Below are 461,373 nucleotides of genomic sequence, written 5' to 3'. Positions count from 1 at the left end.
CGCTCGGATTTGTGGCTGAAGATACAGAGCTGGCTGCTGATCTGTTCTTTCCTTCTACTCAGGCGGGCATGAACAAAATCGGCAAGGAACGCGGATGGGGACATTACAGTCGTGCCAGCTTTGATGCTGCACGTAGTCACGACGGTGCTCTGTATGTAGGTGATCCGGAGACGGTTGCCCGGAAGATTGTTCATCTACGCAAGAATGTGGGCATTACACGTTTCATGATGTACGTTCCCATTGCTACGATGCCGCATGATCAGGTGATGAGAGCGATCGAATTGCTCGGAACAGAGGTCGCTCCTCGAGTACGGGCAGAGTTGGCTAAGTGGGAAGCTGAGCATGGACAAAAAGCATAGAAAACATACACTGAAGGAGGAATTGTATATGAGTTTTGTAGATCGGGTGGTACCTGAATTAAGAGATGCATTAACCCAGTTTCCGGGCTTTAATTTGAAGGGTGGACTGAAGGTTAGCCGGGCGATGCTCATGAATCCACCGATTGAGAAGTCGGAAGACGTACGCACCACAAAGAGAATTATTGCAGGGGCAGCAGGAGACATGCAGGTCAAAATATATGAACCGGCTGAGCGTACTGGAGATAAGTTGCCAGCGATGTTGTGGATTCATGGAGGAGGATATGTGCTGGGACATCCGGATATGGATGATGCGTTATGTGAGCGCTTTGTACAAGCGGCACATTGCGTAGTTGTATCGGTTGATTACCGCCTGGCCCCTGAGCATCCTTATCCCGCTGGTCTTGATGACTGCTATGCAGGTCTTGTATGGATGACAGACGAAACAGAGTCACTCGGCATTGATCTCACCAGGGTCGCAATTGCTGGAGCAAGTGGAGGGGGAGGACTGACTGCAGCGCTTGCACAAATGGTCCGTGATAAAGGTGGACCTAGTCTAATCTTCCAAATGCCTTTGTACCCGATGCTTGACGATCGCAATATTTCGGCTTCGAGCCATGAAATTACGGATCAAAATGCTACATGGAATCGGACAAATAACTTGGAGGCATGGAGTATGTACCTTAGAGGAGAGATGGAGGGATTGGGAGAAAACGAAGGACACAACATGCCTTCCTACGCTGTCCCGGCAAGAACTGAAAATCTGGCAGAGTTACCTCCTATGTATACGTGTGTTGGCCAGCTCGATCTATTTCGAGACGAGACAATCGAATATGTGACACGCCTTGCGGCAGCTGGAGTGGATGTCGAAATGCACCTATATCCTGGTGCTTATCATTGCTTCGAAGTGTTTGTACCTGATGCGGAAGTTAGCCAGCGGGCTAGTCAGGATTATATTCGTGCCATGGCTAGAGCGCTTAATCCTTCATGGGAGAAATAAATGTCTCCGGCGTTGTTCATAAAAATTGATGTTCTTTTCATCTTCATTTCAGATTCCGTTAAGGTAGCTGGGGTAAGATAAGTCTTGTAAACCCCTTCTCGTGTTAAATAGATGTGTGACTAGCCCCGTCGGATCGTCCGGCGGGGCACTTTTTTTCTTCATTTTTATCCGTTAATGGTATGATAGATAAATATATACATGCTAGTAACGGAGGGATGGTTCGTGGACCCCAGCCTGCATCCGCTGTTCAGACCCATTCAGATGAATGGGACGGATAGGAAAACGTATTATATTGAGCAAATACCCTCTGTTTCCCTGATGGCTCATGTAGCCTGTTATTGGGAATCGGGTTCTATTCCGCATGAGGGAGAGCGAGATCAGGACACGATCTCAGTGCCCGCTCGGGTATTGCCAGATGGCTGCACGGACATGCTGATTACATACGACTCGGTCCGTTCGGTTCATTCCTATGCGTATTGTGGCAATTATTCGCATCCGTTCGCTCTGCCCGAGTCATCCGATGTCATTCCTTCCGCAGATTACACATTTGGCGTACGTTTTTTTCCGGGTGGAGCATACGTCTTTCACGGTTTGCCATTGGAAGGATTTACGGACATGCGAATTCCGCTTGAGGAATGTTGGCCGCTCAGATTGAATGAGCTTCAGGAGCGGATAGCTGGAACGAAAACCTTTGAAGAACGGGTGCAGGTAATGAATGCCTATCTGATTCCATTATCCGTGCAAACCAGTACATATGAGAATAATCTGATGAAAAATGCATTGCATCGCATCTTTATCGATGGGGGACGTATGAGCGTCAGTGAGCTGGCCATGCGTGAAGTTGTTAGCGAACGCCAGCTGAATCGGAAGTTTGCAGAATGGATCGGAATCAGTCCGAAGCGATTCAGTGAGGTGGTTCGTTTTCACCGCGTCCTGGGCAGTATTCATCAGGGGCATACGGCGGATGGGGCAGCGCTGGCCCTGAATCATGGTTTTTTTGACCAAGCCCACTTGATTCGTCAATTCCGCAAGTTTTATGGAGAAACTCCGCTGACCGCTGCCAAAGAACATCAACAAAGGTTGTCCGATTTGTACAATAACTCGGTTGTCTCTTCCGATATACTTAGATCGTGAGAATAATAGTAAAGGAGATATCATATATGAATGGAACATTGCAAATTCGGGATCATCTGCTCAATGAATTGGAAACGGGAGTACGTACGGGGGCGAGTCTGATCCGCCTGATCCGTCCAGAGGATTGGGCGTACCGCCCGCAGGACAATATGCGTTCACTGGTGGAACTGGTCCATCATTTTATTCAAATCACGGCATCGGACCTTGCCATTATGCAGGAGAAGAGCGAAGCCGAGGTTGGTGTGGTAGAGAATAGCCTGTCAGGGATCGAGGATATTGAAAAACTGGAGGCAACACTTTGGGGCAATTTGGAAGCCTACAAAGCTTATATTGTATCACTGAGCGAAGAAGATCTGTTGAACCGCTCAACCAAAGCTTTCTATATGGAGCATGGTCATTTGCAGGCTCAATGGCAGATTGAAACACTAACGCATGTATTCCATCACCGTTCACAGTTGTATAATTACCTCAAACAGCAGGGGCATGAGCTGAACTTTTTCATGCTGTATGCTTAATAATCTCACAATATGAGTTTCATGTAAGTGGCTCCGCTGGATGATCTGGCGGGGCTTTTTGATTACTTTAGTCTAGCATCTCTATCAAAATGGACGTTATCACACGGTCATTTTACCGTTACATTAATAGATTTCAAGCATAGAATACCGTATCAAAGCAAAAGGAGGTGATTTCCATGGCCATCCTTTTACCGCAACAATTTTACAATTTGGCTGCAAGCGTGGGCAAATCGTACTACGAAAACCTGGCTGGAGGAACCAATGCCAGCATTACGGTTAACAACTTTGGTCCTTTCCCGGTAGACCTGGTTGTGACTCGTGTTAACGCTCCAGTGATCACGTATTTGATCCCTGCTGGCAACAGCCTTACGTTGTCTGTTGATTTGCTGCTCGTAGCTGCTTTGTTGACTACTCCCGCAGGTGCTTCAACAGGTACAATTCAAATCGCAACAGCTGATTTCTAATGAATGTAGCATGCTTTGTGAACCTCTGTCGGACATGTTGTCGGCAGAGGTTTTTCTATTTTTTATGGATGCATCTGGGGTGAAAATGATATTATACTAGGGTATTTATAAATTTAAATAGTTGTTATAGGAATGATTGATATTCTTATATCAAAACGAAAGGGAGATTGAAATTTTGAAAAAGATGTTGTTATACGTTTTGGGATTAACCTTGTGTGTATCATTGTTCATGTCTCCACACACTTCAGATGCAGCCTCTTCAATGAGCACCTTGGAGCTTGGAAATGGAGTAACTTATTATGGTGAAACTAAGAATGGCAAGCCCCATGGCTATGGGACGATGACCTGGGGAAAGAGCAAGACTTATAAAGGAAACTGGGTAGCGGGCAAACGTTCAGGATATGGTGTCTACAAAGCAGTGACAAGTGATAAGGACCGTGTTACAGACCTCAAGTATGATGGCTTTTGGAAGAATGACAAAAAGGATGGAAAGGGTGAACTGGAGATTAGAGAAATATCCTACGAAGCAACTATGCTTGAAAATCGTATTCAGAATGGGACCTTTGCAAAGGACCAATGGATTTCAGGATATGATGTACGACATGGAGAATACGACCCGCCTTATTACTTTGCATACAAGGATTCAAATTTAAGTCTTAAAATACTGGGCGGTGCAGAAAATATTTTAGATGGATTGAAGGTCGGTTATTTCTTTTCATTTACATATCAAAAAGGAAAAGTATACAAAGATGTCGGTGTTGGAGATGAATTCAGTCAGAAGCAATTTAGTTCTTTTATCAAAAGTGTAGAAAAAGAGATTAAGCCTCATATTAATCAGTTTGAGAAACTGGCTCAGAAATTATAGCAATTATTCTTAGAAATATAACGGGTACAATCTAATTTTTTGTTTACTAAGGTAGCTATTCGAGTAATTTATTGTAGAAGTAATAGTAGACTGATGTTGTGAAACAGGAGGGTATTGGACGATGAAAAGACCAACGTTTCTTGAAACCGAGCGGCTTGTTTTCTCGACATGGAATGAAGAAGATCGTGCTCTGGCTTCCGCTCTATGGGGAGATCATGAGGTATCGAAGTGGATTAGCAGCAAGGGATTTCTGAGCGAGGATGAAGTGGAAGCGCGGTTGACGCAGGAAATAAAAAGGCAAGAAGAGGTGGGAGTGCAATACTGGCCACTCTTTGAGAAAGATTCGGAAGTATTTGCTGGTTGCTGTGGTTTGCGCCCGTATTCTCCGGAAGAAGAGATATATGAATTGGGATTTCATCTTACCCGGGATCATTGGGGCAAGGGCTACGCCATGGAGGCGGCACGAGCGGTGATTGACTATGCATTTGGAGAACTGAAGGCTAAAGCGTTGTTTGCTGGGCATCATCCAGACAATGAAGTGTCACGTCATATGCTATCCAAGCTGGGCTTTGAGTATGTACGGGATGAGCGGTATGAACCGACAGGACTGATGCACCCATCCTATTTGCTGAAAAAGGAATAAATATGTTCCACATTCAGGGCAGCACAACGAAACGTTTTTAAATATATAGCTTAAATGTATGGATAGTAGCGGTGACTGTGATTTTTTGGTAAATGGGTTTTCATCGTTTTTTTATTTCATTTTCAGCTTCTATTAAGGTAGCAGAGGTAAGATAATTCTTGTAAACCCCTTCTCGTGTTAGATAGATGTGTGACTGACCTCGCCGGACGCCGGTGAGGTATTTTTTTGCTTTTTTTTATAAATATACACAAAACAAACACAAACAAAAATAAATAAAGCAAATAACGCTGCATATTATTGACTTATAAAAGTAAACAAAGGTATAATGAATGTGAAAAAAAGAACTTACTTTGTACGTGACGGACATTCTATTTTTTATCATGAGGAGAGAATGATGATGAACGTGACCCTTACGAATGAAACAACGCAGGCTGCGGGCTTCCATATCCCATTTGTTCGTGAAATGGCGGAGATTACTCAACATATGTGGAAGAATGGATGGGATGAACGCAATGGCGGCAATGTCAGCTATTTGCTGGAGGAAGAGGAAGTTGCCCAATATATCGATATCAACTATGTGATCCGCAAGATCGAACCAGCATTTTCGATGCATGAGCTGGCAGGCAAGTATTTTATTGTGACTGCTTCGGGCAAATATTTCAAAAATGTATTGGCTGATCCAGAGAACAATCTGGGAGTATTGCGTGTATCGAATGATGGACTAGAGCTCGAAGTGCTGTGGGGGCTAAAGTCGGGAGCTAACCCAACGAGTGAATTGCCTACGCATTTTATGAGTCATATCGAACGTTTGAAAGTCGACCCGAAACACCGTGTTGTGATGCACAACCATGCGACCAACGTTCTGGCGATGACATTTATCCATGAGTTGGATGAAATGAAATTTACAAAGACCTTGTGGCAGATGTGTACGGAATGCGTTGTTGTATTTCCTGACGGTGTTGGTATTATTCCGTGGATGGTGCCTGGGTCGAATGAAATTGGACGGGAAACGGCTGGGAAAATGAAGGAATACCACGCGGTCATTTGGCCGCAGCACGGAATTTTTGGAACAGGTACAACGATTGATGAAGCTTTTGGCCTTATAGAGACCATTGAGAAGGCGGCCCAGGTGTATATGCTGGTTGCAGGTCATGAGATCCAACAGAGAATTACGGATCAGCAGTTAGCTACATTGGCACAGGCTTTTGGTGTCACTCCACGTCCTGGTATATTGGGCATGGAAGTTTGACGGATCGAAATCGTATAAAAGAAAGAGCTCCAACACAGCCTAATATGAATGGTCTTTGGTTTATTAAACCGAAGGCCATTTCCTTTTTTTCGGCAAACAAACGCCGTTTTGGTTCAAAAAAGTTCAAAAAGTGGATAAAGCGCGGCTTTGTTATCGATTATTGAATCGTAGAATGCATTATCACACGCTGGCGAAATTCGGGTGAAATGACGTATTGTCAATGGCTCGGCGATTTTGCATAATAACAATGCTTCACAGATGAAAGACGGAAGGAAGTTATGATCATGCTTGGCAAAATGAAGAGAATCTTAATAGGCAAGCCTATGAAATCGGCTGAATTGGATGCAGAAAAATTGGGGAAATGGAAGGCACTCGCCATCCTGTCCTCCGATGCACTATCGTCCGTTGCCTACGGTACGGAGCAAATCTTACTGGTGCTCGTTGCGGCTGGATTCGCCGCCTTGTGGTACTCTGTTCCAATTTCTATCGCCGTGTTGGGATTACTCGTCATTTTAATTTTTTCCTACCGCCAGACGATTTTTGCTTATCCAACAGGAGGCGGCGCGTACATCGTAGCCAAGGATAATCTCGGTACGGCTCCGAGCTTGATTGCCGGAGGGTCTTTGCTGGTCGATTATATTTTGACTGTTGCGGTAAGTTCGTCCGCAGGGACCGATGCGATTACATCTGCCTTTCCAATGCTTCATGATTACAGCATAGTTATTGCACTGATCATGATTGTATTTCTGACCATTATGAATTTGCGGGGGGTGACGGAATCTGCTTCCGTATTGGCGATCCCCATATATCTATTTATCTTTTCGATTGCGATTCTGATTATCTCCGGGGGTATCAAATTTCTCGCTGGTGGCATGGAAGCTGCTGCCCCTGAATTTGGAACGAGTATGTCCCATGTGAGTTTGTTTCTGCTGCTGAAGGCATTCAGCTCGGGGTGTTCAGCTTTGACCGGGGTTGAGGCGGTGAGTAATGCGATCCCAAACTTTAAGCAGCCTGCCGAGAAAAATGCAGCGGGAACCTTGATGCTTATGGGATGTATTCTGGGAGCCATGTTTATCGGAATCACGTTACTTGCTTATGGTTACGGGGTGAAGCCTGATCCGAAAGCCACAGTCATTTCCCAGATTGCCGAAGCCACGTTTGGCAGGGGCACGATGTATTTTATTATTCAAGGTGTGACGGCACTGATTTTGTTCCTAGCAGCGAATACGGCGTATTCTGCATTCCCGCTGCTGTCCTTCATGATGGCGAAGGATAAATATATGCCGCATATGTTTATGGTTAGAGGAGACCGCCTTGGCTTCTCGAACGGTATTATTTTTCTCAGTGTGATGTCTGCCTTGCTGGTTGTTGGATTCAAAGGAAATACGGAAAGCCTGATTCCGCTCTACGCGGTGGGTGTGTTCATTCCATTCACCCTGTCGCAGCTGGGCATGATGATTCGTTGGATCAAAGTCAAACCAACCGGCTGGGGTGTGAAGCTGCTCGTCAATACGATTGGGATGCTGACCACGCTGTCGATTACATTGATTTTTATATTCACCAAGTTCACGCAAACATGGGTTATCTTTATTTTCCTGCCACTCGTCGTTTATGTGTTCATGCGTATTCACCGACATTACTGCAACATCGCGGATGAATTGCGGATTGATATCAAGCTGGAGAAACCGGTGAGAAAGGGTAATACGATCGTTATTCCGGTGGCTGGCATTACGAGGGTGGTGATGAATACAATCTCTTACGCTCAAACGATGTCAGATCACGTGGTTGCCTTGTATATCGGGTTCGATGATGAAGCTATTCGCAAGATGGAGCAGAAGTGGGAAGAGTGGAACCCTGGCGTTCGCCTGGTTGTCATTAAATCGAGATACCGCAGTATTATGGGACCGCTCAAAAAGTTTATTGATACCGTAGAATGGAAGACGGCCGAGACGGACCATATCACGATTCTAATTCCGCAGTTCATCACCAAGCATTGGTGGCAAAATGTACTGCACAACCAGACCAGCTTCATGATCCGCGCTTATCTGATCAATTACAAAGACGTGATTGTCACGACTGTGCCGTACCATCTCAATCGTTAGTAGGATTCTTCTACAATAGGAAATGGTATGAGAAGAGTATGTAATGTGCTTACGTGTCATCCATTTTCTTATAAAATTTCAACCGAATATTTTTCGTTAACATTAAATATCCAGTTTTCTGTTAAATTTATTAAGATAATATCCATTTGTTCACCTTCTCTTAACACACAAAACCGCACGAACATTCCCGAATCAAGGGAGTTCTTGCGGTTTTTTTGCTGTTTGCTGATCTTGTTTTGAAGTCTATTTAACGTCTCTTGTTTGGTAAAGTCGCTTGTCCACGATTAACGCTGCGTTGATCCAGAACAGATGCTGCTGTGACAGTTGGCTTTTACACTAGTTAATGTGGGTGAAGAAGTTCACACACCGAATGCGTAGATCAAGGGGGAAGAAAATCCGATGAGTGAGCTTGACAACCGGATCAGCTTGCCTGCTGCCAGACGGCGCTTATCCAATACGAGTCAGCGCCGGACAGCTTCGCTGCGTGTACAGCGGATGCGGGAGAATATGCTGGCCTATGGTTTCCTGGCACCATCGCTGCTTTTATTTGCAGTGTTTCTGTTTTATCCGATGTTTAAGTCGGTGTACCTGAGTCTGCATTCCACTGACCCTACCGGACAGATTGCAGCTTATGTGGGGCTGGACAATTTCAAGGCGGTATTCCAGTCCGGACTGTTCCTGCAAGGCATGAAAGTGACGTTGCTATTTGTCCTGTTTACCGTGCCAACCGGCATGCTGGCAGCTCTGATTCTAGCGGCATTAACACACAACCGTTTCAAGGGAATGCGTATATTCCAGTTTGTATTCTCTCTGCCCGTGGTACTGTCTGTCGGTTCATCGGCGGTCATCTGGAAGTTTTTGTTCCACCCGACCTTGGGTATGCTGAATTATTTATTAGGTAAAGTAGGAATCGATCCAATTCCCTGGCTGACCAGCCCGGATTGGGCCTTAATATCGATCTCCATTATGACGATTTGGATGAATCTCGGATTCAATTACATTATTCTATCCAGCGGATTACAGGGTATCCCGGATGAAATTTACGAGAGCGCGAAGATTGATGGCGCAGGTCCATTGCTTACTTTTCGCAAAATCTCGATGCCGCTGTTATCGCCAACCCTGTTTTTCGTCACCGTAGTATCGATCATTGGTGCGTTCCAATCATTTGGTCAAATCAATATTCTAACCCGGGGTGGCCCGATGGACAGTACCAATGTATTCGTATATTCCATCTATCAGGAAGCATTTGTTAATTTCCGCTTCGGAACGGGCAGTGCGCAGGCGCTTATCCTGTTCGCGGTCATTATGCTGCTGACCCTGATTCAGTTCAAATGGGTGGAAAGGAAAGTGCATTACCAATGAGGACACCATGGACCAAAACATTGCTGTATGTGTTGCTTACAATCTGTGCGGCACTTGTACTGTATCCGGTGCTGTACACCTTTTTCATGGCGGTCATGACGCCGGAGGATGCCAGTGCATATCCGCCTCATATCATCCCGCAATCGATAGACCTGTCCAATTTCACGGAAGTATTCGATATCGTTCCGATTGGTTCGTTTATCGGTAATACGTTCCTGGTGGCAGGACTGACGATGCTTGGTCAGCTTGTTACAGCGAGCATGGCAGCCTATGCATTCGCGAAAATGGAGTTTAAGGGCAAGAACGTCATCTTTAGCATGTTTGTGGCGACGATGATGATTCCTTGGGAAGTTACCATGATCCCGAACTATCTGACAGTGCGCAGCTGGGGCTGGCTCGATACGTATCAGGGGCTGACCATTCCGTTCCTAGCAACAGCGTTCGGTACATTCCTATTGAGACAATTCTTCATGCAGCTGCCGAAGGAACTGTTTGAAGCGGCGAAGATCGATGGCTGTGGGCATATCCGGTATTTTGTATCCCATGTCCTGCCATTGTCGCGTCCGGCACTTGGAACATTGGCAATCTATTCGTTTCTGAGCATGTACAACTCCTATCTGTGGCCGCTTCTCGTCACAAATACGCCAGAGATGAGAACGGTACAGATCGGAATCTCGATGCTGGAGTTCCAGGAATCCACAGCATGGAATCTGGTGTTTGCCGGCACAGCGCTTGTTATTTTACCGTCGCTGCTGCTTCTGGTTTTTGGTTTGAAACAGCTTGTCCGCGGTATGGCCGCAGGTGCCCTGAAGGGTTGATTCAGTTAAAAGTGTATGGATTTAACGGGTTTGTGGTTTGGATACCCAGGAGCGAATAAACAAGGCCTCACTCTTGAAATAAGATGTTGAGAAGATAAATCACGTAGTAGTGGAGGGGACGAAATCGATTCTGTAGAAGCGTAGCGTTCGCCTTTATCCCCGGATTTTCCCCTTTGAAGGGAATTGAATGAAATCCGGGGATAACAGCGATCGAAAGAACGATTCGGACCCGTAACGGCCACTCCGTGTCATCTCCAAGGTTTTATTTTGAAGTGAGCCTCAAAAAAAGGAGAGCGATTATGATCGGGTTTCGTTTGAAAAAAAGAGGAACATTTGCATTGATGTTGGCTGCACTTATGCTGGTATTGTCCGCTTGTGGCGGAAAAGCCGAAACAACAAGCACAACGGGCGGAGCGCAGGCAGATGCTGCAGCTGCTGAACCGGTACAATTGACATGGTGGCATTCGATGTCGGGTGCAGGGGAGAAAGCCATTAATCAACTCGCTTCCGATTTCAACGCAAGTCACCCGGACATTCAGGTGAAGGCGATCTATCAAGGGAAATATGATGAGAGCCTGAACAAACTCAAAGCTTCCATGGGATCGGACAGTGGTCCGGACATTATCCAGGTGTACGAGATCGGCAGCAAGTTCATGATCGATTCGGGCATGATTACGCCGGTACAGCAATTTATCGATAAAGACAAGTTCGACCTGTCCCAACTGGAGCCAAATATCATCCGTTATTACACCATCGATGGCAAATTGAACGCGATGCCGTTCAACACATCGAACCCAATTCTGTATTACAACAAAGATATGTTCAAAGCTGCTGGTTTGGACCCGGAGAACCCGCCTAAGACATATGAAGAGTTTGAGCAAGCAGCCAAAGCACTGGCGAAAGACGGCAAACCAGGCGCATCCATGGCCATCTATGGCTGGTTTATGGAACAGTTCTTCGCGAACCAGAATGCAGATTATGTAAACAATGGTAACGGAAGAAATGGTGCAGCGACCGAATCCATGCTGAACTCCGAAGCTGGTGTGAAGACTTTGACATGGTGGAAAAAGATGATGGACGAGAAAACCGTATCCAATCTGGGACGTAGCACGGACGATACGACCGCTGCGTTTACCGCACAGCAAATCGGTATGACGCTGGATTCCACCGCTGGATTGCGCAAAATTGTGGAGGGTGCTGGTGGGAAGTTTGAGCTGGGAACAGGCTTCCTGCCACGTCCAGCAGATGCCAAAGAAGGCGGCGTTGTTGTTGGTGGTGCAAGCTTGTATATCATGAATAACAAATCCGAAGCTCAACAGCAAGCCGCTTGGGAATTTATCAAATACCTGGCTACACCTGAGGTACAAGCCAACTGGAGTGTTGCGACAGGATATTTCCCTATTACGACAGCAGCCTACGATGAGCAAGTATTAAAGGATAATATGGCGAAGTACCCGCAATTCCAGACAGCAGTCGACCAATTGCACGCTTCCGCTAATTCGACAGCAACATCCGGGGCCGTAATGGGTGTATTCCCCGAAGCCCGTCAAATTGTCGAAGGAGCGATCGAGACCGTTCTGAATGGACAAGGTACACCGCAAGACGTATTGGATGCAGCAGCGAAGCAAATTACAGACAAGATTGCACAGTATAACAGCACGGTGAAGAAGTAACTTATTTCTTGAAATAGGACAAACTTGAGGCTGGATATAGCAAAGTTGAAATGTATGGCTTAACTTAGGATGTCATAACGAGTGAGACGTATGCGATGGTCAACCCTGACTGTCGCATCGTTTTGCTGTGAAAAGGTCTTGAACAAAATCGCTTTAAGGCGGATTGGCTATGGGGATATCTATCAATATGTGTCGAATACAGAGATTCGTATCTCTATTATGTCAGTTTAGTTACTCAATATAGGCTGTAGTACACAGAAGTCCACACTAAAGGCAAAAAATATGACATATAAAAGCTATAAAGTAGTGCTTTTTTACTTGTTTCTATACTTTTATTATCAATTTTGTGATGTATATGTTCTATTTTGTATCATTTTAGAAGAATATTGTTTACACGTAATAGAAGTTCAGTTATCTTATATTTGAACTAATGTACAAGCTTCATGAACAAATGATTATAAATTTAAAAATGGAGGTAGGTAAAAGATGCATGTTCTGCAAATGAAGAGGTGGCTCAGGTTGTTCCTGGCCATGGTCCTGCTCATCACGGGTGCCATTCCAGCCGGATTGTTCAGCAGTAAGGCAGCCGCGGCGGACGAGCCGTTAACGGTTGCTCAGGCGATAGCTCGGAATAATGATGGATTACCGGGGACAGTAGAAGGATACGTTATCGGTTACTTTAACAATAATTCTAAAAACCAACTTCAAACCGAAGCTCCGTTTAGTGGAGGAAGTAATTTCGGACTTGCCGATACTCCAGGGGAAACGGATTTAAGCAAGATTATGTCTGTTCAAATTCCCAGTGATACCTCCGTGCGTGACATATTTGGATTAAATAAAAATCCCGAGCTTTTTGGTAAAAAAGTCAGGATAACCAATGGAACGTTATCTTCCTATCTTTCTCTTCCTGGCCTCAAATACATTGACTCCACTTCAACAACCTTCCAACTAATCGATGAGACTCCTGTAACTAAAGTGGCAAACGTCACAGCTAATCCTACTTCCGGCGTTGTTCCAACAGGGACCCAGGTGGCCTTGGAAACAACCACAGTTGGTGCAACGGTATACTACAAGCAGAATACGGAAGTTGATTATCTTCCCTACACCGTGCCCATCACGGTAAATGATGCAACTCACATTGAAACCTACGCAGCCAAAGAAGGGATCGACAATAGCGATGTTACCAGTTTTGACTACACCATCGTCGACAACAGCCCTATTTCCATCTCTGATGCAAGAAATGCAACTGAAAATACGACCGTTACCGTTCAAGGCATTGTAACTTACAGCGAATTATCCGGAAGTGTATCCAATCTGTATATTCAGGATAACGATGCCGGGATCGTTGTGCGCGGTAATGCTTCTGGTGTGGAAGTTGGTGACCGGATTGAAGTCTACGGCCCAATTACGATTTACAACGGCTTAGTACAGGTTGAAGCAAGCAAATCTGGATTTCAGGGTGGATATATTCGAACTGTCGAAAAGTCGCAGGATCTACCTTCACCTGTACCGCTCAATTCTTCCCATTTTGCTCCAGGAGCGGGGGGCAGTAAGGGTTCTGGAGGGCAATATGAAGGGATGCTTGTCGAAGTAAACAATATTCAAGTGACAAAAAGCAACACGCCCACTTACACGGCGACAGATGAACATGGCGGTGAAATGCTGATTTATGCCAAAAACAGCCCGTCTGCTCTCTCCGTTGGCAAATCGTATCATAAAGTGACAGGAGTCTTGACGTACCATTCCACTTACGGTCTGGAGTTGATTCCTCGAACGGCGTCGGATATTCTGGAGGATTTGCTCTCCGTAACAGCGAGTACACCTTCCGGTGGCATTGTAAAAGGAACGGAAGTTACGTTGTCTTCTCCTTATGTAGGTGCCCAAATTTTCTATACACTGGACGGTTCTGAGCCAACTGTGAATTCGACGGAATACACACAGCCTATTACAATCAATCAAGATCAAATCATTAAAGCTGTTGCCACTGCTGATAACAGAGTAAGTAACATTTTTTCTTTTGAGTATACTGCGGTGAATCGATTGGATGGTGTACGTATTCACGAAATTCAGGGGGCAGGCCATTATTCCATTTATGACGGACTGAAAGTCCAGAATGTAGAAGGTGTAGTTACATCTGTAGTTAACGCAGATTCATTCTATATGCAATCCATTCCTGGTCAGGAAGATGGAGATCCGGCAACTTCTGAGGGGATTTTAATCTATAAGAAAGATCATGGAATGAAAATCCAGCATCAAGTTAAGGTTTCAGGTCAAGTCAAAGAGTATACAGCAAGCGCAACAGACCTGCCAACCACTGAAATTGTAGCTTCTGAGATTACGTTGGAACAACCCAATGCTGAATTGCCACAACCCGTAATCATTGGAAAAGGTGGTCGCGTAATACCGAATGTCATTGATTCGGATGGATTGAGCGAATTCAACCCGGACGTGGATGCCATTGATTTCTATGAAAGTCTGGAAGGCATGCGTATTCAGTTAAATGATGCGACTATTCTTGGACCTTATTCCTACAATCCCGGATTAGCAGTGACGGTGGACAACGAACCTAATAATCCATTGCAGACTCCGGCAGGAGGATTGATCTTACGAGGAGACGGAGCTGGAGAGTTTGAAAGTTCTCTAAATCCTCAACGCTTGTTCATTAATAAAAAACCTTCTCAAGCTGTGACCACGGGTGATAAATTTGCAGGCCCGATTAATGGGGTGATTTCTTATTCGAGTGGTAATTATAAGGTCACCCTGGAAGGCGATCTACCTCCTATTACATCCATTGGTTTGAAACAGGCAACAACCTCAATTGAACCACAACAAGACAAGTTGACTATTGCTACGTTCAACGTAGAGAACTTCAGTAAAAAGGATGCAACACGTGGAAATAAAATCGGCAAGATTATCGTTAACAATCTAAAAAGCCCTGATATTATAGGGATCATGGAAGTTCAGGATAACGACGGCGCAACAGATAGCGGAAACACAGACGCGAGTGAAAGCTTCAAAACGCTTCTGGATGCAATTAAAAGCAATAATGGACCAAGTTATCAGTATACCGATATTGCACCGCTAAATAATATGGATGGTGGAGCAACTGGGGGCAACATTCGTGTAGGGTTCCTGTACAATCCGGATCGGGTATCCTTAAAAGCAGGTACCAAAGGTGATGCAATAACAGCGCTTGCCCTCGATGCAATTGGAAACTTGTCGCTGAATCCAGGGCGCATTCAACCAGATAATGTCGCTTTCAAAACTTCAAGAAAACCGCTCACGGCAGAGTTTGAATTTAATGGTGAACGTGTAGTTGTTATCGCTAACCATTTCAACTCCAAAGGTGGGGATTTAGCCCCATTTGGAAATGTCCAGCCTGCAACCCGCAGCAGCGAAGTGCAACGTGCGCAGCAAGCAACGATTGTCAATGAATTTGTAACTGAATTAATCCACAAAGACCCTGAGGTGAATGTCGCTGTTCTTGGCGATTTCAATGACTTCCAGTTCTCCAAAACATTGAATATTGTTGAAGGTAATGAACTGGACAATCTGGTAAACAAACTGCCAGAGAACAAGCGTTATTCCTACATCTATGATGGAAACTCTCAGACACTGGATCATATTCTGGTGAGCAAAAATCTGTCTGAAACAGCGGCTATTGAAGCGGTTCATGTGAATGCTGATTTTGAAGATTCACATGGGCGTGTCAGTGACCATGATCCGCTGCTTGCACAGCTAAGCATTGGAAGCACGGCAGAAGAGGGCGACTTCAACCTGCGTGTATTGCACACCAATGATACGCACGCGCATTTGGATAATATTCCGCGCCGCGTAACAGCGATTAAGGAAACACGTAATGATAACACCCTGGTGCTGGATGCAGGGGACGTATTTTCTGGTACCTTGTACTTTAACCTCTTTAACGGTCTGGCGGATCTGGAATTCATGAACATGATCGGATACGATGCCATGACCTTCGGAAACCATGAGTTTGACAAAGGGCCAAGTGTGCTCAAGACGTTTATTGAAAAAGCGGAATTCCCATTTGTGAGTGCCAATATTGACTATACCAAGGATGCGAGTTTGGGTGGCTTGTACAACAGTACCATCGGAAATCCAGGCGAGAATTCCCAGATCTATCCGGCCATTATTACGGAAGTAAACGGCGAGAAAGTCGGAATCTTTGGCTTGACGACACCGGATACCGTATCCCTTTCATCACCGGGAGATGATCTGAAGTTTAAGGATTACAAAGCTAGTGCTCAGGCGACAGTGAATATGCTTCAAGATGAAGGTATCAACAAAATTATCGCGCTGACGCATCTGGGTTACTCGGAAGACCTGAAACTGGCAGAAGCCGTAGAAGGCATCGACATCGTAGTGGGTGGTCATTCACATACTATTCTGAACAAACCGGTAGTTGTAGATATGCACACCGATCCGACGCTGGTTGTACAGACGGGAGAATATGACGTTTCCCTGGGTCAACTGGATGTAACGTTCAACGAAGCAGGCGTACTGAAAACATGGAACGGCAAATTGCTGAACCTGGATGCGAAGGATGCCGCCGGTAATTATGTTTACGCAGATGATAAGGAAGCAGCCAAGAAATTGGAAAGCTATGCGAAACCTCTGGCTGAGTTCAAAAAAGAAGTTATCGGTAAAACGAATGTATTCCTGGATGGAGAACGCGGCACTGTGCGCAAGCAGGAAACCAACCTCGGGAACCTAATGACAGACGGCATGCTGGAGAAAGTGAAATCCATCGTGAAGGAGAACGACGTTAAAGGATACGTTGCAATCCAAAACGGTGGTGGCATTCGGGCGTCATTCCAAAAAGGAGATATCACGTTGGGTGATTTGTTAACCGTAATGCCATTCGGAAATAATCTGTCTGCGCTTAAAATGACAGGTAAGGAAATTACGGCTGCGCTGGAAAATGGCGTGAGTGGCGTGGAAACAGGCGAAGGGCGCTTCCCGCAAGTTTCAGGCATGCGTTTCTACTACGATTCCACGAAGCCGGGCGAGAAAGTTGACGCTATACCCAATACGGTGACCCAAGTCGGTCAACGCGTACTCAAAGTACAGATTAAGAATGCTAATGGTACGTACACGGATATCGATCCAAACGCATACTACATTGTAGCGACGAATTCGTTTATGGCTAACGGTGGAGACTTCTATCGGTCCATGAGAGCAGCGAAGGATGATAATCGGTACTATGAACTGAATTTGGTCGATTATGAAATCTTCCATGAACATCTGGACCGCGTAGGTACGGTAAACCAGACAGCAGAAGGACGTAGTACCGATCTGAAGGGAGCTCCACTTCCGGGTGATGGGAATGGAAGCAACCCTGGTAATGGCAGTGGAAATAATGGAAGTAATCCGGGCAGTGGTAATAGTGGTGGAGGTACAACGACACCAACCACACCTGTAACACCAACGGATCCAACAACTCCGATCACGCCTACAACACCTTCCGTCCCTGGTAATGGGAATGGAGGAGGTACTACACCAACCAATCCGGGCGTGATTTTGAAAGATATCGGCAATCACTGGGCAGCAGCTGCCATTGAGCAGGCCATTTCCCGGGGAATTGTGAATGGATATCAGGACGGTAATTTCCGTCCAAATGCGCCGGCAACACGCGCCGAGTTCATTGTAATGCTGGCAAGGGCATTTGAACTTCCAGCCAGCAGCAAGGCGTTGACGTTTAAGGATGCTTCCAAAATTCCAGCATGGGCACAATCCTTTATTGCTCAAGCTGTAGAACAAGGGATCATTAGTGGCTATACGGATGAGACGTTCCGTGCAAACGGCAAAGTATCCCGTGTAGAGATGACGGTTATGCTCGTAAGAGCACTCGGACTTCCAGTTGAATCGAATGCCACATTAACCTTTGCAGATGCAAATAAAGTACCTGCATGGGCCGTGCCTTATATCGCAGCTGCATATGATGCAGGACTGGTGAAAGGCACAGGCAAGAACATGTTTAATCCGCTTGTTGAAGCAACTCGTGCTGAAGTTGTAACCCTGTTGATGTCAGCGAGTGAGTTTCAGGCGAAGTAATAAGACTAATCAATCTTCTATGAAAAGGGAGCCAATACTCTAATGAAAACAGCTTGCAGACCTTCATCTGTAAGCTGTTTTTTTTACTAATTAATGACTGTTCATTTTTACCAGAGGAAGGTATAGTAGACAGGATTATATTGAAGGAGTGTTGAAATGCAAGATCAACCGGTTTTAATCGCACTATTGGCTATTGCCGCAGGGATTTTCAGTTTGTTGGGTGGAATCAACAATTGGGATTGGTTTATGAACAGTTTCCGAGCAGGTCTCTTTGTGAAAACCATTGGACGTCAGGGTGCAAGAGTGGTGTATGGGATTTTTGGTATTGTGCTAATTACCATTGGCGTATTATTGTTGCTGATTGGGTAAGTGTAGAAAAAGAAAAGAAATTCGTAGAGCCTGAGTACATAATTCAGTTTCACAGCCTTTAAACACTACTAGCTTTAACCCATTAGCTTACCGATCCAAGAAAAAGTTACACTCAAAAAGAAAGACCACCGAAATTTTTTCGGTGGTCTTTTTTCCAAATTCAGGTTTATCCATCTCAATCTGGTTTAATTATCTTTTAAATCTTCAATGGAATTGATGTCCATATAGGTTGGTACAACCAGACCTGTTTTGGCACCGTCCATATTTGGACCGAGATCATCAATCTGATCCTTGTATTTGTTGAAATAATCTGCAGAGGTGAGCGGCAACCATGCAGCTGGAGTTGCATCTACATCACCATTGGCAATGCCGGTCCACATTGGACCGATTTCCACTTGAAGAGAGGTTACTTTGTAACCCAGTTTTTCTTTAAGGATGTACTCCAGCAAGTTGGTACTTGCAATCTCGGAGTCCCAGGCTACGTAACTCAGTTTAATGGAATCTCCATTCACCGGAGTCAGACCTTTGGTCCATTCAGCCACTTTGTCGCTATGCTTCTCGGCAAAAGCTGCTGCGGCTTTTTGGGGATCTTCTCCGTTTTGAATGGCGACCATGATTTCACCCATATCCTCAGGTGTCCAGGAGAAGCGATCCAGGAATTCATAAGCGACAGGTTTGTCTTCCTTTAACCCTTTACGGGCAATGGTATGAATTTGTTCTGCTTCACCGTAGACGCCTTCCGGATCGTCCAGGTATTTCAGGTCATATGCATTGAACATCCAATGCGGTGTCCAACCGGTAACGATAACCGGTTCCTTATTCTTAACCGCTTTATCCAGCGTAGCTGTCATTGCGGCTCCTGAACCTTCGACCAGTTTCCAGTCAGACAAACCGTATTTCTCAATGGCACTCGCTGTGGATTTCATAATTCCGGCACCTGGATCGATACCGATAATTTGGTGATTCACTTCATTTCCCACATTGGCATTTGCCGATGGAGTGGAGGAAGAAGCACCTGTTTCCAAATCTGCAATCGAATTAACGTCTGTCATGTAGGCAGGAACAACGAGCCCTGTGCGTACACCGGTCATGTTGGCTCCCAGATCATCCACCTGGTCTTTGTAACGTTCCCAGTAGTCAGCGTGAGTTAATGGCAACCAAGCTGCTGGAGAGGCATCTACGTCGCCTGAGGCAACACCCGTCCACATAGGTCCAGCTTCAACTTGCAGGGCGTTAACTTTATAGCCAAGTTTGCTTTCCATGACATATTTCAACAGGTTAGTACTCGCAATCTCAGAATCCCAGGCTACATAGCTAAGTTTAAATGCATCACCGTTAACTGGCGTCAGACCTTTGGTCCATTCGTCAATCTGGTCTGCATGTTTCTCAGCGTAGTCTTTTGCGGCTTCTTCTGGAGATGTACCATTTTGGATGGCACTCATCATTTCGCCCATTTCATCTGATGTCCATTGGAAACGGGACAAGAATTCATAAGCAACCGGGTGATCTCCTTTTAATCCTTTACGTGCGATGGTGTGAATTTCTTCTGCATCACCGAAAGATTTCTCGGGATCATCCAGATATTTCAGATCATATTTGTTGAACATCCAGTGTGGAGTCCAGCCTGTAATAATGATCGGTTCTTCCGCTTTAAGGGCTTTGTCCAGTGTGGCAGTCATCGCTGCACCAGATCCTTCAATCAGGGTCCAGTCCGTCAGATGATAATCTTCAATGGCTTTGGCAGCGGATTTCATAATGCCTGCACCCGGATCAATACCAATGATCTGATATTTGACTTCTTCACCTACAGCATTCGCTGGAGTGTTGTTACCGCCGGCAGAAGTACTGTTGCCGCCAACAAAGTATTGTGAGAAACCAGCTACGAGCACAACGAATGTGGCTGCAGCAGTAATCCAGGCTTTTTGCTTCGCTGAGAAGCGTGAGCTTTTCTTACGGCCTGGCATAAACAGATTTTGAGTGAAACGGTCAAGTACGATCGCAAGAACCACGACAGCCAGACCTGCTTCAAAACCTTTACCAATCTGCAACTGCGTTACCGCACGATAGACTTCCGCACCAATACCCTGTGCACCAATCATGGAAGCAATAACAACCATGGACAGCGACAGCATGATGGTTTGGTTAATCCCTGACATTACGGTAGGCAATGCGAGTGGAAGCTGTACTTTGAACAACTTTTGCATAGACGTGGAACCAAAAGCATCCGCTGCTTCGACCAATTCGCCAGATACCTGCTTAATTCCGAGATGAGTCAGGCGAATCGTTGGTGGAATCGCAAATATAACGGACGCGATAACACCGGGAACCACACCAAGGCTGAAGAAGGTTACCGCTGGCAGCAAGTAGACAAATGCAGGCATGGTCTGCATAAAGTCAAGCAATGGTGTAATAATCCGAGCTGCAGTTTTGCTGTATGCGAGCCAGATACCGATGGGAACACCAAGCAGAATGGAGATTAACCCTGATGTAATAACGAGTCCCAAAGTATCCATCGATTGGGACCAATATCCGAGGTTATCTACGAGCAAGAAACCGATAACTGTAAACAGGGTTAGTGGTATTCGGCCAACAAGATATGCCAATACACCAAGTATCACAATAAACAGGAGCGGATGAGGGAGCATGAACAGCCCGGAGAAAAATCCGACTACCTCCTGAATAACAACAGAAATGACTTTAAATAATCCGGAGAGCGAGGAGCTCATCCAGTCAACAATCGCTTCAATCCACGATGCTAGTGGTATTTTGGGAATCATTCACAAGTTCCTCCTTTACTGCAACTTCACCGCTTAGTGCTCCAAGCAGGGCACCGCGGACGATAACACCTTGCAGACGGCCGGTTTCGCCAACAACAGCGAGCGGCACATGGGCTGAACTTACAATTTCGAACAATTCATGAATCAGGGTTTCAGGCGCTACAGTCGGCCCATCCGTAATCAGAATATCGTTCAACACTTTGTTTTCGCGCATCGCGCGGGTTGCATCTTCTGCTGTAATAACACCAAGCAGCTTTTTCGAACGGTCAATGACAAACAGGTTGGAAATACCACGTTCGCGCATTAATTCGAGGGCAACACGAGGACCACGGTCAAGCGTAATCGTTTCAGGACGTCGCATAACATGAGATGCGGTAAGGACCTTGGACAAGTCCACGTCTTCGACGAAGCGGGCCACATATGAGTTGGCCGGTTGAATCATGATTTCTTCCGGAGTACCGATCTGCACGACTGCGCCGTCTTTCATGAGGGCAATACGATCGCCGATGCGCAGCGCTTCGTCCAAGTCATGGGTAATGAAAATAATGGTCTTTTTCATTTTATCCTGAAGCTCAATCAGCTCATCTTGCATATCACGACGAATCAGTGGATCAAGTGCACTGAATGCTTCATCCATTAGCAGTACTTCCGGGTCATTCGCCAGCGCACGGGCCAAACCTACACGTTGCTGCATCCCGCCACTCAGCTCATCCGGCATTTTGTCTTCCCAGCCTTTGAGGCCAACCAGTTCAAGCGACGTTTTTGCTTTTTCCCGACGTTCATCTTTATCAACCTTCTGAACTTCGAGTCCATACTCCACATTATCAAGAACGGTACGGTGCGGGAATAACGCAAACTTCTGGAATACCATGCTGATCGTTTTCCGACGCACTTCGCGCAATTGTTCTTTATTCATCTTACGTAGATCTTTACCATGGACGAGAATCTCTCCCGATGTCGGTTCAATCAGACGATTGAACATTCGAACAAGTGTGGACTTACCACTTCCGGACAATCCCATGATGACGAAAATTTCACCTTCCTGTATTTCCATGTTGACCCGGTTGACACCAACCGTTATCTGTTTTTCTTTGGCCAACTTTTCTTTGCCCCAACCTTGCTCCAGTAATTGTAGACCTTGCTCGGTTTGGGGGCCAAACAGTTTACTTACATTCTTTACTTCAAGTATGGTCATGTTTTCACCCCTTCTGATGTGTTGTGCACTTCGAACGGCTTTCAGCATCCACAAGCCCATACACTTGTGCGCCCAGCCACGAAATCCGGTAATCGTTGCTTCGCTTCCCGTCTTTCTGGGTAACGTTTTGTATTCTAACAATACTTAACCCGTATAGCAACCGAATAAACAGTACATAATGTTTGTACAGTAAAAACTGTACAAAGTTTTCCGCCCATATGCTCCGTCATTCTCCTTATTCTGGCTAATAAGACACCTTTACATTTGATATCGCTTTTCCTACAATAGAAAATGTGCTGAATCTAAGCAGTTTCTTTTGGTTAAAAGATAGTCGTAGGCGTTTGCAACTTGGTAAAGCTCCCATGATACATGTGGTAACCTAAAGCCTGTTGGCATATAGGATGTCCTGCCGGATACTTTCCCATGTAAGCCGGATCTTAAACAGTTGCAATTATTTTGCCGAGACTGGGAATGTTCAGAATGGAGGTTGCAAGCATGAGCTTGGACCATTTACAAGAGGAACAGCAGGCAACCGTTCTTAGAATCCGTAAACGCGTCATTGAAGCCATTGGGCGTAATATGGATCTCTACGGCGTTACGCTGTCCACGGGACACTTATATGGATTGCTTTTTTTTGCAGACAAACCTATGACCCTTGACGATATGGGCCGGGAAATGGAAATGAGCAAAACGAGCATGAGTACCGGCGTACGTACACTGCTGGATCTAAAAATGGTGAATAAAGTATGGAGCAAAGGCTCCCGGAAAGACCTATATGAAGTGGAGTATGACTGGCATCAGACGTTTACGGATTATTTTGTGATTAAATGGAGAAAAGCCGTGGAGAGTAACCTTCAGATACTGCGCAAATCCGTTGATGAGATGAATCGTTTGATCGCTGACCTGGATGAACAAGCAGATGCTGAGCTTCTTCACATTCTTAAGGAAGACAAGCATAAGGTGCTTCAAGCTGAGGCCTACTACAAATGGCTGGATCGCTTGATTGATACCATGGAAGATGAGGAAATATACAAACTGGTTCCGAAGGAAGAGATCAAGGAACATTAATAACAGCAAAAGCAAAGGGCCCTTTCCGAATTGGAGAGGGCTCTTTTGTCTTGGTGGGTTATATACTTGTACATTTATAATGAAGAAAAAGACATGCTTTACAATTGTCCGATTAATCCCACGTGTGATAAAGTCACAAGCTGCTGAACGATCTGTTCCAATTCGTCCATGATCTGATGGCGTCCGTTTGGGGTCCAGGATAGTACAGACCAATCGGATATATCGTGTACGTTACCTTTCAACACAGCGGAAGAACGATTCCAGGCGGTAGTTTGTTTCATGCGCCGAAGCAGTTTCTCACTTGCTGGAGAGTTAGAGACGCGGTTCATGAACAGATGATCCGTGTCCAGCATGGGAATGCTATCTGCCGCATACTCATCTGTCATGAAGTCTGAAGATATGATCTGTGCAGGGTTCAGTCCAAGTTCACCGTAGATAAGGCGATTCAATGGATGCTCGATATTTTCCTGGAGCCGGATAGACTGATTCGTAACCTGCATAAGCATAATACGTTCTTGCCCGAAATGATGCTTCAAACGCAGTCCGATATCAAGGTTGCGTAGCTCCAGCTGTTTGAAATTCTGCAAGGCCTGTTGCTCCCGTCCGACCAGTTCAGCCAAGCGTAAATGATTTTCTTTCCAGTCATGTGCCTGATCCAGGATAACCGTAGGTGCAATACTTTTGAGCTTATCGTAATAGGTTTGATGATAAAAGTCACCGATAATCAGGTCCGGCTTGGCCTGACGAAATTTCTCCAATTGTGTAGCTAGCCGCTGCTGCTGCTCGACCTCATCAAGCTCCCGATCATGGAACCTGTCCATAGCAGCTACGGGATGTAATCCGAGTGAAGAGAGATTCTCATGAAGTCCCATCTTGGACGCAGTAGCCACACGAATCTGATCTTTTTTCATATATAGGCTGGGTGCGATCCCCAAGGTTTGTTTGAATTTGCGGCTAAAATAATATTCATTGCCATAGCCAACAGAGACCGCGACGTCTTTGAGTACACATGACTCTTGGTTGAGCTGTTTTTTGGCTTCGTCGATCCGTAAGCGATTCAAATAATCGGTAGGTGACATACCTTTGGCTTTCTTGAAGCTGCGAGAATAGGAGCTTGGCGTCAATCCGGCAATTTTGGCCAGTTGATCCATGCTGATACCTTCACTCATGAACCTTCTCATATACATAATGCTGCGTTCAAGCGCCGGATCGACTTTCTCATAATTTTCTTCAAGCCGATTCTCGGAGAGATACTGCAAAAGCTCGTGCAGTTGGCTATGTATACTGATAAAGTGATCGGGGTGAACGCCGCGATAGGCTTCATACAATTGTTCAACTCGCGCTCTGGCTTGTTGGTCATGACGAACCATCAGTCTGCCTGTCTCCCAATCCAGCGGGAAACCAGAGGAGGAGGACATTTTCCATTGGCCGCGCACTTGCTGCAAACATACCGTATCCATGCTAAGTATTATAAACTCCGTAACAGCCGAGCGTGCAGCCGCCTCAATCGTTGTTCCTGGCTTCAGAACATACAGTTGATTGGCTTCGGCGGTATAGACCGTATCGTTCAGGACCAGAACACCGTCTCCTTGTAAAATAAGACAGAGCATGGGCCGGGACACCGTCTTGCCTTGCACACGGAAATGCTCCCCGCGCCGTACACGGCACATGGAAGAGAGGAGCGGTAGAGATGAGGTTTCAGAAATGAAGGGAAGCTGTTCAGTCATACGGACCATCCTTTTGTCTTATTTTCTTAATGATAACAATTATCATTCTCATATGGAAGATGTTTTTGAAAAATAATTTTGGACATAAAAAAGAGGATACCCAGAGCCGTGATGGCTTTAGGGTTATCCTCTTTATTTGAAGCAAGAATGTTAAGATAGCTATAGGTCTCTATAAGTCTCTATAAGTCTCTATAAGTCTATTCCCACATGTGTGGGTTAGTTTGGCACGACCAACAGGATATCATCCAGGAAAACGTCGCTTAGTACCTTTTTGCCTGTGCCATTGGCTTGCACATGATACAGACGATAGAGATCATTTGCGTTGATGTAGAACATGCCCGGAACATCGTCATGAAGCTGGAACGTAGCCCATTCCTCTCCAGCAAGCTTGGTTACTTTGAGGGCTGTGCTCACGGAATAAAGACCATTTGTACCGGATAGATATGCAATAGTTGGTGTTCCGTTGGTCAGCTGAGCAGTTACGAAAGTAACACTGTTCAGATTCAGGTTGGCAGATTTGGATACCTTGTTCCCGGCGATGGTTTTGGCATACGCCTTTTTGTCTGCATCCACAACTACAACCTTATCTGTACCTAGCGGACTTACCTCCCGGATGCTCTTACTATGAATCTGAAGAGTTTTGCCAGAAGTGGTCAATGCAAAGGCTTTGCCTGTTGAATAATCATAATCCTTGTTACTGTCCAGCTTGATGCCTTTGTTATACACATACAGATTGTTGCCCCAGCCGCCGGCATAAACAGCGTTCACGTCCAGCTTTGCTTTTGGATTAACAGCTGTACCTTTGCCTGTATTGTAGTTTACCTTGTACATGATAATGGCGTTGGTTGAGTAGTACTGCTCGTATGGGTCAGTGTTCACCATCAGTTGCAGTTCGTTTTTGGCCATGTTCATAAAATAACGACTTTCTACTGCACCAGCAGCAATTCGTTGCACTGCTCCGCTACCATTGGATGCTTTGGAAACGATCCATGGGTTTCCATTAACGAGCCCGTTATAATATACACGGCCTTTCGTTACGGCGAGCAGCGGAAAATTTGTATCCGCTTTGTCTGCAATTTTGGTGGCAGCGGAAGCTTCGCTATTGCCATTTGCACGATAGATCGTTCCTTTGGAATCCATATAATAGATGAATCCATTATCCGTAAAGTAGCTCAACACATCTGTCGCATACGTTTCAGCAGAATCGCTGGAACCGTCATTGGGAACACGAAGCAGCGTTGTGGAAGACTCGGAACGGGTGTAATAGAGATAGGATCCCGCCGCAGACAGACCATCTCCTTCAAAATCAAGCAATACCTCTGTGGTTCCGCTTCCGTCACCAGATACTTTGTACAATACACCATCGGAATCATAATATACCGTAGTTTGGTTCAGGGAAGCTGCATGAGCATTGGCTCCGCCTCCAAGCACTGCTGCCGCGATCAGTGTGAACAGCAGCAAGGTGCAAACCGTGCGTTGCAAGCGTGTGGACCATTTGTTCATAAATCAATCGTCACCCTTCTTCTTTATGTATGTAATAAACACAATAACACCTTAAGTTATATCGGTAAACTATGGAAAATATGTTATACATCTCAGTATGATAAAAAACGACAGAAGACCAGATCTTCTGCCGTTATATCTCAGCCATATTCCGCCTATATCTGACTTTCAGCCAGCTGTTGGCGACTGTTCCACAAAGTAACTAGACGAAGCAAAATGAAACTGATGAGTAGAAGTACCGCTCCGACCAAGATTAACATGAGAGGACTGATAAGCAACATGCCGCTCGCCTGACCGGCAATCAGCGCGAGCAATGGAATCACGACCAATCCACCGAGTTGATAGGCCTCCTGAAATCCGCGTACCTTCGCCGATATCAGTACATTTAACAAAATGACCACAAGACTGCACGCCGGAACAACCCACAGAACGAGAATGATCCAGTTCAGATTGGGAAACATCCATGCCCCAAACATGGGGTACATGAGGATATTGGCAATGATGCCGTAGATAATGAAGGTAATCCAGGATAATAACAGAGAAGGAATAAGGGCAGCTAACACCTTGCCTTTAAACAACGTATCCATACTCATAGGAGTGAACAGAAGACCTTCCAGGGTCTTGCGTTCCTTCTCGCCTGCAAAACTGTTGGCCGTCAGAATGCTGGATGCCATCACTGGAATGATGAGAAACAGGGGCGCGAACATGTATAAGGCCAGGTAATAGACAATGCGGTGGTTATCCGTAGGCATTGAAGCAAGCTGCGGAATCCGCCCGGTATGGGTTAGGCTATCCAGCGTATCAAGCAGGAAGCTCATATTACCGAGGGAAGCAAGTTCCAACCTTGAGGCTGTCCAAATGAGTATCCCAGGCATGATGATCCCGATAACTAGCGGAACGATCAACATAGGCAGCCAGAGCTGCACGCTGGCCGTGATGGCTCGAATATCTTTACGAACAAGTGCACGTATGGCTTGTCTGTTATTCATGATGGTGTGCCTCCCTGATGGCAAAATAAATACTCTCCAGATCGCTGCCCGTAATCCGGGCCTGATAGACTTGTCCACGCTCTGTCAATTGTCGCAGCAGCAATGGAATATCTTCACGAGTTTGAAGCTGAAAAACGGCTTTGTTCGCGGAAACCATCTCCGGTGTATACCCTGCTACCGTTTGCCAGCCATTCGCCATGGTCGCTTCAACTTCAATCCGGGGCGAGGTCAGGTATCGGTTGATGATCTCCTGCTCCGTACCTTCCTCAACCTTGCGCCCCTTTTCCATAAAAATATATCGATCACACACGGCCGATAGCTGGGATAATACGTGAGACGATACGAGAATCGTCATCTGTTCCTCCTGATTTAGCCGACGGATGATTCGGAGCACCATCTGAATGCCGTCCGGGTCAAGCCCATTGGTTGGCTCATCCAGAAAGAGAATGGAGGGGCGGTGCAGCAGCACCCGTGCTAGACCTACGCGTTTTTTCATGCCTGTGCTGTAAGTGCCTACTTTTCGATGTTGATATTCCTTCAATTCGAACAGATCCACGAGCTCGTCAATCCGTTCTTTGGCGCGTTGTACACCGAAAGCTTCAGCGAAAAAGATCAGGTTGTCACGCCCGCTCATATTTTCATACAATCCGCTCTGCTCGGTTAATGTGCCGCAGAAGGCGAGTACGTTCTCCGTCTCACGGAAGGGATCAAGGCCGTTAATACTCACTTGCCCACCCGAAGCGCCGAGAACACCGTTCATGATGCGGATCAAGGTGGTTTTGCCCGAACCGTTGGGACCAATCAGCCCGGTAACGCTGCCTTGTTCAACCGTGAAGCTGACATCGTTCAGTGCCTGATGCACTTTAAATTGTTTGGAAATGTTGCGAACTTCAATCATGTACATTCACCATCCGATCTGAGTTTGGAGATTATACGTTCAGATGAGCTATATCGTTCAAATGGAGGGCCAGAAAATAAAGATTCTCCGTCTTTAGTCCCAAATGTGAGCATTAACTCCACCCTAAAGTCCGGCGAAATCGGGTCTCAGGTTTGTTTTCACTGTGGTCTATACCATGTATTCTAGTTAAAAGGATGCAATATCTCGTTTCATTGCCCTCCATAACGTGGTAATTAGACTTAAGGCCTCTTACATATCATGAATGCCTGAATATTCATCTAACGCCGGTCTTGGTTAGCCAAGGCCGGTTTGACGTCGTTACTTGGCGTATCCATCCAATGGAACGCCTCATTTCTTGTGATTACATAACTATTTCGTCTAACACATCGTATGAACACTTCCAAGTAGGAAACATCAGATGGGTTTGGACCAGAGGAAGGTGAGCGGAATGACAGCATCCAATGAGTATCGCTTCCAGGTGAACCTGAGCGGTATGATCCAGATTTTATCGAACCATCTATACAGCAGCCCGAAAGTATTTTTACGTGAATTAATGCAAAATGCGACGGATGCCATTACAGCTCGAACAGAAGCGGAACCGGGATTCCAGGGTGAAGTACGTGTGGAACTGACAGGAACAGGCGAGCAGTTGACCATGATGGTGGAGGACAACGGCATTGGCTTGACGGAAGCCGATATCCATGAGTTTCTCGCGATGATAGGTCAATCCTCGAAGCGTGGGCAGCAGGCTTTGCTGGATGGAGAGACTTCGTTTATCGGGCGATTCGGAATCGGATTATTGTCCTGTTTCATGGTGAGTCATGAAATCGTCATGCTGACGCAATCCGCGAAGGGTGGACCTTCGATGGAGTGGCGGGGGAAGCCCGATGGAACGTATACGATTCGGCAATTGGAGACACAGTTGTCTCCGGGAACGAAAGTATATCTGCGTTGTACACCGGACGCAGCCCATTATTTTGAAACGGAATATGTGAAAGAAGCCTTGTTCTATTATGGAGCGTTGCTGCCTTATCCAGTCATTCTGCATAGTGACGGTGTTCAACATAACGTCAATAGCGAGTCACCGATCTGGTTGATGGAGCCTGAGCTTGCACGTGGACGCAGAGCGGAAGTGCTGGCTTTTGGTGAACGATTGCTTGGGGAGAAGTTTCAGGATTTCATTCCACTGACGACGGCTTCAGGCCGTACAGGAGGTATAGCTTTTGTACTGCCCCATGCTGTCAATCTGAATGCCAAGCGTTCTCACCGGGTGTACTTGAAGCGAATGCTGATCTCGGAGAAGGCGGAGAATATTTTGCCGGAATGGGCCTTCTTCGTGAAATGCCTAATCTGGACAGACGAGCTTCAACCAACGGCTTCACGGGAACATTTTTATGAAAATGAAAAGCTGGAAGAGGTTCGCTCCGAACTTGGCGATGCCCTTCGTAAAGGGTTGGCCGACATGGCTGAGAGCCAGACGGAACGGCTGCAAAAGCTGATTCGTCTGCATGCGTTGTCGATGAAAGCACTGGCTGTGCAGGATCAGGAGTTCTACGCGATGATTCACCGCTGGCTTCCATTTGAAAGTACACGTGGTCATCGGGAACTGGGCGAGTTGATGAGCGAGGGAGAGACGTTGTACTTCACTACCACGGTGGATGAGTATCGTCAAATTCATCATGTCGCGTCAGCCCAATCGATGTTGGTCATTAACGGTGGATACATCTACGATAGCGATTTGATGGCAATGCTGCCACAAGTGGTGCAGCATGTACAGACGCAGCGGTTGCAGCCGGATGAGTTATCCATGAGTTTTACCGACGTGCCGCCGGCTGAACGGAATCAGTATTATGATTCCTTGCGCCTTGCTGATTCTGCTTTGCAACGTTTCCGCTGCCGTGCAGAGGTCAAGGGCTTCAAGCCAGCCGATTTGCCAGTGCTGTTCACACTCTCGCAGGAGTCTTCCACGCTGCGTGCATTGGAAAAAGCAAGTGAGGAGAGTACAGAATTGTTTTCATCTGTCCTCGGATCATTGTCATCCGGCATTAGTTCCGCAGGTTATTCGACCCTGTATCTGAACATCAGCAATCCAATTATTCAGCGGGTCCTGACTTCACCGGATGCCCAAATGACTCCGATTGCCATTGAGATGTTGTATGTCAATGCACTAATGATGGGGCATTACGCGATGAATCGGCAGGAGCTTGAGGTGCTGAATCAGGGCATCGTTCGTTTTATTGATTGGGGTTTGCGTGCGAATACAGATCGTAAGGGGGATGCCTGATGAAGACCGAAATGGATTTTGAGGATCTGATGGATGAGGCCTATGGCCTGCCTAATGGAACAGCGAAGCTTGGCATGCTGGAGGAAGCGGCAAGAGTCGCTGATGTGAATGGCATGGAGGAGGAAGCATACGAAGCACGTTCAGAGATTGTGGAGACCGCGACATTTTGCGGTTATCCGATGAAAGCACTGATTGCTTTTTCCTGGCAGCTAGGCAAGTTTGATCAACAGCCTGAACGCTATGACGAAGAAACGTTAATGTGGTCATATAAATGGATTTTAGGTGAGTTATCCAGCTTCCCGGAAGTGTCTCGCGTTAAAATGATGGAGCTGCTGGAGGACTTTGGACGTCGCTTCAAATCATTTGGGTACAGTGAACGTTCGTATTGGTATTATCGATTCCGCATATCTATGGATCTTGGCGAGCTGGAGGAGGCAGGTACCAGCTATACGAAGTTCAGAAGTATGGATCGTGACTTTATGAGTGATTGTGAAGCCTGTGAGCAGGACGAGATCATGCGCTACTGGTTATTGGTAGGTGATGATGAGAAGGTATTGGAAGCGGCGAAGCCCATTTTGAAAGGGCGAATGAGTTGTGCCGAAATTCCGCACCTGACCTTATCAGAGATTTTGATGCCACTATACCGGCTTGGCAGGATTGATGAAGCTGACAAACATCAGGCGAAAGGCTATCGCATGATCAAAGGACATAATGATTTTGTGCAGAGCTTTGCTGAGCAGATGGATTATCTTGCACGCACGAACCCGGCGAAGGGCATCGATGTTCTGGAAGAAAACATAGTGCTTGCGATGGACCATGAAGATCCGTTTGCCAAAATGATGTTCTATGCCAGAGCAGCACAATTGTTGCGCCGCTGGGCTGATGAATCTCCAGGATACCGATTGCGGCTTCCCGCTTCATTCCCTTATGAAGGAGATCCAGGAGATTTGCGTAAACTGGTCGACTATTTTGCGGCATATGCCAAAGCGGCCGCAGACAAATATGACCAGCGGAATGGCAATCAACATGTCTCTTCCATGTTGAGCGAGGTATTTAATTCATAACTTGAGATGACCTCTTAAGTATCATCGCACCATCAAATGGTACACCAGAAGGTCACCACGCTAGCCAAAACAGGCTTGTTCAGAAGGAGGGTTATCCTCCTTTGAACAAGCCTGTTTATCGTTTTTTATACCGTGAATATAAGGTTGGTGCTCCGGTTATTCAGGAGTTACGGTTGCAGGCGCGGTTGTATCTTCGGCAGGTTCCTCATCTGAGGAAGTTTCCGATTGCGGCTGCTTTGTCATCAGGTCAGCTACGATCTTGTCGGTTGGCTGTGTAAACAGCTGGTACATAATTGCTGCTTCTTCCTGGCGAATCAGTGGTTTGCGTGAGAGGAAATCGACTGATCCATCCTCCAGCACCTTCACTTCAGGACCGTGGATGCCTAGCTTAACCATCATCTGGATCGCAGGCACAGCCCAGGCATCTGTCTGCCCGGCCAGCTTCACATCCTCGAACAGTTCATTTGGATATTGCAGCTGGAGAGTTCTCCAGATCATCACCATAGCTTCCTGACGTGTGATGACCTGATCCGGTTTGAACTGTTTCTCATCCGCACCGGCGATCATGCCGGATTCATAACCTAGCTGAATGTAACCGGCAGCAGGGTGAGTTGCCCAGTCGGTATCCGCAGGTGGCGTCGTTTTGCTGGCTTTCAGCCCGCTCATTTTAAGGACATCCTCAATGAATTCAGCCCGTGTAACGGCATTTTTGGGTTGAAAAGCTTCACTTGCATCATTGGTATAGTATCCAAGGGATTGCAAACCATAGATGGCTTCAGCATAAGGACTATTCGCCTGGACATCCCGGAAGCCTTGGGGTTTCTGCCCTTTTTTCTCATAACCCATTGGGTTGAGATAAGGTTCTTTCATATAGATGGTTCCATCAGCATTTTCCTTGAACGCCGTGAACTGGCCTGTTAATTCGTCCTTGAAGAGATTATCTTCAACCTGAATCAGGGTACGTGGGCCAAGGAAGACGTCGGAAATGCTCAATTGTCCAGGTTCTTTGCCGTCATCTTTCAGGGAACTAACAATGGTGCTCAGTCGCAGATCCGCGTATAGCCCAGCGAAGCGTTGCAGCTCATCCGCAGTTTGAGGTGTATAGTCCTTGAACTTAATGGGCTCCGCATATTGCGGGAAGAACGTTTGGATAAAGGCAGGATAAAAGAGATTACGAAGTGCTCCTGTTTGGTTGTAAGTAAGGAAGACACCTGTGTTTTGCTCAGGAATAAGGAAGAGATAAGAGCTGAATCCGATTAGGTCACCAGCCTTGGTGATAATTTTGGAACTGCTGCCTGCACCCGGAAGCTGAAAAGCAGCTTCAAATCCATAAGTGGTATTGGGGAGCAGCGGATGAATGGAAGAACGGTATTGTTCCATGCTTTTTACCGTAGATTCTTTCCAAATACGTTCGTTATCCTTCACGCCATCATTCAGGAAAGCAATCATGAAATTCCCAATATCCTCTGCCGTTGAGAGCATGCCGCCTTGAGGCATAGGTGTTGGGGAAAGGGTGTACAGGTCGAGTGGATTATGGGCCGCATCATAGGCTGTTGCAAGTTGGTTTTTGAACTTGCCGTTCAGCAAGAAACTGCTGTTATCCATACCGAGAGGTTTGAAGATATGCTGCTGCATATACGATTCAAATGGCTCGCCGCTCACATTCTCCACAATCATGCCAAGCAGCAGGAAGGAGAAGTTGTCGTACATGTAGGCGCTACCAGGTTCTCTGACGACAGGAGGCATATGTAACTTGGCATAATCCTCCATCGATACACTTTTGTCAAAGTCATCATGGATGTCTTCCTGCTGTGGGTCGCGAATCTCGAATCCGGTGGTGTGTGTGAGCAGATTCTCTACCGTTACAGGTTTGTCAAAAGGATTATCGAATTCCAGTCCTTTCACATAGGTCTGGAAATCAGCCTTTAAATCCACCTTACCTTGCTCTACGAGCTGCATGACAGCGGCTGATGTGAATGTTTTGGAGACCGAAGCGATACGAAAAGTGGTATTTTTCGGATCAACGGGCTCTTTGCTCTCCAGATCGGAATATCCATACCCTTTCTCTGCCACGACTTTTCCATCTTTGACAACGACTACGGAAGCACCAACATATTGGGCTTTCGCTTCGGCGGAATCAAAAAATGTATCCAGAAAGGCTGTCGCAGAATCTGTTGTCAGCGCTGTCACTTTTCCTTTTTCATTGACCGCAGCAGGTGTGGTCTCCGCCTGCACGGCGGGTGCCCATAGACTGAGGGACAGGACCAACGCCATGAACGCCCCTGTTATGGAGGTGAGCCTGAAGCGGGTGCTTCGATTGGATAAATGCATGTAAACACTCCTTCAAAAGAAAATTTTGTAAAAGGAACTCTCCTGTTTATTACTGATTACTGGACCAATAGGTTTCAAGATAGTAGATTGTGATATCCATTCCTCAATAGAACTCACAACGATCAGGAGCAAAATACAGAATAGAGGAGCCGAATATTTAGGAGGCGTCTGCGCATGGTTGTGGTTCTCTTTGACCCGTTGACGGGCGAAGCGACTGCCGGAAAAATACGAGAGCGCCGATGCCCATCAATATATACAGACCAGCCATTGCATAAGAAGGCAGGAAGGCCCCAATCGTCAGCCCAAGACTACCCAGCAGAGCGGCTGCATTATAACTCATGCCGTCAGCAGCCATATAGGCAGCACGGTCAGATTAAGGAATCATGCCAGCAAGCATAACATGACGAACAGGCGCATACATGAGCTCACCGATGGTTAGCAGTACAGCGGATGTGATAAGCAGCCAGGCCCAATTGCTGAATGCGAGCACGCCAAATCCAGTAGTGTACATACACATGCCGACAGTCATAATAAATCTGGACTGGAACCGCCCCAGCCATTTGGAGAAAGGAATGGCCATGATTACGACGAGTACAGTGTTAATCGCCATGATCAGACTGAACATCTGCAGACCTGAGATATCCCAATGGAACAGTTGGGCGTTGAATTCACTTTTCAGACGAACGGCGATGTATTTATCCATTTGGAATTCCAACGAGACAGCCAGCACTGTTGCGGTGAAAAACACCATAAATCGTTTGTCCCTAAATACACCGCCATACGTTTTCAGTATATTCCTATTAATCGGGACATCAAGCTGATTGGAGTGTCTATTATCCATTGTTTCATGAATATATAACAACAGAATAAATAGTGTAACCAGGCTCTCCATGCATACCAAACTGAACAAAATGAAGCGGAAGGACTCGAACAATAACCCGCCCATGAGCGCTCCAATCGTAATGGCAACGTTGGTGGTCCAATATTGCAGCCCATACACATACTGACGTTCATGCTCACTACTCACGTCTACAATCATGGCATTGGCAATGGGCCCAGTAATGCCAGAACTGATGCTGCTAAGCAGAAACATGACACAAGTTAAAGGAACGGAGTCCATCCACGGGGAGTTGGCGGCAGCCAGCCAGAACAGGGCGAATACCTGCAATATTTGGGCGATGACCATCAGTTTCTTGCGTCCGACTCGGTCAGACCAGTATCCTGCACCCAAGCCAACGATCATGGAGGCCACAATATTAACGGTTAACAGCATACCTGCCCAGCCTGCACCAATCTGGACACTCAGATAAATCGCCATAAAAGGAATAATGGATTTCTGAGTTAGATCCGTAAAAAAATCAGTAATGATACGAATCTTGATGTTGCGATGCAAATCAGTATATTTCATGTGCAGTTCTCTTCCTTCCCGCTGGTGTTGTCGATGTACCTGAGTATAATGGAGGAAAACCTGAAGAAAAACTGTAGAAGCGTAGGAGTCAATTTCGTATTTTACGTAGGGGAATGAAAGGCAGGGATAGTTGTGGAGGTCATGGATCATTATATTCAGCTTCGCATGGCCTTTTCGAATGTAGACGAAGAGGAAGAAATACATACAACAATTGGTGAGTTGGCTAATCATTTATGTTGTACGATGCGCAATATGAATCTGATTATGAACAAATTTATGGATCATGACTGGATCAGATGGAGCCCGCAGCGCGGCAGAGGGAAGACATCAGTGCTCGTTTTTTGCCATCCTCTGTTACAGGCTGTTCAGGAACGATTCGACCGCCTGTTGCAAAGCAACAGGTTGGAAGAGGCCTATGCGCTGGCTTCGGCAATGCCGTTCTCGATGCGAGAAATATTGATGCAAGGGTTGCAAGGCCAGTTCGGTCTGCGTTCCGATCACGGCACTCAGGGAAGAGTTGATACACTGCGAATTCCTCAGGAGACGGCTTTTGAGACATTGGACCCGACCCGGGCTTACATGTGGGGAGAAGTTGGAATTGTTGCGCAGGTATTTGATCGCTTGGTGCAGTACAACGCTGAACGCCAAGTCTGTGAACCGAGTCTTGCCGTTGCATGGGAGAGCAACCCTGAGGGAACAGAGTGGACCTTTTATTTGCACAAAGGCATACTCTTTCACCATGGAAGGATGCTTGATGCAGAGGACGTAAGATATACATTTGAACGAATTATTTCCGATCAGGTGAACCCTTGCAAGTCACTGTTTGGTTCCATTCATCACATAGAAACGTTCGACGAGCTAACGGTGCGTTTTGTATTGCGGTTTCCCAACTTTATGTTCCCGGATCTGATGAGCAGTATGAATGCATCCATCTTGCCCCGTGATGTGGAGTTTGACCCGATGTATCCGATTGGTACCGGGCCGTACCGATTGACACGTAATCATCCCAAGCTGCTTGTGCTGGAGGTGTTCCCTTCCTATTTCAGGGGGCGGGCGTTTATTGATCGGGTTGAAATATGGCAGCTTCCCCAGACGGGTCGAGTGGAGTCGGCGATCAAACAGGACTTGTTTCCAGACGGACAGGCTCGCTTGATTCAACATGAGGTTCAGGGCGGTGTGTTTATGACTTTTAATATGCGAAAAGAAGGCCCACAGCAGGATTTATACTTTCGTCAGGCTGTTCAGCAACTAATGGATCCACAGGAGATGATGGGGGCATTGGCACACACAGGTGTACAGGCTGCATATAGCTTGGTTCGGGACAAGTCCAAGGAAAAGCAGATGCTTGAACGGATTGGATCGAAAACAACAGCCCTCTCAGCTGACTCTTCTCTCGTAAGAGCTTCAGAGTTGTTACAACGCAGCTGTTACGCAGGCCAGATCGTGAATGTGTGGGTAGAGGAAGGCGAGAAAATGGAGACGGACATGGCCTGGTTCGCACAGCGTTGTGCGCTTATTGGACTGAAAGTGAGTGTTACGCCATGTAATCCGGTAGATGCCGTATACCATGATGAATTCGCCTCTTATGATGTGATTTATACGGGTGAAGTGTTCGATGAGCATGTGACGCTGAGTCTACTAACGATGTATACGTTCCATAATACGCTGTTCCTCATGGCACTGGATGACGAGCGAAAAAGCGAGCTGGAACGTGAATGCAGACACGTCGTTATGATTCAGGATAGTGCTGAGCGATTTCGTACGCTTATGAGTTTGGAGGAGCGACTCATTCAAGAGGCGCTGCTCCTGCCTACATACAGCTTTAGGGAAGAACATGCACACCACGTTTCGCTTCAGGATTATCGTGTCGTAGCATACGGTATGCCTGATCTGCGTCGATTGTGGGTGAAGAGAAGTCCAAATACAGAAGAAGATACTGCGAGTTATCCGGCGTATATCCCACTGTGGTAAAAAGTGTAGTTACTACAATGGGATAGGCCGGTGGAGGATGTTTTTATACTGAAGGTGTCTTTATAAATTCAATTGGACTCGTGCCAGGTTCCAGCAGCAGCGGAATGGAGAGAGAGCTTATGGTGTCCTCTTCATCCGTCTTAAACGTAAAAGTGATTTTCAAGCCAAACAGGACAAGCTCTACGGAAAACGTATCTTTTCCAGTGTATTCCATAGGCATTTCAATAGCATTCAATGTGGCCTGTAACCCATCATTCGACTGTTGAATAACGATTTCGCCGTAACCTGGATGGGTATAACTTCCCGCATACGCATGGATAGGACGATCATGGGGATGAACCTGAGTATCCACTGGTTTTTCCTCAACAGAGGTTTCTGGAGTAGTTGGTGTTTCTATGGTGTTTGTTGCTGCTTCGGAATCGGTTGATTCTCCAGTCATTAATTTGGCTAATCTCTCGCTCCAATCTACAGGTTCCAATTCAAGCAAACGATCAATAACGTTAAAAGAAATCGTGTAGGGAAGAATACTCCCATGGGTATTGCAAAGGACTACAACACCGATCTGTTCCTCCGGTAAAAAGGCGACCTGAGAAGCGAATCCATCAATTGCCCCACCGTGATGAATCATGGCGTGTCCGCGATAAGAATCAATCATCCAGCCCAGACCATACGTGCTAACAGGCAACTCTTTGCAGTAGAATGGTGAATCACTAGCCATTTGCGGGCTGTGTGTAATAGCCAACTGTTCTTTGGAAATCAGCTGTTTCCCACCCTGTTGCCCTTGATTCAATTGAAATTGCACCCAGGCGATCATATCGACCAGATTGCTGTTAATGGAGCCAGCAGGCCCTACGGCATCTATTTTCCGAAAAGGTATCCGCGTATTCTCACCGTTTTGATCCATATAAGGGAAGGCGAAGTCAGATTGATTCTGCATCTCATCGACAGAGAAGACACTTGAATTCATACCAAGTGGGTTAAACAGGGACTCCTGGACAACATTCTCCCATGAAGTTCCTTTGAGTTGACCTACCAGATAACCAGCAGCCATATACATCAAATTCTGATATTGCCATTTGTTCCGAAAGTCTTCATTAGGCTCCAGATACTGAAGCGCGTTTACAAGTTCTTCTCTGCTCCTTGATGAGTTGTACCAGACCATCTCGTGCCTTGGAAGTCCGGAGCGATGACAGAGCATATCTCGGATGGTGAGTCGTTCTGTAGCTACCGGATCGAACATTTTGAAGTCTTTCAAATACGTTCTGACAGGCGTGTCCCACTTCAGAATGTCCTGATCGACGAGAAGGGCGGCGGTTGATGCTGTGAAGGCCTTGGTACTTGAACCGATCGCGAATAGGGTATGGGGTGTAACTTCAAGCTTGGACTCCAAATCGCGATAACCATATCCTTTTTGCAAAATGACTTCATCCTTGTGGATAACCGCTACAGCCACACCTACTCCTTTCCAACGTTTAAGCTGCTCTTCCACAAAATCATCCAATCCATTCAGCAATGAGTGAAGGTAGGTTGTGTTCATTATTTTCCTCCAATTTAAAATAGAGTTGTACATCAAATTAGCTACATATTAGTGTTATGTAATTACATGGGTTGGGTTGTTATCTGTATTTACTATGAATAATCTGGTTGGATTTTACATCCTACCCGAGACTGATTTTGTTACCAGATAGGGTATTACAGCATTGGATGATGCAATGCTTGTCAAACTAGTCCGCATATATCGAACAAGTCCCTCATAACATGTACTAATCAAGTAGGGGTTCTGCTGTACGCACAATCCTGAAGTGAAAACATGTGCTAAAGGGGATGATGTCATGCGCCGAATATCATGGATGCTTGCCATGGTATTGGTCTTATCGACCTTACTTGCCGCCTGCGGGAAGAAGGATGCGGCAGCCGTGGTCAAAGATCTGAACGAAGTCGTAGGAGAAATGGAAAGTTATCAGGGGGCAGGCGTTATGACGCTGCATACCGGAGATACGCCGCAGCAGTATAAGGTCGAGGTATGGCATCAAAAGCCTTCGTATTATCGTATCGCATTAACGAATGCCAAAAAGGATGTAACACAAATTGTACTGCGCAATGATGAGGGCGTATTTGTCCTGACACCGAGTCAGAACAAAAGCTTCCGTTTCCAGAGTAACTGGCCGGATAACCAAGGCCAGGTTTACCTCTACGAGACGCTGATCCGCAGCATAACAGGTGATTCGACCCGCCAGTTTGCCGATGAGAAGGAAAGCTATGTATTCGATGTAGCTGCCAACTACAATACACATGCATTGGTCAGACAGAAAATATGGTTAAACAAAAGTGATTACGCTCCAAAACAGGTAGAAGTATCCGACTCGAATGCCAATGTGGTGGTCGATGTGAAGTTTGATAGCTTCAAATTTGGTACTGAATTTGAGAAAGACGCGTTTGACATGCAGCGCAATATGACTGCTGCTTCAGAAAATGGTGGCAAGGCTGGTACTGACTCAGGCGCGGCTCCTGCTGGGGATGGTAAAGAGACTACCAATCCTCAAGCTGCAACAGAGGAAGGTTCTGCATCGAATCCGAGCGGAACCGTTAGTGACGGACAGACGGGTGTGAGTGATAACGCCGAGCAGCAAGGTTCAGAAGATCCGGCCAGCGGGCAAGGAACCGAAGAACCTACATCGGCCGAGCCGGAAGGTTCGGATAGCTTCGGAGTTATTCAGCCGACATATGCTCCGGAAGGGGTTAAGCTGAAAGACGATCAGATCGTGGAAGGATCAGGAGACTATTCGGTTATGCTTCGCTACGAAGGAACATATAATTACACGATCTTTGAGGCGCGGCCTCAGGACAGAGCTGTATCGCTTGCACCGTCCAGTGTAGTTGACCTTGGATTCACACTTGGTATGCTGAGCGGAGATGCGTTGCAGACTCTTACTTGGATGACTGACGGGGTGGAATACCGAATTACCAGTGCTGACTTGCCTGTTAATGAGATGATGCAGATTGCAACCTCAATGCAGGAAGAGTCAGGGAAATGATTTGCAAAGTATAGTCGTCCTAACATAAGGAATGCTAAGAAGCATCGGAGATATTCTCCGGTGCTTTGCTGCATATAGAGGTCATCTTTCCTGTTTTATAGCCGTGATTCACAGGATTTGATTTCGGTTGAGCCTGTGTGTATCAACAGCCCATGACCCTGCGTAAGATAAGCAAGGATTAGGTCCGGTGCACTCAATAATGCAAAACACGCTTCTACGCGGGAGGAACCGGGTAAATAATACGATATAAGCAGATAAGTTACGTTATGGAGAGATGAATATCTCATTCATGGTCTGGCTTATGGGTCTTATTCCGATTTTGCTCCCGACTTCAGATAGTGCTCCTGTATGTGTTTTGGACTGCAGATCTTCCGTTCATTTGACAGTCACATGCTTGAGCATTACGATGGAGTCTGACGTGAGCCGGATTAAGATGATTAGAGAAGGTGACTTAACGTGCAAGAACAATATCGGCCGACCCAAGCGGAAATCAATTTGGATCATTTGTGCAACAACGTGGACGCTTTCCGTGAAACATTGCCGCAAGGCAAGAAACTGCTCGCTTGTGTGAAGGCAAACGCCTATGGACATGGAGCAGTGGAGATGGCCAGAGAACTGGAACGAGTTGGCGTGGATTACTTAAGTGTAGCTTTTCTTGACGAAGCGCTTGAATTGCGACAACACGGGATTACCCTTCCGATTCTGGTATTGGGCTACACGCCGCCAGAAGGCATCGCTGAAGCCTGGAAACATGATGTAACCATTACGCTGTTCAGTAAGGAAGTACTCGAAGCCATTCGACATCTGGAGACGGGCACATCCTCTCGTAAGCTCAAGGTTCACATCAAAATCGACAGCGGCATGGGCAGACTTGGGCTGTTGCCTGGCGATGAGGCGCTTGCATTCATTCAGGAAGTAGCCCATCTGAAGCAGGTTATGCTAGAAGGCATGTTTACCCATTTTGCCAAGGCGGATGAAAAAGACAAGACCTATACACTGGAGCAGTATCGACGGTTCCAAGGCGTGGTTGATGCGCTGCGGGATCAGGGATGTGTCATCCCGATTATACATACGGCGAACAGCGCCGCTACCATTGATACGCCGGAGTTGTCCTACAATATGGTACGTGTGGGCATTAGTCTGTACGGATTGTATCCTTCGGGAGAGGTGAATCATCAGGTAGTGAAGCTGTCCCCGGTATTGACACTGAAGACGAAGGCGGTTCTGGTCAAAACGCTGCCACCTCACTGGGGTGTCAGCTACGGAACCCGTTATGTAACACAAGGGAACGAACGAATAGCGACCCTGCCTATCGGCTATGCAGACGGATTTTCAAGAATGCTGTCAGGTAAAGCACAAGTACTTGTGCGCGGCCGCCGCGTTCCCGTCGTCGGTACGATCTGCATGGATCAGTGTATGGTGTCGCTACAATCTTTTGCAGCAGAAGCAGAAGAAATTCAAGCCGGCGAAGAGGTTGTTCTCATCGGTCACCAATCGGGTGCAGTCATAACTGCAGACGAGGTGGCATCTCAACTCGGTACGATTCCCTACGAAGTGGTCTGCATGATGGCGCACCGAATCCCGCGGGTTTATACCCGTAATGGAGCAGTAGTCGCCAGAATCAACCCTCTTTTGACATCCTGATAGCTCGACTGGACGCTATTTCCAATAAACTTTTTTTCAGAACAGAAGGAAAACTGTCGGAGCATCTCGAATTATGAATGATGACTGGGATGAAAAATCCTGAAAAGAGATGTTTGGTCTGTACGAATATTGTTCCCCGTGTTTATAATGGAGTACAGCATACTTGATATACTCGGGGCATATATATTCCTTTGTATAAAAGTTCTGGAAAAACGTAATACTGGTTCACAATGGCGAAAGGTTTGTGGGGGTGGAAGAAAGGTGGCCAACTTGCAGAACACCAAGCGGATCATGATCAGTTTGCCTGATTATCTTTTGCAAGAAGTGGATGGCATCGTAGCGCTGGAGAATTCCAACCGCAGCGAATTGATTAGGCAGGCCATGAAGCTGTATTTGACGGAGCGTAAGAAACGTTACATCCGTGAATCGATGCAGCGAGGGTACATGGAGATGGCGAAGATTAACCTCACCATGGCATCCGAGGCCTTTCACGCGGAGGAAGATGCGGACAGCACTCTGGACCGCTTAGTTAGCGGGGTGTAGACATTGATCGTAAAACGCGGTGACGTTTTTTTTGCGGATCTTTCTCCCGTTGTCGGTTCCGAGCAAGGTGGAGTCAGGCCGGTTCTGGTCATCCAGAATGACATCGGCAACCGATTTAGTCCTACTTGTATTGTGGCGGCGATCACCGCCCAGATCCAAAAGGCAAAGCTGCCGACGCATGTGGAGATTGATGCGGCGGCACACGGCTTTGACCGGGACTCGGTTATTTTGCTCGAACAAATACGGACGATTGATAAGCAGAGGCTGACCGACAAGATTACCCATCTGGACGAGGAGACCATGAAACTGGTTAACGAAGCCTTACAGATCAGCCTAGGTTTAATCGATTTTTAAGGCAGCAGGCAGTTGTTTCTTTGTTCTGCCGTGCCATCCGTAGACAATGGATGTTCCTTACAGGAACACACAATTTCAGACAGCAATCAGAAGAGCGTACAACAGCCTAACGGCCGGGGTACGCTCTTTTGATTAAAGCTTCATGAAAGCGTAGAACATTTTGAAGCTTTTCGTTATAATGATACCTGAGAAACCGTTTACGTAATCGACATATATAGAGGTGGAGGAGACATATGAGCATTTATATTGATCAGGAGAAGCTTCAATTTCATCTACAGACTCAAAAGGCAAGCTATGTATTTCAGGTCCTGCCTTCGGGATATTTGGTACATTTATATTATGGCAAAAAACTGCGTGATACCGATCTGAGCTGGCTTCATGTGCGTACAGAGCGTGCTTCGTTCAGCCCGAATCCGGTGCCGGAAGATCGGACGATCTCTTTCGACACGTTGGCAGTAGAACTGCCGGTGTATGGTACAAGTGATTTCCGTAATCCGGCAATCCAATTGGAGCTTGAGAATGGTTCAACCGTTTCGGAGTTCACGTATACAGGCCATCGACTGATCAAAGGAAAGGCAGCGCTTACTGGACTACCTGCGACTTATGTTGAATCTGACGATGAAGCTGAGACACTCATCGTTGAACTGGAAGATCGTGTTGCAGGGATCAAGATTGAACTTAGCTACACTGCCTTTACGGCATTTAATGCGATTACGCGTTCCATGCGCATCATTAATGAGAGCGCTACCTCGGTGAATATTGCCCGTGCGCTCAGTTCTTCCGTTGATTTCCCGCATGCTGATTACGAATTGCTGCAACTGTCAGGAGCATGGACGCGTGAACGGGACATCGTTCGCAGACCGCTTGCTTCCGGCTTGCAAGGCATCGAGAGCCGTCGCGGCTCAAGCAGTCACCAGCAGAACCCGTTCATTGCACTGATGACACCAGGTACAGACGAAGATCAGGGTGAAGTCTACGGGTTCAGTCTTGTGTATAGCGGCAGCTTCACTGCACAAGCAGAAGTGGACCAGTTCCATACCACTCGTGTAACACTGGGAATCAATCCGTTTGAGTTCAGCTGGAAGCTGGATTCGCAGGAGTCATTCCAGACACCTGAAACGGTTATGGTCTATTCGGACACAGGCCTCGATGGTATGTCCCAGTCGTATCATGAATTGTATCGGGAGCGACTGGCACGCGGACAATTCCGCAATGCAGAGCGCCCGGTTCTGGTTAACAACTGGGAAGCGACCTATTTCGGCTTCAACGCAGATAAGATTGAGCAGATCGCCCAAGCAGGGAAGAAGCTTGGTATTGAACTGTTCGTACTGGATGATGGATGGTTCGGACATCGGGACAGCGATAACTCCTCACTCGGTGACTGGATTGTGGACAAGAATAAACTGCCACAAGGCCTGGATGATTTGGCCAACCGGGTAACCAGTCTGGACATGCAGTTCGGATTATGGTTTGAGCCTGAGATGATTTCGCCAGACAGCGAATTGTACCGTGCTCATCCGGACTGGTGTCTGCATGTGCCGGATCGCCGTCGGACGGAAGGGCGCCAACAATTGGTACTCGATTTCTCCCGTCAGGATGTGCGTGATGAGATTGTACGCATGCTAAGCGATGTGCTTGGATCCGCGCCGATCACTTATGTGAAATGGGACATGAACCGGAATATGACGGAAATAGGTTCTGCATTGCTGCCAGCAGACAGACAGCGCGAGACAGCACATCGTTATATGCTTGGATTGTACGAAGTCATGGAACGGATTACTTCGTCGTTCCCGAATATCCTGTTCGAGAGCTGTTCAGGTGGTGGCGGCCGTTTTGATCCAGGTATGCTGTACTACATGCCGCAAACGTGGACCAGCGATAACACGGACGCGATATCCCGTTTGCGTATTCAGTATGGTACAAGCCTGGTATATCCGGTAAGTTCAATGGGGTCACATATCTCAGCTGTACCTAATCATCAGGTCAACCGAATTACTTCTCTAGAGATTCGTGGACATGTCGCGATGTCTGGTAACTTTGGATACGAGCTGGATTTGACTCGTTTCTCAGAGGAAGAGAATGCCATTGTAAAGGCGCAGGTTGAGCTGTACAAAGAAATTCGGGGAACCATTCAATACGGAACGTTCCGTCGCTTGCTAAGTCCGTTTGAGGGAAATGAAACGGCCTGGATGTTTATTGCACCAGATGGCAGCGAAGCCGTTGTATTCTACTTCCGTGTGCTATCTGAACCGAATGCACCGCTCCAACGTCTGAAGCTGAAGGGCCTCGACCCTGACGCGGATTACCGCCTGAAAGGTGGTTCCGAGACGTTTACCGGGGATGCACTGATGTATGGTGGGATCTCCGTAGGCCGTGCATCGGGAGACTATCTGAGTGAAATGTTCCGCTTCGAACGGGTATAATAAACTGGCGTGATGGCAGTGTTTGTCAGGAGAGACCGGAAGACGTCGGGGAGACGTTTTTCGGTTTTTTCTAATGGCTGAGACGAAGGTTTGATACGTAATCTCAATTGTAAGAACTTGTAACCTGGACGAATGCTGGAAATCTGAACGGGATTTTGTGATAATATAGGGGAGAGGAATCTGCTTGAATGCAGGTTCGATACTGTGATTACAGCAGCAAAGCTGCCCTGAACAAGCTTCAACTGAACGATTCAGGAAGGAAAGAGGGATTTATTTGTCTGAACAGGAAACGGTTCTGGAACCCAATGAAGAAACAATAAAGGCAGAACGCCATGAACGAATCATCAAACAGGTAGCCAAGGAACTGTCACTGTCCTTGAAGCAGGTCCGCACCACGTCGGAGCTTCTGGACGAAGGCAATACGATTCCATTTATCGCCCGCTACCGTAAAGAAATGACTGGAGAGCTGGATGAGAACCAGCTGCGGCTCATTGAAGAGCGCATCGTTTACTTGCGCAATCTGGAAGACCGCAAAGTGGAAGTCATCCGTATTATAGAGGAACAAGGCAAGCTGACCGGAGAACTGAAACAGTCTATCACTCAGGCAGTTAAGCTGCAGGAAGTAGAGGACTTGTACCGTCCGTTTCGTCAGAAGCGGAAAACCCGTGCCAGTGTAGCGAAGGAAAAAGGTCTTGAACCACTCGCTGTCTGGATCTGGGGTCAACCGAAGCAAGGCAATGTCCTGGAGGAAGCTGCGCGTTATATCAATGCTGAACTTGGGGTAGAAGATGCAGAGGTCGCACTTCAGGGAGCCAAAGATATTCTGGCTGAGAATATTGCAGATGATGCTGCTATTCGTGCATGGATTCGTCGTTATACGCTCGATCATGGCATGCTGACTTCGGAAGCGAAGGATGCTGAGCAGGAGTCTGTATATGAGAACTACTATGATTATCGTGAATTAGCCAAAAAAATGCCTCCTCACCGTATTCTCGCAATTAACCGCGGTGAACGTGAAAACATTTTGAAGGTAGGTCTGGACGTGCAGCCTGAACCAGCTCACCGCCACATGGAAGGACAAATCATTAAGGGTGCGTCTGCGGTACAGGACGTTTTGCGTGATGTGATTGAAGATGCTTATAAACGTTTGATTGCCCCTTCGATTGAGCGTGAGGTTCGTGCAGAGCTGACGGAAAAAGGCGAAAACCAAGCAATATCCGTATTCTCGGCTAATCTTCGTAATCTGCTGCTTCAGCCGCCGATTCATGGCAAACGTGTGCTTGGTGTCGATCCTGCCTACCGTACGGGTTGTAAACTGGCTGTCGTTGATGATACGGGCAAGCTGCTGGAAGTGGCTGTTACGTACCCAACGCCACCGCACAACAAGAAGCGTGAAGCTGCCGAGGTTTTCCATCGGATGATCAAGCAATATGATATCGGGTTGATTGTCATCGGTAATGGTACCGGATCCCGTGAAACAGAACAGTTTGTTGCCGAGATTATTCAGGAGAACGGGGACGAAAGTCTCGTGTATCTGATCGTCAATGAAGCTGGAGCGAGTGTATATTCTGCATCCAAGCTGGCCCAGGAAGAATTTCCGGATCTTGACGTTGCTGAACGGAGTGCTGCTTCGATTGCCCGCCGGGTGCAAGACCCGCTGGCTGAGCTGGTTAAGATTGATCCAAAAGCCATTGGTGTAGGCCAATACCAACATGACGTATCTCAAAAAATATTGGAAGAAAGCTTGAAGGCTGTTGTGGAATCCGCAGTTAACCATGTGGGCGTGGATGTGAATACGGCTTCGCCTTCACTGCTGTCCTATGTTGCAGGTGTGAATGCCACCATTGCCAAAAATATTGTGAAGTACCGTGAAGAGAACGGCCGGTTCACGAATCGTCGCCAGTTGCAAAAAGTGCCGCGTCTGGGTGCTAAAACCTATGAGCAATGCGTAGGCTTTATGCGGATTGGTGAAGGCGAGAACCCGCTGGATCGCACACCGATTCACCCTGAATCGTATAAGGTCGTAGACCAGCTCTTTAAGGAACTTCAGGTTGCGCTGGACAAGCTTGGCAGCAAGGAACTGTCTGTTCTCCTGTCTGAGCAACAACCGGAACAGCTGGCTGTGAAACTGGATGTGGGTGTGCCTACACTGCGTGATATTCTGGACAGCTTGCAGCGTCCGGGCCGTGACCCGCGTGAGGAAATGCCGCTACCGATCTTCCGCACAGATGTGCTCAAAATTGAGGATTTGGTGGAAGGCATGGAGCTGCAAGGTACGGTTCGTAACGTAATCGACTTTGGTGCCTTTGTTGATATCGGCATCAAGAGTGACGGACTTGTCCACATCTCACAGCTGAGTAACGGTTATGTCAAACATCCGATGGATGTTGTATCTGTCGGAGATAATGTAACGGTTTGGGTGATGAACGTGGATACCAAAAAAGGCCGTGTCGGCCTCACGATGAAGAAACCTGCTTCTTCTAAGCAGTCTTCCTAATCCAGGCACAATGATCGGAGAACAGCCTTCCCTGTAATGGGAAGGCTGTTTGTTGTCAGTTATAATAGTACTGTTGCCCGTACTGTATTCTTCGAAGGGATTTTATGAAAGAAGTGAGAGCTTGAAGTGGACGGAGAGAGTGGCGTCGGATTCTTAGAGTTCGCTGTCCGCGCTGCGCGGGGTGCCACTTGTCGGTTTGTTTCGGTAAAAGAACCAGCATTCGTTCAGCAGCTTGATCTGTCTGCTGTCCTTTTTGTGAAATGCACGCATCAGTTGATTGCAAAGCCATTGAGGCAAGGGTATCTCCTCCTCTTGCATAATTCATCTGTACGTTAGCATATGTGGCAATAGCCTGGACTGTGCGAATTAACCCGTGATGAACTCGGAAAATTCAATATGTATAAGGATATGGGTTAAAGGACAGAGCCCATGATTGTAGGGGTGAAAAAATGAAAAAAGCGCAACCCCCGCTTTTAGGAGATGCGCTTTTGGTTCCATCCTGCATTAATAATAAGTCCATAAGTAAATCAGAGTGATTCCATCTCTTCTTCATACCATTGCTCTAATTGAGCCTGAAGGGCACGGATCTCAGTGAGCAGGGAAATCAAAGGATATTCGCTCTCTCTTAGTTCTGCAAAGCTTTGTTCAAGCGCATTGATATAATCAAGGCCTCCGATGATGGAGAGTTGCTCGTCCAGAAGATCAAGATTGTCACATTCGGCGATTGCCCAAGGTAGAACAGGTACATCTGCTGCGGTAAGTTTGTCAATTTCTTTGTGCAGGCGCAGGTTGAGCGCACTGAGTTGATAAGCGTAATCGGCAGGCATTTCCACAAACTGCAATTGCTGTTCCTGCTGCAGGATGACGTAGCGCATTGTAGGCATAACGAGTAATAATCTCCCCTCATACATTCTACTTGACAGTGTAGCCTACGAAACGGTTAAAATTCAAGTATTATGGCGGAAAAACAAATGGCTCAAGGAGTGCGAAAGGAGGACAAACCGATGGAAAACGAGGAATTGCAGCAATGGATTGAGCAGGTGTCACTGGATCATTTCGGGGTTCCTTTCACTCATGAGGCGCTGTTTAATCGTCGCTTGACCACTACAGGTGGACGCTATATGCTCAAGAGTCACCGGATAGAGATTAATCCTCATCAGCTCGAAGCTTATGGGCGGGAAGAGGTTGAGAAAATTATCAAGCATGAACTGTGTCACTATCATCTGCACATTCGTGGACGCGGCTACCAACACCGTGATCCTGAATTCAAGGCCTTATTGCAGAAGGTGGGCGGTTCGCGGTTCTGTCAGTCCCTTCCGGATGGAAAGGGCAGAAAGCCATTACCGTATCGCTATAAGCTGGTGTGTAAGAGCTGCGGCACGGAATATTTGCGTAAGCGCAAAGTTGATCCGAAGAGGTATCGCTGTGGTCGATGTGCGGGTAAGTTGGGGATTCATACCATCTGAGGTTAACGTTTATTGGAAACAACACTTCTTAGCACAAGACCCACAAGACTATATGTAATACGCTTCCTGGCGAGCATTTATGGGAGTATCTGAAGCTTATAAAGAAAGTCACCGGAGGCATGTTGACTTGGAATATTAATCATGATAAATTTAGGTTATTCAAGATTATTATTCCCTGATAGCTCAGTTGGTAGAGCACTCGACTGTTAATCGAGTTGTCACAGGTTCGAGCCCTGTTCGGGGAGCCATTCTTGGAGAGATACCCAAGTGGCTATAAGGGGACCCTCTGCTAAGGGGTTAGACTGCGTAAGCGGTGCGAGGGTTCGAATCCCTCTCTCTCCGTTTTGATTTACTTCTCTGTATAAGGGATGAGAACCCTAAAGGTTCATCGAAGCATACGCTTCGTAAGCAATACATCGCAGTCTCGAATGAAGTGAGAGTATGCCTCTCTCTCCGTTCTGAATAAACCAAACAAAATCCCCCTCCTCAGTAACCTTTAACGGATACTGAGGAGGGGGATTTTTGATGTATCGTCATTTTGACAATGTACAAGAAAGAATGCCTGGTTGCCACGCTATAATGAAATACCCAATACCTCGTACAAACCCTTCTTGCCAGCTTCCGTGACTTCCACCGAACGGCTGCCTGCCTTCTGGCGGGTCCAGTCCAGCTCAGACAAACGGCGTCCCAGTTCGTCTCCCAGTACACCGGAAATATGATGACGACGCTCACTCCAGTCCAGACATTTGCGAGCCACAGCGCGGCGTGATCCTGCTTTTCCTTCAAGCATAATGCCAAAAGAAGTGAACCATTCAATCCCTTTCTCTGTAATGTGGTAATCCTTGCCCTGCTCATCCTCAGGTTCTTCGAGATAACCTTCCCGCAATAAAGCTTCACACAGCGCTATCCCTAATTTTCCAGCCAGATGCCCATAACAGGTTCGAGCAAAGCTTAGATGTTGAAGCTGGTTAGACTGTTTGAGAGATCTCACTTGTACTGGTGCGGCGATACTACCCATCGTCTCAATCAGAAAAGCAACCTCTTTTCCTGCGAGACGATAGTATCGATGTCGTCCTTGCTGTTCAACGACGAGCAGCCCGCCTTCGACCAGCTTGGCGAGATGACTGCTTGCTGTTTGAGGAGTAACACCCGCCATGTATGCAAGTTCGCCGGCAGGAAGTGCACGACCATCCAACAAAGCTTCCAAAAAAATAGCACGACTGGGATCAGCAATTAACGATGCAATTACAGAAATATTCGGATATGTATTCATACTTCGATGATACCTTAACTATTGGTGTATTACAATTAATCATGCATGAATTAGAACCCAAGAGATGGAAGGGACGGGTTGAAGAATGGAGGAAGAAGCATTGTATACCAATGATAGAACGCAAAAAGAGTTTGAACCGGTGAAGCATCGGGACTTGAACAGAGAGCTGATACAGCACGAGGTGATAAATCCAAGTATTTTGTACTATGGCACACCTGTATTGCTGCTGAGTACGTTAAATGAAGATGGAACGACAAACCTGTCGCCGCTTTCATCATCCTGGGCACTTGGTGACTGCCTGGTACTTGGAGTTGGTACTCAGGGCAAAGCCTTTGAGAACCTGAGCCGCCATCCCGAATGTGTGATTAATCTGCCGGATGCATCCTTGTGGGAGCAGGTTGAGGGACTCGGGCGTTATACCGGAATATATCCCGTTCCAGAGGAGAAAAGGATGATGGGATTTGAGTTTTGCGATGATAAATTTGCCGTCTCTGGACTGACACCCCAAGGTTCAATTCAAGTTGAGCCGGATAAAATAGCGGAGTGTCCGCTCCAGATTGAAGCCGCGGTAAAACAGATTCGTATCCCCGAACATACACCTTTCATGGCGATTGTGGAAGTAAAGGCGTTGAAGGTACATGTACATACCCGCCTGATCTCAGGTTTGAACAAGATTAACCCGGAGAAGTGGAATCCTTTAATTTATAATTTCCGACATTATTATGGACTTGGAGAAAGGCATGGGGAGAGTTTTCGGGCAGAGAAGTGAAGTAAATGGCCTGTATAGCATAGAAACGAATAAGTAATCCAGAATATATGGAGTGGTGCCGGTTGGGGCGCCGCTTCTTTCTATCTATATTGAGGCTCCATTGAGATTTCATGTGGGCAATCAAATAATTCGGTTATTTTATTAGGCAGGGATTGGGTAAATAGTAAAGAAAGATACATGTAAGCATATACATAAGAGAGGTGATGAACATGGAAATGGAATACTTAATGCGTGTACTCATAGCTGGCATATGCGGCGTGTTGATCGGATATGAGCGCAAGAACCGAATGAAGGAAGCGGGGATACGTACACACTTTGTTGTTGCGGTGGGTGCAGCATTGATGATGATTGTTTCCAAGTATGGCTTTCAGGATCAGGCAGACTGGGCGAATCTCTCGCTTGACCCATCCAGGATTGCCGCACAGGTGGTCAGTGGGGTTGGCTTCATTGGAGCCGGAATGATCTTTACACAACGCCACACGGTCCGGGGATTGACGACAGCGGCGGGAATCTGGGCGACTGCAGGAATGGGACTGGCTGTGGGTTCGGGATTGTATTGGACTGGGGCTGGGGTAACGCTGCTTATTGTAGTGGCACAGATGCTGCTGCATCGGCCGACACGCTGGTTGGTGTCCGCGAGAACAGAGACGCTGACCATTCGACTGCTAAAGGAAGGGGATACCCTCAAAACCGTTTTGGCTCTGCTGGGACAGGAGAAAATCTCGGTGGTCGGATTCAAAACGGAACAGCAAATAAGCACAGACTCCGGAGAGGAGACTGTACTTGAATTCACTCTGCAACTGCCTGGATCATATCGGGCCGAGCAATTAATTGTTTTATTGCAGGATGTGCCTCACGTTCGATCCGTTGATATGAGGTGAGCCTTGGCTATTGTTAGGTCGCTATGCCGAATCATCATGACAATCAGTTACTGACCGCCTTCAACGACGGTCTCCGGCCGGGAAACGGGCTTTCCTTCAAGAACACACTGAATGGCATGTGCGACACCATGCTCCACATTGGTCAAAGAGATAGCCTTGGCAAGCGCCTTAATCTCCGGTTCAGCATTGCCCATGGCAATACCGAGTCCTGCCATTTTCAGCATGGATACATCGTTGAAGTTATCACCAATGGCTGCTGTATCTTCCATGGAGATGTTCAGATGAGCAGCCAGTTTGCTTAAGGCGTTACCTTTGGATACATCAGGATGCTGCATTTCGAAGTTGTGTTCAGAGGATACCACCATGGCTACATCGGACCGAGAAGCAAAGTATTCGCGTCCCTGCTGCAATTGAGCCGGATCCAATGAAAAGGCCATAATATTGTAAATGTAAGCTTCGGAAGGGATTGCCTGATGGGAGTTTACGCGGTGATAGTCTTTCTTGTCATAGTGCTTCTTAACAGCTCGAATAAGGCGTTCAATATCCTCCCCGGGACTCGAACCCAGGATGCGATCCATTTCAGCGAGCATCGCCTCATGGCTGCTTATAGGGGCATATATACCCTGTTGTGTGGAGGCCTCGTAGTAGCAATGATGATCTTCCAGCCACTGCATGACGGATGCGGCCGTTTCACGCTCGAGTGGAAGATGGAATAGGCGTTCGCCGTTGGCATCATGGATGGTAGCTCCGTTGGAGCCGATAACTGGCGTGTTAATTCCACCCTCGCTGCTTATACTTAATACGTCGGAATAGACCCGTCCTGTAGCGATCGTAATCTTTAATCCTTCTTGTTGCGCCTTATGGATTGCAGCTGCGTTTTCCGGGCTGATCTGACTGTCTCTGTTCAACAGGGTTCCATCTAAATCGGTAGCAAATAATTTCATATGTTACAACTCCTTTTCAATTGTAGGTTCAGGAATGAGAATCTCGACTTGTTGTTCGGCTAGAAAAGTCCGCCAATCTTGGGAAGGCCATTGATCTGTGATTAACATGTCAACGAGTGACCAGTCTGCAAAACGATAACCATAACGCTTATCAAACTTGGAATGGTCAGCGAGTACAATAACCTGTTTTGCAGCCTGCATCATTTTGTGCTTGATCTTTCCTTCTTCTTCGGAGGCACTGAAGCCGTCCATCGTAATTCCGCCAATGCCGATAAAGGCTTTGTCTACATAGTAATGGGAAAGAGTTTCTATCACTGAAGTACCGTAGACATAACGTTGCTCCTTATCGACTTTTCCGCCCAGCAAACGAATCTCGACAGCGGTATGATTGGAGAGAAGATCAGCTGAATAAATGGAATTGGTGATGACAGTACAGAACTTGCCATTTAGATTTTCGGCACAAGTCTGCACTGTAGTGGAAGAATCCAGAATAATGTGTTCACCTTGGCGGACGATAGCAGCCGCTAGCTTGCCAATAGCTCTTTTTTCGTCGGAAATGTGGAGCAAACGATCTTTATAAGATCGGCGCTCATCTGGTGGAACGGGGAGAATTGCACCGCCGCGCGTTCGGATAATGGCATCCTGTTCTTCGAGTTTGATCAGATCCCTTCGTGCTGTGTCCCGGGAAACGTCAAAGAGGGATACAATATCATCAGCCGAGATGCGATTGTGTTTACGCAAATGTTCAATAATCAGCTGCATTCGTTCTTCCTGAAACAAACGTGCCGCCTCCTTATACGTAGCTGACCGTGTATATTACTGATAGGTTAATTATAAGTACTAATAATGATATTTGCAATATTATAAGTGAATGTAAGTGTATTTAAGTTTTTTGATACTAATTTTACAAATTGCGATGATTACGGTGATAAATTTGTGAAAGACATTTCAGGCGTGAACATGCTCTTGACCCCATGGAAAAGGGTGAAAAGGAGTGCATAAAAAAAGTTTGAAAAAAAGTGTTGCACATTTAAGTTGGCCTATGATATACTCATTCTTGTCGCCAAGAAAGACAACTTGTTTACAAGGCCCGTTGGTCAAGGGGTTAAGACACCTCCCTTTCACGGAGGTAACAGGGGTTCGAATCCCCTACGGGTCATTATCTTCACCACCTCAGGGATATACAATCCTGATGAGGAATCCTCAAAAAGTCATAGCTCCTATACAAAAGAGTTACGCATGGCACATCCGGTGAAGTTACAGCAAGAGCCATTAGCTCAGTTGGTAGAGCACCTGACTTTTAATCAGGGTGTCGAAGGTTCGAGCCCTTCATGGCTCACCATTTTTACAATTGAATATGCGGTCGTGGTGGAATGGCAGACACGCTATCTTGAGGGGGTAGTGGGTGTATACCCGTGGAGGTTCGAGTCCTCTCGACCGCATCATAATTTACGATTAAGCTCTTCCTAATGGAAGGGCTTTTTATTTTTGATTTGTGAGTATGATTCGGCTTTGTTCGATGGAAAAGCGAACTGAACGAGTAGTTGAATTTGAAGCGCGTGAGGCGCTTTGTATCTTCGAGGAGACTTTCAATAGTTGATAATGATTCTCAATAATGCTACGATCAACTGTATAGGTTTGCTAATGGACTTAGTTCATTACTTGAAGACGAGGTGTTTAATATGGAGCAGATTATTCGGTCGGATAATATACATGGGTACTTTGATAGCCTCTCCGATTATTTGACGGTGATTGGAACAGAAGAAGAGGGAGAACAACAGATCATCCTTCCGCCTCTTTTGGGCATGGGAAGCATTTCCCGCATGAAAATCAGACAAGGATTTGAAGTTGTCATCTCCGATATGACGTTGAAAGAGGATTGGAATCAGTATATCCACGAAAATCGGGTTTTTGAGATCAATTATTGTTTTAGTGGAGATGTGGATTGTATTTTTAAAGGCAACCGCTATTCAACCCAAGTACAATCCGGCAATATATATTCGATGGAGGATAGCGAAATTCATTTGTTCAAGAGAGCCAAACAGAGACATCAATTTCTCGAAATCAGATTTTCGCCCGAACAAGTCCTTCACTATTTTGAAAATGCCGAGGATTATCGAAGCGTAGAGAAGTGGTTGAAGAGTCAGAGGGGACAAATAAGCCCTTTGAAAAATTCTGTCACACTTAAACGCGCCGTGAACGAAATGTTACAATCGTCCTATCTGGGCGCATTGAAGAGATTGCATTTGGAATGCAAGATTATGGAAATCGTTTTACTCGTTTTGGAAAAGTACACGTGCGAGCATCGGTCAAATGTTGCTTCTTATATCAAAAAACCGGATGTAGAGAGGCTTTACGCTACCAAGCAAATCATTCAGGATCGACTCGAAAATCCGCTGTCTTTGAAAGAATTGGCCCGAGCCACGGAATTAAACGAGTTTAAGCTTAAAAAGGGGTTCAAAGCTCTTTTTGGTATGACCGTTTTTGAATATATTCGTGATCAGCGATTGGAAAAAGGCTTATTTCTAATGCAATATGAACAGTTAAACATTGGAGAGGCAGCGGCGGCGGTAGGTTATAGCAATCCGAGCAACTTTTCTGCGGCATTTTATAAAAAGTACGGTTGCAAACCGGGGCGTTATGTGCGCTCGAATCCAGGATGAAGTCCCGTGATCAGCTTCAATCGAAAAATTTCGAGGACAAATGCAATCAGGCATAGTTCTTGCCCGTGGCGGCAAATCTTACCTAAGCACGGACAAGGGCTGCAAGTGCCCAGGTTGTCTGTTCATTGTGGAGCAAGCAGAATCCAAAGATGAGACTTAAGGTGTGGCGTTTCCGGACCCGTTATACAGCGGGCTTGGAAGCGTCTTTGCTATTTTCAAAGAGAGAAGTGAAGGGTTAAAAAATACGTTCACAGCCGAAAATAATCCGCCTATAGGTGGAAGGTTGCCTTCGACAAAGATGATAATCATTATCATAGGATCGGTGCATGAAATCAACTGCTATCGACCAAAAAAATCAGAGGAGGCGTTAGGAATGACTAGCGGAACGAATTCATTTTTTGATGTAACAATTATCGGAGGTGGTCCAACTGGACTCTTTGCAGCTTTCTATGCAGGTATGAGGGATTTGAAAACAAAAATTATTGAGGCCGCCCCGTTTCTTGGTGGGAAGTTGCCCTATTATTCGGAGAAGTTTCTGTATGACGTCGGTGGAGTCGCGGCGATGACGGCCGGAGATTTAAAGTTGGAGCTGGAGAAGCAAGCACGTACATTTGAGCCGGACATTGTCTATTCCCAGTTGATTGAAAGAATGGAACGCCTGGAGGATGGAACCTTTCGTTTAACAAGCAACACTGGGGAAACGCACTTGACGCGTACGATTTTACTTGCGATTGGATTCGGTACGTTGGTTACTAACAAGCTGGAAGTGCCGAATGCAGAACGCTATGAAGGTCGTCATCTACATTATGGAGCTGACAGCGTGGAGCAGTTTCGCGATAAGAGAGTGCTTATATCCGGGGGCGGCGATTCGGCTGTAGATTGGGCACTTGCCCTGGCTCCAATTGCGAAATTCGTTGGGATTGTCCACCGTAGAAATGAATTTCGCGCTCATGAGGGAAATGTTGTTCAACTTCTGAATACGGCAGCTCATATCATGACTTCTTCGCAGGTCAAGGAGATTCACGGAACTAATAATCGCATTAACATGGTGACGATAGAACAGCTTGATACGCAAGAGGATGTTGAGCTGGAAGTGGACGAAATCGTGGTTTGCCACGGCGCAAAACCGGATTTGGGTGAGATCAAGAATTGGGGGCTGAATATAGAACAGGAGCGCATTATTGTAGATGCCTGGATGAAAACTTCGATAGAGGGCATTTTTGCAGCAGGTGATGTCGTTGAGTATACGGGTAAAGTGCCGGGCTTGATTGCGGGAGGGTTTACGGAGGGACCGGCAGCTATTAATCAAATCAAAGCATATTTGAACCCTAGTCAAGAAGTAAAGCCGATCTGGTCTACGGAACATGACAAGCTCCTGTCGATTCACCACGGGTCTTAATGTAACTGTAAAGCCTTGCCAAGCTGAACGTTTTTCGAGCGATGTGAGCACTGTTGTCTCGCGCTGGGTATTGACTCTCATGGTTATCCATGGGGGTCTTTCTTTGTTTACAAATGATAGGATGAACGTATTCCTGGGATTAAAAGGCTGAGGATTCAGGGAGGTTGTGGTATAATTTAGGTACATGTATTGATTATTACGGTTGGAAGGCGGTTCTGTATGCAGTCGATCTATGAGCGAATTGAACACCTGATTGCCGAAAAAGGAATGACCAAGAAGGCTTTCTGCCAACAGCTGAAGATCAGCACGGGCAATCTGGGTGATTGGAAACGCGGTAAATCTATTCCGAGTACGAATAAACTAATTGAGATTGCTTCGTTTTTTGATGTGAGCCTTGACTGGCTCATGATTGGGCGTCCATCCAAGGAGGCGATGGTGCGGGAAAAACGGGAGGATTATTTTTTTGACGTGTTGCGGCAATTGAATTGCCAAGAAAGCGAATTATCGACTGTGGAACAGTCTTTTATCAGTGAATATATTGAATTTACCCGTTATCGCAAATCCAAGGAAAGCAGAGATTCAGGCGACTTTCGTTACAAAGGAGAAGATAAGCCCAAAGGAGACGATCTGTTGTAGTACAAGTTAGTGGAAGCTACGACTTGACTGGATTATCTGCGTATATAAAAAAACCTCTGAACACATCCGAAACCCGTCGGAGAGTTGTTCAGAGGTTTTTTCTTTGGGACTTATTGCAATATAAATATGTGATTCCGAAAGTTAGTCTGATGGAGTAACCCTTCACTTGCGGAATATGAGGTTAGGTTTACCCAAAAGATCGGAGCGAAGGGTGTTCCAGATCTGAAGGCATTGTTCTTGGAGTTCCCAGGCTGCCATTCCGAGCAAACGAACACCAATCCCGCCTGTGGTGAGCAAGCTAGCCCCGGCAAGCATGCGACCATCTGGGGGAAGGATGGACCGTACGGACTCCAATTGTGCTGCGCCCAATCCGGGGGCAATCATCCATAAAGCCGCAGAGTGAGTGTAGGCTAACAACGCAGCAGATGATGTTGGATCGTTCGATTCTGGTTCGAGTCCGAACCGATCCCATACGGCCAACTGCTCTCCTTGCCAGATTTCTGTCAGGCTGCGATATCGCTTGAATTGAAAGACTTCTCCCCGATGAATCCGTCCGGCGGACCAGATATCTGCATACGCAAGTATTGCTTGTTCACCCAACTCGAAGGTCGTGGTGAGTGAGGATGAGCTACCTTTAAACGGGATAACGCATTCAGGGAAGTACTCCAGCACCGCTCCCTGCTCCAGCCGAAAGTGATGGTTCACAGATGACGGAACAGTAGGTGTGGGATGGAGCCTCGTGGCTGATGTGCTGCTTAGCATTAAGTGAGTGTTCTGGCCCAATTGCCATTTGGATTGATAATGATCACCATTCAGCACGCCTGGAGAGACGTCTGAAGTATATACACATAATTCATCTCCGCCACCCGGAGGTCGAAAGGATCGACTGAACCGGAGAGGGGCGCTGTAATACCGATCGGTCATGACGGTGCGCCCGCCTTGGAGGGCAAAAGTGGCCCGAAGCTCGCTGCGGCGTATCACGGCCTCTCCGGTACTGCGGTTCAGTCCATATTCAACTCCATGTAAAGAGGAGGATGAATTAGTGGCTGTGAGTTGTTCCGTGCTCATGGGTGTGTGTATGCAGATGCGCAGCGGAAGCATCGTCATCCATATATTGATGTTCAAGCCAATGGACGATTTCGGATACCCCTTCACCACTCATCAGGTTCGACATCACATAAGGCCGTCCTTCGCGTACCCGTTCAGTATCATCCTTCATGACTTGCAGACTTGCGCCAACATAAGGGGCAAGGTCAGTCTTGTTAATGAGCAGGAGGTCAGAACGCGTAATACCCGGACCACCTTTGCGAGGCAGTTTTTCCCCCTGAGCTACATCAATAATGTAAATGAATACGTCCGCCAGTTCCGGGCTGAACGCAGCAGAGAGGTTGTCGCCGCCACTTTCGATAAATATCAGTTGCAGGTCCGGGAAGCGTTCAATCAACTCATCAACGGCTTCAAAATTCATTGAAGCATCCTCGCGAATAGCTGTATGTGGGCATCCTCCTGTTTCTACACCGATAATACGTTCCGGTGCGAGCGCGTTCTGACGCAGCAAAATCTCGGCATCTTCCTTTGTGTAAATATCATTAGTAATAACGGCCAGGCTGTAGCGTGTACGCAATGCCTTGGACAGCTTCTCTACTAAGGCCGTTTTTCCTGAACCTACCGGCCCACCGATTCCGATTCGCATCGGGCGACTCCGATCAAATACCTTACGTTCCCACTCCGCATGATGCGTATGATTAGCTCCTCCACACATAACAAATTCCTCCTTGGTTTTGAATTAATGAAGTTAGGACATAAACAGACGGGCTGGCAGGCTCTCGTGCCGCATAGCGTAGATTTCCTGGGCAATACCGAAGCTGTGCATATCTTCCGGTTCGTCATCCCGAATTTGAGACCATTCAGAATCAATATCATTCAAAAGTTTTTGGATAAGCATCTGTGCATCGGTTTGCCCGATGGGCAGAAGACGCAGAGCGCTATTAACATAAGCGTTAACAGAGGTATACAAATGTCCGGTGACAGCTTCGTCCATTCCGATTTCCAACTGATAATTGATGTAACCGTGAATCGTTGTAATGCCGCAAAAAGCACCATGTTCCTGTACGGCTTCATCGATTAGAGAAAAGTCCATCCATGGGTAAAGTGATCTCGCGAGTTTGAGTAATCGCTTCCCCATCTTGTGCCCGCTTTCCCGCAGTTCCCTGGGGGTTCGCTGAGCGTGTACACTTTTGTCGTAAAGGGCTAGAAGGGCGGCATCTTGTTGCTCAATGGCCTGGTAGACACCTTTGATGGCTAGACCATCGAGCCGTACGAGGCTGGAATGAAGCTGGCCACGAATGAATTGTTCGAGTTGGGCGATGGTCCGTATCCTGCCATCATGAGTGTATGCCTCCAGACCGAACGAGTGGGAGAACCCGCCAATGGGCAAGGCCGAATCCAGCAGTTGAACATAACGGAGTAATTTCGTGCCGCTGTGCATCATCATGCGTGGCCCCCTTTGTCAAAACATGAAATAGCGTTGTGCCATCGGTAATTCGTCTGCTGGCTCGCAGGTGAGAAGCTCGCCATCAGCCCGTACCTCGTAGGTTTCAGGATCAACTTCAATGATGGGTGTAACGTCGTTGTGAATCATGTCTTTTTTGCTCACCGATCGGCAGCCTTTGACGGGTTCCACACGCTTGTTCAAGCCTAGCGCCTCTTTAATTCCGGCATCTGCTGCGGCTTGGGATACAAAGGTGATCGACCCTTTGGCAAGTGCACTGCCGTAAGCACCAAACATCGGTCTGCCGAATACGGGCTGAGGCGTAGGGATCGATGCGTTGGGGTCACCCATCTGAGCAAAGGTGATCATGCCGCCCTTAATGACCATCTCGGGCTTTACCCCGAAATAGGCCGGTTTCCAGACGATCAGGTCTGCGAGCTTGCCAACTTCCACGGAACCGACGAGATGGCCTATGCCATGAGCGATAGCCGGATTGATCGTATATTTGGCGATATACCTTTTGATCCGATCGTTATCGGAAGGGGAGCCAGAGGTCAGTTCGAGCTTGCCTCGCTGCTTTTTCATCTTGTCTGCGGTTTGCCAGGTGCGAATAATGACTTCGCCAACCCGGCCCATCGCCTGTGAATCGGAACTGATGATGCTGAATACACCGAGATCATGCAAAATGTCTTCGGCCGCGATCGTTTCGGGACGAATCCGCGAATCAGCAAAGGCAACGTCTTCAGGGATCGACGGGTCCAGATGGTGACAAACCATCAGCATATCGAGATGTTCTTCTACGGTATTGCGTGTGTAAGGACGTGTTGGGTTGGTTGAAGAGGGGATGACGTAAGACTCTCCGGCAGCGCGGATAATATCCGGCGCGTGTCCGCCGCCAGCACCTTCCGTATGATAGGTGTGGATTGTGCGTCCGTTAATGGCCGCCAGTGTATTTTCGAGAAATCCGGTCTCGTTCAGCGTATCGGTATGAATGGCTACCTGAACATCATGCTCTCCGGCTGCGGTTAGACAGGCATCGATAGCGCTTGGCGTTGTACCCCAATCTTCATGCAGCTTCAGTCCGATGACACCGGCTTCAATCTGTTCAATTAATGGAGCGGTGCTGGAACTGTTGCCTTTGCCGAGATAACCGATATTCATGGGAAATGCCTCTGCGGACTCCAGCATACGGTGGATATGCCAGGCTCCAGGTGTACAGGTGGTGGCTTTGGTTCCGGTTGCAGGTCCTGTGCCGCCGCCGATCATGGTTGTTACTCCTGAAGATAATGCCGTTTGAATCTGTTGTGGACAAATAAAATGAATATGGGTATCAATGCCTCCTGCGGTCACAATCATGCCTTCCCCGGCAATGATTTCGGTCGAAGCCCCAATAACTAACGCGGGATCAACTCCGTCCATCGTATCCGGGTTACCGGATTTGCCGATTGCGCAGATGAGGCCCTCGCGAATACCGATATCTGCTTTTACAATTCCCCAATGATCAATGATGACCGCGTTGGTAATGACGGTATCAGGTGTGCCATCACTGCGAAGGGCTGATGTGGACTGACCCATCCCGTCACGAATAACCTTGCCACCACCGAATTTGCTTTCATCCCCGTAAACTGCATAATCATGCTCAATCTCTGCCCAAAGTTCCGTATCCGCCAGTCTGACAGCATCCCCGGTTGTTGGTCCGAACATGGACGCGTATTGTTCGCGGCTCATTCGTTTCATAGAGGTTCCCCTCCGTCCTGTACAGGGGGTGCGAATGTCTTCAGAAATGTTTCCAGTTTCTGTGGATCAGGTGGCTGATCTGCCGATCCTTCCGTTAATCCGTTAAATCCATAAATCTGACGTTTGCCGCCAAATGTGGTGAGTTCGACCGGTTTTTCTTCACCAGGTTCAAAACGAACAGCGGTGCCTGCCGGAATATGCAGGCGGTGTCCGAAAGCGGAAGTGCGATCAAAGTCCAGCGCAGCATTGACTTCATAGAAGTGAACGTGAGAGCCAACCTGAACGGGACGGTCGCCGCGGTTCAGTACAATCAGACGCACGGTTAAGCGATCGGGATGACAGATGATCTCATCATCCTGTTTTAAGCGATATTCACCTGGGATCATGGAGTTTTCCTGCCTTTCTCAGCGTATAGGTTCATGGACAGTGACCAGTTTTGTTCCGTCAGGAAAAGTGGCCTCCACCTGTACCTCAGGAATCATATCAGGTACACCTTCCATGCAGTCTTCGCGTGTCAGGATCGTGCCGCCGTATCTCATCAACTCTGCAACACTCATGCCATCGCGTGCGCGTTCCATGAGCTCGGAGGTCAACAATGCGATAGCTTCGGGAACATTCAGTTTAAGTCCGCGTCCTCTGCGTTCGCGGGCGAGGTTAGCAGCCACGGTAATCAGGAGTTTTTCTTTTTCCTGTTCAGTCCAGTGCAAGGTAATCCGACCTTTCCCTTAGATAGTCTATGTCGTCATGGATCATGTTATATGTTAAATATACTCACACAGGGTGGACCCTTTGTCAATATGGTTCCAATTATATTAGCAGCATGCATGAAACGAGTATGCATAAAATAAAATTGTGTAAGCATTATTGACACGGTGAGTGTAAGACTCCATAATTTGGATCAACGAACATTTCGGACATATATGACCTTAATGTTCGTCAATAGACTAAAAAAGGGAGTGTAGGCTATTGAAGAAGAGGTCGGTCAAGTTATGGAGTGTTTTGCTCGGTGCAGTCATTGCGTTGACAGGATGTGTGGAAGGTGGCACGCCGCCTGAGGCGTCGAGTTCCGGTGGGGCGGGAGAGCCAGCTTCATCCGGAGATACGATTAAAGTAGGTGTGCTTCACTCCCTGAGTGGAACGATGGCAATCAGTGAAGTGTCCGTTAAAGATGCGGAGATGCTTGCCATTGAAGAGATCAATGCAGCGGGCGGAGTTCTGGGTAAACAGATCGAGCCTGTGGTCGAGGATGGCGCTTCCGATTGGCCAACATTCGCGGAGAAAGCCGGGAAGCTGCTGCAGCAGGATAAAGTAGCCGCTGTGTTTGGCGGATGGACCTCTGCGAGTAGGAAAGCGATGCTGCCAGTGTTTGAGCAGAACAAGGGTCTGTTGTTTTACCCGGTGCAATATGAAGGATTGGAATCATCACCAAACATTTTTTATACAGGAGCAACAACGAATCAACAGATCGTTCCATCCGTAACCTGGTTGCTGGAGAACAGGGGCAAGAAGATTTATCTGCTTGGTTCCGATTATGTTTTCCCGAAAACGGCCAACCAGGTCATCAAAGCCCAGCTGGCAGCTGAAGGTGGCGAAGTTGTAGGGGAAGAATATACACCGCTGGGACATACGGATTACAGTACAATTATCAGCAAAATCAAGGCTGCCAAGCCGGATATTGTATACAACACGCTGAACGGAGACAGCAATGTCGCCTTTTTCAAACAATTAAAGGATGCCGGGATCTCTTCCGAACAGTTGACAACTCTGTCAGTGAGTGTGGCGGAGGAAGAAATTCGGGGGATTGGTGCGGATGTACTGAAAGGGCATTTGGCCTCCTGGAACTATTATCAGACTACAGATACACCTGAAAATAAAACATTTGTAGAGAAATATAAAGAAAAATATGGAGCTGATCGGGTGACGGCCGATCCGATTGAAGCGGGATATGTTGCAGTTTATCTGTGGAAAGCAGCCGTGGAAAAAGCCGGATCAACCGATGTTGAAAAGGTGAAGGAGGCCGCCAAAGGTCTGGAATTCGATGCACCGGAAGGAAAAGTGACGGTGGACGGAGAGAACCAGCATATTTACAAAACGGTGCGGATTGGCGAAGTGCAGGAAGATGGACAGTTCAAGGAATTGTGGAACTCCGGCGCACCAGTCAAACCTGATCCGTATCTGAAAACGTACGAGTGGGGCGCTTCCCTCAGTACCAAATAGTATGGGTATCTCACTTCAGAACTGCTGAATATCAGACGAGGGTGAGACAACACACCCTCATACAATATTACGGTAAAGCGTTGATGCGGAACGTTAATGATGTCTTCTATAAAATTAGATGTTCACAGCATGGGAGGGAAAAGTGATGGATATGTTTGTCCTGCAAATGTTCAATGGGTTAAGCATCAGTTCCATCCTGTTGCTGATTGCATTGGGACTCGCGGTTACATTTGGATTGATGAATGTCATTAACATGGCTCATGGTGAATTGATCATGATTGGCGCTTACGCTACATATGTGACGCAAAACTTGTTCATTTCGTATGCTCCGCAAGCGTGGTTCGATGTCTACTTTATTGTGGCTCTGCCTATCGCCTTTGGTGTGGCGGCTCTTATAGGCTGGTTGCTGGAAGTGGTGCTGATCAGGCATCTGTATGGGAGGCCGCTCGACAGTCTGCTTGCAACATGGGGCGTAGGCATGATGCTGCAACAATTGGCCCGAACGATATTTGGGGCACCAAATGTAGGGGTATCCAGTCCGGCTTGGCTCAACGGAGGTTTGACCATCGCGGACGGCATTGTGTTTCCATATAAACGTCTTTTCATTATCGCGCTGGTTGCGGTTGTACTGCTGTGCATGTATCTGTACATCTATCGGACTTCTTCCGGGAGACGGATGAGGGCCGTGATGCAGAATCGAAGCATGGCGGGCTGTCTTGGGATTTCCACCAGACGAGTGGATGGCATGACCTTTGCGATTGGTTCGGGCATTGCTGGCATCGCTGGGTGTGCGTTGACACTGATTGGTCCGATTGGCCCCTCGCTGGGCACGTATTATATCGTGGATGCGTTCATGGTGGTTGTATTGGGCGGTGTGGGGAAACTGGTGGGAACCGTGTGTGGTGCGCTTGGAATTGGCATGTTCAATACATTATTCGAAACGTATACCTCAGCTTCTATCGGCAAGGTGCTGGTATTTGTCTGTATTGTTGCTTTTCTGCAATGGAAGCCGCGCGGGCTCGTTGCCATACGGACTCGAAGTTTGGATTAATGCGAAGAAGGGGGTTATATGATGTCGGCACTTCTTAAGACGGGTAGTCTGAAAATGAAGATCATCTGGGCAGTTGTCCTGATCATGATGTGTCTGGCTCCACTCATTTCCACGGAATTCCGACTTAGTCTGTTGGCGAAATTCCTTGCCCTGGCCATTCTGGCGATCGGTCTGGATTTGATCTGGGGATATGGAGGGGTGCTTAGTCTGGGGCATGGCGTTTTCTTCGGACTTGGCGGGTACGCCATGGCGATGTATCTGAAGCTGCAGGCGAGCGGTTCAACACTTCCTGACTTTATGGGATGGAGTGGTCTTAGCGGTCTGCCGTGGTTCTGGGAGCCGTTCAGGTCATTTCCGATGGCGCTATTGCTGGGGATTGCCCTTCCGGCATTGCTGGCCTTTGCCTTGGGGTGGTTCACGTTCCGTAACCGGATTACGGGTGTGTATTTTACAATCCTGACCCAAGCATTAGTCCTCATTACCGTAACGTTATTTGTGGGCAAACAGGAATGGACGGGAGGGACCAACGGTATAACGGGATATAACGCGATCTTTGGTTTTACCCTTCATTCGGCAGGGACAACGATTGCTCTTTACTATATAACGCTTGCCGTTCTGGTGCTCGCCTATCTGCTTTGTCGCCGGGTTGTGAACAGCAGGTTTGGTCAGGTGCTTGAAGCTGCGCGGGATGGGGAAAATCGGGTTCGTTTTCTTGGCTATGACCCGGCAGGCTTCAAAACACTGGCCTTCGCCCTTTCCGGAGCGCTTGCTGGAATCGCTGGTATGTTATTTGTACTCCAGGTAGGGATCATCTCACCTTCCATGATGGGGATCGTGCCATCGATTGAAATGGTGTTATGGGTCGCCTTGGGTGGTCGTGGAACGCTGATTGGTGCGGTAATCGGTGCTGTGGTGCTGAACGCAGCCAAAACGGGCATCAGTGAAGCTTATCCGGAAGGTTGGTTGTTTGTCATTGGTGGGCTCTTTGTAACAGTGGTCTTGTTCATGCCGAATGGGCTTGTTGGTGTATACCGTCATGTGGTGCGCTTGCTGAAACGGAGAGGAGAGGTTGTGCATGTTCCAGTCAGTCAGGAAAAACCAAAAGTCTACTGATGTTCCGGTAGTCCTGGTAGCTGAGGAAATAACGGTGGCATTTGGCGGTTTTGTTGCGGTCAAAGGCATGAATCTGAAGCTGCATGAACATGATCTGCATTTTCTGATCGGTCCCAACGGTGCGGGGAAAACAACGATGCTGGATGTGATTTGCGGCAAAACCAAGCCCTTGTCCGGTACAGTGAAGATGGCCGATGGTACGGATCTGACACGTCTGAAGGAGCACCAGATTGTTCGAAAAGGGGTAGGGCGCAAGTTCCAGGCTCCGTCCATCTTTGCTGGTCTGACCGTGCAGGAGAACCTGATGCTGGCTGCGGAGAATCGTCGTTCTCCTTTACAGGCTCTGGGTATTCAACGGTATTCAAAAATAAGTCCAGCCATGGAGCGGATTACGCTCCAGATTGGTCTGCAGGGCCGTGTGGACGCACGTGCAGGGGCGCTATCACATGGGGAAAAGCAGTGGCTTGAGATTGGCATGCTGCTCCTGCAGGAACCCCGTGTATTGCTGCTGGATGAACCGGCAGCGGGGATGACGGACGAGGAAACACACAAGACGGGCCGCCTACTGCAAGAGATTGCGCGAGAAAGGTCTGTTGTGGTAGTGGAGCATGATATGGAGTTTGTTCGTGAGTATGCAGCCAAAGTGACAGTGATGCATGAAGGCAAGCTTCTAAAAGAAGGTACGATGGCGGAAGTGCAGGAAGATCCGAGAGTGGCTGAAGTGTATCTGGGCAAAAGGAGGGATGACCATGCTGTCGCTGCAACGAATTGAGTCCGGCTACGGGGAGAGCAATGTGCTGCGCGGTGTAAATCTGGATGTTGAGCCAGGTCAGGTGGTATGCCTGATGGGGCGTAATGGTGTAGGGAAAACCACCTTGATGAAGACGTTGATGGGGCTTCTTAAAACGCGCAAAGGAAGTATTCAGTGGAAAGGTCAGGAATTATCCACCCACGATCCGGCCAAACGGGCCAGGTCGGGGATTGGATATGTGCCGCAGGGGCGAGAAATCTTCCCGCAGCTAACAGTAAAGGAAAATCTGCTGCTGGGTCTGGAGACAAGTGCAGCGAGTGTAAAGACGTTCCCAGAGGATGTGCTGGCGATGTTTCCGGTGCTTGCCACGATGTATGGTCGACAGGGTGGTGATCTAAGTGGTGGGCAGCAACAGCAGTTGGCATTTGCCCGCGCACTGGCTGCCCGGCCGGGATTATTGCTTCTAGATGAGCCGACAGAAGGCATCCAGCCTTCCATTGTAGAGGATATCCGGCAGGTCATTTTGCAAATTAAGGCAAAGGGTGAAATCTCCATCTTGCTGGTGGAGCAAAGTATTGATTTTGTGCGCGGTGCTGCAGATTATATCTATGTAATGGACAAAGGGGCAATTGCACTGCAAGGCACACCGCGAGAGCTGGATATGTCGCAGTTTGAGCATCATCTGTCTGTGTAGCTTAGGGTTCTTGGTGTAGGGTGAGTTCAGGAACGCTTGTCCAGAATGTTGGAGTACTTCGGATATAATCTACGGATGCAATCCGGGCAGATATCATGGGTAAATTCGGCATGAGTGTGTTTCTCCAAATAACTCTCAACAGAGTTCCAGCTGTCCTGTTCATCCTTGATCTGTTTGCAGACAGCGCAGATGGGAAGCAGTCCACGCAAAGTACGCACTTCAGACAGGGCCTTCTTCAATTGGCGTTCTGTCTGTTTCTGTTCGGTAACATCCGTGTGTGCAATCAATGCGAGATCAGACAGCAGGGATGGGTCGGCCTGAATCAATGGGGTGAGTTCCAGGCGGAACCACCGCTGTTCGTTGTGGACAGTTTGGACGGCGATGTCGTATGTATAACTGTCTTTAAAAGGTGCAGTGATACTTTTTAACTCCTGAACAATTTTCGCATTCTTTGTTTTCTCCTCGCGTAATGTCCACCCCTCTATAAGGTGAAGGTAATGAGGCGGTTCAGGTGCTGTTCTGGAGGAGCCTGTAACGCTTGGATTTGGAAGCAGCTGCCCGAGTCCGTGTTGCCAAGCGGTGTTGCAGCTTCGAATGATCCAGTTGTGGTCGACGATGATGAGCTGGTGCTGCATGGACTGGAACGATAATCTCTCCAGATCGGATATTAAGTATCTCATGAAATGAGCTCCTCCTTGGCAGAAATTTTATCTTAAATCATCTGGTATTTCCAAAATGTCAGCGACCTGGTGCCTGAACCGGGTTGCTTTGCGTGTGCCGTGAATGAGATTGGACAGACGGTATGGCGGAATGCCATACTGTTCACAAAATGTCTTTTGGTCGACCTGGAGTTCGGTTAGTCGTCGTTTAATGGCCCATCCAAAAGGAGTCACAGGTTTCTTTTTGTTCAAAAGGGTTCACCCCTCGTTGGAATGTAGTGTTCAGCTGGTTATTCTTGGTGTAAAATATATAGATATGCGAGCTGTATATTTTATTATATACGTATTTGCGTCATCTAACAATTAAAAAAGACGTAAAAAAGTGTATTTTAAGATATTAAATGACGTAAATGCGTTAAATAGACAAAATAAATGACATAAAAAACACGCCAGCAAGGAGGTTGCGGCGTGTTTTTTATATTTTTACAGTGTGAGGAGGCGGGTTATGAAGGGATGGGGACAGATTAGGCTCTGTAGGCGTGAAGCCCTGCTCCAAGCATGTGGAAGCTTGGGAACAACGTTTTCATGGACATTGAGGTTGGTTGTACCGGTCCATCGGCAGCGGAGGCGCTGACGGTATGCCATTCATGCTCCAGATCTGCGGCCAGGCGAACCAGCAGGTCCTGGATTGTATCGGTATGAAGAGGAATCACTTTGGAGGCTTCGGTTATGCAGGCACTCATGGCTGAATGCAGATAACCAAGGACCGCCTCCTCGACAGGGATTTCGAGGTGGTGGTTAATCCAGGCGTGAACGGTGGAGAGGCAGCCGACGGATTCATACTTAGCCAGGGTTTGTTCGAGATGGCTAAAATCAATCCAGGGGTGGAGTGCATGAGCCAGCTTAATCAGTCGTTTGCCCATTGTGGAGGCGTGTTCTCTAAGATTGACTGGTGTCCGCTGGACATGGACGAGCTTGTCGATGAGGGCTGTACGCCATGCGTCATTATGATCTGCGGCAGTATATATGCCTTTAATCGCCATGCCTTCCAGACGCACGATGCTGGGGTGCAATTGACAGCGCATGAATGATTCGAGATCTTCGGCGTTACGAATGGTACCTTCAGCGATATGGGTATCCATTCCGAAGGAATGGGTGAAGCCTCCAACCTGGATAGAGGAATCAAGCAGTTTGACGTAATCGAGCAGCTTATTCCCACGGTTCACGATCTTTCGCCTCCTACGTTCGTTAAATGTTATATTAAATAACATTTATACTCCTTTTTAGTTCGTTTTATGTTCGTAAATCCGAATTATATGATATATATATTCACATAAATATCCGCTTTTTGTCAACAGTTTCTTGGTTTTTAAATGTTTAATCTGTTTAATGTTATTTTATATAACTTTATGAGTTATGTTAAACTGAGGGGATGTAAAGGATGGCACTACAAATAAAGTAGAGTAATCAGCCTAATCGGATATACAAACGAGATCAAATTTAATCATATGCACTTCGTAGGAGAAAATGACGAGATTATACGATTTATGGAAGGGAAAGCGCAGTTAAAATGATATTTATAAAAATGCTTTACTTTTAAACATGAACCGGGTATAATCAATTCTGTTGCCGATTATTTACGACATGCGGTCGTGGTGGAATGGCAGACACGCTATCTTGAGGGGGTAGTGGGTGTATACCCGTGGAGGTTCGAGTCCTCTCGACCGCATCATAAGAACGATTAGGAAGAAGCTTCCCATATGGGGAGCTTCTTTTTTATGTTTTTTTACAGTAATGATGAGTCCAGACAAAAAAAGGTCACCCGTTCCCCTGAATGCATGTCATTCTGTCTGCCGGGGGCGGATGGCCTTCAATTGTTATTTAAGCAATTCTTTGATGTCTGCTTCAATTTTATCGGGTGTTGTTTTGGGAGCATACCGTTTCAGAACACGTCCGTTCCGATCCACAAGGAATTTGGTGAAGTTCCATTTGATGGCTTTGGAGCCGAGTACACCCGGTGCTTCTTTGGTAAGATGCTGGAATAGAGGGTGAGCGCTTGAACCATTCACATCGATTTTCTCGAACATCGGGAAGCTGACACCATAGTTCATCTGACAGAACTCGGCAATATCATCAGAAGAGCCTTTTTCCTGTGCAAACTGGTTGCTTGGAAAACCAAGAACTTCAAACGGGGAGTCTTTAAACTTATCCTGAAGTTCTTGCAGACCTTTGAATTGAGGTGTGAGTCCGCATTGGCTTGCTGTATTCACGATAAGCAGTACTTTGTCACGATAGTTGGACATTTCAACTTCCTGACCGCGAAGGGTGTTTACTTTGTAGTCGTAGACTGACATGAAAATCGCCTCCATTTCATATTCTTCTTCCTTCTATTATATTGATTGCAATTAAATATTGCAAAATTAATATTGCTTTTTTAACTCAATTTGAGGCTGTCGTGTATGATCTGTGACTGATTTAACACCTAATTATCGCTAAAGAGAGAATTAGAGAGCTTTGATGAGATGGGTAGAGAATGGATGCGTTGTAAGCGCTATTATTGATGGGAAATGGCAAAAATCCGTCGATTCGGTGATCTGCGCAGACTTTACACCAATATGGCACGGGTGTATGATTCATATCGTAATTCCAATTTAAATTAAATTTTACATGAAAAACGAAACAAACGATAATATCGCTCTGATTATTGATTATAAAAGAACGATGTTTTAATCGCTGAGTTTCCATTCATTCATGGGTGGGAAACGGGGGAACCAACAGGATGAACTGTCCAGGACAGTAGGCATCCATGGGGTGAATTTTCCGGTGACAGCCGGAAATAGGGCGACTCTCGCGCCCGAATCCGTCAGCTAACCTCGTAAGCGTTAAAGGGAGAGGCAACAAGCCGTACGCTGGTTCATAGTGTCTTTTTGCTATGGATTATTGAAGAAGCGTCCGGGAGGCCTTGGTCCCCCACGCTTCTTTTTTGTTGTCTTTTCACGCCAAGGGAGGAACGAATGATGGATAAAGAGATGATCTTAGTGACTGCTCCAAATGAAGCAGGACGTAAATTTATCAAATTGCTGATGTACAAAAAAATGCCGTTTGCCGTTCTGACCAATAGTGCAGGGGAAGAGCGCAGGCTCCGGAGAATCGGTGTGGAGCATGTCATTCGCATGAACACGGCTGCAGCTCAGAAATGGTTTTTGCCGCAAGGTAGTGTCGGCAATGTTTTTATTTTTGAAAATAGCCTAAACCTGACCTGTCGATATTTGCAGATCTGCCGCTCCTGGACATCCAAGTCCTTGTGTGTCATTACGGAACAAAGCCACCCCAAAGGGATCTATCGGGGAATGGGAGCAGACCGTATTGTATATTCCTTGAATGGGGAAGTTGGGTTTCTGTTGAATGGCTAGTGGCTAGTACTATTCCTGTGATTGATCCAGTGTCAGCTGCCTGTTATAATTGAAATCATAAATAAACGGAAACTTGAGGAGACTCATGCATGTTGGTGGGTCTTCTTTTTTATGGTTTGGGAAATAGGGATAATTTCCTGTGGCTAACGAGGAGGAATAGGCGTGCCGGATGTACGTGGAATACAATGGTTGTTCTTTGATGTGGGGGATACGCTCGTGGACGAATGGGAGCCGGTAGATGATATTATCGGTCAGTTCGTTCGTGAAGCTTGTGCGCTTGGTTATCAGGTGGAGATGCAGACGGTGCGAGAACTATTTGCCGCCTCCTACCGAAATTACGAGCAATGGCCGATGAAATTGGCTATTCGTACCCTTATCAGCGACGAGGGGCACCGGGAACAGATACAGGAGAAGCTAAAGTTCCGCAAAGAGCTTGAGCGGCCCTTCGCGTCAGCCGACGCTGTTCTCCAGACGTTATCGCAACACTATAAGATTGGTATCATTGCCAATCAGAGCCCGGGGACGGAAAATCGGCTGGATAGCTACGGTTTGCGCAAGTATGTGGATGTGCTGGCCTGTTCGGCTGAAGAAGGAGTGTCCAAGCCTGATCCTGAATTGTATGCTGTAGCGTTGAAACAGGCGGGATGTAAACCCGAGGAAGCGGTCATGATCGGCGACAGGATTGATAATGATATTATTCCAGCTAAGAAGCTAGGTATGCATACGATCAGGATTTTGCAGGGTTATGGCAGGTTCCAGCCGGAGCTTGCGGATGCAGAGCGTCCAGACTGGACTGTTGAATCACTGGAGGAACTTCTTCCATTGCTAATGGTAACTCAAAGTTCAGACAACTAAATAAGAGCAAGCAGTATTTAAGATCTAATTGGTATGAACTAGATGGCTGCTCAAACATATAAAAGGCTGATCGTCTCAAGGGATACATGACTTGAGTTGATCAGCCTTTTTGAGTTAGACAAAATATTGCGTAGTTCCGTTTAACTTAGAATAACAGAATGGTTTGGATAATCAGATACACATTCAGGACAACGATAACTCCGGCAATAATCCAGGAGATGATTTTGAGCCACAGCTTGTTGGCAAAGGCCCCCATGCTTTTTTTGTCACTCGTAAACATCACCAGTGGAATGACGGCAAAGGGTAGCTGTAGCGACAGCACAACCTGGCTCAGAATCAGCAGTTCCTCTGTTCCGTGCTCTCCGGCAATGGCTGTTACGATGACGGCCGGAATGATTGCGATTAGACGTGTAACCAGTCGACGAAGCCATGCTGGGATACGAATGTTCAGAAAGCCTTCCATTACAATCTGTCCGGACAACGTGCCGGTGAGTGTTGAGTTCTGGCCGGAAGCCAGCAAGGCTACACCGAACAGGATGCTGGCGATGGTAGTACCCAGCAGAGGTGTCAGCAGATGGTATGCATCTGTAATTTCCGCGACCTGAGTCATACCTGCACTATGGAACACGGCAGCAGACACAATCAGGATGGCTGCATTGATGAACAGAGCAAGCGTTAAAGCGATGGTTGAATCCATGGTGGAATACAGAATCGCTTCTTTTTTTCCTTTTGGCGTTTGTTCAATCTGACGGGTCTGCACAATGGAAGAATGCAGATACAGATTATGGGGCATGACGGTTGCACCGATAATCCCGATGGCAATGTAGAGCATAGCTGGATTTTGCAAAATCTCGGCACTGGGTACAAAACCATGCATGACGCCGCCCATATCCGGTTTAGCGAGAAACAGGTCAATCCCGAAGCAGAGGGCGATGGTGGCCATCAGCACAATAACGAGCGATTCCAATGCACGGAAGCCTTTGTTTTGCAGCAAAAGAATGACTAGTACATCGACAGCGGTAATAATGACGCCATATAACATGGGGATGTTAAACAGCAGCTTGAGCGCGATTGCCGAACCAATAACCTCGGCAAGGTCGGTGGCTGCAATTGCAAGCTCACACAAGATCCATAACACGATCACAACAGGCATGCTAAATCGTTCGCGGCAGGCTTGCGCCAAATCCCGTCCTGTGACAATCCCGAGCTTGCCAGCGAGAGACTGCAACACAACAGCCATCAGGTTCGAAATCAGAATAACGGATAATAATGTGTATCCGAATTGTGAACCACCCGCAATATCTGTTGCCCAGTTCCCGGGATCCATATATCCAACGGCAACGAGGTAACCCGGTCCAACAAAAGCAAGGAATTTTTTCCACCAAGCAGCGTTCTGAGGCACCTTCATGGAGCTGTGGGCTTCCCCGAGAGATGGGGCCATACCCGCAGCCAATGGTTCATTTGAAGGAGTGTTGAACGGATTTTTTTTACTCATAATATAATCACCCGACTTTGAAGTATTGATATTCTATATGAAGAGGAACGGTGTCATTCCTTTGATTACATTTGAACACTTAAACCAAAATCAAAAGCGTAATTAAACTACTTTTCATATGTCTAAACGTTTATGTTGATACTTACATTGTACTCCTTCAATTATTTTTGTCCAGTGCAACTTTTGTGTATGAGGACAAAATTTACCGGAGAGTGAATTGTGCCTTAGTATATTACCCAACCTTGGATAAATTACCTGTGTTCCTTTCCCGATGCATGAAAAAGATAAAGATGTAAAACCTGAATAAGGATTAACAACGTTTCAAAATGAGCCAGAAGTTTAAATTGAATAGTAGGCAACAAAAAATTAAAGGCGAAGGAGAGATTCTTAATGGAAGCTTTATATACAGCAACAGCGACAGTTAAAGGTGGACGTACAGGTTCGGTGGCTTCTTCGGATGGCGTGCTCAAGCATGATCTGAAAATGCCAAAAGAACTTGGAGGCTCCGGTGGTGAAGGAACCAATCCTGAGCAGCTCTTTGCAGCGGGATACGGTGCTTGTTATGAAAGTGCTCTTGCCAATGTGGCACGCAAAGCGGGCGTGAAGTTGGAGAATGTGGTGGTCACAAGTAATGTATCCATCGGCAAAGATCCGGCGGATGATGGTTTCCAACTGTCTGTACGTTTGGATGTGAGCATGCCTGGCGTGGATCACAGTCAAGCAGAGGATCTAGCTCGCAAGGCACATGATTTCTGTCCTTACTCCAAAGCAACCCGTGGCAATATTGATGTGGTACTTAATGTAGTTTGAGACCTGACTCGTAGGAGTAAAGGGAACATATAGAGCAGGGTATCTTTGGATACCTGATGTTCGAGTACAAGACCCTGCTGGCCTTCGGCAGGGTTTTGTATTTTATAACAATTGCGATGCAGGAGATTGCATGTTGGACAGCGTACTATTTTACATAATCTACTCTTGCTTGAAGTCATACATTCGAATGAGGGGGAACGACAATGAGTATTGAAGAGATGATAGAACGACGATTTGTATGTACCAAATGCAGGGGTACGGATTGCAATATTAAGGAAGTATCCATGTCAGGAGCGGGACTTAGCAAAATGTTTGATATTCAGCACAATCATTATCTCTTCGTCGCCTGTTCTTCCTGTGGATATGTAGAAGTATTCGATCCGGATGTGTTGAAAGGGAAAAAACAGGGTCAGGTGGGTACCATTCTTGATATTCTATTTGGTGGGTAAATGTGCGTGAGTTGACATCGAACTAAAATTTCTTTAATATGATTTAGTACTAAGAAGTGTCAATGCATGAACCAAATTTGAATTAACAGGTGATATCCATGTCTTATAGACCGCGTATTGCAAATTTAGAATTAGCTAGTGGCAACAAGGAAGACGGATTGTATGAATTTAAAATGAAATTGGTAGACGGTACACAATGCCGTGTATTCTACTCCCATTCCCCGGAATGGAAGCTAACCAATATCAGCCGTCTACAGAAAACGCCTTGTCCGGTATGTCGCAAAGATTTCATTTGCAAATGCATGGACCAGTGGGCTGGTGACCTGCACCAACAAATGATTGACGACCAATGGATGGAAAAGGCAATTGCAGAGTAATTGCCAAAACAGATACGAGCGTGGGCATAGAGCCTGCGCTCTTTTTCTATTTTTCGTTACACTTAAATAAAATGTGAAAAAAGCGAACGGGATGACTCAAAACGGGTAAGTTACTCTAATAGCACACATGAGGAGGCCACGATTATGACAGCAAACCAAACGGATCAGCATCAGGGACACCCGATTGTGCTTGTGGACGGAGTCTGTCATTTCTGCCAAGGATTAACGAAGTGGATAATCAAGCGTGACCCTGAGGGGAAGTATCATTTTGCATCACTTCAATCGGATGTAGCGAAAAAATTGCTGGAGAAGGGCAATCTGTCCACGGACAGCATGGATACTTTTGTACTCATTGAGGATGGGAAATATTATACACGTTCAACTGCAGCGCTGCGTCTGGCCAAAGGCTTAAAATTCCCTTATCCATTATTGTACGTGTTGATTATTGTACCGAAATTTATTCGAAATGCCATATATAACATGGTAGCTCGCAATCGATATCGCTGGTTCGGTAAAGATGAAGCGTGTATGCTGCCTACACCCGAAATCAAGGATCGATTCCTTTAAAAAGGCTAAGTGTGACAGATTGTATCGATGCCGATTGATTAATAACGGAAATAATTGGGTAATGAGTACGGATCAATTCTATTTTGGGAGGCAAATAACTTGAAGAAGTGGACTACATTAATTATTGGGGCATTATTAGCAGTAAGCATGACAGCTTGTGGAAGCGATGCAGATAACAGTACAGCAACGCCGCCAGCTGGAAACGAAACGTCTAACGAGGGCAATACAACTGCGGAGCAGGAGACAAAGATCCCTACATTGGATGAGTTAATTGAGAAAACGAATGCAGCGACTAAAGATATGAAAAGCTTCACTACGGAAGCCAATATTGATCAAAATTTAAAAATGGTGGCTGGCGAGCAGTCCCAGGATCAACAGGTGAAAACATCGCTGAAGATGGATATCATCAAAGATCCGATGATGATCTATCAGGAGATGAAAATGGAAATGTCCGGACAGGAAGCGCAAAATGTGAAGCAGTACATCACTTCGGATAAGATTTATTCGCAGGTGGGAGACCAGTGGATTAAAATTCCTGACGAGCAAACGAAACCACTGATCGAGCAGATGAAGGCAAGCATGAATCCGGAAGGTGAGATGGAGCAATTCAAAAAGATTGCCGAAGACACCAAAATAACGGAAGAAGGCGACAACTACGTCCTTAACGCTGACGTATCCGGTGATAACGTAAAGGAACTGGCCAAAGCGGTCATGGAGCAAAACGGATCGGATGCCCAAACTCAAGCGATGCTTGATCAAATGAATATTACCAGCATGAAAATGAAATATATGATTAACAAGGAAACCTATTTGCCTGTAAGTACGGACGTTAACATGGTTATGAATATGGAGCAGGAAGGACAGAAAATTTCGATGGACATGAAAATGACCAGCACGTTCTCTAACCACAATGGCGTGAAAGAGATTAAGATCCCGCAAGAAGCATTGGATAGTGCTAAATAAAAAGCGTGCGGGTAAGCGGTGTGGACTCTCGGATGAGGAGTTAACCTGGTAAAGTTGCTTAAAGATGTGAATCTTCTGGAGATGGCACTTCTGATATGAATTGGTGTGAACCGACAGGTTCGCTGAATTCAATCAGGGGTGTTTTTCTTTTTTTGTATGCGTTGTGGTCAGAGTATTAACAAACGGGTGAGCAGTAGTGGCTTCCGCATGGGGAGTGATAAGCCTATAAACTACAGAATGCGTATTTTAGCGTAATTTCTCTTTGGCACATGATTGATCGAGCGGCGAAGCTGCATCTCTTCCTTCCGCAGCTCTTCTAAGCCTTCTGCGTAGCGCACCAGGCTGCCAAATTCGTTGTCTCGAAGGTGAGGACTGGGAATGACTGAGGTCCCTTACGGAGCGTTTAAGCGTCATAGCAACCAGATAGGTCAGAGGATTTCCTCAAGAGGTCAGCATCACTTCCGTTAACCTAACCCTTTCGTGTCCTCAAATATGACTGACAGAAGATCTCTCCCTTGGTCATACAGGGTTCGGTTGTAGACGACGTTAAGACTGATTATCCTGGCTGTATCCTCATCATGGAAGTATCGGCGTTCGAGAACCGTCTTCCCCACTGCTACGTATTGAAAAAAATCTATTCGAGCTTCTTCCTGGCCAAGAAAGCCAGAGTAAATGTCCCACGTAGCGCAACATACCACAACAAACAGATCGTCAGCGAAGAAAGTTTCGATGGCAATCCCTGCGTGCCGTTCGGTCCGCCGCACGACTTATCACCGCAATTAGGGGAACTGGGCACGCTTCATTATGGCTTTCGCAGCTAGTTGTTGCGAAGGCAGGTCCATAGCTGCTCTATTTTTTGTTTTTCCTGAACTTTTTCCCTTGGCGAAAGCGCTTGGATTTTCTACAATAGTCATGTAAGCGATTGAATTTAGAGTTGGTGGGAAGCTGAAGAAAGTCTATTTCAGGGAAGAAGGTCGAAGAAATGATTGAATATGCACATATACACCACGTGAGTCTGGCTGTACGTAATTTGGAGGTTGCGAAGAAATTCTATTCCGGTTTGCTTCGCATGCAGGAGATTGAACGTCCGCCTTTCAACTCCACGGGCACCTGGTACGCCATTGGTAGTCAACAGCTTCATCTATTACAGCATCCGCAGGGACATACGCTTCGTGAGGCTGGCATTGATACAACAGATGGACATTTTGCGATCTGGGTGAAGAGTTACAAGGAGACTTTGGTCTGGCTGGAACAGCAGGGAATTGAATATGAGGCAAGACCAGATAGTGTTGCCGGGTTTGCACAGATTTTTGTGCTTGATCCTGACCGCAATATTATTGAGTTTGATGCACCTTATCATTCTTGATTTTTTTGAAATAGGGGACAAAGAGATACTAGAAGAACGATTTTATTTTATAATTTTTAAATACCATTTGTATTCTAGATTGAGAGTTATTGATAAAATAGTACTTATGGGAATCGCCTTCCATATACTGCATGTTAATGCGGGTATTGGATGGCGGTTTTTTTCGAGGAAGGGAATTAGAATGAAGGTCTAATAGATTTACTTCTCTAAAATCTATTAAAATATATTACATAAATTATCATAGGAAAGAGGGGATGAGTTACATCCCCTCTGATTAAGTATGAGTTTATCGTACAGTGACAGTGTAGAGTACAGTATCACCGTTAGGTAAATAACCAACTACTGTACAAACTCCAGGTGACAAACCAATTATTAATCCTTGTTGATTTAAATAAATGCCGCCATAGTCCCCGCTAATCCAAAAGTTGGAGCCAGCAACTGTAATGCTCTCGCCAACTCTCAAACTAATAGGAACAGAAATTTGATCTGCAAGAGTTATTACATTGGACGTTTCTGCAGAAGCAGCACTAGGGCTTGGTGTAGCAGCAGTAGCCGCGAAAGATGTAGAACCAACAGTGAAGCACGCAACGACAGTTAATAGACCAGTAATAAGTTTCTTTTTCATCGTTATCATCCTCTCATATTTGGAATACAACTCTATTATATAGAAAATATATCCAATAGTAAACTATATTCGGAAAATAAAGTATTTTATTGGATGAATATTATGTGAACCAAGTATTAATTTTGAGATATTCAATTTTGTGAAACTGATAATGATAATTGATTTATTTCATAGCAAATTGATAAAAATATAAGCTATCGTAATTAACTATTACGAACAGGGATAAGGAATAGAATGCAAATCGACCAATACTTTGTTTAGACAAGGAAATGGTATGACAAATGGATACATTGTGATCTGGATGACCAGCTATAAGGAGTAGGTGATTAGTTGAAGTAGAATAAATCCCTTGCTCCTCCAGAAATTGTATGCTATATTATCCATACATTCATAGCACGTGACGGAAGCACCGTCCATACACTGCATATTTTTGCGGTTATTGGACGGTGCTTTTTTGTGCTTTTTTTTGCAGGGAGGGGAGAAGAATTGATTGTTCTTAAGGCAGTGCTGGCTTCTAAAGACAGAGAGTATATCAGCGCCTGGCTTGATTTTGTACAAGGCAGCCCGTCCGGCTCCAGTATACGATTTACCGCCTTTTCACAATGGGAAGCGTTCAGGGATCACATGAACGAACAGGAAGGTAGGGAACTGCCGGACCTGGTGATTGCGGAACCGGAATTTCTGAACAGCTGGCTGAGTCACGGTGGCGAAACCTCGGGTATTCCATGGTTGATGCTTAGTGAAGGATTAGATGAGGTGGATGAGGATAAACGGCTGATGAAATATCAACCATTGCCTACGCTGATGGATGCTGTTCTTAATGCTTGTCGGCAGCCGCGTCGGAAGAAAACCCATCGTCCAGGACAGGAGACACTTTCTATTGGAGTTGTATCAGCTTCCGGCGGGAGTGGCAAATCTGCGGTAGCGATGCATATGGCGAAGCAGCTGGGGCTTGCAGGATATGCTGTTCTGTATCTCAATCTGGAGACGTTAGATAGCTCGATGCCGTTTCTGGAGAAAGGTCTGTCTAGAAGTGGGCAGCGTACACTCGATGCAGAAACAGGGCTGTCACGTCTTCTTTACGATTTGAAGGTGGGCAGGAAGGAATCGGGCAAACAGGGACAAGCACAGTCTTCCTCCAAAGGGGTGGACGGATATGTACTTCGTCACGAAGTGCTGAAGTCGGATGTATTCTGGCCATTATCGAATCGGAAGGAATTGCTGCAAATGTCCCGTGAGGATACGAAGAGCCTTATTCGGTATTTGGCGGACTGCGGGCAATATGATGTGCTCATTCTGGATGGGGACTCAGGTTGGGATGGACGCAGTGAGGGGATTTTCGATGCTGCCGATGCATTCGTGTGGCTGGTGGAGGATGACATCTCTTCCATGCACCGCTGGGGTCAATGGATTCAGCACATGGAGCGTACGTGGCCGGATCTGCATGAAAGTGTACTGGATCGTGCCCGCTTCATTGTCAACAAGTATCGGGACAGCGTCATCAATGCTTTGCCAAGACCTGATCTGCATCTGGATGCTGTGCTGCCGTATATTCCTTCCTGGAAGCAGCTGAGTCAGGAGGAAGTGATGCTCAGCTCACCGATTTTTCAACGCGAAGTGAAAAGGCTATGCGCCATGATCGTACAGGATGGGGAAGAAGAACTGAAGCAGACAGGACGAATCCAGAAGGGTGATGGGTGGTCACTATGATGGATTCATCCAAGATGATACTGGACCGTGAAGAGCAGTTTCAGATCATGCGTCGTGAGGTCAGGGAAGGCCTGGATTTAACTTCTTCTGCGGGAGACGAAGAACTGTGGCAGGGAATCGAGCGTAAAGTACTTTCTGACCCGAAACTGAATGATCTGACCTCCGGGGAGCGTCATACGCTGGTGCAGCGGTTATTCGACTCCTTTCGAGGCCTGGATATTCTGCAACCCTTGGTGGATCATCCCGAAATTACGGAGATTATGATCAACAGCCACCGGGAAATTTTCGTTGAGCAAGAAGGAGAAGTCAGACAGATCACGCTGGAGTTCGAGTCCAGGGAACGATTGGAAGACATTATCCAGATGATTGTATCCGGGGTGAACCGGATTGTGAATGAGTCTTCTCCAATCGTGGATGCGCGGTTAAAAGACGGCTCGCGGGTTAATATCGTGCTGCCTCCGATTGCGTTGAAGGGTCCAACCATGACGATTCGGAAATTCCCGAGTGAACCGATGAAGATGTCCGATCTGATTGGTAAAGGTGCCCTGCATGAGGAAGCGGCAGAGTTGCTGAAGCAGTTGGTGCGCAGCAAATACAATATTTTTATCGGCGGCGGAACCGGGTCGGGGAAAACCACTTTCCTAAACGCATTATCTCAGTTTATCCCGGCGGATGAACGGATCATCACGATTGAGGACTCTGCTGAATTGCAGATTGTCACCGTACCCAATCTGGTATCGCTGGAGACGCGCAATGCGAATACCGAGGGCAAGGGGCAAATATCTATTCGGGATTTGATCAAGTCATCCCTGCGGATGCGTCCAAATCGAATTGTCATTGGTGAGGTACGTGGCGCAGAAGCGCTGGATATGTTGCAGGCCATGAACACTGGACATGATGGAAGCTTGTCTACCGGACACGCGAACACGATCTCCGATATGATCAGCAGATTGGAGACCATGGTGCTTAGTGGAGCGGATCTTCCCATCGCGGTTGTCCGGCAGCAGATCAGCTCGGCCATTGATATCTTTGTACATTTATCCCGGCTGCGGGACCGTTCACGTCGGGTGACCGAGATTAGTGAAGTGATTGGCATGCAGGATGGAGAAGTGCTGCTCAATTCACTGTTTCGTTTCCAGGAAATCGAAGAAAAAGAAGGCAAAATTATTGGCGGACTCGTGCAAGTTGGAACGCTGAGACAAGTGGATAAAATTCAGATGGCTGGGCTAGGGGAATGGTTGAAAGAGTACATAGAACGCAATAGCGATGAGTTAATTGAATCAGATAACAACGTAAATTAGTTGTTTTTATGGGTAGGTGATGAAGTTGGGTGAGGCCAGACAGGCGTTAACGGACTACACCGTGTATACGCTATCCCGGAGGCAGCGGATGGGCTGCATGCTGATTAGTGGTTTGTTGTTCTTTGGTGTCGGTATTCTATTCTATCATCACTGGTTGGCCGGATTGATATTGGCTGCGGGGTGTATATGGGTACCAAAACATTGGACAAAAGTACTGCTGGAACGAAGAAGAATGACTCTCAGTTTGCATTTTAAGCAGGCATTATATGCGTTGTCCTCCGCGCTGGCTGCGGGAAAATCAGTAGAGAATGGATTTAAGGAATCCGTGGAGGATCTGCGCATGCTGAATCCTGAAGCGGATACAGATCTCATTCGTGAATTCACCATTCTGAGGACGCGGATGGAATATGGTCAGCCCATTGAAGAGGCGCTGCAAGACTTCTCGGATCGGGCCAAAATTGAGGATATCACAAACTTTGCCGATGTGTTCATCACATGTAAGCGAACGGGTGGAGATCTGGTCGAAGTGGTAAGGCGAACCTCGGCGGTAATTGGTGAGAAGCTGGATATTCAGCAGGACATCATGGTAGCGGTGGCACAGAAGAAGTTTGAATCTAAAGTGATGTTTGCCGCTCCATTTATTTTTCTGATTTTTCTAAACTTTACGGCCAAGGATTTTATGGAGCCGTTATACAGCGGGATGGGATATATGATCTCCAGCGGGGCATTGGCGTTACTTGCCTGCTGTTATTTGTGGATTACACGCATTATGGATATCAAAGTATAAGGAGCTGACACGATGCTGCTTCCCGTTATTTTCGGAGGGGTGCTCGGAGCAGGGTGGCTGGTGCTTGATCGAACGCGAGGGCAGACCTACCGACATTTGCGCAAACTGGATATGGAAGGAATACGTCTGAAGAAGCTGCATGGCCCCTTTTTGTTTTTACTGGACAAGTTCGAGGTGGGCCGCAGATTGCCTGTGCTCATGTTCCGTATGCAGCATGCCATTCAGAAAATGTATGGCATACAGCATAGTGGAGAGAAAACGATGCTCTACTGTGCTGAGATGCTGACTTATTCGTGGCTGATGTTGCTCGTAGGCTGCCTTCTGGCGCTCGTTGGGGACATGGGGCTTGGGGGTATGGTAGGTGGATTGGCACTCGGTGCTGCACTGCCCTTTGCGCTCTACAAAGATCTTAACACCAAAGTACAGCGAAGAGATCAGGACATACTCATGGAGCTACCAGAGTTATTGAACCGAATTGTTCTGCTAGTTGGTGCGGGAGAAACGGTGCAGCGTGCAATTGTTCACTGTGTAGCCAGTCAGGGAGAACGGAATCATCCTCTCTATAATGAGCTGCGAAAGACGGTCGGGGATTGGAACAACGGTTACTCGTTTCAACAATCCTTTGAACAGTTCAGTCGTCGCTGTGGTGTACAGGAAGTGACGATTTTTACAACAACAGTGCTGCTGAATTTCCGGCGAGGGGGAGGTGACTTTGTACTGGCGCTGCGTGATCTGTCCCATGTGTTGTGGGAGAAACGAAAGGCTGTTAGTCGGGCTAAGGGAGAACAGGCTTCTTCCAAACTGGTGTTTCCGATGGTACTGATCTTTTTTTCGATTGTGGTGATGATCGGGGCACCTGCTTTTATGATGATGAATATGTAGGAGGAATTGGGGATGCTGGAATTGATGAAAAGCAAGGCAACTGGATTTTGGAAGGAAGAGGATGGGCTTGGTACGTTGGAGCTGATTCTGATCATCGGCGTTATTATCATTATTGCATTAATATTCAAGGATCAAATTAAAAAATTGGTAGAAAGACTGTTAACGAATGTGAGCAATAGGAGTAATGAGTTTTTTGAGTAAAAAATTCAAAAAGGAAGAAGGGAGCTTCACCATTGAAGCCTCCCTGGTCTTCCCTATTGTGTTGTTTATTCTCGTGTTGCTTTTATTTTTCTCCATGTACATGTATCAGAAGACATTTCTGAACCAACATACGTATGCAGCTTCTGAACGTGCCGCCTACAGCTGGGACAACAGCTACAAGCAGGCGATGACGGGTGAAGTTGTGGCTGGGGAACATGACAACTTGTACTGGAGACTGACCGATGATCGATTGCTCGGAGCACTGTTTGGTTGGGCGGGAGCGGACAATGAGGTTGTTGTGTCTGTACCCGCAGGAGAAGGTGGAAGTTTATCGGAAAAGAAGCTGTCCCAAGCAGCACAAGGCATGCCTTCTGGCATGAACGGGACAATTGAATACCAGAACTCGCTGATCCAACGAAAAGTTACAACCAAGCTGGAGCAGGTGATTTCTTTACCGCTGCCTTCTTTTTTGTTTGATTCAGGTAACAATGTGCTAACACAAGGTTCATCTGCAGTTGTAGAACCGACGGAATTTATCCGAACGGTGGATCTGGTCCGTTATTATGCAGCCAAGTTTAAAGGCAAGGGCGGAGCCGCATCCAGTACTGCCGCTGAAGCGGGACAGGTTGTAGAACATTTTGGCAAAACCAAAAAATGAGGAGAGGAGGAGGAAACACTGTTCAGAAAAAAAGACGGTGAATCTGGAGCCGTAACCGTGTTCTTGATCTTGATTTTGGCTGGAATCTTTATGTTTGTTTCCATTTTCATTGATTATGCACGTATCGCTGCCTTCAAAGTACAGGCAGAACGAATGACGCATGCGGCTATGAGATCTGTGATGTCAGCCTATGATACTTCCTTGCGGGAGTATGGTCTATTTGGATACGGTGACAGCAGTGGTGAGTCCATTATGGCCAAGGTGCTGAATGATAGTGTGAAGCCCTCGGCTGTGAAAGATGGGTTTCCCATTCTGGATATCCAATGGGATACGACTTCACTAAGCATGGGGCGTGAACTGGGCAGATACGATATTTTTAATCGCCAGATCCAGGAGGATATGAAATATCGTGCGCCGGTTGATTTTACCCTGGAAGTGGTCAACCGTTTTAAGCCGATGTCAGAAGAGATGAAAGAAGCTGCTCATACTGTGGATCTGCTCAAAAAATTACAAAAACTGTATGACAAACGGGAGGAATTGCTAGACGAAGCAATAGCCAATCAGACGGAATCAGCCGATAAGCTGAAGGGTCTGCCCGCACTGATCATGAATCCGCCTTCCTCTGCCATTTACGATGAGATGTTAATAGATACGCCAGAGACAGCTGCCGAAGTAGCGGCGCGTTATGCGGATTATCTTAACAAAAAACAAATGGATGAGGGACTGCCATTCAACCAGCAACAGTACATGTTAGAGCTGGCTCGTTATCGAACAGGCGTAGGGAATGTGGCGACAGGCATCAGCACGATCATACAACCAGCATTGCAGGCTCACCAGACAAAATTGGAGGAAGCCCAAGTCAAGATTGAAGAAGCTCGCAAAATCAATGAGGAAATGAAGCGGGTAATCGCTGAGGGGGAGAACCGTTCACAGAATGCCAGTTACGAAAAAGTAGGCAACTCAACGCTGCCTGGGACGAGCCCTCCGTCTACCGGATCGGGAAGTGAAGCCAAGAGTACACGCTCCCTTGCTTCGGAACTTGTAAGAGCCGACACACTATTCGAACAGTTAAATGCACATGTACGCTCTCAAAATTCGGATTTTACCAATGTCAGAAATGACAGTATGGAGCTTAATACGCAGCTTCGTTCGGTTACAGTAATGAGTGGTGTCTCCATTAAACCAGCGGTTAGACAGGCTAGTCAGGTCACGGAACGATACATGGATACTTATGTAAGGAGTGGACCTTCCAATGTCATTCTCCAAAGTAAACAGCTGTTGGAAAGCGGTCGTGGATCCGATGCCCAGCGCAAAGCGAATGATAAAGAATCCAAAGGGAAGTTGAAGGATGTTAAACGCATATTATCACAAATCGAAAAGGGGAGCTCCGGCTCCATGGAAGCCTTCAAACAGCTGGAGGAGTACTACAACGCCAACATAACTTTTAACCAAGCGAGCCGTGAGGAAGCCAAGAAGGCAGAGATTGCTGGCGATCCATATGACTCCGGTGGTAACGCCATGAACGGAATGGACAGTTTGTTCGGAGGAATGTCCAATTTGCTGGATAGTCTTGGCGATGAATTGTTTCAGAATGAGTATGCACTGGCGTATTTCAACTCAATGGATTTTGGGCAGTTGCTAAACTGGACTGAAGGTAGTGGAGATGCTGGTGAAGTGTTCAAACTGGAGAATCAGGAACTGGAGTACATCGTATATGGTTTTCATAATCCTTCGGGGAACATTGCTGCTGCATATGCGGAGATCTTTGGCATGCGTCTGGCGATTCGAACTGCAGAAGGATTAATTGAGAATAGCAAGCTGGGGAACCCACTACTTGTATTATCTGCTGCAATTTTATACGGAATTACAAACGCTATAGCAGATATGGTGAAACTGGCTAAAGACGGAAGTGTGGAATTGTCCAAATATATCAAAGTCAAGCTTACATACAGGGACCATCTGCGTTTGTTCCTATTAATGCATAGCAACAATGAACGCAAAATGTCCAGAATGTTGGCTTTGATCCGATTGAATACCGGCGTGAATCCGGAAGAGAAGCAGACATACGCTTCAGGAAACATGCGCAGCAGTATTAAATTGTGGTTTTTACCAGGAGTCACAAGAAGTATAGGCGCTGTCATGGGTAGTGAAGATCAGGTAGAAGATGGGCGATTTTTCATTGATCGAAAGGCCGATTATTCCTATTGAGTAATCTGGATCGTTTCGGTGGAGGGATTATGGATAAGCAGCATCAGCAGGAAAAAATATTGGCACGATTACAGAGTCGACTTACACGAGTGCGTAGACTGGAAAGAATGAAGTTTCTGACTGAGCAAATACATTCTATTTCGAAAGTGTGTTTTCCAAAAAAAGAAGGTTCTCCAAAAAAGACGGGTTCATCAGAAAAGGAAATGGGCAGCATCGTTTTGGAAGCCTCACTGGTTTTGCCTGTATTCCTGTTCTTTGTCATGTTCCTCATGTACATCGTACAGATGACGTTGGTATCGACAGCATTGCAGAGCACGGCAGGAGAGGCAGTAAAGCAGTTATCCACGAAAATATATCCGGTCTCTCTTGTATTCAGCCCCTCTGATTCCGCAGGTAGTGGAGGCTCGGAGAGTGGATGGAAAATACCGGAGCTTTCACTGACGGAATGGGCCGAAGAGTATGCCTCTTCACTGCCGGAGCCGCTAAGTGATTGGGTACGCGCAGCTGCTGCAAGAGGTGAACAACCGTTACAGGAGATCAAGACATCTGTTCTTGAGACTGTTCTTGATCCGACCGTTAAACCGCTGCTTGAGCCTTTTATCAATACTTCTGTACTGGATGTAGAGCGAGTGCATGTTAATGGTGTTTCCATACCTGATCTCAAAAATAAAACGAATCCTTACTTCAGGCTTGAATTGAGCTATGAATTGCCTGTTAAAGTTCCCTTTCTAGGGAAGTCTTTACGCATTCAAGCGGCTGCGGCAGAACGGGTATGGATTGGAGATACCGGAGAAGGCTCCAACAGTAGTGGGGGAGACACGGATTCAGCTGGAGCAGCAACCGTACTATCCAAGCCGGAGCCAGCATACATAGGCAACAACGCGACAATTAAGGTTCAAGTGGAGCCCGGAGCTACAGCTAACTTAACGATATTTTACAAGTCCGGTGAAAGTTCAGCCAAACATATCGGGTGGGCGACTGCTGACGAAAATGGTGTGATTGAGTGGAACTGGTTTGTTGGTACACGTACAACGGAAGGCACATGGACATTTGTGGTAGAGACTGCGGATGGTGCCAAGACGGTGACCGAGTTTAATGTGGCTTCCAGAAAATAAGGAAGGAGATGGTGGAGGTGGAGTGGTTTTACCTGGCCTGTAGTCTGTATGTGATTGCTGCTTTTGTTACAGACGTTCGTTCGATGAAAATACCAAATCGTTTAACCTTACCAGTGACTGTCGCGGGAGTGCTGGCCCATATCATCTGGGGAGGATGGGAGGGTTTTTTGTTCTCCGCAGCCGGATTCGCGATGGGGTTTGGTGTCTTATTTCTAATGTATCTAATCGGCGCAGTGGGTGCGGGAGATGTAAAATTGTTTGGAGGAATTGGAGCTTGGACAGGACTGGCCTTTGGTGTTCACGTTATTATTTACTCCGTTTTGTACGCAGGGGCAATTGGATTAGTCATTCTCTTATTTCGCAGGGATTCAGCGAAGCGGATTCGTGGCATGGCAGGAAATCTTGCTGGTTTCTTCATGCTTGGTTCGCTCAAACTGGTTAATCAGGAAAAGTCACTGAAGTTTCCTTTTATGCTGGCCGTATTGCCGGGATTCATTAGCGCCTATATCTACATGACTTAACTAAGCAATGGAAAGAGAGGATTGGCATGTATGGATTAACGAGAGATTTCATTCGAAACGGCGGATCATTTATGGTTTTGGAGAAAGCGGAAGGGCTGCGAATGGACGAACTGAGCCGTGTACAGATGGGTATGTTGTCTTCCAATCAAATTCCCCGTCTTCTTCCCGTTCATTTTCGAGAGGTAGACCGAAATGTAACGTTACAATATGATATTTCGGGATATAAGATGTTACCTCAAATGTTGAAATCAGGAAAAATGAAGCTGCGTGTGTTATATGGTCTATTGTTTCAGCTGGCAGATACGTTTACGGAATGTAGACAATATATGTTGGATTCACGTCAATTACAGATTCAGGAAGAGTACATATTCATTAATGGTTCACTTGAACTGGGGGAACTCGGTTTAGTATACATCCCGATTATCGATGCAGTTGAGGTCGATCCGACCCCTCAGCAATTCCGCGAACTGGTTATTAGGCTAATGGCCCATGTTCAGGAACTTCAGGGCGAAGGAATTCAGCGTGTCCTTCAACTATGTGACAGTGAACAATGGGATATCAGACAACTGCGTGAACTTTTGCTTGAATTATATGCAGATGAGCAGAGTGGTTCAGGCCAGGCATCGTTTATGTCTTCACGCGGGTCATCCGGCACAATTGACAGTCAATTTGGGATGCCACTTTCTGCAGTTCCAGAGCAGGGAAATGATCTATTTTCCAATAGAAATGGGCAAGATCAGTATCGTCAGTTGGATCGAAATGACGAAGCTGGGCAGCAGTTGAAATCAAATCATCAACCGAGGGAATCTAGAACGGAGGATGAAAAACCACTTAACAAACCCTTTTCAGGATTTTCCGGCAGACGTTCACTGATAGAGTCCTCATTGCAAGCGAAAGGTGTTACGACGAATCCGTCACAGCGCCAAACGTTTGATTCAATACAGGACGATGATATGGAAAAGGATGAGAAGGACAAGAAGCAGAATTCTTCCAAAACGACCTATATCATTCTGGGCTGTATGATTGCCATGGCGCTGGTATGGAGATTCATCTATATGGAGCAACCAGGGCAGACACAAATGATTCTATCTGCAGCATTAAGTGCTGGGTTGCTTGGGATCGCGGGTTGGGTATGGGTGACCAAAGGGGAATTCGGAAATTCGAAATCCAATTTGCTACGCAGAAAGATGCCGAATGAAGAATATACAGATGGCGACTTACAAGAGGGCTCTACCAATAAGAGATCTGCTTTTTTTGGATTGGGAAGAGGCAAAGATAAGCAGAAAGAAAGCGAAGAAGAGATGTTTCAGGAGAGCTGGCGTTGGAATGCATCTGAAATGTCACCAGAAGGTAACACCTATGGACAAGGTTACACGAGTCAACAGAGCTCTGGTGATATGCAAAGTTCTGAATCAGGACGGGGGCATTCTTTTGAATCTAGGTCATCTGTAGCAGGGAATTCTCGCTTTCAAAATCTACATGTACCATCTGAAGTATCTGATGAACCTTTTGTTCAGCATACTGTCGAATCCATGGCTGCAACATCGGAACTTGTCCGTCATCATGCGGCGGCTGATGCAACTGTAAACCTGCAAAGTGTTGCTGGCGGAAGCATTACAGGAGCAGGTCCAGTAGCACCTTCTTTTTATCTTGAACGTAGATCAGCAACAGGGGACAAAAATGAACGGATGGATGTCCGTGGAGCATCGTTTGTTATTGGCCGATCGGCGGACATGGTCCAGTGGGTAGATTCAGCAACCGGTGTGTCCCGTGCTCATGTGGAATTGAGCCGGAACAAATCCGGCTATGTTATTAAGGACTTGGGTTCTGTGAATGGAACCATTCTCAAAGGCGATGTTCTTGCTCCGTACAAAGAATATCCACTGGAAGATGGAGATACCTTTACGTTGGCTGAGTCTGTTTACACGTATCGATCAGTCGGATAGACCCCGGTGTTTTAGATCTTCCAATGCATCGGTTAATGTAGGGAAGGTGAACTGAAATCCGTGATCCAACGCTTTTTGTGGGATAACCCGCTGTCCCTGAAGCAGCACGACAGAGAGTTCACCGACCAGTGTTTTGATCAGAATTCCGGGTACGGGGAACCAGTGCGGACGATTATACACTTTGCCTACCGTACGTCCGAATTCATCGTTGGTTACCGGGTTGGGCGAAGAGGCGTTCACCGGACCGGAGATTTCTTTATTTTGGATCGTGAAATCAATCAAACGCACAATATCCATAATATGAATCCAACTGGTCCACTGTTTGCCACTTCCCACCCTGCCCCCAACACCAAGCATATAAGGCAGTTTCATTAATGGAAAAGCACCTTTTTTATGACCAAGCACGAGGCTAACGCGGATTTTCACGAGTCTCACATGTTTGATGGCATCAGCAGCAACTTCCCATTGTTGAGAAACGCGGGATGGGAAATTCACCGATTTTTGAGGACTGCTCTCATCAAATGTTTCTGTGGGAGAGGTCCCATAGATCGCCATGGCAGAAGCCTGTACGACAACCTCCGGTTTGTGTTCCAACGAATCTACCAATTTGGCTACGCGCGCTACTGTAGTCACTCTGGATTCAACGATCTCCAGTTTCGCTTTGGTTGTCCAACGTTGATTCAACGTTTCTCCGGCGAGATTCACCAAGGCATCCATTCCTTCCAGCAAATGAGGCTGTTCCTCTACCTGTTCCCATGAGATATAAGTAAGGTTTTGGCTGGGATTATGTAAATTCGGCAATTTACGTGTAATAACTTTCACATGATGGCCTGCCTGAAGCCAGTAATCAACGAGTGCTCCTCCGACAAAACCGGTACCTCCGCAAATCGCAATCTTCATCATGGCGACCTCCTTGTTATTTTGACTATGCTAACATGTAATATTGGATCGACAAACAGCCCCGGGCGGTAAGCATTACCTTGCTGGGTATAACTTACCTGACGGAGCATGTTTGAATATGTAAGCCTAGTACATGTTAATGTTCGGTTCGGCTGAATTCATTGATCTATTTATTCATCAAATGTTTATAAGGCGAATAGTCAATTTGGTTTTTCTCCAGAAATTTCACCAGAAACTTATTATCCCGCTTCGGTGTGGCTATAATGTATCCTTTAATGCAATGATCTCTGGATACTTCAGGTGCATTATTTTCGTACGCAATTTTGCCGATTTCTGCTGCGATGGAATGTTTGGCGATATCTCGAAATGGGCCGGGAACAGGTTCTACAAGTTGGTCCAGAAAAGCTTTTGCTTCATCTGTCCATAAATGACGGCTGGTTTCAACCCAGTGGTTCTGCCAATCGAGTTTGGACTTCCCGTCTGCCTTCGGAAGCACTTTCAAAAACTTGCGCATCATAAAAAATCCGCCAACACACATACTTCCAAGCAAAAGAACGGTCCAGAATGCGATCGTGTTCATAAACCAATTGCTGGGGGAACTACTAGTAAACGTCCAAGCGTAGGAGCCGAAAATCATTGCGGAGTCACCTCGGTTTATTGATTTTCACGGAAAGACGGATTCCGCCCACCCATGTTCCAAATTACAGCTGTAAAAAATAGCCTATATCCCGAATTATAGCGCATTTCTAGATTTATTTCGATAATCGCGTTAGAATAAGGGATAATTCAGAAAAAGGGGGATTAATGATGCTTAAAATCGGCTCCCATGTGTCCTTTTCGGACAAGGGATTATTGAGTGCAACGAAGGAAGCGTCCTCGTACGGTTCCAGTTCGTTTATGATATATACGGGTGCACCGCAAAATACCCGCCGCAAGCCTATTGAGTCCATGTTTATTGAGGAAGGCAAGCTTGCGATGCAAGAGGGCGGAATGGAAGATATCGTTGTCCATGCGCCATACATTATTAACCTAGGATCATACAAAGAAAACACGTATGAGCTAGCCGTAAGTTTCCTTCAGGAAGAGATTCGTCGCACACATGCGATTGGTGTCAAAAATATCGTGCTGCATCCCGGCGCATTTACGGATAAGGATGCTCACTACGGCATCGGACGTATTGCTGAAGGCTTGAATGAAGTGCTGGACGGAGTGAAGGAGACGGATGTGAATATCGCTCTGGAAACGATGGCTGGTAAAGGAACTGAAATGGGCCGCAGTTTTGAAGAAATTGCTCAGATCATGGAGAAGGTCACACACAATGAACGCCTTACTGTGTGTATGGATACATGTCACATTCACGATGCGGGTTATGATATCGTGAACGACTTGGACGGTGTTCTTGAACAATTTGATCGTACGGTAGGGCTTGACCGCATTGCCGTAATGCATATTAATGATAGTAAGAACCCTGTGGGTGCGCACAAGGACCGTCATACACCGATTGGATCCGGCTGGATTGGTTTTGAGGCGATTAACCGTATCGTGCATCACGAGGCTCTTCAAGGGCGTCCGTTTATTTTGGAAACGCCTTGGATTGGTAAAGAAGCCAAAACTCAGCGTCCTATGTATGAAGCAGAGATTGCATTGCTTCGCGGGGATGTTGCTGGTCGATTTGGTCCTGAGTTCCTGACAGAAGTGGAACAATTGCATCATTTCTTTAAAGGAAAAGAGATTGAGTCCCGTTCATATGTTCTGGATATCTGGACGTTGCTCAAGAATGATGCCAAAGCGAAGAAAGCCGATCCACGTGAGCCGTTGGAACGTCTGTATGACCTCGTGGCTGAAGCCGCATTGTTCCCGCATTTGAATGAAGAACAACTGAATCATCGTTTGATCGCCTGGCTTGCAGGCAAAGAAATTTTTGTCACGGCCTAGTTGAAGGAGGAAAAATAACCCGATGGAGATTCACGCTAAACAAGTACGTCCTGATGTTAAAAACCGCGCCGATCGGGCGCGGATGCTCATTTCCTGTCCGGATGGACCGGGAATTGTTGCCGCAGTATCCCATTTCTTGCACCAGCATGGTGCAAACATTGTACAGTCGGACCAATACACAATGGACCCGGCTGGCGGCATGTTTTTTATGCGGATTGAGTTCGATCTTCCACAATTATCGTTGAACCTGCCTAAGCTGGAAGCTGATTTCGAAGAAGTGGCAAACCGTTTCAAAATGGATTGGAGTCTTTCTGCGGTTAGCCGCAAGAAGAAACTTGCTATCTTTGTATCCAAGGAGGATCACTGTCTGGTTGAGCTGTTGTGGCAATGGCAGGCTGGCGATCTGGATGCAGACATCGCGCTTGTTGTGAGCAATCATCTGGATATGAAGGATTATGTAGAATCATTTGGCATTCCTTATCATCATATTCCGGTTACAGCGGATACGAAGAAGGAAGCGGAACAACGTCAGTTGGACGTCATCGGTAATGATATCGACGTGATTATTCTTGCGCGCTACATGCAGATCATTTCTCCGATGTTCATTGAGCATTACCGCAATCGTATTATTAACATTCATCACTCGTTTCTGCCTGCCTTTGTTGGCGGTAAACCGTATGCCCAAGCGTACAACCGAGGTGTCAAAATTATCGGTGCGACGGCTCACTATGTTACGGAAGAGCTGGATGGCGGACCAATCATTGAGCAGGACGTTCAGCGTGTAAGCCATGGGGATGATGTAACTGAGTTAAAACGCATTGGACGTACCATTGAGCGTGTAGTTCTTGCTCGTGCTGTGAAATGGCATGTTGAAGATCGTGTACTGGTTCATGAAAATAAAACCGTTGTGTTTTAAGCTAATGCTTTAATACTGCGCAAGGTTGATTCGGAAAGATATAGTTCAGTTCTATTCCGAAAAAAGAGAAGGCGATTCCCTATTCATGTCTGAACGGGGGATCGCCTTTTTGGTCTTGCTTCTGGATATGCTTCCACAGATGACCGCATACCCCAACGACCACGCCAAATAACAGATGCCCTGCCAGCCAGTAAAGTATCGCATTTATATCATATAGATCAGGCACACGGCTCGACAGCTGGGAGAGCGGGATATACAGCAGGGAAGAGAAAATGCCGATCAGGACTCCCTTTGCTATCGGATGACCTGCACGCTGAATCCACCATATGTAGAAGATACCAATGATTATGGAAACGATAAGATGCAGCCCAAATTCGATGTATTCAGGTAGTGTAGGCGGAAGCCATGGAACAAAATCAATGTTCAGCAGCAAGGTATAGACTTTTTCACCAGTGTAAGTCTGAATAGCCTTTAAAAAGAACCCGAGCACCAGTCCGGACGTAAGACCTGTTAAAATTCCGGCTTTCCAGGGTAATATGTGCTTTAGCGAATTTGGTGACTTAGCCAAATGTTCCGGCATATGCGAATCCTCCTTTCCATAAGAAGTACAGCCTAATGTGCACAAAAGTCCGATTTTTGCAATCATGATCAAGGACCATTATATGCAAAATCAACTTCGATATCTAAAAAGAGTATGGTTTTCCGCTTAAAGGTTATACTTCATCCGATGGATTTGCGATGCTGGCTGAGCTAGAAGATATGCTGAAATGCTCAGTAGGACACTCTTTTTACGCAACTGGAAGCAAATTCCTCGTCATAAACAGCCGAATTTTCCCGATCTTCTAAAAGAAGGTTATGGAAAACCTTCACGCCAAGTGATACAATACAAAAGTGAATAAGTCAAAATGAAACACTCAAGCGGATTCACTTATTGTGAAATTCGGTTTGCTTGTATGATGAGAGGGATTCGCTTGCGCAACCCGACTTATCTAAAGACATGAGGAGGACAAACCATGACTGACAAGAACGAAGCGATTCAAAAGGAAGAGAACAACACCATCGACAACCTGTCGATCACTACCGTACGTACACTGGCGATTGATGCAATCGAGAAGGCAAATTCCGGACACCCGGGAATGCCTATGGGCTCTGCTCCAATGGGGTACCAACTTTTTGCAAAAACGATGACACATAACCCGGACCACCCAACTTGGGTTAACCGGGACCGTTTTGTTCTGTCCGCAGGACATGGCTCCATGTTGCTGTACAGCTTGCTTCACCTAAGCGGGTATGACCTGCCTATGGAACAATTGAAACAGTTCCGCCAATGGGGAAGCAAAACGCCGGGTCACCCGGAATTCGGACATACTGCAGGCGTTGACGCAACAACTGGGCCACTGGGCCAAGGTATTGCAATGGCTGTAGGTATGGCTATGGCTGAAGCTCAACTGAGCGCAACATATAATAAAGACAAATTCAACGTAATCGACCACCACACTTACGCAATCTGTGGTGACGGTGACTTGATGGAAGGCGTATCCCATGAATCAGCTTCCCTGGCTGGACGTTTGCACCTGGGCAAATTGATCATGTTGTTCGACTCCAATGACATCACTTTGGATGGTAAATTGAACCTGTCTTCTTCTGAAAGCATTGCGAAGCGTTTTGAAGCTTACGGCTGGCAAGTGCTGCGTGTTGAAGATGGTAACGATCTGCCTGCAATCCAAAAAGCAATTGAGGAAGGTCAAGCAGATACGCTTCGTCCTACACTGATTGAAGTTAAAACTGTAATTGGTTACGGTAGCCCGAACAAACAAGGTAAAGGCGGCCACGGCGGTACTCACGGATCTCCACTGGGTTCAGACGAAGCCAAATTGACTAAAGAGTTTTACAAATGGGTTTACGAGGAAGATTTCCACGTTCCAACTGAAGTTCGCGAACACTTTGCACAAGTGAAAGATCGTGGTATCTCTGCAAACAAAGCATGGGACGAGAAGTTTGCTGAGTACAAAAAAGCATTCCCTGAGCTGGCAGCTCAATTCGAAACGGCAATCAATGGCGACCTTCCAGAAGGTTGGGATCGCGATCTGCCTAAATATGCAGCAACAGACAAAGCTGTATCCACTCGTGTAGCATCCGGTAATGCCCTGAACGGTTTGGCTCATAACGTGCCACAACTGACAGGTGGATCTGCTGACCTGGAAAGCTCCACAATGACTCACTTGAACAACCTGGAGAACTTCTCACCTGAAGATTACTCCGGTCGCAACATCTACTTCGGTATCCGTGAATTCGGTATGGCTGGAGCAATGAACGGTATGGCACTGCACAGTGGTGTGAAAGTATTCGGAGGTACATTCTTCGTATTTACAGACTACTTGCGTCCAGCTGTTCGTCTGGCTGCCTTGATGGGTCTGCCTGTAACATACGTACTGACTCACGACAGTATCGCTGTTGGTGAAGACGGTCCTACTCACGAACCAATCGAGCAATTGGCATCCCTGCGTATCATTCCTAACCTGACAGTTATTCGTCCGGCTGACGGTAATGAAACTTCTGCAGCATGGGCTTATGCGCTTGAGAACAAGAGCAACCCGGTTGCACTCGTACTCACTCGTCAAAACTTGCCGATTCTGGACGGTACCGTTGAAGGTTCCCGTGAAAACGTGAAACGTGGTGCGTATGTTGTCTCTGATGCAAAAGAAGGCAAAGCTGTTGCCCAAATCATCGCTACAGGTTCCGAAGTGCAACTGGCTGTCAAAGCCCAAGCAGCACTTGCTGAACAAGGCATCCAAGTTCGTGTAATCAGCATGCCGAGCTGGGATCTATTCGAGAAACAGGACAAAGCGTACAAAGAATCCGTCCTGCTTCCAGATGTTAAAGCTCGTCTGGCGATTGAAATGGCTCACCCAATGGGTTGGGAAAAATATGTCGGCGACCAAGGCGACATTCTCGGAATCAACACATTTGGTGCATCCGCGCCTGGCGACCGTGTTATCCAAGAGTATGGCTTCACTGTGGAAAACGTGGTTAGTCGCGTAAAAGCATTGCTGTAATTGCTTGAAAAATGCTGCAGGAGGGACAGTTAATTTCTGTCCTGCCGGGCAGCAATTGAATTCCGGCAGAGAATGGGTGGACAACCACCCTGATCTGTTTTGCCTTTTGTTTTTATTAACTTCAGGGGGAGCGGGTACGCATGTCACAGTTTGATCAAGTCAGTGTAGTGAAAGAGGCCAACATTTATTATGAGGGCCAGGTAACGAGCAGAACAGTTATTTTGGGGGATGGCAGCAAGGTGACTCTGGGTATTATGCTTCCAGGCAGTTATGAGTTCGGTACAGATTCCCGTGAAATTATGGAGATTCTGTCCGGCGATCTGAGAGTATTACTTCCCGGAGAAGAAGATTGGCAAGAGATTCAAGGTCAAGCTACGTTCCACGTGCCTGCCGAATCCAAATTTAAACTGGAGATACGCAGCGTTACCGACTACTGCTGTTCGTACCCGGCGGAATAATACAAGAAGGGTAACCAGAACCGCGACACGCGGATTCGGTTAACCCTTTTTGCTTCTTAAACTCTAACGACAAAGTTCGTGCTGCAAGCTTGTCAGCCCTGTGGATTTGAAGTATCCTTAGGCTAAGTTGTTTAGAATGGAAAACGGAAAAAAATACGCTACCGATATCAGGAGGTTTTATAGATCATGGCAAAAAAAGTGAAGTTTGACTACAGCACTGCCCTGCAATTCGTCAATCAGCATGAAGTGGACTATTTCGCTGAACCGATTCGTTTGGCTCACGAGCAGCTCCACAACGGAACGGGAACCGGATCGGATTATCTGGGCTGGATCGACCTGCCTACCGCTTATGACAAAGAAGAGTTCTCCCGTATTCAAAAAGCGGCTGCTAAAATCCAAAGCGATTCTGAAGTACTGATCGTTATCGGTATTGGTGGATCATACCTTGGTGCACGTGCAGCGATTGAGATGCTTACGCACTCATTCTACAACAATCTGCCTAAAGACAAACGCAAAACGCCTGAAATCTACTTTGCAGGAAACAACATTAGCTCCACGTATGTTACTCATTTGCTGGATCTGGTTGAAGGCAAAGACTTCTCCGTTAACGTGATCTCCAAATCTGGTACAACAACGGAGCCAGCGATTGCTTTCCGTATCTTCCGTGCAGCACTGGAGAAAAAATACGGTAAAGAAGAAGCTCGCAAACGTATCTATGCTACAACAGATAAAGAGCGCGGCGCACTGAAAAAACTGGCGAATGAAGAAGGTTATGAATCCTTCATTATCCCGGATGATGTAGGTGGACGCTACTCCGTTCTGACGGCTGTAGGTTTGCTGCCAATAGCAGCAGCTGGCATCAGCATCGAAGAAATGATGCAAGGTGCGGCTGACGCTTCCAAAGAATACAGCAACCCGAACGTAGCTGAGAACGAAGCTTATCAATATGCAGCTGTTCGTAACGCACTGTATCGCAAAGGTAAAGGAACAGAAATCCTCGTGAACTACGAGCCATCCTTGCACTTTGTATCCGAATGGTGGAAACAGCTTTACGGAGAGAGTGAAGGTAAGGACTACAAAGGGATTTATCCTGCATCCGTTGATTTCTCGACTGACTTGCACTCCATGGGTCAATTCATTCAAGAGGGTAGCCGGAACATCTTCGAAACAGTGATTCAGGTTGCTGAAGTATCGGAGCATATTTCGATCGAAGCGGATCCAGATGATCTGGATGGTCTGAATTTCCTTGAAGGTAAAACGATGGACTTTGTTAACAAAAAAGCGTTCCAAGGAACACTGCTTGCACACACAGATGGTCAAGTACCAAACTTGATTGTGAACATTCCAGATATGTCTCCATATTCTTTCGGATATCTGGTATACTTCTTTGAAAAAGCATGCGGCATTAGTGGTTACCTACTGGGAGTCAATCCATTTGACCAACCAGGCGTGGAAGCTTACAAGAAAAATATGTTCGCTTTGCTGGGCAAACCAGGCTTTGAAGAAGAGAAAGCAGCGCTTGAAGCGAGACTTTCCGAATAATTCATCGGTCTGCTCATATAGTTAAATAAGGTAATGTAATTACATTCGGGGAGTCATTGTGAAGCAATGGTTTCCCGGATGTTAAACCAAGGCAGTTCGTCCGCGTGCGCGCGGGGAACTGCTTTCTTGTAAAATGGATCAAATTGGTGGAAAGTTGGATAGGGATGATTGAACGTTATCGCACGGTTCGAGGACCGGGCAATCTGGAAATTGTAATCAAAAAGTCGCGATTTATCGGTCACATTATGCCGGTCACGACAGAAGAAGAAGCCAACGCTTTTATTGATGAAATCAAGAAAAAACATTGGAATGCTACTCATAACTGCTCCGCATACATGATTGGTGAGCGGGATGAGATCCAGAAGCAATCCGATGATGGTGAACCAAGCGGAACCGCTGGAAAACCGATTCTTGAAGTCATCAAAAATCAGCAATTGAAAAATGTGGCTATCGTTGTTACACGTTACTTTGGGGGAATTATGCTTGGAGCCGGTGGGTTAATTCGTGCTTATACGGATGGAGCAGTTGCAGCCATAGAAGCCGGGGAAGCGATTACCAAAGTACTCCATCGTGAAGTGTTTGTTGAACTGGATTATACATGGCTGGGCAAAGTGGAAAATGAATTAAGGAGCCGGGAAGTCCGTACAGGTGAAACTGGGTTCACCGATAAGGTTACGTTGACTTGTCTTCCGCCGGATAGTGAAACCGAGGCATTTGTGGCCTGGATCACAGATTTGACGCAAGGGCAATCCCGGATCACGGAGGGACAGCGGCTTTATTTTATTGAAGGGGAATAAAATATATGGCTAGAAGAGCAGTCGAACAGGAGTTGTCGAGGGAGCGGATACTGGAGGCGGCGAGGCATCTTTTTATTACCAAAGGATACCGTGCCATTTCGATGCGAAGCATCGGCCAGCATCTGGGCTATAGTCATGGGTCGCTGTATTATCATTTTAAGGAAAAGGCAGAGCTGTTTTATGCCATCGTGGTTGAAGATTTCAATCATCTGGGGCATTTGCTGCTGCAAGCCATGGTCAGGCCAGTCATGGGCGGCGTGAGCAAGGTGGAGCATATCATGATGGAGTTTATTCGTTTTGGTTTGGAGAATCCGTATCAGTACGAGATCATGTTCATGATTCGGGATGAGGAATTGCTATCGTATTGTCGTACGGAGCAAGGAAGATGCTTTGAATTGTTTGCCTCTATTATTCGGCAATACATGAATGAAGAGGGCTGTACGGAAGAGGATATTCAATGTGTACCACGTACGCTGTTTTTGTCCATGCACGGATTCATATCGTATTATATTCAGGACCGTTTAACCTTTGCAGAGATTGAATCGGCTGCGTTATCTCATGTCAAAGTACTCTGCCGTAATCTCCAACACCAGCCTGGCGTCCAATAAGGCGCTTTTGTCGCACTCCACACTTCAGGGCGGTGAATTGTCATAACATTAATTCTTTATAACGTTGTCTCGCGAAAGTTTTGGCGCGAAGAAGACCATGACAGGCGGGTTACATCCCTAAAAGAGGGTGGACCGCCTGTTTGTTTTTTATTTCCATGGATGGCGAATCATTAGAAATGAGGTGAAATGGAGCTAACCTTCCATGATTTTAAGGAAATATTCCCGCTGACGAGGACCATCAAATTCACAAAAATAGATGCCTTGCCATCTGCCAAGCAGTAATCTGCCCTCATGTATAATCACTGTTTGTGATGGTCCGGTTGTGATCGATTTCAAGTGAGAAGCCGTATTTCCTTCAGCATGCCGATATTCGGGATGTTTCCAAGGATACACTTCGTTCAGACGAAGCAGTACATCATGTTTGACATCAGGGTCTGCATTTTCATTAATTGCAATACCTGCTGTCGTATGTGGACAATAAATCAATACAGTCCCATTCTGCACACCGTTGTCACGGACAACCTGCTCTACTTCCCGCGTAATATCCTTCATCTCATCTCGTCGGGATGTCGATAAATTCTTCGTATATAACATATTACTCCACTCCTTTGCTCCACATTTTGTCCTCTAGATTGTACCTTAACCACAACATACCAAACAAATCTCGTATTACGATGTTATAACAATTACACGATAACGGAGAGGGCAGAAATAACCTGAAGAAGCGAAGCGTTCGCCTTTATCGACGGATTTCTCCCTTTAGAAAAGGGAATCAAAGAAATCTGGGGATAACAGCGATCGGAAGGTTGTTCTGACCGCGTAGTGGCGAGTGTAATTTTTATAAAATCCATCTCATAAGTACGCCGATTTTATTCAATAAAAGCATTGACGATTAGCACTGCAAACTGGTAAAGTATCAGATAAGCAAAAACCAAGTAGACTAATGGGAATAATATTAAAGTAATATAATCCAACTTAGGAAAATGATTGTACGAAAGCAGGAAGACTGCCGACCGGACATAGAACCGGAGGCTGGGAGGGAATGCAGCAATGAATACCGTTCTTCGTCACAAGGGATGGACTTGGGGATTCCGCAGTACCGTATTGTTATATTTTATCGTACTCATTGTACTTCCAATCATCGGTGTGTACGTCAATTCCTTCTCTGAAGGATGGAGCAACTTTATCCAAAGCATTATGGATCCAATTGCTTGGAAAGCTGTGCTGTTAACGATCCGGCTGGCTGTTATAGCTACGGTGATTAACGTCATTTTGGGAACCATGATTGCCTGGGTGCTGACACGTTATCGCTTTTTTGGGAGGTCGTTCCTTAACAGTCTGGTAGATCTTCCTTTTGCTCTTCCAACAGCTGTTGGTGGCCTGATGATTATGCTTCTCCTGGGTCCGATCAGTGCCATAGGCAAACTAGCGGAATCTATGGGGTTTGAAATTGTGTTTCACCAGCCGGCGATTGTGATCGCGATGACATTTGTAACGTTTCCTTTTGTCATCCGTGCGGTGCAGCCTTTGCTCGAGGAGATCGATCCCTCGGAGGAAGAGGCATCCTACACGATGGGAGCATCGAAGGCGCGCACATTCAGGCAGGTCATTCTTCCTTCCATGGCTCCGGGCATGATTAGTGGGGGAATGCTCGCATTCTCCAGAGCACTGGCCGAATTCGGGGCTGTTGTGCTGGTGGCAGGCAATATTCCGGGAAGAACATTGACGGCTTCCGTATTTATTTACGGCGAGATCGAAAGTGACAATCCAACCGGTGCCGCGGCCGTGTCCGTACTGCTCTTAACACTCTCCTTCCTGATCCTCTGGCTCATTAATCTGGTGCAGATGCGGGGGAGAAGACGATGAGGCGACTATTAATCGGACTGACGTTTGTGGTGTTCATTGTACTGCTGATCATCCCGCTTGGACGTATTTTTATTGGTGCATTTGAAGACGGGGCAGGAGGATTCCTGGATGGGCTGTTGCGTCCTGAGGCGCTGCATGCCTTGATGATGACAGGACTTGTTGTACTTGTCGTCACACTGTTAAATACATTGTTTGGCGTTATGATGGCCATCTATCTTGTTCGCGCCGGATGGCTGAGTGACCGGGTGAAAGGGCTGCTGAACAGCATTGTGGATCTGCCCTATGCCGTATCGCCAGTCATTGGTGGATTGATGATTGTACTACTGCTGGGTCCCAACAGCATTATGGGCGCTTTTTTTGAAGGAATCGGATTTAATGTGGTCTATGCCTTCCCGGGTATGGTCATTGCAACGTTGTTTGTCACTTTTCCACTGATGGTTCGAGAGGTGATGCCTGTCTTGCAGGAGCTTGGATCTCAGCAAGAAGAGGCTGCGTCAACGCTTGGTGCATACGGCTGGAGAACGTTCTGGAGTGTTACCTGGCCTTCCATCCGCTGGGCGGTTGTGTACGGTCTTGTGTTGACGGTTGCCCGCTCGCTTGGGGAATTCGGTGCAGTGCTGGTTGTATCGGGTAACATTATGAACAAAACGCAGACGGCAACAACGCTTGTATATCAGGATGTAGAGAATTTTAACGTAGCTGCCGCAAATGGTGTGGCATTGGTACTGGTTACTTTTTCTGTCGGGCTGCTGCTTATGATGGAATGGGCCAAGAAGCGAAAGGAAGTGCATTGAGATGCATGTGGAAGTCCGTGATCTGAACAAACATTTCGGTGATTTTCATGCGGTAAAAGATGTCTCGTTCGATATTGCCAAAGGCCATCTTATCGGTTTGCTGGGACCCAGCGGAGGTGGGAAAACATCCATTCTGCGTATGCTGGCGGGTCTCGAGAATCCGGGTTCCGGAGAGATTCGTTTTCACGGAAAGGTCGTAAATCATCTGCCTCCGCAGGAGCGAGGAATCGGATTTGTATTTCAGAACTATGCTTTGTTCAAACATATGACGGTATTTGATAATATCGCCTTTGGACTCAAGGTCAAAAAGGCTCCCAAAGCCCAGATCCGTGATCGGGTCATGGAGCTGGTTGAATTGACAGGGCTGAAAGGTTTCGAACAGCGTTATCCACATCAATTGTCTGGTGGACAGCGGCAGCGTGTCGCTTTTGCCAGAGCATTGGCCCCTGAGCCGCAGCTGCTGCTGCTGGATGAACCGTTCGCCGCCATTGATGCCAAAATCCGTCAGGAATTGCGTTCATGGTTGAGAGAGCTGATTGAGCGGGTAGGCATTACTTCGATTTTTGTAACCCATGACCAGGATGAAGCGATTGAAGTTGCCGACGAAATCATGATTATCAGCCAAGGGCGCTTAGAGCAGAAGGGTACGCCATGGGATATTTACAAAAATCCAGAGACGCCTTTTGTTGCCACATTTATAGGGGAATCTACCGTTGTGGAAGACGCTTCACAGCTTAAGGGCTTCGAACATGCGGTGGAAGGAGAGCGCACACGTGCACTGATCCGGCCTGAGTATATCGAGATCGGTTTGAAGAACGAGTTTAGCATGCTATCCGCTACTGAAAAAGGTATCGTCAAACACCTTCATTTCCGTGGAAGTGAATGGATGGTGGAAGTGGAAGTTGAGGGCCATAAACTCATTACGTATCGTTCACTGGAGAAAACAACGCTGCAAGTCGGCCAACAGATTCGTGTGCTCGTGCATCGGGCATATCTGTTCAATGATACCCATAGCTGGGTTGTTGAGAACCGATTGAAGGAAGATCCAATGCCGGTCATCATCTAATCGAAGATCACTTGGTTCAAAATTAATTTTTTTAGAATTTTGGAGAGAGGTGCTGCCCATGCAGACGATGAAGAAGAAAATCAACCCTTTATACGTTGTCCTCATGCTTCTGCTCGTCTGCATGACCGTTGGATGTAGCAAGCAGGAGGATGCAAGCGGACAGAGCGGAACCTCGACAGACGACCAATCCAATACATTGGTTATCGGTGCTTACAGTGTAGCCAAAGACGCCGTCGGAGAGTTATTGCCCAAGTTCCAGGCGGAATGGCAAGCCAAGACTGGACAGACGGTTCACTTCCAAGAATCCTATGAAGCCTCAGGGACACAAGCCAGAGCCATTGTTGGTGGATTCGAAGCTGATGTTGCGCTTCTGGCAATGGAAAGTGATATCGATAAGCTGGTCAAAGCTGATCTGGTCAGCTCCAACTGGAAACAGGCACCGAATGATGGCATGATCACCCGCTCGATCGTTGTTCTGGGTACAAGAGCAGGCAACCCGCTGGGAATTCGCGATTTTGAAGATTTGACCAAGCCGGGGGTTAAGGTGCTGTATCCTAATCCCAAGACGTCGGGCGGAGCACAGTGGGACATTAATGCCATCTATGGTGCAGGGTTGAAGTTATCTGAGGAGGAGCAAGGCAAGAAAGATCCTGCCGTGGCCAAAGCCTTTTTGGAAAAAGTGCATGAGAATGTCGAGTCATTGGATAAGAGTGGTCGGTCCTCCATGGCGGCTTTCGAATATGGCGTGGGTGACGTTATCGTCACGTATGAAAATGAATTGCTTGCCCGGATTGCCAAGGGTGTAAATTATGACATCGTGGTTCCCAAAAACACAATCCTGATTGAGAATCCGGCAGTTGTCGTAGACAAATATGCGGATAAGCATGGCAATCGTGAATTGGCGGAGGCTTTTGTAGCCTATCTAAGTACGCCGGAAGCACAGCGTATTTTTGCCAAGCACGGTTTCCGTTCGGTAGACCCGGATGTGTTTGCAGAGACGAAGTCCTCGTTCCCAACGCCTGAAGGTCTGTTCGATATTAACTATCTCGGCGGATGGGACAAAGTACGCAGTACACTATATTCCAAACGAGGCGTATGGTACCAGGTGTTGGCCGGGTTGTAAGCCCGTACGAGCATCATCCTGTTATTGAATTTCAGAAGATTAATTGTTATTCAAACCTTCATTTCACGATACAACGTGAGCTGGAGGTTTTTTGCATTGCTAGACAATAATGTTATTTCATTTAAACCCGATAGGTTAAGTTGGAAAAAATCGTTGCAATTTGTCGAATCCTTGCCTATACTATCTAACAGAACGTTAAATTACAGCGAGGGGAAATATCATAATGAAATCGAAAAAAATGTGGCTGTCATTGATGCTGGTTCTGATTGTAGCAATCATGAGTGCATGCGGAAGCAGCGGTGACGGAACAAGTTCTTCGTCTAATACCGCAGAAAATACAGCGACAACGGATGATGGGCAACCGAAAGACGGCGGAAGCATCATTATTGCTGTTCAGGATGATCCTAAAGTGATGAATCCAATCTATGCGGGTGACCGTGTAACGTTGACGATTGATCAATCTTTATATGCTCCACTGTTCAATGTGAATGATGGCAAAAAAACGTATGTGCTCGCAGATAGCGACAGCTTCTCTGATGATCACCTGACGTATACATTGAAGCTGAAAGACGGTCTGAAATGGCATGACGGACAGCCTCTGACAGCGGATGATATTGTGTTCACAATGGATAGCATCCTTGATGAGAAACAGCACAGTTCTTCCCGTAGTCAGTATGTTTTTGATGGCAAACCGGTTAAAGTAACTAAGGTCGATGACCTGACGGTGGAATTCAAATTGCCGGAAGTATCTGCTGCTTTTGAAGGAGCATTGGTTTCTTTCTCTCCAATCCCTAAACACATTTTCGAAGGCGAAGCCGATATAGAGAAAAGCGACAAAAACAACAACCCGATCGGTTCCGGTCCGTTCAAGTTCAAGGAATACCGTCCGGGCGAATACGTAACACTGGAACGTTTTGATGACTACTTTGCAGGCAAAGCTCATCTGGATAGCGTGACGTATCGTGTAGCGAAAGATCCAAATGCAGCGAACTTGGCTTTGCAAAACGGCGAGATTCAAATGCGTATGGTCGACACACAGGATTACAACAAATTGAACGACACAGGCAAATTCAACATGCTGACTTACCCGGAAGGCCGCTTGCAATACATGGTGTTCAACCTGAACGTGCCTTCGATGCAAAAGAAAGAAGTTCGTCAAGCCATCGCTTATGCTTTGGATAAAAATGAACTGATCACCGCCTCGTATTCCTCAGCTGATTTTGCTGAACCGGCTCCGTCGATTCTGACACCGGACACGCTGTACCAAACGGATGATGTTGAGAAATACGACTACAACGTGGAAAAAGCAAAACAATTGCTGGCTGATGCAGGCGTTAGCAACCTGAAATTGCGTCTTGCTTACACAAATACGAACAAACCACAAACAAGCCAAGCGCTGTACATTCAGCAAAAGCTGAAAGACGTGGGCATTGAAGTGGAATTGCTGCCGATGGATGGAACGGCTTATGGTAACCGTACATTGGACATGAACAATACAGACTTTGAATTGTCCTTTGGTGGATACATCATGGGTTATGAACCAGATGCTTATAAATCTCTCTTCCTGAGCGATGCGGCATATAACTACTCCCATTACAAAAATGCCGATTTCGACAAGCTGTGGAATGAAGCAGCCGTTCAAATTGACGAAACGAAACGTGGCGATTTGTACAAACAAATCCAACAAACTGTAGCAAACGAAATGACGGTATATCCAATCGCCTACACGAAAGCTGTAGTGGCTGTGGATAACACATACGGCGGCGTTGAAGATGCAAATCCAAAACCAGTCGTTATGCTTGAAGATCTGTCCAAAATTTATAAAAAATAATCATATAGAATGAACGTATTGTTTGAACCTTCGAGATTCACAAAGAACGTAGAGAACAGAAATAACCTGAAGAAGCAAAGCGTTCGCCTTTATCCCCAGATTTCCCCTTTTTATAAAGGAATCAAAGAAATCTGGGGGTAACAGCGATCGGAAGGTTGTTCTGTCATCGGAGTGGCCGATGTGAATCCTTGGTTCAATCCACATGCGTTAATTCTATATAACAAGCCAATAACGCCGGCCGCGAGGCCGGCGTTGATTCGGAGGTGCCCATGTGAACAACTATATTGTCCGAAGGATCGCACAAGCGATCCCTCTTCTTTTTGTAATCTCCATCGTATCGTTCACCTTGATCAAGCTGGCGCCGGGCGATCCGGTGCTTTCCTTTGTTACCCCAAATATGGGGGCAGAAGATGTGGAGCGTATTCGGCAAAACCTCGGTCTTGATCAACCGATGTACGTGCAATATGTCGTATGGCTCAAAAATGTACTGTCTGGTGACCTTGGTTATTCATTGGTTAACCATCGCCCGGTTGCCGAAATGATTATTGAACGTTTGCCCGCTACGTTTGGATTGATGGGGGCATCGCTATTATTGTCTTTGTTGATCTCCATTCCGCTGAGCATGATTGCAGGTTCGCGCCAGAACAGTCTGTTTGACCGTGGACTCAGCTTAATCTCGTATATCGGGATATCGATTCCTAGCTTCTGGTTCGGTATGATGCTGATCTATTTCTTTGCAGTAGAGCTGCACTGGTTACCAAGCATGGGTATGCGAACGGTAGGTATGGACTCCGCTTGGGATATAATCAAACACGGCATTTTGCCATGTACCGTATTGACCTTCATGAACGTGTCCGTGTACATGCGGTATATTCGCTCGAATACAATCAGTCAACTGGAAGAGGACTATGTTCAAATCCAGTATGCCTACGGCGCAACCAAAGGAACGGTACTGCTTCGTCATGTGCTCAAAAATGTACTGCTGCCTGTAATCACCATTCTCGGCATGTCTTTGCCGGAGCTGATTGCGGGAGCGTTTATTACGGAGTCCGTTTTCTCGTGGCCGGGAATGGGATCTCTCGGGATTTCGGCCGTTCACGGTTTGGATTATCCGATTATTATGGGCATTACGATGATGTCCTCTGTGCTGCTGGTCGTCGGAAACCTTGTAGCTGATATCTTATATGGCGTGGTAGATCCACGAATCAAGACAACGGGGTGAGACAAAAATGAATTCAATGCGCTGGCGTAATTTACGGACGCAGTTCCGACAGCAGAAACTGGGCCTTGCGGCTGTCATCATATTGGGCATCTTTGTGCTCGCATCCCTGTTTGCGTTTCTGTCTCCACATGATCCTAATGAAATTGTAGTGATGGAGCGGCTTCAACAGCCAAGTGCAGATCACTGGTTTGGTACGGACGATTACGGACGGGATTATTTGGCTCGGGCGTTATACGGAGGACGAGTGTCTCTCGCCGTAGGTTTCCTGTCGATGGCAATCGCCGTTATTATGGGAACACTGGTAGGTACGGTTAGTGGTTATTTTGGCGGATGGGTGGATAATACGTTGATGCGTATTGTTGACGTGCTCATGTCGATTCCATCCTTTTTCCTGATGCTGATCCTGAACGCTTATCTGAAGCCGGGGATCGGTACGATTATTGTCATTATCGGGGTGCTGAGCTGGATGAATATTGCCCGGATTGTCAGGGCTGAGGCGATGTCGGTCAAGCAGCGGGAATACGTACTGTATGCGCGTGTATCGGGTCAAAAGCCTGGCCGGATCATCATGAAGCACATTATTCCCAACATTATTCCAACCATTATTGTCGCAGCAACCATTAACATCGCGAGTGCGATTCTGATGGAATCGTCACTAAGCTTCCTCGGACTGGGTGTTAAACAACCGAACTCTTCTTGGGGCAGCATGTTGAATGATGCACAGGGATTTATTAGTGAAGCGCCGTATATGGCGATCTTCCCGGGATTGTTTATTTTGCTGACGGTGCTGTCGTTTAACTTCCTGGGGGATGTGTTCCGCGTAGCCTTCGAGCCCAAAGCGAACAAGCGATAAATAATTGAAGTTGAGTTGATCACGTAGTGTTCCAGTGTGAAATTAATCCTTTTAACTTATATAGTCGACAACCCATATCATGTAAACAACGGGGTGAATACAACAATGACAGATTTATTATCGGTCAAACAACTGAAAACGTCCTTTGCAACCCGTGAAGGTGAGGTACAGTCCGTCCGGGGTGTGAGTTTTACGTTAAAAGAAGGCGAAGTGGTTGGGCTGGTCGGCGAGTCCGGCAGTGGCAAAAGTGTAACTGCCCGTTCGCTGATTCGGCTGATCCAGTCGCCGGGCCGGATTACGGATGGTCAGATTCTGTTCCGTGGAGAGGATCTGCTGACCAAGTCGGACAATGAACTGCGCAAAATCCGGGGCAACCGCATCTCGATGATTTTCCAGGACCCGATGACATCACTTAATCCAGTCGTTCGTGTAGGTAAACAGATGACAGAGGTCATTCGTCGTCACCGGAAAATGGACAAGTCGGCTGCACGCAAGGAAGCGATTGAGTTGCTGCGACAAGTGGGCATTCCTTCCCCGGAAGAACGGATTGACCAATACCCACATGAGTTCAGCGGAGGCATGAGACAGCGGGTAATGATCGCCATGGCCCTGTCCTGCAAGCCGGAGTTATTGATCGCGGATGAACCGACGACAGCGCTGGATGTGACCATTCAGGCACAGATTTTGCAGCTGATGCAGGAGCTGAAAGAGTCCACGCAGACTTCCATTCTAATGATTACGCATGACCTTGGTGTCGTTGCTCAGGTCTGTACCCGAGTGATTGTGATGTACGGTGGACTCATTATGGAAGAGGGTCCAGTGGAGCGTATTTTCGCTCATCCGCAGCATCCGTATACTCAAGGATTGCTGCGCTCCATTCCGAAGCACGGCGAGGAGGGTGGACGCCAGCGGCTGGCAACCATTGAAGGTACACCGCCCAATCTGCTTCATCCACCAACTGGATGTCCGTTTATGGAACGTTGCCCACACGCCATGGAAGTATGCAAACAGATGCCTGCGTATACCGAGACTGCACCTGGTCATCGAGCGCTATGCTGGTTGCTGGACGATGAGGGTCGGGAACAACAACAAGTACAAACAGGAGCATCGTCAGAGGAGGTGGAGAAATGAGTACAGGAATCGATCAGCGTGAAGTGCTGCTGGACGTGCGTGGCCTGAAAAAACATTTTCCGGTACGTGGTGCTGGCAAAGGCAAAGACGTCGTGAAAGCCGTGGATAACGTCAGTTTTCATATTCACAAGGGAGAAACGTTCGGACTGGTCGGTGAATCCGGCTGTGGCAAATCAACGACTGGACGCAGCATCGTAAGACTCTACGATGTGACGGACGGAAGCATTATGTTTGGCGGACAGGACGTTGCGAAGATGAATGAACGCCAGTTGAAGCCTTTTCGCAAACGGATGCAGACGATTTTTCAGGACCCCTATTCTTCACTAAATCCGGGTATGAATGTCCTGCAGATTATTAGTGAACCCATGGAAATTCATAATTATGCTTCCAAGGCAGAGATGAAGGGGCGGGCGCTTGACCTGATGAACCGTGTAGGACTGAAGCCAGAGCACGCGGAGCGTTATCCACATGAATTCAGTGGAGGCCAGCGTCAGCGGATTAGCATTGCCCGTGCATTGTCGGTGAACCCGGAGTTCATTTTGTGTGATGAGCCGTTGTCTGCTCTGGATGTGTCCGTACAGGCACAGGTGGTCAATATGCTTGAAGATTTGCAGGCAGAGCTGGGACTGACCTATTTGTTCATTGCCCATGATCTGTCCATGGTACGTCACATCTCGAACCGAATCGGTGTGATGTATCGCGGTAAGCTGGTGGAAGTAGCACCAACAGAAGAACTGTACCGTAATCCGGTTCATCCGTATACCCAGGCATTGCTGGCGGCAATTCCTGTACCTGATCCAACGGTGCGGAACGTGATGCCGCCGATCTACAGTGGGGATACCGACCCATCCGCTCGAGGACGGGATGAAGAACCGGAGTGGATGGAAGTTTCACCAGGACACTTTGTATCCGGCTATCGAGACAGGATATAATGGATTAGGAATATCATGGAATAACGATATATAGTGACAGGAAGGTGTGAGTTGGATGAGTGTTGAGTTTAAGTTGTCCCAAAATACAGCCATTCGGCTGGAACAGGCTCGTAGCAAAGGCATGTCGGATGCAGCTTTGTTGGAAGCGATACAAGCCAAAGATGTGGCTGCTTTTGATGCCGTGTCTGAGGAGCACTACAGATATGATGATCTTTTCTCCTATGCGGACGAGCATGGCGAGAATCTGGAAGGTGCGGTTAAAGACGGCTACCGGATTACCTTTAACACTCGTGGTGGTCTGGGCATCTACTTGCAAAAGTCCTTCGGATTACAGCCGGAGAAAGACTTTACTGTGGGTGAAGGCATCGTAACCGGGTTGAAATTAAAGCAGGAGCAGGCAGATGTGCTATCAAAACGCCTTGCATCAAACTGGGTAATTACCGAATCCAAAGATGTACCTGAGGGCCAAGAGCTGACGTTGAAGCTGCGGGCTTTGGTTTAATGAAACAACAGACTGTCCCGTTTGCAGTGAATAACTGCGGCGGGATGGTCTTTTTTTGCAAAAATAGAGGTGGAAGATTACAATTTACATATCATTAATCGGATGGAACATAAATTTGGGATGTATTGCTTCAGGGATAGAGAGGGGACTTTCATAATGAATCAGCTAACATTTCTGGGAACCGGGGATGCGATGGGTGTTCCGCGGGTGTATTGTGATTGTGACGTCTGCACAGAAGCCCGGCTTACGGGGGTCAACCGCCGCAAACGTGCTGCTGTATTGGTCCATAGTGATGGCGAGCACGAACCTTTCATGATTGACTGTGGACCGGACTGGAGATCACAGATGGAAGACCAGGGGATGCGGATGGTGCAGACATTGCTGATCACACATGCGCATTTTGATCATATTGGAGGCTTGCCTGAATGGGCAGATGCGTGTCGCTGGTTGGGAGTAAAAGGGCAGTTGTATGCACCGCGGGAGGTGATCGCGACCATCCAAAGTCAATTTCCATGGCTCGGTCGTCATATGAATTTCCTGGAAACGGATGCGGATATCGAGCTCGGTGGATGGAAGGTGCACTCCTGGAAAGTTTGCCACGGTCATAATGGCTATTCGTATGCGTATCGATTGGAACGTGAAGGATATACCTGGGCGTATTGCTCGGATGCCATTGATCTGAAGGATTTGGAGAAGCAGCCGTTGTATGGGCTCGATCTGCTGGTACTTGGAACGAGCTTTGTTCATGAACTTGCAGAATTCTCCTCTCGCTCGGTGTACGATATGGTTGAGGCGCAGGAGCTGTTGCAGGATTTGAAGCCGGGTCAGACCTATTTTACACATATGTCTCACGACGTGGATATACGCCAGAATTATGATCTGGATCAGGGAATTACGCTGGCACTTACTGGTCTGAAGGTGGAGCTGGGAGAATAGGACAACAATGTTAAAAATAAATTCAGAAGAGCGTATCCTTTGCCGGAGGTTCTTCGTTTACATAGTGTAAGGCAATTACAGCAAGTGAATTGAAGCAAGATCAATCAGGAACCAACAAAGGGGGGCCCCAAACATGGCCTTTGTGAAGTCCGTGGATTGCAGAATCAACAGACCACATGATGATAAACAGGTTGAACCATTTAGGCATTCCGGTGTCCAAACCGGATATACGTTAGAGCAAACCATTGAAGCTGCGCTTCCGAGCCTGCTGGGTTCGTTGTACGCCTACTGTATGTCATTAACTGGTTCAGTCTGGGAGACGGAGGATCTGGTTCAGGATACATGTGTTAAAGCATTATCCTCTTCAGCTACCCGAAGAACGGGAATGACAGAGGACATGAACTGGGAAGCCTATCTCATCCGTGTTGCACGCAACACCTGGATTGACGCCATACGGAAGCGTGAGAACTTGGCAAGCAAATTGGAAAGCATGAAGCCATTTATGCAAGAATTTGAGGAAGAAGAGCGATTCGAGGAAGTCGAGTCCGCTGTTCAAATCCTTGTGGATGAACTGCCACCGTGGCAGCGAGCGATATATATGTTACGTGATCTGATGGGATACACGACGGTAGAGACTGCTGAACTGTTGGATACGACGGAAGGGGCGGTCAAAGCTGCCCTGAGTCGTGCCCGCTCTGCTCTGGCGAAAGTGAGGCACAGCCTGAACGAAACGGATGCTGATCAGACCAATCAATTGGAAGAGTATCAGCAAAATCGGGAGGAACTGCGCAGCTATTTACTGGCGTTCCGCAGCGGTGATACAGCCCGTTTAATTGATTTATGCCTGAATCAGACCGATGATCCGATGGCTGTGGCGGGAACGATTTTGCAGCAGACTCTGCCGTCTCACTCGATGCAGCCAGTGATGTACAGTTATTCAAGCTCCGGTACGAATTCAATGTTGTATGGGGGAGGATATACGGTCAGCATGGTTGCATAAACCGGGGAGGCAAAATGCATGAACGTGGTACCTTATGTTGTTGAACAGACAGCCCGCGGAGAGCGGAGCTATGATATTTATTCCCGTTTGCTGAAAGATCGGATCATTATGGTATCCGGGGAAATTGAGGATCAGATGGCGAATGCCATCGTAGCCCAATTGTTGTTTCTGACCGCAGAGGACCCGGAGAAGGATATTCAGATGTATATCAACAGTCCTGGTGGTTCCGTGACTGCCGGATTCTCCATCTATGACACGATGCAATTCGTGAAACCTGACATTTCTACGATTTGCACAGGCATGGCGGCTAGCTTTGGTACGATCCTGCTGGTTGGTGGGACAAAAGGGAAACGGCTGGCGTTGCCGAATAGCGAAATTATGATTCACCAGCCGCTTGGCGGAACACGGGGGCAGGCCTCGGATATGTTGATTCATGCCAACCGGATTATCCAGCACCGTCAGCGCCTCAATAAGCTGCTTGCCGATCATACGGGACAGCCGATGGAGCGGATTGAAAAGGATACCGACAGAGATTATTTCCTGACCGCTGCGGAAGCCGTCGAGTATGGTCTTGTGGATAAGGTGATATCCAGTACGTAAGAAAAAAAGGTGCCATTCGTCCCAATAAACAGCGACTAAAAAAAGCAAGAAAAATGAACAACAAAGTAGCCCGGGAGGTCATTCGACTTTTCGGGCTACTTTGCTGTCTTGTCAGTATTGGGAAAAAATTGAATGATTATTGACTCAGCCCATGTATAGTGTATATATTATATATATACACTATACATGGGCTGGATTGAAACCAGTGAGGTGAGAGAACATGAACATACTAATATCAAACGCATCAAGCGATCCCATCTACATGCAGATTCTGACCCAGATTAGACAGAGCATTTTAAGCGGGGAACTGGTTGCAGGGGAGAGTCTCCCCTCCATCCGTCAACTTGCGAAGGATCTGCAGGTCAGTGTAATTACTACCAAACGTGTCTATGAAGAACTGGAGAAAGAGAAACTGATTGATTCTGTCGTAGGCAAAGGCTCCTTTGTTTCCGGGGCCAATCAGGAGTTTATTCGGGAACAGCGGCTGAAACGGATCGAAGATAAAATGCTCGATATCCTTCGTGAGAGCAAGGAACTGGGCATGAGTGTTCAAGATGTAGTTAAGCATTTTACGTTGCTAGTTGAGGAGGAAGAAGCATGATGAACGCAATTGAGTTGCGCAACCTATCCAAAACGTACCCCTTATTCAAGCTGGATCAGATCACTTTGGATGTAAAACAAGGTTATATTACCGGACTTATCGGCCCGAATGGGGCGGGGAAAAGCACACTGATCAACCTGATCACCGGCTTGATTCGTCCGGACTCCGGGAGTATCAAAACATTGGGAAAAGAGATGCCTGCTCAGGAAGTTAACGTCAAAGAACGCATTGGCATTGTTTCAGATGAATGTTTCTATTACGAGCATCTTACGATCCGTGAAATGAAAAGCATGATAGCTCCTTTTTATAAGAAATGGGATGAGAAGCAATTTAACAACTACCTGGAGCAATTCGAATTATCTCCCAAAAAGAAGATTGAAGAACTATCCAAAGGCATGAAAATAAAATTTTCACTTGCTATCGCTTTATCTCACGAGGCTGAGCTACTCATCATGGATGAGCCGACATCCGGGCTTGATCCTGTGTTTCGTAGAGAACTGCTTGACCTGCTTGCAGATGTAATACAGGACGAAACCAGATCCATTATTTTTTCCACTCATATTACGACTGATTTGGAGCGTATAGCAGACTATATTGCATTTATCCATAAAGGAAAGCTTGTCTTTAATGAAGCAAAGGATGATGTGCTTGAGAGATATACGATAGTAAAGGGGGACATGAAGCTGCTTGATGCAGACACCCGAAGGAAATTTGTGGGAATCCGTGAGACAGCGGTTGGTTTTGAAGGCTTGGCAGAAAACAAGGCGGAGGCAGAACGATTATTTGGAAATTATGCTCTTTTACATAGACCCTCCCTCGAAGACCTTATCTATTTTACGGCCAAGGGGGAAAAGCATCATGCTTAACTTGCTTCGCAAAGATTATATCGCTTTGAAAAGCTCGCTATGGTCCATCCTTTTTTATTTTGTTGTATTCAGTGTCGCATTTATCCCGACAGTGGAAATGTCGATGTATTTTGTAGGGATCTATACCGCTTTCGGTTCGATTATGCTTGCAACCATGATTGATATCAAAAACCATAATCATAAATTTCTTGTCACGCTCCCGCTTAGCCGCAGAAACATTGTGCAAGCGAAGTATCTGTCTGCCATTCTCTATACGCTTTTTGGAGTTTTCGCTTCGTCAGGAGCTCACTGGCTTGTTAACTTTCTTTTTCCTGAACTGAACAAGCCCGACTTATCGGTGCTGGACATCCTGATTTCGGTTGGAATGGTGCTGGTTTTAATTTCAATCTATATGCCTCTTTTTTACGCCCTTAGTAAAAAGGGAGCGGGAATAATTAATACGGTTTTCATGATCGTTCTTATTATTTTAGCGCAACCTGTTGCCTCGCTCATGAATATGGCAGGCGAGAACGGAATGGCTCGTGCTTCGGTTTATGTTTTTGTTTCAATTTGCATTCTTCTGTTGTTCATTGCCTCCTATTTTGTAACGGTCCGTCTGTTTGCAAGGAAGGATCTATAGGAAGAATGGAGAGGGATTTCAATAAAAAACAATGATCTAACTAACTTTATCAGTCGAGAACAGAAGCAGCCCAAAAAGTCGCCATACGGCGACTTTTTATGTTACAGAAGATTTATAATTTGCGACCTGCTAGACAAGCTATCGTTAATCTGCAAATGCAGATTTTGCAAAAGTGTCATCACGTATTTTCAGCTAATGCAATGAGTCTGCTCATGCCTTCCCTGATTTGCTGCTCGTGAGCATAGGAGAAGGAGAGACGCAGTTTGCGACTGGCGTTCGCATCCGATGGATCGAATACCGTTCCCGGTACAAAAGCGACGGAATGTTCCATGCATCGGTGAAGCAAGTGCCCCGTATCTATACCTTCCGGAAGCTCCGCCCAGATGTTGAGTCCACCCTCAGGACGAGTCCACGTCCAATTGGTTTGTTGAAGGCACTGTTCCATTACTTCCATCCGCAGTTGAATGGCGGTACGCAGCTTGGACAAGTGCTGGTGCATGCGTGGCGACTGGAAATAACGAAGGAACAGCTTCTGATTCAGCAGAGGTGATCCGTTATCTGTCAGTGCTTTTACGGCCTGTAATCCTGGCATGAATCGGGGGCGGCACATTATGGCGGCAATCCGCAGACCCGGCACGACATATTTGCTATAGCTGCGAATATAGAGTGTATGCCCTGTAGTATCGTATGTGAAGATTGGCGCAGGAGGTTTTTCCTTGAAATAGATATCATAGGTGCTGTCGTCTTCCACCAGAAAACATCCGTACTGTTCCGCCAATTCAGGCAGTTGTTTGCGCTGCTCAGTCGGAATATTGATGCCCGTAGGGTTTTGGAAGGTCGGCGTCATATAAAATACTCTTGGCTTTTCCTGCTTCATCAGGCGTTCAATCTGTTCTAAATCGTAGCCATCAGGATGAATATCCGTAAAAATTAACTTGGCACCCTGTTTGCGAAAAATTTCCATCGCAGGGCCGTACGTTGGCCTCTCCATGAGCACACGGTCACCGGGTCTGACGAGACTTCGGGAGATTACATCAATGGCCTGCTGTGCACCTGAAGTAATCAGCACTTCATCTGCCGAGATGTAGAAACGTTCCTTTGTCGTCAGATGGCTTGCCAGGGCACTACGTAGCTCCAGATCTCCCTGAATAGTGGAGTATGTGCCAAGCAAACGAGGGTAAAGATCCAGTAAATCCCGCATCAATTCTCCCCAATATCGGTTGGGTAGCAGGGCGGGGTCGATCAATGACTTGGAAAATTGGTACTCCGCCTCAAGGGATTGCACGCGGGCAAGTGAATCCCAATGCAGCCAGGCAGACACGGCCGGGTCATCGGCCTGATCGGTCACGGGAGAAGGGTCAGCAGGACTGACATAATAACCGGACTTATCCTTGACGTAAACGTTCCCGCGTTCCTTTAATTCCTGATAGGCCTTAAAAACGGTGAGACGATGTACACCGAGCAGCTCGGACAGGCTGCGCACGGACGGCAGTTTCTCATGCTCTTTCCACTCTCCGGCCTCGATCCGTACAACCAGATAATGTACCACTTGCTCATATAGTTTCAGGCTGTTATCTGTCATCAACATGGCTTTGCCCACCCGGCTCACGCTCCTTTTGAACTCCATTGTAACAGCAAACGGGAACTAACTGTTCTGTTTTATTCATTCTGTTCTGTAGACAGTGCTATATGATGGAGAACAGATGAAGGAGGGGCTAGCATGGTTGCAGTAGCATTTACCGTAATGTGTCTTATTTTTGGAACAACGTTTCTAGCGATTAAAATTGGCGTGGAGGCAGGCATGCCACCTTTTCTGTCGGCCGGACTGCGCTTTATCATTGCAGGTGCTCTAATGTTTGCATGGATGTGGATGAAAGGGAAAGTGAACCTGTCTTTATTATGGCGGAAAGAGATGCTCTTGACGGGGGCGGGACTGACATTTGGTACGTTTGCGACCTTGTATTGGGCTGAACAATATGTGAGCTCCGGTGTTGGTGCGATTCTGTCAGCAACAGGTCCACTGATGATTATGGTGATGCAGACAGCGCTGTTGCGTCAAAAAACGTCTGCACGCATGATTGCGGGCTGCCTGATTGGTTTTGCCGGAGTTATCCTCGTTGTATTGCCTGGTGTATCCATTGGTGGTAATTCCCTGTGGTTATGGGGCTGTATTGCCGTATTGGTGGGTGAAGTCTGTTATTCGGCAGGTGCGTTGTACTCCAAAAAGGTCATTAACCAGTTTAAGGAGGCTAGTCCTGTAGCAATCAATGCGGTTCAAATGATGTACGGAGGTTTGCTGTTATCTGCGCTTTCGGCGGTGACCGAATCGTGGAACACAACTGGACTGGATTGGATGCCAGCGGTATCATCTCTGATCTATCTGACGGTAATCGGTTCGATGGTCGGGCACAGCTTGTTCTACTGGATCATGTCTCGTACCAACCCGTTATTCCCAGCGACCTGGTTATACATTTCTCCTCCGATTGCGGTCGGGCTTGGGGCGGTTCTCTACAATGAACATGTAAGCTGGATTACATGGTTAGGCGTTGCGCTGATCGTTTCAGGTTTGCTGGCGATGAATGAGAAAGTGATGGGGTGGCTTAAAAAGGGAAAACGTACAACTTCATTGGGTCAGACTTCCAAATCCATGGTAAAATAGGGAATATATATTTTACGCAGGAATGAGGCGAGTCATCCATTTGAATAGACAGGGGCTCGGTGCTGTTTTATTGTTTGCGGGAATCGTGCTCTATGGCATGATACATATTGGGACCATAATGCATTTACCTGACGTAACGATCTGGTCCAATCAGTGGGGGCGTTATTTGCAATCTGCTTTTGAAACGGGTGGCATCATTGGACTTATTTTGGCCATTCTTTTATTCATTATAGGAGTTACGCTCCTGCTCCCTTGGCCATTAGCCGATTTATCCCAAGGGAGATTAATGAAGGAGATCAGTGAGCGGAATCGTGAATTTGACGAGAAGTATGGTAATCAGAATAATTAACAGTTTTATCACAGAAACAGCCCTGCACAAGCGATTCATCACCGTGCAGGGCTGTTTCATTGTATCTTGAAATAACATGTTTTATATAGATTTGACTTCTTAAAAAGCTTACTCTGCGTTCAGCACAAACTTCTCAATCACTTGCTTCACGCCGTCTTCGTTATTGCTCGCGGTAATGTAATCTGCCAGCTCTTTCAGAGCAGGGATGGCATTCCCCATCGCTACTCCAAGACCAGCAACTTCCAGCATCTCATGGTCATTCCAGGAATCCCCGATGGCAATGCACTCGCTCAATTGGTGACCGAAGTGATCTGCCAGGAAGGTGAGTGCATGGCCTTTCGTTCCTTCGCGGTGCATGATTTCAAGGAAGTATGGCTTGGACTTGGTGATGTGTACTTCTGATCCGAGCAGTTCGCGCAGGGCAACCGCAACCTCATCGAGGTAATCCGGCTCATCGATGATGAGCAGTTTCGGTGTTTTTTGCTCGATCACTTTGATGAAATCTGGTTCAATGTGGTACTGAGTACCATTCAGTTTGGCGTAGTCACGCAGCTTGTCGTTTTCTTCACGGGCATACAGCTTGTCGTCAATGTACGTTTGCAGGTGCAGATTATGCTCCAGGCAGTAGTCGTATAATTTGCGGGAAGCGTCCTGTGGAACGTAGCGCTCGTAGAGTACTTTTTCGTCCAGCAAGTTTTTCACCAAAGCGCCTTGATACGTAATGATTGGCACGTTCAGCTTCGTTTGACGAGCGAGTGCTTGGGCAGAAGCATAAGCACGTCCAGTTGCCAGTGTTACAACGACACCATGAGCTACCGCTTGTTCCAGGGCAGTCTGTGTTGCAGGCGTTACTTCCTTGTTATCGTTGATCAGGGTATCATCAATGTCAATTGCGATTAATTTGTAGGTCATCTGTGTTTCTCTCCTTTTTTATCTGTATCTATAACAACGAACGAATAGATAGCATTACACGAGGCCACTCCGACTGCAGATTCATCTTTCGATCGCTGTTATCCCCGGATTTTATTGAATCCATTCCCCAGAGGGGAAATCCGGGGATAAAGGCGAACGCTTCGCTTCTTCAGATTGATTCTGCCTTCTCCGTTAACGTGTAATTCTGGAATTCGTTCTAAAATTATATTCACATCTTAATTTTATTCTTCAAGGAAAATGAGGCCAATAAAGTCCTCCAGCTCCAGGTTACCGAAGTAATGTTTTACATCCAGACCCTCAAGTGCAGTACGCACCTCAGATTCCTCGTAACGCTTGCCACGCAGCATATCTTCGATATCTGCTACATCGCCTACGCCGAAGAAATCACCAAAGATTTTGATATCTTCAATCCGTCCATCTTTGATATTCATGCGCAAATCGATGATGCCGACAGGGAATTTACGGGTATGCTTCACATTGCTTTCTGGAGAAAGCCCGTAGTTCCAGTCCCAATTGTTATAACGCTCAGCAGAGATTTCGTTGATCTTGTCCCAGTCTTTCTCTGTGAGTTCATATTGAGGAACATCTTGTGGCTCCATACGGAAAATGTGGCGCAACAGCTCGTCCCGGAATTGTTCTATGGTCAGATTGCTGTCGATAAGATCACGAATATTCGCAACACGACTGCGTACGGATTTGGTGCTCTTGGACTTGAACTTCTCCGGATTAACGTTGAGTGAAGCCTGTACGTGGTCGAGGTTCAGGTTGAACATCAATGTGCCGTGACTGAACATACGGCCACGCGTAGAGAATTGGGCGTTGCCCGAAATTTTCTTCTCTCCGACTTGCAGATCGTTACGTCCCGTCAGTTCGGCATTAACTCCGAGCTCTTGCAGGGCTTCCACCACAGGCTGCGTGAATTTGCGGAAGTTATGGAAGGATTGTCCGTCATCTTTGGTAATAAAGCTGAAATTGAGGTTGCCCAGATCGTGATAAACGGCTCCGCCTCCCGAAAGACGACGTACGACTTGAACACCGTTATCCTGAACATACTCAATGTTGATCTCTTCAATGGTATTCTGGTGTTTTCCGATAATAATGGACGGGCGGTTGATGTAAAACAGCAAATAACTGTCATCCATCGGCAGATGCTTCAGAATGTATTCCTCGATGGCGAGGTTTACAGAAGGATCTGTAATGCCCTGGTTATCAACAAACAGCATGGTCATTCCTCCATTAATGTATGTGAGGGATGTATATCCCTTATGTAGTGATGCTTTACGGAATCGAAATTCCTTCTCTATTGTAAACGAATTGTCGAAAGGACACAAAGAAATTGAAGCCGCAAAGGGCTTGAATAGTCAAATCAGGATTGACCCCTGGCTGCCACGACATCCATAATAAAAAGGACATGCAGAAAGGATGACGGACAGGATGACCGGTTTAATTGAAGTTTTCGGACATGGCGGTGATGTGGAGACGGCCGCGGCACGTTTTGGAGGGAATCCTGTGGATTTCCTCGATTTTAGCGCAAACATTAATCCTCTGGGTCCACCACGGGAAGTGCTAAAGGCTCTGGAGCAAGGAATGCATACGGTACTTCGTTACCCCGATCCGGGTCATCGGGCGTTCAAAATGTTGCTTAGTGACCGACTGGGTTTAACCCCGGATCACATATCTGTGGGTAACGGGGCGGCGGAAAGCATGGCTCTAATCTTACTGGGACTCGCGCCTCGTAGAGTAGGTACTGTAGAGCCCGGCTTTTCGGAGTACAGCACATTATCCAGACAATTTAGAGCAGAAGTCCACCGTGTTCAAGGACGGGAAGAACTGGACTGGCGAGCAGAACCGGAAGATATTGAGAAGCTGATGGAGCGGGTGGACCTGCTGTTCCTTGGACAGCCCAACAACCCCAATGGGGTTCAGTATCCGGTGGACGTTCTACAAAGGCTTGCTCGTAATGCAGAGACAACAGGCACAATATTGGTTGTCGATGAGGCATTTATCGATTTTATTCCTGAATCACAGCGGCAATCGCTTGCATCCAACTTGAAAGAGTATCCGCAAGTGATCATCATTCGTTCCATGACCAAGTTTTATGCGATTCCAGGCCTGCGTCTGGGTTATGCGATGGGGCGTCCCGAACTGATTCGTGCCATGACAGAGAAACAGGTCACCTGGAGTGTGAATGGACTTGCACTGATCGCAGGAGAAGCCTGTCTACGCAGTGGGGAAAATTTTGAACAGGAGACATTGGCACTGGTGTCACACGAGCGAAAGAGATTAACGGAAGGTCTGGAAGCTTTGGGATGTAAGGTAACGCGAGGGGAAGCGAACTTTATACTGGCAGCTCTTCCAGAACCATGGACAGCGACATCCATGCAGGCTGCTCTCGGTGAACGGGGAATACTGATCCGAAGCTGCGCGATGTATCCCGGACTTGGGGAACGACATGTACGTTTTGCGGTTAAGGACGCAGAGGCTAACGGACGTATGCTGGAAACCATGGGAAGCGTAATTACGCCTAATCCGACAACCGGGTTAGAGGCAGGGGGACAAAGCGATGGCACTGCCATTCTATAATTATTACTCCCATGTACTAAAGGACCAGAACGAATACAGATCTTCTGTGTGGCCTGGATTACATGTCTCCGCACATGAGCGGCATATTAAAGCGTCCAGTCCTTCTGCTGTAACAGCCCTTTCCAGTGCCGTGTATGGAGGGGGCATGATTGAACTGGATCGTATATTCAACATCTATGTGGACAGACATTATCGCTGTGACGATCCACCACGTGATATTGCTGATCTGTTGAGTGAATGGCAGGAGCCACAGGATCAATGTGCCGGTCTTCTGACTGCGGTTCGATTGGAGCACACAGCGATCCAGGAATACGAAAGTGATGATTTCGGATTACTTTGCTGCACTACAGCAGGGGTATCCAATGCTGCACGGGCAGGTTCTGCAAGAACCGTATTTGATGCTGCGGGGAATAAGATGAGCAATGGGACGGTGTCCCAGAAAATTGGGAAGGTTTCGGCTTCAACCTATACTCCCGGTACGATCAATATCATGTTGTGGATGAATGGGCGTATGACTGCTGGAGCGATGGTGAATGCCATTCAGACTGCGGTGGAGGCGAAGGCCGCTGCGTTAGCTGATTTCGGTGTGGCGGATTCAGAGAATGGTCTGACTGCAACCGGAACAACAACGGATGCCATCGTACTCGCGGTAAGTCAGGCTGATGTAAATAAACCGCTCATCAGTTACGCCGGGACGGCTACAGTCATGGGTGCAGCGATTGGCAGGCTGGTGTATGACACAATAACGGAAAGCCTGCAAGCCGCGCAGGAGTGGAAAGAGAGGAATAACAAGCAATGACATCTCTGCTGCATCAATGGGCTTCCTGGCCGATCTGGACGGGAATGGCTGGAGCCTGGATTATTATAGGAGCATACATATTGGATCGCTGCATCGGTGATCCACGCTGGATTCCCCACCCGGTGATTGGCATGGGAAAGGCCATCTCTGCACTGGAGCGGGCGATAAGGTCGCGGGTGGACTCGAACCAGGCTCTCAAAAGAGCTGGCGTTGTATTTCCCCTTTTGATTGCAGGCGGTTCTTTTGCACTGACTTGGGGATTAATCTATGTGCTGGGTCTTATTCATCCCGCTGTTTCGGTTGTGGCAGAAGTGGCGCTAATAGCAACCACCATTGCCTCGAAAGGTTTGAAGGATGCAGGCATGGAAGTTTACCGCCATCTGAGTCAACAGGACTGGCCTGCGGCGAGACGTTCACTGGGTATGATTGTAGGACGTGATACGGCTCATCTGGATGAACCGGAGATTGTACGGGGAACGGTGGAGACTGTGGCGGAGAATATCGTGGATGCTATCGTCTCTCCACTGTTCTATGCCCTGATTGGTGGTGCACCCCTTGCCATGGCCTATCGGGCGGTGAATACACTGGATTCCATGGTAGGTTATAAAAATAAAAAATATCTGCATCTCGGCTGGGCGTCTGCCCGTCTGGATGATTGGGCCAATTGGATTCCCGCGCGGCTTACCGCCTTGCTGTTGATTATAGGAGCCTGGTTCATGAAGATGGATGCCAGAGGGGCTGCACGTATGGTGTCCCGGGATGCACGACTGCACCCAAGCCCAAATAGCGGTTTCCCCGAGTCGGCGGTGGCTGGAGCGCTGGGCATAAGACTTGGCGGGCATAACGTATATCACGGCGTGGCTTCATTTCGCGCATATATGGGCGAGCCTACAAGGCGGATGGAAGCAGAAGATATTGTACGAACAACACGGCTTATGTTCTGGTCGGCAGGTTCTTTTGTTTTAGTATGTTGGTTGGTCACCTTAGGGATATGGTCTGCTGGAGGTGCACTGTTATGGAGATAGAAGCTGGACCTAGTGGCATGCAAAGTCGTGAGCTTATTTTGATACGTCACGGGACAACGGCGTGGAATTTGGAAAAAAGATATCTAGGGCATTCCGACATCGGACTGTTGCCCGGAGCAGAGCAGGAGCTATCTTCGCTGCGTGAGCAATTCAGCAATATCACATGCGAAGCCCTGTATTGCAGTGATCTGCTGCGTTGTCAGCAGACACTTACACACATTGCGCCGTCCCAAGCGGGACAGGCCAAGCTTGATCCCCGACTAAGGGAGATTGACTTTGGTCAGTGGGAGGGGTTGACCTACGATCAGCTCAAGGACAATCCGCAGTACCGAGACTGGATCGATGCGCCCCAGGAGGTAACGCCACAGAGTGGCGAGCCTTGGACAGCATTTACTGCGCGGATTGATTCATTTCTGAAAGAGAGTCTGATGTCCTTTTCACCAATACTGCACTCTCGCAGCTTAAACGTGCCAAAGATAGCCGTAATTACACATGGCGGTGTTATTCGTTATATGGTATCACGTCTCATTCCAGATCAAGGATTTTGGGATACGCAGGTGATACCAGGACAAGCGATCAAGATCCGGCTGGATGGTGATGGGGACAACTGGGTTGGAACCAGATTGACTTTTCCGTAAATCGGGTTGTAAGGATGTACAATATAACCTATAATCACAACAGAAGTGTGACTTAGCAAGTGCGTTATTGATGGAGGCTCAACAAGCTCTAGCAAGGATGCAAGATGCTCACTTGAATGGTTGAACAATATTAGCGACCAAGGGTCCCGCGTGCATGCAGCAATGTTTCATGGGTTCATATGAGGCCATGAACGGCAAACGGGTGAAATAGGGAAGCCGGTGTAAATCCGGCACGGTCCCGCCACTGTAAATCAGGATGAATTCCTGTAAGTCAGGTTACCTGCCCTGGACGTATAAACCGGTGTTCCTTCGAGGAAAGGACAGCGTTTCGGGCAGTTCTCTGTGCATATACAGCGCCAAGCTGACCATGCATAGATCGCCACATGCGAGACGTCATCCCTGATCCTGACCCAAGGATTGGGGATTTTATTTTTTCGGAACACAAATTCAAGCGGAATTGGGACAGGAGCACTACTCACTAGAATGGATAGAGAAGGGGAGAATGAACACAATGAATTTCAAGACATGGAAAGGCGTAGCGTCACTGCTGAGCGCAGCGATGCTGGCACTGACGTTGGCCGGATGTGGTACAACAACAACGAACGAGGGCACAGGAACCTCGCAACCTGCACAGGAGCAATCCCAGGAACAGGCGCAGACAGATCTCAAAACACAATATCCACTCACGGTTACAGATGCTACGGGTGAATCATTTACCTTTGACAAAGCACCAGCCAAAATCGTATCTGTATCTCCAGCTGAAACGGAATCCCTGTTCGCACTCGGATTGGACGAGCAGATCGTAGGGGTATCCGACTATGACGATTATCCGGAAGCAGCAACAAAGAAACCAAAAATGGGCGGCATAACAAAGCCTAATGAAGAGTCTATCATTGCGGCTGAAGCAGATATCGTATTTACAGGTATCTCGATGAGCGAAGAGTCTGTTAAGAAACTGCGCGATCTGGGCATTACCATTTTCAAAACAGATCCTAAATCAGTGGATGATGTGATGAATAACATTGAAACATTTGGTAAAATCACGGATCATCAGGAAAAAGCACAGGAGATCACCACTCAGATGAAACAAGATGTGGCTGATGTAACTGAAGCTGTGAAGGCAGTTAAACCAGAAGAAAAGAAAAAAGTATATGTTGAGTTCTCCCCAGGCTGGACTGTGGGTAAAGGCGAATTCATGGATGAATTGATCACACTGGCCGGAGGAAACAACGTAGCTTCCGACTTGACTGGCTGGAATCAGATTAATGAAGAGAACATTATTGCTTCTAACCCGGACGTCATTCTGTATGCGAACGATGTTATTGATGAAAATTCCAAAACATTGGATCAAATCATCAAAGCACGCAGCGGATGGGATCAAATCACGGCTGTGAAGAACGATGCAGTCATCGGTCTAGATGCCAACCTGTTAAGCCGTCCGGGACCACGGGTAACCCAAGGTCTGAAAGAAGTAGCCAAAGCGATCTACCCTGATCTGTTCAAATGAGTAAAAAGCTGGCAGTGTACGGAACGGCCGGAATTGTGCTGCTTGTGTTAACCGTGCTCATCTGCACGGGCATCGGTTCGGTTGCCCTGCCTGCCTTGGACATTGCAGGCATCTTGCTTCATCGCATTCCCTGGCTGGGCGACTGGATTGTTCCTGACTGGAATACAGCAGCAGAACAGATTATATGGAAGGTCAGATTCCCACGTGTACTGCTTGCCGTGCTTGTAGGTGCATCGCTGGCGATTGCCGGAACTGGATTCCAGGGGGTTCTTCGTAACCCTCTGGCTGATCCGTTTACCCTGGGCGTATCGTCCGGTGCATCGGTAGGTGCGGCTTTTCTGATTTTTTTCGGATTGCAGTATGCACTGATTGGGATCTGGACTCTGCCACTGGTCGCGTTTCTGACGGGAGTAGTCACACTGTGGTTTGTGCTGGCCCTCGCTCGTGAGGGACGCAAAATACCGACACACAGCCTCATTCTGGCTGGCGTGGTCATGCAAAGTTTCCTGGGAGCCGTAGTCTCCTTCCTGTCGACCATGTCGAAGCAGACAATCAATGAAATTATATACTGGACGATGGGAAGTCTGGCACTGCGTGGGTGGTCGTATACGGCCATCCTTTTCCCGTATTTTGTGCTGGGGCTGATTTTCCTCTGGAGCCGTGCGCGTTCGTTGAATGTGCTTGCCTTGGGGGAACGACAGGCTGCTCATATCGGGGTTAAGGTGGATGGATTGAAACTGTCGGTGTTAGCTGTGGGTACGCTGCTTACCGCAGGCGCTGTCTCCGTATCCGGCGTGATTGGCTTCGTCGGCTTGGTCATTCCGCATATTCTTCGGCTCATTGTCGGACCTGATTATCGCTTGCTGGTGCCTTTGTCAGCGATTGGGGGAGCCATCTTCATGGTCTGGGCAGATACGATTGCACGCTCATTGCTGGCTCCAACCGAAATTCCGCTGGGTGTGGTTACGGCTTTTGTTGGAGCGCCATTCTTTGCGTATCTGCTGCACCGGAACAAAAAGCTGCGGAAGGGGATGATGCCATGAGTACATTCATGAAAACAGACCTTACCAAGAGTCGGCCGATGATAGAAGTCAAAGAAGCTGGTAAAATGTATGGTAACCATCGGGCTCTGCATGCGGTGGACTGGCAAGTCACAGAGGGTGAATGGTGGGGCGTTGTTGGTCCAAACGGCAGTGGAAAATCGACCCTGCTTCAGCTACTTGCCGGAACCGAACAGCCGAACGTAGGCAGCATACAGATTGATGGACGCGACATTTCCTCATACACCCGTAAAGATCTGTCGCGCATGATTGCTGTCTTGCAGCAGGATGGACTGCCGGCCATCTCTTATCCCGTAAGGGATGTTGTCGAGATGGGACGTTACCCTTACCAGAACTGGCTTGGCAAAGAATCGTCGGATGGAGCAGCGGTAGTTGATAAGGTGTTAGAGGAGTTGGGTCTGAGTGACATGGCCGAACGACCTTTGGATGCACTGAGTGGCGGGCAACGGCAGCGGGTTGCGCTTGCCAAAGTCATGGCTCAGGAACCCAGGCTATTATTGCTGGACGAGCCAACCACCTTTCTCGATATCAAATATCAATTGCAATTCATGGAGTTGTTATCAGCGTGGCGTCAAAAAAATCATATTACGATTGTGGCGGTGCTGCATGATCTGAATCTGGCCGCGCAATTTTGCGATCATATTCTGGCGCTGCGTGACGGGACTTGTGTAGGCAGTGGCACACCCCATTCGTTGATGACGGAAGAGAACATTCGGGAGATCTTCCGGGTGAGCCCGGCCATGGTGAATCATCCCGACAATGGATTGCCACAGCTTTTGCTAAGACGAGAGAAGAAATGAATGAGGCGGGGGAGACCCCATATTTTGATAAAGGAAGTGCTGGCTGTATGAATAATGAACAGGTGTTGGAACAGTTAATGGGTCGGATCGTGGGTCCACATGAGGCAGTTGCGGCTGAGGCTTCCGCGCATGTGGATGCATTGACGAAGCCTCCCGGCAGTCTGGGCAAGCTTGAACAGCTAGTTATTCGTCTGGCGGGAATCACCGGTGAGGCTCGGCCTTGCTTTGATCGAAGAGCTGTCATCGTTATGGCTGCGGATCATGGGGTGGTTGAAGAAGGGATTAGCGCTTTTCCTGCTGAGGTAACGCCGCAGATGGTCCTGAATTTCCTGGCAGGGGGAGCGGCTGTCAATGTGCTTGCGCGCCACGCTGGAGCTCATGTGATCTGTGTGGATATCGGCGTGAATGCGGATCTGGATCATCCAGAACTGGTCTCCCGCAAAGTCCGCAAAGGAACAGCCAACATGGCGAAGGGTGCTGCAATGACCCGGGGCGAAGCGATTGAGGCCATTCTTGCAGGAGCTGAAGTGGTCTCCACCGAGGTTGCGAAGGGAATGCAGTTGTTTGTGACCGGAGAGATGGGGATCGGGAATACAACTGCTAGCGCTGCGGTGATGTGTGCATTAACCGGAACAGCACCTGCTTCAGCGGTTGGCCGGGGAACAGGCGTAGATGATATCGGTTTGCAGCGCAAAGCCGCAGTAGTCAGCCAAGCCCTCAGCGTGAATGCTCCGAATGCAGACGATGCACTCGATGTACTGTGCAAAGTGGGCGGACTGGAGATTGCTGGACTGACAGGCGTGATTCTCGCTGCTGCTGCAAACGGATGCCCCGTTGTCGTGGATGGATTTATCTCCACCGCTGCCGCGTTGATTGCGAGTCAGCTTGCTCCGCTCAGTAAAGAATACATGATTGCTTCCCACACATCGCATGAAAGTGGACATGCAGCGTTGCTGCGTGAGCTGGGTCTAAAGCCCATGCTGGATCTGGACATGCGACTGGGTGAAGGTACCGGAGGCGTTCTTAGTCTTCATCTGATTGATGCATCATGCCGCATTCTGAATGAGATGGCGACATTTGCAAGTGCGGGTGTATCTGGGGGCACCAACGAGACTCAACCTACGGAGTCTTCATCAGCTTCTGCTGATTCCTCTGTACAAGGAGAGGTATCCTCATGAGTGTACTCGTGACAGGCGGGGCGCGAAGTGGCAAAAGTTCGTTTGCCGAGCGTCTCTGTATGCAGCGATCCTCTGAGGCTTGGTATGTCGCTACGGCTCAGGCTTATGATGACGAGATGCGCGAGCGTATACGCCTGCATCAGAGCCAGCGGGATGAAGCAGGATATCTATGGCATACGGTGGAGGAACCGCTGGCATTGCCTGAGTTAATTACACGCATGGGAGAGTCCCATACAGGTACGTCTGCACCGACCGTTCTGGTAGATTGTCTGACACTATGGCTCAGCAATGTGCTGTTAGCGCATGAACATGAACCGGTGCAGGTGCTGTACGATCATATGGACGCGCTGATGGTGGCCATCCAGTCGTACCCGGGTCTGCTCGTGCTTGTCACCAATGAAGTAGGGGACGGTATTGTGCCGGAGTATGCGCTGGGCAGAAGATATCGGGATCTGGCGGGCATTCTCAATCAGCGGATTGCAGCGATTTGCCGCGAAGTTTTTCTGGTGACAGTAGGTATTGCGATTGAGCTGAAAAGCAGGGAGTATCGTTTATGAGTAAAGGCGATCTTGAACAAAAACATGCGGCTGCGGCCGCTTTTCAATTTCTATCCCGGTTTCCGGTAAAAATGCAGCTTGATTTCGCCCCGCCATTATTGCGGGAAAGTGTAGTGTATTACCCGCTGGTTGGTGCGATCATCGGATTATGCGTTTGGCTGGGCGGAGCCCTGACGGGTGCACTGCTTCCATCGTTTCCCGCAGCGGTGTTAACCTTGACGTTATGGGTATGGCTAACCGGAGGCCTTCATTTGGATGGCTGGATGGATACGGCAGATGGGCTGCTTAGTTATCGCACCCGTGAGCGAATGCTGGAGATTATGAAAGACAGCCGCGTCGGGGCCATGGGCGTGATCGCCTGTGTCCTACTGTTGATGATGAAAGCGTCATTGATTGCTGACTTTATCGCACGTGGCAACTGGGCTTATGGAGCTTTGCTTATCCTGCCGATGATCTGGAGCCGTTGGTTCATGGTGTATGCCATGGCGGCCTGGCCGAATGCCCGCAAGGACGATGGACTCGCTGTCCTGTTCAAGGGATTGGGGGAACGGAGGGAAGTCCAGCGTGCGCGCAGCTCCGCGGTTGGGCTAACCATTCTGGCAGGTGTGATCACATGGGCAGTGGTATGGATCTTCCAGCCGGAGACAGCCATGTTCCAATTACTGGCGACGGAGAATGGATTGGGGACGTTACCATGGTGGCTATATCCCGTTGCAGCCATCATTGTGGTGCCACTGGCTGGTTATGTGATTGGCAAATTCGTTGCCGGGCGTATCAGCGAAAGGCTGGGTGGACTTACAGGGGACACATATGGAGCCATGAATGAGCTGCTTGAGGCCGCACTGCTAACGGTACTTAGTCTGTTACAGGGATTCTTTTTGATATAACGCTGAGAGTGGTGGTGAGGGAACGTGGAAGATACTTCTGCACAAACGTCCGAACAAAAGGCAGCAGTATTAATGCTGCAAGGGACGGCGTCAGATGTGGGAAAAAGCGTAATTACGACGGCTTTATGCCGAATATTCAAGCAGGATGGCTTCAGGCCGGCTCCGTTCAAATCACAGAACATGGCACTGAATTCTTACGTCACGGAAGACGGCAAGGAAATCGGAAGAGCCCAGGGAGCACAAGCCGAGGCATGCGGCATTGAAGCGACAACGGATATGAATCCAATCCTGATCAAGCCGGTTCGGGATATGCATTCTCAAATTGTCGTGCACGGTGTGCCTCTTACACAGATGAGTGCGTGGGATTACAGGCAGCATTTTCTACCCGAAGCCAAACAAACGGTCATGGATGCACTGAATCGGTTACGCGCGACATATGATATTGTGCTGATGGAAGGTGCAGGCAGTCCTGCGGAGATCAATCTGAAGGATCGGGATATCGTTAATATGAATCTGGCGGGCTGGGCGGATGCTCCGGTTATTCTGATTTCGGACATTGATCGTGGCGGTGTCTTTGCCTCCATTGTAGGTACTCTGGAGCTGCTTGAGCCGCATGAGGTTCAGCGTGTAAAAGGATTCATCATCAACAAGTTTCGTGGAGATCTGTCCTTGCTGCAGCCTGGGTTGGACTGGCTTGAAGAACGGACAGGCATTCCTGTATTGGGCGTATTGCCTTACATAAGTGATATTCAGATTGAAGCGGAAGACTCCGCGGTGCTGGACTCCATGCGACACGGCAAATCCGGTCAGCAGGAGCTGGACCTGGCAGTAATTCGTTATCCGCGTATTTCAAACTTTACAGACTTTGATGCCCTTTCTAGGGAGCCGGATGTGAATGTACGGTACGTGACTACTCCCGATGAATTGGGGCATCCCGACGCCATTCTGCTTCCAGGTACGAAGGATACGATCGGTGATCTGGCATTTCTGCGTGCGTCGGGACTGGAGCAAGCGATTGCCAGCCAGACGGAGCGTGAACATGTTCAGCTTGTTGGGATATGTGGTGGATATCAGATGCTCGGTCAGCATCTCAAAGATCCATTTGCGGTAGAAGCGAATCAGATTCAGGAAGCCCATGGATTGGGATGGCTGCCCCTATCGACAACATTTCTACAGAACAAACAAACGGTAAGAGCCTCCGGGCATGTTCACAATCATCATCCAATTCGTTTGCCCAAGGAAAGTGATGCAGCAAACTCGTTGAAGATTAATGGATACGAGATTCATATGGGTGTTACCGAGTGTCTTGAGCCTGGACGTGTAACGGCCTTGTTCGAGATCGCCCATCCGGGAGGGCAATCCTTTAATGAAGGGTGGGGAACGACTGACGGCAAAGTGTGGGGAACATACCTGCATGGTTTGTTTGAAAGTGATCAGTTCCGGCGTTCATGGCTCAATGGTCTACGTGAAGGAAAAGGACTTGCTCCGCTACTGGAGACGTACAGCGCACGTGAACGAAAGGAAATGGAGTTTGACCGTGTAGCTGAATCATTACGTTCTTCTTTGGATATGCAGCGTTTATACGAGATTATGGGCGTTCAGCCACCTGAATAAAAAAATGCTTGGGGTAACAGCGATAGGAAGGTTGTTCGATCATCGGAGTGGCGCGTGTAAATATACATTAGTTCAATTTATATAATATGCAGTCCAAAAGAATACCCCCACGCCTGGCGACGTTCTCTGAAATCTGGAACGATGCTGAGCATGGGGGTATTTGAGTATCTAATGTTAAGTTTGATTCGAAAATGGAAACAATGGGTTAAAGGTATTCCGATTAGTTTATTTTGAAGTTCTTCATAGCGGATTGAAGTTCTACCGCTTGTTCATGCAGATGCCGTACGGTACTGGAATGGGAGTCCATCTCATTCAGTTGGAGATCCGCTGTAGAAGCAATCTCTTGCATGCTTTGACGGGACTTGGACGTGATTTGAGCTGTTTCTTCCACGGAAGCACTGACTTGTTCAGCTCCAGCTGATACTTGCTGGGTAGAGGCCGATACCGTCTGAATGGTCAGATTGACGTTCTGAATCAACTCGTTAAGCTGCTGGAACGCAGAGCCTGCCTGTTGAACCACGTGAGTACCTGATCCAATCTCTTGGGTTACCCGGTTCATGGCATCAACGGAACGTTCAGCATCTTCACGGATAGTACCCAGGTAATCGGAGATTTCCTCTGTAGCTGTCTTGGATTGCTCCGCCAGTTTGCGTACTTCTCCGGCAACAACGGCGAACCCACGTCCATGCTCTCCCGCACGTGCTGCTTCAATGGAAGCGTTGAGGGACAGCATGTTAATCTGTTTCGTAATTTCAAAAATGGATTGTACGATGGTCCCTATCGCGATCGAGCGCTCGTTCATCGTTTCTACATAACGCAGAGATTCGCTTGCGGTCTGACCGACACGTTCCATTTGCTGAATGGCATCCTGTGCCAGGCGGTTACCGTTAACAGCTTCGTTCGCAGCATCTCCGATCTGCTCGGATACTTCGGCAGAAGAGGAAGCAATATGCATAATGCCTTGCGTAATTTCTTCCATGGCTCTGGCATTTTCGGCCGCGCTGGAAGCGATGCTTACGCTGCCTTTCTCGGCACTTTCTGCAGAACGACTGGAGTTTTTCACCATACCGGACATGGATTCTACCCGTTTGAGCAAATCATTGGAGCCTTCGACAACTTCATTGGATGTGGAGAGGGCGCGGCTAATCATTTCTTTCAGATTATGAGTCATCGTCTGGAAGCTAGCAGCGAGCTGTGCAATTTCATCCTTACCTTTAATCTGAAGTTCAGCAGTCAGATCTCCTTGTGATATCTGTTTGCTATGTTGAACGAGCTTGATAATCGGTTTGGTTACACGTTTGATCATGCTTGTCGAGATGAGCCATCCGAGCACAAAGACCAATGCTGTGATACCGAGGCACAACCAGAAGATCTGTGCAATCTTGTCCTGAATGAATTGGGCATCCATGCTGACAGCCATGATCATGTTGCTTCCTGCAATCGGTATAAAGGCTGCTTTATGTACACCGAAGGAATCGGCATAAACCTGGCTGATTTCCATTTCTTTTTTCTCAATGGCCTCATTCATTGCTGCTTCTACTTTAATCTCATCTCCGGCTTTCATGCCCGAGGAGGTATTTGCGATGACCACGGTAGCTTTACCATCCTGAATGGACACCACGTATGCTCCGTCCAGATTATGCTCTTTGGCTTTGCCAGCCAAATAGGATTCCACGGTCAGTGCAGCACCCTCAGATCCGGCTCCGCCACTCTGTACTTGCAAAATTTTAGAAGCGGATGTGTTCTTGTATATATCCTGAATGGACGTGCTCAGGACCTTGTCGAACTGTGGAAGCACGTAGCTCTGCATAATATTCATGGAGACAGCATAGAAACTGATACTAAACAACAGGGAAGCAACCAGCAGTACGAGGAACAAAGTGCCTCTAATTTTACCGGCAACGGTGCGGTTTCGAAACATAGGATCATCCTTTCACGTCATGTTCATTAACATTATCGCTTTTCCGTTATCGTAAGACTAAATACCAACGAAGAAAGGCCTAATTTTCACGTTGAGAAAACTTGGGAATAAGCGGATATACCTATATTACAAAATTAACCGGAGGTTGAATACAATAATTTTCACGATTCAGTGTATTTTTTTCAGAAATAGATGAATTTGTTACACGCATATTACATAATATCAATTAATACCTACCAGAATAGTTTGTTATGTGATATATTGTTGAATATCGCTTTTGAGCGAGTAGAAAACCGGAATATCCGGTTACTCACACTGAGGAGGATTTATACAGATGAATACCTTTTTAATCATTTTGAACGTCGTGGTTATGCTCGCTCTTCTGGGTGTCCTGTTCTGGATGCAGAAGAAACATGTTTCGTTTACCAAGCGTGTATTTGCGGGTTTGGGCATTGGGGTTGTATATGGCGTCATTCTGCAACTGATCTACACATCTGATTCTGACATCATTACCAAGTCGGTCGATTGGTTTAATCTGGCCGGTTCAGGATATGTTCGTTTGTTACAAATGGTCGTGATTCCATTGATCATGGTTTCCATCATTTCGGCCATCATGAATCTGAAAGGCAAGCAAAATCTCGGTAAAATGAGCCTTTCGATTATTGCAATCCTGCTCATCACGACAGCGATTGCCGCAAGTGTAAGTATTGTGACTAGCTTGAGCTTCAACCTGACTTCCATTGAGATCGAAGGTGGAGACCGAGAGCTCGCACAGGGGCAGAAGATGGAGGAACGTCTCGTTGACGTGAAGGATCAGACGATTCCACAGCAAGTGCTGGAATTCATTCCGTCGAATCCATTCGCGGACATGACCGGAGAGCGTCGTACATCCACACTGGCTGTTGTTATTTTCTCGGCCTTTATCGGTGTGGCAGTACTGGGATTGGATCGCAAAAAACCACAGCAGGCGGAAACGTTCCGGGGCATGGTTAATGCGGTATATGCGGTGGTTATGCGGATTGTAACGCTGGTGCTGAGGCTGACGCCTTACGGGATTTTGGCGCTGATTACGAAAGTAACCGCCACAACGAACCCGGATGAGATTCTGAAGCTGATCAAATTCGTTATTGCTTCCTACGTGGCGTTGATCGTTATGTTCATCATCCACCTGATTATCATTTCACTGTTTGGATTCAATCCAATTACGTATGTGAAAAAGGTTCTGCCAACACTGATCTTTGCTTTCACATCCCGTTCAAGTGCGGCAGCGATTCCGCTTAACGTGGAGACACAAACGAAGAGATTGGGTGTTTCAGACGGGATTGCGAACCTGTCGGCAAGCTTTGGTGCTACGATTGGTCAAAACGGCTGTGCCGGGATCTATCCGGCCATGCTGGCGGTGATGATTGCTCCTACGGTCGGGATCGACCCGATGAGCTGGGACTTCATCATTACTCTGATCCTGGTAGTCGTGATCAGTTCATTCGGCGTAGCCGGTGTAGGCGGCGGGGCAACCTTCGCTTCCCTGATCGTGTTGTCCACGATGAACCTGCCGGTAGCTTTGGCAGGATTGCTGATCTCGGTTGAACCGCTCATCGACATGGGCCGTACGGCGCTGAACGTGAACGATTCGATGACCGCAGGTCTCGTATCCAGTAAAATTTTGAAAGAAAACGATCAGGATACTTTCAATGATCAAAGTCGTGATCTGGATTCCGCCGTTCAGGTGTAATTCAGATTCATAATAGGCGTATGGCAGTTACTGCCACAAGTCATGCAAGAGCAGCCGTTCTTCGGGTTAATCCGGAGGGCGGCTTTTTGTTTTTAGCATCTGTTGGGTATACCGTAAATATCACCTGAAGCCAGTTGGAGTTATTTAGTGCTGTTCAACCTTGGGGAAATGTGATAGAGTATTCATGTTTTGGCCCAGAGCCAAACCGCGGTTCGTAACCATCCCGCGTAATCAAAACTAGGAAGGCAGTGTATTTATATTGTTTAATTTAGGATGGGGAGCGCTTTTTGTTCTCGTAACGTATGGTTTTTTTCTTTTGTGTTACCGCTTGTTCGGTAAAAAGGGTCTTTATGCCTGGATTGGTGTGGCAACAGTCATTGCCAATATACAGGTGACCAAAACGATAGATATTATGGGTATCGTTCTAACGCTGGGTAATACGATGTATGTTAGCATGTACCTGACCAGTGATCTGCTCAATGAGAAATATGGACCGGGTGAGGCGCGCAAAGCCGTATGGTTCGGGTTCTTCACATTAATCATGACGACAGTGCTGATGCAGATGGTATTGTTCTTTGAGCCAGCATCGACGGATTTTGCACAGGATTCGATGAAAACCCTGTTTGGTCTGCTACCACGGCTAGCACTCGGAAGTCTGACAGCCTATTTCATCAGTCAGTTCCTGGACGTGCGATTGTACACTTGGCTGCGTAAGATGGCGCCAGGGCGCAATCAGTTGTGGATACGTACCAACGGCAGTTCGATCATCAGTTCGTTTGCGGATACACTGGTATTCTGCACGATTGCGTTTGCCTTCATCTATCCATGGGACGTCTGGCTTGAAATTTTCTTGACGACATACGTGATCAAATTTGTATTAACTGCGGTAGGAACGCCGTTTCTATATGCTGCACGAAGCTTTAAATTCAAGGACGAAGCCTAAATTCGTAGTTCATTCGTCCGGAAAATGTTGAAGTCAACACAAAAGTCCCGCAAAGCCATTCATTCATGGTTTCGCGGGACTTTTGGTTAAGGCCAAAAAGGATTAGTCTGTCAGAATTTGCAACTCTTTTGAATAGGACGTCAGCACCTCAACGCCAGTTTCCGTCACAAGTACATCATCCTCGATACGCACACCGCCTGCGCCGGTTACATAAATCCCCGGCTCAATCGTAAACACCGTACCTTCCTCCAGAATGTCCATGTTCTGACCATGCAGTGAAGGATACTCATGCACGTCAATGCCCATTCCATGTCCAACTCTGTGCAGGAAACGTTCGCCGTATCCAGCATCTTCCGTAACCTGGCGTGCTGCACGGTCAATGTCCGCACAGGTGACACCTGGCTTAACTGCCCGAATGGCAGCTTCATTTGCTGCGAGCACAGTGTTATAGATGGTTTTAAGTTCAGGTGAAATGTCACCAAAGGCAAATGTGCGCGTAATATCTGATGCATACCCACCAGCGTAGACACCCATATCAAACATCAACAGATCACCATGCTGCAATTTGCGTTCACCTGGTGTGCCGTGTGGCAAGCCTGTTTTGGGTCCTGTGAGCACCATGGTATCAAAGGAAGGGCCGTCTGCACCCAGTTTCTTCATCTGGTATTCCATTTCGGCAACCAGTTCGATTTCGGTTACACCTGTACGAACGTGAGACAGTCCTTGGCGGAGCGTCTCTTCAATCAGATGAATGGCGTGGCGAATGCGACCGACCTCATCCGGTGTTTTTTTCACACGCAAGGTGCGAAGCAAAGGGCCGACATCTTCAAAGTTGGCAGCGCCCAGTGCGGCGGTCAACTGTTCATAACGTGCGACAGTCACGTATTCTTTTTCGAGACCTACGCGGCCCAGACGTCCTTGATAACGCTCAAATAAGGCGTAAGGATTGTCCGTATCAGTATGCGTGGCAATGTTCGAGACCGAAGAAGCGGCTGCGGCAGCTTCCTCGTCGAGTGCAGGCACGATCAACAGCGGATCTTCGCCCCGTGCAAGGACAAGCCCAAGGAAACGTTCATGCGGATTACTCGCAAAACCTGTTAAATAGTAAATATGTTTCGGATCTGTAATCAGCATGGCGTCCAATCCTTGCGTAGACAGACCAGCTTCCAGCCGGGATAAAGGAGTTTGATTCATTAGTTATATGTCCACCTTTCATTCGTTCTATCTTTCTATTATAGAAGAATGTCGGGGAAATCCAAATGGAGGCGGGAATGATGACCGAAAATTAGCTTTAACTAGCCGTTTGAGTGGCAGGTGGGGAGGGTAATACAGGGCGAAACCGCGTAGGGTTGCCTTACTTATTTATTTACTTACTTTAGAAATGGACAGTCCCTTGAAACTGGGATTACACGATATAACATCGACATTAGAAGGGAGATGTATTCATGAATAATCGACTAAGCGTTCCGTTATATGCTTCTTTACTCAGTATGGCTTTGCTAACTGCTTGTGCTTCGGGTGACCCGACGACAGAGTCGCAGCAAACGTCACAAGGACAGGGTACAGGTCAGGGACAGACAGCGGAAGGTGGTAATAACAGTGCTGGTGGTGGGGAAGAGGAAACAGATGAAAATGCTGTAATTCCTTACGAGGCTTCCGTGCTGGTCGACGGACTCAATGTACCTTGGGAGTTGGTAAGCGTGCCTGATGGACGGATGTTTGTAACAGAGCGACCGGGTACCATTCGGGTCATCGAGAACGGAGAGCTGGCATCTGAACCTCTGATTGAATTTTCTGCACCGTTTAATGAAGAAGGGGAAGGTGGCCTGCTTGGACTTGCTGCTGATCCGGACTTTGACAATAATGGCTATCTGTATGCATACCATTCTTATCTGGAAGGTGGTGGTGACATTGCCAATCGGGTGTTGCGTTTGAAAGTGAGTGATGGGAAAGCGACCATAGACAAGGAGCTGCTCCGTGACATTCCTGGCGGCGTGAATCACAATGGAGGACGGATCAAGATTGGCCCGGACAATCTGCTTTATATTACGACAGGTGAACGGTACGAACCGGAGCTGGCCCAGAACGAAGATAGCTTGGGTGGCAAAATATTGCGGATTGGTCTCGACGGATCGATCCCAGAAGATAACCCTTGGCCTAATTCACCGGTGTACAGCATGGGGCATCGGAACGCACAGGGCCTGGCTTGGAACCTGGACAATGGCTATCTGTATGCCACAGAGCATGGGCAGCGTAATTTTGATGAAATTAACCGGATTGAAGCTGGTGAGAATTATGGCTGGCCAGAGGTAGAGGGAGACGATGATAAGAATGGCACATATCAGGCTCCGCTTGCCCATAGTGGAGATGAAACATGGGCTCCATCGGGCGTAGCCTTTATAGAGGAAGGTCCTTGGGCCGGATCACTACTTGCTGCCAATCTGCGGGGTGAACAACTGCTTAAAATTACTCTGTCCGAAGATGGTACACAAGTAACGCAGGTAGAGACGATTTTTAAAGACGAGTGGGGACGTATTCGCAATGTGACTTCTGGAGAAGACGGGAAGTTATACGTGCTCACGAACAACCGGGATGGCAGGGGATCTCCACGCGATGGAGATGACCAACTGATCGTTTTGACGCCGAAACCGTAACATTTATAATAGAAAAGGGGTTGTCCCGCCATGTTTATGACGTATGGGACAGCCCCTTCGCTTCAATATTTACGTAAATTTAAGTTAGTTGCAGGTACCAATTAGTCCGCACTTTCCGCGAGTTCGGCAATGCGCCGACTCGGCTCATCGGTGTACTCGCCACCATGGTAACAAAGTACCTTCTCCAGCTTCAGGCCAAGCAGCCTTTTCAAGCTGCGAAGTGCTTCAGGCATGTCCGGTGTTGCAGGTGGAGCAGGACCCACCAATTCATCATCGACCACACGCAATTCATCGGCAGCGAGCAGGAATTGTTGCTCCCGGAAGTACAAGCAGATATGTCCAGGGGTGTGTCCTGGTGTATGAATGACCTGGATACCACCTTGTAGAGGCAGCATGTCACCGTCCTCTAACACTTTGGATATTTTGAACTCAGTCCGCTGTGAGATCAATTGTTCCGCCAGCTCCGCTATAGGTTCAGGCAGCAACGCTTTGCGTTCTGGCGTGAACTTGATCATGGGCTCTTTGCCCGTGATAAACGGAATTTCATCGCTATGCGCCCAGATTTCCACTTCCGGAATAGCATTCACCAAGGCACCAAGATTACCAATGTGGTCTATATCGGAATGGGTTACAATAATGCGCTTGATATCAGATAGCTGAACGCCTTCATGCTCCAGTGCGGACTGAAGTTCGGCGAATTGGCCAATCATGCCTGTATCCACAAGCGTAATGCCATCTTCATCGCGCAACATAACAGGGTAGATCGGGTTTTTACCCGCAGGTGTAACAATATGAAGATTTAGAACCGTAATATCCATGGGTTGATTGTTCATATTTGTTTCCGGAGCGAATCCGGAGCACCTCCTTTGTCGTGTATGACCATTTGCATGTATCATGTATTCGTCAGTTCTCTGGCTGATTATATTTCAAGTGTTTTCTATACTTCTTCACCGTATCCAGGGTGGATTCAAACTCTTGCTTTGCATCGTGATTTTCTCTAATAATGGAAGCATAAGAAAAGTTGGAGTGAATAAGTTTATTTCTCAGTTGAAACACTTTGGCTATTTCTTCTTCAATTTTCTCTTCTTCCGATTTTAGGAACAGATGCTGATTTTTCAATTCAGCCTGAAGGATCTCGATATTGGATAATGAGCGGTATGCAGGAGTTTTCATCAACTGGATCGAATTAAATTTTTTTTGATACGTTTGTTGGTATAGTTGATTCAGCAGGTCTTCAATGATCGAGCATAATTCAATCGTCCATGAACTGTATTTTCGTTCTTTCCGTTTTTGGGTAAGCTCACCAATCTCTTCATCGTTCCACAGTTTATCTTTTTCATACAGGGATGAGTCTATCTTTTGCTGGAGATTATGAGCTTCCTGTTCGATGAGTGCAATCTCAAGTTTCGCTTCTTTTTTCAGTTTCTTGAAGTCTTCTTTGGTTAGCATACGTATCCTCCCTATAAGACCAATATGTGATCTTTCAATTATCTCATATTGACGTCAGCAGTGCTTTAAAAACAAGAGGATGACTGTCTCAAAATATGAAGAACCTCTGGTTCAGAAGGGAAGTACCTGATGTCCATTCCAACAGCCGTTGTTACGGGAGCCAACTCAGGCATGGGTCTGGCAACCACCATTGAACTTGCAAGGCAAGGGTATCACGTGATTATGGCATGCCGCAGCGAGAAGCGCGGACAGCAGGCACTGGAGGAGGCACTGCGTCAGTCCGGCTCTACTGCGATTGAACTGATGCTGTGTGACCTGGGGTCACTGGAGAGCATCCGCCATTTTGCCCAATCCTTCCGTGAGCGTTACGACACACTTGACGTTCTCGTTAATAATGCGGGTGTCGTCATGTTGAAGCGCCAGGAAACCTCTGACGGTTTCGAACAAGCCATCGGTATTAACCATCTTGGACATTTCCTGCTTACCTTACTCCTGATCGAACCTTTGAAGTCTGCGAAGCAGGGGCGTATAGTGAATGTTTCGTCTGGTGCCTACAAAGCCGGGAAAATCCATTTCGAAGATCCCCATCTGCACAAAAGTTACAATCCAATCAAAAGTTACGCTCAATCCAAGCTGGCTAACGTGTTGTTCACACGTGTTCTGGCCCGCAAATTAGCGGATACCCGAATCACGGTCAACTGCCTCCATCCCGGTGCGGTGGGTACAAGTATTGGCGTAGACCGCAATACCGGTTTTGGCACACGCATTATGGCTTTGGTGGGCAAACTACCGTTTTTCCTTTCACCAGAAGAAGGGGCACAAACGGCCATCTATCTCGCCACAAGCCCCGAAGTCGCCGGGGTAACCGGGCGTTACTTTTATCAACAAAAGGACCAGGAACTGAAAGCCCATGCGCTGGATGCGGCAGATGCTGAGCGTTTCTGGACATGGAGTGAAGAGCAAGTTGGACTTAGACCCGAAGAGAAATTGTAACTACTGACTGTTTGAAGCGGCAGATGCTGCTTACTTGTTTCCACATAATTAGAGGCAGCCGTTTTCCATACTAACGGGCTGCCTCTAAAGTTAAGTTCCAGCCAATTCCTAATTAAGCGCTCAGGCTTTGGCCTTCACAGCTTGCTGAATCAGCTCCATAAATGCTTCAATGCGATGAATGCCTTGATCGCCCTGACCGTATGCACGGACAGAGGCGGATGAGGCATTTTTCTCATTTTCCCCGAGCACGAGCGAGTAAGGCACTTTTTCCATCTGAGCTTCACGGATTTTGTAGCCGAGCTTCTCACTGCGCAAGTCTGTTTCTACCCGAATACCGGCAGCCCGCAGCTGGTTCTGAACTTGAAGCGCATAATCTGCGTAATGATCTGACACTGGCAGCAGCTTCACTTGCACGGGCGCGAGCCAGAGCGGAAATGCACCTGCATAATGTTCAGTCAGGATGCCGATGAAACGATCAATTGAACCATAGATGGCACGGTGGATCACGACAGGACGGTGTTTCAGGCTATCCTCGCCAATATAAGTGAGATCGAACTTCTCGGGCATTTGGAAATCGAGTTGAATTGTTCCACACTGCCAGCTGCGCTTCAGTGCATCGAGAATGTGGAAGTCAATTTTCGGACCGTAAAAGGCACCATCACCCTCGTTAATGCGGTATTTCACACCGCGCCGATCAAGTACATTCTGCAATGCTCTTTCTGCTTGATCCCACAGCTCTTCCGATCCCATGGAATCTTCCGGACGAGTGGACAACTCAATGTTGTACTCAAATCCAAAGATGTCGTACATACGTCCGATCAATGAAATCGCCTGGTTAATCTCTTCCTCGATCTGCTCTGGCATCACATAGAGATGGGCATCATCCTGACAGAAAGTCCGCACCCGCATCATGCCGTTCAGAGCGCCTGAGAATTCATGGCGGTGGACCTGACCGAATTCCATCATACGAATCGGCAGCTCACGATAGGAATGGAGTGTATTTTTGAAAATCAGCATGTGTCCCGGGCAGTTCATAGGTTTCAGGGCAAAAGTCGCATCGTCCACTTCCGAGAAATACATATTGTCCTTGTAATGTTCCCAGTGCCCCGATTGCTCCCACAGACGGTTGTTCATCATGAGGGGAGTACGAACTTCCTGATAGCCTTCCTGCAGCTGCAATTCACGGGAGAATTGCTCCAGTTCTGTACGAACAGTCATGCCTTTGGGCAGATAGAACGGCATACCGGGTGCTTCTTCAGAGAACATGAACAGTTCAAGCTCCTTACCCAGTTTGCGGTGATCTCGTTTTTTCGCTTCTTCCAGCATGTGTAGATGTTCATCCAATTGGGCTTTGCTCGGGAAAGCAGTGCCGTAGATGCGCTGCAGCATTTTATTGTCCGAGTTGCCGCGCCAGTATGCACCTGCCACATTCAGCAGTTTGAATGCTTTGATCCGACCAGTGGACGGAAGATGAGGGCCGCGACAGAGATCGAAAAACTCTCCTTGGTCATAAATGGAAAGCTCAGCGTCCTCCGGTAAATCCTGAATAAGTTCAAGCTTATACGGGTCCTGAATCTCTCCAAAGATGCGAAGTGCTTCCTCCCGGCTAACTACCCGGCGGCTAATTTTCTCATTTTCTTTTATGATTTTGTTCATTTCTTGCTCAATGGCAGCCAAATCACTGATCGATAGAGCATGTTCCAGATCGACATCGTAATAGAATCCATCTTCAATGACAGGCCCGATGCCCAGCTTGACTTGTTCCGCACCGTAGATGCGTTTGAGAGCCTGCGCGAGTACATGAGCTGTGCTGTGTCGGTAACGATACAGACCTTCCGCGCTGTCCAAAGTAACGATGACGAGTTCACAATCTTGCTCAAGCACCCAGTCGAGATCGACATTCTTACCATTCACGATTCCGCCGATGGCTTGTTTACCCAGACTTGTGCTGATGGATGAGGCGACCGCTCCTACAGTGATGCCTGCGTTGTAAGAACGTACAGCTCCGCCTTGCAGGCGAATTTCAATCGGATGCCCGGGTTGCTGTTGGTCATTCGATTGGTTGCTGGATTGACTGTTATTATTCGGATTACTCATGTGAACCACTCTCCAATATTCAAATTTGAAGCGCAAAAAACACCCGTCCCGGAAAAGGGACGAGTGCGCTCAGCTCGTGGTTCCACCCTAATTTGGTTATGAATGCTCATGAAAACGACCAGCCGCCGCAAACAAGAACATCATAACCCTCATTGGAATCCGTTATCGGGGATCAGGCGGTGAACTCTACTGACAGCTTTGTCCGGAATTCGTGAAGAAAACCGAAAAGCTGAAGTTCGAGGTCACGGCTGCAGAGGGGTAATTCCGGTCCGTTCGCTGAAGAAGGTTTCACCAATCCCTTCTCTCTCTGGGCAGCACGCAAACGGAATCTTGTCTCTGGTCATCGCCAAATATGCAAAATCGATATCAATTGAGTTGATCTTAATATCGTTGAAGTTCATATCAATATTTTGGAACAGGTGTTATTGAGTGTCGATTATATAGATTGAAAATGAAAAGGTCAAGCGGAATGTTTTTTACCCATGTTCTGATTGTCCATCCCATATTAATCGAATGACAGTACCTTCACCAGAAGTCGATTGTACTTCAATACGACCCTTCATCGCTTCAATTAAGCCTTTTGTTACCGCCATGCCAAGGCCTGATCCGACATCGGACGTGCCTGTATCAGTCCCTCGGTAATATCGTTCAAACAGCCTCCAGACCAGTTCCGGGTCCATTCCTTGACCATCATCGGCAAAATGAACACTGAACTCCCCAGCCTGTTTACCCGGATGCACACTAACGGTCAGAGTCGATTCCACTGGATTATGCAGAAGGGCATTAGCGGTCAGGTTATCCACAATGCGTTCAAACGAAGGAATATGCACATGGCCGTATACCGGAACTTTCGCAGGGAGGAACACAATACGTCCCTCGCCATATACCGGGTTGCGTTCTGCACGCTGGACGAGATCATGCAGTAGCGTATTTACGTCAGTTTCTTCCGCAGGTGGCTGGTATCCACCGCTTCGCAATCGGTACGTCATGGCAAGATCATTCACAAGTCGGTCCATGTACATGGATTTGTCCAGCATAATGCCCGCAAATTCTCTCACTTCTTCCGGGGACCAGCTATATTTCTGTGCTTCAAGCATATGGGCGTATCCCTGGATGGAGGATAGCGGTGTCTTGAGATCATGCGTTATTCCGGCGATCCATTCCTCACGCAGAGATTCGGTCTGTTTACGGAGCTCTTCATCTTGTTTCAATGTTGCGGATAATGCCTGCATGGAGCGAAGCACTTCAGCATACACGTGGTATTTCCGTTTCCACTTGCCATTTCGTCGCTGGCTGCGAGGTACGCCGCCAATGCCTTTGGGTTCTTCATAATGTCCTTGTTCCAGTCGTTGGAGCCATTGGAGCATATGCAGCATGGGGGAACCGAAACGATTAGCGTACCATAGGGCCAGCAGAATTAGCAAAATGACAACGGATAGGATCAGCACAATGAGCACAGGGGTCAAAATGAAGTTATAGGGATTTTCTTCCCCTGTAGCAGTTGGATCGACAGGTATACTGAGCATCCAGGTCGTGCCATTCTGTTCATCGTAAAAGGTTGCGATTGATATCCCATATCGATTGGGATAACGAATACGCAAAGCCAGTTCCTGTATGTTGTAACTGCTAGGGACGCCCATGGCAGGTTTATTATAAGAAGCCAGCTCTTGACCGTAGGCATCCAAAATTTGCAGATAGGCACCTTTGGAACGGATGGCATTCTCTTGTTTGGGGAGAAGTACAAGCTCTCCATTGGTGTAATGACTGTCCTCACGGGCTTGATCGAGTAAGGATTTGGCCTGATTGCGTTCGCCATACAGCAAGGTGAACATCTCGCCGTTTTTCTCCCGAATCAGCATGACGATCTGGTACGGGAACGGTTTTTTTGCTTCCCAGTATGCGATCAACTCTCCAGGCTTGTATTGCTTCGGAACGTCATCCGGTGTATCAAAATCATCAATGACGTAGCCTTTTTCATCCACAACCTGAAGCCATCCCTGATTTTTCTCGACCTGCTTCAGCAGCCTGGGATCATAGCGGACCGTCCCATCGGGCATGATTTCTGCGGTATTAATCAGTTGGTCAAGACCACTGGTAGCGAAGTCATCCACCAGGCTTACTTCATTTACCTTTTGAACGACCCAATAGGTGGCTGCAGAACCCAACAGGATGATAAGGACTACTGCGCCAGCAAGCATAACGATAAATCGGGTCATTAACCTGCGACGAATACTCATGCGCGTGACACTTGGTTAGGCAAAATGAGTTTGTATCCCAGCCCCCGGACGTTGACGAGAAAGGCAGGGTTAGAGGGATCAGCTTCAATCCGCTCACGGATACGGTGAATATGAACCATAACGGTGTTGTCATCGCTGATGGCTTCCGAACCCCATACGCGTTCATACAATTCCGATTTGGTGAAAATACGATTGGGATGCTTGCAGAAAAAGAGCAGCAGCTGATAGACAAGAGCCGGACAGTTTACCGGCTGTCCTTCAACCTGAAGCTCACCAGCTTGTTCAAATACTTGAAAACGGCCAAAATCATATACCCCTTCCTGCACAGCAGGAGATGACGAAGTTGCGTCAGAAGAGGGTGGAGTTGCCGTCGTAGCCGTCGCCATTTTGGTAGGTAAATAACGTTTCAGCAGTGATTTGATGCGGGCGACCACTTCCAGTGGATTAAATGGTTTAACGACATAATCATCGCCGCCAACGGCGAATCCGGTTAACTTGTCATAATCCGTAGTTTTGGCAGTCAGAAAAAGAATCGGTGCATCGGTCACTTGCCGCAGAAAGGGACAGATTTCCAGTCCACTTTTGCCAGGCAGCATGATGTCCAGCACGATGCAGTGATAGGTTTTATTTTCGCAGGCGGTAATCGCCTCTTCCCCAGTGGTAACGGTGTCGATGTCTACAAATTGTTCTTTCAGCAGGACGGTTTTGAGCATATGTAAAATGGCTTGTTCATCATCAACTAGCAGTATGGAGACGTGATCCATGATGTGAAATGACCTCCTAGGGCTTCCTGTTTGTTTATTGCTAATCATACCATCCGAGAGGGCTATGTAGTGTGTGAGCTATCTTAACGGAATCTTAATTATGAAGCCATAGAAGACGCGACAGTTTAACTACATGTAAGGAAGAGTTAGACGAAGGATAAGATTCATTCTGTACACTTAACTGGAAAGTATAACGAACACCAGAGGGGATGTAGAGAATGAATAGGTTAAAAGAAGGATTTAAAATTCTTACGGATCACTTAAATGGCGGGGAAAGTCTTCCGAAATCAGGATATGCTGCACATGAGAAATTACAGAGCAATAAGAGCTGGAAGTTGCTTGCCATTGCCCTTGGAGCCTGCGTGATGTTGTCTGCCTGTGGTAACAGTAACTCGATTACATCCGAGCAGGCGGAGCAGCAGTACGAGGAACAGATGACAAATGCCAATGAAGCGAGTGAGAGTAAAAATCAGGAAGAGAATTCGGGTAAAGAGGTGAGCGACATCATTACACCTGAGAATTTCATCGATACGTTAATGAACGGTTCCAAGGATGCCATTTACAGTCAGATGAGTCCCGAGTTGAAGGAAGCACTAACGCTTGAACAGCTTAAAACGTCTGCGGATCAATTCCTTGAGGGAGTAACTTCCTTTGATCTAGTGGTAGATGCCAAAGTGAACCATTTAACTGAGTTCGCCTGGAAGGATCAAACAGGAACCAAAGGGATTCAAGCCTATTTTACCGAAGCTAATCAGATTGAAGGGCTATTAATCCAACCACTGGAACCCCATGTAGATACGGATCAAACGTTCACCAAAACCGAATTTCAATTCCCTATGAAGGGGGAATGGTATGTGTTCTGGGGAGGTAATGATGTGATGTCGAACTATCATTATGAGCATGAAACACAGCGCTATGCGCTAGATATTATTCGCACCAAAGAAGCTTCCAGTTACAACGGAGATGCGAAAGTGAACGAAAACTACTACGCTTTTGGTGAACCGCTCTATGCAGCAGCAGATGGAACCGTAGTCGATATCAAGAATGATATTCCAGATAACATACCAGGTGTTATGAACCCGGAAGAACCAGCGGGTAATAATGTGGTCATTGACCATGGAAACGGAGAATACAGCATCACCGGGCACATTAAGCAAGGCAGTGTGGCCGTCAAAAAAGGGGACAAAGTCAAGCGGGGAGACCTCATTGGAGAGCTGGGTAACTCAGGTAATTCCAGTGAAGCTCATCTGCACTTCCAGGTATCGGACGGCCCGGATCTATTCACTTCCCGTTCTGTTAACATTCGTTGGGCGGATCAGAGCCAGCAGTTAACCCGGGGTAACACGATTCAAGGGTTGTCTGAGTAAATATGGAATTGAGCTGAATGTTGGGGGATGACGTCGACTTCCTTCCTCCGTTATAATACCGTCATAAGATAGAATCGATCTGGATGATGGAGGAGTAGACATGAAGCTGGATAGTGTACAGATTGAGTATGCGCGTCGTGAGGACCTGCCTAGGATTGTGGAGATCTATAATTCTACGATTGAGAGCCGGATGGTAACGGCGGATTTGGAGCCGGTGACCGTGGAGCAACGTATTCCGTGGTTTGATGAGCATTCATCCGATCATCGCCCGCTATGGGTGATGAGACTTGAGGGACAGGTTGTAGCCTGGGCCAGCCTGAGTTCGTTTTATGGACGCCCTGCGTACAATGGGACGGTGGAAGTCAGTGTGTATGTGGATCAGCAGTGCCGGGGAATTGGGGCAGGCGGACGTTTGCTGAACACCATATTTGACGCTTGTCCTGCGCTTGGAATCAAGACGATTCTGGGCTTTGTGTTTGGACATAATGAACCGAGTCTGGGGTTATTACGCAAGCATGGCTTTGAACAGTGGGGCTATTACCCTGAAGTGGCTGTGCTGGATGGCGTCAACCGGGATTTGGCGATTTTGGGCAAAAAAATATAAACATGTTTCACAATAAATGAAAACCTCCAAATCCACATGCGTGGATTGGAGGTTATTTTTGCTTACATCGAGTAAATAGGGGATGACTTAGGTGTGCGACACGCCAAGCCTTTGTTTAATATTTTGAATCTGTGCCAGATGACGCTCTTCATGATAGCTTGCAAAATCGACCCATTGAGCCAGATCCATCTCACCGAAAACCGGGTGAAGAAAGGACTTGCTCCGCAGCAGTTCAGACTCATGATCTTGTGCAACGTGCATCAATGCTTGATGTGAGTCTTCCAGGTCGTGTCGTACATTCGCCAGCGTTTCTGGTTCCGCAGGAGGCTGGAGATGAGACGGGGCGCTGACAGAGTGGCTGCGATCCAGTGTAAGCTCATATGGTTTTTTGTCCACAGCAACGGTCTGTTCTTTCTTTAGAGCGGCGTGGGCTTGCTTCACAATGATGTTTTCCATCAAATTCAGGTGACGGAGAACTTGCATAATACTCCAGTGAGTAGGTGTGGGTTGGAGATTCAATTGCTCTTCATTGAGTCCAGAGACGGCTTCCCAGATTTGGCTCCGAATGTCGTCATTACGAGTGAACATCGTGCGATGCTCTCCTTTAAATGAGTTCTATGATGTCAGCTTGTGTAAGTGTAGTGCCTAAAATGTGGATGCTTAATATACATCATAGAGGATCTGAAAGGTGAATGCGAAGTGGTGGTTAATTTGCTTTGTTAGTTGAAGTTATGTATATGAGAATGAAGCTGTTTTTTATAAACGGGTCATATCAAAATATACCATCGCCAAAAAAAGAATTGACGCTAAGTAGTGCGGGACTCTATAATCGATAACAAGTAACTTGATATGTAAGGAGTCCTGACATGGTATGTTAGTAATTGACGAGGTGTATCACCATACAGCATTGCAAATATCATCGTCCGATTTATTGTACCTTATCCAACAGCTCAAGGTCAAAAAAGAAAATGAGATCGAAACGCTTAAACATAAAATTGAACAATTCGAACAAAAAAAACGTGCGGAAGAAGTGGCTTATCAATCCTTGTCGACTGTACGCAAATGGTTCGCAGGCCGCCCTGCATCCCATCACCAGGCGGTGGAATATATGGTCCAGGTGAAGGAACGTTTTCGCAAAATGGAACAAATCCGGCGGCGGATACGAGAACTGGACCGTATTGCTGAACGAATCAAGCATCCGGACAGCATCGAACGGGACGAAATCGAGCTTACGCCCGAAACGATCCGGGAGATTAGACAGCTTAGGGAAACGGAGGATGTATAAGCATGACTTTGGAGACGTTAAGCTCCGGGATTGATACGGTCTGGGTCGTATTGAGTGCAGCCATGATTTTGTTGATGGAGGGCGGATTCGCGCTCCTGGAGGCTGGCTTTGTACGTTATAAAAATAGCGTGAATATTATTATGAAGGTTTTCGCTGACATTACCATTGGAACGTTGCTTTTCTATGCCATCGGATTTGGCTTGATGTATGGCTCTGATGCTGGAGGTTTTGTAGGCATAACCGGATTTTTCCTCAATGGAGACTTGTCTCACCTGGACGTACCCGTATCATTGGAAACATTCTGGCTGTTCCAGGCCGCGTTCACGATTGCCGTCATTTCCATCGTATCGGGTGCTGTGGCTGAGCGGATTAACTTTCGTGCCTATCTGCTGTACATCATATTGATGACGGCCATTATTTATCCGATTGGTGGACACTGGGCATGGGGCGGCGGTTGGCTCAGCAAGCTGGGGATGCAGGATTTCGCCGGTTCCGCAGTCATTCACGCGTTGGGCGGGTTCTCTGCACTGGCCGCAGCGATTATTATTGGGCCGCGTAAAGGCAAATACACGCCGCATGGCGTAAGTGCCATTGCGCTCCCAAGTAATCTGCCGCTGGCATCTGTAGGTGCATTCCTGCTGTGGTTCGGTTGGTTTGGCTTCAATGCAGGAAGTACGCTCAGTGCAACTGATGTCAGGATCGGTCACATTGCCATCGTTACGATGTTATCTGCTGCTTCAGGCGGTGCGGTTACACTGCTCTACACCTTGTTCCGATTCAATCGTTCAGATGCACCATCGGTCATTAATGGCTCGCTGGCCGGTCTAGTCGGTATTACGGCAGGGTGTGCCTTTGTCGGTGATGTGGCTGCGATATTTATCGGAGCGGTATCCGGATTGCTCATGATGGCTGCAACGAATTGGTTAGACCGCAGGCAGATTGATGATCCTGTGGGTGCGTTCCCTGTTCATGCTGTATCCGGGATGTGGGGTACGATTGCCGTAGGTTTGTTTGCAACCGATGGTGGTTTGTTCATGGGAGGTGGCTGGAGGCTGCTGGGTGTTCAGGCGCTTGGCCTCACGGCTTTGGTCGTCTGGGGATTTGTCATGACCTGGATTGGTCTGAAACTGATTGGCAAGATCGTTCCTGTCCGTTCCACGGAAGAAGAGGAAGAATTAGGTCTGGATATTAGTTATCATGGTGTAATGGCTGCACACCAGTCGCATGAATTTCTGGATGGCGAGGAGCATATTCGTGCTTTCCGGAATGATTCACCGAATCGGGATCGTTAAGAATGAACCGAATGGATAATAAGGAAGGAGGCTGACACCGGATGTCAGTCTCTTTTTTCGCTAGAAGCAGGGAAAGAAGCGTCAGCGGAAGAATATACAGGTGTGAACCTGAATATGTCTCACCATAGGTGTATTGTCAGAAGGGGAGGATCTGTATGATTAAACCTGAACAATGTGAACGTCTGACCAGAAAAGCCAGGAAAACTCTTGAAGAATATGGGTTGGGTAATGCTGCCGATCTGCTGTTATCTTCAAGCCGTTGGGGAATTCGCCTTGATGTATCGACAATCGATGAGTATCGCAGAACAGGAAATTCACGTGTAGGTGGAAATCCCGATCTGCCGAGCAACATGAAATGGCCTTTGACACAGGAGGGGGTGCCCTTGACGTTCCTGGCCCAGTTGAATCTCGTGGATTTGACGCCATATACGCCAAATGATGGGCGCGGGAGTTTGCCCGAACGGGGCATGTTATACTTTTTCATTGGTGTGGATGAACCTGCTTATCATATTGAGCATCGTGTGATTTACGAGCCGGACGCTCATAACCTGACAAGGCGAGAGCCTGATGGCGAAACCGCGCTGGGTGAGGACGATTTTGTAGCACATTCGGTAACAGTACTGCCTAATCTCGAGTTTCCTACATACGCATACATTGATTCTCTGGCTCTGAATGCAATCGTCGCCCCGCTGTCTGGTGGAACGGTAGCTGTTGAAGGGGAGGAAGGTCTGTATGACCGATACCTCGAATTCGAGTCCAGCTGGAATCATCCGAGTACACAGAACTGGGGCGGCATGTTTGGATACCCGGACGGTCAGCATCCGGATGCAGAACATCAGGCGCTGTTACAGATTGTGCTTGATGAAGAGTATGCTTATGACGAGCAGGCGTGTGAGAAGAAGCTGACTGCTCATTATGGCGGGGATGAGAAACGGACACAACAAGAGCTTGCGGATACCTTACTTCTATTAAAAATTGATACGCATGACGCTATCGGTTTTCAATGGTGGGATTGTGGGGAGCTGCAATTTTTCATTCGCAAGGCTGACTTGCTCGCAGGACGATTCGATCAAACGTATTGTTCGTTATATTCAAGTTGAGTTCGTGTTTGTTATCATCGGAGCAACAAAATGTCCCAATTTCCGTCTATATGAGGGAGGAGGGACTTTTTTTTTGTTCATCATTGTTGGTTTTCGAGCAAAGCTGGTTTATATATAAAGGGGGAATTTATAGTTGATTGGCGATCATACGTTCTGTATAATGGAATAAAAAGGGAGTGTTTCTGTTGATTCAGTCTGCATTTAAACATATTGATGTGGCAGTGACATCATTAATTAATTTATGTGACCAACTGTCGGAGCAGGACTTGGCTTTGACTCCGATTGAAGGCAAACGGCCGGTTGGAGAATTGCTTTCTCATCTATCTGTCATTTGTCGTGCAGATGTACATATTTCGGAGGGAGCTTCCCAAGAAGAAATGGCTTTGTTTTACAAGGAACATCAGCCAAATTCACTGAGTGAGATCAAAGAAGCGCTGATTGCGAATCAGATGTACCTCTATCATCGATATAGACAGTTTAATACGGAGGAATTATTACAGGTGACTGACTCCTATTGGGGAGCTTCGTACAGTCGTCTGGAGTGGCTGCTTGAGATCATGGGACATGTGTATCACCACAGGGGTCAACTGCATACGATGCTGACACTGACTGGTATAGAGCCCAAAGTATCGTTGTTTGAATAGATAGACCAAGGTCCGTAATGCTAGGTTCTGCCTGAATATAGAGCAAGATTTAATAGAATACATAGAACATGTTATCCGCACAAGCAACGGTTAAGCAAGGATTAAATCGACGATACTATACGTTAATAATAGAGATTGCCGGATCAGCTACAATTAACGAAAACCAACGTTTAAAAATGCCACATAGTCAATAGAAACTAAAATAGTAAGTTCGGAAAATCTTCTATTAGGGGTGTGTAAAATGAGTTTAAAAGAAAAGTTGATATTAGTAAAAGAGAATGACTACCAAACACCTCTCGATACATTCCAGTTGATACAAGAAATGATGGTTAATATCGGTTCTTTGGATGCCCAACTACGTGATGACCTCATTTATACAACCTTATCAAATTGGATTCCTGATAATACCTTAACAGTAAACGAACTAGAACAACTTCTATCCGTTGTTTTGGATAATAAGCATTTGCTTTTTAGGCTTGGTGAAACGAATACAGACTCTGTCTTTACTCGATCGTTCTCTATGCTAGTTATACCGCTCCTCTTCATGAGGCATAAAGAATCACCATTTCTCTCGAAAGAGCATATTCATCAGATAAAAGAGATCGTGTTTTACAATGTACATAAAGAGCGAGATTACCGCGGGTATGACGAAGAAAAAGGCTGGGCTCATGCCATAGCCCATGCAGCAGATGCTTTAGACGAATTGGCCCAATGTTCCGAGTTGGATAAAAATGATCTCTTAACCATTCTCGATTTGGTTTACGAAAAGATGACCATCACTGATCGAGTTTACTCCGATGGGGAAGATGAAAGAATGATAAAATCCATAATTAGTGTTTTAAATAGAAAAATACTTAGTCAGACTTATGTAGAGCAATGGATTCAACGTTTTGGTGATGTGGAGAAAAATCCAGAATTCCTTCCTGCCTTTAGGCAAAAAAATAATATAAAGAACTTTTTGAAAAGTTTATACTTTCGAATTAAATTTCACAAAGTCGATGCTGATCTCTGCCCAACAATCGAGCATACTTTATATAAAATAGAAAAAGTATATTATTCCTAAAATCCAACGTTTTTGCTTCTTTCCTAGGGCGATGATTTTCGCAGATCCATTTCCTAGTGGTATACTTTGATCAAGTAATGATTCATGGAATGGAAAGGAATAATGCCGTGGCACAGCCAGCAACCATTCTGCTTGTGGATGATGAGCAGGATATTATTAAACTGATGGAGATTTATTTTGGTAATGAAGGATACCGGGTTCTGACAGCCAGTGATGGGATCGAGGCGCTTGAGCAACTGAAGAAAGAGCCAATTGATCTGATCATTCTGGATGTCATGATGCCGAATATGGACGGAATTGAAGCATGTATGAAAATTAGGGAAGAGCAGAAAATGCCGATCATTATGCTGTCCGCCAAAAGCATGGATATGGATAAAATTACAGGGCTGAGCATCGGCGCTGATGATTATGTGACCAAGCCGTTTAACCCGCTTGAACTTGTGGCACGGGCAAAGTCACAGCTTCGCAGGTACCATACCTTCAATGAAGGCCGTGAGAACAAGGAGCATGAATGGGTGATTGACGATCTGGTCATCAACACGGATACGCATGAGGTCTGGCTGGATGAGCAGCCTGTTCGCTTGACTCCCCGTGAATTTGCTGTTCTGGAACTGTTGGCGCGCCATCAAGGCTCTGTGTTGAGTATGGAGCAGATCTACAGGCAGGTCTGGAAAGAAGAGTTTATGGAGTCCAACAATACCGTTATGGTGCATATCCGCAAGATTCGTGAGAAAATCGAACTCGACAGCAAACATCCCAAATTCATACAGACGGTATGGGGTGTTGGTTATAAGATGATCAAACCACAATGAGCACGTGCGTCTATGAGGTTATTTGGATACAAAGCGTGAGCAAGGAGTTCCGAGATGAATTCAAAATTAATTAACACAGTCCGGTGGAAATTTATCTACGCATTTCTGCTGAGTGGCATTTTGACGGGGGCTATTTTGTATGGGGGCAGCAAAGTTGTACACTCCATTCTGGCGGCTCAGACTTATCCTAATTATTCGATCCCTGCAAGGGGCATCAGGTGGCTGGTGAACAATATTGGGTCTATGCCATTAATGATTATGGTTGGCATACTTGGCTTTGTGCTGTTCTTTTTCCTGTTCACGCGCAGGGTGATGCTGGTTCTGGATGAGATTACGGCAGGAATTCAGGAAGTTGCCAAAGGAGAGCTGTCTCATCGGATCGATGTGAAGACATCGGATGAATTTGGCGTTGTGGCTGCCAGTATTAATCAGATGGCTGAACAATTGCAGCTGTCATTGCAAGAGGAGCGTAGTGCAGTTGCTGCCAAAAATGACTTAATTACGGGTATTTCTCATGATTTGAGGACTCCGCTGACCTCCATTCTCGGATTTTTGGAGTACATAGAGAAGGATCGATATCAGGATGAAATTGAGATGCGGTATTACGTGAGCATTGCGTACGAGAAGTCCTTAACATTAAGGAAGCTAATCGACGATTTGTTCGAATATACCCGTGTCAGTGGTGGGAGCCTTCCTTTGTCATTAACTTCTTTGAACCTGAATCCGTTTCTGATGCAGCTCGCTGAAGAGTTCTCTCCGATGCTGGAAGAAGCGGGCATGACATACAAGATCATTGGTGGACAAGAACCTTTATGGATTCAGGCCGCTCCTGGAGAGCTTGTTCGTGCGTATGAGAACCTGTTCAGTAACGCGATCCGTTATGGGGCACAGGGTAAAGTGATGGAGATTGCGTTGTCTCTTGAAGGTGAAGAAGCTGTAGTGCGCATTAGCAATTATGGTGAACCGATTCCAGCGCAGGATTTGCCGCATTTATTCGATCGATTCTACCGGGTGGACAAGTCCCGCTCGCGTGATACGGGCGGCACCGGACTGGGGCTGGCTATTGCCAAATCGATGATTGAATTACATCACGGGAGTATCGCTGCTTACAGTGAACAGGGCCGAACCGATTTTGTTACGCGTTTTCCGCTAACTGCTCCTCCGATGAACAGAGATGCAGAGGAACGGTAACCTGGCAGAATTTTCGTCTACTTATAAGAGAGCTTGCTTGATTCAACATGTAGGCAAATTGCTTAATTAAGAAAATGATAAGAAGTTACCCACTTCTTAATTAAGAAATATTCGGTATTCTTAACCTCAATCGAAAATATGAACTGCAAAATTGAGGAGGATGCCGAATATGAGATTATTATTACGTACAGTCAGATTGAGCTACATATATATTTGCGGAGCAAGCGCGTTACTTAGCGCAGCGCTCCTATTTGTCGTATATCACATGTTACGTTTTACCCACCATCATATCCTATCGGAGACAACAGGAATAACTCGCATTATGTACTGGGTGATAAACCATATCGGTACAACGCCATTGGTTATATTCATCGGTGGGGGTATGTTTGCGTTGTTTTTTTGGATTCGATCCCAGAAGATTGCAGATGACCTCAAGGTGATTGGTCGTGGAACTCATGAACTGGCCAATGGCCGAATTCCAGCACAGATTGAAGTGTTAAACGGAGGAGAGCTGCGGCAGATTGCCGCGGATCTGAATGACGTTGCGATACGTATACAATCGGAGCGCTTGAACAGTTCAGACCAAGAGTGGACAGATCGAGAGCCGAGAGACGAAGAATGGTTCAGTTCTGGTATGTATATGTATGGCGAAGAAAGTAGCCGACAACAAATAGCGTCAGAAAGTGAGAGAAGTCATAAGCAACGTATACAAGCAGATTGGGTTGGATTACAATCTGGTCGCATAAATGCAGATCTGCCGATGAAACTTACTCTCTACGGTGTTCGTTCCTCGCTTGAAACGATCGTGGAAGGACGCTGCCGGGATGAAGCGGAGATTCAGCACTGGGTCAGGCTAGCGTATGAGCAGACGTTAAGGCTGGAGCTTGCTCTGGATTCTATGGAAATGAAGCAACAGGAACATTCAGGCTCCAATCCACATGTATTTAGGGAGCCTGAATGTTGAGATCCAGCATAAGGCGCGGAATTTATCATATATTTGATGCCTCTGTAGTAATTGTTATTTTGCTTGCGGTCGGCTATATCTATCTAGTTACTTACGGCGAAGGTGTCCTTCGCAATCATCCTGAGGCCATTTCGGTGGCCACTTCCACGATCATTACCAATGCGGATGGAACAGAAATTTCAAGATTACAAGTACAAACCAAGGGATATGCGCTGCATGCTGATTTAAAGGATATGCCCGATCTGTTAAAGCAGGCGTTTCTGGCTACGGAAGATCGACGTTTCTATAACCACGATGGCCTGGATTTTATCGGCATTGGCAGGGCGGTTGTGCAGGATGTTTTACATATGAACCTGAGTCAAGGAGGCAGCTCGATTACACAGCAACTGGCCAGAAATCTGTATTTGAACGGAGATAAAACGCTGGTTCGCAAGGTGAATGAAATGTCGATTGCCATGGCGATGGAAAAGAGATTTAGCAAGGATGAGCTATTAGAGCTATATTTGAATCATATTTATATGGGACGCCAGCAATATGGCGTTAAAGCCGCGGCTTGGCGATACTTCGGGATTAAGGATCTACATCAGCTGGAGATCTGGCAAATGGCTACGCTGGCCGGCATTCCGAAGGGACCTTCTATATACAATCCGGTGGATCGGGAAGACCTGTCCAAAGAGAGGCGTTCTGTGGTTCTTGGTATCATGCATGAGCAAGGAATTATTACTAAAAAACAGATGGAGGAAGCGCGAAATGTGGACTATACACCGCTCAATTCTACAGTTGAATCGACTCCAGGCTCAACAGCGCCTGCTTACGTGTCTGCCTTGGATGCGGTAATTGAGGAGGCTTCTCGTCTCACAGGTAAGAGTGGAGCAGAGATTCAATCCGCAGGCTGGACCATTCGTACGGGATTGGATGATCAGGCGCAGCTGGCGATGGAGCAAACATTCCGTGAATCTTCACGGTTCACCGATGATCGTGAGGATGAGCAAGTGCAGGCGAGTATGATCATACTGGACCAGCATAACGGTGAAGTCAAAGCGATGATGGGTGGGAGAGACCCTGTAAAAGGAGGCATTAACCGGGCAACGACGGATGCAAGGCAACCTGGTTCTGCATTTAAGCCTATTATTGCATACGGACCTGCATTGGAATCAGGGCGGTTTAAGCCAGAGAGCATGCTGCCTGATCAACGCATGAAATATGGGAGTTATCAACCAAGCAACTTGGGCGGGCGTTACATAGGTACAGTTACGATGTCGCAAGCCATTGAAAACTCCATTAATGCTCCGGCTGTATGGCTGCTGCATGAGACAGGACTGGGACGCGCACATCAATTTGCAGATCGATTGGGCATTGAACTGGGCAAGGAGGATCTTAATCTGTCGATTGCCCTAGGTGGCTTGCATAAAGGGGTGTCTCCAATAAAAATGGCCCAGGCATATTCCGTGTTTGCCAATAACGGCAAGTTCAATACGGCGCATCTAATTCGTGAAATTAAGGATTCACGCGGTCGGACAATCTATGTTTTTAAGCGAGAGAACAAGCAGGTGATCTCCACCAGCACGGCAACGGCCATGACCGACATGCTTCAAGATGTGGTCAGTCAAGGAACAGGTAGCAGGGCACAACTGAGTCAGCATAAGGTAGCGGGGAAGACAGGAACAACGCAGGCTGCATTACCTGGTGTAAGCAAGGAGGCGAACAGGGATCTGTGGTTTGTAGGATATACGAGCAAGTGGACGGCCGCAGTCTGGATGGGGTTTGATCGTACAGATGCAGAGCATTATATGAGATCCGGAAGTGGTGTGGCGGCGGATTTATTTGCGTCGGTGATGAAGCGTGCTTTGCCATAAAAGAGAATGGTTTACCGTACACCAATGGACAAGGAGTGTCCAACAGACATGGGGAGTTCTTTTTCTGGATCGTACAGTTATCGAACAAATGGGTACAATGATGAAAACAAAACGCTGCATATTAGATGATAACGGATCAACATTGGCTGGAATTTTAGAAGACCCGTGAAGGACAGCGTTTACCCTGTCTCTAACGGGTCTTTATCGTTTAGTTTAGTGATAATATATTCATCTACTGTGTTAGGATTTTGCTCGCAATGATTCAGGTATACGACGAATCATCTGGTTCAACACCTCGGACAATACAAGTCCGATCGCGATGGCACCTGATAACATAAGAGCTTTGGCAGCCATCTCCATGGCAGCGCCGTAGTCATTTTGCACAAAATTACGCATCGCATTATACGCCAGTCCACCGGGAACGAGCGGAATGATACCTGCTACGCTGAAGATAATGACGGGTGCGCGAAACATGCGGGAGAACAGCTGGCTGATGACACCTACCGCGATGGTCGCTGCAAGAGTAGCAGGAACAGCATCCGCAGCATATTCGAGCACAATATAGATGATCCAGCCGATCATGCCGACAAATCCACCGTGAAGCAGCATGCGCCGAGGAGCGTTGAAAATAATACCGAATGCGGCCGAGGCGACAAAGCTGGTCAGGGCCTGTTCAATAAAATGAAGCATAACCTGCAACTCCTCCATCTTACGTAAAAAGTGAAAAAACAACAGCAATGCCGGTACCAATCGCAAAAGCCGTCAGAAACGCCTCGGCTCCCTTGGATAACCCGGACACGAGATGCCCGGCCATCAGGTCACGCACCGCATTGGTAATCAGCAGTCCCGGTACCAAGGGCATGACTGAGCCAATAATAATTTTGTCCCGTTCATGACCCGCGCCCATATAGACAAGCAAAAAGGCGAGCAGACCGATGACAAATGAAGCGGTCAGTTCAGCAAAAAACTTCACCAGTACTAATCGATGGAAGGCAATGACTGCTGCATAGCCAATACCACCGCAGAGAATGGCAGGGAGAAAGTCGACCCAGCCTCCACCAAACATAATGGTAAAGCACCCACTGGATAACGCCGCCGCCGTAAGCCGCACAACCGCAGAATAGGAGGAGGGCTGTCCCTCAATTTGTTGTAACAATTCGTAGGCATCTTCAACGGACAATTCACCTTGTCCAATACGCCGGGAAACGGCATTCACTTCGGATACCTTATGTAAATCCGTGGTTCGTTCAGAGATCCGTATCAGCTTGGCAGGCTCGGTTGCATCAACCGAGAAGAAGATACCTGTGGGCACAACATAACTGTGCGAATGGGGAAGGCCCAGCGCGGCAGCCATGCGTTTCATCGTATCTTCCACACGATAGGTCTCACCGCCACTTTGCAGCATGATCTTGCCTGCCAATAGACAGATTGCAATCACGCGGGATTGTTCAGTATGATTTGTCCCAACCAGCTCCGTCTCAGACTGAGGCACGGGTGGAGGATCATGAGGGATATATTCCAACCGGATCAAGCTCCGTTCATATGAGATAAGGCTTGGTGCCGACACCATTGTATCATATTTCACACGTTAGCAAGGAAACATACCGCACGAATTACAGGAAGTCATCCAGGTTGCAGAGATTAATGCATGCATTCACACCAAATTGATAACCGATCACTCCAAAAACCCAAAAAAGGCTTCGCTCCCAGGGCCGGATGGTCAAAGGGAGAGAAGCTTCTTGGATTAGGCTCGATCGAAACAAAAAACAACTACATCAACAGGGTAATGACCAACAGCTCATACAGCACGAGTGGCAAAATAGTTGGTCCAAACAAGGCGCGTGGCTCGGGATATCCATGCATCGGCGTAACCTGGAGATACAATATTCCCCGATCTGCGCTGATAATGACACCTTCCCATACTTGGCCATCGATATTCTGGACTTGCACCTTCTTGCCTACATGCTGCCGGGCTGTATGATGAAGCATATTCCGCACACTTTGCACGGATTGGAGCATTGGTTGATTGGCTTGGTATACGACCCGTGCGGATGGTGTGGATGTGGATTCGGACATGATGCACAACCCTTCCTCAAAATCATTTCTTACTTCAAGGTATGCATCTGCCTACAAAAGGTGATCACACAAATGCCGTCTCAAGTCTTCCATGCCCATTTTCATAAGCCACATTGCCCAGTGCGCCATTCACAAAAGTTAACTGTGGCGGGATGTGGCCAAGATCCACATCATACAGTACGGGAACATCCATATCTCCGAGAGCCGAAGACAGGGCATCGATGAAGTTGAAATCTCCTGTATCGGAATAACCAGCAGGTCGGCCGAACATGAAGCCTTTTACGCCTGCAAACCAGCCTGCCTGTCTCATCTGCCACAGATGACGGTAGATATCACCCGCATTCATCTCACAGCTTTCCAGATACCAGATTGTTCCTTCTTCTGCACAATACTGATCAAGATACTCTTCAACAGGTGCGTAAGGCGTGCCAATCAAACAGGTGATTGTATCCATACAGCCGCCGATTAACCGACCTAAGAATGTAACCTGCGAGTCTGCTCCTTCGGGTTGCCCAAGCTGTTTCCAGCGAGAAGGAGTATCCAGATTGAACGTCGGCAAATCCGGTTTCCATTCCGATTGATAGTGAGTGGAAGAAGATTGAGTAACCTGCCCTCCCTGGCTAGTCTGTAATACATCAATCCAGCGGGCTGTCACCGGATCGAGTTCATTGGATCTTAGATTTACGTAGTTCGTACCATGTGCCGAAGCCGTTCCGGTGATCAGGGTGTATGCGAATAAAAAGGTGCTGATATCCGAATATCCCATAACCCATTTGGGCGGCAAGGTTTTCAAAGCTTCCCAATCGAGAAGGGGTAGAATATCCATAAGGAACTCTCCACCCCACGGAGGAATAATAGCCTGAATCTCAGGGTCGCGGAAAAATGCATTGATCTCGGCAGCGCGATCTTCCTTGGAGGAACTTACACATTTGGCGTTATGCCGTAGAAATGGGCTCTCCTGAACACCAAAACCAAGGCGCTTCATGTTGTGCCTGCTCCCTTCAAGGTAATGATGCAAGGATTCACTTACACCGCTGGATGGTGCAGCCACGCCAATGGTATTTCCCGGAGCGAGTGGCTGCGGGTAACGGGTTGAACGCTTATTCATTGTGAAAACACCCTTTCCTGTGAACATATCGATTTAATTCTAGATGGTTGATATTTTCATTATAGTGCATGACTACTTCATGTGGCTTGCGGATTATGGCTGTTACATTTCCTTTAGGGAGTCACAGGGATTTCAATAGAGAACGGTGCACGACTTTGATCAGGGTAAGAGAATATTTCCATTGTCAGATTTCCTTCGGCTGCGGCTGCATTTTTAATGAAAATCCTTGCTTCGGAGATCCCATTTTCACCTGAAGGACTCCAGCCTAACTCATTAATTTCGAATGGCTTTCCTTTACTGTCCTTGATATTGGTAAATGACAGAGCAGAAATGGAATCTTGAGCGTCTGCAATAGAAAACTCGATGACCAGATCTTTACCCTTTACCTTGCTATGCAGGAATTTCAAACTCGATGGGCCCCCTTGTATTTCACCTGAAGATGGATTGATACTGATAACCAATTCATCCTTATCCACCGCTGAAAGGCCAGACCCCTGCAGCGTCAGTTTTTTCGGAGTGGAGAAGTACATGCTTTCGAAAAAGACAGAACTTCCAGAGCCTCCGATGGAGGAGGAATCCGTTCGCCATGCTCGGCCTTGCTCATCTACCAACTGCAAATCACGAATTCCGAAGATTTTTTTGGTGTTGTTCCGATCATATTCGATATCAAGTACAAGGCGAGTGGGATACAGAACGGCCTGTTTTACATGAATACGCTGCCCGTCCACGGTCATTGTTTGGTTTACGGGAATGATTTTTTTCATGCCTTTCGTTAAGCTACGATCCACTGGAAAAGTGACCTTCCACTTGTAATTCGTTTCCTTATCTCGTTCCTTAAATACAACGGTCAGCTCTTGTGGCGGTAAAGATTCTATAAATGAGACATCGATTTTATCCTCATAAATGCCACTTTCTGGAGCCGGCTTAGGAGAGGAGTAGCTAAACGCAACAGGCAGCTTTTTTCCATCTCTATCAAGCAAATCGATATCATACATACCCTTGTCTGGATCTTTCATGCCTTTCATCGTGTAAAAAATAACCATGCGTGACTCATCCGTAATGATGCTGTCCACAGTCAAGGAAGCACCATCATGCTCATCGGTCACACCAACCTTCTGCAAGAGGGACTGATCGATAGCCATCATTAACCCCTTATCCTGGCGAATCATACTGACGATGCCCTCCATGCCTGGAAGTTGCTCCACAAAGGATGCAAAGGCGGGGGAGACGCGGATACATCCCGTAAACACGAGGATGATTGCGGCTGCAGATATGGAGCTCATAACCCAGCGCAGCCGGGACTTGCGCTTACGCGCAACCTGACGAATTCCGGTCTGTACAGCCTGATATGCTGCTGCATCCGGTACAGACATGGCGTCGTATTCTGTTTTACGATCATTCAGACGCTGCTCAAGGGTTTCAAATGACTTCATTTCATCGCTCATAATGTTACATCTCCTTTCGTTTCAAGCTGGTTCCGAAGTTGGCCGAGTGCCCGGTGCAGTCGGGATTTTACGGTTCCGGCCGGGATTTCGAGAATATCAGCGACTTCTGTTAAGGAGAAACCTTCGAAATAACTTAGAATAATAATCTGTTTGCAATCCCGATTCAGCGCAGAGACGGCTGTGGCCAGATCAGGGTCTGCGGGCCGGTCCCAGCTGCTGGGTTCATGAATTTCAGTAACGTGGCTGAACCGGCTCTTGCGTTTGCGTTCGTCCGCACAGTAGTTCAGCAGAATGCGGATCAGCCAAGTGGCGAAATAGGAGGGTTCTTTTAATTTCTTGAGCTTTCGATAAGCTCTATAGGTGGATTCCTGTATCGCTTCCAGCGCATCGCCCTCGTTGTGCAGATAGGCATAGGCGATCCGGTACAGTCGGCTCTGATGCATCTCCATTAAGGCTGCAAAAGCCTCGGCATCCCCTTTTTGTGCTGCGATGGTCAGTTGAGCAGGGGTCACATGGCTCCTCCTTTCATGGATGTTGTTGCGTATTAGACCGTGCAAAGGGCCAAACGGTTCTTGATTTTGGAAAAAAGTTATGTATACACTTACCGAAGACTACCAAAAAAAAGAAAATTGCGCAGAAACTGAAAACAACCGCCAAGCTCCCCCTTATGTTAGAGAGAGGAGTTCGGCGGCTGTTATCTTCATATGACTTGTTTAACCGTAGTGAGGTTAGTTTCTCCCGATTTCAATCTTCAGAATAAAGATGGAGTTGTTTCGCAGCTTCCAGACCAGGCACCGCGAAACTAGCGAGCGGCGATGGCAGATCATCCAGCGGGAACCAACCAATCTCACCAATCGCTCCGCCTTCTTCGCAGTTACGAGCAATACCGCCGATAACTCGAGTTGAGTAGAGGACGGAAATCCAATGTTCCTGTTGTTCAGGTCGGATCGTCTCTGCCGTGCAGAGCAGCTTGTCGATGACAATATCCAGATCTACTTCTTCCTTGATCTCCCGAATGACGGTCATTTCAATGGATTCGTATGGGTCCACTTTGCCCCCAGGGATACTCCAGGTGTACTGTTCAGGCTGACGATTTCGCCAAACCAAAAGGACTTCATTACGTTCGTTGAGGATGACCGCTCCGACACCAATCCGAGGTTGGACAGGAGAGTTCTCTGTACCTTTGGCGTTAAGTAAGGACAACGCAGATCCTTCGGCAGCGACCGATCGTGAGTCTGAATGATCTTCGTTCTGTTTAGCTCCTTGGGCATGAGTGGACTGAAACGCGAGCGGAAGTTTGGTCTGAGATGACCATTCTTCTGCAAGAATGCTCATCGAGATCAGATCATAATGCGTGCCATCCCGTAGAACGGCAGAACGCTGGCGGCCTTCCTCACGAAATCCTGCTTTCAGATAGGCGCGTCGGGCAGCCTCATTGTATTCAATTACTTCCAGCGCAATCCGGTTCAGATTCAATTCATGGAATCCATAACGAATAATCAGGGCGAGAGCATCACTGCCGTATCCTTTGCCCCTATCTTTGTCATCACCAATACCAATGGCCAGGCGTGCAGAGCGGTTATTCCACTCAATTCGGTAGAGGGCCGTGAATCCGATGAACCGATTGTCCTCGAGAGTACGCAGTGCAAATTCAAAGCCGTTGTCTCTGCGAACTGCGGATGACCCCGTCTCATCCGGCGTTAGCGGAACAGCAATATCGGTATCCAGATTACGCAAGTAATCATAACTGTCAGTAAAGCGGGAGAGCCGCATGCAGTCTTCTGGGCAAGGAGCGGCTAGCCGGACTTTGGAGCCTTGAAAAGCATTTAAATGACGTGGAGCCATGTTGCACCTCTTTTATTGGATATGAAATCATACATTTTATATCATTATACTACGAAACAGAGAGGATACCGAAAAAGGGCACAAGCAGGGGAGCATATCCTCCTGATTTGGGAAAAGAAAAGCGACGCTAATTGCGGTTAATATAGATCAATATAATTCAACATAGATCCTCTGGATATTTCCGAATATAGACAAAACAAAAAGCAGCCAAAGGGCTGCTCAACCATTCATTATTTCATATCCTGCAACAGGTTTTTCATTTTCTTGTAGTGCCCGCTGACCCGATCAACCATGTAGTTATACATAAGCTGATTCTCCGAAAGATTCGCCATTTCCTTGTCAATATCAACGTTATTGTTGTTATTATTCATGGAGGTTTCGTTGTTGTCGACAATCCGGTAGTTTACGATGGAGTCATTGGGGTTACTGACCGGAAAGTGTTTTTCATGAGTCCGCTTCATATCGAGCTGATCTGTTTTGCCATTCTCAATGATACGTCTGAGCTCTTCCTCAAACTCCACCGATTTCTTTTTGTAATTGGGTGTGTCTGCATTGGCAATATTTTCAGTGGTAACCTTGTGCTGCGCGTTCAGCGCTTGTAACAGAGATTCATTGCGTCTGGAAGTGTTCGTTTCAATCAACGGCTCAGTCTCCTTCAATGGAAATGCAATTGCTTTCATCATAAAAAAATGAGCTGCTGCCTGTCAAGTTAGGCAAAAGAAAAGGACAAGCGCATGCCGGAGGTTTCCATTACGAAATCCTGCTTCATGACATCTTATCCTTGTCCCAGTCCGTATGAATCAGTCCTCACGAATCAGCTATGAAGAAGGACGATTGATGTTTTTGCCATAATAAATCTCATCCATCTCCAACTTCAACCACTCCGTAATTTCCTGTTGCTCGGCCTTGCTCAGTTTATCTTTGGTATAACCAAACAGATAATTATCGAGATCGAATTCTTTCAATTTACACTTGGTGTGAAAAATGTTCTCCTGATAGACGTTCACGTCAATCATGTCGAAGCTGCCCTTGATCTCATCCGGAATGTAATTCTGGATTGAACCGATCTCATGATCAATGAACAGCTTGCGTCCACTCGTATCCCGTGTAAAACCACGTACCCGGTAGTCCATCGTCATGATATCCGTATCGAACGAGTGGATTAGATAGTTCAGTGCCTTTAGTGGTGAGATTTCACCACAGGTGGAGACGTCAATATCTGCCCGGAACGTACTGATGCCTTCGCTCGGGTGGAATTCGGGATACGTATGAACGGTAATATGGCTTTTGTCGAGCTGCATGACAACATTATCGGGTAGGGGGCCTGGAGATTCATCGAAGGATTCTTCGGGGATCTCCACAATGGGGCCTTCCGACACAAGCATCGTCACACTTGCACCCTGGGGAACATAGTCCTGTTGGGCGACATTCAGCACATGGGCACCGATAATGTCAGACACGTTATTCAGGATTTTGCTCAGCCGGGCCGCATTATATTGTTCATCAATATATTCAATGTAAGCTTCGCGTTCATCTTTGGTTTTCGTATAACAGATATCGTACATATTGAAACTCAGCGACTTGGTCAGGTTGTTGAATCCATGCAGTTGAATGCGCTGCTCTGGCGTTAATGTCATGGTTGCAGTTCCCCTTTGTCCCATACGACATGGTAATCGCAGTTTTACTACTACTTATACCCAACCTGCCGCCAAAAAAAACATATGTACTTCATTCTTTGCTACTCCAGTCGTGCACAGATCAGAATGAAGGATCTTCGTAATCCCCGACATCGTTCATCCGTTCATCTTCGGCGACCGATTGAATATCCTCCGAGGTAATGCTGATGATCGTATAATCTTCATTCTGCTGTTTTTTGACCGCTTTTTCCTTTATAAAACGGGGACTGCCATCCCCGGCATCTTCATCATACACGAGCAGAAGACCGTCGCTTTTGCGCAGCAGTAAGTCGTCTCGCGCAGTAAACTGCCAAGGGCCGATATACGGCTGACGACTAATCGCACCATAATAGTCCACACCTTGAAGAATGGAGCGATAATACTCCTGTTTGTCTTCCTTCCATTGTTCCTCGGGATTCTGAAAAGCGGTAATGATCGACAGCTTCAGATCCGGGAATGTCTTCTTCAGCTCAAGCACCACTTCACAGGCCCACAGGTCTACACCGTATTGGCCTGGTGTCAGCACCCACTCCAGCCCGTCTTCGACCAGAGGTGTAAGACGGGAGGAGATCGCCTTTTTGATGAAAGGAATTCCCTCATGCTTCTGTCCAAAAATCTGTAGTTCATGTGCACGATAACCGGTAATTAACACGTTTTTCAGCATCGGTTCCTCCTTTCAGGCGTGGTCAGGCCATCGGCCAGTTCCTGCACCGTGGCATGTCCAGTATCGGCTGAAGTCACTGAGTCAGCGATGCCTGTTCTTTGAATCATCCCGTTAGTTCGCTGATGGAGCATCCGTACGGAATGGATAGAGGAACTGTTTTGGAATATCCGTCTCAAATCTCATCAGCTCACCCGACGTTGGATGGATGAACGAGAGTACCCGTGCATGCAATCCGAGGCGACCCAGTGTTTTGGTATGAGCACCATATTTTTTGTCGCCTGCGATGGGATGGCCCAGATCTTCCATATGCACACGAATCTGATTTTTGCGTCCCGTTTCCAGACGGACCTCCAGCAGGGAGAATTCACGGTTCGATTGTAGACGTTTGTAGTGTGTAATGGCATGTTGTCCATCATTCGGGCGAGAACTGGAATACATTTTGAGCGTCTTGGTTTCTTTCAGCCAAGAGGAAATAGTGCCTTCTTCTTTTGCAACGGCGCCTTCAACAAGGGCAACATACACACGTTCCTGTACATTTTCTTTCCAGTTGTCCTGCAGCTTCTGCTGCACTTCTTCACTCTTCGCGAACATCATGACACCCGAAGTGTCGCGGTCCAGACGATGGACAATAAATATCCGGTTCAGGGCGTCGGTACGGCGAACATGCTCGGTCAGCTGGCGATAAGCGGTAAGATCATCACTCTTGTCAGCGGCAATGGATAACAGTCCAGCTTCCTTGCGAATGACAATGATATCATTGTCTTCATGCAAAATGTTAATGCCCGTCAGGGAAGGAGCGGCAACAGCGCCTTCTTTGCTGATCGTTACAATCTGCCCTGGCGTCAGCTCCAGATTAAACTTGGTCACCACTTTCTGATCAACGGATACTTGTCCGCGTCCCAAAATGGATTTGACGGCGTTCCGGCCGGACTTCAAATGTTTCAGCAAGAAGTTGAGCAGCTCATCCGGTTCGGTAACCTTGTACGGACGTGGTGGTTCTTGCTTGCGATAATAGGAATTGCCCGAACGTTTGGCTGCTTTGGGTTTGGGTGCTACGGCTTTCTTGGGAGCCGCGGAGGATTTGGATGCTACAGGCTTATTCGCCGCTCCTGTATTGCGTGATGTGGATGGTCCTGACGATTTGGCAGAAGTAAAAGTGGACCGACCGGACCGTGCTGTGGACGAACCTGCGGATGTTTTCCCCTTGGCCGATGTATTGCCTGTTGGGCGTTTACGTTTATTCATAAATAGTAATCTCCTTCTGAACAGCCTGTACCGCTTGTGTGCATACGATCCGTTCATTTCGTTATGCAGTCCAATATACCATTAACCGGGGGCAAATAAAAATAGGTGGAGGCAATCTGTTACCCATCCAATCCAAAGAGAGTCGAGATTCATAGAATAACGTATCCCATAGCATTGGAGGTGTTACTCATGGGTGTGTTTCTCGATATGAGAACTTCGATGAACTCGGGAACCGTAGGACAGCCCGGTTTGTCTCTAGGCCCATCGCCAGAAGCGTTTGGCTCCATTGGTCTGCAGACCCTTGGTGTCCCCAATCCCATTATCACCTTGAATGGCACGGTTGGCGTTACCGGAGAAGTGGGGGATACGTTTGTTGTTGAGCTTGTACGGGGCAGCGTTTACGATCCGTTCTATGTGATCTATCGCGCCGAAGGCACGGTAGGTCAGAACGGTGGCGCTGAATTTCATTCATTCACTGCACAGGATCTTTCCGCACCGCCTGCACTGGAAAGTGTGTATACTTCGTTTATTTCCGGCGTGTCCACATCGGTACGGACTGGCCCCGAGGTGTTCCATGGCATTGCAGCCACCAATTGGTTCCTATGAACAAAAGGTACAGCAGGAAGAGTGTTTACGTAAGCATCTGATGATTAGTAGAACAAAATCCCGGCTCCAAGGAGTCCGGGATTTTTGTTGTAGTATCTACTTTTACAGACTAGTTGGCGCGGCCTTTCAAAATAATGTTGTTGGCTTTGCCGAAGTCGATGGCGACTTTGCCTGCAAGTGCCGCTGTTCGTTCCGCAAGAACAACCGCGTTCACGCCACAGGAGAAAAGAGCTACATCGAAGGTATCCTGATTCGTTTGAATCCATTGCAGCGTTTCCTGCATCTGATCCCAGCTGTCGAACGGCAGCGCAGCTGTGATATCCAGATGGTAGGGCTCCTGAACGAGCATGGCTCGCAGCTGCTCAATCTCGCGGGTAACGAGCAGCACCCGCTTGCCGGCAAGCATATTCCAGAAGCGGGGCACCTGCGCGAGTTCCCGATTGACACAGGCATGGCAAGTTAGTGCCGGAGCGATGCCGAAATGTGCGAACACCGTATCGGTCAGCTGTCTTTTGAGATGCTCCGGCGCTTTGATGGTACTGTCCCCGTGAGGAAGAATACCTACGATATCTGCCCTTTGCAAGGAAGCGGCAACCTCGTCCCGAAGCTGCAGATTGGGTAGACGCAGTCCCTTTTGCCCCAGATTAGCCTTGATGGCCCATCGCTCCTGCAAAACCTGTTCCGTACTCCAGACCGTTTCCTGAGACATGACGATATTTTCTCCATCGCCCACACGGACCAGAGAGAAGGGACGCTTATCCCTCACGGCGGCTTCGAGTTGATCCAACACACCATCCATTTCAAGATAGATTGGACTCATTGTGGTATAAGGCCTCCTTTGAAAATTCAATTGCTCTATTCTATGTTGCGGCTTCGGCAACGTTTTGTGCGTTCGACCTGCAGGGCGCATCTTCGGTTATATATCAATCTACTTTCGGGACCGGAAAGTGTTGATGGGCTTATGTAAAAGCTGATTTATACAAAAACCCGTGCAAGTGTCCGGACCAGTTCTATTATTTTTTCATACGTTATAGAGTCGGCTGGATTGGAGAGAGCTTCTGTATAGCAGTTTCGGGCTGACGGAGGCATTTTTTGCGTGGGAAGGGCTGTAAAAACTATGAAAATAGTCTGACTGAATTGAAAGAAGTTCAACAAAAGATGAGGAGGAAGGGCATGTCCAGAAAAGTGGTTATTGAGATTAACTTCAACAATTACGGAATGGACCCACAGCGCTTGACAAGAGAGTGGCTGGAGCGACGAATGAGCATTTTTCGTACTTTCACTCTTCATTGTCTTAAGGCGCAGACCAATCAGGATTTTCTGACGGTGGTGAAGCTTTCCAAGGAATCAGGGGAATTGATGCAAGACATTTTAGCTGAACAGGAGCCGCTGCCTTCCAATATCCGGTTTGGAACAACCATAGAAAGTGTGCGGGCCATCTTGGCTTTTGCAGAAGGGGCGGAGGAGATCTATATGGCGCGTCTGGACTCGGATGATCTATATCACAGGACCTTTGTTCAGCAGCTCTATGACGTGCAGCCGCAGCCCGGAACGATAGCACTCATCAACCAGAATGGATACTTGTGGGACAGCGTGAATCATGAGATGGCTCCAGCATTTCACCGTTCCCCGCAGTTCTATGTTTACCTGTATAAAACGGCTGAGTACGCTGCGGGATACCGTGTGAAGCTGCCTGGCCGGGGAACACATGGCAATGTCATTGAGCTGCCGCATGAACTGCTGGCTCCGCGCAATTATGTAAATATAGTGCATTCCAACAATACATCCATTAAAAAAGTACCACCGAAAGACCGATTGAGCCGGGAAGAGATGGCTGCAGTATTACGCGAATTCATGATTTGAACAAGGAGGGATTCAACATGATTAAAGGACAAACAATTTTGATCACCGGAGGCACGGGCTCCTGGGGGCAGAAGCTGACCGAGGTACTGCTGGAACAGAATCCAGCCGAGATTCGGATTCTCTCGCGTAATGAGTACGCCCAGATAACGATGCAGCGAGATTTCGGTCATGATGCACGTTTGCGTTTTGTCATCGGAGATATTCGCGACTATCGGGCAGTGGAGGAAGCCTGTCGCGGGGTGGATGTACTCTTCCATCTGGCTGCACTGAAGCATGTTCCGGTATGCGAGGATCAGCCGGATGAAGCGTTCAAGACCAACGTCATCGGCACGCAGAACATTATTCGCGCTGCGATTCGCATGCAGGTTGCCAAAGTCATTGACGTCTCCACTGACAAGGCGGTAGATCCGATTAACGTTTACGGCATGACCAAGGCTTTGGGGGAAAAGATGATGATTCGTGCTAATGGGCTGAGCGAGTCCACCCGTTTTGTATGTATTCGCGGGGGCAATGTGCTCGGAACCAGCGGAAGTGTCGTTCCATTGTTCCGTCGACAGATTGATGAAGGCAAGAGCCTGACCATTACGGACAAAGGCATGACCCGCTTTTTCCTGACGCGGACGGAGGCCATTCATTTGTTGCTGAAGGCGGCTGAGGCAGCGGTGGGCGGCGAGACTTTTGTGATGAAAATGAAGGCCTGCAAAATGACGGATCTGGCTTCGGTCATGCTGGAGCAGGCAGGTCGTCCGGCTCACGACTATAAGGTAACCGGGATTCGACCGGGCGAAAAATTACATGAAGTACTCATTTCTCCATTCGAGGCACCACGTACCTACAAGGTTGACGAACAATATTATGTGATTTTGCCACAGGAACCGGACAAGCGCCTGACAGATCCGTATAGTGGGCTGCCTCGCGTGACGTTTTCCGAGTATCGTTCAGACAGCGCAATGATGAACCGTTCCGCTATTGCCCAGTTTTTACGTGCAGGCGGCTTTATTCATTAATAGAAGGGAGGCGGACCGTTTGGAGGTGGAAGGAATGGTAGAGAGCAGCAAGCATGAAGGAAATAAGGAAACACAGGAACGTACTACGCTTCAAAACCTAAACAACCGCTCCCTCAAAGCCGCCGTCATTGGTCTTGGGTATGTCGGGTTACCGATGGCGGTGGAGATGGCGCAGGCTGGGTATCAGGTGCAAGGAATTGACATCGATGGGGCGAAGGTGGCTAAACTACGTGCTGGGAAATCGTACGTAATCGGCATTGAGGATAAGGTTGTGCAATCCCTTGGGCAGGCTGGATTATTGATGGCGGGGACTGATTTCGCAGCGGTGGGTCAGGCGGATGTAATTGTTATTTGTGTGCCTACGCCTTTGACTGCGGAGCACCAGCCGGACATTTCATTTATCGCTGCAGCAGTGGATGGCATAACGCCTTATCTTCAGGAGGGCTGCCTTGTTATATTGGAAAGTACTACGTATCCCGGCACCACCGAGGAGCGTGTGAAGCACCCGATCGAAGCTGCAAAAGGGTGGAAAGTAGGACAGCAGTTCCATGTCTGTTATTCACCAGAACGAGTAGATCCCGGAAGTGTGCATTACGGGGTGAAAAATACACCGAAGATCATTGGCGGCTCCACGTCGTCCTGTCTATCTTATGGAAAGGCATTCTACGGTTCGTTCCTGAACGAAATCGTTCCCGTTAGTTCAACGACGGTGGCGGAGACGGCAAAGTTGTTCGAAAACACGTTTCGCAGCGTGAACATCGCGCTCGTGAATGAACTGACACCTGCCTGTGAGCAAATGGGCGTAAACATATGGGAGGTGCTGGACGCTGCAGCAACCAAGCCGTTCGGTTATATGCCGTTCTATCCGGGTCCGGGCATTGGTGGACACTGCATTCCAATTGACCCGATCTATCTGTCCTGGGCCGCAGGCCGTCAGGGATCAGAGCTGCAATTCATTTCGCTTGCGGATGCGACCAATCGGCAAATGCCGGAAAGAGTGGTGAAACGTGCTGCCGAGTTGCTCGAACAGAAAGGTTCATCGTTGCAAGGGGCCCGAATTGTATTGGCGGGTATGGCGTACAAAAAAGATATCGACGACTTGCGTGAATCGCCAGCGCTGGATGTCTATAGACTGCTTCATGAAGCAGGGGCAGACGTGGTCTTCACCGATCCTATGGTGCCTGTGTTCCGCAAGGATGATGGCACGATTGCCCAGGCTCAACCAGCATCACCAGCATTGTGGGCAGGGGCGGATCTGGTCATCATTACGACGGATCATACGGGCTTCAACTATCAGGAAATGGCGGATCATGCCAAGCTCATCTTCGACACACGCAATGCGACAGCCGGATGTGTAGGTGGAAACATAGTGGTGCTTGGACAGCCGATCCGACCGGAAGTAAACGTGGTGCAGGACGCCAAGAAAGAACATGAAATACAAATTCACGAGAACATGCGAGTGCCTCGGACGAAGGATGGGGAAAAGCGGGGACACACCGATCCTATCCAGTCAGACAGTAAGGCCAATGTTAAAGCACACATTGAACCGTCCATCGAACCAACCAACGAACACTCGCACGAAAATTCTGGAGGCAGCCATGGCGAATCATGACCGGGTCAACGAGCGTTATTATGGCGAGATCAATTCGGAAGAATCGCACGAAGCCACACGTACACGTGTGCACTGGATGTGCCGGGAAGCAACAGGCAAGCGAATTCTGGATATTGGATGCAGCCAGGGAGTCACCTCCATTTTGCTGGCGCGGGAAGGCTTTCGGGTGACCGGGATTGATCTGGAAGAAGAGAGTATACAATACGCCCGCGAGGAACTGGCGAAGGAGTCCAGACCCGTGCGGAACAATGTGGATTTTCGCCTGCTGGACATTACACAATGGAAAGCCAGAACCACCTTTGATACAGTGCTGCTGGGCGAAGTGCTGGAGCATTTTGCCCATCCGGAGACGTTATTGCTGCAAATTCACCGACTGCTGCAGGAGGAGGGAACCCTGGTTGTGACCGTGCCATATGGTTATCATCCCTTTTACGATCACAAGCAGACGTTCTATGCCGGGAATCTGGCGATGTGCTTGCTGCCGTATTTTGAAGTATTGAAGCTGGAAGTTCATCATAAATATCTATGTTGTGTGGCACGCAAAAGACGGAAAACACAGCTGTATATGTCACCAACCCTGAACCAACTGACGGAATGGATGGAGCTGGATCACGTACATTTTGCCGCTGTGGAGAAGAATCACCTTCGTCTGATGAATCTACGCAAGAAAGCGTTGGATAATGCGGTTGAACAGGTTAAACGTCTGCGACGTCAGGAGAACGGAGAAGGGTAACAGATAAGATTGAGAAGAAAAAAAGACCGCAATACGGGTAAGACAGGAAGGGGCTTAAACCGTGATCACCATCAGTCTGTGTATGATTGTGAAGAACGAACAACGCACGCTTGCGCGCTGTCTCGACTCGGTCGCCGGCATCGCGGACGAGATCGTGATTGTAGATACCGGTTCATCCGATCGTACCTTGGAGATCGCTGCGCAATATACCGACCGGGTCTACACGTGTGAGTGGAAAGATGATTTCGCCGCAGCGCGGAATTATTCATTCGACCAGGCCACACAGGAATATATCCTGTGGCTGGATGCAGATGATGTGCTGTTGCCCGCGGAACGGGCGAAACTGGAAAGGTTGAAGCAGCAGCTGCCGTCAGGCGGTGAGACGGCTGCTGTGATCTTGAGCTATACGCTGGCCGAGGGGCCGGAGGGAAGTCCGCTCGTGACGGACCGACGGTTGCGCCTCGTCAAGCGGGAGGCGGGGTGCCGCTGGCATGGTCGGCTGCACGAGCAGTTAGGCTTCCCGCAGAGCGGTGTCATTACGGCAGACATTGCCGTCACGCACCGCCGCGAAGCGGGCCATCATTCGGCGCGAAACGTGCGCATTCTGCGCAAATGGATCGCCGAAGAGGGCGCAGCCCAGGGACGCCTGCTGTTCTATTATGCAGGCGAATGTTACGACCGCCAGCGTTATGCGGCGGCGGCTCGGGCGTACGTAAAGCTGCTGCTGGAGCCGAGCGGCTATCGCGAGGATCGGCTCATCGCCTGCGCGCGGCTGGCGGAATGTTATGAGCGGCTGGGCGAGCCGGGTCGGAAGCTGGGTGCGCTGTTGCAATCATTTCAATTCGACCTACCGCATGCCGATTTCTGCTGCGCCATCGCTGCCTGCTTCCAGGAGGGGAAGGAGATTGTGTCCGCCATCTACTGGTATATGCAAGCGCTTGATGTCAGCAGCCGCGATCCGGGTCTGCGTCCCGTGCCTGCGGCATGCCGCACTTGGTTGCCCCACGCCCGGCTCTCCCTTTGTTACGCTCACATGGGAAACTGGGAGCACGCGCTTCTGCATAACAGCAAAGCAAGGGAGTATCTGCCGAATGACCCCAGTCTGATTGCCAATCGGCAGAAGATTGAAGCGATGGTGAGTAAGGGGAACAGTGGGCCGGAAGAGAAAGAGAAAGAGAAAGAGAAAGAGTAGTGTTGATCTGTTCGAGAGGTGGAATAAGAGTAGCCCCGCTTGCCGTGACAGTCGGCGAGCTGGGCTGCTTATTTGTGTTTTTATTTTTCTGGTGCTAGGCAGCGAACGTACTGGTCCTTCATACGCAGGCTTTGGCATGCCCAGCCCCGGCCGTCATAGATTTCATCATCGATGTTTAGCGTAATACTTTCATCTACATACTCATTCCAGTTTTCGATCCGGAGGGTATTATCATCTTCCCATTCCAGATGGTTATGTCCGTGGTATCCAGCGCGGTATATGGCCCTTACATTGGAATCATCAAGGGCGTTCGTTTTCTTCACCTCGACCCAGATTGTGACTCCACCTGCGCTCCACCTGCCGCTCCACCATAAGGTACGCCGTAAATCTCGGCGATATATTCTCCGTTCCGTGAAGGCATGGAGTAGCTCAGGTCACCTTGTTCGGATCGATCAAATGTGGAGAAGTAAGGGCGAAGCGTGAAGTAAAGGTATACGGCGGCGAACAGAACAAAAATCAATATCGAAAATGTAGTGAATATCGGGTGTCGGCGTATCCACGATTTTGGTGGTGAGATGTTTGAAGAGTCACTAGCATGTGCATGTTTCTTCATAATACGTTCAACCTCCTTTAGAGGTACGAATTTGATGTGTATTTAGGATCTTTTCTATAGTAAATCATTCATTGATGATAGCATATTGATGATTGAAATTAATAACAAATAAGTGGAATGATTCTAGTTGTAATGGGGAATTTGATCTTATTTAAAGTAGAATAATTTGTAAAGCTTTGATTAACTGGCTTTTGTTCCTGAAAGGTGCTGACAAATCAAATTGGGAGGTGCTACAAATGAATGAACCTACGTTGAAGAAAGCGATGGATACGCTGGAGTTTCTGAGTCAGGATCGTGAAGCACGTCGCTTGTATGAAGAACGGCAAAAGTATTTGCATGATGAAGCCTCAATGATTGAGTGGGCTACGGAAAAGGGCATTGCTAAAGGTATAGTGGAAGGCGAACAAAAGAAGGCGATTGAAATTGCAAAAAATATGCTTTCATTCGGCATCGAAGTTTCAGTCATTGCCAAAACAAGTGGTCTAACTGAGTCTGAAGTTGAGGCACTGAAAGATTAGCAAATGTACTTTAAATTGAAACAATCGTCTTGTCCCCAAAAGGCAGGCGGTTGTTTTTTAATTTGCCCTAGATCGTTTTACAGTAAAACGCGGTTGCTCATTCGGGTCTGGGCCGTTAAACTAAAGGGAGCGGCGTTTGCTTGACGGACAAGTCATGAGAACGCCATTTTGTTGTCAAGGATGCGGTATAAGCCGCTTTCGGATGTCAGAATCGGATCGGACCAAGCTGGTGGAAGAACACCGGTGATAAGTAAGGAGTCTTTACATGAGTGTGCAAACACCTACATTAGAAGAAGCGCAGGGTCTCTTGCAAAAATATTATGGCTACCCCGACTTCCGTGAGGGACAGAAAAAGATCGTAGCCAGCCTGCTCGAACGTGAAGATACGCTGGGGATTATGCCAACCGGGGGCGGGAAATCGATCTGTTATCAGATCCCCGCTTTGTTATATTCGGGATTGACGCTTGTCGTCTCCCCATTGATATCGCTTATGAAGGACCAGGTCGATGCACTGACCACGGCTGGTATTGCAGCCGCTTATATTAATAGTACGCTCAGCGGCAAAGAAGTGAATGATCGCATCCGCGCGGCGCAGCGCGGTGAGCTGAAGCTGCTCTACGTCGCGCCTGAGCGACTGGAGCTAGACTGGTTCCGAGAGGAGATGGGCTATTTGCCAATCTCTTGCGTTGCTGTGGATGAGGCCCACTGTGTGTCGCAGTGGGGGCATGATTTTCGGACAAGCTACCTGGCGGTAGCGCCGTTTGTGGACAGTTTGCCGGAGCGGCCTGTGGTTGCGGCCTTTACGGCTACAGCGACCCCCGAAGTCATGGGAGATATTCTGCGGCTGCTGCGTTTGCAGGACCCGCAGACGTATGTGACCGGACTTGGGCGGGATAATCTGGCGTTCAGCGTGCTGCGCGGTGAGAGCAAAAAGGACTTTGTCCTGAATTACGCGCGCGAGCACGCCAGCGAGCCGGGTATTGTGTACGCCGCGACCCGTAAGGACGTGGACGATTTACATCAGCGTTTGCTGCAGGCGGGATTGCCAGCAGGACGCTATCATGCCGGGATGACGGACGATGAACGGGCCCAGAGCCAGGAAGCTTTTTTGTACGATGATATCCGGGTGATGGTGGCGACAAATGCGTTCGGGATGGGGATTGATAAATCCAACGTACGTTACGTTATTCATAACAGCATGCCGAAGAACATGGAAGCCTATGTGCAGGAAGCCGGGCGTGCGGGACGGGACGGAGAGCCGAGCCAGTGCATTTTGTTATTCGGGGCACAGGACATTATAACCCAGAAGTTCCTGATCGAGCAGAACCCGATGGAGGGTGACCGCAAACAGAACGATTACCGGAAGCTGCAACAGATGGTGGACTACTGTTACACGACGCGTTGTCTACGCAGTGCACAGCTGGATTATTTCGGTGAGGTGCATGAGGACAAGCCGTGCGGTATTTGCAGTTCATGTACGGACGACCGTGAGTTGGTGGATATGACGATTGATGCGCAGAAAATATTCAGCTGCATTCACCGCATGCGTGAACGGTATGGTGTATCGCTGGTCGCTTCGGTGCTCAAAGGCTCCCGTGCCAAAAAAGTACTTGATTACGGCTTCAACTCCCTGCCAACGTACGGCGTGATGGGTAATCGTACGGAACGTGAAATCGCGGAGATCATCAACGTCATGGTATCGGAAGGCTATCTGATGCTGTCAGAGGGGCAGTATCCGGTTGTTCGTTTGCAGCCACTGGCGGTGGAAGTGCTCAAAGGTCAGCGTGAAGTGATGCAGCGGGTGGTGCGCAAGACGGCGGCGACGGCTTCGGGTACAAACTATGGCGGACGTCGTGGACGCGATGCAATGCCATCTGCGGTTAACGAGACGGTATTTGAGCAGCTGCGTCTAATCCGTCGTGATCTGGCGGCGAAAGAGCATGTTCCGTCGTACATTATTTTCAATGACGCGACCTTGCGCGAGATGAGTGTGGTATGCCCACAGACAGAACGTGACATGCTGGATATCAAAGGGGTCGGTGAGGTTAAGTATCGCAAGTACGGACTGCCTTTCCTTGAGTTTTTCCAGAAGCAAACGGGCGAAGAAGTGGATACGGATGATGACGCTTTTTATGAGTATGATTGAGTTGTTGGATTCGTGCTTTCGATTGTGCAAAGTCCAAGTTCAAGTGTTCAAATAGATGAGATAGATGTTTTTAGATTTAGTGATGCTTCGTCCATGATATGGGGAATCGTTCGTTACCGGTGTGGTTAGTGGGCAGTGCGTAGTGCATACAACGTGATTGAGGTTTACCACAGATGGAGCGCGAATGAGGACTTTTACAAGTTGAAGTTGGATGTGTCGTCTCTGAGGTGTGGACAAAATACAGTGAATTGTCTTTCATAAGGTGGACATTGGTCATAGGAATGGCAGACAGTAGCGTATACAGCATGTAGTTTGATTGTGTGTATCTCATACTGTATGTTGTGTTTTGGGTTTGGCGGGGTGGATATGTCTTTTTGAAAGGAGTGTCCACTCTTTGAAAGACAAAAGTTGGATATGTCCATGTGACATGGAATGGCTATCAAAAGAGGTTTGCATGAACAGCATCCGGGGCAGGATGGATGGCTGCGCAGCTTTCCTTTTACCAAAAATATGGTCTGGGTGTCCAGGCAAAGGTTGTGAACCATGAAAGTTATTCTCTCTACATTAAATGCAAAGTACATCCATACCTCGTTGGCCTTGCGGTGTCTGAAGGCGTACAGTGAGAAGGATTTTGATATTGAGCTGGCCGAGTACACGATCAAGGACCCTGTCATGAATATCGTATCCGATCTTTATCAGCGCGGTGCTGACATTATCGGGTTCTCGTGTTACATCTGGAACATTGAAGAGACGATCAAGGTCATTGATATTTTGAAAAAGGTTATGCCTGAGGTCAAAATTCTGCTGGGCGGGCCGGAAGTGTCCTACGACACGGAATATTGGATGAACCGGATTCCCAATGTCGATTTCATCGTGATGGGTGAAGGGGAAGAGACGCTGCATCAGCTTTTGACGGAGCTGGAGGGGGACAAGAAGTTCCACTTCGTATATGGACTGGCGTATCGCAAAGGGGAAGAAGTCATTCTCATGCCAGGACGACCGAAGGCGGATCTGAACGATTTGCCGTCGCCGCACCGTTTTGAAGAGGATATCCCGGAGCTGGGGAAACGTGTTGTTTATTTTGAGACCAGCCGTGGCTGTCCGTTCAGTTGTCAGTTCTGTCTGTCCAGTATTGAGGTCGGCGTGCGGTATTACGATATTGAGCGAACAAAGTCGGATATTCTGTACCTGATCGAGAAGGGCGCGAAGCTGATCAAGTTTGTGGACCGGACATTTAACATCAAGCGGGATTACGCGCTCGAAATGTTCAAATTCCTGATTGAGAATCATCAGGGGACGGTGTTCCAGTTTGAAATTACAGCGGATATTATGCGTCCCGAGGTACTGGACTATTTGGCAGAGAATGCTCCGCCGGGCACATTCCGGTTCGAGATTGGGGTTCAGTCTACCAATGATCCGACCAATGAACTGGTGAAACGTCGCCAGAACTTCTCGAAGCTGAGTCGTACCGTGAACAAGGTGAAAGCCAGCGGAAAAATCGACCAGCATCTGGATCTCATCGCCGGACTGCCGGAGGAAGATTACAATACGTTCCGTAAGACGTTTAACGATGTATTTGCCCTCGGGCCGGAAGAGCTTCAGCTTGGATTCCTCAAAATGCTTCGTGGTACCGGTCTGCGTCTGGATGCGGAGAAGTATAACTACACGTATATGGATCACGCGCCGTATGAGATTCTGGGCAGCGACGTGCTGCCGTTCAGCGACATCGTGCGCCTGAAGCGACTGGAGGATGTGCTGGAGAAATACTGGAACGCACACCGAATGGACCATACGCTGAAGTATCTGATGGAGCAGGAGTTCGATTCGCCATTTGATTTCTTCCAGGCGTTTGGGGATTATTGGGAGGGTCAGGGTTGGCAGAAGATCGGTCACCAGCTGGAGGATCTGTTCACCCGTTTGCACAGCTTCCTGGAGTCGCGCAACACACGGCACATGGATGTTGTGCTTGGCTTGATGAAGCTCGATTATTTCCTCGGTCACAAATACAAACCACGCAAAATCTGGTGGGAAGATCCGCTCCAGAAAGACCAGTGGGCGGGTTATATGAAAACGTTGGCTGAACGTCCGGAAGACGTTCGCCTGCCGCGCGTTGCCGGTGCCGCAGGCACGGCATGGCTGGAAAGCAGCGGCACGAGTGCGATTGCCGCTGCGGGAAGTTCGGCTGCTGCCGGAGAAGACTCTGCCGCAGAAGCGGCTGGTGTGATCGGCAGCGATGGCGCAGCGTCGCTCTCTGCAGGCGACGCATCAGGGTCCGCCGCGGATGGAGCGGCGGACACGGTGGACGGCAACGCTTCGCGTGCGTTGCCGATGACCTCGGCCATGACCGCACAGACGGTCATGGGTGCCCGTGCTTTCGCCGACCTCGGTCTCGGCGAAAAGGAACTGCAGAAGCACACCGTATTGGATGTGCTTCCGTTCCGGCTTGAGCGTGTGCTAGCTGGCGCCAGCCCGCTTGCCGCGAAAGGCCGGACGCTGCTGGTCGTAGTGTACCAGCAGCATGAAGGGCAGCAGGCGCAGTATTACACGCTGCCGCTGGGAGAAGAAGCCGCTGCCATGTAGGTGCAGCGGCATTGGGGAGCTGCATGGCCGATGGTTGCATGCAGTGGGGGATGCACCATGGCTTTGCCGTTCTGGTGCTATAACGGTGAGCACCGCGGTTATGGACGCGGTGCAATCCCGTGAGGTGCTGCCCATTGGGCGCAGCACCTCACCCTGACGCGGCTTGCTATTGCACAAGCCGCGCTCCGCTTCACCTTTTATCAAAACATATATGTTCCGAAAGCATCGGAAGGTCGTCTGATTCCCTAGTGGATGAAGAAGGGCCTTCCTTTTTTTTGAATTTGGTAAAAACATGACCTATCCAAACGAAGGAGAGTTTCCTATGAATAAATATGCTACTACTGAAAAGACGATTACCATAGCTAAAGGTTCCGCTGAGTTCCTGCGCATTCATATCCCGTGTAACCCTGCATATATTGAGCGGATTCGTCGGATTAAGGGCAGAACGTGGGAAGCCAAACAAAAAGTGTGGATCATCCCATACACCATAGCTGCTCTTCAGGAGTTCATGAATCAATTCGATCCAGATGACGTTCTGATTACCCCAGAGTTGTGGGTTGAAAATGAGATTTTACAGCAGTGGAAGGCTAGTAAGGCAAACCATCCATGGAGCAAAGAGCCGTTACAGAAGGCATTAAAGTTACGAGGATACAGCCGCAAAACGATTAAAGCATATTGTAATCAGGTTGAACGTTTTCTGAGTAGCTTTCCCCTTAATGATACCGATGTGACTACTTCCAAAATTCAGACGTATTGTTTAGGTATGCTTGAGCGAGGGATATCCCATTCAAGCGTGAATCAGACGATTAGCGCGCTCCGCTTCTATTGCAAGCATGTACTCCATCACCCTACGGAAATCCAGTATATTCGTCCCAAGAAGCAGACCAAGCTTCCGCAAGTATTGTCGGAAAAGGAAGTCGCTCAATTGCTCAAATCCGTAACCAACCCTAAACATAAGGCCATATTGTTTCTAACCTATTCTTCTGGACTTCGTGTAAGTGAAGTTGTACGTTTGCGGTGCAGCGATCTTGATATTGAAAGGCAAACACTCATCGTGAGACAGGGGAAGGGGCAAAAGGATCGGAGAACGATCCTATCGAGTCTAGCGTGGGATATGGTGCAGAAATATGTCACTGAATATAGACCAACCCGTTGGCTCTTTCCAGGGCAATCTTCTGATCGGCATCTTACGGAGCGGAGTGTGCAGAATGTTTTTGAAGAAGCCAGACAACGTGCAGACATTGTGAAAAAGGTTAGTATTGATGTCTTGAGGCACTCTTTTGCTACTCATTTGTCGGAAAACGGAACAGACCTGCGCTATATTCAGGAACTACTTGGTCACACGAGTGCACGAACAACACAGCGATATACGCATGTTAGTACGAAAAATATTCAGCGTATTCAGAGCCCGTTGGGTCGTTTGGATTTGGGAAATTGAGTGCTTTAATAAATTTACCTTTTTCACCAAATTCTTCTTCGCAAATAACACTGCTTAGGTTATCATATACGTAGTTCAGCTGTGGTATTTACGAAGTACATAAATTAGATGGTTATCGGAAATCGGAAAAATAAAAAATTGATATAGGAGAACTGATGAAGAAATATTCTATTGCAATATCTATACTACTTGTAATGATTATTGTTGCTATTAGTATTCTGTATTATCAAGATGACAAATTGAACGAGGTTAAATCCGATATGGGCTCTAGAATGATAGTGAGTAATATCATTCAACTCGAAGGTGCAATTATGTTTCAAATGCAAAATAATTGGAACGATCCTAATAATGTAATTGAGAAAGTAGAGGATGTAATTGAAGGATTATACATGACTAGAAGTGTAGTTGATCAATTCAATAAATTATCAAGTGAAGATGATGAGGTACTAATGAGATTAATTCGATTTTATGAGAGATTCCCCTCTTACTCAGGCTTTCCCAATTATTCGATCAATGAAAAAGAAATAAAAGCTTTTGAAAAATTACGTGAGAATCTCAGAGATGTTGCTTGGGGAATGAATATTAGTTATTCGAGTAGTTGGTATGAATTAATAGAAAAAGCAAAAAAATTAATGAGTATGTAATTCAAAGTAGTGCCGACATTCGATAACACCACTTTCACGCATCTGGGATGCGCCCTCGGTCCCAGATGCGGATTCAGGGAAGCTGTTGCTGTGGGCACACTCGACTTCGTCGAGCGTCGTGAATATACGAAACTTATCAGAAAGCCTTGCAAACAGACAGTAACATTAATTGAGAGAGGTATTCAATGAAGTCAGAGCAAATTTCAATGTTAACTTCCTTGTTAAGTACATTGGTAGGAACAAGTGCAACAATTATTGGTTTTATTTTTGTGGTATATACTTTTGTAATGGTCAACAGAAAAAACTCCAGGTCTGATAAGAAAGAAAAAAAAGACGAAGGATATATAATGTTTGTCACACTTTTCAATCTAACTGTTCCACTTTTACTTGCTCTGTATTTTTTGAATTTATTTACTTTTAGTTTTATAAATATTTCTAATAAGGGAGTTATTGGACTTAATTATCTTTCATTAATTTATTTAGTGTTTATAGCGCTTAGTGTAGTAATAGTTAACGGTATACTATGTTTCGGGTTCAGAAAATATGTTCTAGTAAAAATAATTAGTTTATTAGTGATTATAATTACTGTTTCGCTAATTATTGTTAATGTATTTGTATTAGGTATTTTTAAGATTGGTCTACCTTTTCTAATAATTCTCATGATCTTCATTATGGATGTAACATTATTACAAATATGGGCTTTCTTAATAATAAAGGACTCTTATAGATTGGACCAAGAAATTTAGGGCTGAACTTGGGTTTAACTTGGAAGGCAAGACCTTCTGATAACAATGAATTCCTACATCGTCGCTAAGCTCCTTGGTCACCAAGATGGAGATTCAAGAAGTTATTCAGGCGACACATTCAATCAGCTAAGTCTGACGACCCGTTCCCTATGATCACTTAAGCTGTTTGAACGTCAGGAATGCGAAACGTTAAGTGAAATTCCAGTGAGAGCTATAGGCTTGTGAAGTGGTATAATATAACCATTAAAATAGAGGAGGGACAATGATGAAATGGCAAGAAGTTCAACAGATTTTTCCAAATCAATTCGTAAAATTTGAAGTTCTTCATTCTGAAGAAACAGACAATCAAGAGATCATTGATGATGTGGCCGTGATTGGCCCGATCAGTGATGAAGAAGCGACTCGCGAACTATTGAACAGTAGGGACAAGACTCTGGTTTACCATACTTCCAAAGATCGAATCGTTGTGAAGGTACGGAAAAATATAGGATTAAGGAGAAATCTTTAAATGAATATTGAATATAGAGATGGGCTGTTATTCACGGAAATAACAGTCCATTTCAATGAGCAGAAGAAAGTGATATCAAACATCGTGATCGATACAGGAGCCAGTCATAGCTTGATTTCACAAGATGAAGTGGATGAGATTGGGATACTAGTGAGTATGGAAGATGAAATTATAACTAGCTACGGAATCGGAGGTAAAGAGCATGCCTTCAGTAAGCGAATCGACGGTATACAGGTAGGGGATTTCATTTTAAAGGATGTATACATAGACTTTACTTCATTTAAATATCACAACATTAACGGACTTTTGGGACTGGATGTACTGATGGAAGGGAAATTTAATATTGATCTAAAGAAATTTAAATTACTTCGTTCATAAGAGATAAAAGACGCAAGAGGATTGAGTGGTGATTCGAGGAAGACTGAAACATCACTTAACATAATATTCAAGCAGCGGCTCCTTTGGAGCCTTGGTCTGCACGATGGATTTCGAGGAGGGATTTCAACAGACAACCCCTTTGGGGTTCATGAATACAGGAACGTTATAGGAAATCAGAAAACACATAAAGAAAACTTATTTTATTCAAGATTTTTTAAGGGAAGTGATTGAGTGAATAAAGACATTCTACTTGAGTGGGACAGTAAGCATAGTGCGATGAAGAACACGAAAGAAAACTATTGGAAAACCTATAGGAAGATGCGTGACGAGAACAAAAGCGATTATCATGATACTTTCATGGGCAAATTATATGATGAATTTATAAGCGTTGAAGAGCGAGCCATATACCTAAAATATAGTTTTAATACAACAGAAGCCGTAGTATTTTGCTCGATTAATATTTTTTACATAGAAGAGCACATAGGAACTTATGATATAGAGTTCTTTTTGAATGGTGAGATTGCTGATGATTATCTGGATTTTGGAGACGCATTACTTAAAGATCGGATCATTAAAGTAAAGCATAATTTGAAGACTGCAAGAAGTGCTATAAAACTAGGAATTGAAGTATCAGATATTTCGAAAATCACAGAAATTCCACTCAAATATATAGAAATATTAAAAGAAAAATATAGTTGATATAAAGGGAATGTTACAAGAGGGATAAGCAATTCAAAGAAGCTGCTGACATCCTATAACATAATATTCACGCTGCGGACATTCGTCCTTGGTCCGGCATTCGCCGGACACCCGACATACGTCGGGTCGTGAATAAAGGAACGTTAGGCGAAATTAATTCAAGGAGGAAATATATGAATAAATTTGGTTATCAGACTAATTGGGATAGGCTAACAAATAAAGTTGAATATTTAGAAAAGAGTACCTATGAAACAGTTAAACACGCGTATGAGAACTTACTGAGGTTTATATGGTTTGAAGAAAAGTTTAGAGTTCTTCTAGACAATTTTTATGAATTTGAAAAAGATATCTATGATATATATCAAAACTGTGTCTCGGTCAGCATAGTGAAGAATCAAATTGAAATGGGACAGGAAGGAATAAATCTGTTAAATAGGCGACTTCTCAATTTTACAGCAAGTGCAAGAATGTACATTGATGAGATTGAATATGATACTACAAAAATATTTAAGAACTCAACAAATGTAGAAATAAATAAAAATTTAAAAAAGTTTAAAAGTCAGAAGTATGATAGCAATGTAAGCTATCAATTGCTCGAACTAATTAGAAACATATGCCAACACAAAGGTCTTTTAATAAGAGGGATAACTTTAGTTGAACCTTTAACAGGGGAAAGTAGTATCACACCAATATTTGTGAATATACGATATAGCGATTTAAAGCAAAATGATAATTTTAAAAATAAAATTAAGAATAAAGAGGTTTTAGAAAGGTTTAATAGTAATGACTTAAACATAGTGCATCACATTAGGTCGTATATCAAAGATTTATTTTCTATACATGAGCATTACCGTGAACTGATGTCTTCTGATATTGAATTGCGTGTGAATACAATTAAAGATCAATTAAAGCAGATTGAAGCAATAAAACTTAGCTTTGAAGAAGTTGCCTTCTTTGAATCAAATGAAGATTTTTCAAATTATAAAGGTATTTTAATCGACAAACGTTATATTGAAAAATATGAGACGAGTTTATCAAAAAACAAATTGAGTTTTGATAAATATTTTCTGAATAAAGATACTGCTCCATTTAGAATAATAAATGAATCATTTACTAGTAATACTGATATTAATTTGAATATGATTTATTAATCTGAAATTAACTTCGCCTAACATAATATTCACGCGGCGATCATTCGCTCTTGGTCCGACATGCGTCGGACACCCGGCAGATGCCGGGTCGTGAATACAGGAACGTTATGCGAAAGACTGTGAAACACCAGAAAGGAAAGTGAAAATGAATAATGACGAACTACAAAATGAAACAATAAATGATGCCATGTATAAGGAATTAATACACTCTAGCTTAGACGTAGCTATGGATTATGGCGAACTAGCTGTGGATTCAATCTTGAACTATGATGTCATCAGCGAATTACCTATTGTGAAGAGTATAGTAGCTTTGGGGAGAATCGGTCTTTCTATAAAAGAAAAACACTTCACTAAAAAGGTTCTTTGTTTCTTAAAGGAGTTTCATTCAAAAAGTTCCTCCGAAAATATTATGGAGTTTAAAAATAAGCTTAATACTGATCAGATGTTTAAAGACAAAGTAACTGAACAAATTATATTGGTCATTGATAGACTGAAAACAGAACAACGTGCTGTTCTGTTTGCTAAATTGCTTATAGATCTTATACAAGAGAAATATGATTGGGAGACCTTTTGTTATTTCTCAGAATTTTTAGATTTAATACAACTTATTGATATAGCTGTTCTTAGTGATTTGTTTATTAAAAGTTCTAATGAGATCGATAATAATGCTGTAACTACATTTGATAGATATATGATGTTGGCTTCTATTGAAAGGCTAAAGTTATATGGATTTGTTGTTGTGAAAGATTTGGCTTTTATTGGTCCATCGGATGAATTCAAAAAGCAAGCTTACATCAGTAGCTTAGGAACAGTCTTTTACAATGCAATAAAAGTATAGAAAAATCTGAGGAGCACGTTCCTTCGCATAACATAATATTCAAGCTGTGGCTCCGTTGGAGCCTTGGTCTGCTGGATGCATTTAGAGGAGGAATTTCAGCAGACAACCCCTTCGGGGTTCATGAATACAGGAACGTTATAAGAAATAGCCGCAAAGCATATAAGCATAGTTAAACTTTAAGCTAACTGGCAAAATAGTTTGAATTTTTCCACAAAGAACCTTATCATAAATTACACAATTAAATGAACGGACAATGGATTAGATTGAGAATGGGGGAAATAACGTGGAATTTCATTTAAAAGAAAATGGAATAGATTCATTGAGTATGGGGCTATCTTTTTATAATAAGTATTTAAACTATGTGATGATTGAAGACCTCCATACCGAAATACATACTGACGAATTTAGCAAGGACAGCTATTTAAAATTATCTGTCATTTGTATTCATAATGCGATAGAAATATTGACTAAAGACGCCTTATCTCAATTGAACGAATTACTGATCTATAGGGATTTGCCCTCAGATTTATTAGATACATTACTTAAAAGTAAAAAAGAAGGAGTTCAACTGCACAACTTATTGATTTCTAATAATATTGAAGTTAAGACAATTGAGTACGTAGAGTGTATTAACAGAATAGACAAATTATATTCTATTAAGGACTCCTTTTATGTTGATTTAATTGAACTGGGTTACATTAGGAATAAGATAACCCATTTTGGTATTTCAAAAAAGAGTGATTATCATAAGGTGATAAATGTATTAAATAATGCTCTTACATTTATAGTACAAAATTATTTAGAGGTGAAGCAGGATTTTTTAGGTTCTGAAGAAGATACGGTGGAGAATAATCTGGCTAACACTTTATTTACTGCAAGAGTAACTGAAAAACAATTGTGGAAGCATTTTTCCAGAGAGAAGTTAGAAGATACTCTTGAACATCTTCAGGTAGCTGCCCAAATATATAACAATAAAGTTGATAAAGAAGTTGTAAAACCTTATGTAGATATCGATATGATTTGTATTGATATTGATAATTCGGATGAAATAACCATTTACACCCAATCGATCCCATGGTTGGATTCGACTATATTTTATATCGGTTTCAATGATGAAATGAATCTACTTTTATTTGTAATTGATCATACAGAAAACGAAGTAGTATATATTTCGGATGGCGTGACTCTTTATAATGGCAACCCTTTTTATAAAAAAACTTGGATCAAGAATAAGAAATTTAAAAAAAGCAACTATGAGGGGCTTGCCCGGTTGTTTTCTAAATTGCATAATCAAGAATCTTTGATATACACGAAATAACAATTTATTCTGTAAACCCATTATGATTCCGCTAACGGAAACGATAGCGGGAATGCTGCAAAGAACAAACTTGCAATAATTCAAAGAAGGCGGCTACATCTTATAACAAAACATTCATGCGGCGGCGTTCGCCTTGGTCTGCAGAAGAATTTTCAGGGAAGTAAATTCAGGCAGACTCATTGATTTCCCTTAGACATAGCTATCTTAGGGAAATCAACGTCATGAATGCGGAACGTTATAAGAAATCGGGTAATTGCTTAAATTCAGGTGCTATAATAAAACAAAAAAATAGATATGAGATAGGTGAAGAAGCATTAAATTACTATTTATTTGTAGTCGAAACAAATGGCGCAGCTTAACAGCAGAGAAGATTTTTGATGGATACAATGGATATCAAGTGCGATCTGCTGGAACAGAAGAGGGAACTAGAATTAGAGTCACTGAAGGACACATTGGATGGGCAGAAATAATTTTTGTAATGGAGAAAAAGCATGTAAGAAGGCTTAAAGATAAATTCTCAAATACACTAATAAACAAACGCTTGATATGCTTAAATATACCTGATGATTATGAATATATGGATGAAGAATTAATAGAGATATTGAAATCGAAAGTATCGGAATACGTTGAAGTACCAGAATAATAGTTAAGAACAGAAGCAACGGAGTATGAAAAAAAGAGCATTTTGTAAGTAGCCCAAGGGTGACACCGACATCTTATAACATAATATTCAGGCAGCAGCTCCGATGGAGCCTTGGTCTGCAGAAGGGATTCGGAGAAGCATTTCAGCAGACAACCCCTGTGGGGTTCATGAATACAGGAACGTTAGGTGAAATAGACTGTGAAAGGATATATATATGATAACAATCTCATGTACTAAGAAGCTATTTGATTCTAGCTCTTTTATCGAAGAACAGAACAATGAATTAGAGGATGAACTCTACAAATGGCATGCCAATGTATTTCGAATGGCTAAAAAGAATAACTTAATTATTATGAATAATAAGACAAGGTATTGTTTTATTTTGTTTGGAATAAGGAAGGAGCACTATAGGAATTTTAAAGAGATATTCCTCAATGCACTTATAGAAAACTTAAAGGCGGACGGAATCTCTGAACCCTTAATTAATAATTATATTAGTAATGCGAACAGTATTAAGTTCATCAAAACGTATGATAGAAGTGTCCTTGGATCAATGACAGATATGGTTAAAATGACTGAATTCATGATTGAAGATTATTTACCAATACAAGAAATGAATATCATCGAATTAAATAAAATAAACAACAACACTCCATTAGTAAAGCTAAAAAAATTTTCAAATCAATATATGAGGGAGGCTCTTAGTACCTGAGCCTACAGTCTACTCTGTCTAACATAATATTCACGCTGTGGACATACGTCCTTGGTCCGGCATAAGCTGGACACTCGACATGCGTCGAGTCGAGAATACAGGAACGTTAGACGAAATCATTGCAGAACGAAAAGTATTAGTAACATCTATTGAATACATAAAGCAGAAAGTAGGGATTTAATTTTGTATGGAGTAGTCCTTCATTTTGATTTAGAAACAGAACGAAACATAAAAACGCTTTGGAAGGAATTAAGGGATATTGGTATATCTAACTACGCATATGAGATTGAGAATAGAAAACCACATATAACACTAGCGGATTATTCAGAGCTAAAGGAATCGGAGTATAGCGAATTGTTTGATGGTTACTATAAATCGGCTTCCAAAATGCGCCTTAGCTACAACACATTAGGAACCTTTATGAACAGCGGAGCCTTATTCTTATCCCCAAATCCGACCGAGGAACTTATAAACTTTCACTCTAATTATCATAACCACTTCAAAAAATACGATGCGTTTTCCAATCAAATGTATCATCCTGAAAGCTGGATTCCTCATTGTACGATTGCTAACCACTTAGATGATCAAAAACTTTTAGAAGCATTACATTTCACTACAAAAAGATTAGAGAGTATGCAAACTGAAGTACAAGAAATATCATTGATCAAAATTATATACCAGAATAATAAAAGAGTGATTGAAACTGTAATTAGTAAGGCACTTATATAAGATCTTTGTAAGTTAATCGGTGAAGACAATGACATCATCTAACATATTATTCACGCTGCGGGTATACGCCCTTGGTCCGGCATAAGCCGGATACCCGACATGCGTCGGGTCGTGAATACAGGAATGTTATACGAAAATTCAGAAAAGAAAAAAGCAGTTAGGGTTTCCTAACTACCATATCTTTAAAATCGATATTCAATTGCAATGTCGATAAAAAATCCGCACCTAAGATTCCATCAAAACCATAAGGTTCTTTTGTTTGTCCAAGCTGAATGACGAAATCATTTAATGTATGGTGGTTTAAGTTCAACGAGTGAACGGGCTGTTGAAATGAAAGTTCACTTTGACCTCCAATTCCATACATTCGAACGGCACGACCTTGTATAGGATCAATGGTTAGGCCAGTAGGCTCGATTAAATCAATATCAAAGATGGTAGTTGCACAATACATTGGGAAGCAAGACAGATTGATTTTGATAAGTGAATAAAACTTCAATAATAGGAAGGCCATTAACTAATCTTATTCTCATCGAAGACCTCTAATTCCAATGAATTCTTGTTCTTGAACTTCGATGTTCACATTGGCAGTATGAAAGATATAGTACTCACGTGAAGGTTCAGAAGAATGATGTTTTTTGTAAGCATCCCAAGCAAGCTTAGTATCTTCATAATCATTAATGACAGAGAATTCTTCAATATTACGCATGTTATTAGCTGAGTAGGCTGAAATTAACAAGAACCCAACGATTAGGAAACTGAACTCTAGTCTCAGACCATTTCATATCCTTTCCTCCTTTAATTCTTTGTTTTTAATTGTACGTAGAATAGAGGATAAGGGCAATAAAGAAGTTAAAGTATAGTCAAAGGCGTCTGAATCTTTGTATAACATAATATTCACGCTGCGGGCATACGCCCTGGATTCGGCATCCGCCGAACACTCGACGTGCGTCGGGTCGTGAATACAGGAACGTTATCGGAAATACTCAGAACTACAAGCATAATAAAAGGAGAAATGAGAGATGGAAATATATATATCCAATAATGATGATGCTCTGAACAAGTATTCTCAATTAACGGAACTATTCAAAACGCCTGTACAACGTGATTCAAATGCCTATTCGTATGGCTCTATCGATGGAGATTGCCTTTGGTGTGGCCGCTGCTCAGTATCTTGCTGTAGCTTTTCAAACTGCTACAACAGACCGTGACAAGGAATTTGCCTGCTACGCGAACTTGGATGAAATGCACGACGTACAGATTATTTTGCCGACCCTTACTCTTCCTGGCAACGAGGTTCAAATTAGGATGCAAACGGTTTACTTTGTGAGTTTTTTCCCAAGGGCACAGACTTTACTCAAATATTAGATGCAGCATTGGATCGTTCACTTCATTTAATCAACCATCGCCCTCGGAAATGTCTGGGCTGGAAAACCGCCCACGAATCTTTCACAAAGGAACAACTGTTGGCGTATGCAGGATCTGTAAGTATCAAAAACCCACATAAATTGCGGGTTTTTGATACTTTATTGTTGGGAGATGAAAGGCGCTATCCAGTAAATTCCTGAACCCATGTGTTGTTATAATAAGCAATACCGATATGAGTATAACTATTATTCAGTATATTTGCTTTGTGGCCAGGGCTATTCATCCACTCCTTCATAACCTGAGTAGGGGTGGTTTGCCCTTTTGCGATGTTTTCTCCAGCGGTATTATATGTGATCCCGAATTCCTTCATCATATCGAAGGGGGATCCATGTGTTGGCGAATTATGATCAAAGTAACTGTTGTTGTACATATCCTGTGCCTTGACCATAGCCACATTTGACAATTCTTCATTCCTACTCAAGGAACTTAATCCTGTTTTGGCCCTTTCTTGATTGACTAGATCCAGAACCTGCTGCTCAAAATCGGTTTTATCCGTATTATTTTTTTTACCTTCCTGTACTTGTCCTGTTGGCTCCTTATTTTCAGGATTTCCTGCAGGTGCCTGGTTTACTGGATTTCCATCCGGTGTTCGAACCAGATCCAACAAATCCAATGGAATTCCATTTTGGGCTTCTTTTGTTGTAATAGATCTCTCTTGCCAAGATGTAGCTGTTGATGATGCCTGTGTGAGGACAGAGTTTGGTGCAGCAGCATGATCATGAATTGAAATTTGTTTTTGCTCAGGAGTCACTTGTTTTTGCATCATATTGTTATGGGACGAACAGCCTGCCACCAATAATAATATTATTAAAACGAAAAACTTTGCCATTTGACGACCTCCTAGATCCGTTAGTTAATGAAGTTCCCGGATTTATGTTTTCCTGTATGCCATTTACTTATTCCTAATATGATTCTCTCCTTATCCAGTACTTTTTTATGATCGATACCATTTAGATAGCCTTGTCTTTTTTTGTGTCTCGAGGAAAGCGTGTTGCGAATGGTTATGGATAAAGAAGGCCATATCGAGTCATGAATGCATCACGGGATGAATGTTATCTATTTCAATGGGATTCCTGATAATTGGAGTATTTCGATGGATAATTGGGAGAATCTATTCAAACTAATAGACAATTTTATAGAATATAAACCATATGCTGCATCATATAAAACAAACTGAAAGCAAATATTTGATAATTCGATGAAGTCAGAAACTGCGTTTAACACACTATTCAAGCTGTAGGGCTATCGCCCCTTGGTCGAAATGTGTATAATTATGGAAGAAATATCAGTCACGAAACGCCCCAGCCTAAGATAAGAGCTATCTAAGGCCAGGGCGTTTCGTGAATACAAGAAAGTTATGAGAAATCACTGTAAATAAATTACAAGATAGGAACTGTATAATGCTACTCACTATATACAGTTATGGCTAAGTGCTTGAAATATTCGTTTTAACTAATCTTATGAGGTGGTTATTATGCAAATAAGAAAAGCAACGATTAATGATGCAGAAGGCATTGCAAAAGTTCATGTGGATAGTTGGAGAACAACTTACAAAGGTATTATTCCAGATGAATTCTTATATAATCTATCATATAAAAAAAGAACTGAATTATGGATCGAAAATATTGAAAGAGAAGATAATTTTGTAGTTATAGCAGAAAACCCAGAAGGAGAAATTATTGGATTTGCAGATTCTTGGAAGAGAGAAACAAATATAGTAGCCAATTCTAGTGATTTAACATCTATATACATACTTAAGGGATATCACGGAAGAGGTTTAGGGAAAGAATTACTTAAACAACTGTTTCTACAATTTAAATTTTTAGGCTATCAAAAGATATTTGTTGAAGTTCTAGAAGATAATAAGACACGATATTTCTATGAACATTATGGAGCTAAATTATGTAAATCAATTCAAATAATAATCGGAGGAAAAGTTCTAAATGAATTAATTTATGAATGGGATAACATTGATGAGGTTTTAGCGAAATTCAGTAGAACGGAAGCGGACTCAGGCGACAACCACTGAGAGGCCAGGTCCTGACGGACCCAGTCGCTACGTTCCTTTGCGCCCTCTCGGATTCGTAAATACGAGAACGATATCTAAAATCAGGACAAATATGTAATATCAAAATCTAGGAGTGTGATTCGACTTGGAGAACTCAAATTTAAAAGATCTTATTGAAAAATACCTGAGCGCATATAACACGTTTAACATTGATGGAATGATAGGAGTTTTGAATGAAAATATTCATTTTCGTAACATTTCTAAAGGTGAAGTGAATTCGGAAACAAAGGGGATTCAGGAATTTCGCACATTAGCAGAGCAGTCAATTAAGGTATTTTCTCAAAGGCGTCAAGTAATAAAGAACATTATTTTCGCAGGAGATAAAGCAGAGGTTGACATTGATTATGAGGGAATATTGTCCCGTGATCTCCCTAATGGAATGAAGGCAGGAGAAACATTAAAACTTCAAGGGAAATCAATATTTCAAATGAAAGATAAGAAGATAATACTGATTGAAGATCATAGTTGAAACATTATTGAAAGTTATTCATAGATTACCCTGAAATCAGATAACAATATATTCACGGATCGAGCATACGCCATCGGTCCTGCAGAAGTATTTCAGGGAAGCAGAGGCTGCCGGACACACTTGGCATTCGCCAAGCGTCATGAATACACAACGTTAGTCGAAAGAAGTTTTTAGTATAGGAGGAGTCTCTATGATATTAGAAAAAGTTATAAATAGAATTGTAATACAAAGTGAATATAAGGATTTTGTTGATAAGTATATAGATAATATACTTAACGAATTTAAAGGTAAGATTCATAGCATTTATATGTGTGGCTCGATTCCCAAAGGAACGGCTACACCTTTTAAGTCAGATGCAGACTTTACTATTGTATGTGCAAATCCCAAAGATATTGATTACGAAAGATTGTCAAATATTAAAGACAGGCTTTTGGAAGAATATCCAGTGTTAACTAAGATTGATACGACCATTTGTTCGATTGACGATGTATTAAGTAAACCAAATGAGTGGGGTTTTTGGGTTAAGATCATTTGTGTTTGTATATATGGTGATGACGTTGGTGAAAAAGTACCCCCGATAGTTATTTCTCCTGAGTTCATATTAGACTTAAATACAGAGACCAAGGAGGAAGTAGATCGTATACATCGTTTACTTTCTAGTGCTAGTGATAACACAATGAAAACTAGATATATTAAAGGTTACTCTAAGAGATTAATTCGTGCATTATACTCTTTGGTTTTAGTAGATACAGGTGTATGGCAAGATGACATGATTGAGATGAAGAATGCCATATTAAACTATTGCGAGATTGACTCCGCTTTAGTTGAGTATCTGTATGCTTGTTACTTGGATAGTAATGTACTTGTTGAAGAGTTTCTGGGAATTGCAGATGAAGTATATAGCTATTTTGAGAACGCCTTAAATGCAATGGCTGCATCCAGAACTTCCTTCGACTAACAAAATATTGACGCTCCGGGCCACTTTGAGAAGCGAGTGACCACATTCAGCCCCCTAAGCCCGTCGGGACGTGACTGCATTAGGAGTTCGGCAAGCCTCACAACTATAAGCAGCGAGGCCAGGACGTTGTCAACACAAAACGGTTATCTGACATAAACCTATTACATTTTAGGAGCAAATAATGAATATCACTTTCTCGAAATGGGTGCAATATTATCGAAGAAATAATCAAAACCTCAAATATATTCATTGGGATGACAACTATAAATTAACAACTAATGAAAGAAAAATGATCATTAAGTCAATTCAACAGTTTCAATTAGGAGAAAACTCTGAAGGTAAATATCTAATTAAACGTGCGCAAGAATATGTACATCAGACACAAGATCAGGATTACTATGAAGCACTTATAGAATTCATTAAAGAAGAACAGCGGCACGCTAGAGATCTGGGCAGATTTATGAAGGTACAGGGAATCCCACTCCTTCGTAGACATTGGGTGGACAATGTATTTAGAAGATTACGTCGATATGCGAGTCTAGAACAATCAGTCATTGTTCTATTAACTGCTGAGATCATTGCTAAGTTGTACTATAAAGCCTTGCAAAAATCTACAAAGTCAAAAGTATTAATCGATTTATGTAATCAGATTTTAAGTGATGAGGAGAAACATGTTCAGTTTCAATCCGAAACACTTCATAAACTTGCTCAAAATAGAAACGTTCTCTTTAACAGAATAGTTTATATCCTTCGTAGAATCCTTTTTGAAGGAACGCTAATTATAGTATGGCATCAACATAAGCCTGTATTTAAAGCTGGGGGATATAAACTCAAAAGTTATTACTATGAATGCCGTCATGAGTTTAACTTAACAAAGAAGATTATAGCTAATTCACAGTAGAGATTTACGACAGATAACATTATATCCAAGATTTCAAAAAGAGAGGTAAATGTAAAAATAAAAAGAGAACTTTTGGATAAAGCCATACAACTTCGCGAAGAAGGACGAGCTAAGCAGGATCAAGCGATACTTGCTGAAGCGCGTACAATGCTTTTAGATTTGCTTTTCACTTACCCGGACGATGCTGAGATCAATTTTCAGACGGCTGTTGCTCATGACAATTCAGGACTAGGAAAAGAAGCCATTCCATTTTATGTTCGAGCTATTGAACAAGGACTATCCGGGCCAGATCTTGAAAGAGCATTGCTTGGTCTGGGAAGCACATATCGATATTTAGGATTTTATCAGGAAGCAGAGGAAACATTGCGTCGAGGTGTAAAAGAGTTCCCTGATCATAGAGGTCTTCAAGTGTTTCTGGCGATATCTCTTTATAATACGGGAAAATACAAAGAATCAACTGAACTTCTTTTAGCTAATTTGCTAGAAACAACTTCAGATGAAAAACTTCAGTATTTTAGCAGACCGATTCAATACTATGCACTACATCTTGATGAAACCTGGGAATGAGTTAAGAAGGGAGATATTCATATTAGTAATATAGACAAGCGAAATAGACTGAGTGAGGAAGTTTTCTCTTATAAATTAACGTAGGACAATAAAGTCTTTATATACTGGAATGGAAAGCAAGTTTCAATATTATCCGGCAAGGCAAGTAATAAATTTTTAAATTCAATTGAAGGTAAAGATCATAAGGAAATACAGTTAGTCATGGCAAAGATTACTGGGAATTTTAAACGCGGCAATGAGAAAGATAACAAATCTGAGCAGTAAAATGCAGCTGATGCATGAAGGTCTGACATCTCATAATGCCATAGCACGTTGAGGGCATCCTGTTAGGTGATTAAGGTTGTTGGATTCGGGATATATCTAATCTAATGGATATTTATATGATAGACAGGAGCTGGAAACGATGATAAAAGGATTCGGAGGAATTTTCTGGAGAACCAAGAATCTTGAAGTGGTAAAAAAATGGTACAGTGATGTGCTGAAGATTGAAATAGAAGATTGGAATGGGACTGTGATCAAACCCGAAGCAGGTAATGAGACCATCTTTTCTTTCTTTCCGGAGAATGACAGTTATTTTCCGACAGAACAACAAGTGATGTTAAATTTCCAAGTGCATGATATAAACGAGACTATTCAACATCTTGAACATATTGGGGTACCTCTTGTTAAGAAAAAAGAGATTAGTGAATATGGAAAATTTGTCTGGATTGAAGATCCTGAAGGTCGACTGATTGAGCTTTGGGAAAAATAACGTGAATTCAGTTTGCTATCGACTCAATGTTCGAGAAAATGAGTGAGAAGCTTGCACAGATCACATTAGTGATCGTGCAGGCTTTTTTTATTAAAACGAAGGTCATTTACAAAAAAAAGTTGAAAGCGTTTTATAGGTGTGATACTATTTTATCAAGATAATAATTTATTATTTGCACAATAAAAATACATTGTTGAATGAAGAGAAGGGAGTTCAAATTAATGGGGAGTGAGAATCGGCAGTATCTGGAGAGATTTTTTCCGATCGCTTCATTTATTGCGGCAATTATAGGACCTAAATGTGAAGTCGTCGTACATGATATCAGTGATCCGGAGCACTCTATTGTTTTTATTGAGAACGGTTATATTAGCGGACGTGAAGTAGGCGATGCATCCACTGACCTTGTTTTGAAAATTCTCAAATCGGAAGCTTATCATGAGGAACAGTATATAGCCAACTACAAAGCGTCAGGCAAATTCGGTCAGAGTTTCCGATCGTCTACCTACTATATAAAGAATGATGAGAATAAGCTGGTTGGACTGCTCTGCCTGAATATAGACGTTACTCATATGGAAGTAGCGGCTGAATGGGTTCAACATATTTTACAAGGAGGACCTAACCCGTATGTAATGCCTGCTGCTGCTGAAAAGTCGAAGGAAGAAAAGCAAACAACGGAGTACCTGCAGGGAAATGCAGATGATCTGCTGCAGCATATGATAACTTCGGTTATTGGCAAATTAAAAATTCCGCCGGAACGTTTGTCATCGCAGGAGAAGATTGAAGTTGTCCGCGAATTAAACGAGCTTGGAGTTTTCTTACTGAAAGGTGGCGTTTCACAGGTAGCAACTTCTTTATCAATATCTGAACCTACGGTATATCGCTATTTACAAAAGCTGAAATAAACAGAAATCCAGATGGAAAACAAGAAGGTGAGATACATGAGCTATAACTTTGATCAAATGATTAGCAGAGTAGGTACCAATAGCGCGAAGTGGGACGGGGTTGTGAACAGTTTGGGGGAGGATATGATCGTTCTCTCTGTTGCGGATATGGATATCCAAGCGCCTCCTCAAGTCGTGAATAAGGTGAGCGAGATGGCGCGGCACGGAATCTACGGATATACCGATGCGTTCCCTCCGTATTATGAGGTCGTACAACAATGGCTTGATAAAGCTTACAGATGGGATGTACCGAAAGAATGGATTGTGTTCTGCCCGCGAATTGTACAGGCTGTATCGACTATAATCGAAAGATTCACAGAACCTGGTGACCGAATTTTGATGCATACTCCGGCATATCAACCTATCGCTAATGCTGTTGAAATTAATCATAGAAAACTAGTGGAAAGCCGGCTGCTGCTTAGAGATGGACGATATGAGATCGACTTTGATGATATGGAGCGCCAAATGAGTGCAGGGGTCAAGATTGTTCTGTTAATCTCTCCACATAATCCGACCGGGCGTGTATGGACAAAGGCGGAATTGGAACGAATAGCCGAGCTCTGCATTCGTTATGATGCACTGCTCGTATCGGATGACATCCATGCCGATTTTATTCACGAAGGACACGAGCATACGATTATCGCGAAGTTATCAGAGCAGATTGCGGAGCGTTCCATTGTCTGCACTTCGCCAGGTAAAACCTTTAACTTAGCAAGTCTTGAAATCGCTAATATTGTGATCCCGAATATGCAGTTAAGAGAGCGATTCCAACTTGGGTTACGACAGGCCGGCATTCATAATCCTACTTTTTTTGCCATCCCTGCTTTGGAAGTGGCTTATACGGAGTGTGATGATTGGCTTAACGAGCTTCGATCTTATATTACGGACAATATTTCATTTACGGAAGATTTTTTTGCTGAGCATATGCCTGAACTAAAAATCGTGAGAGCAGAAGGAACCTACCTTCTGTGGGTAGATTGTACGGCCCTTAGCAGAAATGAAAGCGATTTAATGGAATGGATTCAACAAAAGAGCCGGGTTAGCGTCAGTTTTGGTTCGTCCTTTGGCGTGGATGGCGAAGGATTTATTCGCCTGAATCTCGGTGCTCCCAGGGCACTATTGCAAGAGGCTTTTGAGCGAATGGTCAGCAATTACCCTTTAAAGTAACAGATAACTTCTTACATCATCGATAGGGGGAACCTTACAATGGCTATGCCAAATAAGGAAAAGACGGTTAAGCAACCTACTCTGTTTTTAGCTTTATTACCGATTGTTACTATGGTTTTACTGTTATGTATAGGATATGTTCTATTCGAATTGCCACCTGAGCCGCTAATCATTATATCCACAGTGGTTGCCGGAATCATCGCCATTAAGCTGGGTCACAACTATGACGACATTATGAATTCCATCGCGCAAAAGATCGCAAAGACCATGCCGGCTATCTTGATCCTGATTACTGTCGGATTTATGATTGGCGCCTGGATGATCGGTGGTACGATACCCATGATGATCTATTATGGACTTAATATTATTAATCCGCAATTTTTGCTGATTACGGCATTCATTGTCACTTCCATTGTCTCCTTATGTACAGGAACCTCTTGGGGATCAGCAGGTACGATCGGCGTAGCATTTATGGGGGTAGGAGCTGGCCTCGATGCGAATCTGGCTGCTGTTGCAGGTGCAGTTGTAGCAGGGGCATATTTTGGAGACAAACTATCTCCTTTATCAGATACAACAAACTTGGCAGCGTTGTCAACAGGAGTTAACTTGTATGAACATATAGGTCATTTGCTGTATACCACGGTCCCATCATTTATCGTAGCTGGAGCGGTCTTCTTGATCACTGGTTTTAATAGTGGTGGCTCGGATATGGCTATTCCTGAGAAGGTTGTTACGATTATGGATACTTTAAGTACAGTGTTCAACTGGAATTTATTATTACTGCTTCCGGTATTGATCGTATTGTACGGTTCAATTCGCAAAAAACCTACCATACCGGTGATGCTGATTTCCTCTTTTGTAGCAATGGCATGTGGCATGATCTTTCAAGGGTTTACACTGCATGATGTAATTACTTCCGTCATTAACGGCTTCGATGTAGCTATGGTACACATTCAAGGCTTCGATGCAGCTGCTGTGATTCCGGATATTCCTCGCCTTCTGAACCGTGGTGGGATGAACTCCATGATGGGTACATTGTTGATTTGCTTCTGTGCTATTACGTTCGCCGGTACCATTTCGTTGACCAAATCTTTGGAATTGATTGTAGGTAAAATCCTTAAATTTGTACATTCGACAGGATCGCTAATTTTGGCAACAATTGCTACCGGTCTGACGATGATCGGGGTAACGAGTAATGGGCAGGTATCAATCCTGATGCCTGGTGAAATGCTGCGAGAGGCTTACATTCGCCGCGGACTGCATCCGAAGAACCTGGGTCGAACCATTGAGGATTCCGCTACCATTATTGAACCGATCTTGCCGTGGACAGCAGCAGGGGCTTATATGGCTGGTACGCTTGGCGTCGCAACTCTGTCATATTTGCCTTGGGCAGTCCTCTGCTGGACAGGTATTATCTTTGCGATCATCTGGGGTTTTACAGGCTTTGGAATCACCAAGCTGACTCCAGAGCAGCAGCAGGAAATGCTCAAGGAATATGATGATGCAAAAGCAGCTAAATCATTATAAGAGAGGGGATCACACCCCTCGCTTGTGTAACAGAAAAAACAAAGCGTATTAATGCGTGGATAAAGGGAGAGAATTTCTATGACAAAACAAGAGAGAAAAACAATCGCAACTTCAAACGCTCCAGGTGCTATTGGTCCTTACTCACAGGCTGTACAATTTGGGAATATGATGATTACTTCCGGGCAGCTTGGAATGAATGCTGCAGGAGAGTTTCCGGATTCTGTATCGGAGCAGGCGAAGCAATCGCTAACTAATGTGAAGGCAATTTTGGAAGCTGCAGATTATGCCATGGAGCATGTAGTGAAAACGACGGTATTTCTAAAAGACATGAACGATTTCCAAACTGTTAATGAAGTATATGCGACTTTCTTTGCGGAGCCTTATCCGGCACGCAGCGCCGTTGAGGTTGCAAAGCTGCCGAAGGACGGACTTGTGGAGATTGAAGTAATCGCGGTAAAATAACTAGTATTCGATGAGCCTCCGGGAAACCGGGGGCTTTTTTATCGTACAGATTGTCAAACAATTTAAAAGCTTATGAAAAGTGGCAAAAATCGCGTGTTGACAGTATAACGGTACTTGCATGGCGGCTTGTTTAATTGACGCCAAAATATTACAATATTATGATATGATCATTGCTAAACATAAATTTTGGCTCCAAATGAAGAGAGCAAGGGGAGGTGCTGTAATGCCAAAATTAAAAGATATCGCAGAACGTGTAGGCGTATCCATATCAACGGTTTCGCGTGCGATCAGCAATGATACCAATCGACCGGTCAATGAAGGGACAAAGCGAAAAATTAGGGAAGCTGCTCTTGAGTTGGGATACATTTTGGATGAATCCTCCAAATCCATTGGCAAAGAGATTACCTCAGCCAAACGGATAGCTTGTATCGTGCCACAGATTTTGATGGATGATCATCCGTACTTTTCACAGGTACTGACAGGTTTTCACGTTAAAATGACGGAACTGGGGCTGCCTCCAGCAATTGTCCGCACTTGCGAAGAACTTAGTGACACTGAACGGATAAAGATGATGCTTCAGGAAACGGGTACTCAAGGTATAGTCGCAATCAGCTGGTACGATGAAAAATTGTTTGAGCTGCTTGAGCAAGAGAATATTACTGTATTGGGTGTAAGTCTCAATGACGAAAGGCTTACTGTACCGGTCGTTGACTGTGACCGAATATTTTCTGCCCGCACAGCAGTCCGTCATTTGATCGAGCAAGGCCATACCCGGATTGGGTTTATCGGTGGCCCCGCATATTCGGAACAAATAGAGAGCGAAGAAAGGTACGTCGGTTATAAATTTGCCATGCTGGAAGCAAACCTGAATCTGAATGAACATTGGATTATCAACACCAACTGGAATGTGAATCTCAGCTACAGCAGATTGACGGATCTCCTGACCGAGACGCCCAAGTCTGATTGGCCGACGGCAATTTTTTGTGCAAGTGATATGCTCGCTATTCCTGCGATGCGGGCAGTGGTTGAACAAAATGGCCGTATTCCTCAAGATATCGCATTCGTGGGCATGGATAATATTTCTATGGCGCAGTATACAACCCCACCTCTGACGTCCGTGCAAGTTCCAAAATATGAAATCGGCAAAGTAGCAGCACAATTAATTAACGATTATCTGGAAGGACGTTATTCATCTCTCCATAAAGTGTTGTTGCCCAGCACCCTTATTGTGAGGGAATCATCTGTTTATGATCGTACAAATCGTATGGATGACTAGATAGTTGTGTGATATTTTGTTACATATGAATCCAGATAACTTTAATATAAAACCTACGAGGAATGCATCCGCGTGGGTTTTTCTTGTTTTATTTAGCCAAATTTAATCCAAATTAAGCCAAAAAAATGTTTGACAACTGTCTGTGGGCTATATTATGATGTATGAAATTAAGCGTTTGGATTTGTTTTCTATGTTTTTGGATTTAGCCAGCAGCTAAGATTTTATCTTAAACCAAATTATTGATTGCGCTTCCATACCCCTTTAAATCAATGTTTATATAAAATAAACAAGAACCCTCTAAAACTCTTACAACCTATTATCCAAACTGATTCCTTTCAATTTACATAAAATAGACTCCAAACTAGAACCGAATATATCCAAATATATATCCAAAAAAAACAAATCCTTTTGCGTTAGATGATGAAGTCATCTATTAACGCTATTCACTCACTTTGTGTAACAACTTCTAACATATAAGTACTTTAAATCAAAACTTAGAAATCAAAAAAGAAAGGTGGGAACTGCTTCGAGCGGCGTAAGCGCTGGTGGTAACACAAAGACATTTTGCCAGGCAGAATTGTAGTGACAATTCCAGGGGGGATGTTCATGGCCAATACAACTGTAAAACCTGCAATGAATGCAGTACATGAAAAGAAGAGAAGAAGACGTCAAAAGTGGAACCCCGTTTTACGAAATTGGCAGCTTTATTTGTTAATCTCGCCAGTTGTTGCGTATTACATTGTCTTTCAGTACTTGCCGATGTATGGCATTCAAATCGCATTTAAGGATTTCATTGCAACGAAGGGAATCTGGGGAAGCCCCTGGATCGGAGTTGAACATTTTGAACGTTTTTTTCACAGTTATTTCTTCTGGAGATTAATTAAAAATACGCTTGGACTTGGGTTGTACAGCTTGGCGGTAGGTTTTCCAGTCCCTATCATTTTGGCGCTTCTGATGAATGAGGTAAGGGCGGAAAAGTTTAAAAAATTTGTTCAGACCATAACCTATGCGCCGCACTTCCTATCAACCGTTGTGGTCGTAGGCATGATGATGATGTTTTTATCGCCGCGATACGGAATCATTAATCACTTCATTGGTATGTTTGGTGGTAATCCCATTAATTTCTTGTCTGAGACATCCTGGTTCAAGACCTTATTTGTGATGTCGGATGTGTGGCAGACCATGGGCTGGAGCTCGATTATTTATTTGGCGGCATTAGCCGGCGTGGACTCTCAGCTTCATGAAGCAGCGCGTGTGGATGGGGCAACCCGGTTGCAGCGGATATGGCATATTAATATACCAAGTATTATGCCGACAATTATCATTTTGTTCATTTTAAATATCGGAAGCATCATGGGTATTGGTTTCGAGAAAGTCCTGCTGATGCAGAACACACTGAATTTAGAAACCTCGGACATTATCTCTACCTACGTTTACCGGAGCGGGATACAAGATGCTGAATACAGCTTCTCGGCGGCGATTGGTCTGTTTAACTCCATAATCAATTTCATCTTACTAGTCACGGTTAACCAGATCTCAAAACGTATGAGTGAAACGAGCCTATGGTAAGGGAGTTGCTGATGCATGCTTGTTGAATCTAGAGGAGATCGTATTTTTAATATAGTTAACCATTTTTTGTTAATTATAATTACGCTTATCGTAATCTACCCGCTTGTTTTTGTGTTAAGTGCTTCGTTCAGTGATCCGCAGGCTGTCCTGCGTGGTGAAATGTTCCTATGGCCCAAGGGCATCAATCTCCATTCTTACGAGAAGATTTTTCAGAACAAAGATATCCTCAGAGGTTATACCAATACACTGATTTATACGTCAGTGGGAACGCTGATTAATCTTGTCATGACGATTCTGGCGGCATATCCGCTATCCCGAAAGGATTTTATAGGCCGCAATGCCATCATGGCCCTGTTTGTTTTCACGATGTTCTTCAGTGGCGGACTAATTCCAACCTATATGCTAATCAAAAACCTTGGCATGTTAAACACATTTTGGGTCATGATCATTCCAAATGCCGTTTCGATCTGGAACATCATCATTATGCGGACATTCTTCCAGCAATCGATTCCAAATGAGTTGCATGAGGCGGCGACGATTGATGGTTGCTCCAATATTCAAACGTTAACCCGGATTATCCTGCCATTATCCATGCCCATTATAGCGGTGACGATTCTGTTCTATGCTGTTGGGCACTGGAACGCCTTCTTTAACGCAATGTTGTATCTGTCAGACAAGGACAAGTTTCCACTTCAACTCATTTTGCGGGAAATTCTGATTCAAGGCCAGACGAACGATATGGTCAAAATGTCAACCGAGTCTGCGATTAAGCAGCAAAGGGAAGTGGAAGGCATCAAATATGCTGTACTCGTCGTTGCCAATATACCGGTGCTCCTGCTTTATCCTTTCCTGCAAAGATATTTTGTGAAAGGCGTAATGATTGGTGCCATTAAGGGATGATTCCTTGTATGGATAACGATGGGACAAAGGGAGGAATTTGAATGACGCTCAAAAAGTGGGGGAGTATCGCTCTGGTTTGTATGATGTCCGTTTCGATGCTGGCCGGGTGCAGTACTAAGGATGCAGATTCGGGAAGTAGCAAGGATAAAGGAGCTGCCAATGGCAAAGTCAATGCGAGCGGATTTCCGATCGTAAATGACACCATTACAGTGAGCGGATTTGCCGGAAAGTTTTTTGCCAATGCAGACTGGAACGATCTCAGACTCTGGAAAGAGTATGAGAAGATGTCCAATGTTCATATCCAGTGGGATACGGTGCAGAAGGATAATTTGAAGGAAAAACGCAATCTCCTGCTGGCAGGCGGCGCTTACCCGGAGCTGTTCTATGCCTCGGCGTTTTCCAGATCGGATCTGCTGAAATACGGCAAGCAGGGCGCATTTATTCCTCTGAATGATCTGATCGACCAATACGCGCCTAACTTTAAGGCTCTAATGAAGAAGTATCCGGTTATTGGCAAAGGGATTACGATGCCGGATGGTAACATATATGGGCTGCCAACCTTGTATGATCCGGAATTCAAGTCGGTTCTGTACGGAACACCTTGGTTGAAGAAAGAGTGGCTTGATAAATTAGGTTTGCAGGAACCGCAGACATTAGATGACTTCTATAATATGTTGAAAGCATTTAAAGAGAAGGACCCGAACGGCAACGGGCAAAAGGACGAGATTGCTTGGGGCGGTGTGGGAACGAATGGTGTGGTGAACTACCTGCGAGGTTCATTTGGGTTGAATAATCATGGCACCTCCAACATTAACATTGATACAGACCCTCAGACGGATAAAGTACGCTTTATTCCAACCGACCCCCAATACAAGGAGCTGCTGCAGTTCGTGAATAAGCTCTACAAGGACGGATTGCTCGAGCAGGACATTGTGTCTGTTAAGAGTACCGAAGTGGATGCTAAAGGTATGGAAGGCCTGATCGGAGTTGTTGATAATGTCGATCCGGTTGCGATATACAATCAGCAAGGTTATATTGGCATGCCAGTACTGAAGGGGCCTCATGGCGATCAGACATACAACGCCTATGGTTCTCCACTCGGTAATATTGGGATGTTCGTACTGACAGATAAAGCCCAAAACCCAGAGGCGATGATCCGCTGGATGGATTATTTCTACAGCGATGAGGGCATCAAGACGTTCTTCATGGGATGGAAAGATGAGACGTATAAAGAAGACGCAGACGGTAACGTAGACTATGTCGACAATATCAAAAACAACCCGGATGGCCTTAATCTGGACCAGGCGGTAGGTCAATACCTGATTTGGCCGGGTGGATACTACCCTGGTTTTGTGAAGCAGAAATACTTCAAGGGTGCTGAAGGTCTGCCAACTTCGGTTGATAATGCGAAAAAAGCAGAGTCTCACATCTTACCACAAGATCAAATTTGGCCTCCATTTAATTTCACGCAGGAAGAACAACGGGATCTGACCACTTTCCAGACGGATATTGAAACGTATGTAGATGAAATGCGTGACAAATTCATTACTGGAAATGAATCCTTTGACAATTGGGATCAGTATGTGGCAGCTCTCCAAAAGATGGGCGTAGAACGATATGTAGCCATCTATCAATCAGCAGCAGACCGTTATACCCAAGCGGATTAGAAGGTTCATCCGTAGATTTCAGATCATAAAGGAGTGAACAAATATGAGTCAACTGAAAGCAGTCCTGATTGGAGCAGGTGCGAGGGGAGCGGGTGGCTATGCACCCTATGCACTTGATTATCCGCATGAGCTTACCTTCATTGCGGTTGCCGAAGCCGATCCAGTGAGAAGAGCAAGATTTGCTGAGAAGCACGGGATTCCGCCGGAACACTGTTATGAGACTTGGGAGCCCCTGTTGGCTGAACCTAAGCTGGCTGATATTGCGGTTATTTGTACACAGGACAGAATGCATTATGGTCCAACGATGCAGGCTTTAGATAAGAAGTATCATGTTATGCTGGAGAAGCCAATGTCACCTGATCCAAAGGAATGTCTTGAGATGGAACAAGCGGCCAGAGATAATGATCGGCTGCTGACGATCTGCCATGTGCTGCGGTACACACCGTTCTGGAATACAATCAAGAAGGTGATACAAGAAGGACGTATCGGAGAAATTGTCTCCATTCAGTTGAATGAGAATGTGGGTTACTGGCATATTGCCCACAGCTTCGTGCGGGGAAATTGGAACAATTCTAACACATCCAGCCCGATGATCCTGTCCAAGTCATGCCATGATATGGACGTATTATCCTGGCTCGTGGATCAGCCTTGCCTTAAGGTCAGTTCGTTCGGATCTCTTAAACATTTTCATGAAGGCAATGCACCGGAAGGTTCCGCTGACCGATGCTTGGATTGTGCTGTAGAACCAACCTGTGCGTATTCTGCACCAAGATTTTATTTGAGTGACCAGTTCAGGGGTTGGGCAGGACATTTTACACAGGAGCTGACGAAAACGAATATCATACAGGGTTTACGTGATACCGATTACGGCCGGTGTGTATACCGTAGTGACAATAATGTGGTAGATCATCAGGTTGTGAATATGGAATTTGACGGTGGAGCTACGGCTATGTTCAGTATGTGCGGCTTTACATTTGAGCAGGAACGTAGAATCCAGATCATGGGGACGAAAGGAGAACTTCGCGGTGAGGAAGATCAAATTACGGTGTACGACTTTTTGACACATCAAAAAACAGAAATCACAATCCCTTCTCAAACCAGTGGCCATGGTGGGGGAGATAGCGGCATTGTGAGGAATTTTCTGAATGAGGTGCGTCACTATAACGGTCAGGAAAGCCTGACATCGGCTGCAGCTTCCGTCCGGAGCCATCTGATTGCATTCGCAGCTGAAAAGTCGCGGCTGAACGGGGGCGAGTCTATCGATCTGAATGAATATGCCCGTCAGCTTATGGTGAAGGAAGAGCTATCTAAATAATCAGCAGTGTATCGATAAGCTGCCCCTCAAGGTATGAATATATTTTGAGGGACGGCTTTTTTTGTTCGTTTGGAATTCGAGAGTTTTCTTCACGGACCTTCAATACCATCACATCCACTAAGATAAACGGGAATCGGCTGTCGACTTAGGGCCAGTTATTCCATGACCCTACCAGGGGGGCTAACTGTAAGGAGAGGTCTGACACAATAGACTTGGAAAACGCCATGCCACAGAAGTTCGCCGGCAATCTGAGTGACTTTGCGAATTACTTCTTGTGTAATATACTTAGTATACTAATATTATGATGTCAGGGTGGTTTTGTGGAATTGCATTTATACGAGCAGATATATGTCTCTATTGTACAAGAGATTAAAGAAGGTCGATTAAAAGAAGGAGACCGAGTCTCTTCTGAAAAAGAGTTGGCTGAAAAATTTGGCGTCAGTCGTATTACATCTAAAAAGGCTCTGGAGAAATTGGCAGATTCTGGGGTTATTAAACGAATACAAGGAAAAGGTTCATATGTGGCCGATGGTATAATTGGAGGACAAGAACCGAAGCACTATTCAGAGGTAATAACGAACTTGGTGCCTGAGGATGATAAGCGGTTGATCGGTTTTATTATACCGAATTTTTCTGACGAGTTTGGCCTACAACTTCTTAGATCGATGGAAAAGCGGAGTGCTGAGCATAATTATCAACTCATTATTAAGCGAACTTGCGGGGATCGGGATGAGGAAAAACGCGCGATCGACTTATTTATTGGTTTGGGCATCAAAGGATTAATTGTGACCCCCATTCATGGTCAACACTATAATTCGGAGCTGCTTCGACTTGTATTAGATCGGTTTCCAATTGTTTTGGTCGATAGATATCTAAAAGGAATTCCGGTTTGTTCGGTATACACAGACAATAAGAAAGCAGCCATGGATCTTACGCGTCATCTGATTAGCAAAGGTCATAAAAAAATTGCCTTTTTATCTCCGCCGGAAGAGAACACGTCAACATTGGAGGAAAGGCTGCTCGGATATACGTTTGCCTTCACCCAAGAAGGAATGAACTTGAACAAAGATTATGTATTGACGAACTTGAAGGGCACCCTTCCCATGAACATAAACGGGACAGCGATTGATAGTGATAAAGAAACAGTAAAGCATTTTTTAAAACAACACCCTGATGTAAAGGCGTTTGTCGCATCGGAATTTCTAATAGCTACCATGCTGGCTCAAGTCATCCACTCCATGGGGAAATCTTTGGAGGAATTCGAGATTGTTTGTTTCGACTCCCTGAACGATCACTTAGGTCAACCCATCTTCACACATATTAAGCAGGATGAGAATCAGATGGGTGAATTGGCAGTGGATATGCTAATCTCTCAGTTGCATGGAACAGCAGTTCCCGAGCTGAACATCATTGAACATCGTATGGTCGTGAAAAATAACAGGTAGGGTTAATACAAGCGCAGCTCAACAAAAGCAAGCATATTGTTCAAGGTGTCGAGAAGTCCCCGGGGGCTTATCGGCACCTTTTTTGATATCAGAAATAAACTTCGAAGCATGGACCTTCCTTACCTGGGAGATTAACGAACCTTGAAACGTCGATTTATATATCTAATTATAACCTTACGTCATGAATATTTATGTCGTAATATTGCAATTGACATGCTTCGTAATGTCATATTAATATACTTAGTATAATTAGTATAGCCAGCAGGATTCTTATAACCAATTCACTTTGTTCGTCATTTTCTGATTTGAATAGTTCATATCACCAGTCTTGTTAGCGCTTACATAAAATGTGGATTGATCAGAAAATGGAGTGGATTCTATAGGAATTCAAGTTAAACTAATTAATTTAACTTAAGGGGGACTTTGAATGAGGAGATCCAAAAAATTCGCATTTCCAATTCTTGTTTACTTTCTGGCTATGTCACTACTTGTAACCGCTTGCTCAACGAAGGGAGACTCAAGTGATCAGGCCGGAGAGGGGAATACAACGGTTACGATGTGGCATGGTCTTACCTCCATTGATTTAGATAATTTGAATAAAGTCGTGAAGGCATTTGAAGAGAAAAACCCTACCATCAAAATGAAATTGGTTTATACAGAATCCAGCGAGGGATCCGATCAGAAGCTGCTAACTGCAGTCGCAGGCGGCAATCCTCCTGACGTTGCACTTTTCGACCGTTTTAAGGTCGGTACTTGGGCTGCGCAAGGTTCTCTGACTGACTTATCCTCGATGGCAGCAGAATCCGGGATTCTTAAGGAAATGTATTATCCATTTGCTTGGGAGGAGTCCAGTTATCAAGGAAAGCTTTATGCAATGCCGATGGATACGGACTCTCGCCTGCTATTTTACAATAAGGATCATTTCACAGAAGTAGGGCTCGATCCCAACAAACCACCACAAACGATCGCCGAGCTTGAAGCGGCCGCCGAAAAGTTAACCATTAAGGATGGTAAACGTTTCAAACGGATCGGGTTCATCCCATGGTATTCGCAAGGCTGGCTGTACACTTGGGGTTGGGCATTTGGAGGAGAATTCCAGGACGCTGCCACCGGCAAAATTACCGCAAATGATCCTAAAGTCGTTGAAGCACTACAATGGATGACCGACTTCGGCAAAAAATACAATGTCGAGGATATTGCCGGATTCACAAGCGCAGCTGGCACGGAGGAAATGGATCCGTTCATTTCCGGTCAAGTCAGCATGAAGATAAGTGGAAACTTTACGGTGAAGGGTATCGAAAAATTTAAGCCGGATTTAAATTACGGTGTTGCACCAATACCGACCCCAACAGGTACTAATTTTACGACATGGTCGGGAGGCGGGTCCGCTATTATCCCTAAAGGCGCCAAGAACGTTGCTGCTGCTTGGAAATTCCTCGAATTCTTAGGGAAAGAAGAGGGGCAAACGTTATTAAACGCTGACTCTCAAATTTCTGTTATCGATTCGGTTAACGACAAGTACGGTTACAAGGACGATCCGATTATGAAGGAATTTATTGAAATTTTGCCAAATTCACACAACCGCCCGGTTATTCCTGAAGGACAGCTATTGTGGAATGAGTTAGCTTCCGCTACGGAAAAGGCTACCCGCGGTAACGGTACTCCGAAAGAGAACCTGGATAGAGTAACAGAGACTATTAATAAAGCTTTAGAAAAATACGACAAATAGGGTGCTTGGTAGGCAGGGAGAGAACTCTCTCTCCTTGCCTATTAATGAATGACAATTGGAAGGAGAATGCAAATGGCGAAACTGGCCGATTCAGTTCAAGTAAACGCAATTCCATCGGCAAGGAAACGAGCACTCCACAGAACTAACGTGATTGGGTGGCTGTTTGCTTCACCTTGGGCTATAGGGCTGCTATGCTTTTATGCAATTCCGATGCTAATGTCCATCTACTTCAGCTTCACTACTTACAGCATTCTGCAGCCTGGTGAATTTGTCGGAATGAGTAATTATAAAGATCTTTTCCATGATCCTCTGTTTTGGAAATCCATTTACAACACGCTTTATTTCACCGTATTTTTTGTTCCATTAAGTATATTTTTCGGTGTGGCACTCGCTATGATGTTGAATATGAAGGTCAAGGGGATGGCTATATTCAGAACGATCTTTTTCTTGCCTACACTTGTTCCACAAGTGGCTTTGGCTGTTCTGTGGATGTGGCTGTTACATCCAAACTTCGGATTGGTGAACGGGATGTTAGCGAATATCGGTATCGATGGACCTTCTTGGCTTGGTGGTGAGTCGTGGTCCAAGCCTTCGCTCATCTTGATGTCGCTTTGGGGTATTGGGCAAGCCGTCGTCATCTACCTTGCTGGATTAGGAGACATCCCTGATGAATACTATGAAGCAGCGCAAATCGATGGAGCTAACTGGTTTCAGAAAACGAGAAAGGTAACCCTGCCTTTGCTCACTCCCGTTATTTTCTACAACCTTGTCATGGGAATGATCGGTGCATTTCAACAGTTTACTCTTCCCTATACGTTGACCAAAGGGCAAGGAACTCCTGCAAATTCCATGACTTTTTACGTCATGTATTTATATGAGAACGGATTCAGGTATTTCAAAATGGGTTATGCCTCCGCAATGGCCTGGATCTTATTTATTATCGTAATGGCATTAACCGGAATTATTTTTATTACGTCTAAACGCTGGGTTCATTATCAAGGCAAATAAGGAGGGGGAAGTAAGGGATGAATCCTACCGCTATCAAAAGAATCAATCGTGCGTTAGCCTATGTATGTCTAATTGTTGCTTCTGCATTTTTCATTATTCCTTTCATTTGGCTGCTCTCCACTTCTCTTAAACCACTCACACAAATCTTTACATTCCCACCAGAGTGGATTCCGCATCCAATTCTGTGGAGTAATTATTCCCGTGCCGTTGAGTATATCCCTTTCTGGACATATCTGAAAAACACGGCCATTATAACTATCGTTAGTACGCTGGGTGTGATCATATCCTGTCCCTTGGTTGCCTATAGTTTTGCCAAGTTAGAGTACCGTGGGAGAGGTATACTTTTTTTTGTGACCCTTGCTGTGATGATGATTCCCGGACAGGTGACGATGATTCCTCTATTCCTGTTGTTTACTAAATTAGGTTGGGTAGGAACATCTCTTCCACTGATTGTACCCCAATTTTTTGGAGTGCCCATTTACATTTTTCTATTGCGGCAGTTTTTCATGGGACTGCCTGATGCCCTGCGCGAAGCGGCTCGCTTAGACGGCGCTAGTGAATTCCGCATATATTTACAGATCATGTTTCCACTAGCCAAATCCGCCGTTTTAGCCGTGGCATTGTTTCAATTTATGGGGAGCTGGACTGATTTTATGGGGCCCTTGCTCTATTTAACCAATGAACCATCTTACACGGTTTCGCTCGGATTGCAGCAATTCCAGAGTCAAAAGGGATCTGAATGGGGGCTATTAATGGCCGTATCTACCTTGATGACATTACCTATTATTGTTTTGTTCTTTTTTCTTCAAAAGACGTTTATTAGCGGCATTACATTTAGCGGTATAAAAGGTTGAACAATCATACAGGGCGGAATAGATAGCCCCACTATAAATTGTAAAATCAAAAGAAACCGTTCCTTGGTAAATGGGTGTGTAAGCAACCATATACCAAAAGAGACGGTTTCTTTGTACATTCAACATATTATGAATTAACTTTACTTGCCAACCAATGAAAAAAGAAAGTATTTCTATTATACGATTGTATTTTTTATTATCCAAAAATGGATGGTGAAGAGTAACTGTTTGGAGTTGTTTCGACTCAAATTAATCATGTTATAGCTTGTGGTCTGCTATTGAAGTTGCTGTATATTATACTTCTCCATGACAGAGTTACGAAATGTTTCGTATTCTGATAACGCTTGTGCAGTGGAGGATTGAGGTACACTAAATTGAGTTATCCCTTCCAAGCTGAATTTTCCCAAGTTATCATTGATTAATCCATAATCACCAAAAGTATTTTTCATCAAGAAAAGTACACTTCTATCACCCTTCTGTAGTTCCATATAGTCATTAACTGTGTACTTGACGTCTCCTTCCAGACTGACGGGTTCGATGATCGTTAATTCGTTCTGATCTGAAGGGAAATCGTCGGGTTTCTTCAATATCTTATCAATCTTGATGTTTGTATTGGTGTGAAAGGATTGCATGGTCCCATCATCAAATGCAGTTATGATATGCTTGCGATCTTTGAAATTTTCTGTTGCATAGCCAATGACGATCAATTCAGCGAATGCATCCAGCTTATCTATTTCATGAAATGTTAGGGAGTTTGCTGAAAGGTTGACGACATTATGAATGGGCTTCTCCGGTTTTGATTGACCGTTCATATATGCTAATGTACCTATGGAGAAAGCTAGGAATAACAATACAATGGTTAATATTATTTTATTTTTGAAAAGAGACATGATCTCACCCACTCCGTGAATTTGAGTTTCTTGCAAGGATTTTGCTGCATTTCTACTATACACATAACTGAAAATTATTGTAAATTAATTATACAAATATTATAAAATGTAATTATTGAATTCAAAATTCAATAACTCAAGGGAACTATGGAAGGGATTGATTCCAATGACATTACAAAATTTGTTTCATGAAAAACCAACGAAGCTATGGAACGAGAGAATGGTTAAACACGGAGATGAGAGAAGAAGGAGCCAAGCGTTTTTTTATTTTATAGATAAGGGTGATAGATATGGAAAAAGGACTCATTATATTTTTGAACGGAACATCAAGTTCGGGGAAAACAAGCATCGCGATGGAAATGAAGAATCAGGGAGAATTTCCGTTTCATCATCTATCTGTAGATCAATTTCTTCATAATTATGATCAGTTTATCGACACTACATATCCAGATATAAAACCGACAAGAGAAGTGGAACACCATGTGATGACCGATATCCTGTTCGACCCCATCAATTCACTGTACTGTGCAACCATTAAACTGTTTTCGGAGATGGGTCTGAATGTCATCGTGGATACGGTCATCAGCAATGACAAGTGGTTTAATGATTTTTATGATTTATTATCGGATTATCCAATATTGTTTGTAGGTGTGCACTGCTCAAGAGAAGAACTCACCAGAAGAGAGCAGACCAGGGGAGATCGTGAGATTGGACTGGCCCATTCCCAATTCGACTACATTTACGCCTATGATGAATATGATCTGGAAGTGAATACGGAAGAGCTTAGCTCAGCTGCATGTGCGGAAAAGATATTAAGTTATATCAAGTCCGATCAGGAATACTCGGCATTTAGGAAGTTGGGTAGAAGAGAATGAAGCTGATTGCGTCAGATCATATTTGTTCTAATGAAGGTTAGGGATTCGGCCAAATCTTTTTCTTAGAGTTGCCAAGACCTAATAAGTAGATTTCATCAACATTCCCATAAGTATTAGAAAATGAAATTGTGAAGTCTTTACTACCACCGATAGGAAGTTTACTGCCTTTAATCTGAATGAATAATGAATTGTTATGATGTGAGAGGTAGTAGCCCTGATATCTGCTAATACTGTCTGCAAATCCACCTTTTATAGTAATGAGCTCAGGAGAAACTTCAGTTCTCGTAACCATAATCTCGTCAGGATCGATAACCTTGTTCAACATATAAAATCCAATGATAATAGGAAAAAAGACAATAATAACTGCGCTAACAATAATGCCATACTTCATGCTTGGTCGCATACTCATTATTCACCTCCATAATTAGATGATAGGAATCGATGTCTCAATACTCATTGGCATCGATTCCTTGTGTTTCATAAAAACAGAATTCTAGGTTTAGCATTAAGAGGCTCATTTGAATAATATACTAATTCATTTTTTTGTATAGAGATAAGGGGAGGTTACGGATGGAAACTAAAGCTATGAATCCAGAAGACCATATCCAACATATGTTGCAGGCGATCATCGAAAAAAACACAATCCATCATTAAGGATAGCAGTAAACAATTCCTCGGCTCACTGGAATATTTCCTGGGACATATTGTAGACTATCGTGATGTAAAGCAATACCTGACAGATGAGTGGCATATCCGCACACCGCGCTGGCTAGGGGAGTATGGAAATACGCCGAAGGAAGACGAGCTCCTTTCAGACATCTACCGACTGCAAGCGTATATCGCTGAGAAATTAAAGGGCGGATAAGCGGCTGGTGATGTCGCATTAGTCCGACTCAAATGTCGCAAAAGTACATGGTAACGCGATGCGGAGATCGTTTATACTCTCTTTATGTTTCGATAATGAAAATCATTATCAGTATTATACATAAGGGGGATTCATCATGAATCAAGGAACAAAGGGGCAGGCTGCCGGAAGCAAGGCATATGCTGCTCGCAAATCACGATTATTCATGGGCTTGATGTTAGCCCTTATTCTTGTCCTGACGGCTTGCGGTGCCGGAACAAGTACAGATAGCGGCAAGCCGCCTGCGGCAACGCCAGCGGAGACACCTGCGAATGAAGGAACTCAGACGGACGGAGCTTTTCCCGTAACGATCACGCATATGAAGGGTGAGCTGACGCTAAACGAAAAACCTAAGAAAATTGCGGTGCTTGATGTTAAGTTTCTCGATCAAATGTTAGCGGTTGGCGAGAAGCCGGCTGGCAGTGTTATCGCTGGAGGCAACACCGATTTTCCTGAATACTTAGGCGATCAGCCGAGTGATGTACAGGTTCTGGGTACACGGGACGAGCCTAATCTGGAAGCGATTGTAGCGTTGGCCCCGGATCTGATTATCATGACTGATTTCCAGGAGAAGCAGTATGAGAGTGTAAGCAAAATTGCACCTACCCTGGTACTTGATTTTTACGAAGACTGGCGGAATACTTTAGCCACAGTTGCTAAGATTACAGACAAGCAGGACGAGGCAGAGAAAGTGCGCACGGCGTATGAGGAAAAAGTTGCTGGAATGAAGACCAAGCTTGCGGAGAAGCTGGGTGATGAGACGGTAGCGCTGATTCGTCCGCGTAAAGAAGGCATTCGTGTTCATGGGATCGAGCATCGTACAGGTGTTATTCTGTATCAGGATCTGGGCTTGAATATGCCTGCACTGGTTGAGGGAATCAAGGATGATACTTCTGTTGAAATCTCAATGGAGAAGGTGCCTGAGATTGGCGCAGATCGTTATTTTGTACTGTCAGATGAACTGTTTGCGGCAGAAGCTGAGGCTATGGTAAGTAATCCGGTGTGGAAGTCCCTTGATGCTGTGAAAAATAACCGCACGTATGACGTAAACTCAACACTTTGGATCGCATATTACGGACCTCTTGCGATTAATCTAATTGTAGATCAGGCATCGGAAGCTCTGCTCGGATCGAATTAATATGAACTCATATCTCTCGACAGACTTATGGAAAGAGACCGTGGAGGATCATTCGATTTTGCTTGGTGAGCCGCCTGAACATAGTGTCCGTACCATTGCTCTGAGTGAGCTGCGTGACGAAGCGGCATGCCGAGAGTATATCAGTTGGTTTCAGGAGTACATTGATGCGCCTGACATGAAGGTTGCCGCTTCGATGTTAGCCAAGCGAATTGGCTATCTGTGGGCGGCTCCGCTGGTGACCGCGATGACTTTTCATCATCAGCATGTTTCGTTTCAGCTGGAGAACAGCTTTCTCTATCATCCGGCGCTCTCAGATCATGAAGGCGGCACACGATTTCCTTTTCTAGCGGTGAATGGACTTCGGGCAGAACCACTATCGGAAGACAGGGAATTCTCGCGGGAAAAGGTGGTAGAGGAGATGTTTGCAGTACAGCTTACACCGCTGTTAAAGACGCTTGCTGTGATTGCGCCTCTTTCCATGAGTATCCTTTGGGAGAATATCATGGTACGCATTGGCCGCCTATACACAACGGATGAAAACGAGACGGAGCAGGAAAGAGAGCAAATTCAGGCAGACTTTGCCTATCTGACGCAGGTGGCATCCGGGCAGATTTTCGGCGTGAGAAAGAATCCGTTAACTCGCTTCACCGAATGCAAAGACAATGGCTACGTTGCCAAAAGCGAGCGGATCACCTGTTGTTTTTATTATCAGATGTCAGGGGAATATTGCAGAAAATGTCCGAAAATTGACAATGAGAATAAATCTCAATTAAAATGACAACAGCAACCATTTTACCTTTGCTATTGTCAGGAGATGAGAGAAATGCCGCTGCAAGAACAGACAAGTCTATGGAGTGATACGACGATCAAGATGCTTGACGGGTATAGCGGTACTTTGCAGACAGGCAGTGTTCTTAGCGAAACAGAATTAACTTCAAATGTGTTGCTGCTGGTATGCGGAGGGGAAGGGGAGTTTGCAATGAATGGTGAGGTTTGCCACATTGGAGCTTCTTTTGCCTGTCATGTGGTGGAGGGCACATCCTTCACGCTGACCGCCAGATCAGACGAACTTTATTATATAGTGATCAATTATAAGGCTTCTTCTATGGAAGGAGCCTCTCATGTTATACCCTCATATCGCAAACACCCACTGCAAACTTCGTTTATTCAGAATCCGGTGACCCAAGCGGAATGGATCGAGAATGCGGAAAAAATCGTTGCCAAATGGCGTCGTGGCGAAGGGCTGGAACGTTTTCATGCCAATGCGTTGCTCCAGATGATGATCTACGAACTGATCATGGAGTATGAATGTGGTCAAGGCGGAGCAGAGTCCGACATGGTGGATGTTGTCGTGTCATATATATCATCGCATTATCGTCAGAATCTGGAGCTTAAAGAGCTGGCAGCCCTCGCTGGGTGCAGTGTAAGACAGTTGCAGCGACGATTCAAACAAGAGAAGCAGCTCGGACCGATGGAGTACGTCATCCAGCTACGCATGGAGAATGCATCGCGGATGCTGCATCATACGGATGCTCCCATTGGGGAAATTGCTGACAAAATGGGCTACCGTGACATGTATTATTTCAGTAGGGCGTTCAAGAAATATTATGGCGTTCCTCCGCTGCGTTATCGGCTTGCTGCCGCTTCGGAAACAGATGCAAACTATGCTCATTCCTTGCTGCGGAATCGATTGGCTTCTTCGTATGAGTCAGCCCAAGGCCCGGTGATCTGCCATATGCGAGGAGAGTATACTGTCACCGAGTTACCGCAACGTATCGCTGTACTTGATGTCCAGTATGCCGATCATTTGATTGCGCTTGGGTTGTCTCCAGCGGGAAGTGTAGGAGTAGGAAGTGCAACGTTCCATTTCCCGCAATATATCAGGGCAGGACTTCAAACTACCGAATTGCTCGGAACGTATGAGTACCCTGATCTGCTTGCTGTGGAACGACTGTCTCCAGATCTGATTATTTGCACCGAGGTGCATGATCAGCACATTGAACGGTTAAGCCGGATCGCTCCAGTGATTATGTTCAAGCGTAATGAGAGCTGGCAGAACATCCTGAGTCTGTTCGGTGAACTGACAGGCAAGCGGGCAGAGGCCAAGCGTATACTTGCGGATTATCATCGACGTACTGCTTTGCTGTCCGAAGAACTGGCTCCAGTACTGGCAGGTAAAAGTGTGGCATTGATTCGTCCGCTGGACTCTCTCGTTCGGGTTCACTCTGCCGCTCATCGTACAGGTGCTGTGTTGTACCGTGATCTGGGTCTGCCTGTTCCGTTATTTGTATCCGATACCGCTGACACAGCCTATCATATCTCGGTTGATAGATTAACGGCTGTACAAGCCAGTCACTACTTTTTGCTCAGTAATGAGCTTATGCAGGATGGGATATCCGCGACAGAACAGCGTGTGTGGGGGATGCTGGATACGGGTGAGCGACAGCAAATACATTCCGTAGATGCTGCGACATGGATCGGCTGTTATGGACCGACAGGCATTAATGGCATTGTGGATCAGATTGAACAGGCGTTGTTGGCTTGAGGGGTTATGATTTTTTTGTTGTTTGTAAAACGGCAAGGTAGCTCTTTGATACGGCTCATCGTAAATCATATTATAACTTATTGAAATTGCTTGCAGATTTAATATTGACGGTAATTGCAATTTAGCCTCACGTAATGTAAAATTACTTGATGGAAAAAACATGAAGGAGTGGGAGTATGAGGTGGAAACGGAAGACTTACATTCAGTCGACTTGCGTAATTTCATATTTTCATTCCATTAGGACACTAAAGCATTTATTGCTTTAGTGTTTTTATTTTATGGGGGTGTAATAATTGTCAAGGTACAAAAGGGTTCTCGTTAAGCTAAGTGGTGGAGCAGTAGCAGGAAACTCTGAATTTGGTTTTGAGCCAGAAAGGTTAGACCATATTGCGGATGAAATTATGTCAGTAGTAAATTTAGGCGTTGAAGTATCGTTAGTTATAGGTGGGGGTAACATTTTCAGAGGCAATATGGCGGAAAGCTGGGGGATAGAAAGGGCAGAAGCTGATAACATTGGGACGCTTGCGACTGTAGTAAATAGTTTAATGCTTCGTGGAGTTCTTAAAGCCAAGACCAAAAAAGAAGTACGAGTAATGACCGCAATACCTATTACTTCAGTTGCAGAACCATACATCCGTCTAAGAGCAATCCACCATCTAGAAAAAGGCTATATTGTAATTTTTGCAGGGGGGAACGGTCAACCTTACGTTACAACAGACTATCCTTCAGTACAAAGAGCCATCGAGGTTAATTGTGACGCTATATTAGTTGCAAAGCAAGGTGTTAATGGTGTTCTTAATGCAGACCCTAAATTTGATAAAGATGCAAGGAAATTTCGTTCGCTTCATTACAACGACGTTTTAAAACACAACTTAAAGGTAATGGACCAATCAGCTTTCATTTTAGCAAGAGACTACAATCTGCCAATGCATGTGTTTAACTTCGATAAACCAGGCTCGATGAAAGAAATCTGTGAGGGTAAGAATAATGGTACGATAATTAGTGGCGAATCAGTTTCAGAGTTGGAATGAAATATGTTAGCAATACTACTCTCCCTTGATTTAGCGAAACGATAGTTCCACAAAAGAGAAGTTCTATTCAAAATCCCACTCGGCCATGGAGTGGGATTTTGTTTATGGATCAACAAAGTCAGACCTCCCAAGCTTAAAGCAAGTTAGATATTCATAATCTTTTAAGTTGGGGTAATACCAGCGTCACTGTCACCACGTGCAAGCGTATGGGTTAGATTGGAAATTGTTGCTTGTGATTTAGATAACATAAAGTTAACCTTATTCATAAATAATGTAAATTTTATGTCATTCCTTGCTTCAATTGCTCTGATATAATTTCTGCTAGAGCGAGCCTCCCAGTAAACAAGTAACAACTCAACCAGAACAAAACACTGAGGGAAAACTGATAAAGTCATCGGAAAGTAAAGAAAAAGTATCGCCCCATTTGTTATATAGCAATGAAGAATTATTCGCTGTATGGAAGTAGCTAATAGCACATGGTGATATAAAAAGAAGGAACAGAAGATTTCAATCCATACGGGGATTAATTCAGTTAGCAATCGAGTAAACATGCGAAATCATAACTTCATAGTAGGAGTGTGAGATATGAAAAAAACAATATTGGCTTGTATGATGATAATGTTGATGCTAGCATCGGCTTGTGGAAATGTTGAAAAGACATCCAATCCCAATACTTCTAGTGAGCCTAAACCTGAAACTCAGGAGGCTATTATTCAAAAAAACACATCCGATTATTGTACGGTAGACCGTATAAGCTTGGATAGTGAAATTGAAAAATATTTCTATGGAACTTGGAAAGTTGAGAAGCTTTTAGGATTTGCAAATTCATATAATGATGCTTCTGAATATCCAACAGGGCAAAAATTTATTGGAGATAAAGTTATAATCGAAAAAGACTTTTTTTCATCAAAAGGACTTAAAAAGTATAAGAAATATCAATATGAACTAAAAAATCCATTATATCAGATTACGGCGACATGCTATAACTCTGACTCTTTTTATAGATATTATAAAATAGATATCCCAGACTTACATATAAATGATGAAATAAAGGCAATAGATATAAGTGACTCTTCTACAAAAATGAGCATACCTGTAAGTTTAAGCTTTTTAGCTGTTAATAACGATAGGCTTATCTTGTTATCAGAGGCAACTATTTTTGAGCTTAAAAAAATTATTGATTAACTGATTAAATGAATTAAGGTTATGTAATAAGTTCTGTGCTAATTTTTAAACAAGAAAAGGTCAGCCTCTTTAGGCTGATTCTTTTCTTGTTTATGTCGTAAAACGAGTAAACTGCAGTGTATTAACTGGATATTTGCGAGTAAAACCCGTGCCTTTACTAATTTTGAACAATTATCGTTTTCTTCTTTTGATCCGTATGGATAAGGGTTTGAGAAAACTAATGATTATCCCTTATTCGCCAATTCACCTTCGTAAATGTAACAATATGGGTTAATATATACGTAGTTCAGGCACTAGTAGGAGGTGATTCAATGAGAAAAAATATTGCAATAATCATACTAATGGTTGGATTGATAATAAGTATGTACTTCAACTATCAATTCAAAGCGTACAAAGACAATCAAAAAGTTGATTACACGATTAAACTAAATCATGGAACTCAAATTGGTATAAAAGAATCAATCCAGAATTTAGATTATGTGATAAAGAGTTTAAAAGACAATTCTTCGAAGGAAACAGTCATACACGCATTAGGAAATGTGGCAGTATCTTTGAAAGTGGGTGAAGAATCATTCGTCTTTCTGAAATCCGACTTCCGGGAAGATCAATTATCTTCAACCCATTTAATTTATAATGTGTTTAGAGATATGTATACGCATATAAGAGTAGAAATCATAGGCGAAATATTATCGAATAAGGTTTCGCTAGAAAAAGAATCGAGAAATCAACTTATTCAGGATATAGGACTGCTCAAACAAGATTTGGAGTATATTTATAGTCAATTTAACGAGGATATTCTGAAAGAACATAATCCTCAGTGGATTGAAAATAAATGGAAAGAGTTAATTGGAGAGATTGTAAATAGAAATACGGATTATAAGTTATATGAAAGAATGAAAATGAAATACAATCTATAAGTAGTTCTTGTAAGGCGATTGACATCTAAATAACAACATATCTACACCGCTTTGCTTTCGCTTCTTGGTCTGCTGAGAGTATTCGAAGAAGTGAAGTCGGCAGGTAACCCTGCACTATCTAATCGTGTCGCGGCAAGTCGCTGCACTCTTTGAGGTAGTGAGGGTTTGTAGATACACGAACGTTATGTGTAATACCAGAAAACCTAATAAGGAGAAGCTATGAACGAAAAAGCTAAAGGCAAATTAAAAAAGCAATTTCTATTCATCGTTCTATTTATTTTTATAATCGTAATTCAAGTAACTACCAATAACTTAGCATATCATCCTCCTGCATGGACAACTGCGTTATCAATTTTTTGCTTTATTATATTTTGTATACTTGGCCTTGTAACATACCTTGATCTCAAGAAACAAGAGCAGTTCAACACAATTGGACAAATAGTAGAGGTGAATAATAACATCGTAATAGTCAAAGGACTGGGACGAGGTAACACCAAAATTAAAATAAATGATAGTCACATCGTGAATATGATGCAGCCAAATGAACTCATTGAAATAACGAGATTAAAATATTCAAAAATGATAACGAAAATAGTATATAAAGACCAAGAGATCTATCCTTGATCAAGTCATTGAAGAGTGTGGTACTCATAAATAAAAATAGAGGATATATCTTGAAGTCCGTCTGAGGTAGAGGGAGTGAATGTAAATGAACAACATAAATTCTCATAATTGCAACCTAAATATAAGGTATGATCTGCCTGATGAGGTATGGGATAAAGTTTCTAAAGTGTATGAGCGTATGCCAGGGTGGATTGGTTATAAAAGTGGAGTTCCATATTGGTTTGGGTCTGAAGAGGAAGATGTTTTTATTGAGGCATCCGTAGAGCCTAGTGGATTATCATTTTATGCACAGATGAATATTGATGATTGGGTGTCTTGGATAGAAACATTTAAGCTGGAGCGTCAAAAGTGTTGGGCTTTGAAGTTGGTGAACCTGAAGATGGATATATGTGATGAAAGCCTAGTTCCTTCTCCTAATGTTCCCCTTTCGCAACAGGAAAGATGGATCGCAGACTTGGTGGCAAGCTTGCCTTCGATGATGCTGAAGGAACGACATATGAAGGCACCATTACAGAGTTAGAAAAGCCATATGTATTTGGTTTCGGTGAAAGTTGATGATCTGGTTAACATTTCATTGCAGGCAGAAGATCAAGGGTTGGGCAGACAGTTAATGTTTGTTGAGAAAACTCGATGGAGATAAATTTACATTAGTTTTTTGAGATAACAGACACAGATTCAGCATTAGTTGGAGGCGGACCGGAATATTTTGTTGTGTCTATTACAATGGATGATAATATATATACGCTGATGAACGATAAGCAGGGAAATAGTGAAATTTCTCTAGTTATTGGTGGTCAGTTAGGGTTCAAGGGCTTGTAAACACCAAATATTATGTGAAATTGTATTAAAAGAGTTGGAGTAGGTGAGTTCAGTGGTGGAGAGAAAATTCAAAAGTCATTTTTTTACATTATGCTACTGTCAGTTCCATTTGTAGTATTAGAGATTTTACTTTTATTAAAATATCCTAACACCGGATTAGGAAGAATCATAAGCTTGCCCATAACCTTTATGATGAATGGTATGATTATTCTGATCTCTTCTGGTTTAGTTTATTATTTGCTTAAATACACCGGATTTAGAGTCGTTGGACGAGTTATTGTAGGGTTAATGATATGTTTAACTCTTATCGTAACAATATGTTTATACCCGTAGGATTCATCCAAACATATTTCAGAAATTATAGTAGAAGATATTAAAAATTTCTGGATTAAATGAGGATTTCACTTGGTATATATTTTCTGATTAAACAATATTTTTTGGAGTGTTTCAGGTGGAATGAGACATCACATAACAAAAGTTTCGCGCTACGAGCATACGCCCTTGATTGTATGAAATAGATACAGTAGAAGCATAACTTATCCACACAGGTTTTATCCTAAGATAAGAGCTATCTAAAATGAAGCCAGTCGCGAATCTTTGAATGTTAGGCGAAATCCATACATCAATTCTTAAAGAGGTGAAACTCCTGAAAGACAAAACCGAAGTAATGGCTTATTTTAGTTTGTTTGGAGATGAATTCGATCCGAATTATGTAACTTCAATACTTAAAATTGAACCTACGAATACGGCTTATAAAGGCGATATAATTAACAAAAGGCATCGAATAAAAGAAACATCATGGACATTAGGTACAGAGTATGAAGAATCATTAGATGTAAATCACCAATTAACAAAAGTAGTTGATCTATTAAAAAATAAAGTGAAAGAAATCAATTCGATTCGGATTGAACATCGATTATTTACGAAATTTTTCATTGTAATCAGAATAGAAGAGGGCAAAACTCCTGCTCTTTATTTCGATTCTGATTTTATTGAATTTGTTAATATGATTCATGCTGAAATTGATGTTGATTTGTATGCAAATCCATACAATGAAGAATCAGAATAAGAAATAAAGTTTTTAAAACACGCTTCGAAGTAATGGACATCAAATAACATTACACGCTATGGACTTTCGTCCTGGGTCTGGCAAGAGACAACACCCAGCATACGTTGGATCGTGAACACAGGAATGTTATCTGGAACATTCTGATGAGTGATAATTGATAAAATATTAAATACATAATCTCCAGTGAAAATAGTTAATTAAATCTTTAGCAAAAGACTGTATTTAGGTGAGAACATACTAGAAAGATAAAAGTTATGTTGCTTCACTAGGATGAAATAATAATTAATTTATAGCAGGGATGCGGGAATTTTGAGAATATTTTTGAAGTCAATCTACTTATTATCTGCTGTAGGAGTCGGCGTTGGATGTTTTTATTCATTCATATTTTTTATTTTTAACATTGGCGGTGGTTTTATTAGTAATGATAATAAGCCTGCCGCTTTCGGGGTTGCTGCTTTGGCGATAGTAGGAACAATCGTTTTTTTACTGCTTGGCAGACTCATTTACAATTCCAACTCCTATATTGGCCCAAGTATTGTAATCATAGTTGTTACTGCTATTCTGACTTTGCCAGTTGTGGATGTGGCTGATAATGTGATTGATACTTATCAAACAAACCGCGCGAAGCCTTATGTGGAAAGTTATATGAATAACTTAAAAACAGGTTTTGTTGATAAAATAGCACCATTAGAATTTGATTATAACGAAAGCAAGACTGAAACTCTTCGTTACTGGAGTAATAATGGACATGATATTTGGATTAAATTAAGAAAGAAAAATGAAACACTGACATCAGAGGATTTAAATAACGTAATTAATGCCTTACCTTCAGCTAAGTATAAAGTAAGAGTATTCATATATTATAAGAGCTTTAAAGAGTATCCAAACGATCAGTATTCTATTGATTTTACGGTTCGAAATAGCCCAACTGTTCCACCATATTGTAATTCAGATGACTTTGAACATAATCTATGTGATTTTGTAATAGGAAAATAAATCTAAAGGAGTTCCTGAATTGAAGAATCAAAAGCATGCAATGAGTTTAATATTTCTTTTAATAATATTAGCCCTAAGTGGTTGTAGTTCAAACAGTATGAAGGCGGATGAAATTGTTGAGGACGGGTTAATAATAAACTCGATTTCAATTGGACTGGGAGGGAGTGAAGAAGATGCAGGTATAACAGTCGTAACATATAATTTCAATCTATGGAATAGAACCAATAAATCAATAATGCTAAAAACAGTTGAGCCAATCATAAGTAAGGATATTCAGAATCAATTAATCGATAGAGACATTAAATTAAACATAAATGAGAAAATTGATGGTAATAGTTCGGAAGCAGTGGCGGGTACTTTTAGATTAGATACAAAAGGGCTTGATAAAGAAGGAATAATTAAGTTAAACATTAATGTTAAAGAATTTAATATAGCAATTGAACAAGTCATAGGAATGAATGAAGTGAATGAAGTAAATAACTAATTTCAGATAACTCCAAGAAAACATATCTAACAAAGAGGTGTATCTTTATGGAAAGAAAAAAAGAGGAAAACAATCAGATGGGTGTAATTCCAGAGCACCATAGCCCTGTACGACATATCCTTAATGAAGCAAACGGACTACACAACAATCAATTTATAGATAGTTTTAAGAAAGCTGCAGATACTCCAGATGCATATGTAATTATGGAAGGTGATGATGGAGGACAAATCTACTTGTCTTGCCCTATGAAACTAGTCAATTGCAGTGAGGAGACATTACATACTCTATTAAAAGATTTAGATACCATTGCATGGGACTGTAATGAGGGAGAAGGCCAAGGACTATTTTACGAAAAACTCTTTCCTGGTGATGGGATTAGTGGAGGTATGGGGGGAGGAGATGTTGAGGAAGGACTATGGATTCATGAAGAATTTATTGATTTACAATTATATGATGAAATTCATGAAGTCATATTAGGCAATAAAGAAAGAATAACAAAGTAATAAAATGAATGAATCAAAAGGCCCATCAACATCGGATAACAAAGTGTTCATGTGGATGGGCAAACTGTTGTAGTACTGCATACAGAGAAAAAGGAATATGTGAGGTTAGCTATGGGCGTAAGAAAAAAATATAAACGTAAAATCGTTCGATCCAATCGATTATTTTATTGGTATGTTGAACCGGATATTGACGATGAAGGAATAATCAAATTACATATCGTTTCTGAGGATAAGAAGTTAATCGTTACTTATGAAGTGGGACAACACAGTATTAAGAACAAGAGTCCATTTATAGTCATCATCGGAGAAGAATTCGAAGGCTGGACGTTAGAATATATAGGATACAGAAGAGTACTAATACCGAAATGGAGCGATGAGATCATCACGCCAAAATTGATAGGTGAAATCATTGATTGGTGCCTCTTGAAAGATAAAGAAATAAACATCGTTAATTGGAAAGGTGAATATCTTCGGCCTCTCTCATGAATTGAGTGTAATTGCAGTTAAAAAAATTTAGATTCATGTGGACTCTTTTGAAAACGTATACGTGAAAACAAGAGTACGTAATTACATTTAATATAAAAGGAGAGAAGCTAATGCAAATGAATCGTGGATATCACACTTTTAACAAAGTAATCGCTTGTGTTCTTTCATACATATTCATCATTACGGCAGTAGCGGTGCCTGCTCACGCTGAAGAAAAACAGGTTGAGGCTACACCATCCAGGATTCCTTTATCCGAGCTAGAGAAAACGATTGATGCTTATGTTGCCTCGTATGAGAAGTATACGGCTGCCGTTTCGGTTGTGGCGATCAAAGATGGCGAAACCATTATGAATAAGGCATATGGTTATGCAGATATTGAGAATCAGCGAAAGGCGGATACATCGACGGTTTTTGAGTGGGCCTCCATCTCTAAACTGTTGGTCTATACGAGTGTGATGCAGCTTGTCGAACAAGGAAAGCTCGATTTGGAGACGGATATCCAAGAATATCTGCCAGAGGGATTTTTCAAAAATCTCAAATACGATGAACCGATTACCCTAATGAACCTGATGCATCACAATGCGGGTTGGGAAGATCAGACAGTGACCGAAGTGTATTATTACGAAGAGAATAAAAATTATGATTTGGGAGAAACATTGCGTGAAAATGAGCCGAAACAGATATATAAGCCGAATAGCGTCGTTGGTTATTCAAACTATAGCGTTGGATTAGCCGGTTACATCGTGGAATTGGTAAGTGGGCAACCTTATTATGAATATGTTAATCAACATATTTTTGAACCTCTTCATATGAACGACACTACGGTTCATCCAACGGGGCAAGATCGTCCAGACCTTGTGCAAAGAAGGAATGAGGTTAAAGGGTATACGAAAGATTTGAAACGGATCCCTAAGAACAGAGTATACGTAACGTTCTATCCTACAGGGGCAGCCATGGGGACAGCAAAAGATTTAGGAAAATTCCTTGCAGCGCTGATGCCTGTTGATGATAGCCATGTATTATTTGCAAAGAGGGATACGTTAGACGAAATGTTGTCAACAAGTCTATATTATGACGAGACTTCGATTCCTCGGTTTGCGCATGGATTCGTTGAGATGGAATACTGGGCACCAACACTATTGCACGAGGGGAATTTAAAAGGATTTTCAAGTAAAGTTGTCTTTGATCCAGAATCCAAATTTGGAATGGTGGTCATGACAAACATTGCGTTTGAGGAAATCTATTATTATGGACTTATTAGCAAAATCTTCGGTAATAGTACATACGTTAATTCAGTCACTTCTGAAGGAGGATATTTTCAATCCGCACGACGGCCAGCCGCTAGATTTACTGATTTATTCAGGCAGCTTGATATAACCAAATTTTCAAAAGCTGAGTTAAGTAGTCTGTATAATGTGGTTGAGCATAATGGCGTTGTTGAGAAAATTTCCTATACTCCTTACATGGATTACTTGCCTGTATCTAATTTGAAGGTGAACTTGATTGTAATATCTTTTATTCCTGTTGCGCTAGCCATCCTTTTCAGTTTAATTGTGTTGATCGGCTATTTAATCCGGATGCTTCTTTACAAACGAAATAAACGGGGAAATCCTCTAAACCATTTTGATAAATATCATCTTGCAATTAATGTTGCAGGTGCGATACTTCCTCTTAACCTTTTAATCATACACACGAGACTTCCAAGTTATCCCGCTCATTCTTCGCTACGGATCAATTTATTGTTTAACCTACTTTATGTGGTTCTAGCAGTGGCGTATCTTGGCTTGCTTATTTACAAACTGAGGAAGAGCAGTTACAGCAAAAAGCAAAAGGTGATGTACATCATGTCTGGCATCTCAGCGTTCATCTTGGCTGCTTTTATTGTGGGTTGGCATTTGTATGTTTAGAAGGGCAGAAGCTAAATGGATAACTTAAGCATATTGATAGATGCCATGGTTAGACTTCGTAATTCCGATCTTAGGTTGCGAGATGCCAAAGGATAGATCAGAGATAAAGGAGGCCACAGAATGGAAACTAAAATGCTGTTTGGTGTGGGGTTAGTCTTTGATACACCGGAATTCGGAACCATCGTTATGGGGGCCAATGAAGAATTGGATGAACTACTTCCGCCAATAATTAAAGAGATGATCAGTGATCGGATTATCATTAAAAAAACGAATGGGGAAGAGCAAGTATTTGAAGTTGTTTCTACTCAAATTAACCATTCTATAGCCGGAAAAAAGAATATTGGAATATGTTTGGGAAAAGGGATCTCCCCAGACGAAATACCTGCGGGTTCAATCGTCTACTGTAATTCATCAGGACGAATTGATCAGTAGTGCAGGTTCGGGTAAACATGCTATATGAAAGCATCGGAAGGTCATTTGATTCCCTATGAGATGAAGAAAGACCTTCCTTTTTTTTCTTTTTCAATGTCACGTAGAAGGTTCCAACAACATCCAATAAAGCTTCCTCCTTTGATAAATGATGAAAACAAAGACGACATGAGGTTATTCCTAGAGTATTAAAGAATAATTCATCAGGATTTATAACACTACATAGTGATAAGAATTCCGAACAACTCAGGCTGAACGAACAACTGACTGACCCGCTTTACGGGGAATTCAGTAAAAAGGTAATTAAAAAAGCCCTTTAGAGGGGCTTAGAGGGGCTGCTTGAAATAAAGCGCGGTCGGCAGACTTTCATTTCGCCTTTACCAAGCGATAGTTAATAAAACTCTTATGGGGCTGATGAAAGCTATACGCCATGGGGCTAGGAACATTAATTTATATTGTACTTCTCCATTACTGAGTCACGAAATAATTCGTATTCTGATAACTCTTGAGAAGTGAAAGATTGAGACAACTTACTTTGATTAGTCTGTTCTAGGCTGAACTTCCCTAAGTTATCATTAATTAGTCCATAATCTCCAAAAGTGTTCTTCATTAAGAAAATCACACTGTTATCACCCTTCTGTAATTCAACATAATGATCAGCTGTATATTTGACATCACCATCAAGACTGACTGGTTCAATGATTGTTAACTCTTTTTGATCTGAAGGGAAATCTTCTGGCTTTTTCAATATCTTTTCAATTTTTATATTGGTATTCGTGTGGAATGATTGCATTGTTCCATCATCGAAAGCAGTTACCACATGTTCTCTATCTATAAATTCATCTGTAGCATATCCAATGACAACCAATTCAGCAAATTCATCTAGTTTATTAATTTCATTAAATGTTATTGAATTCGCAGAAAGATTCACAACTTTATTGATTTGTGGATCTGTTTCCGAATCTTCATTTAAATATGCAATTGAACCAACAAAGATAATCAATAATAACAATACAGGGATTACTATATATTTCTTTTTTGATAAAGACATGATCTCACCCTCTCAGTTATATTTCAATTTCCCCATTTAAGTCTAATCTCTTGGATATCATATGTTGTGGGTCCTATGTCTTGAATTCCAGATTTCATTACAGAGCTAGAACCAGAGTCTGGTGTGTGATCTAATCCTAATGCATGGCCATATTCGTGAGTAGCGTTAGAAATGATCTGTGAAGTTGTCATGTTAAATCTGTACATATTGTTATGAAAAAGTCTTATATTGCTGAAGCTCCACGTTTCACTGCCAGTTGCAATAACATAACCGCCTGAATTTGATAATTTATATCCCTCCTGCAAACCAATCCATGTTGGATGAGCAGTTGTACCTACATAATACTTGTCTGGCGTTCCGGTTGAGGAGAGAACTCTAGTCAAATTAACTTTTGTTGATGTATCATTCCATTTGAAACGAGCTTCATCTATTGCTGACACATAACCGTACGATGAAACAGAATCAGAGTACCATACATTATACGTAGCACTTGTTCTACCACCTGAAAATCTAACAGCGTCAGCATCTGATTGAAGCAGACCGAGACTTAAAGGAAGAATGGCGAGACTTAGAATAATAATTTTTTTAAACGTTTTAGATGTTCTCATCAATAATGGCACCTTCCTATAGTAGTGAATGTGTCCCAAAATTGTATGTATAGATTGTATATCCTCCTTTTATATAATTATTCCAATTTAGGGATCTAATATATTGTAACTATATATGGAAGCGGATTCAATGTTAGAAATTAAAAAAAATATAAGTGTGATTCTCCCCTACACTATTATGACTATCCAGAAGTTTACGAACCAGTTTGATTGAGATGAAGTGCAGATTATCCTGGAGTTGTGGTTTGAGAGCGAAAGATCTACAGCAATGGAAAGCTAGTAGAGGAAAATCGAATGGACCTAAGAACCGTTAGAGAACGTATTAAAGTTAAGAGGATACAGCCGCAAAAAGGGAGTTGCTCAATTACTCAAATCCGTTACCAACCCTAAACATAAAGCAATTCAGTTCCTGACCTATTCTTCCGGGCTTCGTGTAGGTGAAGTTGTGCGTCTGCGTTGTAGCGATCTCGATAATGAAAGGCAGACACTTATTGTGAGACAGGGAAAGGGTCAAAAGGATCGGAGAACGCTTCTTTCAAGCCTCGCCTGGGATATGGTGCAGAAATACATAGATGAATACAGACCCAATCGTTGGCTATTTCCGGGCCAATCTTCTGATCGACATCTTACTGAGCGGAGCGTACAGAAGGTTTTTGAAGAAGCTAGACAACGCGCAGGAATTATGAAAAAGGTAAGTATTCATGCGCTGAGACACTCCTTCGCTGGAAAACGGGACAGATCTACGAGAAATTAGGAGCTACTCGGTCATACGAGTGCACGAACAACTCAGGACATTTTACCTAATATCGAAGGAGGAAGATTAAAAGATAAAGATATTAAGGATTTCTTTGAACAATTAAAAATGTATTTGACATTTTCTTGGGAACTCAACTCAAGTGTATACTATCTTACTGTACGAGTTTTAGAAGACATTGGTGGTTTAGATGTTCCTAAGTACAGTAAACTATCGCAAATGATCTATTCCGAATTGCAAGAGAAAAGGGTTGTTGAGACGGAGTCTAGTGAGAGGCAGGTCACCATTCTTGATTCTAAAGGAAAACCAATAACACATGATTATTCCGTGCTTGACAAGGGGGGGAAGGCACAGGAAACAAACATATCCGACCAGTTGCTAAAGTTTATTTCAGGTATAAATTGGATGTCATTTAGGACAGCATATTATACTTTGGCAGCAAAGGATCTAAATGTTGATCTTATACTTCACCCTATTAGACAGGGCTTTCAACTGAATCTACTTCAAAATTACATGTATATGATAGTTCGTTACACTCAAGGTTGATATCAGAACTCAATAAAAATGCACAAGAAACTGTATCAAAGATAAATAGATTGACAGATCCGATAATTATGAACAATCCTCTTCCACTGTTTACTGCTTGGATTGCTGATAAAGCAGGTCCGAAAGGTGATTTCATTAATGTGGCGTATGAATTACACAATGATAAACATATTCTAGAAGCTAGAAGTAAACTAAATACACTTGAAGAGTTTATTCGAGCAGGAGAGAGTAAAAAGTACTCTGTGACAGTTAATCAATTGGTACTCGATATAAATAAACAAATGAAGAGATTATGTGAGAAATATAAAATAGAAACTTCACAAGGTATACCATTTTCAAACATTATTTCAGTCTACAATTACGCTGCTCCGATGCATGGGATACCAGCATTACCCAAAATATCTGGAAGCATAAAGGGATTGGATTTTATTAAAGATATGGTACCCAAGAAAGGCTTTGCTGGGTTGTACAGGCGGATAGTTAATGACTTAACAGTAGTTGAACGTTTAGGGAAATATCACGATATTATAGCCTCTAATGTAGTTTTTGCGAAAAATGCAGGATATTACAATGCTAAAACTGATCAATCATCATATCAAAAAGCAAGAACATATTGGAAATTACCATTGTAAGATTATTCGAGAAGACATTAACCTTAGATAACACCGCATTCATGCTTCGGTCGCTATCGCTCCCTCGGTCCGCTGAGGGCATTTCGGAGGAGCTGATTCAGCGGACAACACCTTCGAGGCTAAGACTTCGACCCGGTCTGCACTATCTTTTTGGGAATCTCATTCCATAAAGAAAATGGTATACCAATACCTTAAGAAATGAAGTGGATTTTCCAGTTCTTGATGATTTGTTTTGGCGGACATGGTTAAGTTCTCGTAAGAGGTAATTTTCATATAAACTACATTAATTTGAAGTTTTATCATCCAAATAGAAACATTTTCTCTATGTATCGCGTCTAAACTTACAAATAAGCTTAATTTTAGGAGGATTACAAATGTTCAAGAAAATATCTCTTACAATGTTGGCAGCTTCTATGCTTGTCCTGCCTAACTTCAGCTCATCTAGCTTTGCTGCTGATATACCAATCACTATAGACAGTGGTATTTTAAAAAACAATCGAGTACTCATCCCGCTAAGAGCTGTTTCTGAAAACCTGGGGGCAGACGTGAAGTGGGATCAACAACAAAAAACCATTACCATTACTAAAGAAAATACAGAAATGGTTCTCACCATTAATTCAAATAAAGTAATGCTTAATCAATCGGAGATTCTATTGGATGTTCCAGCAGAACTAAATTACAATTCCACATATGTACCTGCTCGTTTTGTAAGTCAAACTTTAGGAGCAGACGTAAACTGGAATCAACAAGCGAGTCAGGCGACGATTACGTTAGATGGGAAGCAACTCCAAGTAACCATACAAAAACCACAAGTTCAAATTCCAAATGCAAAAAAAATCACGGATAAGCAAAGACAGGTATTCGTAAACAAATTAAATGAAGCAACGGATCTATCATCAATTAAGCAAATCCGAGCGACCTTCAGCCCATATTTTACGGATAAATTTATCAATGAAATCATTCGTAGCAAAGGGTTGAAATATGATTTTAAATTTACAACCGTTTATCAATCGGCCATCAGTTATACCAACACCAATACCGCCAAATTAAGCCAGTCTTCGGGTCCTGATTCTAAATATGCTCCTAATGAAACACTCTACAGAACAGCTAAGCTTGTATATACCAGTAAAGGCTGGAAAGTGGATGGGGTAGATTTCTCCTTGGTCAAAGAAGTATTGAATCCGTAACACTACTTAACAAGAATAAGACGGCTCCACATAGGAGCCGTCTTATTCTTGTTTGTTATTACTGTAGCGTTACTACAGGATTCAACGTAACTTCAAAAGCCCGTTTCCAGAGATAATCAGGATCTCCGTATGCAAGTGTTGAATTGGAATATCCTGCAAACGACCAAGTTCCTCCCGTAATTTGTCGTACATTATAAGAAGTTCCTGTACCGTTAATAAGGAAAGCACTTTTTCCGGAAAGTGTCGTTCGATGCGTTTGAATTCTGTTTCGCAATACACTTTGCAAATGTGAATAATCTGCAGGACTATTAAATAGAAGCATATTCTGATCAGCAATTGTATCAACATTAGTATATAGCGAATTCGCTCTAGAGTAGGTACGAATTTCGTCAATAGCAACCGTTTTGTAATAGTAGTCTTTTAAGAAACGTTTGAACAAGAGAGAACCGTGTGCATTTACTGCTGTGCTAAGCGCATTGAGATCTGTTTCAGTGACCAAATATGCATATCGTGCTTGTCCCATTCCTAAGGCTATACCGATCTTATTTCCTGGTGTATTCCAAGCACTGTAACCTAAGATACGTCCGGTGTGTTGACTACCCAACAGTCCTTCTGTGACCGTAGCGTTTGCTGAACCTCCTCCAACAAAATCAATTACCACGGTCGGAACGCGATTTGTACTATTAGCCACAATTCGATTGACGGCAGCTGTAACTTGAGCAGCATCTGTAACCCCAATGATTTCGACAGTTGGTGAACTGCTCACGGACTGACCGCCAACAATATCAATGTGACGAAGAATATTTTGGTGCACATCCATATATTCATACTGACTAGTAATTGTGGAACCATGAGGGCCGAAGTACTGAACTGTATACCTTGGCTTTACCCCATTAAGATATAGCTGATTTGCCATTCTGGCCATCAAGGCATGACCCAATCCATCCGCATCAGGGAGAATAATTGCTCGGTCCGGATTTTGGCCGTTTGTACCACCAAGCCAGGCATTAATACGACCCTCAACAAAATTAATCTCATTAATCTGCACCCCTTGGGTATTCGCATCATCAACTCCTACAGCTAGAAAATCAATATATCCTGCCTGTGCTAATTGCTCTAGAATGTAACGATTACTTTTAAATTTATGTTGTCTAGTGTTGTAGTACTGTTCTTTATTGAAGTTTGTAGTACTACCATATGAACCGGTAGGCGACATATTGTAACCTGCAATAATATCTGCAAACTGTGAAAAACTTCTTCTCGGCTGCAACATAAACGTACGTGATTCATTGTAAGCGGCAAAAGACAGTCCGCCTGCAAAGGCAGTTGTAGCTAGACGCATAATTGTATCTAACACATAGATTGGCTTACTCGGATAAGATTGTTTTACTAGTCGAATAACATCCAACAGATCCGTTGTGGCGCTATCGTAGGCCGGGTAAGCTCCCCCAGGACTCGTACGCAATCGTCTACTAGCAATGAGACCTCCGTAGGCAAGCATATCTGAAGATATAATAAACCCGTCGACAGAGGCAGCATTATTTAAGATAAACTGACGGATATTCGACGGATTTCCGTAAGTCGGCGAAGATGTCGAGACCAGTGTGGATCCAGAAGCTGTCTTTTGGGAATCCAGACGGTTTGTAATATCACTTAAATTTGGGGTAATTACGTTAATTCCTGCTGATCTACCTAGCACGATGACATCATCCAAATTCACTGGTCTGTCATCCAACGGTACATACAATACATTCTTCATATTCCTATTCTCCCTTAGTTTGATATAGGCTTAATAACAAGGGAAGAAAGAAATGAAAAGGATCTCTTCCCCAATCCCATCTCATTTCTATTTGTTTGTGCCTTCACTTATAAGGTAGTCTGTAGCCCTAAAATACAACCTGAAATATAAAAAAACATAAATTCGTTTTTTAACCGCCTTTTTTTAGACTTCTAAAAATGAGATTTGAGATATAATCAAAAAAAGAACATTTGTTCCTTTTTAAATCTTTGAGGAACATAATCACAATTTTAGGAGGGATCACAACTGGGAGAACAACAAACAATCTACCAACGTTACAAGGAAGAACTATATCGAATTGGATGGAGAGTACAGTATCGTGCTAAAAATATTAGAAAAAGGGAGCTTCCTATATATAATGATCAAATTTTAAATACTAATTTTACTAAGCATGCGGAAAATAAAATATTCGTGGAACAGATATTAAACGATCTTCCTGAATCAGGAAAATATGTGATGATTAAGTTATACATAGAAGGTTATTCAGAAAAAGAAGTTGCGAGTCAAATGAATATAAGTCAACAGGCGGTGGACAAATGGAAGAAAAAGATGCTCAAACATTTATCAGAGACAGTGAATTTGTAAGTATTTTAGGAGCAGCAAAGGACAAAGATGCTGAATCTATTCTTCTTCTCATTGATTTATTCAAAGAAGACATCAAACATATCAGTAGATATATCCGGTTACCCGAAGAGGAAGCTGCTTCAGAAATCATTTGTGAATTCCTTGAATTTGTTTTAGATCATTCTTAGTGGTAGATATAAAGTTTTGGTCAGGCAGATTTGCATTGCATCATCAGAAGAAAATCGTTCTACGATGAGTTACAGGAAAACGTTTTTTAACCATTCATTAAACTAATGGGGCAGGACAGTTAGTTAAACATAAAGAAGAGGACACATCCCATTTAAAGGGAGAGTCCAGTTCTTTTTTTTGTACATCTAATCCTAGAATGTCATGGTATCGCACGGAGCGATTTATTTTCTAATTTAGGCAAAAGGAACGTATCATATTTAGGTAAAAAGAATGTATCATAGTAATATTGAAATTCTCGACTAATTTCCTCCCTTAGGTCGTTTAAGGCAGTGAGGGTTCGTGAATACAAAAATGTTATAGGAAATCAGCAATACAAATTTTAAGTAGGGAAGGACTCATAACTTGAATGATTCCTATGAGACCATTTCAGAATAAGTTGACTTTTTAGCATATAGGTTTATATCTTTTTATGCTATACAATAAAATAAACATTCACAATATATGAGTTTATATTTAATTAAATATTTGCAATTCATTTCCTAAATTTTTTATGGGTATAGTAGTAACTCACAAGCTATACCCAACCCTTTTCTTCCCCAAGCAAATACCCCACAGAAACCTCCAAAGCCTTAGCAATCATCACCACTTCATAATCCTGAACAAGACGATATTGACCTTCTAGACGCGAAAGACTTGTCTGACTGATATCCAAACCCAATGTTTGCAGTCTGGCGAGGAACTCTCGTTGTTTGATGCCCTTACTTTTACGAATAGCTACGACTCGGGAGCCGATTATGTTTTTATCGCCAGGTGGTTCTTGTCTATGCTTCATTAATGTACACCTCTCATTTCAACCAAATTGTATGAGAAATAATAGTTGTTTTAATGCGGATATCGAATTAAAATAAAATAAACCGATATTCGCATTAAAAATGACTGCTCACGTCTAGTCTTAACAAGACATAGTGCAGTTTAGACCCATCAGAGAGGTGGATGTATGAGCCAGTTGCTTGACTTATTGGAAGAGGAACGGCGCAAACTTAATCAGCTAGGTGAGGCATCCTTGAAGCAAGCGATTCCGTTGTGGGACAATCCCGAGGTTCAGGAACAGAGCCGAAGGGTGGATGAACTGGTGGCACGAGTGAGTGAAATGAAGGCGAGACATCACCGAGTTGTACGATGATGAGCGAGGTACATAATGCTTTGGGGAGGGGAAGCAATGGATTTTCCGCCGTGGTTGCAACAAGCGATCCAGGCAAGGTTAGATGAAGTATCTGCCAGAATCGAGCATGACCCTGAATTGAGTCGTGTACGTGAGAAAAAGGACGAAGCGTTCGAAGGATTGTTTGCTGGCAAGGATATCGAGCAGACACCTGAATATATCGAGTGGGAAAATCGTTATATTGTCAGCAAAGGCATAGAAAATGAGCGGTTGTATATGCAGGGACTACGAGATGGCATTCAACTCACAGTATCCTTGCTGGGTCAGTCGATGCTAGAGGAGACCGATACAGAGGATTGATCCACTAAGGCGGACCCATAAGTCAGGGGGAAGCTACCTCGATCTTAACTTAAAAACCGGAGTCGAAGCGTGAATCTATCGCTTCGGCTCCGGTTTTAATGCTCTACTTTTCCAAATTCTAAATTCTAAATTAAGGAAAGGAAGGCGTTAATGATGTGTTAAGCTTAAAGAAACAAAGGCAGAAGTGAGGTATGGGTTATATGAAAAAAAGATCTAAATACTTAATCTTGCTTTTTTTGTTTATTGTGATTGTATCTATTCTTTTTTATTTGAATTTCAACAAAAAAGAAGCCAATGTGCCAGTGGTTAATGGCAATATCATTCAAGTTAAAAACGTTGATCTGGATGCCAAATCAACGAATTTAAAGACAATGACAGAAGGATCGATATTCGTTGAGGGTGAGAAGCAGCATATTGATCATATCAAAATAGTAGCACATGTAGAGATTGACCCCGCTGACTGGGGTGGTGTTGCTTTTTATATCCCTGATCAATGGAGTGTCTCCAGCATCACCAGCAGTTACCCTGAACATCAATCGAAGTTAAAGCCTGCTGAGTATGTATCCACCTGGATGAATTATTCTGATGACTCTTCATGGCGCACGATGATTGAAATTGGGAGAGAACGAAATTACATAGCAAATGGCGGAGGTACTGGAACGATTGTGATCGAATTAAGTCCCGATAAAAAGGGAATGTCCACCTCTGAGTTATTGAAAATTGGTATTGAGGTTGGATCAGAAGAGAAAGATGGAAAGAGAGTTATGGGCACAGATTCTGTTGAAGTTCCTGTATTTTAAAGTGCTAGGTTACCTAGATATAGAAAAACAAGCCGAAGCGATGGCAATGCACGCTTCGGCTTGTTTTTTATACTTTTATTTTGACCCGTGTTACTTTTTCAAATCTTACTTCCCACTCACCGACTTAAACCAGTCATTCACCTCTTGCGTGATCTGATCACCGCCATTGGATTTCCAGTTGGCGACGAATTGGTCAAAGGCATCAACCGGCAGTTGGCCGTAGATGATTTTGTTGAAGGTTTCCATCTCGGACTGGCGGAGCAGGTTCCATTTGGATACCATGGTTGGTGTTGCAGCACCGGTAAAGTAGTTTTGTTTACGGATGTCGATCTGGGACATAACGACTTTACCTGCATACCAGTTTTCCGGTTTACGGAATTCGGCCATTTGTTTCTCGTAAGGTGTTTCAGGCTTCTCGCCGTTGGCCAGCTTCACGAGTGTTTTCATGTACAGATCCGGAATACGAGCCGGGCCAGTCAGGAACGGGAACTCGTTGGAGAAGTCTTTGATCTTCTCTTTGTCACTGGTCGGTTGTCCGTCAATGATATCCCAGTCGTAACCTTTGGCGAAGCCGTATTCATACTCGCTGCCCGCAGTCGGGTTAGCCAGGTTATCGAGCAAGTAGTTGTAGTACAGGAAGATGGCTTCTGGATGCTTCGCATCCTTGTTAATCATGATACTTGCGTTGACACCAGAGTTCTGCCACTTCGTACCGATCTTGCCGTCTGGGCCAGCCGGAACAGGGTAAGCTTTATATTTTGAGCCAGGTACGTTCTTCAGCAGGTCAGGTGCTGGCCAATCGGGTACCCAGTTTGCGCCAGGCAGAATGCCCGCTTTGCCAGCCGTCCAGCTCTCAGCGGATTTACCTTCGTCCCACAGGGCGGAGTCGGTATGGATATAACCTTTGTTCATCCATTCAGCCAGCTTGGCAAGGGCTTGTTTTGCACCCGGGTTAACGGAGCCGTATTCCAGATTGCCGTTTGCGTCTTTGTTCCATTGCTCCTCAATTGTGCCGTATGCACCGAACAACCAGTCGAGCCCGCCCATCCAGGTGTTGGTGTTATTTTTCAGCGAGATAGCCAGCGGGAATACTTTGTCTGGAGACAGACCGTCCGGGTTCTCGTTTTTGAATTTGTCCATGATGTTCTCAAGGTCTGCGATGGTCTTCGGAGCTTCCAGGTTCAGCTTCTCCATCCAGTCCTCGCGGAGCCAGAGCAGCGTATCGTCGTTATCGGTGTACTCCATGATCGGCATGTTGTATTTCTTGCCGTCCTTGGTGAACGGATACCACAGTTCAGGATGTGCAGCTGCGTGATCTTTCAGGGTCTGACTCGCGTACTTGTCGAACAACTCATCAATGGCGATGAATTGACCGGAGTCGATCAACTGATTGGTCAATACCGCATTGGTCGGTACGGATACGAAATCAGGCAGCTTCTCGCCAGAGGCGATAGCCAGTTGCAGCTTTTGTCTGTATTGATCGTCATTGGCCGGATACCAGGTATCTTTATGCTTCATACCCAGCGTTTCCAACATCCAGCGATCGTGAACGTTATTTTCTTTGGTGTCCCCTTGCACGTATTTCTTCGGCATCAATACCGAACTGAATTCGATGGGTGGGTCGTATTTACCTTTGGCAAAAGCAGCTTCTGCTTCAGCTGAACCGACGGTCGCCGGTGTATCATCTTTGGTACCATTGTCACTGGCTGTATCGCCACTGCCGCACGCAGTGATCGTGATGAGCGCGATAACCATGAGCAGTGACCACCATGTTTTAAATTTGATCATTGTTCAATCCCCCTACGATGTATGATCTTTACAAGTGTAACTGTACCAATTTGGGTGGGAGGGCATCTATATGAGTTTGTTAGTTTTGATAGGACTCTATTATGCAAGTTCAAAAAATTCGGTTTTCAGTACCGAGAAGATGGGATAAAGCTAGAAATGGAGTAGCGGAGCGTAGGGTGACTACGTGAGCAACGGACATTTCGGCTGAATCCCATATTCGATGCTGATGATGCCGTGAGGTATCCTTCGTAATCAAAAACGGAATTTTTGAACAACCTCTAAATTATGTTATTTAATGTTGGTCTCGGTACTCTTGCGGCGTGAAGCCGAATTGACGCTTGAACACTTTGATAAAATAAGCCGGGTCCATATATCCAATCTCCATGCTGATTTCATATACTTTTTTGGTGGTCGTAACCAGCTTGTGACAGGCCCGATCCATGCGCAGGCGCGAGATATAATCACTGATGCCTTCACCCGTTTCGATCTTATAGATCTTGGACAAATGGGTTGGATGCAGATTAACATGGTCGGCCAGTACACGCAAAGAAACATCCAGATGCAGGTTTTTATCTGTAAAATCCTGAATCTTCTTCACATACTCGGAACGGATGTCCTTGATCTCGTTGGACGTGCCTTCCTTGAGTTTGCCAAGCACACTAAGCGACCATTTGCGCAGTTTACTGATGGTGGTGAACGCTTCTCCGCTCTGCAACCACTCGATATCGTCACCCATTAAGTTGGCCAAAGTCAGCTTGTTTCGGTGTGCGAGATTGGTGAACGAAGCCGTAATTAGAAATCCAGCCTCCATACAATGCTCCCATGATTCCGACCATTTTTCATCCAGCTCCGCACAGACGGCTAGTATTTTTTCTTCTGCCGCATCCCATTGACCACTCTCTAACAGATGAATGAACGTGGGTGGGGTATACAGAACATCCAGCGGACCTTGTGCCGACGGAGTCTCCACGTCGCTGACCCGCATGACGAATTCACGCTCGTCTCCGACAATTTGCCGAAAATAAGCAGAGGCCTGCCGAAAACGATCATATAGCTGATCGGGAAACGCAAACCACTCGGTGATGACGATGGAGAGGGACCCCTTCAGAAACTGCTTAACTTTGGACTGAAGCTGTACCGAGAGCTTCTCCAGTATGGTTTCTTTGCCAATGTCGGTGTTGTTCACTTTCAGTTGAAGCAAAAACACTAGATATCCATGCTCCTCCTTCACGCCCCACACTTCCATAAACTCACCCATAATCTCTTCCGCCATATTGATGACCGCATATTCGAGCAAGGTTTGATCGTTGTTGTCATATTGCCCGAATTCTTCTTCCATACGTACAAGCATTAACGCACAATCCCCGGCGTGGAAGGGCAGATCGTAATTGGCAAGTTTTCGTGCCCATTCACTCGAGGCAATTCGATGTCCCTGCAAAGCCTCAAGGAGCAGTCGACCCCGCAAATGTGGCAGATTCTCCCGTAGGGTAAACTGGGTTCGTTTCAGTGAACTGACGAGTTCCCATTCGGTATTTAATTGATCGATGGCTTTCTGAACGGCACCCATTAATTCATCATCCGTCGGCGGCTTCAGCAAGTAATCGACGGCCTCGAACTGGATGGCTTTTTTGGCATAATCGAATTCGGAATGTCCGGATAAAAGAATACACTTTATTTTTTTGTCACGGACTCTGATCCGTTCGATCAGTTCAATACCTGTCATTTCGGGCATCTGAATGTCCGAGATCACAATATCTATAGGGTGCGTATCGATCAGTTGAAGTGCTTCGTGTGCCGAGTATGCTTTGTGCACCTGTTCGATCCCCAGCGTATGCCACGGTTTGGTCATGGACAGGTTATCTACCCAGTGTGCTTCATCGTCTACGATGATCATTTGCATGGTGTTTACTCCTTAAAAGTAGAATCTCTTTATTTCACGTGGTCACTACACGGTCAGAACCATCTCTCAATCGCTGTTATCCCCAGATTTTTTTGAATCTCTAATCAATGGGGAAATCCGGGGATAAAGGCGAGCGCTTCGCTTTTCGAGATTTGTTCTGCCCGTTCCGTTTAGCGTGTAATGTAGCTTAACTTAAATTCGTATCGGTATTTCCTTTATCGGAATCAGTATCCTCTTTGGGGATCTCCCAGATCATCTCGGTTCGGAATCCGCCGAGAGGGGATGGGCCGAATAGAAGGTAGGATTGATTGCCGAATAGATGCATGATTCGCTGATTCGTGTTCCATAGGCCACAGCCCATTTCCTCCTGCAGCGGTTGCTGCATTTTCAGATTCAACGCTTCCAACTGTTCCGGGCTCAAGCCAGGTCCGTCATCATCGATGTAAATTTTGCAGAACCCGTTCGAGTTCTCGCCAGTAATCCGGATTTCACCAGATGAATACGACTTCGCTACACCGTGAATGACGGAATTCTCCACAATCGGTTGCAGCATTAATCGTGGTACCGACTGGGCTAGCATATCCTCAGGGATGTCGATATGGTATTCAATTCGGCCATTACGCAGCTTCTGGATATCCAAATAGTTGACGAGCAGATTGATTTCTTCTTTTAGAGAAGATGTCTCCCGCTCCACTCGTGTCGTATAACGATAGTAGGCACTGAGGTTATGCGCCATGGTGACGACGGCTTGCTCGTCCTTCATCTGGGCCATGTTGATGATATAGCCAAGACAGTTATACAGAAAATGCGGATTGATCTGCGCCTGTAGCTGTTTCAGCGTAGCTTCCTTGGCCCTGATTTTTTCCTGGAACACGTTCTCGATCAGGTCTTGAATCTGATGTGACATATCATTGAATCGATGGAACAAAAACGAGAATTCATTCTGATCCTTGCTATGCAGACGTACGGAATAATCTCCGCGCTGCACACGGCGTAAGCCCTGGATCAGCTTTTTGATCGGATATTGAATGTTTCGATATAACAGGATCGAAGCGGAAATGCCCACCACAAACAGCAGAATCATAAACAGATAGAACAAGTTCCGACTGAGCGAGATCGGCTGTAGAATCTGATAGAGGGGAACGACGTCGACCAAATGCCAATCCAGATAGGAGGATTTCACCGAGCTAACCAGATACTTTTTCCCGTTTAGCTTGACGACATCCTGTGTGGTATCCTCTGGCGAGTGTTCATCCAGATAACGAATAAGTTCCTCTGATAGCTGCTTGTCTGCACTGCGATTCAGAATGGGTGAATTTCCTTTGTGATAAAAGAAGGGATCGCCTTGTCCACCTGCCTTATACGTATCCAGCATGTTCTGAATGTTCTCATAACTGAAGCTGGCTTCAATCACCAGATTGCTTCCCGTCAACATGCCCGGCTGGGCCAAGGAATCTGTAAAGAACCAGTAAAAGGATTGCATATCCTCTTGGCTCTCAGCACCATTACCGTATGTCCATTGTCCGCTCATATTTCTTTTCAAATAATCCTCATCATAACCGGTTGTTCTATTATAGTTGGCAATGACATCTTGATTCTGCTGTGAATGGACAGCGTATCGAGTGGGCCATATATCGGTAACCCCGGATTGAAGCATCAGCTTTTCCTGAATGACATATCGGGTCTGCATCTTGTCATAACGATCATTCCATATGTTCAAGCCATTAAATGCTCTGACATTGGGATCTCTAGAGAGAATAAGACTGAAATCCATCATCTGATTGATTCGTGAATCGATCTGACTGGATAAAAACGTGAGCTGCTTCGTATTGGAGACCTGTAGCTCTTTGCTTACAACATCATAAGTGACGTTGTTCGAGTAGGTATACATGATAATAATGGGGATGAACAGGACCACAATTAAACAGTTTATTTTGGCAAACAAACTAAACCGGGATCTGGACGTTCTTCCCAAAGTTATAAAGCGCTTCCATGTATTCATAAAAAGTCTCCTTCAAATTCTGTGTAAACAACCTCTTCAGATGATGTTCCTAACAAAACACTATCAAGACTAACAATGTTATATAGTCAGACCTGAGAAATGCCTGATACTATTTATAGCAGAGATCCCCATTACACACAAAAACTTTTTTTGGGAACAGGAGCGCGCTATGGAGGCTAATATGGAAGCTAACCGGGTACCTCAGGCGGACATTGGGAGCAAGCCGAACAGAAAAACAAAAAAACGCTACAAACAACCATGGATTCTGCACTTGATGGTGTTGCCGGCGGCCATTATGGTCTTTATTTTTTCATACATTCCGATGTCCGGGATTTTGATGGCATTTCAAGACTATAAACCTGCACTGGGTTTTTTCGATTCCGAATGGGTCGGACTGAAGCATTTCAGATACATGTGGGAAAATGATTATTTCCTGCAAATCACGTGGAATACGCTGTTTTTTGCCTGTTCCAAGATCATTATGAACCTAATTATTCCGTTTGTCTTCGCCTTATTGCTCAATGAGGTACGGAAGATGGCACTGAAGAGAACGATTCAAACACTCGTGTATCTTCCTCACTTTCTGTCCTGGGTTACGTTATCAGGCATTCTGATCGACATTCTGGCGCAGACGGGTATTGTCAATCAGTTCCTGGTCTCCGTATTCGGCATTAAGCCAATCTTCTTCCTGGGGGATGGCAGCTGGTTCCGATTCACGATTATTGCGAGTGATGTCTGGAAAGAGTTTGGCTTCAACACGATCATCTTCCTCGCGGCACTGTCTGGCATTAACCCTGCACTCTATGAAGCGGCTGAAGTGGATGGGGCAGGACGCTGGAAGCAAACGATGTATATTACCATCCCGGCACTTATTCCGATTGGGATCGTAATCGCAACCCTGGCACTGGGTAATGTGCTTAACGCCAACTTTGACCAGATCTTTAACTTATATAGTCCATTGATTTACCAACAAGGAGATATTATCGATACGTTTGTGTATAGAGAAGGTCTGCTCAGTGGGCAGTTCAGTTTCGCTACCGCCGTGAATCTATTCAAATCGGTCATTAGTTTGATCCTGATTGTGATCTCCTACCGACTGGCTTACCGATTCGCCGGATACCGAATTTTCTAGAAAGGATGACGAACTCATGTATCATAAAACGATGCCTTACCGCATATTCAGCATAATCAACAATGTGTTACTGACCATCCTTTCGCTGCTCTGCTTGCTGCCTTTGTATCACTTACTCATGGTATCACTGAGCGCATCTGCTCCTGCCAATGCTGGACTGGTGACGTTCTGGCCGATTGGTTTTACACTGGAGGCGTACGCTAAGACGTTCGCTAATAGCAATTTCCTTTCCTCCCTGTGGGTGTCCGTAGAGCGGACGGTACTGGGAACAGGGCTCGCGTTAATCGTCAATACGATTGCAGCCTACGCGCTCTCCAAGGAGACGCGGGTGTTCCGTGCACGTAACATCTATCTGTGGTATTTTGTCATCACGATGCTGTTCAGCGGTGGTCTCATTCCGGGGTACATCCTGATTCTGAAGCTGGGACTGATGAATACATTGCTGGCCTTGATCCTGCCGGGATTGGTTGCGGTGTTCAACATTATTCTGCTGCTGAATTTCTTCCGTACCGTTCCCAAGGATCTGGAGGAAGCTGCATTTATTGATGGGGCAGGGCATTTGCAGACGTTTATCAAAATCTATCTGCCCGTCTCCGTACCTGTCATTGCAACCGTTTCTCTCTTCATGATGGTCGGACATTGGAACTCGTACTTTGACGGGATCATCTACATCCGTGATGCAGAAAAGCTGCCACTGGCGACATTCATGCAGACGATCATCGTGCAGGCCGACATGTCGAAGCTTGATCCGGAAGCGGTAGCGAACCTGTCTCAACGGACCATTCGGGCTTCGCAGATCTTTATCAGCGCGCTGCCGATCCTGCTCGTGTACCCGTTCCTGCAACGGTACTTTGTAACGGGGATCGTGGTTGGGGCTGTGAAGGAGTAGAGTCGAGTCGCGGTACGAATAGGTGTGAAAAAGGAGTCACTGAACTGGGGAAGGCCAGGGAGGTGGCTTCTTTTTGTGTGGAAATTAACTAAAGAATACAACGGATGCAGATGTTAAAATAAATGAACGGAGTGAGAACTTCATCTGGAAGATTCATTACAAATATTTTCAAACAAATTAATTTGATGTAAAATAGTACGAATCCATCATGGAAGTGAGGTTTTATACTTGATACCTCCTTATGTTGTAGACCTTTAGGTACTCTACTCATACCTTATTCTTGGTAAATCTAAAGTAAGTGCCGGGGATCTTATTGTTTAATAATAACGATGAAATACAAGCGTGGGAATTGCAACAGCTACAGAAGTATCTGAAAACACAGGAAAAAAACAAAAGAAATTTTGACCCCAGAATAAAGAAATTAAATGAGTATCGAAATCACAGAAAAACCAAGTATTATTACAATAATGAGGTTAAGTGTATTCGTAAACTTACTCAAAGAAGATTCAAAATGAAATTTAAACACAATATTTATTGCGAAGAATATTTCCAGCCAGTACCGCATGATTATCGGACGTATGGTTGGTTGTCCTACTAAAAAGAATGGAGAGAAGAGATTCTCTCTTTTTCTCTTTCCTAAAATGATAGGATTACCGATGTCATCATGATGGAAAAGCATCTTCTCTCGCAGCAAAATAATGTATTAAACAGAAAGGGTCGCCTTAGGAGCGACCCTTTTGTTGTTATCATCTCACTAATAATAACGTGATAGTAGGGTTGATTCATTTTCGCAAAAAAGTGCCCATCAATAGAACTTAAATCATATCGTTCTTACTTCATGTTGAGTTGTGCTGTCCTTGCCGTAATTTAGTCCCAACTGATACGCCTGTTTCAGAAGTGCCTCATAATGCTCAGGCTGCGCATCCAATGTTTCATATAAAAATTCAACGCTCGACTGGGGCACGCCGCAGTAATTGGCAATACCCACATTGAGCAGATTCGTGATCGATTCATCATAGTTTCGCTTCTGCATCTGTTCTTCCGTTACGCCCGCAAGAGCAATCCATAACATCTGCTGATGATGAAGCTTGTTCGAGCCGTAGGCAAACCCGTTGTTCATGACACGATCCACATACCCTTTCAGCATGGCTGGCAGATGCCACCACCAGAGAGGAAACACAAAAGCGACAGCATCGTGCTTCTTCAATCGCTCTATCTCCGCTTCTATCTCAGGGGAGAAAACCTGATGTTCCTTGGTAAAGTCAGGTTCATCTATACCTTGGAGAACAGGGTTGAAGCCAATGCCATGCAAGTCCAATATCTCAAAATCGTGACCAGCCTCGGCAAGGCCCTGCACGAAACGATCAGTAACCTGGAAGGTCAGGGAATCTTTTCTCGAATGCGACACAACGACTAATACATTCATCTTATCTTTCACTACCTTTCTGCATTGCTGTCTTGTAGCCATGAATCGCTGGCTGATGCTATTATAAACAGGTATGAAAACATCTGGAAGTACGCACTTTGATGTTCTATAGGAAGAATGAAGTGCCATAGGAACATCAAAGTACCCTGAATCACTACCTCGAAATGGAGTTCAAATAACGAAACGAAGAGAAATAAGAAGGTTATGATTTTACCTCGGCAACAGCTTGATGAAGGAGGGATAAAAGTTGACGGAACATGGTAAAACGAGCACTCCAAAGAAATATAAAGTCGGCGTGGAGGCGGCCTTGGAAGTGATGGGCGGGAAGTGGAAGCCTTTGATTATTTATCATTTGATGACAGGGCGAAAACGTACATCGGAGCTGCGTCGGTTGATACCGGACATCACGCAGAAAGTGTTGACAACGCAGCTCAGAGGTTTGGAAAAGGACGAGATCGTGCAGCGAAAGGTGTATTCGGAGGTTCCTCCAAAAGTGGAATATGAGTTAACGAGTTACGGTTGGGGACTCAAACCTGCTTTGGACTTCTTGTGCTATTGGGGAGAGGAGCACCTCGAAAAGGTTTACGGGGATAAGTTTAAGGTGTTGGAGGAGTTTGACTCTCCAGAATGTTGAAGAGGCGAATTTGGTCCAGTTCAGTGATGGATGATAACGCTAATCCATTTATATGTTGGTGTTCTGTCAACCAAATTAGTCGGATAGAGAGGGATGAGTAGGTAAACGTAGAGACTTTAATCAGGGATTTCCATAGATATGTAGACGAGAGCCAGTCTGTCCGACTAAATCTTGAACATAGCAAGTACCAATGGAGAGAAAGAATAGGAGGAATATCTTATCACATATTCGACGACTTACCCCAGAGCTGTACTGAATTTAATATGCATGCTGGCCATTGAGGTTATTTTTTTCAGAAATGTTATATTCGACGAAAATGGTATTCTGAAGTATTCCCTGATCACTATATTGATCTTTATTCTGGGTTATATCATTTTTTTGATCCGGCGTTTGTTATTTACCAAACCGAGCATTACGCTGGAAAGCGATCATGTGATCTCTACAAAACATCGGAAATACGATGCATCCCAGATTGAGTGTATTTATGTGAATTACAGACGGATTGGTATTAAACTCTATGGAAAACGGTTAGTTCCGATGGATTTATGCTTTTATTTCCAAAGAAATCAGGAGTCCGAAGGATTAGAGGAGTTACATGCATGGGCGGCACGGAATCATAAAGATATGAAACACAAGTTCTTTCAAACCTTGGCGTAGAATCGTAGTTTATTGTATTGAGACCGTATGTCATGAGGATGATGAGAGCGTATATTGTTCCTTTTGCCGAATAAAATTTAAAATTTCTGGAGGTGTACACGTTGAAAACAATAGAACAATTACTAACAAGTGATTGGTATAAAAACGTCATTGCCGAGCTCGTTCAGCTAAAACCCCACGTCAAGTTTGTCGAGCATGCCAACTATGAAGCAGCGCTATTAATGGATTCTTTTAGAGAGCGGAAATATGTTCTGGAGGGCTTTGGGGTCTCGTCTCCAATAGAGGAAGAATGTGTTCAGTGGATCATGGAGCAGATCGCCGAAGACAAGGACAAGATTATGTCTTATGTGGCGGCTCGATTAACGTTCAGTGAGCAATTAGACGATGATCCGGACGGGGAATTCCCAGAGGGAGAGGAGCCTGATGAAGGAGATCGATCTGAAGTTGTCGAGGTTTTAGGCTTTACGAGGTCTGTCATCGCTAAAACCATTATTGAATATGATATGGTCAAAAATCATACTAAACAATTAACAGTTTATTTTAAACGCACACGAATTCCAGGTGCAGCTAAATTCTCAACACAAATTAAAAAGCTCTACGCCTCAATAGCAAAATAGATTTTAAAAATCAGCAGGAGAGATGCATATGAAATATCGAACAAAAGAATGGTATGAGACGTGTGAACGGACTGGACTTCATTTTGGTTTAAGAGTACATAGCGGAGCATACGAATTGGACGAGGAACTTTTTCTGAGGCTGTACAAAAGAAAAGAAAAAGCCCATGTAAATGTGGAACGTGAAGTGTATAACATTGATCCTCGTTCTATGCTGAAGCATGATGGTACGGTTCTTGTGCGTGCTGACCAGTTTTTTAGTGAGGAAGCGGTAGCTGAAGAGGATAAGATGATTTATCATATGCCTCCAGAACAAAGAGCGCATATTGAGAAGCTTATTGCGGAGTATGATGTCCGCCCACCTTTTGACGAGAAAAAATGCAAAGAAGAGTATAAAGAAACGATGGAATGGAGTGTCCAAAGCCAGAAAGAGCGTTTAACCCAAAACATCGTTGAGCAAATTGCAGATATCCGTGTATTTACGCTCGGTTATTGCACAAGAGAAATATTGCTTCAGTTGAAGAAACAGAGTGCGGAAAATACGAGAGAGATGGACCGCGTATCGAAAGAATACAGGGAGGCCATTTTAGCGCAGGATATTCCGGATGAAATTCGTAGCCGGGTTCAGTTTCATGATTGTACAGTGACGGAACTGCTGACGGGAGAGGAAGTTGTCATTCGTTTTGATACTAGTGGAGGCTTCACTAATATGAATAAACTTACGCTGATTGCACCCGAAATCATCAAGCGAGAAGGAGAGATTGTAGGCAGTTACTGGCTGTATCAAGAGCTGTACCAGATTGATAACGGATATGAGCTTCATGTTCTATTTTATGGAGAAGATATGCCTGAACTTATTGTTCGCTGTGAAGATATTCTCGCAGAAGAAGAGTGAGGCAGAGCCCAAGAGGTTGAGTATGGAGGGAATGTATTGAACATCAGTACAATAGAAACCAAATGTTCTTCAAGATACGATGAGTTCGATCCTGAACAAGACGGAAATAAAAACACGAAATTTGCTGACATTATTATCGATGGTAGATCGCTCTATCAAAGATTGAAAAAACATGATTTGGTACCTTGTCTAGGATGGGGAAGCGACGAATATCAACGACTTCTTATTGACTATTTTCTACTTAATAAGCCACATGAATCCATGTATTATAGATATCCGATTTTAGTATGCGCTTGGTGTGGTGATGAAGAATGTGGATTTATCTCTGTAAAGATTGATAGAGAAGATGATGTTGTAATCTGGAGTGATTTCTTATTGAACGACAATAAAATAGATGTGGGCCCATTTTATTTTCATTGGGAAAATTATAAACAAGCCATTGAAGATACCTATGGTACAGCGGGAATTCAGTAACTGAAAGAAGGAGGTATACTCTACATGGGCATGTCTGACTATTATAAAAACCTTAGGGAAAAGATCGGAAACGAGCTGATTTTTATGCCGGGTGTGGCTGGGGTTATCCGAAATGACCATGGAGAGATCTTGTTCGGTCGTAAACATAATGAAACCAACTGGGGCTTAATTGCTGGGGCAATCGAGCTCGGTGAGACACCTGCTCAAGCGATGATAAGAGAAGCATGGGAAGAGACAGGACTTATCATAGAACCGGAGAAAGTGATAGGGATCTATGGTGGTGAAGAGCAGCGGTTTACTTACAGTAATGGTCATCAGGTTGAATATTTAACGATCGTATTTGAATGCAGTATCAAGTCTGGACAACTGGCATCCGATAATGAAGAGATGAAAGATCTGCAATTTTTCCCCGAGCATGAGCTTCCACCTATTGCAAACAAGTATCCAGACTATATTTTTAGTTCTTATCAAGAAGAAAGGACGCATTTTATTAAATAATTCTATGAATCTATATGGGAAGAAACCAAATGGTATTGATATTGAATGGACAACCAGCACATTTGGTTATTTATCCATTCCGGTGTTTGTCTTGGGGATTGTGTTTTATTTCTTTCCTGATATTTTATATAGATGCTTTGTTCTGATGAGATATAGGGGAATCAAACCAAATAGGGAATTTGAGGACAACCCGCCCAACAGAGATATTCCAAAATTGATAGAAGTGATATTAAAAGCATTAGGTTGCATCATGGTGATATTAGGAATCATATGGTTTTGGTTTTCGGAAGAGTTTTATCGTTTTTGGTTTGTTTAGCAATAGTACGCATCTTATAAGCAGGAGTGAAATGAATGAAAGCATGGTTGTTAGATTACTATCCACCGAATAATACGATTGAGTTTAGCGATTCGGAGGAATCAGATCAGGTTTATGAGGCATTAGGCAGTGATAAGCCGATTATTCAGGAATGGTCTGCACCTAACGTAGAATTTAAAGATGTGGGCAAACCAGCCGATATTTTAAACAGATACACAGGAGCGCTTGTCATTAGTAGGAAAGTGAAAGAACTATTGGAACAGAACCACATTGAACATATCGAGTTTTTGCCACTCTCAACGGCTACTGAAGAGGAATACTATATTTTACACGTGCTGAGTGTTATCGATTGCATAGACCCGGTAAACTCTAAAGTAAGGAATTATTATGACGACGTTCCTCAGTTTGATGAGTATTCACTCGTTTTAGATCAAAAAGCTTTACAAGGACAACACATATTCAGAATTAAACTACCAAGCGAGGATAGAGAGTTATCTTACATATATGTTTCAGATTTTTTGCAAGAGATATTAAGTCAATCCATCGTGGGTTATCAATTGGTGGAGATCTGGGATTCGGAATTTTCCTGGAAAGCCAAAGAAGAAAAGCATGAGCGGATGGGTCAGGAAATTGATAGCTCCTTGCTAGAAGTGTTTGATTTTGATAAAGCCAAGAAGTTCGCTCGTAAAAATAAAGGCCATATGGTGTACTCCGGTGAGTGGGCGATCAAGGCAGATAAGGATAAGCAAATTTGGTTAGGGAACCTTCAATTGGATGGGAGCTACTCATGGATCAACCCCATCTACTATCCTCCCATTTTGTTGGAACTTCAGTGGGGAATTCCAGAAAGAAGTAAAACGATGTTTAGTCGTTTGAAAGAGAGTATAGGGTTTAAGTAACAAAAATATTTAGCTATGAATTACCTGGAAGGAGGAAGGCTCATGAGAAGCTCCAGGTTTACACCGTATTTAAGTTTCATTGGTTTAGGATTAATTATTATGACTTTGGCCATAAATCTTATTTTTCATTATGGAAGGGGATTGGATGAAGGTTCCCTTATGCTTTTGTCGGTTGCCAATGCCGTCTCATTGTTTTTCACTTTAGTATGGGGATTGTTTGGGATTATTGAGTTGTATTTATTATTGATATCGAACAAGAAACTTAAATCCAGATTGGACACTGGGGGGATAGGTAAAGAAGAGTATATGAAATTAGCCAAAAATCATAAATTCAGTTTCGTTGTAAATATAAGTTATCTAGTTATGTTTTTATTTCAACTTGCATATGTCATTATGAATTGGGATGAAGTTAATATATAGGGGGAATTATAATTGAAAGTATTGTCAATTATCGGTATCGTGTTATTCACATTAACGTTTTTAATGATATTCGGGCTAGTGCCAGAAGATTCCGATAGCGCAGCAATCTTGGGACTTTTAAGCATGCTGTACGCCATACCCTTCTCAATTATTGCTTTGGTTGTATCTTCTCGGAGGAAAAAACAACCTGTAAATGTCCATGAACAACTTTTGCAGCTAGGTGAGTTAAAGGAAAAAAATATTATTTCCGAATATGAATTTGATCAAAAGAAAGAGAAGCTGCTTTTTAAGATCAAATAGTTCAGAGACAACTACATACAAAAATAATGGAGGCCTACCTAAAATAATAGTTATCGGGGGAGGCCTCCATTATTAATAAATATCTTCGTTAATTAAATGATCTAAATCATCCTTACTCATTCGTAATATTTAACGTTTCATCGGTAATGGTCTTACCATCACTCCCCAATGCCTGAACAATCACATGGTGATGCACAGACTTACCCGCAATATCCCACGTTATCTTCCAACCATCGTCCTCGTTAATATCATACCCAATAAGTTCTCGTTCTCCCCAAGTCTCAGTTCCTGTTAGGACGGCCCAGAACAGAAGTGTTTCCGCGTTAGTGGACTCTACTGTGACATTTAACTCTGTGCTATCTGTAGGAACTATAATCCAACCTTCTTTTTCGGGAAAGTTAGTCTTAACATTCGTAATTATGGGCAGAGCTTCATTTCTTAGCATAACTTCAGTGTCATGATTTTCAGCAGGAACTTCTGAAGCACAGGCTGTGAGAAGAAGGAAGAGCAGAAGAATCGAGAAAAATGCTCTATTTGTCATGATGATTAGCTCTTTCTATATAGTGGTATTCACTAATCCTTCAGGGTAATTCCGTCGTACTTGGTTTGACAATACGTTATATGCATGTAAACATAACAGTTAATCAATTACAGTTTACTATAAGTAAGGAGTTGTAATTCAGGATGGAATTCTTTGGAGCTCTTATAGCGTTGATCCTATGTTTTATTGTGTTTCTTATCGTTGCTGCAGTTATACGTTATGCGATAGATTCATCAAAAACATCGAAAAGACTTGAGGATCTAATAAAAGAAGTACACTATTTGAGAACTGAAATTAAAAAACAAAATAACAATAAACAAGGTGATAATAAATATTTCATTGACGAGAAAGTATAGTATAGGTGCCTATTCAAGAAGCAATACCTTGCATCATGCAGGTCGTTCTATGGAAGGAGGGTTAAGATGCAAAGTGATTTCATTGAGCTCTTGGAAGAGAGTGATGAGAGGTACAAATGTTATGTTTTGAAAAATACAGTCCAAATATTTAAGCAATCCATTAAGGATGAGGATTTAAATGATGTTCGACTCTATATATCGACGACTATTCAGCTAGATGCAATTGCTGATGTAGTAGAGTCATATCTGCATTGGTTTACGGAGTGTGAGGCCGTATTTCGGAATTACTATGAGAACGAACTTCGCGAACAAGTACATAAGGATTGGTTTAATGAAATTGAAGTATATCAAGTAGATATCACATTTAATAGTAAAGAGGACTACGGAGCAACGATAGCCTGTGGAGACAATGTATTACAAGGTCACATTATGATTATTGATTTTGATCGAGAACATATCCAGGCCATCCACTTAAATGGATAAGCTAATTATATATTCCTTTAATGATGATGACTTGTAGTCTATTGTTTTCTCTTAGCTCCAGGTAGTTAAGAAATAGAAGAAGCGTTATCAGTACAAGGATCACTGACGCGAACTTTTGGAATTTCCCCATGGTAGATTTAACCTCCTCGTTATATTAAGTAAATTACGGTGTAAAACAAGTTAATTCGATACTGCCATCTGTATTACATAACACCTGAATGGAATTAAAGTTACGTGCAAAATGAAAAACAGGACTATTCCTCTAACGGGAATAAGTCCTGTTTCTATTTACAACTATTAATCTCAATGATGATGATGCGCATGAGCATCCGGTTCGTCGCCTTTGACGGTGCATAATACCGAGGTGTCGTGAAGATGCTTCTCAGACTCGACTTGCAATGTCACATGTTTGATTTCTTTATGCTCCAACAGATGCTCAATCTTCTGAACAAGCACCTCTGATGCGTATACATCCATCGTTCCGTCCACCACGATATGTGCGGTCAGTGCATTCAGGTTGCTGGTGATGGACCAGACATGTACATCGTGCACGCCTTTGACGCCATCGACTTGTTTGATGGTCTGAACAAGGTCATTTACATCCACATTCGCTGGCGTTCCCTCCATCAAGATATGCAGGGATGATTTGGTGACAAAGAATCCACTGCGCAGAACCAGTACAGCAACAATGACACTCGCGAGTGGATCGGCCCAACCCCAGCCGAAGAACATCATGAGCAGTGCCGCCGCAATAGCCCCAACCGATCCCAACATGTCACTAATGACATGGAGATAAGCACCGCGCATATTCAGGTTATTCTCCGTATCGCTACCGCGCATCATGATCCATGCCACCAGGATATTAATGAGCAAGCCGATGATACTGATGATCAACATACCGACTGTTGCGACTTCTGGTGGGTTGATGAAGCGACCAATTGCTTCGTAAAAGATGTAAAGTGAGATGGCGATTAAGGTGACCCCATTTAACGTGGCTGCCAAAATCTCAAAGCGTCTGTACCCGTACGTTTTGCCTGTATTCACCGCTTTTTCGCCAAAGGTGAACGCCAGCAAGGCGATCCCCAAAGCTATGGAATCAGACAACATATGACCTGCATCGGAGATGAGGGCTAAGCTGTTAGTCATGAATCCACCAACGGCTTCAACAATCATATAAACGGTAATAATAATGAAGGAAAACAACAGTACTTTCTTGTTATTGGTACTACCATGATTGTGTCCATGGTCGTGGTTGTGATGATGTCCGGACATATGAGATCCTCTCCTTTGGAGCCGTGCTCCGTTATGTAATTGATTTCTTTTGTGACTACAAGTGATCTTCGGAAATGATAATACATGAACATGTGAGCAGTTATTCATATGTTATAGTTTTATTATAGGTACACCTAATAATAGTGTCAACCAGATTCGAGAAAATATAAACATGACCTGTAAGCTCATCGCATGTGCGCTGGCGGTTTACGTTACTTTTGTGCTACCATCTGTGCAGGATGAATGTCGAGGAAGTTCCCGCTACAAATAATAAAATGAAGTAAATATAAGTTTAAAATAATATTTACACGGTAACGGAGAGGTCAGAAAAAATCTGGAGAAGCGGAGCGTTCGCCTTTATCCCCGGATTTTAACCTTTGAATAGGAAATAAAAAAATCTGGGGATAACAGCGATCAGAAGATTGTTCTGACCTTGTAGTGGCTAGTGTAAAAATGATTCATTTCAACTTAACAGAAAAGGGGCGGACAACAATATGAAGAATCTGCTTCTGGCGGACGACGACGCCAATATTAGAGCACTCCTCCGGCATGTCATGACCAAGGAAGGGTATCGGGTGCATGAAGCACAAGATGGAGTGGAAGCGGTCAAGGTTATGCAAGCAACACCAATCGATCTTGCGATTCTGGATGTGATGATGCCAGGTATGGACGGACTGGAGTTATGTGATTTCATTCGCCAACATTATGACATTCCGATCATGCTGTTGACAGCACGGGATCAGCTTTCCGACAAGCGGGATGGGTACTTGAGAGGTACAGATGAATATGTGACGAAGCCATTTGAACCTGAGGAACTGGTCTACCGGGTTAAGGCATTATTTCGTCGTTACCATCGTACGTCCAGTGATATCATTCGCATGAATCGTATCGTAATTGATCGGAACAATGTCGAGGTCTCCGATGGGCAATCGATTCTCTTTTTACCAATGAAGGAGTTCGAGCTACTCTCTCAACTTGCTCAGTTTCCGGGGCGCTTATTCTCGCGTGATGAACTAATTCGGTTGGTCTGGGGAGCGGATTATGAAGGCGATGACCGCACCGTGGATGTACATATCAAGCGGCTGCGTGATCGTTTTGCCGATTATGGGGATGATTTTGTCATTCAGACGGTACGGGGGATTGGTTATAAGATTGAGGTGAAAGCGCATTGAGATCACTGTACTTTCGGGTATTTATGATTACAATCGCGGTGATTCTGGTCAGCGCCATGCTGGGTTTTCTTTTATCCAATATTTATTATCATGCGAAGCTGAAGTCTTTCAATGACGAGAAGTTGGTGGGCATCGCGACACAAATGAAGCAGTTTGTGGAACAGGAGCCCGCGACGGTAGAGCATTATCTGAACAATGCCGCAGCGCTCGGTTACGAAATTTATGTAACGGATGGAAAAGGGAATGACCAATTCTATGGCCGCGAATTCCGCCAGAAAGATCTGGACAAGCAGGCTGTAGATCAGGTGCTCAGTGGTGAGATATACCACGGCGTCGCTGAGTTTCCCAGCAAACCTTTCATTACCGGTTTCTTCGATAATCAATTGAGCAATACCGTTGGTGTTCATCTAGAGATGGGCAATGCAAGTTATGCGTTGTTTATGCGCCCGGATGTCATTTTGCAATTCGGTGAGCTGCGTATCTTTTTTGCGTTGATTGGAGCGTTTACGGTGGGCATTAGCATCCTGCTCTTTATAATCAGTACCCGCTATCTGGTGAATCCGATTGAACGTCTGTCCGAGGCGACCAAACGCATTGCGCAAGGGAACTATAATCTGAAATTGTCCACGACTAGGCGTGATGAGATTGGACAGCTGGCCCAGCATTTCATGACCATGAGTCGTGAATTGGAGCGAGTGGATCAGGCACGTCAGCAGTTTGTTTCCAACGTATCACATGAGATTCAATCGCCGCTGACCTCGATTCAGGGATTTGCCCAACTGGTAGCAGATCAGGATCTGCCTGAACAAAAACGGGAGCACTATGCCTCCATTATTGAAGAGGAGAGCCGCCATCTCTCGTTGCTCAGTAAACAATTGCTGCTGTTGTCCTCTCTGGAACAAGGTCATGAGGATTTGACGAAAGTGAGATTTTCTCTACGAGATCAATTCCGCCAAGCGGTTCAGGTGCTGCAATGGCAGTTGGAAGAAAAAGAACTGTTGCTAAGGATCTCGGTACCCGAATCCATCCAGTTATATGGCAATGAAGTGTTGCTCATGCAAGTATGGATGAATCTACTGGGGAATGCCGTGAATCATCTTCCACAGGGGAGAAGCATCGAGATTCGTGCAGAAGAGACCAATGCCCAGTGCGTAATCCATATTCGGGATACAGGAGATGGGATTGCGGCAGAGCATTTGCCTTTCCTGTTTGATCGTTTCTACCGGGTTGACCGTGCAAGAGAACGTTCTTCCGGCCGAACCGGGCTGGGGCTTGCTATTGTGCAGAAAATTATCCGCATTCATGACGGTACGATTGAGGTCTCCAGTTCGACCGAAGGAACGGTCTTTACCGTGACGCTCCCGCAGATGTAATCTGTTATTCATTTGCCGTTCATTTTCGCCTCCTATACTTGGGTTATCAAGAGGAGGTCAGAGAATATGTACTTGGCTATTAGAGAGATGAGATTTGCCAAAGGGCGATATGCATTAATTGCTACAATTATGGTGCTTGTATCATTTCTGGTTTTGTTTGTTACAGGCCTGGCACAGGGGCTTGCGTATGATAACGCGGCATCCATCAAAAATATGGCAGCAACCCATTTTGTTCTGGAGCAGGATTCGAATCATCGGTTTACCCGCTCCCAGGTGAATCAGGACGAGCTGGAGCAGACACGCTCCGTTGTGGGGCAAGAGAATGCTGAACCGCTGGGTGTAAAAATGACAACAGTCAGTCCAGCTGGCGATACAAAGAAGATTGATGTAACGCTATTCATGGTGAACCCGGAAGGTTGGCTGGCTCCAACCGTAACGGATGGCTCTCCAATCACGGATCTGAAAGACGGGCAGGTTGTAGTGGATCAAAAGCTGTCTGAATCTGGCGTGACGATTGGAACGGTTCTGGTCGATCAAGCCTCGGGAACGGAGTGGACCGTGGGTGGATTTGTGGAAAATGAGTCCTTCAGTCACTCACCAGTTGTGTTCTTAAACGAGCAGGAATGGCTCGCTATTCAAGAAGGTTCTCGTACTTCGCAAGGAACAGCAAACTCTAATGCTCCGGTATACAATGCGATTGCCGTTAAGGATGCAGGCGAGAAGGTGGATAACCTTAGTACCGCTTTGCCGAATACAGAGGTAATTACGAAGTCCGATGCGGTATCGGCCATTCCTGGGTACAAGGAAGAACAGGGCTCGCTGCTCATGATGATTGCCTTTTTATTTGTCATCTCGGCGTTTGTGCTTGCAGTATTCTTCTACGTCATCACGATTCAGAAAACGAGTCAATTCGGTATTTTGAAAGCTATTGGGACTCGAAATTCGTATCTGGTGGGCAGTGTTTCATTGCAAGTATTGCTTCTGTCCATCGGCAGTCTGGTGATCAGTGTGCTGTTGGTTCAGCTATTTGAATCGATCTTGCCAGCTTCAATGCCGTTTCAATTAAGCTTATCCACCCTGGCACTAACCTGTGTGTTATTCGTGGTGATGTCCATGGCAGGTTCGTTATTCTCGGTGTGGAAGGTTACCAAAATTGATGCGCTTGATGCGATTGGGAGGACAGCAGCATGAGAAACCGACTGGTATTGCAGGGAATTACACAGACATTCGAAGATGGCGGGGTCAAACGGACGATATTGGATAAATTGGATCTTAAGGTGGCCGAAGGAGAGCTCGTCGCGGTCATGGGGCCTTCTGGCTCAGGCAAAAGTACATTTCTGTCCATCGCGGGTGCACTGCTTGAACCGACGGAAGGACAGGTTATGCTGGATGGCGCATCGATTATGGGCAAAAACAAACAGGACATTTCCGATGTACGGCTTCAGCAACTCGGGTTTATTTTTCAAAGTGCCAACCTCATTCCGTATCTGAAAGTGGAAGAACAACTGATGGTGATCGCCAAGCTCGTTGGAACGGACAAAAACAAAGCAGAGAAGCGGGTCGATGAGTTGCTGGATACGGTAGGTTTATCGCATCGACGTAAGGCATATGCAGAGAAGCTTTCTGGCGGAGAACGCCAGCGGGTTGCCATTGCCAGAGCTTTGATGAATGATCCAGCCGTCCTGCTCGCGGACGAACCGACAGCCAGTCTGGATGCGGAACGTGGACTGGATATTGTGAGCATGATTGCACGGCTCGTGAAGGAGCAGGGTAAGAGTGCAGTCATGGTTACGCATGATGAGCGGATTTTGCCGCTATGTGATCGGGTTCTCTTTTTGGAAAACGGGAAACTGGTACACCATTAGTGGTCAGAGTGAATAGTATAGACATTCTTTAGTTCAACTGAAATAACAATAGAAGGTCCATGGATTCCCGATGGGAAAAGTGGCCTTCTTTTTTCTTTTTTGATCTATAATGAGAGATAGAACTTATAATGGAAGATTTATTTTACATAGAGAGGATCGGATAGAAAAATGAAGACTTTGGATCGGGAACAGTTCCCGGCGCTCAGCACATCGATTTATTGGGGAATTGTTAAAGCGGAGTTTAGATTGAATGACATCGTGGATGAAACGCTGGTAAGCAATGTGAGCATTATCCCGTTTGTGGGGGAACGAGTGGTTGTTTTTCAGATCGATAACGGAAAATGGGAGCTGCCCGGAGGAACGTTGGAGGTAGGAGAGAAGTATATGGATGGACTGCAACGTGAAGTGATGGAGGAGCTCGGAGCCAAGTTGGTCACGTATCGGGTGTTTGGACAATTTCATTGCATGTCTAGTGCACCAGAGCCGTATAGACCGCATATTCCTCATCCTCATTTTGTGAGAATTATTGGCTATGGAGAAGTTGAGCTGGTCGGTAAACCATTGAATCCGGCAGATGGGGAACAGGTAATTGCTGTAGAGGTTGTGGAGATGGGTGAAGCGATTAAGAGATTTGAAGAACAGAATAGATATGATATCGCGGAAATGTACCGATTAGCCTATTTGCTTCGAGAAGAAGCAAATGGTGAGTAACTGGAATGATAGTGTATTCTAAATCTTAAATCTTAAATCCAATAAACTTCGGAGGTTATGATGATTAGAGATGAAATTAATGAGTTACTGGATGCTCTACCGGACCATGAACTGAATGTGGTTTACTCGCGAATCGAGCTTGTGCACCGCAAATATATGTATAACAAAAATTTGGAGGACAAGGGGGTCCTTGTGACTGAATTGTGCGAGGAATCCGAAGAAATGATACAGAAGTGGGATAACACATTTGCCAAGAGCATCAGTGAAGAGGTAAAAGAGGCTATCTATTATAGCCAGTACAAGTGGCATATGTTCAGTTATGAGAAACAGGATTGCCTAACAGACGATGCAGCACGAGATGCTTTTTATGCCGAAAATAATAACGAGTTGTATGTCATGTATCAACATACACCATTCATACAGGTATTTCAGAATGCGAATAAGGTCATCGCAGAAGATTTTGATTCGGAACAGGACATTTATATTTTTGACCAAGCGTTCACGTGGACGTATGTACATACCCATGAATCCATGTGCGGACCGTATTTTTATAAAGTGAAGTAACAAGGAGCAGTAAGGAGTCACGAGTGAGGAGTTTAGATTCAGCTTTTTAAACACACGAATAATCTCCGGAGGAGCCATCTCATGCGTAAGAGGTCGATTAAAATATTCAGACGCACCATGCTTAGTATTCTTTTACTCGTAATAATCGCTCTGATCTTTCCCACATGGACACCTGGGATCAAGGGAGAGAATAGTATCAGCACGTTAGGACAGGTCGAGATCAATGGTGCAGGTCATGAGGTTATGATTCGCGGGATGGATCGGAACAATCCTATCCTTCTTTTTGTGCATGGTGGTCCTGGTTGCTCCGAGATTCCTTATGTAAGGAAGTATCAGCAGGAGCTTGAGCAACATTTTACTATTGTGCATTATGATCAACGTGGAAGTGGAAAGTCATATCATTTCATGGAGGATTATTCGGATGTGACTTCAGATGTGCTTGTAGATGATTTGCTGGCATTAACGGATTACGTCACTGCCGAACTGGGGCAAAGAAAGGTTACGCTGGTCGGTCATTCATTTGGTACATACATAGGGACAAAATCGGCGGCCAAAGCACCTGAAAAATTCGTTGCTTATATAGGTATTGGACAAGTAGCTGATACTGTGCAGAGCGAGTTGGATAGTTTGGAATATACGATCACACAAGCGAAACAAGCCGACAGTACAGCTGATGCGGAAAGTCTGGAACGTCTTCGGGGTCCGATTGAGCGAGGCGAGAAATACACACCAAGAAAGTTGGTTCGCAAATACGGCGGTGCGGCTAGGATTATTGATGATAACAGGGACTATATGCTCGGCTTTCTTTTGGGAACCGAATATAATGCACTGGATGTGATTCGGTATTCGATGGGAGTGCAGGCTACACAAGAAATTCTCCTGAAGGAGGGGTCCACCAACCATTTGCCAGACATTGTAGATCAGCTGGAGATACCGACTTTTTTTGTTATGGGAAAGTATGATTATATGACGTCTGTGGATGCGGCAAGGGATTATTTCGATGAGCTTGGAGCACCCGAAAAAGATTTTGTTGTATTTGAAGAATCGGCTCATTACCCACAGTTCGAGGAGAAAGAACGATTTGCAGCGTGGTTGATGGGGGTATTAAACTTTTGAATAAGCGAGGGATCTTGATGGAGCAAATTAATACTAAACTCATAACTAGACTTGCGTTACCGGAGGAAGCTTCCATTGTGTTGAACCTATGGCAGGAGTCTGCCCGATGGCTGAACTCCAAAGAGATATTTCAATGGCGTCCTGAGTATTTCAATTTGGAACAAGTAAATGAATTCATGACGGATGGATCTGACGTATATCTTGCTGAAATAAATCATGAAATCGTAGGGACGTATACCTTAACGTGGTCAGATCCCCTGATTTGGGAAGAGCTCGACAACACCAATTCCGGATACATACACCGATTTGCAGTGAATAGAGATTTTAAAGGGCAAAATATAGGCCTGCTCCTTCTAAAATCAGCAGAAGAGAACATTAGGCAAAAAGGTAAAACCTTGATCAGGCTGGATTGCATGGCAGATAACCTGAGACTTAATCAATATTATAAGGATTATGGATTCCAATACATCCGCAGAATGAAACAAGGGAACTGGAGTGCCAGTCTGTATGAAAAAGAATGATGGTGTCTCTATCGACTTCATTAAACCCGTAAGTGTATAAAAAGGGGGACTATTCATGCTTTTATCCTATCATCCAATGAAAATAGTTGATGCAGAAAAAATCGCTACCTGGAAGTACGAACATGAATATGCGATGTACAGTTTCTCTGAATCCAATGAAGATATTCAAGAATTGATGAATGGGGAGTACTTTTCAGTCCTGAATGAACTGGAGAGGGTAGTGGGATTTATTTGTTGTGGGGAATCAGCACGTGTACCGGGAGGAACCTCAATCGGACTGTATCAAGAAGAAGGATATCTGGATATAGGCCTTGGATTAGATCCAGATCTGACAGGGCAAAAGATAGGATCGGTATTCCTTAAACAAAGTTTAGCATTCTTGCAAAACCAATTTAATAGTTCTCATTTTCGACTGGTGGTTGCCACATTCAACGAACGAGCAATTAAAGTGTATGAGCGGATAGGCTTTAAAAGAGATAAGGAGTTTTATAGCAAAGTGCATGACGAGGACATGTTATTTATCAGTATGAAAATGGAAATGCCCTGCTACTCTTTTGAAGAAATAACGGAGCAGGATTTGACTGAAGTCAGAGAAATATATAATTACTACGTTTCCAACACGACTATCTCGTTTCATACTGAAGAATTGACCCTGGAAGAAATCAAGGCATCTGTCATAAACAGAGATCCGCGCTTTAAATCGTTTGTCATTAAAGAAGAGAACGAAATTAAAGGGTATGTGCTAATTACGCAATACAAGAGCAAACAAGCCTATGACTTCTCGGGAGAAGTAACCATTTATTTGAAACCGGATATTGTAGGGAAGGGCATTGGTGAAACGGCACTGCGATTTATAGAGAATGTTGCGCGCGAGCAAGGGTTCTACACCTTAATTGCTACGGTATGCATGGAAAACACACGCAGCAAGTCCCTGTTCGAAAAGCATGGGTATGAGCAATGTGCGATGTTTAAAGGCGTGGGATATAAATTTGATCGCAGATTGGATATTGGTAGTTTCCAAAAGGTGTTGTAACGTATGAATAATATTCAATATAATCTAAAATTCGAAAAACTCGTCGCTGAATTAGAACTTGGTGAGTTGAACAGTAAGCCCAAGGCAATCTCGGGTGGGCTTTTACATCGCATGTATGCCATTGAAACTACACATGCCAAATATGCTGTGAAAGCACTGAATCCTCAAATTATGAGTAGACCTACAGCTATGCAGAATTATATCCAATCCGAAAAAATAGCAAACGTGGCAGCAAATTTTATCCATGCTCAACCTGCCAAAGTGATAAACGGTTCTTCAATGCAGATCTTAAATCATCAATGTTATCTTATATTTGACTGGATCGATGGTAAAAGTCTGGAGCTTCATGAAGTAACCGAAACCCATTGTGAGCATATGGGCATGATTCTTGCGGATATTCATAAAACTGATTTTTCACAGCTTCATATTCCTGACCTTCAGTTGGATGATTCCAAAGAAACCGATTGGAATGATTATTTAAACAAAGGGCAGACAGAAAATTCGGATTGGACAATCTTATTAGCTGATAACATTCAAAAGCTCTATGAGTGGAGTGCTCAGGCAAAAAATGCATCAGTGATACTGGCTTCAGATGCAGTTATTAGCCATAGAGATCTTGAACCTAAGAACGTGATGTGGCAGCAGGACAACCCCATCATTATTGATTGGGAATCAGCGGGTTATATCAATCCGATGCATGATCTGTTGGAAACAGCGATGTATTGGTCTATGGATCAGACCGGAAACGTGGGCAAAGAAAGGTTCTTGGCTTTTATAAATGGATATCGGTCTCGAGTGGGGAATTTAAACGCCAATTGGAGAAGGGTTCTCGAAAATGGTTTTTCCGGGAAATTGGATTGGCTCGAATACAGTCTGAAACGCTCTTTGTGGATTGAATGCACAGACGGTGAAGAGCAACAGTTGGGAACATCACAAGTTACATGGACTATAGAGGCTTTAAAACAATACGAGGATATGATCTCCGATGTTGAGAACTGGTTGAGTAGCTAAATCCGAGATACGAGATAATTGTTATCCCATAAACATAAAACGGAAAGGTGTGAACTGCATGGTAAACGCAAAAGGAACACTAAGAACATGCGAACAAGGGCATTCCTATTACAAAAGTAGCGATTGTCCGACCTGTCCTGTCTGTGAGAAGGAACGGAAACCGAAAGAGGGATTTCTTTCCTTGTTGTCTGCACCCGCCAGACGTGCGCTGGAGAATCAGGGAATTACGACGTTGCAGCTACTCTCGCAATACTCCGAAAAAGAGATTTTGAAGCTGCACGGGATCGGGCCTTCTGCAATGCCAAAACTTCGACAAGCACTTGAAGAAGAGGGATTATCTTTTAAAGTGTAACCCTCTTTTGTTGGTCAATGGCTTTAATTGGAGAAATTGGTATCGTATCTCTTCCTCGCATTGTATAATAATACAGTTGTGTAAAAGTTTACACGAGAAAGAGGAGTCATCTCAGAATAACAAAACAGAATAGGAGGTGTTATTTAGTGGAACCACAAATTGAAGAAAAGAAGGTTGATTATCGACCTTTGGGTATATCAGGACTTGGGGGATGGTTGATTCTTGTCCATATTGGACTTTATCTCACCATCATTATGCTTGTTGTGCAATTATTTCAATACCTTGTACCTTCAATGACGAGAGAGACTTGGGAGCTCTTAACTTCCAAACAATCTGACTATTATCACGCATGGTGGGGCCCGGTTCTCATTTTTGAAACGGTATATAATGTGCTATTTTTAGTATTTAGCGTATACACGCTGATTACGTTTTATAGAAAGAAATCGATATTCCCTCGTCTTATGATTATGTTTTACAGTGTCAGTCTAGCCGTGGGCATTATTGATTATCTGTTATTACTTCAGATTCCTATGGCGGTAGAACTTGAGGATGGAAGTTCGTTAAAAGGGATAGGCAGGTCGGTACTCACCTGTGCCATATGGATTCCTTATTTTATCAAATCAGTTCGAGTTCACAATACGTTTGTCAGATAAAAACATAAGCCCCGACCTAAGATGGAAGATCTAAGGCCGGGGTTTGTTATAAGGGTTTCAAATAGAGGAGGAGATATCTTGAAGATTTTCTTGGTAAGGCATGGGATGGATGAGGAGGGCTACAGAGGTGGTTGGAGTCAGCGAGGGCTCATTGAAGAAGGTGTTACTCAATCGTCGAGGCTCGGAGAATACCTGTACCATCATTCAGAGCAATATGAGATAAACACAGTGATTAGCAGTGATCTTCCGCGTGCAGTACAGACTGCTAAAGAGCTTGAAAAAAGACTGTACATAAAGGGGCTTTATCTGAAAGACTGGAGAGAAATGAACAACGGACATTTGGCTGGAATGCCAAATAAGGAAGCAGAAGTGAAATATGCAGGAGTTTATTTGAACACTCTTGGCATGGACACTCCGTTTCCAGGAGGAGAAAGTCCTCGGAATTTTTATAATAGAATATGTACATCCTTTCGGGATTTATGCCGAAGTATAGAGGAGCAACAGATCAAATCGAATGTTCTACTGGTCACGCACGGCGGAGTAATCAACATCCTTTATTATCTCTTAGGAAACCAAAATTGGACCAATACATCGGTGTTTCATTCTATTGGGAATACCAGTGTTCATACGCTTGAAAAAGGAGTAAATGGTTGGGAGTTTAGCAGCATGAATATGATGAGTCATCTAGGTTAGAAAAGGGAGTATATAAAAGCAGCAATTTTCACAACAATTAATTCTTTTTCAGTCATAATAAAGACTGCCGACAGGTGCCGTCAGTCTTTATATATATTATTTAGTTTATCTGAAGCAGACGTACTATTTCACCATCTATTACTTCTTCACTAGTTTTTATAAACCCTAAAGATTCATACAACTTTCCTGCAATTAGATTGTCTGGTCGGTGTCCAATCATGATTCTTGTGTAATTTGAAATACGCATAAGCTGAATCAAAGTTTTCATTGCTGCCTTGCCATAACCTTTTCCTTGATGCTTCTCGTCAATCATTATGGCAGGAATCCAGTAGTTATCATCCTTGTCTGGGTTCGCACAGAATACGAGAAAACCGACTAAAACCTCTTCCGAGTAAATAGCACGTAATTCAAAATCATTAACATATTTAGATTCAGCAATCCAATAAACGACAGGTGCAGGAAAGATATGAAGCTGTTCTGGCTTAACTTTAAGCTGGGTACATTCATACCAATTTTCATTAGACACTGGCTTTAATACAACTACCATACAAAATTCCTCCCAAATTTTACTTTGCAGAGGAATTTATCCTCTGCACTTACTTCGTATCCTTCCTAAAAATCATTGCAACATGGTTATTCTTCATACCACATCACTCCTTTCGAAATGAAAAAACTCTAATGTAGGTTATTTGCTATTTTGTTTAATATATCCTTCTTTTATCAGTGAAAATAGATTGAACATATCAATCATTTCAAAACAAATAGTTGAGAAAATGGCCTACTACGCTACAATGGAATGAAATGGAAGTATAAGGAGGTTGCAGATATGATTAATAAACCAAGTGATTTGTTGCGTGAGTTGAAGTCCTTGTCTGGACCTTTTCCGACTTGGGATACCGAACAGTTACCGGATCGACCAGGGGATCTTTTTCTGGAATGGTTGAGACTGGCCATTGATTATGAGGTAAAGGAACCCCATGCGATGACGATCTCGACGGTGGACTCGAATGGTTTTCCAGATGCACGAGTATTGATAATGAAAGACGTAGTTGACGAAGCTTTTTATTTTGCATCTGGCTCGGAGAGTCGAAAAGGACAGCAGCTGGAGAACAATCCGCATGTGGCACTGACCTTTTACTGGCCTACATTGGGCAGACAGATCCGCATAAGAGGAGAAGCCGTGGATATGGGCGAGGAAGCAGGTGCAGCGGATTTTCGGAAAAGATCGGCAGGTGCGCGCGCAGTTGCGATGACAGGACGACAGAGTCAGGAGCTGGAGAGTGAGGAAGAATTGGAACGCGCCATTGCCGCTCAGAAAGAGCGGATCAGCCGGGATCCTGATGTCATTACACCGAATTGGAGACTGTACGCCGTGAACGCAAAGGAAGTTGAGTTCTGGCAGGGAGACCCGGAGCGAAAGCATGTGCGAATCCAATATGTTCTGCAACATGGGCAATGGAAGCACCAGAGGTTATGGCCGTGATTTTATAAAGGGGGGAATTGTGTGAGTCGTAGAACTACAGGGACACTACTGCTGGTCATAGCGGCATTTCTGTACAGTGTTCGATATTTGAGTGCTGCCATTTTTGGTTCTGGTGTGGCTTCGTGGAATTCGGAATTGTTTCAGGAGATGCTGAATTATGTGGGAACCGCTCCGCAAAGTTGGAGTATAGCTGCTTTAATCCTGGGTTTGTTCTATTTAGTATGGGCGGAATATGAAGCAACCAGCTCCAAAACCAAAGAAAGTCTCAAGCGTTTTGTGAGTTATGAATCTGTAGATCAAGAAGCGGGAAGCCAGAACAAAACAGATTAACTGGATAGTGTGAGTTCTTATCAGCAACAGTTGCTAAATTAATTTGTATAAGCTGGGGAGGCATACATATGAAGTTCATTGAAAGTTATTTTGACCCATTTCCGGTATTGGAAACAGAACGATTGCTCCTTAGGCCCATTACCTATGCTGATCTGGATGAGATGTACCGTTATTGCGCGGTTCCTGCTGTATCGGAGTACACAACTTGGGACGCACATCAGAGCAAGGAGGATACGAAAGGCTTTATTGATTTTGTCATGAGTCGATATGAGGTGGATAAGCTGGGACCATGGGGGATTGAGGATAAACAAACGAAGAAGTTGATTGGCAGCTGCAATTATTTAGGATGCGACAGCAACAGTATGAGGGTGGAATTAGGTTATGTGTTATCCAATGAGTACTGGGGCCAAGGCATCATGACGGAAGCGGTTAGCCGAATCATTCAATTTGGATTTGAAGACATCGGGTTGGAACGAATTCAGGCTAAATGTCTGGTGGGTAACATCGGCTCCGCAATGGTCATGGAAAAGACAGGCATGAAATTCGAGGGGCTTTTACGGAGTTATATGAAAATTAAAAACGAAATGCAGGATTTGAATTTGTATGCGATGACCAGAGAAGATTTTCAATCGTTATAACCTGCTGAACATGTTTGAAAGGAATGTTAATGTTGACCAAAGGAATACTATTTGTTGTCCTTTTTATGACTCTTTTAAGTAACTCTGAAGTATCCGATAGTCTATCCGAAGTCTCTAATCTGTCTCCTGCGCCTACGATATTTACAGAAGAAGAATTTAAAGTGCAGAATAAAGCAAAGAATATCACCATTCAAATCGGAGATACTCGAGCAGAGGTTGAGCAGCAGTTGGGGAAACACGTGGATTATTATTATCATACGAATGTTTACCAGTATAAAGGGATGTGGATTCATTATAAAGAAGGAATTGTGGATGGAATCGTGATCGATGATGCGGCTGCAAATTCCAAAAAATATAAAACGCCAAGTGGCATAGGTTATGGCAGTACAATTCAAGAAGTAATCCAGCAATACGGAAAGAAAGCCTTTATTGATTCTAATCAAAGAAAAGTACGCTCAATTACGTATCTCATGGAGAGAGATAAACAAGGCAACTACAGTGTAATAACGTCATTTGATAAATTCGTACTTGAAGGTGGCTATGAAAATTTGATGATTTTATCCATGGTGCTCGATCAGCAAAGTCGTGTGTCATTCTTGATGATCGCAGACTATGAATTTGCATATCATCCTGAGCATAGATGGACTGAAACTCAATAAAATGGCTGGGGGGTACTCTGTTTTTAACATCCCAACGTACATAATGTCATATCGAGCATCGACCGGGATCCGCTATAATCTCCAAGTTGAAAAAACATGGATAAGGAATCGGGAGGTACATTGAATTGACAGCGAAAAACAAATATAAATCACTTGAACTTGAAACACCCGGCGTATATGAACTGGAAGGACTGGAGGTCGGCGTGACCTCCAATTGCAATTACAAATGCGACTATTGCTGCGCCTACAATCGGGACGATGGGCAATGCATCAGCGGTCAGGAGGTTATCCGAATCATCCGTGAGCTTCCGCGGCTCAAGCGGGTGCGTTTGTCCGGGGGAGAGGTGACTCTGAAATATCAGGATTGCCTGGAGATTGTGACGTATTGTGGGGAACATGGCATCGACACGCAATTAAATACCAATGCCAGCCTGCTAACGGAAGAACGAATTCATGCTTTGCGGGATGCAGGCTTGTCCAATATTCATATATCTTTTAACTATACAGACCGGGAGGCTTATGCAGCCTATTACCGTGTACACCCGCGCATGTATGAGCGATTGGAGCATAACATTCGTCTTTGTACTGAAGCGGGGCTGGAAACTGTGCTTGAAACGCTGTTATTTGAAGGAACCCAAGCGAACATGCAAGCTATTAGCGATAAAGTCTATGAACTGGGTGTGCGCATCCATGAGATTCAGAACAGCATCGTGATGCCACACAGTAAATGGAGCAAGATTGCCTCCAAGGAGTCCCTCATCCAGTCCGTAAATGATCTGATCAAGCACAAGAAAGAAGATACGACATTATATTTTACCTGTATGGATCGTTTCGCGGAGCAATTGGGGTTACGAGAACAACCGGGTGTGTATTTCTCCAATTGTGTGGATGGGACGAAGCAGCTGCATTTACACGGTAATGGGGATATTCTCATCTGTGAGTTATGCCAACCAGTCGTGATCGGCAATATCTACGAGGGTACGTCTTTGAAGGATATTTATACCAAGCAACCACAAGCATTAATGGATTATCTAGAAAAGCAGCCCTGCCCTGCATACGATGCTCTTTTTGCCGGTGAACAGTCACGTTTATAGAAAGTTGTTTAGCATCGTACTTGTCCCTATTTGGGGTACATATATAGATTGAGATCCATCATTATCACTTATATGGAAGGTTGTCTGTTTTCCTCTCGGGGGAAAGGTTGACCTTCTTTTTTTGCGTTCAGCCTGTTTCAGATTCATTTAAGCTAGCCCGCCTATGATGAGCCATAAGAACTTAGATGAAGAGGTGAACTTCACATGATGAAGATCTATCCAAAAACCAACGAGAACGACCCATATAAAAATGCAAAACCAAGGCGCAAATGGCTGATGATTATCCTTGTTATTGTTCTGGGCCTTGGTACCGTGATATACAGCCTGGCAGATCGCTACTTAATCCGGCATGTACAGGTTGTTGTAGCGGATGACAATACATCAGTAACCAGCACCTCTAATGATACTTCAACCCCGACGACTGAAGTAAATGCAACGTCAGATGACTGGAACTATTCCAGCGATGATATGCAGGTCAAAATCGACAAGGTGCAGACGGGGTCCGGCTCAGATCAGATTACGTATTACGTCGCAGATGTACAGCTAACAGATGCGAGCAGCCTGCGCTCGGCTCTGGCAGATAACAGCTTTGGCACGAATATTACCGAAAACACTTCAGAGATAGCATTGGCCAACAATGCCATCTTTGCTATCAATGGTGACTATTACGGCTTCCGTGATGATGGCGTAATTATCCGCAATGGTACGGTATATCGGGATGATCCGGTGCGTGATGCGATGGCATTGTTCAGTGATGGCACGATGAAGACATATAACGAGACGGAAGTATCCTCATCGGAATTGCTGGCTGAAGGTGCGACCAATACGCTATCTTTTGGACCAATTCTGATTCAGGACGGTGAGATTGTAAGTGACTTCAGCAGTGTGAAAATCGATAACAACTTTGGCAACCGGTCGATCCAGGATGCCAATCCGAGAACTGCAATCGGCATGATCGCCCCGAATCATTATGTATTTGTTGTGGTTGACGGACGGCAGGATGACAGCCGTGGCATGACGCTGGCAGAGCTTGCCGATGTCATGAAAGGTCTTGGAGCAACGGAAGCCTACAATCTGGACGGCGGCGGTTCATCCACAATGTATTTCATGGGTCGGGTTGTTAATAATCCGCTGGGGAGAAACCAGGAACGAGGCGTAAGTGACATCCTTTATCTGAAAGAGGGACAATGATCATGACTATATTAATTCCATCATACGAACCGGATGTTCGTTTATTGAATCTCGTGTTGCAGTTGCAGACGTTTCAGTTAGGACCCATTGTCATTGTAGATGATGGTAGCGGACCAGGTTACAGGGGGATTTTCGAGACGGCAGAAGCCTATGGGTGTACAGTCCTGACACATACAGTTAATCTGGGCAAGGGACGTGCACTCAAGACAGGATTTCAATATATTAAGGAACATGGCCCACAGGGCGGTATTGTGTGCGCAGACAGTGACGGCCAACATCTGCCGCATGATATCAAACGCATCTTTGATGTACTATTGGAGCAAACGAATCCGGGGATTGTACTGGGTAGCCGTCGGTTCAGTGGAACCATTCCAGCGCGTAGTCGTTTTGGCAACACGGTCACACGAGGTGTCTTTTCTCTCACGACAGGTACGAAAGTATACGATACACAGACAGGCCTGCGAGGTTTTCCGTACTCAATGCTGGACTGGCTGTGCCAGATACCGGGGGAAAGATTTGAATATGAAATGAACATGCTGCTAACAGCACATAAAGAAGGGTATGAGATTACAGAGGAGTTTATTGATACGGTCTATCTGGATCATAACAAATCTTCTCATTTTCGCCCATTGGTAGATTCATTCCGCATTTATATGCCGATTCTGATGTTCAGTACGTCTTCGGTGTTATCGGCCTTGATCGATTTTGGCTTACTGTTCGTGATCCAGTACTTCACGCATAATCTGTTCCTATCGGTCGTTGCAGCGAGACTGTGCAGCTCCATCTTCAACTATACGATCAATCGGAAATATGTATTTTCAGCTGGAAAAACGTCCAGAGTCCGTCAGTCTTTACCGAAGTACTTCTCACTGGTCATTCTGGTGCTGTTATTAAATTACGGATTGTTGTACTTCTACAATGAAAAATTGATTATCCCGCTGATTGCAGCCAAGCTATTAACAGAGGTATCGATCTTTGTGTTCAGCTATTGGGCGCAGCGCAGATTTGTATATTAACTTTGTATATTAAAACTCATAGACCAAAAGAAGACACGGCCACTCAAAAGAAGATCATGCGCTTCTTGGTAATAAAAAAGGTCGAGAACAGGGTAAAGCATACCCCTGTTCTCGACCTTTTGAACTCAAAGGAGGACGAGCGTTACATCAGTTTCTTAATCTCATCCTTCAGAATTTCGGACTGGGTGCCGAAGATGACCTGCACAGCTCCGCCACCAAGCCTCATGATGCCGGAAGCGCCAAGTTGTTTGAGCGCCTGGTCGTTGACGGCTTTGTCGTCTTTAACAACAAGACGGAGGCGAGTGATGCAAGCATCGATGCTCTCGATATTATCTGTTCCACCGATCTCGGCGAGCACTTTGCCAGCCTTGGTGTCGCCAGACGCCGCTGCCACGGCGGAAGCATGAGTGGGGCCATCGGCATCATAAGCGTCATCCTCGCGTCCCGGCGTTTTCAGGTTGAACTTGAGAATCATGAACCGGAACAGGAAATAATAGACGACCGCAAATGCGAGTCCGACTGGAATCATGAGCAGCGGATTGGTCGACAGCTTCAAGTTCACGAGGTAATCAATCAGACCTGCGGAGAAGGCGAAGCCCAGCTTAACATCCAGCAGGTACATGATCAGGGCCGCTACACCGGTAAGAATAGCGTGCACCACATACAGCAGAGGCGCCGCGAACATGAAGGAGAACTCGAGCGGTTCGGTAATACCCGTTAAGAACGAAGCCACCGCTGCGCCGATAAAGATCGAAGCGACCATTTTGCGCTTTTCAGGCCTGGCTGTATGAATCAAGGCAAGCGCCGCCGCCGGAAGAGCGAACATCATAATCGGGAAGAATCCAGACATGAACATGCCTGCCGTAGGGTCTCCGTTGAAGAAGCGGGTTAGGTCCCCGTGCACGACTTCCCCGGCTGCATTGGTATAATCCCCGATCTGGAACCAGGCGATGGAGTTCAGAACATGATGCAGACCGAGCGGGATGAGCAGGCGGTTGGCGATCATGAACACCATGGAGCCAAAGCCGCCAAAGCCTACAATCCAGGCGCCGAAAGCGCCGATGGCATCCTGAATTGGGCTCCAGATCATGCCGATCAGGATGGCCAACACCAGCATGGAGCCGGCGGTGACCATCGGCACAAAGCGTTTGCCGGAGAAGAAGCCGAGCCAGTCAGGAAGCTTGATATTGTGGTATTTATTATACATATAGGCTGCAAGCAGTCCGGCAAATATCCCGCCCAAAACGCCCGTATCCAGCTTGACATCGTCAGGAATATAACCGAATACACCTGGAACGGCTCCCAGAATCCGTATCAGCACCATATAAGCGATCAGGGCGGAAAGAGCGGCGACCGCATCCCCCGCAAGTCCGATTGCCACCCCGATGGCGAAGATGAGCGCAAGGTTGCCGAAGATCGCCCCCGCTCCCTCATTCATGAATGGAACGACATACTGATTGAGAAATCCCCCTATCACGGGTCCAAGCGGAATGTCCTTTTCATAATTAAGAAGACCCAAGCCTTGAAGAATACCTGCTGCAGGCAGGGTTGCTACAGGAAGCATCAGGGATTTCCCTAGCTTTTGCAATGCTTTCAGCATATTGTTCTTCCTTTCTTTTTTAGATTCATGTTATTTGGGCAAGCTGACTTTCATGATAGTTCCCAAGCCCGCTTCTACGTTGCCATACGTCGGGTGTGACTCCCACGGCTGTTCTGCCGCATTCGCAACGATGACAGGGGTGATGACCGGATAACCAGCCGAAACGATAGCATTCAGGTCAAATTCGATCAGGGTCTGACCGACAGCGACCTGATCCCCGGTCTGCACTTGGGGTGTGAAGCCCTGTCCTTTCAGACTGACAGTATTCATACCGATATGCAGCAGCAGCTGTAGCCCAGAAGCATGCTCAATCATTACGGCATGATGCGATTTAATCAGGTGCACCACAGTGCCGTCGATAGGTGCGACCAGCCTGCCCTCCTGGGGAATCACTGCAACTCCTGGACCCATTAGTCCTTGCGCGAACGCTTCGTCAGGCACTTCTTCCAAACTGACGCAGGTTCCGGTGAGTGGGGAGACGACGGATATTGTCTCAGATGTTTTGGCAGATTTATTGTTTTTCCATTTCCAGATCATTGTGTGTTATCCTCTCTGTTGTTGGTTTTGGCTTGGGTTTGAAAAAGCCGGTATAAATGCATGGCGAGAAAAGCCGTTTCTTCCTCGGGTACCTCTGTACCCAAATCCTCGGCCATTACAGCACTTAGCTTTCTGGCCAGCTGGTATTCGGACGGATATTCATTTTTCACATATTGTGCGAAGGTGGGGGCCGTCATCGGCTGCTGATACAGGCGTTCCATGGAGAAGCGCAGGTGTATCAGGAGTCTTGCCTGGCTAAGGCTGCCCTGCTCAAAGCGAACGCCACCCTGCTCTTCAATAATGGACTGAAGCTTGCTGATCACATTGGATACCTTAACCAACTGTCCGACAGGGACGTGATTCACGGAGGAGTACACATGGTATGTCAGGAACCCGGCCTCATCCTCCGGTACCTCTACGCCAAATGCCTCTCCGATCATGGCCGCCGCTTCCGAGGCGATTTCGAATTCTTTCGGAAAACTGAGCTTTGTCTCCGTGAGGAAAGGATTCAGAATCTCCATCCCGTTGCGGATACGATATAAGGTGAACTGAATATGACTTGGAAGAGCAAGGTAGATCTTGTCATTCAGCTTGCCAGGAAACTGATCAGCGATGAGACGGATAATCTGATCAGAGATGTCGATGACATTGGGGTCCAAGTCCTTCATCAACTCCTGCGCCTGCCCCCACTCCTCCCGGTCCTCCAGCCGGAACCTTTTCTCAATCCGCGGATCATCGGACTGAATGGTGCTTTCCACCTTGAACGCAAATCCCAACCCTTTGCCGATCAGTACGTACTCCTTGGTATTCTGGTGCGACCGGGCCAGAACAATATTGCTGCCGACGACCCGCTCCACCTGCAGCATCATTCCTTTACTCACGGTTCACCGCCTCCTCGTTTCTAAAGTTAACGCTTCCAGGTCTCCGGAACGCAAAAAGAGCCAAGAAGCGAGTATAGTCTCATGTTCGCTTCTTGGCTCATGCCCTCTGGGGTGGTAACACGCCAATTCATTTTATGTTTTTATGCAGAACGTTCTTCCTACATAATATAGAAGCTGATCTGCCGCCGTCAACCATAATTTTGTCATCCGTTTGTTCGTCGTTTAATATAGGGGATGTGTAAATGAAAAGCTACCTTCGCCATGAAAGACTGATGCGGGGAAGCAACTGCGTCTATTCGGCTTCGATGCTCATGGATTATCTGACGGACTGCGCGCTTCTCGGGCACACCCGCTTTTAGCATATGAACGCTTTGCAATTCGATCCAGACTATCAGAGGGTCAACGAAATCAAGCGATTCCCGGACGAAAGCACGTGACGAACGGCCTCAATCCCCGCTATCAAGGTCGTCCTTCGTACAAGGTGTGGCAGGAACGGGAGAACTCATCCACATTCCGAATTCATGTTAAAAAGATATGGGAGGAATAATTTATGGTTCCACAACGAGTGAGTCTGGTCACCATTGGTGCAATGCATCTGCCTGAGCTGCGTTCGTTCTATCAGAAGCTTGGGTGGAGTGAGACCGCAATCAGTTCAGATCAATACAGTGTTTTTGAAACAACAGGTGTATTGCTATCGTTATATCCCATTCAGGAGCTGGAGAAAGATACGGGGATGATATTCAGTGTATCTGATGGGTTGAAAGGAACGCTGCTGGCCATCAATGTGGATCAAGCGGAAGACGTTGACGATACCATTGTGAATATCCGCGCTGCCGGAGGCAATGTAATCAGAGAGCCATATGACGCTGCCTGGGGCGGGAGAATCGCTTATTTCCTGGACCCGGAGAATAACTGCTGGGAAGTCACTTGGAATCCAACCGCCGTATTTGATGAAAAAGGAGCCATGATCACATTTTAGGGTGAAATGAGTGTGACCGGATGTTGAATCGTGTTCGCAAAGATTTGCGTTATTATCTTCAGGAACATCAGGATCGGAACAACCTCATCTTGCATTATTTCGCATTTTTATCGGCGTTTGCGGCTTGGATTTTCTTGTTTATAAATTTTAAAGTCATGCTGGTTCTGGCACTTATCCATTACGCCCTTTCCTGGATTGGGCACTTCTATTTCGAAGGCAACAAACCGGCGGCATTCCGATATCCGCATATCGGTTTTTATGCCGGGTTCACCTGGTTTTTTATCAGGACCATTGAGATCATCACCCGCAAAGAAATCATCCATCCGTGGATCAATAAACAGGACTGAAACCACAGGAGTCGAACTTTATAAAATAGGAGTGTGTCTATGTATCTTCGAAGTGTGGAGTTACTGTCTGCTAAAGTCGAGAATCCGGATCAATATCCGTTTCACATACCGTCCATACAGTCTCTGGAGCGATTGGAATTCAACAATAACATTACTTTCTTTGTTGGTGAGAATGGATCGGGTAAGTCCACACTGCTCGAAGGTATCGCTCATCAATGTGGATTTAACACAGCAGGGGGCGGGAAAAATAATGCATTTGAGATTGATGCTGCTGAATCATCATTAGGTGACTATTTGCGGCTATCCTGGTTGCCCAAAATCACGAATGGTTTCTTCATGCGCTCGGAGTCCTTTTATCAATTTGCATCGCATGTAGATGAATTGGGGCCGGAGTCGCTCAAGTATTATGGTGGGCGTTCGTTGCATGAACAATCCCACGGGGAGTCTTTTCTCAATCTGTTCGTGAACCGATTCAATTCCAAAGGCATTTATCTGCTCGATGAGCCCGAAGCCGCCTTATCGCCAGCCCGTCAACTCTCCTTATTGCGCATTCTTCATGATCTATCAGGCACTTCCCAATTCATTATCGCGACGCATTCGCCGATTCTATTGGGTTATCCGGGTGCACGCATTTTGAGTTTTGACGATGGTGGTATTCAGGACGTAGAGTATGAAGATACAGAACATTATCAGATCACCCGCAGTTTCCTGGAAAATCGCAACCGGATGCTGAATGAGTTGTTCAAGGACTAATTGTTTTTTATTTTGAAAGGAGACAGGAGCCGAACATGAGTATCAAATTGGTGCTGTTGGACCAACTCGCTGCCTGTCATCATGACAAGAGCTGGTTTGTGCCGCTGGATGAGATGTTACGTGATGTAACCGCTACGCAGGCCTTATCGCTGAATGATGAGGGGCAATCCATCTGGAGGTTGGTGAATCATCTGACTTTCTGGAATGAAACTTGGTTGGAGCGGTTTATCAAGGGTGATGTGGGTTCGGACAATAGCATAAATAATGATGAGACGTTCATTATTAACCCATCCCAGGTAAGTGAAGAAGATTGGCAGAAAAGCATTGCACACGTTGGTGCAACATTTAGTCGCTGGATACAGGCTGTAGAGGAAAGTGATGATGCAAAATTAGGGATGACCATTCCATCGTACTTCAATGCCCCATGGTGGAATGTCATATCCAATCTGTGTATTCATAATGCGTATCATATTGGACAGATCATGATGCTGAGAAAGAAAGTAAGAGGAGAGATGATATGAAAATAGGTTTTCTGATCGTGGATATGCAAGAGAGTATTGTACGAGATAAGTTAGATCAAAAAGCAATAGACCGCGCTTGTGAATATATCAACCATGTTGCAGACGTGCTTCGTTCGAGCGGCCATGTGGTCGTTCATGTACAAGACGTGGAAGGGATGGAGAATTCAAATTCTGAGGCGTATCGTATTATTTCTGAGGTTGATGTGACTGAGAAGGATCTGACAGTGACGAAGGAGAGTTCCAATGCATTCTGGCAGACTGACTTGGAGCAGATTCTGAAGAGTCACGGTGTTGAGCTGTTGATCATTTCGGGATTTGCCGCCGAAGAATGTGTTTTGTTTACCTATAATGGCGCGATGGAGCGAGGATTTAGACCGGTCATGTTGCAAAATGGGATTCTAAGTACGCATTCCGAAGCGGTGATTTCAACCTATAGAGACCGGAATGTGATTTCTTATCCTGTAGTTAATTATCTAATCAAATAAGTGAGATTACTCATGGACGCGACGATGTCGTGTCCGTTTTTGGTTAAACATATCCTTTTATGATGGGAAGGATTCTTCATCGTTTAAATTAAACTTTACCTATATTTACTGGAGTTGAAGCGATACATTTAAGTGGAAAGCAGGGGCGTGATATGGAACTAAAGATGGGGAATTGCGGTTTATTAATAAAGTGAGGTGTAATGACATGAATGTACAGATCACCAGAATCGATAAAAGTCAGAAAGAATTATTTTTAAACTTGTACAACCTTTATCTGTATGATCTTTCCGAATTCTCGGGTGAGGATTTGCTAGAAGAGGGGAAATTCGATCCAACGAATACCTATCTCTATCTGGAACGGGCGGAATTACATCCGTTTTTTATCCAATATGATGGAAAGGTAATCGGATTTGTGCTGGTTTGCTCTCCTCCTTATGTAGATGATGATGTCGATTATACGGTACAAGAGCTGTTTCTGGTCAAAAAGTATCGTGGACAAGGATTAGCGGCTCAGGCGGTTGATCTGGTGTTTGCACAATTTCAGGGCAGATTCAAAGTGGAGCAACTGGCTAATAACCGATCAGCTGTTTCATTCTGGAGAAAATACTATGAATATCATCACATTGAATATGTAGAGTCTGAGTATAGCATTGAAATTGAAAACATCGCTGGAAGCCATCGGATTCTGTCTCAAACTTTTGGACGTGCAAGAACGAACTAGATTTTCCCATTTACCAATACATGGTTATAATGAATGAAAGATTCACTAGAGGGGAAGCGAGCCATTAGAGAGGAGAATGATGAATGACAAGCCGCATTGTGGTTACGGGCGGAGCTATTATTCGTGATCATATGGGTAGAATACTGCTGCAAAAACGATCAGATTATGGTGATTGGGGATTACCTGGTGGTGGTATGGAGCCCGGTGAGAGTATTGAAGAAACTATGATTAGAGAAGTAAAAGAAGAAACGGGGCTTGACGTCAGTTCATATGAACTGGCATCCATCTACACAGGTGAGAAAATGAAATATACATATCCGGATGGCAACGAGGTTGTATTTGTAATGTTCCTGTTCAACGTCACCGCGGAGTTGGATGGGAAACTTGATTATGATCAAACAACCCTTTTATTTAAAGATAAACAGAATGAATCGCTAGAGCTTGTTTTTAAAAGTCTAGATGAAATTGATATTTCCACAATCAACAAGGTACAGAAGCCTGTATTGGTAGATTTGATGCAAGGGGAACTCACAATTCTGCGTTAAGCCCTAGAGGATATAAAGAAGATCTGCAGAGGGAATAGGACAATATATTTCAAGAGTAATATAAATCGCTATTTTAATAGAGATAGGAGCATTATTATGCCTTGGCCCATGGTTCATTTTGCAATCGCATCGGAATTATTATCTGATCCAACCCCTGAATTTATAGTGGGAAGTCTTGCCCCTGACTCCATTCATGTGAGAACGAATGAAAGAGCCGAAAAGGCAAAAACTCATCTCATGCCAGAGGCAGGACGTTTCGCAACAGACGAAGAGCTCAGGGCATTTTTCAATTCCAACAAGAAACGTGCGCAGAGTGATCCTAAGTTCATGCAATATTTGTGCGGCTACATTGCTCATGTATATACGGATCGGGTATGGACTTTCGAGATTTATCCTGCATATGAAGAACACCCTGATGGAAGAAGTATTTATACGGAGGATGTTACGAAGCTGGAATTTATGATTTTGAGAAAAGGGTCTGATGGCCATGATCTATTGAATAAACTGGAAGCAGGTAAAGCTTTTGACTTAGGTGGGTTGCTGGAGCAAGAGGTGTACCAGTATAGAAAAGAAAAAGTAGACTTTTTGAATAACCTTGAAAATGAGCCCTTAGATGATTTGAACATTATATCTATGGAAGCTATAGAAGAGTTTATACAAACAACGGCCCAGAGACTTAGACAATTGTTTGCAAAGTGGGAGGTGTTTGAAGATTTATGCTGCATTGCTAGAGCAAGGAGTGATATTTATGAAGGTATACAAGAAACAAATCCGTAAAATGGTGATAAAAGATATTTTGTTCCTGTACGTTGTAGACGAGCAAGCACAAGACATATAAATTGTATATTTTCGAATACGTATAAATCTACATTCGTGGAGTTTGTTGTCCCTTGGGAAGATACGTGGGATATATTTGTCTATGAACCCAAGCTGATATCTAATCTCATCCAACATGCATTAGAACAAGGATGGGACTGCCACCAGAAAAATAATCGGATGAAATTCGTCAACGCAACAAGTATCATAAGGGTGTTAATGGCAAAGAAAGAAGCTTGATGATGGGCATGGTTATACCATCTGATTCACTAAAGACCTTAATAAGGAAAGTGGGAGGTATTCTAAATGGAAAAACGGATTAGCCTCGCCCCATATAATGAGAAGTACAATCAAGAGTTGGCTAATTTTTCGTTAAGTGATGAACAGGTTCAGTTTACTGCAATGCCTGCGGAAGTGATGGATGAGGCATTCCAAAATCCGAACAAATATCCGGTAGTGATTTTAAATGATGAGACTCCAGTTGGTTTCTTCATATTACATAAAAATTCTGAATACGTAGAGGAAAGTGATACTTCCCGTACGATACTGGTACGTGCGTTATCCATCACGTTAGAACATCAGGGGAACGGGTATGCACTCACTGCCATGAGGGAACTGCCTACACTGGTTAAGCAGCTTGATCCGAAAGTCGATGAAATTATTTTAGCTGTGAATGAGGGGAATATTGCAGCACAAAAGCTGTATCTAAAAGCAGGTTTTCTGGATATGGGCGAGCGGAAAATGGGCATCAATGGTCTTCAACTAATTTTGCAATACAGAATGGTGTAGGGCATGAATTACGGCAAATAAGACGGCATAGTTGATAAAAAGGAGGACTAATGTGGCGAACATACACAAGGGAAGATATTCGGCTGAGATCGAAGGAGAGTTTGTTGTTTTTATTATTGGAATGAGAGTTAATCGCTTGTGGGCCATACATAAGTGGTTACCTGTTTTTAAATCCATGGGCCCGATGATTAAAGAACTGTACATGAACCCAGATACCGGGTTTCTGGGGACGGAATTTTTTATGAGCTGGCGTGGAGTGACTCTGCTGCAATATTGGAGATCTTATGATGAATTGGAGAAATACGCACGCGGTGGCCTACACTTGGAGGCTTGGAAACGATTTAACAGATCCATTGGATCGGATGGAAGTGTGGGGATTTATCATGAAACGTACAAAGCTCAATCCGGTTCATATGAGACCATCTATGCGAATATGCCCAAATTCGGATTGGCTAAAGTGTCTAACCATGTTCCAGCAACAGGCAGGAAAGAAACGTCCAGACGTAGAATGGGTGGAGAGAGTGATCCCGCAGTAGAAACACCAAAGAATCCTTAACAAATGACTAGTGAAGTTCGAATGTACAATCATCGCAAGTAGAGAGGAGCATGTTATTGAAAGTTAATGTCAAACCAGAAGATTTAGGCTCTGAGCAGCTTAGCTGGCTGTGTGTCCAACCGATGTTAATCTCCGTTCGGGGTAAAGATGTTGCAGCAAAAGTAGAGGTATATCGGCGATTACATGAAGGACAACAAGCGATATTTTTGTTCTACTCCTATCATAACCATACGAAGAGCTTGGCGGAGTTTTATTGGTTTTCGGCGTACAACATTATTGACATGAAGAGCTGGAATGGAATTAAGAACGGGATGCGCTATTTTAACCAAAATGAAATGGTAACTCTGCTGGATGACATCGAGCGTTTGATTACAGATAAAAATAAAGTTGGAGACACGTGGCGTGAGGTCCTGCCTACGGATTTGGAGAAAGACCCAATCCTGCTGCAAAGAACGGAAGAACTATACGCTAAATATCGAGCCGCTGCTCAGGAAGCTATTTTACACATGAATGAAATAATTCGGCAAAATCAGGAGATGTATCTGGAGAACAGTTCGGTAACCTGATTCCAGATGACAGTCTGAAAGAGAGACACGGAGGGCTACTCTTGAATGAGTAGTCCTTTTTATCGTGTCTATACGCTGAAAAATAAGTACCGATGTAACAAACCTGCAATTTCATGCAACAAAACGCAATACTGTGGGTTTGTCGTGGCTTTGCTTGTAATATGAGTTGTGAGAGGAGGAACAGCAAATGAAAGTCATTTTTGAAGAGGAACTGTTAATGGAAAAAAGCATGGCCAAGGTCATAACCCATCCTGATGAGAAGTCCCATTGGGACAGTATCCAAGAAGCGATCTGCCAATCGGAAACAAAACTTGTTGTCATCAATGCCAAGAACAATCGCAATGTGCAAATCGAGTTGAGTTCGGTGGTCGCGATTGAATCAGAGGATCGGTTGTGCTGTGTACGTGTCATCACAGGCGAAAGGTATTTGCTCAACAAACGTCTGAAGTTTGTGGAACAGGATTTGGGATCATCCCATTTTGTGAAAATTAACAATCAAACGATCATCAACACACGTTGTATTAGCGAATTTTCATCAACAGACCATGCCAGGATCCAGGTTGATCTGAACGATGGTTCCAGTTACTTTGTTAGCCGATTCTATATTAAAAACTTTAGGGGGAAATTATCATGATTAGTCAGTTGAAGCATTCATTTTTTCAGGTTTTTACAGTAACTTCGTTGTGGGTCACCTTGTTATTGACACTATTCTCTAAAAGTCAGTCCTTTGAAATGGGTTACCTATGGAATATTGCCGGGATTTCAGCTATTGCCGCTATACTGTTTGGCGTAATGTACAATGCACTTTGGAACTACTTTACGATGAAACCGGTGTGGAATATCGTCATTTCTTCCACATTTAATATTGCAGGAGGAATGGCGATCGTATGGTTATTTTCTACAGACATGTTCCTATTGATTGCTCCCTGGTTCCCTGGAATGTGGGTCCTATCCATCGTACTGCACATTATTGGTTTCTATTTCTATGCTAGAATAGATAGCAGGAAAAAAGCGGAAGAATTAAATAATATTCTGAAGTAAGCAAGGGGTACTGAAATGAACGAAGAAAAGGTTTTGGAGTTGTATGGTTTAGATCCAGATACCAAACATAGGCAGCAAATCAGAGAGTTGTTGCAGCAAGAGATTGAGAATCAAGAAGCAGTAGATCATGAGTATCTCAAAACCTTATGTATTTTGTTATTCTGCATCGGAAATGTAGAGGACACTGTGCTGATCTGGCAGGCAAAACGCAAGAATCAGGATACGGGCAGTTATATTGATGTGCAGCTTCTGTGTGGTGCCGGTTATGAGAAGACAGTGACCTATCTGGAACAGAAGGATGGGGATCAAGTGAGAGAACAGTTGAACTATCTTAGACAGTGTGAGCCATATGACTTTGTTGATTTTTCCAAGGAGGAATGGGTCTCTTACTATAAACAATATTATGAAGAACCTTAGTCATATCCAACATGTGAGAAGTGAGGTGATTAATGATGACAAATGCTGATTCCATCCAGGAACAGATGCAGATGTGTCAGAAATATAATGCCGACTATGTACCGAGCGAACTACACCATAAGATCGGAATCGCCTGGAACGTCAAAGAGAAGTTGGAACCGATCCACGGCATGCGTATTCAGCCCGTGGGAGATACAACAGGATGGTATATTTGGGCGGATGAATACTCGGAGGCAGATGACTTTTTCGTACCTTTACATGTCATACACATCGATGACTGGGACCCCAAAATCAAGAAGTACCTCGGACTTGCGCCGGGATGGCGGTTTGTGATTGCAGAAGATTATGAGGATGTATGGTTTGACGATCAGTTGCTTAACAGATCATAGTCAGAGCAAGCAAATGAGCTAATTAAACATTGAAAGGAGTGGGATGATGCCGAGTGTTCATGATAACATCATATTAAGTTACGAAGTCGATTTGGAGAATGAGAGGATTAGGATGCGTACCCGTTCGTATCACTCTGATTTGTCTGAAGATACTGATATCCTTTTCTCAGGTGTATTAGCACATTCATTTGAAACACCGTTGCAAGGCAGCATTATCTTCGATATTGACGACGTTGGTTTGGATTGTTTTATTAGTTACAATCGCGATTTGTTGGAGAAAGGGAAAGGTCAGGGCTGGCCTATCATGTATGAAACTGATGAAGAACTGGAAACCAAGTTGATCGAGGGGGACTATCTGTACTTTGTCATTTCATCATCGTATGGATTAAGTGGCTGGGTTTTGGCTAAAAAGGTTGAGATGATAACGAAGATGCGGAATGAACAAGATGAAGAATAGATTTGGTCATGAACCGAACATGATCCGTAAATTACCAGTAGTTATGGGTCTTGTCACTTTCGTTGTCATTATGATTATTACCAATCCAACCAGAAGTGATTTTTATACTTGGCTGGAAAGCGAGTATGGTATACATGTCTCCTACGACATCAATGAAACGACGTATACACAGATCACGAACGGCCAGGAAAAAAGTCTTAATTTCAGAAGCGGGCATATACAGCATGTGGGAATCTTTACTACGTACAATGAGACTTTTATGAATGCTGAGGGTAATGAGATCAACATTAAAGCCACTGGTGTAATGAACATGTTTTTTAAAAGATAGTTGGTTGCTGTTCAGATGTTGGAAAGGGGTTATACATACCACGCTTCTTTGTATGATGAAAACATGCAGAGCATCGTGGTTTTTGTGTTGAGCAAAATCCGTAAGGAGGGGGAGGATTACGTTATTTGGTTCATTCGCAAATTCCACATTATGGGTTATGATGTACCTACAGAGAAAATTTAACATACATAGGAAGTTTTTTGGGGATTGAGATTATTCCAGTAGGAGGAATAGAATGAAAGCTATTTTCCTTGATTTTTATGGGACAGTTGTTCATGAAGATGATGATATTCTACCCGTAATTTATAAACAAGTTCAAGCGACAGCGCAGGTGGAGTGTACAACGGATGAGATCGGTGCTTACTGGTGGAAGGCTTTTTCTACATTGTTTTATGCAAGCCACGGCAGCCAGTTTACCACGCAAAGAATGCTGAATGTGCAATCTCTGGCAGAAACGCTTCTCCATTTCAAATCGGAGCTACAAGCTGAGTCGCTTAATCAGGAACAGTTGGCACATTGGCGTAACCCTGGCATATTTGCTGATTCAATTCCCTTCCTTCATTCTCTTAAAATTCCAGTATATATTCTGTCCAATATCGATACGGATGACGTGAAAGCTGCAATGAAGGCACATAACATTGAAGTGGCCGGAGTAATTACCAGTGAGGATGTTCGTTCTTATAAACCAAGGTCAGAGATGTTTGATGAAGCGATCAACAGGTATGGTTTGCAGCGAGATGAGGTGATCCATATAGGCGATTCTCTGGTCAGTGATGTACAAGGAGCGCAAAATGCGGGAATTAAGGCTATCTGGTTGAATCGAAAAGGAAAACTCAAATCGCAACAGATTACACCGGATTATGAGTGCAAAGATCTTGGCGAAGTTGTGCATATGTTTGAGGCTTGGATATGAAAAAGTTAACCGTGTTGTCGTTACTATTTCTATTCTTAATCGCCTGTCAGGATAAAACAACCCATGAAGCTGTGCAGAAACCAACGATTCCAGTGACGGAAAGCGTTACTGATGAAGCAATCGAGCAGAAGGACGATGAAGCAGAAGCACCCAAAAAAGACAAAGGCACCCCTCCTGTTTACCTAGATGAAACGAAGTATACAGGTGATGAACTGGAAATCGTCAAACTGATGAACGTGCGCATGCGTTATATATGGGAAGAGGATGAGGAGGGCTATATGAGCCTTTTTGATCCACAATCGCCAGTCTCAGGCATGCCAGTTTCAAAAGTTCGCAAGGTGATCTCTATGAGCAAGATCAAGATTCGAGAGCAAAAGAAGCTCTATGAGGCACTTGTGATGGTTACTGAATTAAGAGAGAACGGGGAAGAGTTCGGCCCTAGCATGGTGTTTTGGAAGAAGAAAGCGGATGGCGATGCTGCGAAGTGGATTTTTGCAGACATCGTTTAACAACAACTGAAGGAAATGAAGTAAAGGGTGATGAAATCATGACAAAACAATTGATACTTATTGAGGGATTACCGGGTTCAGGAAAGTCGACGATTGCCAAGATGGTTTCCGAGATTCTGACTGAGCAAGGCAAAAGGGTACAACTCATCCAGGAAGGGAATCTGGATCACCCTGCTGATTATGATGGTGTGGCCTTTTTTACTGCGGAAGAGTTCAGGTCTTTGGTGGATGCTCACGAGGAATGTAAACATATATTGGAGAGCAAAGCTACAGCCTATCAGGATGGTTTCCTGATTCCGTATCGCAAAATGAAAGAGGAATTCGGAGTGGATTTCCCTGATTATGTGGTGCAGGAGATATTTAACAAAGATATTTATGAACTGCCTTTTGAACAAAATTTGAAGCTGATCATCGAAAAATGGCGGAGTTTTGCCGAAAGCGTGATAAGTGCGGATGATGATTCCATCACCATATTCGAATGTTGTTTCATTCAAAATCCACTGACCATAGGTATGGTGAAAACCAATCAATCCAGAGAAGAAAACGTGCAATATGTTCTGGAATTGGAGCGCATCGTTCAACCATTGAATCCGCTCCTAATCTATATTCATCAGGAGGATCTTGCACATACCTTTGACAAGGCGATCCAGGAAAGACCCAAGGAATGGTCAGCTGGATTCGTACAATATTACACAAATCAAGGATGGGGACTCGCGAAAGGATATCATGGTGTTGAAGGCACGGTGAAAGTTCTTCAGGCAAGAAAAGAGTTGGAAACCGAAATTTATCAGTTACTGAAGATGGACAAGCACTGGCTGGACAATTCAGAATATAACCGCGCTGCTTGCCAGGAGGAACTGGAGAAGATTCTGAAAATTTCACTTTGAGATACTAAAGTACAAGTACGAGATTTCTTCGTGCGGTAATACAATACATAATGGAGGTTTATTTTCATGTTATTTCTCGAGGCAACACTAATCGTCATTACCGCTATATTGTTCATCATAGGTGTAAGGAGCAAACGCAAAACATGGATTAGATGGGGTATAGGGAGTTTAATTTTGTTGATTGTACTTTTTATTCCATCGTTTGTTAATGGATTTGTGGAGGGATTATCTTCGGGCTGGTCGGCAAAGTAACTTGGAAGCAGTTAAAATTATGGGAGCCTTAAGCATTACGTTCAGAAATAGGAGGGGCATGTGGATCTCACATTTATTCGTCATGGTCACGCTGAACATTTGCTTCATTATCCTCATCAGCTAAACCAGTTGCATCCGGGACTTACTGAACAAGGAAAGAGGCAGGCTACTGAATTACGAAATCAGATTAAAATCTTACCAGAAGACATAGTGTTGGTGAGTCCTACGAAACGAACAATAGAAACGGCATCCCTCTTAACATCAAGAGCTAAACTGACGGTCTGTCCACTCGTTGGCCCGAGAATGTTCCCTCAAAATCCGGAGTTCTCTGTTCTGCGCTGTGATCAAATCTATTCGAAAGACGAATTAAATACTCAGTATACAGGGTTGCAAATTCTTGATTTTGAACTTGACTGCTGGTTGGATGGTATTAATCGAATGGAAGAACATCTATTTGAGGTTTATGCTGGACAGCTAATTCAATGGTGCAGAAAGCAGGGCGGGAGTACTTTTATCATTTCACATGATGGTACGATAACAAGTTATAGAGCTTTTCTTGGAGAGCAGGGGTTAACCCGAAGTGACTTTCTAGGCGAAGCTGGGCATTACACGATTAGAGATCTCTAATATAAAAGATCAATATCTAAACTAAGGGGGATTTTTCGTGAGATTATCGGACTATGAATATTTAGTTTTGGCTCTGGAAGAAGCAGATCAGGCGCTAATAGAAGGAACATATCCGATTGGTGCGATAATTGTGGATGCGGATGGGGATGTCGTTAGTAAAGGAAGAAACCGAGTCTTCTCCGAATGTGATCCTACCGCACATGCTGAAGTCGATGCTATTCGTCAGGCAGGGCAACATTTGCTGGATGTAAGTAAGAAGCGCTACACGAAGAATGACCTGACTCTCTACACCACATGTGAACCTTGTCCCATGTGTTCATGCACCATATTAATGTCGGGGATCAAAAAGATCGTATGGGCTGCGGATGATGAAGGGTATGGCGGGCTTAGACGTTTTAAGGAGGGCCCTCATTTTATCCATCTGTTCGACACACTTTCCTGTATTGCAGCACCATATCTTGATTTGGAAAATAGACAGCGAGCATTGCTTGCCCAATGGAATATTGGTAGAGGTATGCTTAATACAGAGTGGGAGACTCCCAAACAATGAAATCTATTCCGATCTCCATTTTACTAGCCAGTGTCATTTTGGGAATATCGTTCATAGTTGGCTGCCTGTTGCTATCAAATCAGGGGAGAGCTAGTGAATCGACTCAGGCAGTGGAACAGGATGTGCCGAACAATAATAAAACATTAATGACGATCCAAGAAACGGCGGAGTATTTGAGTATGACTAAAGAACAGGTGATGGACATTATTAAGGCCGAACAAGGAAGTTTCTCGGCATCCGGTTTCTTTGAAGGAAAAATGTTTCCTTTCATCAAGGTTCAAGATCAATTTTTGGTTAGTAGAATCGAGTTGGAATTGTGGGCTCAGGACGCATCTTCAAGTCATAGAAGATATATTAATGGGCAGATGCAATAGTCCTAGGGGACGACGGCCTAAACAATCAAAGGAGATAATTTGAAATGGAGTTCGCAGGACAGAAAATAAGAATAACACCTGTCACAGAACATGACCTCGACTTTATAAGCAAAATTGAATGTGATGCGAGTATATGGAGTTTTGAGGAGACCGTTGAAACGGATACGGAGAAAGTTCGCGATAAATATCGTAGTCATTTTTTTACTGTGGAGGAAAAGCCGTATGCCTATGATTTCATTATTCGTCGTTTGGAAGATCCAGAAGGTGAACCAGTTGGCCTTATCCAAATGTGGAGCTATGTAGGTCATAGAAAAAGCTGGGAACTCGGATTCGCGCTGCTTCCGAATTATGTAGGGGAGGGCTATGGAAGTGAGGCTACGAATCTTTTATTAGAATTTGCATTCAACGGGTTACACGCCCATAAAGTGATAGGTATGTGCAATGCTCAGAATGTCAGATCTGCTGCGCTGATGCAGCATGTGGGTATGACACGGGAAGCTGTGTTCAAGGAAGAACTTTGGTGGAACAATCAATGGACGGATCAATATTTCTTCTCCATTTTAGAAAAAGAGTTTAGTGAACAAAGAGGGAGAAATTCAGATGACCAAGCTGGTTTTGTTAAGTGATTTATATTTCGAATCTAACCACCAACTAAATCAGAGGATATTGAGCTTGTTCAACTCTGACCAGCCTTCCATGGGTTATGTACCTTCGTGTTCCGACCCGGAACGGAAATATTTCGAGCATACGAGACGTTACTATAATGAACTGGGTATCAAATCAATTGATTATTATGATCTAGACCTAGAATACGAGGAAAACAGATTTAATACGATTTTTGAAACCGACGCGATTCATTTATCTGGAGGGAATACATTTTATTTTCTAAGTTTATTGCAGAAGAGAAATGCAATGGGATTGTTGCGTTCCTATGTGAACAAGGGCGGCATTCTGATTGGAGTTAGCGCGGGTAGTATTCTAACTACACCAACGATTGAAATGGCCGGATATGGTAAACATGCAGACGAGAACCATGTTGGATTAATGGACAAGCAGGCTCTGGCGCTCGTTGATTTTGAATTTTCACCACATTGGGATGGAACGGAAGAAGCTCCGGAATCATTACGAGATTACGTGCGTGCCAACTCTACAACAATCTATGCTTGCAAAGATGGTAGCGGGATTATTATCAATGGTGAAGTGGTAGAGTCATATGGCGATGCATATCGTATAAACTGAAAATAAGGTGGGTCTACAATGAGTGAAATCACTGTATATCATTATGATGCTTTTTCGACGGTTCCTGGTAAAGGAAATCCGGCTGGAGTCGTCTTTCATGCCGATTCGCTCAGTGAAGAAGCGATGCAGCAGATTGCGCATAAAGTTGGCTTTAATGAAACGGTCTTCGTGATGAGATCCGAGTTGGCAGACGTTAGGTTACGATATTTCACACCGGGTCATGAGATTAATCTGTGTGGGCATGCCACAATGGCATCCATGTATGGGTTAAAGACTAGAGGGCTACTGGAGGATAAGCAGTCGATTACCATTGAGACTAATGTAGGCATATTGCCGATTCAGTTCCAGCAGGATGGCGATACGATCAACATTGAGATGAAGCAGGATCAACCCCGTTTCATGCCATTCCAAGGTGACATAGAGAAGCTGGCAAAATCCATTAATCTAACCACGGATGATATTGATCTATCCGCACCTATAGTTTATGGAAGTACAGGCACCTGGACTTTGTTGATACCGATTTGCAAACTGACTTCTTTCCAACAAATGAAACCGGATTCTTCTCTATTTCCTGAGATATTAGATGAAAATCCGAAAGCTTCTCTGCATCCATTTGCTTTGGAAACCCGCGATTCAGATGCGCTAATGCATGCCAGACATTTTTCCTCGCCTTTTTCGGGAACTACGGAGGATCCGGTTACGGGAACAGCATCCGGTGTGATGGGTGCCTATTATTTGGAGTATATGAATTCTGGGATGGATCAGACTCATTTTGTTGTGGAGCAAGGGCATGAGATTGGCAGAGATGGGAAAGTTCATGTCAGTGTGGTCAGAAATGGACAGGACATGGATGTCAGAATACGAGGCACGGCTGTTTTTGTGGAAGAAATGAAAGTGGAGTTGAATACGTAACAACGTAAATGAAGGAGAGGGTTTAGGTGGATGAACAGGCGGTACTACATACAGTTTCTCATTTGTTACAAGAAGAATGTTCGGACTCTTTGGTAGGAATTTATTTGCACGGGTCCATGGCTATGGGGTGCTTCCATCCCAATCAAAGCGATATCGATATACTGGTGGTATGCCGGGAGCAGCTGTCTGCTGATACCTATCGAAGGATTGCGAAGAGATTGATGCAGACCGAAGATGAAATGCATATTGTCACAGGGTTTGAACTTAGTATTGTTTTGGAGTCTACGGTTGCTAAACTGACATTTCCGACTCCATTTGAGTTTCATTACTCGGGGTATCACCGGGAAAAGTATAGAACTGATGATCAATATCTTTGCGGTGGATACGAAGATCCGGATCTGGTAGCACACCTGGCCGTTATTGTCGACCGTGGAATTGTGCTTGTCGGCAAACCGATTAAGGAGTTATTCCAGCCCGTAAAACGTGAATATATGTTGGCCTCTATTACATCTGACGTTGGTTCAGCTATGGAAGAAATAACGGAGAATCCTGTCTACTATGTTCTGAACCTATCACGGGTTCTATTGTATGTGAAAGAGTCGGTTATATACTCCAAGCGAGAAGCAGGCGAGTGGGCACTCATTCATATTTTACCGAAGTACAAAGAAGTCATCTCACAATGTATAGCAAAATATAACGGAGAGCTGGAAAGCGTGAATCTAAGTGATGATTTACTTCTGGATTATGCGAAGTACATGTTGGATGAAATAAAAAGGAGACATCATGATGATTATAACGACAGAGGATCTGGAACTGATTGAAGCAGCAAAGAACGTAATTTTGCGTTTGTATCAGGAGGGCAAGCATCACGTTGGGGCAGCAGTACGAACTCGATCTGGAAAAATATTTACGGCGGTACATCTGGAAGCCTATATCGGTCGTGTCTCAGTATGCGCGGAAGCGATTGCTATAGGTAAAGCCATTTCGGAAGGGGAACATGAATTCGAAACGATCGTGGCCGTAAGACATCCCGAAGTTGATCCTAATGATGCACCGAACGGAGCGGAAATCCAGTTAGATGTGGTATCTCCTTGCGGTTTTTGCAGAGAACTGATTAGTGATTATGGGAAGGACACACAGGTCATCTTGCAGGGAGAAGAGGGTTATTCTAAAACAACGATTGGGCAGCTATTACCACAAAAATATACAAGAACATAATAAGGAAGGTAGACTGTGATGTTTGAGATAGTTGATATTCGGCAAAAGCCGGACATGCTGCAGACAGCTGTACAATACTTTTGGAAGCAGTGGGGCTCGGAATCAAGTTATCATTTTTACCGGGATTGCATTGAGCGTTCCGTGGAAACCGAGAGTGATGTACCCCGATTTTATGTACTGTTGGATGGAGACAGGATTGTTGGAGGATATGCTCTGTTAAGGAGTGATTTGAATAGCCGCCAGGATCTGTTCCCGTGGTTTGCGTGCCTTCATGTTGATCCAGAATACCGAGGCAAGAACCTTGGTGGGCAACTACAGAATCATGCGATTAATGAGGTGAAGACGAAGGGCTACGATAAGCTGTATTTATGTACGGATTTGACGGACTATTATGAAAAAAATAACTGGGCGTATATCGGTAAAGGATATTTGCTAGATGATGAAGAGACTCGGATCTATGAACATCAAATTTGATGAAGTTCTTCAACATTATTTCTGTGAAGCGAAGTATGTCTTGAAAGCCGTCCCATTTGGACTGACCAATACAACCCAAGTTCTTGAAATGAATGGGCAGAAGTATATCGTTCGAATCTATAATAAGTACATGAAAACGATCGATAGTATTGAGCTCGAAACTCAAGTGACGACATTTCTTGATGGCAGACATTTATCGTTTCAGGTACCTGTCTTTCTTCATACTTTATCTGGAGAGAATTTCGTCGTTTTAAACGATGGGTCTCTTGCAGCTATTACTAATTTTATAGAGGGCTATATACCTCCTTTGTCTGATCTGAAAAAAGCTAAACATTTTGGTAGATTGGTGGGAACGTTCTCTTCTGAGATGAGTAAGCTTCAAACCAAAAAAGACGGCTATCATGGGATATCATTTAGCAAAATATATGATATTCATCCTTTAGCTAATCGTCAGTCAATTAAGACTTTTTTTGAAAATACACCTCTTGAATTATCAGATGAAATGTACTCTTTTTACCAAAGGATGATTACTGATGTGGAGACATCCAACCTTTCTTTGGAAGTGCTGCCGAGTCAACTCGTTCATCATGATTTGTTGATATATAATTTGCTCTCTCGTGACGATGAGATCATAGGCGTACTGGATTTTGATTTTATGGGGATGGATGCTGCGTTCATGGAATTGGCGATTAGCTTCAATCATATGATTCAGGAATCCGAAGGGGCATTGGATATGATTGAGGCTTTTCTTCAAGGGCATTCAACTGAACGTAAACACTCCACTCTGGAAATCAATTACTTACCGTTACTTACCCAAATCTATTTTATAGCGGTGCTTCATTTTTATATTGGTCAGCATTATGCGGGAGTGACGATTGAGCAAAACTTTAACTTTATGCTTAATCAATTTGAGCGGAATATAAACTGGCTACATAAGCATGATTTAAAAATTCAAGAATTGTTTCATAGATACTTGGTCTGATTCAAGAACGATTATTATGAGTCAGAGACTGAGGGTTTCCATAAAGGATCAACCTATACCCAATAAGATTGAAAAACATATCCCCTAGCAGTTCACTCAATGCAAAGACGGATGCCAAAAGAGCCTTGTCCAGAATACGGAAAGACTATCAAGTAACCGAACGGAGTGATTGTCATCGAACAAACCATTCGTTTAGCTCAAGACCTTGCGGAGAGAGTCATTCGAAGAGCAGGAAAAGTTGCCAAAGATCATTTTGATCAGATCACCTGCGCAGAGGAGAAGGGCATCTTTGGGGATGTCGTTACTGAAGTAGATCATGAAGCAGAGCGGATAATATGTGATGAAATTAGCATAAGTTTTCCCGCTCATGAGATCCATAGTGAAGAGCGGGGGCATAACGGACAGAAGAGTGACTGGCTGTGGATGATTGATCCGTTAGACGGAACAAACAACTTTGCCATTGGTCTACCGATATTTTCCGTCTCGATTACATTAATGTATCGTTTAGAACCCGTCCTCGGGGTTATTTACGAACCTCTGGTGGATCGTTTGTTTGTGACATCACGTGGGAATGGAGCAAGTTGTAATCTGAACCCCATGAAAGTCCAAAAGAAAGAGCATATTCATAAAGGGACCATTGGCTGGATTCAGGGACATCAGGTGCAAAATGAGGAGAAGGCTGTACGGCTACGTCAACATCTGGATGTTCGTTTCAAACGAATGATGCGATTATGGGCTCCAACCTTACAGTGGTGCATGTTAGCTAAGGGGGATATTGACGGCATTGTGCTCTACAATTCGGAAGGAGACGATTTGTATTCAGGCATATTAATGGCGAAAGAAGCAGGTGCCATTGTTATGGATTTTGAAGGGATTCCCTTTGAAGGCATGAATTCAGAGCCATATCTGATTGCCTGCCATCCGGATCATCGTGAGTATTTCCTGAGTGTCGTTCGGGAGGGAATGAACTCATGATTAGCGAGCTTAATAAGCATGAATTCTATAAGTTGAGGCACTTCACGGACTTATACAGAAATATTGAGGTGAAGGCCGTGGTATCTGGGTTGAATCCTGGCCGAATCTACGTTGATGATGCAGCAAATATCACAGCAGCGTTAATTTGGGTGAAGGGACAAAACGGTTTTCAGTTGGTCGGAGACGCTCGAAGTGAACCCTTCCTGAACGAATTGGAAGATTTCATGAAAGAACACATAGAACCTGAGTTATTAAGATTAAATATCCACACAGTCGAGGTAGGTGTGGCGGATGAAAGCTGGGAAGATGTGCTTCATCATATGGCCGTGAATAAAGAGCTCCATAGCGATATTCAGCATGTATTCACATTGGATTCAGACCAAGGTATGACTGAACATCTAAGTCATCCGGGTATTCATGAAGGGTATGTTTCTCAGAATGAGGTTGTCAGGCTTCTCAAATTAGACGAGGCATTACTGAAAGCTGGGAAGTTCAACAATCTATCTTTTCTGAAGGACAAAGTCTCACGCTTTTGGGATAACATGGATGAGTTCTTGGAACATGGCTTTGGATACATTGCAGTACAAGGCGAGGATATCGCGAGTGTTTGCTTTTCGGCGTTTATATCAGATCAGTGGCATGCAATTGATATTGAAACTATCGAAGCATACAAGAGAAGGAATTACGGTGCACGGGTAGCGCAAGCATTTGTAGAAGAATGCAGGATTAAAGGTATGCAGGTTCAATACGTTTGGCAGAGGGTGTGGGTATGTCTCTGAACTTTGATTACAGAGTTTACTGGTACAATCTCTCTTGATAGGGTTTGGAAAAAAATGCTGAAAGGAGACTAAAATGAACGAATCATTACAGAGTCAGATTCAATTTCTTATTGAGATTGATAAGCTGAAAACGATTGAACGAAAAACGAGAATCATCCATGGTGACAGACACGAAAATGATGCAGAGCATTCCTGGCATCTGGCGATGATGGCCCTGATTTTGCAGAGTCACTCCAACAAGGAGGTGGATATTCTCAAAGTCATTAAGATGCTTCTTGTTCATGACCTCGTTGAGATCGATGCCGGAGATACATTTGCCTACGATACGGTAGGGCATGCGGATAAATATGACCGAGAGATCAAGGCTGCGCATCGACTATTTGGGATTTTACCTGAGGAACAAGCCGAAGAACTGTTGAACCTATGGCTGGAGTTTGAGGCAAAGGAGACCAACGAAGCGCAGTTTGCCTCGTCGATGGATCGGTTGCAGCCGTTGATCCACAATCATCAGAATGAGGGAGATACGTGGCAGAAATATAATATTACAAGTGAGCAGGTATTAAATAGAAATCGGGAGATTGAGAACGGTTCCGAAACATTGTGGACGTACGCACAACAGATTATCCAAAATTCCGTAGACAAAGGAATCTTGACTAAATCCAAATCTTAGAGCACATTGCTGAACTTATCTGATTACAGACGGGGGAAAATCTTTATGGGTTATATCATGGAGTTGAGAAAGCTGGTGGGTTCGCGTCCTCTAATCATGGCTGGTTCATGTGTGTTGGTCTTCAATGAGCAGGGCCATCTGCTGTTGCAAAGACGTACAGATAGTCTGGATTGGGGAACCCTTGGCGGATCATTGGAACCGGGAGAATCTTTGGAGGAAGCTGCTGCCCGTGAATTAAATGAGGAAGCTGGACTGAGAGCGGGTGCATATAAACTCATTACCGTTTTCTCAGGTCAGGACATGTATTACAAGTATCCGCATGGAGATGAAGTGTATAATGTCATGGCAGTCTATGAAGCTACTGAAATTCAGGGCGAACCAACCGTCATGGATGATGAAGGACTGGAACTGCGTTATTTTGATCTGAGTATACCCATCCCAGAGATCAACCCGTTCACGGAATATGTGCTGAAAAAAGCGGGATATATTAACTGAGTAATGAAAGGAGATCGTATATGACACAGGATTTTTATTGTGATGAAGTGCTTAGTGGTAATACCAAAGTAAATATCGTCATGGAAACAGACAAGGTGCTGGCTTATCATCATACTCGACCATACTACAAGCATCATATTGTTGTTATTCCAAAGATCCATATCCAATCGTTCATTTCACAGGAAGAAGCTAATAATGATGAACTATTATTGGAAATTATGCGCGTTATCAAAAAGGTTGCTGCGGACATGGTTGTCCAGACGGGTTCTTCCAAAATCGTAACCAACCTGGGCACTTACCAGGATTCGAAGCATCAACACTGGCATGTGGTAAGCGGTGAACGTATCCAATAAAATAAGTCTTAAGTAGAGTCTTCCTGCCGGATGTTCGGGGGAAGACTTTTTGAATTTAATGATTAGAATTCACTCTATCAAGAATGAGGAATTTGATTGGAGAAAGTAAATGGAGGTAAAATATGCTAAAATAGTTTGGTGAATTAATAAATTGAACTATTTATCAATCATGATGATCATATGAATTATGAATTCAGTACGTTGATAAAAAAGGAGGAATTGTGATGAGCTTTTCATTCATTTCAACATTCGCAGTTTTATTTAACTTGGTGTTATTCGGTTTGGGTGTATATGCCCTCATTTTATTTATCAAACTTGCTAAACGCGGGATTCAGGCGTTGGACATTTATCTATATGAGAAACGAGGAGAACGGTTCTAAGCTGTAGAAATATCACTCAACAATAGAATTATCATTTTTCTCTCAGTGTTTTATTGTTGCTCTATTGATATGATTAACTCATTATTCAACTAAAGAGAGGGTAAATGACATGGATACTTTTTTAGAGCAAATCAACGAATTGCAGGAGCTTCAAAAAGATTTGGTCAGTATACATCCTTTATTCGCAGACTATTATCCCGTGGTTGTGGCATTTGAAACTTTATTATATATCTATGATTATTCGTCCAAGACACAGCAATATGAATGGGTGAAAACCGTCCCGGATGACCTGAATATTCCCGAAGGATGCCTTGCGGCGTTTCGAGTGCATCACATGGATGAGCGGATGTGCGCAGTGGTGACGGATGCGGCGTTCCAAAATTTTGAGCAGAAAGTCTATCTCTTTCATGAATTTGTCCATTGTTACGTAAATGAGCATTACACCGACATGGGTGACCGACTTGAGATCAAACATAAGATGGAGCAAATCAAACGTGTAACATGGGAACTGGATTATGAGTTTCCTTATGACAATGAGATGGTTGTCCAGCGGATCACTTCGTTGCTGTCAGCCTTGAAGAATAAGGATCTCTTGCAAGTGAAAGAGGCAAGAGTAGCCCTGTTCAGCTCTTTGAGTGAAGAACAAGGGGAGTACTTCAACTGGCTGGAATGGAACGAAGGTTACGCGCGCTATCTGGAGAATCGAATTCGGGAGAAATTTGGACTGGAAATCAATCATATTGGGGATACAGCTCCGTTTAATCGTCTTGTTTTCTATGAGTGCGGGTCGGAATACATAAGCCTGCTCGTTAACGAACAGCCGGATCTTCATACGGATTTGGAGCAGTTATTTGTGAGGATACAAACAGAGCGAGTGCAGGCTTGAACACCGGGTATAATTCCCAAATTCATTACGGACATAAAGATAAGTGCTTTCATGGCCGATACCTCCCAGCGTTTCTAAGTACTGCTCCAAGGATGGGACACTGAGCTGCAGCATGTCAGCATAAGCATCTAGAGCTAAATACAGATGATTACGTAGAGCGTTTACGCTCATGTTCTAAGTAAGAATCGGGAGGTTCATATGCTAATGAAAAAAGCAGGGATTCTCTTAGGACTCTTTGTAGTGCTCCTTGCAGGCTGCAATCCTACCAATGGAAATAATTCTAATCCGAAAGAAGCTCTGCCTTCGCTCATTACATTAACCTGCAACCCCAACTTCACGATTGAAGCGTGTGAGGATGTGGAATTCAAAGATCCGGTTGAGATTGGAATCGTAATCGAGGCTATAAACAAAGCGGAGCGCATAGCGGGAAGTCTTGATTATAGCGCGGAGTACAAGATGATCTTAACAGATGCCGATGGGTCCTTAACCCAGTATGCTTTTTCCATAGGCAAAGATCCCAAGCAGTCAGCCCTTCTGGTTAACCACGAGGATACCCACGTAGGATACAGCATACCCATAGAGGATGCAAACCGAGTGAGGAAACTGATTCAAAGTCATACGGACTGACACAGAAGATTACAGATTACCTTCGGTAAGTCAGTTTACTATATAGGTTCAACAAAAAATTACACGATACCGGAGAGGACAGAAAAAACCTAAAGAAGTGAAGCTAAAAGCTTTCTGAAAGAAAGCTGCATCGGAAGCATCAGCTTCGCCTTTATCCCCGGATTTTACCCTTTGAAAATAGGAATCAAAAAAATCTGGGGATAACAGCGATCGGAAGGTTGTTCTGTCATCGGAGTGGCAAGTGTAAATATTCTTTGGTTTAATTTATATATCTATTGAAACGGAGAGACGGTCATATGAGTCACCTGATTACCATTCAACCTTTAACAGCATCGAATATGGAGGGTGCCTGGCGGGTATTCGAGACATCCATAACGAATGCATTTACACAGGAAGGGCTGGGTTCCCTGCACGAAGACATACGCGATGAAATTGAACACAAAAAAGCGATGCTTTACTCAGCTTTGCATCCTGACAACAAACAGGAATCGAATGTTTTCTTCTTGCTGGCCAAAAGGGAAGATACGGTCGTAGGCACTATTTCGTATGGACCTTGCGGCGAGGAGATTCAAGAATGCACCGACCTCCAACTGAACTACGTAGGGGAATTGGGTAGTCTCTACGTTCTGCCAGAGGTTCAGGGTCGGGGAATTGGCTCTGCTCTCATTCATGCCTTGGCTACTGAACTTCAGAGACGTGAGATTACGCAATTTTGCCTGGATAGTGGATACCGGATAGCCCAGAAGAAATGGCAGCGGAAGTTTGGAGAACCCTATGCCGTGGCAAAGAACTACTGGGGTGAAGGCACGGACCATATGGTGTGGTTATGTAATGTGAAGGATTTTGCTGCAATAAATGACTAAGAGATGACGACCTGTACTGAACAGGGGTCATCTCTTTTATTAAGTCAATCTTTCTGCATCGATAGAGGACTATTCTTCGTACAGTAAGAAAAAGGAGTGAAGATATGCAGTACATACAGAGTACACCCGAGCAACGTTTATCGCCGGATGCCATAACCATATGGAGAATCAGTGCGATTATATTGAACGGAATAGGGTTGATTGTGCTTGCAGCACTGCTGATTCTGGATTCCGTCTTTGGATGGAGGGCGGGGATTGGTTGGTTGCTGTGGGGAGTGACTGCCATATCAGTGCTGTATGCGGTGTGGGAGGTTTTTATCCGGCCTTCATTGTTATACAAGCATTGGTATTACGATGCGAATGAGGAGTTCTTGCAATTGAAACACGGCGCTTTGAAAAAGGTACATCAGATCGTTCCTATGGCCAAAGTACAATCCGTCACGACGAACCAAGGTCCTCTTTTGAGAAAATATGGCCTATATTCTGTATCGATTGGCACGATGGGTTCATCTCATACGATCCCGGCGCTACCAGAGGAAGTGGCGCTTGAACTGCGTAATCAGATTGCGTCCTATGCAAGGATTAATGAGGTGGATGAATGAACGAGATGAAAAGACAACACCCGTTAGCCATGCTCTGGAGTTTGTGGAAACTGGTGAAAAATTCTTTTGCATTTATCGTTTTTTTATTTATTCTCCGTCATGGGTCGGCGTCCACGTGGATTATGTATGGCAGAATCGTCTTCTATGTGGCTATCGCGTTTAGTGTGATAAGCATCATCTGGAGTTGGTTTACACTACGTTATACCGCTGATGATAAGGCTTTTCAGATCTACAGTGGGGTATTTAATCGCACAAGAAGAACGATACCCTATACCAAAATTCAGAACGTAAACCGGCATACGTCGCTGTTTCATCGTTTGTTCCGAGTCACATCCATTCGTTTTGAGACGGGTATCAAGGGAGAAGATGCTACTTTTCAGCTGCAAGTCGTTTCACTTTCGGAATCGGAGCGGCTTGAAAAGGTAGTAGCAGGGCATATGTCGGAAACGAATGTCGCCAGTGATGCTGTAGAACCAAATGAGGAACCAGTGATGCGACCTGAACACGTAACACTGGAAGAAGATATTCAACTACCTGTAAAAGAAGAGCTTGAACGGAATGACCATTACAAGTCCACTCGAAAAGATATATTCAAAGCTTCGTTTACGTCGCTCAGCTTTCTGGTACTTATTCCGATTCTGGGATCGCTCTATTCGTCGATAAAAGATTTCTTTCCCGATGAAAAAGTGACGGAGAGCATCCTATTAACGTGGCTGGATACCTGGTGGATTACCGCATTGATCATTACAGGACTAATTGCTGTTTCCATTATGCTAGGGATTGTCAGAACCTTTGTGAAGTATGGTGATTTCCAAATCTCCTCGGATCGCAAACGTATCTACATTACGAAGGGGATGTTGGAACAGACCGCATTTTCGATCCTGAAAGAACGAGTACAGGCGGTGAAAATCACACAGTCTCCGATGAAAAGACTGCTAGGATTGGCAGAAGTGGAACTAACGACAGCAGGTGGTGTGGGAGAATCCGAACAGGAAGTTAACTCGCTCTATCCTTTTCTGCCTGTGAAGCAAGCTGACGATATGATCTCGGAGATTTTGCCATCCTATCAGGTCACGCAGGAGATGCAGAAGCTTCCACGCAAATCATTATGGCTGCGCATGCTGACACCAAGCTGGGTGTGGATCATTGCAACAGGGTTACTGTTTTATTTCAAACCGCCGATTCTGGGACAGAATCAGGCATGGTGGATGATTTCCGCTATTCTGTTTCTGTGGATTGGCATATGCAGAATAACTGATTTTCTCCATACACGATACATCCTGAATGAGAACTTTATCCAATTGCGAACGGGTGCATTAACCTCGACACTATACATCTCCAAGCGAGAGAAAGTCATTGAGGTACAGATCACCCGGAATCTACTGCAACGTTGGTTTGGAGTTGCTTCGATTCAAACCGTGAATCGTGCCAAACCTGTTCTGCATCATACGCTAAACGATATACCGCTTGAAGCGGTAGAGGCGTTTCAGCTGTGGTATATGGAGCGGAGCCAGAACGTCCAGACTCGATAATGTAAAGGCAAGTGCAGGAAGACTACTAAGTTTACTGTGCACTTGCCTTTTGAATTGAAATTTTTAATTTCTATATCAATTGAACTAAACAGTTACAAGAGAACGGAGAGGACAGAAATAACCTGAAGAAGCGAAGTGTTCGCCTTTATTCCGGGAGTTTCCCCTTTGAAAATAGTAATCAAAAAAAATCTGGGGATAACAGCGATCGGAAGGTTGTTCTGTCATCGGAGTGGCAGGTGTAAATATGCTTTAGTTCAATTGATATAGCTAAGGAGGTATCCTTTTGATTAAAATCGTATTTATGGACGTGGACGGTACGCTACTCAGTGAGAAGGATCGAAGTCTCTCTCCAAGTACAGAGGATTCCATTCGAAAATTGGTTCAGAGGGGCATAGAGGTCGTGCTGGTCACTGGCAGACCGTACAATTTATGCCGAGATTTCAGAAAACTCGGGATTGATACCATGATTTCGGCTAACGGGGCATTGATCAAGAGTGGTGAAGAAGTGATACATAAATCGGTGCTTTCTACACGAATGGTTAGAGAAATCAGTGAATTTGCCGAGCTGAACGGCAGCAGTATTTCTTATTTTACAGAGTCATTCGAAATGAATGGTTTATGCACAGCGGATGTACGTGTCACCGATGCATTGAGAGATACGCTCGGTCTGATGGAGTACCCATTGAGCATCAGTTCTTTGGACCAGGAAGTGTATTGCATTTGTTTATATGCCGATCAAGCCGAAGCGGAGAAATTCCATTCCAGATTTCCAGCATTAAAATTCGTGAGGTTTCATCCTTACGTGTCTAACGTACTGGAAGAGAATGAAGTATCCAAATCGATAGCGGCAGGGAAAGTGCTCGACCACCTGAATATATCGAAAGAGGAAGCAATGGCTTTTGGCGATGGTGAAAATGATATTGATTTGCTAGAGTATGTGGGTCTTGGCATTGCGATGGGAAACGGAGGAGAGCGCGTCAAACAAAGTGCCGACTATGTCACACTGCGAGCAAGTGAGGATGGCATCACACATGCGTTGAGGAAGTTTAAAATCATAGAATAAGCAAATTTTGGAGTAATAAGGATATCCTAATTATGGGTTTTCATGTAGAATGATGGAGGATGAATTAAGCCCTAAAGCATAGGGTGTGATCGAAGGGTGACTTATGAAAAAGGTTGTCATTGTAATCTTGTCTTTTGTCGTACTTATTGGTGTATCTTCTTCAGCTTATGCCCATCCAGGTAGACTGGACAAAAATGGTGGACATAATTGTTCCGCGAAATCCAAACAAAAGGGCCTTTGCACAGGCTACCATTATCACAAAAAGAAGAAATGAATGAAAATGAGTTTTACAAGGTAAACCCAGCCCTGGTCTGATCTAAGGTTGGGTTTGCATGTTTATAATTCATGGTAGTCGCAGCTAACAGAATAGAATAAACATTACGTTAGAGGTGAGTAGTATTATGGGCTTTATTGGAATAGTTTGTGTAATTATTATGACGGTCACACTCATCAGCATAGAAAGTAATACGAAACGGTTAATTCAAGAGCAGGCCGAAACCAATCGGAAACTGGAGCAACTATTAAGGAAAGAACGTTTTTAAGACCAGACAGGAGGAGTATGACGATGGATCATATTAAAGCAATTATTTTTGATCTAGACAATACGATTCTCAACAGAACAAGTACCTTTGAAGGCTTCAGCCAGAGCTTGATCAACACTTATTTTGCTCATCTTGAGACTACGGATGATATTCTTAAACGAATTATTGAGCTGGATGAGGACGGTTACAAGGACAAAGATGTGTTGTTCAATGAGTTGCTCCATGAATTACCTTGGGCTGAGAATCCACCTCACGCGGAGCTTATGGAGTTCTATGGCAGAGAGTATGTGAGAAGTGCTGTATTGATGGAGCAGGCGCGAGAAGTGGTTCAGCATCTAAGAGGAAAATATAAAACAGGTTTAATCACCAATGGTAAAACCGAGATTCAATACGGCAAAATCGATCAACTTGGTATCCGGGATGATTTTGATCATATTATCGTTTCGGAAGAGGCTGGAGTCAAAAAGCCCGATCCTCGTATTTTCAAATTGGCATTGGATCATTTCAACCTCTCTGCCGAGCAGTGTATCTACATTGGAGATCATCCCGTCAATGATGTTGAAGGAGCGGCAAAAGTAGGCATGAGCACGGTCTGGATGAAGGTCAATCAGCCTTGGCAGGATAGCATTACAACCAAACCATTGCATGCTATTGAGCATCTTGGTGAACTAAAAGGCCTACTCTAGAAAATATCGTCAGATTAGATTCAAACCACACAATATTACATAACAGAACAGTGAGGTAGGTGCACATGGAGATCAGACAAATGGCTACGGCGTTTTTGAGTCATGGCAACGACATGTTGATGATGAAGAAGGCAGGCAGCAGGCTGTTCGATTTTGAGTTCTGGGGTGGTATTGGCGGGCATTTGGAGCACGGCGAGCTTAATTCACCAATGACTGCCAGTTACCGGGAGATTGAAGAAGAGACGGGGTTCAAGCAAGCGGAAATTGAAAATTTCCGTCTTCGATATGTTTTGATGCAGTATAGCGACGGTGAAGTTCGGCAGCAGTTTGTATATTTTGGTGAGACGACACATCGAGCCTTTATTCCATCAGATGAAGGGGAGTTATTTTGGGTACCTTTGGATGAGCTATTGGATTTACACACATCCATTCTGATTAAAGCAGCGATCCGGCACTTTTTGCAGAATCAGGAGACCGACGAGATATGGATCGGTAATGTCCTAAAGGGGGAAGGGGCAACGGGTAAACCAAGGGTGGAATGGAGTATTATGCAAGACACGATATCCTTTGAACCCGTTGTGTAATGTTAGACGTCTTGACCGGGAAAGGGACCTATCTCTGATCGAAAAAGCCATACGTTTAAACGTCTGTAGGCGACTGTTATAAAGAGCGAGGATATTAGCCACCCCCGCTCTTTTTTAATACCTCGTATTGAATATAAATTCTCTTTTTTAAAAAGCATGATGGATATTGATATTCAAACTCCAACAGGTGGGTCTTGGAGCGGCAGTGATCATCCATTATTCAATTCGGTTTATTAAATGAAAATCAAGCTGTGATGATTCGATCTTTCGTGCGTTTTCTCCGATTCTCAATGGCTTCCTCATAATCTCTGACCAACCTGTCAAAAATATGATCCCACGAACGCTGCTCAGCAAGTTTTCGGCCTTCAAGACCCATAGTCCTCAGTTGATCCATATGATCTCCCCAGAGGCATATCTCTCGAATCAATGCATCCGTATTACCCGGCTCGAACAGAACACCGCTTCGATGATGTGTGACCAAGTCTTTTACACCGCCACCATTCGCAGCGAGAACCGGCAATCCCGAAGCCATCGCTTCCAGCACCACATTGCCAAATGTTTCTGTTGAGGAAGGAAACACAAAGAGATCTGCCGAAGCATACATAGCAGCAAGATCTTTACCATGTAGATACCCCGTAAAGGTGACATTGGGTGGGGCTTGCATACGCATCTTGGGAAGCAATGGCCCATCGCCTACAATGATCCAGTGTACACGGGATTGCATATGTTCTGGCAACTGCTGCATGGCAAGGGTGAGGGTAGCGATATCTTTTTCCGGGGCAATTCGTCCAACGTAGAGTAAAATTAGAGGAGCCGTTATGTTGTAGCGAGTACGCATATCGGAGCTTCGTTTATCAGGTGAATACAGACTGCAATCGATCCCGCGGGACCATAACTTCAGACGTTGAATGCCTTTTGATTGCAATGCGTTTAAGGTCTCCTGAGACGGTGTCAATGTTGCATCACAGGCTCGGTGAAACCATTGGATATACTTCCAGTACAGAGGAATGACACTTTTCAACTTGTAGTATTCGAGGTACCGATCGAAGTGAGTGTGGTAGGAGATGACATGTGGAAGCTGATACTTGAGCGCATATCTGAGACCAAAAAGACCCATATTGAACGGAGTGGCGATATGCAGCAGATCTGGCTGAAAGGTATTTAGCTCTCGATGGATGGATGCTCGATTAGGTAAGGCAATGCGACATTCCGGATAGAGGAAAAGGGGATGTTGGTAACCGAACGGACCGGAGCGGCATCATTGCCTTCAATAACAGACTGCGGTGTGAATAACAGATGCTCAATGCCTTTGCGGTTCAAGTGATTACTCAAGCGGTGCAGCGTACCGGCAACACCATTGGTTTCCGGAACATAGGTGTCAGTGAACAAGGCCAGGCGCATCATAACCCCTCCCAAGACTCTTGATGACAAGATCATAACAGCGGATCATTTTCCAAAGGTCAAGTGAAGGTTAACTTTATCCATATTCCGTGTAAAGTGTGCGGGGAAGTAATCTGGGGCAAACTTACATCGGATAAACTTATATAACATATTCTGCTATGATATATAGGCGTTTAGTTATAGTGGACCCGTGTGAAATCATTCGTCCAACTTATATAGATAGAGAGATACAGGAGGCAGAGAGATGAACAAATTACAGGAAGAATTGCAGCAATTATTACCCTTGGATCAGTTTGACAGCATGTCGGGTGAGGAAGTGGTGGGGAGTGTTGCCATGGATCTGTATCGCGCGGAATTTGCGACCATTCGGGAGTGTGGACCTGAACTTCCACAGGTATTGCGAGATACCATCCTGATCATAGATCTGGATACAGAGCTATCCATGAGCGGCATTACTGGTTTTCTTGAAAATTTGAGTGGGCGCTTTCTGGGTGAAACGACGGAAGCGATGCAGCGCATAGGCAATGATGCTGATGCAGAGATTCTGAAGAACATCCAGCATATGTTATCCGAAAGTGGTGTAACACCTGAGCAGTTAAGAGAAAATGTGAATGCACTCTCCGAACAGGATGTAACGACGACCCTGAATACGCATGGACAGCAGATCCATGAGGTTTTGCAACGGGTTGAGCTGGAAGCGGGTAATTTAAGCATGCAATCGGATAATGAAGAGGTATTTGAACTCCTTTATCAATATGTGGATACGAACAAAGATCGCCTGAAACAGGAGTTGGAGCACCTCTTGTCTAATTCAATCTGACACGCAGGAGGACTTCACTATGATTGTGATGATTAATGGGGCATTTGGCTCGGGTAAAACCTCTGCTGCAACCAAGCTGCAGCCGTTAATTCCGAACAGCATGATCTACGATCCAGAAGAGATTGGATACATGTTAAGAAACGTGATTGTGGATGACGTCCGAATGGATGTGGAGAAAACGGACGATTTTCAGGATATGGAGCTGTGGAAAGTCCTTACCGTGAAAGTCGCCCGTGAAATCAGGCAGAAGTATAACAAACATCTGATTGTTCCAATGACCATCTACAAGTCAGAGCAGTTCAGTTACATCCATCGGGGTCTGAAAGAGCTAGATACTGACCTTTTTCATTTTACCCTGATGACATCTATGGAAACATTACATGAGAGATTGTTGAAGCGCGGGGATAAGCCTGATGGATGGACTTTTCAACAAGCGATTAAGTGTGTCGAAGCATTCCATGGAGCACGCTTTGAAGAGCACATTCAGACGGATGGCCAAACGACAGATGATGTAGTAAATTTTATAACTTCCAAAGTGTTGTCAAACCGTAAATGAGGAGGCAAAATGATGACTATCAACAAACGATTAGGTATGGAGTCCCTGTTGGTAACTTTGCTATTCACGCTGGGTTTTATGGCTTGGAATGTCATTCAAGGCATGTTAATGACGCTGAATCATACACCTGAAATGATGAACACTGATTCATCTACCAGCACGTTGCAGTCCAGAGTTGCTTTTGGTTCCATTGCCCGTTGGGATATGACTTCCATTCTGATCGCTGCTGTTGGATTTCTCTTGCTTGCTGCTGCATACTATGGACTTCGATCGGGGATACAGCGCTGGACACAGCGTTCCTGATTGTTTATTAATAAAAGAAAAGCATAGCCAAAAAACAGTTCTATACCAATGAAGTTGGTAGGAGAACTGTTTTTTGTTTTTGAATCTATTATTAAAAGATTATAGATGCTTGGAGATGATTTCTTCCAGACCTTGGGCAACCGAATCCGCACCCCGTGCAAGGTGTCTCTCGTAGAGATGCAGCCGGACAAAGCTCTCATCCGTCCCCATCGCCTCCGAAAAAATGCCACCGAGCCCACGTGCACGGCGGTCGATCTGAAGCAACAGTTCCAGTGAATCTCCCATCGGGTAAAACAATACTTCCAACTCATCCAAATAACCGCGGAATTTACTCGTTGGCACGAATTCAAATTCCTGTACAAATGGAAGATTGCCACCAAGCTTTGGAGCATAGTCATTGGTCACTTCCCGCAGTTTGAAACCAAGGAGATCAATCGCATCAAGCACAGTGTTCATATCTTTTGTAGGAACTACATGGAGTCTGTCCCGGTCAGAGGGGTCCATGGCGCTTGAGATATCGAGGCCAGTTTCAACCCACACCTCTGCACGATGCAGTGTAATTGGAAGGTTTTCTGGTAGTTCAAATGAGAAGGACTTCTCCAGTTTGGCGCCAGGCTGTAATATAAAACCTTCGGTAAGCAAGTATTTGGCTACAACGGCAGTTTCATTTACTTTTCGATCATTGTGCTCCCGTATGTAATGGGTTTTGATCGTAAGGTAGATGCGGTCTACATTCTGTTCCACGTCTCCACCCTCGATGTACACGATCCCAGAGATGACTCCTCCAGGCGTAACCTCAGGTGTATGTAATTCTGTATTTACTTTGGCTGCTCCAACACCTACACTGGCTAACATTTTCTTAAAAAAAGACATTCATTCGACCTCCACATCCTATTGGTTTATCCAAGTGGCAAAATACGACTTCGAGCATAATACGGCGCCTACGAGAGAAGCGTTTCAAATTTTAACAAGCACAAGATGAGAATAGATAAAACTCTTTAAATGAGAAAAAAGTTAACTTATGGACAGGGAAATCGACTTGTCTGTGTCGAATGTTGTTTAATATGGGATTTTCTTCTGGGGGGATATCTATTGGGCATGGAATGGTATGACATGATCGCACGGCGTAACGGAGGATACAAAGGCAGATCGGTATTAACCTGGGAGGGCAATTCAGCAGAAGATGTATTTGAAGCGCGCTTGATACAGTTGCTGCCTCAGTATAAATCTGTGCTTGATGCAGGTTGTGGTCATGGTGAATTCACATTTAAAATGTCGGCCTATACCGATCATATTACGGGTTTTGAAAACTCGAAGGAACTACTGCGTATCGCTCAGGCTGGGCTTGTGGCCAGTGACGTTGGCAATGTTGAATTTGTCTACGCTACAACCAAAACAGAGTTGCCCTTCGAAGACGAACAGTTCGACCTGATTTATGACCGCAGAGGACCTACGTCGATAATTGAACATAGGAGATTGCTGCGAAAGGGTGGCGTGATCTTTGGCATTCATACCGATGTAAGCAAGGTACGAGAAAGGCTGCATACAAATCAGTATGAAAACATTGAGATTGAGGAATTCAACGAGGCTCTAATGGTCTTCCCTGATGAAAAAGAGTTTGCTATCTTTCTTTCCGATATCCCTGGCAACCCGGATTACACACAGCCTGAGTACCAGGAGCAGCTTCAAGTTAAGCTGAAGGAAAATCAGATTGATGGGAGACTTGCTGTGCGTGAGCACAAATATATCTGGAAGGCCGTAAGGCGTTAAAGAAAGATTATAGAGTTTGAATGCCCCTTTGTATTTCAGATCTGGAGGTTGTGTTTTGGATAGAGAAACTTTAGAACGGAATTTAGGACCAGATAATGTGAATACCAGCTTCGAGCAGATGGCTAACGGGGAACGGAAATACAAGATGGTTTCAGAGGATGGCAGTTATTATTGCAGAACGATAGCTTCATCTCAGGGAGCATGGCAAAATAGCCATTTTCATAACCATATAACCGAGTTCTATGTTGTGCAGTCTGGTTGGATTGCTTATGCAAATTTTGTGAAAGATCAGACGCTTGAAATCAGAGTTATGGGCGAAGGAGATCATATCATTGTGGAACCGGGAGTACACCATAATTTATATATGTCAGCTAATAGCGTTATCCATACGATTAAATATGGTTTGAATACAGATAGTGATTGGTCTGCTTCTCCGGAACTGGACAGCGTTACACAGAAGCTAATGGAGAGTGAATTACTTCAGACTTACGGTTAATCAGCTTGGGGGTTAAAAACATGCGGAAAAGTACGATATTTTGGCTTACAGGCATTGCGATTATTATTGTAGCAGCTTTCATTGTATATAATAATCTGGCTCCAAGCGTTACAGCGCAGCAGGTTAACATGAAGGGCACGATTCGGCAGACAGCTACGGATGAATACGAGGTGCAATTAACCATTACACGCACAAAAGAAGACAAGGGGCAGCACACCGTATATCCGCTTGTACCTGGCTGGGGTTCAATATCTTTTGATGACAAACAGGACAACCGATTTATTAGACCTACTTCCGTCGGCAGCACAGGTGCAATGGAAGAGATTCTTCGTCAAGTGTTACAGAGGCAGTCATCAACAGCGATTACTGAATTTGTAGGGTTTTCCATACCTGATGCGGTGGGCACGTACAAGGTGCGTTTTACCATTCATCCTTTGGGTGAGGAGGCAGAACTGATTCGGCAACCGATGATCTATTATGTTCATCAGGAAAAATTACTGGGCAAAGACCTGAGCTGGGTCTCAGGAGAGCCTCTGGAAATCATTAAGGAGTATGCAGAGTGATGCTAATCTATCAATGGAATGAGATTACGGTACGTTTACTGGATGAAAAGGATGAACAGCGCCTTGCTCAATGGTTGTCTGACCCAGCAGTACTTCAATATTACGAAGGCCGTGATCGGCCGCATGATCTGAATTTGGTCAGAGAGCACTTTTATAGACAAGAGGATACGGCACATCGTTGTATGGTTGAACACGAAGGTAAACCGATCGGCTATATCCAGTTCTATGAACTGGAGGAGGAAGAACGGAATGAGTATGGTTATGGAGACACCGATGAAATCATCTATGGAACAGATCAGTTTATTGGAGAAGCTGATTACTGGAACCGCGGTATTGGTACACAACTAGTAAAATCCATGTTGGGCTATCTAGTCAACGAAAAGCAAGCTCGGAAAGTGGTCATGGACCCGCAATCCTGGAACGAACGAGCCATATCCTGTTACGAGAAGTGTGGTCTCAGGAAGGTCAGACTGTTACCAGAACATGAGCTGCATGAAGGGCAGATGAGAGACTGCTGGCTGATGGAGTATACCCCATAGGTAGTGCGTGGTGCTATATAAACCATTTAACCAAGGAGGAATGATCGATGGATTTGAGGTACCCGATTGGAACATTTGAACATACAGGCGAGGTTACATTAGAGCAGCGGAAGCAGTGGATTCAAGATATTGCGGAGTTGCCGGAGCGCGCCCGCGAAGCGGTCAAAGGATTGAGTGAAGAACAATTGAGGTTACCCTACCGGGAAGGTGGCTGGATGCTCAAACAGGTCATACACCATATGGCAGATAGCCATATGAATAGCATGGTTCGTTTCAAGCTGGCACTGACGGAGGATAACCCTACGATAAGACCATATTACGAGGAACGATGGGCTGAACTGAGTGATTCGCGGGAGCTGGATATCGAGTTTTCTCTGCAAATCCTGGATGCGCTGCACCGTCGTTGGGTAGCGCTATTAAACACATTAACGGATACAGACTATGCCAAAACCTTTTATCATCCCGCTTCCAAAGAAACGACCAGACTGGACTATAATTTGGGCGTATATGCATGGCATGGCAGACACCACATTGCCCATATTACCTCGCTTAGAAGCAGATTGGGAATCTAGTGGTGAAATAAATAACTTATTAAGGAGATTACATCGATGAATATACATATCAGACTTTTGGATGAGGGCGATCCGGTCGTAATTTCGCAGGCGTTTCAGGAACAGGGTTGGGCGAAATCGGCGGAGCAGTACATTCAATATCTTGCAGAGCAGCAGAATGGTGAGCGAGTGACTTTGATAGCGGAATTGGATGGAGCTTTTGCCGGTTACGTGAATGTATTGTGGAATTCGTATTACCCTTCGTTCAGGGAACAGGGTATTCCGGAAATTAATGATTTCAATGTGCTGATCAAGTATCAGCGTCAGGGAATTGGATCACGTTTGATGGACCGGGCAGAAGAAGTCATTCATGAGCGAACCGAAACTGCCGGGATTGGTGTCGGGGTGTTCTCCGATTATGGCAAAGCTCAAATTCTGTATGCCCGTCGTGGATATATACCAGATGGACAGGGCATTCACAAGCATGATCGTTATCTAAAATGGGGCGATGAAACGATCATCGACGACGATGTAGTGCTCTATTTAACGAAGAAGTTAAGCTGATCGAATCCTGAATAAAAAGGATTATAACGCTGTTGAGAGGACAGGGAATTACTTTCTTCTTAACAGCGTTTTTTACATATAATCGGACTGTTTTCGGCTCGAATCTTACAAGAAAAATAGAGTTGGATTGGGTGAAAATGTTATAATAGAGGGTAGTTGATTTAGCGTATAAACCGTGATGAAGCGGGCGATTTAAAGGGAAAGAGATCAATACATAAGAGGGAATGTGCAGGATATTTTGTATGAATTCGAGGAGGAATGTGTTCGTGGAGAAGACGATTAAAAATGTCCAGGATCTATATGACATGCTTGACGCAGAATTCAGATCAGCGAAGCAATTTTGGGAACCTTTTTACGCGGATCGGGAGCGACCAATCCCCTTCTTTCCAAACAAACCGGATGAAAATCTGGTAGCACATGTGAACTCAGGAATATTACCTGGGGGCAAAGCATTGGAGCTCGGTTGTGGCCCGGGAAGAAATGCAATATATCTAACACGTCAGGGTTATAAAGTAGATGCTTATGATCTTTCAGAGACAGCCATTGCCTGGGCCAAGGAAAGAGCTGTGGAGGAACAGCTTGAAGTGAATTTCGAATGCAAATCAGCATTTGAACTCACGCCACATGAAGAGTACGATCTCGTCTATGATTCGGGCTGTCTTCACCATCTGCTGCCACATCAGCGAATTCCCTACATACAGAAGATTCAGAACGGACTTAAACCTGGAGGGTATTTTGGAATGACCTGCTTTGCTCCAGGATTTGGCGGTCAGGGTGGACCGGAGAGCGTTATGGACGATTGGGAGGTATACCGTGAGAAGTCGATGAAAGGTGGTCTGGCTTTTACGGAAGAAAAGCTTCGCTATTTGCTGGAAGATCCTTTTGAATGCGTGGAGCTGCGACCGATGAAGGCGATGGATCAGGATGAAGATTGTTTTGGCTTGCCCATCCTATGGGTGACATTGTGGAGAAAACCAAACGTGTAGTCATAGATGAAGGATCATAGATTTGACGTGTTTAACCAATATTGCACAGAGTGAGAGAAAGGCGGGGAGAATATGGGACAAAGGTATTTTATCATTACAGGTACATCCAAAGGAATCGGCAAACAGCTTGCGGAATTGTTATTGGAAAAGGGAGATCACGTCTACGGTATTGCACGCGGAACGTCTGACTTGGAGGAAGCTTACGAGCGTTACCAGCATGTTCAGTTTGATCTGGCAGATATTCATAGCATCGACGATCTTGTCTCAGGCATATTGGAACAGATTCCACCGCAAGAAGTTGAATTCATCGGGCTCATTAACAATGCAGCGATGCTGGAACCGTTGAAATCGATAGATCGGTGCAGTGCAGAGGAGATCAGTCTTAATCTGAACATCAGTTTGGCAGCGCCTATGATTCTGACTTCATCATTTATACAACATACCAGCCACCTGACCACTCGCAGAAAAATAGCCAATGTATCATCAGGGTCAGGAAGTTATCCGGCACCTTCAATGGCATCTTACTGTGCCTCCAAATCTGGAATAAACATGTTCACCCAGTGCGTAGCGATGGAGCAATCCGGGCAACCCAATCCCGTTGAAGTGATTGCATTCGATCCAGGGATGGTAGATACTGAGCTACAGGCTGTGGCAAGAGGCAAAAATGCAGAGGAATTTGCACTGTCTGAGGTATTCGGTCAGGTCTATGAAGCAGGCCAATTAAGATCGCCACAAGATGTCGCAAAGCAATTAATCGAACGGATGGAAGAAATCAGTGATCCAAGCAAGGTCCTCCATACTATGGAGGGATAATAGATTAACAGTTATAAACGTTTAGATTCATCTAAATTGGTTAGAGATTATGGATTTATTTTGTCTCGAAATTTGTATTGATCTATTAATAGCGGCCGGAGTGGAAGAGACGGAATCGATTCTGAAGAAGCGGTAGCGTTCGCCTTTGTCACCTAATTTCTACATTTAATAAATCTAATAAAGGAAATTTGGGGACAACTGCGATCGGAAGAACGATCCGTATCTGGAACGGTCCCTCGTAGATTGTCAAACAATATGCTTCGGGCAATGCCCAAGAAGAACAGAAACGTGGTGAAGGTATATGTTTAAAATTATGCTCATTGAAGACGATGAATCGTTATTCAGTGAAATCAAAGAACGGTTATCCCAGTGGTCATATGACGTGTATGGCGTGCAGGATTTTGGCAAAGTGATGCAGGAATACAGTGCCATTCAGCCACAGCTGGTCATTATTGATATTCAGCTTCCCCAGTATGACGGATTTCATTGGTGTCGCATGATCCGAGCCCATTCCAATGTGCCGATTATCTTTTTGTCCTCACGTGATCATCCTACGGATATGGTCATGTCGATGCATCTGGGCGCAGATGATTTTATCCAGAAGCCCTTCCATTTCGATGTGCTGATTGCCAAGATCCAGGCGATCCTGCGTAGGGTATATAACTACAATACAGAGCGGATTGAGCTGCGCACATGGCGTGGGGCTACCATTGAATATGTGAAAAATACACTTACCTATAACAATGAATCTGTCCTTTTGACCAAAAATGAAATGTTCATTCTCAAAGTGCTAGTGGAGCACAAAAATCAGATTGTGACCCGGGAAGACCTGATTCGCAGTCTGTGGGATCATGAACATTTTGTGAGTGACAACACACTCACGGTCAACGTGAATCGCCTACGCAAGAAGTTGGAGCCGCTAAATCTGGATGGCTATATCGAAACGAAAGTTGGTCAGGGCTACATGGCAACAGAAGAGGCGGAAATATGATTGGTAAGTACATACGGGAAAAGCTAAGCTGGTTAGTGTTGCTTATAAGCATGCAGCTCATCTTTTTATTTGTAGCCTATATCGACACGTCCATTCCATTCCGATCCGTATCCTATATCGTCGTGCTGAATGTGGTGGTATGCATCGTTTTTATCTGGGCGAGATATCCAAGAGAGACTCGTTTCTACAAAAGATTAACTGCCTGGGATCATACCTATGATCCAGGGGATTTGGATATCGCTGAAAGTCCTTATGAACGGATTGTGCACGATGCCGTGACTTCCCAGACCGAACGTTATCGGAAGGAGTCCTCATCTCATTTTATTTTGCTGGAGCAAGAAAAGGATGAGATGCTGTCCTGGATTCATGAGGTGAAGACGCCCTTAACCGCGCTGCAATTAATGATTGAGCGAATGCATGATGACAAGCTGCAGGGTCAGATGACGTATGAATGGCTGCGAATTCACCAACTGCTCGATCAGCAGCTTCACCAGAAGCGTATTCCATTTATGCATAATGATTTGTTTGTGGAAGAGACAGAGCTTGAACCGATTTTGAACGGCGAGATTAGAGCTTTGAAGTCATGGTGTATATCCAAACGGATTGGCTTCGACGTGTCATTAGATGTGACAAAGGTGCTGACCGACAGCAAATGGTTAGGTTTTATCATACGGCAGCTGCTTAGCAATGCGGTGAAATATAGTCATTCCTCTGACATTGTCATTGAAAGCAAGGAACAGGATGGGCACATCATACTGACTGTTCAAGATTATGGACGAGGGATCGAGGCGCAGGATTTACCACGTATCTTTGATAAAGGCTTCACTTCAACTCAGGGTAGACTGGAAGGAACGGCAACGGGAATGGGCTTGTATTTGACCCGACAGGTGGCACAAGCACTTCGTATAGACGTTAAAGTACAGTCTGCTCCCGGAGAGGGCACTAGTGTCAAGCTAACCTTCCCGAGAAAAAATGACATGATCCACCTAGCAGGCGTGTGACAACATTGTCACATGCTTTTTGGTTTTGTTCGGTGAATCGCACGATTAATTGGAGCATCCCGCCTATGATAAAGATATACCAAAGAGGAGTGAGTGGGATATGTGGATACTGGAAGCCAAAAAAATTCATAAAGTCTATGGCAACAAATTAAATAAACAGGAAGTCCTCAAGGGGATTGATCTCGGGGTAAGTAAAGGCGAATTTGTTGGGATTATGGGGCCCTCGGGTTCGGGGAAAACGACGCTGCTGAATGTTCTTTCTTCGATCGATCGGGTAAGTCAGGGCACAATTGAAATCGAAGGCCAGGAGTTTACCGGCATGAAGGAGAAAAGGCTGGCTGAGTTCCGCAAAGACTATCTCGGTTTTATTTTTCAGGATTATAATCTGCTGGATACCCTCACGGTGAAGGAAAATGTATTGCTGCCGCTCTCGATTACGAGTATTCCGAAGCATGAGGCACACCTGAAGTTCGAACAAATCGCCCGTGAACTGGGCATATACGAGTTGAAAGACAAATATCCGTCCGAAATCTCGGGTGGACAAAAGCAGCGGACTTCGGCTGCGCGTGCGTTTGTGCATGATCCGAGCATTATTTTCGCTGACGAGCCGACAGGTGCACTCGATTCCAAATCGGCTTCGGACCTGCTTGGCAAAATGAGTGATATGAACAGGAAGCATCAGGCTACGATTATTATGGTCACACATGATCCGTTTGCCGCAAGTTATTGCAGCAGGGTGATTTTCATCCGGGACGGTCAGATCTACACCCAATTAAATAAAGGAGACGAGTCCCGGCAATCCTTCTTCAACGATATCATCAAAACTCAGGGCGTATTGGGTGGTGTGCAGCCATGAGCCTGAACTACATCATCTTTCGCAATCTGAGGAAAAATCTGAAAAATTATTATCTTTACGTCTTTGCCCTGATTTTTAGCGTGGCCCTGTATTTTTCCTTTGTGACCTTACAGTATGATCCCTCCATGGATGAGGTTGCTGAATCAACCAAAGGAGCGGCTGCGATCGGCGCATCCTCCGTGTTACTGATTGTCATTGTGGGCATTTTTCTGCTCTATGCCAATACGATCTTTATCAAGCGACGCAGTAAGGAGATCGGTTTGTTTCAGCTGATCGGACTCACGAAGGGGAGAATATTTGGCATCTTGAGTGCGGAGAATTGCATTCTCTACTTTGGTTCCATGGTAATCGGTATTCTAATCGGGTTTCTGGGTTCCAAGCTGATATTGATGATTTTGTTCAAAATTATTGGCGTTGATGTGATCACGAAGCTATACTTCTCACCGATGGCGCTAGTGCAAACGCTGATTGTTTTTGCCGTCATGTATCTGCTTATCATGTTGATGAATTACACATTTATCCGAGCACAGAGTATTCTATCACTCTTTCGGGTGTCTTCTACAACAGAGCAGCAGGTAAAGAAGTTATCTGTGGGGCAGATTCTGATGGGCATCTTGGGTATTGCTCTGATCGTGTTCGGTTACATACTGTCTGCACGGCTGTTCAGCGTTGAGAAATTGGATATGCAGCAGTTAATGTACACGATGATTTTGATTTTGTTTTCGGTTATTTTGGGGACTTATCTATTCTATAAAGGTTCCGTCAGTTTCATTTTTAATATGATTCGCAAAAGCAAAAAAGGCTACCTCTCCATTAACGAGGTATTGTCGTTATCCTCCATCATGTTTCGCATGAAGTCGAATGCCTTGCTGCTGACCATTATTACTACTGTATCGGCACTCGCCATAGGTATGCTGTCGCTCAGTTACATTTCCTATTATTCGGCAGAGGCACAAGCCAAGGAAAGCTTGCCGGAAGATTTTTCATTTGCTCAGGCTGAGGTGAAGGATCGTTTTGTAGCGGAGTTGGATAACAAACAGATTCCATACGAAGAAAAGCACAGACAACCTTTATATATTGAAATTGATGCACATAAGGTGATGAATGACTCCACAATGGAGGAGCTGTTGTTCAGCAGTGTAGTAAGTGACAGCATGGTGGATAACATTGATCTGAAACCAGGTGAAGTCATTTTCATGGGATATGGCAATGTGATTCAGCAATTCTTTTCCATTCGGGATGAAGGTCCCATTGTTCTGCACGGATTGAAAAATACGATTGACCAGCAATTGATTGGAACCGTCAAACAGAGCGTGCTTCCCGTGTATTACACCAAAGGAACGCCTGTAGCGGTTGTGGATGAATCGGTTTATGCGGAGCTTGCGCAGGATCTTGATCCGACAATTCAGGAGGTGGAAAGGACAGATTATTACGGTGTGCAAATTACAGATTCGGGGCAAGACGAGAATGCGTATGCCATTTTTGCAGATCTGAAATTGAAAGCTCCAAGCTTCTCCCAGATTGAATTCAGAAATAATCAACGTACCAGTATGGGCCTAATCATGTTCATTGTTGGTTTTCTGGGACTGACTTTCTTGATTACATCCGGGTGTATCCTCTATTTCAAACAAATGAATGAGAGCGAAGAAGAGAAATCAAATTATACCATTCTGCGCAAACTTGGATTTACTCAAGGCAATTTGTTACGCGGAATTCAGTTCAAGCAGTTGTTTAATTTCGGCATTCCCCTTGTTGTGGGACTGAGCCATAGTTATTTTGCCGTGAAATCAGGCTGGTTCTTCTTTGGCACCGAACTTGCCACACCAACTGTAATCGTTATGATTGTGTATACGTTGTTGTATTCAATCTTCGGCCTGTTGTCCATATGGTATTACAAACGTGTGATCAAGGAATCATTGTAGATCAGAGGATGAGCAACAGAGGAATACAGTAAAGAATTCCGAAGAAGGGGTAACTGTATGATATACAGTCTGCCCTTTCTTTTTTTTGTGAAAAAAAGGAGGATGACGCAAGACTTCCGTTCAAAAATGTGTGGGGCATGGCCGTGGTTCCTTGTATACTTAGGGTATCTGAATGTACATAGAATGAATCGGAAAACGGGCACCATGGTGCTGATTCAGGAGGATCTCATGCAACTGGAACATACCGCTGGTCTCCACGGAGACTGGCTTCAATTTATGATTTTAACAACCAAACTGGAATTGCCACCCTTGCCAGCGGATACAATGGACCGTCCACGGCTCAGTTTGCAGCGCAAAGAATTGTTTCGATCCAAAGTCACTTTGTTAACTGCCCCGGCCGGTTCAGGGAAATCCACACTTCTAGGCAGCTGGGTGAGAAATGAAGCAGTACATGCGGCCAGTGTCTGCCTGGATGATAAAGATCAGGACCCACTTCAGTTTTGGCTCTACATTATTCATGCATTGGATCGAGTGAGAGAGGGGCTCTGCGGAGATGTTCTGCCACACTTTTTGCAACGGTATCCGATAGATCCAAGGTCAGCTTTAATATTATTGTTGAACCGTGTTGCCCAGGCCAATCAACAGGCACTGCTTATTCTGGATGACTATCATGCAGTAACTCAGCCTGAGATTCATGAGCAGATGCAATACTTTATCGAAAATCTTCCCCTGTCCATTCATCTGGTACTGTCAAGTCGCACCTATCCTCCATTCAAGCTTGAGAAGCTGCGTCTGAGAGGTGAATTGAAGCACTTCACGCTTCAGGAACTGGCGTTTACGACAGAGGAGGGCATTGAATTTTGCCAGGAGATTATGCAATTGGATATTGCGGGGGAGGATGCGCGTTGTTGGGTACAGCAGACGGAGGGATGGGCTGCCGGATTGAAGCTGCTGGCTTTATCTCACGCATGGGGTGCAGACTCTTTGGTCAGTCCATCCACTTCCCTGTCTCGTGAAGATCACGGGCAGCCTGGGGAGAGGACAATTTCGGATTACCTGCTTGAAGAGGTGTTTCAGCGTCAGTCACCCGAAATGCAGCAATTTCTGCTCCGGACAGCGATCACTAGAAGAATGAACAACAGTTTGTGTCAGGTATTAAGTGATATGCAGGAAGCTCCGCACTTGTTAAGGCAGCTGGAAAAGGAACATCTCTTCCTTGTTCCACTGGATCGGGAAAGGCACTGGTATCGGTATCATCATTTGTTCTCTGCATTTCTAAAGCGTGAGTTGGCTCGTTATGGCACAGAACAGGTGAATGATTTACATGCCCTTGCTGCACTTTGGTATGAGCAGCAAGGGTACCCGGCTGAAGCACTGGATCATTATATTCTTGGACAGCACATGCAGGATGCAGCCAGACTGCTGGAAGAGCTGTTTGCCCACTTTATTATGGGAGAGTGGTGGACGCTCCGGCGATACTTCGATGTTTTGCCACTGGAGATCGTGAAAGCACGTCCGAAGTTATATATGTCCTACCTGTTTCTAGTCGCGCGCGAAATGCCTTATGGACAGATGGTGAAGCAGCTTGATGAACTGGAACACGTCATCCGGGTGCATCTTCAAGGGCAGCTTGAACCTGAGATTATCGGGTATTTGCTGCAAGTCATTTGTGTGATGCGAGCCTACATGGCTTATCTGAACAGAGATTTGGATGGGCTCGCTCATTATTTGGTGTCCTATATCGATCAGGGATATCCCGATGATATTGCCTTTCAGTATATGGATTATGATCGGAGAGAGAGCATGCGCCTACGCAGCTTTCATGGCGTTAATGGCTATTTACGGCGTGCGGAAGCTTGCTTTGGGGCGATTACGGAACGTTGGTTAGCTGAACATGCCTATGTAACGTCCTACTATGGTGTCGGATATGGTGAAATTTTAATGGAACAGGATCGGTTATCAGAAGCGGTAAGTTATGCAGATCGAGCCCTTGAAGTGGCTTTGCAGATCAAGGTAGCTGCGCTGCTCGTTCCTGCGTATGTACTCAAAGCCAGACTTGAACTTACATTGGGTCGACCCGAGGAAGGCATGAAGCTGCTTCAACAGGTCACAGGATTGTTATCTGTGAAGGACATGGACTACTGGCAGCCAGCACTGGAAGCACATCAACATCGAATTTTACTTGAAGTGAGTCCCGTGGAATCGGCTCAAACCATTCTGGTTAAACCAGCAGGCGAAGGCAGTATGGCAGCTGAGACCAGCTGTGATCAAATCTTCCATTCCATGGTTCGCATTCGTGCAATGATTGTCCTTGAGCAGTATGATTTTGCACAAGAGGAACTGGGACGAATCCGTAACCAGGCTGAAGAACGGGATTGGCTGACTGAACAGATAGAGTGTGCTCTGCTGGAATCCATCATGCTGCAAAAGCAAGGATCCACAGATGCCAGTGTTGCAGCATTATCTCGTGCCTTGGTATTGGGGGGACCGGAAGGATATATACGTTCATTCGTTGCAGAAGGTGAGCAGATTAGGCGGTTGTTGCAGGACTACCTGTATTTACGTCGTACGAAGGCGATACAGGATGATGGTGTGAAAATGGCTTATGTGAAGCAGTTATTATCGGCATTCGCAAGAGACAAACGGGCAAGGGGCCTCTCCTCTGTAGGGGAGGCAAACCTGGATACGAAGGAAGTGGGGCTCAGCCCGATGGAGCAAAAAATATTCGGTTATATCGCTGAGGGCCTGACCAGCAAACAAATTGCTGCCGAGTTTGGTATCTCACCCGGCACTGTTAATACACACATTCGCCGAGTGTTCGCGAAGCTGGGTGCGAGTAGTCGCACTCATGCTGTACAAATTGCTGAGCAGCGGGGATTGTTATGATGAGCTGAAACGCTGTCTACTCTTTTGTAGACTGTTTTCCAACTATAGTCTCTCCTACAATGAAAATAATCAAATAACGCTGACGAGTCTTTGCTGACTCCAGGGTTATGTTCATGTAGGAGGTAACGTTAAGAGATGACAACACGTATATCCAAACAAAAATTTTGTTCTAAAAATAAGAACCGCAGGGTCTCGCCTTATTTGGCGGCTCTTCTGTCTTTATCCGTCATTACTGTTCCCGGAACAGTGAGCGCAGCGACCGATGCAGTAAGTATTCGTGACTTGCATCAGGCAGCACCGTGGGCAAGGAAAGCCATTGAAATAGCTGCTGAGCAACAGATGATTCTGGCGGACGAAGCAGGGAACTTCAACCCGAGCGCAACGTTGACAAGAGGGGACCTTGCGTACACACTGGCACAACTAATGGAAATGAACATGTTGTCGTCAGCTCAGCTTCCAGATCTGTTATTTAAAGATCTGGATAGTAACGTTGAGAATGGATCCTATATTCATGCTCTCAAATTAGCCGGAATCATGAATGGTTATCCGGATGGTACGTTTCGTCCAGGCGGTCTGGTGACAAGGGAAGAGCTGGCAACGACGATTATACGAATGCTCAAGAGTAAGGGATATGATGAAGCGTTACAACTGACCAAAGAGTTGTCATTTAAGGACACGTCCAGCATCAGTACCTGGGCTTTGCCAAGTGTACAACAGGCCGTTGAATTGGGGATTTTGAAAGGGGACAATGGAAACTTTGCTCCGAAGCGCTCCACTTCCAGACAGGAAATGGCCGTGATCGCACTACGCACAACTGAAGTGATTAAAGCGCTTGAAGAAGCTGCGAGTCCAGAGGGCGCCAATCCGGAATCCAATGCTAATGAACCAGGAAAGGTAACTGAGGTGCAGGGTACAACTTCAGGCGGCAATGACGCAGGAAACGGTAAAGGAAACACAAACGGTAATTCCGAGGCGACGCCAGGAAGTGGAAATGGAAGTTCGGGTGGAGGAAGTGGATCTGCACCAACAACTCCGACGAATCCTTCCACTCCGTCCAATCCAGGTACGGGAAACAGGGCTCCAGTGATCGTTAGTGGCGGTTTGCCTGATCAGGAAATTACATTGGATCACGCCTCACTGGACTGGCAAGCCTCCTCTTATTTTAGTGATCCAGATGGTGATGAATTGCAGTTCAGTGTCATAGCAGGAGATGAAACCATCGTTTCCTCCAGTGTGGTGGGCCAAGTAATTCGACTTGTACCACAGGCTGTTGGTGAAATAACGCTGACGATCAAAGCTGTCGATGATCAGGGCGCAAGTGTCACGGCGAAACTCAAAGTTAAGGTACTGGCCAATACGATAAGTCGACAATTTCCTGATCCATATTTGGCTGGAGCCATTGCATATTGGTTGCAAAAGGATGTGGATGATCCGCTGACCAAAGATGAATTGGCGGAAGCTCTCGTTCAGACAAATGGGGGGTTGTATGCGAGGAATGCAGGCATTTCCGATCTGACAGGAGTCGAGATATTCAAGGGGTTAAATATAACCGAGATAGATCTGTCCGGAAACGAAATAAGCAAGGCCGATGCCTCCGGATTCGATCGCTTGAATTGGCTGGATTTATCCGGTAACCAACTGACGGAGATCAATGTTACGGAACTGGATCAGCTGGAATATCTGAATCTCGCGAATAATCGACTGGCTTTCGTGGATGTTAGCGGACTACATTCCTTACAGGAACTTGATATGAACAGTAATGAGCTTGTTCATTTACCCATTGGAATTGCTGAACTGTCTGATCTGCAATACTTGGATGTGAGCAACAATTCCATATCCCTGAGAGAAGAGCCTGATTTCACACTGCATCACACGTTGCTGCAACGTGTGTACATGTATGATTTTGATGATGCTCCCCCCGTGCTGGTGGAGGCACCTGCGGGTAATACCGCTTATGTTAATGGAGATGAGATTGAGATCGACCTGTCCTTCATGTTTGAGGATGAAGATGACGCTAGGTCAAGCCTCAAACTTATGGCTGACTCACCTGATCCACAATTGGCAGATGTCAGAATGGTTGGACAGAAATTATATGTTAGAGCACTGGGGACGAGTATTGAGCCTATTCAGATTGAGGTGAAGGCTACGGACCCACTGGGCAAAATGGCTATAGGTCACGTGTACGTTGATCTAAGAGAATTAGAATAGAGTATTCTACATCAGGTATAACTGGACTATAGTAAGTTAAACTAACGTGCCTTCCCTATATGGAAGGTGCGTTGTTTTTATTTTGTAGGAGATAAGTTCATGTTAAAATATGCAAGAAACGAATGTGGCTTCGAGTGACATCGTCAAACGATGATCAACTGGAAAGAAGGAAATAATCTCATGTTATCGATTCATCAAGCGGAGTACCAACAGAAATCAACTTTGCGCAATCTGATGGAATTGTACAAATACGATTTTAGTGAGTATGACCCGGAAGATGTTAACGAAAACGGGTTATATGAGTATGTGTACCTGGACCATTATTGGACAGAAGCGGGCAGACATCCTTTTTTGTTTCGAGTAGAAGGACAATTGGCGGGATTCGCACTGATTCGTGAAATTGAGAGTGAACAGGGGACGAGTGTATACGAAATGGCAGAGTTTTTTGTAATGAGAAAATACAGAAAGCTGGGAGTGGGTGCGCAAGCCGCCATTCATGTGTTCAATCTTTTTCCCGGAACATGGAAAGTAGCGGAGATGGAGACAAATGAGCCTGCTCAGATTTTCTGGCGTAAGGTCATTGCACGCTACACCGATAATAAATACCAAGAGCTTAGAGAACCTGACTGGGATGGTCCTATTCAGATATTTACTACGAAGTAAGCACGAGAAAGGGAGAAGATGATGACCCAAATCAATATCTATCCAAGTACTCCGGAGGATTCAGAGTATGTTCGCCAGCAACTTATCGCATTTAATGCTGCGCATGTGAGCGAGGAATTAAGGCATCGTTACGAAGAACTGAATTTCAATATCAAAAATGAGACCGGCGAGATTGTTGCAGGTGTGCTTACTACACTTTGCTGGAATTGGCTGGAGGTTGATATACTTTGGGTGAATTCTGAACAACGGCATCGGGGATATGGTTCTCGGTTGTTGCTTGAAGTTGAGCGAATTGCGCGAGAGAAATCTTGTGATTTTGTCATGTTGAACACATTCTCATATCAAGCACCGGAATTTTACAAGAAGCATGGCTACCAATTGATCACAACGATCGACAATGCACCGACCGGACACAGTCATTATTATTTTAAGAAGGACCTAACTTAAGCAATGTATGCGAAATAGGACAAATCAGGAGGATTATTATGGTTACCATTAAAGCAATCGAACTTGAGGATCTACCGGCGCTAAGTCAGTTATACAACGAATTGATGGGTACACCGACTAATGAACAACAGATGCAGAAGATGTTTCACTATATCCAGCAAAATGGACACTACCATGTACTCGGTGCATTTTACAATGGCGAACTGGCCGGATCAGTTATGGGTATTGAATGTATGGATTTGGCAGGTCAGTGCAATCCCTTCATGGTTGTGGAGAATGTGATTGTATCCGATCAGGTACGCAGACAAGGAATTGGTCAGAAGCTTATGCTTCAGATTGAGCACATTGCGAGAGATCTTGGATGTGAATACATGATTCTGGTGTCTGGTGATCAGCGTAAAGAGGCTCATATTTTTTATGAAAAGCTGGGCTTTAAAGATGAGAAAGTTCAGGGTTATCGGAAGCATTTTAATTAATCAATATAGCACGGAAAATGTCTAATCGGTAGAAGGACTACTTAAGGAGCAGGGCGAATAAGGCATAGTCTTGAAATAAATGAACTGATATGAGGGAGGCACTCTCGTGTTCAAAAAATGGGCTAATGTCTTGATGATTCTGAGTTTGGTATTCGCTGTATGTTCCCCAACATCCTATGCCGCTGCCAAGACGGTTAAAGTAACCGTGACGCTTGTCAGTGCAGAACTGGTGGAAAACAATTCCGTTGGTAATGAATGGGCCATTGGGGCAAGTGTGAACGGCAAGAGCCTGAAGGAGGGTTCGTCGGTCACGTTGAATCTGAAACCTACAGATACGCTTAAATTACAAGCGAATGCCGAAGAGCAGGACAAAATTCCTGATCTGGGAAGCAAAAGTATGAACGTTAAGGTTTCCTCCATTTCCAAATCAACCAACAAGACTCTATCGGTTGTCGTGACGGAGAACAGAGGCCGTTATTCGGGTAACACAGCGACGTGGGAGTTCAAGTTTAAGATCAGTAAGAAATAAAATAGGGCCCGATCATGTAAAAGAGAGCCTAGCGCTCTTTTTTTTACTTTATACGGATAACCTTGAACTGAAGGAATGTATAGTTTCGGGAAGGATCTCTCTTTGGTAAAATAAAGAAAGTTATGGGCAGGGACGTATATATTTAATTAAAGTTGTAGTGAAGACAAAAGGAGGTTAACCAAATCATGCGTATCGTAGATAACATTAAAGTCTGGGGGGAGCCGCTGGAGAATGCGGTAAGTCAGGCGGTGACTTGCTCGCAGTATGGAGATGTACTGGGCGTGGCTCTAATGGCGGACCATCACAAAGGATATTCACAGCCCATTGGGGGCGTGGTCGCCTACCGGAACATGATCAGTCCGTCAGGGGTTGGATATGATATTGCCTGCGGCAACAAGGCTGTGCGCACCAACCTGATGTGGGATGATATCCGGAATCAGATTGCTGTCATTATGGATGACATTAATGCAACTATATCCTTCGGTGTAGGACGCAACAATCCAAATCCTGTGGAGCATGAGTTGTTCGATGATGCCAGCTGGAAGCTGTTTGATTCCATTGAGCATGGGCTACAGCACAAGTTGAAGACACTCGCACGCAACCAGCTCGGGACGGTAGGTAGTGGCAATCACTTTGTCGACATTTTTGTGGAAGAGGCGACGGGTAAAGTATGGATTGCAAACCACTTTGGCAGCCGTGGTTTTGGGCATAAGGTGGCCAGTGGTTTCCTGAACCTGGCTGCCGGACGTGCATTTAGTGGCAAAGCGCCGGGAGAATCGATGGACCAACCACCAACACTGTTTGACCTCAAGAGTGAAATGGGTGATATGTATTGGGACGGGATGACTTTGGCCGGCCGGTATGCATACGCAGGGCGAGATTATGTGATTGAACAGGTGCTCGGCATTCTCGGGGCGAGCGCAGAGTATTCGGTTCATAACCATCATAACTTTGCCTGGAAAGAACAGCATATGGGCGAAGAAGTGGTGGTGGTCCGCAAAGGAGCAACGCCGCTGGCACCGGGCCAACTCGGTTTTGTGGGCGGAAGCATGGGAGATATCTCGGTAATCGTGGAAGGAATCCACAGCGAAGAGAATACCGAGTCTTTCCGCAGCACCGTGCATGGTGCAGGTCGGATTATGAGCCGAACCCAAGCGGCTGGCAAAATGAATTACAAGCTGCGCACACGCATGGGTGGCGAGATCAGCGAGGAACAGATGCGAGCGGCGATTCGTGCATATGGTGTGGAGCTTCGGGGTGCAGGAACGGATGAAAGTCCTTTTGTGTACAAGAAACTGCAGGATGTGCTGAATGCGCATGCGCATACCTTGAAAATCAACCATACCCTTCGCCCCGTAGGTGTCGCGATGGCCGGGGGCAACGAATTCGACCCGTATAAGGACTAGTTAGATATGTTCAACTCAACATTTACACAACAACGGAGAGGACAGAAATAACTTGAAGAAGCGAAGCTAAAAGCTTTCTGAAAGAAAGCTGCATCGGAAGCATAGACCTCGCCTTTATCCCCGGATTTTTCCCTTTGGAGAAGGGAATCAACAAAATCTGGGGATAACAGCGATCGGAAGGTTGTTCTGTCATCGGAGTGCCAGTGTAAATTTATTAGTTGAACTTATATAGAAAGAAGAAGGTGAACCTCATGAGAAATTGTGCGATATACAGCTCGCAGTTTGACCTAGATCAGTTGTTTGAAATAATTCAATCCATATACCCTCAGGATACAATTGAACGTAAGGAAGACAAAACCCATATTCAAGTTACACGCAAAAAGTTATTTAGTAAGAAGACAAAGGGCTTCAATATCATGACGAGCCAGACCCACCCTGAAGAATTTACGGCTATGATTCAAGGGATGCTGGGGTTTCTGAGTCAAATTGAGGGAAAGAATGCTTCGCTGCAGGAGAAGGTACTGATTAAATGCTCTACACTGAATATGGTTGTTGGCATCGAGACGGAAGAGGACATTTCCGAAGAATTCTTTAATGAATTATTACATCTGGCCGATGCCCTGGATGCAGTCATTTTCTGGGGAGGTGGCTCCTTGCTGAATGCGCAAGGTCAGCTGCTGTTGGATATCAACGGAGAATCCGAAGTAGAGGATTACAAAGTGACAGCGCACACCAGTTTTCTGGATGATGTCAGACCCCCGTCGGAATCTGCAATGCTGCGCAAAGAGCGCTCCGAGCAGCTTCTAAACGAGCAAGGAATCCCATTCAATGTTCATTTGCCTGCAAGAGCGGGGGATGAGCATACTACAATCCGTAGTGTGGAACAAGTTGCAGAGCGCGCGGTAGCCCTTTGTATTGCAGCTCTCAAAGGTGAATGCCTTGGAGCGGGGGAGAGCGCAGAAGATACAACAGCGCTGGTCCAGGAAGTAATCGACAAGTATGATGCAGCTTCATTCTTTTCACCTGTGGAGAGAAGATTTGTGGAGCAGCATGGGGCAGAGCATCAGGAGGTTATCTCCTTTTCATGGGGATATGAGGCTTATCATGTGATGTTATGGGCGCTTGGCTACGTCAAAGAACTTGGAGCACCGGTAAATCTTTGTAACGTAGGACAAGATGTAGGATATTTGCAGCAATGTGACGATGTTGAAGCCTTTGTAGCCGGGGCACAATTTCGCTCCAAAAGCGAGATTTTGGATGCAGCGGATCTAATCTACCGGTACAACTGGGTTTGTGTAGACAGTCGTGTGAAGGAGCAAACACCTCCTGGGGGTCTGAATGGCGGAGTGGCCTACGAACGTCACCGTGCGCTCAATTGGTTGATCTGTTATCTGGATCAAGATTGGGATGATGTACGGACAGATACGTAGAATGGACTTTTAACATCAACTATTTTTTATATGGCATTCAAATTCAAATACCCCCAAGCCAGTCGAATACTGGTTATGGGGGTGTTTTGCTGTCTATGGGTACCTTATCTTTTAGCCGTTATGTCTTCCATACTGTTCCCGAATCATCACATCAGCAAGAATCAGCTTTTTCTCTACATTACTCTCCGGGTTTACAATTCGCCATAACATCTGGTCGACCGCACGTGCACCAAGCAGTTCCTTGTTCACATTAACTGTGGCGAGTACAGGGATATTATCATACACATTATCGAAACCGGTGACTACGCACTGATCGGGTACACTAATCCCTATGCTCTCCAGAGCCTCGATGGTGTATAGCGCATAGAAGTCATTGGCACAGACAAAAACCTCAGGCAAATTCCCCTCATGAATGACCGAAGTGAACGTCTTGTGAAAATCATCCACATCCGGGCTGCTTAGTTCGGGGATCTGATTCATTTCCAATCCATGACCCATCAATACGGAAGTATAGGCGACCCATCGTTCATAGAAGCTGTGAGCGTCACTGGTGTTTCCAACAAACTGAAACCGCTTGAATCCCTTGCGTAGAAGGTAGAGCATAATGTCACGCATGGAAGCAAAATTGTCTGTGAAAATACTGTCACTGTGAAAGACAGGGTCGAGGTGATCCACCATGACAACAGGAATGCCCAGACGTTTAATTTCAAGAAGAATGGGTGTTGAGATGGAGCCAACCGTAATAATGCCCCGAATGGCATCCGGATTCAGCAATGTGAATAGTTGATCCGCCGAAGGCTCTGTCAGAGTAAGAATATTGATGCTTTTCTGGTTCAGTCTGGAGGATATCCCGTTAAAGACAGGCCCCCAGTATACGGATTCCTGATTCTGATAACGAACATTAGGAAACAAAATCAAAATGGTGCCACTCCACCGCGTGTTTTGCGGGTCCTGAAGTTCATTGCTGCTATACATATCACCAGACAACATGCTGTTATCTTTGAAATATCCAAGTTTGCCAGCGGCCTTAAGAATAACGTCCCGTGTCTGCTCACTAACACCTGATTTTCCGGACAGTGCTCGTGAGACCGCAAATTTCGACAGACCTGTAAAATGTGCAATTTCCTGAATTGTTACCTTCGTCTTCATCATACCATCCTTACACTCGTAGTTCTGCCGTATTCCTTACATTGTGCAATAAAGCTGTTTCTAGTATATCATGTTGTATTTCTCTTAATCTAATAACGGCTGTAGAAGTTAAAATGTTAGTGTCCCATACATGTAACGACGGAGATAGACCACGGTGATGGACATGTTGCAGGAGAAAAAGGCGAATTTTGAATAGTTTATTATCTTTTTGTTATTTTATAAAATAACAAAATAATCAAAATGATTTTCGTTTTGGATATGGGAGTACTCAGAAAGGTATTCGGATAATATGCTATATGATAAGCTTTTAAAGCGATATAACAGCATTTTATCAGAATAATTAGAAAATGTTAACAATAAAAATGTTGACGCTTACATTATGCTATGTTAAATTTTGTTTGTCAAAACCAAACGATAAAATAACAAATGGTGGTGATCATAGAATTTCATTAGGATAAATGGGAGACAGGGAGTTATGCCGGACCATGATTTGTATACACATTCGGGGAGGTTGTTAAAATCGTGACTAAAAAATGGAACGTTTTGCCGCTCATGTTATTGGCCGTAATGCTTTTTGTATCCGCTTGCAGTGGTGGGGGGACGGCTCAATCGGCTGATGATGCTCCAGCGAATACGGGCAATAGCACTGGAACCGTCGAGACAGACAAAGAAGGCGGAACAGAAGAAGTGGCAGTCGATGTACCTGATTTGGGTGGGCGTGTCATCAAGGTTGCGGCCTGGTGGGATCTGAAGCCAGCGGGGGAGACCGCTTCGGATAAAGCGAGACTAGATAAAATCGCTGAAGTCGAGAAGAAATACAACGTAAAAATCGAGTTCGTGAATGTACCATTCGAAGAATACATGAACAAATTTACAACGACAGCGCTGGCTGGCGAACCGTTCGCAGACATCGTTCAGATGGAGTACAAATCCGCATTACCCGCCATCCTCAAAGGGCAACTGCTTCCGATCTCCGAATTCACCACAGCTGAGAATAACATCAACCAAGAGGCAAATCTGATCGCAAAATACCCTGCCATTGCAGGCAACTACTACGCATTTGAATCTCCAACCAGCATCGGTCTGGGACTTCACTATAACCGTGACTTGTTCAAGAAGCTGTCGTTACCTGATCCTCAGGAGCTTTATAACAAAGGCGAATGGAACTGGGATAAATTCTTGGAACTGGCGAAACAAGCGACCAAGGATACGGATAACGACGGAAAAATTGACGTATACGGGTTCTCCGGCTGGGCTATTGACGTGCTTCGTCACTTTACTGCAGCCAATGGCGGCACGATTGTAGATGACGAACATTCAAAAGAAGGATTGTCCGATCCGAAAACGATTGAAGCTGCCGAATTTGTCAAACGCTTGTATAACGTCGAGAATGTTGTAAAAGTCAAAACAGGTGACAAAACGAACTGGGAGGAAAGCAACACATTCAAGGATGGAGATGTGGCTTTGTTCACTGCTGCGGAATGGCAGTTGGGCGATATCACCTTTGCTGCCGGAGTCGTACCAATTCCGAACGGTCCTCAGGGCAGCAAGGATGTAACATACGCCAACAACGCTGCCTCAGCAAAATTCATTCCTAAAGGTGTGGAAGATCCTAAAATTGTATACCAAATCTATGAAGAAACCTTCGACATTCCACAGATCGAAGAGTACCCAGGTCAGGATTACCTGGAAAGCCGTTATACCGACGAGAAGGACATCGCCATGATTCGGGAGCATATCGCTGGAACGGGCCGCATCCTGCTGGATGACGCCTACGCGGGTTATCCAATCGGTGACTATGTTAACGACATTATCAAAAACAATGCTTCCGTTACAGCAACAGCCGAGAAGTATAAAGCGCAGGCACAAGCAGCAGTCGATAAGCTTGGCAAACAGTAATTTCAGCATGATTCAGACAGGGGTGCCTCGTGTCCGGGCTCACGCACGGGTACCTCTTTTTCTGTATCACGAACTAAGTATTGCTGGCATCAGCCTTGATGAGGAGGGCTCGTAAGATGGCTGGAATTCTACAACGAAAGAAATGGATCCTGCCCATAGTCATTGCAGCAGTAGCTGCCTGCGTCATACTTTTGCTTACTTCCGGTGCAGGTGTAAAGAGTGCAGTTGTGCCTTCTGGCAGTTTGCCTGCCATTGAGGTGGATGCCATTTTGCAGCAGACGAGGCAGAAGAACGGATATGAACAATATTTGTCCCAAGCAGGTGAGGCCTCAAGACCGAATGTGGATATGACCATCGAAGCAGGAGACTACATACGGGCAGAGGGTGAAGAGGTACGTAAACTGAAGGATTATGAAGGCAGGCCGGGTGTATCGCTTCATACTGGGGAGACAGGCGAGATCGACTGGGTAGTTGACGTACCGGAAACCGGGCTGTACAACCTCTCTGCTGTCTATTTTCCCGTAGAAGGCAAGAGTTCGGCCATTGAGCGTGCATTGTACATTGACGGTGAACTTCCGTTTGCGGAAGCCGCCTATTTGCAGTTTGATCGGGTATGGGGCAATGAGAAACAAGCTGTTGAACAGGATAATCAGGGCAATGATCTTCGTCCAAAACAAGTGGAGAAGCCCCGCTGGATGGAGGAAACATTTCAGGACTCGGATGGGTATGAACAGGTTCCATTCAGATTCTATCTGGAAAAGGGAAAGCACACGTTAACGCTGAAATCCTCTCGCGAACCCATGGTAATTCGATCCATACGACTATTCAACGAGAAGCCAGCCGTTGCTTATGCGGAAACCGCAGGGGCTAAGCAGACGGATTCTTCCGGTCAGCCTAAGGATGTGCTCATCCGAATTGAAGGGGAAGCGGCAGTTGCCAAATCTTCACCTACGTTATATCCAACCAGTGAAAGATCAAGTTCAGCCGTATCTCCGTACAGCGCTTCCCAGGTGCGTATTAATACGATTGGTGGCTTTAACTGGCGTCTGCCAGGACAGTGGATCGAATGGGAAGTGGACGTGCCGGAGAGTGGACTTTATCATATCGGTTTTACCGTTCAGCAAAATTTTGTCAAAGGCATCTATTCCACACGCAAGCTGACCATCGATGGCGAGATTCCGTTTGCGGAGATGACGAAAGCCCCGTTCCGTTACCAAAGCGACTATCGCATTGATGTGCTGGGCGGTGAGGATGCTTACAAGTTTCAGTTGGATAAAGGCAAACATGTCATTCGGCTGGAGAACAGCCTGGGCGACTTCGCACCACTTATTCGCAATGTGGAGGACAGCCTGTACAACCTGAACTCCATGTACCGGAGAATTCTGATGATTACAGGCACCAAGCCGGATGAATTCCGGGATTATCGGGTGGAGAAGCAGATTCCGAATCTGTTGGAGGTATTTAGCGGAGAAAGCAAACGCCTGAAGGAAGTGGCAAGGCAACTTCGTCTTCTGTCAGGCCAGTCCAGCGATCAGGAAGCGTTGATCAAAACGATGGCCCAACAGCTGGATGAGATGATCGATAAGCCGGATACCATTCCAAGAAGACTTGCTGCTTACAAAACGAACACGGGCGGACTGGGGACTTGGGTGCAGCAGGCTCGCGAGCAACCGCTTGAGATTGATGCCCTCTATGTAGCTTCATTAGACAGTAGCATTCCCGGAACGGGTATGGGTCCGCTGGCGAAGCTTGGTCATGAAGCGAAGACATTCTATCATTCGTTCTTCATTGATTATAACCAGATCGGGAACGTAGCCACTTCAGAGGATCAGCGCACGGTGACGGTCTGGATCGGCAGTGGTCGTGATCAGGCGAACACGATGAAAGCGATGATTGATGAGACATTCACACCGGAGAGCGGCATCAACGTCAATTTGAAGCTGGTCAACATGGGTACGCTGTTGCCAGCCACCTTGTCGGGTGAAGGACCTGATGTAGCGATGCAGATCGGCAATGATCTGCCCGTGAACTTTGCGATGCGGAACTCGGCGGTGGATCTCACCCAGTTTAGTGACTATACCACGGTGGAACAGGAGTTTAGAGATAGTGCCATCGTACCGTACGCCTATGATTCAGGCGTGTACGCCCTGCCGGAGACACAGACCTTTAATATGTTGTTTTATCGAAAAGATGTGCTTGCAGAGCTGGGGCTTGAAGTTCCTCAAACGTGGGATGATGTCGAGAGCCTGCTGGCGATTCTGAGCAAAAATCATATGGAATTTGGCATGCCGGTGGTAGCCCAGGCCAACATGCAGGGGGTCAATATCCCGCCTAATTCGCAGTATGCAACGATGCTGCTGCAGAACGGCGGCTCCTTCTATCGGAATGACGACAAGGAATCGGATCTGGATTCGCGCATCGGCATCGAGACCTTTAAGAAGTGGACAGAGTTTTATACCGATTACAAGCTGGAGCGGGAGTATGACTTTGCCAACCGTTTCCGGACCGGACAGATGCCGATTGGTCTGACGGATTACACGATGTATAACCAGTTGTCCGTATTTGCACCGGAGATCCGTGGATTATGGGGATTTGTTCCTGTTCCGGGGACTGTGCAGCCGGATGGAACATTGAATCGGGACGTTCCGGGTGGCGGCAGTGCGGTCATGATGCTGGAAAGTGCCAAGGATCAGGAGGCGGCGTGGGAGTTCATGAAATGGTGGACCAGTACACCGGTTCAGGCTGAGTTTGGCCGCGAGATGGAAGGGCTGATGGGTGCGGCTGCGCGTTATCCGACGGCCAACATCAAGGCACTCGATTCACTTCCATGGCCTGCTGAGGACTATGCGAATCTGAAGGCACAATTCGAGACAGTAAAGGGCATTCCCGAAGTACCTGGTGGTTATTTTACCGGACGTCATCTGTTCAATGCATTTTACAAGACGGTTGTTGGTCAAGTGGAAGCCAGGGAATCCATCATGGATTACACCCAGTACATTCAGGACGAGATTCGAGTCAAGCGTAATGAATTTGGTCTTCCGTAAGCAGAGGGAGGGTTAACAGTGTCACAAATATCACTCCGAGACGGACAAAACAGTCCTCCTGAGAAAACACCAGGCATGGGCATGAAATCATGGTGGTCCTGGAAGCTCAAGGAAATGAAGGCCAGCAAACATTCCTATGTACTGCTAGCTCCTTATATGATCCTATTCATCATGTTTACTGTGATTCCGGTGGTCATCTCCATCATACTCAGCTTCACCTATTTCAACATGCTGGAGTTTCCGCGTTTTATTGGCTGGCAGAACTATACCCGGCTGTTTCTGGAGGATGACGTATTTCTGATTGCCATCAAAAACACGTTGCTGTTTGCCATTATTACCGGACCCATCAGTTATATTGCCTGTTTCGTATTTGCCTGGATCATTAATGAATTAACGCCCAAATGGAGAGCGTTCATGACGCTGATCTTCTATGCGCCATCCATTTCGGGGAATGTCTATTTTATCTGGTTGATGATTTTCTCGGGGGATCGCTACGGTATAGCCAATGGATTACTGATCAAATGGGGATTTCTGCTGGAGCCAATCCAGTGGTTGAAAACGGAAGCCTACATTATGCCAATCCTCATTCTGGTGCAATTGTGGCTCAGTCTTGGCACAGGCTTTCTGGCTTTTATCGCCGGTTTGCAGACCGTAGACCGGACGTTATATGAAGCAGGTGCGGTAGACGGGATCAAAAATCGCTGGCAGGAGCTCTGGTATATTACCCTGCCTTCAATGCGTCCGCAACTGATGTTCGGTGCGGTCATTCAACTTACGACCTCATTCGCCGTGGCCGATGTATCTATTGCGCTGGCGGGGTTCCCAAGTGTGAACTATGCGGCGGAGACGGTGGTGACCCATTTGATCGACTTTGGTACAACGCGGTTTGAGATGGGATACGCCTCGGCGATTGCAACCGTACTGTTCATGATTATGGTGGGCACCAACTTGCTGGTACAGAAACTGCTTCGAAGGGTGGGGGAATAGCTATGGCTGCAATTGCAACAGGCAAAAAGCGGGTGAACCGCTCCTTATCGGGCAGCATCTCCCTGTTTACCCTTCTGCTCGTATTTGGTGCTTTCATGGTGCTGCCGCTGATCTATGCGATCAATAATGCGTTCAAACCGCTGGATGAGATTTTTACTTTTCCACCAACGCTATTTGTCAAAAATCCAACGTTCAGCAATTTCACGGATTTGCTGAATCTGCTGAGTGACTCGTGGGTTCCGTTCTCACGTTATATATTCAATACGGTATTTATTACAGGCATTGGCATCGTGGGACATGTGCTGCTCGCATCGGCAGCGGCGTACCCACTCGCCAAGCACAAATTTCCGGGCAAAGTGTTCATGTTCCAGGTTGTTGTGCTTTCCCTGATGTTCACGCCTGCCGTGACGGCCATTCCCAATTATATGATCATGTCATGGCTGGGTTGGATTGATACGTATTGGGCCGTCATTATTCCGGCATTTGCCTATTCATTGGGTCTGTATCTGATGAAGCAGTTCATGGAGCAGATCCCGGATGCGTTGCTGGAAGCAGCCAAAATTGACGGTGCCAGTGAATACCGAATTTTCTGGTCCATTGTCATGCCGAATGTAAAGCCAGCTTGGCTCACATTGATCATTCTGCTGTTCCAGATGCTGTGGGGCAGTGATGGCAATGGGTACATCTACAGTGAACAGCTCAAGACCTTGCACTATGCGGCGGGTCAGATCATTCAGGGCGGGATATCCCGGGCTGGGGCAGGTGCTGCGGTAGCACTTATTTTGATGAGTGTGCCCATTACGCTATTCATTTTCTCCCAGAGCCGCATCATTGAGACGATGGCGAGTTCGGGCATGAAGGAATAAGGGGGAACGATATGGCACGCACAGTGAAAAGATGGCTTGTTCTCCTGGCGGCAGTATCGCTGCTGCTGGTGAATTCCGTGCCTGCGGCGGCCTCCCCGGCGCCGTATGAGAGTTATAACTACAACTACTGGAAAGAGGCCGTTCCGTCACCGGATGCCTATCTGCCCAAGCAAACCATTTCGGGCAGCGACCTGGGCATTGGCGAATTCAAAGACCCCGGTGATGTAAACGTTTCTCCCTCCGGGCAGATTTATATTTTGGACAGTGGCAACAGCCGAATTGTTGTCCTTGACGCGCAGTATAAGCTGTTGCGGGTAATCGAAGGATTTATGATGGACGGCAGCAAGGAGAGTTTTAATACGCCAGGTGGATTATTCGTGGATGAAGAGGATCGAGTATACATCGCAGATACAGGGAACAGCCGCGTAGTTGTCCTGGATGCGGAAGGTCAGCTGGTCCATACCATTGCGAAGCCAGAGTCTGATATCCTCGCGACCAATTTTCAATTCCAACCGTTGAAATTGACTGTGGATCGGGTAGGCCGGGTGTATGTGGTGGCTCAGGGTGTCTACGAAGGAATTATGCAGTTTGACGAGCACGGTCAGTTCATTGGATACGTTGGTACGAACAAGGTGGAACGCGACTACGGCGAATACATTTGGCGGATGCTCTCAACCAAAGCCCAGCGGGCGCAGATGGTTTTGTTTGTACCGACCGAGTTTTCCAATGTGGATATCGACTCCAAAGGGTTCGTATATGCGACCAATATCGACCCGGGTTCCAGCGAACCGATTAAACGTCTCAATCCATCCGGTGAGGATGTGCTGAAGAGGTTTGGTTATTTTGAAGTCAAAGGAGATATCAGATTCCGCAATAACCCGGGTCCGTCCAAGCTGATTGATGTGAAGGTACTGGGTAACGGTATGTACAGTGTGCTGGATGCGACGCAGAACCGGGTGTTTACTTACGATGATGAAGGTCATCTGCTCTACGTATATGGAGGCAAAGGAAATCAGGTGGGAACGCTCAAAACACCAGTCGCCATGGAACAGTCCGGGGATCATCAATTAGTGTTGGATCGGGGAAAAAGCAATCTGGTTATCTATGAGCCAACACGGTTTGGAGCCAGCGTGAATGAGGCGGTTGCCCTTCATTATCAGGGCGAGGATACAGAGGCTGTTCATATCTGGAAAGAAGTGCTGAAGCTGAACGCCAACTATGATATCGCTTATATCGGTATCGGCAAGTCCTTGCTGATGGAGAAGAAAAACGAGGAAGCTCTGGGTTACTTCGAACTGGGAATGGATCGCAAAAGTTATTCTGTCGCGTTCAAAAGATATCGGCGAGAGATGATGAAGGAACATTTCGGCACCTTTCTGACGCTTGCCATCGCACTGATTTTCATGCTGATCCTGGTCCGAGTGGCGGTTAAATGGAGACGGAGGAGGCAGATTGACAGTGAAGCAGGATTACATTAAGTTTCCGCTGCATCTCATTTTTCACCCCATTGATGCATTCTGGGATATCAAGTCGGATCAGCGGGGAAGGTTGACCGTTGCTTTTGGAGCACTGGCGCTTACCATTATCATGATGATTTTGCAAAAACAATACGCGGGGTTTCTCGTCAATTACGTCGATCCTCGCACAATCAACAGCATAGGGGAGATCGCTACGGTTGCAGTGCCATTCTTTCTTTGGTGCATAGCCAATTGGGCTGTAACCACCCTGATGGAAGGTGAAGGGAAGTTCAAGGAGATTTTTCTGGCAACAGGATACTCGCTTATTCCGATTATTTTGATCTATGTCCCGATGATTATCATCAGCCGCTTTATGGTACAGGAAGAGACGGCTTTTTATTATTTATTTAATAGCATCGCGTTCTTCTGGTTCGTGCTGCTGCTCTTCATTGGCACGATGACGGTACACCAGTACACCGTGATCAAAACGATTCTGACGATGCTGCTGACGGTAATTGTCATGGGCATAATCGTGTTCCTCGGAGCATTGGTGTTCAGCATGTTGCAGCAGTTATATGAATTCGGTTACAACATCTACCGCGAGTTGATTTTTCGGACCTAAAGGAGGCGGCATCCGTGAACAAAAGGCAACGAATATATACGGTGCTGGCCAGTGGTGCTGCTGTGATTCTGATCGCGGCTGGACTGCTGTATATCAATAACAGGGGAGTACCTGCTGTGGAAGCAACGGCTTATCTTGAAGCAACAACAGAGGCTATGCCAACCGAGACGGAATCATTGCAATTCCTTACCGATTCTTCAGAGGGTGTGCCGGGTATGCAACTGGTCGTCGAAGACCAGGGACTGGCGCTGTATTACAACGAGGAAACGACGGAAATTGCCGTTCGTGATGGAGCGAGTGGTCAGATCTGGTACAGCAATCCGAACGAACGTAATCAGGATGGCCTGGCTTCTGCTTATGAAAAGGAGGTGCTGTCCTCCCAGCTGAACGTGTCATTTCGGGATGCAATTGGTACGCTGGAGAATTTTCCGAACTTTAGCTCCAGTATCAGCAACAAACAGTTCGCAGCTGCCAATGTGGATCAGGGCATTCGTGTTACATACACGCTTGGGGATACCTCGCTAGGCATTGATGCTCTGCCCAAACTGATCAGCAAACAGCGCCTGGAGGAGAAGGTCCTTTCGAAATTGGATGCGACAGTTGCAAGATACACATCGGCTCGTTATTATCCAACCAAAAACAACCCGGATGTGCTGGAACGCTTGGATGGACAGATATCTAAGCAGCTTGTGCTGAACAAGATGCTGGATGCCTTTGAGGCGGCGGGGTACACTGCTGACGATCTTGCTTTTGACAATGAGGAGAATGGAGTCGAAGGCGGGGGCTCATCGGATAAACCAAGCTTCGTCATTCCGGTGGAATATCGGCTGGATCAAGGTTCGCTGGTTGTAACCGTGCCACTAAGTCAGGTGAAAGAGAGCGGTCAATACCGCATTCGTAATATCGATCTGCTCGCTTATTTTGGTGCCGCGGATACGAAAGGTGAAGGTTATATGTTTGTACCTGACGGTTCAGGCAGTCTGATTCATCTGAATAACGGAAAGGTCAAAGAGGAGCAGTACGTACAGCGTGTGTACGGTGCAGATCCGAGTGACAATTCACTCAGTCGCCCGCAGGTTAGTGAATCTGTGCATATGCCTGTCTTTGGTTTGAAGAACGGTGAACATGCCTGGTTTGCCGTGATTGAAAAAGGGGATGGCATGGCCAGTATCTCTGCGGATATTGGAGGTAGGCAAAATAGCTACAACCACGTCTACGGCACGTTCTCCCTGCGGGGTGAGGATGAGCTGGAGATGTATACCTCGCAAAAGATGCAGGAGATTCAGCTATTAAGCGAGGAACCATTCCGCGGGGATATTCAGGTGAGATACCATTTTCTTAATGGTAAGGATGCCAGCTATTCCGGTATGGCCCGTATGTATCAGCAGCAATTGGTGAAGCAGAACGTACTGAAACCGCTGGAGGACGTATCAGCCTTGCCTTTTTACGTGGATGTGTTAGGTGCAGTGGACAAAAAAGCTTCATTCCTGGGTGTACCTTATCGGACCACATTGGCTATGACGACGTATGAACAAGCGGCTGAAATGGCTGCGAAGCTGCAGCAGGAAGGTGTGAACCGCGTGCAGATGCGGTATCAGGGATGGTTTGGCGGAGGTTTCAGCCACCATACACCTACCCAGGTCAAGCTGGACAGTGAAGTGGGCAGTCGTTCCGAGTTGCAGGATCTGTCTGAACAACTGAATCAGTCCGGTGGAGCGTTATTCCCTGATGTGGCGTTCCAGCGTATCTATCACGACGATTGGAACTTTGCTCCTTCCTCCGATGCAGCGCGATTTGTCACCAAGGAGACGGCTGAATTGTATCCATACAGTCCTGCCCTCAACCGGATGGATCAGAGCAAAGATAGTTATTATCTGTTGTCGGCCGCCAAGCTGCCGTATGTGGTGAGCGAGTTTGCCGGGAAAATCAACAGACTGGAATTCAGCGCATTATCGCTACGTGATCTCGGGCAGGTATTGAGCTCGGATTATCGGGATAGTCGTGTCATCCACCGTGAAACCGCGAAGAACATCGTGAAGGAGCAACTGGGCAAGCTGCAGCAGGAATATCCGAACATAATGTTATCATCCGCTAATGCGTATGCGTGGGGATATACGCAGCATATTGTTAATGCTCCCTCAGGCTCCAGCCGGTTCAACATTACCGACGAGGAAGTTCCTTTTTATGAGATGGTCATTCATGGATATATGGACTACGCTGCTTCCACAATGAATACGTCAGGGGATCAAGATCTGCGCAAACAGCTGCTCCGCATTCTGGAGCTGGGCTCAGCTCCGCAATTTCAATGGACGTATGAACCATCATCCAAGCTGAAGCTGACCAATTATGATTCGGCTTATGCCACTGACTTTGCATATTGGGTAGATGACGCAGCTGCATTATACAAGGAAGCGAATGAAGTATTAGGTCATTTGCGGAACCATCCAATAACCGAGCATGAACGAGTTCAGGATGGCGTAGTGCGTGTCACTTATAGTGGCGGTGCAACGATTTTGGTGAATTACACGGCTGATCCGGTAACGATTAATGGAATTACCGTTGGCGGGGCGGACTATGCAGTGGAAGGAGTGAACCAATGAGAAGCCTTCGTTTATCTTTGAAATCACGGAGAGCGCTGCTTGGACTTGCGTTTATTTCGCCATGGCTGATTGGTTTCATCTTCCTGTTCGCTACGCCGCTGCTGCAATCGATCCGGTTCAGTTTGAGCAATCTGTCGGTTGCCCCGGGAGGATATGTACTGGATTTTGTCGGGCTGAAAAATTTCAAGGATGCCATCCTGGTCGATGCAACATTCAACCGGATCTTGGTGGATTCGGTCGGAGCGATGCTGCTGAATGTGCCGATGATTCTATTCTTCAGTTTATTTACGGCGACATTGCTTAACCAGAAATTTAAAGGGAGAACGATGGCACGTGCGATTTTCTTCCTGCCAGTCATACTGGCCTCCAGTGCGGTGGCGGCGGCCGAGTCCGCAGGTTTGATCAATCTGATGGGGGACGCCAGTGCGATTGAATCGTCTACCGAAGGGGGAGCTTCGTTCAACGTCGTTTCAATCGTGCGAATGCTGAATGATGTGGGGCTGCCAATGGCATATGTCGATTACATCGTGGAAGCCATTATGCGCATCTACGATATTGTCAGCAGCTCTGGCGTACAGATTCTGATCTTCCTCGCTGCGCTGCAATCGGTACCTGGTTCCATGTACGAAGTGGCCAAAATTGAAGGGGCAACGGCCTATGAATCCTTCTGGAAAATTACGTTTCCGATGGTGAGTCCATTGATCCTGACAAATGTCATCTATACGATTATTGATTCCTTTGCAGGCAGCCCGGTGACGGAGGCCATTTACCAGACGGCGTTTAAAACCCAGAACTTCGGTCTGAGCTCAGCCATGTCCTGGCTGTATACGCTGGTCATCGGCCTGGTATTAGTTGTTGTCGGATGGGTGCTGTCACGACGGGTTCATTACAACTGAAAGCTAACGAACGTAGAAGGAGGCATGAGACTATGGCTGTGTCGGGAACGGATCGTATGGTGGTGGTTCCGAAAGAGAACTACCGCATGCAGAGGGTACGAAACAAGACATCGGACCTCCTGTATTCCATCTTCAGATATGCATTGATTATTGGTATTTCATTTATTATTTTGTATCCATTGTTTCTTAAAATCTCGGTTGCGTTCAAGGATAAACAGGATATCTATAATCCGACCATCTATATGATTCCCCAGCATTTTACGCTGGATAATATCAAGCTTGCGGCGCAGGTGATGGATTATTTGCCTTTGCTGGCGAATACGCTCTTGTTCGTCACGATTACAACGCTGCTCACAGCGATATCCTGTGCGTTAGCCGGGTACGGCTTCGCCCGCTTTTCTTTTCCCGGCAGCAATGTGCTGTTTGTATTGGTCATCCTCACTATTTTGGTGCCAACAAGCACCCTGATGGTGCCGATGTATCTGCATTTCCGCAACTTTGACATCCTTGGAATGGTTCATCTGTTCACGGGACGAGAGGGGATCAACCTGCTGAATACATACTGGCCGTCCATGATTACTGCGGCTACGGCTGGTGGGCTGAAGGCGGGGCTGTTCATTTATATTTTCCGCCAGTTCTTCAAGGGCATGCCCAAGGAAATTGAAGAAGCTGCACTGATTGATGGAGCGGGCGGATTTCGGACATTTGCCCGAATTATGCTGCCGAACGCCATTTCGCCGCTGATCACAGTCATTCTGTTCTCGTTTGTCTGGCAGTACAACGATACGTTCTATTCCGCGCTATTCATGAGTGAAAGCCCGCTTATCTCGCTGAAGGTGGCTTCATTGCCTGCCCAGGCGAACCAGTTAATTCCCCAATTGATGGGTTTTGGTTCGAACTCGGGCATGAAGGCAGACCCTAATTATGTTGCCATGATCGTGGATACAGGCATTCTGCTGGCGATTGCACCGCTCATTATTTTGTATTTGTTTGTACAACGCTATTTCGTCGAGAGTATTGAACGTTCAGGTGTAGTTGGTTAACCGGGTTTGGAGTAGTCGTATAGGATGCGTAATTCGGGTGTTTTTGATATTTGGGTCGCTATGTGCCCTGCATGGGAATGGGGGATTATCAATGACGGAGCAAAAGATAAGCAGTAATTTAGTGAATAAAGATGCGACTTCCGAGGCTAGAGAACTGATGAAGTATTTGGCGGAGCGTTATGGAAAAGGGGTACTGTCAGGTCAACAGGATTACGGCAATCTGAACTGGATTAATGAGAATACAGGCCGCAAGCCGGCGGTAATTGGATTCGATCTCATGGATTATTCTCCATCAAGGACAGAACGCGGCGCGATCTCTCAGGAGATTCGGGATGCGATTGCATGGCATCAGCAAGGCGGAATTGTGACATTATGTTGGCACTGGAATGCACCTGCTAATCTGATCAATGAACCCGGTAAAGAATGGTGGCGCGGCTTCTATACGGATGCCACCACCTACGATCTCGCGTCAGCGCTGGCTCACCCTGAATCGGAAGAGTATACCTTATTGATCCGGGATATCGATGCAATTGCAGTACATCTGCAAGAACTCAAGGAGGCTGGGGTGCCAGTGTTATTCCGGCCGCTTCATGAAGCGGAAGGAGGCTGGTTCTGGTGGGGAGCCAAAGGACCTGAACCTGCCAAACAGTTATATCGCCTAATGTATGATCAATTGGTCAACAAGTATGAGCTGGGTAATCTGATCTGGGTGTGGAACTCGGAAAAGCCGGATTGGTATCCGGGTGACGATGTGGTGGACATTGTGAGTGTGGATGTGTATCCAGAAGCAGGCGATCACAGCCCATTAGCTAAGCGTTATGAAAATCTGCGTGAACTGGTGAATGACAGCAAAATCATTGCCTTAGCCGAGAACGGCTCCATTCCAGATCCAAAGCAGATGAAAGAGCAAGGTGTACATTGGAGCTGGTTTTGTACCTGGACGGGAGAATTCCTACAGGGTGGTAATCATAATACCGTGGCGTATTTGAAGGAAGTATATAATAGTGAAGAAGTCATTACGCTGGATCAATTACCGAAGTGGAGTTGGAGATAGGGATATCATTTGAACTTCTACCGACGTGAAAAAAAAGGGGACTGTTCCACAAGTCATGAACATGACGGTGGACGCCCCTTGTTCGCGTTAATTTGGCCTGCCTTGAGAATCGGACCTTTAAGGTGCGCTAGATTCGTTAGCACGTTGCAAGTTTGACGCATTCCGCTTCACCTGAATTATTGGATAGCATGGCACTGATTTTTGGAAATAAAGTCTCACTGGAAGTGAACAGGATATAGTGTTGATTGGTTGTACGGATTAGAATTGTTTCGGAAGAGCCATACGCTGCGCCGATTCGAACGGCTGAAGGCTCACTTCCACCATATGTATCATCAAGGGTAACTGTTTTAATATCTGAGAGGGGAATCTCTATTTTGGAAAGCTGCCAACGGATGATGAGTTGATTCTCTACTTGCTGTACTTTGATGCCTAGCATACACACAACCTCCTCCCTTTAAGTCTGTTGAAGATAAATGCTCTTTTTTTAGTTTAGTTTATCACTTAATGGACGGTGAGTGCTGGATCGTTCTGGAGAAGCGAAGCAGCGATCGGAAGATGGTACTGTAATTGAAATGGCATAGTGTACCAGAGGAAATGGTTAGCTACAGTTATTTCCATACATGTTGGCATGATGTACACTATGACTAACGAAAACGGGGGACGAAGAGATATACATGGAGGTGGTGCCATATGACAGATCTGAACGCGTATCATTATTTTGAAAAAAATGTTGGACCATTCCGCAATCTCTCCAGTTTGTCCGAGCAGGATGCAGAAGCCGTTGCGCAGCATATCAGGCAGGGAGGCCGGAATTTTGCCAGTCAGCGATCAGCAGATTACATGATGATTCGAAGAGAACTTGAGCGGAAAGCGTACGAGCAGTTTATCTCCAAAGGTGGGAAACCGACCAACCGTTATCCTCACTATATGACCCTGGGTGCATGCGCGTGGTTGGAATCTTGGTATACCGAACCGGATTGGGTCACGATCTCATGGGAGAATCTGCCTGCTGATTCCGTAAGTTTTACCTACGGCGATTTGTTTCCAACGATGCGTTATATCGATGATAAACCTTATCGTAAGCAGGTCTACACGAAAGATGAAATACTGGACATTATTCAATCCTATGGCTGGCCTCAGGAATGGAATCAACAGGGTGATCTCGGACCGGAGCGTTATATCGAAGTACAGGTGTGGAACGAGAGAATTATCAGACCATATCGTTACCTTGATTGATATGCGAAATGGATGAAGAAATTCAGTTGAATGGACTGTTCAAAAAAGTAGGAGCAGGAATGATAACACCACCGTATCCGAATATTCGTCCTGCCGTGTACAATAGGGGGAAAAAGTCTTAAACCTAACCATAGAAGGGGATGCTTGAGATGCATGATCGGCTGCCAAAGAAACCCTCTTCCTGCTGCTGCGCTGCAAGCCGAGACGGTAAGTTGGAGGAAAAGAGTCTGCCAGAGGAAACGGCTGCAGCGGTAGAGGCTGTTGAGGACAAACCATCCAGTCATACCAGTTATACAGCTGATTTCACGATAGCTCTAACCAATAGAGCAGAGAAGAAAGAAAGCATTCGTATTGAAGGTGGGCGTTTCTTGATGGGTACGAATGACCCCGAAGCTTTTGAAGCAGATGGGGAAGGCCCCGTCAGGGAAGTTCAGGTGAAATCCTTTTATCTGGATGCCTGTACGGTAACCAATGCAGAATTTGCACAGTTTGTTCGTGAGACGGGGTATCGGACTGAGGCGGAGCGGTTTGGCTGGTCTTTTGTTTTTCATCTGTTCGTTTCTCCGGAAACGGCGACTCAAGTTCGAAACGTGGTTCAACAGACACCCTGGTGGTGGGTTGTTGAAGGTGCGGATTGGGCTCATCCCGAAGGACCCGAATCTCATGTGAATGATCGCTCTGATCATCCGGTTCTTCATATCTCATGGAATGATGCCAATGCCTATTGCCGCTGGGCGGGTAAACGTCTGCCCACAGAAGCCGAATGGGAGTACGCAGCCCGAGGTGGCCTAATTCAGAAAAAATATCCCTGGGGCGATACGTTAAGGCCAGATGGACAGCACTATTGCAACATTTGGCAGGGGGTATTTCCAACGAAAAATAATGCAGCCGACGGTTATGCAGGCACCGCTCCATCTCAATCGTTTCCTCCCAATGCATACGGACTTTATAATATGTCAGGCAATGTATGGGAGTGGTGCGCAGACAACTACGTTACGGATCATGAGAAGGCTACGGCTGCTGACACGGAATTATCTCCTCATGAAGATCGCAAGGTGTTAAAAGGCGGTTCCTACCTATGCCACCGTTCCTACTGCAATCGCTATAGAGTGGCGGCGAGAATTCCCAACACGCCTGATACATCTACTGGGCATATTGGTTTCAGATGCGCAGCGGATGTATAGTATGTTGGTCGGCTTGTTTGAGAATAAGGCTCGGTCTATTTCACCCGAATGAGTAATCCAAACAGACCCAGTACAGAAAAGGCCAGAAATGCTGTAGTGTTGGAGAACATCTCAATGGTGTAACCCGCTATCGATGAACCTATGAACTGCCCCGCACCAAGCGCGAGAAAAGCAAGGCTGATCCCAATGGACGTATTTGGACGAAATAGCCTGGTCGCCCACACGATGAATACACTGGTCAGGAAGATATAGGTACTGCCAAACATAACGGCTGAGACCAGGCTGGCGGCCATCGATGGAAGAAGGATAATGCCAAGTGAAACAGATAACAGCAGAAGGCCTATCCGATAGGACCATCCAATTCCGATGCGTTCAATAATGCGGCCAGCACACCCGCCGAGAATCCCCATAATCCCCATCACAATCCAGAACAGCACGGCTTCCGAATCGGAGGCCCCCTTTTCGTCCGTAAGGAAGTTTCGGGCAAAGGTCCAATAGATCGCAGAACTGATACCTGTCAGAAGGGAAGCCATGAGCAGAGCTACACCGGGTCTGGTCGGCTTCATGCATCTCCAAAGGGACTTGGTACAAGGCTCTGTTTTGCGTGGGGAAAGAACACGTCTATTCCACAGCACCACCACAACACCGAGTACAGCGAAGAAGATGTAGGTCAAACGCCAATACTCGGTGAATAGCCAGTAGATCGGACCAGATACGATAATGCCAAAGCTGGTACCTGTGTTAATCCAGCTGTTTCCTCTGGCTTGCTGATCAGGCGCAAGCTCAGCATAGACGGTGTTACCCAATGCAGGAGAGGCTAAGCCTGTACTTAATCCGGCAAGAAATACGCCTAGTGTGAGAACAAACACGTTTGGAGACAAGGCAATGCCCAATAAACCGAGCACAGCACTAACACCCGCTATTTGAATGACATGATAGTGCCCGATGCGATTAATTAACAGTGGAGCACTAAGTAGAGAAAGGCAATAAGCAATGTAGGTTGCGGAATTGATTGCTCCGGATTGGGCATCGTCCAGTTGGAGTGCTTCCGAGATCTCCGGCATAAACAGCCCATAGCTGAATCTCCCGAATGCATAACATACAGCTATAAGGGCAATCCCTGGGAAAATAATTTTTTTCATCAAATCCACCGCCTTTTAGATAGAACGATCATTATATTTTCTTTGAAATAAAAAAGTGAGTTGAACTACTAACTCACCCGGTGTGGGACTACTTGAAACTATTTTGCGTCATGTCAATGAGTTCCCGACATACGCTATTTACATTTTCTGTCTCAGCGAGTGCAGTAGAACCCTCCAGCAGCAGGTTAAATTGCAGCACTGCACGATCACTTGCGGCAGGATCAAGATTTTTGATCAAGGTCATCACATGTTTCTTATGCGCGTTGACAGTTTGTACTATGACGTTGTCTGGATCTCCGCCAAATTCCTCCTTGGCACGCAGAAACAAACATCCTCTTGACTCATGCTCCATCAACCAGCGTGAATGTCCTTCCGCCAGATTGAGGAATACGTGCTGCGCTTTGTTGTCGGCATACTGCCGCAACTGTTCCAGATAGCGCTGTTCTCGCCGCCGAAGTACTTCAACAATGAGATCATCCTTGGAGTTGAAGTGATTATATAATGTCATGATGGCAATCCCGGCATCTGTGATGATTCGCTTCAAGCCGATAGAATGAAAGCCGTGCAGGTAGAATAATTCCTCAGCCACGTTCAACAGCATTTCCTTTTTGCTGCTCATAGGAAGTAATACGCTCCTTTCAGAATAAGATAGAACGATCATTATACTTCTAAAATATAGAAAATGGCTCACATTGTCAAATGCTGTGAACCATTTCGATTTCCATTTGGTGAAGAGCATCTGTCCATTCTGTGGGACATCCAGAATCTGTGATCACCATGGATATTTGATTTATTGGTGCAATCTGGGCGAAGGTGGAACGTCCAAACTTGGTATGATCAGCTACCAAAATGGCTTCCTCCGCACGCTCCATCATTTTGCGGGAGATGAGTGCCTCTTCCAGCACATAATCTGTGATCCCATCCGTTAACGAAACGCCGCCTGCTGAGATGAACGCCTTGTTGACTTTGAATTGACTGAGTAATTCATGAGCAATGGGTCCAGTAGAGGCTTGTACGACCGGGGTGACTTCTCCTCCTGCGAAAATGATTTTGCCTGCAAACTCCTCCAGTGCACAGGTAAGAATGGGGACGGAGTTGGTTATGACGGTCACCTGAGACCGATGTCGCAACTGTCGCATGATCTCTAGCGTTGTTGTGCCGTTGTCCAGCATTACGGTCTCTCCATCCTCAATCAGAGAGGCAGCTGCCACGCCAATGGCCTGCTTTTCGTTCAGTTGAAGCTGCGCACGCTTTTGAAATGGAGCTTCGATCATGCCTGAACGTACACGTACAGCACCTCCGTATACTTTGCGCAATTCGCCTTCCTTTTCAAGTCGGTCCAGATCCCGCCGAATCGTCTCCGTGGATACCTGGAACAGATCCGCCAGAACCTGTACCTGAACTTTGCCCTGGGTAGCAAGTTGGATAAGAATGGTGTGTCTGCGTTCTTCATATGTTAAAGACATGTTTGTGCCTCCTGAAGTTTCGATTCTAAGTTCTATTTATTCTACAGTTGTGAGATAGTGTGGATTGTTGTTGTTTTAATAGTTTATGTTGGAGAGAAGACCTTGTCAATTTTGAAATGGATATAGTGAATATATTCTGTTCTTAATATGTATTGACAGCAATATGATGTGACGATAAGATCATATAAAACAACGTAAAACCACAACAAACAACATTGGAAACTTTAGTCCATAGTACATGGATCAACAGGGAGGAAAAAGGGTGAAACGTCAGCTTGGTTTTCAAAAAAATGGAACATTCAAAATCGTGCAATTTACAGATCTACACTGGAAGGATGGGCGACCTGAAGATCTTCGGACCGGGCAGTTAATGAAGACGGTCATTGAAGCGGAACAACCCGATCTGGTTGTCTTTACAGGCGACGTCATTTACACGGGACCGGTTGATCCTGGCAATAAGGAATGTGAACACCCGGAGCAGGCATTCCGGGATGCTGTGTCTGTAGTGGAAGAGCGTGGTATTCCGTGGGCTTTTGTATATGGCAACCATGATACAGAGAATCGGATTACCCCCGATGGATTAATGGATGTGATTCAGGAGCATGCCCATAATGTGACAGAACCTGGTCCACGTGAAATTGCGGGACTAGGCAATTACACACTGGAGATTGCCGGAGCGGATGGCCGTCCGGCAGCAGTGTTGTATTTACTCGATTCAGGGAACTATTCCCAGTTCGAGTCCATTCCCGGTTATGGGTGGATTCAGCCCAATCAGATCCAGTGGCTGATGTCTGAATCCACACGCGTCAATCCCGGCCGCAGCCGCGGGGAGAAGCTCCCAGCCTTGGCGTTTTTCCATATCCCGATTCCTGAATATCAGTCCATGTGGGACACACAGACCTGTTACGGCAGCAAATACGAACCTGTCTGCTCTGCCCAAGTGAACTCGGGTCTGTTCTCTGCACTGCTGGAGATGGGCGATGTGATGGGGACCTTTTGCGGACATGATCATGTGAATGATTTTCAGGGGACTTACCATGGCATTCGTCTCTGCTACGGGCGTTCGAGCGGGCACAGCACATATGGAAGGGAAGGCATGCTGCGCGGAGGACGGGTCATTCAATTGCAGGCGGGACAACGCAGCTTTGATACCTGGCTTCGTCTGGAAGACGGATCGGTCGTGAAGGAACAGCCAGAACATCAACCTGAGAGCACTTCGGCACATTAGAGAATATAGAAGAGCAAGGCATTAGAGAGGAACGTTTTGATTATGATTTTACCTATAGTTCTGGTGCTCGCTTCCGGGATGGCTCACGCTGTCTGGAGTATGTTCACCAAACGCAGTTTAAACAAAAGTGTGTTTTTATGGTCCATCATGATGATTCCAACCGTAATACTACTGCCTGTGCTTATTGTGGAATTGGTACGGGAACCTTTATCCATGCCAGCCTATGCACTACTCGTGTTATCGATGGCGCTGCAAGCCTTGTATTCCTGGCTGCTATCGCAGACGTATGAATTGGGCGATTTGTCGCAGATTTATCCGATTATGCGGGGAACGAGCACCTTGTTGGTGCCATTGATCGGTGTTGCTTTTCTGGGGGAAACGTTATCCATGTTCGGCTGGCTAGGTATTGCCTGCATGATTGTAGGATTTACGGTGCTGAGTGGTGTGGGAAGAGTTGGCAAATCTGGCTCAAGTGTAACAAGATCAAAGCCGGTGCTTATGGCCTTATGTGTCGGGTTATGTACAACCAGTTATGTGTTCGTGGACAAATTAAATCTAGAGCATATTTCACCCGTGTCGTTACTTGAAGTGACGAACATTGGCTTTGTTGCCGGCTTGACTCCGGCGCTGCTCGCTTCCCGCCAACTGCGTCAGGAGTGGCAGAAGAACCGATCAACCATTATGCTGGGAGCGCTGCTGAATCCGGGCTCGTACTTGTTGTTTCTGTTTGCATTGCAGCAGGCGCCAATGGCTAGACTGGGCCCGCTTCGGGAAGTAGGAACGGTATTCGCGGCCTTCCTCGGTATTTTGTTATTGAAAGAACAGCAGGGGAAGAAGCGCATTCTCTGTTCCATCGTTATTTTTGGCGGCATATTGCTGATTGGTATGTGGGGTTAATGGAATTCCAGTAGGCCTAATTGCTTTATTTAATCTCTTCAATTGATCCCCTCAGGGTAAATGATCTTAAGGAACATCTGTTCAGATGAGCCTAGGATGACTGCCTGAGGGGATTTGTTTATTTTATCGCAGGTACTCAAACATGATATATTGGAAGGAGTAGCGTGTCGGTAATGTAAAAGCGAGCAATGATAGCTCTATAATGAAATGGACAGAGTGACGGGGAGAGACGTTATATGCTGCATGAGGAAAAGTTGATTCAGGCGATTACGGAGCATGACCAATTAATGCACGACCTGCGGCGGGTTCGCAGTCTTGATCTGCCTCAGTGTTACATAGGTGCGGGGTATATTCGCAATTATATCTGGGATGTGCTTCATGGCTATCCTGTACGCGAACTACACAGCGATATTGATGTGGTTTACTACGATACGGAAGACATGCGTGAGGAGCGGGACCTGCTGCTGGAACAAGGGCTTCGCGATCAGACAGGCAATTCCAAATGGTCGGTGAAAAATCAGGCGAGGATGCATCTGCGCAATGGAAACGAGCCCTATCAATCCACAGAAGATGCCCTTCGATATTGGCCAGAAATCGTCACAGCCATAGGTGTGCGGTTAGATGAACAGGGTCAGGTGCGTATCTGTGCCCCACATGGGCTGGAGGATCTGTATGCGTTAATCGTACGCCAAAGTCCGTTTTTCTCGGATGCAGACTACTATAATCATCGTGTTGAGAAGAAATGTTGGCAACAGCAGTGGTCCAAGCTCACGATCATAAAATCCTGAATCAAGGCATGTGACGGAAGTGAAGGTCCGAGAAGGAGTGTTACTGGATTTATGAAAAAGTTTATACGAGAAAAAGGCCTGATCCTTGATCTTATTTTCATTGCATGTTTTGTGTTCTTCCTTGTTTTCTGGGGCTGGAACTTCGCGGTGAAGTTTTTTGGCATGATCACTGTAGCCTTTATCGTGTTAAGGCGAATTGATTATCAAAAGCATATCCTGTTGAAACGCATTCTGCTTACTGGCTTCGGGATTGCTGCAGTTTCATTTGTTATTATTGAAGCCCTTGTGTTTACTCAGCTTAACGCGAATGATCCGGAAGAAGCGGACTATGTCATTATTCTTGGTTCGGGCATCAAGGGAACAGAATTGTCATTGACTTTGAAACAAAGACTGGATGCCAGTCTGGACTATATCCGCAGTCATCCTCAGACGCCTGTGATTGTATCCGGCGGTCAGGGGCCGGGGGAATCCATTCCTGAAGCACTCGCCATGAAAAACTACCTTGTTGATCAGGGGATCAGCCCCACACAAGTCATTATGGAAGATCGATCGACGAGCACTCAGGAGAATATGGCTTTTTCCAAAAAAATCATTGATGCATCCGGGCTGGAGCATCCCAAGATCATGATTGTCACAAGTGATTATCATATGTTCAGATCCAAGTACCTGGCCGCCAAGAACGGTTACGCTGCCGAATACGGCATCTCCGCTCCTTCACCGGGTTATTTGAAACCGATCAATATGATACGGGAGTATTTTGCATCGGTTAAAGCATTTATTTAGATGCTGTTTGCTTTTCCTATAAGAACAGATAGGCAACCTATGCTCTCTTGAAAGAGTTAGGTTGCCTTTTTTGTCATCGTTAAAGTGAATTCAAGGATAACCCGCCAAATCATGATATAATATACGTCATTAATAGAAGAACGATCTAGGAGTGAATGATCATTACAGCATATATGTTACCTGCTCTCTATGAGAAAAAGAAAGTTTCAGCGCACGACATGGAAGAGATTGTACGTCTGTTGGCACACGCACCATTACTATACGATGACGGGCTGACAATTCAAGTTCAGGACTTCATGGAAGGGTTGGAAATCGAGCTTGAGCATGAGGTGCGGCGCGCAGTTATCGAGTTGTATGAGCTGGCTGTGCAAGCTTGTCGTCCCTTCTCCGAGCCATCTGCTTATGAGCAGCTTCAGGATGCACTTGGATTACAGGCCGAACTATGGCAGGCAGAAGTGCTGACGCTTGCCGAATGGATGGAATGGTTGAAGCAGATCGGTAAAGGTCAAAGAAAACTGCCTGAGTACAATTTTACAGCCTTGCTGGGGAATTTGCCTGAAGGGTTCATGATTCATGATTTCCATGATGAGCTCATGTATCAGTTGGAGCAAAACCCAGCGAATACATGGGCGATTGAAGAACGCAATCGCTTATACGCAGCATTGGGCACAAATTAAAATTAAAATCAAACAAAACGGTCGCAGACAGTGTTAGTCCATATATAGTGTAGTTGCTTTACCCAGTATGGGGAAATGAGGGGATACCGTGAAAAAGGTTGTGTTGGCGGGTGGAACAGGGTTTGTTGGTCAGGATTTTGCCGACAGATTCAAGAAGCTTGGTTATGAGGTGCTCATTATCTCACGCCAGCCCGGTCATATTGCCTGGGAGGACCAGGCTGGAATCATACAGGCACTTGAAGGTGCAGAATTGCTGATTAACCTGGCTGGAAAATCCGTAAACTGCCGTTACACGGATGAGAACCGCAAAATCATTTTGGAATCCAGAACACGCACAACCCGCATTTTGGGCGAGTCTGTTCTGGCTTGTAGCAATCCTCCTGAACTATGGATTAATTCAAGCACCGCCACCATATACAGACATGCAGAAGATCGTCCCATGACGGAGAAAGAGGGCGAGATTGGCTCTGGATTTTCGGTGGATGTCGCCAAGGCGTGGGAAAAGGCTTTTTTTGAATTCAGTCTGCCGTCTACACGTCAGATTGCATTACGGATTGCCATTGTGCTTGGAGAAGGTGGCGTCATGGAGCCACTGACCAATCTGGTCCGCTTTGGGCTGGGTGGATCACAAGGACCTGGAACCCAGCAGTTTAGCTGGATCCATATAGAGGATTTGTTCCGCATGGTTATCTATGTTCAGCAGCATCCGCAACTGGAGGGTGTATTTAATGCTTCCTCTCCGCATCCTGTCACGAACCGCCAGCTTATGGAGAGTCTGCGGCGGCAGATGGGAGTTCGGATTGGACTTCCTTCACCTCGCTGGATGTTGGAACTGGGAGCACGATTCATTCGGACCGAAACAGAACTGGTTCTCAAAAGCCGTTGGGTTATTCCCGAGAGGCTGGAAAGAGAAGGATTTACATTCAGATATGATACGCTCGATCTTGCACTGGCCGAGATCTTGAAGTAAGGAAATGAATCAACATGACTGAATAAAAAAAGATAACACAACGGGAGGGCAGAGATATCTGCCCTTCTGCTGTATTTTCTTCACTTCGTCATGGCGTTTAGCCAGGCGGAGTGAAGTGTAAATTCAATTAGATATATCTGCTAAACATCTACACGATAACAGCGAGCGAAAGGTTGTTCTGTCATCGGAGTGTTAGTGTAAATATTTATTAGTTGAACTTATATCGTCAGTCAGAAGAAGAGAAAGAGGTAGGTCATATGCAGCTTAGAAGAGTGAGAATTGTTGGAACAGGCAAGTATTTGCCTGAACAGGAAGTAACCGACGAGGAGTTAGATCGCCGTTTGCAGGTGCCTGCGGGCTGGGTCAGCAAAGCAACAGGTGTAGGTGTCCGCCATTACGCTTCGGGTGTAGAGACCTCTTCCTTCATGGGAGCGAGGGCTGCCGAAGCTGCACTTGCCGATGCGGGATTGACGTTCGCAGATATAGACTGTCTGGTGTGCACGAGCGGTACGAAGGAACAACCTTTACCCAGTACGGCGGTATTCATTCAGCAGGCGATGGGACAGCAGGATTCAGGTGTACCGGCTTTTGACATCGATGCGACCTGCTTAAGTTTCCTGAACGGGTTGGATGTTATCTCCTATATGGTGGATGCCGGGCGTTATAAAAGGGTGCTGCTTGTAGCTACGGAGATCGCTTCAAAGGGGTTGAATTGGTCGAACAAGGAGAGTGCTGCCCTGTTCGGTGATGGAGCTGCTGCTGTCATTATTGAACGCTCTGCTGAAGGAGAGTCTTCGCAGATTGTGCATGCCTCGCTGAAAACGTACAGCCGCGGCGCGCGGTTATCAGAAATTGCTGGTGGGGGCACTCGTCTGCATGCCTCGAATTATGTGGCAGAGCAGCCGGATCCCTATCTTTTTCATATGGATGGACAGGCCATCTTCCGTATGGCTTCCAGGTTGCTGCCAGCATTTATTGACGATATGTTGCAGGCAACCGGTAATCAGATGAAGGATTTCCAATTGGTAATTCCGCATCAGGGAAGTGCCATGGCGATGAGGCTGATCCGCAAGAAGCTGGGAATCGAAGAGGACCGTTTTATGGACATTACACGAAATCATGGCAATACCATTGCAGCTTCCATTCCAATGGGGCTGCATGAAGCGATCAAGCAGCAGCGCATTCAGAGGGGAGATCGGGTGCTAATGATCGGAACAGCCGCCGGATTATCACTGGGAGGACTTATTTTTGACTACTAGATTCATGAAGAATGAACATCAAGCATCTACGTCCTTAAATGTGCTGCTCACGGGCGGCCGGGCTCCGGTAACCCTCGATTTGGCGCGAATGTTTCATCGTGCAGGTCACCGAGTTTACGTCGCGGAGAGCATGGTGCATCATTTGTGCAGATTGTCGAGTGCGGTGGAGCAGTGCTTCATGGTTCCATCTCCACGTCATGAAACAGAGAATTACTTGTTAGAGATGGAGAGTCTGGTTCAAACCTGGCAGATCGACTTGTTGATTCCAATGTGTGAAGAAGTTTTTTATATTGCTCAAGGAGCAGAGCGACTGCGTGATCACTGCCGTGTACTTGTTTCGCTTATAGAGCAGCTGCATGATTTGCATCATAAATATCACTTTATCCAGCTTGCAAAGTCGCTTGGTCTTTCGGTTCCAGATACCCGTCTGATCAACAGTCGGCAGGAGTGGAGGGAAGCGCAGGCTGTTCTAGAAATAGAGGGGGAATGGGTATGGAAGCCCGTATACTCCCGCTTTGCTGCAAGAGTTCGTATGCCGATATCCTCCACAGCAGACTTTGAGGGAGACGCACCTGATCAGAAGATATACGCAGGTAAAATGAAGCAGCAACGTTTACAGAATGATCCTCCTGGTGACACGGAAATATCCTCGGCTTCCCCTTGGGTTGCACAGGCTTATGTTGCCGGGCAAATGTTATGTACATACAGCGTAGCTTATGAAGGGAAAATCGTTGCACATACGACCTACGACAGTCGCTATCGAACGGGCAGCGTAGGGGCGAGTGTTTTTTTTGAACATGTGGAGCATGAAGGAATTTACGAGTGGGTAAGGCAATTTGTACAGGCGACAGGGTTTAGCGGGCAGATTGGTTTTGATTTTATCGAAACAGAGGACGGACAAGTGTATGCTATTGAGTGTAATCCGAGGGCGACCAGTGGAATCCATTTGTTTCACCCTGGTGATGGCTTGGTACGTGCTTTAATTGCACCAGAAGAACTGGTGAAAGCAGCAAAGGTGATCATCCCCAAGCAAGGAAGCAAAGCGATGTTGATGCTTCCGATGTTGGGAAGTGGATTGCAGCAGCTCTGGGGGAAGGGCAGCCTGCGGACATGGATGACAGCCTGGCGGGGAACGAGAGATGTGGTATATCTGAGACTCGATATGAAACCTTTGTTTGAGCAATTTGCAATTGTACTCTCCGCCTGGCGTCTGGCAAGGAAACATAAGTTTTCGCTGACTGAAGCTTTGACTCACGACATAGAATGGAACGGTGAACAACGATGAATAGAGCTTTGGTTACAGGAGCAACCGGATGTCTGGGCAGGCATCTGGCGATACGGCTTGCAGAGCAAGGCTGGGAAGTTACGGGTATGGGGCGCCAGCTAAAGCACGGTGCACAGCTTGAGGCAGCAGGCATTCGATTTTATAACGGAGATATACGGGATCAGGCGGCGGTGATTGAGGCCTCTTCGGGTCAGGATGTTGTGTTTCACTGTGCGGCGTTATCGTCTCCATGGGGCAAATATCGGGATTTTTACAGCAGCAATGTGGAGGGGACACAGCATTTGGTGGACCGTTGTATGAAAGGTGGCATACAGCGCTTCATTCATGTATCAACGCCGAGCTTATATTTTAACTATAGTCCGCGATATGACATACATGAGAATGACCCCTTGCCATCCAAACCAGCTAATCATTATGCAGCCACCAAGCGGCTCGCTGAGCAGGTGGTTTTACAGGCTCATGCCAAGGGACTTCCATCGATCATGATTCGTCCGAGAGCTATTTTTGGCCCGTATGACCAGACCCTTTTTCCCAGAATCGTAGCAGCAAATGGCAAATCGGGTGTACCTATGATCGGAGGCGGACAGGCACTCATTGATCTGACTTGTGTGGATAACGTGGTGGATGCGCTGTTGTTATGCAGGGATGCCAAGACAGAAGCGTTGGGTCGTGCCTACAATATTTCCAATGGAGATCCGAGACCGTTCCAGGATTTGGTGAGCACGTTATTTGGAATGCTGGAAATGCCTTTACGCCGTCGAAACATTCCCTACAGAGCAGCATACGGAGCAGCCTCAGTGCTGGAACGTGTACATCGCTTGATTCCTGCGTTAGGTGAACCTCAATTGACGCGTTATACGGTTGGTTCGTTATCTATCCCGCAGACGCTGGATATTACGGATGCCCGTGAGAAGCTGGGGTATGTACCTAGGTTGACCATTGATGAGGGGTTACAACAATTTGCAAACTGGTGGAGGGCTGAATCATGCTGACAACAACTTCGGTAAAGCTTCATCTGGGCGCAGCAGGTTACTGTACACATCCGGAGTTTCTGACGCTGCGTGGTGGAAGTTTGCGTCCGGTGGCCTTTCCGGCCGGCTTTGCGTGTATCATTCATCCTGTACATGGTCCGATTCTGTTGGACACGGGATATAGCTCCCGTTTTTCCAAGGAAACCGCTCATTTGCCAAACGCGCTGTACCGTCATATTACACCTGTGGTCTATCGTGAAGAAGACAGTGCGGTACATTTTCTGGCTCGTTTAGGGCTGAAAGCATCGGATATTCGGTACATTATCCTCTCGCACTTTCATGGGGATCATATTGCAGGTGTGCGGGATTTCCCACAGGCGCAATTGATCTATCTGCCAAGAGCCTATGACGCCGTCCGTTCACTTGGACCCATTGCGGCTGTAAAGGCAGGCTTTCTGCCCGGCCTGCTGCCAGAGGACTTTGATGCCCGATCATTGCCTGTTACGAAGCAGCCGGAGCGATGGGTGAGAGCGGGTGAGGATTTTCCCTTTTCCGAGGTATACGATATTTTCGGTGATGGCAGTCTGCTGGGTGTTGACGTATCGGGTCATGCGGAAGGCATGATGGGGATTTTGCTTAGTACGGAGTCGCATGACTATTTTCTGTGTGCGGACTCGGTGTGGTCGAGTCGTGCTTTTCAGGAACAACGCAGACCTCACAAACTCGCTGGAATTATTATGTCGGATCGTCAGGCGTATCGAAGAAACTTTGACAGACTCGTTCAGTTGTATCAGCAGTTTCCAGCGATTCGGATTGTGCCCAGTCATTGCCGTGAAGCGCTGAATGCTTGGGGTACAGAGGGTGAGCACATATGAGCAGTACACTGCGGATTGTCTATCATTATGTACTTGCACGGGGATTGAGAAAATGGAAAACACGAGCGCAGCTTGAACGATGGCAGGAACGCCAGATCATTCAGCAAGTGGAGCGAGTTCGTAAAAAGTCGCCTTTTTACCGGGAGTGGTGGGGTGACGTTGATGCAGCCAACTGGAGAAGCTTTCCGCTAATTGACAAAACGATCATGATGCAGCATTTCGATCGGCTCAACACGGTGGGCATTTCCAAGGACGAGGCGATGGATCTCGCCGGGGAGAGCGAGGAAACGCGTGATTTCAAGCCATCGGTTCAGGGCGTGACGGTAGGCTTGTCCTCAGGCACATCAGGCAACCGGGGGGTGTTCCTGGTGAGTGATCGGGAGCAGGATGCGTGGACAGGGACGGTGCTGGCCAAGCTCCTGCCTGGCGGACTGTGGAAACCTGCCAAGATTTCCTTTTCCTCCGGGCCAACAGTAATCTGTATGAATCGGTGCAGCGGGGTAAGCTGCAATTTCAATATTTTGATCTGTTAGAGCCTGTCGACACCTTGGTTGAACGTATGGAAACATACCGACCCACCATATGGGTAGCGCCGCCCTCCATGCTGAGAATGTTGGCTGACGCTTATACGTCAGGCACATTGACCACTGTACCGGACAAAATCATTTCGGTTGCTGAAGTGCTGGACCCCCTGGATCGCAAGGTGCTGGAGAGTGTTTTTGGGCAAACCATTCATCAGGTGTACCAGTGTACTGAGGGATTTCTGGGCGCAACCTGCCGCTTCGGCACTTTGCATTTGAATGAAGATATCGTTCATATTGAAAAAGAGTTCATTGATCCCGCGACCCGGAGGTTCGTGCCTGTGATCACGGACTTCTCCAGAACCTCACAGCCGATTATCCGGTATCGGCTGAACGACATTCTGACCGAGGCAGCGGTTCCTTGTGCCTGTGGGTCTTCGTTCACTGCCATTGAGCGGATCGAAGGCCGCTGTGATGACACGCTTTATTTTCCACATCGACAAACGGGCGAAGCTGTACCTGTATTTCCGGATTTTGTTACGCGTGCAGTGATTGCAGCCTCTCCGGCTATTGAGCATTATCGCGTCGTTCAGCGGGGTAACGGGGTGTTGGAAGTATCACTTCGGCTTGCAGGAAAAGGGATGCAGCAGGTGGAAGTTGGTGTGAAGCGGGAGCTGATGAATCTGGGAGAGCGGCTGGAATGCATCGTACCTGATATCAGATTTGTCCCTTATACGTTTGAACCGGGAATAACGAAGCTGCGCCGAGTGGAGAGACAACACACTTAAGTGAAGCGTTTTGATGATAGTGTTAACGATAATAAATCTACTAAATCCATCGAGGGAAGAGGTGAAGCAGATGACAGAACAGAAGATACAGACAGAGGACGATCATATACAGGGCGAAACAGGTTCAACCGTGGGGAAATCGAAAGAGTTCAACCCAAACGCCCCTGTGGCGTTAATAACGGGTACATCGAGTGGGTTCGGTATGCTTACGGCGGTTACGCTGGCTAAGCAAGGATATCGTGTTGTGGCAACGATGCGAGATTTGAGTCGGAATGTGGAATTGGCAAGGTTGGCGGAGCAGGCGGGCATTTCGGATCGGTTACAGGTTATTCGGCTGGATGTGACGGATGCTGATTCGGTGCAGGAGGCTGTTCGGACGGTACTTCAAAACTATGGGCGGATCGATATGCTGGTGAACAATGCAGGATTTGCACTTGGCGGATTTATTGAGGAAGTATCCATGGATGATTGGCGTCGGCAAATGGAAACGAATCTGTTCGGCTTGATTGCCGTTACACGTGCGGTCCTGCCTGTCATGCGTGAGCAAAAGCAGGGATTAATCATCAACTTGTCCAGCGTCAGTGGATTGTCCGGTTTTCCAGGTTATGCGCCGTATGCTGCATCCAAATTCGCCGTGGAAGGTTTCACGGAAAGTCTGCGTCATGAGATGTCTTCGTTCGGCGTCCGGGTTGTGCTCGTAGAGCCTGGTGCTTATCGCACACCCATATGGAGTAAAGGTTTGGGTGAAATTCACAGGAGCGAACATTCTCCATATAAAGATAAGCTGGATGCGGTTCTTCGTTATTCCCAGCATGCTGGGAATACTGCACCTGATCCGCAGGAAGTGGCCGATCTGATTGCTCGCATTGCACGGATGCGTGCACCAAGGCTTCGTTATGCGCTGGGCAAAGGTTCGCGTTTGCTTATCATCGGCAAGCTGCTGCTTCCCTGGAAATGGCTGGAGTGGATTATTGCGCGTGGACTGAAGTAGGGCAAAATGCACTCAACTAATATGCTGGGGGTAAAGAGCTATGTTCGAAATCATCGTCATTATTTTACTGCTATCCATTGTTGGTCTGCTCTTCCGTATCAACAGTAAACTACCAGAACGTGATTGGGTGAAAGAAGCTATGGAGCGGGATGCGTCGAAATAAAAAACACTGGAGGACTTCATATGAAAATCGCTTTTGTTTTGTTTGACGGTTTGACTTTCCTTGATTTTGCAGGATTCTATGATGTGATCAATCGGTTGAATTTCTTTGAACAAACCAAAGGCACGACGTGGGACACATGTGCGATGACAGATCAGGTTACGGACGAATCAGGCCTAACGTTGAAGGTGGATCGGGTGAAGCCTAATTTGGCGGAATATGATCTCGTTTTTGTGCCTGGTGGCATGGGAACACGCAAGCTTCGATTCGATGAGGCTTTTGTGGGCTGGCTGAGACAGGCCGAGAATGTTCCACTGAAGGTATCTGTGTGCACAGGCTCTCTGCTGATGGGGGCAGCGGGGTTTTTAACAGGTAAAAAAGCAACAACGCATCCCAATGTCTATGAACTGCTTGAGCCATACGTTGCCGAGGTGATTCAAACCCGGATTGTGAAAGACGGAAATGTGATTACAGCCGGCGGGGTAGCGACGTCCATTGATCTTGGGGTCTATGTTGTAGGTTTGCTTGCAGGCCAGGAAGCTGCAGATAATGTGAAGCTCCAGATCGATTATCCTTATGACATGCAGGGAGTGGTTGAAGCATGAATGAAGGTCAAAAGGAGAACGTGTTCATCCTTCGCAATTTACGCAGAGATGAGGCAGAGAAATATTGGCCTTTACGGCTGGAAGCGCTGAAAAATCACCCGGAAGCCTTCGGGGCTTCATTTGAAATGTCCATTCAGCTTCCCATGAGTGAAGTGCAGGAAGGTATACATAATGAAGCTGAAAATTACATTCTGGGTGCATATACAGAAGAAGGCATCCTCGCAGGAACGATGGGGTTCAAAAGAGAACATGGACTGAAGCTGAGGCACAAAGGATACATCTGGGGAGTTTATGTCTCACCGTCTTATCGTGGATGTGGACTTGCTTCCCGCTTGCTCCGCGAAGTGTTGGATCGGGGCAGGGAATTGGAAGGCATAGAGCAAATCAATCTCAGTGTGGTTACCACAAACGGGTCAGCAAGGCGATTGTATGAGCAGCATGGATTTGAAACCTATGGCATTGAGCGCAATGCACTGGTCGTTCAGGGAAAAGGTTACGATGAAGCGCATATGACGTACTTTTATGCTGAGCGTCGTTTGAATATGAGCGATGAGCATGTTGAAGCAGGTGGTGACTTATGACGGACACGGTTCAGCTTGAACTTGACGGCATTTCTTTTGAGTTAAAAGAACCTCATTCATTCGAGTGGATCGCGCGCCTGGGTACTGTATTTCGTGTGTATGAGCAGCAGGATTCCGGCAATTTGTCCTTTGGTATTCTGGGTCTGGACGGAAAGCGGATATTCGTGAAATATGCTGGAGCATGCACGATACATGCGAATAGTATAAGTGCACCTGCCGAAGCGATTCATTATTTGAAATCATCCGTTTCCATATACGAAGATTTGACACATGACAGCTTGATTCATTTAAAAGACCATTTTGCAACGGAACATGGCTACGCCTGTGTATTCGATTGGGTGGAAGGGGAATGTCTGCATTCCCATTTGGATTTTCCACCACCAGCCAAGTATGAGGACCCTCGTTCCCCTTATTATCGATTCAGACATCTTTCGGTAAAGACACGTATTCAGGCGATGGAGCGTATTTTGGATTTTCACATCGAAGTGCAACGGAGAGGATATGTGGCTGTCGATTTTTACGATGGTAGTCTGATCTATGATTTTGACAAACAAACGATGAAAATATGTGATATTGATTTGTATCGAAAGGGCTCTTTCACGAATACGATGGGACGGATGTGGGGATCATCCCGGTTTATGTCTCCTGAGGAATTTGAATTGGGTGCACCAATGGATGGAATCACGAATGTGTTCAACTTAGGAGCGATGGCTTTCTCCCTGCTGGGTGGAGAGTTGGATCGTTCATATGCCAGATGGGATGCGGGAGAAGCGTTGTACCAGGTGGTTATTCGAGCAGTAGACCCTGAGCGGGCAAGTCGTTATACATCGGTTGCTGAATTGGGTGAAGCATGGAAAAAAGCCGTGCTGCAGGATCAATAAACGATATTGAATCACTGTCTAGATTTTAAAGTCCTCTAATATATTACTCATACGCAATTGTGCACATTTGATTCGTATCTGCACGGGATATACCGTATAATGGAAATTAATGAGGGGGTATAGCCAATGTGCAAATATACGATATCAGGATTAATAACTGATTTTCTGAAGAAGCATGACGCTCGAAAAAGAAGTGTAGGCGAACCATTATTACAGAGGTTCATACCGTAGTTATGGATCCCATTTCAAACTTTTCACCCATGGATATGATGAAAATTCAGGCAAATACATTGTATACGTTGGACAATCAGAAGCGTCTGTTAAGTATTAACGAACCGGATGGTGGGCAGGCTCCAGCCTTATTTATAGGGATAACTTCTGTCGGGCAATGCTCTTATTATCATGAGCAGTTGCCGCTCACTCTGATTGAGGAGCTAGGCTGTGACACTGAGCTTCCGCTCGATATTGCGAAGCTGATTCGGAGAGTGGAGACGTTTAAGCCAGTGAAGAGTGTATGGATGGGCCCGGCTTATGCATTTCCCGAGAAGTGCGGCGAATGGCATCCGAATGTTCAGCTTATAGAGAGTCATCGTACTTTTCTGCTGGAAAAGCATTTTCCTAATTTAATAGAGCATCTGCATGAAAAAATGCCCGTTATTGCTTATGTTATGGAGGATTCGGCTGTCGCTGTATGTTGTTCGGCCCGTGTATCCCAACAGGGTGCTGAGGCTAGTCTGTATACGGCGCCTAATTTCAGAGGACAGGGTTATGCAGCGGAGGCGGTAAAGTGCTGGCAGTATTATGTTAAAGAGAGCGGGCGCATTCCAATCTATAGTACATCATGGGATAATATAGCTTCACAAACTGTTGCCCGGAAACTGGGACTAATCCAGTTTGGTGTGGATTTCAACATCACGACTTCGTCATAAAAGATGCAATCATTTGTGTTAAATGAAGGACATCAATCCGCTGTGTTGAAACTCGGGATCAAAAGTTGTTGTTGCAGCAATGATTAGGAATTTTGTACAAAAGAACCTGCAATAAGTCATTGTAGCGCATATCCGTATCTATCGGGATGAGTATAATTATGATCATAGCTTTGTCGAGTTTATTGAGAGTGCCGTTCATAAGCTTGAGCAGGGACAGGAGTGATTCCATGATTCGCAAACGTATTGCAAGCGGCACGGTGATGCTGTGTGCAGTGTGGATGTTGGTAGCATGCTCGAATCAGGTGGAAAGTCATGACGTGAGCTGGAAAATTGATAGCAATCTTCAGCAAATCGTGAACGAAACTGAGATTCTGACCAGCAGTAATCCAGGTGACTATATTGCTGCTAATACAGAGGCGTATGCACAGATTCTGGATACGGGTGAAGAGGGACTGAACGTTCTGATTCAGCAACTGGAGTCCAGTGCAGATAATGGTCTTAAGGAATGGCTTATGGCTCAGGCAAGTACGGAGCTGCTCGGAGAGCGTAACCCTGTGGAACGCTGGCAAAGTGGCAAAGACTGGCTCAGACAGTATAAAATAAAGGTAGAATAATGGCTCATCATCATTAGTGCATGACTTACAGCGAAGGTTGTGGAGGGAACGGAATCGATTCTGAAGAAGCTCAAGAAAATTTGGAGATAACAGCGATCGAAAGAACGATCCGTAACCGAAACGATCACCGCAGGTCGTCAAACGTTAACGTCTGTGATGACCCAGAATAACATAACTCACCTCCCAGTCATCATGAGCAGGAATGAGAGGTTCTAGGAACCTGAAAGAATACGTTATAGAGGTGAAACCCTTGAAGAAGAAAATTGCATTTTTTGACTCGGGAATCGGTGGTTTAACCGTATTGCATAAGGCTTTGCATCAATTCCCTGAAGAAGCGTTTCTGTATTATGCTGATACATTGCATGTTCCTTATGGGACCAAGTCCGCCGATGAGGTTAGAGGACATATCTTCAATTGTGTGGAGGCTATTGTTCAGGAAAATGTGCAAGCGATCGTGATTGCCTGCAATACAGCGACCAGTCTGACCGTAAAGGATTTGCGTGCCAAGTATGATATCCCCGTTATCGGGATGGAGCCTGCTGTGAAACCAGCTGTGGAAATGAATCGAAGAACCGGCAAAAGAGTGCTTGTATTTGCTACAGCCCTGACTTTGAGTCAAACGAAATATCATGAATTGGTATCCCGTGTGGATGATCACCATAGTGTTGATTCCATTCCATTACCAGAACTAGTGGAATGGTGTGAACAGTTGGATTTTGATCCACAGAAGATTGCGGCATATTTCCGCCTCAAACTGGCTGATCTTGATCTGAACTTATACGGTACAGTTGTACTTGGCTGCACGCATTATCCGTTCTACACTTCGATTCTTCGTACGGTTCTGCCAGATCATATTCAGATTATTGATGGTAGTACGGGAACAGTTAACCGCTTGAAGCAGCTTCTTGGGTTGGCAGAACAAAAGGGCGTGTGGACAGAGGATAAGGTTACTTTTCTTAGTTCATCTGGCCGTTCGGAAGACCAGGAGAATATGAGAATTGCACTCCAATATCTGGAGAAGTATTGAATGTAAATTGAATCAACAGGAGGTGAGGGGCGATGCAGGCTATTTATCTCATTCGTCATGCCAAAGCAACAGGGCAAGAACCAGACGCCGAGCTTACGGATGAAGGACTTCGTCAGGCCGAAGAACTTGCTGAGATGTTGGCGGAGCACCCAATCCAATACATTGTGTCGAGTCCGTGGAAAAGGGCACTTCAGACCGCTGCCCCACTGGGCAAAACCGTCCTGCAACATATACATACGGATGAACGTCTTCAAGAAAGGGTGCTTAGTTCCCTTCATCTGGATAATTGGATGGATGTGCTTGAACGTACATACACGGACGAAGACTGGACAGAAGAAGGTGGTGAATCTTCTCGTTTGGCGACAGCTCGGGGCCTTGAGGTGCTGGACGAGCTGTGGAGCAGGCCGGAGCATAGCGGGGCTGTGATTACACACGGCAATCTGTTATCTCTGCTCATCCGCAGTCATAATGCATCCTTTGGATTCGAGGAGTGGAAAAATCTATCTAATCCTGATGTATATGTCCTGGAAAAACAGCAGGGGGATAAAGTTACACACAGCATTCGCCGTATATGGCGAAGTTAAACATAAAGAGAGTGCTCCAGCGATTTTTGAGATCGGCTAGAACACTCTTTTCAGTTTACGATGTTGGTTTTACAAAGCGGCAACTAATAACATTACCCAACCGGCCAAGAAAGCTACTCCGCCCAGGGGTGTGATCGCCCCCAGTTTTCGAACGCCAGTTACGCTTAGGACATATAGACTGCCTGAGAACAAGAGGATGCCGGCGAATAGTAACCATCCAGCCAGCAACACAAGAGATGGCTGCTCCAGTCGATCAGCGAGCAGTCCGAGCAGGATGATTCCGATTCCGTGAACAAGGTGATACTGAACGCCAGTCTCGTATATTTTGATCATGTCAGCAGACAATCTGCGTTTGAGCGCATGTGCACCGAAAGCTCCAAGGGCAACAGCAAGAAACATCATGATACTTCCAAGTATAATCAAGGTCTGCATGTGGTCTTGTCTCCTTTTAATAGTATTAAGCAGAATATTTCTGCTCATTATGACGCTTATAGCTTACGCAATTGAATGCGCTGAATCGAATGGTCCGCTTCTTTTTTCAAAATGAGTCTGGCTCGTCCTTTAGTTGGCAGGATATTTTCGTGCAGGTTTTTGGCATTGATATCTTTCCATATCTGACTTGCCGTAAGAACAGCCTCATCTTCTTCCAGATTGGCAAAACGACTGTGGAAGAAGGAATTCTCATTCTGAAACGCTGTATTGCGTAGCAGCTTGAAACGCTCAATGTACCAGTGACGGATATGCTCCTCTTCCGCATCGATATAGATGGAGAAGTCAAAAAAATCACTGACCAACAGTGGGGTTTCCTTTTTAACCTGGAGCACGTTAATTCCTTCAATAATGAGGATATCCGGCTGACATATGGCATTCTCTTCACCTGCAATGACGTCGTAGGCAAGATGGGAGTATACGGGAGCCATTACTTCGGGTTTACCTGATTTGACATCACCCATGAATTGAATCAGTGACTTGATATCGTAGCTTTCTGGAAATCCCTTCCGGTTCATGATGCCTTTCTCTTGCAGCACGGCATTGGGATACAGGAAACCATCCGTAGTGACCAGATCCACCTTGGGATTTCCTTTACCTCTTGCAAGCATAGCCTGGAGCAGGCGGGCAGTTGTACTTTTGCCCACGGCAACACTGCCCCCAATACCGATAATGTAGGGAGCGTGATGTGCTTCTTTTTTTAAAAAAGATGCCGTTAAGCGATTCAGCTCTCGTGAAGCTCCTGCATATAAGTCAATAAAGTGGGTAAGAGGTAGATAAATATCCTCAACTTCTTGAATGGATACCTCTTCATTTAATCCCTTTAGCTGTTCCAATTCCGCTTTCGTTAGTGGAAGAGTGGTCTGATATTTCTTCAAGTCAGCCCATTCCTTGCGGTTAAACTCGGTGTAAGGAGAGTATAAATTCATGAGATCCCGCTTTCTGTATGTAATGTTATGTTGGCACAATCATTAGTGTACCAAATTTCAGGGAACTGACAACACCTTTACATTGATGGCTCCATTAGTATATTCCCTGAAAGTTGAATGAAAAGCAACTTATAGGAAATTGTAAACCAAATTATGTTAAAGTCAACGTATACCATGCGGGAGGGTGACAGCAAATGATCGTATATGAGAGAGAGCATGATTTTGTTTTGACCGCACAGCATGAACATGGACTAGTAGCCGGAGAAATGGCTTCCCATTGGAAAACGGAATTGTTAACTGATGAAGCTCATCGAGAAGATCTGATTTTTGCCGCAAAAGAGCATGATCGGGGATGGATTGAACTGGATTCTGCTCCATTCTGGAATGATTATAGTCAGATACCGTATTCGTTTCGTGATTTTCCGCTACGTCCACGATTTGTATTTTACCGTAAAGGTATTGAAGAGGTTCGGGAGAAAAACTTGTACGCCGGGTTGTTGTGCAGCATGATGTATACAGATTTGTTTCAAAACAACCTGGGTGCTAACGCCAATGATGATGAAGACATTAGGGAATATCTGAACGATGAACGGGAGCATCAGTTACGTATGGAACAGCAGCTTAGTGGTGGTGAAGCGTTGAAGCTTAGGCTGAAACATGATTTAGAAATTATGCTATTTTGTGATCAGCTCAGCCTTTTTCTCTGTATGGAGGAACCCGGAACACCTGCTGCACGTTATGATTTTTTCGCTGATGGACTGGGCTCTACCTTCGATGCCTGTTCAAGGCAGCCCATTCAGGCCGAGTGGCTTTCCAATGAGAAAGTAGGATTGTCTTTTGTGCCGTTTGATGAGGACTTTACAGTCGTTATGCCTTACAAATCGGTGCCGAAAGCAAGTATTCGCAAATTTGGTCTGCTGCAGGCTTATCGCCGTGCCGAGTGGAAAGAGCGTCGGGTGTTAATTACAGGCATGAGCTGAGTGGCGCATATTTGATATTTGGTTCAGTATTGCATACATCATAAATAGGCGGGCTTCCGAAATTTCCGGTGTCCGTCTTTCGTATGCGTTTATATCAAAATTGACGTTGCAGATAATCAGGAAAGTTTAGAGAGATTCGGAATAGAGATTGAAGCAGGAGAATCTATCTATGTACCAGAAGTGTTAGTGTACAACGAAGTATATAAGCTTAATTCTATGTATGAATTGCAATGGATTAGGTTCTGTATAAGGCAACTGGGAGGATAAACATGGACATTAGAACTGAGATTTTAACGATGTGTATGATATGGGACAAACAAAATGATCAGGTACTATTAATGAATCGACCCAACCAAAAAGGATTTCCGGGATACATTGCTCCTGGAGGGAAAGTTGATTTTCCAGAAAGTATTGTGGATGGTGCCGTGCGAGAAGTTAAAGAGGAAACAGGACTTGTGGTGAAAGAAATTACATACAAAGGTCTTGATGAATTTTGTGATCCGGAGCAAGGATTGCGTTATATGGTATTTAATTACGTGGCTACTTCTTATGAGGGGGAGCTACTGAGCGAGCCGCCTGAAGGTGAACTGTTGTGGGTGTCTTTAGGTCAAGCGCTAGAACTGCCTATGCAGGATTGGTTTGAGGAACGTTTCCCGCGATTTTTTCAAGCAGGTACGTTTGAGCGGAGTGTAATATGGGAGAAATCAACCGGACGTACACTGAAAGAGACGTTTATGGTGTATAGTGATTCGGTTCTTGAACAGAGTATAGTCAAATAATTCAAAACGCTCAGGAGGCGGAAGAAATTATGGGATACCAGCATGCACTGGAAGGATACATTACAGCGACAAATACACATGACTTTGATGAGGTAAGCAAATGGTTATCACCGGATGCCGTATATTGGTTTACGGGAACGTCTTGTACTACCCTTAACGAAATTCGGGCTTATTTTGAAAACGCATGGGAGACAGTCAAGGATGAGGTATATCGTGCAGAAGATGTCACTTGGATTACGACTGGCGAAGAGCAGGCAGTCTGTATTTATACCTATCACTGGAAAGGACTGTATCAAGGGCAGCTGGCTGCTGGAAAAGGTCGGGCTACCAATGTATTTGTTGCAGGCATCAACGGAGAATGGAAATTAATCCATGAACATTTAAGTGCGGGTGAATAACGTGAGGAATAGAACGTTGCGTTGTTATAACAGTCTACTTGAATAAAGCTAATAATTAAGCTTCTATCTGATGCATGCCTCATATTTTATCAGCCAATTCTATATATTTATATCCAGATATTATGATATAATGAAGTTTACTTTTAAAAAGGAGAGGACTTGCTATTATGGATATTACATTTCGTGAATCGCTTGAGGGAATAGAAATCGACCAACTTAGCGGGGCTTTTTTCGAAGGTTGGCCAAACCCTCCATCTACGCCTACATTTCTGAAGTTGCTGGAACAATCCTATGCTGTCGAACTGGCTATTGATGAAGAAACCGGAAATGTGGTGGGCTTTATTCAAGCGATTTCAGATGGAGTTCTTAGTGCATATATTCCCTTATTGGAAGTGCTTCCGGAGTATCAGGGTAAAGGTATCGGAACAGATCTCATCAAGCGTATGTTTAATCGTCTGGGTGATCTCTATATGATTGATCTTTTGTGCGATAACGAACTCCAGGAGTTCTATGAGAAACAGGGCATGCAAAAAGCATCTGGCATGGTGATTCGTCATTATCAAAATCAGGCTGGAGCGGTAAATAGCTAATAGATTTGGTGAAATAGATGGTTGAAATAAAGTATAAAAATCGTTCCGGAGTAACCTGAAGTTATAAAAAGAGAAAAATGTGAATTCAGACTAAAACATTTATATACGGAAGGTTGTTATATATTTGGTGACTAGCCATACATAGGCTTCTGCAAACGGGACGTAAATGAATATGTACGAGGAAAAGGTGGAGATTGGTGTGAAATTGTCGTTCCGGATTTTGGACTGGGAAGAAGAAAAACCTTATGAACTTTTATTGATGGCTGATCCGTCCAAAGCCATAGTTGACGAATATCTGAGTCGCGGTGTTTGCTTTATCGCTGAATATGAAGGAGAAATGGTGGGAGAGTTTGTTTTGCTTAAGACGCGTCCAGAGACGGTAGAGATTGTTAATATTGCCGTACAGGAAGAGTTACAGGGACAGGGCGTTGGCAAACACATGATCAAGGAAGCGATTGAAGCAGCACGCAAGCTCGGTGGTCGAACGATAGAAATTGGGACAGGCAACTCAAGTTTTCATCAGTTGAAGCTGTATCAACGCTGCGGTTTTCGCATTATAGGGGTCGACCGGGACTTTTTTGTGAAACATTATGAAGAAGAGATTATAGAAGATGGTATTCGCTGCGTCGATATGATTCGTTTGGCTCTGGATCTGGATAACGTGGCAGAGGAGAACAAGAAGTGAAGATATACCGCCTGAAATCAGAGGATAGTCGCAGCATTACCGCTTATGGCAGTGAGGGAGCAGAGATTACGCCGATACTCCGATACTCCGAAGCACAACAGCCTGCCACGTAGCACAACTGAAACTGTCTGCAGGAGGAAGTGTAGGTTTGCATCCAGCAGTGGGTGAGCAGGTGTTTCTGGTGCTTGAAGGGGAAGGTTGGGTGGAAGGTGAGACAGGCGGACGGGTAGCTGTACGATCGGGAGAAGCCGCGTATTGGACTAACGGAGAGAATCATCAATCTGGCTCGAACAAAGGACTAACCGCATTGTTGTTTGAGGGTGAAGAACTAATTGTTCGGTTTTCGCTAGAGGAGGGAGACTCTTAGATAGGGGCTGATGATTTGAGTGTTTGGGTCATTGTTATTATTATTGGGGTGATTTTTACTCCATCGTTCTATCAGATGAATAAGCGTATTCGTAGATTGGAAGAGCAAGTTAGGCATCTTTCAGACGAGAGGAAGAACCTTTAAATGGATCGGTACACACACATGGGGGTATACGGTTTAGTCACTTGGGAGCAAAAATTCCTGTTAGTTCATAAGGCAAGAGGAGCCTATATGGGGAGATGGGATTTGCCTGGAGGAAGGTTGGAATTTGGTGAGCAACCGGAGACCGCCCTACATCGTGAGATTGAAGAGGAGACGGGCCTTTCCAATCTACAATTGGTGATTCGTTCTGCGGAATCGAAAATATTGGAGTGGGTTTACGAAGGTGATCCGGAAGAGCTGCACCATATTGGAATTCTATACGATGTATATTTGACAAGCGAAAGTCGGCCTTATGAGATCAAAAGGGAACCGGATGGCGAAGATTCGCTGAGCGCACAATGGTTTACTATGGAAGAGGTTGGAACGTTATCGTTGACGCCATTTGCAGAGCATATGATTAACAATTTTAATAAAAACCTACGTTGATTTGAATTTTAGGACTGGTCAAATGGAACAGAATCGTTTATTCTGTGATAGATAGATTACAATTTTTTTCAACTGAATAGGACTGACACCTTAAAGCATAAGGCTATGAATCTGCGGATTCGTGGCCTTTTTTTGTGTTTTTTAGGGGTGAATTGGGCCTTTGGAAGGGGAGGTTGCATGCCTTGTAGGGATGGGGATTGCTGAAAAATAATACCAATAGCCTAGATTTGCATGGTAGAATATTGATGATTATGACAAATTTAGGTTTTGGAATGAAGAGTAGTACGAGTGCTGAAGAAGCAGAATTTTGCCCCATACTAAGGTTACATAGGAGAGTGAGTAGATTGAAGAAACAGATGAGATTAGCTGATAGTAAGTCAAAAAGGAATGTGTTGATAGTCGGATTGTTGACGACGGCTTTGCTGGCAGGAACGCTGCTGACTACTGGAACCGTGGGTCTGATGTCTACTGTGGAGGCTGCTACAAGCACGAATGGAGCGGGCACAACGGCTTCTGCACTTACGAAGTTCAAAGATATCAAAGGGCACTGGGCGCAAGCTACAATTGTTAAAGCTTATGATAAAAATCTGATCTCCGGCTATCAGGATGGTACGTTCCGCCCCAATGCCAAAATCACCCGTGGTGAGTATGCCACCCTTCTCAGCCGTGCAACCAGCTTGGAAAAGGTACAAGGCGAGAATCCTTTTGCTGATCTCAAGGGACACTGGTCTGAATCCGCTGTGACACAGTTGGTGGGCCAAGGCTTTATAAACGCTAATGATTATCCGAAAGGATTCAACCCCAATGCAGAGCTGACACGCTACGAGATGATGAAATGGATTGCGAACGGACTGATCAAGTCCGGAACTAGTTTCAAGGATGCTTTTGACGATAGCAAAAATACACTGCTACCTACCCCTGAAGTAAATCGGGGAACGATTCGTGCAGAACAAATTCCTTATCTTGCACTTGTTCGCGGCACTGGCATTGTGGGTGGATTTGAGGACGGTTCCTTGAAGCCTGCTGATCCAACAACGCGAGCCGAAGTGTCTGCTATTTTGCTGCGTTATATGGATGTTGAGGGCACAGATGCAGGGAAGTACAGTGATTTGAATGAAATGCGCGAGGTTGGTACGACTGGAACGAATTTAACGACGATTTCAAACTATAAATATATCAAAGGTAGCTTTGCAGATATCGTTAACACCGATTACACATTGAAAAACAATGTTGGTGTTGTGAAATACCATAGATTTATTGTAGTGGATACAAGAGGAAGTGAGCCGAAGGGTCTGTACGCTTCGCTGTTTGTAGATGAAAAGAACTTAACCCGTGCACAAAAGGGACAATTTTCTACCTATGCTGAGATTACGTTCACATCAAAGCTTGAAAAGTCAAATCTCTTAACTTTTGCTAGAGCGAATGATAACATTTCTATTCCAATTCAACGACTATTTAACGTAGATTATTTGAAGGCCAAAGGGTTTATTACTTTACCAGATGATTCAAATGGAATGCTTAAAAAGGAAAGGCCAGCAAAGTTTTGGACGTCACATACTTTGGACCCTGTAAAAGGGGGGTATATGTTGAAGAATGATGCTGGAAAAGAGGTTCAGATCTATCAATAGAATTTTTGGTGGTGTTTAATTTCAATATTAAATTTTTTGGACGAGGTTACTTCCGAACTTCATTCAGAGCGGTAATGGTCTTATTAATGATCACAATAATCTATAACATTACCCCTCATACCCTTTCTACAGTTAGTGCTGTAGAACAGCCTTATGGGCCTAAATCTATGAAAGGACCTCCAGTGACTGTAGATGCTAATGCAACGGAAGGAACGCCCGGAGTATACTGGTACCAACTTGATTCAGGAGAATTTAGAGCCGATTTTCAGGGAACCTACAAAATTGTAGATAATGGAGGTTCCGATGATGACGCATATCCAATAAAAACGGAAATACCGGATAATGTTGATATGAGTAGGTGGCCGCCACTAAGCTGGAAACCGTACAAAGGGATAGCAGTTAATAATTCTGTTGTTACTGATATCAAACTAAAAGATAACCCTGACGGTGTAAAATATAAGCAGGTTAACAGTTATGAAGGAATAGGGACTCCGAGAGTTACAAGTGAAAAAAATGCTGACTTAAGAACATACACGGGAAAAGGTTTTGATTTCTTTGAAAGAGAACGTTATGGAACCAGACCTGGTGATAAACCAAAATTCAAGATGGTATATCATACTCCAGTTAGTATTTTCTGGGAAGGGAAGATCCATGAAGAAAAAGAGATCGACGTAACCCCAGATTCCACCCTAACGGTTGGAGAAACCAAACAGATGGTAGCCAAAGTTAAAACGAAAAACTACGGAGCTACTCAATTTAGTGAAGGCATCGATGTAAGTCGTCGCGAGGCTGAGACCACCTGGTGGTCATCTGATCCGAGTATTGTGAGTATTGAACCCAAAACCGGAATGGTGAAGGCTGAAAAGCCGGGTACTGCTTTTGTACGTGCAATCTGGAACAATGGTACATATCTTATCTCGGATACGGCTGACATTACAGTAACGTCCGAACCAGGACTCATTGTGAACCTGCCAAACGCTTGTAAAGCAGACACAGCAACACCGCTGCAAGCTAAAGCTATCCTGACCAAGTCAGATCTTTCTGTTCATGAGCTTACCGCTCATCCCAAATTGACCTGGCAAAGCTCCAATCCAGCAGTAGCGACCATAGGTGCAGATGGGAAAATGACGATCAAAGGTATTGTCGGCAGCACCACCATCACTGCGCGCTTTTTGGACATTGCCCAGCAGTTGGATGAGCAAGGAACGCAGGTTTTAGATGTAAAGGATTGCACAGGCAACGGAGGAGACGGGGGAAATGATCCAGGTAACGGCGGTGTTGTGGGTTGCCCCGTGACCATCAGTCCACCTAATAAAGGAGCGTTAATCGAATCGACTGCCATGGACCCATCCGTCCGGGGCGTGCTGAAAGCTGATGATCGGGGATCTGAGAAGTTTGATGTCACCCGTGGCATCCCGACTTCTGAAGATCTCTATGCAAATGTCATGGCTAGAGGCTACTTGTTCCAGCACCGTTGGGTGAACATGACGGGAACAGTGACTTATACGGTCAACGTAAAAAAGAAGTATCACAAAACATGGACGATTCCGGGCAGAGCCTCGACAGGACCGAATGATCCAGGCACACCTCCACAACCTAAGGAACTAGACGTTCCAGTTGAAAAACCAATGCAGGTCATCCGACAATATAGTTATTGGCAGATTGATAATTTGGAAGTCTATCAGCTAAATCAAGCTACAATATCCAATTATGCACTTGGTGGCTACGGTGGTACAGTAACGCTGATTCCAAACGGATATACACCGCCGACCTTACAATCGGCTAATGATGATGCTGTTACCGCACATGTGAAACCAGCACCTTGCAAGGAAATCGACCTTGGCACTGAAACAAAGTCAGGCGGTGACAGCGAGCCGCCTACACCTGATGAGACGTCGTTATTCCAATCCAAAGCCGAGGCTGAGGTCAAAGAGAACACTGTAAATAATGACAAGGTGGTGTTTAATGGTGCCACTGTGATGGATCCTGCTCCGATGGATAAGACTGCTCCGCGACCTGAGACAATCCCTCAGCCTGATATGATCGGCGACAACGTGCTGTACCAGAATCGTTTAACTATTCAGAATACACTGGTCAACAAGGCGGACCAACCGACAACGGGCGAGATCGCATATGGCTTGATTCCTGGAAATATTAAAGGCGGTCAGGATCAGAACTTTTCTATTCAAGGGATCAATTCTGTCACGGTGCACACGCCTGTCGTTAACTACGCCTCAGTGTCTGATGATCAGCCGCATAACCAGAAAACAGTGCCTGATCCGACCAGTTCGGCACTTATTTTGGAACGACCGTTTATCGTACGCATCCCGACCTCAGGGCAGCATCTGGACGTAACCAGTTACCCGGGTTATGGCAATAGGGAATATGCCAAGTATTTTCGCATCAAGCAGGTTCGTTTCCCCTTTGATGTCTATAACGCCGATAGAAGTCAGTTTATTCCAGCCAAGACATGGGTGGATATTCCGGTCAGCCAATTGGATACCGTTTTCTATCTTCCAGTATGGGTGGATGAAGGACATTACCGAATTGAATTTCGCAATATTGCGGAAAATGCTCCTTCTACATTCACCGAACAGCAGGATGCCAACACGAATCTGACCCACCATGTTGCGGCAGATACGGTTCCGGTGGAGGTTATTGGGCGATTGTATGATTTTCACGTTACGGATATCGCTGATTATAATTGGGAAAATGTGTTCCGCAAGCAGCTCGGAAGTTCAGAGCCGATAGGGGTGAGTTACTGGACAGGACTTAATAGTATTGATGGTGATCCGCGAGGGAATCTGGCACCATTCGTGTTACCTGTTCGCCCAGGTAGTCACCCTGTGCAGGGTTTTAGTAATATTGCGGTGAAAACGGGTTACCATATCAAGTTCGACCTGAAAACAAAAGGAAATATGTTTGGCAAACAGGATGGTGTTCGAATTACTCCAACATTCTACTTTGTGAGCAAAGACGGCTCTTCCAGACAAGAAGTTGATCTATACTACCACCGCGGTCAAGAGCGACTTATTCGGATAGGATCGGCGCAGGATTTGGAGAAAAGGTTTGTTGTCCTGAACTCGAGGTTGCGTAACGTACCCGGTACGGAATTGGGGGACACGGCGCGTTATCAGTATACGTATGAACTGGCTGCCGATGAATGCAATCAGAGTTCGCTCGCTGATTATATGGTTACGCTTGTAGATCAAATCTCTCACCAGAAAACGTGGGTAGGCCGCTATGATTGGATGATTTTGCCCGCTTCCATTCGTACACTGATTGGACCCAAGACAGACATTCCCTCGGGTGTTAGTGTAGACCGTGCGAATGCGGCAATCCAACGTTGGTACGGAGAATACAGCCTGCCTGCAGATGTATACACCGTGCCAAAGGGAACCAATCTTGAATTGCTCGCCAGACAAAATCAACTGGATGAAAAGGCTTCTGTATTTATGAAGGACGGATATATCGTGGTCAACTTTAATATCGAGACACTTCGAGATGGGAATACAGAAGCTCCACACCTGCAATACATTTATGCTCCACTGATGAATCAGTGGCAGATGGAAGGTTTCAACAATCGCCCAGTAGACAGTCAAGGCCGAACTTGGCCCTTGAAGGATGGTGATGTGGTCTTTTACCATGCAGATCAGTCCAGCCGGAGCGATTTTCAGTCTCAGGTGCCACATTAAAAATAAAAAGACTGTCAGCCTAAATAAACCAATCCAAAAAGAAGCCGCCCGGATGCTTTTACGCATTCAGGCGGCTTTTGGTTTAAAACATTGAATTGCAAGAGACACCCATTTTTTTGTTGAATATCAAGCCAAATGGTTAATATTTATCTTGACGGTTTGTTTTTGAACATTATGGACCACAATTCTAAATAAGGAGGCTACAAATCGGGCGAAATCTGAAAATGTGTAGAAACCATCGCAGGATAAGCGATTACCAACAAAACGCCATACAATCAGAGCACATTTGTGGGTCGGAAATGTTCCAATTATTCGATTCATCTAATTTATGCATCAATTGAACTAAAAATAGGAAATGCTCCTGAGCGTAAAAGTTTATAGAATAGATATTAGAACACGGACTTCACTTGAAAAAGTTGAGGAAAGTGTAACCCTCGAACGGATCAGGACAGTATTCGACATCTGTGCGACGGTATATACAATCATCAGTTTACTATGATTTTGAAAACGCAGACAAACCTTGACGGGAGCGTCGGAACAACGTTACTACCACCAACAGCACGATTATTGGACTTCATGAAAAATTTAGCTTAAAATGTTGAACGAACGCAAATTACGGCTTAGTCAATGATTTCCGTCAAAAACTTATGACTAAATCAAGACGGAGGGAACGTCGATGACGATCGAGGAAGGCAACAAGAAACCCTGGGAAAGTTACTATGGCCCGAATATGGGATACGTACAGGAACAATATGAATTATACTCCCAAGACCCGGGTGCAGTTACACCGGCATATCGGGAATTATTTGAACAATGGGGTGCACCGCCGATGTCTGGCAGGGATGCACATACAGCCTCGTTTTCTGGCAATGCACAAAAGGCTTCCGGAAGCGTGGATATTCAACTATTACAGAAAGCGGTTACAGCAGGGAAACTGGTAATGAATATTCGTACCTATGGTCACCTTGCGGCCGATATTGATCCCCTTGGAATCAGTGAGGATTCAGATACTTCTTTGCTAGAACCGAAGCATTTTGAATTGAATGAAGAAGATTTGAAAGCTCTGCCAGCTTCCCTGATCTGGGAAGGTGCAGATGGACAGACGGTAACAGGATTGGATGCCATCCAGCGCCTGCGGCAAATATATACTGGTCCTATCGCTTATGAATTCAGCCATGTGCATGAAGTTCATGAGCGGGAGTGGCTGAACCGCCGTGCAGAATCTCGTACTTCGCCGGCACCGCTTAATCCAGAGGAGCGTAAAGCTTTGCTGGAACGTTTGGTTGAAGTGGAGCAATTTGAAGATTTCCTCCACAAAACATTTGTTGGGCAAAAACGTTTTTCCATTGAAGGTAACGATGTGTTAGTCCCTATGCTGGATGAAGCAGTCCGAATTATGGCACACGCTGGTTCAAGCCATATTCTGATGGGGATGGCTCACCGTGGTCGATTGAACGTACTGGCTCATGTACTGGGCAAGCCGTATAGCAAAATTTTCTCTGAATTCCATCATTCTCCGAACAAGGATTTGGTTCCTTCCGAAGGGTCAACAGGAATCAATTACGGTTGGACGGGGGATGTCAAATATCATCTGGGCGCAAACCGTTATGTAAAAGACGGGGAAACAGTACAAGCGCGTCTTACGCTTGCCAATAACCCGAGTCACCTGGAATATGTAAACCCGGTTGTACAGGGTTTTGCACGTGCAGCACAGGATGACCGCCGTGATCCGGGATATCCGAAGCAGGATGTAACCAAAGCGGCAACTATTCTGATGCATGGTGATGCGGCTTTCCCTGGGGAAGGTATTGTAGCAGAAACGCTCAATTTCAAAGCATTGCCTGGTTACCAAAATGGCGGAACAATTCATATTATCGTGAACAACCGTCTTGGATTCACAACAGACAGCAGCGATTCACGCTCAACGTATTATGCGAGTGACCTTGCCAAAGGATATGAAATTCCGATTGTGCATGTCAATGCAGACAATCCGGATGCGTGTATTGCAGCTATTCGTATGGCAGCAGAATACCGTAACCTGTTCAAAAAGGACTTCCTGATTGACCTGATCGGTTACCGTCGTTATGGACATAACGAAACAGATGATCCGGAAACAACACAGCCGACGGTGTATGACAAAGTAAAAGCTCATCCAACGGTTAGCCATTTGTACCAGGATCATCTGAAAGAGGAATCGGTTATCGACGATGCTTCCATTAACAGCATTCGTGAAGCTGTAACGAATCGTTTAAAAGAAGCGTACGAGCAGATGAAGAACAATGAAGTACATGAATATTATCAACGTCAAATTAGCGAGCCAGAAGCCGTTTCGATTATTCCAACTGCGGTACCATTGGAAAATCTGCGGACAATTAACGCAGACTTGCTGAAATGGCCAGAGAATTTTAATGTGTATCCGAAGTTGCAGCGTATTTTACAGCGCAGAAGCACATCTCTGAACGAAGGCGAGAAAGTAGACTGGAGTCTTGCAGAGACGCTTGCGTTTGCTACCATTCTTGCGGATGGCAAACCAATCCGGATTAGTGGACAGGATGCAGAGCGTGCAACGTTTGCTCATCGGAACTTGGTGTTGCATGACTCCGAGAATGGTGCGAAATTCTGCCCACTGCATCATCTGCCACAGGCAAGAGCATCTTTTGCCATCTACAACAGTCCGTTGTCTGAGGAGTCCGTTGTTGGTTTTGAATACGGATATAACGTCTATTCACCAGATACGCTTGTAATTTGGGAAGCACAATTCGGAGATTTTGCCAACTGTGCACAGGTTATTTTTGACCAGTTCGTATCTGCCGGCCGTGCCAAATGGTCACAAAAATCCAGTCTGGTCATGCTGCTTCCGCATGCGAACGAAGGTCAGGGACCTGAGCATACAAGTGCTCGTCTGGAACGTTTCCTGCAGCTTTGTGCAGAAGACAATATGACCGTTGCGAATTTGACAAGTGCATCGCAATATTTCCATCTGCTGCGTCGTCAGGCTTCGTTGACTGAAACGGAAGATGCTCGACCGCTGGTTATGATGTCGCCGAAAAGTCTGATTCGTAATCCGCGTGTCGCTTCACCTGCAACAGAGTTCAGCGAAGGCAAGTTCGAGCCTGTGCTGGAGCAAGCAGGATTGGGCACGAAACCGGATCGCGTAGAGCGTATCATTTTGTGCAGTGGTAAAATCGCCATCGATCTGGAAGATGCTTTTGAGAAGGATAAAGCAGATTGGTCTTGGCTTCACATTATTCGTGTCGAACAGCTGTATCCGTTCCCGGCGGAAGAAATCAAGCGTGTACTTGCACGTTTCAGCAAGCTGAAAGAGCTGGTGTGGGTACAGGAAGAAAACAAAAACATGGGTGCCTGGACATACATGGAGCCTCGTCTTCGTGAAATTGCGCCAGAAGGAACAACCGTTAAATACGAAGGTCGTCCGGAACATGCCAGTCCTTCCAGCGGTTATCAACTTGTGCATGGCATGGAACAGCAACAGATCATTACATCCGCATTGAAGCAAACGACGAAGAATAATATTCCACTGGGGAGGTAACAGCTGTGAGTGAAATTAAAGTACCTGCAATGGGTGAGTCGATAACGGAAGGAACTGTATCCAGATGGCTGGTCAAAGAAGGCGAAACCGTTAATCAGGGTGATGTTCTTCTGGAACTGGAAACGGATAAAGTAAATATTGAGATCAGTGCTGAAGAGAGCGGTGTTCTTGAGAAAATTGTTCGCCAGGAAGGCGAGACTGTAGAAATTGGTGAAACGATTGGAACACTTTCAGCTGGAACTGGAGGAGGAAGCGGCGCGTCCGCTTCCCAACCAGCAGCAACGGAGCAGAAACAATCAGCTCCTGCACCGGAAGCTCCAACTCCGCCACCAACACCAGTTGCTGCAGCACCAGAATCTTCGGATAGCAGCTCGAAGACAGCTTCACCGTCTGCTCGCAAACTTGCACGTGAGCGTGGTATTGAGCTGGATCAGGTACAGAGCAAGGATCCGATTGGCCGTGTTTATCAGGATGATGTGAAAACTCACAACACCCAGGCTGCGGCTCCTTCAGCGCCTCCTGCTAAAGCTCCCGCTGCAGCACCTAGTGCTCCGGCAGCAGGTGGTACCACGTATACCAAACCAGTAGAGCGTCAACGTATGTCCCGCCGTCGTGCTACCATTGCGAAACGCCTGGTAGAAGCACAGCAGACTGCAGCGATGTTGACTACGTTTAACGAAGTGGATATGACGGCAATCATGGATGTACGTAAACGCCGTAAGGACAAGTTCAAAGAGAAACATGAAATCAATCTCGGATTCATGTCCTTCTTTACCAAAGCAGTTGTAGGTGCACTGAAAAAGTTCCCAACCATCAACGCGGAAATTGATGGTGAAGATGTTGTACTCAAAAAGTACTATGATATCGGCATTGCGGTATCTGCCAAAGAAGGTCTTGTTGTACCGGTTGTACGTGATGCAGATCGTCTTGGCTTCGCTGAGATCGAGAAAAGCATTGCTGATCTGGCATCCAAAGCTCGTTCCAACACGCTGGCTTTGTCTGATCTGCAAGGAGGAACCTTTACCATTACCAATGGCGGAACGTTTGGCTCCCTGTTGTCCACACCAATTTTGAATACACCTCAAGTGGGTATTCTGGGTATGCACAAAATCCAGCTTCGTCCAGTAGCGATTGATGCAGAGCGGATGGAGAACCGTCCGATGATGTATATCGCTCTGTCGTACGATCACCGTATCATTGATGGTAGCGAAGCCGTTCGTTTCCTCGTGACGGTGAAAGAATTGCTTGAAGATCCAGAGTCTTTGCTGATCGAAGGGTAATCCATAACGTTTAATATTAAATTGCCATCTTATAAATAAAAAAGAAAACCCCTGAACGAGCACAGTGTAGGCTGTGCACCCGTTCAGGGGTTTTCTTCATTGTATAAGTAATTTATGCCGCATTATATGGAATCGGCTGTTTCTGCATGTGCTGTGGAATGATGGGCACTGTAGTCGGACGTATGCCTCTCCAGCCACTCCACGACATGTCCTGCAACCTCAGTCCGATTTGTCTCATGCAGCATTTCATGGCGTCCCCCTGGATAGAGGCGGTATTCAATATCCTCAAGCTGAAGCTCCCGATATTGGGCGACCAGGTTAAGCACCCCTTTGCCATGAAGCCCCACCGGATCTTGTTCACCTGAGAACAGATATACAGATTTATCCTTGGGAATACGTTTCATGTTGCGTGGCAAATGAATGTCCAACAGGAGTTTGAAAAAGTCGCGGAAAAAACCTGCGGAGCAGACGGCACCACATAAAGGGTCATCAATAAATCGCTTGACCTCTTCGGAGTCCCGAGACAGCCAGTCAAACGGCGTTGTTGCCGGACGGAAAGAACGGTTGAATCCGCCAAATACGAGCGCATTGAGCAGCATACTTGGATGACCCGTCCCCTGAATGCCACACTGCAAGAAAGCCAGCTTCTCTCCGATACGAAGAAGACCGCGCTTGCCATTGGTGCCGGACAAAATAAATGCATGGTAACGCTCGTGGCCAGCATACATTAGATGCTGTACCAAAAACGACCCCATGCTATGCCCCATGAGAAAGAGGGGCACATCAGGGTTTTCTTTGGCGGCAACTTCGCCCAGATTCATCATGTCACTCGCCATCCAGCGGAAAGCATCGACGCCGGCATTGCCCAACAAATCCGAGTTTTCGACCGTTTTACCATGACCACGATGGTCATTCGCGTAGACCGCATACCCGTGCGTGGTGAGATGTTGAGCAAATTCAGTATATCGGGCAGCGGTCTCGCTCATACCATGTGCAATCTGGACCACACCTTTGATGTTGCACTCCGGATCGGGAAGCCAGCGGTACACATGAATACGGGTACCTTCATTGCCAACTAGGCTAAAGGTAGATTCCTGCATCTCGTGTAAATCCTCCTTCACAGGTCACATTAAAGCCAGTTCAAATCAGGGAATTCACCCTTGAATAGATAGTTGATTATTCAATTAAGGCAAATAAGAACGAAGAACAGTAGTGTTACCATCCAGCGTATAGGAGCCCAAGTTAGCAGGCAGTAAGTAACATTGTCCAGCTTTTAGTTCAATCTTATCCGATTCCGCGTTATCCCACTCCAGCGTTCCGCTACCTTCACAGACCACAAGGATAGTGAAGCTTTCAGCACTTGTAGAGAGCTCCCAACGTCCTGTAACAATCCCTTTTTCCACTACAAAATAAGGGCATTCCGCAAGCTTCAGCCACTCACCTGGAGTTGCGTTGTTGGTTTTCATCGTCGTGGCGCCAGCGCCCTCATAAGCTGTTACATTCAATGAATCCTCAACATGTAGCTCACGTGGTTTGCCATCCAGGCCCGGACGATTATAATCGTAAATCCGGTATGTTGTATCCGAGTTTTGCTGGATCTCAGCAACAACGACACCTGCACATAAAGCGTGTACCGTTCCCGCAGGAATAAAGAACGTATCTCCAGCCTCTACAGGTACTTGACGAAGAGTATCCATGACCGTACCATTTTCAAGCGCTTCCTTCAGTACTTCACGATCGACGCCTTCATTTAAACCGTAGATGATATGTGCTCCTGGTTTGGCATCCAGCACATACCACATTTCCGTTTTGCCAAGCTCGCCGGGAGGGAGCGCTTCGTAGTCATCTGTTGGGTGAACTTGTACGGACAGATCATCGTTACAGTCAAGCAGTTTGATCAGAAGCGGGAATCGTCCTCCCTTTTCCGAAACTCCTTTAGTTCCAAGCCATGCTGTGCCCAGCTGTTCACGAACTTCGTCCAGGCCTTTTCCGGCAAGTGCTCCATTTAATACTTTGGTTGTACCATTGGGATGATCCGCAATCATCCAGCCTTCTCCTATATGTCCTTCAGGTGGCGTCAGGCCGAATTGCTCCAGCGCGCGACCTCCCCATACACGTTCTTTAAACTCTGGTTGAAATTGCAGTGGGTATGGCGTAGGCATTCCTAATCTCTCCTCTAGTATATGAAATGGTGGATCGCTTTAATCAATCATGACCGCGTAATTGGCATGAATGTAACAGTGAATACGGTTGCACGTCTTTATGTAGAACACAAATCGCATAAATTGAACCCAAAGAGTGCTTTGTTGCGATTGTGTCTAGTTTATTGCATTTGTGGAACAAAGGAAATTATTTTTTCTCGATGCCAATCAGAAAAGGGGAGGTATCACGCTGCAATTGGCGATAAATCACCACTTGTACCTGCTCTACAGGTAGAGCAGAGGACCACTCCAATACCGCATCCGCTTCCTGTGATCCTCCATCATGACCTGGATACAGCACAACGGTAATAATGCCGCGCGGCTTGAGCAATGCCAGTGCAGCCTGGAGAGCAGCAATAGTACTGTCTGTTTCCGTAATTATGGTGGAGTCCGCACCTTCCGAAGGCAGGTACCCCAGGTTGAACATTACAGCACCCACATTACCCTGCCATGTTTCAGGAACGGCCTCAGTCATTCGATCATGGCTTAATTGAAGCATGGAGATGGAGCCTAATTTGGCAGTGTCCTCTTGTTTCCGAATACGGGCTTGTGCCAAGGTAAGTGCCTCGCTCTGAATATCGAAACCAATAACTTGCCCGCGTTTACCAACTTTTTGTGCCAGAAATAGAGTGTCCGCCCCCGTTCCAACCGTTGCATCAATAGCTAAATCTCCAGGCTGTAGACGGGAAGAAATCCATTGATGGGCACAACTTAAAACCGAAAGAAAACCCATCTTAAGCACCCCTCCAGTATTTACCTTGCCAGGAATCCCGCTCACGCAGCACACGATCAATGGAATTCAACACTTCCCATTTGTTCATGGACCACATCGGCCCAATTAGTAAATCACGCGGTGCATCCCCTGTAAGGCGGTGTACAATCATTTCGGGTGGAAGCATCTCCAGCGTATCGACGATCAGTTTAATGTACTCGTCTTGTTCGAGGAAACGAAGGAGCCCGGCTTCATACTGCTTCACCATTGGTGTTTTGCGCATCAGATGAAGTAGATGAATTTTGATTCCCTGCACATCCATGTTGGCAACAGCTCGTCCGGTATCCAGCATCATTTCATGGGTTTCCTGCGGCAGTCCGTAAATAATATGTGTGCACACCCGAATATTCCGTTTGCGCAGCTTCGCAACGGCTTCCTCATAGCAATGAGTATCATGTGCACGGTTAATTAGGGTTGACGTGGACTCGTGAATGGTTTGCAGACCCATCTCAACCCAGAGGTAGGTGCGTTCATTCAATTCAGCCAAATAATCAACGACGTCATCCGGTAAACAGTCAGGCCGAGTGGCGATGGACAGACCGACAACACCGGGCTGCTTCAAAATTTCTTCAAAATATTCACGCAGTTCTTCAACGGGTGCGTATGTGTTCGTATAGGCTTGGAAATAGCCAATGTAGTGAGCTGTAGGCCATTTCAGATGCTGTTTATCCCGAATGGTATTAAATTGGGTGACCAAATCATCCCGTCTGCTACCGGCGAAATCACCCGATCCACGAGCGCTGCAAAATGTACAGCCCCCTTTGGCGATAGATCCATCTCGGTTCGGGCAGGTGAAACCCGCATCCAGCATCACTTTGAAGACCTTATTGTTAAATTCGTCTCTCATTTCGTAATTCCAGGTATGGAATCGTTTATCTCCCCATAGGAGAGGAGGTTGTATTGAAGGTGCATTCATCTTCAGGGTACTCCTTTGACTTACCTAATGGCTTGCTTATTATATTACCGAATTCGACTCTTTTTGAACTTTTACCATTGTATCAAAAAACTCAAAAAAAGGGGAATCTAGTCGCAAAAATAGGCCGTATAAACGAGGTTTTATCCTTGCTATAGTTTACACATTATGTTATATTTAAACCAGCGTCAGACACCATCTAATGGGTACTATTCATCATAGCATTTGAATCAATGTTGACGTCATGGACCATACTATACCGTGAGGTGATATGAATGAATTCCCAAGTTAAAAATAATGATCTTCATCATGTTTCTGTAGAACTGACGGCAGAAGAAGCTCTGGCTTTGACAGGTGTTCGTTTCAATGGCAATCCGAAAGTGAAAGCGGCTGCAAGACAAAAAGTTCGCGATGCTTTCGAAAAGACATTTGATTTTTCACACCAAGATAAGGTAGACTATGAACTATTAAAGTAGTTGGACCCCAATTCCAAATAAATCGAAGAGGGAATCTTTGAGATTTGCCCCAAAGTGGCAGATCCGAAGATTCCTTTTTCATTGCTCTTTACAATTAGCCAGTTCTTCGGCAAAATGATTCTGAGACAAGTATGGATAAACGGAGGAATAAGATGCGTTTACGTGGCAGAAAAGGGATTCGTGAAAATTTGGAGCAACAAGTTGACCTCGTTGTTCTTGATCCCAAACAGTACAAAGGACAATGGTCTGAATTGTTTGGCAATGACCATCCGATCTTTGTGGAATTTGGCATGGGTAAAGGTCAATTTATCAGCCAAATGAGTTATAAATATCCGGAATTTAATTTTATTGGTATTGATATGTATGATGAATTGGTACGTCGTGCCAGCGAGAAGGCTCGGAAAGCATGGAGTCAGGCAGAAGTGGAGACACCACCCAACCTGAAGCTGGCGCTTGCTAATATCGAACAGATTGAAGATGTATTTGAACCGGAAGAACTGGAACGGATTTATCTGAACTTCAGCGATCCTTGGCCAAAAGCCAAGCATGCACGCCGTCGTTTGACACATCCACGTTTCCTGAAGAAATATACGGAACTGCTTAACACCAAAGGACAGATTCATTTCAAAACAGATTCGGAGACATTGTTTGATTTCTCTCTCAATGCGATTGCCGACTTTGGCCTGCAAATGACCAATTTGTCCCTGAACCTGCACCGTGATGGATTGAATGAAGAGCATGTCATGACGGAGTATGAGCAGAAATTCATGGGTAAAGGCATGAACATTCACCGGGTTGAAGTCATCGTTGGTGAAGAAGCCTTGCGCGAGTATCAAGAGATCCGCTTGGACAAGTATAAAGTTCGGGAAGCTGCGGACGAGTCTGGCGAAGATCAAGAGTAATATTATAAAAAAGCGTGATATGCATCTGGCTACCAGACTCTCATATCACGCTTTTTTGCTATTTTGGATGAACTAAACCTCATGCCGTAACTTGTGGATGTCCATTTTACTTCTGCTAAAGCTCCGAATGAAGCTCCTTACGTCGATAATCGTTGGGAGTAACCCCGTTGAATTTCTTAAACATCCGATAGAAATAAGAACTGTTGGTGAATCCGGTTTGCTCGGCAATATCAGCTACAGAGTTTTCCGTCTTAATGAGCAGGAATTGCGCTTTGGCTATGCGAGTCTCGTTAATAACATCGGTTAGACCTTTTAACGTTAGTTGTTTATAGAGTCTGCTGACATAGATGGGTGACATGGCTAGTTCATCTGCAATCGAGGTCAGACAAAGATTGGTGTCTGCGTAATCTCTCTCAATAATGCAGTTAATTTTGCGAATGAGTTCTTCATGTCTAAGCGTTCTTTTTTCCTCAACTTTGGATCCAAGCTCGTCGAACATGCGATAGAAGTGTGCGTGAACTTCACTGAGATCCTCGGCATCATGGATCGGCAGCATTGAACGATCGGAGATGGATTCAAGTGTAAGCTGGTTGTTCTTTTTGAGTGTGTTTCTTACATGATTCAGGGTCATGGTCAGATGGGACAGAGCCAGTTGAAATACGGTAAATGGATATGTTGCCGTTTCGCTCACGATCTCTGCATAGACCTGTTTGGCTTCGCCTGTTTTGCCTGTCATCAGGCAATCAATCAGCTGTCTCTCTTTTCCAACAGGGAAAGCATATTCTTTGGCATGGTACGCCATGATGTCCGAGGTATAAATCAGGCATCCAGGACCCATGAACAAACGATGAAGAGATGCTTCTGCTGATCGGGTATAAGAAGCAATACTGTTTTCCAGTGAATCTTCCACAGGTCCAATGGTAAATGAAATGGAACATCTTAGATGTGTCATCACGGCAGCCTGCATCATGCGCAGCAGGTCCTCAATAGGGTTATTTTCATAATCAGCTTCATCCTGAACTTTATCATTAAAGATAAGTGTGATCAGATCGCCGCCCATATCCACAGCTTCGGTGTGGTAGTAAAGGTCAGCCGTTTCCGTGCAAATGTTCATCATCGCGTATTTTATAAGTTGGACTTCATCCCGGTAGGTATCATTGAAATCGGTAAAATGATCAATACGAAGCAGTACGAGTCTGGTTAGACAATGAACATCAACAGAAGAGCCATAAAACTTCATTCGGTCCTCCAGCATAGCTCCTGTTACGGTTTCACGTCCTTGCAAAGCCCCGCGTAGAAAGTCCTGTCGTAATAGATGCAGACTGCCACGACGCTCTGCTTCCATCACACGCATACGGACAAGTACTTTATCAATAGGATGATATAGCTTTCGGGACACGAGGTAGGACAAGAACACACCGGCAATTAATAGCCCGAGACAAAACAGAACAGTGTGTGTCCGCATATTACGAATATCTGAGGTGATCAGGTCATATGGCGTGATTCGTACATAGCGCCACCCTAGGTTATCAGGAGCGGTGTAGGTAATAAGTGACTTTTTTCCATCAACCTCTGCGGTAAAGTAGGCGGACTGCTCCTTGTTTTCCAGAATTGGCTGCATAAACGTTTCATTGGACAAATCTTTCATCAACGCACGATTGCTGAAATCGGACAATAACTGTCCCTGTTCATTGATAATAAACGTTTTCCCAGGCTGATCGGCTGAGTTCATATTGGGACTTAGCCAGTCGTCCTTGATATTTACGACGACCGCATAATACAATGTGGCATTGTCATTGATCGTGTCATAACAGAGGTACGTATAACTGCTGACCTGAGTTTCCTCTGTGGAGCCAACCTGGTATGTACGCGGAATGGGGACAAATGGTTTGTAGTCATGGAACCTGTCGAGGATGCTTGTAATCCCCTGATCGTCAATTTCCGAGATGGACTGTTGTCCATTGCGAACTTCATTTGAACTGATAAAGAACTCATCATTTTTGGAGTTATAAACATAGATGGATTCGATAAAAGGGAGGGACATGCGATAGTTGTCGAGTTGTTCCATCGCTGATGTAATTTCATAGATACTCGGATTCGAATAGAGCAGGAGGGCAGAGATGGTGTAATCCTGATAAATCTGGTAAGACAGTGATTTGGCGGTCTCGGTCATCTTGGAGACTTCCCGACTGGTCTGGGTAAGACCATTCATATCAGTTCGGTAGACCTGACGAAGGGCAATACGATTATAGTTGACGTACAAAATGGTAGAAGCCACAAGCAAGGTGGCAACGGTGCTAACAATAATGCCGATGAGAATCCGTGCAAACACCTTCTGGCTGTCCTCTGAACGTTTGCGCATGACCTTTCCTCCCGTGGACCTCCTGTTTTGGATGAACAAAGTTAGACTTCATAGCGAAGGATAAGACTTCATATATGGGCGTGGTGAATCACGGATGTATCTTGAATTATATATTATGTATGCGTTTACATCAACGAAGAACGGCTGCTATGTCCGATTTCCTTAGCTAAAGTTCAACTTTCGCTTTATTGTTCACTAGGTTCAACCTATGCACGATATCAACTTTTGTGAACGCTCAGGCATCATTTCAGTGTTCGTTCATATTGTTCATATTCTGTTTCGCAGAATCGTTCATGATCCGGCCGAATGATTCAGTATCCGGTAGCACTTAGGGCAACTACAATAAAAACAGAGCTCCACTGCGCGCCGCGCCGTAAGAAATTCGGGAGGGATCGAGCCATGCTCAAAGAATTGAACAAAAACAAAATCATGTTCCTGATGCTGCTGCCTACATTGATCTTTTTTCTGATTAACTCGTATTTTCCGATGGTCGGCATCTATTATGCGTTTACTCGTTATGATTTTGAAGGTGGTTTGTTCGGCAGTCCATTTGTTGGACTGGAGAACTTCAAGTTCCTGTGGCAATCCGGAATGCTGCTCAAGCTGACAACCAACACGGTGGGGTACAATCTGGCCTTCATTATATTAGGAAACGGGCTAGCGATCTTCTGTGCGATTTTGCTCAGTGAAATTCGGGGAAAAGTGTTTAAGAAAATTACGCAGTCGGTCATGTTTTTACCGTACTTCATCTCGTTTGTACTATTAAGTGTAATCGCTTACAACATGTTCAACTATGAATCCGGTTTTGTGAACACGGTACTCAAACGTTTTGAGGCAGGCCCAATCGATATTTACAATACACCTTGGATATGGGTGTTCCTTATCATCATTTTTTATCTGTGGAAAAATCTCGGATACAGCATGGTCATCTACCTTGCAGCTATTACAGGGATTAGCGATGAGTATTACGAGGCAGCCCGGATTGATGGGGCCAATATCTTTCAGCGTATTTGGTATATCACCGTACCAATGCTAAAACCGACCTTTGTCATCCTGTTGTTATTCTCGCTCGGAAGCATTATGAAGGGACAGTTTGATCTCTTTTACCAACTCATTGGAAACAACGGTGTCTTATATAACGCTACAGATATCATCGATACGTATGTGTATCGTTCCCTGAAAGTGACGTTTGATATCGGAATGGCTACCGCGGCTGGTTTGTATCAATCGCTGTTCGGTTTTATCCTGATCATGACCGTCAACTATATCATCCGTAAAGTGAATGAGGACTACGCCTTGTTCTAAAACGCCTATAGGCAGAAGGGAGAGCTAATATGCATACTCGTGCCCGAGATACGGAATTCACCTTGTTGTTTCAAATCATCGCTTACAGCATGATCCTGATTCTTTCCTTAATCTGTATCATTCCATTTCTTTTAATTTTATCCGGCTCATTCAGCAGCAACGAATCCATTGTAAGAGATGGGTATCACCTCTTTCCCACCGATTTCTCCCTGGAAGGTTATAAGATGGTGTTCAAATTTCCGACCCAGGTGCTTAAAGCTTATGGCGTGACGGTATTTACAACCGTTGTGGGTACGGCTCTTGGACTATTTCTCATTACGATGGCGGGATTTGTACTGCAACGCAAAGATTTCAGGTACCGGAACGCCTTCTCATTTTTCATATACTTTACAACTCTCTTTGGTGGGGGATTGGTTCCTTGGTACATCATGCTGGCAAACTATTTCAATCTTACGGACACGTATACCGTGTTGATTTTTCCCGGACTGATGACGCCATTTCTCATTATTCTGATGAAAAACTTCATTCGTTCAGCCGTACCGGATGAGCTGATTGAGTCAGCCAAAATTGATGGAGCGAATGACTTCCGCATTTATTTTAGCGTAGTGCTGAAACTGGCGATGCCCGGCATTGCCACTGTAGGGTTATTTCTGGCACTGGGATACTGGAATGACTGGTTCACATCATCCTTGTTCATTAACAACCCGGATATGTACCAGCTGCAATTCTATTTATATAACACCATGAACACGATTACCTTCATTGACCAGATGGCGATTGGAACCGGCATAACACTTAGCCAGGATGTACCTACCGAATCGACCAAAATGGCGATGGCTATTGTGGTTACTGGCCCGATCTTGTTCCTGTATCCATTTGTGCAGCGTTACTTTGTCAAGGGTCTTACCATTGGTGCGGTAAAAGGTTAGAACGTGCACGCGTTGTGGGTGCAGATTGCGGGATAGCTGTCTGTCCGTCTGCGTCTGAACTATGGCGAGTCTGCGCTAACATATAAGGTTGACCACAAAAAGGGAGGATGCGTATGCGTAACAAAACAATTCGGCACCTGTCTATGGTACTTGCCCTGATGTTGTTTGCCGGGGTGCTTGCTGCATGTAATAGCGGTTCGGGGGGATCTGTGCAAGGAAGTGAGCAGGGAGGTTCTTCTGAAAACAAAGGGGAGAAGGTAACACTGCAATTCTACATGCTTGGTGATGCACCTAAGGATCTGCCTGTGATTGAGTCGGAAATCAATAAGCTGGCTGAGGCCGATCTGAACGTCAATGTGAAATTTAACTATACCTCTTGGACAGACTGGGACCAAAAATATAAACTGCTGCTGTCCTCCGGTCAACCGATTGATCTGATCTTTACCGCAGATTGGACATTTTATCAGTCCTATGCGAAAAAAGGAGCATTCCTGCCTCTGGATGAACTACTGCCTAAGGCAGCACCAACGCTCAAAGCTTATGTACCTGATGACATGTGGAAAGCGGTAAAAGTCAATGACAAGATCTATACTGTACCATCGACATGGACTGAATATGTTACTGAGGGTATTGCGTACCGAGAGGATTTGCGTGAGAAGTACAATCTGCCCAAACCGGAATCTCTGGAGACACTCGAAGCCTATCTGGATGGAATCAAAGCTAATGAACCGAGTATGATTCCAATTGCGGATAGCAATGCGAACCATACCCATGGTATTCGACAATTGACGTCCAAGCTGGTGAATACGGCAGGTCAGCTCCCTTATGGCCTGGATATCATGTATGATACACCATCCAATATCACTTCCTATTGGGGATCTGCACAGCATCTGGAAGACCTGAAAACGTACAAACGTTGGATGGACAAAGGCTTTTTCCCGAAAAACGTGCTGAATGTGAAGGATACATCCAACTCATTGCTGCAAAATGGAAAATCTGCCGTTGTACTGTCGGGTGAGAACCCGAACAAATTTAATGCGGATGTGATCAAGGTCCAGTCCACCCACCCGGATTGGAAGCTCGGTTATTTCCCTTACCCGAATGCCAAAGGATTTGCACAACCAGTTCACCCGATCCACAATGGTTTTGCAATTCCGCGCAGCAGCAAAAACCCGGAGAAAGCACTCGCATTCTATGAGAAACTGGTTACCGACAAACGTTACAACTGGCTTACCGAATATGGTGTGGAAGGCAAGAACTTTGAAGTTCAAGACGGTTATTATAAAATGGTGGGCGATGCCCAGACCAATGGCTTCCCGCGCGAAGGCATGAATGGCTGGGCTTGGCGTAATCCGGAATTCATGCTCTATGATAAGAGTTTTGATGATGTGCTGGCTATTTTCAAAGAGCTGGACAAAATGAAAAAGCCGGATATCTTTACTGGATTTGCTGAAGATTGGACGCCATTCCAAGCTGAGAAAGCTGCACTGGAGCAGGTAGAAAAGCAGTATCTCTATCCGTTGAATGTGGGATTGGTAGAGGATGTAGAAGCAGGTTTGAATACATTCATGGAAAAAGCCAAACAAGCAGGCCTTGAGAAAATTCAGACTGAGTATACCAAACAGTGGCAGGAATACTTGAAGTCCGCTGGGATTCAATAGTTTGTACTTTTCTTCATATTAAAAAAAGGTGCCTTCGATTCGAAGGCACCTTTACTGTGTATATGCAAGCTTGTTTGAAGCCGTTACAGTCCGGCTTGGTCTGCAGAGTAGGGACGCAGGTCCAAAAGGTCGATAATACTTTGTGCGCTCTGCATGGGGTGATACTTGGCAATCTGCGCCATGTGGCGTTTACGTTTGCGGACAATGTCAGGGTAGTTATGAAGCAGTTTATTCATCCATTTTACAACAACGTCGAGGGAAGTAATGGGCTCTCCCAAACCTCGTGCGGTGAAATACTGAACATTTTCTTCTTCCTGACCCGGTATCGGATTATGGAAAAGCATGGGGATTCCTTTTGCCAACCCTTCACTGCATGTCATTCCGCCCGGCTTGGTGATCAGGAGATCAGATACTTCCATTAATTTGTCCACTTCATTGGTGTAACCGATGATATGAATATTATCTTTTTGATACAACGGATTCTGTTCCATATTGATACGGCTTTTGTCATTGCGGCCAAGACAGAAAATAATCTGAACATCCTCATGCCAGCGTGTCAATAATTGGTTAACCACTTCATCACTAAGCATTCCCCAACCACCGCCCATCACAAGTACAGTAGGCATGTTCTTCAGATTAAATTTGCCTCGGATCTCATCCCGCCCGGGATGTTCCCAGAAGTTGGGGTGGATCGGAATGCCGGTAACCCGAATTTTGTCTAAAGATACACCCCGCAGCATTAATTTGGACTTTACCTCATCTGTAGAAACAAGATACAGATCCACTTCTGGGCTAATCCATGTCCCGTGTGCGTCATAATCGGTGATGACTGTACAAAGTGGAACCTGCACACCCAGACGTTTCAGTCTGGATATGACGGCACTGGGAATAGGGTGGGTGCATACAATAACATTCGGACGAAGCTGACGGACAATGCTGCGTGTATGGGTATAAAACAGTTTATGCAACGCGAGTGTAGTCAGCCGATTCAAGGATTTTTTATATTGGTGCTTGTATACATACCCGATGAGCTTGGGCTGGTTAATGACCGTTTTTTTGTACGCTGTAATGATGAGTGGCGCAACTCTGGGGTTCAGAAAACTTCCCAACTCAAGTACTTTGGTTTGCACATTCGGCGAAAGTTTTCGCAAACTGCTGGACAGCGCATAAGCGGCTTGAGTATGACCAGCGCCAAAGCCTTCAGATAATAGTAATACTCTTTTTTTCTCCACGCTTGCTTCACCTGTTCCTGCTAGGTTTTCCTTAGTCTAACATATTCACATTATGTCCATAAAGCAACTGTTGCAAGTGCGACTAAAGTACCGATCGTAGCACCTGCGAGCACATCTGAGGGATAGTGTAATCCCAGGTAAATTCGTGAAAATCCGACAATTAATGCAACAGGGAGTAACAACAGCAACAGGAACGGCTCCATCGTCATAAAAGGGACCGTAACTGAGAATACGGCAGTAGTATGCCCTGAAGGGAACGAATGGTCCGTCAGGGGGTTGCGGAACGTAATCGTATCCGGTAGAGCCAGGTAAGGCCGAATGCGCGGATACAGTTTTTTGGCGATTGCTACGGGAATGTGGCTAACCGCTAGAGCGATACATGCCTGAAGTCCTGTTGTGCTCCAAGGAGCAGGAGCAAGCAGCCAAATTAGTAAGGATACTGCAATAGAAGAAGTTGCTCCGCCCAGATGGGTGAAATAATACAGCCAAAAGTTCATAAATCGATTATGAAGTCGACCATTAATCCACATAAATACATTTCGATCATACTCTTGAAACTTTACGAATAAACGGCTCATATTGGCCTCCTGCCAGTCAGGCCCCATGTTGGCGGCAGTATTTCCGGTAAATTGCTGTGTCCGGTTTCGTCCTGATTAGTATATAACCGTTTTTTCGTGAACTTGAGGTTATTTCAGGTATATGTTTATCATATTTTTAAATGTTGTCCTTTTCAAGAAGAACACATGTGAATAAGGTAAAATTCATGTTAAAGAGTGGATATACACCCAACTTAACTTTTTGACTCGGACGATCTAAAAAAGATACAATGATTCAACATGGCTGAAATGCGGTTAAAAAAATGTGAGTTTAAGACTGAACTTTTTGAGGTCTGTTTACGTTATTTGATATAGAGCCTCTGTCGATATGTATCAGCCTGATGAAAAAAGCAGGGACTTTAGAAATAAAAATCAAGTAAACGGCTGAAAATAAGATATAACAGGCATGAATGCGAGGTTGGAGTATCACGAGGTGCCTATTCAGCGTTTAAAGTTCACATTTCTGCTTCAGGAAGTGGAATTGCGGTTTTGACAAATGGCTGAAAAGAATACAAAATCGATAAAGCAGCCAACTGGCATCAACCATGCTTGAAACATTGTCTGAAATATTTGCGTAGTAAACAAAAGAACAGGGTCATATTCTGTGCATCACAAAAAAAATAAAAAGTGCAGAATCCAGGAAGAGAAACGTTTTAAAGTAATCTGGTTTTGAAAAAAAGGGGGTAACAGAGAACGATGTTGGACGCTATATTCGTCACGATGCAGGTCATTCTGGCACTGCTAGCCGTGTACCAATTCACGTTTTCGCTGTTCGGTCTGATTAAGAAAAAGAAAAAGAAGCATTATCCGGCGACAAAATCTTTCGCTGTACTCGTCGCAGCACACAATGAGGAACAAGTTATTGGTGCTTTGATGGAGAACTTGAAACAACTGGATTACCCAGAAGATCTGTACGATGTGTTTGTCATTTGTGACAACTGTACGGATGGAACGGCTCAAATTGTAAGACAGCATGGATTGAATGCTTGTGTACGTACGAATGCTGATCTCAGAGGTAAAGGGTATGCCATTGAATGGATGCTTAAATACCTGTGGAAATTGCCACGCCAGTATGACGCAGTTGTCATGTTTGACGCGGATAACTTGGTTGACCGTAACTTCTTGCTCGAGATGAATGACGACTTGTGCAATGGTTCGCGTGTAATTCAAGGATACATCGATACGAAAAATCCAGAGGATTCATGGATCACTGCAGCTTATGGCGTATCTTACTGGTACATCAACCGTCTGTGGCAGTTGTCCCGTCATAATTTGAATATGGCGAATTTCCTCGGAGGTACTGGAATGTGCTTCGAGACTAACCTGCTGAAGGAAATTGGTTGGGGCGCTACAAGTCTGGTTGAGGATTTGGAGTTTACGATGCGCAGTGTTCAGCGTAATGTATATCCTGTCTTTAACTATGATGCCAAAGTATTTGATGAGAAGCCGTTAACCTTTAAAGCTTCAGCAAGACAACGTCTTCGCTGGATGCAAGGTCACTTTACAGTTGCGCGTAGATATTTTTTCCCGCTGCTGTGGCAAAGTATCAAGGAAAGAAGCTTGGTGAAATTTGACCTTGCTGTGTATGGAGCAAACGTGTACGTTGTTTTGCTTACGTTCCTGATGACAGCTGTCCTGTGGGTGGATACAGCGATATTCAGTGGTCCACATATCGCAAACATATACGGATATTTCCCGCTTTGGGTAGGATTCGTAGCGATTGGTCTGAATGTCCTGACATTCTTGTTGTCCATGGCGTTGGAAAAGGTTACTTTTGCCAAAGTGTATCTGTACCTGATCTTGTTCCCGATTTACCTTCTTTCATGGTACCCAATTACGTTCTACGCGTTCTTTACGCAGAACAACAAACAATGGAGCCATACCCAACATACACGTGTTGTACGTTTGGATGAGGTACAGAGTAAGCAGGGATAATGACAGGTCGCCTTGGATGAAAGCATGTCTGTAAAAAAAATATTGTAGAGACGTTGACAATAGTTTTACAGGATGTTATAGTATTCAAGTGCGTTAAATGAATAGCTATGGAATCACAAGTAGAAGTCCGACTTCTCACCTGATCAACAAATATGTTGGCTGGTCAACGATCCCAATAATTTATGAAGTGTTTACTCATGAAGAATTGTGTTGATTACAGGGATGTCGGTAGCTTAACCGGCATCCCTTTTATTTTTGTGTAACAGGATATTCAAAATGACCTGGAGGTGGACGGTTATTAGTAAAGATCACATGATTAATGATGAGATTCGGGCGAAGGAAGTACGCCTTGTCGGAGCTGAAGGAGAACAAATTGGGATCACGCCGATTCGGGAAGCACTGCAAATGGCGATTGACCTGAACTTGGACCTGGTCAATGTGGCACCACAGGCTAAACCGCCGGTATGCCGCATCATGGACTATGGCAAATTCCGCTATGAGCAACAAAAGAAAGACAAAGAAGCCCGTAAGAACCAGAAAATTGTTGACATTAAAGAAGTATGGTTCCGTTCCAATATTGAGGAGCATGATTATCAAACGAAGCTTCGTAATGTAGTTAAGTTCTTGAAAGAAGGCGACAAGGTAAAATGTTCCGTTCGTTACCGCGGACGTGAAATTGCGCATGCCGCCATTGGTCAACGGATTTTGGAACGCGTTAAGGTGGAGGTTGCAGAACTTTGCACCATCGAACGTCAACCAAAATTGGAAGGCCGCAGTATGATCATGATTCTGGCTCCTAAAGCCTGATAACATTGGAGGAGGAAACACAAAATGCCTAAAATGAAAACACACAGCAGTTTGAAAGGACGCTTCAAAATTACCGGTTCCGGTAAAGTCCTGCGTTACAAAGCTCACAAAAACCACTTGCTTTCCCACAAATCAAAACGTGCTAAGCGCGTTCTGAACGGCAACCCAGTTATGGCTGCCGGGGACGTAAGACGTTTGAAACAAGGTTTGGCTAACTTGAAAGGCTAATTCTAATTAGTACATTCCGTATGGGGGATCGGCTACGGCCGTACACATACCACGGATACATTTATATTTATTTGGGAGGTTCTTTAATATGGCAAGAGTAAAAGGCGGTTTTGTAGTACGTCGTCGTCATAAAAAGGTTTTGAAACTGGCAAGAGGTTATTTCGGTTCCAAACACCGTATTTTTAAAACAGCTAACGAGCAAGTAATGAAATCCCTGGTATACGCATACCGTGACCGTCGCAACACAAAACGTAACTTCCGCAGACTGTGGATCGTTCGTATCAATGCTGCAGCACGTATGAATGGTTTGTCTTACAACAAACTGATCCATGGATTGAAACTTGCTGGAGTAGACATGAACCGCAAAATGTTGGCTGATCTGGCCGTTAACGACATCAATGCGTTCAACTCTTTGGCTACTGTAGCTAAAGGCAAAATCAACGCTTAAAATTGTTTATGCAAGCCGCCGTACCTATGGCGGCTTTTTTTACGGCTTGAAGATTGATTTACTCCAAAGAGCAGGGTCGTGTGAAACGAATATGCTGCAGCCTGTAAGGGAACAATGAAAGCATATAACGGGTGAATAACAGGCTATGATAATACATAAAATACGAACGGTGAAATAATACAAACGAAAACAGGTGAATTCCACATCTTTCTAGGAAGAGTGATATGTATTTGTTATATAACATCACATCGTTGTAACGTTAGTGTGTTAAATCGTTAAATTATTAAGCGCTTTCAATAAAAAAAGAGCAAAAATAAGTGAGATTTGGTGATGAAACATCTGGATTTTACCACGGGTTGAATGTATAATCACCTCTAGTAGGCTAGTCCTAAAATTTTCTCTTCAAGTCATAATGTTCGGTTTTTCGACAGGTGACACAATCTTTAAGGGGTAAGAATGCGCTTTTAATGTCGAAGAAACCATACATTCTGCATAAAAGCCATATTATCGATCTGTTGATCCGTTCCATTTTGGCCTGGACAGGAATTAGGTATATATCATTAAGGGGGAACAAGAGAAATGAAGAAGATGCTCAGCTTGTCTTTGGTCATGTTGCTGGCAGTATCGGTTATGCTCGCAGGTTGCGGTAGCAAACCGAAAGAGGAAACAAATGCCGGAGGAACTACAGGTGGCGAAAACACTGAAGCTAAATCCGATTTGAAAATCGGTATGGTTACTGACGTAGGTGGAGTTAACGACAAATCGTTTAACCAATCCGCTTGGGAAGCTCTGCAAGCAACTGAAACTGAAACAGGTGTAGCTGTTAAATACCTGCAAAGTAAATCCGATGAAGAGTACATTCCAAACCTGAACGAGTTCGTTAAAGGTGGATATGATCTGACTTGGGGTATCGGTTTCCAATTGGCTGATGCGATCAAGACTGTAGCTGAACAAAATCCTGAATCCAAACTCGCGATCATCGACAGTGTTGTTGATGCTCCTAACGTTAAATCGGTAACATTTGCTGAAGAAGAAGGTTCTTACTTGGTAGGTGTTGTAGCTGGTCTGACAACTAAATCGAACAAAATTGGTTTTGTTGGCGGTATGGAAAGCCCACTGATCAAAAAGTTTGAAGTAGGTTTCAGAGAAGGCGTTAAAGCTGTTAATCCTAATGCTGAATTCATTCCGAACTACACAGGTGCATTTGATAAACCTGACCTTGGTAAAGCAGCAGCAGCTACACTTTACAACAAAGGCGTAGATATCATTTTCCACGCTTCCGGTGCTACTGGTAATGGTGTGTTCAACGAAGCAATCGCTCGTAAGAAACAAGGTCAAGACGTTTGGGTTATCGGTGTAGATAAAGACCAATCCCTGGAGTTTGGTGATGAAGTAACACTGACTTCCATGATCAAAAAAGTTGACGAAGCTGTTAAGCGCGTAAACCAAGAAATCATCGATGGTACATTCAAAGGCGGAGCTGAGAACCTGACTTTGAAAGAAAACGGTGTAGGTGTCGCTGATACTTCTACGAAAAATGTTTCTGCTGATGTACTTGCCAAAGTGGACGAGTACAAAGAAAAAATCATCAACGGCGAAATCAAAGTTCCTACAGAGTAATCTGATTCTGCTGTAAAAATGAATAATCATCGAGGCCGGTCTTGACCGGCCTTATGATTGTCAAAGTAGGAAAATTTGCTCAGATCATCATAACAATTGTACAAGCTATGTATTATGTGATTGGGGATTAGCCCAAGGCAAAAGCAAGAAGACTTCGTATCAACGCTCCGGTAGGAGCTTTTCTTAAGATTATGGAATGCAGAAGTTTCGGTGAAACTGAAGGATTCGATGATCCTAAGAAAAAGTACCGCTAAAATGCGGTCATCTTCCTTGGATAAACGTCGTTAGACGTTTTTCTTACGTTTGCGGAACCACACTATATCAGGTATAAGGGTGATTACATGGGTGCAGCAACCCCCGTCGTTGAGTTGAAACAAATCACGAAGCGTTTCCCAGGCATTGTTGCCAACGACGCCATCAGCCTTCAGCTTCGTAAAGGCGAGATCCATGCTCTACTGGGCGAAAACGGCGCTGGTAAATCAACGTTGATGAATATTGTCTTTGGTCTCTATCAGCCGGATGAAGGTTCCATTGAAGTGAATGGCAAGCCTGTCATCATCGACAGCCCTAACAAAGCAATCGATCTTGGCATCGGCATGGTGCATCAGCACTTTAAGCTTGTACAGCCGTTCACGGTAACAGAGAACATTATTTTGGGATCTGAACCAAGGAAAGGTCTCAACATTAATTATAAAAAAGCTGCTGCTGAAGTGCAGCGTCTGTCTGAACAGTATGGACTCAAAGTGAATCCGCATGCCAAAATTCATGACATTTCCGTCGGAATGCAGCAACGTGTTGAAATTGTAAAAACGTTGTATCGTGGTGCAGACATTCTTATTTTTGACGAGCCTACTGCTGTATTAACACCTCAGGAAATCAAAGAACTGATGGTAATCATGAAAAAATTGGTGGCCGAAGGCAAGTCCATTATTCTGATTACACACAAACTGAAAGAAATCATGGAAATCTCCGATACGGTGACGATTATTCGTCGTGGTAAAGTGATTGATTCAGTTATAACATCAGAAACGAATCCGAATGAGTTGGCAGAAAAAATGGTTGGCCGCAATGTCACTTTTAAAGTGGACAAAAAGCCAGCTACTCCAGGAAACAATGTGCTTGAAGTTAGCAAATTGACCGCCAAGAATAAAGAAGGTATCTCGGTACTGAATGAACTCAACCTGAATGTACGTGCAGGAGAGATTGTAGGAATCGCAGGTGTTGATGGTAATGGACAGAGCGAACTGATTGAGGCTCTTACCGGACTGCGTAAAGTAGATAGCGGCTCGATTCGCCTCGAGGGTAAAGAACTGTCTAATCATTCTCCGCGCCATATTTCGGAGTCAGGTGTAGCTCATATTCCGGAAGACCGGCACAAACATGGACTTGTACTAGATTTTTCGGTGAGTGAAAATATTGTTCTGGAATCATATTATAAAGCTCCTTATACACGTAAAGGATTCCTTAATTTCGATGCGATCAAGAAGCAAGCGAAGCGTCTTGTCGAGGCATTTGATGTGCGTACACCAAGCATTGAAACGAAGGCCCGCTCTTTATCGGGAGGGAACCAACAGAAAGCCATAATCGCACGTGAGGTTGATAAGAACCCTGAACTGCTTATTGCTGCTCAGCCAACTCGTGGTCTGGACGTAGGTGCTATTGAGTTTGTTCAAAAACAATTGATTGCACAACGTGATCAGGGCAAAGCGGTATTGCTGATCTCATTCGAGCTGGATGAAATTATCAACGTATCCGACCGAATTGCTGTCATCTACGAAGGACAGATTGTTGGCGAGGTGCTGCCGGAAGAAACCAATGACAGGGAGCTCGGCTTGATGATGGCGGGCAGCACCCAAAAGAGAGGTACTGTGCATGAATAACGTATTAAAATGGTTTACCCGTGATTCATTTATATTACCTATTGTAGCCATCGTAATGGGTCTGATCCTCGGTGGTATTGTCATGCTGATCGGCGGATACAATCCGATTGAGGCGTACAGTGCATTGTTTACGAAGGTTTTCGGAGACATGTACAACTTTGGTGAAGCAGTCCGGGAAATGACACCGCTGATTATGACAGGACTTGCATTTGCATTTGCGTCACGTGCAGGACTGTTTAATATCGGGGGAGAAGGACAATTTCTCGTTGGTATGACTGCGGCGACTTTTGTAGGTGTGAAGTTTGCAGGTCTGCCAATCTACATTCATGCTCCACTGGCATTGATTGCTGGTGCAGTATTTGGTGGACTGTGGGCAGCTATTGCTGGTTACCTGAAAGCAGCGCGTGGGGTAAACGAAGTTATCAGTAGTATCATGCTGAACTGGATTGGTCTGTATCTGGCCAACCTGATCGTGCGCCAATTCCTGCTGTTAAAAGGTGAAAATCGTTCGGTGGATATCAGTGATACCGCATCGATTAGTCTGACATGGCTTTCTGAGCTGATGGGCAACTCCCGTGTTCACATGGGAACATTGATTGCTCTTGTCATGGCTGTACTCTTTTATATCTACATGTGGAAAACCAAACAAGGGTACGAGATTCGTGCTGTAGGATATAACCCGAATGCGGCAGAGTATGCGGGTATGCATGTCAATCGCAATATCGTTAAAGCTATGTTTATCAGTGGTATGCTTGCAGGTCTTGGCGGTGCATTCCAGGTTCTTGGTGTGTTCCAATACCAGACCGTTATGTCTGGCTCGCCAGGAACAGGTTTTGACGGCATCGCGGTTGCACTGATTGGTTTGAATCATCCGTTTGGTGTGTTGCTGGGTGCATTGTTATTCGGTACGCTCACTTATGGATCTGCGGGAATGAGCTTTGCTGCGGATGTACCGCCCGAGATTATTCGGATTGTTATCGGTTCGATTATCTTCTTCATTGCGGCACAAGGCATCGTGCGCTGGGTACTTAAACCGTTCTATTCCAAGCGCAAGAAAGAGAAGGTGTTGTAGATGGACTTGTTGACAATTGGGCAAATTATCAATACGACGCTTGTCTTTGCCACGGCATTGATTTTTGCATCCCTGGGCGGGATATTCTCGGAAAAATCCGGTGTGACCAACCTTGGACTTGAAGGTTTCATGGTGTTTGGTGCGTTTGCTGCAGGGATTGCTGCGCATTATGCACAAGAAGCTGGCATGGGTGGAACGACGTCTGCCTGGATGGGGATTTTGTTCGCGGTTGTGCTGGGTGTAGTGGTTTCACTGATCCATGCGGTTGCTTCCATTACGTTTAAGGCTGACCAAATTATTAGTGGTATCGTTATTAACTTTCTAGCAGCAGGAAGCACACTCTATCTGGTAAAGTTGCTGTTTGAAGGATCAGGCGATTCACCATTGGTACAAGGATTCAGCAAGTTTGATGTGCCACTGTTAAAAGATATTCCTTTGCTTGGGGAAGCTTTCTTCAAGAATGTGTATCCGACAACATATCTGGCTGTTTTGTTCGTCTTTCTGACGTATTACATTATGTACAAAACCCCATTCGGTCTTCGTCTTCGCTCGGTTGGTGAACATCCAAGTGCTGCGGATACCGTAGGTGTTAAAGTGCGTCGTTATCGTTACGTTGCGGTAATGATCAGTGGTGCGCTGGCTGCTATTGGTGGAGCTGCAATCACGCTGACTACGACAGGCACATTCTCTCATAATACCGTTTCCGGCCAAGGTTACATTGCGATTGCAGCAATGATCTTTGGTAAGTGGAATCCGATTGGTGCCTTTGGGGCGGCTGTGTTCTTTGGTTTCTCGCAAGCTATCCGGAACTATGTACAGTTGTTCGAATGGTCTCAAAGTATTCCCCAGGAAATTATTTATATGCTGCCTTACCTGCTCACCATCATCGTGCTCGTTGCGGCTGTTGGACGCTCTTCTGCTCCGTCCGCACTCGGGGAACCGTATGATCCCGGGAAAAGGTAACGACAGAATAATGATTTCCCACATAATGCTTTACTTGAAAAGGTTCGCCTCGTGCGAACCTTTTTTTGTTTCACAAAGAAAAATATCAGATTACTAGTTTTTAAACTGTTATAGAGAAAGGCACCCATATTTTCATTTAGGGACAAAGAAACAGGCGAAGCCGGCTCTGGACGAATACACTGTTTTGAACGATCCGAGGAGGAGGGGAAAGTATGAAACAACATGTTACGCGTGATGCAGCGATGAAATTAATAGGCAAAAATATTGTCGCGATCAAAAAAGACGGTACTCGGGTAACCGGAAGACTGTTGAAAGTATCGGGTAATAAATTGGTGCTGAAACGTCACGTTGGCAAAAAAGTACACACTAAAGCTATTTTGCCATTGGTATTATTTGATTTACTCGCCATCGCTACGCTTCCTTATGCTTACGGCCCTGGCCCTGGATTCGGTTTTGGTCCAGGTGGTGGTCCGGGATATGGCCCAGGGCCAAAACCAGGACCGGGGTATGGACCGGGATTTGGTGGTGGATATGGCCCAGGCCCAGGATATGGACCCTATGGACCACGGCCACCGGGCTTTTTCTAAACAGATTTATAATGTTTTTTCTAACTCGTAACAGCGGCTTAACATAATGTATCGAATGGTGCTATATCCATTTTTCTGGTAAAATCGAAGACCTTTGGTATTGCCTTCGTCCACCATCACTTTGGATCTTTTGCAACCACGAGATGCCGCAAAATTTTCCGCTTTGAGCAGCAAGGTCTGACCGTATTTCTTTCGCTGTTCTTTTGTGGCAACAGCCATCATATCCACATACAGCAGTTCACCGTGCATGAGAAAATGGATGAATGCGACGGCTTCGTTGTCAGGATTCGATGAGACAACAAAGGTCATGCCCCTGTTCATTCGCAGGGGTATTTCTTTGCGTATTTTATTGATTTCACTTTCACTCATATGAGATAGAGGAACAAGTTGAGAGTCAATCAGCCTCATTATGGCGACATCATCCAGCTTGGATTTACGTTGCCGAATCACCATCGGAAGCCTCCTTTCAGGACCAGTCGTGCTGCTCGTATATCCTATGCCTGAGGCAAGTTGAAAGGTGACTGAATGAAGCGTTGGGATTGGGGTAACGTTAAAGATGGAGAGTGAAGGATTAAGGACGTTCTGAATTTTTATACAAAAGGGGTATTGACTTATCGGTTGGAGGAATCATATAATGTTCCTAACATTTAACGAGAATATTTCATCGGCTATGAAGAGGACGAAGTTTTAAGGGCTCTTTTGCTCAGAGAGTGGCTGGAATTGCTGAAACCACCACCATTACCCCTTATATACGAGCTCACCTCGGAGCTGTTTTCCTGAAAAGCATTGGATGTCACTCCATTGGGTTATTAGGGAAAATCGTATGTCTGCGTTACAGACAACAGGTATGGAGAACGGGTATATCCGTTTGATCTATCGTTTTTTGTACCTGGTAAGGTCCGTTATTGCGAAATTTCGGACAAAGTTGGGTGGTACCACGGAAGCAACAACCTTTCGTCCCTCGCAAGCATAAACTTGTTTGCAGGGATGGAAGGTTTTTTTTGTAACTTTAAATGTCAGAATGATGTAAATTCCGAGAGGAGGATGACTGATGGGAGCTCAAATTCCAGAAGTACGATCGACAGATGAATTACGTGAAAAATGGATGAAGCCGGAGGTCATTAGCGGTTCCGAAATTCTGCTGAGAAGCTTGTTGCTGGAAGGTGTAGAGTGTGTTTTTGGTTACCCGGGCGGCGCAGTGTTGTACATTTACGATGCGATGTATGGTTTCGAGGATTTCAAGCACGTGTTAACTCGTCACGAACAAGGCGCCATTCATGCAGCTGACGGATATGCACGGGCGAGCGGAAAAGTGGGTGTCTGTATCGCTACCTCCGGACCTGGAGCAACGAATCTAGTTACGGGTATTGCAACAGCGTATATGGATTCCGTACCACTCGTAGTCATTACGGGGAATGTAATTTCCAGCCTTATCGGCTCAGATGCTTTCCAGGAAGCGGACATTACCGGAATCACAATGCCAATCACCAAACACAGTTACCTGGTAAAAGATGTAGAAGATCTGCCACGTGTCATTCATGAGGCGTTCCATATTGCGAATACTGGTCGTAAAGGTCCCGTATTGATCGACATTCCGAAGGATGTATCGGCAAACAAAACGTTGTTTGAACCCGTGACTGAACCTGTTATATTGAGAGGGTACAACCCACGGACAGTACCGAACAAACTTCAGGTTGATCGTCTGGCTCAGGCGATTCAGGAAGCAGAACGTCCGATGATTCTGGCAGGCGGCGGTGTAGTTTACTCCGGTGGACACGAAGCGCTGTTCGAATTTGTGGAGAAGACAGGCATTCCAATCACGACAACACTTCTCGGACTTGGAGCATTCCCAAGTGGGCACGAATTGTGGACCGGTATGCCGGGTATGCACGGAACATACACTTCCAATCAGGCGATACAAAAATCGGATTTGCTGATTAACATCGGAGCACGCTTTGATGACAGGGTAACAGGCAAGCTGGACGGATTCGCTCCACATGCCAAAATTGTACACATTGATATTGATCCGGCTGAAATTGGCAAAAACATCGCAACCGATATTCCAATCGTTGGTGATGTGAAAACGGTTCTCGAAATAGCGAACAAAGAGGTTCAACGTGCTGAACGTGCGGATGCTTGGAGAGATCAGATCAAACAATGGAAACAAGAGAAACCTTACAGCTATACAGATTCAGATGAAGTATTAAAACCGCAGTGGGTTGTAGAAATGCTGAATGATACAACCAAAGGCGAAGCAATCGTGACTACGGACGTTGGACAGCATCAAATGTGGGCTGCTCAGTATTACAAATTCAACCAACCACGTTCATGGGTAACCTCTGGTGGACTGGGAACGATGGGTTTTGGATTCCCTTCTGCAATCGGTGCTCAAATGGCCAACCCGGACAGACTCGTTATTTCCATCAACGGTGACGGTGGAATGCAGATGTGTTCTCAAGAACTCGCAATTTGTGCCATTAACAATATCCCGGTGAAAATTGTTATTATCAACAATCAGGTCCTTGGAATGGTACGTCAGTGGCAAGAGATCATCTATGAGAACCGTTACAGTCATATCGATCTGGCAGGCAGCCCTGATTTTGTAAAACTTGCTGAAGCTTATGGCGTAAAAGGATTGCGTGCAACCAACAAGGAAGAAGCCGAGCGTGCTTGGCAAGAAGCCCTGGATACACCAGGACCGGTCGTTGTTGAATTCGTAGTACGCAAGGAAGAAAATGTATATCCAATGGTTCCGCAAGGAGCGACAATCGATCAAATGCTGATGGGGGATGCTGAGGAATGATAAGACATACGATTTCGATATTGGTCAACGATCAGCCTGGCGTCCTGCAGCGGGTATCGGGGTTGTTCGGTCGACGGGGATTCAACATTGAGAGTATCACGGTAGGTCAATCCGAGGAACCGGGTTTGTCCCGGATGGTCATTGTGACGATTGGTGATGACAAAACGCTGGAACAGATTGAAAAGCAACTGTACAAAATCATCGATGTCATCAAAGTGGTTGATTTCAGTCTGAAGCCGATGGTTGCCCGTGAACTTGCATTGATCAAGGTAAAGGCAGAGCCATCAGAACGTCCAGAAATTCTGGGTGTGGTGGAGACTTTCCGCGCATCTGTTGTGGATGTTGGTCCAGGCAGCCTGATTGTACAGGTGGTCGGGGATACAGATAAAATCGATGCGATGATTGAATTGCTTAAGCCATACGGCATTCGCGAACTGTCACGTACAGGCGTAACTGCATTGGTACGAGGCAACGTTTAAACAGTCATATTGAAAAAACATGGTCTGATGCTTATCCAACGGAACGACAAAGGTGTGTTAGCAGCATTAAGCTGAGAAATACCGTTCATCTTAGATGAGGTGCCAGTCCCGTACAAGTTGCAATTTAACATTTTAGTGATGTAACGCTTGACAATATAGCCACACACCCGCATTAACGGGCGGGTGTCTGAACGGATCGGATCAGACCAGAGACGCTAAAGCAGGAAAAGCGTGCCGGTCCCTTGAGACACCCGCTCATTAATGAAGGGTTCTTTACAATACAAAGGAGGACTTATAAACATGCCAGTAACTACTTATTATGAACAGGATGCAGAGCTTAGCGTATTGAAAGGAAAAACGATTGCGGTCATCGGTTACGGTAGCCAGGGCCATGCCCAAGCTCAAAACCTGCGTGACAGTGGATTGAACGTAGTCATCGGACTTCGTGAAGGTAAATCTTTTGACACTGCAAAAAATGACGGATTTGAAGTTCTGTCCCCGGCTGAAGCTACTAGCCGCGCAGACGTAGTTCAAATTTTGCTGCCTGACGAAACACAAGCTTCTGTATACAAAAACGAAATCGAACCAAACCTGAAAAAGGGCGCTGCATTGCTCTTCTCCCACGGTTTCAACGTTCATTTCGGTCAAATCGTTGCTCCAAAAGACAGCGATGTATTGCTGGTAGCTCCTAAGTCCCCTGGCCACATGGTACGTCGTACCTACGTGGAAGGATTCGGTGTACCGGGCCTGATCGCAATTGAGCAAGATGCAACAGGTAAAGCAAAAGATATCGGTTTGGCTTATGCTAAAGGTATCGGTTGCACGCGTGCAGGGGTTATCGAAACTTCCTTCCGTGAAGAAACAGAAACAGACCTGTTCGGTGAGCAAGCTGTTCTGTGTGGCGGTGTAAGCGCCCTGGTAAAAGCTGGATTCGAAACATTGACAGAAGCGGGTTACGCTCCTGAAATGGCATATTTCGAGTGTCTGCACGAATTGAAATTGATCGTTGACCTGATGTATGAAGGTGGACTTGCAAGCATGCGTGATTCCATCAGTAACACAGCTGAGTACGGTGACTATGTAACTGGACCTCGCGTGGTAACTGAAGATACGAAGAAAGCAATGAAAGAAGTCCTGACAGATATCCAACAAGGTAAATTTGCACGTGACTTCATCCTGGAAAACCAATCCGGCCGTGCATTCCTGACAGCAACTCGTCGCAACGAAGCTGAACACCCAATCGAAGTGGTTGGCGGACAATTGCGTGAGATGATGCACTGGATCAAGAAGTAAGCATTCATTTTAAGTATTCTAGTAAACTTACAGCTTTAACCGGGAATAGCGGCCGTGCATATGCGTGTGCCGCTATTACTGGTTTAGAGGAACATAAAATACAAGTCTAGGAGGTGCGAGGCGTGCGTAAAATCTATGTATTTGACACAACGCTGCGTGATGGAGAACAATCCCCGGGGGTCAATCTGAATACTCGTGAAAAGGTGGAAATTGCGCACCAGCTCGAGCGGCTTGGTATTGACCGGATGGAAGCCGGTTTCCCCGCGGCCTCTCCAGGCGATTTGGCGGCAGTTAATGCAGTAGCCAAAGCGGTCAAAAACGTTACCGTCATTGGCTTGTCCCGCTCCAGAGAGCAGGATATTGATGCGGTAAAAGAAGCGTTGAAGGGTGCTCAAGACCCGTGTATCCATATCTTTTTGGCAACTTCCCCCATTCATCGTCAGCACAAATTGCGTATGGACAGAGCCCAGGTCCTCGATACAGCTCGTTCCGCAATTCGTTATGCGAAGAAAACTTTTTCGAAGCTTGAATTCTCGTTGGAGGACGCAGGTCGTACCGAGTATGATTTCCTCGTTGAGATGGTAAATATGGCTGTGGAAGAAGGCGCAGCTGTTGTAAACATCCCGGATACGGTGGGCTATCTGAGCCCATATGAATACGGTAATATTTTTAAACATCTCAAGGAGAACGTACACAACATTGATAAAGTGCAGCTGAGTGCACACTGTCATAATGATCTGGGGATGGCAACTGCCAACACGCTTGCAGCCATTCTGAATGGAGCCGATCAAATTGAGGGTACCATTAACGGCATTGGTGAACGTGCAGGTAATACCGCGATTGAAGAGATTGCTATGGCACTGGAGACACGTCAGGAATTTTTCCAGGCGAAAACTTCGTTGCAACTTTCTGAAATTGCTCGGACCAGTCGTCTGGTGAGTCGTTTGACGGGGATGGTTGTACCTGGAAATAAAGCGATTGTTGGTGCGAATGCGTTTGCACACGAATCCGGAATTCACCAAGATGGCATGCTGAAGGAGAAAACAACGTACGAAATTATGACGCCAGAGACCATCGGTCTGAAGGAAAGTAAGCTCGTACTGGGTAAACACTCGGGACGTCATGCCTTCCGTGAGCGCTTGATTGAGCTCGGTTATGAACTGGAAGATGAAGCCTTGAACCGTGCTTTTGCCCAATTCAAAGATCTGGCTGATAAGAAAAAAGAAGTGACAGATGAGGATTTGCTGGCGGTCATTGAAGAGAAATTGCAGGATGCACCTGAGGTGTTTAAACTGGAATCCATCTTTGTAACGTATGGTGATGAATCCACTCCAACGGCTAAAGTTCGTATTGCTACACTTGATGGTGATACGGTGGAACAACAAGCAGAAGGAAATGGATCGGTAGATGCTATCTATAATGCGATTGACCAAGTGAGCGGAGAAGAAGTAACGTTATCCGACTACTCGATCAAATCGGTTACACATGGTAAGGATGCATTGGGTGAGGTACACGTCGTACTTACTCAAAACCAAATATCTGTACAAGGACGTGGTGTAAGCACCGATATTCTGGGTGCCAGTGCACGTGCTTATGTCGATGGATTGAACAAGTTGATTGAAAAACGCAAGACTTATACGAATCGCGTTAATGTGAACCTGTAACACATCATTTGCAGCAAGCAAAGCTCTTCATTGGACTGGAATTCGTCTGGCTGGAGAAGCTGAGATGGAGTTCCCAGCCCTAAGTATTGTAGTTCAGTGAGGTACATAAAAAGTCTGACCCTCAACATTTGAAGGTCAGACTTTTTTGTTGTTACGTATAGGATAATTGCATTATTATTTAGAGCATTTTTATCGAAATGACGTACTCAGTTAAGCCGATATGCTCTTACCAAGCATAAGCGTTCGGAGCATGTCCTCCCGGACCTGGGAAGATTTCATCCAAACGTTTGAGGACAGCTTCATCCAAAGTAACATCCAAACATTTGAGCGCAGTTTCAAACTGCTCTAGTGTACGCGGCCCAATAATGGGTGCGGTAACTGCCGGATTGGCGGCAACCCAAGCCAAAGCTATGGTATCCTGCGGTTCGCCGAGTTCGCGGCAAAGTGCTGCGAATTGTTCCAACTGAGTTTGATGGGACTCAATCCGTTCAGCAATGCCACCACTGCGTGTACCTTCCAGCTTCTGGAGAGCATTGCGTCCAAGTAACCCACCGTCAAGCGGACTCCATGGAATAACGCCAAGGCCCAGTTCTTTCGCTGCGGGCAGCACTTCGAGCTCAGGCAAACGGCAGTTAAGACTGTATTTATGCTGCTCGGATACAAGACCGAGGAAGTGGCGATTTTTGGCTTCACTTTGGGCAACGGCAATCTGCCAGCCAGCAAAGTTACTTGAACCTACGTAACCAATTTTGCCTTGATGAACAGCGTTCTCAAACGCGCCCCAAAGCTCGTCCCATGAGATGGCGGGATCAACGTGGTGCATCTGGTACAGTTCAACATGATCAGTTTGCAGGCGGCGGAGGGAACCCTCCAGATGTCGTCTGATTTTGTATGCGGAGAGACCTGCATCATTGTTTGGACCGTCCGTATCATCATGCATGGAGCCATAAACTTTGGTTGCAAGAACGACTTTTTCTCGTCTGCCGCCGCCTTGTTTAAACCATCGTCCAATGATCTCCTCGGTGAGACCTGAATTTTCGCCCCAGCCGTAAATGTTAGCGGTATCAAAAAAGTTCACACCGGCATCGAGTGCCGCATCCATGATGCGGAATGCCTCTTTTTCGTCTGTCGCAGGACCAAAGTTCATCGTGCCGAGACAGATCCGGCTGACTTTAAGACCTGATTTTCCCAAGTACGTGTATTGCATGATTGCAATCCCTCCTGAGTTACCTGAATTTGTCTTCAGGCTTTATTTTAACTCAGTCAGAGGTACAGAACAACCAATCTTAAACCGCTTATAGGTAAAAACTATTAAAGTCATAGATTGTATATCTTGGTCAAATGACCTCCAAATATGATACAAAAGAGAGAGTTAAAAATGACACGTTAATCATTGAAGTGAATAACCGAATGAATGGATATAAGGAGTGGACAACCCATGGCAGACGTGAAAAAAATTGCAGTTATCGCAGGTGACGGAATTGGTCCTGAAGTTGTAGCGGAGGCAGAGAAAGTTCTCAAACGTACGGAGGAAGTGTTCGGATACCGTTTTGAGACAGAGCATGCGTTGTTTGGTGGAATCGCTATTGATGAAAAAGGTACACCACTTCCAGAAGAAACACTGACAGTATGTAAGAGTGCAGATGCTGTGCTTCTCGGAGCCGTTGGTGGTCCAAAATGGGACAACAACAGTAAGGAATTGCGTCCGGAAACAGGCTTGCTTGGCATTCGCAAAGCGCTCGGATTGTTCTCAAATCTGCGTCCGGCAGTGGTATTTGATTGCTTGAAGGATGCTTCCACATTGAAACCTGAAGTGCTGGAAGGTACGGATCTGATGGTCGTGCGTGAGTTGACTGGTGGAATCTACTTTGGTGAGAAGTTCAGACGTGAAGGTGCACAAGGCGAAGAAGCAGTAGATACTTGCGTATATAATGTAACCGAAGTGGAGCGCATTGTTCGTCAGGCATTTGTAATTGCCCAAGGACGTAGCAAAAGATTGGCTTCAGTAGATAAAGCCAACGTGCTGGAAACTTCCCGTCTTTGGAGAGAAGTTGTTAACCGTGTAGCACCGGAATATCCGGATGTTGAAGTGGAACATGTACTTGTAGACAACTGTGCAATGCAGTTGCTGCGTCGTCCATCCAGCTTTGATGTTATCGTGACTGAAAATATGTTCGGAGATATCCTTAGTGATGAAGCAGCGATGCTGACAGGTTCAATCGGCATGCTCGCATCTGCATCACTGGGTGAAGGCAGTTTTGGTCTGTATGAGCCAGTGCACGGTTCAGCGCCGGATATCGCAGGTCAAGGACTGGCGAATCCGATCGCAACGATCCTTTCGTTGGCATTGATGTTCCGTACAACCTTTGGTTATGCAGAAGGTGCTGACGCAATTGAAGCAGCTGTGTCTGATGTGCTGAATGCGGGCCATCGTACAAGCGATATCGCTGTAGACAAGAGCAAAGCGATCAGTACGACGGAAATGGGCGATCTGATCGTCGCGGCAATTCAGAAACAGGCTTAATAATAGTAAGAACAGTACAGCCCTTTGCTCCGATCCGGAATTGCAGAGGGCTGTTCCTTTATGATTTTTTGCCACGAAAAATCCTTATTTATAATTATTATAATAAAACAACGATTATAATCTTGACTTTGAGAAGTCCGGATGATAACATTTTACTTGTACTTGTTATCAAGTAACAAACCCATTTTAATTACAGGAAAAGCGTTCTCGTTTTTCTTGATGATGAGCATTCAAACTTGAGTGCTTACATAATCCCAAAGGAGGAATTGTTAGTTATGGCAGAACGTTTGGTTGGTAGACCCGCACCGGATTTTGCAATGGAAACAGTATCGGGAGATGGACAAGACTTTGGTTCCGTAAAACTGTCCGATTATCGTGGCAAATGGCTCGTATTTTTCTTTTATCCTTTGGATTTCACTTTTGTGTGCCCAACTGAAATTACAGCTTTGAGTGATGCTGCTGAGCAATTCAAAGCTTTGGATACTGAAGTTCTTGGCGTGAGCGTTGACTCCGTACACAGCCACAAAGCTTGGATCAACACACCTAAAGACAGCAATGGTCTTGGTCAATTGAACTTCCCACTTGCTTCCGACATCACGAAACAAGTTGCTAAAGATTATGGCATTCTGATCGAAGAAGAAGGCGTTGCACTGCGCGGCTTGTTCATCATCGATCCAGAAGGCGAATTGAAATACCAAGTCGTTAACCACAATGATGTAGGCCGTAGTGTTGAAGAAACACTTCGTGTACTGCAAGCTTTGCAATCCGGTGGATTGTGTGCAATGAACTGGAAACCAGGCGACAACAACCTGTAAGCCTGATTGAACTTGAACGTTTATTGTTCAAGCCCTCATCCCTCATGGGATTGAGGGCTTTTTGCACCCTTTTGCGAGAATATAAGGCCTAAAGGGAGAAAAGTGTTTAAACAGGGACGTAAACGTGGTAATGATGTAATATAAGAAAGCCTTCATTTTATCTCTGGAAAGAGGAATCGAAGGGCCTTAAGGCGAATAGGGTATGGAAACCCGGTAAATATTCCGGTGCTCTGCATTTATAATTTGTACATGAATGTGATACACTGATGGAACTATTCCTTTTTCGGAAGTGCTTGAAGTGTACGGGACTGCAATCCATTATAAAGTCTCGGCACGTTATAAGGAGGGTGAACAAAAATGAGTTACTGTTGTGGGGCAAGTATGGTGGGAACAAAGGGCACGCTGAAGCATTACCGCACCCAGGTTCATAATGTTCCCCTGCTGTTTTGTCCGGTGTGTCACCGGGTAGAAGTGCATTATAAAGTGGAAAATGAATATGAAATTTTGGCTGAATATGCGCATGGAGATGGTGCGTCGGAGATTGATTTTCAAGATTACGTGACGGAAGATGAAGATGCGATTTTTGAAAATTGCGTGAATCGTGAAAGCGAAGATGCTATGGTCATTGTGCAGCGTCAGATCGACATGTCTCTGGATCTACTTCGTCTTGCCAAGGAAATGAAGGATGAGAAGTGGGAAAGTGAACTCAAGCGTCGCTTAGCCGTCATGAGTCAGCGCAGACTCAAAATTCAGCATAACAAGAGTGGACTATAGATTGAATTTAATTATTTAAAATTTAAACTATACGAACGGAGCTTATTCGCTAATCGAGCGAAAAAGCTTCGTTTTTGTTGTATATAGAAACTAATTCACGGTTTTTCTTAAAATAATTTCCATTCGACACTTTCTCCGATTGACTCCCTTCTATAAACTTGTCTATGATAAAAACAGACTTGCAAAAGAGGCGGAGCAAAAAATGTTCGTGTTTGGGAATAGGAGAAGGTTAGAATGGAACAGACGTATAATGTTTTCCGGATCGACTCTTGGTTACCCGGAATAGACCAGCTTGGGTTCCGGACATGCCATCCATATTTTCGGCTCAGCCCCCTAATGAAAGGGCACCGGTAATGAAAAATAAAATCGGCCCTTCCTGTTTCTGTGATGATATGATGTCCGAATGGCAAGTTTATCATTTACGTGAAAAGGAGGAACCTGACATGATTAGTGAATTTCAGGATACAGTGCCTCGACCAACGAATGGATTCCCGCCTGTACATCTGGATAACAACAAGTATGAGAATGTCCTGGAGCATCTGGATAGCGGTATAATGTTGTTTGACAGTAATGGTGTATTGACGTTTATTAACGTTCAAATGGCAAAATTGTTGGAGCTTCCTAGGAGTCTATTGAGCGGCTGCACCCTGATGCAGATGCTGCATCATCCACAGATGAGCCGATTCAAGAAAAAGAAAATTTTACGCATCTATCGGGAAACTATCTTTCATCGTAAGCGCTATCATGAATTGATTGACGAGTATGGCAGGCATTGGCTGGTTACAGTAACGTACGGGGATCAGATGGATGGGGACTTCCTTTTCAGTGTGAAGGATGTCTCCGATTATAAACAGATTGAGCAGACCGCTTATCAAAATGACAAACTTGCAATGTTGGGGCGGATTTCGGCATCGATTGCCCATGAAATTCGCAATCCTTTGACGGCTATCCGCGGATTTATCCAGTTGCTTCGTCCTCATTTGCTGCAATTGGGGAAAGATGAGTACGCTCGAATCATTCTAACGGAGATTGACAGGGCGAACGACATTATCTACGAATTTCTGAATTCCTCGAAACCGTCAGCTCCTCAGAAGACCATTATGTCTGTTAACTCTTTGCTCAAAGAGGTGGTCTTGCTGACAGAAAGCGAAGGATTAATGAAGGGGTGCGAGATAACCCTGGATGAAGCAGAAGTCCCGTTAAATGTGTCCATTGATGTCAAACAGATTAAGCAGGTAATTTTGAATATGGTTAAAAACGCAATGGATGCCATCGAGGATGTGGGCGAAGAGCATACTGGCTTGATTCAGATTTCCACGGGAACCGAGAACAAGTATGTGCAGATCTCTATTGCTGATAATGGACAGGGGATGGACCACAACACCCTTGTGCGCCTGTTTGACCCATTTTTCACCACCAAGGAGAGCGGAACAGGACTGGGGCTTTCCGTGAGTTATCGCATTATCAAAAATCACGGAGGCAACATCTCTGTGGATAGCAAAAAAGGGGAAGGCACCCGGTTCATCATCATGCTTCCCTTAGTGTAAAGACAGAGTTATGCGAACAGGAATTGGCCTACCTGCCGATTCCTGTTGTTTTTTGTTGGGACGATTAGGGTTATAGTTAGAATGAATGCGAATACATAGCTCAATTTACGGGAGGAAGAACCAATTATGAATATCCAGGGAATGGAACAAATGAACAAACAGCTAATGGACCATGTAGGGAAGATCATTGTGGGCAAAGACCATACGATTGAGCTTGTGATGACAGCAATCATTGCCTCAGGGCATGTCCTGCTGGAGGACGTACCTGGTACGGGGAAAACCATGTTGGCCAAATCAGTAGCCTCTTCACTGGATTGTACCTTCCAGCGTATTCAGTTCACACCGGATCTGTTGCCATCTGATTTGACGGGTATTCATTTTTTCAATCAAAAAGAAGGTGACTTTGAATTCAGACCTGGCCCCCTGTTTGCCAACCTGGTGCTGGCAGATGAGATTAATCGGGCTACACCGCGTACCCAGTCCAGTTTGCTAGAGTGTATGGAGGAACGGCAGATTAGTATTGATGGTTCGACCAGACAGCTGGAACGGCCATTTATCGTCATTGCCACCCAAAACCCGGTAGATAACCAGGGAACTTTTCCATTACCCGAGGCACAGATGGATCGTTTCATGATGAAGATCCGAATGGGCTATCCAAGCAGTGAAGAAAGTGTAGAAATTCTGAGACGTACGGTAGCGAGCCGATCTGTTGCCGATCTGTCCGCTATCATTAGTCGCGAGCAGCTGCTTGAGGCACAGAGCACCTATACATCGGTCCAAATTGACGAAGATCTATTGCGATATATTATCCGTCTGACAGAAGCGACTAGGCAGCATCCCGAGCTTTCACTGGGCGTAAGTCCACGAGGAGCTCAGGCGTTGCTCAAGGCAAGTCAGGCCTGGGCTGCTTTACATGGCAGAGACTTCGTTCTCCCTGATGATATTAAAATATTGGCGGAGCCCGTGTTAGCCCATCGGCTTGTATTCCGCAACCGGGTGAGACAACAAGAGGGCTTGGCGGAGCGTATTATTCAGGAACTTCTGAGCCAGACTGAAGTGCCGACGGAGAATTTTGCTACAGGCAGCGGGCGATAACATATGGCATTACTATGGCTAGTCATTGTCGGAGGCATTGTTATTGGAGTACACGGCATATGGTTCGGCCGTCCGGCTTTACGCAAGCTGAAGTACACCAGAGAATTCAGCAAAATGCGTTGTTATGCTGGGGATGAGCTGGAGATGGTTGAGACGATTGCGAATGAAAAACGAATATCGGTTCCATGGCTCAGACTTGAAGCTATGATGCCAGTTTCATTTGTGTTTCGTTCGGGCTCAGGCATGGATATCAGTCAGGGAGATATTTATCAGAATCATAAAAGTATCTTCACTTTGAAACCGTTTACCCGTATTACGCGCAAGCATCCTTTTGTATGCAGTAGACGTGGGATCTACATGTTAAACACCGTAACCATGACCGGAGGGGACTTGTTCGGCCTTTGGCGTACCTCGAAGCCTGTTCCCGTTCATCTGTCCATGGTCGTATATCCTTCACTTGTTCATGCGGAGGATCTGCCTGCGATCTATCAAGTATGGCAAGGTGAGGTTGAGGTATCCCGTTGGATTGTTGAAGATCCTTTTCTGATTCTCGGGGTACGACCGTATGGTGCGGGTGATCCGATGAACCGTATTCATTGGAAAGCGAGTGCACGCACAGGAGAATTGCAGGTTTATAAGCAGGGATGGACTGCGGACCCTCAATCCTGGATTGTGGTTAACATTCAGGAGTCAGCGGACATGTGGAGTGTCGTTACCCGCCCGGAGATGATCGAACGGGCACTTCGTTATGCAGCAACAGCAGCGGTAGATGCAATTGGAAGAGGGTTACCCGCGGGATTTGCTCATAATGGCTATCGTGTGAGTGGAGGGCGCGATCCATTGCGGATTGAGCCGGATTACGGTAGTCCTCATCTGGAAATGTTACTGGAAGCTATGGCAGAGACGGAGCTGAAATGCATGGTTCCCATGGAGCAGTTCCTGAGTGATGAAGTAGAACGGAATGAAGAGGCTCAGCAGGTTCGCAGTTATCTCTTAATTACGTCCTATGTATCTCCAGCTATGGAACATGAAATTGTGCGTTTGCATGAGCAAGGCCACCGTGTGACCATACTCCCCGTAGAGGGCGGGAAAAGCGATTTCAAGGCGGTGAGTGCATGAATGAGACCAAAAGCAACAATACCAAGGGAAAAGTACTTATATCCATGTCGGCCGTTCTATTGATTGGGGTATATTTTTATCCGCTATTAACGCTTACTTCTCTCTATGCAACGGGTCATTTTCCATACACATTAATGGCTATCTTTGTTATTGCTGGCTGGTTAGGTCAATGGGTACAGCACAGGTTACCAACCATCAGTGAAAAGAACACGTTTATTCGATGGGGTGCAGCGTTGCTTTTGGGGCTGTTAATCTCATTGGTAATTGCATTAGTGTGGGCGTTTCCTTTACCTGAGTTGCTGACGGCAGTTGTATGGGGAGTTATATCAGCCTATATTGGGTTGAATTTTCAACCTGTCTTCCGTTCGATTTTGATTTGGCGCTTGCAGATTTGGGGTGTTGCCAGTGCAATTGTGCTCAGTGGGGCGGCCAATGGAATTGAATTCATGCAGCCTCTGCTTGCTTACACCGGCACCATATATGCAGCGGGAGTAATCAGTTTTGTTGGTTGGTTGGTAGGTCAATACAGTGTGCAGCTGGATCGTGCGATATTAAATGATGGCTCAAAAAGAATTGTGTTACGTGAGTTTGCCCGGGCGAATCACCAGCGTCTGTTATGGATGCTGATTGTGATCGCGGGAATTGGTGCTTTTCCCAGTCTTGTTGCCTGGCTAGGACCACTGCGTGACCGTCTGCTTGCATGGATCAGAGGTTTAATAGGCTCGAGTTCCAATCAGGAGCCGCCGATTACGCCTACAGCTCCAAATGAACCGCCAATGATACCTGAAGGAATGGAACCGGCAGGGGAGCCCTCTATTTTCTGGGATATCCTGGGGTGGGTCGTCATGGGGGCTGTCGCAGTTGTGATCTTGTGGCTTATCCTGCGTTTGGGTCAGAAGGCGATAAACAAACTTATGGAGCGTTTCAAAGGGCTGCTGCAGCCCGGTCAGAAGAAGGCAGAGCCTCGGACAGAGTATGTGGACATTAGCGAAACGTTAGAGGCGCCTGCAAAAACGCGCAAATCCTGGTTCCGCAAGAAGGAGTCGCTACCCTCACATGATGACGAACGTGTTCGATTTTATTATCGGAAGTGGATCGACAGAGCTGCACACCGGGGCGTGCATATACAGGGTGCACATACGCCACTGGAGGCTGCAGAGACAATTGTTCAGCATGGGGCCAGAGAAGATGATCAGAAGCTCTCTGCTATGCTACCAGATACCTATAACGCTGTGCGCTATGGGAAGAAATCTCCAGACGATTCCGAGATGAGTGAGATTGATCGGATATGGAAATCTTATCGAAGTAAATAAGTCGGGAATCCCTTTACTTTTCTTGTTACGTTCAAGTATCATGAGAGGAATACACAAGTTGGTCAGAAAAGGAGCAGACATTAATGAAGACAAATCATTGCAAAATAGTAGATTGTACAATCCGTGATGGTGGATTGGTAAATAACTGGGACTTTAGCGTGGACTTTGTTCAACAGCTATATGCTGGATTGAATGAAGCCGGCGTTGATTATATGGAAATTGGATACAAAAACTCACCTAAGCTCTTGAAAGGTGCAGAAGAAGCAGGTCCATGGCGTTTTCTGAATGATGATTTCCTGCGCAAAGTAATTCCGCAAAAAGGAAATACCAAACTGTCTGCACTCGTTGACGTTGGACGTGTGGACGAGAATGACATTCTGCCGCGCAGCGAAAGCATGCTGGATCTGATCCGTGTAGCTTGCTACAGCAAAGATGTAGACAAGGCACTTGCTCTGGTTCAAACATTCCACGATCGTGGATATGAAACAACGCTGAACATTATGGCATTGTCTAATGTTATGGAAAATGAACTGTTGGAAGCTTTTGAACTGATCAAGGAAAGTTCTGTGGATGTTGTATACATAGTAGACTCCTATGGAAGCCTGGATCATAACGATGTGAAATATCTGGTGGAGAAGTTCAAGACTCATCTGCCGAACAAACGTCTTGGCGTTCACACACACAATAACATGCAACTGGCGTTCTCGAACTCGTTGGTAGCAGCTGAGCTTGGTGTTGAACTGCTGGATGCTTCCGTATACGGTATGGGACGTGCTGCAGGAAACTGTCCTACTGAACTGCTCGTTGCTCATTTGAAAGGAACAAAATACAACCTGCGTCCAGTACTTGGTGTATTGGAGCAATTGATGGTGCCTCTCCGTGAAAAAGAAGAGTGGGGTTACATTTTGCCTTATATGATTACAGGTACATTGGACGAGCATCCTCGCTCGGCGATGGCACTGCGTTCGTCGGAAGACAAAGATAAGGTTGTTGATTTCTATGACAAATTGACAACACCAGAAGTTAATTTTGACAAATAAGCTTGTTGCATAATTCTTGAAATTGACTTCAAGTCAACAAGAGAAGGGATCTAATACGTCTATAACTTTAGCGCATTAGCGTTTTAAGTCGAAAAGTACACATATGGCGAAAATTAGTCTGAAATACAGTTGCAAACTAAAGAAACATGGACTCCAATGGGGAGTTCATGTTTTTTTAGTTCTTATTGCCTTGTTTTTCTACATATCTATGAATAAATATTCCTAGGAATGCTCATTTTTTTTGTTCACGTCTGCGGAAATAAATGTTATTATGTACCAGATAGCATGTTTTCACATGTGAATTGAACGTTGATAGAGATGAAAATGTCGAATATTGTAACAAATTAGAGTTATATCGTTAAGGTTATTTCAGGATAGGCGATCCCGGGAAGGAAAAAACACGGCATGAAGGCTAATCAGCAAGATCAGAGAAAAATAGGTTGGGTCGCAATAGGCGGCTTATTGTGTTTCCTCGCAAGTCAATGGTTTCGTTCCTCCGCAAGCTCTGATCTGATCATATCGGGTTACCCGGTTTTGACACTCTTGGGTGGCTTCGCTGCAGCAGCGGCCTGTATCGGCATTTATAATCAAAGCTGGTTATTTCAGACTCAAAGACTGACCCTCCGTAGGGTCCTCATGACTACGTTATTTTTATTGATTGGTTTGTTTGAGTTGGTTCACATCGTTTCTTTTGCCGAAGAAATGCCAAATGGGGCGATGGTGGAATCGGAATTCTCGTTGAAGATGATTTCGCTTGGATCTCTTGTTTGTGCGGCAGGTTTGCTGTTCATATATGCAGTCAACGAGAGGGAAATTGCGTTACCACGCAAATTTTTAATTTTCAGTGGAACACTCGGTATTTTTGTTGTTTTGTATACAGTTGCAATTCAGGAATGGGCTATACTGCCGAACTTGTTGGAGGGGAATGTGCTTGGTGGCATGTTTACCCGAATTCATTTTCTGATCGGAATGCTGTATGGCGTGACTGCGGTCGTGTTATTCGTTCAATGGAAAAAAGGCAAAGATGGTGATCTGCCTACCATTCTTTGTGCAATCCTTTGTTTTTTCTTTGGGGAATGTTACTTTGTCTCTGCTACGAAGATTAATGATCTCAATCTGTTGCTAGGTCTGTTAAGCGATTGTTTGGGCTATTTCTTCATCCAGAAGGGACTGTATTCGTCTGTGGTAGATACGCCTTTCCTGAAACAGCAGGTGGCGGAAGCGAAAATGAACTTTATTGCTCACCATGATGATGTGACAGGGCTGCCGAATCGCCGTCGTCTTTCTCAGCGACTGAAAGTGATGATGAATGCAGCTATGGTAGAGGAGCAGCTTGTCGGTGTCTTGGTATTGAATATCAACCGGTTCAAAACGATTAATGATTCATTAGGCCAACAAGCGGCTAACCGTGTGCTTCGTCAGGTAGGACAACGTCTGAAGCATTCTTCGCTCCCAGGAGAGGAAGTGTTCGGACTAGGAAGAGACGAGTTCGTATTGACAATGACAGACTTCTGCACAACAGATACGGCGTTGCGGCGGACAAGATCGATCTTACAACTGTTCGAAAAACCTGTAACGGTGGATGGGAACGAGTATCATCTTACGTTGGGTATTGGTATGGCGATATTCCCGCATGACGGAGACACACCGGAAGAGATTATTCAGAATGCGGATACGGCGCTGCATAATGCCAAAGAGCAAGGAATAGAGCTAAACCGATATGCCCATGCGATGCAGATGAAAGCCCAGGAGCGTTTGCAGCTTGAGAATGATTTGCGCAAAGCATTGGATCGTGGGCAGTTCTATCTTGTGTATCAGCCGCAGGTTAATCTGGCGAGTGGGTTGATTGTGGGTATGGAGGCTTTGGTGCGTTGGCAGCATCCGCTGAGAGGCTCAGTATCCCCTGGGGAATTTATTCCTCTTGCTGAGGAGAGCGGGCTGATCGTGCCGCTGGGAGAATGGGTATTGCGTGAGGCCTGTGCACAGAACAAGCGCTGGCAAGAAGCAGGTTATCGCAAGCTTTGTGTGTCGGTTAACCTGTCTATGAGACAATTCAGGCATTCCCATCTGCTGGACAACATCAGCGGTATTCTCAAAGAGACAGGCTTGGAACCTGTGTGGCTTGAACTCGAGATTACGGAGAGCATGACGTTTGACAAGGATCGTGCGTTTGAGCAGTTGCGCAAGATTAAGGAAATTGGTGTGCACATTAGTATTGATGATTTTGGCACCGGGTACAGTTCACTGCACTATTTGAAAGACCTTCCGATTGACCGCCTCAAGATTGACCGTTCCTTTGTCAATGAAGTGATGGAGGACAGCAATAACGCGGCAATTGTGTCGACCATTACGTCGATGGCTCATCACCTGCAGTTGAAAGTAACTGCTGAGGGCGTTGAAAATGAGGATCAGCTTTCATTTCTTCGTGATCAGCATTGTCATGAGGCTCAAGGGTACTTTTTCAGCAAACCGATTGTGGCAGCCGATTTTGAAAAAAAGTTTTTGAGAGATGTGGATAAACCCACGGGGTAAGGATAGACAGGGGCGTGGACACGCTTCTGTCTTGTTTTGTTTCGAAAGGTTAGAGGGAAAATGGTAAAAAGAAGTTGCAAGCGTTGGATGATCATGGTATATTAATTTTGTAAAATTCATGTTAATGTTCCTCGGAACTTGACGGGACGTAGCTCAGCTTGGTAGAGCACCTGGTTTGGGACCAGGGGGTCGCATGTTCAAATCGTGTCGTCCCGATCGTCATTCGCGCGGGTGTAGTTCAATGGTAGAACTTTAGCCTTCCAAGCTAATAGCGTGGGTTCGATTCCCATCACCCGCTTAACTAATGTAACACCTGAAATCCTTGTGAAAACAAGGGTTTTTTCTTTTTCAAGAAGTTAGTTAGTGTATTTTAAGTCATGTTTGAGTGAGAATATCATGGCGCTGAATTGAAAACCTTTGCTTTTTCCCCATCATCTGGTACAATAACGGAGAAATTGATACTACACATGAATGAGAGGTAACCATACGTCCCATGAAGTAAAACACATGAATTCAACCCCAGTAACTGCAGAGAGTTTATGACGCAGTCAGCCAAAAAGCGGCTGAGCAATGAGGGGATTCGTGTGTCCAAATTCAGCTATGGGATCAGGTATGGAAACAGGCAGGCTGTTCTGGCTTAGCTTGTGTATACCCTTTTAAGGGTTCTTTGTTCATACCGTGGGGTATCTTATGCTTGTTTTTTGACGCTTTATCCAATCCTGAATTGCCAGACCGCCGGCTGATGCCAGCGGTTTTTTTATTTTGAATTGCAGGAAGGATGAGGCCTCATGATGACAATGGTACGCCTACATGAAGTATCGAAAGAGTGGAACGGGAATGAGTTGTTTGCAGGATTAAATCTTGAAATAAATGAAGGTGAGCGGCTAGCCATTCTAGGTCGCAACGGCTGTGGCAAGACCACCTTATTAAGCATCATTCTTGGAGAAGAAGAGGGTGGCGGACGCATCGAACGTCACATTCCGCAGCAGGAGTGGGGTTTCATGCGCCAGCGCTCATTGATCAAGCCTGAGATGAATGTGCTTGATGCTGTCCGGCAGGAAAGTGGACGGATTTACGAGGTGAAGCGGGACCTGGAATTACTGGAACAACGGATGAGCAACAGTGGAGCGGCAGATGAGCAGCGGCTGCTCGAAGCTTATACGATAGCGATGGAGCAATATGAGCAATTGAACGGGTATATGTGGGAGACTGAGGTAGAGAAGGTACTGACGCGTCTGGGGTTATCGTCGGAACATTGGAATCGGCCGTATCATTCTTTGAGTGGTGGGCAAAAAACGAAGGCCCGTCTCGCAGGATTACTGGTCAGTAAACCCAAATTTCTGATTTTGGATGAACCGACGAATCATCTGGATGAAGAGAGCATGCGCTGGCTTGAAGAATGGCTTTCCGCCTATGCTGGAACATTGTTGTTTGTTTCTCATGACCGGACCTTTATTGATCAGGTCGCAACGGGTGTCATTGAGTTTAGTCCGGATGCACTGACCAAATATAAAGGCGGTTACACGGATTACAAAGGGCATAAGGAACGCGAATTACGTGAGCAGGAAGCAACCTATCGCAAGCAGGAGCTGGAACGGAAAGCGCTAGAAGAGACGATCCGCAATTATCAGCAGTGGTTTCATCAGGCTCATAATTCAGCAAGCGATGTGGAAGTGAAAATAACTCAGAGCTTCTACAAAGCGAAAGCCAACAAGAACATTTCCCGCTACCATGCCAAGCAAAAGCAACTGGAGCGCCTGGAGAAAGAACGCGTGGATAAACCCCGCGAAACTACAAAATTGAACATGGAGCTGCAAGTGAACACGCTGGCTGCCCGCCAACTCCTTGCACTGGAAGACGTTAGCTTTGCTTATCCGGGGAGCCCGACATTGCTTCACCATATCCGGATTACTCTCGAACGTGGAGATCGTCTTGCCGTACGTGGTTCGAATGGCACAGGCAAGACGACACTGCTCAAACTGATGATTGGAGAGCTGGAACCATCCCAGGGCAAAGTGACACGACATCCACAACTGAAGATCGGTTATTTTTCGCAAGAGCTTGAGGGGTTACCGGAAAGTGAGATACTACTGGATAGTTTGCTCAGTCTTCCATCCATGACACAAAGTGCTGCACGTACCATTCTCGGATGCTTTTTGTTCTCAAGAGATGATGTGTTTAAGCGTATTGGGGATCTAAGCATGGGAGAGAAGTGCAGAGTTGCATTCCTACGGTTGTATTTCGGAGGATCTAACATGCTGGTGCTGGATGAACCGACCAATTATCTGGATATTGACACACAGGAAGTGATGGAGAATATATTGAAGCAGGCATCCGGAGCACTGGTGCTCGTATCCCATGACCGCATGTTGACCAAAGTACTCGCCAGCCGCTTGCTTGATTTAGAACCCGGCGGGAAGGCTACACTGTATGAAGGTGGAGTGGAGGATTGGGAGCAATCCATCAAATTGCGAGAGTCCGCCCTTGAGGTTCGGGAGTCAGATGATGAACGGTTGCGGCTTGAAATGCGTTTATCCGAGTTATTATCTCCCATGAACAGTGCGGGCAATGATGTGTTGACTAAGCCTGATGATGTAATTGAACGGGCGGCTGAAGTTGCCGAGGTTCGCGAAATTCAGCGTCGTTTGAAACAGTTGCACGAGCTGCGAAAACATAAGTAATCTATTGATGAAGCTTATGCTGTTTTACTTTTTGGCTTAACGTTTGAACATGTGGCTTTACGGCTTGCTATTTCGAGCGATTTTGCATATAATAATGGACGATCATCAGTAAATTTGAAGGTTTATCTGACATGTAAACGTGTTGATGGAGACAAGTAAGCAGTGCCTCTGTACAGGGAGGAAGCGCCGTAGATTGAGAGCGCTTCTGTAGAACAAGGCTGCTGAAATTCACTCCGGAGCGGTTCCCTGAACCAAATCTTGCGATACATCGCAAGAGTCAGTAGGGGGTAACGGTTAACGGTCGTTATTCCGTATAGAGTGAGGCAAACATGTTGCAGGCCGGAAGGGCCGGGCAGTACTGAATGTCTAACAAGGGTGGTACCACGGTCTTTTCGTCCCTTCAGGGGAGAGAAGGCCTTTTTTTGTTGCATTTAACCACATAAAGGGGGCATTTACACATGAAAGAACGTTTGGAAGCATTAAAGATCGAAGCGCTGGAGCAACTGTCTGGCGTGAACGATCCACAGACGCTAAGTGATCTGCGTGTAAAGTATTTGGGGAAAAAGGGTGCATTAACCGAGATTTTGCGCGGCATGGGTGCGCTTAGTGCAGAGGAACGTCCGGTGATTGGTCAGGTTGCCAATGATGTTCGCGGCGCGATTGAAGAAGTCATTGATAGCAAGCAGGAGCAGTTCCAGAAGGAAGAGACGGCGAAACGTCTGCAATCCGAAAAAATTGATGTGACCCTGCCAGGACGTCGCGGACGTCAAGGTGGACTGCATCCACTGACCAAAGTGGTACAGGAAATCGAAGATATTTTCATCGGTATGGGATACCGCGTAGCGGAAGGTCCTGAGGTTGAAATGGATTATTACAACTTCGAAGCACTGAACCTGCCGAAGAACCACCCGGCGCGTGATATGCAGGATTCTTTCTATGTAACAGAAGACCTGTTGATGCGTACGCATACGTCTCCGGTTCAGGTTCGCACGATGCAAAGCATGAAAGGTGAAGTGCCTGTTAAAGTCATCTGTCCGGGTAAAGTATACCGTCGGGACGATGATGATGCGACGCATTCGTTCCAGTTCAATCAGGTTGAAGGTTTGGTTATTAGCGAGAACATTCGCATGAGTGACCTGAAAGGTACCTTGCTGCAATTCGTACGCGAAATGTTCGGTTCACACACCGAGATTCGTCTGCGTCCAAGCTTCTTCCCGTTCACAGAGCCAAGTGCTGAAGTGGATGTGACTTGTGTGCAATGTGGTGGCAGTGGCTGCCGTGTATGTAAACAGACAGGTTGGCTTGAGATTTTGGGCGGCGGTATGGTTCACCCGAAAGTACTCGAGATGGGCGGTTATGATCCGGAGAAATACAGTGGGTTTGCATTCGGAATGGGCGTAGAACGTATCGCCATGCTGAAATATGGCATTGATGACATTCGTCATTTCTACAACAGTGATATGGCGTTCCTGAAACAATTCGGACGACTGTAATTACCGAAGTAGCATACAGGGCGAACGCCCGTCATTTGCAACACCAATTCATAGATTAGGAAGTGAACGTCCATGAGAGTATCGACAGATTGGCTGTCTGATTATATCGCGCTGGAAGGCGTGGAACCGCAGGAGTTGGCAGAGAAATTCACCCGTGCGGGGATTGAGATTGATGTAGTGGAGAACCGGAACCAGGGCGTAAACAAAGTGGTTGTTGGTTACGTGAAGAGTAAGGAGAAACACCCTGACGCTGATAAGCTGAATGTATGTGTGATTGATGCTGGACAGGAAGAAGATCTGCAAATCGTATGTGGTGCGAAAAATGTGGATGCCGGTCAAAAGGTAGTCGTTGCCCTGGTAGGAGCTAAGCTCCCTGGTGGACTCGATATCAAAAAAGCCAAGCTGCGCGGCGTTGTATCCCTCGGCATGATCTGCTCTGCGAAAGAACTGGGCATGAACGACAAGTTGCTGCCGAAGGACCAACAGGAAGGCATTCTCGTATTGCCGGCACAAACGGAAATTGGCACACCAATCAGCCAAGTGCTTGGTCTCGACGGTCATGTTCTTGAACTGGACCTGACACCGAACCGCTCCGACTGTTTGAGCATGCTGGGTGCTGCTTATGAAGTAGGTGCAATTCTCGGTCGTGAAGTGAAACTGCCTGATCCAACTCAAAAGTTGGTGGAAATCGGTGATGCGGCTGCGAATCATATCTCGGTTGAGATTACGGCTGGCGAACAATGCAGTCATTATGCAGCTCGCTATGTAACTGGGATCAAGCTGGGAGCTTCCCCGCAGTGGATGCAAAACCGTTTGATGGCCGCTGGCATCCGTCCGATCAATAATATCGTTGACATCACGAACTATGTCATGCTGGAATACGGACAGCCGCTGCATGCTTTTGATGCAGATAAGCTGGAGAAGGGCCACATTGAAGTGCGAATGGCCAAAGAAGGCGAAACGATCGTGACGTTGGATAGCCAAGAGCGCAAGCTGGAGCCGCATATGCTGCTCATTACGGATGGCGTAAAACCGGTAGCCATCGCAGGTGTTATGGGTGGCGAGAATTCCGAGGTAACGGAAACTACAGTGAATCTGTTGCTGGAATCCGCCAAGTTCGACGGTGGAACCGTTCGGAAAACGTCGCGCCAACTGGGGCTGCGTTCCGAAGCAAGCATGCGTTTTGAGAAAGAAGTCGATCCGGCTGCTGTCATTACGGCATTGAACCGTGCGGCTGAATTGATCCAGCGTTATGCGGAAGGCGAAGTTCATCAAGGGATCGTGGAAGCTGGAACAGCCGCAGCGGATAAACATGTTGTTCAGCTGTCGCTGGATAAACTGAATCGCTATCTGGGAACTGAGTTGTCCCTGCTTGAAGTGAAAACCATTTTCGCTCGTTTGCACTTTGCGTGTGGTGATGCGCAGCAAGGCTTGCTTGATGTTGAAGTGCCTAGCCGCAGAGGGGATATTACACTTGATGTGGATCTGTTTGAAGAGATTGCTCGTCTGTACGGATACGACAATATTCCAACTACTTTGATCGAAGGACCAACAACACCGGGTGCATATACACGTTCGCAAGCAATGCGTCGTACCATTCGTGGCCTGTTTGCAGGTAGTGGCTGGCAGGAAATGATCAGCTATTCATTCGTACACCCAGATAAAGTATCTTTGTTCCCTGCTCTAACAGAAGGTAGTAAAGCCGTGAAGTTGGCTATGCCAATGAGTGAGGACCGCAGCGTGCTTCGTAAGAGCATCTTGCCTCAAATGCTGGATGCAACGGTGTATAACATGAACCGCAAACATGATTCACTAGCTGTATTTGAAGTAGGCAGTGTGTTCTTCACTGAAGAAGAAAAGCTGACGAAGCAACCGCATGAGATTCCGGTTCTGAGCTTGTTGCTTACCGGAAATCGTGCATCCCAGCAGTGGAATGTGGGAGCAGAGAAAGTGGACTTCTTCGATCTGAAAGGTGCACTTGAGAACCTGTTCGCCTATGTGGGCCTGGAGCAGCGCATTCGCCTGGTAGCAAACAGCCCAGAAGGCTTCCACCCTGGTCGTTCCGCATCGGTATACCTTGAAGCAAAAGATGGCGGAGAGAGCAAACTGATTGGTACGATGGGTCAATTGCATCCTGAACTGCAACAGCAATATGATTTGAACGATGTATATCTCGCAGAGATCGGGCTTGAAGCGATCTATAGTGAAGCGGATGCGGATATCCGTTATCGTGAGCTTCCACGATTCCCGGCAGTTGAGCGAGATATCGCGGTTGTTGTGAGTAAAGATATCGAAGCTGGGGATATGCTGCGTTCGATTCGTGAATCTGCTGGCGAACTGTTGCAAACTGTACAGGTATTCGACGTGTTCACAGGCAGCAAGTTAGGTGAAGACAAGAAGAGCGTAGCGATGGCTCTCGTTTATCGCAACCGTGAACGCACATTGACGGATGAGGAAATTACTGAGGTTCATGCTCGAGTTGTTGCTCGTCTGGAGGAGCAATTTGGAGCCGAATTGCGTAAATAGAACATAAGTCAATTTTTTGAACAAAGATTAGCAGGAATTGCTTGAAGTCACATCGAATCCTTAGCATTAGAGGATCGATGTGACTTTTTTTGTTTTACAGCTTAGAATCAACATACAGACTTTAAGGAGGGCACAACTGTGACTATACCTGATCGTACACGCGTCACCGTAGAGATCTACGGGACTTCCTATAAACTGGTTGGCAGCAGTGCCGACTATATGAAACAAGTAGCTAACCTGGTGGATGAGCGAATGAGCGCCATCTCCAAACATAATTCCCGACTGGATACCCCGCGTATTGCAGTTCTAGCAGCTGTACATATGGCTGAGCAGTCTCTTCAGACTCAGGAAATTCGGAATGAGCTGAAAATGCTGACCGGTGAACGTACCGAAATGAGAAATGAACTTAATCGGCTGAATGCCATACAAAATGAACATCAGCAGGAACTGGAACGCAGGGACCAGGAACTCGCTGAAGCAATGAAGCTTAAGGCTGAGGTGGAACAGGCCATCGCGAAACTCCAGAAGGATCAGCAGGCAGAAGTAGCCAAGCTGAATACATTATTGGAGCAGGAACGCGCTCAGGCAGCAAGTCGCGAGCAAAAGCTTCAAGCCCAAACTGCTGCACAGCTGAAAGCGTCTGAGGAGAAGGCGCAGGCGCGTCTCAAAGAAGCAGAAGAAAAAGCAGCGAATCAAATCAAGAATGCACAGACTCAGGCGGCAGCGCAGCTGAAGGAAGCACAGACACGTTCAGCAAATGAGATGCAGCAAGCCCAGGCCAAAGCGGCTGCACAATACAAGGAGCTGCAGGAGAAGACGGCAGTTCAACTGAAAGAAGCCGAAGCTCGGGCCGTAGCAGAACGTCAAAAAATCGAGATGCAGGCTGCACAGCAGGTACAAATGGCGAAGGAACAAGCGGAAGCGGCAATTTTGTCTGAACTGGAACAAGCCGAAGCTCAATTGCAGAAGGTTCAGGATGAAGCCCAGCTTCAATATCGTGAACTTCAAACTAAGATGGAGCAGCGTATACAGCAGGCAGAGCAAGCTGCCGTCAATCAGGCTCAAGAACTGACTGAGAAGGCAAAAGAAGAACAAGTCGCACTGCAGCAACGAGCAGAGCAGAAGCGATTGGCTGAAATTGAACAGCTGAATGCAGCATTCAAGGAGTCATCCGAACTGGCGGAATTGGAATGGATGGAAAAAGAAGCGGCTTATGAAGAACAGCTTCAGCAAATCCATGAAGCAGCCCAGACTCAGGCGAACGAAGCTGCGGCAACTGCTGAAGCTTTGCTACAAGAAGAGCAAGGCAAGCTGAAGCAGCAGTTGGAAGAAGAGCGTAAACAGGCCAAATCGCGCTTAATCGATGTTGAAGCCCAATTAACCGAGGTACGTAAGCAGCTCAAGAATGCTCAAGAGGTGGTTGTGGATCAGGAGCAACAGCTCCAACACGAGCGTAATCAAACTGAAACGTTGCGCAGTGAACAAGCCGTATACAAACAGGAGCAAGATGTTCAGCTTCGTCGAATTACGGAATTGGAGCAGCAACTGGAACAATTAAAAGCAGATAGTGCTCTGCTGACTGAACAACTCCGCAACACAGAAGCTGAGGCCGAACATTTCCGGGAAGCGGAACAGCAATGGAAACAGCAGTATAACGAGACCGTTGAACGTGAATCTTCTCTGACAGCACAGCTGCGAAAAGTACAGGAGCAGCACAGTCAACTGGAGCAGGAAATCAAGAAACTTCGTGAAGCCGAAGCGAAATCCGAGGATGAGCAGCGCAGGCTGCAAAAAGTGCTTGAGCAGGCCCATGCGGCAGTACGCACATTACAACATGAACTTGGCGCACTGACGCAGAGCGAGCTGTCCTGGAAAGAGCAGGCTGAACAACGTCTGATCGAGATCGGCGAATTGGAGACACAGGTGCTTGAAGCTGCAGAACAGAATGAAACGTTGGAGTCAGGTGTACAGTCTCTTCATGATGAATTATCCGTTGTTAAAGAAGAAGCTCGTCACGCCAGCGAAGAAGCGGAACGTTACATTGCACAAGCTGGTCGTCTGGAGCTACAACATAAAGAGCTTGATGGTGAATTGAATGATGCACGTGAAGAACTGAGCAAGCTGCAGGAAAATTATAAACAAATCCGCAAGGATTATGGTGATGCTCTGCAGCGCGAAGAGGACTATACTCGCAAGCTGAATGAGATGAGCGAAGAAAAGAGAGAGATTGAGCGTGCGCTTGAAGAATCAAGACAGAATGCCAATCAGCTATCTGCTCGGATCGATGAGCAAGGCAGCTTACTGACTCAGACAGAAGAAGAAGCACTTGAGTGGCAGATTAAGCATGAAGAATTGTCTGCCCAACAGGCAGAGCTCTCCTCTCGCCTGCAAGAGCTGACTGCACGGGAAGTTGAACTGAAATCCAGAGTAGAACAAGCTGAACAACAAGCAGAACAACAAGATCAGGTTTGGCAACGTCGTGCTGATGAATGGGCGGCTCAGGAACAGTCCTGGCAAGATCGATGGGCTGCACTGGAGAATGAATTGAATCTCTGGCAGAAAGAAAGTGCTGCCAGTGTGGAGAAGGTAGAAGAGTTGGAACACGAGCGGCAGCAGCTTGCCCAGCAGCGTGCAGAAGCAATCGAAGAAAAGCAGACGATGGAAAATGAACTGCTGGATATCGGTGAGCGGTATGAACTTGCGGCCAATCAGTTACGTTTGCTGCAAGTTGAACGTGAGATGGAGCAGGAGAAGGCGGAGCAACTGAATACGGATTACCGCCAATTGCGGGATGAATATACGAAATTGCAGACGGAATATAACGAATGGATTGAATTGATTGAGCAGGATCAGACCTAGCTGATGATTATGTCATAACTGGAATCCTGGACAGCGCACTCTTGTACAATTTGTTATAATGAAGAAAGAGCTCCCGTCGCTACGGGGGCTCCTTGTCTTGAACACTATTCTTCAACAATAATTTTGGAGATCATACTGCCGTGACCGCTTCCGCAATAGACGGAACAGGACATTTCAAATTCCCCTGCTTTGTCGGGAGTGATCACTTTGGAACTGTTCTGGGTATCCAGCCGAAGGTTCAGCTCAGGTACTAGAACACCATGGTTTCCGTTTGTATTTTCATAAACAATCTTAACCGGGACACCTTTTTTTAAATGGTATTCAGGTTGGTCAAATTCATAGTTGCTTGCTTTGATTACCAGTTCTTCGCTTGCAGTTGCACCCGAGTCGGACTCACCGTTTGATTCTGCGGATTGTCCAGTTCCACCACATGCAGCAAGGACCAGAATCAACATACAGGCTGCAAGCCATGCCAGGCCTTTCTTCATCATATGCCTCCTCAAAAAGCGTGATATGGATAAAATTTGAATGATTTCTCCAGTCATCATACCGCAAATTGAAGATGCCTGTACATGCTGCCTATGTCGTTTTTTTGAACATCAGCATGCGCACAACCTAAAAAAATAAACCTCATCAGGCGTTTAAGCCATCAGAGGTTTAGGGGAAGCCTATGGAGAGTAGGTACGTTGGAGCCTATGCGTGATCTTTGGATCTTCTTCCGGCATCAAAAGGGGTGGAAACCGGGATGAACAGATCAATGATCCCAATGACCAATGCAGCCAGAACAGCACCAAGCAGACTGACATGTACATGATCTACGACATATTGACCAATCCAGATCACCAGTGCGCTGACGATGAAGCCGACTATACCGCGGCCAAAAGGATTAACCCTTTTACCGAAGATGCCTTCAACAACCCAGCCAAGCAGAGCAATAACCAGAGCAAGCATCAGTGCGCTCCAGAAACCACCGACGGCGAATCCGGGTACGATCCAGCTGACGACCATCAATACAATTGCGGCGATGATAAATCGCACGACATGTCCCAGAAAATTCATGGTGTTATACCTCCTTTATTCAAATCGGATTGAGCATTGTACATCCTGTTCACTGGTGAGGTTGCACAATCCTGACACCTGTAGTTTGCGGCGCTATGTCCCAAGTTATGTGTGGAAGGATTCGTTAAATAGCGCTAGAAAGTTTCTTTCGTTATAATACAGTTATAGTTTGGAAGGAGTTGTACACTTGGACACGAAAATTTTACAAACATTGGAATATCGCAAAATTTTAAATACATTGCAAAGCTTTGCCCAGACTACGATGGGAAAAAAGAAAGCGGAACAATTGGAGCCGATCAGTGAACTGGAAGAAGTTAAGAGACTGCTCCAGCAAACCGATGAAGCTTTTACGTTTGATCGTCTGAAAGGCTCTCCATCTTTTGGGGGAATTGTGGATATTACCGCGTCGATCAAACGTGCTGAAATAGGGGGCACGTTGAACCCGCATGAGTTACTGGGAATTTCCAACACCACTTTGGCAGCACGTCGATTGAAACGTCAGATCGCTGCCCTCCACGATGATGAAAAAGTGGAATCCATTTTCTATATCAGTGATCAGTTATCTGAGCAAAAAACGCTGGAAGATGCGATTCGTATCTGTATTGACGACAATGCTGAAGTTTCAGACAGCGCGAGTGTAACACTGGCGCAGATTCGTCGTGAGTTGCGCGGCGGTGAAGCTCGCATCCGTGAGAAACTGGATTCAATGATCCGTTCTTCTACGGTATCCAAAATGCTGCAGGACCAGCTGATTACAATTCGGGGAGACCGTTTCGTGATTCCCGTAAAATCGGAATATCGCTCGTACTTTGGTGGGATTGTACATGATCAATCCGGTTCGGGAGCAACGCTGTTTATTGAGCCAGAGTCCATCGTTGCGATGAATAACAAATTGCGCGAGACCCGAATCCGGGAAGAACGCGAAATTGAAGTGATTTTGCAGAAATTAACAGCACTTGTCAGTGAACAGGCAGAATGGTTATTGTATGATGTTGACCTGCTGGGATCGCTTGATTTCATTTTTGCCAAAGCACGTCTTGCCCGTGAACTGAAAGCCACATTGCCACGTATGAACGATCGCGGATTCATCAAGCTCAAAAAGGGACGCCATCCTCTGATCTCGATTGAAAATGTGGTGCCAACCGACATTGAACTCGGCAACGATTATACGTCCATTATCGTAACGGGTCCAAACACAGGTGGTAAGACAGTAACGCTCAAAACGATTGGGTTACTGAGCCTTATGGCGATGTCGGGTTTGTTCGTTCCGGCCGAAGACGGCAGCCAGCTCTGCGTATTTGATGCGATTTATGCGGATATCGGTGATGAACAAAGTATTGAACAGAACCTGAGTACGTTCTCCAGTCATATGACTAACATCATTCGGATATTGAAAAACATGACGACCAAAAGTCTGGTGCTGCTCGACGAACTTGGGGCAGGTACCGACCCAGCAGAAGGTTCTGCGCTGGCGATCTCCATTCTGGAGCATATGCATCAGACTGGATGCCGCATGGTAGCAACAACGCATTACAGTGAGTTGAAAGCTTACGCTTATGAGCGAAAAGGTGTTATTAATGCCAGCATGGAATTCGACGTTAACACTCTGAGCCCTACCTACCGACTGCTCGTTGGTGTGCCGGGACGGAGTAACGCTTTCGCAATTGCGGAGCGGCTCGGCCTGCCAGGATACATTCTGGATTACGCGCGTGGCGAAGTGAAAGAGGAAGACCAGCGCGTAGAGCATATGATCGCTTCCCTGGAAGAAAATCGGCTTACTGCGGAGCAAGAACGTGAGAGTGCAGAGCGTTTGCGCCAAGATATGGAGAAATTACGCAGCCGTCATCAAGCTGAACTGGAGAAATTGGAACAGCAGCGTGACCGACGCATTGAAAAAGCGGAAGAAGATGCCCGCAACATTGTGGACAAGGCCAGAGCAGAAGCTGAGAAGATTATATCTGATCTTCGCCAGCTCGCCATGGAAGAAGGCGCATCCGTGAAAGAGCACAAACTTATTGCTGCTCGCAAACAACTGGATGAAGCTGAACCTGAGAAACGCAAGAAGACAGTTAAACGCACTTCAACGGCAACGAAGTCTCGGGCCATCGGACCGGGCGATGAAGTTCTTGTCTACAGTTTGAATCAAAAAGGTCATGTGGTGGAGATGTCAGGCACCAAGGATGCCATGGTTCAATTGGGGATCATGAAAATGAAAGTATCCCTGAATGATCTTGAATTACAACAGTCTGTACCAGCAGAAGCCAAACCGAAGCAGAAACCCGTAACTGGCGTGAAACGAACTCGCGATGATAATGTGAAAAGTGAACTGGATCTGCGGGGGACGAATCTGGAAGAAGCCTTGATGGAGACAGATCGTTTTATTGATGAAGCTTTCCTTGCTAATCTGGGTCAGGTTTATATTATTCACGGTAAAGGAACAGGAATTTTACGTTCTGGTATTCAGGATTACCTGCGTAAGCATAGACATATAAAAAGTTACCGGCTGGGCAATTACGGAGAAGGCGGAAACGGTGTGACCGTCGCAGAATTGGAATAGCCCGACCAGGAATCAAAGAAGTTCTGCCGCCTGACGAGTTCAGGCAGCAGAATGGGGAAGGGGAACGGTGAGTGAAAGGGACGATTGACGAATTGCTGTCTCATCCCTTGGGGATGGTGCTCGGATTTTTCTCCGTAGCGATTATGGAGCTGCTTGTATTTCTGGCTTGCTTTGAACTGGTGACCAAGTACAAATGCTGGCATGAAATCAAGAAGGGCAATGTGGCGGTTGCGATGGCTACAGGAGGCAAAATCTTCGGAATCTGCAACGTGCTTCATTTCTGCATTCAGGCCAAATCATCGGTGTATGAAGCGATGACGTGGTCATTTGTAGGATTTGTCCTTCTGCTCATTGCCTATTTTCTATTCGAGTTTCTGACACCGGTGTTCTCCATTGACAAGGAGATTGAAGCGGATAACCGGGCCGTTGGATTGATATCTATGATTATTTCCGTCTCGTTGTCATTTGTTATTGGCGCGAGCATCATGTAGGGGGACCGTTCATGAAAATATTGATACGGATTCTGTTTGCTGCATCGATTGTATTTTTTGCCATTGGCGTCATTTATGTTTTAAACACATGATTATTCGAAAGAGAAAGGTTGATTCAATATGGAACCAACAGTATGTCCGTGGTGCCACACCGAGATTGTATGGGATGAGGAGCTAGGTCCTGAAGAAGAATGCCCTTACTGTCACAATGAATTAAAGGGATACCGTACACTAAACATCAATATCGGTGATGAAGAGAGCAATGAATCTGAGGAAGACATCTATGATATGGATGAAGTTGAGGACGATGAACAAACTACCGATCTCGCCAATCTGTGGGGTGATGAAGTAGAGCTGAAAATGCCGGAGCTTCGCACATTGACGAAGTATGCGGATGAGGGCAATGATCTGATTCAATACGAAGAAGGCGTGGAGAAGCAACTTGATTTGCAAGAAGAAGTTCCAGAATGTCCACACTGCCGTGAATTCATGATTCTTACGGGTACACAGAAGGCAAGCAAGGATACGTTCAATCCTGTTGCCAATGCCGTAACTGGTACGGATTCGTTGCTTGATGCGCCGTTCTCTGTACAAATGTATGTATGCTCAGGCTGCTTCCAGGTTCAATATAACCTGTCCGAGGATGACCGTCTGCGTCTGATCCAGAATTTGAGTGCGCGGAAATAAGGGAGTATACTGCTCTGAAAATATATAATATTCCGGAAATTCATCATGTTTTCCTTCTGCTTGGGGTACGTTAACCCTGAGACCTTGCCTGTGAAGTGCTGACTTCAGGTGGAATAAGGAGGGAGCAGATGAAGATTTCTCTGGGCCGACAATCCATTCTGCTACTAGGCGTGAATGGATTGTTTGTGTTAGCCGGAGCTTTGTCGGGGACGTTTCTGAACGTGTATCTATGGAAAAGCCGCCCGGATTACGCCATGCTGGGATGGTTCACGATAAGCCAGCAAATTGCACTGGGACTCACATTTTGGCTTGCGGGAAAGTGGGTCAAGGAACATAACAAAATGAGTGCGTTGCGCTTGGGAACAGCCTTGTCAGGTATTTTTTACATGCTTGTGTTATGGGCAGGGCCAAAAGCGGTTGACTGGATATGGCCTCTGGGGATTTTGTTTGGATGTGCACTGGGATTGTTCTGGATTGCGTTCAATGTGGTTTATTTTGAGGTGACTGACCGGGAGAATCGGGACCTGTTCAATGGTTGGGTGGGTTTACTGGGTTCGATGACAGGTATTATCGGTCCTTGGTTCTCAGGTCTAATTATTTCACGAATGGTTGATAATTCGGGTTATCGCCTTATTTTTACAGTGTCGTTGGTAATTTATGTGATTGCCGTTGTGTTCAGTTTTTTTCTGAAAAAAAGGGAGGTCAGCGGAACATACCGCTGGTCTGAACCGTGGCGACAGCTGTCTGCCAAAGATAGCGCTTGGAGGCCGCTTGGCATGGGATTGTTTGCGCAAGGCGTGCGAGAAGGCGTATTTGCCTTTCTGATTGCGTTGCTCGTCTATGTGGCAACTAAGCAGGAATATAAGCTTGGGCAGTTCTCACTAATCACTTCTGCCGTAGCACTGGTGAGTTACTGGGCTGCAGGAAAATGGTTTAAGCCGCAATACAGGTCCAGGGGGATGTTAGCCGGTGCGATATTGTTATTCATCGTGTTGATTCCGCTATTATGGAAGGTCAGTTATGGTACGCTTTTAATTATGGGAATTGGATCTGCCTTGTCGATGCCGTTGTATATTTTGCCGATGATTTCGGCAGGATTCGACCTGATGGGGGCGAACGGCGAAAATGTAGAGAAAAGGGTTGAACTTGTCGTATTAAGGGAGCTTTGTTTGATGGTCGGTCGTTTATTTGGCCTTGCTGTATTTATTCTGACGGTTATGAATGGCCCTTCGTTACAAACGTTAACCTGGCTTATTGTGGCACTTGGAGCTTTCCCGCTCATTGGCTGGATATTTATGCGCAACATGTTAGTGCATCCCGATCAGCAGGAACCCTCAGTGTAGGGAAAAGGGTACAGTCCAGGATTTTAATCCTGAGCTGTACCCTTATTTATTTGAGACGTATTTTTTACACAGGAGACGGTTTATTCGTTCTCGTTAATGAGAAAAGTTCCATATCGCCATTCTCAACTCCTGTAACAGCATCGGCCAAAATGGAAGCAGCGAACATGCTGTACACTGTCCCATTACCACCATAACCCTCAAGGAAATAAGAATGCGGGTATTGAGGATGTGGGCCGATAAATGGAAGACCGTCATGTGTATTGCCAAACACGGCACCCCATGCATAATCAACTTCAAGACCCTTCAATGGGAAATAAGAGCGAACTTCTTCAAGGAGTGTATCTCCACGGTGTTTTACCCGGATCTCACGCTGATCTTCCCTTGGTGTCTCTTCATCTAGCCCCCCAGCAATGATCCGTCCATCTGGTGTGGTTCTCATATACAGGTAAGGGCGTGCTGTCTCCCAGATTAAACTGTGCTCATACCATTCCTTCAGGTCTGGCAAAGGTTTAGTAGCAATAGCATAGGTGGTTTGAAGATAGGCTCCCTGATCCTTTTTGATGTCCTGCGTCTCATAACCGGCAGCAAAAATAACCTTACTGGCCCGGATTTTTCCACCAGAAGTATGACACAAGACACCAGCATCATCGAATTCACAATGAATCATCTCAGTCTGTCCATAGATTCGTGCTCCTCGTTTGCTTGCCGATTCAAACAAGGCATGAACAAAACGATACGGGTTCACTTCAGCATCCCCCAACGTATATAATGCGGCAGGTTTGCTGAAGGGGAAATGGGTGCTGATTTTGTGGGAATTCCACAGTTCAGCTTCAAAGCCATAATGCTTCAACGTTTGATATTCTTCCTCCAGCATGGCTACATCATCAATGCTGCTGGCAAAACAGAGACTGGTCCGTGGAATAAACCAGGGATCAGTATCCAGCCTGTCCGCAATTTGTGTGAGTTTCTGCATGGCTTCACGACATAGTTCATAGAAGCGCACGCCTGTCTTTTCACCAAAGGTATTGATACAGGAGGTCAGTGTTTTGTCGTTTGTGTACTGCAAAAGTCCTGTATTGGCTGAACTACTGCCATGCGCAATCTTTCTCTTATCAATAACAACCGTATTAACTCCACGCTCCGTAAGCAATTCGGAAGTCAGTGCCCCCCCCATACCACCACCTATGATCAAGCAGTCACAGGAGATGTCGGTTTGTAGCGAGGGATAGTTAGAATTTGGGTTAAAAGTGGAAGGCCAGAACGGTGTACCATAGACCAGATCCATTAGAAACATCTCCTTCATGATTACGTTTGTATACTTTTGAGTGACCGGGTTAACAATAATTGCGCATAAACTTTATGCCGAGGAGGTCAACCAGAACATGCAGAATCAATCCATGCAAGCGCTGAGTCCGAAAGAGTTAAATTATATTGCGGATTCAATAACCAATGAAGAATTGCTAATCAAACAGTGTGCGGCTACAGCTTCCATCTCACATAATCCGCAAATCCAGCAGGCACTGAATCACTATGTTCGTTCCCATGAACAGCATCTGAACACACTTGTCAATGCTTTGCAGCAACATCAATCTATTGCTCCAACACAAGCACAGTAATAGAAGTCGAATCTAACCGTATAGGAGGAAACTTTGTGTATTCTCAATCTTTATCATCTAATGGATCATTTATGCAGGAGCAGGATTTGTTGAAGTCGATTCTTGCGGATTTAAGACGAACCGCGCGCGAATATACGACAGCAACTACCGAAGCTTCCTGTCCTATTACACGTCGGATGTTCACAGACTTGACCAATGATACACTCCGTTTGCAAGGTGAGCTGTTCAATGTGATGCAGCAGAACAACATGTATTCGGTAGGTTCGAAGGCATTGCGCCAGGATGTGGACAAGCAGATTCAATCGGCCCACCAGACCCAACAGAAATGTCAACAGTTCATTCAGGAAAAGAATACGCAGACGAGTGCTTACAGCCAGGCGCCTAATGTACCCCAGCATCAACCGAATTACGGTAACCCTTATTACATGTAACCTTTGTCATTATGGTTTGAAGCAGGTGCTGTTGCAGACCATACCACCGCTTGCCCGAATTCAGGGCGGGCGGTTTTTGTCTTTGCATGATCGTTGAATTCATGTAATATAAGTATTAATTCATTTTCAGGAACCTGAATGACGCTGGAGGGAAAGACATGAAGGATCTGAACGATCTGCAATTAAAAGTTCTGGATTTGTTGAAGGAAGACGCGAGAAGGACTCCCGCACTGCTGTCGACGCTGCTGGGGGAGTCGGAAGATAAGATCAAGAACGCCGTGGCCCAGCTTGAACAGGACCACGTGATTGTAAAATACGCAACCGTTGTGAACTGGAGCAAGATTGATGATGAGAAAGTAACAGCCTTGATTGAAGTACAGATTACGCCTGAGCGTGGTCGTGGCTTCGAAGGGATCGCTGAACGCATTTATCTGTATCCGCAAGTGAAATCGGTATATCTCATGTCAGGTGCATATGATCTGCTCGTAGAAGTAGAAGGTGGCAACCTGCGTGAAGTCGCTAATTTTGTATCGGAGAAATTGTCTCCGATTGACTCTGTACTTTCAACCAAAACGAATTTTATTCTTAAAAAATATAAGCAGGACGGGATTATTTTTGAAGACCATCAGGAAGACAACCGTCTCATGATCTCGCCGTAAAGGAAGATGTGTCATGATAGTGAATGAACAGACAACAGGAAACAACAAGAAAATGACTTCGTACTTGGCTCCATTGGTTCAACAGATACCGCCATCCGGCATACGCAAATTTTTTGATCTAGTTGGCGATAACAAAGATATCATCACACTGGGTGTAGGTGAACCGGACTTTGTAACACCATGGCATATGCGTGAAGCTTGTGTGTACTCACTCGAAAGAGGAATGACCAGTTACACTTCCAATGCAGGGATGCCGAAACTGAGGGAAGCCATTAGCGAGTACCTGGATACTCAGTTTGATACCAAGTATGATCCAAAAGACGAAATTATTGTTACCGTTGGTGGCAGTGAAGCCATTGATTTGGCATTACGTGCCTTGATCGTACCCGGAGACGAAATTCTGATTCCAGAACCTTCGTATGTAGCATATTCACCGATCGCTTCGATTGGTGGAGGTATACCGGTTGGTGTAGAAACGTATGCGAAGGATCAGTTTAAACTGACTGCCGAGGCGCTGGAAGCGGGAATTACGCCGAAGTCCAAGGTTCTTATTCTATGTTATCCGAGCAATCCTACAGGTGCCATCATGACCTATGAAGAATGGTTACCGATTGCTGAAGTGATCAAAAAGCATGACCTGATCGTCATTGCGGATGAGATTTATGCTGAGCTGACATATACGCAAAAACATGTTAGTTTCGCTTCGATTCCGGATATGAAGGAACGAACCATTTTGGTGAGTGGGTTTTCCAAGGCTTTTGCCATGACCGGCTGGCGGATCGGGTATATGTGCGGACATCCTGAACTAATTGCAGCCATGCTCAAAATTCATCAGTATACGGTGATGTGTGCACCTGCCATGGGACAGGTGGCCGCGCTTGAGGCATTGACAAACGGTTTAGGTGAGAAGGATAGAATGGTTGAATCCTATAATCAGCGCAGACGCCTTATCGTGCAGGGTTTTAGAGATATCGGGCTGGACTGTCATGAACCCCAGGGAGCATTTTATGCATTTCCTAGTATCCAGAAGACGGGGCTGAGTTCGGATCTGTTTGCTGAGCGTTTGCTAACGGAAAATAAAGTGGCGGCTGTTCCGGGTAATGTATTTGGTCCACAAGGTGAGGGATTTCTTCGTTGTTCCTATGCAACATCGGTGACCCAATTGAATGAAGCACTGGAACGAATCGGAAACTTTGTTTACAAACTGCAAAAAGAGGGTTAATAGGGATTAGAAGCCTTTGAGTAATATGAACATTTTTCAAACTAGAAAAAAATAACTTTCTTTTACAAAATATTGTGATATAATTTCAATTTGAAATATGTTTTTCTTGTATTTGGAAACTAATTTTTCCAAGGAGGGGTTGGCTTTGTTTTGTGTTGAATATGATTTACCGACTAATCGTGGGCATTATTTGGCAGAAGGCGATCATGGCGACCGATGGTCGGTGAAACCGGATCACGCATCTTTGCATAACGTTTCCTTGGAAGATGAGATCCATATGCTACGCCGCAAGATGGAACAGATATTCCTTGAAGAGAAATCATTCACATCCGATATTGTAATAGAAATTAGCAGTTTACTAGATTTGAAGATTAATGAATACATGAAGGCTAATCCGATCAAAGGAAAGTAATTTTTCGTTGTATCGAAACGTTACGCATATGCAATTCAAAGAAGACCCGGCAGGGGTCTTTTTTTTGATCTATGAATAGATTGCTTCGGATAGGCAGGGTTATTTTTTTGCGTGGAACAATTGTGATATATTGTACATAGGAGACTAAAGGGGGAACTGGAATGAAGAGATTTTGGGGGCTTACCGCAATCATTTCTATGATTTTTCTGCTTGCTGGCTGTGGCGGTAAGGACGGTTTTACAATTTTTATCATTGATAACCAAGGAAATCCATCCGTGATCTCGGAGCAGTTGCAAGCTAATTTGCAGCAGAAGCTGGGCGAGGAGCCCAAGGTGGAGGTCATCACCAGTGCGATGTATGATGTGCAGAAAATTATGGTAGAGTACGCGGCCGGTGGTCATGATATTTTCATTTTGCCTGAGGCTGATATGAAGCAGTACGGAAGTAACGGCTCCAATATTCCGCTGGATGATACATTTGATGCGGAGAAGTATAAGCGCGGTGTATTTGAAGGCGGGGTCCTGGTTGAAAAGGGTGAAGGAGATGACGGTTCAGATATCAAGACAGAATCACATCTCTATGGCATTCCGCTGGAAGATATGAAAATGTTCAAAGATGTAGATTATGCTGCGCAAAATCTGTTTGCTACCATTCCAGTGTCGGCGTCTAATGTCGAAGAATCCAAGAAAGTGCTGAAGGCGCTAACAGAGTAAATGCAATCTAGTATGGCTACTGAAGGAGGGGAGCGGATTGCTAATTACGGTCACAGGCGGCATAGGCAGTGGTAAAACCCGATTTGCGCTTGGATACGCAGCCCGGATTAGCCGGGAGGGCATCTATTTATCCACTGGTGATCATGATCCCGTGATTCCCGAATTGCCATCCGCTCATTATCGTGCCATCCAGGCTGGGAATGGCCAGCACCTGACGGAGGTGCTTCACCAGATTAATCGGGAATCCAATCTCTTCCTGGCAGATCAGCGTATTGTCATTGTGGATAGTCTGACCGCATGGATGGCAGCCGGGTTCAGGGCAAGTGATGATCTGGATCAGCAGCGTTCAGAGACACAGCTGTTGCTGGACGCCCTTCTGTCTTACCAGGGAAAACTGCTTGTGATTACCAATGAAATGCACGGCTCTTTGTATCCTTCAGAGGAAGAACGAATTTTTGCAGCAAGAATGGCGTCAGTTAACCGGGCGTTGCAGGCGCATTCGGAACAGATGTATCTGTTAATATCTGGCCTGCCTGTAGATCTCAAAGATCGAGGGCTGCGCTATGAAGATTAACATTTCATTATGTTAACGATGGACGAGCCTAAAGAAGCCTCCGTCACCACAAATGTGGTGCGGAGGCTTTATTTTATGACAAATGTGGTGCGTGTAAATTTCTTTATTTCCGAGTTTTATTTCTTCTGATCCACCAAATTATACAGCCCACAACAATAATCGCTAGAAGTACATATACGACCAGGGAGTACACGTCCATAAAGTGCAGGATACTCTCCCATGACGCACCGAGAGCCGCACCAACCGAGACGAGAATAATATTCCAGGCCAGTGTTCCAATGGTTGTGAAGAGCAGGAATAAACCAAATTTCATGTTGGACATGCCGGCAGGAATCGAAATCAGGCTGCGAACAAGGGGGACCATGCGACAGAATAATACGGTCCACATTCCATATTTGTCAAACCATGCATCGACACGGTGGATATCTTCTTTTTTGATCCGCAGAATATGACCCCAACGTTTTACAATCTTCTCCAGCCGATTAACATCAATCAGCAGTCCGATCCCATAGAGAATGACTGCCCCAAGCACAGAACCAATGGTAGCAGCAAGAATAACACCGGGAAGGGTCAAGCTGGTGTAGGTGGTCATGAAGCCGCCAAAAGGTAATATGATTTCGGAGGGGATGGGGGGAAATACGTTTTCAAGCGCAATAATGAGTGCAATGCCTATGTAGCCGTATTGTTCCATGAAATCGGTTATCCAGTTTTGCATAATCGTCTCCTCTACTTTTGGTTTGCAAGGATTTGGCGTATACTCGGCAGAGTACACCAACTCATATATACGTGTGAAGGATCTCACTGGTTTCTGAAAATAATAGCATTCCCGTATTCATAGTAGGTCAAGTATACTGATTAAGTTAAACTCTAAAAGGGCATGCATTTATATTTAACCCCAGCGTTCTACCATGCGAATGATATTAACAATAGGAGGGATTACAATGGGCATATATACACGAACAGGTGACGAGGGACAAACCTCAGTCATTGGTGGACGGGTCATCAAGGACGATGACCGGGTTGAAGCTTACGGGACAATTGATGAGCTGAATTGTTTTGTTGGGCAGGCAATTAGTTTTATTGATCAAGCAAACGGAAAATTTGAGGATTTGCGTGAACACTTGCTCGAAATTCAGCAAGAATTGTTTGATTGCGGGTCCGATCTCGCCTTTGTAAAAATTAGCGAAACCAAATATAAAGTACGGGATGAGATGGTCACCCGGCTTGAGCAATGGATAGATCTGTATGATGCGGAAAATCCGAAGGTGGAGCGGTTTATTTTGCCTGGGGGCAGTCTGCTCTCTTCCACATTACATGTCTGCCGTACAGTATGTCGTCGCGCTGAACGCCGCGCCGTAACACTCGGACAACATACGGATATCAACCCTTCTGTACGACGTTATTTGAATCGTCTGTCTGATTATTTCTTCGTTGTAGCTCGGACTGCCAATGCGAGACAACAGGTAGCTGACATTGAATATGTGCGGAGCAAAAAAGTATTCCGCCGCAAAGACAAAGAATGAGCGATTATTATTCACCACTTACTTACACGGTTCCCGAAAATGAAGATGGCTGGCTGCTGAAGACCGTGCTTCAGCGGCGCCTACAGGTTTCGCGCAAGCTCCTGTCGAGAATCAAACTTACAGAGCAGGGAATTATGTTGAATGGCGAGCGAGTATACATCAGCGTCAAAGTTAGCACAGGTGACGTCCTGGAAGTCCGGATGGAACAGGAAGAGTCGGATGATATTTTACCTGAGCCGATTCCCTTTACGATACTGTATGAAGATGAGCACTTGCTTATAGTGAACAAAGATTCTGGTGTCATCGTACATCCAACACATGGGCATTACACAGGTACATTGGCAAACGGGGTTGTCCATTATTGGAAGTCCAAGAGCGAGCGTTTCCGCTTCAGACCAATTCATCGACTAGATCAGGAAACATCGGGTGTGCTGGCAATCGCAAAAAATCCATATGTGCACCAGCATGTGTCTGAACAGATGATCGCTGGAACGGTGGATAAACAATATATTGCCTTTGTGCACGGTAGTCCTGCCCAAGAAGAGGGGGCCATCGATGGGCCGATTGATCGTGATCCCGAAGAGCCGCATCGTCGAATCGTTACACCTGACGGTTATGCGGCAAGAACGTTATACACGACCGTTGCAAGGTGGGCGGGCGGAAGCGCCAGTGCGGTGAACCTGAAGCTGGAGAGCGGCAGAACCCATCAAATAAGGGTGCATATGACATCGATTGGCTGCCCTTTAATTGGGGATCGGATGTACAAGACCCTTCCTGTACATGAGATCGATGAGCAGACCATGGCTGTTCGAGATGAACGAGACACTTGGATTGCCCGTCAGGCATTGCACGCATGTGAGCTGGCGTTTGACCATCCCATTTTGCAAAGTCGGATGACGTTCCAAGCCCCGTTGCCCGCTGATATGGCAGCCCTGGAGGCACGTTTGGATGCCGAGGCATCTCCTAGAGAACCACTATAAAATGCTGTTAAACGGCCAGTGTTTTGCGCTGTATATTACATCAGTTCAATGTGTCCTACTGTATGTTCAACGATTAGTCAACTAAATGCTTGTGAGGAATGCAAACTGCATCCGAACAAAATGCCACAGGCTAATTTTTGAAATTTTCAGGTTGTAGGATTTTTATGTTTTAGGCTTTTGATCCTAAAGCAGAATGGACATTTTTTCATTCACGAAAAGGTTTGAAGTAAAAACTACATTGCGATGGTATCGGGTTGGAGCAACTTTTGGATTTGCGAAGCAAACCAAGGGAAGCGAGAAGTCGAAACAGGAGCAATTTTAGGAGGACAAGCAACGATGAGTAATCTAAAAGTATACCAATATGCCAAATGTGGCACGTGCCGTAAAGCCGTAAAATGGCTGGAAGCTCAGGGGCATGAGCTGGAATTAATCCCTATTTTCGACACACCTCCATCCGAAACAGAATTAACGGAATTGATTCAGAAGAGCGGACTTGAAGTGAAGAAGTTCTTCAATACGAGTGGGGAAGTATACAAGGAGCAGCAATTGAAGGACAAGCTGCCGGGGTTGTCCACAGAAGAGCAGATTCGTTTGCTGGCTTCCAATGGTCGTCTGATTAAACGTCCAATCGTTACGGATGGTCACAAAGTGACCGTAGGTTTCAAGGAAGATACGTATGAGCAGGAATGGAACAACGCGTGAGCAGGAATGGAACAACGCGTAATTTGTTGATTAATGATTTCATTGATTGTTAAATGAACCAAGGTAAAAAAGGCTCTGAATGTTCAAATTTCAGGGCTTTTTTGGCTGGTCGATCCTTGGCGGAACTATGCTATAATGATAGAATTAGATCGATATTTTATTTGGCTATAGAAACTTAGCTAAGGATTTACACGAGAACGGAGAGGACAGAAATAACCTGAGGAAGCGGAGCGTTCGCCTTTATCACCGGATTTTCCCTTCTGAAGAAGGGGATCAAAAAAATTTGGGGATAACAGCGATCAGAAGGTTGTTCTGTCATCGGAGTGGCAAGTGTAAATATTCTTTAGTTCGATTTTCTATGGAATCAGGACAGGAGAGAACAAATTCAAGTGAATCAACGTAATGAACCTACTTTGTTGCTGGTAGATGGTATGGCGGTGTTGTTCCGTGCATTCTATGCAACATCTGCAAGCGGATATATCAGACGTACAAAGGCAGGCGTGCCAACCAACGCAGTATACGGATTTATCCGTTATTTCTGGGATGCGGTTCAGACCTTTGGGCCAAGTCATGTCGTATGCTGTTGGGATATGGGGGGCAAGACGTTTCGCGGTGAAGAGTATGCAGCGTACAAGGGGAACCGTCCGGAAGCTCCGGATGATCTGATTCCTCAGTTTGCTCTGATTCGCGAAGTGATGGATAGTTTGAACATTCCGAATATTGGCGCACAAGGATATGAAGCTGATGATTGCATCGGTACACTTGCCAAATACTACACCGAGCAGACGGATATGAACGTGATGGTACTTACGGGTGACCATGATATGCTGCAACTGATTGATGATCGCACAAGCATTATTATTATGAAAAAAGGTCATGGCAATTACATGGTGTATACGCCTGAATCTCTAATGACGGAGAAACAACTGACACCTCGTCAAGTGATTGACATGAAAGGTCTGATGGGCGATGCCAGTGACAATTATCCTGGGGTACGGGGCATTGGGGAGAAGACGGCTTTGAAACTTGTGCAGGAGTTTGGCTCCATTGAAGGTATTTTGGACAATATGGATAAGCTTACCCCTTCGGTACGTAACAAGATTGAGAATGATCTCGACATGCTTCATCTGTCCCGCAAACTGGCAGAGATTCACTGTGCTGTTCCGGTAGCATGTGCACTGGATGTATGTGAATTGCGTCTTGATCCGGATATGGTGATGGACAAGTTCGAACAACTTGAGATGAAGAGCCTGGGCTCTTGGATGGGAGTGGCAATAGGGTGAGTAGCATGCAGACAAAACGGACGGGCAAAAAGTGGTGGACAGGGGCTATAGCCCTCGTCCTTGCTTTGCCTGTAGTCCTTTCAGGAGCAGTGAGTGTTCCACAGACAGCAGATGCCAAAGCGGCAATTAGCACCAAGGTACAGAAAGTAAAAGCAGCAGGACGCAGTTTTACCGTGCAGACGGTTAGTATTCCCAAGGGTACACCAGTTACCGTAGGATTAGCGAAGAAGCAGGTTGGTCAGACTGCAACATTACCTTCGATTGTTAAGGCATATGGCGCGCAAGCGGCCATTAACGGAGCGTTTTTTGAAGCGTATAACGGAGCTCCAGATCCATACGGCATGTTAATAGCAAACGGCAAAGTTATACATATTGGAAGATACGGAACAACGATTGGATTTAAGGAAGATGGCTCAGCCATCATGGATTCGCTTCAAGTGAGCCTGACAGGTAAAGTAACAGATAAAGAAGGGAAATCGCGCAGTTGGTATGCGACCTTTATTAACCGAACACCTTCCGCGAATGCGAGTATTACGATGTTATACACACCAGAGCGGGGATCTACAGTCGGGTTCAAAGGGGGCACGGCGGTTGTGATGGAGAAAGGGATTGTCACCAAGAAAGTACCGAATACCGATGTAGCCATTCCGAAGAATGGCTCGGTGCTGGTCTTCACGGGGAATCAGAAATCTTCGTCCGACCGCTTTACCGTTGGATCAACTGTAGAGATGAATTATAAGTACACCAATGCAGCGGGCAAGGAGATCCCTTGGCAAGATGTAGTCACCGCTGTGGGCGCAGGTCCACGTCTGGTGAAAGACGGCAAAGTTGCCGTAAATCCAGCAAGTGAGGGCTTCAAGGATACCAAAATTCTCAATGCCTCCGGCGCAAGAAGCGGTATTGCCATAATGGCCGACGGTTCGGTTATGTTGGCTACCGTGTCAGGAGCGACAATTAAGGAATGGGCTGCTGTCATGCAGAAGCTTGGAGCCAAACAGGCAATGAACCTGGATGGTGGTGCATCTTCTGGCATGTATGCTGGCGGCAAAATGCTTACTTCCCCGGGCCGCTTGTTAAGTAATACACTTGTTTTTGGGGGCTCTGTTCGTTAAAAGAAAGCTAATATGGGAGGTAGGATCAGATGACACTCACACATAACCGGAAGCCAGATGAAAGCAAAACAGCGGTATTAGCTGTAAACGTAGGGCAAGTTCAGGCCTTGCCTGGCCAGAAGCGCGAAGTGATGAGCGGCATTGTGAAACATCCCATACCCAGCCCGGTCTTTCTGTCATTCACCGGAATGACAGGGGATGCCCAGGCTGATCTGGAGCATCATGGTGGGCCTGACAAGGCGGTTTGTGTATACGATTACAGTCGCTATGCGGCGCTTGAACAACTGATGGATCGCAAGCTGGACTGGGGAGCTTGTGGAGAAAATCTGACAGTTGAAGGCTGTATGGAGGAAGAAGTCCGCATTGGTGATGTGTATGAATTGGGGAAAGCCACGGTACAGGTCAGCCAGCCGAGACAGCCTTGCTTCAAGCTTGGTGCACGGTATGATTACAAAGAGCTGCCTGTTTATTTCCAGGATAGCGGGCATACCGGATTTTATTTTCGGGTGTTGCAAGAGGGCGAGGTAACTCCTTCTGCAACTTTCAGACGAATAAGCACGGATCCTGCATCAATGACCATTCTGGAAGCTAATCGAATTATGCATCAGGGGAAGCAGGATGTCGCTGCTATGCGTGCTTTGCTGGACATTCCAACGTTAGCCGACAGCTGGAAGCAAACCTTATTGAAGCGACTGGCTAAGCTCGAAACTGCTGAACAGGATTAATTCATGCCCTTGTTTAGAGAACAGATTCGAAGATCCATTTTAATTTTAAACTACTTGGGAGTGTGACTAACATGACGATTTTAGGCGCAATTGAAGCTGGAGGAACCAAATTTGTATGTGGTATCGGTACGGAAGAAGGAGAAGTTCTTGAACGCGTAAGTTTTCCAACGACGACACCGGAAGAGACGATGGCTCAAGTAATCGCTTTTTTTGAAGGTAAAGGTATTGAAGCATTAGGTGTAGGTTCATTTGGTCCGATTGATCCGATTGAAGGAAGCCCGACTTATGGTTACATCACAACAACACCAAAACCACATTGGGGTCAGTACAACCTGATTGGTAAGCTCAAAGAGCACTTTGATGTACCGATGACGTTCGACACCGATGTAAACGGTGCTGCGCTTGGGGAAGCAACCTGGGGGGCTGCACAAGGCCTAGATAGCTGTCTGTATATTACTGTCGGAACGGGTATTGGTGCAGGCGCAGTTGTAGGTGGCAAAATGGTCCATGGATTGTCACATCCAGAGATGGGACACATCATTGTACGCAGACATCCTGAGGATACGTATGAAGGGTTCTGTCCGTATCATGGAGACTGTCTGGAAGGGCTTGCCGCAGGTCCTGCCATCAATAAACGTTGGGAGCAACCGGCTTACGAACTGCCAGCCGATCACAAGGCTTGGGAGATTGAAGCACATTACCTGGCGCATGCTCTGATGAATTATGTATTGATCCTCACACCTCAGAAAATTGTAATGGGTGGCGGTGTGATGAAGCAGGAGCATCTGTTCCCAATGGTTCGCAGCAAACTGCAGGAATTACTCGCTGGATACGTTCAGCATCCTGCACTTCAGTCCGAAATTGACCAGTATGTCGTTTCACCTGGACTTGGCGATAACGCAGGACTGTGTGGTTCACTTGCTTTGGCGAAACTAGCTTTGAACAAGTAAATAGCTTTACAAACAAGTAGTTGACGAATTTTTCCATTGTGGTAATATATGAGCAACAGCATAGCACGGTTAATGAGGAAGCACCTCTCTTGCATGGATTTTGCAGGAGAGGTGTTTTTTTGTGCTGCCTAATTTAGCACAATACAGACTGTGTCGAGCTGAACTATTGAAGGAGGGACAAGATATGGAAGTCATTTTCATGAACAGATTATCCAGAATGTCAGGTCAGAATGAAGAGCATGCGCAGTTGTGGATTGGTGAAGAAGAAGGGGCGTGGCATCTGGGGTGGAGCCGATATGAGGAAGGAGATCGTACGGATGCCATCTGGTATGATGGCAGTTCGTGGGACGAGCTGTTGCATGTGTATCGCCATCAGTTAGCCATACAGATGGGCGAAGGATATCGTCCGTTGCTGCAAGGTTTGTTTCACGAAAATGATGATTTGAAGTCGCGCAGTTATGGCGGTCAACGTCTTCATTGTTACAGTGAATTATATGGCAATGAGGGGCTGTATATGGACCTGTGCATATGGCGCAGGAAGAGAGCAGCGTCTGACCGGAAGGCCCCCTATTTTATTGCAACGAACCGGTTGCTGCGCATGATCAGTGCATTTGTTCCACAAACCATCGATGAATTGATGCAACTGCCTGGCGTAGGGGAGAGCAAGGCTTCCGAGTACGGAGAGCAATGGCTGGAGCTTACGAATGGACTGGAACGTTCCACATCTTTCCCGCTAGATTGGGTGTACTCGGTTCTGAAAGAACAAGAATATGAGAGCTGGCTGTACAAACAGAGAGAGCAGAAGTACAAGCAGGAGCTAGACAGATTCACCACACGGAAGCAGGTACTTGAGGGTATGAAAGAAGGATATACATTGGAGGAGATTGTGAATCGTTCCGGATTGTCCCGTCGGGAGCTAATTGAACTGTTGGAGACACTGGATTTGGAGGGGTATGACACCGATTGTCTACTTGATGCGGAGCTTGCTGTCATGTCTGAAGAGGAGCAAGAGGCGGTATGGAGTGCCTACGAGGAGCTGGGAGATACGTTCCTGAAGCCCGTGTTACATAAGGTGTATGGAGAAGAGAAGCCTGGCGGGAGCAATCTGGAGCAGGTCTACGAAAGACTGCGCATGATTCGCATCCGGTTTCGTCGTCACATAGAGACGGAGCAGAATGCAGGCTAGATTGGAAATAGGACGTTAGTTGTCATACATTAAGCGGATAATAAAAAAAAGACGAGACGTCTCCAGAAGTGGAGCGCTTCGTCTTTTGCTATTTCAAACCCAATCTTTTTTGCGGAAAATAAAGAACATACTCAGGCCCAGTGTAACCATCAGGCCAATAACCACAAAATAACCATACTTCCAGTCCAACTCGGGCATGTTCGTAAAGTTCATCCCATAGATGCCAGTGATAACCGTCAGCGGCATGAACACCGTCGTAATGGCGGTGAACACACGCATGATTTCATTCGCCCGGTTGGCGATACTGGATTGATAAGCTTCTCGTAAGTTCCCCATCAAGTCGCGATAAGTCTCAAAGGTTTCGGATATTTTCACAGCATTCTCATAAATGTCACTAAAATACTTTTGCAGTTGATCATCAATAAGACGCAGATCTTTTTTATTGAGTGTGTTAATGACCTCTTTCTGAGGTCCAAGCACTTTCTTCAGCCACAAAATCTCACTGCGCAGCCCGATAATCTCATTCAGATGTGACTTCTTGGTATGCATCAGAATGTCCTCTTCAAGCTTCTCAATGCGCGCTTCAATTCGGTCACCGACAGTAAAATA

The 461,373-nt window shown here is 45.4% G+C and carries 466 protein-coding genes, 8 tRNA genes, 7 pseudogenes and 2 riboswitches (2 of these 483 running past the window's edge); of the genes and pseudogenes, 378 read left to right on the top strand and 103 right to left on the bottom strand.

Going from position 1 to position 461,373, the window contains the following annotated elements; translation table 11 throughout:
• From ACR1R9_RS20590 to ACR1R9_RS20525, 14 genes are all read left to right on the top strand, one after another.
• Nucleotides 1–359, top strand: partial view of an LLM class flavin-dependent oxidoreductase gene (locus ACR1R9_RS20590; RefSeq protein WP_433922862.1) — the 3' end only. Its footprint begins 706 nt before the window's first position; only the last 359 of its 1,065 coding nucleotides appear in the window; the start codon falls outside the window, past its left edge; it ends in the stop codon at nt 357–359.
• Between the two features lie 28 nt (nt 360–387).
• Nucleotides 388–1,356, top strand: a complete 969-nt coding sequence (locus ACR1R9_RS20585) for an alpha/beta hydrolase (protein WP_433922863.1) — start codon at nt 388–390, stop codon at nt 1,354–1,356.
• A gap of 222 nt (nt 1,357–1,578) precedes the next feature.
• Entirely contained in the window at nt 1,579–2,490 is a 912-nt protein-coding gene (locus ACR1R9_RS20580; protein WP_076291537.1) for a helix-turn-helix domain-containing protein, read from the top strand.
• A gap of 26 nt (nt 2,491–2,516) precedes the next feature.
• Nucleotides 2,517–3,005: a DinB family protein gene (locus tag ACR1R9_RS20575; protein ID WP_076291538.1), complete on the top strand. Its 489-nt coding sequence runs from the start codon at nt 2,517–2,519 to the stop codon at nt 3,003–3,005.
• Nucleotides 3,006–3,181: 176 nt separating this feature from the next.
• Nucleotides 3,182–3,469 carry a hypothetical protein gene (locus ACR1R9_RS20570; RefSeq protein WP_076291539.1) on the top strand — a complete coding sequence of 96 codons (288 nt, stop codon included), beginning with the start codon at nt 3,182–3,184 and terminating at the stop codon, nt 3,467–3,469.
• A gap of 184 nt (nt 3,470–3,653) precedes the next feature.
• Nucleotides 3,654–4,334, top strand: a complete 681-nt coding sequence (locus ACR1R9_RS20565) for a hypothetical protein (protein WP_433923675.1) — start codon at nt 3,654–3,656, stop codon at nt 4,332–4,334.
• A gap of 121 nt (nt 4,335–4,455) precedes the next feature.
• Nucleotides 4,456–4,977, top strand: a complete 522-nt coding sequence (locus ACR1R9_RS20560; protein WP_175383707.1) for a GNAT family N-acetyltransferase — start codon at nt 4,456–4,458, stop codon at nt 4,975–4,977.
• Nucleotides 4,978–5,374: 397 nt separating this feature from the next.
• Complete coding sequence (gene rhaD / locus ACR1R9_RS20555) at nt 5,375–6,226, top strand: rhamnulose-1-phosphate aldolase (RefSeq protein ID WP_433923676.1); 852 nt, start codon at nt 5,375–5,377, stop codon at nt 6,224–6,226.
• Nucleotides 6,227–6,510: 284 nt separating this feature from the next.
• Entirely contained in the window at nt 6,511–8,328 is a 1,818-nt protein-coding gene (locus ACR1R9_RS20550; RefSeq protein WP_376031950.1) for an APC family permease, read from the top strand.
• Between the two features lie 399 nt (nt 8,329–8,727).
• Nucleotides 8,728–9,690, top strand: a complete 963-nt coding sequence (locus ACR1R9_RS20545) for a carbohydrate ABC transporter permease (protein ID WP_310852233.1) — start codon at nt 8,728–8,730, stop codon at nt 9,688–9,690.
• Nucleotides 9,687–10,508, top strand: coding sequence for a carbohydrate ABC transporter permease (locus ACR1R9_RS20540; RefSeq protein ID WP_064640050.1), 822 nt, complete (start codon nt 9,687–9,689; stop codon nt 10,506–10,508). The genes ACR1R9_RS20545 and ACR1R9_RS20540 overlap by 4 nt, the downstream gene beginning before the upstream one ends.
• Nucleotides 10,509–10,807: 299 nt before the next feature.
• Complete coding sequence (locus ACR1R9_RS20535) at nt 10,808–12,181, top strand: ABC transporter substrate-binding protein (RefSeq protein ID WP_076291545.1); 1,374 nt, start codon at nt 10,808–10,810, stop codon at nt 12,179–12,181.
• A gap of 486 nt (nt 12,182–12,667) precedes the next feature.
• Nucleotides 12,668–18,256: an S-layer homology domain-containing protein gene (locus ACR1R9_RS20530; protein ID WP_433922864.1), complete on the top strand. Its 5,589-nt coding sequence runs from the start codon at nt 12,668–12,670 to the stop codon at nt 18,254–18,256.
• Between the two features lie 156 nt (nt 18,257–18,412).
• Nucleotides 18,413–18,625, top strand: coding sequence for an immunity 17 family protein (locus tag ACR1R9_RS20525; protein WP_433922865.1), 213 nt, complete (start codon nt 18,413–18,415; stop codon nt 18,623–18,625).
• 185 nt (nt 18,626–18,810) lie between these two features.
• Here the strand turns inward: ACR1R9_RS20525 and ACR1R9_RS20520 are convergent, their stop codons facing one another.
• Nucleotides 18,811–21,402 carry a glycine betaine ABC transporter substrate-binding protein gene (locus ACR1R9_RS20520; RefSeq protein ID WP_076291546.1) on the bottom strand — a complete coding sequence of 864 codons (2,592 nt, stop codon included), beginning with the start codon at nt 21,400–21,402 and terminating at the stop codon, nt 18,811–18,813.
• Complete coding sequence (locus ACR1R9_RS20515; protein WP_063564457.1) at nt 21,368–22,597, bottom strand: quaternary amine ABC transporter ATP-binding protein; 1,230 nt, start codon at nt 22,595–22,597, stop codon at nt 21,368–21,370. Before ACR1R9_RS20515 ends, ACR1R9_RS20520 begins: the two co-directional genes overlap by 35 nt.
• 495 nt (nt 22,598–23,092) lie before the next feature.
• Here ACR1R9_RS20515 and ACR1R9_RS20510 point away from each other — a divergent pair, with 495 nt between their 5' ends.
• Nucleotides 23,093–23,665 carry a GbsR/MarR family transcriptional regulator gene (locus ACR1R9_RS20510; protein WP_076291547.1) on the top strand — a complete coding sequence of 191 codons (573 nt, stop codon included), beginning with the start codon at nt 23,093–23,095 and terminating at the stop codon, nt 23,663–23,665.
• Between the two features lie 98 nt (nt 23,666–23,763).
• Here the strand turns inward: ACR1R9_RS20510 and ACR1R9_RS20505 are convergent, their stop codons facing one another.
• The 4 genes from ACR1R9_RS20505 to ACR1R9_RS20490 all read right to left on the bottom strand — a co-directional run bounded on the left by ACR1R9_RS20505 (nt 23,764) and on the right by ACR1R9_RS20490 (nt 28,782).
• Nucleotides 23,764–25,392 carry a helix-turn-helix domain-containing protein gene (locus ACR1R9_RS20505; protein ID WP_433922866.1) on the bottom strand — a complete coding sequence of 543 codons (1,629 nt, stop codon included), beginning with the start codon at nt 25,390–25,392 and terminating at the stop codon, nt 23,764–23,766.
• A 216-nt stretch (nt 25,393–25,608) separates the two neighbouring features.
• Nucleotides 25,609–26,895 (bottom strand): DUF5050 domain-containing protein, encoded by a 1,287-nt coding sequence (locus ACR1R9_RS20500; protein WP_433922867.1) that lies wholly within the window; start codon nt 26,893–26,895, stop codon nt 25,609–25,611.
• 155 nt (nt 26,896–27,050) lie between these two features.
• Nucleotides 27,051–27,884 (bottom strand): ABC transporter permease, encoded by an 834-nt coding sequence (locus tag ACR1R9_RS20495; RefSeq protein ID WP_076291550.1) that lies wholly within the window; start codon nt 27,882–27,884, stop codon nt 27,051–27,053.
• On the bottom strand, nt 27,877–28,782 hold the full coding sequence (locus tag ACR1R9_RS20490; protein ID WP_433948901.1) for an ABC transporter ATP-binding protein: 906 nt from the start codon (nt 28,780–28,782) through the stop codon (nt 27,877–27,879). Before ACR1R9_RS20490 ends, ACR1R9_RS20495 begins: the two co-directional genes overlap by 8 nt.
• A gap of 448 nt (nt 28,783–29,230) precedes the next feature.
• Here ACR1R9_RS20490 and ACR1R9_RS20485 point away from each other — a divergent pair, with 448 nt between their 5' ends.
• A complete protein-coding gene (locus ACR1R9_RS20485) occupies nt 29,231–31,066 on the top strand; it encodes an HSP90 family protein (protein WP_433922869.1) in 1,836 nt (611 codons plus the stop codon).
• Entirely contained in the window at nt 31,066–32,130 is a 1,065-nt protein-coding gene (locus ACR1R9_RS20480; protein WP_326065036.1) for a hypothetical protein, read from the top strand. Before ACR1R9_RS20485 ends, ACR1R9_RS20480 begins: the two co-directional genes overlap by 1 nt.
• Nucleotides 32,131–32,286: 156 nt before the next feature.
• On the opposite strand, the gene ACR1R9_RS20475 is transcribed toward ACR1R9_RS20480, so the two are convergent.
• The 3 genes from ACR1R9_RS20475 to ACR1R9_RS20465 form a co-directional block, all read right to left on the bottom strand.
• Nucleotides 32,287–34,461 carry a serine hydrolase gene (locus tag ACR1R9_RS20475; RefSeq protein ID WP_433922870.1) on the bottom strand — a complete coding sequence of 725 codons (2,175 nt, stop codon included), beginning with the start codon at nt 34,459–34,461 and terminating at the stop codon, nt 32,287–32,289.
• A gap of 157 nt (nt 34,462–34,618) precedes the next feature.
• On the bottom strand, nt 34,619–34,816 hold the full coding sequence (locus ACR1R9_RS20470; protein ID WP_433922871.1) for a hypothetical protein: 198 nt from the start codon (nt 34,814–34,816) through the stop codon (nt 34,619–34,621).
• A gap of 18 nt (nt 34,817–34,834) precedes the next feature.
• Complete coding sequence (locus tag ACR1R9_RS20465; protein ID WP_433922872.1) at nt 34,835–35,869, bottom strand: MFS transporter; 1,035 nt, start codon at nt 35,867–35,869, stop codon at nt 34,835–34,837.
• Nucleotides 35,870–36,010: 141 nt separating this feature from the next.
• On the opposite strand from ACR1R9_RS20465, the gene ACR1R9_RS20460 reads away from it, so the two are divergent.
• Nucleotides 36,011–37,840 carry an ABC transporter substrate-binding protein gene (locus ACR1R9_RS20460; protein WP_433922873.1) on the top strand — a complete coding sequence of 610 codons (1,830 nt, stop codon included), beginning with the start codon at nt 36,011–36,013 and terminating at the stop codon, nt 37,838–37,840.
• Between the two features lie 43 nt (nt 37,841–37,883).
• Here ACR1R9_RS20460 and ACR1R9_RS20455 read toward each other — a convergent pair whose 3' ends face one another.
• Nucleotides 37,884–39,377 carry a serine hydrolase gene (locus ACR1R9_RS20455; RefSeq protein WP_433922874.1) on the bottom strand — a complete coding sequence of 498 codons (1,494 nt, stop codon included), beginning with the start codon at nt 39,375–39,377 and terminating at the stop codon, nt 37,884–37,886.
• A 295-nt stretch (nt 39,378–39,672) separates the two neighbouring features.
• Here ACR1R9_RS20455 and ACR1R9_RS20450 point away from each other — a divergent pair, with 295 nt between their 5' ends.
• The 6 genes from ACR1R9_RS20450 (at nt 39,673) to ACR1R9_RS20425 (ending at nt 48,336) form a co-directional block, all read left to right on the top strand.
• Nucleotides 39,673–40,875: an outer membrane lipoprotein-sorting protein gene (locus ACR1R9_RS20450; RefSeq protein WP_099855898.1), complete on the top strand. Its 1,203-nt coding sequence runs from the start codon at nt 39,673–39,675 to the stop codon at nt 40,873–40,875.
• 456 nt (nt 40,876–41,331) lie between these two features.
• Nucleotides 41,332–42,519 carry an alanine racemase gene (gene alr, locus ACR1R9_RS20445; protein WP_076291559.1) on the top strand — a complete coding sequence of 396 codons (1,188 nt, stop codon included), beginning with the start codon at nt 41,332–41,334 and terminating at the stop codon, nt 42,517–42,519.
• Nucleotides 42,520–42,780: 261 nt separating this feature from the next.
• On the top strand, nt 42,781–43,062 hold the full coding sequence (locus ACR1R9_RS20440) for a CopG family ribbon-helix-helix protein (RefSeq protein ID WP_024630715.1): 282 nt from the start codon (nt 42,781–42,783) through the stop codon (nt 43,060–43,062).
• A gap of 3 nt (nt 43,063–43,065) precedes the next feature.
• Complete coding sequence (locus tag ACR1R9_RS20435; RefSeq protein WP_024630714.1) at nt 43,066–43,416, top strand: type II toxin-antitoxin system PemK/MazF family toxin; 351 nt, start codon at nt 43,066–43,068, stop codon at nt 43,414–43,416.
• Nucleotides 43,417–43,649: 233 nt separating this feature from the next.
• Entirely contained in the window at nt 43,650–45,839 is a 2,190-nt protein-coding gene (locus tag ACR1R9_RS20430) for an alpha-galactosidase (protein ID WP_433922875.1), read from the top strand.
• Nucleotides 45,840–46,113: 274 nt separating this feature from the next.
• On the top strand, nt 46,114–48,336 hold the full coding sequence (locus ACR1R9_RS20425; protein WP_076291561.1) for a Tex family protein: 2,223 nt from the start codon (nt 46,114–46,116) through the stop codon (nt 48,334–48,336).
• Nucleotides 48,337–48,489: 153 nt separating this feature from the next.
• Here ACR1R9_RS20425 and cmpA read toward each other — a convergent pair whose 3' ends face one another.
• Together cmpA and ACR1R9_RS20415 are read right to left on the bottom strand one after the other, a co-directional pair.
• Nucleotides 48,490–48,633: a cortex morphogenetic protein CmpA gene (cmpA, locus tag ACR1R9_RS20420; protein WP_090808144.1), complete on the bottom strand. Its 144-nt coding sequence runs from the start codon at nt 48,631–48,633 to the stop codon at nt 48,490–48,492.
• Nucleotides 48,634–48,863: 230 nt separating this feature from the next.
• A complete protein-coding gene (locus tag ACR1R9_RS20415; RefSeq protein WP_099855906.1) occupies nt 48,864–49,220 on the bottom strand; it encodes a hydrolase/acyltransferase in 357 nt (118 codons plus the stop codon).
• 120 nt (nt 49,221–49,340) lie between these two features.
• Here ACR1R9_RS20415 and ACR1R9_RS20410 point away from each other — a divergent pair, with 120 nt between their 5' ends.
• The 3 genes from ACR1R9_RS20410 to ACR1R9_RS20400 all read left to right on the top strand — a co-directional run bounded on the left by ACR1R9_RS20410 (nt 49,341) and on the right by ACR1R9_RS20400 (nt 50,144).
• Complete coding sequence (locus ACR1R9_RS20410; protein ID WP_063564440.1) at nt 49,341–49,802, top strand: SprT family protein; 462 nt, start codon at nt 49,341–49,343, stop codon at nt 49,800–49,802.
• A 172-nt stretch (nt 49,803–49,974) separates the two neighbouring features.
• A tRNA-Asn gene (locus ACR1R9_RS20405) sits at nt 49,975–50,050 on the top strand.
• Nucleotides 50,051–50,055: 5 nt separating this feature from the next.
• Nucleotides 50,056–50,144, top strand: a tRNA-Ser gene (locus ACR1R9_RS20400).
• A 232-nt stretch (nt 50,145–50,376) separates the two neighbouring features.
• Here the strand turns inward: ACR1R9_RS20400 and ACR1R9_RS20395 are convergent.
• Nucleotides 50,377–51,075, bottom strand: a complete 699-nt coding sequence (locus ACR1R9_RS20395) for an ArsR/SmtB family transcription factor (RefSeq protein ID WP_076291694.1) — start codon at nt 51,073–51,075, stop codon at nt 50,377–50,379.
• 166 nt (nt 51,076–51,241) lie between these two features.
• Between ACR1R9_RS20395 and ACR1R9_RS20390 the strand changes: the two genes are divergently transcribed.
• Nucleotides 51,242–51,844, top strand: a complete 603-nt coding sequence (locus ACR1R9_RS20390; RefSeq protein ID WP_433923677.1) for a flavin reductase family protein — start codon at nt 51,242–51,244, stop codon at nt 51,842–51,844.
• A 209-nt stretch (nt 51,845–52,053) separates the two neighbouring features.
• Entirely contained in the window at nt 52,054–52,725 is a 672-nt protein-coding gene (locus ACR1R9_RS20385; RefSeq protein ID WP_083679110.1) for an MgtC/SapB family protein, read from the top strand.
• A gap of 47 nt (nt 52,726–52,772) precedes the next feature.
• On the opposite strand, the gene ACR1R9_RS20380 is transcribed toward ACR1R9_RS20385, so the two are convergent.
• On the bottom strand, nt 52,773–53,669 hold the full coding sequence (locus ACR1R9_RS20380; RefSeq protein ID WP_076291696.1) for a Cof-type HAD-IIB family hydrolase: 897 nt from the start codon (nt 53,667–53,669) through the stop codon (nt 52,773–52,775).
• Nucleotides 53,670–53,672: 3 nt separating this feature from the next.
• Complete coding sequence (locus ACR1R9_RS20375; protein ID WP_076291697.1) at nt 53,673–54,449, bottom strand: DeoR/GlpR family DNA-binding transcription regulator; 777 nt, start codon at nt 54,447–54,449, stop codon at nt 53,673–53,675.
• 307 nt (nt 54,450–54,756) lie between these two features.
• On the opposite strand from ACR1R9_RS20375, the gene ACR1R9_RS20370 reads away from it, so the two are divergent.
• The 6 genes from ACR1R9_RS20370 to ACR1R9_RS20345 all read left to right on the top strand — a co-directional run bounded on the left by ACR1R9_RS20370 (nt 54,757) and on the right by ACR1R9_RS20345 (nt 58,367).
• A tRNA-Glu gene (locus ACR1R9_RS20370) sits at nt 54,757–54,828 on the top strand.
• A gap of 107 nt (nt 54,829–54,935) precedes the next feature.
• Nucleotides 54,936–55,011, top strand: a tRNA-Lys gene (locus ACR1R9_RS20365).
• Nucleotides 55,012–55,028: 17 nt separating this feature from the next.
• Nucleotides 55,029–55,111: transfer RNA gene (locus ACR1R9_RS20360), tRNA-Leu, on the top strand.
• Between the two features lie 306 nt (nt 55,112–55,417).
• On the top strand, nt 55,418–56,332 hold the full coding sequence (locus tag ACR1R9_RS20355) for a helix-turn-helix transcriptional regulator (RefSeq protein ID WP_180287257.1): 915 nt from the start codon (nt 55,418–55,420) through the stop codon (nt 56,330–56,332).
• 373 nt (nt 56,333–56,705) lie between these two features.
• On the top strand, nt 56,706–57,731 hold the full coding sequence (locus ACR1R9_RS20350; RefSeq protein WP_310852248.1) for an NAD(P)/FAD-dependent oxidoreductase: 1,026 nt from the start codon (nt 56,706–56,708) through the stop codon (nt 57,729–57,731).
• A 219-nt stretch (nt 57,732–57,950) separates the two neighbouring features.
• Entirely contained in the window at nt 57,951–58,367 is a 417-nt protein-coding gene (locus ACR1R9_RS20345) for a helix-turn-helix domain-containing protein (protein ID WP_433922876.1), read from the top strand.
• A gap of 162 nt (nt 58,368–58,529) precedes the next feature.
• Here ACR1R9_RS20345 and ACR1R9_RS20340 read toward each other — a convergent pair whose 3' ends face one another.
• The 6 genes from ACR1R9_RS20340 to ACR1R9_RS20315 are packed head-to-tail and all read right to left on the bottom strand — an operon-like array spanning nt 58,530 to nt 63,302.
• A complete protein-coding gene (locus ACR1R9_RS20340) occupies nt 58,530–59,435 on the bottom strand; it encodes an urease accessory protein UreD (RefSeq protein ID WP_175383728.1) in 906 nt (301 codons plus the stop codon).
• Nucleotides 59,407–60,129, bottom strand: coding sequence for an urease accessory protein UreG (ureG, locus tag ACR1R9_RS20335; RefSeq protein ID WP_053781689.1), 723 nt, complete (start codon nt 60,127–60,129; stop codon nt 59,407–59,409). The genes ACR1R9_RS20340 and ureG overlap by 29 nt, the downstream gene beginning before the upstream one ends.
• 33 nt (nt 60,130–60,162) lie before the next feature.
• The gene (locus tag ACR1R9_RS20330; protein WP_433922877.1) at nt 60,163–60,861 is read right to left on the bottom strand and encodes an urease accessory protein UreF; all 699 of its coding nucleotides are present in this window, start codon (nt 60,859–60,861) and stop codon (nt 60,163–60,165) included.
• A 15-nt stretch (nt 60,862–60,876) separates the two neighbouring features.
• Nucleotides 60,877–62,595: an urease subunit alpha gene (gene ureC, locus ACR1R9_RS20325; protein WP_433922878.1), complete on the bottom strand. Its 1,719-nt coding sequence runs from the start codon at nt 62,593–62,595 to the stop codon at nt 60,877–60,879.
• Nucleotides 62,592–62,981: an urease subunit beta gene (locus tag ACR1R9_RS20320; protein ID WP_076291706.1), complete on the bottom strand. Its 390-nt coding sequence runs from the start codon at nt 62,979–62,981 to the stop codon at nt 62,592–62,594. Before ACR1R9_RS20320 ends, ureC begins: the two co-directional genes overlap by 4 nt.
• Nucleotides 62,982–62,999: 18 nt before the next feature.
• Complete coding sequence (locus ACR1R9_RS20315) at nt 63,000–63,302, bottom strand: urease subunit gamma (RefSeq protein WP_076291707.1); 303 nt, start codon at nt 63,300–63,302, stop codon at nt 63,000–63,002.
• 259 nt (nt 63,303–63,561) lie between these two features.
• Between ACR1R9_RS20315 and urtA the strand changes: the two genes are divergently transcribed.
• The 5 genes from urtA to urtE all read left to right on the top strand — a co-directional run bounded on the left by urtA (nt 63,562) and on the right by urtE (nt 68,421).
• Nucleotides 63,562–64,812: an urea ABC transporter substrate-binding protein gene (gene urtA, locus ACR1R9_RS20310; RefSeq protein WP_433922879.1), complete on the top strand. Its 1,251-nt coding sequence runs from the start codon at nt 63,562–63,564 to the stop codon at nt 64,810–64,812.
• A 145-nt stretch (nt 64,813–64,957) separates the two neighbouring features.
• Nucleotides 64,958–65,863 carry an urea ABC transporter permease subunit UrtB gene (gene urtB / locus ACR1R9_RS20305; protein WP_076291709.1) on the top strand — a complete coding sequence of 302 codons (906 nt, stop codon included), beginning with the start codon at nt 64,958–64,960 and terminating at the stop codon, nt 65,861–65,863.
• 18 nt (nt 65,864–65,881) lie between these two features.
• Nucleotides 65,882–66,976, top strand: coding sequence for an urea ABC transporter permease subunit UrtC (urtC, locus tag ACR1R9_RS20300; RefSeq protein ID WP_099859423.1), 1,095 nt, complete (start codon nt 65,882–65,884; stop codon nt 66,974–66,976).
• Complete coding sequence (urtD, locus tag ACR1R9_RS20295; protein WP_076291711.1) at nt 66,939–67,748, top strand: urea ABC transporter ATP-binding protein UrtD; 810 nt, start codon at nt 66,939–66,941, stop codon at nt 67,746–67,748. Before urtC ends, urtD begins: the two co-directional genes overlap by 38 nt.
• On the top strand, nt 67,726–68,421 hold the full coding sequence (gene urtE, locus ACR1R9_RS20290; protein ID WP_099859424.1) for an urea ABC transporter ATP-binding subunit UrtE: 696 nt from the start codon (nt 67,726–67,728) through the stop codon (nt 68,419–68,421). The genes urtD and urtE overlap by 23 nt, the downstream gene beginning before the upstream one ends.
• A 26-nt stretch (nt 68,422–68,447) precedes the next feature.
• Here urtE and ACR1R9_RS20285 read toward each other — a convergent pair whose 3' ends face one another.
• The 3 genes from ACR1R9_RS20285 to ACR1R9_RS20275 all read right to left on the bottom strand — a co-directional run bounded on the left by ACR1R9_RS20285 (nt 68,448) and on the right by ACR1R9_RS20275 (nt 70,306).
• A complete protein-coding gene (locus tag ACR1R9_RS20285) occupies nt 68,448–69,101 on the bottom strand; it encodes a hypothetical protein (RefSeq protein ID WP_433922880.1) in 654 nt (217 codons plus the stop codon).
• Between the two features lie 27 nt (nt 69,102–69,128).
• The gene (locus tag ACR1R9_RS20280; RefSeq protein ID WP_076291714.1) at nt 69,129–69,332 is read right to left on the bottom strand and encodes a Rha family transcriptional regulator; all 204 of its coding nucleotides are present in this window, start codon (nt 69,330–69,332) and stop codon (nt 69,129–69,131) included.
• Nucleotides 69,333–69,604: 272 nt separating this feature from the next.
• Nucleotides 69,605–70,306 carry an urease accessory protein UreF gene (locus ACR1R9_RS20275; RefSeq protein WP_310852252.1) on the bottom strand — a complete coding sequence of 234 codons (702 nt, stop codon included), beginning with the start codon at nt 70,304–70,306 and terminating at the stop codon, nt 69,605–69,607.
• Between the two features lie 420 nt (nt 70,307–70,726).
• On the opposite strand from ACR1R9_RS20275, the gene ACR1R9_RS20270 reads away from it, so the two are divergent.
• A tRNA-Leu gene (locus ACR1R9_RS20270) sits at nt 70,727–70,809 on the top strand.
• A 148-nt stretch (nt 70,810–70,957) separates the two neighbouring features.
• Here ACR1R9_RS20270 and ACR1R9_RS20265 read toward each other — a convergent pair.
• Nucleotides 70,958–71,434, bottom strand: coding sequence for a glutathione peroxidase (locus ACR1R9_RS20265; RefSeq protein WP_433922881.1), 477 nt, complete (start codon nt 71,432–71,434; stop codon nt 70,958–70,960).
• A 367-nt stretch (nt 71,435–71,801) separates the two neighbouring features.
• Nucleotides 71,802–71,977, top strand: a riboswitch (cyclic di-AMP (ydaO/yuaA leader).
• A gap of 117 nt (nt 71,978–72,094) precedes the next feature.
• Between ACR1R9_RS20265 and ACR1R9_RS20260 the strand changes: the two genes are divergently transcribed.
• Nucleotides 72,095–72,493, top strand: a complete 399-nt coding sequence (locus ACR1R9_RS20260; protein ID WP_228469185.1) for a hypothetical protein — start codon at nt 72,095–72,097, stop codon at nt 72,491–72,493.
• A 162-nt stretch (nt 72,494–72,655) separates the two neighbouring features.
• The gene (locus ACR1R9_RS20255; RefSeq protein WP_175383733.1) at nt 72,656–73,348 is read left to right on the top strand and encodes an HAD family hydrolase; all 693 of its coding nucleotides are present in this window, start codon (nt 72,656–72,658) and stop codon (nt 73,346–73,348) included.
• Between the two features lie 145 nt (nt 73,349–73,493).
• Here the strand turns inward: ACR1R9_RS20255 and ACR1R9_RS20250 are convergent, their stop codons facing one another.
• Nucleotides 73,494–74,789, bottom strand: a complete 1,296-nt coding sequence (locus tag ACR1R9_RS20250) for an Nramp family divalent metal transporter (RefSeq protein ID WP_076291809.1) — start codon at nt 74,787–74,789, stop codon at nt 73,494–73,496.
• A gap of 444 nt (nt 74,790–75,233) precedes the next feature.
• Here ACR1R9_RS20250 and ACR1R9_RS20245 point away from each other — a divergent pair, with 444 nt between their 5' ends.
• The 7 genes from ACR1R9_RS20245 (at nt 75,234) to ACR1R9_RS20215 (ending at nt 79,375) form a co-directional block, all read left to right on the top strand.
• Nucleotides 75,234–75,653 (top strand): organic hydroperoxide resistance protein, encoded by a 420-nt coding sequence (locus tag ACR1R9_RS20245; RefSeq protein WP_063564421.1) that lies wholly within the window; start codon nt 75,234–75,236, stop codon nt 75,651–75,653.
• Nucleotides 75,654–75,856: 203 nt separating this feature from the next.
• The gene (locus ACR1R9_RS20240; protein WP_024629326.1) at nt 75,857–76,102 is read left to right on the top strand and encodes a zinc ribbon domain-containing protein; all 246 of its coding nucleotides are present in this window, start codon (nt 75,857–75,859) and stop codon (nt 76,100–76,102) included.
• Between the two features lie 98 nt (nt 76,103–76,200).
• Nucleotides 76,201–76,479 carry a hypothetical protein gene (locus ACR1R9_RS20235; protein ID WP_024629327.1) on the top strand — a complete coding sequence of 93 codons (279 nt, stop codon included), beginning with the start codon at nt 76,201–76,203 and terminating at the stop codon, nt 76,477–76,479.
• Between the two features lie 144 nt (nt 76,480–76,623).
• Nucleotides 76,624–77,046 (top strand): thiol-disulfide oxidoreductase DCC family protein, encoded by a 423-nt coding sequence (locus ACR1R9_RS20230; protein ID WP_326065053.1) that lies wholly within the window; start codon nt 76,624–76,626, stop codon nt 77,044–77,046.
• Nucleotides 77,047–77,145: 99 nt separating this feature from the next.
• Nucleotides 77,146–78,009, top strand: coding sequence for a DUF6612 family protein (locus ACR1R9_RS20225; RefSeq protein ID WP_433922882.1), 864 nt, complete (start codon nt 77,146–77,148; stop codon nt 78,007–78,009).
• A gap of 578 nt (nt 78,010–78,587) precedes the next feature.
• The gene (locus tag ACR1R9_RS20220) at nt 78,588–78,830 is read left to right on the top strand and encodes a hypothetical protein (RefSeq protein WP_163756512.1); all 243 of its coding nucleotides are present in this window, start codon (nt 78,588–78,590) and stop codon (nt 78,828–78,830) included.
• Nucleotides 78,831–78,991: 161 nt separating this feature from the next.
• Nucleotides 78,992–79,375: a VOC family protein gene (locus ACR1R9_RS20215; RefSeq protein ID WP_079695288.1), complete on the top strand. Its 384-nt coding sequence runs from the start codon at nt 78,992–78,994 to the stop codon at nt 79,373–79,375.
• Between the two features lie 286 nt (nt 79,376–79,661).
• On the opposite strand, the gene ACR1R9_RS20210 is transcribed toward ACR1R9_RS20215, so the two are convergent.
• On the bottom strand, nt 79,662–80,000 hold the full coding sequence (locus ACR1R9_RS20210; RefSeq protein WP_076291721.1) for a hypothetical protein: 339 nt from the start codon (nt 79,998–80,000) through the stop codon (nt 79,662–79,664).
• A gap of 486 nt (nt 80,001–80,486) precedes the next feature.
• On the opposite strand from ACR1R9_RS20210, the gene ACR1R9_RS20205 reads away from it, so the two are divergent.
• Genes ACR1R9_RS20205 through ACR1R9_RS20160 form a run of 10 tightly spaced genes read left to right on the top strand, consistent with a single transcriptional unit; the run spans nt 80,487 to nt 91,329 of the window.
• Nucleotides 80,487–81,710, top strand: a complete 1,224-nt coding sequence (locus ACR1R9_RS20205) for a ParA family protein (RefSeq protein ID WP_433922883.1) — start codon at nt 80,487–80,489, stop codon at nt 81,708–81,710.
• Nucleotides 81,711–81,724: 14 nt separating this feature from the next.
• Complete coding sequence (locus ACR1R9_RS20200; RefSeq protein WP_076291810.1) at nt 81,725–83,011, top strand: CpaF family protein; 1,287 nt, start codon at nt 81,725–81,727, stop codon at nt 83,009–83,011.
• A 19-nt stretch (nt 83,012–83,030) separates the two neighbouring features.
• Nucleotides 83,031–83,798 (top strand): type II secretion system F family protein, encoded by a 768-nt coding sequence (locus ACR1R9_RS20195; RefSeq protein WP_076291723.1) that lies wholly within the window; start codon nt 83,031–83,033, stop codon nt 83,796–83,798.
• A gap of 12 nt (nt 83,799–83,810) precedes the next feature.
• A complete protein-coding gene (locus ACR1R9_RS20190) occupies nt 83,811–84,680 on the top strand; it encodes a type II secretion system F family protein (RefSeq protein WP_063564415.1) in 870 nt (289 codons plus the stop codon).
• A gap of 12 nt (nt 84,681–84,692) precedes the next feature.
• On the top strand, nt 84,693–84,881 hold the full coding sequence (locus ACR1R9_RS20185) for a Flp1 family type IVb pilin (RefSeq protein WP_076291724.1): 189 nt from the start codon (nt 84,693–84,695) through the stop codon (nt 84,879–84,881).
• On the top strand, nt 84,874–85,539 hold the full coding sequence (locus ACR1R9_RS20180; RefSeq protein ID WP_256716925.1) for a TadE/TadG family type IV pilus assembly protein: 666 nt from the start codon (nt 84,874–84,876) through the stop codon (nt 85,537–85,539). Before ACR1R9_RS20185 ends, ACR1R9_RS20180 begins: the two co-directional genes overlap by 8 nt.
• 57 nt (nt 85,540–85,596) lie before the next feature.
• Nucleotides 85,597–87,747 (top strand): hypothetical protein, encoded by a 2,151-nt coding sequence (locus ACR1R9_RS20175; protein ID WP_083679116.1) that lies wholly within the window; start codon nt 85,597–85,599, stop codon nt 87,745–87,747.
• Nucleotides 87,748–87,776: 29 nt separating this feature from the next.
• Complete coding sequence (locus tag ACR1R9_RS20170) at nt 87,777–88,862, top strand: pilus assembly protein (RefSeq protein WP_433922884.1); 1,086 nt, start codon at nt 87,777–87,779, stop codon at nt 88,860–88,862.
• Nucleotides 88,863–88,870: 8 nt separating this feature from the next.
• Nucleotides 88,871–89,383, top strand: a complete 513-nt coding sequence (locus tag ACR1R9_RS20165) for an A24 family peptidase (protein WP_076291727.1) — start codon at nt 88,871–88,873, stop codon at nt 89,381–89,383.
• A gap of 26 nt (nt 89,384–89,409) precedes the next feature.
• Complete coding sequence (locus ACR1R9_RS20160) at nt 89,410–91,329, top strand: DUF6382 domain-containing protein (RefSeq protein WP_076291728.1); 1,920 nt, start codon at nt 89,410–89,412, stop codon at nt 91,327–91,329.
• Here ACR1R9_RS20160 and ACR1R9_RS20155 read toward each other — a convergent pair.
• Both ACR1R9_RS20155 and ACR1R9_RS20150 read right to left on the bottom strand, forming a co-directional pair.
• On the bottom strand, nt 91,318–92,229 hold the full coding sequence (locus ACR1R9_RS20155; protein ID WP_076291729.1) for a TIGR01777 family oxidoreductase: 912 nt from the start codon (nt 92,227–92,229) through the stop codon (nt 91,318–91,320). The genes ACR1R9_RS20160 and ACR1R9_RS20155 overlap by 12 nt on opposite strands.
• A 166-nt stretch (nt 92,230–92,395) precedes the next feature.
• Nucleotides 92,396–92,866: a DUF2621 domain-containing protein gene (locus ACR1R9_RS20150; protein ID WP_076291730.1), complete on the bottom strand. Its 471-nt coding sequence runs from the start codon at nt 92,864–92,866 to the stop codon at nt 92,396–92,398.
• 170 nt (nt 92,867–93,036) lie between these two features.
• On the opposite strand from ACR1R9_RS20150, the gene ACR1R9_RS20145 reads away from it, so the two are divergent.
• Nucleotides 93,037–94,164 carry a deoxyribonuclease IV gene (locus tag ACR1R9_RS20145; protein WP_163756535.1) on the top strand — a complete coding sequence of 376 codons (1,128 nt, stop codon included), beginning with the start codon at nt 93,037–93,039 and terminating at the stop codon, nt 94,162–94,164.
• A 22-nt stretch (nt 94,165–94,186) separates the two neighbouring features.
• On the top strand, nt 94,187–95,080 hold the full coding sequence (gene purU, locus ACR1R9_RS20140; protein WP_063564406.1) for a formyltetrahydrofolate deformylase: 894 nt from the start codon (nt 94,187–94,189) through the stop codon (nt 95,078–95,080).
• 79 nt (nt 95,081–95,159) lie between these two features.
• On the opposite strand, the gene ACR1R9_RS20135 is transcribed toward purU, so the two are convergent.
• Nucleotides 95,160–95,660 (bottom strand): hypothetical protein, encoded by a 501-nt coding sequence (locus ACR1R9_RS20135; protein ID WP_433922885.1) that lies wholly within the window; start codon nt 95,658–95,660, stop codon nt 95,160–95,162.
• A gap of 433 nt (nt 95,661–96,093) precedes the next feature.
• Here ACR1R9_RS20135 and tkt point away from each other — a divergent pair, with 433 nt between their 5' ends.
• From tkt to ACR1R9_RS20110, 5 genes are all read left to right on the top strand, one after another.
• Nucleotides 96,094–98,136 (top strand): transketolase, encoded by a 2,043-nt coding sequence (gene tkt / locus ACR1R9_RS20130; protein ID WP_175383746.1) that lies wholly within the window; start codon nt 96,094–96,096, stop codon nt 98,134–98,136.
• 140 nt (nt 98,137–98,276) lie between these two features.
• Nucleotides 98,277–98,594, top strand: coding sequence for a pyrimidine/purine nucleoside phosphorylase (locus tag ACR1R9_RS20125; RefSeq protein ID WP_053781719.1), 318 nt, complete (start codon nt 98,277–98,279; stop codon nt 98,592–98,594).
• Between the two features lie 186 nt (nt 98,595–98,780).
• Nucleotides 98,781–100,136 (top strand): glucose-6-phosphate isomerase, encoded by a 1,356-nt coding sequence (locus tag ACR1R9_RS20120; RefSeq protein ID WP_076291734.1) that lies wholly within the window; start codon nt 98,781–98,783, stop codon nt 100,134–100,136.
• Nucleotides 100,137–100,300: 164 nt separating this feature from the next.
• On the top strand, nt 100,301–100,933 hold the full coding sequence (locus ACR1R9_RS20115) for a YigZ family protein (RefSeq protein ID WP_072734274.1): 633 nt from the start codon (nt 100,301–100,303) through the stop codon (nt 100,931–100,933).
• A 5-nt stretch (nt 100,934–100,938) separates the two neighbouring features.
• Entirely contained in the window at nt 100,939–101,541 is a 603-nt protein-coding gene (locus ACR1R9_RS20110) for a TetR/AcrR family transcriptional regulator (RefSeq protein ID WP_063564400.1), read from the top strand.
• 192 nt (nt 101,542–101,733) lie between these two features.
• Here the strand turns inward: ACR1R9_RS20110 and ACR1R9_RS20105 are convergent, their stop codons facing one another.
• Nucleotides 101,734–102,135, bottom strand: a complete 402-nt coding sequence (locus ACR1R9_RS20105) for a secondary thiamine-phosphate synthase enzyme YjbQ (protein WP_433922886.1) — start codon at nt 102,133–102,135, stop codon at nt 101,734–101,736.
• Between the two features lie 456 nt (nt 102,136–102,591).
• Between ACR1R9_RS20105 and cysT the strand changes: the two genes are divergently transcribed.
• The 16 genes from cysT to ACR1R9_RS20025 all read left to right on the top strand — a co-directional run bounded on the left by cysT (nt 102,592) and on the right by ACR1R9_RS20025 (nt 117,483).
• Nucleotides 102,592–103,407 (top strand): sulfate ABC transporter permease subunit CysT, encoded by an 816-nt coding sequence (gene cysT / locus ACR1R9_RS20100; protein ID WP_063564398.1) that lies wholly within the window; start codon nt 102,592–102,594, stop codon nt 103,405–103,407.
• Nucleotides 103,404–104,201, top strand: a complete 798-nt coding sequence (locus ACR1R9_RS20095; RefSeq protein WP_063564397.1) for a sulfate ABC transporter permease subunit — start codon at nt 103,404–103,406, stop codon at nt 104,199–104,201. Before cysT ends, ACR1R9_RS20095 begins: the two co-directional genes overlap by 4 nt.
• A gap of 1 nt (nt 104,202) precedes the next feature.
• The gene (locus ACR1R9_RS20090; RefSeq protein ID WP_076291736.1) at nt 104,203–105,267 is read left to right on the top strand and encodes a sulfate/molybdate ABC transporter ATP-binding protein; all 1,065 of its coding nucleotides are present in this window, start codon (nt 104,203–104,205) and stop codon (nt 105,265–105,267) included.
• 58 nt (nt 105,268–105,325) lie between these two features.
• Complete coding sequence (locus tag ACR1R9_RS20085) at nt 105,326–106,390, top strand: sulfate ABC transporter substrate-binding protein (protein ID WP_433922887.1); 1,065 nt, start codon at nt 105,326–105,328, stop codon at nt 106,388–106,390.
• Nucleotides 106,391–106,613: 223 nt separating this feature from the next.
• Nucleotides 106,614–108,221, top strand: coding sequence for an ABC transporter substrate-binding protein (locus tag ACR1R9_RS20080; RefSeq protein WP_433922888.1), 1,608 nt, complete (start codon nt 106,614–106,616; stop codon nt 108,219–108,221).
• A gap of 271 nt (nt 108,222–108,492) precedes the next feature.
• On the top strand, nt 108,493–109,443 hold the full coding sequence (locus ACR1R9_RS20075) for an ABC transporter permease (protein WP_062326882.1): 951 nt from the start codon (nt 108,493–108,495) through the stop codon (nt 109,441–109,443).
• Between the two features lie 7 nt (nt 109,444–109,450).
• Entirely contained in the window at nt 109,451–110,296 is an 846-nt protein-coding gene (locus ACR1R9_RS20070; protein ID WP_053781729.1) for an ABC transporter permease, read from the top strand.
• A 105-nt stretch (nt 110,297–110,401) separates the two neighbouring features.
• Nucleotides 110,402–111,427: an ABC transporter ATP-binding protein gene (locus tag ACR1R9_RS20065; protein WP_099855258.1), complete on the top strand. Its 1,026-nt coding sequence runs from the start codon at nt 110,402–110,404 to the stop codon at nt 111,425–111,427.
• A complete protein-coding gene (locus ACR1R9_RS20060) occupies nt 111,424–112,359 on the top strand; it encodes an ABC transporter ATP-binding protein (RefSeq protein ID WP_063564391.1) in 936 nt (311 codons plus the stop codon). The genes ACR1R9_RS20065 and ACR1R9_RS20060 overlap by 4 nt, the downstream gene beginning before the upstream one ends.
• 55 nt (nt 112,360–112,414) lie before the next feature.
• Entirely contained in the window at nt 112,415–112,861 is a 447-nt protein-coding gene (locus tag ACR1R9_RS20055) for a hypothetical protein (protein WP_076291740.1), read from the top strand.
• A gap of 156 nt (nt 112,862–113,017) precedes the next feature.
• Complete coding sequence (locus tag ACR1R9_RS20050) at nt 113,018–113,797, top strand: MBL fold metallo-hydrolase (RefSeq protein ID WP_099855254.1); 780 nt, start codon at nt 113,018–113,020, stop codon at nt 113,795–113,797.
• 133 nt (nt 113,798–113,930) lie between these two features.
• Nucleotides 113,931–114,797, top strand: coding sequence for an RNA polymerase sigma factor (locus ACR1R9_RS20045; protein ID WP_326065080.1), 867 nt, complete (start codon nt 113,931–113,933; stop codon nt 114,795–114,797).
• Nucleotides 114,798–114,815: 18 nt separating this feature from the next.
• On the top strand, nt 114,816–115,397 hold the full coding sequence (clpP, locus tag ACR1R9_RS20040) for an ATP-dependent Clp endopeptidase proteolytic subunit ClpP (RefSeq protein ID WP_062326868.1): 582 nt from the start codon (nt 114,816–114,818) through the stop codon (nt 115,395–115,397).
• A 220-nt stretch (nt 115,398–115,617) separates the two neighbouring features.
• Nucleotides 115,618–115,998 carry a GntR family transcriptional regulator gene (locus ACR1R9_RS20035; protein WP_063564387.1) on the top strand — a complete coding sequence of 127 codons (381 nt, stop codon included), beginning with the start codon at nt 115,618–115,620 and terminating at the stop codon, nt 115,996–115,998.
• Nucleotides 115,998–116,864 (top strand): ABC transporter ATP-binding protein, encoded by an 867-nt coding sequence (locus tag ACR1R9_RS20030; protein WP_433923678.1) that lies wholly within the window; start codon nt 115,998–116,000, stop codon nt 116,862–116,864. The genes ACR1R9_RS20035 and ACR1R9_RS20030 overlap by 1 nt, the downstream gene beginning before the upstream one ends.
• Nucleotides 116,857–117,483, top strand: a complete 627-nt coding sequence (locus tag ACR1R9_RS20025) for an ABC-2 transporter permease (protein ID WP_310852264.1) — start codon at nt 116,857–116,859, stop codon at nt 117,481–117,483. Before ACR1R9_RS20030 ends, ACR1R9_RS20025 begins: the two co-directional genes overlap by 8 nt.
• Before the next feature lie 178 nt (nt 117,484–117,661).
• On the opposite strand, the gene ACR1R9_RS20020 is transcribed toward ACR1R9_RS20025, so the two are convergent.
• Nucleotides 117,662–119,083 (bottom strand): PLP-dependent aminotransferase family protein, encoded by a 1,422-nt coding sequence (locus ACR1R9_RS20020; RefSeq protein WP_326065081.1) that lies wholly within the window; start codon nt 119,081–119,083, stop codon nt 117,662–117,664.
• A gap of 120 nt (nt 119,084–119,203) precedes the next feature.
• Between ACR1R9_RS20020 and ACR1R9_RS20015 the strand changes: the two genes are divergently transcribed.
• Both ACR1R9_RS20015 and ACR1R9_RS20010 read left to right on the top strand, forming a co-directional pair.
• Complete coding sequence (locus tag ACR1R9_RS20015; protein WP_076291745.1) at nt 119,204–120,142, top strand: DMT family transporter; 939 nt, start codon at nt 119,204–119,206, stop codon at nt 120,140–120,142.
• A gap of 40 nt (nt 120,143–120,182) precedes the next feature.
• Nucleotides 120,183–120,491 carry a hypothetical protein gene (locus ACR1R9_RS20010; protein ID WP_433922889.1) on the top strand — a complete coding sequence of 103 codons (309 nt, stop codon included), beginning with the start codon at nt 120,183–120,185 and terminating at the stop codon, nt 120,489–120,491.
• A gap of 108 nt (nt 120,492–120,599) precedes the next feature.
• Here the strand turns inward: ACR1R9_RS20010 and ACR1R9_RS20005 are convergent, their stop codons facing one another.
• Together ACR1R9_RS20005 and ACR1R9_RS20000 are read right to left on the bottom strand one after the other, a co-directional pair.
• A complete protein-coding gene (locus ACR1R9_RS20005; protein ID WP_076291747.1) occupies nt 120,600–121,403 on the bottom strand; it encodes a Cof-type HAD-IIB family hydrolase in 804 nt (267 codons plus the stop codon).
• Nucleotides 121,404–121,645: 242 nt separating this feature from the next.
• Complete coding sequence (locus tag ACR1R9_RS20000) at nt 121,646–122,647, bottom strand: lipoate--protein ligase (protein ID WP_063564381.1); 1,002 nt, start codon at nt 122,645–122,647, stop codon at nt 121,646–121,648.
• Between the two features lie 211 nt (nt 122,648–122,858).
• On the opposite strand from ACR1R9_RS20000, the gene cobD reads away from it, so the two are divergent.
• The 11 genes from cobD to ACR1R9_RS19945 all read left to right on the top strand — a co-directional run bounded on the left by cobD (nt 122,859) and on the right by ACR1R9_RS19945 (nt 134,073).
• Nucleotides 122,859–124,007 (top strand): threonine-phosphate decarboxylase CobD, encoded by a 1,149-nt coding sequence (gene cobD, locus ACR1R9_RS19995; RefSeq protein WP_433922890.1) that lies wholly within the window; start codon nt 122,859–122,861, stop codon nt 124,005–124,007.
• Nucleotides 123,988–124,806 carry an adenosylcobinamide amidohydrolase gene (locus ACR1R9_RS19990; RefSeq protein ID WP_433922891.1) on the top strand — a complete coding sequence of 273 codons (819 nt, stop codon included), beginning with the start codon at nt 123,988–123,990 and terminating at the stop codon, nt 124,804–124,806. Before cobD ends, ACR1R9_RS19990 begins: the two co-directional genes overlap by 20 nt.
• Before the next feature lie 44 nt (nt 124,807–124,850).
• Nucleotides 124,851–125,831, top strand: coding sequence for an adenosylcobinamide-phosphate synthase CbiB (gene cbiB / locus ACR1R9_RS19985; protein ID WP_433923679.1), 981 nt, complete (start codon nt 124,851–124,853; stop codon nt 125,829–125,831).
• Nucleotides 125,822–126,469 carry a histidine phosphatase family protein gene (locus ACR1R9_RS19980; protein ID WP_433922892.1) on the top strand — a complete coding sequence of 216 codons (648 nt, stop codon included), beginning with the start codon at nt 125,822–125,824 and terminating at the stop codon, nt 126,467–126,469. The genes cbiB and ACR1R9_RS19980 overlap by 10 nt, the downstream gene beginning before the upstream one ends.
• A gap of 154 nt (nt 126,470–126,623) precedes the next feature.
• Nucleotides 126,624–126,771, top strand: a riboswitch (cobalamin riboswitch).
• A 200-nt stretch (nt 126,772–126,971) separates the two neighbouring features.
• Nucleotides 126,972–127,976, top strand: a complete 1,005-nt coding sequence (locus ACR1R9_RS19975; RefSeq protein ID WP_076291751.1) for an ABC transporter substrate-binding protein — start codon at nt 126,972–126,974, stop codon at nt 127,974–127,976.
• Complete coding sequence (locus tag ACR1R9_RS19970; protein ID WP_179265481.1) at nt 127,973–129,019, top strand: FecCD family ABC transporter permease; 1,047 nt, start codon at nt 127,973–127,975, stop codon at nt 129,017–129,019. The genes ACR1R9_RS19975 and ACR1R9_RS19970 overlap by 4 nt, the downstream gene beginning before the upstream one ends.
• Nucleotides 129,016–129,837 carry an ABC transporter ATP-binding protein gene (locus tag ACR1R9_RS19965; RefSeq protein ID WP_409347686.1) on the top strand — a complete coding sequence of 274 codons (822 nt, stop codon included), beginning with the start codon at nt 129,016–129,018 and terminating at the stop codon, nt 129,835–129,837. The genes ACR1R9_RS19970 and ACR1R9_RS19965 overlap by 4 nt, the downstream gene beginning before the upstream one ends.
• Nucleotides 129,838–129,884: 47 nt before the next feature.
• On the top strand, nt 129,885–131,015 hold the full coding sequence (cobT, locus tag ACR1R9_RS19960) for a nicotinate-nucleotide--dimethylbenzimidazole phosphoribosyltransferase (RefSeq protein ID WP_433948903.1): 1,131 nt from the start codon (nt 129,885–129,887) through the stop codon (nt 131,013–131,015).
• On the top strand, nt 131,012–131,572 hold the full coding sequence (cobU, locus tag ACR1R9_RS19955) for a bifunctional adenosylcobinamide kinase/adenosylcobinamide-phosphate guanylyltransferase (protein ID WP_433922893.1): 561 nt from the start codon (nt 131,012–131,014) through the stop codon (nt 131,570–131,572). Before cobT ends, cobU begins: the two co-directional genes overlap by 4 nt.
• Nucleotides 131,569–132,459 (top strand): adenosylcobinamide-GDP ribazoletransferase, encoded by an 891-nt coding sequence (gene cobS / locus ACR1R9_RS19950; RefSeq protein ID WP_433922894.1) that lies wholly within the window; start codon nt 131,569–131,571, stop codon nt 132,457–132,459. Before cobU ends, cobS begins: the two co-directional genes overlap by 4 nt.
• Before the next feature lie 72 nt (nt 132,460–132,531).
• On the top strand, nt 132,532–134,073 hold the full coding sequence (locus ACR1R9_RS19945; RefSeq protein WP_433923680.1) for a cobyric acid synthase: 1,542 nt from the start codon (nt 132,532–132,534) through the stop codon (nt 134,071–134,073).
• A gap of 220 nt (nt 134,074–134,293) precedes the next feature.
• Here ACR1R9_RS19945 and ACR1R9_RS19940 read toward each other — a convergent pair whose 3' ends face one another.
• Nucleotides 134,294–135,994: a methyl-accepting chemotaxis protein gene (locus ACR1R9_RS19940; protein WP_076291756.1), complete on the bottom strand. Its 1,701-nt coding sequence runs from the start codon at nt 135,992–135,994 to the stop codon at nt 134,294–134,296.
• 334 nt (nt 135,995–136,328) lie between these two features.
• Between ACR1R9_RS19940 and ACR1R9_RS19935 the strand changes: the two genes are divergently transcribed.
• Together ACR1R9_RS19935 and ACR1R9_RS19930 are read left to right on the top strand one after the other, a co-directional pair.
• The gene (locus ACR1R9_RS19935; protein WP_090894530.1) at nt 136,329–137,726 is read left to right on the top strand and encodes an L-cystine transporter; all 1,398 of its coding nucleotides are present in this window, start codon (nt 136,329–136,331) and stop codon (nt 137,724–137,726) included.
• A 259-nt stretch (nt 137,727–137,985) separates the two neighbouring features.
• Nucleotides 137,986–138,669, top strand: coding sequence for a queuosine precursor transporter (locus ACR1R9_RS19930; RefSeq protein WP_175383764.1), 684 nt, complete (start codon nt 137,986–137,988; stop codon nt 138,667–138,669).
• A gap of 102 nt (nt 138,670–138,771) precedes the next feature.
• Here the strand turns inward: ACR1R9_RS19930 and ACR1R9_RS19925 are convergent, their stop codons facing one another.
• Nucleotides 138,772–139,863: a M24 family metallopeptidase gene (locus tag ACR1R9_RS19925; RefSeq protein WP_175383765.1), complete on the bottom strand. Its 1,092-nt coding sequence runs from the start codon at nt 139,861–139,863 to the stop codon at nt 138,772–138,774.
• 251 nt (nt 139,864–140,114) lie between these two features.
• On the opposite strand from ACR1R9_RS19925, the gene ACR1R9_RS19920 reads away from it, so the two are divergent.
• Complete coding sequence (locus ACR1R9_RS19920; RefSeq protein ID WP_433922895.1) at nt 140,115–141,323, top strand: PQQ-dependent sugar dehydrogenase; 1,209 nt, start codon at nt 140,115–140,117, stop codon at nt 141,321–141,323.
• Nucleotides 141,324–141,424: 101 nt separating this feature from the next.
• Here the strand turns inward: ACR1R9_RS19920 and ACR1R9_RS19915 are convergent, their stop codons facing one another.
• Nucleotides 141,425–142,156 carry an MBL fold metallo-hydrolase gene (locus tag ACR1R9_RS19915; protein WP_433922896.1) on the bottom strand — a complete coding sequence of 244 codons (732 nt, stop codon included), beginning with the start codon at nt 142,154–142,156 and terminating at the stop codon, nt 141,425–141,427.
• A gap of 70 nt (nt 142,157–142,226) precedes the next feature.
• Nucleotides 142,227–142,772, bottom strand: a complete 546-nt coding sequence (locus tag ACR1R9_RS19910; protein WP_175383768.1) for a hypothetical protein — start codon at nt 142,770–142,772, stop codon at nt 142,227–142,229.
• A 129-nt stretch (nt 142,773–142,901) separates the two neighbouring features.
• Here ACR1R9_RS19910 and ACR1R9_RS19905 point away from each other — a divergent pair, with 129 nt between their 5' ends.
• Complete coding sequence (locus ACR1R9_RS19905) at nt 142,902–143,765, top strand: SDR family oxidoreductase (RefSeq protein WP_076291763.1); 864 nt, start codon at nt 142,902–142,904, stop codon at nt 143,763–143,765.
• Between the two features lie 120 nt (nt 143,766–143,885).
• Here ACR1R9_RS19905 and thrS read toward each other — a convergent pair whose 3' ends face one another.
• From thrS to ACR1R9_RS19890, 3 genes are all read right to left on the bottom strand, one after another.
• The gene (gene thrS / locus ACR1R9_RS19900) at nt 143,886–145,862 is read right to left on the bottom strand and encodes a threonine--tRNA ligase (RefSeq protein WP_433922897.1); all 1,977 of its coding nucleotides are present in this window, start codon (nt 145,860–145,862) and stop codon (nt 143,886–143,888) included.
• 476 nt (nt 145,863–146,338) lie between these two features.
• On the bottom strand, nt 146,339–148,099 hold the full coding sequence (locus tag ACR1R9_RS19895) for a sensor histidine kinase (protein ID WP_433922898.1): 1,761 nt from the start codon (nt 148,097–148,099) through the stop codon (nt 146,339–146,341).
• A complete protein-coding gene (locus ACR1R9_RS19890) occupies nt 148,096–148,863 on the bottom strand; it encodes a response regulator transcription factor (RefSeq protein WP_076291765.1) in 768 nt (255 codons plus the stop codon). Before ACR1R9_RS19890 ends, ACR1R9_RS19895 begins: the two co-directional genes overlap by 4 nt.
• A gap of 218 nt (nt 148,864–149,081) precedes the next feature.
• Between ACR1R9_RS19890 and ACR1R9_RS19885 the strand changes: the two genes are divergently transcribed.
• Complete coding sequence (locus ACR1R9_RS19885) at nt 149,082–150,230, top strand: peptidoglycan DD-metalloendopeptidase family protein (RefSeq protein WP_433922899.1); 1,149 nt, start codon at nt 149,082–149,084, stop codon at nt 150,228–150,230.
• Nucleotides 150,231–150,330: 100 nt separating this feature from the next.
• The gene (locus ACR1R9_RS19880; protein WP_433922900.1) at nt 150,331–150,834 is read left to right on the top strand and encodes an N-acetyltransferase family protein; all 504 of its coding nucleotides are present in this window, start codon (nt 150,331–150,333) and stop codon (nt 150,832–150,834) included.
• Between the two features lie 87 nt (nt 150,835–150,921).
• On the opposite strand, the gene ACR1R9_RS19875 is transcribed toward ACR1R9_RS19880, so the two are convergent.
• Nucleotides 150,922–151,422, bottom strand: coding sequence for a DinB family protein (locus ACR1R9_RS19875; protein ID WP_433922901.1), 501 nt, complete (start codon nt 151,420–151,422; stop codon nt 150,922–150,924).
• Nucleotides 151,423–151,705: 283 nt separating this feature from the next.
• On the opposite strand from ACR1R9_RS19875, the gene ACR1R9_RS19870 reads away from it, so the two are divergent.
• The 9 genes from ACR1R9_RS19870 to ACR1R9_RS19830 all read left to right on the top strand — a co-directional run bounded on the left by ACR1R9_RS19870 (nt 151,706) and on the right by ACR1R9_RS19830 (nt 161,041).
• Entirely contained in the window at nt 151,706–152,119 is a 414-nt protein-coding gene (locus tag ACR1R9_RS19870) for a hypothetical protein (protein WP_063564360.1), read from the top strand.
• A gap of 2 nt (nt 152,120–152,121) precedes the next feature.
• Entirely contained in the window at nt 152,122–153,411 is a 1,290-nt protein-coding gene (locus ACR1R9_RS19865) for an ammonium transporter (protein WP_433922902.1), read from the top strand.
• 155 nt (nt 153,412–153,566) lie between these two features.
• Nucleotides 153,567–154,511, top strand: a complete 945-nt coding sequence (locus ACR1R9_RS19860; protein WP_433922903.1) for a DUF1963 domain-containing protein — start codon at nt 153,567–153,569, stop codon at nt 154,509–154,511.
• A gap of 185 nt (nt 154,512–154,696) precedes the next feature.
• Entirely contained in the window at nt 154,697–155,155 is a 459-nt protein-coding gene (locus ACR1R9_RS19855) for a DinB family protein (RefSeq protein ID WP_433956386.1), read from the top strand.
• Nucleotides 155,156–155,396: 241 nt separating this feature from the next.
• On the top strand, nt 155,397–156,218 hold the full coding sequence (locus tag ACR1R9_RS19850; protein WP_433922905.1) for a DUF2785 domain-containing protein: 822 nt from the start codon (nt 155,397–155,399) through the stop codon (nt 156,216–156,218).
• A gap of 89 nt (nt 156,219–156,307) precedes the next feature.
• Entirely contained in the window at nt 156,308–157,030 is a 723-nt protein-coding gene (locus ACR1R9_RS19845; protein WP_339850192.1) for a response regulator transcription factor, read from the top strand.
• 54 nt (nt 157,031–157,084) lie between these two features.
• Nucleotides 157,085–158,221, top strand: a complete 1,137-nt coding sequence (locus ACR1R9_RS19840; RefSeq protein ID WP_433948904.1) for a sensor histidine kinase — start codon at nt 157,085–157,087, stop codon at nt 158,219–158,221.
• Nucleotides 158,222–158,390: 169 nt separating this feature from the next.
• On the top strand, nt 158,391–159,185 hold the full coding sequence (locus ACR1R9_RS19835; RefSeq protein WP_433922906.1) for a hypothetical protein: 795 nt from the start codon (nt 158,391–158,393) through the stop codon (nt 159,183–159,185).
• Complete coding sequence (locus tag ACR1R9_RS19830) at nt 159,179–161,041, top strand: transglycosylase domain-containing protein (RefSeq protein WP_433922907.1); 1,863 nt, start codon at nt 159,179–159,181, stop codon at nt 161,039–161,041. The genes ACR1R9_RS19835 and ACR1R9_RS19830 overlap by 7 nt, the downstream gene beginning before the upstream one ends.
• A gap of 240 nt (nt 161,042–161,281) precedes the next feature.
• Here the strand turns inward: ACR1R9_RS19830 and ACR1R9_RS19825 are convergent, their stop codons facing one another.
• The 12 genes and pseudogenes from ACR1R9_RS19825 to ACR1R9_RS19770 all read right to left on the bottom strand — a co-directional run bounded on the left by ACR1R9_RS19825 (nt 161,282) and on the right by ACR1R9_RS19770 (nt 171,100).
• Nucleotides 161,282–161,731, bottom strand: a complete 450-nt coding sequence (locus tag ACR1R9_RS19825; protein WP_063564353.1) for a threonine/serine exporter family protein — start codon at nt 161,729–161,731, stop codon at nt 161,282–161,284.
• A 19-nt stretch (nt 161,732–161,750) separates the two neighbouring features.
• Nucleotides 161,751–162,446, bottom strand: coding sequence for a threonine/serine exporter family protein (locus ACR1R9_RS19820; protein WP_433923681.1), 696 nt, complete (start codon nt 162,444–162,446; stop codon nt 161,751–161,753).
• Nucleotides 162,447–162,811: 365 nt separating this feature from the next.
• On the bottom strand, nt 162,812–163,117 hold the full coding sequence (locus ACR1R9_RS19815; RefSeq protein WP_076291774.1) for a hypothetical protein: 306 nt from the start codon (nt 163,115–163,117) through the stop codon (nt 162,812–162,814).
• 64 nt (nt 163,118–163,181) lie between these two features.
• Nucleotides 163,182–164,225 (bottom strand): S66 family peptidase, encoded by a 1,044-nt coding sequence (locus tag ACR1R9_RS19810; RefSeq protein ID WP_433922908.1) that lies wholly within the window; start codon nt 164,223–164,225, stop codon nt 163,182–163,184.
• A gap of 113 nt (nt 164,226–164,338) precedes the next feature.
• Nucleotides 164,339–165,670 carry a DUF4179 domain-containing protein gene (locus ACR1R9_RS19805; RefSeq protein ID WP_433922909.1) on the bottom strand — a complete coding sequence of 444 codons (1,332 nt, stop codon included), beginning with the start codon at nt 165,668–165,670 and terminating at the stop codon, nt 164,339–164,341.
• Nucleotides 165,667–166,182 (bottom strand): RNA polymerase sigma factor, encoded by a 516-nt coding sequence (locus ACR1R9_RS19800; RefSeq protein WP_433922910.1) that lies wholly within the window; start codon nt 166,180–166,182, stop codon nt 165,667–165,669. Before ACR1R9_RS19800 ends, ACR1R9_RS19805 begins: the two co-directional genes overlap by 4 nt.
• A gap of 232 nt (nt 166,183–166,414) precedes the next feature.
• The gene (locus tag ACR1R9_RS19795) at nt 166,415–166,822 is read right to left on the bottom strand and encodes an NUDIX domain-containing protein (protein ID WP_433923682.1); all 408 of its coding nucleotides are present in this window, start codon (nt 166,820–166,822) and stop codon (nt 166,415–166,417) included.
• A gap of 201 nt (nt 166,823–167,023) precedes the next feature.
• Nucleotides 167,024–167,515 (bottom strand): annotated as a pseudogene (locus ACR1R9_RS19790) (GNAT family N-acetyltransferase); the annotation flags it as partial.
• 230 nt (nt 167,516–167,745) lie between these two features.
• Complete coding sequence (gene flgB, locus ACR1R9_RS19785; RefSeq protein ID WP_433922911.1) at nt 167,746–168,198, bottom strand: flagellar basal body rod protein FlgB; 453 nt, start codon at nt 168,196–168,198, stop codon at nt 167,746–167,748.
• Between the two features lie 135 nt (nt 168,199–168,333).
• Entirely contained in the window at nt 168,334–169,152 is an 819-nt protein-coding gene (gene speD / locus ACR1R9_RS19780) for an adenosylmethionine decarboxylase (RefSeq protein WP_433922912.1), read from the bottom strand.
• A gap of 121 nt (nt 169,153–169,273) precedes the next feature.
• Nucleotides 169,274–169,855 (bottom strand): DUF1273 domain-containing protein, encoded by a 582-nt coding sequence (locus ACR1R9_RS19775; protein ID WP_179087229.1) that lies wholly within the window; start codon nt 169,853–169,855, stop codon nt 169,274–169,276.
• 111 nt (nt 169,856–169,966) lie between these two features.
• A complete protein-coding gene (locus ACR1R9_RS19770) occupies nt 169,967–171,100 on the bottom strand; it encodes an RluA family pseudouridine synthase (protein WP_433922913.1) in 1,134 nt (377 codons plus the stop codon).
• 189 nt (nt 171,101–171,289) lie between these two features.
• On the opposite strand from ACR1R9_RS19770, the gene ACR1R9_RS19765 reads away from it, so the two are divergent.
• Nucleotides 171,290–171,706, top strand: a complete 417-nt coding sequence (locus tag ACR1R9_RS19765; RefSeq protein ID WP_076291779.1) for a hypothetical protein — start codon at nt 171,290–171,292, stop codon at nt 171,704–171,706.
• Between the two features lie 109 nt (nt 171,707–171,815).
• On the opposite strand, the gene ACR1R9_RS19760 is transcribed toward ACR1R9_RS19765, so the two are convergent.
• Nucleotides 171,816–172,526, bottom strand: coding sequence for a GT-D fold domain-containing glycosyltransferase (locus tag ACR1R9_RS19760; protein WP_175383784.1), 711 nt, complete (start codon nt 172,524–172,526; stop codon nt 171,816–171,818).
• A 353-nt stretch (nt 172,527–172,879) separates the two neighbouring features.
• Between ACR1R9_RS19760 and ACR1R9_RS19755 the strand changes: the two genes are divergently transcribed.
• The 5 genes from ACR1R9_RS19755 (at nt 172,880) to ACR1R9_RS19735 (ending at nt 178,113) form a co-directional block, all read left to right on the top strand.
• Nucleotides 172,880–173,569: a glycosyltransferase gene (locus ACR1R9_RS19755; protein ID WP_310852291.1), complete on the top strand. Its 690-nt coding sequence runs from the start codon at nt 172,880–172,882 to the stop codon at nt 173,567–173,569.
• Nucleotides 173,570–173,586: 17 nt separating this feature from the next.
• A complete protein-coding gene (locus ACR1R9_RS19750) occupies nt 173,587–174,576 on the top strand; it encodes a polysaccharide biosynthesis protein (protein WP_076291782.1) in 990 nt (329 codons plus the stop codon).
• 25 nt (nt 174,577–174,601) lie between these two features.
• Complete coding sequence (locus ACR1R9_RS19745; protein ID WP_433923683.1) at nt 174,602–176,188, top strand: nucleotide sugar dehydrogenase; 1,587 nt, start codon at nt 174,602–174,604, stop codon at nt 176,186–176,188.
• A complete protein-coding gene (locus tag ACR1R9_RS19740) occupies nt 176,175–176,921 on the top strand; it encodes a class I SAM-dependent methyltransferase (RefSeq protein ID WP_076291783.1) in 747 nt (248 codons plus the stop codon). The genes ACR1R9_RS19745 and ACR1R9_RS19740 overlap by 14 nt, the downstream gene beginning before the upstream one ends.
• Nucleotides 176,922–176,982: 61 nt before the next feature.
• Entirely contained in the window at nt 176,983–178,113 is a 1,131-nt protein-coding gene (locus ACR1R9_RS19735; RefSeq protein WP_433922914.1) for a glycosyltransferase, read from the top strand.
• Nucleotides 178,114–178,193: 80 nt separating this feature from the next.
• On the opposite strand, the gene ACR1R9_RS19730 is transcribed toward ACR1R9_RS19735, so the two are convergent.
• Together ACR1R9_RS19730 and ACR1R9_RS19725 are read right to left on the bottom strand one after the other, a co-directional pair.
• Complete coding sequence (locus ACR1R9_RS19730; protein ID WP_433922915.1) at nt 178,194–178,436, bottom strand: hypothetical protein; 243 nt, start codon at nt 178,434–178,436, stop codon at nt 178,194–178,196.
• The gene (locus ACR1R9_RS19725; RefSeq protein WP_433922916.1) at nt 178,433–178,726 is read right to left on the bottom strand and encodes a hypothetical protein; all 294 of its coding nucleotides are present in this window, start codon (nt 178,724–178,726) and stop codon (nt 178,433–178,435) included. The genes ACR1R9_RS19730 and ACR1R9_RS19725 overlap by 4 nt, the downstream gene beginning before the upstream one ends.
• Before the next feature lie 176 nt (nt 178,727–178,902).
• On the opposite strand from ACR1R9_RS19725, the pseudogene ACR1R9_RS19720 reads away from it, so the two are divergent.
• The 16 genes and pseudogenes from ACR1R9_RS19720 to ACR1R9_RS19645 all read left to right on the top strand — a co-directional run.
• Nucleotides 178,903–179,244: pseudogene (locus tag ACR1R9_RS19720) on the top strand (Rpn family recombination-promoting nuclease/putative transposase); the annotation flags it as partial.
• A gap of 265 nt (nt 179,245–179,509) precedes the next feature.
• Nucleotides 179,510–181,390, top strand: a complete 1,881-nt coding sequence (recQ, locus tag ACR1R9_RS19715) for a DNA helicase RecQ (protein ID WP_076291785.1) — start codon at nt 179,510–179,512, stop codon at nt 181,388–181,390.
• Between the two features lie 543 nt (nt 181,391–181,933).
• Nucleotides 181,934–183,970 (top strand): B12-binding domain-containing radical SAM protein, encoded by a 2,037-nt coding sequence (locus ACR1R9_RS19710; protein ID WP_076291786.1) that lies wholly within the window; start codon nt 181,934–181,936, stop codon nt 183,968–183,970.
• A 322-nt stretch (nt 183,971–184,292) separates the two neighbouring features.
• Nucleotides 184,293–185,408, top strand: a complete 1,116-nt coding sequence (locus ACR1R9_RS19705; RefSeq protein WP_433922917.1) for a tyrosine-type recombinase/integrase — start codon at nt 184,293–184,295, stop codon at nt 185,406–185,408.
• A 155-nt stretch (nt 185,409–185,563) separates the two neighbouring features.
• Nucleotides 185,564–186,052 (top strand): hypothetical protein, encoded by a 489-nt coding sequence (locus ACR1R9_RS19700; RefSeq protein WP_433922918.1) that lies wholly within the window; start codon nt 185,564–185,566, stop codon nt 186,050–186,052.
• A 185-nt stretch (nt 186,053–186,237) separates the two neighbouring features.
• Nucleotides 186,238–186,798, top strand: coding sequence for a hypothetical protein (locus ACR1R9_RS19695; protein WP_433922919.1), 561 nt, complete (start codon nt 186,238–186,240; stop codon nt 186,796–186,798).
• A gap of 265 nt (nt 186,799–187,063) precedes the next feature.
• Nucleotides 187,064–187,306 (top strand): hypothetical protein, encoded by a 243-nt coding sequence (locus ACR1R9_RS19690; protein WP_056700840.1) that lies wholly within the window; start codon nt 187,064–187,066, stop codon nt 187,304–187,306.
• Nucleotides 187,307–187,684 carry a retropepsin-like aspartic protease gene (locus tag ACR1R9_RS19685; protein ID WP_056700842.1) on the top strand — a complete coding sequence of 126 codons (378 nt, stop codon included), beginning with the start codon at nt 187,307–187,309 and terminating at the stop codon, nt 187,682–187,684.
• 231 nt (nt 187,685–187,915) lie between these two features.
• Nucleotides 187,916–188,383, top strand: a complete 468-nt coding sequence (locus ACR1R9_RS19680; RefSeq protein ID WP_433922920.1) for a hypothetical protein — start codon at nt 187,916–187,918, stop codon at nt 188,381–188,383.
• Nucleotides 188,384–188,556: 173 nt separating this feature from the next.
• Nucleotides 188,557–189,534: a hypothetical protein gene (locus ACR1R9_RS19675; RefSeq protein WP_433922921.1), complete on the top strand. Its 978-nt coding sequence runs from the start codon at nt 188,557–188,559 to the stop codon at nt 189,532–189,534.
• A gap of 145 nt (nt 189,535–189,679) precedes the next feature.
• Complete coding sequence (locus ACR1R9_RS19670) at nt 189,680–190,372, top strand: hypothetical protein (RefSeq protein WP_433922922.1); 693 nt, start codon at nt 189,680–189,682, stop codon at nt 190,370–190,372.
• Nucleotides 190,373–190,655: 283 nt separating this feature from the next.
• Nucleotides 190,656–191,690, top strand: a complete 1,035-nt coding sequence (locus tag ACR1R9_RS19665; RefSeq protein WP_433922923.1) for a hypothetical protein — start codon at nt 190,656–190,658, stop codon at nt 191,688–191,690.
• 221 nt (nt 191,691–191,911) lie between these two features.
• Nucleotides 191,912–192,049 carry a hypothetical protein gene (locus ACR1R9_RS19660; protein ID WP_433922924.1) on the top strand — a complete coding sequence of 46 codons (138 nt, stop codon included), beginning with the start codon at nt 191,912–191,914 and terminating at the stop codon, nt 192,047–192,049.
• Entirely contained in the window at nt 192,004–192,333 is a 330-nt protein-coding gene (locus tag ACR1R9_RS19655; RefSeq protein ID WP_433923684.1) for a low molecular weight protein tyrosine phosphatase family protein, read from the top strand. The genes ACR1R9_RS19660 and ACR1R9_RS19655 overlap by 46 nt, the downstream gene beginning before the upstream one ends.
• 214 nt (nt 192,334–192,547) lie before the next feature.
• On the top strand, nt 192,548–193,045 hold the full coding sequence (locus tag ACR1R9_RS19650) for a DUF6933 domain-containing protein (RefSeq protein ID WP_433922925.1): 498 nt from the start codon (nt 192,548–192,550) through the stop codon (nt 193,043–193,045).
• A gap of 183 nt (nt 193,046–193,228) precedes the next feature.
• On the top strand, nt 193,229–193,774 hold the full coding sequence (locus ACR1R9_RS19645; RefSeq protein WP_433922926.1) for a 2'-5' RNA ligase family protein: 546 nt from the start codon (nt 193,229–193,231) through the stop codon (nt 193,772–193,774).
• A 157-nt stretch (nt 193,775–193,931) separates the two neighbouring features.
• Here ACR1R9_RS19645 and ACR1R9_RS19640 read toward each other — a convergent pair whose 3' ends face one another.
• Nucleotides 193,932–194,225: a hypothetical protein gene (locus ACR1R9_RS19640; RefSeq protein WP_433922927.1), complete on the bottom strand. Its 294-nt coding sequence runs from the start codon at nt 194,223–194,225 to the stop codon at nt 193,932–193,934.
• 75 nt (nt 194,226–194,300) lie between these two features.
• Nucleotides 194,301–194,480, bottom strand: coding sequence for a hypothetical protein (locus ACR1R9_RS19635; protein ID WP_433922928.1), 180 nt, complete (start codon nt 194,478–194,480; stop codon nt 194,301–194,303).
• A gap of 383 nt (nt 194,481–194,863) precedes the next feature.
• Between ACR1R9_RS19635 and ACR1R9_RS19630 the strand changes: the two are divergent.
• Nucleotides 194,864–195,231 (top strand): annotated as a pseudogene (locus ACR1R9_RS19630) (IS30 family transposase); the annotation flags it as partial.
• Between the two features lie 89 nt (nt 195,232–195,320).
• Here the strand turns inward: ACR1R9_RS19630 and ACR1R9_RS19625 are convergent.
• Nucleotides 195,321–196,028, bottom strand: coding sequence for a CAP domain-containing protein (locus tag ACR1R9_RS19625; protein WP_433922929.1), 708 nt, complete (start codon nt 196,026–196,028; stop codon nt 195,321–195,323).
• A 645-nt stretch (nt 196,029–196,673) separates the two neighbouring features.
• Here ACR1R9_RS19625 and ACR1R9_RS19620 point away from each other — a divergent pair.
• The 16 genes and pseudogenes from ACR1R9_RS19620 (at nt 196,674) to ACR1R9_RS19545 (ending at nt 211,737) form a co-directional block, all read left to right on the top strand.
• Nucleotides 196,674–197,228 (top strand): N-acetyltransferase family protein, encoded by a 555-nt coding sequence (locus tag ACR1R9_RS19620; RefSeq protein ID WP_433922930.1) that lies wholly within the window; start codon nt 196,674–196,676, stop codon nt 197,226–197,228.
• Between the two features lie 124 nt (nt 197,229–197,352).
• Complete coding sequence (locus tag ACR1R9_RS19615) at nt 197,353–197,736, top strand: nuclear transport factor 2 family protein (protein ID WP_433922931.1); 384 nt, start codon at nt 197,353–197,355, stop codon at nt 197,734–197,736.
• 190 nt (nt 197,737–197,926) lie between these two features.
• Nucleotides 197,927–198,694 (top strand): nucleotidyltransferase domain-containing protein, encoded by a 768-nt coding sequence (locus ACR1R9_RS19610; RefSeq protein ID WP_433922932.1) that lies wholly within the window; start codon nt 197,927–197,929, stop codon nt 198,692–198,694.
• Between the two features lie 181 nt (nt 198,695–198,875).
• On the top strand, nt 198,876–199,595 hold the full coding sequence (locus ACR1R9_RS19605) for a ferritin-like domain-containing protein (RefSeq protein ID WP_433922933.1): 720 nt from the start codon (nt 198,876–198,878) through the stop codon (nt 199,593–199,595).
• 72 nt (nt 199,596–199,667) lie between these two features.
• Nucleotides 199,668–200,162, top strand: coding sequence for a tetratricopeptide repeat protein (locus ACR1R9_RS19600; RefSeq protein ID WP_433922934.1), 495 nt, complete (start codon nt 199,668–199,670; stop codon nt 200,160–200,162).
• Nucleotides 200,163–200,183: 21 nt separating this feature from the next.
• Nucleotides 200,184–200,426, top strand: a pseudogene (locus tag ACR1R9_RS19595) (hypothetical protein).
• Nucleotides 200,427–200,565: 139 nt separating this feature from the next.
• A complete protein-coding gene (locus ACR1R9_RS19590; RefSeq protein WP_175383797.1) occupies nt 200,566–200,913 on the top strand; it encodes a VOC family protein in 348 nt (115 codons plus the stop codon).
• A gap of 221 nt (nt 200,914–201,134) precedes the next feature.
• Nucleotides 201,135–201,815 carry a helix-turn-helix transcriptional regulator gene (locus ACR1R9_RS19585; protein ID WP_076290118.1) on the top strand — a complete coding sequence of 227 codons (681 nt, stop codon included), beginning with the start codon at nt 201,135–201,137 and terminating at the stop codon, nt 201,813–201,815.
• 36 nt (nt 201,816–201,851) lie between these two features.
• Entirely contained in the window at nt 201,852–203,021 is a 1,170-nt protein-coding gene (locus ACR1R9_RS19580) for a MalY/PatB family protein (protein WP_433922935.1), read from the top strand.
• A 39-nt stretch (nt 203,022–203,060) separates the two neighbouring features.
• Nucleotides 203,061–204,548 (top strand): Na+/H+ antiporter NhaC, encoded by a 1,488-nt coding sequence (gene nhaC / locus ACR1R9_RS19575; RefSeq protein ID WP_433922936.1) that lies wholly within the window; start codon nt 203,061–203,063, stop codon nt 204,546–204,548.
• Between the two features lie 78 nt (nt 204,549–204,626).
• A complete protein-coding gene (locus tag ACR1R9_RS19570; RefSeq protein WP_163756705.1) occupies nt 204,627–205,010 on the top strand; it encodes a RidA family protein in 384 nt (127 codons plus the stop codon).
• A gap of 223 nt (nt 205,011–205,233) precedes the next feature.
• Nucleotides 205,234–206,286: a LacI family DNA-binding transcriptional regulator gene (locus tag ACR1R9_RS19565; RefSeq protein ID WP_076290114.1), complete on the top strand. Its 1,053-nt coding sequence runs from the start codon at nt 205,234–205,236 to the stop codon at nt 206,284–206,286.
• A 606-nt stretch (nt 206,287–206,892) separates the two neighbouring features.
• The gene (locus ACR1R9_RS19560) at nt 206,893–207,855 is read left to right on the top strand and encodes an ABC transporter permease (RefSeq protein ID WP_433922937.1); all 963 of its coding nucleotides are present in this window, start codon (nt 206,893–206,895) and stop codon (nt 207,853–207,855) included.
• 15 nt (nt 207,856–207,870) lie between these two features.
• Nucleotides 207,871–208,755 carry a carbohydrate ABC transporter permease gene (locus ACR1R9_RS19555; RefSeq protein WP_113051434.1) on the top strand — a complete coding sequence of 295 codons (885 nt, stop codon included), beginning with the start codon at nt 207,871–207,873 and terminating at the stop codon, nt 208,753–208,755.
• A gap of 41 nt (nt 208,756–208,796) precedes the next feature.
• On the top strand, nt 208,797–210,422 hold the full coding sequence (locus ACR1R9_RS19550) for an extracellular solute-binding protein (RefSeq protein ID WP_433922938.1): 1,626 nt from the start codon (nt 208,797–208,799) through the stop codon (nt 210,420–210,422).
• A 43-nt stretch (nt 210,423–210,465) separates the two neighbouring features.
• Nucleotides 210,466–211,737, top strand: coding sequence for a Gfo/Idh/MocA family protein (locus ACR1R9_RS19545; RefSeq protein ID WP_433922939.1), 1,272 nt, complete (start codon nt 210,466–210,468; stop codon nt 211,735–211,737).
• A gap of 85 nt (nt 211,738–211,822) precedes the next feature.
• Here the strand turns inward: ACR1R9_RS19545 and ACR1R9_RS19540 are convergent.
• Nucleotides 211,823–212,000: pseudogene (locus ACR1R9_RS19540) on the bottom strand (transposase); the annotation flags it as partial.
• Nucleotides 212,001–212,057: 57 nt separating this feature from the next.
• On the opposite strand from ACR1R9_RS19540, the gene ACR1R9_RS19535 reads away from it, so the two are divergent.
• The 4 genes from ACR1R9_RS19535 (at nt 212,058) to ACR1R9_RS19520 (ending at nt 216,773) form a co-directional block, all read left to right on the top strand.
• Complete coding sequence (locus ACR1R9_RS19535) at nt 212,058–213,182, top strand: GntR family transcriptional regulator (RefSeq protein WP_433922940.1); 1,125 nt, start codon at nt 212,058–212,060, stop codon at nt 213,180–213,182.
• Nucleotides 213,183–213,609: 427 nt separating this feature from the next.
• Complete coding sequence (locus ACR1R9_RS19530) at nt 213,610–214,911, top strand: ABC transporter substrate-binding protein (RefSeq protein ID WP_433922941.1); 1,302 nt, start codon at nt 213,610–213,612, stop codon at nt 214,909–214,911.
• Between the two features lie 72 nt (nt 214,912–214,983).
• Entirely contained in the window at nt 214,984–215,919 is a 936-nt protein-coding gene (locus ACR1R9_RS19525) for a carbohydrate ABC transporter permease (protein ID WP_072734217.1), read from the top strand.
• A gap of 17 nt (nt 215,920–215,936) precedes the next feature.
• Nucleotides 215,937–216,773, top strand: a complete 837-nt coding sequence (locus ACR1R9_RS19520) for a carbohydrate ABC transporter permease (RefSeq protein WP_072734216.1) — start codon at nt 215,937–215,939, stop codon at nt 216,771–216,773.
• Between the two features lie 275 nt (nt 216,774–217,048).
• Here the strand turns inward: ACR1R9_RS19520 and ACR1R9_RS19515 are convergent, their stop codons facing one another.
• The gene (locus tag ACR1R9_RS19515) at nt 217,049–217,699 is read right to left on the bottom strand and encodes a hypothetical protein (protein WP_433922943.1); all 651 of its coding nucleotides are present in this window, start codon (nt 217,697–217,699) and stop codon (nt 217,049–217,051) included.
• Nucleotides 217,700–217,953: 254 nt separating this feature from the next.
• Here ACR1R9_RS19515 and ACR1R9_RS19510 point away from each other — a divergent pair, with 254 nt between their 5' ends.
• Nucleotides 217,954–218,538: a chloramphenicol phosphotransferase CPT family protein gene (locus tag ACR1R9_RS19510; protein ID WP_433922944.1), complete on the top strand. Its 585-nt coding sequence runs from the start codon at nt 217,954–217,956 to the stop codon at nt 218,536–218,538.
• A gap of 37 nt (nt 218,539–218,575) precedes the next feature.
• On the opposite strand, the gene ACR1R9_RS19505 is transcribed toward ACR1R9_RS19510, so the two are convergent.
• The gene (locus tag ACR1R9_RS19505; RefSeq protein ID WP_433922945.1) at nt 218,576–218,947 is read right to left on the bottom strand and encodes a hypothetical protein; all 372 of its coding nucleotides are present in this window, start codon (nt 218,945–218,947) and stop codon (nt 218,576–218,578) included.
• Between the two features lie 592 nt (nt 218,948–219,539).
• Between ACR1R9_RS19505 and ACR1R9_RS19500 the strand changes: the two genes are divergently transcribed.
• From ACR1R9_RS19500 to pyrH, 4 genes are all read left to right on the top strand, one after another.
• On the top strand, nt 219,540–220,580 hold the full coding sequence (locus tag ACR1R9_RS19500) for an ABC transporter substrate-binding protein (protein WP_433922946.1): 1,041 nt from the start codon (nt 219,540–219,542) through the stop codon (nt 220,578–220,580).
• A gap of 1 nt (nt 220,581) precedes the next feature.
• Nucleotides 220,582–221,358 carry a (2Fe-2S)-binding protein gene (locus ACR1R9_RS19495; RefSeq protein ID WP_433922947.1) on the top strand — a complete coding sequence of 259 codons (777 nt, stop codon included), beginning with the start codon at nt 220,582–220,584 and terminating at the stop codon, nt 221,356–221,358.
• 45 nt (nt 221,359–221,403) lie between these two features.
• Nucleotides 221,404–223,125 (top strand): helix-turn-helix domain-containing protein, encoded by a 1,722-nt coding sequence (locus ACR1R9_RS19490; protein ID WP_433922948.1) that lies wholly within the window; start codon nt 221,404–221,406, stop codon nt 223,123–223,125.
• Nucleotides 223,126–223,418: 293 nt separating this feature from the next.
• The gene (pyrH, locus tag ACR1R9_RS19485; protein ID WP_090808336.1) at nt 223,419–224,156 is read left to right on the top strand and encodes a UMP kinase; all 738 of its coding nucleotides are present in this window, start codon (nt 223,419–223,421) and stop codon (nt 224,154–224,156) included.
• A 161-nt stretch (nt 224,157–224,317) separates the two neighbouring features.
• Here pyrH and ACR1R9_RS19480 read toward each other — a convergent pair whose 3' ends face one another.
• Nucleotides 224,318–224,551 (bottom strand): hypothetical protein, encoded by a 234-nt coding sequence (locus tag ACR1R9_RS19480; RefSeq protein WP_433922949.1) that lies wholly within the window; start codon nt 224,549–224,551, stop codon nt 224,318–224,320.
• Nucleotides 224,552–224,741: 190 nt separating this feature from the next.
• Here ACR1R9_RS19480 and ACR1R9_RS19475 point away from each other — a divergent pair, with 190 nt between their 5' ends.
• From ACR1R9_RS19475 to ACR1R9_RS19425, 11 genes are all read left to right on the top strand, one after another.
• Nucleotides 224,742–225,341, top strand: a complete 600-nt coding sequence (locus tag ACR1R9_RS19475; RefSeq protein ID WP_433922950.1) for a hypothetical protein — start codon at nt 224,742–224,744, stop codon at nt 225,339–225,341.
• Between the two features lie 311 nt (nt 225,342–225,652).
• Nucleotides 225,653–226,258, top strand: coding sequence for an oxidoreductase (locus ACR1R9_RS19470; protein WP_433922951.1), 606 nt, complete (start codon nt 225,653–225,655; stop codon nt 226,256–226,258).
• Between the two features lie 219 nt (nt 226,259–226,477).
• The gene (locus ACR1R9_RS19465; protein WP_076290100.1) at nt 226,478–226,882 is read left to right on the top strand and encodes a hypothetical protein; all 405 of its coding nucleotides are present in this window, start codon (nt 226,478–226,480) and stop codon (nt 226,880–226,882) included.
• A gap of 85 nt (nt 226,883–226,967) precedes the next feature.
• Nucleotides 226,968–227,402 carry a hypothetical protein gene (locus ACR1R9_RS19460; RefSeq protein ID WP_433922952.1) on the top strand — a complete coding sequence of 145 codons (435 nt, stop codon included), beginning with the start codon at nt 226,968–226,970 and terminating at the stop codon, nt 227,400–227,402.
• A gap of 900 nt (nt 227,403–228,302) precedes the next feature.
• Nucleotides 228,303–228,770: a DUF4279 domain-containing protein gene (locus tag ACR1R9_RS19455; protein ID WP_433922953.1), complete on the top strand. Its 468-nt coding sequence runs from the start codon at nt 228,303–228,305 to the stop codon at nt 228,768–228,770.
• 321 nt (nt 228,771–229,091) lie between these two features.
• Nucleotides 229,092–229,766, top strand: coding sequence for a hypothetical protein (locus ACR1R9_RS19450; RefSeq protein WP_326101724.1), 675 nt, complete (start codon nt 229,092–229,094; stop codon nt 229,764–229,766).
• A gap of 19 nt (nt 229,767–229,785) precedes the next feature.
• Nucleotides 229,786–230,250 (top strand): hypothetical protein, encoded by a 465-nt coding sequence (locus ACR1R9_RS19445; protein ID WP_274570129.1) that lies wholly within the window; start codon nt 229,786–229,788, stop codon nt 230,248–230,250.
• 47 nt (nt 230,251–230,297) lie between these two features.
• Nucleotides 230,298–230,753: a hypothetical protein gene (locus ACR1R9_RS19440; protein ID WP_090808350.1), complete on the top strand. Its 456-nt coding sequence runs from the start codon at nt 230,298–230,300 to the stop codon at nt 230,751–230,753.
• A gap of 111 nt (nt 230,754–230,864) precedes the next feature.
• Nucleotides 230,865–231,239 (top strand): hypothetical protein, encoded by a 375-nt coding sequence (locus tag ACR1R9_RS19435; RefSeq protein WP_433922954.1) that lies wholly within the window; start codon nt 230,865–230,867, stop codon nt 231,237–231,239.
• A 110-nt stretch (nt 231,240–231,349) separates the two neighbouring features.
• The gene (locus ACR1R9_RS19430) at nt 231,350–233,146 is read left to right on the top strand and encodes a serine hydrolase domain-containing protein (protein WP_433922955.1); all 1,797 of its coding nucleotides are present in this window, start codon (nt 231,350–231,352) and stop codon (nt 233,144–233,146) included.
• Nucleotides 233,147–233,266: 120 nt separating this feature from the next.
• Nucleotides 233,267–233,578 carry a hypothetical protein gene (locus tag ACR1R9_RS19425; protein ID WP_326065181.1) on the top strand — a complete coding sequence of 104 codons (312 nt, stop codon included), beginning with the start codon at nt 233,267–233,269 and terminating at the stop codon, nt 233,576–233,578.
• 442 nt (nt 233,579–234,020) lie between these two features.
• On the opposite strand, the gene ACR1R9_RS19420 is transcribed toward ACR1R9_RS19425, so the two are convergent.
• Together ACR1R9_RS19420 and ACR1R9_RS19415 are read right to left on the bottom strand one after the other, a co-directional pair.
• On the bottom strand, nt 234,021–234,626 hold the full coding sequence (locus tag ACR1R9_RS19420; protein ID WP_274570133.1) for a hypothetical protein: 606 nt from the start codon (nt 234,624–234,626) through the stop codon (nt 234,021–234,023).
• Nucleotides 234,627–234,649: 23 nt separating this feature from the next.
• A complete protein-coding gene (locus ACR1R9_RS19415; protein WP_274570134.1) occupies nt 234,650–235,234 on the bottom strand; it encodes a matrixin family metalloprotease in 585 nt (194 codons plus the stop codon).
• A gap of 400 nt (nt 235,235–235,634) precedes the next feature.
• On the opposite strand from ACR1R9_RS19415, the gene ACR1R9_RS19410 reads away from it, so the two are divergent.
• The 4 genes from ACR1R9_RS19410 to ACR1R9_RS19395 all read left to right on the top strand — a co-directional run bounded on the left by ACR1R9_RS19410 (nt 235,635) and on the right by ACR1R9_RS19395 (nt 238,353).
• Nucleotides 235,635–235,988 carry a tyrosine-type recombinase/integrase gene (locus tag ACR1R9_RS19410; RefSeq protein WP_326101734.1) on the top strand — a complete coding sequence of 118 codons (354 nt, stop codon included), beginning with the start codon at nt 235,635–235,637 and terminating at the stop codon, nt 235,986–235,988.
• A 114-nt stretch (nt 235,989–236,102) separates the two neighbouring features.
• Nucleotides 236,103–236,534, top strand: a complete 432-nt coding sequence (locus tag ACR1R9_RS19405) for a hypothetical protein (RefSeq protein WP_433922956.1) — start codon at nt 236,103–236,105, stop codon at nt 236,532–236,534.
• Nucleotides 236,531–237,166 (top strand): hypothetical protein, encoded by a 636-nt coding sequence (locus tag ACR1R9_RS19400; RefSeq protein WP_433956385.1) that lies wholly within the window; start codon nt 236,531–236,533, stop codon nt 237,164–237,166. The genes ACR1R9_RS19405 and ACR1R9_RS19400 overlap by 4 nt, the downstream gene beginning before the upstream one ends.
• 374 nt (nt 237,167–237,540) lie before the next feature.
• Nucleotides 237,541–238,353: a stalk domain-containing protein gene (locus ACR1R9_RS19395; protein ID WP_274570136.1), complete on the top strand. Its 813-nt coding sequence runs from the start codon at nt 237,541–237,543 to the stop codon at nt 238,351–238,353.
• A 58-nt stretch (nt 238,354–238,411) separates the two neighbouring features.
• On the opposite strand, the gene ACR1R9_RS19390 is transcribed toward ACR1R9_RS19395, so the two are convergent.
• Nucleotides 238,412–240,112 (bottom strand): DUF4127 family protein, encoded by a 1,701-nt coding sequence (locus ACR1R9_RS19390; RefSeq protein WP_433922958.1) that lies wholly within the window; start codon nt 240,110–240,112, stop codon nt 238,412–238,414.
• 495 nt (nt 240,113–240,607) lie between these two features.
• Here ACR1R9_RS19390 and ACR1R9_RS19385 point away from each other — a divergent pair, with 495 nt between their 5' ends.
• Complete coding sequence (locus ACR1R9_RS19385) at nt 240,608–240,736, top strand: helix-turn-helix domain-containing protein (protein WP_433923685.1); 129 nt, start codon at nt 240,608–240,610, stop codon at nt 240,734–240,736.
• Nucleotides 240,688–240,903: a hypothetical protein gene (locus ACR1R9_RS19380; RefSeq protein WP_274570139.1), complete on the top strand. Its 216-nt coding sequence runs from the start codon at nt 240,688–240,690 to the stop codon at nt 240,901–240,903. The genes ACR1R9_RS19385 and ACR1R9_RS19380 overlap by 49 nt, the downstream gene beginning before the upstream one ends.
• A 575-nt stretch (nt 240,904–241,478) precedes the next feature.
• On the opposite strand, the gene ACR1R9_RS19375 is transcribed toward ACR1R9_RS19380, so the two are convergent.
• Nucleotides 241,479–241,736, bottom strand: a complete 258-nt coding sequence (locus ACR1R9_RS19375) for a helix-turn-helix domain-containing protein (protein ID WP_090894770.1) — start codon at nt 241,734–241,736, stop codon at nt 241,479–241,481.
• Nucleotides 241,737–241,901: 165 nt separating this feature from the next.
• Between ACR1R9_RS19375 and ACR1R9_RS19370 the strand changes: the two genes are divergently transcribed.
• From ACR1R9_RS19370 to ACR1R9_RS19360, 3 genes are all read left to right on the top strand, one after another.
• Entirely contained in the window at nt 241,902–242,087 is a 186-nt protein-coding gene (locus ACR1R9_RS19370) for an aspartyl-phosphate phosphatase Spo0E family protein (RefSeq protein ID WP_274570141.1), read from the top strand.
• A gap of 36 nt (nt 242,088–242,123) precedes the next feature.
• Entirely contained in the window at nt 242,124–242,426 is a 303-nt protein-coding gene (locus ACR1R9_RS19365; protein WP_274570142.1) for a hypothetical protein, read from the top strand.
• 200 nt (nt 242,427–242,626) lie between these two features.
• The gene (locus ACR1R9_RS19360; RefSeq protein ID WP_433948909.1) at nt 242,627–243,226 is read left to right on the top strand and encodes a hypothetical protein; all 600 of its coding nucleotides are present in this window, start codon (nt 242,627–242,629) and stop codon (nt 243,224–243,226) included.
• A 105-nt stretch (nt 243,227–243,331) separates the two neighbouring features.
• Here the strand turns inward: ACR1R9_RS19360 and ACR1R9_RS19355 are convergent, their stop codons facing one another.
• The 3 genes from ACR1R9_RS19355 to ACR1R9_RS19345 all read right to left on the bottom strand — a co-directional run bounded on the left by ACR1R9_RS19355 (nt 243,332) and on the right by ACR1R9_RS19345 (nt 248,916).
• The gene (locus tag ACR1R9_RS19355; protein ID WP_433922960.1) at nt 243,332–245,014 is read right to left on the bottom strand and encodes an ABC transporter substrate-binding protein; all 1,683 of its coding nucleotides are present in this window, start codon (nt 245,012–245,014) and stop codon (nt 243,332–243,334) included.
• Between the two features lie 292 nt (nt 245,015–245,306).
• A complete protein-coding gene (locus tag ACR1R9_RS19350; RefSeq protein WP_433922961.1) occupies nt 245,307–246,914 on the bottom strand; it encodes a response regulator transcription factor in 1,608 nt (535 codons plus the stop codon).
• 187 nt (nt 246,915–247,101) lie between these two features.
• Nucleotides 247,102–248,916 (bottom strand): sensor histidine kinase, encoded by a 1,815-nt coding sequence (locus ACR1R9_RS19345; RefSeq protein ID WP_433922962.1) that lies wholly within the window; start codon nt 248,914–248,916, stop codon nt 247,102–247,104.
• A gap of 181 nt (nt 248,917–249,097) precedes the next feature.
• Between ACR1R9_RS19345 and ACR1R9_RS19340 the strand changes: the two genes are divergently transcribed.
• Nucleotides 249,098–250,048 (top strand): ABC transporter permease, encoded by a 951-nt coding sequence (locus ACR1R9_RS19340; RefSeq protein ID WP_053780273.1) that lies wholly within the window; start codon nt 249,098–249,100, stop codon nt 250,046–250,048.
• Nucleotides 250,049–250,064: 16 nt separating this feature from the next.
• Nucleotides 250,065–250,937 carry a carbohydrate ABC transporter permease gene (locus ACR1R9_RS19335; protein WP_063564040.1) on the top strand — a complete coding sequence of 291 codons (873 nt, stop codon included), beginning with the start codon at nt 250,065–250,067 and terminating at the stop codon, nt 250,935–250,937.
• A gap of 820 nt (nt 250,938–251,757) precedes the next feature.
• Here ACR1R9_RS19335 and ACR1R9_RS19330 read toward each other — a convergent pair.
• Nucleotides 251,758–252,363, bottom strand: coding sequence for an NAD(P)H oxidoreductase (locus tag ACR1R9_RS19330; protein ID WP_433922963.1), 606 nt, complete (start codon nt 252,361–252,363; stop codon nt 251,758–251,760).
• Between the two features lie 316 nt (nt 252,364–252,679).
• On the opposite strand from ACR1R9_RS19330, the gene ACR1R9_RS19325 reads away from it, so the two are divergent.
• The 9 genes from ACR1R9_RS19325 (at nt 252,680) to ACR1R9_RS19285 (ending at nt 258,070) form a co-directional block, all read left to right on the top strand.
• Nucleotides 252,680–252,997 (top strand): winged helix-turn-helix transcriptional regulator, encoded by a 318-nt coding sequence (locus tag ACR1R9_RS19325; RefSeq protein ID WP_433923686.1) that lies wholly within the window; start codon nt 252,680–252,682, stop codon nt 252,995–252,997.
• Between the two features lie 758 nt (nt 252,998–253,755).
• Nucleotides 253,756–254,271, top strand: a complete 516-nt coding sequence (locus ACR1R9_RS19320) for a hypothetical protein (RefSeq protein ID WP_269054885.1) — start codon at nt 253,756–253,758, stop codon at nt 254,269–254,271.
• Between the two features lie 28 nt (nt 254,272–254,299).
• Nucleotides 254,300–255,163, top strand: coding sequence for a DUF4085 family protein (locus ACR1R9_RS19315; protein ID WP_433922964.1), 864 nt, complete (start codon nt 254,300–254,302; stop codon nt 255,161–255,163).
• A 36-nt stretch (nt 255,164–255,199) separates the two neighbouring features.
• On the top strand, nt 255,200–255,637 hold the full coding sequence (locus ACR1R9_RS19310; RefSeq protein ID WP_433922965.1) for an oxidoreductase: 438 nt from the start codon (nt 255,200–255,202) through the stop codon (nt 255,635–255,637).
• A 24-nt stretch (nt 255,638–255,661) separates the two neighbouring features.
• Nucleotides 255,662–256,135 (top strand): NUDIX domain-containing protein, encoded by a 474-nt coding sequence (locus ACR1R9_RS19305; RefSeq protein ID WP_433922966.1) that lies wholly within the window; start codon nt 255,662–255,664, stop codon nt 256,133–256,135.
• Nucleotides 256,136–256,139: 4 nt separating this feature from the next.
• Complete coding sequence (locus tag ACR1R9_RS19300; protein WP_063564049.1) at nt 256,140–256,451, top strand: hypothetical protein; 312 nt, start codon at nt 256,140–256,142, stop codon at nt 256,449–256,451.
• Nucleotides 256,452–256,486: 35 nt separating this feature from the next.
• Nucleotides 256,487–257,350, top strand: a complete 864-nt coding sequence (locus ACR1R9_RS19295) for an imm11 family protein (protein ID WP_433922967.1) — start codon at nt 256,487–256,489, stop codon at nt 257,348–257,350.
• 42 nt (nt 257,351–257,392) lie between these two features.
• Entirely contained in the window at nt 257,393–257,770 is a 378-nt protein-coding gene (locus ACR1R9_RS19290) for a hypothetical protein (RefSeq protein ID WP_063564051.1), read from the top strand.
• 12 nt (nt 257,771–257,782) lie between these two features.
• Complete coding sequence (locus ACR1R9_RS19285; RefSeq protein ID WP_099855087.1) at nt 257,783–258,070, top strand: SHOCT domain-containing protein; 288 nt, start codon at nt 257,783–257,785, stop codon at nt 258,068–258,070.
• 112 nt (nt 258,071–258,182) lie between these two features.
• Here the strand turns inward: ACR1R9_RS19285 and ACR1R9_RS19280 are convergent, their stop codons facing one another.
• Nucleotides 258,183–258,611 (bottom strand): hypothetical protein, encoded by a 429-nt coding sequence (locus ACR1R9_RS19280; RefSeq protein ID WP_433922968.1) that lies wholly within the window; start codon nt 258,609–258,611, stop codon nt 258,183–258,185.
• Between the two features lie 422 nt (nt 258,612–259,033).
• Here ACR1R9_RS19280 and ACR1R9_RS19275 point away from each other — a divergent pair, with 422 nt between their 5' ends.
• Nucleotides 259,034–259,450 (top strand): hypothetical protein, encoded by a 417-nt coding sequence (locus ACR1R9_RS19275; protein WP_433922969.1) that lies wholly within the window; start codon nt 259,034–259,036, stop codon nt 259,448–259,450.
• A 303-nt stretch (nt 259,451–259,753) separates the two neighbouring features.
• Here the strand turns inward: ACR1R9_RS19275 and ACR1R9_RS19270 are convergent, their stop codons facing one another.
• Nucleotides 259,754–260,722, bottom strand: a complete 969-nt coding sequence (locus ACR1R9_RS19270) for a cation diffusion facilitator family transporter (protein ID WP_433922970.1) — start codon at nt 260,720–260,722, stop codon at nt 259,754–259,756.
• Between the two features lie 494 nt (nt 260,723–261,216).
• Here ACR1R9_RS19270 and ACR1R9_RS19265 point away from each other — a divergent pair, with 494 nt between their 5' ends.
• The 13 genes from ACR1R9_RS19265 (at nt 261,217) to ACR1R9_RS19205 (ending at nt 271,786) form a co-directional block, all read left to right on the top strand.
• The gene (locus tag ACR1R9_RS19265) at nt 261,217–261,894 is read left to right on the top strand and encodes a response regulator transcription factor (protein ID WP_063564057.1); all 678 of its coding nucleotides are present in this window, start codon (nt 261,217–261,219) and stop codon (nt 261,892–261,894) included.
• Entirely contained in the window at nt 261,891–263,267 is a 1,377-nt protein-coding gene (locus tag ACR1R9_RS19260) for an ATP-binding protein (protein ID WP_433956384.1), read from the top strand. Before ACR1R9_RS19265 ends, ACR1R9_RS19260 begins: the two co-directional genes overlap by 4 nt.
• A gap of 66 nt (nt 263,268–263,333) precedes the next feature.
• Complete coding sequence (locus tag ACR1R9_RS19255) at nt 263,334–264,458, top strand: ABC transporter permease (RefSeq protein ID WP_433948910.1); 1,125 nt, start codon at nt 263,334–263,336, stop codon at nt 264,456–264,458.
• Complete coding sequence (locus tag ACR1R9_RS19250) at nt 264,455–265,132, top strand: ABC transporter ATP-binding protein (protein WP_433922974.1); 678 nt, start codon at nt 264,455–264,457, stop codon at nt 265,130–265,132. Before ACR1R9_RS19255 ends, ACR1R9_RS19250 begins: the two co-directional genes overlap by 4 nt.
• 168 nt (nt 265,133–265,300) lie before the next feature.
• A complete protein-coding gene (locus ACR1R9_RS19245) occupies nt 265,301–265,843 on the top strand; it encodes an NUDIX hydrolase (RefSeq protein WP_433922975.1) in 543 nt (180 codons plus the stop codon).
• A 57-nt stretch (nt 265,844–265,900) separates the two neighbouring features.
• Complete coding sequence (locus tag ACR1R9_RS19240) at nt 265,901–266,407, top strand: DUF4275 family protein (protein ID WP_433922976.1); 507 nt, start codon at nt 265,901–265,903, stop codon at nt 266,405–266,407.
• An 81-nt stretch (nt 266,408–266,488) separates the two neighbouring features.
• Nucleotides 266,489–267,523 (top strand): alpha/beta fold hydrolase, encoded by a 1,035-nt coding sequence (locus ACR1R9_RS19235; RefSeq protein WP_433922977.1) that lies wholly within the window; start codon nt 266,489–266,491, stop codon nt 267,521–267,523.
• A gap of 77 nt (nt 267,524–267,600) precedes the next feature.
• A complete protein-coding gene (locus tag ACR1R9_RS19230; RefSeq protein WP_433948911.1) occupies nt 267,601–268,044 on the top strand; it encodes a GNAT family N-acetyltransferase in 444 nt (147 codons plus the stop codon).
• Between the two features lie 55 nt (nt 268,045–268,099).
• Nucleotides 268,100–269,077, top strand: coding sequence for a GNAT family N-acetyltransferase (locus tag ACR1R9_RS19225; RefSeq protein ID WP_433948912.1), 978 nt, complete (start codon nt 268,100–268,102; stop codon nt 269,075–269,077).
• A gap of 3 nt (nt 269,078–269,080) precedes the next feature.
• A complete protein-coding gene (locus ACR1R9_RS19220) occupies nt 269,081–270,088 on the top strand; it encodes an aminoglycoside phosphotransferase family protein (RefSeq protein ID WP_433922979.1) in 1,008 nt (335 codons plus the stop codon).
• Nucleotides 270,089–270,146: 58 nt separating this feature from the next.
• Nucleotides 270,147–270,440, top strand: coding sequence for an RNA polymerase alpha subunit C-terminal domain-containing protein (locus tag ACR1R9_RS19215; protein ID WP_433922980.1), 294 nt, complete (start codon nt 270,147–270,149; stop codon nt 270,438–270,440).
• A gap of 146 nt (nt 270,441–270,586) precedes the next feature.
• On the top strand, nt 270,587–271,093 hold the full coding sequence (locus ACR1R9_RS19210) for a DUF2569 domain-containing protein (RefSeq protein ID WP_076290060.1): 507 nt from the start codon (nt 270,587–270,589) through the stop codon (nt 271,091–271,093).
• A 78-nt stretch (nt 271,094–271,171) separates the two neighbouring features.
• Nucleotides 271,172–271,786, top strand: a complete 615-nt coding sequence (locus ACR1R9_RS19205; protein WP_433956383.1) for a histidine phosphatase family protein — start codon at nt 271,172–271,174, stop codon at nt 271,784–271,786.
• A 100-nt stretch (nt 271,787–271,886) separates the two neighbouring features.
• Here the strand turns inward: ACR1R9_RS19205 and ACR1R9_RS19200 are convergent, their stop codons facing one another.
• Nucleotides 271,887–272,333 (bottom strand): GNAT family N-acetyltransferase, encoded by a 447-nt coding sequence (locus ACR1R9_RS19200; RefSeq protein ID WP_175383850.1) that lies wholly within the window; start codon nt 272,331–272,333, stop codon nt 271,887–271,889.
• A gap of 279 nt (nt 272,334–272,612) precedes the next feature.
• On the opposite strand from ACR1R9_RS19200, the gene ACR1R9_RS19195 reads away from it, so the two are divergent.
• From ACR1R9_RS19195 to ACR1R9_RS19165, 7 genes are all read left to right on the top strand, one after another.
• Complete coding sequence (locus tag ACR1R9_RS19195; RefSeq protein ID WP_433922981.1) at nt 272,613–273,269, top strand: pyridoxine/pyridoxamine 5'-phosphate oxidase; 657 nt, start codon at nt 272,613–272,615, stop codon at nt 273,267–273,269.
• Nucleotides 273,270–273,290: 21 nt separating this feature from the next.
• The gene (locus ACR1R9_RS19190) at nt 273,291–273,599 is read left to right on the top strand and encodes a hypothetical protein (RefSeq protein ID WP_274570168.1); all 309 of its coding nucleotides are present in this window, start codon (nt 273,291–273,293) and stop codon (nt 273,597–273,599) included.
• A 68-nt stretch (nt 273,600–273,667) separates the two neighbouring features.
• Nucleotides 273,668–274,237, top strand: coding sequence for a GNAT family N-acetyltransferase (locus ACR1R9_RS19185; RefSeq protein WP_433922982.1), 570 nt, complete (start codon nt 273,668–273,670; stop codon nt 274,235–274,237).
• 29 nt (nt 274,238–274,266) lie between these two features.
• Nucleotides 274,267–274,896 (top strand): hypothetical protein, encoded by a 630-nt coding sequence (locus ACR1R9_RS19180; protein WP_433922983.1) that lies wholly within the window; start codon nt 274,267–274,269, stop codon nt 274,894–274,896.
• A gap of 125 nt (nt 274,897–275,021) precedes the next feature.
• A complete protein-coding gene (locus ACR1R9_RS19175; RefSeq protein WP_433922984.1) occupies nt 275,022–275,990 on the top strand; it encodes a radical SAM protein in 969 nt (322 codons plus the stop codon).
• A gap of 204 nt (nt 275,991–276,194) precedes the next feature.
• Nucleotides 276,195–277,181 carry a phosphodiester glycosidase family protein gene (locus ACR1R9_RS19170; RefSeq protein ID WP_090808438.1) on the top strand — a complete coding sequence of 329 codons (987 nt, stop codon included), beginning with the start codon at nt 276,195–276,197 and terminating at the stop codon, nt 277,179–277,181.
• A 2-nt stretch (nt 277,182–277,183) separates the two neighbouring features.
• Nucleotides 277,184–278,197 carry a bifunctional glycosyltransferase family 2/GtrA family protein gene (locus ACR1R9_RS19165; RefSeq protein ID WP_099855051.1) on the top strand — a complete coding sequence of 338 codons (1,014 nt, stop codon included), beginning with the start codon at nt 277,184–277,186 and terminating at the stop codon, nt 278,195–278,197.
• A 142-nt stretch (nt 278,198–278,339) separates the two neighbouring features.
• Here ACR1R9_RS19165 and ACR1R9_RS19160 read toward each other — a convergent pair whose 3' ends face one another.
• The 3 genes from ACR1R9_RS19160 to ACR1R9_RS19150 are packed head-to-tail and all read right to left on the bottom strand — an operon-like array spanning nt 278,340 to nt 281,215.
• Complete coding sequence (locus ACR1R9_RS19160) at nt 278,340–279,797, bottom strand: PTS transporter subunit EIIC (RefSeq protein WP_433922985.1); 1,458 nt, start codon at nt 279,795–279,797, stop codon at nt 278,340–278,342.
• A gap of 30 nt (nt 279,798–279,827) precedes the next feature.
• Complete coding sequence (locus ACR1R9_RS19155) at nt 279,828–280,334, bottom strand: PTS sugar transporter subunit IIA (protein ID WP_063564075.1); 507 nt, start codon at nt 280,332–280,334, stop codon at nt 279,828–279,830.
• The gene (locus tag ACR1R9_RS19150) at nt 280,331–281,215 is read right to left on the bottom strand and encodes a PRD domain-containing protein (RefSeq protein ID WP_244552152.1); all 885 of its coding nucleotides are present in this window, start codon (nt 281,213–281,215) and stop codon (nt 280,331–280,333) included. Before ACR1R9_RS19150 ends, ACR1R9_RS19155 begins: the two co-directional genes overlap by 4 nt.
• A gap of 278 nt (nt 281,216–281,493) precedes the next feature.
• Here ACR1R9_RS19150 and ACR1R9_RS19145 point away from each other — a divergent pair.
• The 47 genes and pseudogenes from ACR1R9_RS19145 to ACR1R9_RS18915 all read left to right on the top strand — a co-directional run.
• Nucleotides 281,494–281,649, top strand: a pseudogene (locus ACR1R9_RS19145) (IS1380 family transposase); the annotation flags it as partial.
• Between the two features lie 116 nt (nt 281,650–281,765).
• Nucleotides 281,766–282,194, top strand: coding sequence for a VOC family protein (locus tag ACR1R9_RS19140; protein ID WP_063564076.1), 429 nt, complete (start codon nt 281,766–281,768; stop codon nt 282,192–282,194).
• 20 nt (nt 282,195–282,214) lie between these two features.
• Nucleotides 282,215–282,541 carry a DUF962 domain-containing protein gene (locus ACR1R9_RS19135; protein WP_063564077.1) on the top strand — a complete coding sequence of 109 codons (327 nt, stop codon included), beginning with the start codon at nt 282,215–282,217 and terminating at the stop codon, nt 282,539–282,541.
• Between the two features lie 39 nt (nt 282,542–282,580).
• Nucleotides 282,581–283,294 carry an AAA family ATPase gene (locus ACR1R9_RS19130; RefSeq protein WP_063564078.1) on the top strand — a complete coding sequence of 238 codons (714 nt, stop codon included), beginning with the start codon at nt 282,581–282,583 and terminating at the stop codon, nt 283,292–283,294.
• A 35-nt stretch (nt 283,295–283,329) separates the two neighbouring features.
• Complete coding sequence (locus tag ACR1R9_RS19125) at nt 283,330–283,815, top strand: DinB family protein (RefSeq protein ID WP_433922986.1); 486 nt, start codon at nt 283,330–283,332, stop codon at nt 283,813–283,815.
• Nucleotides 283,812–284,300, top strand: a complete 489-nt coding sequence (locus ACR1R9_RS19120; protein ID WP_099855044.1) for a cysteine hydrolase family protein — start codon at nt 283,812–283,814, stop codon at nt 284,298–284,300. The genes ACR1R9_RS19125 and ACR1R9_RS19120 overlap by 4 nt, the downstream gene beginning before the upstream one ends.
• A 205-nt stretch (nt 284,301–284,505) precedes the next feature.
• Nucleotides 284,506–285,021, top strand: coding sequence for a GNAT family N-acetyltransferase (locus tag ACR1R9_RS19115; RefSeq protein ID WP_433922987.1), 516 nt, complete (start codon nt 284,506–284,508; stop codon nt 285,019–285,021).
• An 83-nt stretch (nt 285,022–285,104) separates the two neighbouring features.
• The gene (locus ACR1R9_RS19110) at nt 285,105–285,566 is read left to right on the top strand and encodes an NUDIX domain-containing protein (protein ID WP_433922988.1); all 462 of its coding nucleotides are present in this window, start codon (nt 285,105–285,107) and stop codon (nt 285,564–285,566) included.
• 108 nt (nt 285,567–285,674) lie between these two features.
• Nucleotides 285,675–286,343: a hypothetical protein gene (locus ACR1R9_RS19105; protein ID WP_433956382.1), complete on the top strand. Its 669-nt coding sequence runs from the start codon at nt 285,675–285,677 to the stop codon at nt 286,341–286,343.
• A 345-nt stretch (nt 286,344–286,688) separates the two neighbouring features.
• Entirely contained in the window at nt 286,689–287,171 is a 483-nt protein-coding gene (locus ACR1R9_RS19100; RefSeq protein WP_433922990.1) for a GNAT family N-acetyltransferase, read from the top strand.
• Between the two features lie 52 nt (nt 287,172–287,223).
• A complete protein-coding gene (locus ACR1R9_RS19095) occupies nt 287,224–287,727 on the top strand; it encodes a DUF4188 domain-containing protein (RefSeq protein WP_433922991.1) in 504 nt (167 codons plus the stop codon).
• 56 nt (nt 287,728–287,783) lie between these two features.
• Entirely contained in the window at nt 287,784–288,293 is a 510-nt protein-coding gene (locus ACR1R9_RS19090; RefSeq protein WP_433948914.1) for a hypothetical protein, read from the top strand.
• 187 nt (nt 288,294–288,480) lie between these two features.
• Nucleotides 288,481–288,927, top strand: a complete 447-nt coding sequence (locus tag ACR1R9_RS19085; RefSeq protein ID WP_326065234.1) for a LytTR family DNA-binding domain-containing protein — start codon at nt 288,481–288,483, stop codon at nt 288,925–288,927.
• A complete protein-coding gene (locus ACR1R9_RS19080) occupies nt 288,924–289,334 on the top strand; it encodes a hypothetical protein (protein ID WP_064639689.1) in 411 nt (136 codons plus the stop codon). The genes ACR1R9_RS19085 and ACR1R9_RS19080 overlap by 4 nt, the downstream gene beginning before the upstream one ends.
• 15 nt (nt 289,335–289,349) lie before the next feature.
• Nucleotides 289,350–289,751, top strand: a complete 402-nt coding sequence (locus ACR1R9_RS19075) for a hypothetical protein (protein WP_076290038.1) — start codon at nt 289,350–289,352, stop codon at nt 289,749–289,751.
• Nucleotides 289,752–289,783: 32 nt separating this feature from the next.
• The gene (locus ACR1R9_RS19070; protein WP_433922993.1) at nt 289,784–290,140 is read left to right on the top strand and encodes an immunity protein Imm33 domain-containing protein; all 357 of its coding nucleotides are present in this window, start codon (nt 289,784–289,786) and stop codon (nt 290,138–290,140) included.
• Nucleotides 290,141–290,252: 112 nt separating this feature from the next.
• Complete coding sequence (locus ACR1R9_RS19065; RefSeq protein WP_326065238.1) at nt 290,253–290,597, top strand: hypothetical protein; 345 nt, start codon at nt 290,253–290,255, stop codon at nt 290,595–290,597.
• Nucleotides 290,587–290,925, top strand: coding sequence for a hypothetical protein (locus tag ACR1R9_RS19060; protein ID WP_125477249.1), 339 nt, complete (start codon nt 290,587–290,589; stop codon nt 290,923–290,925). Before ACR1R9_RS19065 ends, ACR1R9_RS19060 begins: the two co-directional genes overlap by 11 nt.
• A 235-nt stretch (nt 290,926–291,160) precedes the next feature.
• Complete coding sequence (locus ACR1R9_RS19055; RefSeq protein WP_433922994.1) at nt 291,161–291,838, top strand: HAD family hydrolase; 678 nt, start codon at nt 291,161–291,163, stop codon at nt 291,836–291,838.
• Entirely contained in the window at nt 291,829–292,347 is a 519-nt protein-coding gene (locus ACR1R9_RS19050; protein WP_433922995.1) for a hypothetical protein, read from the top strand. The genes ACR1R9_RS19055 and ACR1R9_RS19050 overlap by 10 nt, the downstream gene beginning before the upstream one ends.
• Nucleotides 292,348–292,385: 38 nt before the next feature.
• Nucleotides 292,386–293,234, top strand: a complete 849-nt coding sequence (locus tag ACR1R9_RS19045; protein WP_433922996.1) for an adenylyl-sulfate kinase — start codon at nt 292,386–292,388, stop codon at nt 293,232–293,234.
• A gap of 66 nt (nt 293,235–293,300) precedes the next feature.
• On the top strand, nt 293,301–293,486 hold the full coding sequence (locus ACR1R9_RS19040; RefSeq protein ID WP_076290031.1) for a hypothetical protein: 186 nt from the start codon (nt 293,301–293,303) through the stop codon (nt 293,484–293,486).
• 60 nt (nt 293,487–293,546) lie between these two features.
• On the top strand, nt 293,547–294,113 hold the full coding sequence (locus tag ACR1R9_RS19035) for a histidine phosphatase family protein (RefSeq protein WP_433922997.1): 567 nt from the start codon (nt 293,547–293,549) through the stop codon (nt 294,111–294,113).
• Between the two features lie 37 nt (nt 294,114–294,150).
• Nucleotides 294,151–294,663: a nucleoside deaminase gene (locus ACR1R9_RS19030; protein WP_076290029.1), complete on the top strand. Its 513-nt coding sequence runs from the start codon at nt 294,151–294,153 to the stop codon at nt 294,661–294,663.
• A complete protein-coding gene (locus tag ACR1R9_RS19025) occupies nt 294,660–295,037 on the top strand; it encodes a hypothetical protein (protein WP_072734132.1) in 378 nt (125 codons plus the stop codon). Before ACR1R9_RS19030 ends, ACR1R9_RS19025 begins: the two co-directional genes overlap by 4 nt.
• A 44-nt stretch (nt 295,038–295,081) precedes the next feature.
• Nucleotides 295,082–295,663, top strand: coding sequence for a GNAT family N-acetyltransferase (locus ACR1R9_RS19020; RefSeq protein WP_433922998.1), 582 nt, complete (start codon nt 295,082–295,084; stop codon nt 295,661–295,663).
• Nucleotides 295,638–296,276, top strand: a complete 639-nt coding sequence (locus tag ACR1R9_RS19015; RefSeq protein WP_433922999.1) for a Type 1 glutamine amidotransferase-like domain-containing protein — start codon at nt 295,638–295,640, stop codon at nt 296,274–296,276. The genes ACR1R9_RS19020 and ACR1R9_RS19015 overlap by 26 nt, the downstream gene beginning before the upstream one ends.
• A gap of 18 nt (nt 296,277–296,294) precedes the next feature.
• The gene (locus ACR1R9_RS19010) at nt 296,295–297,188 is read left to right on the top strand and encodes a PhzF family phenazine biosynthesis protein (RefSeq protein ID WP_433923000.1); all 894 of its coding nucleotides are present in this window, start codon (nt 296,295–296,297) and stop codon (nt 297,186–297,188) included.
• Nucleotides 297,189–297,214: 26 nt separating this feature from the next.
• Entirely contained in the window at nt 297,215–298,009 is a 795-nt protein-coding gene (locus ACR1R9_RS19005) for an aminoglycoside adenylyltransferase domain-containing protein (RefSeq protein WP_099855015.1), read from the top strand.
• Nucleotides 297,972–298,406, top strand: coding sequence for a cytidine deaminase (locus ACR1R9_RS19000; RefSeq protein ID WP_433923001.1), 435 nt, complete (start codon nt 297,972–297,974; stop codon nt 298,404–298,406). The genes ACR1R9_RS19005 and ACR1R9_RS19000 overlap by 38 nt, the downstream gene beginning before the upstream one ends.
• Before the next feature lie 18 nt (nt 298,407–298,424).
• Nucleotides 298,425–298,880 (top strand): GNAT family N-acetyltransferase, encoded by a 456-nt coding sequence (locus ACR1R9_RS18995; RefSeq protein WP_064639655.1) that lies wholly within the window; start codon nt 298,425–298,427, stop codon nt 298,878–298,880.
• Entirely contained in the window at nt 298,864–299,862 is a 999-nt protein-coding gene (locus tag ACR1R9_RS18990; RefSeq protein ID WP_433923002.1) for a phosphotransferase, read from the top strand. The genes ACR1R9_RS18995 and ACR1R9_RS18990 overlap by 17 nt, the downstream gene beginning before the upstream one ends.
• 174 nt (nt 299,863–300,036) lie before the next feature.
• Complete coding sequence (locus ACR1R9_RS18985; protein ID WP_433923687.1) at nt 300,037–300,837, top strand: inositol monophosphatase family protein; 801 nt, start codon at nt 300,037–300,039, stop codon at nt 300,835–300,837.
• Nucleotides 300,834–301,616, top strand: coding sequence for a GNAT family N-acetyltransferase (locus tag ACR1R9_RS18980; protein ID WP_433923003.1), 783 nt, complete (start codon nt 300,834–300,836; stop codon nt 301,614–301,616). Before ACR1R9_RS18985 ends, ACR1R9_RS18980 begins: the two co-directional genes overlap by 4 nt.
• Nucleotides 301,617–301,689: 73 nt before the next feature.
• Nucleotides 301,690–302,286 (top strand): HD domain-containing protein, encoded by a 597-nt coding sequence (locus ACR1R9_RS18975; protein ID WP_433923004.1) that lies wholly within the window; start codon nt 301,690–301,692, stop codon nt 302,284–302,286.
• 45 nt (nt 302,287–302,331) lie between these two features.
• Nucleotides 302,332–302,781, top strand: a complete 450-nt coding sequence (locus tag ACR1R9_RS18970; RefSeq protein ID WP_433923005.1) for an NUDIX hydrolase — start codon at nt 302,332–302,334, stop codon at nt 302,779–302,781.
• 20 nt (nt 302,782–302,801) lie between these two features.
• Nucleotides 302,802–303,134 carry an HIT domain-containing protein gene (locus ACR1R9_RS18965; protein ID WP_072734123.1) on the top strand — a complete coding sequence of 111 codons (333 nt, stop codon included), beginning with the start codon at nt 302,802–302,804 and terminating at the stop codon, nt 303,132–303,134.
• Between the two features lie 224 nt (nt 303,135–303,358).
• Complete coding sequence (locus ACR1R9_RS18960) at nt 303,359–303,514, top strand: hypothetical protein (RefSeq protein WP_162491041.1); 156 nt, start codon at nt 303,359–303,361, stop codon at nt 303,512–303,514.
• Between the two features lie 109 nt (nt 303,515–303,623).
• Nucleotides 303,624–304,400 carry a hypothetical protein gene (locus tag ACR1R9_RS18955; RefSeq protein ID WP_433923006.1) on the top strand — a complete coding sequence of 259 codons (777 nt, stop codon included), beginning with the start codon at nt 303,624–303,626 and terminating at the stop codon, nt 304,398–304,400.
• A 204-nt stretch (nt 304,401–304,604) separates the two neighbouring features.
• Nucleotides 304,605–305,027 (top strand): hypothetical protein, encoded by a 423-nt coding sequence (locus ACR1R9_RS18950; protein WP_433948916.1) that lies wholly within the window; start codon nt 304,605–304,607, stop codon nt 305,025–305,027.
• A 296-nt stretch (nt 305,028–305,323) separates the two neighbouring features.
• Nucleotides 305,324–305,890, top strand: a complete 567-nt coding sequence (locus tag ACR1R9_RS18945) for a GNAT family N-acetyltransferase (RefSeq protein WP_433923008.1) — start codon at nt 305,324–305,326, stop codon at nt 305,888–305,890.
• A gap of 104 nt (nt 305,891–305,994) precedes the next feature.
• The gene (locus ACR1R9_RS18940; protein ID WP_433923009.1) at nt 305,995–306,492 is read left to right on the top strand and encodes a PH domain-containing protein; all 498 of its coding nucleotides are present in this window, start codon (nt 305,995–305,997) and stop codon (nt 306,490–306,492) included.
• Nucleotides 306,489–308,024 carry a PH domain-containing protein gene (locus ACR1R9_RS18935; RefSeq protein WP_433923010.1) on the top strand — a complete coding sequence of 512 codons (1,536 nt, stop codon included), beginning with the start codon at nt 306,489–306,491 and terminating at the stop codon, nt 308,022–308,024. Before ACR1R9_RS18940 ends, ACR1R9_RS18935 begins: the two co-directional genes overlap by 4 nt.
• A gap of 283 nt (nt 308,025–308,307) precedes the next feature.
• The gene (locus ACR1R9_RS18930) at nt 308,308–309,087 is read left to right on the top strand and encodes a Cof-type HAD-IIB family hydrolase (protein WP_433923011.1); all 780 of its coding nucleotides are present in this window, start codon (nt 308,308–308,310) and stop codon (nt 309,085–309,087) included.
• A gap of 103 nt (nt 309,088–309,190) precedes the next feature.
• Entirely contained in the window at nt 309,191–309,361 is a 171-nt protein-coding gene (locus ACR1R9_RS18925; RefSeq protein WP_094030628.1) for a YHYH domain-containing protein, read from the top strand.
• A 291-nt stretch (nt 309,362–309,652) separates the two neighbouring features.
• A complete protein-coding gene (locus tag ACR1R9_RS18920; protein ID WP_433923012.1) occupies nt 309,653–310,315 on the top strand; it encodes an HAD family hydrolase in 663 nt (220 codons plus the stop codon).
• Nucleotides 310,316–310,380: 65 nt separating this feature from the next.
• Nucleotides 310,381–310,899 carry an NUDIX domain-containing protein gene (locus ACR1R9_RS18915; RefSeq protein ID WP_433923013.1) on the top strand — a complete coding sequence of 173 codons (519 nt, stop codon included), beginning with the start codon at nt 310,381–310,383 and terminating at the stop codon, nt 310,897–310,899.
• A gap of 244 nt (nt 310,900–311,143) precedes the next feature.
• Here ACR1R9_RS18915 and ACR1R9_RS18910 read toward each other — a convergent pair whose 3' ends face one another.
• The 3 genes and pseudogenes from ACR1R9_RS18910 to ACR1R9_RS18900 form a co-directional block, all read right to left on the bottom strand.
• A complete protein-coding gene (locus ACR1R9_RS18910) occupies nt 311,144–311,824 on the bottom strand; it encodes a glycosyltransferase (protein WP_433948917.1) in 681 nt (226 codons plus the stop codon).
• Between the two features lie 3 nt (nt 311,825–311,827).
• A pseudogene (locus ACR1R9_RS18905) lies at nt 311,828–312,076 on the bottom strand (glycosyltransferase); the annotation flags it as partial.
• Entirely contained in the window at nt 312,061–312,303 is a 243-nt protein-coding gene (locus ACR1R9_RS18900; protein WP_433948918.1) for a hypothetical protein, read from the bottom strand. The pseudogene ACR1R9_RS18905 and the gene ACR1R9_RS18900, both read right to left, overlap by 16 nt.
• Nucleotides 312,304–312,544: 241 nt before the next feature.
• Between ACR1R9_RS18900 and ACR1R9_RS18895 the strand changes: the two genes are divergently transcribed.
• From ACR1R9_RS18895 to ACR1R9_RS18885, 3 genes are read left to right on the top strand one after another with little or no spacing between them, the layout of a single operon-like run.
• Nucleotides 312,545–313,120 carry a DMP19 family protein gene (locus ACR1R9_RS18895; RefSeq protein ID WP_090808513.1) on the top strand — a complete coding sequence of 192 codons (576 nt, stop codon included), beginning with the start codon at nt 312,545–312,547 and terminating at the stop codon, nt 313,118–313,120.
• A 19-nt stretch (nt 313,121–313,139) separates the two neighbouring features.
• Complete coding sequence (locus ACR1R9_RS18890; RefSeq protein WP_072734113.1) at nt 313,140–313,676, top strand: AAA family ATPase; 537 nt, start codon at nt 313,140–313,142, stop codon at nt 313,674–313,676.
• A 9-nt stretch (nt 313,677–313,685) separates the two neighbouring features.
• Nucleotides 313,686–313,979, top strand: a complete 294-nt coding sequence (locus tag ACR1R9_RS18885; protein ID WP_143021583.1) for a hypothetical protein — start codon at nt 313,686–313,688, stop codon at nt 313,977–313,979.
• A 99-nt stretch (nt 313,980–314,078) separates the two neighbouring features.
• Here the strand turns inward: ACR1R9_RS18885 and ACR1R9_RS18880 are convergent, their stop codons facing one another.
• Nucleotides 314,079–314,852: a sporulation protein gene (locus ACR1R9_RS18880; RefSeq protein ID WP_433923015.1), complete on the bottom strand. Its 774-nt coding sequence runs from the start codon at nt 314,850–314,852 to the stop codon at nt 314,079–314,081.
• Between the two features lie 225 nt (nt 314,853–315,077).
• On the opposite strand from ACR1R9_RS18880, the gene ACR1R9_RS18875 reads away from it, so the two are divergent.
• The 20 genes from ACR1R9_RS18875 to ACR1R9_RS18780 all read left to right on the top strand — a co-directional run bounded on the left by ACR1R9_RS18875 (nt 315,078) and on the right by ACR1R9_RS18780 (nt 335,076).
• Nucleotides 315,078–315,749 (top strand): class I SAM-dependent methyltransferase, encoded by a 672-nt coding sequence (locus ACR1R9_RS18875; RefSeq protein ID WP_433923688.1) that lies wholly within the window; start codon nt 315,078–315,080, stop codon nt 315,747–315,749.
• 55 nt (nt 315,750–315,804) lie between these two features.
• The gene (locus tag ACR1R9_RS18870) at nt 315,805–316,245 is read left to right on the top strand and encodes a cupin domain-containing protein (protein WP_433923016.1); all 441 of its coding nucleotides are present in this window, start codon (nt 315,805–315,807) and stop codon (nt 316,243–316,245) included.
• 20 nt (nt 316,246–316,265) lie between these two features.
• Nucleotides 316,266–316,808 (top strand): hypothetical protein, encoded by a 543-nt coding sequence (locus tag ACR1R9_RS18865; RefSeq protein WP_433923017.1) that lies wholly within the window; start codon nt 316,266–316,268, stop codon nt 316,806–316,808.
• Complete coding sequence (locus ACR1R9_RS18860; protein WP_099854972.1) at nt 316,808–317,347, top strand: GNAT family N-acetyltransferase; 540 nt, start codon at nt 316,808–316,810, stop codon at nt 317,345–317,347. Before ACR1R9_RS18865 ends, ACR1R9_RS18860 begins: the two co-directional genes overlap by 1 nt.
• A 47-nt stretch (nt 317,348–317,394) precedes the next feature.
• The gene (locus ACR1R9_RS18855) at nt 317,395–317,919 is read left to right on the top strand and encodes a YfiT family bacillithiol transferase (RefSeq protein WP_433923018.1); all 525 of its coding nucleotides are present in this window, start codon (nt 317,395–317,397) and stop codon (nt 317,917–317,919) included.
• A gap of 36 nt (nt 317,920–317,955) precedes the next feature.
• Entirely contained in the window at nt 317,956–318,462 is a 507-nt protein-coding gene (locus ACR1R9_RS18850) for a GNAT family N-acetyltransferase (RefSeq protein WP_076290003.1), read from the top strand.
• A 305-nt stretch (nt 318,463–318,767) separates the two neighbouring features.
• Nucleotides 318,768–319,448 carry a class I SAM-dependent methyltransferase gene (locus ACR1R9_RS18845; RefSeq protein WP_256716854.1) on the top strand — a complete coding sequence of 227 codons (681 nt, stop codon included), beginning with the start codon at nt 318,768–318,770 and terminating at the stop codon, nt 319,446–319,448.
• A gap of 72 nt (nt 319,449–319,520) precedes the next feature.
• On the top strand, nt 319,521–320,261 hold the full coding sequence (locus ACR1R9_RS18840) for an SDR family NAD(P)-dependent oxidoreductase (RefSeq protein ID WP_433923019.1): 741 nt from the start codon (nt 319,521–319,523) through the stop codon (nt 320,259–320,261).
• Between the two features lie 301 nt (nt 320,262–320,562).
• Entirely contained in the window at nt 320,563–321,252 is a 690-nt protein-coding gene (locus ACR1R9_RS18835) for a response regulator transcription factor (protein ID WP_076290000.1), read from the top strand.
• Entirely contained in the window at nt 321,249–322,253 is a 1,005-nt protein-coding gene (locus tag ACR1R9_RS18830) for a sensor histidine kinase (RefSeq protein WP_433923020.1), read from the top strand. The genes ACR1R9_RS18835 and ACR1R9_RS18830 overlap by 4 nt, the downstream gene beginning before the upstream one ends.
• Nucleotides 322,254–322,353: 100 nt before the next feature.
• A complete protein-coding gene (locus ACR1R9_RS18825) occupies nt 322,354–323,109 on the top strand; it encodes an ABC transporter ATP-binding protein (RefSeq protein WP_433923021.1) in 756 nt (251 codons plus the stop codon).
• A complete protein-coding gene (locus tag ACR1R9_RS18820) occupies nt 323,106–325,031 on the top strand; it encodes an FtsX-like permease family protein (protein ID WP_433923022.1) in 1,926 nt (641 codons plus the stop codon). Before ACR1R9_RS18825 ends, ACR1R9_RS18820 begins: the two co-directional genes overlap by 4 nt.
• 183 nt (nt 325,032–325,214) lie before the next feature.
• Entirely contained in the window at nt 325,215–327,917 is a 2,703-nt protein-coding gene (locus ACR1R9_RS18815) for a LuxR C-terminal-related transcriptional regulator (RefSeq protein ID WP_433923023.1), read from the top strand.
• Between the two features lie 135 nt (nt 327,918–328,052).
• Complete coding sequence (locus ACR1R9_RS18810; protein WP_433923024.1) at nt 328,053–330,125, top strand: S-layer homology domain-containing protein; 2,073 nt, start codon at nt 328,053–328,055, stop codon at nt 330,123–330,125.
• A gap of 150 nt (nt 330,126–330,275) precedes the next feature.
• Nucleotides 330,276–330,788: a GNAT family N-acetyltransferase gene (locus ACR1R9_RS18805; protein ID WP_433923025.1), complete on the top strand. Its 513-nt coding sequence runs from the start codon at nt 330,276–330,278 to the stop codon at nt 330,786–330,788.
• 21 nt (nt 330,789–330,809) lie between these two features.
• The gene (locus tag ACR1R9_RS18800; protein ID WP_433923689.1) at nt 330,810–331,235 is read left to right on the top strand and encodes a GNAT family N-acetyltransferase; all 426 of its coding nucleotides are present in this window, start codon (nt 330,810–330,812) and stop codon (nt 331,233–331,235) included.
• A 38-nt stretch (nt 331,236–331,273) separates the two neighbouring features.
• Nucleotides 331,274–331,711: a GNAT family N-acetyltransferase gene (locus ACR1R9_RS18795; protein ID WP_076289992.1), complete on the top strand. Its 438-nt coding sequence runs from the start codon at nt 331,274–331,276 to the stop codon at nt 331,709–331,711.
• A gap of 106 nt (nt 331,712–331,817) precedes the next feature.
• Nucleotides 331,818–332,240: a hypothetical protein gene (locus tag ACR1R9_RS18790; RefSeq protein WP_433923026.1), complete on the top strand. Its 423-nt coding sequence runs from the start codon at nt 331,818–331,820 to the stop codon at nt 332,238–332,240.
• Nucleotides 332,241–332,425: 185 nt separating this feature from the next.
• The gene (locus tag ACR1R9_RS18785) at nt 332,426–333,646 is read left to right on the top strand and encodes an RtcB family protein (protein WP_433923027.1); all 1,221 of its coding nucleotides are present in this window, start codon (nt 332,426–332,428) and stop codon (nt 333,644–333,646) included.
• Nucleotides 333,647–333,897: 251 nt separating this feature from the next.
• Nucleotides 333,898–335,076: a DUF4272 domain-containing protein gene (locus ACR1R9_RS18780; RefSeq protein ID WP_433923028.1), complete on the top strand. Its 1,179-nt coding sequence runs from the start codon at nt 333,898–333,900 to the stop codon at nt 335,074–335,076.
• 111 nt (nt 335,077–335,187) lie between these two features.
• Here the strand turns inward: ACR1R9_RS18780 and ACR1R9_RS18775 are convergent, their stop codons facing one another.
• Nucleotides 335,188–336,228 (bottom strand): LacI family DNA-binding transcriptional regulator, encoded by a 1,041-nt coding sequence (locus ACR1R9_RS18775; protein WP_433923029.1) that lies wholly within the window; start codon nt 336,226–336,228, stop codon nt 335,188–335,190.
• Nucleotides 336,229–336,777: 549 nt separating this feature from the next.
• Here ACR1R9_RS18775 and ACR1R9_RS18770 point away from each other — a divergent pair.
• The 10 genes from ACR1R9_RS18770 to ACR1R9_RS18725 all read left to right on the top strand — a co-directional run bounded on the left by ACR1R9_RS18770 (nt 336,778) and on the right by ACR1R9_RS18725 (nt 350,693).
• A complete protein-coding gene (locus tag ACR1R9_RS18770; protein WP_433923690.1) occupies nt 336,778–338,124 on the top strand; it encodes an ABC transporter substrate-binding protein in 1,347 nt (448 codons plus the stop codon).
• Nucleotides 338,125–338,240: 116 nt separating this feature from the next.
• Complete coding sequence (locus ACR1R9_RS18765; protein ID WP_433923030.1) at nt 338,241–341,168, top strand: extracellular solute-binding protein; 2,928 nt, start codon at nt 338,241–338,243, stop codon at nt 341,166–341,168.
• A gap of 75 nt (nt 341,169–341,243) precedes the next feature.
• Nucleotides 341,244–342,155: a carbohydrate ABC transporter permease gene (locus ACR1R9_RS18760; protein WP_064641001.1), complete on the top strand. Its 912-nt coding sequence runs from the start codon at nt 341,244–341,246 to the stop codon at nt 342,153–342,155.
• Between the two features lie 2 nt (nt 342,156–342,157).
• Nucleotides 342,158–343,021, top strand: coding sequence for a carbohydrate ABC transporter permease (locus tag ACR1R9_RS18755; protein WP_076289986.1), 864 nt, complete (start codon nt 342,158–342,160; stop codon nt 343,019–343,021).
• 11 nt (nt 343,022–343,032) lie between these two features.
• Nucleotides 343,033–344,499, top strand: coding sequence for a gluconolactonase (locus tag ACR1R9_RS18750; RefSeq protein ID WP_433923031.1), 1,467 nt, complete (start codon nt 343,033–343,035; stop codon nt 344,497–344,499).
• The gene (locus ACR1R9_RS18745; RefSeq protein ID WP_076289984.1) at nt 344,480–345,100 is read left to right on the top strand and encodes a Yip1 family protein; all 621 of its coding nucleotides are present in this window, start codon (nt 344,480–344,482) and stop codon (nt 345,098–345,100) included. The genes ACR1R9_RS18750 and ACR1R9_RS18745 overlap by 20 nt, the downstream gene beginning before the upstream one ends.
• Nucleotides 345,101–345,114: 14 nt before the next feature.
• Nucleotides 345,115–347,700: a DUF5696 domain-containing protein gene (locus ACR1R9_RS18740; RefSeq protein ID WP_433923032.1), complete on the top strand. Its 2,586-nt coding sequence runs from the start codon at nt 345,115–345,117 to the stop codon at nt 347,698–347,700.
• Nucleotides 347,697–348,596, top strand: coding sequence for a carbohydrate ABC transporter permease (locus tag ACR1R9_RS18735; protein ID WP_076289982.1), 900 nt, complete (start codon nt 347,697–347,699; stop codon nt 348,594–348,596). Before ACR1R9_RS18740 ends, ACR1R9_RS18735 begins: the two co-directional genes overlap by 4 nt.
• 32 nt (nt 348,597–348,628) lie before the next feature.
• Nucleotides 348,629–349,639: a carbohydrate ABC transporter permease gene (locus ACR1R9_RS18730; protein ID WP_083678955.1), complete on the top strand. Its 1,011-nt coding sequence runs from the start codon at nt 348,629–348,631 to the stop codon at nt 349,637–349,639.
• A 91-nt stretch (nt 349,640–349,730) separates the two neighbouring features.
• Nucleotides 349,731–350,693, top strand: a complete 963-nt coding sequence (locus ACR1R9_RS18725; RefSeq protein ID WP_072734088.1) for a glycosyl hydrolase — start codon at nt 349,731–349,733, stop codon at nt 350,691–350,693.
• Between the two features lie 136 nt (nt 350,694–350,829).
• Here the strand turns inward: ACR1R9_RS18725 and ACR1R9_RS18720 are convergent, their stop codons facing one another.
• Nucleotides 350,830–351,129: a hypothetical protein gene (locus ACR1R9_RS18720; RefSeq protein ID WP_433923033.1), complete on the bottom strand. Its 300-nt coding sequence runs from the start codon at nt 351,127–351,129 to the stop codon at nt 350,830–350,832.
• A gap of 254 nt (nt 351,130–351,383) precedes the next feature.
• On the opposite strand from ACR1R9_RS18720, the gene ACR1R9_RS18715 reads away from it, so the two are divergent.
• The gene (locus tag ACR1R9_RS18715; RefSeq protein ID WP_433923034.1) at nt 351,384–351,929 is read left to right on the top strand and encodes a hypothetical protein; all 546 of its coding nucleotides are present in this window, start codon (nt 351,384–351,386) and stop codon (nt 351,927–351,929) included.
• 140 nt (nt 351,930–352,069) lie between these two features.
• Nucleotides 352,070–353,113, top strand: coding sequence for a formylglycine-generating enzyme family protein (locus tag ACR1R9_RS18710; RefSeq protein WP_246318282.1), 1,044 nt, complete (start codon nt 352,070–352,072; stop codon nt 353,111–353,113).
• A 35-nt stretch (nt 353,114–353,148) separates the two neighbouring features.
• On the opposite strand, the gene ACR1R9_RS18705 is transcribed toward ACR1R9_RS18710, so the two are convergent.
• The 3 genes from ACR1R9_RS18705 to ACR1R9_RS18695 all read right to left on the bottom strand — a co-directional run bounded on the left by ACR1R9_RS18705 (nt 353,149) and on the right by ACR1R9_RS18695 (nt 355,721).
• Nucleotides 353,149–354,255 (bottom strand): MFS transporter, encoded by a 1,107-nt coding sequence (locus tag ACR1R9_RS18705; protein ID WP_076289977.1) that lies wholly within the window; start codon nt 354,253–354,255, stop codon nt 353,149–353,151.
• Nucleotides 354,256–354,343: 88 nt separating this feature from the next.
• Nucleotides 354,344–354,874 (bottom strand): TetR/AcrR family transcriptional regulator, encoded by a 531-nt coding sequence (locus ACR1R9_RS18700; RefSeq protein WP_076289976.1) that lies wholly within the window; start codon nt 354,872–354,874, stop codon nt 354,344–354,346.
• Between the two features lie 76 nt (nt 354,875–354,950).
• Nucleotides 354,951–355,721 (bottom strand): DeoR/GlpR family DNA-binding transcription regulator, encoded by a 771-nt coding sequence (locus ACR1R9_RS18695; protein WP_076289975.1) that lies wholly within the window; start codon nt 355,719–355,721, stop codon nt 354,951–354,953.
• A gap of 262 nt (nt 355,722–355,983) precedes the next feature.
• Here ACR1R9_RS18695 and ACR1R9_RS18690 point away from each other — a divergent pair, with 262 nt between their 5' ends.
• From ACR1R9_RS18690 to ACR1R9_RS18590, 21 genes are all read left to right on the top strand, one after another.
• The gene (locus ACR1R9_RS18690) at nt 355,984–356,949 is read left to right on the top strand and encodes a metallophosphoesterase family protein (RefSeq protein ID WP_310852417.1); all 966 of its coding nucleotides are present in this window, start codon (nt 355,984–355,986) and stop codon (nt 356,947–356,949) included.
• Between the two features lie 42 nt (nt 356,950–356,991).
• Nucleotides 356,992–357,846 carry a DMT family transporter gene (locus ACR1R9_RS18685; protein WP_433923036.1) on the top strand — a complete coding sequence of 285 codons (855 nt, stop codon included), beginning with the start codon at nt 356,992–356,994 and terminating at the stop codon, nt 357,844–357,846.
• Between the two features lie 236 nt (nt 357,847–358,082).
• Nucleotides 358,083–358,634 (top strand): nucleotidyltransferase family protein, encoded by a 552-nt coding sequence (locus ACR1R9_RS18680; RefSeq protein WP_433923037.1) that lies wholly within the window; start codon nt 358,083–358,085, stop codon nt 358,632–358,634.
• 51 nt (nt 358,635–358,685) lie between these two features.
• A complete protein-coding gene (locus tag ACR1R9_RS18675; RefSeq protein WP_099854928.1) occupies nt 358,686–359,417 on the top strand; it encodes a YdcF family protein in 732 nt (243 codons plus the stop codon).
• Between the two features lie 155 nt (nt 359,418–359,572).
• Entirely contained in the window at nt 359,573–360,094 is a 522-nt protein-coding gene (locus ACR1R9_RS18670) for a hypothetical protein (protein WP_310852421.1), read from the top strand.
• Nucleotides 360,095–360,182: 88 nt separating this feature from the next.
• Nucleotides 360,183–361,064 carry a TIGR01777 family oxidoreductase gene (locus tag ACR1R9_RS18665; RefSeq protein ID WP_310852422.1) on the top strand — a complete coding sequence of 294 codons (882 nt, stop codon included), beginning with the start codon at nt 360,183–360,185 and terminating at the stop codon, nt 361,062–361,064.
• Between the two features lie 257 nt (nt 361,065–361,321).
• Nucleotides 361,322–362,323 (top strand): beta-ketoacyl-ACP synthase III, encoded by a 1,002-nt coding sequence (locus ACR1R9_RS18660; protein WP_433923038.1) that lies wholly within the window; start codon nt 361,322–361,324, stop codon nt 362,321–362,323.
• Nucleotides 362,313–363,608, top strand: a complete 1,296-nt coding sequence (locus ACR1R9_RS18655) for an ATP-grasp domain-containing protein (protein ID WP_433923039.1) — start codon at nt 362,313–362,315, stop codon at nt 363,606–363,608. The genes ACR1R9_RS18660 and ACR1R9_RS18655 overlap by 11 nt, the downstream gene beginning before the upstream one ends.
• Nucleotides 363,605–364,600, top strand: coding sequence for an NAD-dependent epimerase/dehydratase family protein (locus tag ACR1R9_RS18650; protein WP_433923040.1), 996 nt, complete (start codon nt 363,605–363,607; stop codon nt 364,598–364,600). Before ACR1R9_RS18655 ends, ACR1R9_RS18650 begins: the two co-directional genes overlap by 4 nt.
• Nucleotides 364,594–365,454 (top strand): MBL fold metallo-hydrolase, encoded by an 861-nt coding sequence (locus tag ACR1R9_RS18645; protein WP_433923041.1) that lies wholly within the window; start codon nt 364,594–364,596, stop codon nt 365,452–365,454. The genes ACR1R9_RS18650 and ACR1R9_RS18645 overlap by 7 nt, the downstream gene beginning before the upstream one ends.
• Nucleotides 365,451–365,987, top strand: coding sequence for a hypothetical protein (locus ACR1R9_RS18640; protein ID WP_433948919.1), 537 nt, complete (start codon nt 365,451–365,453; stop codon nt 365,985–365,987). The genes ACR1R9_RS18645 and ACR1R9_RS18640 overlap by 4 nt, the downstream gene beginning before the upstream one ends.
• Nucleotides 365,888–366,763 carry a F390 synthetase-related protein gene (locus ACR1R9_RS18635; protein WP_433956381.1) on the top strand — a complete coding sequence of 292 codons (876 nt, stop codon included), beginning with the start codon at nt 365,888–365,890 and terminating at the stop codon, nt 366,761–366,763. The genes ACR1R9_RS18640 and ACR1R9_RS18635 overlap by 100 nt, the downstream gene beginning before the upstream one ends.
• Nucleotides 366,764–366,833: 70 nt before the next feature.
• On the top strand, nt 366,834–367,754 hold the full coding sequence (locus ACR1R9_RS18630; RefSeq protein WP_433923043.1) for an SDR family oxidoreductase: 921 nt from the start codon (nt 366,834–366,836) through the stop codon (nt 367,752–367,754).
• 40 nt (nt 367,755–367,794) lie between these two features.
• Nucleotides 367,795–367,917 (top strand): hypothetical protein, encoded by a 123-nt coding sequence (locus tag ACR1R9_RS18625; protein WP_256336659.1) that lies wholly within the window; start codon nt 367,795–367,797, stop codon nt 367,915–367,917.
• Nucleotides 367,918–367,937: 20 nt separating this feature from the next.
• The gene (locus ACR1R9_RS18620) at nt 367,938–368,519 is read left to right on the top strand and encodes a DJ-1/PfpI family protein (RefSeq protein WP_099854912.1); all 582 of its coding nucleotides are present in this window, start codon (nt 367,938–367,940) and stop codon (nt 368,517–368,519) included.
• On the top strand, nt 368,516–369,100 hold the full coding sequence (locus tag ACR1R9_RS18615) for an N-acetyltransferase family protein (RefSeq protein ID WP_433923044.1): 585 nt from the start codon (nt 368,516–368,518) through the stop codon (nt 369,098–369,100). Before ACR1R9_RS18620 ends, ACR1R9_RS18615 begins: the two co-directional genes overlap by 4 nt.
• Nucleotides 369,097–369,981 carry a serine/threonine protein kinase gene (locus tag ACR1R9_RS18610; RefSeq protein ID WP_433923045.1) on the top strand — a complete coding sequence of 295 codons (885 nt, stop codon included), beginning with the start codon at nt 369,097–369,099 and terminating at the stop codon, nt 369,979–369,981. The genes ACR1R9_RS18615 and ACR1R9_RS18610 overlap by 4 nt, the downstream gene beginning before the upstream one ends.
• 260 nt (nt 369,982–370,241) lie before the next feature.
• Nucleotides 370,242–370,910, top strand: coding sequence for a GNAT family N-acetyltransferase (locus ACR1R9_RS18605; protein ID WP_433948921.1), 669 nt, complete (start codon nt 370,242–370,244; stop codon nt 370,908–370,910).
• 227 nt (nt 370,911–371,137) lie between these two features.
• Nucleotides 371,138–371,524, top strand: a complete 387-nt coding sequence (locus ACR1R9_RS18600; protein ID WP_433923047.1) for a hypothetical protein — start codon at nt 371,138–371,140, stop codon at nt 371,522–371,524.
• A 202-nt stretch (nt 371,525–371,726) separates the two neighbouring features.
• A complete protein-coding gene (gene murI, locus ACR1R9_RS18595; RefSeq protein ID WP_310852434.1) occupies nt 371,727–372,551 on the top strand; it encodes a glutamate racemase in 825 nt (274 codons plus the stop codon).
• Between the two features lie 32 nt (nt 372,552–372,583).
• Nucleotides 372,584–373,135, top strand: coding sequence for a histidine phosphatase family protein (locus ACR1R9_RS18590; protein WP_099854902.1), 552 nt, complete (start codon nt 372,584–372,586; stop codon nt 373,133–373,135).
• A gap of 69 nt (nt 373,136–373,204) precedes the next feature.
• Here the strand turns inward: ACR1R9_RS18590 and ACR1R9_RS18585 are convergent, their stop codons facing one another.
• Nucleotides 373,205–373,567 carry a DUF423 domain-containing protein gene (locus ACR1R9_RS18585; RefSeq protein ID WP_076289959.1) on the bottom strand — a complete coding sequence of 121 codons (363 nt, stop codon included), beginning with the start codon at nt 373,565–373,567 and terminating at the stop codon, nt 373,205–373,207.
• A gap of 56 nt (nt 373,568–373,623) precedes the next feature.
• The gene (gene coaA / locus ACR1R9_RS18580) at nt 373,624–374,553 is read right to left on the bottom strand and encodes a type I pantothenate kinase (protein ID WP_024628283.1); all 930 of its coding nucleotides are present in this window, start codon (nt 374,551–374,553) and stop codon (nt 373,624–373,626) included.
• A gap of 194 nt (nt 374,554–374,747) precedes the next feature.
• Between coaA and ACR1R9_RS18575 the strand changes: the two genes are divergently transcribed.
• The 11 genes from ACR1R9_RS18575 (at nt 374,748) to odhB (ending at nt 389,093) form a co-directional block, all read left to right on the top strand.
• Nucleotides 374,748–375,533, top strand: a complete 786-nt coding sequence (locus tag ACR1R9_RS18575; RefSeq protein WP_076289957.1) for a DUF3891 family protein — start codon at nt 374,748–374,750, stop codon at nt 375,531–375,533.
• 269 nt (nt 375,534–375,802) lie between these two features.
• Entirely contained in the window at nt 375,803–376,312 is a 510-nt protein-coding gene (locus ACR1R9_RS18570) for an 8-oxo-dGTP diphosphatase (RefSeq protein ID WP_433923048.1), read from the top strand.
• 29 nt (nt 376,313–376,341) lie between these two features.
• Complete coding sequence (locus ACR1R9_RS18565) at nt 376,342–376,710, top strand: YybH family protein (RefSeq protein ID WP_326065308.1); 369 nt, start codon at nt 376,342–376,344, stop codon at nt 376,708–376,710.
• A gap of 167 nt (nt 376,711–376,877) precedes the next feature.
• On the top strand, nt 376,878–377,300 hold the full coding sequence (locus tag ACR1R9_RS18560) for a GNAT family N-acetyltransferase (protein WP_217504874.1): 423 nt from the start codon (nt 376,878–376,880) through the stop codon (nt 377,298–377,300).
• 166 nt (nt 377,301–377,466) lie between these two features.
• Complete coding sequence (locus ACR1R9_RS18555) at nt 377,467–377,985, top strand: GNAT family N-acetyltransferase (RefSeq protein WP_076289953.1); 519 nt, start codon at nt 377,467–377,469, stop codon at nt 377,983–377,985.
• 148 nt (nt 377,986–378,133) lie between these two features.
• On the top strand, nt 378,134–378,352 hold the full coding sequence (locus ACR1R9_RS18550; RefSeq protein ID WP_433923049.1) for a hypothetical protein: 219 nt from the start codon (nt 378,134–378,136) through the stop codon (nt 378,350–378,352).
• Nucleotides 378,353–378,496: 144 nt separating this feature from the next.
• The gene (locus ACR1R9_RS18545) at nt 378,497–378,940 is read left to right on the top strand and encodes an NUDIX domain-containing protein (RefSeq protein ID WP_433956380.1); all 444 of its coding nucleotides are present in this window, start codon (nt 378,497–378,499) and stop codon (nt 378,938–378,940) included.
• 344 nt (nt 378,941–379,284) lie between these two features.
• Nucleotides 379,285–380,568, top strand: coding sequence for an S-layer homology domain-containing protein (locus ACR1R9_RS18540; RefSeq protein WP_433923050.1), 1,284 nt, complete (start codon nt 379,285–379,287; stop codon nt 380,566–380,568).
• A gap of 167 nt (nt 380,569–380,735) precedes the next feature.
• On the top strand, nt 380,736–384,263 hold the full coding sequence (locus ACR1R9_RS18535; RefSeq protein ID WP_433923051.1) for a DUF5704 domain-containing protein: 3,528 nt from the start codon (nt 380,736–380,738) through the stop codon (nt 384,261–384,263).
• A gap of 676 nt (nt 384,264–384,939) precedes the next feature.
• The gene (locus ACR1R9_RS18530; RefSeq protein ID WP_099854889.1) at nt 384,940–387,813 is read left to right on the top strand and encodes a 2-oxoglutarate dehydrogenase E1 component; all 2,874 of its coding nucleotides are present in this window, start codon (nt 384,940–384,942) and stop codon (nt 387,811–387,813) included.
• A gap of 5 nt (nt 387,814–387,818) precedes the next feature.
• Nucleotides 387,819–389,093, top strand: coding sequence for a 2-oxoglutarate dehydrogenase complex dihydrolipoyllysine-residue succinyltransferase (gene odhB / locus ACR1R9_RS18525; protein ID WP_099854888.1), 1,275 nt, complete (start codon nt 387,819–387,821; stop codon nt 389,091–389,093).
• Nucleotides 389,094–389,215: 122 nt separating this feature from the next.
• Here odhB and ACR1R9_RS18520 read toward each other — a convergent pair whose 3' ends face one another.
• The 4 genes from ACR1R9_RS18520 to ACR1R9_RS18505 form a co-directional block, all read right to left on the bottom strand.
• On the bottom strand, nt 389,216–390,193 hold the full coding sequence (locus tag ACR1R9_RS18520; RefSeq protein ID WP_076289947.1) for an alpha/beta fold hydrolase: 978 nt from the start codon (nt 390,191–390,193) through the stop codon (nt 389,216–389,218).
• Nucleotides 390,194–390,277: 84 nt separating this feature from the next.
• Nucleotides 390,278–391,255: a type I phosphomannose isomerase catalytic subunit gene (locus tag ACR1R9_RS18515; RefSeq protein WP_076289946.1), complete on the bottom strand. Its 978-nt coding sequence runs from the start codon at nt 391,253–391,255 to the stop codon at nt 390,278–390,280.
• 187 nt (nt 391,256–391,442) lie between these two features.
• Nucleotides 391,443–392,027 (bottom strand): class I SAM-dependent methyltransferase, encoded by a 585-nt coding sequence (locus ACR1R9_RS18510; RefSeq protein ID WP_076289945.1) that lies wholly within the window; start codon nt 392,025–392,027, stop codon nt 391,443–391,445.
• 1 nt (nt 392,028) lies between these two features.
• Nucleotides 392,029–392,982: a TIGR01212 family radical SAM protein gene (locus tag ACR1R9_RS18505; protein WP_433923052.1), complete on the bottom strand. Its 954-nt coding sequence runs from the start codon at nt 392,980–392,982 to the stop codon at nt 392,029–392,031.
• Nucleotides 392,983–393,254: 272 nt separating this feature from the next.
• Here ACR1R9_RS18505 and ACR1R9_RS18500 point away from each other — a divergent pair, with 272 nt between their 5' ends.
• Complete coding sequence (locus tag ACR1R9_RS18500) at nt 393,255–393,455, top strand: hypothetical protein (RefSeq protein WP_062320234.1); 201 nt, start codon at nt 393,255–393,257, stop codon at nt 393,453–393,455.
• Between the two features lie 152 nt (nt 393,456–393,607).
• Entirely contained in the window at nt 393,608–394,357 is a 750-nt protein-coding gene (gene trmB, locus ACR1R9_RS18495; protein ID WP_433923053.1) for a tRNA (guanosine(46)-N7)-methyltransferase TrmB, read from the top strand.
• Nucleotides 394,358–394,472: 115 nt separating this feature from the next.
• Here the strand turns inward: trmB and ACR1R9_RS18490 are convergent, their stop codons facing one another.
• Nucleotides 394,473–396,719, bottom strand: coding sequence for an AraC family transcriptional regulator (locus tag ACR1R9_RS18490; RefSeq protein WP_433923054.1), 2,247 nt, complete (start codon nt 396,717–396,719; stop codon nt 394,473–394,475).
• 399 nt (nt 396,720–397,118) lie between these two features.
• Between ACR1R9_RS18490 and ACR1R9_RS18485 the strand changes: the two genes are divergently transcribed.
• The 3 genes from ACR1R9_RS18485 (at nt 397,119) to ACR1R9_RS18475 (ending at nt 400,614) form a co-directional block, all read left to right on the top strand.
• Nucleotides 397,119–398,024 (top strand): ABC transporter permease, encoded by a 906-nt coding sequence (locus ACR1R9_RS18485; RefSeq protein ID WP_076289941.1) that lies wholly within the window; start codon nt 397,119–397,121, stop codon nt 398,022–398,024.
• Between the two features lie 89 nt (nt 398,025–398,113).
• Nucleotides 398,114–398,953: a carbohydrate ABC transporter permease gene (locus ACR1R9_RS18480; protein WP_375165307.1), complete on the top strand. Its 840-nt coding sequence runs from the start codon at nt 398,114–398,116 to the stop codon at nt 398,951–398,953.
• 107 nt (nt 398,954–399,060) lie between these two features.
• Entirely contained in the window at nt 399,061–400,614 is a 1,554-nt protein-coding gene (locus ACR1R9_RS18475) for an ABC transporter substrate-binding protein (RefSeq protein ID WP_433923055.1), read from the top strand.
• Between the two features lie 83 nt (nt 400,615–400,697).
• On the opposite strand, the gene ACR1R9_RS18470 is transcribed toward ACR1R9_RS18475, so the two are convergent.
• Together ACR1R9_RS18470 and ACR1R9_RS18465 are read right to left on the bottom strand one after the other, a co-directional pair.
• Nucleotides 400,698–401,846: an MGDG synthase family glycosyltransferase gene (locus tag ACR1R9_RS18470; RefSeq protein ID WP_076289938.1), complete on the bottom strand. Its 1,149-nt coding sequence runs from the start codon at nt 401,844–401,846 to the stop codon at nt 400,698–400,700.
• Between the two features lie 50 nt (nt 401,847–401,896).
• On the bottom strand, nt 401,897–402,424 hold the full coding sequence (locus ACR1R9_RS18465) for a phosphatase PAP2 family protein (protein WP_063564190.1): 528 nt from the start codon (nt 402,422–402,424) through the stop codon (nt 401,897–401,899).
• 714 nt (nt 402,425–403,138) lie between these two features.
• Between ACR1R9_RS18465 and ACR1R9_RS18460 the strand changes: the two genes are divergently transcribed.
• The 9 genes from ACR1R9_RS18460 (at nt 403,139) to ACR1R9_RS18420 (ending at nt 411,982) form a co-directional block, all read left to right on the top strand.
• Complete coding sequence (locus tag ACR1R9_RS18460; protein WP_099854876.1) at nt 403,139–404,377, top strand: glycosyltransferase family 2 protein; 1,239 nt, start codon at nt 403,139–403,141, stop codon at nt 404,375–404,377.
• Nucleotides 404,378–404,689: 312 nt separating this feature from the next.
• Complete coding sequence (infC, locus tag ACR1R9_RS18455; protein WP_024628309.1) at nt 404,690–405,184, top strand: translation initiation factor IF-3; 495 nt, start codon at nt 404,690–404,692, stop codon at nt 405,182–405,184.
• Nucleotides 405,185–405,208: 24 nt separating this feature from the next.
• Nucleotides 405,209–405,412, top strand: coding sequence for a 50S ribosomal protein L35 (rpmI, locus tag ACR1R9_RS18450; RefSeq protein ID WP_017689665.1), 204 nt, complete (start codon nt 405,209–405,211; stop codon nt 405,410–405,412).
• An 88-nt stretch (nt 405,413–405,500) separates the two neighbouring features.
• Nucleotides 405,501–405,860, top strand: coding sequence for a 50S ribosomal protein L20 (gene rplT / locus ACR1R9_RS18445; protein WP_017689664.1), 360 nt, complete (start codon nt 405,501–405,503; stop codon nt 405,858–405,860).
• 579 nt (nt 405,861–406,439) lie between these two features.
• On the top strand, nt 406,440–407,480 hold the full coding sequence (locus tag ACR1R9_RS18440; protein WP_076289936.1) for a BMP family lipoprotein: 1,041 nt from the start codon (nt 406,440–406,442) through the stop codon (nt 407,478–407,480).
• A 341-nt stretch (nt 407,481–407,821) separates the two neighbouring features.
• A complete protein-coding gene (locus ACR1R9_RS18435) occupies nt 407,822–409,360 on the top strand; it encodes an ABC transporter ATP-binding protein (RefSeq protein WP_064639494.1) in 1,539 nt (512 codons plus the stop codon).
• Nucleotides 409,353–410,432 (top strand): ABC transporter permease, encoded by a 1,080-nt coding sequence (locus tag ACR1R9_RS18430; protein WP_310852449.1) that lies wholly within the window; start codon nt 409,353–409,355, stop codon nt 410,430–410,432. Before ACR1R9_RS18435 ends, ACR1R9_RS18430 begins: the two co-directional genes overlap by 8 nt.
• Nucleotides 410,433–411,395, top strand: a complete 963-nt coding sequence (locus ACR1R9_RS18425; protein ID WP_076289934.1) for an ABC transporter permease — start codon at nt 410,433–410,435, stop codon at nt 411,393–411,395.
• Nucleotides 411,396–411,607: 212 nt separating this feature from the next.
• Nucleotides 411,608–411,982, top strand: a complete 375-nt coding sequence (locus tag ACR1R9_RS18420; protein WP_175383937.1) for a hypothetical protein — start codon at nt 411,608–411,610, stop codon at nt 411,980–411,982.
• 6 nt (nt 411,983–411,988) lie between these two features.
• Here ACR1R9_RS18420 and ACR1R9_RS18415 read toward each other — a convergent pair whose 3' ends face one another.
• The gene (locus ACR1R9_RS18415; RefSeq protein WP_076290142.1) at nt 411,989–412,432 is read right to left on the bottom strand and encodes a GNAT family N-acetyltransferase; all 444 of its coding nucleotides are present in this window, start codon (nt 412,430–412,432) and stop codon (nt 411,989–411,991) included.
• A 373-nt stretch (nt 412,433–412,805) separates the two neighbouring features.
• Here ACR1R9_RS18415 and ACR1R9_RS18410 point away from each other — a divergent pair, with 373 nt between their 5' ends.
• The 5 genes from ACR1R9_RS18410 (at nt 412,806) to ACR1R9_RS18390 (ending at nt 418,221) form a co-directional block, all read left to right on the top strand.
• Nucleotides 412,806–412,955 carry a hypothetical protein gene (locus tag ACR1R9_RS18410; protein ID WP_163759509.1) on the top strand — a complete coding sequence of 50 codons (150 nt, stop codon included), beginning with the start codon at nt 412,806–412,808 and terminating at the stop codon, nt 412,953–412,955.
• 78 nt (nt 412,956–413,033) lie between these two features.
• Nucleotides 413,034–414,785 carry a biosynthetic-type acetolactate synthase large subunit gene (gene ilvB, locus ACR1R9_RS18405; RefSeq protein WP_076289932.1) on the top strand — a complete coding sequence of 584 codons (1,752 nt, stop codon included), beginning with the start codon at nt 413,034–413,036 and terminating at the stop codon, nt 414,783–414,785.
• Nucleotides 414,782–415,264, top strand: a complete 483-nt coding sequence (gene ilvN, locus ACR1R9_RS18400; protein WP_076289931.1) for an acetolactate synthase small subunit — start codon at nt 414,782–414,784, stop codon at nt 415,262–415,264. The genes ilvB and ilvN overlap by 4 nt, the downstream gene beginning before the upstream one ends.
• 300 nt (nt 415,265–415,564) lie before the next feature.
• The gene (gene ilvC, locus ACR1R9_RS18395; RefSeq protein ID WP_024628318.1) at nt 415,565–416,557 is read left to right on the top strand and encodes a ketol-acid reductoisomerase; all 993 of its coding nucleotides are present in this window, start codon (nt 415,565–415,567) and stop codon (nt 416,555–416,557) included.
• A 122-nt stretch (nt 416,558–416,679) separates the two neighbouring features.
• A complete protein-coding gene (locus tag ACR1R9_RS18390) occupies nt 416,680–418,221 on the top strand; it encodes a 2-isopropylmalate synthase (RefSeq protein WP_064639488.1) in 1,542 nt (513 codons plus the stop codon).
• Nucleotides 418,222–418,447: 226 nt separating this feature from the next.
• Here ACR1R9_RS18390 and ACR1R9_RS18385 read toward each other — a convergent pair whose 3' ends face one another.
• Nucleotides 418,448–419,428 carry an aldo/keto reductase gene (locus tag ACR1R9_RS18385; protein WP_076289930.1) on the bottom strand — a complete coding sequence of 327 codons (981 nt, stop codon included), beginning with the start codon at nt 419,426–419,428 and terminating at the stop codon, nt 418,448–418,450.
• 231 nt (nt 419,429–419,659) lie between these two features.
• On the opposite strand from ACR1R9_RS18385, the gene leuB reads away from it, so the two are divergent.
• From leuB to ACR1R9_RS18310, 15 genes are all read left to right on the top strand, one after another.
• A complete protein-coding gene (gene leuB / locus ACR1R9_RS18380) occupies nt 419,660–420,745 on the top strand; it encodes a 3-isopropylmalate dehydrogenase (RefSeq protein ID WP_024628321.1) in 1,086 nt (361 codons plus the stop codon).
• A 275-nt stretch (nt 420,746–421,020) separates the two neighbouring features.
• On the top strand, nt 421,021–421,560 hold the full coding sequence (locus ACR1R9_RS18375; protein WP_024628322.1) for a peroxiredoxin: 540 nt from the start codon (nt 421,021–421,023) through the stop codon (nt 421,558–421,560).
• Between the two features lie 357 nt (nt 421,561–421,917).
• A complete protein-coding gene (locus tag ACR1R9_RS18370) occupies nt 421,918–422,334 on the top strand; it encodes a hypothetical protein (RefSeq protein ID WP_024628323.1) in 417 nt (138 codons plus the stop codon).
• A gap of 443 nt (nt 422,335–422,777) precedes the next feature.
• Nucleotides 422,778–423,881, top strand: a complete 1,104-nt coding sequence (locus ACR1R9_RS18365) for an ATP-binding protein (protein WP_076289929.1) — start codon at nt 422,778–422,780, stop codon at nt 423,879–423,881.
• Between the two features lie 126 nt (nt 423,882–424,007).
• Entirely contained in the window at nt 424,008–424,976 is a 969-nt protein-coding gene (locus tag ACR1R9_RS18360) for an AAA family ATPase (RefSeq protein ID WP_076289928.1), read from the top strand.
• Between the two features lie 3 nt (nt 424,977–424,979).
• Nucleotides 424,980–426,095, top strand: coding sequence for a DUF58 domain-containing protein (locus ACR1R9_RS18355; protein WP_433923056.1), 1,116 nt, complete (start codon nt 424,980–424,982; stop codon nt 426,093–426,095).
• Entirely contained in the window at nt 426,092–427,408 is a 1,317-nt protein-coding gene (locus ACR1R9_RS18350; RefSeq protein ID WP_433948922.1) for a DUF4129 domain-containing protein, read from the top strand. The genes ACR1R9_RS18355 and ACR1R9_RS18350 overlap by 4 nt, the downstream gene beginning before the upstream one ends.
• An 83-nt stretch (nt 427,409–427,491) precedes the next feature.
• Entirely contained in the window at nt 427,492–428,448 is a 957-nt protein-coding gene (locus ACR1R9_RS18345) for an aldolase catalytic domain-containing protein (protein WP_063564204.1), read from the top strand.
• A gap of 405 nt (nt 428,449–428,853) precedes the next feature.
• Entirely contained in the window at nt 428,854–430,980 is a 2,127-nt protein-coding gene (locus ACR1R9_RS18340; RefSeq protein WP_310852452.1) for a bifunctional diguanylate cyclase/phosphodiesterase, read from the top strand.
• Nucleotides 430,981–431,122: 142 nt separating this feature from the next.
• Nucleotides 431,123–431,196: transfer RNA gene (locus tag ACR1R9_RS18335), tRNA-Pro, on the top strand.
• Nucleotides 431,197–431,207: 11 nt separating this feature from the next.
• A tRNA-Gly gene (locus ACR1R9_RS18330) sits at nt 431,208–431,278 on the top strand.
• Nucleotides 431,279–431,768: 490 nt separating this feature from the next.
• Nucleotides 431,769–433,661, top strand: coding sequence for a ribosomal protection-like ABC-F family protein (gene abc-f, locus ACR1R9_RS18325; RefSeq protein ID WP_433923059.1), 1,893 nt, complete (start codon nt 431,769–431,771; stop codon nt 433,659–433,661).
• Between the two features lie 458 nt (nt 433,662–434,119).
• Nucleotides 434,120–435,154: a phenylalanine--tRNA ligase subunit alpha gene (gene pheS, locus ACR1R9_RS18320; RefSeq protein ID WP_024628331.1), complete on the top strand. Its 1,035-nt coding sequence runs from the start codon at nt 434,120–434,122 to the stop codon at nt 435,152–435,154.
• A gap of 72 nt (nt 435,155–435,226) precedes the next feature.
• Nucleotides 435,227–437,680: a phenylalanine--tRNA ligase subunit beta gene (gene pheT / locus ACR1R9_RS18315; protein ID WP_433923060.1), complete on the top strand. Its 2,454-nt coding sequence runs from the start codon at nt 435,227–435,229 to the stop codon at nt 437,678–437,680.
• Between the two features lie 138 nt (nt 437,681–437,818).
• A complete protein-coding gene (locus ACR1R9_RS18310; RefSeq protein ID WP_433923061.1) occupies nt 437,819–440,539 on the top strand; it encodes a hypothetical protein in 2,721 nt (906 codons plus the stop codon).
• Nucleotides 440,540–440,643: 104 nt separating this feature from the next.
• Here ACR1R9_RS18310 and ACR1R9_RS18305 read toward each other — a convergent pair whose 3' ends face one another.
• Nucleotides 440,644–441,030, bottom strand: coding sequence for a cytochrome C oxidase subunit II (locus ACR1R9_RS18305; RefSeq protein ID WP_411836101.1), 387 nt, complete (start codon nt 441,028–441,030; stop codon nt 440,644–440,646).
• Between the two features lie 202 nt (nt 441,031–441,232).
• Nucleotides 441,233–441,598: a phage holin family protein gene (locus ACR1R9_RS18300; protein ID WP_053780442.1), complete on the bottom strand. Its 366-nt coding sequence runs from the start codon at nt 441,596–441,598 to the stop codon at nt 441,233–441,235.
• A gap of 187 nt (nt 441,599–441,785) precedes the next feature.
• Here ACR1R9_RS18300 and ACR1R9_RS18295 point away from each other — a divergent pair, with 187 nt between their 5' ends.
• From ACR1R9_RS18295 to ACR1R9_RS18280, 4 genes are all read left to right on the top strand, one after another.
• Nucleotides 441,786–444,155 carry an endonuclease MutS2 gene (locus ACR1R9_RS18295; protein ID WP_433948923.1) on the top strand — a complete coding sequence of 790 codons (2,370 nt, stop codon included), beginning with the start codon at nt 441,786–441,788 and terminating at the stop codon, nt 444,153–444,155.
• A gap of 113 nt (nt 444,156–444,268) precedes the next feature.
• Nucleotides 444,269–444,646 carry a DUF350 domain-containing protein gene (locus ACR1R9_RS18290; protein WP_053780553.1) on the top strand — a complete coding sequence of 126 codons (378 nt, stop codon included), beginning with the start codon at nt 444,269–444,271 and terminating at the stop codon, nt 444,644–444,646.
• Nucleotides 444,647–444,766: 120 nt separating this feature from the next.
• The gene (locus ACR1R9_RS18285; RefSeq protein ID WP_076289919.1) at nt 444,767–445,333 is read left to right on the top strand and encodes a hypothetical protein; all 567 of its coding nucleotides are present in this window, start codon (nt 444,767–444,769) and stop codon (nt 445,331–445,333) included.
• A gap of 128 nt (nt 445,334–445,461) precedes the next feature.
• Nucleotides 445,462–446,676 carry an MFS transporter gene (locus ACR1R9_RS18280; RefSeq protein ID WP_433923062.1) on the top strand — a complete coding sequence of 405 codons (1,215 nt, stop codon included), beginning with the start codon at nt 445,462–445,464 and terminating at the stop codon, nt 446,674–446,676.
• Between the two features lie 64 nt (nt 446,677–446,740).
• On the opposite strand, the gene ACR1R9_RS18275 is transcribed toward ACR1R9_RS18280, so the two are convergent.
• Complete coding sequence (locus ACR1R9_RS18275; RefSeq protein WP_433923063.1) at nt 446,741–447,961, bottom strand: NAD(P)/FAD-dependent oxidoreductase; 1,221 nt, start codon at nt 447,959–447,961, stop codon at nt 446,741–446,743.
• A 97-nt stretch (nt 447,962–448,058) separates the two neighbouring features.
• Here ACR1R9_RS18275 and ACR1R9_RS18270 point away from each other — a divergent pair, with 97 nt between their 5' ends.
• From ACR1R9_RS18270 to ACR1R9_RS18240, 7 genes are all read left to right on the top strand, one after another.
• Nucleotides 448,059–448,292, top strand: a complete 234-nt coding sequence (locus tag ACR1R9_RS18270; RefSeq protein WP_063564215.1) for a hypothetical protein — start codon at nt 448,059–448,061, stop codon at nt 448,290–448,292.
• Between the two features lie 35 nt (nt 448,293–448,327).
• Entirely contained in the window at nt 448,328–448,723 is a 396-nt protein-coding gene (locus ACR1R9_RS18265; protein ID WP_076289917.1) for a spore coat protein, read from the top strand.
• A gap of 158 nt (nt 448,724–448,881) precedes the next feature.
• Nucleotides 448,882–449,382, top strand: coding sequence for an Lrp/AsnC family transcriptional regulator (locus tag ACR1R9_RS18260; protein WP_024628343.1), 501 nt, complete (start codon nt 448,882–448,884; stop codon nt 449,380–449,382).
• Between the two features lie 13 nt (nt 449,383–449,395).
• Nucleotides 449,396–450,604 (top strand): aminotransferase class I/II-fold pyridoxal phosphate-dependent enzyme, encoded by a 1,209-nt coding sequence (locus ACR1R9_RS18255; protein ID WP_090895166.1) that lies wholly within the window; start codon nt 449,396–449,398, stop codon nt 450,602–450,604.
• Between the two features lie 145 nt (nt 450,605–450,749).
• Nucleotides 450,750–451,016, top strand: coding sequence for an aspartyl-phosphate phosphatase Spo0E family protein (locus ACR1R9_RS18250; RefSeq protein ID WP_053780449.1), 267 nt, complete (start codon nt 450,750–450,752; stop codon nt 451,014–451,016).
• A 161-nt stretch (nt 451,017–451,177) separates the two neighbouring features.
• Complete coding sequence (locus ACR1R9_RS18245) at nt 451,178–451,729, top strand: hypothetical protein (protein ID WP_076289915.1); 552 nt, start codon at nt 451,178–451,180, stop codon at nt 451,727–451,729.
• 37 nt (nt 451,730–451,766) lie between these two features.
• The gene (locus tag ACR1R9_RS18240) at nt 451,767–452,303 is read left to right on the top strand and encodes a bifunctional adenosylcobinamide kinase/adenosylcobinamide-phosphate guanylyltransferase (RefSeq protein ID WP_072734039.1); all 537 of its coding nucleotides are present in this window, start codon (nt 451,767–451,769) and stop codon (nt 452,301–452,303) included.
• A gap of 103 nt (nt 452,304–452,406) precedes the next feature.
• Here ACR1R9_RS18240 and ACR1R9_RS18235 read toward each other — a convergent pair whose 3' ends face one another.
• Nucleotides 452,407–453,018, bottom strand: a complete 612-nt coding sequence (locus ACR1R9_RS18235) for a DedA family protein (RefSeq protein ID WP_433923064.1) — start codon at nt 453,016–453,018, stop codon at nt 452,407–452,409.
• 226 nt (nt 453,019–453,244) lie between these two features.
• Between ACR1R9_RS18235 and ACR1R9_RS18230 the strand changes: the two genes are divergently transcribed.
• From ACR1R9_RS18230 to ACR1R9_RS18195, 8 genes are all read left to right on the top strand, one after another.
• Entirely contained in the window at nt 453,245–453,826 is a 582-nt protein-coding gene (locus ACR1R9_RS18230; RefSeq protein ID WP_076289912.1) for a cob(I)yrinic acid a,c-diamide adenosyltransferase, read from the top strand.
• Nucleotides 453,823–454,806: an RluA family pseudouridine synthase gene (locus tag ACR1R9_RS18225; RefSeq protein WP_433923065.1), complete on the top strand. Its 984-nt coding sequence runs from the start codon at nt 453,823–453,825 to the stop codon at nt 454,804–454,806. The genes ACR1R9_RS18230 and ACR1R9_RS18225 overlap by 4 nt, the downstream gene beginning before the upstream one ends.
• Nucleotides 454,807–455,142: 336 nt before the next feature.
• Complete coding sequence (locus tag ACR1R9_RS18220) at nt 455,143–455,508, top strand: arsenate reductase family protein (protein ID WP_163759460.1); 366 nt, start codon at nt 455,143–455,145, stop codon at nt 455,506–455,508.
• Nucleotides 455,509–455,897: 389 nt separating this feature from the next.
• Nucleotides 455,898–456,791 (top strand): 5'-3' exonuclease, encoded by an 894-nt coding sequence (locus tag ACR1R9_RS18215; protein ID WP_072734037.1) that lies wholly within the window; start codon nt 455,898–455,900, stop codon nt 456,789–456,791.
• Nucleotides 456,792–456,796: 5 nt separating this feature from the next.
• A complete protein-coding gene (locus ACR1R9_RS18210) occupies nt 456,797–457,903 on the top strand; it encodes a phosphodiester glycosidase family protein (RefSeq protein ID WP_433923066.1) in 1,107 nt (368 codons plus the stop codon).
• Nucleotides 457,904–457,932: 29 nt separating this feature from the next.
• On the top strand, nt 457,933–458,628 hold the full coding sequence (locus ACR1R9_RS18205) for an MOSC domain-containing protein (RefSeq protein ID WP_433923067.1): 696 nt from the start codon (nt 457,933–457,935) through the stop codon (nt 458,626–458,628).
• Between the two features lie 71 nt (nt 458,629–458,699).
• On the top strand, nt 458,700–459,578 hold the full coding sequence (locus tag ACR1R9_RS18200) for an ROK family protein (RefSeq protein WP_063564224.1): 879 nt from the start codon (nt 458,700–458,702) through the stop codon (nt 459,576–459,578).
• Between the two features lie 184 nt (nt 459,579–459,762).
• Complete coding sequence (locus ACR1R9_RS18195) at nt 459,763–460,764, top strand: HRDC domain-containing protein (RefSeq protein WP_326065330.1); 1,002 nt, start codon at nt 459,763–459,765, stop codon at nt 460,762–460,764.
• Nucleotides 460,765–460,857: 93 nt separating this feature from the next.
• Here the strand turns inward: ACR1R9_RS18195 and corA are convergent, their stop codons facing one another.
• A protein-coding gene (gene corA / locus ACR1R9_RS18190) for a magnesium/cobalt transporter CorA (protein WP_053780458.1) crosses the window boundary here: on the bottom strand, nt 460,858–461,373 show its 3' portion. The gene runs 420 nt beyond the window's last position; only the last 516 of its 936 coding nucleotides appear in the window; its start codon lies beyond the right edge, outside the window; the stop codon is at nt 460,858–460,860.

It is taken from the genome of Paenibacillus taichungensis (assembly GCF_050994985.1).
Taxonomy (GTDB): Bacteria; Bacillota; Bacilli; order Paenibacillales; family Paenibacillaceae; genus Paenibacillus; species Paenibacillus taichungensis.
Note: the sequence above shows the minus strand (reverse complement) of the source record. Positions and strands in the feature narration are given on the sequence as shown.

Bases quoted from the DNA above. Each gene is read 5' to 3' on its own strand.
- ACR1R9_RS18875 (WP_433923688.1), top strand. From the start codon at position 315,078: ATGGAATGGTATGACATGATCGCACGGCGTAACGGAGGATACAAAGGC.
- pheT (WP_433923060.1), top strand. From the start codon at position 435,227: ATGAGAGTATCGACAGATTGGCTGTCTGATTATATCGCGCTGGAAGGC.
- ACR1R9_RS18800 (WP_433923689.1), top strand. From the start codon at position 330,810: ATGACCCAAATCAATATCTATCCAAGTACTCCGGAGGATTCAGAGTAT.
- ACR1R9_RS18235 (WP_433923064.1), bottom strand. From the start codon at position 453,018: ATGCAAAACTGGATAACCGATTTCATGGAACAATACGGCTACATAGGC.
- ACR1R9_RS19840 (WP_433948904.1), top strand. From the start codon at position 157,085: ATGAATTCAAAATTAATTAACACAGTCCGGTGGAAATTTATCTACGCA.
- ACR1R9_RS18255 (WP_090895166.1), top strand. From the start codon at position 449,396: ATGATAGTGAATGAACAGACAACAGGAAACAACAAGAAAATGACTTCG.
- ACR1R9_RS19010 (WP_433923000.1), top strand. From the start codon at position 296,295: ATGAGTGAAATCACTGTATATCATTATGATGCTTTTTCGACGGTTCCT.
- ACR1R9_RS19255 (WP_433948910.1), top strand. From the start codon at position 263,334: ATGTACTTGGCTATTAGAGAGATGAGATTTGCCAAAGGGCGATATGCA.
- ACR1R9_RS20015 (WP_076291745.1), top strand. From the start codon at position 119,204: ATGGTTGCAGTAGCATTTACCGTAATGTGTCTTATTTTTGGAACAACG.
- ACR1R9_RS19025 (WP_072734132.1), top strand. From the start codon at position 294,660: ATGAAATCTATTCCGATCTCCATTTTACTAGCCAGTGTCATTTTGGGA.
- ACR1R9_RS19500 (WP_433922946.1), top strand. From the start codon at position 219,540: ATGAATCAAGGAACAAAGGGGCAGGCTGCCGGAAGCAAGGCATATGCT.
- ACR1R9_RS19905 (WP_076291763.1), top strand. From the start codon at position 142,902: ATGTCCATTCCAACAGCCGTTGTTACGGGAGCCAACTCAGGCATGGGT.
- ACR1R9_RS20265 (WP_433922881.1), bottom strand. From the start codon at position 71,434: ATGTCAGTCTACGACTACAAAGTAAACACCCTTCGCGGTCAGGAAGTT.
- ACR1R9_RS19295 (WP_433922967.1), top strand. From the start codon at position 256,487: ATGAAAGCATGGTTGTTAGATTACTATCCACCGAATAATACGATTGAG.
- ACR1R9_RS19975 (WP_076291751.1), top strand. From the start codon at position 126,972: ATGAACACAATGAATTTCAAGACATGGAAAGGCGTAGCGTCACTGCTG.
- ACR1R9_RS18735 (WP_076289982.1), top strand. From the start codon at position 347,697: ATGAGAAGCCTTCGTTTATCTTTGAAATCACGGAGAGCGCTGCTTGGA.
- ACR1R9_RS19110 (WP_433922988.1), top strand. From the start codon at position 285,105: ATGACAAGCCGCATTGTGGTTACGGGCGGAGCTATTATTCGTGATCAT.
- ACR1R9_RS20195 (WP_076291723.1), top strand. From the start codon at position 83,031: ATGAAGTTGGGTGAGGCCAGACAGGCGTTAACGGACTACACCGTGTAT.
- ACR1R9_RS18600 (WP_433923047.1), top strand. From the start codon at position 371,138: ATGATTCGCAAACGTATTGCAAGCGGCACGGTGATGCTGTGTGCAGTG.
- ACR1R9_RS20460 (WP_433922873.1), top strand. From the start codon at position 36,011: ATGGATCATTATATTCAGCTTCGCATGGCCTTTTCGAATGTAGACGAA.
- ACR1R9_RS19065 (WP_326065238.1), top strand. From the start codon at position 290,253: ATGCGTACCCGTTCGTATCACTCTGATTTGTCTGAAGATACTGATATC.
- cbiB (WP_433923679.1), top strand. From the start codon at position 124,851: ATGGCTGGAGCCTGGATTATTATAGGAGCATACATATTGGATCGCTGC.
- ACR1R9_RS19865 (WP_433922902.1), top strand. From the start codon at position 152,122: ATGACTTTGGAGACGTTAAGCTCCGGGATTGATACGGTCTGGGTCGTA.
- ACR1R9_RS18560 (WP_217504874.1), top strand. From the start codon at position 376,878: ATGGATATTACATTTCGTGAATCGCTTGAGGGAATAGAAATCGACCAA.
- flgB (WP_433922911.1), bottom strand. From the start codon at position 168,198: ATGATGAAAGCAATTGCATTTCCATTGAAGGAGACTGAGCCGTTGATT.
- ACR1R9_RS18460 (WP_099854876.1), top strand. From the start codon at position 403,139: ATGTTGGACGCTATATTCGTCACGATGCAGGTCATTCTGGCACTGCTA.
- ACR1R9_RS18795 (WP_076289992.1), top strand. From the start codon at position 331,274: ATGGTTACCATTAAAGCAATCGAACTTGAGGATCTACCGGCGCTAAGT.
- ACR1R9_RS19945 (WP_433923680.1), top strand. From the start codon at position 132,532: ATGCTGCAAGGGACGGCGTCAGATGTGGGAAAAAGCGTAATTACGACG.
- ACR1R9_RS18605 (WP_433948921.1), top strand. From the start codon at position 370,242: ATGGATATGATGAAAATTCAGGCAAATACATTGTATACGTTGGACAAT.
- ACR1R9_RS19225 (WP_433948912.1), top strand. From the start codon at position 268,100: ATGCTTTTATCCTATCATCCAATGAAAATAGTTGATGCAGAAAAAATC.
- ACR1R9_RS19480 (WP_433922949.1), bottom strand. From the start codon at position 224,551: ATGACTTTATCAGTTTTCCCTCAGTGTTTTGTTCTGGTTGAGTTGTTA.
- ACR1R9_RS18805 (WP_433923025.1), top strand. From the start codon at position 330,276: ATGATCAACTGGAAAGAAGGAAATAATCTCATGTTATCGATTCATCAA.
- ACR1R9_RS20520 (WP_076291546.1), bottom strand. From the start codon at position 21,402: ATGATTCCCAAAATACCACTAGCATCGTGGATTGAAGCGATTGTTGAC.
- ACR1R9_RS18700 (WP_076289976.1), bottom strand. From the start codon at position 354,874: ATGAGCAGCAAAAAGGAAATGCTGTTGAACGTGGCTGAGGAATTATTC.
- ACR1R9_RS18645 (WP_433923041.1), top strand. From the start codon at position 364,594: ATGCTGACAACAACTTCGGTAAAGCTTCATCTGGGCGCAGCAGGTTAC.
- ACR1R9_RS18840 (WP_433923019.1), top strand. From the start codon at position 319,521: ATGGGACAAAGGTATTTTATCATTACAGGTACATCCAAAGGAATCGGC.
- ACR1R9_RS19350 (WP_433922961.1), bottom strand. From the start codon at position 246,914: ATGCAAATGATCATCGTAGACGATGAAGCACACTGGGTAGATAACCTG.
- ACR1R9_RS19430 (WP_433922955.1), top strand. From the start codon at position 231,350: ATGCAAATGAATCGTGGATATCACACTTTTAACAAAGTAATCGCTTGT.
- ACR1R9_RS20170 (WP_433922884.1), top strand. From the start codon at position 87,777: ATGGATAAGCAGCATCAGCAGGAAAAAATATTGGCACGATTACAGAGT.
- ACR1R9_RS20415 (WP_099855906.1), bottom strand. From the start codon at position 49,220: ATGCCTACAATGCGCTACGTCATCCTGCAGCAGGAACAGCAATTGCAG.
- ACR1R9_RS19640 (WP_433922927.1), bottom strand. From the start codon at position 194,225: ATGTATTGTGCAACTACCATCTTTGATATTGATTTAATCGAGCCTACT.
- ACR1R9_RS19810 (WP_433922908.1), bottom strand. From the start codon at position 164,225: ATGAATAAGCGTTCAACCCGTTACCCGCAGCCACTCGCTCCGGGAAAT.
- ACR1R9_RS20505 (WP_433922866.1), bottom strand. From the start codon at position 25,392: ATGACTGAACAGCTTCCCTTCATTTCTGAAACCTCATCTCTACCGCTC.
- ACR1R9_RS19345 (WP_433922962.1), bottom strand. From the start codon at position 248,916: ATGAATACATGGAAGCGCTTTATAACTTTGGGAAGAACGTCCAGATCC.
- ACR1R9_RS19280 (WP_433922968.1), bottom strand. From the start codon at position 258,611: ATGACAAATAGAGCATTTTTCTCGATTCTTCTGCTCTTCCTTCTTCTC.
- ACR1R9_RS19370 (WP_274570141.1), top strand. From the start codon at position 241,902: ATGAGCCAGTTGCTTGACTTATTGGAAGAGGAACGGCGCAAACTTAAT.
- ACR1R9_RS20490 (WP_433948901.1), bottom strand. From the start codon at position 28,782: ATGATTGAAGTTCGCAACATTTCCAAACAATTTAAAGTGCATCAGGCA.
- ACR1R9_RS18555 (WP_076289953.1), top strand. From the start codon at position 377,467: ATGAATATGTACGAGGAAAAGGTGGAGATTGGTGTGAAATTGTCGTTC.
- ACR1R9_RS19590 (WP_175383797.1), top strand. From the start codon at position 200,566: ATGATAAAAGGATTCGGAGGAATTTTCTGGAGAACCAAGAATCTTGAA.
- ACR1R9_RS20480 (WP_326065036.1), top strand. From the start codon at position 31,066: ATGAAGACCGAAATGGATTTTGAGGATCTGATGGATGAGGCCTATGGC.
- ACR1R9_RS18765 (WP_433923030.1), top strand. From the start codon at position 338,241: ATGGCTGGAATTCTACAACGAAAGAAATGGATCCTGCCCATAGTCATT.
- ACR1R9_RS19880 (WP_433922900.1), top strand. From the start codon at position 150,331: ATGAAGCTGGATAGTGTACAGATTGAGTATGCGCGTCGTGAGGACCTG.
- abc-f (WP_433923059.1), top strand. From the start codon at position 431,769: ATGATGACAATGGTACGCCTACATGAAGTATCGAAAGAGTGGAACGGG.
- ACR1R9_RS18780 (WP_433923028.1), top strand. From the start codon at position 333,898: ATGAGAAATTGTGCGATATACAGCTCGCAGTTTGACCTAGATCAGTTG.
- ACR1R9_RS19180 (WP_433922983.1), top strand. From the start codon at position 274,267: ATGTTGACCAAAGGAATACTATTTGTTGTCCTTTTTATGACTCTTTTA.
- ACR1R9_RS19570 (WP_163756705.1), top strand. From the start codon at position 204,627: ATGACAAAACAAGAGAGAAAAACAATCGCAACTTCAAACGCTCCAGGT.
- ACR1R9_RS18970 (WP_433923005.1), top strand. From the start codon at position 302,332: ATGGGTTATATCATGGAGTTGAGAAAGCTGGTGGGTTCGCGTCCTCTA.
- ACR1R9_RS20525 (WP_433922865.1), top strand. From the start codon at position 18,413: ATGCAAGATCAACCGGTTTTAATCGCACTATTGGCTATTGCCGCAGGG.
- ACR1R9_RS18430 (WP_310852449.1), top strand. From the start codon at position 409,353: ATGAATAACGTATTAAAATGGTTTACCCGTGATTCATTTATATTACCT.
- ACR1R9_RS20150 (WP_076291730.1), bottom strand. From the start codon at position 92,866: ATGATTTTCGGCTCCTACGCTTGGACGTTTACTAGTAGTTCCCCCAGC.
- ACR1R9_RS19435 (WP_433922954.1), top strand. From the start codon at position 230,865: ATGGGCGTAAGAAAAAAATATAAACGTAAAATCGTTCGATCCAATCGA.
- ACR1R9_RS20320 (WP_076291706.1), bottom strand. From the start codon at position 62,981: ATGATCCCAGGTGAATATCGCTTAAAACAGGATGATGAGATCATCTGT.
- ACR1R9_RS19270 (WP_433922970.1), bottom strand. From the start codon at position 260,722: ATGTCCGGACATCATCACAACCACGACCATGGACACAATCATGGTAGT.
- ACR1R9_RS19220 (WP_433922979.1), top strand. From the start codon at position 269,081: ATGAATAATATTCAATATAATCTAAAATTCGAAAAACTCGTCGCTGAA.
- ACR1R9_RS18590 (WP_099854902.1), top strand. From the start codon at position 372,584: ATGCAGGCTATTTATCTCATTCGTCATGCCAAAGCAACAGGGCAAGAA.
- ACR1R9_RS19635 (WP_433922928.1), bottom strand. From the start codon at position 194,480: ATGCGTAATATTGAAGAATTCTCTGTCATTAATGATTATGAAGATACT.
- ACR1R9_RS19015 (WP_433922999.1), top strand. From the start codon at position 295,638: ATGACCAAGCTGGTTTTGTTAAGTGATTTATATTTCGAATCTAACCAC.
- ACR1R9_RS19265 (WP_063564057.1), top strand. From the start codon at position 261,217: ATGAAGAATCTGCTTCTGGCGGACGACGACGCCAATATTAGAGCACTC.
- nhaC (WP_433922936.1), top strand. From the start codon at position 203,061: ATGGCTATGCCAAATAAGGAAAAGACGGTTAAGCAACCTACTCTGTTT.
- ACR1R9_RS18275 (WP_433923063.1), bottom strand. From the start codon at position 447,961: ATGGATCTGGTCTATGGTACACCGTTCTGGCCTTCCACTTTTAACCCA.
- ACR1R9_RS19685 (WP_056700842.1), top strand. From the start codon at position 187,307: ATGAATATTGAATATAGAGATGGGCTGTTATTCACGGAAATAACAGTC.
- ACR1R9_RS20030 (WP_433923678.1), top strand. From the start codon at position 115,998: ATGAACGCAATTGAGTTGCGCAACCTATCCAAAACGTACCCCTTATTC.
- ACR1R9_RS18285 (WP_076289919.1), top strand. From the start codon at position 444,767: ATGGAACCAACAGTATGTCCGTGGTGCCACACCGAGATTGTATGGGAT.
- ACR1R9_RS19520 (WP_072734216.1), top strand. From the start codon at position 215,937: ATGAATCCTACCGCTATCAAAAGAATCAATCGTGCGTTAGCCTATGTA.
- ACR1R9_RS19300 (WP_063564049.1), top strand. From the start codon at position 256,140: ATGAATCTATATGGGAAGAAACCAAATGGTATTGATATTGAATGGACA.
- ACR1R9_RS18755 (WP_076289986.1), top strand. From the start codon at position 342,158: ATGGCTGCAATTGCAACAGGCAAAAAGCGGGTGAACCGCTCCTTATCG.
- ACR1R9_RS18915 (WP_433923013.1), top strand. From the start codon at position 310,381: ATGGAGATCAGACAAATGGCTACGGCGTTTTTGAGTCATGGCAACGAC.
- ACR1R9_RS19375 (WP_090894770.1), bottom strand. From the start codon at position 241,736: ATGAAGCATAGACAAGAACCACCTGGCGATAAAAACATAATCGGCTCC.
- ACR1R9_RS20470 (WP_433922871.1), bottom strand. From the start codon at position 34,816: ATGGCTGCTGACGGCATGAGTTATAATGCAGCCGCTCTGCTGGGTAGT.
- ACR1R9_RS20215 (WP_079695288.1), top strand. From the start codon at position 78,992: ATGATTGAATATGCACATATACACCACGTGAGTCTGGCTGTACGTAAT.
- ACR1R9_RS19505 (WP_433922945.1), bottom strand. From the start codon at position 218,947: ATGAGTATGCGACCAAGCATGAAGTATGGCATTATTGTTAGCGCAGTT.
- ACR1R9_RS20095 (WP_063564397.1), top strand. From the start codon at position 103,404: ATGAGGCGACTATTAATCGGACTGACGTTTGTGGTGTTCATTGTACTG.
- ACR1R9_RS18480 (WP_375165307.1), top strand. From the start codon at position 398,114: ATGATCCTGATTCTTTCCTTAATCTGTATCATTCCATTTCTTTTAATT.
- ACR1R9_RS20570 (WP_076291539.1), top strand. From the start codon at position 3,182: ATGGCCATCCTTTTACCGCAACAATTTTACAATTTGGCTGCAAGCGTG.
- ACR1R9_RS19085 (WP_326065234.1), top strand. From the start codon at position 288,481: ATGAAAGTCATTTTTGAAGAGGAACTGTTAATGGAAAAAAGCATGGCC.
- ACR1R9_RS18925 (WP_094030628.1), top strand. From the start codon at position 309,191: ATGAAAAAGGTTGTCATTGTAATCTTGTCTTTTGTCGTACTTATTGGT.
- infC (WP_024628309.1), top strand. From the start codon at position 404,690: ATGATTAATGATGAGATTCGGGCGAAGGAAGTACGCCTTGTCGGAGCT.
- trmB (WP_433923053.1), top strand. From the start codon at position 393,608: ATGCGTTTACGTGGCAGAAAAGGGATTCGTGAAAATTTGGAGCAACAA.
- rplT (WP_017689664.1), top strand. From the start codon at position 405,501: ATGGCAAGAGTAAAAGGCGGTTTTGTAGTACGTCGTCGTCATAAAAAG.
- ACR1R9_RS18260 (WP_024628343.1), top strand. From the start codon at position 448,882: ATGAAGGATCTGAACGATCTGCAATTAAAAGTTCTGGATTTGTTGAAG.
- cobS (WP_433922894.1), top strand. From the start codon at position 131,569: ATGAGTAAAGGCGATCTTGAACAAAAACATGCGGCTGCGGCCGCTTTT.
- ACR1R9_RS20185 (WP_076291724.1), top strand. From the start codon at position 84,693: ATGCTGGAATTGATGAAAAGCAAGGCAACTGGATTTTGGAAGGAAGAG.
- ACR1R9_RS20285 (WP_433922880.1), bottom strand. From the start codon at position 69,101: ATGAGATACTTAATATCCGATCTGGAGAGATTATCGTTCCAGTCCATG.
- ACR1R9_RS19875 (WP_433922901.1), bottom strand. From the start codon at position 151,422: ATGTTCACTCGTAATGACGACATTCGGAGCCAAATCTGGGAAGCCGTC.
- ACR1R9_RS20250 (WP_076291809.1), bottom strand. From the start codon at position 74,789: ATGGCCCCATCTCTCGGGGAAGCCCACAGCTCCATGAAGGTGCCTCAG.
- pheS (WP_024628331.1), top strand. From the start codon at position 434,120: ATGAAAGAACGTTTGGAAGCATTAAAGATCGAAGCGCTGGAGCAACTG.
- ACR1R9_RS19820 (WP_433923681.1), bottom strand. From the start codon at position 162,446: ATGCTGCAAAGTGGCGGTGAGACCTATCGTGTGGAAGATACGATGAAA.
- ACR1R9_RS19580 (WP_433922935.1), top strand. From the start codon at position 201,852: ATGAGCTATAACTTTGATCAAATGATTAGCAGAGTAGGTACCAATAGC.
- ACR1R9_RS18935 (WP_433923010.1), top strand. From the start codon at position 306,489: ATGAACGAGATGAAAAGACAACACCCGTTAGCCATGCTCTGGAGTTTG.
- ACR1R9_RS20585 (WP_433922863.1), top strand. From the start codon at position 388: ATGAGTTTTGTAGATCGGGTGGTACCTGAATTAAGAGATGCATTAACC.
- ACR1R9_RS19355 (WP_433922960.1), bottom strand. From the start codon at position 245,014: ATGATCAAATTTAAAACATGGTGGTCACTGCTCATGGTTATCGCGCTC.
- ACR1R9_RS19045 (WP_433922996.1), top strand. From the start codon at position 292,386: ATGACAAAACAATTGATACTTATTGAGGGATTACCGGGTTCAGGAAAG.
- ACR1R9_RS19155 (WP_063564075.1), bottom strand. From the start codon at position 280,334: ATGATCTGGAAATGGAAAAACAATAAATCTGCCAAAACATCTGAGACA.
- ACR1R9_RS19885 (WP_433922899.1), top strand. From the start codon at position 149,082: ATGAATAGGTTAAAAGAAGGATTTAAAATTCTTACGGATCACTTAAAT.
- ACR1R9_RS19115 (WP_433922987.1), top strand. From the start codon at position 284,506: ATGAATGTACAGATCACCAGAATCGATAAAAGTCAGAAAGAATTATTT.
- ACR1R9_RS19070 (WP_433922993.1), top strand. From the start codon at position 289,784: ATGATGACAAATGCTGATTCCATCCAGGAACAGATGCAGATGTGTCAG.
- ACR1R9_RS20060 (WP_063564391.1), top strand. From the start codon at position 111,424: ATGAGTACAGGAATCGATCAGCGTGAAGTGCTGCTGGACGTGCGTGGC.
- ACR1R9_RS19650 (WP_433922925.1), top strand. From the start codon at position 192,548: ATGATAACAATCTCATGTACTAAGAAGCTATTTGATTCTAGCTCTTTT.
- ACR1R9_RS18945 (WP_433923008.1), top strand. From the start codon at position 305,324: ATGAGTCACCTGATTACCATTCAACCTTTAACAGCATCGAATATGGAG.
- cobD (WP_433922890.1), top strand. From the start codon at position 122,859: ATGACCGGTTTAATTGAAGTTTTCGGACATGGCGGTGATGTGGAGACG.
- ACR1R9_RS18770 (WP_433923690.1), top strand. From the start codon at position 336,778: ATGTTATTGGCCGTAATGCTTTTTGTATCCGCTTGCAGTGGTGGGGGG.
- ACR1R9_RS20220 (WP_163756512.1), top strand. From the start codon at position 78,588: ATGGAAGTATCGGCGTTCGAGAACCGTCTTCCCCACTGCTACGTATTG.
- ACR1R9_RS18435 (WP_064639494.1), top strand. From the start codon at position 407,822: ATGGGTGCAGCAACCCCCGTCGTTGAGTTGAAACAAATCACGAAGCGT.
- ACR1R9_RS18995 (WP_064639655.1), top strand. From the start codon at position 298,425: ATGTTTGAGATAGTTGATATTCGGCAAAAGCCGGACATGCTGCAGACA.
- ACR1R9_RS18815 (WP_433923023.1), top strand. From the start codon at position 325,215: ATGAATCGGAAAACGGGCACCATGGTGCTGATTCAGGAGGATCTCATG.
- ACR1R9_RS20380 (WP_076291696.1), bottom strand. From the start codon at position 53,669: ATGAAATTATTTGCTACCGATTTAGATGGAACCCTGTTGAACAGAGAC.
- ACR1R9_RS19395 (WP_274570136.1), top strand. From the start codon at position 237,541: ATGTTCAAGAAAATATCTCTTACAATGTTGGCAGCTTCTATGCTTGTC.
- ACR1R9_RS20465 (WP_433922872.1), bottom strand. From the start codon at position 35,869: ATGAAATATACTGATTTGCATCGCAACATCAAGATTCGTATCATTACT.
- ACR1R9_RS18355 (WP_433923056.1), top strand. From the start codon at position 424,980: ATGGCATTACTATGGCTAGTCATTGTCGGAGGCATTGTTATTGGAGTA.
- ACR1R9_RS20410 (WP_063564440.1), top strand. From the start codon at position 49,341: ATGGAAAACGAGGAATTGCAGCAATGGATTGAGCAGGTGTCACTGGAT.
- ACR1R9_RS19510 (WP_433922944.1), top strand. From the start codon at position 217,954: ATGGAAAAAGGACTCATTATATTTTTGAACGGAACATCAAGTTCGGGG.
- ACR1R9_RS18485 (WP_076289941.1), top strand. From the start codon at position 397,119: ATGCTCAAAGAATTGAACAAAAACAAAATCATGTTCCTGATGCTGCTG.
- ACR1R9_RS20090 (WP_076291736.1), top strand. From the start codon at position 104,203: ATGCATGTGGAAGTCCGTGATCTGAACAAACATTTCGGTGATTTTCAT.
- ACR1R9_RS19475 (WP_433922950.1), top strand. From the start codon at position 224,742: ATGAAAAAAACAATATTGGCTTGTATGATGATAATGTTGATGCTAGCA.
- ACR1R9_RS18670 (WP_310852421.1), top strand. From the start codon at position 359,573: ATGATCATTACAGCATATATGTTACCTGCTCTCTATGAGAAAAAGAAA.
- ACR1R9_RS19620 (WP_433922930.1), top strand. From the start codon at position 196,674: ATGCAAATAAGAAAAGCAACGATTAATGATGCAGAAGGCATTGCAAAA.
- ACR1R9_RS19565 (WP_076290114.1), top strand. From the start codon at position 205,234: ATGCCAAAATTAAAAGATATCGCAGAACGTGTAGGCGTATCCATATCA.
- ACR1R9_RS18305 (WP_411836101.1), bottom strand. From the start codon at position 441,030: ATGATGAAGAAAGGCCTGGCATGGCTTGCAGCCTGTATGTTGATTCTG.
- ACR1R9_RS18990 (WP_433923002.1), top strand. From the start codon at position 298,864: ATGAACATCAAATTTGATGAAGTTCTTCAACATTATTTCTGTGAAGCG.
- ACR1R9_RS19340 (WP_053780273.1), top strand. From the start codon at position 249,098: ATGGAAGCTAACCGGGTACCTCAGGCGGACATTGGGAGCAAGCCGAAC.
- recQ (WP_076291785.1), top strand. From the start codon at position 179,510: ATGAGTGTGCAAACACCTACATTAGAAGAAGCGCAGGGTCTCTTGCAA.
- ACR1R9_RS18940 (WP_433923009.1), top strand. From the start codon at position 305,995: ATGCAGTACATACAGAGTACACCCGAGCAACGTTTATCGCCGGATGCC.
- ACR1R9_RS20210 (WP_076291721.1), bottom strand. From the start codon at position 80,000: ATGAAAAAGAAACTTATTACTGGTCTATTAACTGTCGTTGCGTGCTTC.
- ACR1R9_RS18570 (WP_433923048.1), top strand. From the start codon at position 375,803: ATGGACATTAGAACTGAGATTTTAACGATGTGTATGATATGGGACAAA.
- ACR1R9_RS19845 (WP_339850192.1), top strand. From the start codon at position 156,308: ATGGAAAGGAATAATGCCGTGGCACAGCCAGCAACCATTCTGCTTGTG.
- ACR1R9_RS19335 (WP_063564040.1), top strand. From the start codon at position 250,065: ATGTATCATAAAACGATGCCTTACCGCATATTCAGCATAATCAACAAT.
- ACR1R9_RS19275 (WP_433922969.1), top strand. From the start codon at position 259,034: ATGCAAAGTGATTTCATTGAGCTCTTGGAAGAGAGTGATGAGAGGTAC.
- ACR1R9_RS18650 (WP_433923040.1), top strand. From the start codon at position 363,605: ATGAATAGAGCTTTGGTTACAGGAGCAACCGGATGTCTGGGCAGGCAT.
- ACR1R9_RS18775 (WP_433923029.1), bottom strand. From the start codon at position 336,228: ATGATGAAGACGAAGGTAACAATTCAGGAAATTGCACATTTTACAGGT.
- ACR1R9_RS19470 (WP_433922951.1), top strand. From the start codon at position 225,653: ATGAGAAAAAATATTGCAATAATCATACTAATGGTTGGATTGATAATA.
- ACR1R9_RS18300 (WP_053780442.1), bottom strand. From the start codon at position 441,598: ATGAATTTTCTGGGACATGTCGTGCGATTTATCATCGCCGCAATTGTA.
- ACR1R9_RS18715 (WP_433923034.1), top strand. From the start codon at position 351,384: ATGACAGATCTGAACGCGTATCATTATTTTGAAAAAAATGTTGGACCA.
- speD (WP_433922912.1), bottom strand. From the start codon at position 169,152: ATGACATTAACGCCAGAGCAGCGCATTCAACTGCATGGATTCAACAAC.
- ACR1R9_RS18900 (WP_433948918.1), bottom strand. From the start codon at position 312,303: ATGATGCGCCTGGCCTTGTTCACTGACACCTATGTTCCGGAAACCAAT.
- ACR1R9_RS18965 (WP_072734123.1), top strand. From the start codon at position 302,802: ATGACACAGGATTTTTATTGTGATGAAGTGCTTAGTGGTAATACCAAA.
- ACR1R9_RS19360 (WP_433948909.1), top strand. From the start codon at position 242,627: ATGAAAAAAAGATCTAAATACTTAATCTTGCTTTTTTTGTTTATTGTG.
- ACR1R9_RS20430 (WP_433922875.1), top strand. From the start codon at position 43,650: ATGAGCATTTATATTGATCAGGAGAAGCTTCAATTTCATCTACAGACT.
- ACR1R9_RS19120 (WP_099855044.1), top strand. From the start codon at position 283,812: ATGAAAATAGGTTTTCTGATCGTGGATATGCAAGAGAGTATTGTACGA.
- ACR1R9_RS20145 (WP_163756535.1), top strand. From the start codon at position 93,037: ATGCTTAAAATCGGCTCCCATGTGTCCTTTTCGGACAAGGGATTATTG.
- ACR1R9_RS18210 (WP_433923066.1), top strand. From the start codon at position 456,797: ATGCAGACAAAACGGACGGGCAAAAAGTGGTGGACAGGGGCTATAGCC.
- ACR1R9_RS18880 (WP_433923015.1), bottom strand. From the start codon at position 314,852: ATGTCTTTTTTTAAGAAAATGTTAGCCAGTGTAGGTGTTGGAGCAGCC.
- ACR1R9_RS19605 (WP_433922933.1), top strand. From the start codon at position 198,876: ATGAATATCACTTTCTCGAAATGGGTGCAATATTATCGAAGAAATAAT.
- ACR1R9_RS18890 (WP_072734113.1), top strand. From the start codon at position 313,140: ATGATTGTGATGATTAATGGGGCATTTGGCTCGGGTAAAACCTCTGCT.
- ureG (WP_053781689.1), bottom strand. From the start codon at position 60,129: ATGTGTGGAGGAGCTAATCATACGCATCATGCGGAGTGGGAACGTAAG.
- ACR1R9_RS20135 (WP_433922885.1), bottom strand. From the start codon at position 95,660: ATGCCGGAACATTTGGCTAAGTCACCAAATTCGCTAAAGCACATATTA.
- ACR1R9_RS20125 (WP_053781719.1), top strand. From the start codon at position 98,277: ATGTCACAGTTTGATCAAGTCAGTGTAGTGAAAGAGGCCAACATTTAT.
- ACR1R9_RS19305 (WP_433922966.1), top strand. From the start codon at position 255,662: ATGGGCATGTCTGACTATTATAAAAACCTTAGGGAAAAGATCGGAAAC.
- ACR1R9_RS18535 (WP_433923051.1), top strand. From the start codon at position 380,736: ATGAAAGGACCTCCAGTGACTGTAGATGCTAATGCAACGGAAGGAACG.
- ACR1R9_RS18220 (WP_163759460.1), top strand. From the start codon at position 455,143: ATGAGTAATCTAAAAGTATACCAATATGCCAAATGTGGCACGTGCCGT.
- ACR1R9_RS20495 (WP_076291550.1), bottom strand. From the start codon at position 27,884: ATGAATAACAGACAAGCCATACGTGCACTTGTTCGTAAAGATATTCGA.
- urtE (WP_099859424.1), top strand. From the start codon at position 67,726: ATGCTGTCGCTGCAACGAATTGAGTCCGGCTACGGGGAGAGCAATGTG.
- ACR1R9_RS18515 (WP_076289946.1), bottom strand. From the start codon at position 391,255: ATGCCTACGCCATACCCACTGCAATTTCAACCAGAGTTTAAAGAACGT.
- ACR1R9_RS19385 (WP_433923685.1), top strand. From the start codon at position 240,608: ATGATTAAGTTATACATAGAAGGTTATTCAGAAAAAGAAGTTGCGAGT.
- ACR1R9_RS20500 (WP_433922867.1), bottom strand. From the start codon at position 26,895: ATGAACAAATGGTCCACACGCTTGCAACGCACGGTTTGCACCTTGCTG.
- ACR1R9_RS18680 (WP_433923037.1), top strand. From the start codon at position 358,083: ATGCTGCATGAGGAAAAGTTGATTCAGGCGATTACGGAGCATGACCAA.
- ACR1R9_RS19770 (WP_433922913.1), bottom strand. From the start codon at position 171,100: ATGAATAAACGTAAACGCCCAACAGGCAATACATCGGCCAAGGGGAAA.
- ACR1R9_RS18955 (WP_433923006.1), top strand. From the start codon at position 303,624: ATGGATACTTTTTTAGAGCAAATCAACGAATTGCAGGAGCTTCAAAAA.
- tkt (WP_175383746.1), top strand. From the start codon at position 96,094: ATGACTGACAAGAACGAAGCGATTCAAAAGGAAGAGAACAACACCATC.
- ACR1R9_RS19325 (WP_433923686.1), top strand. From the start codon at position 252,680: ATGGGCGGGAAGTGGAAGCCTTTGATTATTTATCATTTGATGACAGGG.
- ACR1R9_RS19140 (WP_063564076.1), top strand. From the start codon at position 281,766: ATGGTTCCACAACGAGTGAGTCTGGTCACCATTGGTGCAATGCATCTG.
- ACR1R9_RS20160 (WP_076291728.1), top strand. From the start codon at position 89,410: ATGTATGGATTAACGAGAGATTTCATTCGAAACGGCGGATCATTTATG.
- ACR1R9_RS18620 (WP_099854912.1), top strand. From the start codon at position 367,938: ATGAAAATCGCTTTTGTTTTGTTTGACGGTTTGACTTTCCTTGATTTT.
- ACR1R9_RS18860 (WP_099854972.1), top strand. From the start codon at position 316,808: ATGCTAATCTATCAATGGAATGAGATTACGGTACGTTTACTGGATGAA.
- ACR1R9_RS20240 (WP_024629326.1), top strand. From the start codon at position 75,857: ATGAGTATTGAAGAGATGATAGAACGACGATTTGTATGTACCAAATGC.
- ACR1R9_RS18885 (WP_143021583.1), top strand. From the start codon at position 313,686: ATGATGACTATCAACAAACGATTAGGTATGGAGTCCCTGTTGGTAACT.
- ACR1R9_RS20070 (WP_053781729.1), top strand. From the start codon at position 109,451: ATGAATTCAATGCGCTGGCGTAATTTACGGACGCAGTTCCGACAGCAG.
- ACR1R9_RS18850 (WP_076290003.1), top strand. From the start codon at position 317,956: ATGAATATACATATCAGACTTTTGGATGAGGGCGATCCGGTCGTAATT.
- ACR1R9_RS19465 (WP_076290100.1), top strand. From the start codon at position 226,478: ATGAACGAAAAAGCTAAAGGCAAATTAAAAAAGCAATTTCTATTCATC.
- ACR1R9_RS19080 (WP_064639689.1), top strand. From the start codon at position 288,924: ATGATTAGTCAGTTGAAGCATTCATTTTTTCAGGTTTTTACAGTAACT.
- ACR1R9_RS18225 (WP_433923065.1), top strand. From the start codon at position 453,823: ATGAGCGATTATTATTCACCACTTACTTACACGGTTCCCGAAAATGAA.
- ACR1R9_RS18730 (WP_083678955.1), top strand. From the start codon at position 348,629: ATGGCTGTGTCGGGAACGGATCGTATGGTGGTGGTTCCGAAAGAGAAC.
- ACR1R9_RS19075 (WP_076290038.1), top strand. From the start codon at position 289,350: ATGAACGAAGAAAAGGTTTTGGAGTTGTATGGTTTAGATCCAGATACC.
- ACR1R9_RS20065 (WP_099855258.1), top strand. From the start codon at position 110,402: ATGACAGATTTATTATCGGTCAAACAACTGAAAACGTCCTTTGCAACC.
- ACR1R9_RS19490 (WP_433922948.1), top strand. From the start codon at position 221,404: ATGCCGCTGCAAGAACAGACAAGTCTATGGAGTGATACGACGATCAAG.
- ACR1R9_RS20035 (WP_063564387.1), top strand. From the start codon at position 115,618: ATGAACATACTAATATCAAACGCATCAAGCGATCCCATCTACATGCAG.
- ACR1R9_RS19760 (WP_175383784.1), bottom strand. From the start codon at position 172,526: ATGAGTCCAATCTATCTTGAAATGGATGGTGTGTTGGATCAACTCGAA.
- ACR1R9_RS19625 (WP_433922929.1), bottom strand. From the start codon at position 196,028: ATGGCAAAGTTTTTCGTTTTAATAATATTATTATTGGTGGCAGGCTGT.
- ACR1R9_RS19460 (WP_433922952.1), top strand. From the start codon at position 226,968: ATGAACAACATAAATTCTCATAATTGCAACCTAAATATAAGGTATGAT.
- ACR1R9_RS19020 (WP_433922998.1), top strand. From the start codon at position 295,082: ATGGAGTTCGCAGGACAGAAAATAAGAATAACACCTGTCACAGAACAT.
- ACR1R9_RS18975 (WP_433923004.1), top strand. From the start codon at position 301,690: ATGAACGAATCATTACAGAGTCAGATTCAATTTCTTATTGAGATTGAT.
- ACR1R9_RS19060 (WP_125477249.1), top strand. From the start codon at position 290,587: ATGAAGAATAGATTTGGTCATGAACCGAACATGATCCGTAAATTACCA.
- ACR1R9_RS19910 (WP_175383768.1), bottom strand. From the start codon at position 142,772: ATGCTAACCAAAGAAGACTTCAAGAAACTGAAAAAAGAAGCGAAACTT.
- ACR1R9_RS19805 (WP_433922909.1), bottom strand. From the start codon at position 165,670: ATGAGCGATGAAATGAAGTCATTTGAAACCCTTGAGCAGCGTCTGAAT.
- ACR1R9_RS19100 (WP_433922990.1), top strand. From the start codon at position 286,689: ATGGAAAAACGGATTAGCCTCGCCCCATATAATGAGAAGTACAATCAA.
- ACR1R9_RS18270 (WP_063564215.1), top strand. From the start codon at position 448,059: ATGCAGAATCAATCCATGCAAGCGCTGAGTCCGAAAGAGTTAAATTAT.
- ACR1R9_RS18980 (WP_433923003.1), top strand. From the start codon at position 300,834: ATGATTAGCGAGCTTAATAAGCATGAATTCTATAAGTTGAGGCACTTC.
- ACR1R9_RS18610 (WP_433923045.1), top strand. From the start codon at position 369,097: ATGACGGACACGGTTCAGCTTGAACTTGACGGCATTTCTTTTGAGTTA.
- ACR1R9_RS18615 (WP_433923044.1), top strand. From the start codon at position 368,516: ATGAATGAAGGTCAAAAGGAGAACGTGTTCATCCTTCGCAATTTACGC.
- ACR1R9_RS18710 (WP_246318282.1), top strand. From the start codon at position 352,070: ATGCTTGAGATGCATGATCGGCTGCCAAAGAAACCCTCTTCCTGCTGC.
- ACR1R9_RS18625 (WP_256336659.1), top strand. From the start codon at position 367,795: ATGTTCGAAATCATCGTCATTATTTTACTGCTATCCATTGTTGGTCTG.
- ACR1R9_RS20330 (WP_433922877.1), bottom strand. From the start codon at position 60,861: ATGATGATGCACAGCGGCACGAAATTACTCCGTTATGTTCAACTGCTG.
- ACR1R9_RS19130 (WP_063564078.1), top strand. From the start codon at position 282,581: ATGTATCTTCGAAGTGTGGAGTTACTGTCTGCTAAAGTCGAGAATCCG.
- ACR1R9_RS19245 (WP_433922975.1), top strand. From the start codon at position 265,301: ATGAAGACTTTGGATCGGGAACAGTTCCCGGCGCTCAGCACATCGATT.
- cobT (WP_433948903.1), top strand. From the start codon at position 129,885: ATGAATAATGAACAGGTGTTGGAACAGTTAATGGGTCGGATCGTGGGT.
- coaA (WP_024628283.1), bottom strand. From the start codon at position 374,553: ATGAATTTATACTCTCCTTACACCGAGTTTAACCGCAAGGAATGGGCT.
- ACR1R9_RS19690 (WP_056700840.1), top strand. From the start codon at position 187,064: ATGAAATGGCAAGAAGTTCAACAGATTTTTCCAAATCAATTCGTAAAA.
- ACR1R9_RS19850 (WP_433922905.1), top strand. From the start codon at position 155,397: ATGAGTTTAAAAGAAAAGTTGATATTAGTAAAAGAGAATGACTACCAA.
- ACR1R9_RS18520 (WP_076289947.1), bottom strand. From the start codon at position 390,193: ATGCAGGAATCTACCTTTAGCCTAGTTGGCAATGAAGGTACCCGTATT.
- ACR1R9_RS20115 (WP_072734274.1), top strand. From the start codon at position 100,301: ATGATTGAACGTTATCGCACGGTTCGAGGACCGGGCAATCTGGAAATT.
- ACR1R9_RS20485 (WP_433922869.1), top strand. From the start codon at position 29,231: ATGACAGCATCCAATGAGTATCGCTTCCAGGTGAACCTGAGCGGTATG.
- ureC (WP_433922878.1), bottom strand. From the start codon at position 62,595: ATGAAACGAATGAGCCGCGAACAATACGCGTCCATGTTCGGACCAACA.
- ACR1R9_RS19920 (WP_433922895.1), top strand. From the start codon at position 140,115: ATGAATAATCGACTAAGCGTTCCGTTATATGCTTCTTTACTCAGTATG.
- ACR1R9_RS20165 (WP_076291727.1), top strand. From the start codon at position 88,871: ATGGTGGAGGTGGAGTGGTTTTACCTGGCCTGTAGTCTGTATGTGATT.
- ACR1R9_RS19415 (WP_274570134.1), bottom strand. From the start codon at position 235,234: ATGAGAACATCTAAAACGTTTAAAAAAATTATTATTCTAAGTCTCGCC.
- ACR1R9_RS19725 (WP_433922916.1), bottom strand. From the start codon at position 178,726: ATGAAGAAACATGCACATGCTAGTGACTCTTCAAACATCTCACCACCA.
- ACR1R9_RS20560 (WP_175383707.1), top strand. From the start codon at position 4,456: ATGAAAAGACCAACGTTTCTTGAAACCGAGCGGCTTGTTTTCTCGACA.
- ACR1R9_RS20000 (WP_063564381.1), bottom strand. From the start codon at position 122,647: ATGCTGTTTGTTGATAACCAGGGCATTACAGATCCTTCTGTAAACCTC.
- ACR1R9_RS19860 (WP_433922903.1), top strand. From the start codon at position 153,567: ATGATTAAACCTGAACAATGTGAACGTCTGACCAGAAAAGCCAGGAAA.
- ACR1R9_RS18960 (WP_162491041.1), top strand. From the start codon at position 303,359: ATGAGCTTTTCATTCATTTCAACATTCGCAGTTTTATTTAACTTGGTG.
- ACR1R9_RS18475 (WP_433923055.1), top strand. From the start codon at position 399,061: ATGCGTATGCGTAACAAAACAATTCGGCACCTGTCTATGGTACTTGCC.
- ACR1R9_RS20110 (WP_063564400.1), top strand. From the start codon at position 100,939: ATGGCTAGAAGAGCAGTCGAACAGGAGTTGTCGAGGGAGCGGATACTG.
- ACR1R9_RS19970 (WP_179265481.1), top strand. From the start codon at position 127,973: ATGAGTAAAAAGCTGGCAGTGTACGGAACGGCCGGAATTGTGCTGCTT.
- ACR1R9_RS18510 (WP_076289945.1), bottom strand. From the start codon at position 392,027: ATGGGTTTTCTTTCGGTTTTAAGTTGTGCCCATCAATGGATTTCTTCC.
- ACR1R9_RS19495 (WP_433922947.1), top strand. From the start codon at position 220,582: ATGAACTCATATCTCTCGACAGACTTATGGAAAGAGACCGTGGAGGAT.
- ACR1R9_RS20200 (WP_076291810.1), top strand. From the start codon at position 81,725: ATGATACTGGACCGTGAAGAGCAGTTTCAGATCATGCGTCGTGAGGTC.
- ACR1R9_RS18695 (WP_076289975.1), bottom strand. From the start codon at position 355,721: ATGTCTTTAACATATGAAGAACGCAGACACACCATTCTTATCCAACTT.
- ACR1R9_RS20190 (WP_063564415.1), top strand. From the start codon at position 83,811: ATGCTGCTTCCCGTTATTTTCGGAGGGGTGCTCGGAGCAGGGTGGCTG.
- ACR1R9_RS18785 (WP_433923027.1), top strand. From the start codon at position 332,426: ATGCGTATCGTAGATAACATTAAAGTCTGGGGGGAGCCGCTGGAGAAT.
- ACR1R9_RS19055 (WP_433922994.1), top strand. From the start codon at position 291,161: ATGAAAGCTATTTTCCTTGATTTTTATGGGACAGTTGTTCATGAAGAT.
- ACR1R9_RS19040 (WP_076290031.1), top strand. From the start codon at position 293,301: ATGTTATTTCTCGAGGCAACACTAATCGTCATTACCGCTATATTGTTC.
- murI (WP_310852434.1), top strand. From the start codon at position 371,727: ATGAGAGGTTCTAGGAACCTGAAAGAATACGTTATAGAGGTGAAACCC.
- ACR1R9_RS20085 (WP_433922887.1), top strand. From the start codon at position 105,326: ATGCAGACGATGAAGAAGAAAATCAACCCTTTATACGTTGTCCTCATG.
- ACR1R9_RS18385 (WP_076289930.1), bottom strand. From the start codon at position 419,428: ATGCAATACACGTACTTGGGAAAATCAGGTCTTAAAGTCAGCCGGATC.
- ACR1R9_RS19965 (WP_409347686.1), top strand. From the start codon at position 129,016: ATGAGTACATTCATGAAAACAGACCTTACCAAGAGTCGGCCGATGATA.
- ACR1R9_RS19135 (WP_063564077.1), top strand. From the start codon at position 282,215: ATGTTGAATCGTGTTCGCAAAGATTTGCGTTATTATCTTCAGGAACAT.
- ACR1R9_RS18820 (WP_433923022.1), top strand. From the start codon at position 323,106: ATGAGCCTGAACTACATCATCTTTCGCAATCTGAGGAAAAATCTGAAA.
- ACR1R9_RS19440 (WP_090808350.1), top strand. From the start codon at position 230,298: ATGGAAAGAAAAAAAGAGGAAAACAATCAGATGGGTGTAATTCCAGAG.
- thrS (WP_433922897.1), bottom strand. From the start codon at position 145,862: ATGAGTAATCCGAATAATAACAGTCAATCCAGCAACCAATCGAATGAC.
- ACR1R9_RS20005 (WP_076291747.1), bottom strand. From the start codon at position 121,403: ATGACCTACAAATTAATCGCAATTGACATTGATGATACCCTGATCAAC.
- ACR1R9_RS19125 (WP_433922986.1), top strand. From the start codon at position 283,330: ATGAGTATCAAATTGGTGCTGTTGGACCAACTCGCTGCCTGTCATCAT.
- rpmI (WP_017689665.1), top strand. From the start codon at position 405,209: ATGCCTAAAATGAAAACACACAGCAGTTTGAAAGGACGCTTCAAAATT.
- ACR1R9_RS18575 (WP_076289957.1), top strand. From the start codon at position 374,748: ATGATCGTATATGAGAGAGAGCATGATTTTGTTTTGACCGCACAGCAT.
- ACR1R9_RS18280 (WP_433923062.1), top strand. From the start codon at position 445,462: ATGAAGATTTCTCTGGGCCGACAATCCATTCTGCTACTAGGCGTGAAT.
- ACR1R9_RS19670 (WP_433922922.1), top strand. From the start codon at position 189,680: ATGAATAATGACGAACTACAAAATGAAACAATAAATGATGCCATGTAT.
- ilvN (WP_076289931.1), top strand. From the start codon at position 414,782: ATGATAAGACATACGATTTCGATATTGGTCAACGATCAGCCTGGCGTC.
- ACR1R9_RS18660 (WP_433923038.1), top strand. From the start codon at position 361,322: ATGCAGCTTAGAAGAGTGAGAATTGTTGGAACAGGCAAGTATTTGCCT.
- ACR1R9_RS19675 (WP_433922921.1), top strand. From the start codon at position 188,557: ATGAATAAATTTGGTTATCAGACTAATTGGGATAGGCTAACAAATAAA.
- ACR1R9_RS19705 (WP_433922917.1), top strand. From the start codon at position 184,293: ATGAATAAATATGCTACTACTGAAAAGACGATTACCATAGCTAAAGGT.
- ACR1R9_RS20385 (WP_083679110.1), top strand. From the start codon at position 52,054: ATGGAAATGGAATACTTAATGCGTGTACTCATAGCTGGCATATGCGGC.
- ACR1R9_RS20565 (WP_433923675.1), top strand. From the start codon at position 3,654: ATGTTGTTATACGTTTTGGGATTAACCTTGTGTGTATCATTGTTCATG.
- ACR1R9_RS19200 (WP_175383850.1), bottom strand. From the start codon at position 272,333: ATGGTAGTTGTATTAAAGCCAGTGTCTAATGAAAATTGGTATGAATGT.
- ACR1R9_RS18705 (WP_076289977.1), bottom strand. From the start codon at position 354,255: ATGAAAAAAATTATTTTCCCAGGGATTGCCCTTATAGCTGTATGTTAT.
- ACR1R9_RS20475 (WP_433922870.1), bottom strand. From the start codon at position 34,461: ATGCATTTATCCAATCGAAGCACCCGCTTCAGGCTCACCTCCATAACA.
- ACR1R9_RS19240 (WP_433922976.1), top strand. From the start codon at position 265,901: ATGATGATTAGAGATGAAATTAATGAGTTACTGGATGCTCTACCGGAC.
- ACR1R9_RS19815 (WP_076291774.1), bottom strand. From the start codon at position 163,117: ATGTCCGAATCCACATCCACACCATCCGCACGGGTCGTATACCAAGCC.
- ACR1R9_RS18950 (WP_433948916.1), top strand. From the start codon at position 304,605: ATGAAAAAAGCAGGGATTCTCTTAGGACTCTTTGTAGTGCTCCTTGCA.
- ACR1R9_RS18865 (WP_433923017.1), top strand. From the start codon at position 316,266: ATGCGGAAAAGTACGATATTTTGGCTTACAGGCATTGCGATTATTATT.
- ACR1R9_RS19235 (WP_433922977.1), top strand. From the start codon at position 266,489: ATGCGTAAGAGGTCGATTAAAATATTCAGACGCACCATGCTTAGTATT.
- ACR1R9_RS19555 (WP_113051434.1), top strand. From the start codon at position 207,871: ATGCTTGTTGAATCTAGAGGAGATCGTATTTTTAATATAGTTAACCAT.
- ACR1R9_RS19925 (WP_175383765.1), bottom strand. From the start codon at position 139,863: ATGAATCAAACTCCTTTATCCCGGCTGGAAGCTGGTCTGTCTACGCAA.
- ACR1R9_RS18640 (WP_433948919.1), top strand. From the start codon at position 365,451: ATGAGCAGTACACTGCGGATTGTCTATCATTATGTACTTGCACGGGGA.
- ACR1R9_RS18855 (WP_433923018.1), top strand. From the start codon at position 317,395: ATGGATTTGAGGTACCCGATTGGAACATTTGAACATACAGGCGAGGTT.
- ACR1R9_RS19315 (WP_433922964.1), top strand. From the start codon at position 254,300: ATGAAATATCGAACAAAAGAATGGTATGAGACGTGTGAACGGACTGGA.
- ACR1R9_RS19250 (WP_433922974.1), top strand. From the start codon at position 264,455: ATGAGAAACCGACTGGTATTGCAGGGAATTACACAGACATTCGAAGAT.
- ACR1R9_RS19455 (WP_433922953.1), top strand. From the start codon at position 228,303: ATGTTAGGCGAAATCCATACATCAATTCTTAAAGAGGTGAAACTCCTG.
- ACR1R9_RS18830 (WP_433923020.1), top strand. From the start codon at position 321,249: ATGATTGGTAAGTACATACGGGAAAAGCTAAGCTGGTTAGTGTTGCTT.
- ACR1R9_RS19380 (WP_274570139.1), top strand. From the start codon at position 240,688: ATGGAAGAAAAAGATGCTCAAACATTTATCAGAGACAGTGAATTTGTA.
- ACR1R9_RS18410 (WP_163759509.1), top strand. From the start codon at position 412,806: ATGTCTGCGTTACAGACAACAGGTATGGAGAACGGGTATATCCGTTTG.
- ACR1R9_RS18845 (WP_256716854.1), top strand. From the start codon at position 318,768: ATGCTTGACGCAGAATTCAGATCAGCGAAGCAATTTTGGGAACCTTTT.
- urtD (WP_076291711.1), top strand. From the start codon at position 66,939: ATGTTCCAGTCAGTCAGGAAAAACCAAAAGTCTACTGATGTTCCGGTA.
- ACR1R9_RS19890 (WP_076291765.1), bottom strand. From the start codon at position 148,863: ATGGATCACGTCTCCATACTGCTAGTTGATGATGAACAAGCCATTTTA.
- ACR1R9_RS18500 (WP_062320234.1), top strand. From the start codon at position 393,255: ATGAATTCCCAAGTTAAAAATAATGATCTTCATCATGTTTCTGTAGAA.
- ACR1R9_RS19755 (WP_310852291.1), top strand. From the start codon at position 172,880: ATGTCCAGAAAAGTGGTTATTGAGATTAACTTCAACAATTACGGAATG.
- ilvB (WP_076289932.1), top strand. From the start codon at position 413,034: ATGGGAGCTCAAATTCCAGAAGTACGATCGACAGATGAATTACGTGAA.
- ACR1R9_RS18340 (WP_310852452.1), top strand. From the start codon at position 428,854: ATGAAGGCTAATCAGCAAGATCAGAGAAAAATAGGTTGGGTCGCAATA.
- ACR1R9_RS18420 (WP_175383937.1), top strand. From the start codon at position 411,608: ATGAAACAACATGTTACGCGTGATGCAGCGATGAAATTAATAGGCAAA.
- clpP (WP_062326868.1), top strand. From the start codon at position 114,816: ATGAACGTGGTACCTTATGTTGTTGAACAGACAGCCCGCGGAGAGCGG.
- ACR1R9_RS19105 (WP_433956382.1), top strand. From the start codon at position 285,675: ATGGTTCATTTTGCAATCGCATCGGAATTATTATCTGATCCAACCCCT.
- ACR1R9_RS19530 (WP_433922941.1), top strand. From the start codon at position 213,610: ATGAGGAGATCCAAAAAATTCGCATTTCCAATTCTTGTTTACTTTCTG.
- ACR1R9_RS19525 (WP_072734217.1), top strand. From the start codon at position 214,984: ATGGCGAAACTGGCCGATTCAGTTCAAGTAAACGCAATTCCATCGGCA.
- ACR1R9_RS18750 (WP_433923031.1), top strand. From the start codon at position 343,033: ATGGCACGCACAGTGAAAAGATGGCTTGTTCTCCTGGCGGCAGTATCG.
- ACR1R9_RS20025 (WP_310852264.1), top strand. From the start codon at position 116,857: ATGCTTAACTTGCTTCGCAAAGATTATATCGCTTTGAAAAGCTCGCTA.
- ACR1R9_RS19980 (WP_433922892.1), top strand. From the start codon at position 125,822: ATGGAGATAGAAGCTGGACCTAGTGGCATGCAAAGTCGTGAGCTTATT.
- ACR1R9_RS18350 (WP_433948922.1), top strand. From the start codon at position 426,092: ATGAATGAGACCAAAAGCAACAATACCAAGGGAAAAGTACTTATATCC.
- ACR1R9_RS19830 (WP_433922907.1), top strand. From the start codon at position 159,179: ATGTTGAGATCCAGCATAAGGCGCGGAATTTATCATATATTTGATGCC.
- rhaD (WP_433923676.1), top strand. From the start codon at position 5,375: ATGAACGTGACCCTTACGAATGAAACAACGCAGGCTGCGGGCTTCCAT.
- ACR1R9_RS19940 (WP_076291756.1), bottom strand. From the start codon at position 135,994: ATGTTTCGAAACCGCACCGTTGCCGGTAAAATTAGAGGCACTTTGTTC.
- ACR1R9_RS19365 (WP_274570142.1), top strand. From the start codon at position 242,124: ATGGATTTTCCGCCGTGGTTGCAACAAGCGATCCAGGCAAGGTTAGAT.
- ACR1R9_RS18685 (WP_433923036.1), top strand. From the start codon at position 356,992: ATGATTTTACCTATAGTTCTGGTGCTCGCTTCCGGGATGGCTCACGCT.
- ACR1R9_RS18835 (WP_076290000.1), top strand. From the start codon at position 320,563: ATGTTTAAAATTATGCTCATTGAAGACGATGAATCGTTATTCAGTGAA.
- ACR1R9_RS18810 (WP_433923024.1), top strand. From the start codon at position 328,053: ATGACAACACGTATATCCAAACAAAAATTTTGTTCTAAAAATAAGAAC.
- ACR1R9_RS19290 (WP_063564051.1), top strand. From the start codon at position 257,393: ATGAGAAGCTCCAGGTTTACACCGTATTTAAGTTTCATTGGTTTAGGA.
- ACR1R9_RS18370 (WP_024628323.1), top strand. From the start codon at position 421,918: ATGAGTTACTGTTGTGGGGCAAGTATGGTGGGAACAAAGGGCACGCTG.
- ACR1R9_RS19740 (WP_076291783.1), top strand. From the start codon at position 176,175: ATGGCGAATCATGACCGGGTCAACGAGCGTTATTATGGCGAGATCAAT.
- ACR1R9_RS19775 (WP_179087229.1), bottom strand. From the start codon at position 169,855: ATGCTGAAAAACGTGTTAATTACCGGTTATCGTGCACATGAACTACAG.
- ilvC (WP_024628318.1), top strand. From the start codon at position 415,565: ATGCCAGTAACTACTTATTATGAACAGGATGCAGAGCTTAGCGTATTG.
- ACR1R9_RS19215 (WP_433922980.1), top strand. From the start codon at position 270,147: ATGGTAAACGCAAAAGGAACACTAAGAACATGCGAACAAGGGCATTCC.
- ACR1R9_RS19550 (WP_433922938.1), top strand. From the start codon at position 208,797: ATGACGCTCAAAAAGTGGGGGAGTATCGCTCTGGTTTGTATGATGTCC.
- ACR1R9_RS20510 (WP_076291547.1), top strand. From the start codon at position 23,093: ATGAGCTTGGACCATTTACAAGAGGAACAGCAGGCAACCGTTCTTAGA.
- ACR1R9_RS18760 (WP_064641001.1), top strand. From the start codon at position 341,244: ATGGGCATGAAATCATGGTGGTCCTGGAAGCTCAAGGAAATGAAGGCC.
- ACR1R9_RS18920 (WP_433923012.1), top strand. From the start codon at position 309,653: ATGGATCATATTAAAGCAATTATTTTTGATCTAGACAATACGATTCTC.
- ACR1R9_RS18205 (WP_433923067.1), top strand. From the start codon at position 457,933: ATGACACTCACACATAACCGGAAGCCAGATGAAAGCAAAACAGCGGTA.
- ACR1R9_RS20345 (WP_433922876.1), top strand. From the start codon at position 57,951: ATGCAGTCGATCTATGAGCGAATTGAACACCTGATTGCCGAAAAAGGA.
- ACR1R9_RS20455 (WP_433922874.1), bottom strand. From the start codon at position 39,377: ATGAACACAACCTACCTTCACTCATTGCTGAATGGATTGGATGATTTT.
- ACR1R9_RS20050 (WP_099855254.1), top strand. From the start codon at position 113,018: ATGAATCAGCTAACATTTCTGGGAACCGGGGATGCGATGGGTGTTCCG.
- ACR1R9_RS18375 (WP_024628322.1), top strand. From the start codon at position 421,021: ATGGCAGAACGTTTGGTTGGTAGACCCGCACCGGATTTTGCAATGGAA.
- ACR1R9_RS19710 (WP_076291786.1), top strand. From the start codon at position 181,934: ATGAAAGTTATTCTCTCTACATTAAATGCAAAGTACATCCATACCTCG.
- ACR1R9_RS18725 (WP_072734088.1), top strand. From the start codon at position 349,731: ATGACGGAGCAAAAGATAAGCAGTAATTTAGTGAATAAAGATGCGACT.
- ACR1R9_RS20045 (WP_326065080.1), top strand. From the start codon at position 113,931: ATGGCCTTTGTGAAGTCCGTGGATTGCAGAATCAACAGACCACATGAT.
- ACR1R9_RS20120 (WP_076291734.1), top strand. From the start codon at position 98,781: ATGGCAAAAAAAGTGAAGTTTGACTACAGCACTGCCCTGCAATTCGTC.
- ACR1R9_RS20105 (WP_433922886.1), bottom strand. From the start codon at position 102,135: ATGTTATATACGAAGAATTTATCGACATCCCGACGAGATGAGATGAAG.
- ACR1R9_RS18825 (WP_433923021.1), top strand. From the start codon at position 322,354: ATGTGGATACTGGAAGCCAAAAAAATTCATAAAGTCTATGGCAACAAA.
- ACR1R9_RS19935 (WP_090894530.1), top strand. From the start codon at position 136,329: ATGAATACCTTTTTAATCATTTTGAACGTCGTGGTTATGCTCGCTCTT.
- ACR1R9_RS19895 (WP_433922898.1), bottom strand. From the start codon at position 148,099: ATGAGTATTCGTCGCAGGTTAATGACCCGATTTATCGTTATGCTTGCT.
- ACR1R9_RS19990 (WP_433922891.1), top strand. From the start codon at position 123,988: ATGGCACTGCCATTCTATAATTATTACTCCCATGTACTAAAGGACCAG.
- ACR1R9_RS19545 (WP_433922939.1), top strand. From the start codon at position 210,466: ATGAGTCAACTGAAAGCAGTCCTGATTGGAGCAGGTGCGAGGGGAGCG.
- ACR1R9_RS20575 (WP_076291538.1), top strand. From the start codon at position 2,517: ATGAATGGAACATTGCAAATTCGGGATCATCTGCTCAATGAATTGGAA.
- purU (WP_063564406.1), top strand. From the start codon at position 94,187: ATGGAGATTCACGCTAAACAAGTACGTCCTGATGTTAAAAACCGCGCC.
- ACR1R9_RS19165 (WP_099855051.1), top strand. From the start codon at position 277,184: ATGACTATATTAATTCCATCATACGAACCGGATGTTCGTTTATTGAAT.
- ACR1R9_RS19390 (WP_433922958.1), bottom strand. From the start codon at position 240,112: ATGAAGAATGTATTGTATGTACCGTTGGATGACAGACCAGTGAATTTG.
- ACR1R9_RS19000 (WP_433923001.1), top strand. From the start codon at position 297,972: ATGATGATTATAACGACAGAGGATCTGGAACTGATTGAAGCAGCAAAG.
- ACR1R9_RS20540 (WP_064640050.1), top strand. From the start codon at position 9,687: ATGAGGACACCATGGACCAAAACATTGCTGTATGTGTTGCTTACAATC.
- ACR1R9_RS20340 (WP_175383728.1), bottom strand. From the start codon at position 59,435: ATGAGCACGGAACAACTCACAGCCACTAATTCATCCTCCTCTTTACAT.
- cysT (WP_063564398.1), top strand. From the start codon at position 102,592: ATGAATACCGTTCTTCGTCACAAGGGATGGACTTGGGGATTCCGCAGT.
- ACR1R9_RS19700 (WP_433922918.1), top strand. From the start codon at position 185,564: ATGAAGAAATATTCTATTGCAATATCTATACTACTTGTAATGATTATT.
- ACR1R9_RS20260 (WP_228469185.1), top strand. From the start codon at position 72,095: ATGATGGATAAAGAGATGATCTTAGTGACTGCTCCAAATGAAGCAGGA.
- ACR1R9_RS20395 (WP_076291694.1), bottom strand. From the start codon at position 51,075: ATGAATACATATCCGAATATTTCTGTAATTGCATCGTTAATTGCTGAT.
- ACR1R9_RS19695 (WP_433922919.1), top strand. From the start codon at position 186,238: ATGAAGTCAGAGCAAATTTCAATGTTAACTTCCTTGTTAAGTACATTG.
- ACR1R9_RS19610 (WP_433922932.1), top strand. From the start codon at position 197,927: ATGATATTAGAAAAAGTTATAAATAGAATTGTAATACAAAGTGAATAT.
- ACR1R9_RS18675 (WP_099854928.1), top strand. From the start codon at position 358,686: ATGAAAAAGTTTATACGAGAAAAAGGCCTGATCCTTGATCTTATTTTC.
- ACR1R9_RS19420 (WP_274570133.1), bottom strand. From the start codon at position 234,626: ATGTCTTTATCAAAAAAGAAATATATAGTAATCCCTGTATTGTTATTA.
- ACR1R9_RS20155 (WP_076291729.1), bottom strand. From the start codon at position 92,229: ATGAAGATTGCGATTTGCGGAGGTACCGGTTTTGTCGGAGGAGCACTC.
- ACR1R9_RS18345 (WP_063564204.1), top strand. From the start codon at position 427,492: ATGAAGACAAATCATTGCAAAATAGTAGATTGTACAATCCGTGATGGT.
- ACR1R9_RS18545 (WP_433956380.1), top strand. From the start codon at position 378,497: ATGGATCGGTACACACACATGGGGGTATACGGTTTAGTCACTTGGGAG.
- ACR1R9_RS18630 (WP_433923043.1), top strand. From the start codon at position 366,834: ATGACAGAACAGAAGATACAGACAGAGGACGATCATATACAGGGCGAA.
- ACR1R9_RS18530 (WP_099854889.1), top strand. From the start codon at position 384,940: ATGACGATCGAGGAAGGCAACAAGAAACCCTGGGAAAGTTACTATGGC.
- ACR1R9_RS18195 (WP_326065330.1), top strand. From the start codon at position 459,763: ATGGAAGTCATTTTCATGAACAGATTATCCAGAATGTCAGGTCAGAAT.
- ACR1R9_RS20545 (WP_310852233.1), top strand. From the start codon at position 8,728: ATGAGTGAGCTTGACAACCGGATCAGCTTGCCTGCTGCCAGACGGCGC.
- ACR1R9_RS19425 (WP_326065181.1), top strand. From the start codon at position 233,267: ATGGAAACTAAAATGCTGTTTGGTGTGGGGTTAGTCTTTGATACACCG.
- ACR1R9_RS20245 (WP_063564421.1), top strand. From the start codon at position 75,234: ATGGAAGCTTTATATACAGCAACAGCGACAGTTAAAGGTGGACGTACA.
- ACR1R9_RS18440 (WP_076289936.1), top strand. From the start codon at position 406,440: ATGAAGAAGATGCTCAGCTTGTCTTTGGTCATGTTGCTGGCAGTATCG.
- ACR1R9_RS18720 (WP_433923033.1), bottom strand. From the start codon at position 351,129: ATGCTAGGCATCAAAGTACAGCAAGTAGAGAATCAACTCATCATCCGT.
- urtC (WP_099859423.1), top strand. From the start codon at position 65,882: ATGATGTCGGCACTTCTTAAGACGGGTAGTCTGAAAATGAAGATCATC.
- ACR1R9_RS19835 (WP_433922906.1), top strand. From the start codon at position 158,391: ATGAGATTATTATTACGTACAGTCAGATTGAGCTACATATATATTTGC.
- ACR1R9_RS20535 (WP_076291545.1), top strand. From the start codon at position 10,808: ATGATCGGGTTTCGTTTGAAAAAAAGAGGAACATTTGCATTGATGTTG.
- ACR1R9_RS20235 (WP_024629327.1), top strand. From the start codon at position 76,201: ATGTCTTATAGACCGCGTATTGCAAATTTAGAATTAGCTAGTGGCAAC.
- ACR1R9_RS19870 (WP_063564360.1), top strand. From the start codon at position 151,706: ATGTTAGTAATTGACGAGGTGTATCACCATACAGCATTGCAAATATCA.
- ACR1R9_RS20055 (WP_076291740.1), top strand. From the start codon at position 112,415: ATGAGTGTTGAGTTTAAGTTGTCCCAAAATACAGCCATTCGGCTGGAA.
- ACR1R9_RS19750 (WP_076291782.1), top strand. From the start codon at position 173,587: ATGATTAAAGGACAAACAATTTTGATCACCGGAGGCACGGGCTCCTGG.
- ACR1R9_RS18245 (WP_076289915.1), top strand. From the start codon at position 451,178: ATGAAGAGATTTTGGGGGCTTACCGCAATCATTTCTATGATTTTTCTG.
- ACR1R9_RS18200 (WP_063564224.1), top strand. From the start codon at position 458,700: ATGACGATTTTAGGCGCAATTGAAGCTGGAGGAACCAAATTTGTATGT.
- leuB (WP_024628321.1), top strand. From the start codon at position 419,660: ATGGCAGACGTGAAAAAAATTGCAGTTATCGCAGGTGACGGAATTGGT.
- ACR1R9_RS18490 (WP_433923054.1), bottom strand. From the start codon at position 396,719: ATGCGCAAACGTTCAGAGGACAGCCAGAAGGTGTTTGCACGGATTCTC.
- ACR1R9_RS20350 (WP_310852248.1), top strand. From the start codon at position 56,706: ATGACTAGCGGAACGAATTCATTTTTTGATGTAACAATTATCGGAGGT.
- ACR1R9_RS18465 (WP_063564190.1), bottom strand. From the start codon at position 402,424: ATGAGCCGTTTATTCGTAAAGTTTCAAGAGTATGATCGAAATGTATTT.
- ACR1R9_RS20550 (WP_376031950.1), top strand. From the start codon at position 6,511: ATGCTTGGCAAAATGAAGAGAATCTTAATAGGCAAGCCTATGAAATCG.
- ACR1R9_RS19160 (WP_433922985.1), bottom strand. From the start codon at position 279,797: ATGCTGAAAGCATTGCAAAAGCTAGGGAAATCCCTGATGCTTCCTGTA.
- ACR1R9_RS19185 (WP_433922982.1), top strand. From the start codon at position 273,668: ATGAAGTTCATTGAAAGTTATTTTGACCCATTTCCGGTATTGGAAACA.
- urtB (WP_076291709.1), top strand. From the start codon at position 64,958: ATGGATATGTTTGTCCTGCAAATGTTCAATGGGTTAAGCATCAGTTCC.
- ACR1R9_RS19195 (WP_433922981.1), top strand. From the start codon at position 272,613: ATGATTAATAAACCAAGTGATTTGTTGCGTGAGTTGAAGTCCTTGTCT.
- ACR1R9_RS19560 (WP_433922937.1), top strand. From the start codon at position 206,893: ATGGCCAATACAACTGTAAAACCTGCAATGAATGCAGTACATGAAAAG.
- ACR1R9_RS19660 (WP_433922924.1), top strand. From the start codon at position 191,912: ATGAATGCGGAACGTTATAAGAAATCGGGTAATTGCTTAAATTCAGGT.
- ACR1R9_RS20450 (WP_099855898.1), top strand. From the start codon at position 39,673: ATGCGCCGAATATCATGGATGCTTGCCATGGTATTGGTCTTATCGACC.
- ACR1R9_RS19825 (WP_063564353.1), bottom strand. From the start codon at position 161,731: ATGCTTCATTTTATTGAACAGGCCCTGACCAGCTTTGTCGCCTCGGCC.
- ACR1R9_RS18895 (WP_090808513.1), top strand. From the start codon at position 312,545: ATGAACAAATTACAGGAAGAATTGCAGCAATTATTACCCTTGGATCAG.
- ACR1R9_RS18360 (WP_076289928.1), top strand. From the start codon at position 424,008: ATGAATATCCAGGGAATGGAACAAATGAACAAACAGCTAATGGACCAT.
- ACR1R9_RS20080 (WP_433922888.1), top strand. From the start codon at position 106,614: ATGAAATCGAAAAAAATGTGGCTGTCATTGATGCTGGTTCTGATTGTA.
- ACR1R9_RS18505 (WP_433923052.1), bottom strand. From the start codon at position 392,982: ATGAATGCACCTTCAATACAACCTCCTCTCCTATGGGGAGATAAACGA.
- ACR1R9_RS19330 (WP_433922963.1), bottom strand. From the start codon at position 252,363: ATGAATGTATTAGTCGTTGTGTCGCATTCGAGAAAAGATTCCCTGACC.
- ACR1R9_RS19765 (WP_076291779.1), top strand. From the start codon at position 171,290: ATGGGTGTGTTTCTCGATATGAGAACTTCGATGAACTCGGGAACCGTA.
- ACR1R9_RS18425 (WP_076289934.1), top strand. From the start codon at position 410,433: ATGGACTTGTTGACAATTGGGCAAATTATCAATACGACGCTTGTCTTT.
- ACR1R9_RS20515 (WP_063564457.1), bottom strand. From the start codon at position 22,597: ATGACCATACTTGAAGTAAAGAATGTAAGTAAACTGTTTGGCCCCCAA.
- ACR1R9_RS18585 (WP_076289959.1), bottom strand. From the start codon at position 373,567: ATGCAGACCTTGATTATACTTGGAAGTATCATGATGTTTCTTGCTGTT.
- ACR1R9_RS18565 (WP_326065308.1), top strand. From the start codon at position 376,342: ATGGGATACCAGCATGCACTGGAAGGATACATTACAGCGACAAATACA.
- ACR1R9_RS18290 (WP_053780553.1), top strand. From the start codon at position 444,269: ATGGTGCTCGGATTTTTCTCCGTAGCGATTATGGAGCTGCTTGTATTT.
- ACR1R9_RS18365 (WP_076289929.1), top strand. From the start codon at position 422,778: ATGATTAGTGAATTTCAGGATACAGTGCCTCGACCAACGAATGGATTC.
- ACR1R9_RS20230 (WP_326065053.1), top strand. From the start codon at position 76,624: ATGACAGCAAACCAAACGGATCAGCATCAGGGACACCCGATTGTGCTT.
- ACR1R9_RS20530 (WP_433922864.1), top strand. From the start codon at position 12,668: ATGCATGTTCTGCAAATGAAGAGGTGGCTCAGGTTGTTCCTGGCCATG.
- ACR1R9_RS19915 (WP_433922896.1), bottom strand. From the start codon at position 142,156: ATGAACAATCAACCCATGGATATTACGGTTCTAAATCTTCATATTGTT.
- ACR1R9_RS18230 (WP_076289912.1), top strand. From the start codon at position 453,245: ATGGGCATATATACACGAACAGGTGACGAGGGACAAACCTCAGTCATT.
- ACR1R9_RS19585 (WP_076290118.1), top strand. From the start codon at position 201,135: ATGGGGAGTGAGAATCGGCAGTATCTGGAGAGATTTTTTCCGATCGCT.
- ACR1R9_RS19170 (WP_090808438.1), top strand. From the start codon at position 276,195: ATGATGAAGATCTATCCAAAAACCAACGAGAACGACCCATATAAAAAT.
- cobU (WP_433922893.1), top strand. From the start codon at position 131,012: ATGAGTGTACTCGTGACAGGCGGGGCGCGAAGTGGCAAAAGTTCGTTT.